This window comes from Streptomyces sp. NPDC048671, from assembly GCF_055587045.1.
The window spans coordinates 621,427-960,882 of the sequence record NZ_JBVJHB010000001.1 but is presented as its reverse complement, the minus strand read 5'-3'; the positions used below and the strand labels follow the sequence as shown (position 1 = coordinate 960,882).

At 70.7% G+C, this 339,456-nt stretch carries 298 protein-coding genes, 5 tRNA genes, 1 other RNA gene, 6 pseudogenes, 3 CRISPR repeat arrays and 1 riboswitch (1 of these 314 only partly in view); of the genes and pseudogenes, 160 read left to right on the top strand and 150 right to left on the bottom strand.

Annotated elements, in window-relative coordinates:
- Both ACZ6S6_RS04405 and ACZ6S6_RS04400 read right to left on the bottom strand, forming a co-directional pair.
- Positions 1–372 (bottom strand): ISAzo13-like element transposase-related protein (locus ACZ6S6_RS04405; RefSeq protein ID WP_469703803.1); only part of this gene is annotated, 372 nt, incomplete at its 3' end.
- 54 nt (positions 373–426) lie between these two features.
- A complete protein-coding gene (locus ACZ6S6_RS04400; RefSeq protein ID WP_469703801.1) occupies positions 427–1,656 on the bottom strand; it encodes a helix-turn-helix transcriptional regulator in 1,230 nt (409 codons plus the stop codon).
- Positions 1,657–1,818: 162 nt separating this feature from the next.
- Here ACZ6S6_RS04400 and ACZ6S6_RS04395 point away from each other — a divergent pair, with 162 nt between their 5' ends.
- The 11 genes from ACZ6S6_RS04395 to ACZ6S6_RS04345 all read left to right on the top strand — a co-directional run bounded on the left by ACZ6S6_RS04395 (position 1,819) and on the right by ACZ6S6_RS04345 (position 14,165).
- Positions 1,819–2,037, top strand: coding sequence for a hypothetical protein (locus ACZ6S6_RS04395; RefSeq protein ID WP_469703799.1), 219 nt, complete (start codon positions 1,819–1,821; stop codon positions 2,035–2,037).
- A 418-nt stretch (positions 2,038–2,455) separates the two neighbouring features.
- Complete coding sequence (locus ACZ6S6_RS04390; RefSeq protein WP_469703797.1) at positions 2,456–3,355, top strand: radical SAM/SPASM domain-containing protein; 900 nt, start codon at positions 2,456–2,458, stop codon at positions 3,353–3,355.
- 26 nt (positions 3,356–3,381) lie between these two features.
- Positions 3,382–3,720, top strand: a complete 339-nt coding sequence (locus ACZ6S6_RS04385) for a hypothetical protein (protein ID WP_469703794.1) — start codon at positions 3,382–3,384, stop codon at positions 3,718–3,720.
- Between the two features lie 57 nt (positions 3,721–3,777).
- Positions 3,778–4,389 (top strand): MFS transporter, encoded by a 612-nt coding sequence (locus ACZ6S6_RS04380; RefSeq protein WP_469703792.1) that lies wholly within the window; start codon positions 3,778–3,780, stop codon positions 4,387–4,389.
- A 235-nt stretch (positions 4,390–4,624) separates the two neighbouring features.
- Complete coding sequence (locus ACZ6S6_RS04375; protein ID WP_362962580.1) at positions 4,625–4,858, top strand: hypothetical protein; 234 nt, start codon at positions 4,625–4,627, stop codon at positions 4,856–4,858.
- A gap of 111 nt (positions 4,859–4,969) precedes the next feature.
- Positions 4,970–5,042, top strand: a tRNA-Ala gene (locus tag ACZ6S6_RS04370).
- Between the two features lie 313 nt (positions 5,043–5,355).
- A complete protein-coding gene (gene leuS, locus ACZ6S6_RS04365) occupies positions 5,356–8,229 on the top strand; it encodes a leucine--tRNA ligase (protein WP_469703790.1) in 2,874 nt (957 codons plus the stop codon).
- Positions 8,230–8,376: 147 nt separating this feature from the next.
- Complete coding sequence (locus tag ACZ6S6_RS04360; protein ID WP_469703788.1) at positions 8,377–9,141, top strand: hypothetical protein; 765 nt, start codon at positions 8,377–8,379, stop codon at positions 9,139–9,141.
- A 172-nt stretch (positions 9,142–9,313) separates the two neighbouring features.
- The gene (locus ACZ6S6_RS04355; RefSeq protein WP_362962586.1) at positions 9,314–10,159 is read left to right on the top strand and encodes a DegV family protein; all 846 of its coding nucleotides are present in this window, start codon (positions 9,314–9,316) and stop codon (positions 10,157–10,159) included.
- Positions 10,160–10,797: 638 nt separating this feature from the next.
- Positions 10,798–11,490, top strand: a complete 693-nt coding sequence (locus ACZ6S6_RS04350) for a ComEA family DNA-binding protein (RefSeq protein ID WP_362962588.1) — start codon at positions 10,798–10,800, stop codon at positions 11,488–11,490.
- Positions 11,487–14,165: a ComEC/Rec2 family competence protein gene (locus ACZ6S6_RS04345; protein WP_469703785.1), complete on the top strand. Its 2,679-nt coding sequence runs from the start codon at positions 11,487–11,489 to the stop codon at positions 14,163–14,165. Before ACZ6S6_RS04350 ends, ACZ6S6_RS04345 begins: the two co-directional genes overlap by 4 nt.
- 8 nt (positions 14,166–14,173) lie before the next feature.
- Here the strand turns inward: ACZ6S6_RS04345 and ACZ6S6_RS04340 are convergent, their stop codons facing one another.
- Positions 14,174–14,629 carry a pyridoxamine 5'-phosphate oxidase family protein gene (locus ACZ6S6_RS04340; RefSeq protein WP_469703782.1) on the bottom strand — a complete coding sequence of 152 codons (456 nt, stop codon included), beginning with the start codon at positions 14,627–14,629 and terminating at the stop codon, positions 14,174–14,176.
- A gap of 101 nt (positions 14,630–14,730) precedes the next feature.
- Between ACZ6S6_RS04340 and ACZ6S6_RS04335 the strand changes: the two genes are divergently transcribed.
- Complete coding sequence (locus tag ACZ6S6_RS04335) at positions 14,731–15,567, top strand: arylamine N-acetyltransferase family protein (RefSeq protein ID WP_469703780.1); 837 nt, start codon at positions 14,731–14,733, stop codon at positions 15,565–15,567.
- A 186-nt stretch (positions 15,568–15,753) separates the two neighbouring features.
- On the top strand, positions 15,754–16,647 hold the full coding sequence (locus ACZ6S6_RS04330; RefSeq protein ID WP_362962596.1) for a YceI family protein: 894 nt from the start codon (positions 15,754–15,756) through the stop codon (positions 16,645–16,647).
- 17 nt (positions 16,648–16,664) lie between these two features.
- Here ACZ6S6_RS04330 and ACZ6S6_RS04325 read toward each other — a convergent pair whose 3' ends face one another.
- Positions 16,665–16,910, bottom strand: a complete 246-nt coding sequence (locus ACZ6S6_RS04325) for a hypothetical protein (protein WP_469703777.1) — start codon at positions 16,908–16,910, stop codon at positions 16,665–16,667.
- 109 nt (positions 16,911–17,019) lie between these two features.
- Here ACZ6S6_RS04325 and holA point away from each other — a divergent pair, with 109 nt between their 5' ends.
- Positions 17,020–18,006: a DNA polymerase III subunit delta gene (gene holA / locus ACZ6S6_RS04320; RefSeq protein ID WP_362962600.1), complete on the top strand. Its 987-nt coding sequence runs from the start codon at positions 17,020–17,022 to the stop codon at positions 18,004–18,006.
- Between the two features lie 472 nt (positions 18,007–18,478).
- Here holA and rpsT read toward each other — a convergent pair whose 3' ends face one another.
- Positions 18,479–18,745, bottom strand: coding sequence for a 30S ribosomal protein S20 (rpsT, locus tag ACZ6S6_RS04315; RefSeq protein WP_362962602.1), 267 nt, complete (start codon positions 18,743–18,745; stop codon positions 18,479–18,481).
- 225 nt (positions 18,746–18,970) lie between these two features.
- Here rpsT and lepA point away from each other — a divergent pair, with 225 nt between their 5' ends.
- The 4 genes from lepA (at position 18,971) to hemW (ending at position 26,493) form a co-directional block, all read left to right on the top strand.
- Entirely contained in the window at positions 18,971–20,845 is a 1,875-nt protein-coding gene (lepA, locus tag ACZ6S6_RS04310) for a translation elongation factor 4 (protein WP_362962604.1), read from the top strand.
- A gap of 284 nt (positions 20,846–21,129) precedes the next feature.
- A complete protein-coding gene (locus ACZ6S6_RS04305; RefSeq protein ID WP_362962606.1) occupies positions 21,130–23,019 on the top strand; it encodes an AMP-dependent synthetase/ligase in 1,890 nt (629 codons plus the stop codon).
- A gap of 251 nt (positions 23,020–23,270) precedes the next feature.
- Entirely contained in the window at positions 23,271–25,190 is a 1,920-nt protein-coding gene (locus ACZ6S6_RS04300; RefSeq protein ID WP_362962689.1) for an ATP-binding SpoIIE family protein phosphatase, read from the top strand.
- 61 nt (positions 25,191–25,251) lie between these two features.
- Positions 25,252–26,493 (top strand): radical SAM family heme chaperone HemW, encoded by a 1,242-nt coding sequence (gene hemW / locus ACZ6S6_RS04295; RefSeq protein WP_363072510.1) that lies wholly within the window; start codon positions 25,252–25,254, stop codon positions 26,491–26,493.
- Positions 26,494–26,523: 30 nt separating this feature from the next.
- Here the strand turns inward: hemW and ACZ6S6_RS04290 are convergent, their stop codons facing one another.
- From ACZ6S6_RS04290 to ACZ6S6_RS04280, 3 genes are all read right to left on the bottom strand, one after another.
- Complete coding sequence (locus ACZ6S6_RS04290; RefSeq protein ID WP_469703771.1) at positions 26,524–29,400, bottom strand: ABC transporter substrate-binding protein; 2,877 nt, start codon at positions 29,398–29,400, stop codon at positions 26,524–26,526.
- A 116-nt stretch (positions 29,401–29,516) separates the two neighbouring features.
- Entirely contained in the window at positions 29,517–30,335 is an 819-nt protein-coding gene (locus ACZ6S6_RS04285) for a DUF3097 domain-containing protein (RefSeq protein ID WP_469703768.1), read from the bottom strand.
- A 60-nt stretch (positions 30,336–30,395) separates the two neighbouring features.
- On the bottom strand, positions 30,396–31,115 hold the full coding sequence (locus ACZ6S6_RS04280; RefSeq protein ID WP_469703766.1) for an MBL fold metallo-hydrolase: 720 nt from the start codon (positions 31,113–31,115) through the stop codon (positions 30,396–30,398).
- A gap of 185 nt (positions 31,116–31,300) precedes the next feature.
- On the opposite strand from ACZ6S6_RS04280, the gene hrcA reads away from it, so the two are divergent.
- The 9 genes from hrcA (at position 31,301) to ACZ6S6_RS04235 (ending at position 41,853) form a co-directional block, all read left to right on the top strand.
- Positions 31,301–32,317: a heat-inducible transcriptional repressor HrcA gene (gene hrcA, locus ACZ6S6_RS04275; protein ID WP_362962691.1), complete on the top strand. Its 1,017-nt coding sequence runs from the start codon at positions 31,301–31,303 to the stop codon at positions 32,315–32,317.
- A complete protein-coding gene (gene dnaJ / locus ACZ6S6_RS04270; protein WP_024495128.1) occupies positions 32,318–33,454 on the top strand; it encodes a molecular chaperone DnaJ in 1,137 nt (378 codons plus the stop codon). It abuts the gene before it with no gap.
- A gap of 114 nt (positions 33,455–33,568) precedes the next feature.
- On the top strand, positions 33,569–34,642 hold the full coding sequence (locus ACZ6S6_RS04265; RefSeq protein WP_362962617.1) for a nitronate monooxygenase: 1,074 nt from the start codon (positions 33,569–33,571) through the stop codon (positions 34,640–34,642).
- The gene (locus tag ACZ6S6_RS04260; RefSeq protein ID WP_362962619.1) at positions 34,639–35,385 is read left to right on the top strand and encodes a 16S rRNA (uracil(1498)-N(3))-methyltransferase; all 747 of its coding nucleotides are present in this window, start codon (positions 34,639–34,641) and stop codon (positions 35,383–35,385) included. Before ACZ6S6_RS04265 ends, ACZ6S6_RS04260 begins: the two co-directional genes overlap by 4 nt.
- Positions 35,386–35,518: 133 nt before the next feature.
- Entirely contained in the window at positions 35,519–36,013 is a 495-nt protein-coding gene (locus ACZ6S6_RS04255) for a hypothetical protein (protein WP_469703762.1), read from the top strand.
- 105 nt (positions 36,014–36,118) lie between these two features.
- Positions 36,119–39,379, top strand: coding sequence for a S41 family peptidase (locus tag ACZ6S6_RS04250; RefSeq protein ID WP_469703759.1), 3,261 nt, complete (start codon positions 36,119–36,121; stop codon positions 39,377–39,379).
- Between the two features lie 164 nt (positions 39,380–39,543).
- The gene (locus tag ACZ6S6_RS04245) at positions 39,544–39,903 is read left to right on the top strand and encodes a histidine triad nucleotide-binding protein (RefSeq protein ID WP_362962625.1); all 360 of its coding nucleotides are present in this window, start codon (positions 39,544–39,546) and stop codon (positions 39,901–39,903) included.
- Between the two features lie 14 nt (positions 39,904–39,917).
- Positions 39,918–40,826 (top strand): ribonuclease Z, encoded by a 909-nt coding sequence (locus ACZ6S6_RS04240; RefSeq protein WP_469703756.1) that lies wholly within the window; start codon positions 39,918–39,920, stop codon positions 40,824–40,826.
- A gap of 34 nt (positions 40,827–40,860) precedes the next feature.
- Positions 40,861–41,853 carry an adenosine deaminase gene (locus ACZ6S6_RS04235; protein ID WP_469703754.1) on the top strand — a complete coding sequence of 331 codons (993 nt, stop codon included), beginning with the start codon at positions 40,861–40,863 and terminating at the stop codon, positions 41,851–41,853.
- On the opposite strand, the gene ACZ6S6_RS04230 is transcribed toward ACZ6S6_RS04235, so the two are convergent.
- Positions 41,838–43,166: an MFS transporter gene (locus ACZ6S6_RS04230; RefSeq protein WP_362962631.1), complete on the bottom strand. Its 1,329-nt coding sequence runs from the start codon at positions 43,164–43,166 to the stop codon at positions 41,838–41,840. The two genes, ACZ6S6_RS04235 and ACZ6S6_RS04230, sit on opposite strands and share 16 nt — an antisense overlap.
- Positions 43,167–43,534: 368 nt before the next feature.
- Here ACZ6S6_RS04230 and ACZ6S6_RS04225 point away from each other — a divergent pair, with 368 nt between their 5' ends.
- From ACZ6S6_RS04225 to era, 9 genes are all read left to right on the top strand, one after another.
- Entirely contained in the window at positions 43,535–44,641 is a 1,107-nt protein-coding gene (locus ACZ6S6_RS04225; protein WP_362962633.1) for a carbohydrate kinase family protein, read from the top strand.
- Positions 44,642–44,773: 132 nt separating this feature from the next.
- On the top strand, positions 44,774–46,903 hold the full coding sequence (locus ACZ6S6_RS04220; RefSeq protein ID WP_469703751.1) for a PhoH family protein: 2,130 nt from the start codon (positions 44,774–44,776) through the stop codon (positions 46,901–46,903).
- Between the two features lie 9 nt (positions 46,904–46,912).
- Complete coding sequence (gene ybeY, locus ACZ6S6_RS04215; RefSeq protein ID WP_362962637.1) at positions 46,913–47,410, top strand: rRNA maturation RNase YbeY; 498 nt, start codon at positions 46,913–46,915, stop codon at positions 47,408–47,410.
- Positions 47,407–48,699: a hemolysin family protein gene (locus ACZ6S6_RS04210; protein WP_362962639.1), complete on the top strand. Its 1,293-nt coding sequence runs from the start codon at positions 47,407–47,409 to the stop codon at positions 48,697–48,699. Before ybeY ends, ACZ6S6_RS04210 begins: the two co-directional genes overlap by 4 nt.
- Positions 48,696–49,049: an MmcQ/YjbR family DNA-binding protein gene (locus ACZ6S6_RS04205; RefSeq protein ID WP_362962641.1), complete on the top strand. Its 354-nt coding sequence runs from the start codon at positions 48,696–48,698 to the stop codon at positions 49,047–49,049. Before ACZ6S6_RS04210 ends, ACZ6S6_RS04205 begins: the two co-directional genes overlap by 4 nt.
- Positions 49,050–49,141: 92 nt before the next feature.
- Positions 49,142–49,495: a cytidine deaminase gene (locus ACZ6S6_RS04200; protein ID WP_362962643.1), complete on the top strand. Its 354-nt coding sequence runs from the start codon at positions 49,142–49,144 to the stop codon at positions 49,493–49,495.
- Positions 49,496–49,656: 161 nt separating this feature from the next.
- Positions 49,657–51,027, top strand: coding sequence for a WxL domain-containing protein (locus ACZ6S6_RS04195; protein ID WP_469703747.1), 1,371 nt, complete (start codon positions 49,657–49,659; stop codon positions 51,025–51,027).
- Positions 51,028–51,116: 89 nt separating this feature from the next.
- Entirely contained in the window at positions 51,117–52,070 is a 954-nt protein-coding gene (locus tag ACZ6S6_RS04190) for a WxL protein peptidoglycan domain-containing protein (RefSeq protein WP_469703882.1), read from the top strand.
- A gap of 63 nt (positions 52,071–52,133) precedes the next feature.
- Positions 52,134–53,108, top strand: a complete 975-nt coding sequence (era, locus tag ACZ6S6_RS04185; protein WP_362962649.1) for a GTPase Era — start codon at positions 52,134–52,136, stop codon at positions 53,106–53,108.
- A gap of 85 nt (positions 53,109–53,193) precedes the next feature.
- Here era and ACZ6S6_RS04180 read toward each other — a convergent pair whose 3' ends face one another.
- On the bottom strand, positions 53,194–53,460 hold the full coding sequence (locus ACZ6S6_RS04180) for a protealysin inhibitor emfourin (RefSeq protein ID WP_362962651.1): 267 nt from the start codon (positions 53,458–53,460) through the stop codon (positions 53,194–53,196).
- Positions 53,461–53,494: 34 nt separating this feature from the next.
- The gene (locus ACZ6S6_RS04175; RefSeq protein WP_469703743.1) at positions 53,495–54,571 is read right to left on the bottom strand and encodes a M4 family metallopeptidase; all 1,077 of its coding nucleotides are present in this window, start codon (positions 54,569–54,571) and stop codon (positions 53,495–53,497) included.
- 325 nt (positions 54,572–54,896) lie between these two features.
- On the opposite strand from ACZ6S6_RS04175, the gene leuA reads away from it, so the two are divergent.
- The 8 genes from leuA (at position 54,897) to ACZ6S6_RS04135 (ending at position 64,175) form a co-directional block, all read left to right on the top strand.
- Entirely contained in the window at positions 54,897–56,693 is a 1,797-nt protein-coding gene (gene leuA / locus ACZ6S6_RS04170) for a 2-isopropylmalate synthase (protein ID WP_362962655.1), read from the top strand.
- Positions 56,694–56,906: 213 nt separating this feature from the next.
- A complete protein-coding gene (locus tag ACZ6S6_RS04165) occupies positions 56,907–57,611 on the top strand; it encodes a TerB family tellurite resistance protein (protein ID WP_469703741.1) in 705 nt (234 codons plus the stop codon).
- A gap of 235 nt (positions 57,612–57,846) precedes the next feature.
- Positions 57,847–59,889, top strand: a complete 2,043-nt coding sequence (locus ACZ6S6_RS04160; RefSeq protein WP_469703880.1) for an MMPL family transporter — start codon at positions 57,847–57,849, stop codon at positions 59,887–59,889.
- A gap of 89 nt (positions 59,890–59,978) precedes the next feature.
- Positions 59,979–61,238, top strand: a complete 1,260-nt coding sequence (locus ACZ6S6_RS04155; RefSeq protein ID WP_469703878.1) for a sensor histidine kinase — start codon at positions 59,979–59,981, stop codon at positions 61,236–61,238.
- Entirely contained in the window at positions 61,235–61,912 is a 678-nt protein-coding gene (locus tag ACZ6S6_RS04150; RefSeq protein WP_469703738.1) for a response regulator, read from the top strand. Before ACZ6S6_RS04155 ends, ACZ6S6_RS04150 begins: the two co-directional genes overlap by 4 nt.
- A gap of 58 nt (positions 61,913–61,970) precedes the next feature.
- Positions 61,971–62,717, top strand: a complete 747-nt coding sequence (recO, locus tag ACZ6S6_RS04145; protein WP_362962661.1) for a DNA repair protein RecO — start codon at positions 61,971–61,973, stop codon at positions 62,715–62,717.
- Positions 62,718–62,751: 34 nt separating this feature from the next.
- A complete protein-coding gene (locus tag ACZ6S6_RS04140) occupies positions 62,752–63,591 on the top strand; it encodes an isoprenyl transferase (RefSeq protein ID WP_362962663.1) in 840 nt (279 codons plus the stop codon).
- Between the two features lie 53 nt (positions 63,592–63,644).
- Positions 63,645–64,175 carry a hypothetical protein gene (locus ACZ6S6_RS04135; protein WP_362962665.1) on the top strand — a complete coding sequence of 177 codons (531 nt, stop codon included), beginning with the start codon at positions 63,645–63,647 and terminating at the stop codon, positions 64,173–64,175.
- Positions 64,176–64,235: 60 nt separating this feature from the next.
- Here ACZ6S6_RS04135 and ACZ6S6_RS04130 read toward each other — a convergent pair whose 3' ends face one another.
- From ACZ6S6_RS04130 to ACZ6S6_RS04115, 4 genes are all read right to left on the bottom strand, one after another.
- Positions 64,236–64,670, bottom strand: coding sequence for a Fur family transcriptional regulator (locus ACZ6S6_RS04130; RefSeq protein WP_362962667.1), 435 nt, complete (start codon positions 64,668–64,670; stop codon positions 64,236–64,238).
- A 65-nt stretch (positions 64,671–64,735) separates the two neighbouring features.
- Entirely contained in the window at positions 64,736–65,629 is an 894-nt protein-coding gene (locus tag ACZ6S6_RS04125) for a metal ABC transporter permease (RefSeq protein WP_362962669.1), read from the bottom strand.
- A 2-nt stretch (positions 65,630–65,631) separates the two neighbouring features.
- Positions 65,632–66,414, bottom strand: a complete 783-nt coding sequence (locus ACZ6S6_RS04120; RefSeq protein WP_469703732.1) for a metal ABC transporter ATP-binding protein — start codon at positions 66,412–66,414, stop codon at positions 65,632–65,634.
- Between the two features lie 53 nt (positions 66,415–66,467).
- The gene (locus ACZ6S6_RS04115) at positions 66,468–67,421 is read right to left on the bottom strand and encodes a metal ABC transporter substrate-binding protein (RefSeq protein ID WP_362962673.1); all 954 of its coding nucleotides are present in this window, start codon (positions 67,419–67,421) and stop codon (positions 66,468–66,470) included.
- A gap of 208 nt (positions 67,422–67,629) precedes the next feature.
- Here ACZ6S6_RS04115 and ACZ6S6_RS04110 point away from each other — a divergent pair, with 208 nt between their 5' ends.
- Together ACZ6S6_RS04110 and ACZ6S6_RS04105 are read left to right on the top strand one after the other, a co-directional pair.
- Positions 67,630–69,012 carry a glycine--tRNA ligase gene (locus ACZ6S6_RS04110; protein ID WP_362962675.1) on the top strand — a complete coding sequence of 461 codons (1,383 nt, stop codon included), beginning with the start codon at positions 67,630–67,632 and terminating at the stop codon, positions 69,010–69,012.
- Positions 69,013–69,103: 91 nt separating this feature from the next.
- On the top strand, positions 69,104–69,310 hold the full coding sequence (locus ACZ6S6_RS04105; protein WP_123470842.1) for a hypothetical protein: 207 nt from the start codon (positions 69,104–69,106) through the stop codon (positions 69,308–69,310).
- A gap of 117 nt (positions 69,311–69,427) precedes the next feature.
- Here ACZ6S6_RS04105 and ACZ6S6_RS04100 read toward each other — a convergent pair whose 3' ends face one another.
- A complete protein-coding gene (locus ACZ6S6_RS04100) occupies positions 69,428–70,015 on the bottom strand; it encodes a TetR/AcrR family transcriptional regulator (RefSeq protein WP_362962679.1) in 588 nt (195 codons plus the stop codon).
- Positions 70,016–70,169: 154 nt separating this feature from the next.
- Positions 70,170–71,183 (bottom strand): aldo/keto reductase, encoded by a 1,014-nt coding sequence (locus tag ACZ6S6_RS04095; protein ID WP_469703728.1) that lies wholly within the window; start codon positions 71,181–71,183, stop codon positions 70,170–70,172.
- A gap of 349 nt (positions 71,184–71,532) precedes the next feature.
- On the opposite strand from ACZ6S6_RS04095, the gene ACZ6S6_RS04090 reads away from it, so the two are divergent.
- Together ACZ6S6_RS04090 and ACZ6S6_RS04085 are read left to right on the top strand one after the other, a co-directional pair.
- The gene (locus ACZ6S6_RS04090; protein WP_469703725.1) at positions 71,533–71,790 is read left to right on the top strand and encodes a DUF6243 family protein; all 258 of its coding nucleotides are present in this window, start codon (positions 71,533–71,535) and stop codon (positions 71,788–71,790) included.
- A 41-nt stretch (positions 71,791–71,831) separates the two neighbouring features.
- Positions 71,832–72,458, top strand: coding sequence for an SMI1/KNR4 family protein (locus ACZ6S6_RS04085; RefSeq protein WP_469703723.1), 627 nt, complete (start codon positions 71,832–71,834; stop codon positions 72,456–72,458).
- A gap of 51 nt (positions 72,459–72,509) precedes the next feature.
- On the opposite strand, the gene ACZ6S6_RS04080 is transcribed toward ACZ6S6_RS04085, so the two are convergent.
- Positions 72,510–74,138 carry an MFS transporter gene (locus tag ACZ6S6_RS04080; protein WP_469703719.1) on the bottom strand — a complete coding sequence of 543 codons (1,629 nt, stop codon included), beginning with the start codon at positions 74,136–74,138 and terminating at the stop codon, positions 72,510–72,512.
- A gap of 149 nt (positions 74,139–74,287) precedes the next feature.
- Here ACZ6S6_RS04080 and dusB point away from each other — a divergent pair, with 149 nt between their 5' ends.
- From dusB to ACZ6S6_RS04060, 4 genes are all read left to right on the top strand, one after another.
- Complete coding sequence (dusB, locus tag ACZ6S6_RS04075) at positions 74,288–75,436, top strand: tRNA dihydrouridine synthase DusB (protein WP_469703717.1); 1,149 nt, start codon at positions 74,288–74,290, stop codon at positions 75,434–75,436.
- Between the two features lie 529 nt (positions 75,437–75,965).
- Entirely contained in the window at positions 75,966–78,728 is a 2,763-nt protein-coding gene (gene ppdK / locus ACZ6S6_RS04070; RefSeq protein WP_362964565.1) for a pyruvate, phosphate dikinase, read from the top strand.
- Positions 78,729–79,321: 593 nt separating this feature from the next.
- Positions 79,322–80,341, top strand: coding sequence for an ArsR/SmtB family transcription factor (locus tag ACZ6S6_RS04065; RefSeq protein ID WP_362964563.1), 1,020 nt, complete (start codon positions 79,322–79,324; stop codon positions 80,339–80,341).
- Positions 80,342–80,539: 198 nt separating this feature from the next.
- Complete coding sequence (locus ACZ6S6_RS04060; RefSeq protein ID WP_362964561.1) at positions 80,540–80,950, top strand: VOC family protein; 411 nt, start codon at positions 80,540–80,542, stop codon at positions 80,948–80,950.
- Positions 80,951–81,008: 58 nt separating this feature from the next.
- Here ACZ6S6_RS04060 and ACZ6S6_RS04055 read toward each other — a convergent pair whose 3' ends face one another.
- Complete coding sequence (locus tag ACZ6S6_RS04055; RefSeq protein ID WP_469703709.1) at positions 81,009–81,938, bottom strand: oxidoreductase; 930 nt, start codon at positions 81,936–81,938, stop codon at positions 81,009–81,011.
- Positions 81,939–82,021: 83 nt separating this feature from the next.
- Here ACZ6S6_RS04055 and ACZ6S6_RS04050 point away from each other — a divergent pair, with 83 nt between their 5' ends.
- Positions 82,022–82,810: a sulfite exporter TauE/SafE family protein gene (locus tag ACZ6S6_RS04050; RefSeq protein ID WP_469703707.1), complete on the top strand. Its 789-nt coding sequence runs from the start codon at positions 82,022–82,024 to the stop codon at positions 82,808–82,810.
- Between the two features lie 35 nt (positions 82,811–82,845).
- Here ACZ6S6_RS04050 and ACZ6S6_RS04045 read toward each other — a convergent pair whose 3' ends face one another.
- From ACZ6S6_RS04045 to ACZ6S6_RS04030, 4 genes are all read right to left on the bottom strand, one after another.
- Positions 82,846–83,469, bottom strand: coding sequence for a class F sortase (locus ACZ6S6_RS04045; protein ID WP_362964555.1), 624 nt, complete (start codon positions 83,467–83,469; stop codon positions 82,846–82,848).
- A gap of 99 nt (positions 83,470–83,568) precedes the next feature.
- Positions 83,569–84,510: a hypothetical protein gene (locus ACZ6S6_RS04040; RefSeq protein ID WP_469703886.1), complete on the bottom strand. Its 942-nt coding sequence runs from the start codon at positions 84,508–84,510 to the stop codon at positions 83,569–83,571.
- A 376-nt stretch (positions 84,511–84,886) separates the two neighbouring features.
- A complete protein-coding gene (locus ACZ6S6_RS04035) occupies positions 84,887–85,414 on the bottom strand; it encodes a DUF5990 family protein (protein ID WP_469703876.1) in 528 nt (175 codons plus the stop codon).
- 117 nt (positions 85,415–85,531) lie between these two features.
- Positions 85,532–86,332, bottom strand: a complete 801-nt coding sequence (locus ACZ6S6_RS04030) for an aminotransferase class IV family protein (protein WP_469703704.1) — start codon at positions 86,330–86,332, stop codon at positions 85,532–85,534.
- An 88-nt stretch (positions 86,333–86,420) separates the two neighbouring features.
- On the opposite strand from ACZ6S6_RS04030, the gene ACZ6S6_RS04025 reads away from it, so the two are divergent.
- Both ACZ6S6_RS04025 and cutA read left to right on the top strand, forming a co-directional pair.
- Positions 86,421–87,059: an NADPH-dependent FMN reductase gene (locus ACZ6S6_RS04025; RefSeq protein ID WP_469703702.1), complete on the top strand. Its 639-nt coding sequence runs from the start codon at positions 86,421–86,423 to the stop codon at positions 87,057–87,059.
- An 80-nt stretch (positions 87,060–87,139) separates the two neighbouring features.
- The gene (cutA, locus tag ACZ6S6_RS04020) at positions 87,140–87,502 is read left to right on the top strand and encodes a divalent-cation tolerance protein CutA (RefSeq protein ID WP_469703700.1); all 363 of its coding nucleotides are present in this window, start codon (positions 87,140–87,142) and stop codon (positions 87,500–87,502) included.
- Between the two features lie 10 nt (positions 87,503–87,512).
- Here cutA and ACZ6S6_RS04015 read toward each other — a convergent pair whose 3' ends face one another.
- Positions 87,513–88,247, bottom strand: a complete 735-nt coding sequence (locus tag ACZ6S6_RS04015; RefSeq protein WP_362964547.1) for a SanA/YdcF family protein — start codon at positions 88,245–88,247, stop codon at positions 87,513–87,515.
- A gap of 205 nt (positions 88,248–88,452) precedes the next feature.
- Here ACZ6S6_RS04015 and ACZ6S6_RS04010 point away from each other — a divergent pair, with 205 nt between their 5' ends.
- The 4 genes from ACZ6S6_RS04010 to ACZ6S6_RS03995 all read left to right on the top strand — a co-directional run bounded on the left by ACZ6S6_RS04010 (position 88,453) and on the right by ACZ6S6_RS03995 (position 94,729).
- Positions 88,453–89,790 carry a deoxyguanosinetriphosphate triphosphohydrolase gene (locus tag ACZ6S6_RS04010; protein ID WP_362964545.1) on the top strand — a complete coding sequence of 446 codons (1,338 nt, stop codon included), beginning with the start codon at positions 88,453–88,455 and terminating at the stop codon, positions 89,788–89,790.
- A gap of 347 nt (positions 89,791–90,137) precedes the next feature.
- Complete coding sequence (locus tag ACZ6S6_RS04005; RefSeq protein WP_362964543.1) at positions 90,138–91,397, top strand: NAD(P)/FAD-dependent oxidoreductase; 1,260 nt, start codon at positions 90,138–90,140, stop codon at positions 91,395–91,397.
- A gap of 127 nt (positions 91,398–91,524) precedes the next feature.
- On the top strand, positions 91,525–93,441 hold the full coding sequence (dnaG, locus tag ACZ6S6_RS04000; RefSeq protein ID WP_362964541.1) for a DNA primase: 1,917 nt from the start codon (positions 91,525–91,527) through the stop codon (positions 93,439–93,441).
- A 193-nt stretch (positions 93,442–93,634) separates the two neighbouring features.
- On the top strand, positions 93,635–94,729 hold the full coding sequence (locus tag ACZ6S6_RS03995; RefSeq protein WP_362964539.1) for an RNA polymerase sigma factor: 1,095 nt from the start codon (positions 93,635–93,637) through the stop codon (positions 94,727–94,729).
- A 220-nt stretch (positions 94,730–94,949) separates the two neighbouring features.
- Here ACZ6S6_RS03995 and ACZ6S6_RS03990 read toward each other — a convergent pair whose 3' ends face one another.
- The 4 genes from ACZ6S6_RS03990 to ACZ6S6_RS03975 all read right to left on the bottom strand — a co-directional run bounded on the left by ACZ6S6_RS03990 (position 94,950) and on the right by ACZ6S6_RS03975 (position 100,698).
- Positions 94,950–96,881 (bottom strand): ABC transporter ATP-binding protein, encoded by a 1,932-nt coding sequence (locus tag ACZ6S6_RS03990; RefSeq protein ID WP_362964537.1) that lies wholly within the window; start codon positions 96,879–96,881, stop codon positions 94,950–94,952.
- Positions 96,881–98,614: an ABC transporter ATP-binding protein gene (locus ACZ6S6_RS03985; protein WP_362964535.1), complete on the bottom strand. Its 1,734-nt coding sequence runs from the start codon at positions 98,612–98,614 to the stop codon at positions 96,881–96,883. The genes ACZ6S6_RS03990 and ACZ6S6_RS03985 overlap by 1 nt, the downstream gene beginning before the upstream one ends.
- A gap of 271 nt (positions 98,615–98,885) precedes the next feature.
- Complete coding sequence (locus tag ACZ6S6_RS03980; RefSeq protein ID WP_469703695.1) at positions 98,886–100,331, bottom strand: FGGY family carbohydrate kinase; 1,446 nt, start codon at positions 100,329–100,331, stop codon at positions 98,886–98,888.
- 67 nt (positions 100,332–100,398) lie between these two features.
- Positions 100,399–100,698 carry a YtxH domain-containing protein gene (locus ACZ6S6_RS03975; RefSeq protein WP_362964575.1) on the bottom strand — a complete coding sequence of 100 codons (300 nt, stop codon included), beginning with the start codon at positions 100,696–100,698 and terminating at the stop codon, positions 100,399–100,401.
- A 181-nt stretch (positions 100,699–100,879) separates the two neighbouring features.
- Between ACZ6S6_RS03975 and ACZ6S6_RS03970 the strand changes: the two genes are divergently transcribed.
- The 4 genes from ACZ6S6_RS03970 to ACZ6S6_RS03955 all read left to right on the top strand — a co-directional run bounded on the left by ACZ6S6_RS03970 (position 100,880) and on the right by ACZ6S6_RS03955 (position 102,602).
- Positions 100,880–100,952: transfer RNA gene (locus tag ACZ6S6_RS03970), tRNA-Asn, on the top strand.
- 5 nt (positions 100,953–100,957) lie between these two features.
- Positions 100,958–101,030 (top strand) — tRNA-Asn (locus tag ACZ6S6_RS03965).
- Between the two features lie 245 nt (positions 101,031–101,275).
- Positions 101,276–101,352 (top strand) — tRNA-Ile (locus ACZ6S6_RS03960).
- A gap of 893 nt (positions 101,353–102,245) precedes the next feature.
- Complete coding sequence (locus ACZ6S6_RS03955) at positions 102,246–102,602, top strand: hypothetical protein (protein ID WP_469703693.1); 357 nt, start codon at positions 102,246–102,248, stop codon at positions 102,600–102,602.
- On the opposite strand, the gene ACZ6S6_RS03950 is transcribed toward ACZ6S6_RS03955, so the two are convergent.
- The 3 genes from ACZ6S6_RS03950 to ACZ6S6_RS03940 form a co-directional block, all read right to left on the bottom strand.
- The gene (locus ACZ6S6_RS03950) at positions 102,560–104,332 is read right to left on the bottom strand and encodes an ABC transporter ATP-binding protein (protein WP_362964529.1); all 1,773 of its coding nucleotides are present in this window, start codon (positions 104,330–104,332) and stop codon (positions 102,560–102,562) included. The two genes, ACZ6S6_RS03955 and ACZ6S6_RS03950, sit on opposite strands and share 43 nt — an antisense overlap.
- The gene (locus tag ACZ6S6_RS03945) at positions 104,329–106,086 is read right to left on the bottom strand and encodes an ABC transporter ATP-binding protein (RefSeq protein WP_469703690.1); all 1,758 of its coding nucleotides are present in this window, start codon (positions 106,084–106,086) and stop codon (positions 104,329–104,331) included. The genes ACZ6S6_RS03950 and ACZ6S6_RS03945 overlap by 4 nt, the downstream gene beginning before the upstream one ends.
- 163 nt (positions 106,087–106,249) lie before the next feature.
- Complete coding sequence (locus tag ACZ6S6_RS03940) at positions 106,250–106,570, bottom strand: hypothetical protein (RefSeq protein ID WP_469703688.1); 321 nt, start codon at positions 106,568–106,570, stop codon at positions 106,250–106,252.
- 54 nt (positions 106,571–106,624) lie between these two features.
- Between ACZ6S6_RS03940 and ACZ6S6_RS03935 the strand changes: the two are divergent.
- Positions 106,625–107,427, top strand: a pseudogene (locus ACZ6S6_RS03935) (IS5 family transposase).
- 381 nt (positions 107,428–107,808) lie between these two features.
- Here ACZ6S6_RS03935 and ACZ6S6_RS03930 read toward each other — a convergent pair.
- The 3 genes from ACZ6S6_RS03930 to ACZ6S6_RS03920 all read right to left on the bottom strand — a co-directional run bounded on the left by ACZ6S6_RS03930 (position 107,809) and on the right by ACZ6S6_RS03920 (position 110,763).
- A complete protein-coding gene (locus tag ACZ6S6_RS03930; protein ID WP_362964523.1) occupies positions 107,809–108,366 on the bottom strand; it encodes a PIN domain-containing protein in 558 nt (185 codons plus the stop codon).
- A gap of 3 nt (positions 108,367–108,369) precedes the next feature.
- Positions 108,370–108,831 (bottom strand): helix-turn-helix domain-containing protein, encoded by a 462-nt coding sequence (locus ACZ6S6_RS03925; RefSeq protein WP_362964521.1) that lies wholly within the window; start codon positions 108,829–108,831, stop codon positions 108,370–108,372.
- Positions 108,832–109,911: 1,080 nt separating this feature from the next.
- On the bottom strand, positions 109,912–110,763 hold the full coding sequence (locus tag ACZ6S6_RS03920) for a phytanoyl-CoA dioxygenase family protein (RefSeq protein WP_469703684.1): 852 nt from the start codon (positions 110,761–110,763) through the stop codon (positions 109,912–109,914).
- Positions 110,764–110,873: 110 nt separating this feature from the next.
- Between ACZ6S6_RS03920 and ACZ6S6_RS03915 the strand changes: the two genes are divergently transcribed.
- Together ACZ6S6_RS03915 and ACZ6S6_RS03910 are read left to right on the top strand one after the other, a co-directional pair.
- On the top strand, positions 110,874–111,890 hold the full coding sequence (locus ACZ6S6_RS03915) for a LacI family DNA-binding transcriptional regulator (protein WP_469703682.1): 1,017 nt from the start codon (positions 110,874–110,876) through the stop codon (positions 111,888–111,890).
- A gap of 160 nt (positions 111,891–112,050) precedes the next feature.
- Positions 112,051–113,343, top strand: a complete 1,293-nt coding sequence (locus ACZ6S6_RS03910; RefSeq protein ID WP_469703680.1) for an MFS transporter — start codon at positions 112,051–112,053, stop codon at positions 113,341–113,343.
- A gap of 122 nt (positions 113,344–113,465) precedes the next feature.
- Here ACZ6S6_RS03910 and ACZ6S6_RS03905 read toward each other — a convergent pair whose 3' ends face one another.
- Genes ACZ6S6_RS03905 through ACZ6S6_RS03895 form a run of 3 tightly spaced genes read right to left on the bottom strand, consistent with a single transcriptional unit; the run spans position 113,466 to position 117,176 of the window.
- The gene (locus ACZ6S6_RS03905; protein WP_469703678.1) at positions 113,466–114,263 is read right to left on the bottom strand and encodes a VOC family protein; all 798 of its coding nucleotides are present in this window, start codon (positions 114,261–114,263) and stop codon (positions 113,466–113,468) included.
- A gap of 50 nt (positions 114,264–114,313) precedes the next feature.
- Positions 114,314–115,717 carry a carboxyl transferase domain-containing protein gene (locus ACZ6S6_RS03900; RefSeq protein ID WP_469703675.1) on the bottom strand — a complete coding sequence of 468 codons (1,404 nt, stop codon included), beginning with the start codon at positions 115,715–115,717 and terminating at the stop codon, positions 114,314–114,316.
- On the bottom strand, positions 115,710–117,176 hold the full coding sequence (locus ACZ6S6_RS03895) for an acyl-CoA synthetase (RefSeq protein ID WP_362964511.1): 1,467 nt from the start codon (positions 117,174–117,176) through the stop codon (positions 115,710–115,712). Before ACZ6S6_RS03895 ends, ACZ6S6_RS03900 begins: the two co-directional genes overlap by 8 nt.
- 485 nt (positions 117,177–117,661) lie before the next feature.
- On the opposite strand from ACZ6S6_RS03895, the gene ACZ6S6_RS03890 reads away from it, so the two are divergent.
- From ACZ6S6_RS03890 to ACZ6S6_RS03880, 3 genes are all read left to right on the top strand, one after another.
- Complete coding sequence (locus ACZ6S6_RS03890; protein ID WP_469703673.1) at positions 117,662–120,124, top strand: PQQ-dependent sugar dehydrogenase; 2,463 nt, start codon at positions 117,662–117,664, stop codon at positions 120,122–120,124.
- 7 nt (positions 120,125–120,131) lie between these two features.
- On the top strand, positions 120,132–122,306 hold the full coding sequence (locus tag ACZ6S6_RS03885) for a glycoside hydrolase family 99 protein (RefSeq protein WP_469703670.1): 2,175 nt from the start codon (positions 120,132–120,134) through the stop codon (positions 122,304–122,306).
- Positions 122,307–122,424: 118 nt separating this feature from the next.
- The gene (locus ACZ6S6_RS03880) at positions 122,425–122,856 is read left to right on the top strand and encodes an Lrp/AsnC family transcriptional regulator (protein WP_362964505.1); all 432 of its coding nucleotides are present in this window, start codon (positions 122,425–122,427) and stop codon (positions 122,854–122,856) included.
- Here the strand turns inward: ACZ6S6_RS03880 and ACZ6S6_RS03875 are convergent.
- The 3 genes from ACZ6S6_RS03875 to ACZ6S6_RS03865 all read right to left on the bottom strand — a co-directional run bounded on the left by ACZ6S6_RS03875 (position 122,834) and on the right by ACZ6S6_RS03865 (position 126,191).
- Entirely contained in the window at positions 122,834–124,417 is a 1,584-nt protein-coding gene (locus ACZ6S6_RS03875; RefSeq protein WP_362964503.1) for a GAF domain-containing protein, read from the bottom strand. The genes ACZ6S6_RS03880 and ACZ6S6_RS03875 overlap by 23 nt on opposite strands.
- A 21-nt stretch (positions 124,418–124,438) precedes the next feature.
- Positions 124,439–125,476 (bottom strand): rod shape-determining protein, encoded by a 1,038-nt coding sequence (locus ACZ6S6_RS03870; protein ID WP_362964501.1) that lies wholly within the window; start codon positions 125,474–125,476, stop codon positions 124,439–124,441.
- A 148-nt stretch (positions 125,477–125,624) separates the two neighbouring features.
- Positions 125,625–126,191, bottom strand: coding sequence for a hypothetical protein (locus ACZ6S6_RS03865; protein WP_362964498.1), 567 nt, complete (start codon positions 126,189–126,191; stop codon positions 125,625–125,627).
- A gap of 78 nt (positions 126,192–126,269) precedes the next feature.
- On the opposite strand from ACZ6S6_RS03865, the gene ACZ6S6_RS03860 reads away from it, so the two are divergent.
- The gene (locus tag ACZ6S6_RS03860; RefSeq protein WP_469703665.1) at positions 126,270–127,115 is read left to right on the top strand and encodes an SCO2400 family protein; all 846 of its coding nucleotides are present in this window, start codon (positions 126,270–126,272) and stop codon (positions 127,113–127,115) included.
- Between the two features lie 14 nt (positions 127,116–127,129).
- Here ACZ6S6_RS03860 and ACZ6S6_RS03855 read toward each other — a convergent pair whose 3' ends face one another.
- Positions 127,130–127,579, bottom strand: coding sequence for a MarR family winged helix-turn-helix transcriptional regulator (locus ACZ6S6_RS03855; protein ID WP_469703663.1), 450 nt, complete (start codon positions 127,577–127,579; stop codon positions 127,130–127,132).
- Between the two features lie 171 nt (positions 127,580–127,750).
- On the opposite strand from ACZ6S6_RS03855, the gene ACZ6S6_RS03850 reads away from it, so the two are divergent.
- From ACZ6S6_RS03850 to ACZ6S6_RS03840, 3 genes are all read left to right on the top strand, one after another.
- On the top strand, positions 127,751–128,770 hold the full coding sequence (locus ACZ6S6_RS03850; RefSeq protein ID WP_362958535.1) for an NADP-dependent oxidoreductase: 1,020 nt from the start codon (positions 127,751–127,753) through the stop codon (positions 128,768–128,770).
- A gap of 89 nt (positions 128,771–128,859) precedes the next feature.
- The gene (locus ACZ6S6_RS03845; RefSeq protein ID WP_469703660.1) at positions 128,860–129,288 is read left to right on the top strand and encodes an organic hydroperoxide resistance protein; all 429 of its coding nucleotides are present in this window, start codon (positions 128,860–128,862) and stop codon (positions 129,286–129,288) included.
- A gap of 105 nt (positions 129,289–129,393) precedes the next feature.
- Entirely contained in the window at positions 129,394–130,206 is an 813-nt protein-coding gene (locus ACZ6S6_RS03840; protein ID WP_469703658.1) for an EI24 domain-containing protein, read from the top strand.
- Positions 130,207–130,209: 3 nt separating this feature from the next.
- Here ACZ6S6_RS03840 and ACZ6S6_RS03835 read toward each other — a convergent pair whose 3' ends face one another.
- Together ACZ6S6_RS03835 and ACZ6S6_RS03830 are read right to left on the bottom strand one after the other, a co-directional pair.
- Positions 130,210–132,150 carry a flavin monoamine oxidase family protein gene (locus ACZ6S6_RS03835; RefSeq protein WP_469703655.1) on the bottom strand — a complete coding sequence of 647 codons (1,941 nt, stop codon included), beginning with the start codon at positions 132,148–132,150 and terminating at the stop codon, positions 130,210–130,212.
- 133 nt (positions 132,151–132,283) lie between these two features.
- Positions 132,284–132,940 (bottom strand): TetR/AcrR family transcriptional regulator, encoded by a 657-nt coding sequence (locus ACZ6S6_RS03830; RefSeq protein ID WP_362958545.1) that lies wholly within the window; start codon positions 132,938–132,940, stop codon positions 132,284–132,286.
- Between the two features lie 161 nt (positions 132,941–133,101).
- Here ACZ6S6_RS03830 and ACZ6S6_RS03825 point away from each other — a divergent pair, with 161 nt between their 5' ends.
- Positions 133,102–135,603, top strand: a complete 2,502-nt coding sequence (locus tag ACZ6S6_RS03825) for a beta-glucosidase (protein WP_469703653.1) — start codon at positions 133,102–133,104, stop codon at positions 135,601–135,603.
- Between the two features lie 100 nt (positions 135,604–135,703).
- Here the strand turns inward: ACZ6S6_RS03825 and ACZ6S6_RS03820 are convergent, their stop codons facing one another.
- Both ACZ6S6_RS03820 and ACZ6S6_RS03815 read right to left on the bottom strand, forming a co-directional pair.
- Complete coding sequence (locus tag ACZ6S6_RS03820; RefSeq protein WP_469703651.1) at positions 135,704–136,705, bottom strand: aldose epimerase family protein; 1,002 nt, start codon at positions 136,703–136,705, stop codon at positions 135,704–135,706.
- A 25-nt stretch (positions 136,706–136,730) separates the two neighbouring features.
- On the bottom strand, positions 136,731–137,642 hold the full coding sequence (locus ACZ6S6_RS03815; protein WP_469703649.1) for an SGNH/GDSL hydrolase family protein: 912 nt from the start codon (positions 137,640–137,642) through the stop codon (positions 136,731–136,733).
- Positions 137,643–137,995: 353 nt separating this feature from the next.
- On the opposite strand from ACZ6S6_RS03815, the gene ACZ6S6_RS03810 reads away from it, so the two are divergent.
- Positions 137,996–138,490 carry a DUF3145 domain-containing protein gene (locus ACZ6S6_RS03810; protein ID WP_362958556.1) on the top strand — a complete coding sequence of 165 codons (495 nt, stop codon included), beginning with the start codon at positions 137,996–137,998 and terminating at the stop codon, positions 138,488–138,490.
- A 188-nt stretch (positions 138,491–138,678) separates the two neighbouring features.
- Here ACZ6S6_RS03810 and fabF read toward each other — a convergent pair whose 3' ends face one another.
- From fabF to ACZ6S6_RS03785, 5 genes are all read right to left on the bottom strand, one after another.
- The gene (gene fabF / locus ACZ6S6_RS03805) at positions 138,679–139,941 is read right to left on the bottom strand and encodes a beta-ketoacyl-ACP synthase II (RefSeq protein WP_362958559.1); all 1,263 of its coding nucleotides are present in this window, start codon (positions 139,939–139,941) and stop codon (positions 138,679–138,681) included.
- Positions 139,942–140,018: 77 nt separating this feature from the next.
- The gene (locus ACZ6S6_RS03800) at positions 140,019–140,267 is read right to left on the bottom strand and encodes an acyl carrier protein (RefSeq protein WP_362958562.1); all 249 of its coding nucleotides are present in this window, start codon (positions 140,265–140,267) and stop codon (positions 140,019–140,021) included.
- A gap of 64 nt (positions 140,268–140,331) precedes the next feature.
- Positions 140,332–141,333: a ketoacyl-ACP synthase III gene (locus ACZ6S6_RS03795; RefSeq protein ID WP_362958565.1), complete on the bottom strand. Its 1,002-nt coding sequence runs from the start codon at positions 141,331–141,333 to the stop codon at positions 140,332–140,334.
- A 13-nt stretch (positions 141,334–141,346) separates the two neighbouring features.
- Complete coding sequence (locus tag ACZ6S6_RS03790) at positions 141,347–142,261, bottom strand: ACP S-malonyltransferase (protein WP_469703644.1); 915 nt, start codon at positions 142,259–142,261, stop codon at positions 141,347–141,349.
- Between the two features lie 89 nt (positions 142,262–142,350).
- Entirely contained in the window at positions 142,351–143,550 is a 1,200-nt protein-coding gene (locus tag ACZ6S6_RS03785; protein WP_362958568.1) for a PucR family transcriptional regulator, read from the bottom strand.
- Between the two features lie 123 nt (positions 143,551–143,673).
- On the opposite strand from ACZ6S6_RS03785, the gene ACZ6S6_RS03780 reads away from it, so the two are divergent.
- Complete coding sequence (locus ACZ6S6_RS03780) at positions 143,674–144,339, top strand: pirin family protein (protein ID WP_469703641.1); 666 nt, start codon at positions 143,674–143,676, stop codon at positions 144,337–144,339.
- A 42-nt stretch (positions 144,340–144,381) separates the two neighbouring features.
- Here ACZ6S6_RS03780 and ACZ6S6_RS03775 read toward each other — a convergent pair whose 3' ends face one another.
- A complete protein-coding gene (locus ACZ6S6_RS03775; RefSeq protein WP_469703639.1) occupies positions 144,382–145,047 on the bottom strand; it encodes an alpha/beta fold hydrolase in 666 nt (221 codons plus the stop codon).
- A 201-nt stretch (positions 145,048–145,248) separates the two neighbouring features.
- Positions 145,249–145,839 (bottom strand): GNAT family N-acetyltransferase, encoded by a 591-nt coding sequence (locus tag ACZ6S6_RS03770; RefSeq protein ID WP_362958577.1) that lies wholly within the window; start codon positions 145,837–145,839, stop codon positions 145,249–145,251.
- A gap of 564 nt (positions 145,840–146,403) precedes the next feature.
- Between ACZ6S6_RS03770 and ACZ6S6_RS03765 the strand changes: the two genes are divergently transcribed.
- Positions 146,404–148,449 carry an alkaline phosphatase family protein gene (locus ACZ6S6_RS03765; RefSeq protein ID WP_469703636.1) on the top strand — a complete coding sequence of 682 codons (2,046 nt, stop codon included), beginning with the start codon at positions 146,404–146,406 and terminating at the stop codon, positions 148,447–148,449.
- A 185-nt stretch (positions 148,450–148,634) separates the two neighbouring features.
- Here the strand turns inward: ACZ6S6_RS03765 and ACZ6S6_RS03760 are convergent, their stop codons facing one another.
- From ACZ6S6_RS03760 to ACZ6S6_RS03750, 3 genes are read right to left on the bottom strand one after another with little or no spacing between them, the layout of a single operon-like run.
- Positions 148,635–150,119: an MFS transporter gene (locus ACZ6S6_RS03760; protein WP_469703634.1), complete on the bottom strand. Its 1,485-nt coding sequence runs from the start codon at positions 150,117–150,119 to the stop codon at positions 148,635–148,637.
- Entirely contained in the window at positions 150,116–150,574 is a 459-nt protein-coding gene (locus ACZ6S6_RS03755; RefSeq protein WP_469703632.1) for a MarR family winged helix-turn-helix transcriptional regulator, read from the bottom strand. The genes ACZ6S6_RS03760 and ACZ6S6_RS03755 overlap by 4 nt, the downstream gene beginning before the upstream one ends.
- A gap of 31 nt (positions 150,575–150,605) precedes the next feature.
- The gene (locus tag ACZ6S6_RS03750; RefSeq protein ID WP_469703630.1) at positions 150,606–151,484 is read right to left on the bottom strand and encodes an aldo/keto reductase family oxidoreductase; all 879 of its coding nucleotides are present in this window, start codon (positions 151,482–151,484) and stop codon (positions 150,606–150,608) included.
- 132 nt (positions 151,485–151,616) lie between these two features.
- Between ACZ6S6_RS03750 and ACZ6S6_RS03745 the strand changes: the two genes are divergently transcribed.
- A complete protein-coding gene (locus tag ACZ6S6_RS03745) occupies positions 151,617–152,060 on the top strand; it encodes a winged helix-turn-helix transcriptional regulator (protein WP_469703628.1) in 444 nt (147 codons plus the stop codon).
- 133 nt (positions 152,061–152,193) lie between these two features.
- Here the strand turns inward: ACZ6S6_RS03745 and ACZ6S6_RS03740 are convergent, their stop codons facing one another.
- Together ACZ6S6_RS03740 and ACZ6S6_RS03735 are read right to left on the bottom strand one after the other, a co-directional pair.
- Entirely contained in the window at positions 152,194–152,457 is a 264-nt protein-coding gene (locus ACZ6S6_RS03740) for a DUF397 domain-containing protein (RefSeq protein WP_469703625.1), read from the bottom strand.
- The gene (locus ACZ6S6_RS03735; protein WP_469703623.1) at positions 152,417–153,265 is read right to left on the bottom strand and encodes a helix-turn-helix domain-containing protein; all 849 of its coding nucleotides are present in this window, start codon (positions 153,263–153,265) and stop codon (positions 152,417–152,419) included. The genes ACZ6S6_RS03740 and ACZ6S6_RS03735 overlap by 41 nt, the downstream gene beginning before the upstream one ends.
- A 98-nt stretch (positions 153,266–153,363) precedes the next feature.
- On the opposite strand from ACZ6S6_RS03735, the gene ACZ6S6_RS03730 reads away from it, so the two are divergent.
- Positions 153,364–153,846, top strand: a complete 483-nt coding sequence (locus ACZ6S6_RS03730) for an ATP-binding protein (RefSeq protein WP_362958598.1) — start codon at positions 153,364–153,366, stop codon at positions 153,844–153,846.
- Here the strand turns inward: ACZ6S6_RS03730 and ACZ6S6_RS03725 are convergent.
- Genes ACZ6S6_RS03725 through ACZ6S6_RS03715 form a run of 3 tightly spaced genes read right to left on the bottom strand, consistent with a single transcriptional unit; the run spans position 153,812 to position 156,065 of the window.
- A complete protein-coding gene (locus ACZ6S6_RS03725) occupies positions 153,812–154,627 on the bottom strand; it encodes a serine hydrolase domain-containing protein (RefSeq protein ID WP_469703872.1) in 816 nt (271 codons plus the stop codon). The two genes, ACZ6S6_RS03730 and ACZ6S6_RS03725, sit on opposite strands and share 35 nt — an antisense overlap.
- Positions 154,628–154,672: 45 nt before the next feature.
- On the bottom strand, positions 154,673–155,206 hold the full coding sequence (locus ACZ6S6_RS03720) for a TetR/AcrR family transcriptional regulator (protein WP_362958846.1): 534 nt from the start codon (positions 155,204–155,206) through the stop codon (positions 154,673–154,675).
- A 22-nt stretch (positions 155,207–155,228) separates the two neighbouring features.
- Positions 155,229–156,065, bottom strand: coding sequence for an alpha/beta fold hydrolase (locus ACZ6S6_RS03715; RefSeq protein ID WP_469703620.1), 837 nt, complete (start codon positions 156,063–156,065; stop codon positions 155,229–155,231).
- Positions 156,066–156,248: 183 nt separating this feature from the next.
- Between ACZ6S6_RS03715 and ACZ6S6_RS03710 the strand changes: the two genes are divergently transcribed.
- From ACZ6S6_RS03710 to ACZ6S6_RS03700, 3 genes are all read left to right on the top strand, one after another.
- Positions 156,249–156,716 (top strand): MerR family transcriptional regulator, encoded by a 468-nt coding sequence (locus ACZ6S6_RS03710; RefSeq protein ID WP_362958604.1) that lies wholly within the window; start codon positions 156,249–156,251, stop codon positions 156,714–156,716.
- Positions 156,716–157,732: an aldo/keto reductase gene (locus ACZ6S6_RS03705; RefSeq protein WP_362958607.1), complete on the top strand. Its 1,017-nt coding sequence runs from the start codon at positions 156,716–156,718 to the stop codon at positions 157,730–157,732. Before ACZ6S6_RS03710 ends, ACZ6S6_RS03705 begins: the two co-directional genes overlap by 1 nt.
- Before the next feature lie 98 nt (positions 157,733–157,830).
- Positions 157,831–158,148, top strand: coding sequence for a hypothetical protein (locus ACZ6S6_RS03700; RefSeq protein ID WP_362958610.1), 318 nt, complete (start codon positions 157,831–157,833; stop codon positions 158,146–158,148).
- 67 nt (positions 158,149–158,215) lie between these two features.
- Here ACZ6S6_RS03700 and ACZ6S6_RS03695 read toward each other — a convergent pair whose 3' ends face one another.
- From ACZ6S6_RS03695 to ACZ6S6_RS03665, 7 genes are all read right to left on the bottom strand, one after another.
- Positions 158,216–158,806: an RDD family protein gene (locus tag ACZ6S6_RS03695; RefSeq protein WP_469703618.1), complete on the bottom strand. Its 591-nt coding sequence runs from the start codon at positions 158,804–158,806 to the stop codon at positions 158,216–158,218.
- Positions 158,807–159,003: 197 nt separating this feature from the next.
- Positions 159,004–160,050, bottom strand: coding sequence for an alpha/beta hydrolase (locus ACZ6S6_RS03690; protein WP_469703614.1), 1,047 nt, complete (start codon positions 160,048–160,050; stop codon positions 159,004–159,006).
- A gap of 200 nt (positions 160,051–160,250) precedes the next feature.
- Positions 160,251–160,934, bottom strand: coding sequence for a response regulator (locus tag ACZ6S6_RS03685; RefSeq protein WP_469703612.1), 684 nt, complete (start codon positions 160,932–160,934; stop codon positions 160,251–160,253).
- Positions 160,931–162,334 (bottom strand): sensor histidine kinase, encoded by a 1,404-nt coding sequence (locus tag ACZ6S6_RS03680; protein ID WP_469703609.1) that lies wholly within the window; start codon positions 162,332–162,334, stop codon positions 160,931–160,933. Before ACZ6S6_RS03680 ends, ACZ6S6_RS03685 begins: the two co-directional genes overlap by 4 nt.
- 111 nt (positions 162,335–162,445) lie before the next feature.
- The gene (locus tag ACZ6S6_RS03675; RefSeq protein WP_362958623.1) at positions 162,446–163,402 is read right to left on the bottom strand and encodes a DUF4429 domain-containing protein; all 957 of its coding nucleotides are present in this window, start codon (positions 163,400–163,402) and stop codon (positions 162,446–162,448) included.
- An 85-nt stretch (positions 163,403–163,487) separates the two neighbouring features.
- Positions 163,488–164,699 carry an alpha/beta hydrolase gene (locus tag ACZ6S6_RS03670; RefSeq protein ID WP_362958626.1) on the bottom strand — a complete coding sequence of 404 codons (1,212 nt, stop codon included), beginning with the start codon at positions 164,697–164,699 and terminating at the stop codon, positions 163,488–163,490.
- 134 nt (positions 164,700–164,833) lie between these two features.
- Positions 164,834–165,574 (bottom strand): TetR/AcrR family transcriptional regulator, encoded by a 741-nt coding sequence (locus tag ACZ6S6_RS03665; protein ID WP_469703607.1) that lies wholly within the window; start codon positions 165,572–165,574, stop codon positions 164,834–164,836.
- A 238-nt stretch (positions 165,575–165,812) separates the two neighbouring features.
- On the opposite strand from ACZ6S6_RS03665, the gene ACZ6S6_RS03660 reads away from it, so the two are divergent.
- Together ACZ6S6_RS03660 and ACZ6S6_RS03655 are read left to right on the top strand one after the other, a co-directional pair.
- Positions 165,813–167,300, top strand: a complete 1,488-nt coding sequence (locus ACZ6S6_RS03660) for an MFS transporter (RefSeq protein WP_469703869.1) — start codon at positions 165,813–165,815, stop codon at positions 167,298–167,300.
- A gap of 178 nt (positions 167,301–167,478) precedes the next feature.
- Entirely contained in the window at positions 167,479–167,841 is a 363-nt protein-coding gene (locus ACZ6S6_RS03655) for a peptidase inhibitor family I36 protein (RefSeq protein WP_362958634.1), read from the top strand.
- 69 nt (positions 167,842–167,910) lie between these two features.
- Here ACZ6S6_RS03655 and aceE read toward each other — a convergent pair whose 3' ends face one another.
- Positions 167,911–170,652 (bottom strand): pyruvate dehydrogenase (acetyl-transferring), homodimeric type, encoded by a 2,742-nt coding sequence (gene aceE, locus ACZ6S6_RS03650; protein ID WP_362958637.1) that lies wholly within the window; start codon positions 170,650–170,652, stop codon positions 167,911–167,913.
- A 528-nt stretch (positions 170,653–171,180) separates the two neighbouring features.
- On the opposite strand from aceE, the gene ACZ6S6_RS03645 reads away from it, so the two are divergent.
- From ACZ6S6_RS03645 to ACZ6S6_RS03620, 6 genes are all read left to right on the top strand, one after another.
- Positions 171,181–171,621 (top strand): DUF3052 domain-containing protein, encoded by a 441-nt coding sequence (locus ACZ6S6_RS03645; RefSeq protein ID WP_362958640.1) that lies wholly within the window; start codon positions 171,181–171,183, stop codon positions 171,619–171,621.
- A gap of 198 nt (positions 171,622–171,819) precedes the next feature.
- Positions 171,820–172,278, top strand: a complete 459-nt coding sequence (locus ACZ6S6_RS03640; RefSeq protein ID WP_362958642.1) for a peroxiredoxin — start codon at positions 171,820–171,822, stop codon at positions 172,276–172,278.
- A 150-nt stretch (positions 172,279–172,428) separates the two neighbouring features.
- Complete coding sequence (locus ACZ6S6_RS03635) at positions 172,429–173,004, top strand: TerD family protein (protein ID WP_362958645.1); 576 nt, start codon at positions 172,429–172,431, stop codon at positions 173,002–173,004.
- Positions 173,005–173,122: 118 nt separating this feature from the next.
- Positions 173,123–173,698, top strand: coding sequence for a TerD family protein (locus tag ACZ6S6_RS03630; RefSeq protein ID WP_362958648.1), 576 nt, complete (start codon positions 173,123–173,125; stop codon positions 173,696–173,698).
- Positions 173,699–173,768: 70 nt separating this feature from the next.
- Entirely contained in the window at positions 173,769–174,926 is a 1,158-nt protein-coding gene (locus ACZ6S6_RS03625; protein WP_469703601.1) for a DUF475 domain-containing protein, read from the top strand.
- A 190-nt stretch (positions 174,927–175,116) separates the two neighbouring features.
- Positions 175,117–175,851 (top strand): TerD family protein, encoded by a 735-nt coding sequence (locus tag ACZ6S6_RS03620; protein ID WP_469703597.1) that lies wholly within the window; start codon positions 175,117–175,119, stop codon positions 175,849–175,851.
- Positions 175,852–175,942: 91 nt separating this feature from the next.
- Here ACZ6S6_RS03620 and ACZ6S6_RS03615 read toward each other — a convergent pair whose 3' ends face one another.
- Positions 175,943–176,782, bottom strand: a complete 840-nt coding sequence (locus tag ACZ6S6_RS03615) for a TerD family protein (RefSeq protein WP_469703595.1) — start codon at positions 176,780–176,782, stop codon at positions 175,943–175,945.
- 220 nt (positions 176,783–177,002) lie between these two features.
- Between ACZ6S6_RS03615 and ACZ6S6_RS03610 the strand changes: the two genes are divergently transcribed.
- From ACZ6S6_RS03610 to ACZ6S6_RS03595, 4 genes are all read left to right on the top strand, one after another.
- Positions 177,003–178,166: an HpcH/HpaI aldolase/citrate lyase family protein gene (locus ACZ6S6_RS03610; RefSeq protein WP_469703592.1), complete on the top strand. Its 1,164-nt coding sequence runs from the start codon at positions 177,003–177,005 to the stop codon at positions 178,164–178,166.
- Between the two features lie 159 nt (positions 178,167–178,325).
- Complete coding sequence (locus ACZ6S6_RS03605; RefSeq protein WP_469703867.1) at positions 178,326–181,100, top strand: phosphoribosyltransferase; 2,775 nt, start codon at positions 178,326–178,328, stop codon at positions 181,098–181,100.
- Positions 181,101–181,174: 74 nt separating this feature from the next.
- Entirely contained in the window at positions 181,175–181,990 is an 816-nt protein-coding gene (locus ACZ6S6_RS03600; protein ID WP_469703865.1) for an HAD family hydrolase, read from the top strand.
- Between the two features lie 142 nt (positions 181,991–182,132).
- Entirely contained in the window at positions 182,133–182,792 is a 660-nt protein-coding gene (locus ACZ6S6_RS03595; RefSeq protein WP_362958664.1) for an O-methyltransferase, read from the top strand.
- Between the two features lie 36 nt (positions 182,793–182,828).
- On the opposite strand, the gene ACZ6S6_RS03590 is transcribed toward ACZ6S6_RS03595, so the two are convergent.
- The 4 genes from ACZ6S6_RS03590 to ACZ6S6_RS03575 form a co-directional block, all read right to left on the bottom strand.
- Positions 182,829–183,044 (bottom strand): FmdB family zinc ribbon protein, encoded by a 216-nt coding sequence (locus ACZ6S6_RS03590; protein WP_362958667.1) that lies wholly within the window; start codon positions 183,042–183,044, stop codon positions 182,829–182,831.
- Between the two features lie 146 nt (positions 183,045–183,190).
- Positions 183,191–183,793, bottom strand: coding sequence for a DUF4383 domain-containing protein (locus ACZ6S6_RS03585; protein WP_469703590.1), 603 nt, complete (start codon positions 183,791–183,793; stop codon positions 183,191–183,193).
- Positions 183,794–183,967: 174 nt separating this feature from the next.
- The gene (locus ACZ6S6_RS03580; protein ID WP_469703588.1) at positions 183,968–185,362 is read right to left on the bottom strand and encodes a hypothetical protein; all 1,395 of its coding nucleotides are present in this window, start codon (positions 185,360–185,362) and stop codon (positions 183,968–183,970) included.
- Positions 185,363–185,433: 71 nt separating this feature from the next.
- Complete coding sequence (locus tag ACZ6S6_RS03575) at positions 185,434–186,216, bottom strand: DUF4097 family beta strand repeat-containing protein (RefSeq protein ID WP_469703863.1); 783 nt, start codon at positions 186,214–186,216, stop codon at positions 185,434–185,436.
- Between the two features lie 250 nt (positions 186,217–186,466).
- On the opposite strand from ACZ6S6_RS03575, the gene ACZ6S6_RS03570 reads away from it, so the two are divergent.
- A tRNA-Val gene (locus ACZ6S6_RS03570) sits at positions 186,467–186,541 on the top strand.
- A 68-nt stretch (positions 186,542–186,609) separates the two neighbouring features.
- On the opposite strand, the pseudogene ACZ6S6_RS03565 reads toward ACZ6S6_RS03570, so the two are convergent.
- The 4 genes and pseudogenes from ACZ6S6_RS03565 to ACZ6S6_RS03550 all read right to left on the bottom strand — a co-directional run.
- Positions 186,610–186,921 (bottom strand): annotated as a pseudogene (locus ACZ6S6_RS03565) (tyrosine-type recombinase/integrase); the annotation flags it as partial.
- Positions 186,922–187,475: 554 nt separating this feature from the next.
- Positions 187,476–187,841 carry a hypothetical protein gene (locus ACZ6S6_RS03560; protein ID WP_469703586.1) on the bottom strand — a complete coding sequence of 122 codons (366 nt, stop codon included), beginning with the start codon at positions 187,839–187,841 and terminating at the stop codon, positions 187,476–187,478.
- A 298-nt stretch (positions 187,842–188,139) separates the two neighbouring features.
- Complete coding sequence (locus ACZ6S6_RS03555) at positions 188,140–188,850, bottom strand: hypothetical protein (RefSeq protein ID WP_469703584.1); 711 nt, start codon at positions 188,848–188,850, stop codon at positions 188,140–188,142.
- Positions 188,851–189,581: 731 nt separating this feature from the next.
- Entirely contained in the window at positions 189,582–189,884 is a 303-nt protein-coding gene (locus ACZ6S6_RS03550) for a hypothetical protein (protein WP_469703582.1), read from the bottom strand.
- Positions 189,885–190,101: 217 nt separating this feature from the next.
- Here ACZ6S6_RS03550 and ACZ6S6_RS03545 point away from each other — a divergent pair, with 217 nt between their 5' ends.
- Positions 190,102–190,641: an ArsR/SmtB family transcription factor gene (locus tag ACZ6S6_RS03545; protein ID WP_362958682.1), complete on the top strand. Its 540-nt coding sequence runs from the start codon at positions 190,102–190,104 to the stop codon at positions 190,639–190,641.
- Positions 190,638–191,936: an MFS transporter gene (locus tag ACZ6S6_RS03540; RefSeq protein WP_469703579.1), complete on the top strand. Its 1,299-nt coding sequence runs from the start codon at positions 190,638–190,640 to the stop codon at positions 191,934–191,936. The genes ACZ6S6_RS03545 and ACZ6S6_RS03540 overlap by 4 nt, the downstream gene beginning before the upstream one ends.
- Before the next feature lie 89 nt (positions 191,937–192,025).
- On the opposite strand, the gene ACZ6S6_RS03535 is transcribed toward ACZ6S6_RS03540, so the two are convergent.
- Positions 192,026–192,436 carry a RidA family protein gene (locus tag ACZ6S6_RS03535; RefSeq protein WP_469703577.1) on the bottom strand — a complete coding sequence of 137 codons (411 nt, stop codon included), beginning with the start codon at positions 192,434–192,436 and terminating at the stop codon, positions 192,026–192,028.
- Positions 192,437–192,777: 341 nt separating this feature from the next.
- Here ACZ6S6_RS03535 and ACZ6S6_RS03530 point away from each other — a divergent pair, with 341 nt between their 5' ends.
- The 10 genes from ACZ6S6_RS03530 (at position 192,778) to ACZ6S6_RS03485 (ending at position 202,804) form a co-directional block, all read left to right on the top strand.
- The gene (locus ACZ6S6_RS03530; protein WP_469703575.1) at positions 192,778–193,191 is read left to right on the top strand and encodes a cupin domain-containing protein; all 414 of its coding nucleotides are present in this window, start codon (positions 192,778–192,780) and stop codon (positions 193,189–193,191) included.
- A 694-nt stretch (positions 193,192–193,885) separates the two neighbouring features.
- Positions 193,886–194,803 carry a ribokinase gene (locus ACZ6S6_RS03525; RefSeq protein ID WP_469703573.1) on the top strand — a complete coding sequence of 306 codons (918 nt, stop codon included), beginning with the start codon at positions 193,886–193,888 and terminating at the stop codon, positions 194,801–194,803.
- Positions 194,800–195,837, top strand: coding sequence for an ABC transporter permease (locus ACZ6S6_RS03520; RefSeq protein WP_362958693.1), 1,038 nt, complete (start codon positions 194,800–194,802; stop codon positions 195,835–195,837). Before ACZ6S6_RS03525 ends, ACZ6S6_RS03520 begins: the two co-directional genes overlap by 4 nt.
- Positions 195,838–196,004: 167 nt before the next feature.
- Positions 196,005–197,030: a sugar ABC transporter substrate-binding protein gene (locus ACZ6S6_RS03515; protein WP_362958696.1), complete on the top strand. Its 1,026-nt coding sequence runs from the start codon at positions 196,005–196,007 to the stop codon at positions 197,028–197,030.
- A complete protein-coding gene (locus ACZ6S6_RS03510; RefSeq protein WP_469703570.1) occupies positions 197,030–198,598 on the top strand; it encodes a sugar ABC transporter ATP-binding protein in 1,569 nt (522 codons plus the stop codon). The genes ACZ6S6_RS03515 and ACZ6S6_RS03510 overlap by 1 nt, the downstream gene beginning before the upstream one ends.
- Before the next feature lie 95 nt (positions 198,599–198,693).
- On the top strand, positions 198,694–199,149 hold the full coding sequence (rbsD, locus tag ACZ6S6_RS03505; RefSeq protein ID WP_362958702.1) for a D-ribose pyranase: 456 nt from the start codon (positions 198,694–198,696) through the stop codon (positions 199,147–199,149).
- A gap of 124 nt (positions 199,150–199,273) precedes the next feature.
- Positions 199,274–199,987 (top strand): deoxyribose-phosphate aldolase, encoded by a 714-nt coding sequence (gene deoC, locus ACZ6S6_RS03500; protein WP_362958706.1) that lies wholly within the window; start codon positions 199,274–199,276, stop codon positions 199,985–199,987.
- Positions 199,988–200,090: 103 nt separating this feature from the next.
- Positions 200,091–200,849, top strand: a complete 759-nt coding sequence (locus tag ACZ6S6_RS03495) for a GntR family transcriptional regulator (protein WP_362958708.1) — start codon at positions 200,091–200,093, stop codon at positions 200,847–200,849.
- 228 nt (positions 200,850–201,077) lie between these two features.
- The gene (locus tag ACZ6S6_RS03490; RefSeq protein WP_362958711.1) at positions 201,078–201,224 is read left to right on the top strand and encodes a hypothetical protein; all 147 of its coding nucleotides are present in this window, start codon (positions 201,078–201,080) and stop codon (positions 201,222–201,224) included.
- Positions 201,225–201,574: 350 nt separating this feature from the next.
- Entirely contained in the window at positions 201,575–202,804 is a 1,230-nt protein-coding gene (locus ACZ6S6_RS03485; protein ID WP_469703566.1) for an MFS transporter, read from the top strand.
- A 73-nt stretch (positions 202,805–202,877) separates the two neighbouring features.
- Here the strand turns inward: ACZ6S6_RS03485 and ACZ6S6_RS03480 are convergent, their stop codons facing one another.
- The 3 genes from ACZ6S6_RS03480 to ACZ6S6_RS03470 form a co-directional block, all read right to left on the bottom strand.
- Positions 202,878–204,137 carry an MFS transporter gene (locus ACZ6S6_RS03480; RefSeq protein WP_469703861.1) on the bottom strand — a complete coding sequence of 420 codons (1,260 nt, stop codon included), beginning with the start codon at positions 204,135–204,137 and terminating at the stop codon, positions 202,878–202,880.
- 579 nt (positions 204,138–204,716) lie between these two features.
- Complete coding sequence (locus ACZ6S6_RS03475; RefSeq protein WP_469703564.1) at positions 204,717–205,478, bottom strand: class I SAM-dependent methyltransferase; 762 nt, start codon at positions 205,476–205,478, stop codon at positions 204,717–204,719.
- A gap of 80 nt (positions 205,479–205,558) precedes the next feature.
- A complete protein-coding gene (locus tag ACZ6S6_RS03470) occupies positions 205,559–206,203 on the bottom strand; it encodes a dihydrofolate reductase family protein (RefSeq protein WP_469703562.1) in 645 nt (214 codons plus the stop codon).
- A gap of 85 nt (positions 206,204–206,288) precedes the next feature.
- On the opposite strand from ACZ6S6_RS03470, the gene ACZ6S6_RS03465 reads away from it, so the two are divergent.
- On the top strand, positions 206,289–206,810 hold the full coding sequence (locus ACZ6S6_RS03465) for a winged helix-turn-helix transcriptional regulator (RefSeq protein ID WP_469703560.1): 522 nt from the start codon (positions 206,289–206,291) through the stop codon (positions 206,808–206,810).
- Between the two features lie 87 nt (positions 206,811–206,897).
- Here ACZ6S6_RS03465 and ACZ6S6_RS03460 read toward each other — a convergent pair whose 3' ends face one another.
- Entirely contained in the window at positions 206,898–207,404 is a 507-nt protein-coding gene (locus ACZ6S6_RS03460) for a GNAT family N-acetyltransferase (protein ID WP_362958726.1), read from the bottom strand.
- Between the two features lie 219 nt (positions 207,405–207,623).
- Here ACZ6S6_RS03460 and ACZ6S6_RS03455 point away from each other — a divergent pair, with 219 nt between their 5' ends.
- Both ACZ6S6_RS03455 and ACZ6S6_RS03450 read left to right on the top strand, forming a co-directional pair.
- Positions 207,624–208,064 (top strand): DUF7144 family membrane protein, encoded by a 441-nt coding sequence (locus ACZ6S6_RS03455; RefSeq protein ID WP_362958728.1) that lies wholly within the window; start codon positions 207,624–207,626, stop codon positions 208,062–208,064.
- A gap of 108 nt (positions 208,065–208,172) precedes the next feature.
- Complete coding sequence (locus ACZ6S6_RS03450; protein WP_469703556.1) at positions 208,173–208,385, top strand: DUF2277 domain-containing protein; 213 nt, start codon at positions 208,173–208,175, stop codon at positions 208,383–208,385.
- On the opposite strand, the gene ACZ6S6_RS03445 is transcribed toward ACZ6S6_RS03450, so the two are convergent.
- The 4 genes and pseudogenes from ACZ6S6_RS03445 to ACZ6S6_RS03430 all read right to left on the bottom strand — a co-directional run bounded on the left by ACZ6S6_RS03445 (position 208,372) and on the right by ACZ6S6_RS03430 (position 211,603).
- Entirely contained in the window at positions 208,372–209,055 is a 684-nt protein-coding gene (locus ACZ6S6_RS03445; protein WP_362958734.1) for a DedA family protein, read from the bottom strand. The two genes, ACZ6S6_RS03450 and ACZ6S6_RS03445, sit on opposite strands and share 14 nt — an antisense overlap.
- A gap of 349 nt (positions 209,056–209,404) precedes the next feature.
- The gene (locus tag ACZ6S6_RS03440; RefSeq protein ID WP_469703554.1) at positions 209,405–209,890 is read right to left on the bottom strand and encodes a DoxX family protein; all 486 of its coding nucleotides are present in this window, start codon (positions 209,888–209,890) and stop codon (positions 209,405–209,407) included.
- Between the two features lie 83 nt (positions 209,891–209,973).
- Positions 209,974–210,800 (bottom strand): annotated as a pseudogene (locus ACZ6S6_RS03435) (alkaline phosphatase D family protein); the annotation flags it as partial.
- 158 nt (positions 210,801–210,958) lie between these two features.
- Positions 210,959–211,603 carry an HNH endonuclease family protein gene (locus tag ACZ6S6_RS03430; RefSeq protein WP_362958739.1) on the bottom strand — a complete coding sequence of 215 codons (645 nt, stop codon included), beginning with the start codon at positions 211,601–211,603 and terminating at the stop codon, positions 210,959–210,961.
- A 324-nt stretch (positions 211,604–211,927) separates the two neighbouring features.
- Here ACZ6S6_RS03430 and ACZ6S6_RS03425 point away from each other — a divergent pair, with 324 nt between their 5' ends.
- Complete coding sequence (locus ACZ6S6_RS03425; RefSeq protein WP_362958742.1) at positions 211,928–212,689, top strand: ABC transporter permease; 762 nt, start codon at positions 211,928–211,930, stop codon at positions 212,687–212,689.
- Here ACZ6S6_RS03425 and ACZ6S6_RS03420 read toward each other — a convergent pair.
- Together ACZ6S6_RS03420 and ACZ6S6_RS03415 are read right to left on the bottom strand one after the other, a co-directional pair.
- A complete protein-coding gene (locus ACZ6S6_RS03420; protein ID WP_362958745.1) occupies positions 212,676–213,338 on the bottom strand; it encodes an HAD-IA family hydrolase in 663 nt (220 codons plus the stop codon). The genes ACZ6S6_RS03425 and ACZ6S6_RS03420 overlap by 14 nt on opposite strands.
- A gap of 177 nt (positions 213,339–213,515) precedes the next feature.
- The gene (locus ACZ6S6_RS03415; RefSeq protein WP_469703550.1) at positions 213,516–214,781 is read right to left on the bottom strand and encodes a peptidoglycan-binding domain-containing protein; all 1,266 of its coding nucleotides are present in this window, start codon (positions 214,779–214,781) and stop codon (positions 213,516–213,518) included.
- 135 nt (positions 214,782–214,916) lie between these two features.
- Between ACZ6S6_RS03415 and ACZ6S6_RS03410 the strand changes: the two genes are divergently transcribed.
- Positions 214,917–216,962, top strand: coding sequence for an MDR family MFS transporter (locus tag ACZ6S6_RS03410; protein WP_362958749.1), 2,046 nt, complete (start codon positions 214,917–214,919; stop codon positions 216,960–216,962).
- A 98-nt stretch (positions 216,963–217,060) separates the two neighbouring features.
- Here ACZ6S6_RS03410 and ACZ6S6_RS03405 read toward each other — a convergent pair whose 3' ends face one another.
- Positions 217,061–217,549: a GNAT family N-acetyltransferase gene (locus tag ACZ6S6_RS03405; protein WP_362958751.1), complete on the bottom strand. Its 489-nt coding sequence runs from the start codon at positions 217,547–217,549 to the stop codon at positions 217,061–217,063.
- A gap of 61 nt (positions 217,550–217,610) precedes the next feature.
- Between ACZ6S6_RS03405 and ACZ6S6_RS03400 the strand changes: the two genes are divergently transcribed.
- Positions 217,611–218,711, top strand: coding sequence for a serpin family protein (locus ACZ6S6_RS03400; protein WP_362958753.1), 1,101 nt, complete (start codon positions 217,611–217,613; stop codon positions 218,709–218,711).
- Positions 218,712–218,720: 9 nt separating this feature from the next.
- Here the strand turns inward: ACZ6S6_RS03400 and ACZ6S6_RS03395 are convergent, their stop codons facing one another.
- Entirely contained in the window at positions 218,721–219,812 is a 1,092-nt protein-coding gene (locus ACZ6S6_RS03395) for a DUF2330 domain-containing protein (protein ID WP_362958855.1), read from the bottom strand.
- 274 nt (positions 219,813–220,086) lie between these two features.
- On the opposite strand from ACZ6S6_RS03395, the gene ACZ6S6_RS03390 reads away from it, so the two are divergent.
- Positions 220,087–222,198 carry a bifunctional glycosyltransferase 87/phosphatase PAP2 family protein gene (locus ACZ6S6_RS03390; protein ID WP_362958755.1) on the top strand — a complete coding sequence of 704 codons (2,112 nt, stop codon included), beginning with the start codon at positions 220,087–220,089 and terminating at the stop codon, positions 222,196–222,198.
- Between the two features lie 33 nt (positions 222,199–222,231).
- Here the strand turns inward: ACZ6S6_RS03390 and ACZ6S6_RS03385 are convergent, their stop codons facing one another.
- Both ACZ6S6_RS03385 and ACZ6S6_RS03380 read right to left on the bottom strand, forming a co-directional pair.
- A complete protein-coding gene (locus ACZ6S6_RS03385; protein ID WP_362958758.1) occupies positions 222,232–223,182 on the bottom strand; it encodes an AEC family transporter in 951 nt (316 codons plus the stop codon).
- Between the two features lie 108 nt (positions 223,183–223,290).
- Positions 223,291–224,541 (bottom strand): cytochrome P450, encoded by a 1,251-nt coding sequence (locus tag ACZ6S6_RS03380; RefSeq protein WP_362958761.1) that lies wholly within the window; start codon positions 224,539–224,541, stop codon positions 223,291–223,293.
- 303 nt (positions 224,542–224,844) lie between these two features.
- Here ACZ6S6_RS03380 and ACZ6S6_RS03375 point away from each other — a divergent pair, with 303 nt between their 5' ends.
- Entirely contained in the window at positions 224,845–226,014 is a 1,170-nt protein-coding gene (locus ACZ6S6_RS03375) for a steroid 3-ketoacyl-CoA thiolase (protein WP_362958764.1), read from the top strand.
- A 326-nt stretch (positions 226,015–226,340) separates the two neighbouring features.
- Here the strand turns inward: ACZ6S6_RS03375 and ACZ6S6_RS03370 are convergent, their stop codons facing one another.
- The 8 genes from ACZ6S6_RS03370 to ACZ6S6_RS03335 form a co-directional block, all read right to left on the bottom strand.
- Positions 226,341–226,724 (bottom strand): aggregation-promoting factor C-terminal-like domain-containing protein, encoded by a 384-nt coding sequence (locus ACZ6S6_RS03370; protein ID WP_469703858.1) that lies wholly within the window; start codon positions 226,722–226,724, stop codon positions 226,341–226,343.
- Positions 226,725–227,083: 359 nt separating this feature from the next.
- Positions 227,084–227,911, bottom strand: a complete 828-nt coding sequence (locus ACZ6S6_RS03365) for an ECF transporter S component (protein WP_362958769.1) — start codon at positions 227,909–227,911, stop codon at positions 227,084–227,086.
- A complete protein-coding gene (locus ACZ6S6_RS03360) occupies positions 227,908–229,632 on the bottom strand; it encodes an ABC transporter ATP-binding protein (RefSeq protein ID WP_469703543.1) in 1,725 nt (574 codons plus the stop codon). The genes ACZ6S6_RS03365 and ACZ6S6_RS03360 overlap by 4 nt, the downstream gene beginning before the upstream one ends.
- Positions 229,629–230,786, bottom strand: coding sequence for an energy-coupling factor transporter transmembrane component T (locus ACZ6S6_RS03355; RefSeq protein WP_469703541.1), 1,158 nt, complete (start codon positions 230,784–230,786; stop codon positions 229,629–229,631). The genes ACZ6S6_RS03360 and ACZ6S6_RS03355 overlap by 4 nt, the downstream gene beginning before the upstream one ends.
- Positions 230,787–230,818: 32 nt before the next feature.
- A complete protein-coding gene (locus ACZ6S6_RS03350; protein ID WP_469703538.1) occupies positions 230,819–231,505 on the bottom strand; it encodes an SCO2322 family protein in 687 nt (228 codons plus the stop codon).
- The gene (locus ACZ6S6_RS03345; RefSeq protein ID WP_362958781.1) at positions 231,502–232,764 is read right to left on the bottom strand and encodes a prenyltransferase/squalene oxidase repeat-containing protein; all 1,263 of its coding nucleotides are present in this window, start codon (positions 232,762–232,764) and stop codon (positions 231,502–231,504) included. Before ACZ6S6_RS03345 ends, ACZ6S6_RS03350 begins: the two co-directional genes overlap by 4 nt.
- A 90-nt stretch (positions 232,765–232,854) precedes the next feature.
- Positions 232,855–233,005: riboswitch (cobalamin riboswitch) on the bottom strand.
- 194 nt (positions 233,006–233,199) lie between these two features.
- The gene (locus tag ACZ6S6_RS03340) at positions 233,200–234,240 is read right to left on the bottom strand and encodes an MBL fold metallo-hydrolase (protein WP_469703536.1); all 1,041 of its coding nucleotides are present in this window, start codon (positions 234,238–234,240) and stop codon (positions 233,200–233,202) included.
- A 207-nt stretch (positions 234,241–234,447) separates the two neighbouring features.
- Entirely contained in the window at positions 234,448–234,768 is a 321-nt protein-coding gene (locus ACZ6S6_RS03335) for a hypothetical protein (RefSeq protein WP_362958787.1), read from the bottom strand.
- Positions 234,769–235,221: 453 nt separating this feature from the next.
- Between ACZ6S6_RS03335 and ACZ6S6_RS03330 the strand changes: the two genes are divergently transcribed.
- Both ACZ6S6_RS03330 and ACZ6S6_RS03325 read left to right on the top strand, forming a co-directional pair.
- Entirely contained in the window at positions 235,222–236,685 is a 1,464-nt protein-coding gene (locus ACZ6S6_RS03330; RefSeq protein WP_469703533.1) for an aldehyde dehydrogenase, read from the top strand.
- Positions 236,685–236,918, top strand: coding sequence for a ferredoxin (locus ACZ6S6_RS03325; RefSeq protein ID WP_362958791.1), 234 nt, complete (start codon positions 236,685–236,687; stop codon positions 236,916–236,918). Before ACZ6S6_RS03330 ends, ACZ6S6_RS03325 begins: the two co-directional genes overlap by 1 nt.
- 22 nt (positions 236,919–236,940) lie before the next feature.
- On the opposite strand, the gene ACZ6S6_RS03320 is transcribed toward ACZ6S6_RS03325, so the two are convergent.
- Positions 236,941–238,920 carry a helix-turn-helix domain-containing protein gene (locus ACZ6S6_RS03320; RefSeq protein WP_362958794.1) on the bottom strand — a complete coding sequence of 660 codons (1,980 nt, stop codon included), beginning with the start codon at positions 238,918–238,920 and terminating at the stop codon, positions 236,941–236,943.
- 36 nt (positions 238,921–238,956) lie between these two features.
- Positions 238,957–239,778 (bottom strand): 3-hydroxybutyrate dehydrogenase, encoded by an 822-nt coding sequence (locus ACZ6S6_RS03315; RefSeq protein WP_469703529.1) that lies wholly within the window; start codon positions 239,776–239,778, stop codon positions 238,957–238,959.
- A 257-nt stretch (positions 239,779–240,035) separates the two neighbouring features.
- Between ACZ6S6_RS03315 and ACZ6S6_RS03310 the strand changes: the two genes are divergently transcribed.
- On the top strand, positions 240,036–241,529 hold the full coding sequence (locus ACZ6S6_RS03310) for an extracellular catalytic domain type 1 short-chain-length polyhydroxyalkanoate depolymerase (RefSeq protein ID WP_469703526.1): 1,494 nt from the start codon (positions 240,036–240,038) through the stop codon (positions 241,527–241,529).
- A gap of 53 nt (positions 241,530–241,582) precedes the next feature.
- Here the strand turns inward: ACZ6S6_RS03310 and ACZ6S6_RS03305 are convergent, their stop codons facing one another.
- The 7 genes from ACZ6S6_RS03305 to ACZ6S6_RS03275 form a co-directional block, all read right to left on the bottom strand.
- Complete coding sequence (locus tag ACZ6S6_RS03305) at positions 241,583–242,473, bottom strand: alpha/beta fold hydrolase (RefSeq protein WP_469703524.1); 891 nt, start codon at positions 242,471–242,473, stop codon at positions 241,583–241,585.
- Entirely contained in the window at positions 242,470–243,612 is a 1,143-nt protein-coding gene (locus ACZ6S6_RS03300; protein WP_362958806.1) for a branched-chain amino acid ABC transporter permease, read from the bottom strand. The genes ACZ6S6_RS03305 and ACZ6S6_RS03300 overlap by 4 nt, the downstream gene beginning before the upstream one ends.
- Complete coding sequence (locus ACZ6S6_RS03295) at positions 243,609–244,496, bottom strand: branched-chain amino acid ABC transporter permease (protein ID WP_362958809.1); 888 nt, start codon at positions 244,494–244,496, stop codon at positions 243,609–243,611. The genes ACZ6S6_RS03300 and ACZ6S6_RS03295 overlap by 4 nt, the downstream gene beginning before the upstream one ends.
- Complete coding sequence (locus ACZ6S6_RS03290) at positions 244,496–245,242, bottom strand: ABC transporter ATP-binding protein (protein ID WP_362958812.1); 747 nt, start codon at positions 245,240–245,242, stop codon at positions 244,496–244,498. The genes ACZ6S6_RS03295 and ACZ6S6_RS03290 overlap by 1 nt, the downstream gene beginning before the upstream one ends.
- Entirely contained in the window at positions 245,239–246,030 is a 792-nt protein-coding gene (locus ACZ6S6_RS03285; RefSeq protein WP_362958815.1) for an ABC transporter ATP-binding protein, read from the bottom strand. Before ACZ6S6_RS03285 ends, ACZ6S6_RS03290 begins: the two co-directional genes overlap by 4 nt.
- Before the next feature lie 3 nt (positions 246,031–246,033).
- Positions 246,034–247,332, bottom strand: a complete 1,299-nt coding sequence (locus ACZ6S6_RS03280; RefSeq protein ID WP_469703520.1) for a substrate-binding domain-containing protein — start codon at positions 247,330–247,332, stop codon at positions 246,034–246,036.
- 153 nt (positions 247,333–247,485) lie between these two features.
- A complete protein-coding gene (locus tag ACZ6S6_RS03275) occupies positions 247,486–248,097 on the bottom strand; it encodes a TetR family transcriptional regulator (RefSeq protein ID WP_362958820.1) in 612 nt (203 codons plus the stop codon).
- Positions 248,098–248,327: 230 nt separating this feature from the next.
- Here ACZ6S6_RS03275 and ACZ6S6_RS03270 point away from each other — a divergent pair, with 230 nt between their 5' ends.
- From ACZ6S6_RS03270 to ACZ6S6_RS03260, 3 genes are all read left to right on the top strand, one after another.
- On the top strand, positions 248,328–249,668 hold the full coding sequence (locus ACZ6S6_RS03270) for a glycosyltransferase family 4 protein (RefSeq protein ID WP_362958822.1): 1,341 nt from the start codon (positions 248,328–248,330) through the stop codon (positions 249,666–249,668).
- 69 nt (positions 249,669–249,737) lie between these two features.
- Positions 249,738–250,514, top strand: a complete 777-nt coding sequence (locus tag ACZ6S6_RS03265) for a class I SAM-dependent methyltransferase (protein ID WP_469703517.1) — start codon at positions 249,738–249,740, stop codon at positions 250,512–250,514.
- Positions 250,511–251,584, top strand: coding sequence for a prenyltransferase/squalene oxidase repeat-containing protein (locus ACZ6S6_RS03260; RefSeq protein WP_469703515.1), 1,074 nt, complete (start codon positions 250,511–250,513; stop codon positions 251,582–251,584). Before ACZ6S6_RS03265 ends, ACZ6S6_RS03260 begins: the two co-directional genes overlap by 4 nt.
- 36 nt (positions 251,585–251,620) lie before the next feature.
- On the opposite strand, the gene ACZ6S6_RS03255 is transcribed toward ACZ6S6_RS03260, so the two are convergent.
- Entirely contained in the window at positions 251,621–251,911 is a 291-nt protein-coding gene (locus ACZ6S6_RS03255; protein WP_362958830.1) for a hypothetical protein, read from the bottom strand.
- A 141-nt stretch (positions 251,912–252,052) separates the two neighbouring features.
- Here ACZ6S6_RS03255 and ACZ6S6_RS03250 point away from each other — a divergent pair, with 141 nt between their 5' ends.
- The gene (locus ACZ6S6_RS03250) at positions 252,053–252,604 is read left to right on the top strand and encodes a hypothetical protein (protein ID WP_362958833.1); all 552 of its coding nucleotides are present in this window, start codon (positions 252,053–252,055) and stop codon (positions 252,602–252,604) included.
- A 102-nt stretch (positions 252,605–252,706) separates the two neighbouring features.
- Here ACZ6S6_RS03250 and ACZ6S6_RS03245 read toward each other — a convergent pair whose 3' ends face one another.
- The 4 genes from ACZ6S6_RS03245 to ACZ6S6_RS03230 form a co-directional block, all read right to left on the bottom strand.
- Positions 252,707–253,678: a methyltransferase domain-containing protein gene (locus ACZ6S6_RS03245; protein ID WP_469703512.1), complete on the bottom strand. Its 972-nt coding sequence runs from the start codon at positions 253,676–253,678 to the stop codon at positions 252,707–252,709.
- A 205-nt stretch (positions 253,679–253,883) separates the two neighbouring features.
- On the bottom strand, positions 253,884–254,747 hold the full coding sequence (locus tag ACZ6S6_RS03240; RefSeq protein WP_469703510.1) for a radical SAM/SPASM domain-containing protein: 864 nt from the start codon (positions 254,745–254,747) through the stop codon (positions 253,884–253,886).
- A 797-nt stretch (positions 254,748–255,544) separates the two neighbouring features.
- On the bottom strand, positions 255,545–255,763 hold the full coding sequence (locus tag ACZ6S6_RS03235) for a hypothetical protein (RefSeq protein ID WP_362967539.1): 219 nt from the start codon (positions 255,761–255,763) through the stop codon (positions 255,545–255,547).
- Positions 255,764–255,846: 83 nt separating this feature from the next.
- Positions 255,847–256,032: a hypothetical protein gene (locus tag ACZ6S6_RS03230; RefSeq protein ID WP_469703856.1), complete on the bottom strand. Its 186-nt coding sequence runs from the start codon at positions 256,030–256,032 to the stop codon at positions 255,847–255,849.
- 183 nt (positions 256,033–256,215) lie between these two features.
- Here ACZ6S6_RS03230 and ACZ6S6_RS03225 point away from each other — a divergent pair, with 183 nt between their 5' ends.
- Complete coding sequence (locus tag ACZ6S6_RS03225; protein WP_469703507.1) at positions 256,216–257,562, top strand: tetratricopeptide repeat protein; 1,347 nt, start codon at positions 256,216–256,218, stop codon at positions 257,560–257,562.
- Between the two features lie 89 nt (positions 257,563–257,651).
- Here ACZ6S6_RS03225 and ACZ6S6_RS03220 read toward each other — a convergent pair.
- Positions 257,652–257,954: pseudogene (locus ACZ6S6_RS03220) on the bottom strand (recombinase family protein); the annotation flags it as partial.
- Between the two features lie 181 nt (positions 257,955–258,135).
- Between ACZ6S6_RS03220 and ACZ6S6_RS03215 the strand changes: the two are divergent.
- Complete coding sequence (locus tag ACZ6S6_RS03215; RefSeq protein WP_469703854.1) at positions 258,136–259,176, top strand: PHP domain-containing protein; 1,041 nt, start codon at positions 258,136–258,138, stop codon at positions 259,174–259,176.
- Here ACZ6S6_RS03215 and ACZ6S6_RS03210 read toward each other — a convergent pair.
- The 7 genes from ACZ6S6_RS03210 to ACZ6S6_RS03180 form a co-directional block, all read right to left on the bottom strand.
- On the bottom strand, positions 259,166–260,176 hold the full coding sequence (locus tag ACZ6S6_RS03210; protein ID WP_469703505.1) for an LLM class F420-dependent oxidoreductase: 1,011 nt from the start codon (positions 260,174–260,176) through the stop codon (positions 259,166–259,168). The genes ACZ6S6_RS03215 and ACZ6S6_RS03210 overlap by 11 nt on opposite strands.
- 111 nt (positions 260,177–260,287) lie before the next feature.
- Positions 260,288–261,082, bottom strand: coding sequence for a hypothetical protein (locus ACZ6S6_RS03205; RefSeq protein ID WP_469703502.1), 795 nt, complete (start codon positions 261,080–261,082; stop codon positions 260,288–260,290).
- A 221-nt stretch (positions 261,083–261,303) separates the two neighbouring features.
- Complete coding sequence (locus ACZ6S6_RS03200; protein WP_469703500.1) at positions 261,304–262,248, bottom strand: N-acetylmuramoyl-L-alanine amidase; 945 nt, start codon at positions 262,246–262,248, stop codon at positions 261,304–261,306.
- A 41-nt stretch (positions 262,249–262,289) separates the two neighbouring features.
- A complete protein-coding gene (locus tag ACZ6S6_RS03195; RefSeq protein ID WP_469703498.1) occupies positions 262,290–262,934 on the bottom strand; it encodes a class I SAM-dependent methyltransferase in 645 nt (214 codons plus the stop codon).
- Between the two features lie 216 nt (positions 262,935–263,150).
- On the bottom strand, positions 263,151–264,479 hold the full coding sequence (locus tag ACZ6S6_RS03190) for a M20/M25/M40 family metallo-hydrolase (RefSeq protein ID WP_469703496.1): 1,329 nt from the start codon (positions 264,477–264,479) through the stop codon (positions 263,151–263,153).
- Entirely contained in the window at positions 264,476–265,867 is a 1,392-nt protein-coding gene (locus tag ACZ6S6_RS03185; RefSeq protein ID WP_469703494.1) for a cytosine permease, read from the bottom strand. The genes ACZ6S6_RS03190 and ACZ6S6_RS03185 overlap by 4 nt, the downstream gene beginning before the upstream one ends.
- Positions 265,867–266,820 carry a DUF1177 domain-containing protein gene (locus ACZ6S6_RS03180; RefSeq protein ID WP_469703491.1) on the bottom strand — a complete coding sequence of 318 codons (954 nt, stop codon included), beginning with the start codon at positions 266,818–266,820 and terminating at the stop codon, positions 265,867–265,869. The genes ACZ6S6_RS03185 and ACZ6S6_RS03180 overlap by 1 nt, the downstream gene beginning before the upstream one ends.
- Positions 266,821–266,973: 153 nt before the next feature.
- Between ACZ6S6_RS03180 and ACZ6S6_RS03175 the strand changes: the two genes are divergently transcribed.
- Together ACZ6S6_RS03175 and pepE are read left to right on the top strand one after the other, a co-directional pair.
- Positions 266,974–267,795: an IclR family transcriptional regulator gene (locus tag ACZ6S6_RS03175; protein WP_362956921.1), complete on the top strand. Its 822-nt coding sequence runs from the start codon at positions 266,974–266,976 to the stop codon at positions 267,793–267,795.
- 62 nt (positions 267,796–267,857) lie between these two features.
- Entirely contained in the window at positions 267,858–268,586 is a 729-nt protein-coding gene (pepE, locus tag ACZ6S6_RS03170; RefSeq protein ID WP_362956923.1) for a dipeptidase PepE, read from the top strand.
- On the opposite strand, the gene ACZ6S6_RS03165 is transcribed toward pepE, so the two are convergent.
- Complete coding sequence (locus ACZ6S6_RS03165; protein ID WP_469703489.1) at positions 268,549–270,342, bottom strand: MFS transporter; 1,794 nt, start codon at positions 270,340–270,342, stop codon at positions 268,549–268,551. The two genes, pepE and ACZ6S6_RS03165, sit on opposite strands and share 38 nt — an antisense overlap.
- A gap of 300 nt (positions 270,343–270,642) precedes the next feature.
- Here ACZ6S6_RS03165 and ACZ6S6_RS03160 point away from each other — a divergent pair.
- From ACZ6S6_RS03160 to ACZ6S6_RS03150, 3 genes and pseudogenes are all read left to right on the top strand, one after another.
- Positions 270,643–270,858: pseudogene (locus tag ACZ6S6_RS03160) on the top strand (hypothetical protein); the annotation flags it as partial.
- 249 nt (positions 270,859–271,107) lie between these two features.
- Positions 271,108–271,650: an SLATT domain-containing protein gene (locus ACZ6S6_RS03155; protein WP_364494489.1), complete on the top strand. Its 543-nt coding sequence runs from the start codon at positions 271,108–271,110 to the stop codon at positions 271,648–271,650.
- Between the two features lie 8 nt (positions 271,651–271,658).
- Positions 271,659–272,531, top strand: a complete 873-nt coding sequence (locus ACZ6S6_RS03150; RefSeq protein WP_364494492.1) for an SMODS domain-containing nucleotidyltransferase — start codon at positions 271,659–271,661, stop codon at positions 272,529–272,531.
- Positions 272,532–273,697: 1,166 nt separating this feature from the next.
- Here the strand turns inward: ACZ6S6_RS03150 and ACZ6S6_RS03145 are convergent.
- From ACZ6S6_RS03145 to ACZ6S6_RS03135, 3 genes are read right to left on the bottom strand one after another with little or no spacing between them, the layout of a single operon-like run.
- Positions 273,698–274,792, bottom strand: coding sequence for a TniB family NTP-binding protein (locus ACZ6S6_RS03145; RefSeq protein ID WP_469703486.1), 1,095 nt, complete (start codon positions 274,790–274,792; stop codon positions 273,698–273,700).
- On the bottom strand, positions 274,783–276,798 hold the full coding sequence (locus ACZ6S6_RS03140; RefSeq protein WP_469703484.1) for a Mu transposase C-terminal domain-containing protein: 2,016 nt from the start codon (positions 276,796–276,798) through the stop codon (positions 274,783–274,785). The genes ACZ6S6_RS03145 and ACZ6S6_RS03140 overlap by 10 nt, the downstream gene beginning before the upstream one ends.
- Positions 276,798–277,538, bottom strand: a complete 741-nt coding sequence (locus ACZ6S6_RS03135; protein WP_469703852.1) for a TnsA-like heteromeric transposase endonuclease subunit — start codon at positions 277,536–277,538, stop codon at positions 276,798–276,800. The genes ACZ6S6_RS03140 and ACZ6S6_RS03135 overlap by 1 nt, the downstream gene beginning before the upstream one ends.
- Positions 277,539–277,796: 258 nt before the next feature.
- Here ACZ6S6_RS03135 and ACZ6S6_RS03130 point away from each other — a divergent pair, with 258 nt between their 5' ends.
- The 3 genes from ACZ6S6_RS03130 (at position 277,797) to ACZ6S6_RS03120 (ending at position 282,772) form a co-directional block, all read left to right on the top strand.
- A complete protein-coding gene (locus ACZ6S6_RS03130) occupies positions 277,797–279,977 on the top strand; it encodes an acyl-CoA dehydrogenase (protein ID WP_469703481.1) in 2,181 nt (726 codons plus the stop codon).
- Between the two features lie 32 nt (positions 279,978–280,009).
- Entirely contained in the window at positions 280,010–281,236 is a 1,227-nt protein-coding gene (locus ACZ6S6_RS03125) for a lipid-transfer protein (RefSeq protein ID WP_469703479.1), read from the top strand.
- 114 nt (positions 281,237–281,350) lie between these two features.
- On the top strand, positions 281,351–282,772 hold the full coding sequence (locus ACZ6S6_RS03120) for an MFS transporter (RefSeq protein WP_469703476.1): 1,422 nt from the start codon (positions 281,351–281,353) through the stop codon (positions 282,770–282,772).
- Between the two features lie 24 nt (positions 282,773–282,796).
- Here the strand turns inward: ACZ6S6_RS03120 and ACZ6S6_RS03115 are convergent, their stop codons facing one another.
- Entirely contained in the window at positions 282,797–283,429 is a 633-nt protein-coding gene (locus ACZ6S6_RS03115; RefSeq protein ID WP_362957232.1) for a response regulator transcription factor, read from the bottom strand.
- A 116-nt stretch (positions 283,430–283,545) separates the two neighbouring features.
- Complete coding sequence (locus tag ACZ6S6_RS03110; RefSeq protein ID WP_362956937.1) at positions 283,546–284,700, bottom strand: N(5)-(carboxyethyl)ornithine synthase; 1,155 nt, start codon at positions 284,698–284,700, stop codon at positions 283,546–283,548.
- A gap of 557 nt (positions 284,701–285,257) precedes the next feature.
- Here ACZ6S6_RS03110 and ACZ6S6_RS03105 point away from each other — a divergent pair.
- The gene (locus ACZ6S6_RS03105) at positions 285,258–285,743 is read left to right on the top strand and encodes a hypothetical protein (protein WP_362956940.1); all 486 of its coding nucleotides are present in this window, start codon (positions 285,258–285,260) and stop codon (positions 285,741–285,743) included.
- A gap of 34 nt (positions 285,744–285,777) precedes the next feature.
- Here ACZ6S6_RS03105 and ACZ6S6_RS03100 read toward each other — a convergent pair whose 3' ends face one another.
- Complete coding sequence (locus ACZ6S6_RS03100; RefSeq protein WP_469703473.1) at positions 285,778–286,197, bottom strand: VOC family protein; 420 nt, start codon at positions 286,195–286,197, stop codon at positions 285,778–285,780.
- A gap of 199 nt (positions 286,198–286,396) precedes the next feature.
- Between ACZ6S6_RS03100 and ACZ6S6_RS03095 the strand changes: the two genes are divergently transcribed.
- Positions 286,397–287,098: an SMI1/KNR4 family protein gene (locus ACZ6S6_RS03095; protein WP_469703471.1), complete on the top strand. Its 702-nt coding sequence runs from the start codon at positions 286,397–286,399 to the stop codon at positions 287,096–287,098.
- A gap of 196 nt (positions 287,099–287,294) precedes the next feature.
- Here ACZ6S6_RS03095 and ACZ6S6_RS03090 read toward each other — a convergent pair whose 3' ends face one another.
- From ACZ6S6_RS03090 to ACZ6S6_RS03070, 5 genes are all read right to left on the bottom strand, one after another.
- On the bottom strand, positions 287,295–287,675 hold the full coding sequence (locus ACZ6S6_RS03090; RefSeq protein ID WP_362956949.1) for a tautomerase family protein: 381 nt from the start codon (positions 287,673–287,675) through the stop codon (positions 287,295–287,297).
- Positions 287,676–289,113: 1,438 nt separating this feature from the next.
- Positions 289,114–289,605 (bottom strand): MarR family winged helix-turn-helix transcriptional regulator, encoded by a 492-nt coding sequence (locus ACZ6S6_RS03085; RefSeq protein ID WP_469703468.1) that lies wholly within the window; start codon positions 289,603–289,605, stop codon positions 289,114–289,116.
- A 34-nt stretch (positions 289,606–289,639) separates the two neighbouring features.
- Positions 289,640–289,969, bottom strand: a complete 330-nt coding sequence (locus tag ACZ6S6_RS03080; RefSeq protein ID WP_469703466.1) for a hypothetical protein — start codon at positions 289,967–289,969, stop codon at positions 289,640–289,642.
- A gap of 462 nt (positions 289,970–290,431) precedes the next feature.
- Positions 290,432–290,635, bottom strand: coding sequence for a hypothetical protein (locus ACZ6S6_RS03075; RefSeq protein ID WP_469703464.1), 204 nt, complete (start codon positions 290,633–290,635; stop codon positions 290,432–290,434).
- A complete protein-coding gene (locus tag ACZ6S6_RS03070; protein WP_362956960.1) occupies positions 290,632–290,892 on the bottom strand; it encodes a hypothetical protein in 261 nt (86 codons plus the stop codon). Before ACZ6S6_RS03070 ends, ACZ6S6_RS03075 begins: the two co-directional genes overlap by 4 nt.
- Positions 290,893–290,996: 104 nt before the next feature.
- On the opposite strand from ACZ6S6_RS03070, the gene ACZ6S6_RS03065 reads away from it, so the two are divergent.
- The 3 genes from ACZ6S6_RS03065 (at position 290,997) to ACZ6S6_RS03055 (ending at position 292,493) form a co-directional block, all read left to right on the top strand.
- On the top strand, positions 290,997–291,827 hold the full coding sequence (locus ACZ6S6_RS03065) for a helix-turn-helix domain-containing protein (protein WP_469703849.1): 831 nt from the start codon (positions 290,997–290,999) through the stop codon (positions 291,825–291,827).
- Entirely contained in the window at positions 291,824–292,033 is a 210-nt protein-coding gene (locus tag ACZ6S6_RS03060; RefSeq protein ID WP_469703462.1) for a DUF397 domain-containing protein, read from the top strand. Before ACZ6S6_RS03065 ends, ACZ6S6_RS03060 begins: the two co-directional genes overlap by 4 nt.
- 250 nt (positions 292,034–292,283) lie before the next feature.
- Positions 292,284–292,493: a DUF397 domain-containing protein gene (locus tag ACZ6S6_RS03055; RefSeq protein ID WP_469703459.1), complete on the top strand. Its 210-nt coding sequence runs from the start codon at positions 292,284–292,286 to the stop codon at positions 292,491–292,493.
- A 58-nt stretch (positions 292,494–292,551) separates the two neighbouring features.
- Here ACZ6S6_RS03055 and ACZ6S6_RS03050 read toward each other — a convergent pair whose 3' ends face one another.
- From ACZ6S6_RS03050 to ACZ6S6_RS03040, 3 genes are read right to left on the bottom strand one after another with little or no spacing between them, the layout of a single operon-like run.
- Entirely contained in the window at positions 292,552–293,769 is a 1,218-nt protein-coding gene (locus tag ACZ6S6_RS03050; RefSeq protein WP_469703457.1) for a sensor histidine kinase, read from the bottom strand.
- 11 nt (positions 293,770–293,780) lie between these two features.
- Entirely contained in the window at positions 293,781–294,503 is a 723-nt protein-coding gene (locus ACZ6S6_RS03045; RefSeq protein WP_362956967.1) for an ABC transporter permease, read from the bottom strand.
- Positions 294,503–295,453 carry an ABC transporter ATP-binding protein gene (locus tag ACZ6S6_RS03040; protein WP_469703453.1) on the bottom strand — a complete coding sequence of 317 codons (951 nt, stop codon included), beginning with the start codon at positions 295,451–295,453 and terminating at the stop codon, positions 294,503–294,505. The genes ACZ6S6_RS03045 and ACZ6S6_RS03040 overlap by 1 nt, the downstream gene beginning before the upstream one ends.
- 357 nt (positions 295,454–295,810) lie before the next feature.
- Between ACZ6S6_RS03040 and ACZ6S6_RS03035 the strand changes: the two genes are divergently transcribed.
- From ACZ6S6_RS03035 to ACZ6S6_RS03025, 3 genes are all read left to right on the top strand, one after another.
- Positions 295,811–296,683, top strand: coding sequence for a MaoC/PaaZ C-terminal domain-containing protein (locus ACZ6S6_RS03035; RefSeq protein ID WP_469703451.1), 873 nt, complete (start codon positions 295,811–295,813; stop codon positions 296,681–296,683).
- Positions 296,684–296,791: 108 nt separating this feature from the next.
- Positions 296,792–297,868 (top strand): Zn-dependent alcohol dehydrogenase, encoded by a 1,077-nt coding sequence (locus tag ACZ6S6_RS03030; RefSeq protein WP_362956972.1) that lies wholly within the window; start codon positions 296,792–296,794, stop codon positions 297,866–297,868.
- A 40-nt stretch (positions 297,869–297,908) separates the two neighbouring features.
- Positions 297,909–298,850 (top strand): 3-oxoacyl-ACP reductase, encoded by a 942-nt coding sequence (locus ACZ6S6_RS03025; protein ID WP_469703448.1) that lies wholly within the window; start codon positions 297,909–297,911, stop codon positions 298,848–298,850.
- A 566-nt stretch (positions 298,851–299,416) separates the two neighbouring features.
- Here ACZ6S6_RS03025 and ACZ6S6_RS03020 read toward each other — a convergent pair.
- Positions 299,417–300,796, bottom strand: a complete 1,380-nt coding sequence (locus tag ACZ6S6_RS03020; protein WP_469703446.1) for a hypothetical protein — start codon at positions 300,794–300,796, stop codon at positions 299,417–299,419.
- A 197-nt stretch (positions 300,797–300,993) separates the two neighbouring features.
- Between ACZ6S6_RS03020 and ACZ6S6_RS03015 the strand changes: the two genes are divergently transcribed.
- From ACZ6S6_RS03015 to ACZ6S6_RS03000, 4 genes are all read left to right on the top strand, one after another.
- Positions 300,994–302,037 carry an ABC transporter substrate-binding protein gene (locus ACZ6S6_RS03015; RefSeq protein ID WP_469703444.1) on the top strand — a complete coding sequence of 348 codons (1,044 nt, stop codon included), beginning with the start codon at positions 300,994–300,996 and terminating at the stop codon, positions 302,035–302,037.
- 171 nt (positions 302,038–302,208) lie between these two features.
- Entirely contained in the window at positions 302,209–303,045 is an 837-nt protein-coding gene (locus ACZ6S6_RS03010) for a Nif3-like dinuclear metal center hexameric protein (RefSeq protein WP_362956983.1), read from the top strand.
- Complete coding sequence (locus ACZ6S6_RS03005; protein WP_362957240.1) at positions 303,042–303,785, top strand: zinc ribbon domain-containing protein; 744 nt, start codon at positions 303,042–303,044, stop codon at positions 303,783–303,785. Before ACZ6S6_RS03010 ends, ACZ6S6_RS03005 begins: the two co-directional genes overlap by 4 nt.
- The gene (locus tag ACZ6S6_RS03000; protein WP_469703441.1) at positions 303,785–305,116 is read left to right on the top strand and encodes a bifunctional RNase H/acid phosphatase; all 1,332 of its coding nucleotides are present in this window, start codon (positions 303,785–303,787) and stop codon (positions 305,114–305,116) included. Before ACZ6S6_RS03005 ends, ACZ6S6_RS03000 begins: the two co-directional genes overlap by 1 nt.
- Positions 305,117–305,428: 312 nt before the next feature.
- Here ACZ6S6_RS03000 and eda read toward each other — a convergent pair whose 3' ends face one another.
- Positions 305,429–306,049, bottom strand: a complete 621-nt coding sequence (eda, locus tag ACZ6S6_RS02995) for a bifunctional 4-hydroxy-2-oxoglutarate aldolase/2-dehydro-3-deoxy-phosphogluconate aldolase (RefSeq protein ID WP_362956989.1) — start codon at positions 306,047–306,049, stop codon at positions 305,429–305,431.
- A gap of 199 nt (positions 306,050–306,248) precedes the next feature.
- Positions 306,249–307,049, bottom strand: coding sequence for a peroxide stress protein YaaA (gene yaaA / locus ACZ6S6_RS02990; protein ID WP_469703439.1), 801 nt, complete (start codon positions 307,047–307,049; stop codon positions 306,249–306,251).
- A gap of 201 nt (positions 307,050–307,250) precedes the next feature.
- Here yaaA and ACZ6S6_RS02985 point away from each other — a divergent pair, with 201 nt between their 5' ends.
- The gene (locus tag ACZ6S6_RS02985) at positions 307,251–308,672 is read left to right on the top strand and encodes an RNB domain-containing ribonuclease (RefSeq protein ID WP_469703845.1); all 1,422 of its coding nucleotides are present in this window, start codon (positions 307,251–307,253) and stop codon (positions 308,670–308,672) included.
- Here the strand turns inward: ACZ6S6_RS02985 and ACZ6S6_RS02980 are convergent.
- Both ACZ6S6_RS02980 and ACZ6S6_RS02975 read right to left on the bottom strand, forming a co-directional pair.
- Positions 308,623–309,483: a hypothetical protein gene (locus ACZ6S6_RS02980; protein WP_469703436.1), complete on the bottom strand. Its 861-nt coding sequence runs from the start codon at positions 309,481–309,483 to the stop codon at positions 308,623–308,625. The genes ACZ6S6_RS02985 and ACZ6S6_RS02980 overlap by 50 nt on opposite strands.
- Positions 309,480–310,259, bottom strand: coding sequence for a MerR family transcriptional regulator (locus tag ACZ6S6_RS02975; protein ID WP_469703434.1), 780 nt, complete (start codon positions 310,257–310,259; stop codon positions 309,480–309,482). The genes ACZ6S6_RS02980 and ACZ6S6_RS02975 overlap by 4 nt, the downstream gene beginning before the upstream one ends.
- A 239-nt stretch (positions 310,260–310,498) precedes the next feature.
- Here ACZ6S6_RS02975 and ACZ6S6_RS02970 point away from each other — a divergent pair, with 239 nt between their 5' ends.
- From ACZ6S6_RS02970 to ACZ6S6_RS02920, 11 genes and pseudogenes are all read left to right on the top strand, one after another.
- Positions 310,499–311,026 (top strand): TetR/AcrR family transcriptional regulator, encoded by a 528-nt coding sequence (locus tag ACZ6S6_RS02970; RefSeq protein WP_469703432.1) that lies wholly within the window; start codon positions 310,499–310,501, stop codon positions 311,024–311,026.
- Between the two features lie 56 nt (positions 311,027–311,082).
- Positions 311,083–311,484, top strand: an RNA gene (gene rnpB, locus ACZ6S6_RS02965) — RNase P RNA component class A.
- Between the two features lie 461 nt (positions 311,485–311,945).
- A CRISPR array of direct repeats spans positions 311,946–314,293; the repeat unit is 29 nt; unit sequence CGGCTCACCTCCGCTCGCGCGGAGAGCAC.
- Between the two features lie 171 nt (positions 314,294–314,464).
- A complete protein-coding gene (gene cas3, locus ACZ6S6_RS02960; protein ID WP_469703430.1) occupies positions 314,465–317,332 on the top strand; it encodes a CRISPR-associated helicase Cas3' in 2,868 nt (955 codons plus the stop codon).
- Positions 317,333–317,533: 201 nt separating this feature from the next.
- Entirely contained in the window at positions 317,534–319,144 is a 1,611-nt protein-coding gene (gene casA / locus ACZ6S6_RS02955) for a type I-E CRISPR-associated protein Cse1/CasA (RefSeq protein ID WP_469703428.1), read from the top strand.
- Positions 319,141–319,890, top strand: a complete 750-nt coding sequence (locus tag ACZ6S6_RS02950) for a type I-E CRISPR-associated protein Cse2/CasB (protein WP_469703426.1) — start codon at positions 319,141–319,143, stop codon at positions 319,888–319,890. Before casA ends, ACZ6S6_RS02950 begins: the two co-directional genes overlap by 4 nt.
- Positions 319,891–319,964: 74 nt before the next feature.
- Complete coding sequence (cas7e, locus tag ACZ6S6_RS02945; RefSeq protein ID WP_469703424.1) at positions 319,965–321,146, top strand: type I-E CRISPR-associated protein Cas7/Cse4/CasC; 1,182 nt, start codon at positions 319,965–319,967, stop codon at positions 321,144–321,146.
- The gene (cas5e, locus tag ACZ6S6_RS02940; protein WP_469703422.1) at positions 321,143–322,003 is read left to right on the top strand and encodes a type I-E CRISPR-associated protein Cas5/CasD; all 861 of its coding nucleotides are present in this window, start codon (positions 321,143–321,145) and stop codon (positions 322,001–322,003) included. Before cas7e ends, cas5e begins: the two co-directional genes overlap by 4 nt.
- Positions 322,000–322,662: a type I-E CRISPR-associated protein Cas6/Cse3/CasE gene (gene cas6e / locus ACZ6S6_RS02935; RefSeq protein ID WP_469703420.1), complete on the top strand. Its 663-nt coding sequence runs from the start codon at positions 322,000–322,002 to the stop codon at positions 322,660–322,662. Before cas5e ends, cas6e begins: the two co-directional genes overlap by 4 nt.
- Positions 322,659–323,651 (top strand): type I-E CRISPR-associated endonuclease Cas1e, encoded by a 993-nt coding sequence (gene cas1e / locus ACZ6S6_RS02930; protein ID WP_469703418.1) that lies wholly within the window; start codon positions 322,659–322,661, stop codon positions 323,649–323,651. Before cas6e ends, cas1e begins: the two co-directional genes overlap by 4 nt.
- A gap of 25 nt (positions 323,652–323,676) precedes the next feature.
- On the top strand, positions 323,677–323,988 hold the full coding sequence (gene cas2e / locus ACZ6S6_RS02925) for a type I-E CRISPR-associated endoribonuclease Cas2e (protein ID WP_362957023.1): 312 nt from the start codon (positions 323,677–323,679) through the stop codon (positions 323,986–323,988).
- An 18-nt stretch (positions 323,989–324,006) separates the two neighbouring features.
- Positions 324,007–325,197: a CRISPR direct-repeat array (repeat unit 29 nt; unit sequence GTGCTTTCCGCGCGAGCGGAGGTGAGCCG).
- Between the two features lie 157 nt (positions 325,198–325,354).
- Positions 325,355–326,623: pseudogene (locus tag ACZ6S6_RS02920) on the top strand (IS256 family transposase).
- Between the two features lie 89 nt (positions 326,624–326,712).
- Positions 326,713–327,412: direct repeats of the CRISPR family, unit length 29 nt; unit sequence GTGCTCTCCGCGCGAGCGGAGGTGAGCCG.
- Positions 327,413–327,583: 171 nt separating this feature from the next.
- On the opposite strand, the gene ACZ6S6_RS02915 reads toward ACZ6S6_RS02920, so the two are convergent.
- Complete coding sequence (locus tag ACZ6S6_RS02915; protein ID WP_469703415.1) at positions 327,584–329,455, bottom strand: transketolase; 1,872 nt, start codon at positions 329,453–329,455, stop codon at positions 327,584–327,586.
- A 459-nt stretch (positions 329,456–329,914) separates the two neighbouring features.
- On the opposite strand from ACZ6S6_RS02915, the gene ACZ6S6_RS02910 reads away from it, so the two are divergent.
- Together ACZ6S6_RS02910 and ACZ6S6_RS02905 are read left to right on the top strand one after the other, a co-directional pair.
- A complete protein-coding gene (locus tag ACZ6S6_RS02910) occupies positions 329,915–330,163 on the top strand; it encodes a VOC family protein (protein WP_362957028.1) in 249 nt (82 codons plus the stop codon).
- Positions 330,164–330,234: 71 nt separating this feature from the next.
- On the top strand, positions 330,235–330,405 hold the full coding sequence (locus ACZ6S6_RS02905; protein WP_362957031.1) for a hypothetical protein: 171 nt from the start codon (positions 330,235–330,237) through the stop codon (positions 330,403–330,405).
- Here the strand turns inward: ACZ6S6_RS02905 and ACZ6S6_RS02900 are convergent, their stop codons facing one another.
- The 5 genes from ACZ6S6_RS02900 to ACZ6S6_RS02880 form a co-directional block, all read right to left on the bottom strand.
- Entirely contained in the window at positions 330,406–331,098 is a 693-nt protein-coding gene (locus ACZ6S6_RS02900; protein WP_362957034.1) for a DUF998 domain-containing protein, read from the bottom strand. It abuts the gene before it with no gap.
- 431 nt (positions 331,099–331,529) lie between these two features.
- Positions 331,530–332,693, bottom strand: coding sequence for a hypothetical protein (locus tag ACZ6S6_RS02895; protein WP_469703411.1), 1,164 nt, complete (start codon positions 332,691–332,693; stop codon positions 331,530–331,532).
- Positions 332,690–334,525, bottom strand: a complete 1,836-nt coding sequence (locus ACZ6S6_RS02890) for an NACHT domain-containing protein (protein WP_469703409.1) — start codon at positions 334,523–334,525, stop codon at positions 332,690–332,692. Before ACZ6S6_RS02890 ends, ACZ6S6_RS02895 begins: the two co-directional genes overlap by 4 nt.
- A gap of 187 nt (positions 334,526–334,712) precedes the next feature.
- Positions 334,713–335,150 (bottom strand): hypothetical protein, encoded by a 438-nt coding sequence (locus ACZ6S6_RS02885; RefSeq protein ID WP_362957040.1) that lies wholly within the window; start codon positions 335,148–335,150, stop codon positions 334,713–334,715.
- 142 nt (positions 335,151–335,292) lie between these two features.
- Positions 335,293–335,550, bottom strand: a complete 258-nt coding sequence (locus tag ACZ6S6_RS02880; protein ID WP_362957043.1) for a hypothetical protein — start codon at positions 335,548–335,550, stop codon at positions 335,293–335,295.
- Positions 335,551–335,773: 223 nt separating this feature from the next.
- Between ACZ6S6_RS02880 and ACZ6S6_RS02875 the strand changes: the two genes are divergently transcribed.
- Complete coding sequence (locus ACZ6S6_RS02875) at positions 335,774–336,910, top strand: winged helix DNA-binding domain-containing protein (RefSeq protein WP_469703406.1); 1,137 nt, start codon at positions 335,774–335,776, stop codon at positions 336,908–336,910.
- 85 nt (positions 336,911–336,995) lie between these two features.
- Here the strand turns inward: ACZ6S6_RS02875 and ACZ6S6_RS02870 are convergent, their stop codons facing one another.
- On the bottom strand, positions 336,996–337,529 hold the full coding sequence (locus ACZ6S6_RS02870; RefSeq protein WP_362957049.1) for a GNAT family N-acetyltransferase: 534 nt from the start codon (positions 337,527–337,529) through the stop codon (positions 336,996–336,998).
- 281 nt (positions 337,530–337,810) lie between these two features.
- Positions 337,811–338,623: an EamA family transporter gene (locus ACZ6S6_RS02865; protein ID WP_469703843.1), complete on the bottom strand. Its 813-nt coding sequence runs from the start codon at positions 338,621–338,623 to the stop codon at positions 337,811–337,813.
- Positions 338,624–338,791: 168 nt separating this feature from the next.
- Here ACZ6S6_RS02865 and ACZ6S6_RS02860 point away from each other — a divergent pair, with 168 nt between their 5' ends.
- Positions 338,792–339,456: the 5' portion of a LysR family transcriptional regulator gene (locus tag ACZ6S6_RS02860; RefSeq protein WP_362957055.1), read on the top strand. The gene runs 238 nt beyond the window's last position; 665 of the gene's 903 nt are visible here — the first part of the coding sequence; it begins with the start codon at positions 338,792–338,794; its stop codon lies off the right edge, out of view.

Sequence of the window (339,456 nt, the reverse complement as noted above, 5' to 3'; positions counted from 1 at the left end):
CTCCGCCGCGATCGTACGGGTCGATTTCACAGTCCACCGCAGCGGCGACATCGGGTCGCCTCTCTCATCGGGCTCGACCAGCGCCAGCAGTGCCGGCCGCAGCCCCGGGTCTAGATCGGCGACCCGTTTGCGTCCTCCGCCGGGACGCCGGACCCGCCCCAACGGCTCGACGCCGGATTCCAGCTCGAACACGCCATCGCGGACCGTCGTCTCACTGACCTGGGCCGCCCGAGCGACAGCGCGGATGCCACCATGCCCCAGCTGCCGGGCCTCGGCCCCCATCAACAGCCGTCGCTGCCGCTCGTCCAGATGCGGGAACAACACCGCGAACTTCGTGGATAGTTGGTCACGGATCTCGTCCGGGATGCGCATACCAGACCAACGAGCCCCAGGTCGGGAAGAAACACCTTGATGATCTGCAAGCCCTTAGCTGAATGTCGGACCGCTCGGGAGTTCCTTCAATCCCTGGTACGCCTCTCGCAGGTCCGAAGCTTCCGGAAGCTGCCGCAGCTCAACGGCCTTGACGACCTCCAGCGCACGCCAGTGATTCGACGGCACGATGCGGCCGGACAATATGGCTTGCTGTGCTGCATTGCACGCCTCATCCAGCCGGTCACTGCCGAGCAATGCTAGCGCCAAATCGATGTTCGCAGACGCCACTCGGCGGGGCCATTTCGCCACGTCGTCAGCGGGCGCGAGACGCGCGATTACCTGTCGTGCGTAGTCCTCTGCTGCGGGATCTCCGACCCATGCAAGCGTCGTCGCTGTGTAAGCCAACGCCTTACCGGGGTCGTATTGGTAGTGATGTTCAGTGCCCTTGTGCGGGACGATCGCACCCGACATGCGCTGAACTCGGTCGATGGTCGCATAAGTTTCGACCCCTTCCCCGAGTCGGGCTCTCGCCCGCCCCTCTTGCGCTGTTGACTGGATTGCAGCCGAGGTTCCGACCGGTGCCAACTCCTGTGCAATCTGGGAGAGTTCTAGCGCGCGTGCGTAGTCGCCATCCGTGAGGACTCGCCAAGCATCCGTCTCGTAGCACCACGCCTCAATTTCGCGGTGCTCGGCGTGCTGCGCAAGGGTGGCCGCTGTCTGCAAACGAGCCGTCGCCGCGTGTTCCTGATTCAGGTCGATATGCAGCGTGGCGCCCAACAGTTGGAACCACCCCCCGACCACATAGAGGCGGCGCTGTTCCGCGAGAGTCATGCGCGCGTCCATGAGATGGGCAACGTATGCCGAGTGTCTGCGCACCCTGTTGAGCAGGTTTTGCGGAGGGGACGCCGGGTATTTCATCGCCAACTCATCAAAAGCATATTCGAGACGGCTCAGTGTTTCCTTTCCCACATCGCTAGCGGATACGCGTCGGGCCAATTCGAGGGCGTCGAATTCGTCGTCACTGTCTGAGGGTGCGACAGCGAGCCAACCGGTACGAGACTGCGGCGGAGCGTAAGCGTCGGGAACTAGCAGCGCATCGAGTTCACCCGTTGTGATGGACAACGCCTTTGCGATCTTCGGGCGCTGCCAGGGTTGAGGGTCGTTCTTTCCGCTTTCCCAGCGCTGGACCGTTGAGCGATCAGCGCCAACCGCTTCCGCGAATTCCTCTTGGTTGAACCCGCACGCTTTCCGGCGCTCCGCCAACCTTCGCCGCCTGCTGGTCATCGTGGCCGGTCCCCTCTCACGAATGCGTCTTCCCTGGTCAGCGTAGCCAGTGCGGCCAGGGTGCGGCAGGACTGCGGCCTTTCTGCTGTGGCCCCCGCCCCATCGTCGCGCTTGTCTATGGCAACACTCAGCAGCAGCAGTGGACTTGACGGGATGGCGACCATGACGAGCCGCACCACGGAAGACACCGACGCACGACAGTGGGAGTACACGACGTTCGCCCCGCCTGGCGAGACGTGCCCAGCGTGCATGAAGCCGATCAAGGCCCTTGAGCGCTGCCGACGCGGGGAAATCGAGGTTCAGTCCGGGACCTCGGCCACGATCTACCGGCACACCGACTGCGCCGACCCGCAGGGCATCAAGCGACGGGCGAGGCGGTGATGTCCCTGGTGAGGCGACAGGAGTGCCGCACACGGCCTCTCCCCGGGCCTGAGCTAGTCAGCCTCATGGGCGGCCCCGAAAGTTCGTACGCGATCTCTCCGGCCGGTTGGTGGGATCAGCGCGGCGGTGTGCTGGGCGTGGCCTACCTGCCCGGCCCGAACCATCCGCCGAACCGCCGACACAAAGACTGCCCGAACTGCGTTCCCTTGCGGGACAACTCGTGAGGTACGCACGGTAATTCGGCCGGTCGGTGTTCGTCTTCACAGTCTCCGCGCTGTGCACGGCGATTCCCACGCTGACCGCTATGGGCCGTCTCTGACTCCCGCCCCTGCCTGACGCATCCGAATCCGTTCCCCCACGAATTCGAAATCTCGGCAGGGGCGGGCACCAAAACACCAACGGTCAAAGGAGAACGCACATGAGTACTTCCGAGAACCGACTCTTATTCGCGTGGCTTGAGGTGACGGGGCTCTGCAACGAGTTCTGTTATCACTGCTACGCAGACAGCGGACCCAAGGGAACACACGGGGCCATGACCGTGCGGGACTGGTTGAACGTGATTGACCAGCTGGCCGACATGGGCACCCTGGACGTTCAGTTCATCGGAGGAGAGCCGACTCTCTACCCAAGCCTGCCCGCGCTGATCAAGCACGCCCACGGACGGGGCCTCGGTATCGAGCTGTTCTCAAACATGACCCACATCCGCCCGGAACTGTGGGATGCGTTCACGGAATACGGTGTCAAGCTCGCTACCTCGTACTACTCGGACAGCGCCGAGGAACACGACTCGGTGACGCAACTCCGAGGGGCGCACAAGAAGACGCGCGCCAACGTGCAAAAGGCGCTCGCACTCGGTATCCCCCTGCGGGGCGGAGTTGTCGCCGTGAGGGACGGGCAGCGCGTACAGGAGGCGGCGCAGGACCTTGCGGCGCTCGGTGTCGGAACGGTCGGCGGAGACCGGACCCGCGCATTCGGGCGGGCAAGTCAAGGAGCCGTGCCGACCATCGCGGACCTGTGCGGGCACTGCGCACACGAGAAATGCGCCATCGGTCCGACCGGGGATGTGTGGCCGTGCGTTCTCGGCCGGTTCCTGACCATGGGCAACGTGCTGGATAGGCCGATCTCCGATATCTGGGGTGGCGAGCGGATGACCGGCGTCGCGGCCGATATCGCAGCGGTGCACGGGGGCGGTGTCCAGTCCTGTACTCCGCCACAGTTCCTTCCCATGTGCGGCCCCTGTGGTCCGTGCGTTCCCTCGGTCGGGCACTGTGACCCCAGGGAAGCGGACAGCGCCGCTACCATCGCTGCACCGGCCTAACCCGCTGAATACCAGGGAGCGCACAGATGGACGATCACGGGGACGACTTCGGCCCGTGGGGATGGGAGAACGAGGGCAATGCCGCTCGGCGGACCGAGGACGAATGGTTGACCATCGCTCGATACATCCGACACGCAGCCAACAAGCTTGGGCCGGAACTCCCCCTGTGCCTCCCTGGTGAACCGCAGGAGTGCGGGCGGACGGCTCAGCAGCATGTGGTCGCTTGGGCTGCGCACCTCAAAGCCGTGTCCCATCACCTGATCGAACAGGCCACCCCGAGCGAGGCCAGGGGCGCTCACGCCATCGGCCCGCTGTACCAACGTCGGCTCGCTGAGCTGCGCGCGACCACCACCGCGCCGCACTGACCGATCACGTCAGCGGGCTCTCGTTACCCGTATGCGGCTGGGACCAGCCTTGAGGTCATGACCACGACCATGACTACGGCCACGGCCAAGACTTCCGAGGCAACTGCCGTTCCGTATCCAGTAAAACCCGCACGGGCCCGTGGGCTGGATCTGGTGGGGCTGCTGATGCTCGCGGCGGCCGTCGTCCTGTTCACCGTTCCGCTGGTGCTCGGACAAGAGTTGGGCCGGCCGGCCTGGACCCGGATCTGCCTGCTCGCCTCCGTGGTGTTCCTCGCCGGATTCACGCTCGTGGCCGTCGGTTCGGCGGCTCTCGGCTACCTGATGCGCGACGGCGGCGATGGTGGTGCCGGGCGGTACGCGGCCTTCGTCATCATCGGCGTGGGCATGGCGCTCGGCTTCAGCCCCACTCTTACGGGTGCCCTGGCGAACGTACGGCCGGAGGACGCCGCCGATGCGAGCGGCGTACTGGTGACCGTCACCCAGCTCGGCCAGCTCATCGGTGTCGCGGGGTTCGGCACGCTCTACCTCAACCGCCTTGATACGCCTGGGGCGCAGGGTTCGGGAGAGGCGCTGTGGGTATGCGCTCTCGCACTGTCGGCGGCCGCCGTCGCGGGTGTGCTGGTGGGTCTTGTACGGCGTCGGCGGACGACGGGATCTCGGCAGGGCTGACCCCCTTGCGGGGCCATGGCAGAATCGGAGCGCCGGAGGGGGCGACGGACCGAACGGGAGGGAGTGCGCGATGCCTGCGAGTCGCCACGAGGTCCCGGACCTGCCCCCTGTTCCAGAGGCCCGCGTATGCGCCGGCCGCCCCGCCGGCAGTTCGCCCCCCACAGTCCGGACGCCCGGCGGGAACGGCGGAATCCTCCCCTTGTGCACGGCCCGCGGCCGCAGCCGGAGCTGACCCATGGGCGCCCACAGGCGGAAGTGCGACTGGTGCGGCAGCGGCACGCCCATCGTCAGGGACATGGACCCGGTCAACCAGGACTACCAGTACTGGTGCGAGGAGTGCGCGCGGGCGCTGGTCATAAAGGGCGACCCGATCGAGACCTACCGGGAGCTGGAGGGCGAGCCGATCTACGGCCGCCTGCTGGAGGAGCACTGCACGCTCAAGCGCTTCTACTCCTTCGCCACCGCCTGACCGGGCCCCGCCGATGGGGCGGAATCGGGCGGACCGGAAACGATTTGGTGGACGGCCGGGGTGACCGGTAATGTTCTCGATGTCGCCGCGGGAGACCGGGCGGCACGACGCGGGGCTATAGCTCAGTTGGTAGAGCGCCTGCATGGCATGCAGGAGGTCAGGAGTTCAATTCTCCTTAGCTCCACAGTGAAGATCGAGCAGCGGGCCATCCGGATTCGGGTGGCCCGCTGCTCGTCTGTGTCGCCGTACGGTTCCATCCCGGTGTGTCCACGGATCGGCGGCGCCCGGATGGTGGCCGGGCCATTGCGGTACCCTGACGCCATGCGTGCCGTACGCCTTCTGCTTAGCGAGCCGCGCTGATCACTCCCGACCGGTGAGAATGCCTGGTCGGCATCGGCGCGGCGTCCCCTCCTGTGCGAGGGGATTTTTCGTTTCCGTAGACGCGTGTCCGTAGACGTGGGCGCCGGCAGATGACGATCGATGGAGCTTTGAGGATCATGAGCGAGACGAATTCCGCAGCCGACGTTGCTGCGCCGCACCGCTATACGGCAGCGATGGCCGCCGACATCGAGGCACGCTGGCAGGACTTCTGGGACGCCGAGGGCACCTACGAGGCACCCAATCCGACCGGTGACCTGGCGGACAATCCGGAACTGGCCGCCAAGCCGAAGAAATTCATCATGGACATGTTCCCGTACCCCTCGGGTGCGGGCCTGCACGTCGGCCACCCGCTGGGCTACATCGCCACCGATGTCTTCGCCCGTCACCAGCGGATGACCGGCCACAACGTCCTGCACACCCTGGGCTTCGACGCCTTCGGCCTGCCCGCGGAGCAGTACGCCGTACAGACCGGCACCCACCCGCGGCTGTCCACCGAGTCCAATATCGAGAACATGACGGCGCAGCTGCGCCGGCTGGGCCTGGGCCACGACAAGCGCCGCTCGTTCGCCACCATCGAGTCCGAGTACTACAAGTGGACCCAGTGGATCTTCCTGCAGATCTTCAACTCCTGGTACGACGCCGAGGCGGACCGCGCCCGGCCGATCGCCGAGCTGGTCACCCAGTTCGAGAGCGGTGAGCGCCCGACCCCGGACGGCCGCGACTGGAGCGCGCTGAGCGCGGCCGAGCGTGCCGACGTGCTGAGCGGCCACCGCCTGGCCTACGCCTCCGACGCGCCCGTCAACTGGTCGCCGGGCCTGGGCACCGTGCTGGCCAATGAGGAGGTCACGGCCGACGGCCGCTCCGAGCGCGGCAACTTCCCCGTCTTCAAGGCCAAGCTGCGCCAGTGGAACATGCGCATCACCGCCTACGCCGACCGGCTGCTGGACGACCTGGACGGGCTGGACTGGCCCGAGGCCATCAAGCTGCAGCAGCGCAACTGGATCGGCCGCTCCGAGGGCGCGCGGGTCGACTTCCCGGTCGACGGCGCCGGCGACATCACCGTGTTCACCACCCGCCAGGACACCCTGTTCGGCGCCACCTACATGGTGCTGGCGCCCGAGCACGAGCTGGTCGAGCGGATCATTCCGGCCGCCTGGCCCGAGGGCACCCACCCGGTCTGGACCGGCGGACACGCCTCCCCGGCCGAGGCCGTCACCGCGTACCGCAAGCAGGCCGCCGCCAAGTCCGACGTGGAGCGGCAGGCCGAGGCCAAGGACAAGACCGGTGTCTTCACCGGCGCGTACGCGACCAACCCGGTCAGCGGCGAGCAGGTCCCCGTCTTCATCGCCGACTACGTGCTGATGGGCTACGGCACCGGCGCGATCATGGCCGTGCCGGCGCACGACGCGCGCGACTTCGCCTTCGCGCGCGCCTTCGAGCTGCCGATGCGCTGTGTCGTCGAGCCGTCGGACGACCGCGGCACGGACGCCTCGACGTGGGAGGACGCCTTCGCCTCGTACGAAGCGAAGCTGGTCAACTCCGCGAACGACGAGATCTCCCTGGACGGCCTGGGCGTCGTTGACGCGAAGGCCCGCATCACCGACTGGCTGAAGGAACACGGGGTCGGCGAGGGCACCGTCAACTTCCGGCTGCGCGACTGGCTGTTCAGCCGCCAGCGCTACTGGGGCGAGCCCTTCCCGATCGTGTACGACGAGGAGGGCATCGCCCACCCGCTGCCCGAGTCGATGCTGCCCCTGGAGCTGCCGGAGGTCGACGACTACTCGCCGCGCACCTTCGACCCGGACGACGCCGACACCAGGCCCGAGACCCCGCTGTCCCGCAACGCCGACTGGGTCAACGTCACGCTGGACCTGGGCGACGGGGCTGGTCTGCGAAGCTACCGCCGCGAGACCAACACCATGCCCAACTGGGCCGGCTCCTGCTGGTACGAGCTGCGCTACCTGGACCCGAACAACGCCGACAAGCTGGTCGACCCGGCGATCGAGCAGTACTGGATGGGCCCGCGCGAGGGACAGCCCACCGGTGGTGTCGACCTGTACGTGGGCGGCGCCGAGCACGCCGTACTGCATCTGCTGTACGCCCGCTTCTGGTCCAAGGTGCTGCACGACCTGGGGCACATCTCCTCCGCCGAGCCGTTCCACAAGCTGTACAACCAGGGCATGATCCAGGCGTTCGTCTACCGGGACAGCCGCGGTATCGCGGTCCCGGCGGCCGAGGTCGAGGAGCGCGACGGGGCGTACTACCACCAGGGCGAGAAGGTCTCCCGCGTTCTGGGCAAGATGGGCAAGTCCCTGAAGAACGCCGTGACGCCCGACGAGATCTGCGGCGAGTACGGCGCCGACACCCTGCGCCTGTACGAGATGGCGATGGGCCCCCTGGACGTGTCGCGCCCCTGGGACACCCGGGCGGTCGTCGGCCAGTACCGGCTGCTGCAGCGGCTGTGGCGCAATGTCGTCGACGAGGAGAGCGGCGAGGTCACCGTCGTCGACACGGAGCCCGGCGAGGACACGCTGCGTGCCCTGCACAAGGCGATCGACGGTGTCGGCGGCGACATGGGCGCAATGCGCTTCAACACGGCCATCGCCAAGGTCACCGAGCTGAACAACCACCTGACCAAGGCGGGCGGCCCGCTGCCGCGCTCCGTCGCCGAGCCGCTGGTGCTGCTGGTGGCGCCGCTGGCGCCGCACATCGCCGAGGAGCTGTGGCGCCGGCTGGGCCACACCGAGTCGGTCGTGCACCAGGACTTCCCGGTGGCCGACCCGGCGTACGTCGTCGACGAGACCGTGACCTGCGTGGTGCAGATCAAGGGCAAGGTCAGGGCGCGCCTGGAGATCTCCCCGTCGATCACGGACGCCGAGCTGGAGGCCCTGGCCCTGGCCGACCCGGCCGTCGTCGCCGCGCTGGGCGGGGCGGGCATCCGCAAGGTGATCGTCCGGGCGCCGAAGCTGGTGAACATCGTCCCGGCCTAGGCATTCGCCTTCGGTATCGCGGTGTGAGGGCTTTCCCTTACGGGCAGGTTGGGGGTTCCGATGGAACCCCCAACCTGCCCGTTCCGTTTACGGTGGAGGGGCCGGTAAACACGTGTCGGCAGACGTCACACCATCCGAGGGGCGCTCATGGAAGCCGTGATCCTGATCCTGGGGCTGCTCGTCGTCGCGTTCGTGGCCCTGGGCATCTATGTGAGTGTCAAGGTCATCGGGGCGGCCAGCCGCGGGGTGGACCGTACGATCACGCAGGCGCGCCGGGCCGTGGAGGACACCACGCTTCGGGCGAAGAGCTACGGACAGCTGGGCGTCGTCGGGGAGCTGGCGCAGCTGCGGCTCTCGCTGCGCATGTCGATGCGGGCCACGCAGGAGGCGTTGCAGACGGGCGTGGCCGAGGACGCGTCGCTCTCCGAGTCGCTGGGACTGTTCCAGCGGCTGAGTGTGCACGGCCGTGAGCTGGACGACGAGCTGAAGCGACTGGAGCGGGAGCCCGACAAGAAGACCGTGGCCTCGTTGCTGCCGGGACTGAAGAAGCGCACCGGGGAGATCACAAGTTCGGCGGAGTCGCTGCGCTGGGCCGCGCGTGACCGGGCCCGCCGGTTCGCCGACGACGATCTGGCGGCGCTGAACGTACAGATCGACGTGGAGGCCGGTGCGCTGCGGCACTGGACGACGCAGGAGCCGGCAGCGGGGCAGCAGCCCGACCGCTCGGCCGAGCGCGGCCCCGGACCGGGGCAGGACCAGGACGGAGCCCCCGGGACCGCCCAGCGGCACGGGCAGGGGCCGCGAAGCGGGCCGGGAGACGAGGGGATCGCGCAGGCCGTCGCGGCTGCGGACCCGCGGCAGCGGACCGGGTACCCATGGCAGAAGACGGCGCGGCCCGAGACCACGAACTGAAGAAATACCCGCCCCTTTTCCCGGCACCCGAGCGGAGCGCCGGGGGCCGCGGTGCTGACCGGGGCGTCGAGCGGGGCCGGGCATGGCAGGATGCGGCTCGAAGCGACCGGAACTGATCATTCGGTCGGGGTCGGACTGCCGAGCCACCGCCCCGGAAGGTAACCTCCCGCTCATGTCCCGCCATGTCGCGATCGTCACCGATTCAACGGCCTACCTGCCGCCCGAGGCGATGGAACGGCACGGCATCACCGCGGTGCCGCTGACCGTCGTCCTCGGTGATCAGGCGCTGGAGGAGGGCACCGAGATCTCGGCCCGCTCCCTCGCGCTGGCGCTCCAGAAGCGCCGCCCCGTGACGACTTCCCGGCCCAGCCCCGAGGTGTTCGCCGCCACCTACCGTGCGGCCGCCGACGCGGGGGCCAGCGGCGTCGTCTCGCTGCACCTGTCCGCTGAGGTCTCCGGCACGTACGACGCCGCCCTGCTCGCGGCGAAGGACGCGCCGGTGCCGGTGCGGGTGGTGGACACCGGCATGGTCGCCATGGCCCTCGGCTTCTGCGCCCTGTCGGCGGCGGAGGCCGCGGACGCGGGCGGCAGCCTGGACGATGCGGTGGCGGCCGCCGAGAAGCGTGCGGCGGGCACGTCCACGTACTTCTACGTCGACACCCTGGACTACCTGCGCCGCGGCGGCCGGATCGGTGCCGCACAGGCGCTGCTCGGCTCGGCCCTCGCCGTGAAACCGCTGCTCCAGCTGGACGGCGGCCGCATCGAACTGCTGGAGAAGGTGCGGACGGCCTCGAAGGCCATCGCCCGGCTGGAGGAGATCGTCGTCGAGCGGGCGGGCGGCGGGCGGGTGGACATCGCGGTGCATCACCTGGCGGCCCCGGAACGGGCCGAGCGACTGGCCGAGCGGCTGCGTGAGCGGGTTCCCGGACTGGTCGACCTGCATGTCAGCGAGGTGGGCGCGGTGATCGGCGCGCACACCGGTCCGGGGCTGCTGGGAGCAGTGGTCTCGCCGCGCTGATTCACTGCCCGGAGTGGTCGAGTTATCCACAACGGGCAGGTTTTCCACCATATTTGGGCGCCCTCAGCGGGTTCCGGCGGAAGTGCCTAGCGTCGTGAGGCATGGCTTCCCGATCACATCGTGCAACCAGCGGCCCCGGTGGCGGAACCGGCCGTACGGGCCGTGCCGGCCCCTTCGGCAGGACCGGCGGCGGACCCGGCAGCGGGCCCGGCCGCGTTCCCGCGTCGGACGGGCGCGCCCGGAGCGGGGCGGGCGCCGGACCCGGCCGCCGTCGCCACGCGCCAGACCGCACTGCCGCCGCGGCCTCGCGCGCCCGTGCCGACGCACTCATGGCGGGCGGGTACGGGGAGCGGGTGGCCCGACAGGCGGTGGGCATCGCCCCGAGTCCGTCCGGGGCAGCGGGTCTGCCCCGAGCTGAGGGTCCGTCCCGAGCTGACGGCCTGCCGCCGGTCCCGGCCCCGGCCCCGGTCCCGGCCTCGGCCCTTGGACCGGCAGCGGCGGCGGAGGCGGCAACCGCAGCGGAGGCGTCCACGGCGGAATCACTGTCCGGGCCGGCGGCGCGTGGGGGACCGGAGGGGCGTGCGGAACCGGAGAGGCGGTGGGCGCGGGCTGTTCCCGCGCTGCGGGAGCGGCTGCCTATGTGGGTGCAGCTCAGATGCGGTCTGGAGCCAAAGGCCCTCGCCGCACTCGCCGTTGTCCTGGTCGCGGCGGCACTCTTCGCCGCGATGCACTTCTGGTCCGCCCGCCCCGAAGGCGTACGCGCCCCCGATCCCGCCGGCGAGATCGGGCACGCCCCCGTACCGCGCGCCGGCGCGGACCCGGAGGCCGGCGGGGCCGGTGTGCCCGAGCCGTCCCCCGGGCCGCCGCCCGCCGCCGGGGGGACGGCCGGGCGGATCGTGGTGGATGTGAGCGGGAAGGTGCGCCGGCCCGGGATTCACCGGCTGCCGTCCGGCGCACGGGTCGCCGACGCGCTGCGGGCGGCGGGAGGGGCCCGGCCCGGCGTGGATCTCGACGGCCTCAACCGGGCCCGGGTGCTCGTGGACGGGGAACAGATCCTGGTGGGCGCACCGCCCGGCACGGTTGCCGCAGGCGGTACGGAGGGGGCCGGTGCGGGTCCGACGGCCCCGGGCGGCACCACCGGACCGGTGAGCCTCAACAGCGCGACCGCCGATCAGCTCGAAGCCCTGCCCGGAGTGGGTCCCGTCCTCGCCCAGCACATCATCGACTACCGCGCCCAGCACGGTGGTTTCCGGTCCGTCGACGAACTCCGCGAGGTCACCGGGATCGGCGACCGCCGGTTCGCCGACCTTCAGCCACTGGTGCGACCGTGAGCGCCGGGGACGTCCACGCGGCGTCGGGCCGGCGGCTCGGGGTCTCCGATCCGCGGCAGGAGGGTCCGCCCGATCTGCGACTGGTTCCCCCGGCCCTGGGGGCCTGGGCCGGTGCCGCGATGGCCGTGGGCATGCCGGGCCGGTGGGTGGCGGTGGGGGTGGTGCTCTGTCTCGGGGCGGCCATGGTCCTGCTGGCCGTGCCAGGGGGCCCACCCGCACGCGCCGCACGCGCCGCACGCGCAGCGCCGGACGGCAACGGGGACAGCACGGCCGGCGTACGACGGCGACTGCACGTGGCAGGTTATGGGCAGCGGCGACCGCGCCCCACCGGTGACGGAAGGCTGCGACTGCACGCGGCAGGTCATGGACGGCAGCGACCGCACCCCACCCGTGACGGGAGTCTTCGACTCGGAAGGCTGCGACTGCACACGACGGCCGCCGCGGCGGTACTGCTCTGCGCGGCGGCCGGGGCGGCGTCGGCCGGACTGCACAGCGCCGCCGCGCGGCAGGGACCGGTGCCCGGACTGGCCCGGCAGTTCGCGAGGATCGAGGCAGAGATCACCCTCACCTCCGACGCCCGGCAGACCTTTCCCCGGGTGCGCGGCGACCACAGCACACCCGTCTCCCTCCTCCTGGACGCCGAGATCACCCGGCTGACGAGGCCCGACGGCACGGCTGCCCGGCTGCGCACGCCGGTGCTGGTCATCGTCACACCCGGCGGTGCGGCGGAGCAGTGGCAGCGGCTGCTCCCCTCCACCCGGTTACGCATCGGTGGCCGGCTGGCGCCGCCGCTGCACAGCGGGGAGCGGGCCGCCGCGGTTCTCCGCCCCGAAGGCAAGGGCCCGCCCCGCGTCACCGGCCCGCCCACGCTTCTCCAGCGCACGGCGGGCGGGCTGCGCGCCGGGCTGCGCACTGCGACCGAGGGACTCGGCCCCGATGCGCGGGCGCTCCTGCCCGGACTGGTCGTCGGCGACACCACCAGGGTCACGCCGGAACTGCATGATGCGTTCAGGGCGACCGATCTCACCCATCTCATGGCAGTCTCGGGTGCCAATCTGGCGATCCTGCTCGTCCTGCTGATCGGACCGCCGGGCAGCGCGCAGCGGGTCGAACGCCGGGGACTGGCACCCGCGCTGGGGATCCCGTTGCGGATGACCGCCCTGCTCGGCGGCGGGCTCACGCTCGCCTTCGTGCTCGTCTGCAGGCCCGAACCGAGTGTGCTGCGGGCCGCGGCCTGCGGCCTGATCACCCTGCTCGCCATCGGCACGGGGCGGCGCAGAACACTCATCCCCGCGCTGGCCGCCGCCGTTCTGCTGCTGGTGCTCTACGACCCCTGGCTGGCGCGCGGTTACGGATTCGTCCTGTCGGTCCTGGCCACCGGCGCGCTCCTGACCATCGCCCCTCGGTGGAGCGACGCGCTGCAACGGCGCCGGTTGCCGTTCCGGCTCGCCGAGGCACTGGCTGCCGCGGCGGCGGCTCAGGCGGTGTGCTCGCCCGTCGTGGTGCTGCTCGCCTCCCGGGTGAGCCTGGTGGCGATCCCGTGCAATCTGCTGGCCGAGCTCGCGGTGGCGCCGGCCACGGTCCTCGGGTTCGCCACGCTGGCCCTGGCCCCGGTGGCCATGCCGGCGGCCGAACTGCTCGCCCGGGTGGCGGGGTGGCCGGCCGGGTGGATCGCCTCCGTGGCCCGGACCGGGGCGGCGCTGCCCGGCGCGGAGATCGACTGGCCCGACGGCCGGCCGGGCGCACTCCTGCTGGCCGTGCTGACCGGGCTGGTGGTGCTGTTCGCCCGGCGCATCGGACGCCGTCCCTGGGTGTGTTCGGCCGCGGCGCTGCTCCTGGTGCTCGCGGTGTTGCGCCCGGTGCCGCTGACCCGGGTGCTGACCGGATGGCCGCCGCCCGGCTGGGCGTTCGCGATGTGCGACGTGGGTCAGGGCGATGCCCTGGTGCTCGCGGCGGGGCCCGGATCGGGGGTGGTCGTCGACACCGGGCCGGATCCCCGGCCGGCCGACCGGTGCCTGCGCGACCTGGGGATCACTCGCGTTCCGTTGCTGCTGCTGACCCATTTTCACGCCGACCATGTCCGGGGCCTGCCCGGTGTACTGCGGGGCAGAGAGGTGGGCGCGATCCAGACGACGAGCCTGGACGAACCGCCGGAACAGGCCGCGTTCGTGGCGAGAACGGCCGCGGCGGCCCGTATCCCCGTGGTGCGGGCAGTGCCCGGCGAGCGACGACGGATCGGCACGCTCGACTGGCAGGTGCTGTGGCCGGTGGGCGGTGCGTCGGCGGGTCCGGCGGCCGGTCCCGTACCGCAGGAGCCGAACGATGCCAGCGTCACCCTGTTCGTACGGGCCGGCGGACTCACTCTGCTGCTCCCGGGCGACCTCGAACCTCCGGCCCAGCAGAGCCTGTTGCGCAACTACCCGGCGCTCCCGCGCGTGGATGTGCTCAAGGTCGCCCACCACGGCTCCGCGTACCAGGACGCCGCCCTGCTGCGGACCGCGCACCCGAGATTCGCCCTGATCAGCGTGGGCCGGGACAACCCGTACGGGCATCCGGCCGCCCGTACCGTCGACGCGCTCAAGGCCGGGGGAGCGGTGGTGCTCCGTACCGACAGGGACGGTGCGATCGCGGTGACGGGCGCCGGGCCGGGACTGCGGGCGGTGGGCCGGTCGTGACCGACTGCTCAGTCCAGCCACCGCCCTGCGGCCATCAGCTCACGGCCGGCCAGCTCGTTCTCCTCCCGCCACGCCTTGAGCGCGGTCGGAGTGAAGCGCAGGTACACCCAGGCGGGGCGGCCCCGCAGGTCCCAGTTGAGCTTGGCGGCGAAGGCGTCGCCCGACTCCGTGGCAAGGTCGGCCCCCTCGATCACCTCGGCCGTAGCCTCGACGAGGACCACGTCACGGGTGTGGCCCACGGCGATCCGGGCGTGCCCGGCCGGCGTCACGTTGACCGCGGTGGGGTTGGTGCGCCGGGTGGCCATCAGGAACGTCCCCCGGTCCCACACGAACGACAACGGCACCAGGGTCGGCACCCCGTCCGCCGAGGCGGTGGACACCCAGGCGTCCTCGTCCTTCTCCAGGCGATCGAGCACATCCTGCTTGCGCTGCTCCCGGCTGCGGGCCGGCTCCTGCTTCGTCATGTCCCCCACGCTAGTCAGTGCGACCTGCACCGTGCCTCCGCCGCCGGTCCTAGGACCACCGGCTCATGGCGGGTCCCCGGCCCCCAGGACAGACTGCCGGTATGGACCCGCACCTGCCGCACACCGTTGACTCCTACCTGGCACGCATCGGCGCCACCAGGCCCGGCCGCCCCGACGCGGCGGCACTGCGCGAGCTGCAACTGCGCCACCTCACCGCCGTGCCCTTCGAGAACCTCTCGATCCATCTCGGCGAGGACATCGTGCTGGAGGAGCAGGCGCTTCTCGACAAGATCGTGGCGGATCGCCGCGGTGGGTTCTGCTACGAACTCAACGGGGCCTTCGCCTGGTTGCTGCGCGAGCTGGGCTTCGACGTCACGCTGCTCCAGGCCCGGGTTTACGGGGACGGAGGGAAGCTCGGCATTCCCTACGACCACCTGGCGCTCCGGGTGGGGACGGACGACGGCACCGGTCCGTGGCTCGCGGACGTCGGCTTCGGCGACCACGCGCAGCAGCCGCTCGCACTCGACGACCGCACGGACCAGGAGGACCCGCGCGGCACCTTCCGGATCGGTCGGGCCCCCGCCGACGGCGCCGACGGCGAGGACCACGGGGACGTCGAGGTGCTCCGTGACGGTGCGCCGCAGTTCCTTCTGGATCCCCGGCCCCGGGCGCTGGCGGACTTCCGGGCCGGCGCCTGGTACCACCGCACCTCACCCGACTCCGGCTTCACCCGGTCCCCGGTCTGCTCCCGTTTCACCGCCGCCGGCCGGATCACGCTCAGCGGCCGGAAGCTCGTCACGACGGTCGGAGCCGAGCGCCACGAGACACCGCTGGGGAGCGACGAGGAGGTGCTCTCCGCCTACCGTGAGCACTTCGGACTGCGCCTCGACCGGCTGCCCACCGCCCGCGGGGCCGGTGCGTCCGCGTCGGACGGGTGACACACACAAACGGAGTGATCAATTCGGACCTTCGGTAACACCTCCACCCAAGCGCCGGCGAGATGCCCTGTTTGCCTCGAACGCCACAAGGGTGATCGAATGGATGCTCGTCGGCGGGCCGCTGCTCCGACAACGAAGTCCAGCCACCCGGCCCCAAGGTGAACGCGCCCCCGGGAGTACGTGAAAATGTTCGGCCGCTGGCTGGGAAGCATGGGAAACAAGGGGGCGACGGGTGCCGCGCGCGGCAGCGCCCTCGCCGGACTCGCCGTACCGGAATCGGCCGGCGTCCTCGGCTGCCGGGTGCTAGACCCGGTCAACGAGGCCGTACGGCAGGCCGAGTTCGTGGTCACGGACGCCTCGGGACGCAAGATCGTCTCCGGTGAGACGGACCCGTACGGCAATGTCCTCGCCACGGTCCCGGCGGGGGAGTACCGGCTCGCCGTCACGGCCGAGGGCTTCACCCCGTTCCACGGATCGGTCTCGATCGCCGAGGGCGAGCACGCGGGTCCGGGCGATGTCACCCTTCAGGTGTCGGCGCCCCCACAGCTGCCCGACCCGGGCGAGTGGGAGATCGAGCCGATGCACTCGCAGATCGGCTTCACGGCCCGGCACATCGGGATGGCCCGTATTCACGGCCGGTTCAACACGTTCGCGGGCGCGGTCCGGATCGCCGACCGCATGGAGAACTCGGCCATGCACGTGATCATCGACGCCGCGTCGATCGACACGAACGTCCGGATGCGCGACGACCACCTGCGCTCCGGCGACTTCCTCGACGTCGGCCGCTACCCGACGCTGGAGTTCTACAGCGACCGGTTCGTCCACCGCGGCGGCACCCGCTGGGGCGTGAGCGGCGCGCTCACCCTGCACGGCGTGAGCCGTACGGTCACGCTGGACACCCAGTACCTCGGCCTCGGCAACGGCCTGGAGGGCGAGACGCGGGCCGCCTGCCGGGCCACCACCGAACTGCACCGCGAGGACTTCACCCTCACCTGGCAGACCATGCTGGCCCGCGGGATAGCCGCCGTCGGCTCCAGCATCTCCATCGACATGGACATCCAGATCGTCCCGAAGGGCTGAGCCCGCCCGGACGCCCCCTACGGGGCCTCCAGCCACCCCTCGTACTCCGCGGCGAACCCGTCGAGCGCCGAGGCGTCCAGCCGTCGGTCCGGGTCCTCCACGACCACCAGCCACTGGGCGTCCTCGGCGTCGTCCTCGCCGGCCAGCGCGTCGCGCACGAGCTGCGGCTCCTCGGTGACCCCGAACCGGTCGGACAGCTCGCCCGCCACCTCCTGCGCCGTGTCGCGGTCGGGCAGCACCAGTACATGTCTCACATCGCTCACCCGACCATTCTCCGGTACGGGCAGCGGCGTCCGGGCCTCGGTGTCCGGGCAACGGTGTCCGCACGGCGCCCGGCCGGGTTGTCAGTGGGGCGTGGGATGCTGGACGGCGATGGCCACCAGAAGGAATTCCACCGACGACCCGCTCGCCCCGCTCACGCTCGCCGTGGGCCAGGAGGACCTGCTCCTGGACCGCGCCGTCCAGCAGGTGGTGGCGGCGGCCCGCGCCTCCGACGCCGACACGGACGTCCGCGACCTCACGTCCGACCAGCTCCAGCCGGGCACGCTCGCCGAGCTGACGAGCCCGTCGCTCTTCGCCGAACGCAAGGTGGTGATCGTGCGCAACGCGCACGATCTCTCCGCCGACACGGTCAAGGACGTCAAGAAGTACCTGGACGACCCGGTCGAGGAGATCACGCTCGTGCTGCTGCACGCGGGTGGCGCCAAGGGCAAGGGACTGCTGGACGCGGCGCGCAAGGCGGGCGCGCGGGAGGTCGCCTGCCCGAAGACCACCAAGCCGGCGGAGCGGCTCTCCTTTGTACGGGGTGAGTTCCGGGCGCTGGGGCGTTCGGCGACGCCCGAGGCGTGCCAGTCGCTGGTCGATTCCATCGGCAGCGATCTGCGGGAGCTGGCGAGTGCGGTGTCGCAACTCGTCGCGGACGTCGAGGGCACGATCGACGAGGCGGTCGTCGGGCGCTACTACACGGGGCGCGCGGAGGCGTCGAGCTTCACGGTCGCCGACCGGGCGGTCGAGGGGCGGGCGGCGGAGGCGCTGGAGGCCCTGCGCTGGTCGCTGTCGACCGGAGTGGCAGCCGTCCTGATCACCAGCGCGCTCGCGCAGGGCGTGCGGGCGATCGGCAAGCTGTCGTCGGCGCGCGGGGGGCGGCCGGCGGATCTCGCCCGTGAGCTGGGGATGCCGCCCTGGAAGATCGACCGGGTGCGTCAGCAGATGCGCGGCTGGACGCCGGACGGGGTCGCGGTGGCGCTGCGGGCGGTCGCGGATGCGGATGCGGGGGTCAAGGGGGGCGGGGACGATCCGGCGTACGCGCTGGAGAAGGCCGTGGTGGCGGTGGCGCGGGCTGCGCGGGCGGGTCGGTAGTGGTGGCGGTGGCCGGGGGCGCGGGTGCGGTAGTGGTGGTCCTGGGCAAGGCGGTCCCGTGGACGCCGGGTGCGTCCGGCCGTACGCGCTGTCCTCAATCGCCGGACGGGCTTGAACCTGCGGTTCGTGGCGTCCTCAATCGCCGGACGGGCTTGATGTGGCCGGACCGGACCGTGAAGCGCAGCCCCCGCCCTGGACCAGGCATACGCGCATGAGACGAAGGCCCTGTCGACACGCGGAGGCTGACGAAGGTCCCTGCCGACGCTCCGAGGCTGACACCCTGGACCAGGCATACGCGCATGACGAAGGCCCCTGTCGTCGCCCTGGGGAGGGCTGCGGCCGGGGCCTTCGGTCTCTGCTTGGTGCGCCGCACCCGCGTGGCGAACGCAGGTTCGGTGTGCGGCGCGGGGTGCCGGTCAGGAGCGGGAGAGAGGGCCCGCTGAGTCCGTTCCGGCGATCACATCGGGAATGCTCAGCCCTGGAGGGTGGCAGCCTTGGTGGCCAGCGCCGACTTCTTGTTGGCGGCGGCGTTCTTGTGGATGACACCCTTCGAGACAGCCTTGTCGAGCGCACGGGAGGCGTCGCGGACGGCCAGGTTGGCCTTCTCGGCGTCACCCGCAACGACGGCCTCGCGGGCCTTGCGGATTGCGGTCTTGAGCGACGACTTGACGGCCTTGTTGCGCAGGCGCGCCTTCTCGTTGGTCTTGTTCCGCTTGATCTGGGACTTGATGTTCGCCACGAAAGAGCCTTTTCAGGTTCGTTGGATCTTCGATGTGCGCCCTGTGGCCGGAAAGCCACGAGGCACAGCTGTCCACGGTAGCAGCCGCGCTCCGACCGGCCCAAACCGGTCTCCGCTCCGCAGGCGTGGGACGATGGAAGCTACGTACAGATCCGAGTACAGATCCGACCGACCCGACATCGACCCGAGACACGGCGTTCGGCGTCTCAAGAATCAGGACCCTGCGTGCCCGCGACTCCTCTCCACGTGCCCGAGCCGAGCCGTACCGACCCGGCGCTGATCCGCAATTTCTGCATCATCGCGCACATCGACCACGGCAAGTCGACCCTTGCCGACCGGATGCTCCAGCTGACCGGTGTGGTCGACCAGCGGCAGATGCGCGCTCAGTACCTCGACCGGATGGACATCGAGCGCGAGCGTGGCATCACCATCAAGTCCCAGGCCGTCCGGCTGCCCTGGGCGCCCACCGTCGGCGAGGACCAGGGCAGCACCCACGTCCTCAACATGATCGACACTCCGGGGCACGTCGACTTCACCTATGAGGTCTCCCGGTCGCTCGCGGCCTGTGAGGGCACGGTCCTGCTGGTCGACGCCGCGCAGGGCATCGAGGCCCAGACCCTCGCCAACCTCTACCTGGCGATGGAGAACGACCTCACCATCGTCCCGGTGCTCAACAAGATCGACCTGCCGGCCGCCCAGCCCGAGAAGTTCTCCGAGGAGCTGGCCAACCTCATCGGCTGCCAGCCCGAGGACGTGCTCAAGGTCTCCGCGAAGACCGGTGTCGGCGTGGACGCGCTGCTGAACCGCGTGGTCAGGGACGTCCCGGCGCCCGTCGGCAAGGCCGACGCCCCGGCCCGCGCGATGATCTTCGACTCGGTCTACGACTCCTACCGCGGCGTCGTGACGTACGTCCGTGTGATCGACGGCTCCCTGAACAAGCGCGAGCGCATCCGGATGATGTCCACCGGTGCCACCCACGAGCTGCTGGAGATCGGGGTCTCCTCCCCGGAGATGACCCCGGCCGACGGCATCGGCGTCGGCGAGGTCGGCTACATCATCACCGGGGTGAAGGACGTCCGGCAGTCCAGGGTCGGTGACACGATCACCTCCCTGCACAAGGGGGCGACCGAGGCGCTGGGGGGTTACAAGGACCCCAAGCCGATGGTGTTCTCGGGTCTGTACCCGCTGGACGGATCGGACTACCCGGACCTGCGCGAGGCCCTCGACAAGCTTCAGCTCAACGACGCCGCCCTGGTGTACGAGCCGGAGACCTCCGCGGCGCTCGGCTTCGGCTTCCGCGTCGGCTTCCTCGGGCTGCTCCACCTCGACGTGGTCCGGGAGCGGCTGGAGCGCGAGTTCGGCCTCGACCTCATCGCCACCGCGCCCAACGTGGTCTACCGGGTCGAGATGGAGGACGGCAGCGAGCACACCGTCACCAACCCGAGTGAATTCCCCGAGGGCAAGATCGACAAGGTGCACGAGCCGGTCGTCCGGGCCACGGTCCTGGCGCCCAGCGAATTCATCGGCGCGATCATGGAGCTGTGCCAGCAGCGCCGCGGCACCCTCCTCGGCATGGACTACCTCTCCGAGGACCGGGTCGAGATCCGCTACACCCTGCCGCTCGCCGAGATCGTCTTCGACTTCTTCGACCAGCTGAAGTCCAAGACCCGCGGCTACGCCTCGCTCGACTACGAGCCCACCGGCGAGCAGTCCGCCGACCTCGTCAAGGTCGACATCCTGCTGCACGGCGACAAGGTCGACGCGTTCTCCGCTGTGACGCACAAGGACAAGGCGTACGCGTACGGCGTCCGGCTCGTCGCCAAGCTGCAGAAGCTGATCCCGCGGCAGAACTTCGAGGTGCCGATCCAGGCGGCCATCGGCTCCCGGGTCATCGCCCGTGAGACCGTCCGCGCCATCCGCAAGGACGTCCTCGCCAAGTGCTACGGCGGTGACATCTCCCGTAAGCGGAAGCTGCTGGAGAAGCAGAAGGAAGGCAAGAAGCGGATGAAGATGGTCGGCAACGTCGAGGTACCGCAGGACGCGTTCATCTCCGTGCTGTCGACGGACGAGTCCGCCGGGGAGAGCAAGGCCAAGAAGTAGTACGTCCCCCGCATGTCGACCCTACTGATCGGTAGGCCGAACGGGCCCCCGCATCGCAGAACGCTGCGGCGCGGGGGCCCGTTCGTTGTGAACGCGGGGGCCCGTTCGTTATGAAGCGGGGTTCGATTGCCCCTTACGCGGCGGACGCGGGCGCTCTACCCTGATCACGACTTCGTAGTTACTCATGAGTTAAACAAGCGGGACCAAGCACCCAGACACGCGCGGCGAGCAAGCCGCGAACCAGCAGCCGGTCGTGAAGCACTGCCGTAGGCCCGGAGGATGTCGTGAGCGACACACAGACCATGATCGAGAACCGTCCGCCGTCCGTGGCGACCCTCTTCATCGACCGGGTGGCCGCCACCCCGGACGCGGAGGCCTACCGCTACCCCGTCCCCGCGGCCGGCGGCCAGGGCGCCGACGAGTGGAAGTCGCTCAGCTGGGCGCAGGCCGCCGAGCGGGTGTACGCCATCGGGGCCGGGCTGATCTCGCTGGGGGTGCGGCCGGAGGAGCGCATCGCGCTCGCCGCCAGTACCCGGGTCGAGTGGATCCTCGTCGACCTCGGCGTCATGTGCGCGGGCGCCGCGACCACCACGATCTACCCCTCGACCAACGCCGAGGAGTCGGCGTTCATCCTCTCCGACTCCGACAGCCGGGTCCTGATCGCCGAGGACGCCGGACAGCTGGCCAAGGCCCGTGAGCGCCGCGCCGAGCTGCCGGACCTCGCCCATGTCGTCGTCATCGACGCCGAGGGCGCCGGACCCGCCGAGGGCGACCCCGAGGGCTGGGTCCTCACGCTGGCCGACCTGGAGGCCCTGGGCACCGAGCACCTGGCGAAGAACCCGGCCGCGATCACCGAGCGGGTCGACGCCATCACCCCCGGACAGCTCGCGACCCTCATCTACACCTCGGGCACCACCGGCCGCCCCAAGGGCGTACGGCTGCCGCACGACAACTGGTCGTACATGGCCAAGGCCACCGTCTCCACCGGGCTGATCAACAAGGACGACGTCCAGTACCTCTGGCTGCCGCTCGCGCACGTCTTCGGCAAGGTCCTCACCTCCGGCCAGATCGAGGTGGGACACGTCACCGCCGTCGACGGCCGGGTCGACAAGATCATCGAGAACCTGCCGATCGTCCAGCCGACGTACATGGCCGCCGTCCCCCGTATCTTCGAGAAGGTCTACAACGGCGTCGCGGCCAAGGCCCGCGCCGGTGGTGCGGCCAAGTACAAGATCTTCCAGTGGGCGGCAGAGGTCGCCCGCGAGTACGCGAAGGTCTCCCAGGACAACTTCCGGCGCACCGGCACCGCCTCCGTGCCCTTCGCGCTCGGCGCCAAGCACAAGGTCGCCGACACCCTCGTCTTCGCGAAGATCCGCGAGGCATTCGGCGGCCGGCTCCGCGCCTGCGTCTCCGGCTCCGCGGCCCTCGCACCCGACATCGGCTTCTTCTTCGCGGGCGCCGGAATCCACATTCTGGAGGGCTACGGCCTCACCGAGACCAGCGCCGCCTCCTTCGTCAACCCGGGCGAGGCCTACCGCACCGGCACGGTCGGCAAGCCGCTCCCCGGCACCGAGGTACGGATCGCGGACGACGGCGAGATCATGCTGCGCGGCCCCGGTCTGATGGAGGGCTACCAGGGGCTGCCGGAGAAGACCGCCGAGGTGCTGGAGGCCGACGGCTGGTTCCACACCGGCGACATCGGCGAACTGTCCGTGGACGGCTATCTGCGGATCACCGACCGCAAGAAGGACCTGATCAAGACGTCCGGCGGCAAGTACATCGCCCCGGCCGAGGTCGAGGGCCAGTTCAAGGCGGTCTGCCCGTTCGTCTCCAACATCCTGGTGCACGGCGCGGACCGTAACTTCTGCACCGCGCTGATCGCCCTCGACGAGCCGACCATCCTCGGCTGGGCCGCCGAGAACGGCATGGAAGGCAAGTCGTACGCGGACGTCGTGGCCTCCCCGCGGACCGTCGAGCTCATCGACGGCTACGTGAAGCGCCTCAACGAGGGGCTCCAGCGCTGGCAGACCATCAAGAAGTTCCGGCTGCTCCCGCGCGACCTCGACATCGAGCACGGCGAGGTGACGCCCAGCCTCAAGCTGAAGCGGCCGGTCGTCGAGCGCGCCTACAAGAACCTGATCGAGGACATGTACGCGGGCTCCCGCGAGGCGTGACGGCGGCCCGCCGGCCCGCTCCGGCCGGCCGGCCCCCGCGTTCCGGCGCGGGGGCCGGGCCGTCGTCCCCGCGCCCGTTCCGGCGCCCGCTTCTCTCCGTACTTCTCCGCTCACTTCGGTAACTCGACGCGTATGGGCTGGGCCGATCTGTCACTCTGTCCCTGTCATCAGTGGGCCAGGAACGAGAACAGGCAGAACGAGAACAGGCAGAGCGAGAACAGGTCAGGAGCAGCCCTGTGGGGTCCATTCCCTTGCAGCGGGACATCGTGCAGCGTCCCGGAACCAGTGTCGCGTCCACGGGCACCCAGCCGGCCGCCCGCACGAGCCTGCCCGGGAACCTGCTCGCGCCCGCCGCGGCCCGGCGGTTCGTCGCGGCCGCGCTCGCCGAGTGGAGCGGGCTCGGCCTGCCCGCGGCCGTGGGGTTCAGCGACCGGCTCTCCGACGACGCGGCGGTGATCGTCAGCGAACTGGTCACCAATGCCGTCGTGCACGCCGGGACCAACGTCGAGCTGCTCTTCCGGCTGGAGGAGGCGACGGAGGACGAGGCGTCGGCGCTGGTGCTGGAGGTCTCCGACCACCATCCGGCCCGCGCCGTGCGCAGCGACGGCAGCGAGAACGGCGCCGCACCGGGCAACGCGGCCGGTCCGGGAGAGCCCGCCGAGTACGGGCGCGGACTGGAACTCGTCGCCACCCTCTCCGAACGCTGGGGCATCACCTACCGCACCGGCCTCAAGACCGTCTGGGCCCGGCTCCCCGTCGACGACTGGAACCCCTTCACCGACGCCCGCGCGGAACCCGGCTTCCAGCACGGGCTGCGCGCGGCCGAGCTCCTCGCCCCCACCGCCCGGCGCGCCCTGCGGGACGACGCGGACTGGGCCGGGCGCGGCGCGCTCTCGTTCCTCGCCGAGGCCTCCGACCTGCTGGCCGGACAGCTCGACGAGGACATCGTGGCCGCGCTCGCCGGACAGTTACTGGTACCCAGGCTCGCCGACTGGTGCGCGATCTGGCTGGAGCCGGAGAGCGGCGGCAGGGCGGCCGTCCCTCGGCTCGCCAAGGTGTGGCACATCGACGAGACCCGCACGGACCCGTTGCGCGAGGTGCTGGAGGGGGACCCGCTCCGGCTCCCCGAGCGCGTCGGCACCGGACCCGTCTCGATTCCGTGGCCCGGCAGCGCGGAGGACGGGGAGAAGGACGGGGAGAAGCCGGACGGGAGCGAGGGCGTCGCGCTCGCGTACCGGATCACCTCGGGCGGCCGCACCCTCGGCGCCGTGCTCGTCGGCCGCGAGGGCATCGCCCGCGTCCCCGACGAGGTGACGGCCCTGATAGAGGACTTCGTACGCAGGGTCGGCCTCGCCGTGGGCGCGGCCCGCGCCTACACTCGGCAGGCCACCATCAGCCGCATCCTCCAGCGCGGACTGCTGCCCAGCAAGGTCGCGGACATACCGGGCGTCGCCAGTTCACTGGTGTACGAACCCAGCGACGACGGAGTGGTCGGCGGTGACTTCTACGACATCTTCCCGTGCCCGAACGACCGCTGGTGCTTCGTCCTCGGCGACGTCCAGGGCAGCGGCCCCGAGGCCGCCGTCGTCACCGGCCTCGCCCGCCCCTGGCTGCGGCTGCTGGCCCGTGAGGGCTTCCAGGTCGGAGAGGTCCTGGTCCGGCTCAACCGGCTGCTCCTCGACGACGCGATGGAGGCCGCCGAGGCGGCCGCGCTGATGGTCGCCGCCGCGGGCGGCCAGCAGTCGGCGGAGAGCGGACCCCGGTTCCTCTCCCTGCTGTACGGGGAGCTCGTGCCGCTGCCCGACGGCGGCGCGCGCTGCACCCTGGCCAGCGCGGGCCACCCGCTGCCGCTGCTGCTGCGCCCCGACGGCACGGTGCGGATCGCCGCCGAACCGCAGCTGCTGCTCGGTGTCGTCGACGACGCCACGTACGAGAGCCAGAGCTTCGACCTGGCCCCCGGCGACAGCCTGCTGTGCGTCACCGACGGGGTGACCGAGCGACGCTCCGGCCCGGTGATGTTCGATGACGACGACGGCCTGGCGCAGGCGCTGGCCGACTGCACCGGGCTGAGCGCCGAGGGGATCGCGGACCGGATCAACCAGGCGGTGCACGCCTTCGCCGAGCGCCCGCCGGACGACGACCTGGCGCTGCTGGTCCTCCAGGCCCTGTAGCGCCCGCGGGGCGTGCGGCCGGAATCCGGGGTGGCGTCCGGTTGCCGGGCGGCGCGCGACAATGGACGGTATGCCTTCCGTACTGCCCGATGGTGAGCCCGTGCCCGACGACGGGGCGCTGCCCCGCCATGCCCTGGAAGGCGCCGCAGGGCGGCCGCTCGGCTTCTACCTGCATGTGCCGTACTGCGCGACCCGCTGCGGCTACTGCGACTTCAACACCTACACCGCGACCGAGCTGCGCGGCTCCGGGGGTGCGCTGGCCTCCCGGGACAACTACGCCTCCCATCTGATCGGCGAGGTCCGCCAGGCCCGCAAGGTCCTCGGGGACGACCCCCGGCCGGTCCGTACGGTCTTCGTCGGCGGCGGTACGCCGACCCTGCTGGCCGCCGCCGACCTCGTCGCCATGCTGGCCGCGATCCGGGAGGAGTTCGGGCTCGCGGACGACGCCGAGATCACCACCGAGGCCAACCCGGAGTCGGTCGGCCCGGCGTACCTGGCCGAGCTGCGCGAGGGCGGCTTCAACCGGATCTCCTTCGGGATGCAGAGCGCCCGGCAGCACGTACTGAAGATCCTCGACCGCACGCACACCCCCGGCCGGCCCGAGGCCTGTGTCGCCGAGGCGCGGGCGGCCGGCTTCGACCACGTCAACCTCGACCTGATCTACGGCACTCCGGGCGAGTCCGACGACGACTGGCGGGCCTCGCTGGACGCGGCGATCGGCGCCGGACCCGACCACGTGTCCGCGTACGCCCTGATCGTCGAGGAGGGCACCCAGCTGGCCCGCCGGATCAAGCGCGGCGAGATCCCGATGACGGACGACGACGCGCACGCCGACCGCTATCTGATCGCGGACGAGGCGATGGCCGCGGCGGGCTTCTCCTGGTACGAGGTGTCGAACTGGTCCCGGACGCCCGAGGGCCGCTGCCTGCACAACGAGCTGTACTGGCGCGGCGCCGACTGGTGGGGTGCCGGACCCGGCGCGCACAGCCACGTCGGCGGCGTGCGCTGGTGGAACGTGAAGCACCCGGGGGCGTACGCGCAGGCGCTGGCCGAGGGGCGCTCGCCGGGGGCGGGACGCGAGATCCTCTCCGCGGAGGACCGCCGCGTCGAGCGCATCCTGCTGGAGCTGCGGCTCTCCGACGGCTGCCCGCTGTCCCTGCTCGCCCCGGCCGGGCTCACGGCGGCCCGGCGGGCCGTGGACGACGGTCTGCTGGAGTCCGGGCCGTTCGGCGACGGCCGGGCCGTGCTGACCCTGCGGGGGCGGCTGCTGGCCGACGCCGTGGTGCGCGACCTGGTGGACTGAGAACAGGACCGGGGGCGGACAGCAGGCGGCTCACCCCACCGGGCAGCCGGCGGGGGTGACCTTGTGCGCCCCGGCCGGCCGGCCGCAGATGATCCTGCTGTGGATCCGGCCGTCCGGATATGTGATCTCGACGACGTCGAGACCGTGGCCGGACTGGGCCTCGTACGGGATGAAGCCGCGGAACGTGATCGTGCCGGTGGGCATCGACTGCAGGTTCACCGCGTACAGGTTCGCCCACGTCTCGGCGGCGCTGTTCACCTTGTCGCCGTGGCTGGCGGCGTCGTACAGGGCGCTCGTCGCACTGTACGAGATGACCGACTGCCCGCTGGCGAACAGGCCGTCCTGATAGGGCTTGGAGGCCGGCAGCCGCGGCAGCTCGCCGCCCGCGGGCAGCAGGCCCTCCAGCGTCTGGTGCGACTCCGGGTAGAAGCCGTCGGCCCGGCCGCGGCTCATCGGGGCGAGCGCCGTGTGGTACAGCGTGACGTCCTGCGCGAGATCCGTGCTCTCGTCGAACCGCGCCTTGGTCAGGTCGTCGCCGGTGAAGACCGTGATCGGCTTTCCCGCGCAGCGCTGGGCGAGCCGGCCCATCAGATTGTTGACGTCCTCGACCCGGCCGGCGAAGTACAGGGCGTCCGTTGCCGGGTCCGCCTCGCAGATCTTCTGGACCGGCTCGTCGAGATCGGCGCTGTTGCGGCGGCCGAGGCTGTACTCCAACGGGTCGGACAGCTTGAACCCGGCCTTCTTCAGCATGGCGCTGCCCACCTTGCGCTGCTCCACCGTGTAGCGGTCCTTGTCGTTGTTGCCCAGCAGCCGGGAGAGCACGCGGGCCCGTGGCTTCGCGGACTTCCCGGCCGCCTGCCCCGCCACCTGCCCGGCCACCAGGGCCAGCGCGTCCGCCTGCTCCTCGTCGGTCGCCGCGATGCCGAAGTAGTTCGAGTAGTCCTTCGCCAGATAGCCGCCGGAGTTGGTCGTGTCCACCACCGGGAGACCGGCCTTCTGAAGCAGCCCGGTGGCCCGGGGACTGTCGGTGGTGTCGCGCCCGAGCCCGACCACACCGACGACCGTACGGTCCTTCCGGGCCACCTCGATGATCTTCTTCACCGCCGGTATCTGCTGGAGCATGTCCTGCCCGCCGTTGGCGGTCAGCACCTTGAGCTTGACGGAGAAGCGCAGCTTGTTGGTGTGGTGCTGGTACAGATACACGCCCGTCAGCTCCTCCAGGGCCTTACGGGTGCCCTCCGGGGACGTGGCGGTGAACGGGCCCGCGTAGATGACGGTGACGTAGTCGTCCCCGGGCATGATGGCGGCGTTCTCCCGCGCCACCGCCCGCTCGATCCGGTCGAAGGTGACGCCCTTGCCGGAGCCGTCCAGCGACAGCTCGTTGCCCGACGCGAAACGCACCCGCGTGGTCGTCGACACGCCTATGCACTCCTTCGGCCCGCCGTCCGGACCCACGAGCTTCACCGAGTCCGTGTTCACGTCGGTGAGCGGACCGTGGCAGTACCGGTCCGCCAGCCGGCTGCTCACCAGGAAGGTCGCCAGCAGTGCGCCGACCAGGACGCACGCCACGGTCGTACGCGACATCACCCACCAGACCCACGTCCTGCGCACGCGCGTCGTGACCAGCTGCGCGTGCGCGTGCTCATGGGTCAGCTGCTCGGTCGAGAGCGGCAGCCGCAGCACCCAGGCGAGCGTGGCGGCGGCCGTCGGGGACTGGCCGATGCTGAGATGGCTGATCCAGTTGTCGTAACGGGCCCGCGCCGCGCCGGTGTGCGTGGGCAGCGGCTCGGCGGGCAGCGGCGGGGTGTGCCGCAGTATCTCGGCGGCCGGCAGCGAGGCCAGGAGCAGCAGCGGATCCACCTCGCTGCGCCGGGAGCGGACGTTGTTGATGGCGTTGATCAGCTGGATGCCGCCGTTGCTCTGGCAGGCGGTGGGGAGGAACACCACCGGCGGCACGGTGCGCTTCCCGCGCCGCCAGTCCAGCGCGTGGGGGCGGTAGTTGTTCCGCAGGTCCTCCAGCAGCGCCTGGACCCGCAGCTCCAGATGGAACTGGCGGGACTGCTCGTCGCCCGCCGCCGCGTCCGCCACCCGCCCGGCGACCACCGCGGCCCGGACCCGGATGACCCGCCACGACCCGCTGGGCGAGAACCGGGACCAGCCGTCGGACGGGTATCCGGTGCCGGCCGCGGCCAGCGAGGACGTGGTGGCGAACCATCTGCTGGCCCGCCGCAGCCACAGCAGCGGCGGCGCCGACGTCGTCACCAGCCGGACGACCGCGAGGCCCAGCACCGCGCCCACGGCCACCAGCGTGGTGGGCACCCAGCCGATCTCGCCGAGCAGCACACCGAGCACCGCGATGACGACGGCCCCGAGGAACGTCTCCGGCCGCACCGACTCCCTGAACGCGCCCAGCCAGTTGCGCGGGCCCCGCCGGCTGACCCGCCAGCGCAGCGTGCTCAGCTGCTCCAGGATCCGTTCGTCGCGGTCATCGGGTGAGCCGCCCGGGTCCGGCTCCCGGACCACGTCCGCGGTGGCCTGCTCGATGGCGCCGAGCAGCCGCGAGCGGGGAAAGACGAAGGGCTTGTACTGCGAGCTGCTCCGGGTCTCCCACGGCTTCTCGGTCAGCGTGCGGACCATGTCGAGCGCTGCCTCGTACGGCGTCTCGCCACGGCCGTCGAGCAGTTTCAGCGGCACGCGGCGCAGCTGGTTGGCGTGGTGGATCCGGCGCACGATCTGTTCGACCCTGGCGTCCACGGTGGCCGGGACGTCCGCGTCGGCGGCCTGGAGGACCACCAGCGGCATCACCGGCCGGTTGTCCCGGTAGCGGTCGATGAGCTGCTGCACGAAGTGGAAGACGGCCGAGGCCGCCTCGTTGTCCGCACTGTCCCGCCATACCTCGCGCACCATCGCCCCGTGCCTTCCCTCGCGAAAAGAGCCAGGAACCACTCAATAACCGATGATGCGCGTGGTGCGCAGGCAATGGTGGGGATCAGCCCGGGATTGGCGGGAAGACCCGCCGGACATCAGGCGGGAAGCGTGACGAAATCAATCAATTCCTCTACGCGGCCCAGGAGTTCGGGCTCCAGGTCCCGGTAGGAGTGGACCGAGGACAGAATCCGCTGCCAGGCCGCACCGGTGTTTTCCGGCCACCCCAGCGAACGGCACACGCCGGTCTTCCAGTCCTGGCCGCGCGGCACCACCGGCCAGCCGCCGATTCCCACGGACGACGGCTTCACCGCCTCCCACACGTCGATGTACGGATGACCGACCACCAGGACGTTCCCGTCCGAGATCTGTGCCGCGATGCGGGACTCCTTGGAACCCGGCACCAGATGGTCGACCAGCACGCCGAGGCGCGCGTCCGGGCCCGGCGAGAACTCGCGCACGATCGCCGGCAGGTCGTCGATGCCCTCCAGGTACTCGACGACCACGCCCTCGATCCGGAGGTCGTCGCCCCAGACCCGCTCGACCAGCTCCGCGTCGTGCCGGCCCTCCACGTAGATCCGCCCGGCCCGCGCCACCCGCGCCCGCGCTCCGGGGACCGCCACCGAGCCGGAGGCCGTACGGGCGGGCCGGACGGGGCCGCCGGCCGACGGCCGTACCAGCGTCACCACCCGGCCCTCCAGCAGGAAGCCGCGCGGCTCCATCGGGAAGACCCGGTGCTTGCCGAACCGGTCCTCCAGGGTCACCGCCGGGCCCGCGGCCGTCTTCTCGCAGCGGATCACCGCACCGCAGAAGCCGGTGACGGCCTCCTCCACGACCAGATCCGGATCGGCGGGCACCTCGGGGGCGGGGGCGGACTTCTTCCACGGCGGGGTCAGGTCCGGCTGATAGCTGCGCATCGCACGACGATAGGACGGCCCGGCCTCACGACACGCCGGAGGGGGCGCCGCCCGTGCCGTTCAGGCCGCGAAGAGCCCGGCCAACGCGTCGCGCTGCGCCCGGACGAACGCGGCGTCCACCACCGCTCCGTGCCCGGGTACGTACACCGCGTCCTCGCCGCCCAGTGCCAGCAGCCGGTCCAGCGCGGCCGGCCAGCGGGAGACGACCGCGTCCGGCCCCGCCTGCGGTTCACCGGACTCCTCGACCAGGTCGCCGCAGAGGACGACCGCGGGCGAGCCGGGCACCAGCACCGCCAGATCGTGGCCGGTGTGCCCAGGGCCCACGTCGGCCAGCAGCACCTGACGGCCGCCGCCGAGGTCGAGCGTCCACTCCCCGTACACCTGGTGGTGCGGGGCCACCAGCACGTCCACGGCCTCCGCCGCGTCGTGTTCGGACACCCCGTGCGCGACCGCGGAGCGGTGCAGGCCGTCGGCCCCGGCCCGCAGCAGGTCCGTCAGACCGGCCGCCCCGTACACCCGGGCCCCGGCGAAGGCGGCCGTGCCCAGCACGTGGTCGAAGTGCGGATGGCTCAGTGCGATATGTGTCACCCTCCGCCCGAGCAGCCGCTCGGCCCCGGTCCGCAGTTCGACGCCCTCCCGGAGCGTCGAACCCGTGTCGTAGAGAAGCGCCCCGCCCGCTCCGACCACCAGTGCGACCGTCGCGTCCCAGCCGGGCAGCCGCCGCCGGCCCACTCCGTCACCCAACCGCTCCCAGCCGAACTCTTCCCAAGCGACGTCCATACGACGACGCTATCGGCAACGACCTGCGCGGTCTCGGGGTAGCGTGGCCGGTCGCCCTTGCTAGGGGCCCACCCCGTCGCCGTACACTGACCGGGGAATTGCTGGCACTCGAACGGACAGAGTGCCAGGAGAAGTCCCGGGAACGACCCGAGATCGACCGAGGTAGACAGCTGGAGGTGTGCGCGATGCTCAGCGAACGCAGACTCGAAGTGCTGCGCGCCATCGTCCAGGACTATGTCGGCACCGAGGAGCCCGTCGGCTCCAAGGCGCTCACGGAGCGGCACAAGCTGGGGGTCTCCCCGGCCACCGTCCGCAACGACATGGCGGTGCTGGAGGACGAGGGCTTCATCGCCCAGCCCCACACCAGCGCGGGACGCATCCCTACGGACAAGGGCTACCGGCTCTTCGTCGACCGGCTCGCGGGCGTCAAGCCCCTGTCGTCGCCGGAACGCCGGGCCATTCAGAATTTCCTCGACGGCGCGGTCGACCTCGACGATGTCGTGGGACGTACCGTACGGCTGCTCGCGCAGCTGACCCGGCAGGTCGCCGTCGTGCAGTACCCCTCGCTGACCCGCTCGACGGTGCGGCACGTGGAACTGCTCCTGCTGGCCCCCGCCCGGCTGATGCTCGTGCTGATCACGGACACCGGCCGGGTCGAACAGCGGCTGGTCGACTGCCAGACGCCGTTCGGTGAGACCGCTCTCGCCGATCTGCGGGCCCGGCTCAACAGCCGGGTGGTGGGACGCCGTTTCGCGGACGTCCCGCAACTGGTGCAGGACCTGCCGGAATCCTTCGAGAGCGAGGACCGGACGACCGTGTCCACCGTGCTCTCGATCCTGCTCGAAACCCTCGTCGAGGAGACGGAGGAGCGGCTGATGATCGGCGGCACCTCCAACCTCACCCGCTTCGGGCACGACTTCCCTGTGATGATCCGGCCGGTGCTGGAGGCATTGGAGGAGCAGGTCGTACTGCTGAAGCTGCTCGGCGAGGCAACGGACTCGGGCATGACCGTACGAATCGGGCACGAGAACGCCCATGAGGGCCTCAACTCCACGTCCGTCGTCGCGGTCGGCTACGGTTCGGGCGACGAAGCAGTCGCCAAACTCGGCGTGGTCGGACCGACCCGCATGGACTACCCCGGAACGATGGGAGCGGTACGCGCAGTGGCACGTTACGTCGGACAGATCCTGGCGGAGTCGTAGGTGGCCACGGACTACTACGCCGTACTCGGCGTGCGCCGCGACGCTTCCCAGGACGAGATCAAGAAGGCCTTCCGGCGGCTCGCACGCGAGCTGCACCCGGATGTGAACCCCGACCCGAAGACCCAGGAGCGGTTCAAGGAGATCAACGCCGCTTACGAGGTGCTGTCGGACGCCCAGAAGAAGCAGGTCTACGACCTCGGCGGCGACCCGCTGTCCGCCTCCGGCGGAGGTGGCGCGGGCGGCTTCGGACAGGGCGGCTTCGGCAACTTCTCCGACATCATGGACGCGTTCTTCGGCACGGCGTCGCAGCGCGGACCCCGTTCGCGCACCCGGCGCGGCCAGGACGCCATGATCCGGCTGGAGATCGACCTCTCCGAGGCGGCCTTCGGCACGACCAAGGACATCCAGGTCGACACGGCCGTCGTCTGCACGACGTGCAGCGGAGAGGGCGCCGCACCCGGCACCTCGGCCCAGACCTGTGACATGTGCCGCGGCCGCGGCGAGGTCTCCCAGGTCACCCGGTCGTTCCTCGGCCAGGTCATGACCTCGCGGCCCTGCCCGCAGTGCCAGGGCTTCGGCACGGTCGTGCCGACCCCCTGCCCGGAGTGCGCCGGCGACGGCCGCATCCGCTCGCGGCGCACCCTCACCGTGAAGATCCCCGCGGGTGTCGACAACGGCACCCGCATCCAGCTCGCGGGCGAGGGCGAGGTCGGCCCCGGCGGCGGCCCGGCCGGTGATCTCTACGTCGAGATCCACGAGCTGCCGCACGCGGTGTTCCAGCGGCGCGGCGACGATCTGCACTGCACGGTCACCCTCCCCATGACGGCGGCGGCCATCGGCACCAAGGTGCCGCTGGAGACGCTCGACGGCCTGGAGGAGGTCGACATCAGGCCGGGCACCCAGTCCGGCCAGTCCGTCCCGCTGCACGGGCGCGGCATCACCCACCTGCGGGGCGGCGGCCGCGGCGACCTGATCGTGCACGTCGAGGTCATGACCCCGACGAAGATGGACCCCGAACAGGAACGCCTCCTGCGGGAGCTGGCGAAACTGCGCGGCGAGGAGCGGCCCACCGGCCAGTTCCAGCCCGGTCAGCAGGGCCTGTTCTCCCGGCTGAAGGACGCGTTCAACGGGCGCTAGTCCCACGCTTCGACACCGTACGGGCCCGGATTTCCGGGCCCGTACGGCATTGCGGACATAACGTGGCCACGGGGTGCGCATCACGGGACAGGAAGGACATGACACCATGCCGTCATGCCATCCGCGTTGACCGATCTCTGCCGGTATCCGATCGTGCAGGCCCCGATGGCGGGCGGCGTCTCCTGCCCGCAGCTCGTCGCCGCCGTGGCCGAGTCGGGCGGACTCGGCTTCCTGGCCGCCGGGTACAAGACCGCGGACGGCATGTACAACGACATCAAGCAGGTCCGCGGACTGACCGGCCAGCCCTTCGGCGTCAACCTCTTCATGCCGCAGCCCAATCTCGCCGACCCGAGCGCCGTCGAGGTGTACCGGCACCAGCTCGCGGGCGAGGCCACCTGGTACGAGACCCCGCTCGGTGAGACCGACTCCGGCGGCGACGACGGCTACGAGGCCAAGCTCGCCATCCTGCTGGAGGACCCGGTCCCGGTCGTCTCCTTCACCTTCGGCTGCCCGACCCGCGACACCCTCGACGCGTTCGCCGCGGTGGGCACGTACACCGTCGTGACGGTCACCACGCCCGAGGAGGCCCAGGCCGCGCAGTGGGCGGGCGCCGACGCGGTCTGCGCCCAGGGCGTCGAGGCGGGCGGCCACCAGTCCACCCACCGCGACGACCCGCAGGCCGACGGCGTCGGGACCGGGCTGCTCAGCCTGGTCGCCCAGGTGCGCGAGACCGTGCAGATCCCGGTCATCGCCGCCGGCGGGCTCATGCGCGGCTCCCAGATCGCCGCCGTGCTCGCGGCGGGGGCCGATGCCGGGCAGCTCGGCACCGCCTTCCTCATCTGCCCCGAGTCCGGCGCCCATCTGCTGCACAAGCAGGCCCTGACCAATCCGCTGTTCGTCCGCACCACCCTGACCCGCGCCTTCTCCGGGCGCCCGGCCCGCGGCCTGGTCAACCGCTTCGTACGCGAGCACGGGCCGTACGCCCCCGCCGCCTACCCGCAGATCCACCAGCTGACCGCACCGCTGCGCAAGGCGGCGGCCAAGGCCGGGGACGCGCAGGGCATGGCGCTCTGGGCGGGCCAGGGACACCGGATGGCACGCGAGCTGACGGCCGGCCGGCTCGTCGCGCTGCTCGCCGAGGAAATCGACGCCGCACGGGCGGCAGTGAGCACAAGGAGCACGCAGTGACGGCACCCGTCTTCGTCGTCGAACAGATGCCCACGGGCCCGGGGTTCGTCCTGGAGGGGCCGGAGGGACGGCACGCCGTCTCGGTGAGACGTCTGCGCGCCGGTGAGGACGTCGTCCTGACGGACGGCCGGGGCCGCTGGGCGCAAGGTGTGGTGACGGCCGCCGAGGGCAAGGACCGGCTGGTGCTCACCGGTCTGGACCCCGTCCACGAGGAACCCCGCCCCGGCGCCCGCATCACCGTCGTCCAGGCCCTGCCCAAGGGTGACCGCGGCGAGCTCGCCGTCGAGACGATGACGGAGACCGGCGTCGACGCGATCGTGCCGTGGCAGGCCGGGCGCTGCATCACCCAGTGGAAGGGCGACCGGGGCCTGAAGGCCCTGACGAAATGGCGCGGCACGGCCCGCGAGGCCGGCAAGCAGTCGCGCCGGGTGCGGTTCCCGGAGGTGGCGGACGCGATGACGACCAAGCAGGTCGCCGCACTTCTGGCCGCAGCCGACTTCGCGGCCGTACTGCACGAGGACCGCGGGTACGACAGCGAACCGCTGGCCACCGTCGCCCTGCCCGAAGCGGGCGAGATCGTGCTGGTCGTCGGCCCGGAGGGCGGCGTCTCGCCCGACGAGCTGGCCGCGTTCGCCGCTGCCGGGGCCCGGACCTGCCGGCTCGGACCGACCGTACTGCGCACCTCGACGGCGGGCACCGCGGCGACGGCCCTGCTGCTGGGGCGCACCGGCCGATGGTCATGAATCGGGCCGTTTCCCGGAACCTTGGCCGGTTCTGGCCGCAATCCGTCTACCGCACCGTCAGGAGCGGTGGGAAGCTGCCCGTATGGGGACATCAAGGGCATGGCGCAATCGAAGGATCCGTCGTTTTCCGGCCGTGATCTGCCTGGCGGGCGCGGTCGTCGCCGGACTGACGGCCTGCGATCCGGTCGACGGCCTGAACTCCGCGTCCATCGCCGTGACGACCGACCGGACCGCCACCCGCGCGCTGGAGCACGAAGGGGTGAACGTGCAGTGGCTGAGCTGCACGGCACGGACCGCCGGCGGGGGCGCGAGCGCCGCCTCCCGGACCGGTCCGTCCACCGCCGTCAGCCGGGTCGCCGACGTCGAATGCAACGGACGCACCAAGGACGGCGAGGACATCAGCCTCGCCGGCAAGGTCGACCGCGAGGTCAAGGGCCAGTGCGTCAGCGGTGACATGACCGCGAAGGCGGGCGGGAAGACCGTCTTCCGCGCCACGATGCTCGGCAACTGCGACGCCGCGCCCTCACCCTCCGAGCCGCCCAGGGCCCCGGCGGGCGGCAGCGGGGGAGGCGCCCGGCCGACCGCGACCGTCACGGTCACCGTGACCGCCTACCCCCAGGGCAAGTGAGGGTGCGGGGCGTCGCGGGCCGGGCGGGACTTCTCGGACACGGGCCGCGTCGTACTCCGGCCAACCCCGTTTCCCGGGGCCCGGCCTCGGCCTAGGGTGATCGATGTGACGCAGCCTTCCTACCTCCGCTATCCCCATGTCCAGGGCGACCTGATCGCCTTCACCGCCGAGGACGATGTCTGGCTGGCGCCGCTCGACGGCGGCCGAGCCTGGCGAGTCAGCGCAGACAACCGACCCGTCACCCAGCCGCGGATATCTCCCGACGGCACCCTCGTCGCCTGGACGTCCACCAGGGACGGGGTGCCCGAGGTGCACCTGGCCCCCGTCGACGGCGGCCCCTCCAGGCGGCTGACGTACTGGGGCGACGCGCAGACAGCCGTGCAGGGCTGGACGCCCGAGGGCGACGTGCTGGTGATCAGCGCCCAGGGCCAGGTCTCGCTGCGCCGCACCTGGGCCCGCGCCGTACCGGTCGACGCGGGCCCCGCGCGGACCCTGCCGTACGGGCCGGTCGGATCCCTCGCGTACGGGCCCGGCGGACGGATTCTGCTGCTCTCGGCCACCATGGGGCGCGAGGCCGCCAAGTGGAAGCGCTACCGGGGCGGCACGGCCGGCAAGCTCTGGATCGCCACCGGGGAGACACCCGGCGACGGGTCCCCGCAGGAGTTCGTACGGGTCAACGAGGAGCTCGACGGCAACATCGAGTGCCCGATGTGGGTGGGCGAGCGCATCGCCTTCCTCTCCGACCACGAAGGCGTCGGAGCGCTCTACTCCTGCCTCCCCGACGGCACCGGCCTGCGCCGGCACACCGGCGTCGAGGGCTTCTACGCCCGGCACGCCACCACCGACGGCACCCGGGTCACCTACGCCAGTGCCGGAGAGCTCTGGCTCCTCGACAGCCTGGACGGCGACGAGCCCCGCCGCCTCGGCATCCGGCTCGGCGGCCAGCGCGCCGACCTCCAGCCGCACCCCGTGCACGCCGGCAGCCATCTGAGCGCCGCGTCCCCGGACCGCACCGGCCGCGGCAGCGCCGTCGGGTCCCGCGGAGCCGTCCACTGGGTCACCCACCGCGAGGGCCCGGCCCGCGCACTCGCCGTCGAACCCGGCGTACGGGCCAGGCTGCCCCGCACCTTCCAGGCCGACGGCGACCAGCACGTCGTCTGGGTCACCGACGCCGAGGGCGACGACGCGCTGGAGTGCGCACCCGCCACCGGCACCTCGCCCGACGCCGTACCGCGCCGGCTCGCCGCGGGCCGGCTCGGCCGGGTCCTCGACCTGGCCCCCGCCCCCGACGGCAGCCGGTTCGCCGTCGCCGCCCACGACGGCCGCGTACTGATCGTCGAACGGGAGAGCGGCGAGGTCCACGAGGTGGACCGCAGCGAGCACGGCGACGCCTCCGGGCTCGTCTTCTCACCCGACTCCTCCTGGCTCGCCTGGTCGCACCCCGGCCCCGAACCGCTGAGCCAGGTCAAGCTCGCCCACCTCGCCGATCTGACGGTGTCCGACGCCACCCCGCTGCGGTTCCGGGACTTCGCACCCGCCTTCACCGCCGACGGAAAGCACCTGGCCTTCCTCTCCGAGCGGGCCTTCGACCCGGTCTACGACTCACACGTCTTCGACCTGGCCTTCATCGGCGGCTGCCGGCCGCATCTGCTGACGCTCGCCGCGACCACCCCCTCCCCGTTCGGGCCGCAGCTCCACGGCCGCCCGACCGAGCGGGAGAAGAGCGCCGAGGGCGACGACAACCCCACCGCGCTCCCGGTCACCCGCATCGACCTGGACGGCCTCGCCGACCGGATCGTGCCGCTGCCCGTCGAGGCCGCCAACTACTCCTCGCTCAGGGCCGCGAAGGACGGGCTGCTCTGGCTGCGCCACCCGGTCACCGGAGTCCTCGGCACGAGCGGGGCCACGCCCGACGCCCGCCGCCCCGAGACCGTGCTGGAGCGGTACGACCTGGAGAAGCTGCGCTGCGAGGAACTCGCCTCCGACATCGCCCGGTTCGCGGTCAGCGGCGACGGCAGGCGGCTGGTGCTGCACAGCCACGGCAAACTGCGCGTCGTACCGTCCGACAGCCGCGTGCCGGGCGGCTCCGATGACGACGACGGCGAGGGCAGCATCACCGTCGACCTCTCCCGGATCCGCCGCACCCTGGACCCGGCCGCCGAATGGCGGCAGATGTACGACGAGGCCGGCCGCATCATGCGGGACAACTTCTGGCGCCCCGACATGGGCGGTGTCGACTGGGCCGGCGTCCTGGACCGCTACCGGCCGGTGCTGGAACGCGTCGCCACCCACGACGACCTCATGGACCTGCTGTGGGAGGTACAGGGCGAACTCGGCACCTCCCACGCCTATGTGAGGCCGTCCGGCGGATGGCACGACGACTCGGCCCGGCAGGGGCTGCTCGGCGCCGACATCTCCCGCGCGGACGACGGGAGCTGGCGCATCGACCGGATCCTGCCGTCCGAGACCTCCGACCCCGCGGCCCGCGCACCGCTCGCCGCACCGGGCGTCGCCGTCCGCGCCGGGGACGGGATCCTGGCCGTCGACGGCCACCCCGTCGACCGTGTCACCGGCCCCGGACCGCTGCTCACCGGCTCGGCCGGCCACCCGGTCGAGCTGACCGTCTCACCGGCCGACGGCGGCGACCCGCGCCATGTCGTCGTCGTACCGGTCGCCGACGAGGAGGCGCTGCGCTACCACGCGTGGGTCGCCGACCGGCGCCGTTACGTCCACGAGCACTCCGGCGGACGCCTCGGCTACATCCACATCCCCGACATGGCCGGACCTGGCTGGGCCCAGATCCACCGCGACCTGCGCACCGAGGTCGCCCGCGAGGGGCTGGTGGTGGACGTACGGGAGAACCGCGGCGGCCACACCTCGCAGCTGATCGTGGAGAAGCTGGCCCGCCGCATCGTCGGCTGGGACCTGCCCCGCGGCAGCCGGCCCCAGAGCTACCCGGGCGACGCGCCCCGTGGGCCGGTCGTCGCCGTGGCGGACGAGTTCTCCGGTTCGGACGGCGACATCGTGAACGCGGCGATCAAACTGCTGGGCATCGGCCCGGTGGTCGGCACCCGCACCTGGGGCGGTGTGGTGGGCATCGACAGCCGCTACCGGCTGGTGGACGGCACCCTGGTCACCCAGCCGAAGTACGCCTTCTGGCTGGAGGGGTACGGCTGGGGCGTCGAGAACCACGGCGTCGACCCGGACGTCGAGGTCGTCATGACGCCGCAGGACCGGGCCGCGGGACGGGATCCGCAGGTCGACGAGGCGATCAGGATCGCGCTGGAGTCGCTGACCCGGACCCCGGCGAAGACGGCCCCGCCACTGCCCGAGCCGCGGAACCAGAGCCCCTCCGGAGCACCGTGACCGAGGCCCCGCCCCGGACCCCGCGCCTCAACCGCCGGCGAGGCCGAACATTCGAGCCCCTCCGGCGGTTGAGGAGCGGGGGTACGGGGCAGCGCCCCCGAAAAGGCCCGCGCCCCGCCCGCTAGGCTGCCCCCGTACGGATCACCGAGACTGAGGAGCACCCCGTGGCAGGAGAACCGCAGCCCGACTGCCTGTTCTGCAAGATCGTCTCCGGTGAGATCCCGGCCACCATCATCCGGGAGACCGACACCACCGTCGCCTTCCGCGACATCAACCCCCAGGCCCCCACCCACGTGCTCGTCATCCCGCGGCTCCACTACCCGGACGCCGCGTCCCTCGCCGCCGCCGAACCGCAGGTCCTCGCCGACGTCCTGCGCGAGACCGGAGAGGTCGCCGCCGACGAGAAGATCGTGGGCACCGGCTACCGGGTCGTGTTCAACACCGGCGCCGGGGCCGGGCAGACCGTCTTCCACACACACGCGCACGTCCTGGGCGGCCGCGGCCTCCAGTGGCCGCCCGGCTAGGGCGGTCCCGCACCGTGTCCGCACGTGAACTCGTCGTCCTCGGCACAGCCAGCCAGGTCCCGACCCGGCACCGCAACCACAACGGCTACCTGCTGCGCTGGGACGGCGAGGGCCTCCTCTTCGACCCCGGCGAGGGCACCCAGCGCCAGATGCTGCGGGCCGGCGTCGCCGCGCACGACATCAACCGGATCTGCGTCACGCACTTCCACGGCGACCACTCGCTCGGCCTGGCCGGGGTGATCCAGCGGATCAACCTCGACCAGGTCCCGCACCCCGTCACCGCGCACTACCCGGCGAGCGGGCAGCACTTCTTCGACCGGCTGCGGTACGCGACCGCCTACCGCGAGTCCGTCGAGCTGACCGAGGCCCCGGTCGCCGCCGACGGACCGCTGGCCACCACGGACGCGTACACCCTCAGCGCCCACAAGCTCTCGCACCCCGTCGAGTCGTACGGCTACCGCCTCGTCGAACCCGACGGGCGCCGCATGCTGCCCGCCCGGCTCGCCGAGCACTCCATCGCGGGACCCGACGTCGGCCGGATCCAGCGCGAGGGCTCCCTCGGCGGTGTCACGCTCGACGACGTCTCCGAGCGCAGGCGCGGACAGCGGTTCGCGTTCGTCATGGACACCAGGCTCTGCGACGGCGTGCACGCGCTCGCCGAGGGATGCGACATGCTGGTCATCGAGTCGACCTTCCTCGACGAGGACGAACGGCTGGCCACCGACCACGGCCACCTGACCGCCGGACAGGCGGCCCGGGTGGCGCGGGAGGCGGGCGTACGGCACCTCGTGCTCACACACTTCTCGCAGCGCTACCCGGACCCCGGAGCCTTCGAGACCCAGGCACGGGCCGCCGGCTTCGAGGGCGAACTGACCGTCGCCCAGGACCTGATCCGGGTCCCGGTCCCCACCCGTCACCAGTAACAGACACCAGCACCACCTGCGTTAGCGAGAAACCGTGCACCTCCCCAAAGCCGAACTCCACCTCCACATCGAAGGAACCCTCGAACCCGAGCTGGCCTTCGCGCTCGCCGCACGCAACGGCGTGCACCTCCCGTACGCGGACACCGAGGCACTGCGCACCGCCTACCTCTTCGACGATCTGCAGACCTTCCTCGACCTGTACTACGCGCTGATGGCGGTCCTGCGGACCGAGGACGACTTCGCCGATCTCGCCGACGCCTACCTCGCCCGCGCCGCCGCCCAGGGCGTACGGCACGCCGAGATCTTCTTCGACCCGCAGGCGCACACCGCCCGGGGCGTCCCGATCGGCACGGTCGTCGAGGGACTCGGCCGGGCGCTGGAGCGCAGCGAGGAGAAGCACGGCGTCTCCACCCAGCTGATCATGTGCTTCCTGCGCGACCTGTCCGCCGAATCGGCCCTGGAGACCCTGGAGGCCGCGAAGCCGCATCTGCACCGGATCAGTGCCGTCGGCCTGGACTCCGCCGAGGTCGGCCACCCGCCCGCCAAGTTCCGTGAGGTGTACGCGGCCGCCGAGGCGCTCGGACTGCGCAAGGTCGCGCACGCGGGCGAGGAGGGGCCGCCCGCCTACATCCGCGAGGCGCTCGACGTACTCGGCGTGGAGCGCGTCGACCACGGGCTGCGCTGCATGGAGGACCCGGAACTGGTGAAGCGGCTGGTCGCCGACCGGGTACCGCTCACCCTGTGCCCGCTGTCCAACGTACGGCTGCGGGCCATCGACACCCTGGAGGAGCACCCGCTGCGGGCCATGATGGACGCCGGGCTGCTCTGCACGGTGAACTCCGACGACCCCGCCTACTTCGGCGGGTACGTCGGGGACACCTTCCACGCCGTCCACGAGGCGCTCGGCCTGGAGCGCGAACAACTGCGCACCCTGGCCCGCAACTCCTTCGAGGCGGCCTTCCTCGACCACGACGAGGAGCGCCGGGCGCGCTACCTGTCCGAGGTCGAGGCCTACGTGTTCGACTGACCGTCCCCGCCGGCCGTCCGGAACGCGCTCCTGACCAGGCGCCTGCGGCGCAGCTCGGGCAGGCTGAGCTCCGTGACGGCCTGCTCGGGCGCGCCGAGCCAGGGCACGGCGCCCGGCACCGAGCCGGTGGTGACCGCGAGCAGGGCCGCCGGAGCACCGCCCCTGCGGCGCACCGATCCCAGTACCAGCGGGCGGCTACCGGTGTGCAGGGCGACAGCCGTCACCGGGACGGCGACCAGCAGGGTCGTGGCGCCAAGGATCAGCCCCATCGTCGGGTAGCCGAACTCCTCGGACAGCACGCTGCCCAGCAGCGGCCCGCAGGCCAGGCCCAGGGACGAGGCCGAGCCGGCGAGGACCGCCCAGCGGCCGCGTACGTCCAGTGACGCGGCCAGGCCGATCAGATACGACAGGACCACCGGGTAGAAGGCATTCCAGATGATTTCTCCGGTCGCGAACGAGCCGAGGTCGCCCGCCGACGAGCTGAGCACGATGCCGGCCGCGATGATCACGGTGCCGAGGCCGATCGGCATCGCGCGCCCGAGCCGTGCGCCCAGCAGCCCGGCGCCCATCACTCCGAGCAGACCGGCGCCGAGCGCGGCGGCGAAGACCGCTCCCGTGGTGACCTCGGAGAGCCCCGCCTGAACCACGCCGATGCGGCTGCTGACGCCCCACAGCGCGTTCTGCGCCATCGACCAGACGAGCATGCCGCCCGCCAGCACCAGACCGGAGCGGCGGTGCGGCAGCCGGCCGGAGGCGGGGGCGGCGGGGCCTGCGGACACCGGGGCGTCCAGCCGTGAGGTGGCGAGGCAGACGAGGAGCGCGGTCACGGCGATCGAGGCGAACGGCAGCCGGTGGCCGCCGCCCAGATGAGGGATCGTCAGGTAGAGGACGCCCGCGGTCGCGGAGACACTGAGCAGCCCGAGCGACGAGGTCCGGTGCGGATCGCGCTGGGTGGCGATGCCCGCCGCGGCGACCGCGGTCGCCGTACCGGAGCCGAAGCCGCCGACCATCACACCCATGACCACCAGCGGCACGGAACCGGCCAGCGCCGCGCAGCCGTAGCCCAGCGCGGCCAGCACCAGCCCGATCCGCGCGGGCCTGCGCGGCCCGTACGTCTCGACCCGGCCCGCCAGGCAGAACCCGGCGGTCGCCGAGCTCAGCAGCAGCGCACTGCCGACCAGGCCGGCCTGGGCGGCGCTGAGACCCAGATGGGCGGAGAGTCTCCCCAGGATGGTGGGGAGCAGATTAGCGGCGAGGTAACCGGCGGTGAACACGGCAACCAGCGGCCACGCGGCGCGAGGGCGCGAGGACATGGGCGTTCCTGAAGACATGCCAGAGGAGGCGGAGAAGACAGCGAGGGGTTGGCACGTCCAGCAGTAGGACGCACCGAGGCACACATGAGGAAAATGCGTGGAAATGCAGAAAATACGGAGAAGGCGACACACTCGCCGGAAACTGCCCCCAACGGTGCTCGCGGGCCAATTTGTATCAAGTGCTCCCGGCCGACCGAAAGTCGCCACGCTGTGATCTGAGCCACTTATGTGTTTGCCACTTTAATATGCGGGTAGCAAAGCATGTTTATGCAGGTCAGGCTCTGTGTGTACGGACTCGGCGCGGACCACCCGGACGGTCGAGTGAATCGGGCACACTGGCCGGAACTGCCACGACCGGGGAGTGCAAGGTGAGCACTGGGATTCCAGGAATCGACCCACTGGACGGACTGCGCGCACCGCAGGACCCGGACTGCGACGTCTTCCTCACCGGCACGGTCTTCCTCGACATCATCTTCACCGGCCTGGACAGCGCCCCCGTGCGCGGCACCGAGTCCTGGGCGCGCGGCATGGGCTCCAGCCCCGGCGGGGTCGCCAACATGGCCACCGCACTGGCCCGGCTCGGCCTGCACACCTCACTGGCCGCGGCCTTCGGCGACGACCACTACGGCGAGTACTGCTGGGACGCGCTGGAGCAGGGCGAGGGCATCGACCTCTCCATGTCGCACACCGTCCGCGGCTGGCACTCCCCGGTGACCGTCTCCATGGCGTACGAGGGCGAGCGGACGATGGTCTCGCACGGCCACGAGGCCCCGCCGCCCGCCGCGCCGGGCCCGGCCACCACCGCCGCCTTCCCGCAGTGCCCGCCGCGGGCCCGCGCCGCCGTCGCCTCGCTCGTCCCGGGCCGCAGCGAGCCGTGGGTGGCCGCGGCGGCCCGCCGCGGCGCCATGGTCTTCGCCGACGTCGGCTGGGACGAGACCGGCCGCTGGGACCTGGCCGGCCTGACCGACCTGGCGCACTGCGAGGCGTTCCTCCCCAACGCGGAGGAGGCCATGCGCTACACCCGCACCGACTGCCCCCGCGCCGCCGCGCACGCGCTCGCCGAACACGTACCGCTCGCCGTCGTCACACTCGGCGCCGAGGGCGCCTACGCGGTCGACGCGGTCACCGGGACCGCCGCCGAGGTCCCCGCGATCGAGGTCGAGGCGCTCGACCCGACCGGCGCGGGCGACGTCTTCGTCGCCGGCTTCGTCACCGGCACCCTGGCCAACTGGCCGCTCGCCGACCGGCTCGCCTTCGCCGGACTCACCGCCGCCCTCTCGGTCCAGGAGTTCGGCGGCTCGCTGTCGGCCCCCGGCTGGGCGGAGGTCGCCGCCTGGTGGCAGCAGGTCCGCACCTGCGCCGACCAGGACCCGGCGGCGCTCCAGCGGTACGCGTTCCTCCAGGACCTGCTCCCGTCGGCGGCCCGCCACTGGCCGCTGCGCAGGGCCGTCCCGACGATCGGCTTCCGGCCGTGACCGGCCCGGCCGCTTCCGCGCGTGAAAACCTCTCGGTGTTGTCGGTACGGAGTCGTACGCTTGGTAGTCCAGAGGTTGTCGAGCAGCGACAGCCCTGCAACGGGAGGTATGCGCAGGCCCGAGGGCCGGCCCATGACTCAGACACCCACACAGCCGCAGGCGCGTGCCCGCATCAGGATTCCGGCCGCACACCCCATGGTGATGCTCCTGGGATCGGGCGACTCGCTGCTGCGCGTGATCGAAGCGGCGTTCCCGGCAGCCGACATCCACGTCCGGGGCAATGAGATAAGCGCGACGGGGAACACGGCGGAAATCGCCCTGATCCAGCGCCTGTTCGACGAGATGGTGCTGGTGCTCCGCACCGGTCAACCGATGACGGAGGACGCCGTGGAACGTTCGATCGCGATGCTCAAGGCCAGCGACAACGGCAAGGCGGACGGCACGGAGACCCCGGCCGAGGTGCTCACGCAGAACATCCTCTCCAGCCGCGGCCGCACGATCCGCCCCAAGACGCTCAACCAGAAGCGGTACGTCGACGCGATCGACAAGCACACGATCGTGTTCGGCATCGGCCCCGCCGGTACCGGCAAGACCTACCTCGCCATGGCCAAGGCCGTCCAGGCGCTGCAGTCCAAGCAGGTCAGCCGGATCATCCTGACCCGGCCGGCGGTCGAGGCGGGCGAGCGGCTCGGCTTCCTGCCCGGCACGCTCTTCGAGAAGATCGACCCGTATCTGCGCCCGCTCTACGACGCGCTGCACGACATGCTCGACCCGGACTCGATCCCGCGGCTGATGGCGGCGGGCACGATCGAGGTGGCGCCGCTGGCTTATATGAGGGGCAGGAGCCAGCCTGTCTTCACCAACGTCCTGACGCCGGACGGCTGGCGGCCCATCGGTGCCCTTCAGGTCGGAGACCTGGTCATCGGCTCGAACGGTGAGCCGACCCCCGTCCTCGGCGTGTACCCGCAGGGCGAGAAGGACATCTATCGCGTCAGCGCCCAGGACGGTTCCTGGACCTTGTGCTGCGACGAGCACCTGTGGACCGTTCGCACGGCATCGGACAAGCGCCGGGACAAGCCGTGGCGGGTCCTGGAGACCAAGGAGATGATCGGCAACCTTCGCGCGGCACGCGCACGCCGCTACGAGCTGCCGATGCTCACCGCGCCGGTCAGCCTGCCCGAGCGCGAGGTTCCGATGGACCCGTACGCGCTGGGTCTCCTGCTCGGCGACGGCTGCCTGACCGGATCGACGACCCCCTCGTTCGCCACGGAGGATCCTGAACTGGCCGAGGCGCTGGAGGGCTCGCTGCCGGGCATTTCCGTACGGCACAAGGGCGGGCCCGACTACGTCCTGAACAGGGTGAAGGCTCCGGGCGACGTGGTCACGCTGGAGAACCCGGTCACCCGTGTCCTGCGGGCACTCGACCTGGTCGGGACACGCTCGCATTCCAAGTTCGTCCCGGACTCCTACCTCTGCAATGCCGCCGACGTCCGCCTCGCCGTGCTTCAGGGGCTGCTCGACGCGGACGGCGGTCCGGTCACTCAGGCGGACCGCACCTGCCGCGTTCAGTACACGACTGCATCGATCATGCTGCGCGACGACGTGGTTGCCCTCGTGCAGTCACTCGGCGGTGTCGCGTACACCCGTCGCCGGGCTGCCGAAGGGCGTGCACCTGGGCGGGCCAAGGGCCGCGAGGTGCATCACCGCTACGACGCGCACGTCGTCGACATCCGGCTCCCCGAGGGCATCGAGCCCTTCCGCCTCGCCCGTAAGGCGGAGAAGTACCACGAGGCAGGCGGCGGCGGCCGTCCGATGCGTTTCATCGACAGCATCGAACCGGCCGGTCGTGAGGAGTCCGTGTGTATCCAGGTGGCGGCGGAGGACTCGCTGTACGTCACGCAGGATTACCTGCTGACGCACAACACGCTCAATGACGCCTTCATCATCCTCGACGAGGCGCAGAACACCAGCGCCGAGCAGATGAAGATGTTCCTGACCCGGCTGGGCTTCGACTCGAAGATCGTCGTCACCGGTGACGTCACCCAGGTCGACCTGCCGAACGGGACCAAGAGCGGTCTGCGCCAGGTGCAGGACATCCTGGAGGGCCTCGACGACGTGCACTTCTCCCGGCTCACCTCCCAGGATGTCGTCCGGCACAGGCTGGTCGGCCGTATCGTCGACGCGTACGAGAAGTACGACAGCCAAGTCGAACAGGACGGCCGGGCCGGCAAGGGCCAGGGCCGCCACAACGGGAAGCAGTAGCAGCGCACCATGTCGATCGACGTCAACAACGAGTCCGGAACCGAGGTCGACGAGCAGGCGATCCTCGACATCGCCCGCTACGCACTCGCCCGGATGCGGATCCACGCGCTCTCCGAGCTCTCGGTGATCGTGGTGGACACCGGCGCCATGGAGCAGCTCCACATCCAGTGGATGGACCTGACGGGCCCGACGGACGTCATGTCCTTCCCGATGGACGAGCTGCGTCCGCCGGCCAAGGACGACGAGGAGCCCCCGCAGGGGCTCCTCGGCGACATCGTGCTCTGCCCGGAGGTCGCCAAGAAGCAGGGTGAGGACGCCGAGACGCAGCACTCCATGGACGAGGAGCTCCAGCTCCTCACCGTCCACGGGGTGCTGCACCTGCTCGGCTACGACCACGAGGAGCCGGACGAGAAGGCCGAGATGTTCGGCCTCCAGGCGGCGATCGTCGACGGATGGCGCGGTGAGCGCGGTATGACCGGTCCGTCGCCCGCACCCACCGTCTCGTGAGTCTGCCGCTCGTATTCGGGGTCGTCGTGCTGGTCGTCGTCGGCTGGCTGGCGGCGTGTGCCGAGGCCGGTATCGCGCGCACGTCGAGCTTCCGCGCGGCCGAGGCGGTCCGCTCGGGCCGTCGCGGCAGCGACAAACTGGAACAGGTCGCGGCCGATCCGACCCGCTATCTCAATGTCGCCCTGCTGGTGCGGGTCGCCTGCGAGATGTCGGCCGGGGTGCTGGTCACGTACGCCTGTCTGAAGGAACTCCCGGAGACCTGGGAGGCGCTGGCCGTCGCCATGGGGGTGATGGTCCTCGTCTCCTACGTCGCCATCGGGGTCTCGCCGCGCACCATCGGCCGCCAGCACCCGCTGAACACGGCCACGGCGTCGGCGTACGTCCTGCTGCCGCTGGCCAGGGTCATGGGCCCCGTCCCGCAGCTGCTGATCCTCATCGGCAACGCGCTGACGCCGGGCAAGGGGTTCCGCAAGGGACCGTTCGCCAGTGAGGCCGAACTGCGGGCGATGGTCGACCTCGCCGAGCAGGAGTCCCTGATCGAGGACGAGGAGCGCCGCATGGTGCACTCCGTCTTCGAACTCGGCGACACCCTGGTGCGCGAGGTGATGGTGCCGCGCACCGACCTGGTCTGCATCGAGCGCTACAAGACGATCCGGCAGGCGCTCACCCTCGCGCTGCGCTCCGGTTTCTCGCGGATCCCGGTCGCCGGGGAGAACGAGGACGACATCGTCGGGATCGTCTATCTCAAGGACCTGGTCCGCAAGACGCACATCAACCGGGAGTCGGAGGCCGATCTGGTCTCCACGGCGATGCGCCCCGCCGCGTTCGTGCCCGACACGAAGAACGCCGGTGATCTGCTGCGCGAGATGCAGCAGGACCGCAGCCACGTCGCGGTCGTCATCGACGAGTACGGCGGCACGGCGGGCATCGTCACCATCGAGGACATCCTGGAGGAGATCGTCGGCGAGATCACCGACGAGTACGACCGCGAACTCCCGCCGGTCCAGGAGCTGGAGAACGGCTGCTTCCGGGTCACCGCGCGCCTCGACATCGGGGACCTCGGAGACCTGTTCGGCCTCGACGAGTACGACGACGAGGACGTGGAGACGGTCGGCGGGCTGCTCGCGAAGGCGCTGGGCCGGGTCCCGATCGCAGGGGCCTCCTCGGAGGTGGAACTGCCCGACGGGCGGCGGCTGCGGCTGACCGCGGAGTCCCCGGCGGGCCGCCGGAACAAGATCGTCACAGTGCTGGTGGAGCCGCTGGCTCCGCAGGAGGAGGCGGCGGCATGACCCCGAAGGAGCTGAGGGCGTTCTGCCTGGAGTTCAACGCGAGCGCCGAGGAGTTCCCGTTCGGGCCGGAGGCGTCCGTCTTCAAGGTGCTCGGCAAGATGTTCGCGCTGAGCTCCCTGGAGGCGCGGCCGCTGACGGTGAACCTCAAGTGCGACCCCGACGAAGCGGTGCGGCTCCGGGAGGAGCACGAGGCCGTCGCGCCGGGGTGGCACATGAACAAACGGCACTGGAACACGGTGACGGTGTCGGGGTTGCCGGACGCGAGGCTGCGCGAGCTGATCGAGGACAGTTACGACCTGGTGGTGGCGGGGCTGCCGCGGGCGGAGCGGTTGCGGCTGGACCGGGGGTAGGGGCGTTTCGGGGGCTCTGTGTCTCCGGGCCCCCGCTCCTCAAGCGCCGGAGGGGCTTGGTTTCGCCTCCGGGCGCTTCGTATGCTCGGCACATGACCGATAGCACCGACCTCGGCGCCGAGGACCGCAAGATCGTCACGCTGGCGCGCAGCGCCCGCGCCCGCAACGGTGTGCCGGAGGGCGCGGCCGTACGGGACGAGACCGGACGTACGTATGTGGCGGGCACGGTGCAGCTGGAGTCGCTGCGCCTCAGCGCGCTCCGGACGGCCGTCGCCATGGCCGTGGCGAGCGGCGCCACCTCGCTGGAGGCGGCCGCGGTCGTCTCCGAGGCCGAGACGCCGTCGGAGGAGGACCGTGCCGCGGTACGGGACCTGGGAGGGGCGGACACCCCGGTGCTGCTCGCCGGACCGGACGGGGTGCTGCGGCTCAGCGTGACGGCGGGCTGACCTCCGCACACCAGGTGCGGGAGCATGGATCTTGACAGTATCTGATGGCACATCAGTCAGCGCGTTTCGATCCCATTGACTTCTTTTCGGCCGGAGTCATCAATGGCCCCCTGCCGGCGCGGAAGAGCCGCTGCGCCGCAAATCCCGCAGGAGGGGGCTCCATGAGTCCAGCCATTCGAAGATCCGACAGCCCGGGGACGCGGCGCCGAAGCCGCCGCTGGGCCGCCGCGCTGGGTGTGGGCGCGCTCGTCGTCACCGGGGGAGGACTGCTCGCCGGGCCCGCCCAGGCCATGGCGGCGGCATCCGTGGCGGTGGACTTCCCGACCCACTGCATCCCGCCCGCGATCGCCGGGATCCCGCCGATCGACGGGACGACGTCCGCGCAGATCAGCGTCGACAACGCGGCCCCGAAGGTCGGCGACACGGTCAAGGTGACGTACACCGTCGTCACACCGGCCGCGAGCAACCCGGTCGACCTGGCGCTGCCCGCCGACATCATGACGCCGACCGGCAAGGTCACCGTCGCCGGTGCGCAGTCCACCGACATCACGGTGGCGGGCCCGAAGAAGAACGACCCGGTGCCCGGCAAGGGCGCGTTCCCGTCGTTCGCCATGACCGGCACCTTCAAGGTCACCGCGCCCGGCGAGATCACCCTCTCGCCCGGCGACTACAACATCCACACCAGCTACATCATGGAGCTGGACACGCCCTGCACGGTCACCGATCCGCCCGCGCCCGTCTCCCAGACGATCATCGCGACGGACGGCGCCGGTCAGGTCAACGAGCGCGCCATCCAGCTCGGTACGGCCTCCGGCGCGGCCGGTGACCAGGTCACCGTGACCGGGTCGAAGTTCACCGCGGGCGCGGCCGTCACCCTCGCCGGCCGGGCCGGGGACGCCCTGACCGGCGACACGGCGACGGCCACGGCGGACGGATCGGGTGCCTTCACCGGACAGCTGACCGTCAACGACCCGGCGACCACCGCGATCGTCGCCTACGAGGGCGCCGGCTGGGACGCCGCCAAGGGTGCGGGCCCCCAGGCCTACACCGTCACCGGCGGCGGCGGAGGGGAGACACCGGACGGCAGCCAGAAGCTGACCTCGTCCGTCAAGGCGGGCACGCTCTCCATGTCGCAGGCCGGGGACTCCGTCGAACTGTCGGCGGTCGACTTCGGGCAGGGCGGCGCATCCACCGGCGCCCTGCGGACCGTGACGGTCAAGGACTTCCGCGGCGGCCCCGCGGGCTGGTCGCTGACCGGAAAGGTCACCGACTTCAAGGGTCCGGCCGGTGCCACCATCGGCGCCTCCGCGCTCGCCTGGAGCCCGGCCTGCACGGCGAAGGCCGGCAGCCCGAGCACCTGCGCGGCGGGTTCCGAGGGTTCGGTCGGCAGCGCGGGAGCCACCCTCGCCTCCACGCCGAACGGCGCCTTCACCGGCGGCGAGTTCACCGTGGACGCCGGGCTGTCACTGGACGTGCCGGCGTACTCCGCCACCGGCACCTACTCCGGAGTGCTCACACTCACCCTGACGTGAGCCGGTAAGCACCGATCCACCGGTGGGCCGGGCGCGCACCCGGCCGGTCCACCACCCCGCCCATGCGTGCACCCTGGGGGCCCGCCACCGTGCGCAAGCTGTCCGTATTCCTGTCGTCCCTGCTGTCCACAGCCCTGCTCCTGCTGGGCGCCCCCGCGGCCGACGCCGCCGACAACGGCAGCTGGTCGGTCTTCCCGGCCACCGCCGCCACCGGCACCCGGCCGTACTTCTATCTCTCGGCCGACCCCGGAGCCACCCTCACCGACAAGGTGACCGTCAAGAACAAGACCGGCGACCCGCTGACCTTCCGGCTGTACGCGGCCGACGCGTACAACACCGAACGCGACGGCGGATTCGCGGTCCGCGCGCAGAACGAGAAGCAGCGCTCCGTCGGCGCCTGGGCCAGGACCGACCGCGACCGGGTCACCGTGAAGCCGCACGGCTCGGTCACCGTGCCCGTCACGATCAAGGTCCCCGAGGACGCCGAACCGGGCGATCACCCCGGCGCCCTCGTCGCCCTGGACGAGCGCATCGACCCCGCCGACGCGGGCGCCGTGGCCGTCGGCATCCAGAAGGCGGTCGGCGCCCGGATCTATCTGCGCGTCAACGGCCCCACGATGCCAGCGCTCTCCGTCGACGACGTCAAGGTCGAGCACACCCAGCCGCTCGTCCCGGGCACCGGGAAGTCCCGCGCGGTCATCTCGTACACGCTCCGCAACCGCGGCAACGTCACCCTCAGCCCCAAGGTCGCCCTCAAGGCCGAGGGCCTCTTCGGCCGCACCCTGCTCGCCCGCGACCTCAAAAAGATCCCGTCCGAGCTGCTGCCCCGCCAGGAGGTCCGGCTCACCGAGGAGTGGAAGGGCTCGCCGCAGCTGGAGTGGGGCGAGGTCAAGCTGACGGCCAGCGCCCGCGACACCCGCGAGTCCGCCGCCGCCTCGTACTTCGCGCTGCCCTGGCTGGTCGCCGGGGTGCTGCTGGTGATTCTTGCCGGGGGCGCGGGGCTGTGGATACGGGCACGTCGGAGCCGTCGCCGCGCGGCCTGAGAGGAGGGGCCCGGCGGCCCCGCCGGACGCCTTGGTGCGGCAGTGCCGCCGGGATCGGGGACAATGGGCGCCATGAGCGCTCGACCTAACCCAGAAGCTGCTGCGCAGCAGGCTGAGAACACCGCCCCGCACCGGGCCGGCTTCGCCTGCTTCGTGGGCCGTCCCAACGCGGGCAAGTCCACCCTTACGAACGCTCTGGTCGGCCAGAAGGTGGCGATCACGTCCAACCGGCCACAGACCACCCGGCACACGGTCCGCGGCATCGTGCACCGGCCGGACGCGCAGCTGATCCTGGTCGACACCCCCGGCCTCCACAAGCCGCGCACCCTGCTGGGCGAGCGTCTCAACGACGTCGTACGCACCACCTGGGCCGAGGTCGACGTCATCGGGTTCTGCCTGCCCGCCGACCAGAAGCTCGGCCCCGGCGACAAATACATCATCAAGGAACTCGCGGGCATCAAGAAGACGCCCAAGATCGCGATCATCACCAAGTCCGACCTGGTCGAGTCCAAGCAGCTCGCCGAACAGCTGCTGGCCGTCTCCCGCGTCGGCGAGGAGCTCGGCTTCGAGTGGGCGGAGATCATCCCGGTCTCGGCCGTCAAGGACGACCAGGTCGGCCTGCTGGCCGACCTGATCGCCCCGCTGCTCCCCGAGAGCCCGCCGCTCTACCCGGAGGGCGACCTCACCGACGAGCCCGAGATGGTCATGGTCGCGGAGCTGATCCGGGAGGCCGCGCTCGAAGGCGTACGCGACGAGCTGCCGCACTCCATCGCGGTCGTCGTCGAGGAGATGCTCCCGCGCGAGGACCGTCCGGCGGACAGGCCGCTGCTCGACATCCACGCCAACGTCTACATCGAGCGGCCCAGCCAGAAGGGCATCATCATCGGCCCGAAGGGCAAGCGGCTCAAGGACGTCGGCATCAAGTCGCGCAAGCACATCGAGGCGCTGCTCGGTACGCCGGTCTTCCTGGACCTGCACGTGAAGGTCGCCAAGGACTGGCAGCGGGATCCCAAGCAGCTGCGCAAGCTGGGGTTCTGACCCCTGTCGGAGCCCCAGCTCGCGGTTCTGACGCCCGCCGGAGCCCCAGCTCGTGGTTCTGTCGCCCGTCAGCGGTGCGCCGGGCTCACGCGCCCTCCTTCAGGACGCGTGAGACCAGCGCGCGCTGGGCGTCGGTCAGCCGCGGGTCCGCGCAGTGCACGGTCCGGTCGCCGACCGTGATCCGGTAGCCGAAGCCGTCCGGAACGCCGGCCGGCGGGGCGTCCCGGCCGCCGGTGAGCGCCGATTCGGCCAGGGTCTCCCATTCGCGGGCGTCGGCCCGCCCGGAGGTGTCGATCTCGCGGTGGCGTGCGATACCGGCGAAGCCGCCGGTCCTGCTCACCTTGATCCGCATACGGTGTCCTTCCTCGACGGGCGGGCCCTGCTGTCTACGCGGTCGGTACGCCCACCTCCGACCAGGCCTTGAGGACCGCCTCCGCCTCGTCCCCCTCGCCGAACCGGCTGCGTGCCGCCGCGACGGTCAGCCGGGCGAAGGACGCGAAGTCCGCGTCCACCGCCAGTTCACCACCGGTGAGCACATCGAACCAGAGCTGTCCGGCCTTCTCCCAGGAACTGCCGCCGAGCGCGGTCGCCAGCAGATAGAACGCGCGGTTCGGGATACCGGAGTTGAGGTGCACTCCGCCGTTGTCGTCGCCGGTGTGGACGTAGTCGTCCATCGACGCGGGCTGCGGGTCCTTGCCGAGCACGTCGTCGTCGTACGCGGTGCCGGGCGCCTTCATCGAGCGCAGCGCCACCCCCTGGACCCTGGGCGCCAGCAGGCCGGCGCCGATCAGCCAGTCGGCCTGCTCGGCGGTCTGGCCCAGCGAGTACTGCTTGACCAGGGAACCGAACACGTCCGAGACGGACTCGTTGAGCGCGCCGGACTGGCCGTAGTAGCTCAGGTTGGCCGTGTACTGGGTGAGGCCGTGCGCCAGCTCGTGGGCGATGACGTCGATGCAGACGGTGAAGTCCAGGAAGATCTCCCCGTCCCCGTCGCCGAACACCATCTGCTCGCCGTCGAAGAAGGCGTTGTTGTACTTCTCGTCGTAGTGCACGGAGCCGATCAGCGGCAGCCCGTTGCCGTCGATCGAACGCCGCCCGTATGCCTTGAGCAGCAGTTCGAAGGTGGCTCCGAGGCCCGCGTACGCGCGGTTGACACTGGCGTCGCCCGTGGGGTCCTCGCCCTCGGCGCGGACCTTGGTGCCGGGCAGCTCGGTGCCGTGCCGGCAGTCGTACAGGGTGCGGTCCGGTTTGCCGGAACGGTCTCCCTCCGGTGCGGGGGCGACGCGTGGCGGTACGGGGGTCGTGACCTGGCGGCGGGTGCGCCGGGCGGCGTCGGCCTCCAGGGTGCGGCGGGCCGGGCCCGCCAGGACGGGATCGTCGGACTGCGACAGCTTGTCGAGGACGTGGGGCGGCACGATGGTGCAGAGGACGGGGTGGAACCCGTGCTGAGTTCGAGGCTGCATGCAATCGACTGTGGCACTGTGTGATCGCTGTGTCACTGGTTGCCACCAGGATTGATGAAATAGAGTGATCGGTCACCGTTCACCCGTTACCGACGCCCGGTCCCGCATACTGATACGGCACCGACCTCTCGGGCGTTGCTCGGTTACTCTCTTCGCATCATGCGTTTTGGGCTGCTCCTTCTTAGCTGCCGCGGCGAGGGTCTGTAAGTCGTAGGCCGACCCCCTCCCCGCGGAGTCCGGTGTTGCAGCGACACGGTCGGCCTCCCCCGAGCTCTTGAAGAGCAGGGGGACCCCCTCTTTGCCGGACTCCGAGGAGCCCCACGTCATGACCGCAGTGAATCCCGCCCAGGCCCCCGCCGCCGACGCCGTCGGCCGTCCCACGCCGATCACCAACGCCACGGGGCTGCAGAAGCCGTCCGGGATGCCGATCGGCAAGTACGGCCACTACGAGGCGGTCGAGATCCCCGACCGCACCTGGCCGGACCAGCGGGTCACGGTCGCACCCCGCTGGCTCTCCACGGACCTGCGCGACGGGAACCAGGCACTGATCGACCCGATGTCACCGGCCCGCAAGCGCGAGATGTTCGACCTGCTGGTGCGCATGGGCTACAAGGAGATCGAGGTCGGCTTCCCGTCCTCCGGCGAGACCGACTTCGCGTTCGTCCGCTCCATCATCGAAGAGGGCGCGATCCCCGAGGACGTGACGATCTCCGTCCTGACGCAGGCCCGCGAGGAGCTGATCGAGCGGACCGTCGAATCGCTGGTCGGCGCCCACCGCGCCACCGTCCACCTGTACAACGCGACCGCCCCCACCTTCCGCCGCGTGGTCTTCCGCGGCTCCAGGGAGCAGGTCAAGCAGATCGCCGTGGACGGCACCCGGCTGGTCATGGAGTACGCCGAGAAGATCCTGGGCGAGGAGACGATCTTCGGCTACCAGTACAGCCCCGAGATCTTCACCGACACCGAGCTGGACTTCGCCCTGGAGGTCTGCGAGGCGGTGTGCGACGTCTGGCAGCCCGAGGAGGGCCGCGAGATCATCCTCAACCTGCCCGCCACCGTGGAGCGTTCGACGCCGTCCACGCACGCCGACCGGTTCGAGTGGATGTCGCGCAACCTGTCGCGCCGCGAGTTCGTCTGCCTGTCCGTCCACCCGCACAACGACCGCGGCACCGCCGTCGCCGCCGCCGAGCTGGCCCTGATGGCCGGGGCGGACCGGATCGAGGGCTGCCTGTTCGGCCAGGGTGAGCGCACCGGCAACGTCGACCTGGTGACGCTGGGCATGAACCTCTTCTCGCAGGGCGTCGACCCGCAGATCGACTTCTCGCAGATCGACGAGATCCGCCGCACCAGCGAGTACTGCAACCAGATGGAGGTCCACCCGCGCCACCCCTACGCGGGTGACCTGGTCTACACCGCCTTCTCCGGCTCCCACCAGGACGCCATCAAGAAGGGCTTCGACGCCATGGAGGCCGACGCGGCCGCCCAGGGCAAGACGGTGGACGACATCGAGTGGGCGGTGCCGTACCTGCCGATCGACCCGAAGGACGTCGGCCGCAGTTACGAGGCGGTCATCCGGGTCAACTCGCAGTCCGGCAAGGGCGGAATCGCGTATGTCCTGAAGAACGACCACAAGCTGGACCTGCCGCGCCGGATGCAGATCGAGTACTCCCGGATCATTCAGGCCAAGACCGACGCCGAGGGCGGCGAGGTCACGCCGGCGCAGATCTGGACGACGTTCCAGGACGAGTACCTGCCCAGCCCCGGGGACGCCGCGGCGCAGTGGGGGCGCGTACAGATCCGCTCCGGCCAGACCACCACCGGGTCCGACGGCCAGGACACGATCACCGTCGAGGCGACGGTGGACGGCGCGGACACCGTGCTCACCGGCACCGGCAACGGCCCGATCTCGGCGTTCTTCGAGGCGCTGCAGGCCATCGGCATCGACGCCCGGCTGCTGGACTACACCGAGCACACGATGAGCGAGGGCGCGAGCGCGCAGGCCGCCTCGTACATCGAGTGCGCGATCGACGGAAAGGTCCTGTGGGGCATCGGCATCGACGCCAACACCACCCGGGCCTCGCTGAAGGCGGTCGTCTCGGCGGTCAACCGCGCCACCCGCTGACCCCCGCGCCCGAAAGGGCATGAAGCAGTACGGTTCGTGACCCCGCCCACCCGCATCCGGGGGGCGGGGTTCGGCCATCTCCGGGCGGTTGTGACGAGCGAGGTGCTGACGTCCTCCGGTCGATGTGGTTAACATCACGTCAACACGGCAATGTTGCCGTGCGGGTACCTCCCGCGGCCTCGGGGCCACGGGGGAGTCACGGAGGTGTGCGACGTGCGGTCAGCCTTGGGACAACGCGCCATAAAGCTGCGTATCTGCGGCATCCGCACCATGTGGGACACCGTCGGTGACGGCGAGTTCTTCTGCACCGGCTGCGGAGGTGACCGCAACTACCGTCGCCTCACCGGACGTCGCCGGTTCGCCGTCCTGGGCGTGCCGCTGCTGCGGCGCGGCACCGTGGGCCCGGTCGTCGAATGCGCCGCGTGCCACGCCCACTTCGACCCCGACACGCTCGACCACCCCACCACCACCCGGTTCTCCGCGATGCTCAAGGACGCCGTCCACACCGTGGCGCTCGGCGTCCTGGCGGCCGGCGGCACCACCTCCCGCACGGTCCTGGAGACCGCGGTCGCCACCGTGCGCGGCGCCGGGTTCGACGACTGCACACAGGAGCAACTCGCCACCGTCGTCGAGGTCCTCTCCGTCGACATCGGCCACGGCTCGGCGTTCGACCCGGCAGCCGAGGCCTGCGGCGCCGCCCTCGCCATCGAGCTCCACGAGGCGCTGGAGCCCCTCGCCCCGCATCTGGCCCCCGCCGGACGCGAGTCGATCCTGCTCCAGGGCGCCCGGATCGCACTCGCCGACGGCCCGTACAGCCAGGCCGAACGCGAGGTGCTGACCACGGTCGGCGGGGCGCTCCAGCTCCGCGCCGAGGACATCGCCCGGCTGCTCGCCGAGGCGGCGCGTACGCCCTCCTGATCCCTCCGGCCCCGCCCGTACTCCCGCGGGAGTAGGACGGGCGCCGCACCCTCCCCGGAAGTAGCGGGGATGTCGGTCTCCGGCGCGAGGAATCGGCCCCGGCCCGACGGGAGTCTGGACATGAACCAGACACCCGGTCGGAAGGGGGGCTCGTATGAGGGCCGCAACGCAGGACAGTGGCAAGCCGCCACAGCAACAGCCGCAGGCACAAGCACAGGCACGGGGCCGGTGGCGGATGCTGCCCTGGGCGATCGTCGCGCTCTGGGTCGCCGCGATCGCGATCGCCGGGCCGCTGGCCGGCAAGCTCTCGGACGTCCAGGCCAACCACGCCGTCGACTATCTCCCGGCGAGCGCCGACTCCACCCAGGTGGCGAAGATCCAGGAGGCGCTGCCCGGCGGCGAGTCCACCGACCTCGTCCTCGTCTACCACCGCGACGGCGGGCTGACCCCGGCCGACCGCACCGCCGCCGCCCGCCAGACCGCCGAGGTGGCGGCCGGCCACACCCTCACCGCACCCCCGCGCGGTGTCCCCTCCGCCGACGGCACGACCCTGATGTACCCGGTCTCCACGACCGGGCCGGGCCAGGACGACGACGCCCGGACCGCGTTCGTCGACGAGGTGCGCGAGATCGCCAGGGGCGGCGACGGACTGGGCGTCGAGGTCGGCGGGCCGGGGGCGCTGAACACCGACGCGAAGAAGGTGTACGGCTCGCTCGGCGGCCCACTGCTCTACACGACCGTCGCCGTCGTCGCGATCCTGCTGATCCTCATCTACCGCAGCCCGCTGCTCTGGCTGGTGCCGCTCGTCGTCGCGGGCGTCGCCGACGCCCTGTCGATGGCCGTCGTCTACGGACTCAACCGGGGCTTTGACGTCACCGTCACCGGCCAGAGCTCCGCGGTGATGACCATCCTCGTCTTCGGCGCGGGCACCGACTACGCACTGCTGCTGGTCTCCCGTTACCGGGAGGAGCTGACCCGCTTCGCACGGCCGCGCGAGGCGATGGCGGCGGCGCTGCGCGGCTGCGGACCCGCCGTCGTGGCCTCATCGGCGACCGTCGCAGCGGGCCTCCTGTGCCTTCTGGCGGCCGATCTCACCAGCAGCCGCGGAATGGGACCCATCGCCGCCGTGGGGGTGCTGTGCGCGCTCCTGGCGATGCTGACGCTGCTGCCGGCGCTGCTGGTGCTCCTCGGCCGCCGGGTGTTCTGGCCGCTCGTCCCCGCGTACGGCGCCGAGCCCCTGCGGCGGCGCTCGGTGTTCGCCGCCATGGGCGGCTCGGCCGGACGCCGGCCCGTCGCCGTACTCGTGACCGGCGGGGTACTGCTGGGCGCGCTGGCGCTCGGGGTGTTCAACCTGCCCGGCGACCTCAGGCAGGAGGACTCCTTCACCAGCAAGCCCGACTCGGTCGCGGCCATGGAGACACTCGCCGACGCCTTCCCCGGCCGCTCCAGCCAGCCGATCACCGTGCTCGCACCCACCGGCCGGGCCGACGCCGTACTCGCGAAGGCCCGCACCACCGACGGAGTCGCCTCCGCCGAGCGCGGCCGAAGCGGCGGCGGCTGGACCGAACTGACCGTCGTCGCCAAGGACAAGCCCGAGTCCGCGGGGGAGCGGGACACCGTCAACGCCCTGCGCGCCGGCCTGGACGGGGCCCACGTCGGCGGCCCCGGCGCCCAGCAGATGGACCTGGAGGAATCCAGCTCCCGGGACCTGAAGGTCGTAGTCCCGCTCGTCATCCTCTGCGTCCTGCTCATCCTGATCGCGCTGCTGCGCAGCCTCGTCGCACCGCTGCTGCTCGTCACCGCCGTCGTCGCCGTCTGGGGCGCCGCGCTCGGCATCGGCGGGCTCGTCTTCGAACCACTCCTCGGGCTCAAGGGCACCGACCCCGGACTGCCGCTGCTGTCCTTCGTCTTCCTGGTGGCGCTCGGCGTCGACTACGGCATCTTCCTGATGCACCGGGTCCGCGAGGAGTCACGGGCCGGCGCCGAACCCACCGAGGCCGCGCTCACCGCCCTGCGCACCACCGGCGGGGTGATCGCCTCGGCGGGCCTGGTGCTCGCCGGCACCTTCGCGGTCCTGACGAACATGCCGCTGACCTCCCTGGTGGAGATGGGCTTCGTCGTCGCCGTCGGCGTCCTGCTCGACACCTTCCTCGTCCGCACCTATCTCGTCACCTCGGCGAGCGTGGCCCTGCAACGCAGGATGTGGTGGCCGGGGGCGCTCAGCCGGATGCCCGCCGTACCCGCGCCGCGGGAACCGGAACTCGTCAGGGCCCCCTGACAGTGCCCCGCCCCGTACCGGAGGATGGCGGCGTGTCCCGAACCGCGCGCCGCCGCGAGCGCATCCTGGCCGTCGTCAACCGCGACCCCATGCACGCGCCGCACCGGACGCGCACCGACGCCCTCATCGCGGTGGGCGCCGGTGCGCTCTCCGCCGCCCTCGCCCTGTCCGGCGACGGCTCCCACGCACCCGACGCGCTCGGATGGCTCCTCCTGACGGCCGGCACGGTGCTCCTGGTGTGGCGGCGGCGCGCACCCGTGCTCGTGCTGGCCGCCCTGGTCCCGCTGCTCGCGCTCTACCACGGCCTCGACAACGTCCACACGGCTCCGATGCCGCAGACCTGGATCGCGCTCTACACCGTCGCCGTGACCGGCCGCCCGCTGCGCACCCTGTTCACCGGCATCGGCGTGATGTCCGTGATGCTGACCGTGGTGCTCGGCATCAGCGCGCACGACGGGTTCGAACTGCTGCGCATCTCCGGCTGGATCGTCGCGGTGCTGTTCTGCGGGGTCGACGTGCGCATCTACCGCCAGTACGTCGCCTCGATGCTGGAGCGCGCCGAACGCGCCGAACGGACCCGCGAGGAGGAGGCCAGGCGGCGGGTCGCCGAGGAACGGCTGCGGATCGCCCGCGATCTGCACGATCTGCTGGCCCACAGCATCACGCTCATCGGCGTGCAGACCTCGGTGGCCTCGCACATCCTGACCGTCGACCCGGAACGGCTGGACCGCAAGGCGATCGCCGCCTCGCTGGACGACATCGCCGGCACCTGCCGGGAGGCCCGCGCCGAACTGCGCACGACCCTCCAGGTGCTGCGCGACACCGGGCACGACAGCCGGCACGACGCGGACGGCCCGCTGCCCGGCCTCGCCGCACTGCCCGGCCTCGTACGGGCCGCGGAGGCGGCCGGGGCGCGGGTCGACCTCCGGGTCCGCGCACCGGAGGTCCGCCTCGCACCGGCGACCGGAGCGGCCGCGTACCGGATCGTGCAGGAGTCGCTGACGAACGCGGTACGGCACGCCGGCGCCGGCGTCCGCGTCAGCGTCGCCGTGGAACCGGCAGGCCCCGCCGCCCTGCGGGTCACGGTCACCGACGACGGGACCGGACCGGTGGACGACGGCTCCGCGCCCGGGTTCGGCATCCTCGGGATGCGGGAACGGGCCCGCAGCACGGGCGGCACACTGGACGCCGGCCCCCGCCCCGGCGGCGGCTTCGAGGTGTCGGCGCTGCTGCCGTTCCAGGCACAGGGACAGACACAGGGACAGACACAGGCCCAGGGACAACAATCACACGGCCCGGGCCAGGGCCAGGGCCAGGCCCAGGGACTGGAATCGGAGACCGCTTCATGATCCGCGTACTGCTCGCCGACGATCAGACGCTCGTCCGGGCCGCGTTCGCGATGCTCGTCGGCTCCGACCCGGACATGGAGGTCGTCGGCCAGGCCGCCACCGGCCTCGAAGCGGTCACGCTGGCCCGCTCCGAGCGGGCCGATCTGGTCGTCATGGACATCCGGATGCCCGAGCTCGACGGCATCGAGGCCACCCGCCGCATCGCCGCCGACGAGGACCTCGCCGGGGTGAAGGTGCTGGTCCTGACCACGTACGACACCGACGACCACGTCGTCGACGCGCTGCGCGCGGGCGCCTCCGGCTTCCTGGTCAAGGACACCAGGCCCGCCGACCTGCTCGCCGCCATCAAGACGGTGGCCGCGGGCGAGGCCCTGCTCTCGCCCGGCCCGACCGCCCGGCTGATCGCCCGGGTCCTCAGCGCGCCCCGGACCCCGACCGCCCCCGGCGGCCCCGAGGCGCTCTCCGACCGTGAACGCCAGGTCCTCGGCCTCGTCGCGCGCGGCCTGAACAACACCGAGATCGCCGAGACCCTCGGCCTCAGCCCGCTCACCGCCAAGACCCACGTGAGCCGGATCATGGGCAGGCTCGGCGCCCGGGACCGTGCCCAGCTGGTGATCGTCGCGTACGAATCCGGGCTGGTCGTGGCCGCCGGCGGCGGAGCGGACGGGGACTGAGCGGCCCGGGTCACGGGGGCGGCCCCGGCGGGCCGCCCGCGTACCGGACAATGGAGCCATGAGCTTGTTCCGGGACGACGGCGTGGTGCTCCGCACGCAGAAGCTGGGCGAGGCCGACCGGATCATCACGATCCTGACCCGCGGCCACGGCCGGGTACGGGCCGTCGCACGCGGCGTGCGGCGCACGAAGTCGAAGTTCGGGGCCCGGCTGGAGCCGTTCTCCCATGTGGACGTGCAGTTCTTCGCACGCGGCAGCGAGCTGATCGGACGCGGCCTGCCGCTCTGCACCCAGGGCGAGACGATCGCCCCCTACGGCAGCGGCATCGTCACCGACTACGGGCGGTACACCGCGGGCACCGCGATGCTGGAGACCGCCGAGCGCTTCACCGACCACGAGGGCGAGCCCGCGGTCCAGCAGTACCTGCTGCTGGTGGGCGGACTGCGCACGCTGTCCCGCGGGGAGCACGATCCACATCTCATCCTCGACGCCTTCCTGCTGCGTTCCCTCGCCGTCAACGGCTACGCGCCCAGCTTCGACGGCTGCGCCCGGTGCGGAATGCCCGGACCGAACCGGTTCTTCTCCGTCGCGGCGGGCGGCGTCATATGCGGCGACTGCCGGGTACCCGGCAGCGTCGTACCCTCGGCGGAGGCCGTCACCCTGCTGAGCGCCCTGCTCACCGGTGACTGGGAGACGGCGGACGCGTGCGAGGCGCGGCATGCCAGGGAGGGCAGCGGGCTGGTGTCCGCCTATCTGCACTGGCATCTGGAGCGCGGACTGCGCTCACTGCGGTACGTAGAGAAGTGACACAGGCAGTCAGGCAGAGGGAGCGAGACAGTTCATGGCAGTACGCGGGATTCTCGGCGGCCGTAACCGGCGCGACTACAAGACCCCGGAGCCGCACCCGTCCGGTGCCGTGCCCCCGAAGATCCCCGGCGAGCTGGTGCCCAAGCACGTCGCCGTGGTGATGGACGGCAACGGCCGCTGGGCCAAGGAGCGCGGTCTGCCGCGCACCGAGGGCCACAAGGTCGGCGAGGGCGTCGTCATGGACGTGCTCAAGGGCTGCATCGAGATGGGCGTCAAGAACCTCTCGCTGTACGCCTTCTCCACCGAGAACTGGAAGCGGTCCCCGGACGAGGTGAAGTTCCTGATGAACTTCAACCGGGACGTCATCCGCCGCCGCCGCGACGAGATGGACGAGCTCGGCATCCGGATCCGCTGGGTCGGCCGCATGCCGAAGCTGTGGAAGTCCGTCGTCCAGGAGCTCCAGGTCGCCCAGGAGCAGACCAAGGACAACGACAAGATGACGCTGTACTTCTGCGTCAACTACGGCGGCCGCGCCGAGATCGCCGACGCCGCGCAGCGGATCGCGGAGGATGTCGCGGCCGGGAAGCTCGACCCGTCGAAGGTCAACGAGAAGACCTTCGCGAAGTACACCTACTACCCGGACATGCCGGACGTCGACCTCTTCGTCCGCCCGAGCGGCGAGCAGCGCACGTCCAACTACCTGATCTGGCAGAGCGCGTACGCCGAGATGGTCTTCCAGGACGTGCTGTGGCCGGACTTCGACCGCCGTGACCTGTGGCGGGCCTGTCTGGAATTCGCCCAGCGCGACCGGCGTTTCGGCGGTGCGGTGGAGGCGGCGCAGAAGGCAGAACCGAAGGCAGAACCGAAGGCCTGAGCCTGGTCCTTTTTGCCGGTACGATCACGGCTCTTCGGACTTCGGGAGGGGCCATGAGCGAGCAACAGGGGACCGTGCAGGGTGGGGTCGAGCTGAGATACCGACCGGAGCTGCGGGACTACTCGGTGGCGCTCCGCGCCCGTAACCGGGTCAGCGCGGCGGGCCGGCGGCAGCGGATTCTGCTGGTGGGCGCGACGGCTTGTCTCGTCGCGGCCACCCTGCTGTCCCTCGCGAGAGGCGCCGACGTGCCGATGCCGCTGCCGGTGGCGTTGCTGGTCTGCGCCTCTCTTCTGTTCCTGAATCCGTGGCTGATGGCGCGCCAGTTGTTCCGGTTCGTGCGGCGGCAGGGCGAGTTCCGGGTGCGGGTCGACGAGTCCGGCGTCAGCGTCGACACGGACAACTCCAGCGTGGTCGTCCGGTGGCAGGCGCAGCCGCGGTACGTGGAGACAGCAGATCTCTTCGTGATGCTCAGCGACGACAGGAACGCCACCGCCCTGACCGTGATAGCCAAGCGCGGCGCCCAGGACCGGTCCGACGTGGACCACCTGCGCGAAATCCTCGACCGGCACCTGGCAAAGGCCTGACAGCCGAAGCCCGGCACCTCCCGGCCTCCCAGCCTCTCCGTGAGGCTGGGGGCCGGGGTGTCACTTCCCCGCGCTCGCGCACTCCGCGCAGGTACCGAAGACCTCCACCGTGTGCGCCACGTTCACGTAGCCGTGCTGCGCCGCGATCGTCTCCGCCCACTGCTCCACCGCGGGGCCCTCGACCTCGACCGCCTTGCCGCACATCCGGCACACCAGATGGTGGTGGTGGTCGCCGGTCGAGCACCGACGGTAGACGGACTCGCCCTCGGTGGTGCGCAGCACATCGACCTCGCCCGCGTCCGCGAGGGACTGCAGGGTGCGGTAGACCGTGGTCAGCCCGACCGAGTCGCCGCGGTGCTTGAGCACGTCGTGCAGCTCCTGCGCGCTGCGGAACTCGTCCACCTCGTCGAGCGCGGCGGCCACCGCCGTCCGCTGCCGGGTCGAGCGGCCTCGTACCGGTGCCGCGTTGGTTCCGCTGATCGGCGCCGTCGCCACAGGAGCCTCCTCGTGTCGCCCGTACGTTCGTGGGGCCATTGTGCCAGTCCGGCCCGGCGCCGGGGTCAGACGTGGACGTCGTCCGCTGCCCGGCGGGTGGCCGGTACCTCCAGAGTGCACCGTTGCGAGGCCGATTCGCTCCTGCGCGCGCGGCTTCTGGCCAGAGGAGCGGCGAGCAGTGTCAGCGCGACGAAGACGCCGATGGCCAGCAGCACGATCGTCGCGCCGGGCGGTACGTCCTGGTAGTACGAGGTCACGGTGCCGGCCAGCGTCACCGCAACGCCGATGACGACCGAGAGCACGAAGGTCACCTTGAAGGACCGGGTGATCTGCTGTGCGGCGGCGACCGGGACCACCATCAGGGCGCTGACCAGCAGCAGCCCGACGACCCGCATCGCCACGGTGACGGTGACCGCCGCGGTGACCGCGACCAGCAGGTTCAGCACCCGCACCGGCAGCCCGGTCACCCGGGCGAACTCCTCGTCCTGGCTGACCGCGAACAGCTGCCTGCGCAGCCCCACCGTCACCAGCAGCACGAAGGCCGCCAGCAGGCCGATCGCGGTGATGTCCTCGGAGGAGACCGTGGCGAGCGAGCCGAAGAGGTACGAGGTGAGGTTGGCGTTGGAGCCGGTGTCGGAGAGGTTGATCAGCAGGACACCGCCCGCCATGCCGCCGTAGAAGAGCATCGCCAGCGCGATGTCGCCGCGGGTGCGTCCGTACCAGCGGATCAGCTCCATGGCGACCGCGCCCACGACGGCGACGGCGGTGGCCATCCAGACCGGGCTGGTGGAGAGCAGGAAGCCGAGGCCGACACCGGTCATCGCGATGTGGCCGATGCCGTCGCCCATCAGGGCCTGCCGGCGCTGCACCAGGTAGATGCCGACGGCGGGGGCGATGACGCCGACCAGCACGGCGGCGATCAGCGCCCGCTGCATGAAGGGAGGGGTGAGGAATTCCATGATCAGCTCAGCAGTCCCGTCCGGACGGGCTCGGAAGCCGCGTGGGGGTGTACGTGGTCGTGGCCGGGCAGGGCGTGCTGCCCGAGTGCCTTCGGGGGCGGTCCGTCGTGCATCACGCAGCCGTCGCGCAGGACGACCGCGCGGTCGATCAGCGGCTCCAGCGGGCCCAGCTCGTGCAGGACGAGCAGCACGGTGGTGCCGGCCGCGACCTGCTCGCGCAGGGTCGCGGCGAGGATCTCCTGGCTGGCCAGGTCGACGCCGGCCATCGGCTCGTCCATGATCAGCAACTCGGGCTCGGCGGCGAGCGCGCGGGCGATCAGGACGCGCTGGTGCTGGCCGCCGGAGAGGGCGTCCACCGAGTCCTTGGCGCGGTCGGCGAGACCGACGAGTCCGATGGCCCGGTCGACGGCGGCGCGATCGGCCTTGCGGGGCAGGCCCAGCCTGGTCCGGGACAGCCGCCCGGAGGAGACGACCTCGCGGATGGTGGCCGGCACGCCGCCGGCCGCCGTGGTGCGCTGCGGTACGTAGCCCACCCGAGCCCAGTCGCGGAACCGGCGCAGCGGGGTGCCGAAGAGCTCGACGGTGCCGCCGGTGAGCGGGACCTGGCCGATGGCGGAGCGTACGGCGGTCGACTTGCCGGAGCCGTTGGCGCCGAGCAGTGCGACGACCTCGCCGCGGTGCACGGTCAGGTCGACGCCGCGCAGCACGGGGCGTGCTCCGAGGGTGGCCGTGGCGTCGCGCAGGACGATCACGGGTTCGGGTGTGGAGCTCGCGGGCTCGGGCATGAGCGCCTCCGGTGCTGCTGCGGGGTTCGGGGTGGTCCGCCTGGTCTGGTCGCTCACTTCGCGCCGAGTGCCTTCTGCAGTGCGGCGAGGTTGGACTTCATGACCTCGATGTAGTCATCGCCCTTGGACTTGTCCGTGATTCCCTCCAGCGGGTCCAGGACGTCGGTCCGCAGGCCGGTGTCCCGGGCGACGGTCTTCGCCGTCTTGTCGCTGGCGAGCGTCTCGAAGAAGACGGTGGTGACCTTCTTCTTCTCCGCGATGGAGTGCAGGGCGCTGATCCGGGCGGGGCTGGGCTCGGCCTCGGGGTCGATGCCGGCGATGCCCTCCTGGGTGAGGCCGTAGCGCTCGGCCAGGTATCCGAAGGCGGAGTGGGTGGTGATGAAGGTCTTGGTGGAGGTGTTCCTCAGCCCCGTCTTGTACGCGGTGTCGAGTGCGCCGAGCTCCTTGACCAGGGCGTCGGTGTTCTTGCGGTAGTCCGCGGCGTGGTCCGGGTCGGTCTTCTCCAGGGACTTCCCGACCCCCTTGGCGACCTCGGCGTACTTCACCGGGTCGAGCCAGATGTGCGGGTCAGCGCCGGGCTCCTCGCCCTCGTGCTCGTGGCCGTGCTCCTCGCCGCCGGCCTCGGTGCCGTGGTCCTCCAGCGTGGTCAGCTTCGCGGCGTCGACGGTGTGCTCCGACTCGGAGAGCTTGATCGCGTCGTCCACGGCGGGCTGGATGCCCTTGAGGTAGAGGATGTAGTCGGCGTCGCTGAGCCCGCCGATCTGCCGGGGGCTGAGCTCCAGGTCGTGCGGCTCCACCCCGGGCTTGGTGAGGGTGGAGACGGAGACGTGGCCGCCGCCTATTCGCTCGGCGAGGAACTGCATCGGATAGAACGACGCCACCACGTTCAGCTTGTCACCGCTCTTCTGGCCGGCGGCGTCGGATGTCGAGCAGGCGGAGAGCACGGTGAGGCCGAGGACGACTGCTCCGGCGACGGCTGCGGTGGGTATGAGGCGGCGTTCGTTCATGACAGTCATTTTCAACAAAAATGGAAACGATTGTCAACAAGGCTGATGAGATGCCTCCGGAAGTGACTGACCCGATACCGATTTGATCGAAGGGGCGTGCCCGCCGGTAATCTGAGGGATCCGCGCACGCGTCTCCTGACCGCCACCCCCCACTGAGGCGCTTCGCGCAGGCCCTGTCCAATTTCGTCGTCGTAATGAAGAGAGCACCGTGGCCGCCGACAAGATCGACTCCATCGTCAGCCTGAGCAAGCGCCGTGGCTTCGTTTTCCCCTCCAGTGAGATCTACGGTGGTCAGCGTGCCGCCTGGGACTACGGGCCGCTGGGCGTTGAGCTCAAGGAGAACCTCAAGCGCCAGTGGTGGCGCTACATGGTCACTTCGCGCGAGGACGTGGTCGGACTCGACTCGTCGGTCATCCTGGCCCCCGAGGTGTGGGTGGCCTCGGGCCACGTCGCCACGTTCTCCGACCCGCTGACCGAGTGCACCTCCTGCCACAAGCGCTACCGCGCGGACCACCTGGAGGAGGCGTACGAGGAGAAGCACGGCAAGCCGCCGGTCAACGGCCTTGCCGACCTCAACTGCCCCAACTGCGGCAACAAGGGCACCTTCACCGAGCCGAAGGAGTTCTCCGGCCTGCTCTCCACGCACCTCGGCCCGACCCAGGACTCCGGCTCGGTCGCCTACCTGCGCCCCGAGACCGCCCAGGGCATCTTCACCAACTTCGGCCAGGTGCAGCAGACCTCGCGCAAGAAGCCGCCGTTCGGCATCGCGCAGATGGGCAAGTCCTTCCGGAACGAGATCACTCCGGGCAACTTCATCTTCCGCACCCGCGAGTTCGAGCAGATGGAGATGGAGTTCTTCGTCAAGCCGGGCGAGGACGAGCAGTGGCAGGAATACTGGATGGAGCAGCGCTGGAACTGGTACACCGGCCTCGGCATGCGCGAGGAGAACATGCGGTGGTTCGAGCACCCGGCGGAGAAGCTCTCCCACTACTCCAAGCGCACCGCTGACATCGAGTACCGCTTCCGCTTCGGCGGCAGCGAGTGGGGCGAGCTGGAGGGCGTCGCCAACCGCACGGACTACGACCTGAAGGCGCACTCCAAGGCCTCGGGCACGGACCTGTCCTTCTTCGACCAGGAGGCCGGCGAGCGCTGGACCCCCTACGTCATCGAGCCGGCGGCCGGTGTCGGCCGCTCGGTCCTGGCCTTCCTGCTGGACGCCTACATCGAGGACGAGGCGCCCAACGCCAAGGGCGTCATGGAGAAGCGCACCGTGATGCGCCTCGACCCGCGCCTGGCGCCGGTCAAGGTCGCGGTCCTGCCGCTGTCCCGCAACCCGCAGCTCTCGCCGAAGGCCAAGGGCCTCGCGGCCGACCTGCGGCAGAACTGGAACATCGAGTTCGACGACGCGGGTGCCATCGGCCGCCGTTACCGTCGTCAGGACGAGATCGGTACGCCGTTCTGCGTCACCGTCGACTTCGACACCCTCGACGACAACGCGGTGACGGTGCGCGAGCGCGACACCATGAAGCAGGAGCGCGTCTCGCTGGACCAGATCCAGGCGTACCTCGGCGCCCGGCTGCTCGGCTGCTGATCCGCCGCATCCACTGGACGAGGCCCCCGGTTCCCCGAACGGAACCGGGGGCTTCGTGCACACTGGGCACAATCGTCCACAGGAGGCTCGGATGCCGTCCATGACCACGAGCAAGGTCAGCAGATGGGACCAGCACGGCCGTGAACACATAGTCCACGTAAGGAAGTCGGGGATGCAGCGGCAGTTGAGCTGCGACACCTGCGACTGGCGCAAGGGGGCGCAGTTCCTGCCCTGGCTGAAGGCCGAGGAACATCTCGCCGAGGCGCACCAGGCGACGGTCGACCCGACGGCGACATAGCCGACGTCATAGCCGGCGTCACCGATCGACGTGACCGGTCGGCGTCACCGGTCGGCGTCACCGATCGACGTCAGTGGTCGACGTCGAAGCCGAAGCCGCCGTCGTCGGCGCCCGCCGTCAGGCGCGCAGGCCGCGCAGCAGCAGGTCCGAGACGGCGGTGAACTCGGCGACGATGGCGGGTTTCCGCCACTCGGCGGCATACGCCGGGTCGTGGAACCGCGCCGTCGCGTCGAAGACCGCCTGTGCGGCCGCCGCGGGGTCGTCCACGGCGAACTGCCCGTCGGCCACCCCTTCCTCGATCATCTCCCTCAGCTGGCCCACCAGTTCGCGGATGTGCTCCTCGACCAGGGTGCTCTCGCCCGTCAGCACCTCATAGGTGGCGAACAGCTCCGGATCGTCACCCGCCTTGTGCCGCTTGGCCTCGAACAGCGTCTCCAGCCACTGCCGCAGCTTCGCCGGGGCCGGCTGGGCCGAGGCGTGCAGGATTTCGGTGAGCGCGAGCTCCGTGCGCGTCAGCCAGCGACCGGTCACGGCCTCGCGGAGGGCGGTCTTCGTGCGGAAGTGGCGGTACACGCTGCCGTGGCTGACGCCGAGCACCCGGGCCACGTCGACCACGGTCGCCTTGGCGGGGCCGTAGCGGCGCAGCACGTCCTCGGTGGCTTCGAGGATGCGCTCGGGAGTCAGTGGGTCGGGCGGCGGCGTCATCGGTGGGTGTGCTGCCTTTCGGGGGCGTCGAGCGGCTTCGCATGGCTACGGGCGGCTGCGGGCCGCTTCGGGCGGTTTCGGGCCGGCGGCCGGACGGGGGCTCACGTGCGGCTTGCCGGCGGTGTCGCCGAACCCTGCTGACCGTACCCGGAGGTCAGCGCTCGCTGTCCAGGTGGGCCATCTGGCTGTCGGGGTAGCGGGCGCCCGCCGCCGCGCCGGCCGGGACCACCTTCTCGATCGCGGCGAGGTCGGCCGCGGTCAGTTCCACATCCAGGGAGCCGAGGGCCTCGGTCAGCCGGTCGCGCCTGCGGGCGCCGACCAGCGGCACGATGTCCGCACCCTGGGCGAGGACCCAGGCGATGGCGATCTGCGCGACCGTGACGCCCTTCTGCTCGGCGATCGCGCGGAGCGCGTCGACCAGGTCGAGGTTGTGCTGGAGGTTCTCGTCCTGGAAGCGGGGGCTCATGGTCCGGAAGTCACCGGCGGTCAGCTCGCGGTCGCGGGCGAAGTGGCCGCTGATCAGCCCGCGGGAGAGCACCCCGTACGCCGTGACGCCGATGCCCAGCTCCCGGCAGATGGGCAGGATCTCCGCCTCGATGGACCGGGAGATCAGCGAGTACTCGATCTGCAGATCGGAGATCGGGGCGACGGACGCTGCCCGCCGGATCGTCTCCGCGCCGACCTCGGAGAGGCCGATGTGGCGGACGTGACCGGCCTCGACCAGCTCGGCGATGGCGCCGACGGTCTCCTCGATCGGGACGTCGGGGTCGAGCCGGGCGATCCGGTAGACGTCGATGTGGTCGAGTCCGAGCCGCTGGAGTGAGTAGGCCGCGAAGTTCTTGACCGCTGCCGGGCGGCCGTCATAGCCGCTGAAGCCGCCCTCGACGGTCCGCAGTGCGCCGAACTTCACGCTGATCAGGGCCTGTTCCCGGGCGGCGGCGGGGGCGGTGCGCAGGGCCTCGTTGATCAGTAGTTCGTTGTGTCCCATGCCGTAGAAGTCGCCGGTGTCCAGCAGGTTGATACCGGTGTCGAGCGCGGCGTGAATGGTGGCGACCGACTCGGCGCGGTCCGTCTCGCCGTACAGCGCGGACATCCCCATGCAGCCGAGGCCGAGCGCGGAGACCTGCGGGCCGGTGGAGCCGAGGGTGTGGGTGCGGAGGGTGGTCATGAGGAACTCCCGGTGGTGGAGGAGGGCGGAAGGGGAGAGGCGGGGGGAGGGAGGAGCGGAGAGGGCAGGTCAGGAGGGAGGGAAGAGAAGGGCGGTGTTGTGCGTGCATATCGACCATGACATATGCGATGACAGCTTTCAATATCTGTCAGTCCATGTTCCCTCTTCCGGGTGATCCCGGCCGGGCGAAAATCCGGTGCTGGAGCCGCATCGGGCGCGGTACCGTTTCGGCATGTCTTCGTTCTTCCAGATCTACGAGTGAGCGCGCGGCGGGCCCGACCACCCGCCGCCCACCGGATCGATCCAGGGTCGTTCAAGACCTCACTTTCACCACGAATGGGAGAACCCCGTGGCCAAGAGCCGTAACAACCTTCTCGGCGTCGGCGGACAGCGGACGAAGCTGTCCCGCGCCGAGCAGCAGGGCGCAGGTCCCGAGCGCAACGCCGACCGGAAGACGGCGGCCGAGCAGAAGCAGGAGCTGCTGCGCAAGATGCGGGAGCGCGCCGGCCACCCCGCGCCCGCGGACGACGCCGCCGAGCAGGACGCCCCGGAGCAGAACACCGCCGAGCAGGACACCGCCGAGCAGGGCACCCCGGCGCAGAGCTGACGCCCGCTCACAGGGAGCGGGTCGCACCACACGTATGACCGGTGGCCCGGAACACCTCAGGTGTTCCGGGCCACCGGCGTTCGCGCCCGAGCGCTACGGTTTCCGGGGTCGACCAGGAGGTCGTTGTGTGTTGTTCCGAAACCGTCGCCGCATGGGATCAGGTGGCGAAATGGCTCAAGACGAACGCGCCGGTCAACTATGCGACGCTTCACGGCCCTGCGACGGAGGAGGCTCTGTCCGCGGCCGAGGCCGGCATCGGCGTCAGGCTGACGCCGGAGATCCGCGAGTGGCTGTCCGTCAACAACGGTGTCCGCACGGAGGCCGACCCGGACGACGGGAGCACCTCGGCCTGCGAGGGCGGCGACTTCCTCGACGGCGGCTACTATCTGCTCTCCGCGTCAGAAATGGTCCGCGTGCATCGCCACATGACGCATGTGGCTGAGGGCGATGAGACCTTCTGGAGCAAGGAGTGGATCCCCGTAGCCGCGGAGTGCGATGTCCTCTGCGGGGTCTTCATCGACTCCAGGGACGGTGCCGTCTCCACGTGGGGGGACTGCGGAGAGAAGAGATTCGGAACGTGTCAGAACCTTGCTGACTACTTTCGCTGGCTGATGAGCGAGTTCACGGAACGAGGTTCAGTGGTGGACGGCGCTCTCGACTGGGGCTGAACGCGAAGAGGCTCCCAGGACAACGTTCCTGGGAGCCGCTTGCCGGATTCCTTACAGCGTGTTCGCCGCCGAGGACTGACCACCGGGCTTGTCACCCGACTGACCACCCGACTGACCACCGGTCCGGCCACCGGTCCGGCCACCGGCCGGACCACGCCCCGCCCCCGCGCCCGCCCCCGAACCCACGGCCGAAGAGCCTCCCGCCGATGAACCACCGCCCGCCGACGGCCCCTTCGCCGTCGCGGGCCCCTCCAGGCGTTCAGCGGTCCGGCGTGCCGTGCCCCGCGCCCAGCGCCCGCTGCTCAGCGCCCCGACCACCAGGACGCACACCCCGCAGCCGGTGATGATCCACCAGGCGGGTCTGCTCGCCGCCACGAAGTCGCCGGCCGGCCCGATGCCGTCCGGGGAGGCGGCGCCGGACACCCCGGCCGCCAGTACCGCCCCGATCACGGCGACACCCAGCGTCTGCCCGATCTGGCGGCTGGTCGAGGCGACCGCGGCGGCGACGCCCGCCTGGGATCGCGGCATTCCAGAGACAGCGGTGTTGGTGATGGGCGCGTTCACCGAGCCGAAGCCCAGCCCGAACAGCACATAGCCGGTGAACATCAGCAGGTTGTCGGTCTCCGCGTCGAACAGCGCGAACATGAGCCCGCTCGCCGCCATCGCGACCCCCGCGACCAGGAGCGGGATACGTGGCCCCCGGCTGGCGACGATGCGCCCCGAGATCGGCGGCAGGACACAGACCATCGCCGCCATCGGGAGCATGTACAGGCCGGCGCCCAGTGCGCTCAGCCCCCGTACGTCCTGCAGATAGAGCGTGTTGACGAAGAGGAAGCCGCCGAGCGCGGCGAAGGCGCTGACCGCGATGACGGTGGCCCCGCTGAACGGGGCGCTGTGGAAGAACCGCAGATCGATCAGCGGATCGGCGCGCCGGGGCTCGTACACCAGCAGCCCGATCAGCGACGCCGCCGCGACCGTGGCAAACAGCAGGATCTCGACGGAGGTCCACCCCTTCTGCGGTGCCTCGATGATCGCGTACGTCAGCGAGCCCAGCAGCGCGATCACCAGCAGCTGGCCCACCGGATCGGGGCGGCGGGCCTTCGCGGCGCGCGACTCGGGGACGTACTTCCAGGTCAGCAGCAGCGCGGCGATGCCGACCGGCAGATTGATCCAGAAGATCGACCGCCAGCCGACCGAATCGACCAGACTGCCGCCGATCACCGGTCCCGCGGCCATCGAGATGCCGACGACACCGCCCCAGGCGCCGATCGCCCGCGCGCGTTCGCGCGGTTCGGTGAACGTGTTGGTGATGATCGACATCGCGACCGGGTTGAGCATGGAGCCGCCGACGGCCTGCACCATCCGGAACACGATCAGCGTCTCCAGGCTGGGCGCGATCGAGCAGAGCGCCGAGCCCAGGGTGAAGAGGACGAGCCCCGCCTTGAAGACCTTGCGTCGGCCGATCCGGTCGGCGGTGGAACCCGCGAGCATGAGCAGGGAGGCGAGTACGAGGGTGTACGCGTCGATCGTCCACTGCATCCCCGCGACGCTCGCGTGCAGTTCCTGGCGCATGGAGGGGAGGGCGACGTTCAGGACGGTGCTGTCCAGGCTGACGATCAGCAGACTCATGCAGCAGATCGCCAGCACCAGCATCCGTCGCCGGTGGCTGAGCTCGGGCATACACGGATAGTACGGCTAACTAACGACCGTCGCCGCTGTTAGCCGCTGCCGCTGCCGCTGCCGCTGCTTGCCGCCGGCGCTACCGCCGTTGCCGTTGCCGCTACCGCTGCCTGCCGGGAGCAGTTCTCCGCGTACGCGACAATGGGGGAATGACCACGCTCGCCCCCGCGCCCCAGCTGCTCCGCATCGGCCCGCACACCGTGCAGCCGCCGGTGGTCCTCGCCCCCATGGCCGGCATCACCAACGCGCCCTTCCGCACGCTGTGCCGGGAGTTCTCGGGCGGCAAGGGGCTGTTCGTGAGCGAGATGATCACGACGCGGGCGCTGGTCGAGCGCAACGAGAAGACCATGCAGCTCATCCGCTTCGACGCGAGTGAGACCCCGCGCTCCATCCAGCTGTACGGAGTGGACCCGGTCACGGTCGGCAAGGCCGTCCGCATGATCGTCGACGAGAACCTCGCCGACCACATCGACCTGAACTTCGGCTGCCCGGTCCCCAAGGTCACCCGCAAGGGCGGCGGCTCGGCGCTCCCGTACAAGCGGCCGCTGCTGCGCGCGATCCTCCACCAGGCGGTCTCCAACGCGGGCGATCTGCCGGTCACCATCAAGATGCGCAAGGGCATCGACGACGACCACCTCACCTACCTCGACGCCGGCCGGATCGCCGTGGAGGAGGGCGTCACGGCGATGGCCCTGCACGGCAGGACCGCCGCCCAGCACTACGGCGGCACCGCCGACTGGGACGCCATCGCCCGGCTCAAGGAGCACGTCCCGGAGATCCCCGTCCTCGGCAACGGCGACATCTGGTGCGCGGACGACGCCCTGCGGATGATGCGCGAGACCGGCTGCGACGGCGTGGTCGTGGGCCGCGGCTGCCTGGGCCGCCCCTGGCTCTTCGGCGACCTGGTGAGCGCCTTCGAGGGTACGGGGACGAGGCAGACGCCCTCCCTGCGCACCGTCGCGGACGTGATGCTGCGGCACGCGACGCTGCTCGGGGAGTGGATCGGCGACGAGACCCGGGGCGTGATCGACTTCCGTAAGCACGTGGCCTGGTACCTCAAGGGCTTCGCGGTCGGTTCCGAGATGCGCAGGAGCCTGGCGGTCACCTCCTCGCTGGAGGAGCTGGGCTCCCAGCTGAACGAGCTCCGGTTGGACCAGCCGTGGCCGGACGGCGCCGACGGCCCGCGCGGACGCACCTCGGGCAACAACCGCGTGGTTCTCCCGGACGGCTGGCTCAAGGACCCCTACGACTGCGCCGGCGTCGGCGCGGACGCGGAACTGGACACCTCCGGCGGCTGAGCCGGTACGGAACGGGCGTGCCGCCGCGCCCCGGGGCCGCCGTGCCGCCGCGCCGCCGGCCTCGGCGGAAGCCGCCGGAGTGCCGTTCGCCCTGGGCGCCTGGAAGAGGCGGACCTCGGGGTACTGAGCGACTGCCTGAGGCGTCCGTGGCGTCCGGATCCTGGAATGCGGGTCCGAAATCAGCGTGATTCGCGCCACGTTTGATCGAGAGTGCGCTCAGGTGAGCGCAATGGTGATTGCTGCACTTCTGGAAGATCTGGCACTCAGTGCCACGTCGTAGCCTTCGGGAAGTGCACTCAGATGCGTAGAGGTTCGCTCATGTGAGTGGTTGAGGGTCAAGAACCGGCCATCCCGCCTTCAAAGTCTGAACGAGGAGCCCCGGCCTGATCGCCGGACAGATTCATTGGATCTGCTGGCGGACAGGTGGTTGCGGCCGCGTGACGGCCAGGTGGACGTACCCAGACACCTTCGATCTGGGTATGTTCCTCGCCGTCAGGGCAGCCACCGCGTCCTCGAGGAGTCGAGACCCGTGTCGGAAAACAAAGACCCCCACGTATCCACCCCGGAGTCCCCGGAGCCTGCGGGTCAGAAGTTCGTTTATGACTTCACCGAGGGCAACAAGGATCTGAAGGACCTGCTGGGCGGGAAGGGTGCCAACCTCGCCGAGATGACCAATCTCGGGCTCCCCGTCCCTCCGGGCTTCACCATCACCACCGAGGCGTGCAAGGTCTACCTCGGCAGCGGTGAGGAGCCGGCCGCGCTGCGCGACGAGGTGAGTGCGCACCTCGACGCCCTTGAGGCGCGGATGGCCAAGAAGCTCGGCCAGTCCGACGATCCGCTGCTGGTCTCCGTCCGCTCCGGCGCCAAGTTCTCGATGCCCGGAATGATGGACACGGTCCTCAACATCGGGCTCTCCGACGCGTCCGTCGTCGGTCTCGCCACCCAGAGCGGCGACGAGCGGTTCGCGTGGGACTCCTACCGCCGGCTCATCCAGATGTTCGGCAAGACCGTCCTCGGCGTCGACGGCGCCCTCTTCGAGGAGGCCCTGGAGGCCGCGAAGGAGGCCAAGGGCGTCAGCGTCGACGTGGATCTCGACGCGGCCGACCTGAAGAAGCTGGTCAGGCAGTTCAAGAAGATCGTCACGCGGGACGCCGGACGCGACTTCCCGCAGGACCCGCGCGAGCAGATGGACCTGGCCATAAAGGCCGTCTTCGACTCGTGGAACACCGACCGGGCCAAGCTCTACCGCCGCCAGGAGCGCATCCCCGGCGACCTCGGTACGGCCGTCAACGTCTGCTCCATGGTCTTCGGCAACCTCGGCCCCGACTCCGGTACGGGCGTCGCCTTCACCCGCGACCCGGCCAGCGGCCACCAGGGCGTCTACGGCGACTACCTGCAGAACGCGCAGGGCGAGGACGTCGTCGCCGGAATCCGCAACACCGTGGCGCTCGCGGATCTGGAGTCCATCGACAAGAAGTCGTACGACCAGCTGATCACGATCATGGAGACGCTGGAGACCCACTACCGCGACCTCTGCGACATCGAGTTCACCATCGAGCGCGGCCGGCTGTGGATGCTCCAGACCCGGGTCGGCAAGCGCACCGCCGGTGCCGCCTTCCGGATCGCCACCCAGCTCGTCGACCAGGGCCTCATCGACGAGGCCGAGGCCCTCCAGCGGGTCAACGGCGCGCAGCTGGCGCAGCTGATGTTCCCGCGCTTCGAGGACACCGGAGCGCGCGGCGGGGAGGGGCCGCAGCGGCTCGGCCGGGGCATCGCCGCCTCGCCGGGGGCGGCGGTCGGCAAGGCCGTCTTCGACTCGTACACCGCGATCAAGTGGTCCCGTTCCGGCGAGAAGGTCATCCTGATCCGCCGCGAGACCAACCCGGACGACCTCGACGGCATGATCGCCGCGGAGGGCATCCTGACCTCGCGCGGCGGCAAGACCTCGCACGCCGCCGTCGTCGCCCGTGGCATGGGCAAGACCTGCGTCTGCGGTGCCGAGGAGATCGAGGTCGACACCAAGCGGCGCCGGCTGACGGCCGGGACCACGGTCGTGGAGGAGGGCGACATCGTCTCCGTCGACGGGTCGACCGGCAAGGTGTACCTCGGTGAGGTGCCCGTCGTGCCGTCTCCGGTCGTCGAGTACTTCGAGGGCCGGATGCACGCGGGCGCCGACGACGCCGACGAACTGGTCGCCGCCGTGCACCGGATCATGGCGTACGCGGACCGGGTGCGCCGGCTGCGGGTGCGGGCCAACGCGGACAACGCCGAGGACGCCCTGCGGGCCCGTCGCTTCGGCGCCCAGGGCATCGGGCTGTGCCGCACCGAGCACATGTTCCTCGGTGAGCGCCGCGAGATGGTCGAGAAGCTGATCCTGGCCGACACCGACCAGGAGCGCGAGACGGCGCTGGACGCGCTGCTGCCGCTCCAGAAGGCCGACTTCATCGAGCTGTTCGAGGCGATGGACGGACTGCCCGTCACCGTGCGGCTGCTCGACCCGCCGCTGCACGAGTTCCTGCCCGACATCACCGAGCTGTCGGTCCGGGTGGCGCTCGCCGAGTCCCGCAAGGACGCCAACGAGAACGACCTCCGCCTGCTCCAGGCCGTGCACAAGCTGCACGAGCAGAACCCGATGCTCGGTCTGCGCGGGGTCCGGCTCGGTCTCGTCATCCCCGGTCTGTTCGCCATGCAGGTACGGGCGATCGCCGAGGCGGCCGCCGAGCGCAAGAACGCCAAGGGCGACCCGCGCGCCGAGATCATGATCCCGCTCGTCGGTACGGTCCAGGAGCTGGAGATCGTCCGCGAGGAGGCGGACCGGGTCATCGCCGAGGTCCAGGCCGCCACCGGCACGGACCTCAAGCTGAAGATCGGCACGATGATCGAGCTGCCGCGCGCCGCGCTGACCGCCGGTCAGATCGCCGAGGCGGCGGAGTTCTTCTCCTTCGGCACCAACGACCTGACCCAGACGGTGTGGGGCTTCTCCCGCGACGACGTGGAGGCCTCGTTCTTCACCGCGTACCTGGAGAAGGGCATCTTCGGGGTGTCGCCGTTCGAGACGATCGACAGGGACGGCGTCGGTTCGCTGGTACGCAGTGCCGTCGAGGCCGGCCGGGCCACCCGCCCCGGCCTGAAGCTCGGCATCTGCGGCGAGCACGGCGGCGACCCGGAGTCGGTGCACTTCTTCCACGAGGTGGGCCTGGACTACGTCTCCTGTTCACCGTTCCGCATTCCGGTGGCCCGTCTGGAGGCGGGCCGGGCGGCGGCCCAGTCGCGCGGCAGCGACAGCCGCTGACGCGGCGGTACCCACTGATTCCGGAGCTGTCGCCGGCTCACCGGACCCCTCACCGGTCCGGCGGCGGCCACGGAATACCCGGAGGCGGCGGCACCCTGTGCGGGGGTGCCGCCGCCTCGCCATGTCGGCCGGGCCCGTGGATCCGGCGGTGCGGCGCGGGGCGCGGGGCCGTAAGCGGGACTGAGCGAGGGCCGGGGCCGTATGCGTCGGCCGTAAGCGAGCGCTTTCCACGATTCCGGGCGCTCCATTGCTTCGTTTAATGCGCAAAGAGATGGGCCGGAGTGGACCGGGGCGGGCCGGAGCGGACCAGGGTGCGGCCCATGGATCCCCATCCATGGGCCGCACCCGGCTTACCCCCGTCGGGTGCGGAGCCGCACCATTGCCAACCGCCGCCGAGCGAGCAAAACCCCCCACGGCCTTCACTCGCTCTTCCGGTGGCTCTGGAATCGCAACCCGACGTCGTACAGCCTTTCGGGTGACACCGGGTCGACGCGAGACGTTTCACCTCTGGCCGAAACCCCGTGGTGACGTGGTGTGACGACTCACATACACTTACGTGGGGGTAATTGCAGGTGCAAGCGGGTGGGGGAACGGTGCTGCGTATCCATATATCCGGATGGGACCTTTCCAGAGTGCGTATGGCCACCGGGCCGGACGCATTGTGGGAGACCATTCTCAGTCTTCACCGGCTGAGGGACCGGCGTGCTTCCACGGTGTTCGGGAAATGGCGCACGGAAACCCGTCCGCGGTTGAATGGTGAAGTACATCTGCTGTCCGCCGTGGTTCCACCGCGCGGCTATTTCCCGGATTTCCTGACGCCTTCTCAGGAAGGTTCCGAACCGCTGGACTTAAGCACCGGAATCGAGGCGCTGCGCGACACCCCGCCCGAGCGGCTGCGGGCCGAACTGGCGATGCTGGGCACCGGGGGAGCAGCCGGCGGCCGTACCGCCACGGCCCGGCGGGCAGTACGGCCGGTGCGGCTGGACGCGCTGCGGGAAGGGCGCTCCGAGCCCCTGGGCCGGCTCATCGGCGCGCTGCGCGGCTACCACCGCGCCGCGGTCGAACCGTACTGGCCGCATATCCAGGCCGGCATCGAGGCCGACCGCGCCGTCCGGGGACGCGCTCTCCTGGACGGCGGCGCGGACGAGCTGCTCGCCTCGCTCCCGCCGGTGATCCGCTGGCGGGCGCCGGTGCTGGAGGCGGACTACCCGGTCGACCGCGAACTGCACCTGGACGGCCGCGGGCTGCTCCTCCAGCCGTCGTTCTTCTGCCGCGGCGCCCCGGTCGTCCTCCGCGACCCGCTGCTGCCGCCGGTGCTCGTCTATCCGGTCGGCCACACCAGCGCCCCGGTCTTCGCCGAACCGGGCCCCTGGCTCGGCCGGCTCCTCGGCAACACCCGGTCGACGGTGCTGCGGACCATCGGCGGCGGCTGCACGACCAGCGAGCTCGCCCGTCGGGCCGGGGTCTCCCTCGCGTCGGCGAGCCAGCACGCCTGTGTGCTGCGTGAGGCGGGTCTGGTGCACACCCTGCGCCACGGCAGCTCCGTCCTGCACACGGTGACGCCGCTGGGCGACTCGCTGCTGCGGGGCGGCGCGCCGCTCGCCATGTCGTGATCCGTACGGGGCCCGCCGGACGGGAGAACGGCCGGCGAGGTTTCCCGTCCCGGCACCGATGAGTTTCCGGCGGCCCCGGCGTCTACCTCTCGTAACGCGTTCGCGGAGAACGCACAGGATTCGCCCACAGGATTCGCCCACAGGATTCGCCCACCGAATTCACGCACCGCATTCACCCGCTGAGAGAGCGAGACGGCCATGCCTCAGATGATCTTCGTGAACCTGCCGGTCAAGGACCTGGAGACGACCAAGGGCTTCTTCGGGAAGCTGGGATTCTCCTTCAACCCGCAGTTCAGTGACGAGAACACCGCCTGTCTCGTCATCAGCGACACGATCTTCGCCATGCTGATGACCGAGCCGCGCTTCAAGGACTTCACCAAGAAGGAGATCGCGGACGCCTCGAAGACCACCGAGATGCTCCTGGCGCTGAGCGCCGACAGCCGCGAGAAGGTGGACGAGCTGGCCGACGCGGCGCTCGCCGCGGGCGGCTCGCCCGCCAACGAGCCCCAGGACCTCGGCTTCATGTACGGCCGGTCCTTCCAGGACCCGGACCACCACATCTGGGAGGTCATGTGGATGGACCCGTCCGCCGTGGACGGCCAGGGCTGAGCCCACCGGGGCGAGAGCCTCTCGTTTGGGCCCGGCTGGGCTCGCGGGCCCCGGGGAATCAGACCCCGAGGCCCGCGAAGGTGACCCCGGTCAGCTGCTCCGACGCCACCCACAGCCGCTCGCTCGCCACATCGTTGAGCGTCCAGCCCGCCCGCCAGGACGGAGCCGGCGCACCGCGCCAGCCCAGCAGCCGCGGACCGGTGAACGAGTCGGGCCGTACGCCGGGCGCGGTGGCCGCGTACAGGCTGGGCAGGGCGCCCGCGGACGCGGGCTGGGCGATGATCCGGTTGCCGAGCTCGATGACCCGCTCCGCCGCTCTGCGGTTCTCCATCCGGACGCCCGCCGTCTGCAGATTGGTCGACGCGTAGCCCGGGTGTGCGGCGGCGGCGACCAGCCCGCTGCCGATGGCGGCGGTCCGCCGGGCCAGCTCGTGGACGAACAGCAGGTTGGCGGTCTTCGAGCGGCCGTAGGCGATCCAGCGGCGGTAGTTCCGCTCACTGTTGAGATCGCCCATGTCGATATTGGACAGGACGTGCAGACCGCTGGACACGCTCACCACCCGCGCGCCCGGGGTGCCGAGCAGCTTCGGCAGCAGCAGCCCGGTGAGGGCGAAGTGCCCGAGGTGGTTGACGCCGAACTGGGTCTCGAAGCCGTCGGCGGTCCTTCCGTACGGAAGGGCCATCACACCGGCGTTGTTGATCAGCAGATCGAGCCGGTCCGGGGTGTACGACGCGGCGAACTCCCGTACCGACGACAGATCGGCCAGGTCCAGCGCGGCGAACTCCACGTCCGCGTCCGGCACCGCGCCGCGGATGCGGGCCGCCGCCTCCTTGCCGCGCCCCTCGTCACGGCAGGCGAGCAGCACCCGGGCGCCGCGTCGCGCCAGCTCCCGTGCGGTGATCAGCCCGATACCGCTGTTGGCTCCCGTCACCACGGCCGTACGGCCGCTCTGGTCGGGCAGGTCACTCGCGTACCGGCGCTGGCTCATGAATCAAGCGTACGACCGGACTTTCCTGCCGCACCGGCAGGACGGTTGGACGCGACATGTGCCGTTTCCTTAGGGTCGCGATCATGCCTGACATAACCGTGACCACTCTCGTCGTGCTGTGCCTCGCCGCGGGAGCGGCCGGCTGGATCGACGCGGTGGTCGGCGGCGGCGGACTGCTTCTGTTGCCCGCGCTGCTGCTGGGGCTGCCGAACGTCCCCGCCGCGCACATCCTCGGCACCAACAAGGCGGTCGCCATCGTCGGCACGTCCGGCGCCGCCGTCGCCTACGCGCGCAAGGCGCCGGTGAAGGTCGGCGTCGCGCTGCGGATCGGCCTCGCGGCGCTGGCCGGATCGATGACCGGTGCCTTCTTCGCCGCCGGGATCAGCAGCGAGGTGCTGCGCCCGGTGATCATGGTGGTGCTGCTGGCGGTCGCGGGGTTCGTCATGCTGCGGCCCCGGTTCGGCAGGGCGCCCGAGGACGGCACGGCACCCCCGGTCACCCGGGCCCGCACCGTCACCGCGATCGTGCTGGTGGGCGGCGGCATCGGCCTGTACGACGGGCTGTTCGGACCGGGTACCGGCACCTTCCTGGTGCTGGCCCTGACCGCGGTGCTCCACCTCGATCTGGTGACGGCCTCCGCCAACGCGAAGATCGTCAACGTCTGCACCAACGGCGGCGCGCTGGCGATGTTCGCGTACCAGGGCAACGTGATGTGGCAGCTGGCCGGTCTGATGGCGGTGTTCAACCTGGCGGGCGGCCTGGTCGGAGCGCGGATGGCGCTGAGCAGGGGCAGCGAGTTCGTCCGCGGGGTGCTGCTGGTCGTGGTGTTCTCGCTGGTCGCGAAGCTCGCCTTCGACCAGTGGAACGCGTGAGCGCCGCGGGCGTGTCCGTGAGGTCCCGCCCGGCGTCAGCGCACTGAGGTGAGGTGCGCGTAGGCCACCACGTTGCCCTCGTAACCCGTCGACTCGGAGAATCCGCCGCCACAGGTGATCAGCCGCAGCGAGGCGTGTTCCGAGGACCCGTACACCCGCTTGTCGGGGAAGTCCTTGCTGTCGTAGACCTCGACGGCGTCGAGTGCGAAGACGGCGGTGCGGCCGTCCTGCCGGAGCACCTCGACGGTGCTGCCCTTCTTCAGCGAGCCCAGGTTGTAGAAGACGGACGGGCCCTGGGCGTTGTCGACATGGCCGGCGACGATCGCACTGCCCTTGGCGCCCGGCGGGGTGCCGTCCTTGTACCAGCCGACGATGTCGGTGTTCCCGGCCGGAGGCACATCGAGGCTGCCGTCGGGGCCGAGCCCGAGCCGCATCATCGGGGCGTCCACCCGGATGCTGGGGATCCGGATGCGGACGGGGGCCGAGGGGCGCAGCGGTTCGGCGACCGGCGATCCCGGCAGCAGTTCCGGTCCGGCGGCGAAGGCCTGGGCGGAGGCCGGGCCCGGCGGGGTCAGCCGGGTGTCCGCGCCGTTCCGGATCAGCCAGACACCGGCCAGCGCCGCGACGACGAGCAGCCAGCCCTTGGCCTTCTGGGACACGGTCGTCCTCCGGGTGACGAGGATGGATTTGCGGTCCCGTCCCGGTGGCGCTGGGCCACCGGGACGGGACCAGGCGGTACGGAGAGGTGGAATTCTCCGTCAGCTGTCGTCCTGCGTGCCGCTCGCCCGGCGACGCAGGAGCCAGGCTCCGCCGACGGCGGTCGCGGCGAGAACGCCTGCGCCCGCCGCGATCTGGGTGGTGTCCGGTCCGACGCTGCCGCCGACACCGGTCCTCACGTGCCCCGTGGGGGCGGTGGGTGCGGCCGAGGAGCGGTGGCCGGAGGGGGTCTCGTGGTCCGACGCGCTGTCGCGCGCGGCGGAGTTCTCGTGCGCGGCGGAGCTCTCGTGTTCGGACGGGCTCGGCCGCTCGCTGGAGGTGCCGCGGACCGGGGCCGCGGGGGAGTCCGGCACGAGGGCGGAACCGGCGGCCTCGGCCTCGTCGAGGCCCGAGGAGTCATAGCCGGAGGAGTCGTAACCCGAGGAGTCGTAGCCGGACGAGTCGTGACCCGAGGCGTCCAGGCCCGAGAAGTCGTAGCCGGAGGAGTCGTCGGCGTCCGCCGGGGAGTCCTTCCCGGAGCCGTCCCGGGCCGTGTCCGTCCGGGCGGCGCCGGGGGTGTCCCTGCTGTCCCTGCCCGCGGTGCCGGCGGGGTCCGCACTGTCCCTGCCCGCGGTGCCCGCGGCCTTCACCTCGATCTCGCCGGTGGCCTCCTTGCCGTTCTCGCAGGCCACGTCGACGCTGTACGGGCCGGGCTCGACGTTGCCGGGCACCCGGAACGAACCGGCCAGGACCTCCTTGAGGGTGGCCGGTGCCAGCGCGAAGCGGGAGGCCTTCAGGGAGCTCGCGTCGCCGGTGGCGCCGGTGTCGTCCCCGCAGGCGGTGGTGTTCACGGTGACCGTGGTTCCCGGAGCCGCGCTCGCCGGGGTGATCTCCAGCGAGCCCAGTTCGTCCCCGTACGCCGACGGGGCGGCGGCGCAGAGGCCGAGCGCGGCGGCGGCGAGGGCCGCGGCGGTGCCGGTCACGAGGCGAGCAGGACTGCGCATGGGGGTTCCTCCGAGCAAGGGGCGCTGGCGGGTGTGTCCTGGCTCCGAGCTAACGGCCGGGCGGCCGCCCACGCCTGCTGACACCGAGTCAGCTGTCACCCGTTCGGACCGGCGCAGCCTCCTTGCCACGCGGTATGCGTGCAGGTCAGAGCGGTGATGGTAGGGGAGGTGCGGCACCCTGCGGCATCCGGTGCCGATCGGGTGATGACCCCCGATGTGAATGTGGTGCACGTCACATGCATGACCTTGTGGCCGAGGGGCACACGCATCACACCCCCCACGGGACGGCGTCCCCTCGCCGCCTCCGGCCGCCGCCCTCATCGGGCCCGCCCCCCTCTGGGCCCGATGAGGACGGCTCCGCCTCCGCACTGGTGTCTCAGGAGATCCGCAGCGGTGCGTCAGAAGAGGGAAGCGCCTGTTCCGGAGCGGCGGCGGACCACTCGACGACCGGCGGCCGGACCCGCGCGCACAGCGGCTGGCCCTTGGCGTCGGAGAGCGGCAGCCGTGCCGTGAGGTGCCCGGAACGCGCGGCCGCTTCGAGGACGTCCGCGCCGATGTCGGCGAACATCAGCTTGGCCCGCCGGAACATCGAGAAGAGGCCGTCCTCGTCGACCGTGCCCCACGACAGGTAGACGAAGCGCCCGCCGAGCCTGTCCTGTACGTACGGCCCGCTGATCTCGACACCGTCCGCACCGTCTGCGGAGGCGGAGGCGGTGGCAGAGGCGGTGGCGGTGCAGTCCAGGGTCCAGGAGGCGGACGGGGTGTCACCCGGAAGCAGCCCGAGGAGTTCGCCGGGCCGGTCCTTGCGCTGCACGCCCACGTGGATGTTCTCGTAGCCGGCGAAGTCGCCGCCGGGCCCGCAGGTGCGGCCGGGCAGACGTGAGCCCTCGATGTGGATCTGCATGCGCGACTGCGGGCCTTCGGTGGGGATCTCCATGTGCCCCATGGTCCCCTCTCGGGGCCACGCCCCCGACCGGCCGTGCGCCGAGGCGCCCGTCCCGCCCGGCCGGGGCCGGAGGTCTCACACGGTGTCCCAGGGCGCCTTCCCGTAGGCCGTGTCCAGCCGCCCCATCAGCTCCTCGTCCACCGTGAACGCGGTGTCATCGATCCGCCGGACCGGCGCGATGCCCTGCGAGTTGGTCACGAACGCCGACCGGTAGGCCCCCAGCCCGTCCAGCGTCACCGGACTCCGCCGCGACCGGACCCCCGCGCCGGGGAACTCCTGCTCCAGCAGCGCCATGGTGATGCCGAGCAGTGCCGGCGCCTGCGGCCAGACGACCGAATCGCCGTCCCAGAAACCGATGTTGGTGATCGACCCCTCGGTCACCGAGCCGTCCGGCAGGGTCAGCACCGCATCGTCGAAGCCCGCGCGGGAGGCGAGATTCCCGTAGTACGTCTGGCCGAACTCGCCGGGACGCTTGAGGTGCGGCACGGTACGGGCGTACGGGACGGACATCATGCTCTTCGGCTCGGTGGACATGCGGGCCGGGGCGCGCACCGTGACCATGACGGTCGTCGCGGTGGCGCCCGGCGGCAGGAATCCCTGCACCCGCACCGAGCCGTCGACGGCCCCCGCCCCCTGGAGCGCGTGCCGGATCAGCTCGCGCACCCGCCCGCCGTCCAGCGGGAGTTCGAAGATCGCCCGGTTCGCGCCGTCCAGCCGGTCCAGGTGCAGCCCGAGCCCGCGTACCCGGCCCTCCCTGACCTGCATGGCGGTGAAATGGCCGTAGTTGAAGAAGGCGGCTGTCCGCAGATCGTCCTCGGTGGCCGGATGCCCGTCGAACTCGGCGTACGGGACCGGTGCGGCTGCTGGATTCGTCATGCGTTCCACCGTATGCCGACACGCACGGCGGAGGGGGCGGTTGTCCGGCGCTTGACCTCAACCGTGGTTGAGGCGTGAGCCTCTTCCCATGGACCTCACCACCACTGACTCCACAGCTGCCACTCCCGCCACCACCGCCGCCTCCGGCGACGCCCCTCTGAAAGTCGCGGTCATTCTCGCCAGCAACCGCGAGGGCCGCTTCGCCCCCGTCGTCGCCGACTGGTTCCTCTCCCGCACCGAGGGCCACCCCGCCGTCGTGACCGACCTGGTCGATGTCGCCGGACTCGACCTCCCGACCGTGCACTCGTACCGCCCCGGACCCGAGGCGGCGGACCGGCTGGCCGAGGTCGCGGGCCGGTTGGCGGCCGCCGACGCCTTCGTCGTCATCACCCCCGAGTACAACCACTCCTACCCGGCCCCGCTCAAGAACGTCATTGACTGGCACCACACCGAATGGCAGGCCAAGCCCGTCGCCTTCGTCTCCTACGGCGGGGTCTCCGGCGGGCTGCGCGCGGTCGAGCACCTGCGGCAGGTCTTCGCCGAACTGCACGCCGTCTCGATCCGCGACACCGTCTCCTTCCACAACGCCGGCGCGCTCTTCGACGACGAGGGCAGGCACCGGGACCCGGCCGGTGCCGACGCCGCCGCGAAGTCGCTGCTCGACCAGCTGGTGTGGTGGGGCAGGGCGCTGCGGGACGCGAAGGAGGTGCGGCCGTACGGCGGTTGACCTGGCGGCAGCGAGTCCCGCCCCTGACAATGGAGGTGGACCGCTGCCGGACCCGAGGAGACCGAAAGAGGAGACCGAAGGTGACTTCGCCCGCATGGCTGACCGTTCTGACCACGACGGACAGCGAGGAGAAGGCCCGGCTGCTGGCGCAGGGCGTGGTGGAGGCGCGGCTCGCCGCCTGCGTACAGATCTCCGCGCCCGTCCTCTCGGTCTACCGGTGGCAGAACGCCATCGAGACCACCGAGGAGTGGCAGCTGCTCCTCAAGACGACGGCCGAGCGGTACGACGAACTGGAGGCCCACCTCCAGGAGGCGCACGACTACGACACCCCGGAGATCATCGCGATCCCGGTGCTACGGGGCAGCGCCGGCTATCTCGGCTGGGTGTCGGCGGAGACCGCGCCGGTCACCTCGCAAGGGAGCCGGGGGCCCCGGCTCCCTTGACGGGGCGCGCTCACCGGGCATCCGCCGCGAGGGCCGTTTCCACGCCCGGCTCCCGGGGGCCCAGGAAGTGCGGGTCGGGCTTGAACAGCGCCTCCAGGGCCGCCTTCCCCGACGCGGCGAGCTCCCGCGTCCCGCCGTAGTACCAGGTCGCATCGTGTCTGGCGTCGACCCCGACGCCGTACGCGTCGATCCCCGCCGCCCGGCACAGCGCGATCGCCCGCCGGATGTGGAAGCCCTGGGTCACCAGCACGGCCCGCTCCACCCCGAAGATCTTCCTGGCCCGCACGCACGAGTCCCAGGTGTCGAAGCCGGCGAAGTCGCTGACGATCCTGCTGTCCGGCACCCCGTGCTCGACCAGGAACGTGCGCATCGCGTCCGGCTCGTCGTACTCCACCCGGCTGTTGTCACCGGTCACCAGCACGACCTTCACCTTCTTGTCCCGGTACAGCTCGGCCGCGGCCCGCAGCCGGTTCGCGAGATACGGGGACGGCTTCCCGTCCCACAGCCCCGCCCCGAACACCACGGCGACCTGCCGCGCGGGCACGTCCGCCGTCGTCCTGACCCGGGCGTCGGCCACCGAGTGCAGCCAGGTGGCGGGTGCCAGGCCCAGCACACAGGCGACCATCACCCCCTGCACGGCCCGGCGCCGTCCCCGCCGGGTCCGCGGCAGCCGGGGCCGCAGCAGGGCCGCCGTTCTCCTCAGCCGGCCCCGGCCCACCCCTGCACCCTGTCGCTTCAGCCGCATGAGAGCGCCCTCGTTCCTGTCTTTGTCCTGTGCCGTGCCGAACTGTCCCCCTATGACGTGACGACAGGACGGCCCAAAGGGTTCTGCGTAACCGCCACCACCGGCACGGACGGCCGGTGTCCCGGCACGCGAAAATCGGATGAACACACATTTCTTGACGTCAGCCTGAGCCCTCTTGTCAGCCCGGCCGATTAATGTCGACCTCATGGAAGGCACGCACGACACGCACCACACGCACCACACGCACGGCCCGCGGGAATCGGACACGGCTCCTTACGGCGCCGCCGACGCCGAGCGCTGGGCCACCGAACCGGACAAACGGCCCGGCCGCACAGCCTTCCAGCGCGACCGCGCCCGCGTGCTCCACTCCGCCGCGCTGCGCCGGCTCGCCGGGAAGACCCAGGTGGTCACCCCCGGCACCCGCAGCTACGCCTGGGACGCCAGCCCCCGGACCCGGCTCACCCACTCCCTGGAATGCGCCCAGGTCGGCCGGGAACTCGGCGCCGCACTCGGCTGCGACCCCGACCTGGTCGAGACGGCCTGCCTCTCCCACGACATGGGCCACCCGCCCTTCGGCCACAACGGCGAGCAGGCGCTCAACGACTTCGCCTCGGACTGCGGCGGATTCGAGGGGAACGCCCAGTCGCTGCGCCTGCTGACCCGGCTCGAACCGAAGCGGTTCGTCCCCGACCCCCGTACCGGCGAGCTGGTCAGCGTCGGGCTCAACCTGACCCGCGCCGCGCTCGACGCCGCCACCAAGTACCCCTGGCACCGGGGCGCACACCCCACCGACCCCGGCTCCCCGAAGTTCGGGGTGTACGAGGACGACCTGCCGGTCTTCGACTGGTTCCGCAAGGGCGCCCCGCAGGACCGCAAGTGCTTCGAGGCCCAGGTGATGGACTGGTCCGACGACGTGGCGTACTCGGTCCACGACTTCGAGGACGGGCTGCACGCCGGGCACATCGACCCCAACTGCCTGGACGCCGAGCCGGAGCGGCAGGAGATCTGGCAGGTCGCCATCGGGCGGTACGTCCCGGCGGACACCGACCCCCAGGAGCTGTCCGAGGCACTGGACCGGCTCATCGGCCAGGACTGGTGGCCGCACGGCTACGACGGTTCGGCCGTCGCCCAGGCCCGGCTGAAGGACGCCACGAGCCAGCTGATCGGCCGGTTCTGCCTCGCCGCCGAGAGCGGCACCCGTCTGGCGTACGGCACCGGCCGCCTCGGCAGATACGGCGCCGAGCTCGTCGTACCCCGCGAGGCGCGCAACGAATGCGCGGTGCTCAAGGCGGTCGCCGACCGTTACGTCATGCAGCGCGCCGAGCAGGAGGCGATCCGCGCCGACCAGCGGATCGTCATCGCCGAACTGGCCGCGGCGCTGACCGCCCGCGCGCCCGAGGGGCTTGAGCCGCAGCTGCGGGCGCTGTACGAGGCCGCGCCCGACGACCGGTCCCGCAAGCGCGTCCTGGTCGACCAGATCGCCGCGCTGACCGACGCGTCGGCCCGCACCCTGCACCACTCGCTCACCGCGCCCGGCCGATGACCCCGCACCGGACTCCGCACCCGGCCCCTCCCGCGCGGTTCCCGCGCCGGCGAAGACCGGCGCGGCCCGCACCGGGGGTCGCCCCGTACGCGTCCCGCCCGCGCATGTCCGGCGGCGACGGGGCGCGGCGGCGACGTCCGGCCATGTGACAGGTGGTGTGCTGGGTGCGCGTACCGCGTGACCCCGCCGCGTACCTGCCACCCTGTTCCCCGTGGTGCGGCACCGGTCCGCGGACCGGCCCATGACCACTGGGTGTGACCTGATCGGGTCACACCCTCTTTCGCCATCACGCTGCGTGCGGGACGCTCGCAGTTGGCGCCGCGCAGCAAGCACCGAGGAGGCATCAAGTGGTCGACGCACATCGGACGTTCGTCATTGTCGGCGCAGGACTGGCCGGAGCGAAGGCGGCGGAGGCGCTCCGCTCGGCGGGTTTCAGCGGCCGGGTCATCCTGATCGGCGATGAGCGCGACCATCCGTACGAACGCCCGCCGCTCTCCAAGGGGTACCTGGCCGGCAAGGAGGAACGCGACAGCGTCTTCGTCCACGAGACGGCCTGGTACGCGGGGGCCGACATCGAGCTCCACCTCGGCCAGCCCGTCACCGTACTGAACCGCGACGCCCGCTCCGTGGAGCTCGGCGACGGCACCGTCATCCACTACGACAAGCTGCTCCTGGCCACCGGCGCCGAGCCGCGCCGCCTCGACATCCCCGGCACCGGCCTGGCCGGCGTCCACCACCTGCGCCGCCTCGCCCACTCCGACCGGCTGCGCAACGTCCTGGCCGCGCTCGGCCGCGACAACGGCCACCTGGTGATCGCCGGAGCCGGCTGGATCGGCCTGGAGGTCGCGGCGGCGGCCCGCGGATACGGCGCCGAGGTCACCGTCGTCGAACCGGAGGCGACCCCGCTGCACCGGGTCATCGGCCCCGAGCTCGGCCAGCTCTTCACCGATCTGCACAGCGACCACGGCGTCCGCTTCCACTTCGGCGGCCGGCTCACCGAGATCGTCGGCCAGGACGGCATGGTGCTCGCGGTCCGCACCGACGACGGCGAGGAGCACCCCGCCCACGACGTCCTCGCCGCGATCGGGGCCGCCCCGCGCTCCGCCCTCGCCGAGGCCGCGGGCCTCGACATCGCCCCCCGCGCCCAGGGCGGCGGCATCGCCGTGGACGCCTCCCTGCGCACCAGCGACCCGCACATCTACGCCGCAGGTGACGTCGCCAACGTGGCGCATCCGGGGCTCGGCACCCGGCTGCGGGTGGAGCACTGGGCCAACGCGCTGAACGGCGGCCCGGCGGCGGCCCGCGCCATGCTCGGTCAGGACGTCTCCTACGACCGGGTGCCGTACTTCTTCTCCGACCAGTACGACCTCGGCCTGGAGTACTCGGGCTGGGCACCGCCCGGCAGCTACGACCAGGTGGTGATCCGCGGCGACGCGGGCAAGCGCGAGTTCATCGCGTTCTGGCTGAAGGACGGCAAGGTGCTCGCCGGGATGAACGTGAACGTGTGGGACGTCACCGACACCGTGCAGGAACTGATCAAGGCCGGTCAGCCGGTCGACCCGGACGCGCTGGCCGATCCCTCGGTGCCGCTGGAATCACTGATCTGAGCGGTCCGGACCGCCTTGTGCCGGAGCCCGGCGGGCCCCGGCACGGGCGGACCCGGGCACCGCGGGCGGCCCGTATCACACCCGGCCCGCACCATGCCTGTCACTGCCCACCCGTAGACTTCACCCCGTGGCAGGCAGGATCAATGACGACGACGTGAAGGCGGTCCGGGACGCGGTCCCGATCGACGCCGTCGTTTCCGAGTACCTCCAGCTGCGCAACGCGGGCGGTGGAAACCTCAAGGGCCTGTGCCCCTTCCACGACGAGAAGTCCCCCTCCTTCCAGGTCAGTCCGAGCAAGGGTCTCTTCCACTGCTTCGGCTGCCAGGAGGGCGGCGACACGATCGCCTTCGTGATGAAGATCGACCACCTCCAGTTCTCCGAGGTGGTCGAGCGGCTCGCGGCCCAGGCCGGCATCACCCTGCGGTACGAGGAGGGCGGGTACAACCCCTCCCACCAGCGCGGTGAGCGGATCAGGCTGGTCGAGGCGCACAAGGCGGCCGCCCAGTTCTACGTCGAGCAGCTCGACGGCCCCGAGGCCGAGATCGGCCGCAAGTTCCTCGCCGAGCGCGGCTTCGACCAGGCGGCGGCCGGCCACTTCGGCGTCGGCTACAGCCCGGCCGGCTGGGACCACCTCACCCGCTATCTGCGCGGCAAGGGCTTCAGCGACAAGGAGCTGATCGCCTCCGGCATCTCCCAGGACGGCAGGCGCGGCCCCATCGACCGCTTCCGCGGCCGGCTGATGTGGCCGATCAGCGACACCGCGGGCGACATCGTCGGCTTCGGCGCCCGCAAACTGCGCGACGACGACAACGGCCCGAAGTACCTCAACACCCCAGAGACCGCGATCTACAAGAAGTCCCAGGTGCTGTACGGCATCGACCTGGCCAAGAAGGACATCGCGAAGGCCAGCCGGGCCGTCGTCGTCGAGGGCTACACCGACGTGATGGCCTGCCACCTCGCCGGGATCACCACCGCCATCGCCACCTGCGGCACCGCGTTCGGCGGCGACCACATCAAGATCCTGCGCCGGCTCCTGATGGACAACGGCAGCGCCCGGGTGATCTTCACCTTCGACGGTGACGCGGCAGGCCAGAAGGCCGCCCTGCGCGCCTTCGAGGACGACCAGAAATTCGCCGCCGAGACCTACATCGCGATCGCCCCGGACAACATGGACCCGTGCGATCTGCGGCTCGCCAAGGGCGACGAGGCCGTCCGCGACCTGGTCGAACCCCGCACCCCGCTCTTCGAGTTCGCCCTCCGTCAGATCGTCGGCCGCTACGACCTGGAGACCCCGGCGGGCCGCGCCGCCGCGCTCGACGAGGCCGCCTCCGTCGTCGCCAAGATCAAGACGGGCAGCGTGCAGCGCGAGGTCGCCGTCCAGCTGGCCGGCTTCGTCGGCATCCTGGACCAGGAGTACGTCGTGCACCGGGTCAATCAGCTCGCCCAGTGGGCCCGCGGCCGGGGCGACCAGCGAGGATCCGCGCGCTCCTCCTCCCGCTCCGGCGCGCAGAGCCGGCAGGCCCAGCCCCCCGCCGCGGCCTCCGGCCCCTCCGGGCCCGCGCTCAACCTCCGCAGCCCGGCCCACCGCACCGAGCGCGAGCTGCTCAAGCTCGCCCTGCAGAAGCCCGCCCTGGTCTCCCCGGCCTTCGACGCCTACGGCACGGACGAGTTCACCGCCCCGCCGTACGCGGCAGTCCGCGAGTGCATCGCGGAGGTCGGCGGCGCCGAGCTGGGCGTAGCCGAGACCCGCGAATACCTCGTCCAGGTGCTCGACGCGACCCCCAACGACACGGTGCGCAAGCTGGTCACCGAGCTGGCGGTCGAGGTCTTCCACGGCAAGTCCATCGACGAGGCCTACGCGGGCGAGCACCTGGTCAAGGTCCGGCTGCGGGCCGTCGACCGCCGGATCGACGACGTCCAGGGCAGCCTCGCCCGGCTCGGCAGCAATGTCGCCCCGGACCACCTGGCCGCCGCGCAGAACGAGGTCTGGGTCCTCCAGCAGTACGCCCAGTCCCTGCGCAACAGCGGAGCCGACGCGCTCTGAGGCCCCAGGGCCGCCTCCGGCGACCCGCCCGGTCACCTGGCGGACTCAGAAAGTCCCCGCACGCCCCTCGTGGCAGCTGTGTGTCGTGCCCCACACTGGGTGGCGGTGCCTGAGTCATCGGAGCGCGGCCGGCCCACCGAACGGTGGTCCTCCATCCCCGCGGTCCGGCAGCGATCACCTGGAGGTCGCCCCCGTGCAGACCCGGACCGTGACCAAGACCGAGCATGTCTCGGCAGTCCCCGCGCAGCACCGGGCCGTACGTCACCCGGAGGCCGCGGCGGACCCGCAGGACATCCCCGACCCACCCGAGGTGGTCATGGAGGAGCCGGCGGAGCTGCCCGAGCCCCCGGCGCGGCGCGGCAGGCCGGACACGAGCGGGCCGTCGTCCGATCTGTTCCGGCAGTACCTGCGGGAGATCGGCCGCATCCAGCTGCTCACCGCCGCCGACGAGGTGGAGCTCGCCCGCAGCGTCGAAGCCGGCCTGTTCGCCGAGGAACGCCTCGCCCGCACCCCGGACCCCGACACCCGCCTCGCCGTCGACCTGGACCGGCTCGTCGTCATGGGCCGGATGGCCAAACGCCGGCTCATCGAGGCCAACCTGCGCCTGGTCGTCTCCGTGGCCAAACGCTACGTCGGCCGCGGACTGACCATGCTCGACCTGGTCCAGGAGGGAAACCTCGGACTGATCCGGGCGGTCGAGAAGTTCGACTACGCCCGCGGCTACAAGTTCTCGACGTACGCGACCTGGTGGATCCGGCAGGCCATGTCCCGCGCCCTGGCCGACCAGGCGCGGACCATACGGGTCCCGGTCCACGTCGTCGAACTGATCAACCGCGTCGTGCGGGTCCAGCGCCGGATGCTCCAGGAGCGCGGCTACGAGCCGACTCCCGAGGAGGTCGCCGCCCAGCTCGACCTGACCCCGGAGCGGGTGGGCGAGGTGCTGCGCCTCGCCCAGGAACCCGTGTCCCTGCACGCCCCGGTCGGCGAGGAGGACGACGTCTCCCTCGGCGACCTGATCGAGGACGGGGACGCCGCGTCCCCGGTCGAGTCCGCCGCCTTCCTGCTGCTGCGCGAACACCTGGAGGTCGTGCTCTCCACGCTCAACGAGCGCGAGCGGAAGGTGGTCCAGCTGCGGTACGGGCTGGCCGACGGGCGGCCCCGCACGCTTGAGGAGATAGGCCGGATCTTCGGCGTGACCCGTGAACGCATCCGCCAGATCGAGTCCAAGACCCTCAGCAAACTGCGGGACCACGCCTTCGCCGACCAGCTCCGCGGCTACCTCGACTGAGTACGCGTACCCGCGCACCCGCCGGGGCAGCCGCGGAACGGCGCCGCGAACAGGCTCCCTAGAGCCTCTCGTTTGGATCATGCTGGGCTCGCGGGGTCCGGCACCGCACCTCGCGGCGTTGTCGTCGGTCGCCAGGACTCCGCCCTGACTCCCTCCTCCGCCTTGCGATGCACGGCACCGGCCCCCGCTCCCTGATCCAGCCTGATCCAAACGAAAGACCCTAGTCGACCTCGGCGACCGCCTGCGCGAACTGGGCCGCGTACAGCCGCGCGTACGCGCCCCGCGCCTCCAACAGCCCGTCGTGCGTGCCCTGCTCGACGATCGAGCCGTTCTCCATCACCAGGATGACGTCGGCGTCCCGGATGGTGGAGAGCCGGTGCGCGATCACGAAGCTCGTACGGCCGTGCGCCAGGCGCGCCATCGCCTTCTGGATCAGCACCTCGGTACGGGTGTCGACCGAGCTGGTCGCCTCGTCGAGCACCAGTATCACCGGGTCGGACAGGAACGCCCGCGCGATGGTGATCAGCTGCTTCTCGCCCGCGCTGACGCCGGTGCCCTCGTCGTCGATCACCGTGTCGTAGCCGTCCGGCAGGGTACGGATGAAGCGGTCGGCGTGGGCCGCCCGCGCCGCCTCCTCGACCTCCTCCCGGGTGACCTCGACCGACGCGCCGTACGCGATGTTCTCCGCGATGGTCCCGCCGAACAGCCAGGTGTCCTGGAGGACCATGCCGATCCCCGACCGCAGGTCGTCGCGCGACATCGTCGCCACGTCCACCCCGTCCAGGGTGATCCGGCCGCCCGTCACCTCGTAGAACCGCATCAGCAGATTGACCAGCGTCGTCTTGCCCGCACCGGTCGGTCCGACGATCGCGACCGTGTGACCCGGTTCGACACTCAGCGACAGGTCCTCGATGAGCGGCTTCTCCGGGTCGTAGCGGAACGACACGTGCTCCAGCGCGACGCTGCCGCGCGGCGCCTGCGGGTGCGCGCCCTTGCCCGGTGCGGGATCGGGGTCCTGCTCCTCGGCGTCCAGCAGTTCGAAGATCCGCTCGGCCGAGGCCACCCCGGACTGCACCAGGTTCGCCATGGAGGCGACCTGGGTCAGCGGCATGGAGAACTGCCGCGAGTACTGGATGAAGGCCTGCACATCACCGATCGACAGCGAACCGGAGGCGACGCGCAGCCCGCCGATCACGGCGATCAGCACATAGTTCAGGTTCGACACGAACATCATCAGCGGCTGCATGATCCCGCTGTTGAACTGCGCCTTGAACCCGGCCTCGTACAGCGCGTCGTTCTGCTCGGCGAAGTCCCGCGCGGACTCGTCCTGCCGGCCGAAGACCTTCACCAGGGTGTGCCCGGTGTACATCTCCTCGATGTGGGCGTTGAGCTTGCCCGTCACCTTCCACTGCTGGACGAACTGCGGCTGCGAGCGCTTGCCCACCTTGGTCGCCACGACCACCGACAGCGGCACCGTCACCAGGGCGACGAGCGCCAGCAGCGGCGAGATCCAGAACATCATGATCAGCACGCCGACGATGGTCAGCAGCGAGTTGATGAGCTGGCCCATCGTCTGCTGCATCGTCTGCGAGATGTTGTCTATGTCGTTCGTCGCCCGGCTGAGCACCTCGCCGCGCTTCTGCTGGTCGAAGTAGGACAGCGGCAGCCGCGACAGCTTCGTCTGGATGTCCTCGCGCATCTGGAACACGACCCGGTTGATCACCCGGATCGACAGCCGCGTCGACACCAGCATCAGCAGCCCGGCACCCACGTACACGGCCAGCGCCGCCAGCAGCACCCGGCCGATCGCGTCGAAGTCCATGCCCTGCCCGGGGACGAAGTCCACCTTGGAGAGCATGTCGGCCAGGCCGCTGTTGGACTTGTGCAGGCCGTCGATGGCCTGCTCCTTGGTCGTCCCCGCCCGCATCTGCCGGCCGATGACCCCGGCGAACACCAGGTCGGTGGCCTTGCCGAGGATCTTCGGGCCGACCACCGAGAGCGCCACGCTCAGCGCACCGGCCACCAGCATCACGTACAGCGTGGCCCGCTCCGAGGCGAAGCGCTTCAGCAGCCGCTTCGTGGAGCCCTTGAAGTCCATGGAGCGCTGGGTCGGTGCCCCGCCCGCCATCATGCGTCCGCCAGCCCCGGCCATTACGCGGCCTCCGCTTCCGTCAGCTGGGAGAGCACGATCTCCCGGTATGTTTCATTGCCGTCCATCAGCTCGTGATGACTGCCGGAGCCGACGACCCGGCCCTCGTCCATCACCAGGATCCGGTCGGCGTCGCGGATGGTGGACACCCGCTGTGCGACGATCACCACGGTCGCGGCGGCGGTCTCCCGCAGCAGTGCCGCGCGCAGCGCGGCGTCCGTGGCGTAGTCCAGCGCGGAGAACGAGTCATCGAAGAGGTAGATCTCCGGCTGCTGGACCAGCGTCCGCGCGATCGACAGCCGCTGTCTCTGCCCGCCGGAGACATTGGTTCCGCCCTGCGCGATCGGTGCGTCGAGCCCGTGCTCCAGACCCTCGACGAACTCCTTGGCCTGTGCGACCTCCAGGGCGTGCCACAGCTCCTCGTCGGTCGCGTCCGGGTTCCCGTACCGCAGATTGGTCGCGACCGTTCCGGAGAACAGATACGGCTTCTGCGGGACCAGGCTCACGGTCTTCGCCAGCAGCGCCGGATCCAGCGTCCGTACGTCCGTCCCGTCGACCAGCACCTGGCCGTCCGTCACGTCGAACAGCCGGGGTACGAGACCGAGCAGCGTCGACTTGCCGCTGCCCGTCGACCCGATGATCGCGGTCGTCTCGCCGGGCCGGGCCATCAGATCCACCGACCGCAGTACCGACGCCTCGGCGCCGGGGTAGCGGAAGTTCGCACCCCGGACCTCCAGATGCCCGTGGGCGCGCAGTTCGGTCACCGGATCGACCGGCGGCACCACGCTGGACTCGGTCTCCAGGACCTCCTGGATGCGCTCGGCACAGACCTCGGCGCGCGGCACCATCATGAACATGAAGGTGGCCATCATGACCGACATGACGATCTGCATCAGATAGGAGAGGAACGCGGTCAGCGCCCCGATCTGCATCCCGCCGCTGTCGATCCGGTGCGCGCCGAACCAGACGACGGCGATCGACGACACGTTCACGACCGTCATCACGGTCGGGAACATCAGTGCCATCAGCCGCCCGGTGGACAGCGCCACGTCCGTCAGCTCGGTGTTGGCGCCGCGGAACCGCTTCTCCTCGTAACCGTCGCGGACGAAGGCGCGGATGACCCGGTTGCCGGTGATCTGCTCGCGCAGCACCCGGTTCACCGTGTCGAGCCGCTCCTGCATCGTGCGGAACAGCGGACGCATCCGCTTCACGATCAGGCTCACCGCGATCCCGAGGACCGGCACCACCGCGAGGAGCACCGCGGAGAGCGGGACATCCTGGCCGAGCGCCATGATGATGCCGCCGACACACATGATCGGTGCCGAGACCATCAGCGTGAACGTCATCAGGACCAGCATCTGGACCTGCTGGACGTCATTGGTCGTACGGGTGATCAGCGACGGTGCGCCGAACCGGCCGAGCTCACGCGCGGAGAACGACTGGACCCGGTCGAAGACCGACGCCCGGACGTCGCGGCCCAGTGCGGACGCGGTACGGGCACCGATGTAGACGGCCCCGACGTTGCAGACCACCTGGGCGATGCTGACGACGATCATGGCGCCGCCGTACTGAAGGATGTAACCCGTGTCCCCCTTGACGACACCGTTGTCGATGATGTCGGCGTTCAGGGTGGGCAGATAGAGGGCGGCGGAGGTCTGGAGCAGCTGGAAGACCACCAGCAGCGCGATCGGTTTCTTGTACGGACCGAGATAGGCCCGCAGGAGTTTTATGAGCACGCGTGTCTCTCGGAGTCGGCATAGGTCGGGAGTCGACCCATTTTCCGGCACCGCCCACCGGGACCGCGAACGTTTTTATTCAAGTCCAGGTCAAAAAAAAGACCGGGTCCATAATTTTGCCACCGAACTCCGCGCCGCCCCCCGGCGGTGTCACCGAAGGTAGGCACCCCGGCGCGCGCCGTCGACCGCGAGACGCCCCGGCGCGCGGCGACGAGCGCCCCGCGTATCGGCGCGCGACGTATCAGCGCCCCGCTTATCGACGCCCCGCGTATCAGCGCGCGGCGTCGAAGGCTCCGGGGTGGATCTGGTCCCGCGTCGCCACGTACTGCTGACGCACCGCCTGACCGACCGCCAGCTCCTCGCCGGGATCCAGCACCTGCGCCGCGGCGTCCTGCCAGACCGGGGGAGTGCGCGGATCGAGCGTCCCCTGCGAGACCCCCAGCGCCCAGGCCGCCTGCCGGGCCGCACCCAGCGCCGCGTACTGGGCCGGCTCCGGGATGACCACCTGCGTCCCCAGCAGCATGGGCGCGAGCGCCCGCACGGCCGGCAGTTCGGCGGCGGCGCCCAGCAGGAACACCCGCCGCACCTCGACCCCGCGGCCGCGCAGCACGTTCAGCGCGTCGGCCAGCGAGCAGAGCATCCCCTCGAACGCGGCCCGCGCGAGGTGCTCCGGCTTCATCGACTCGCGCCGCAGCCCGCTCAGCGTCCCCGCGGTGTGCGGCAGACGCGGGGTCCGCTCACCCTCCAGATACGGCAGGAGCACCAGCCCCGAGGCGCCCGGCGTCGACTTCAGCGCCAGCGCCGACAGCTCCTCCAGCCCCTCCACGTCCAGCATCTCGGCGGTGCCGCGCAGCGCCCGTACCGCGTTCGACGTGTGCACCACCGGCAGGTGCATCCCGGTGGCGTCCGCGAACGAGGTGATCATCCCGGTCGGATCGGCCAGCGCCTCGTGGTGCACGGCCATCACCGAGCCAGAGGCCCCCAGCGACACCACGGCGTCGCCGACCCCGACCCCGAGCCCGAACGCCGCCGCCATCGTCTCGCCGGTACCCGCCGAGATCAGCAGCCCCTCGGGCGTCGTCCCGGCAGCCTCGCAGGGACCGAGCACCTCGGGCAGCGCCGCCTCCCGGCCGAGCGCCAGCTCCACCAGCTCCGGCCGGTAGGACTCAGTGGCCGCCGACCAGTAACCGGTCCCGGACGCGGCACCCCGGTCGGTCGTCCGCCGGGCCGGGCGGCCCAGCAGCTGCCACACCAGCCAGTCGTGCGGCTGGAGCACGGCGGCGACCCGCTGTGCCGTCTCCGGCTCGTTCCGCGCCATCCAGCGCAGCTTCGACACCGGCTGAGCGGCCTGCGGCACCGCCCCGACCGCCTCGGCCCAGGCCTGCCGCCCGCCCAGCCCGTCGATCAGATCGGCGGCGGCGACCTGCGCCCGCTTGTCGTTGCCGAGCAGCGCGGGACGTACGAGATTGCCCTGGCGGTCCAGCGGCACGAGCCCGTGCTGCTGCGCGGCCACCCCGATGGCCTGCACGCCTTCGAGCAGCCCGCCGGTGGCCGCCTCACCGAGTGAGAGCAGCCACACCTGCGGGTCGACCTCGGAGGCCTTCGCCTCCACGGGGTGTGCGGCGTACCCCTGGCGCAGTACGGCACCCGTGTCCGTATCGCAGACCACGATGTGCGTGAAGGCGGAAGAACTGTCCAAGCCGGCGACTATGCCCATACACAGATTCTGCCGCACCGCCGGAGCATTCCCGCACCGGCGGTGCGACAGACCTGACGACGGGGCCTCAGGTGTTGGTCGTTCCCCAGTCGTCCGCGCCGTTCGCGCCGTGCCCGCGCAGCGACCGCACCCGGTCCGCCACGGACGCCGGCACCTTGTCGCCGACCTTGTCGCCCACCGCGTGGTACGCCTTCCCGGCGAACTCGCGGCCGCTCTGGGCCGCCGACTCGCAGGTGTTGCGCACGGCCGGGTTCTGGGCGAACTGACGTGCGGACTTCTTCAGCTGCTCGTAGCGCTCGCGCCCGGCACGCGTGCCGAGCACGTAACCGAGGGCCACTCCGGCGATGAACGTGAGCCGGTACCGCATGGCTGTCACCCTTTCTTCACTCCGTGCGATGTGTGCTGCCCGCCTACCCGCGGGCACCGGAGATCACCCCGGCCGATACCGATTGGCAAAGCACCCCCCTGCTTGCGCTAATGTATGTGTCGCAGCGAACGTCCGCCGCCCGGCAGCCGCCAGGCAGGTGTCGTTCGAGGCGACGCAGCAATCCCCTGTAGCTCAATTGGCAGAGCAGCCGGCTGTTAACCGGCAGGTTACTGGTTCGAGTCCAGTCGGGGGAGCGCGATCCCCTGTAGCTCAATTGGCAGAGCATTCGGCTGTTAACCGGAGGGTTACTGGTTCGAGTCCAGTCGGGGGAGCGGAACGGAAGAGGGCCCTGCGGGGTCCTTTTTCGCGTGCCCCGAACCGGCCCTCCGGCGGTCCGGTTCGGTGGTGCGCGTGGGGCCGGCGTGACTCTTTCGCGTCAACTTCACGTCGTCCGGAACCGGGCACGGAGCAGCGCGGTCTTCATGGTCACGAGTACCCGGGCATCCGGAGCGAGAGATCGTATGACCGGCTATGCTGCGGCAGACGGCGCGCACACATGTACGCGCCAGGCCGAAAAGGGGCGGTAGCTCAGCCGGTTAGAGCAGCGGACTCATAATCCGTCGGCCGTGGGTTCGAGTCCCACCCGCCCCACCACAGCAGAAACGTTGTGACCAGTGGGAACGCCGTTGCGACGCTAGCCGGGTCACGGCATGAGCCGCGCGAACGCCACAGCGACTCGCCGCAGGCTCCTTCGGATGGCTCACGGCATGGCCGGTGAACGCCTGAGCGGTGACCCCTCCCGCACCGTGATGTGGCGGACTGGTGGCTCCCGAACGGGGCGGACCCGGCGCGAGACCTTCGACGGCGAAGGGGCGGCGAAGCGTTTCCGTGACCTGGTGAACGGTCACGGACAGCAATGGCCGCCGGAGGCGGGACGTTCCTCGGCGCCCCCAAGACCAAGAAGTCACGCCGGACGCTCGTGCTCACCCCGGAGCAGGCGCAACTGTTCCAGCGCCGCTGTCAGGGGAAGAAGCCGACCGACCTGATCTTCACCGCGCCAGAAGGCGGAGGTCGTGCACTCCCGTTGTGATCCACCGCAAGGCTGTCCCGCGATAATCCACTGATCCAAGGTGTCTGAGCTCGGGACTGGCGTCCCGCCTGACCTTCGTCCCGCCTGGCCTTCGTCCAGGCGGGGCGAGGTTTTGCATACCGCCTGGGCCTGCCCTGCGCGCCGCTCCCCACCTAAGGCCGGCTCTATTACGGCACAGTCCTGCTGAGCTGACTCGACGCCCGATGGTGACCGGGCGTGGTGTCTCGCCGGTACGTGGACTACGGGAAGTGGACGGTGGTCGCCGTTCCTGCGGCTCGTAGCTCGTGACCTCGGCCGCTCACGGACCTGACCGCCTCTCCCGCCTTGTTCGGCGTGCGTCCGCCGGCCGCGATCGACGACACAGCGCTTCCCGTCGGCCACCCGGTCCTGCACCGCCTGCAAATGACGTACCGGGCGGTCCCTGGCGAGAGCCCGTAGGGGCCGGCCAAGGCGGGGGGTGACGCGCTGGACCGGCTACGAGGCAAGCCTGCGGCGCAAGGCCATGCGCCGCACGGGCAAGGCGTTCGCCGAGATCGTCGGCGTTAATCCGCGCCGGATCCTCCGCTGGGAGGGCCGCGGCGAGACGATTGAGCTGGGCCTCGACATCCAGGCAGCCCTGGACACGATCCTCGCGAGGGCCGACATCGAGGTCCAGCAGGGGTTCGCCGCGATGCTGACCGAGCGGGTCGTCCGGCAGTCTGTCCGGCGCGGCCACGACCCAGGAGGGGTTCTCAGCTACCTCCTTTGGCACCGAGGGTCCGGTGCGTCCGATCAGACGAAGTACCGGGCCTGCAGGCGGTACAGCTCGGCGTAGGGGCCGTCGGCCCGGGTCAGGCTGTCGTGGGTGCCGACCTCGACGACGCGGCCGTGGTCCAGGACGACGATGAGGTCAGCCGCGCGGGCGGTGGTGAAGCGGTGGGTGACCAGCACGGTCACCCCGCCGTCCAGGCGGTTGAGCTCGGCGTACTGCTTGAACAGCCACTCCTCGGCGCGGGCGTCGAGGCTGGCGGAGGGCTCGTCGAGGATCCGCAGCAGCGGCGTCCGCCGCATCGCGGCCCGAGCGTTGGCGAGCGTCTGCCACTGGCCGCCCGACAGGCCCTCGCCGTCCCACGATGTGCGTCCGAGCCGGGTGTCCAGCCCGTCGGGAAGCCCGGAGAGGAGTCTGTCGCCACCCGCGGTCCGCACCGCTTCGAGGACCCGCTCCGGGTCCTCACGGTGGTCGAGCAGGCCCAGTCCGACGGTGTCCTGGAGGGACATCTCGATCGGGACCGGGGCCTGGAAGGCCACGGTGGTCCGTGCCCGCCACTCCTCTGGCGAGAACTGGGCGAGGTCGGTGCCGTCCACCAGGATGCGCCCCGCGTTCGGACGGTAGAGGCCGGTGAGCATGGTGACGAAGGTGGATTTCCCGGCGCCGTTCTCGCCGACCAGGGCGACCACCGCGCCGGCCGGGAGGTGGAGGTCGACGGCGTCCAGGGAGGGCTGGTCGCGGTTCCAGTACTGGAAGGTGAGACCTTCCAGAGTGATCCCGTGGCGCAGTGCAGCCGGCACCACCGCCGGGGTGGCCGGCACGACGGCCGCCCGCTCCACGGTGCCGTCCTCGACAACGTCGAGGAAGACCCGGGTCGCCCGCAGCGACTCCAGGGTCCAGAAGCTCAGGTTCAGCAGGCCCTGCACCTGTCCGGTGATCTGGCTGCTCACGGCGACGGCCGTGATCACCAGGCTGAGCGAGGCGTGGCCGGACAGAGCGGCCCGCACCATCAGGACGATCGCGCCCGCGTAGGCCAGCACGAAGAGCAGCCACGCCAGGGCGACCGGCACCCGGGCCAGCCCGTCGGTGCGGGCGATGTCGCGTCCGGCGGCGTCCCACTGCGCGCGGTGCCTCCGCCGCAGTTCGCGCGCCAGTCCGAACAGGCGGGTCTCCCGGCCGGATGCGGCGGTGGTGGCGAGCGTGAACAGGTGCCCGGCCAGCCGGGTGCTGGGCGTGGTGCGCTGTTCGGCCCGGCCGCGTCGCTTGTCCGCGGCCTGGGTGGTCAGCACCGCGGGAACGGCGAAGAGCGGCAGCACGGCGAGGACCGGGACGACCAACGCCATAAGCACCGCCGAGGCGATCAGCGCCAGCGCGGCTCCGATCAGCCACACCAGCCGGTCGAAGGCCGGTCCGATCTCGCCTCGAGTGGCACGGGCCGTGGCCGCCGTGTCGGAACGGCTCGGACGCTCGTGGATCTCCAGCGTCGGCGTCGTGCCGACCACGTCGATGAGCCGGAGCTCGATCTGGTTCTGGATCTCCTCCTGAAGCCGTAGCCGGGTGAAGTACCCGGCGATGAAGGTGCCCTGCGTGAGCATCACGAATATCGCCGCGGCCAGCGTCAGGACCGCCAGGCCGTGGGTCGAGTGACGGCTCGCCACCGCACTGAAAAGACCGAGCAGCACGGCCAGGCCCACCCCGGTGGCCGTTTCGAGTAGCGCCACCGCCACTACAAGCAGGGACCGGATCCGGTCCGTGCGGGGTCCGATCGCCAGGACGAAACGCAGTGCGCCGATCAAGACGCCACCTCCTCGAAACGCTTGGCCTGCAGGCGGAACAGCTCGGCATACCGGCCGTCGGCGGTGAGCAGGTCCTCGTGTGTGCCGTCTTCGATGATCCGACCGTCTTCCAGCACGACCACCCGCTCCGCCTTGCGCACGGTGGCGAACCGGTGCGAGATGGCGATGGTGGTGGCCCCTGCGGTGAGCTCGTGGAACGTGTCGTAGAGCTGAGCCTCCGCGCGGGGGTCCAGACTGGCGGCCGGCTCGTCCATGATCAGCAGCTGCGCGCCGTGCCGCAGGCCGAACAGCGCACGGGCGATGGCGATGCGCTGCCATTCGCCGCCCGATGCGTCGACCCCGCCCGCGTAACCGCTGGACATCACCGTGTCCCAACCGTCGGGCAGCCGCTCGATGAACTCCAGCAGTCCGGCTTGTCGTGCCACGGCGCGCAGGCCCTCCTCATCGTCCGCGTGGGGCAGCGAGCCAAAGGCGATGTTGTCGCGCACGGTCAGCTCGTAGCGGCCGAAGTCCTGGAAGACCGCGACGACTTGACGCTGCCAGCCGCGACGCTCCGCGTCGCCGACCGGGGTGCCGCCGATGTGCAGCGAGCCCCCGCTCGGAGCGTCCAGTCCTGCGATGAGCCGGGCCAGCGTGGTCTTGCCCGCGCCGTTGAGGCCGACGATGGCGAGCGACTGACCGGCGGGGACGGTGAGGTCGATGCCGTGCAGCACCTCGCCCACGCTGCCGCCGTAACGGAACCGCAGGCCCTCGCAGGCGATGGCCCCGGTCGGCGCCGGCTTGGCGGGCGACGGTACGAGCGGCTCCGCGACCGGCTCCGCGACAGGGAAGGCGAGCGCCTCGCCGGCGGCCTTCCCCCCGAAGCCCATGCGGAGGTCGTCGTCGTCCGCCCGAAGCACCTGCAGCAGCGCCCGCACGGCCAGGCCGCCGATCGCCAGGTCACCCACGGTCGTCCCATCGGCGCGGGTCGCGGCCCGGTACGCCAGGAAGCAGAAGACCGAAGCGACAGCGGCGCCGGTGACCAGCACGACCACGACCACGAACAGGTCGTGCTCGCGCCGGCGCCGCCAGACCCTCGTCATGTTCGTCCGCCACTCCGCTCGGTACGCGTCGCGGAAGAAGCCGGCCAGGCCGAACAGCCGCACCTCCCGGGCCGCGCCCGGCGTGGTGGGCACATCTCGCAGGTAGGACGTACGACGCAGCTCCGTCGTCTGGTTCACCGTCTCGACGACGGCCTTCCGGTAGTTCCGGACCAGCCGGGAGTGGAGCAGGGTGAACACGACGAAGACGACCGGCCCCAGCCACCAGACGACCTCCGTGAGCAGTGCCGCGGAGCCGATCGCGGTCACCCAGAGGGTGGACCTGGTCGAGAACCCGAAGACAGCCTCCCCGGGGGGCATGTCGATGGTCCCGGCCCCCCGGGCCCGGCTGATCCGGCCGAGGTAGGCGGGATCCTCCAGATGGCCGACGGTCGTCGGCTCCGAGGCCGCCCCCATCACCCGCTCGCCCAGCCGCCCGGTGACCCGGCGGCCGAGTGCCCGGCCCAGCGCGCTGCGTGCCGACTCGGTGAGGTGGGTAAAGAAGAACAGCACGACGATGACCGCGACCCAGCGGTAGCAGTCGTGTGCCGCCGGACTGCTCGTGCCCTTACCGACCGCCGAGGTGAGCACGTCCACGAGTTCGCCGATCGCGACGGTGATACCGACCGGCGCCGCGCCGGCCAGCACGGCCGTGAGCGCGATCAGGGTACTCACGACCGGAGCCTCCACGAAGGAATACCGGATGAGAGCAGGCATCACCCACTGCCTCACCGGGGCCGCAGAGTGGCTCGTATCCGTAGTCATGCTTTCCCCTGGGTGCTTGACATGGCTTTTTCTCCTGCTTGACTTCCAGTGCTGCGCTGGCACTGCGGTGCGATCAACAGCTGTGGACGGCCTCATCGGCGGTCGCGGCGGCATACGCCTCGCGGAGCCTGCGCTTGAGTACTTTGCCGGTGACGCCGACCGGGATCGACTCCATTTCGACCGCCCGTAGTTCGGCGAGCAACGGCTTGTCGAGGCCGCTCAGGATCTCGTTGGCCCGCGCCAGTATTCCGTCGGTTCCGTGGCCGCTGCGGAGGTGGACCAGAACGATGGCGCGGACTTCGTGATCCCATCCGGCCGCCACCACTACGCAGTCGTCGATCGTGAGCCGGTCCGGGCCGACGCCGGCGCGGCGGAGAGCCCCGGTGACCGCCACCGCGACCCCGGCCCCTCCACGTGCGGCTTGGCCACGTGGAAGGCGTCGGCGGAAATGGCCCAGCCGGCGAGTCTGGCCAGGGGCTTGGCCCCGCGTGCGCGGGATCGGCTGGAGTCGTTCTTGCCTCCTGGTGGTGCGCGTGGTGGTCGGTGGAGCGACCACCGTCGGGTGATCAACGGGGTTCTCTACCGAGTGCGGACCGGTGTGCAGTGGCGGGATCTGCCGGAGCGGTTCGGGCCGTGGGAGACGGTCTATAAACGACATCGCCGCTGGTCAGCGGATGGGCCATGGGCGATGCTGCTGTCCCGCATCCAGTCAGCCGAGGACGCGGCGGGCGGGATCGACTGGGATGTGTCGGTGGACTCGACAGCTGTGCGGGCCCACCAGCACGCCGCCGGCGCGAGGACGGCGCCGGCGGTCGCGGTCCCTCAAAGGGGGATCGCTGGGGGGACGAACCAGGTCGATCCGGTGTTGAGGAATCTGGCAGTCCGGCTGGAGGAAGTGGTCAGATCGGCGAGTGTCCGGGACGTTCCCGCGGCGGATTCACCACCAAAATCCACCTTGCCGCCGATGGGCGATGCCGGCCACTCACTCTCGTCCTGACACCCGGACACTACGGTGACGGCCCCCAGTTCGAGCGAGTACTGAAGCAGGTCTCCGTGCTCCGTATCGGAGTCGGCCGGCCCCGGACCAGGCCCGACCATGTCCTCGCGGACAAGGCCTACACCTCTCGGGAGACCCGTCGCTACCCGCTACGAGAAACGCGCCTACATCTACCTCGGCACCGTCACACTCGCAGCCCTCGCCATCTGGCTCCGAACATGATCCGAGAAACAGTGCCTAGTGAAGCCGGTTGACGCCCGAGGTGTCGGCCTATGTCGCGGCAGCTGCCGAGCATCACGGCGCCATGGACCGGCTTTGGGGGCTGACGGATCACTTGGAGGCGGAGTGCGGCCGGGTATCGGCCGAGGAGGAGTAACAGTGGTGGAGCGCGCAACGATGACTGGCGTGGCGAGCAGCGCTCGCCGGGTCCGAGGAAGTTCGCGTGCCGCTGCCAGGCCGGGTCATTTCCTGGGCGGACAGCAGGTGTGGGCCCAGGTGCCAGGGTCGGTCCCGGGCGCCGCATGCTCTACCCGCCACCACCCGATGAGCCGGGACCGACATACGACCTTCTCTCGAGGCTGCCCGGTGGCTGATCTCTTGCAGCCTGGCCGGGGACGGCCGCCAGCCATACGGAATCAGGCGAGCGCCCTCAGGGCCGCCGCAGACGAAACGAGACGGTTCCTCTCGAGTTGCTCGATCACGTCCGCGACCGTGCCGGGCGGATTCTTCCAACTGTCGGCGATGCGCTGGATCTCTGCGTACACGACCTCCGGCGCCAGATCTATCTGCGCTTCGAGGAAGGCGTCCGGGTGGACGGCTTCAACGTCCCATGGCGCCAGGGCTTCCGCGGGGAAGTCTTTGAGGTTGAACGTCACGATCACCTGGGCTTTGGCGCGGATCGCCGCGGCCAGGACGTGCCGGTCGTTCTTGTCGGGGAGTTCCAGTATGTCGATGAGCGGCTCGTGCCCCTTGACGAGGCAGTCCCGTACGGCTGCCTTCATCAGCCGCCGTGTTTTGTCGAGGGCTCCGGGGCCCAGGTCCGGCCGGTTGGCCTTCAGGTTGCGGAACGTCTCGTCAAGGATTGTCTCGGTCCACTTCGCCTGCACAAGGCCGGCCTCCGCGACGCGGATGAGCACGTCGCGGAGGATATTCGGGTAGAGCACGTTCGCGTCGTAAACGGCGACGAAGGCCATCGACTACATCAATCCCATCTCCTGGCCGAGCTGAGTGAGCTCGTCTGCTGCTTCACGGCGACGCCGGTCGTCTGTCTGCTTGTACTCCATGAGCGACGACGCTGTGATTCTGCGGTGCGTTCCGACCAGACGGCACTCGATTTCGCCGGCGTCCAGGAGGCCGATGAGGAAGGGCCGGGACACGTTGAGGATGTCTGCCGCTTGCTGGGTGGTGAGCTCCGCCGTGCTGGGGACGATGGACACGCCTCGGCCTGCCCCTAGGTGGGCGAGGAGACCGGCGAGGAGCTCGACGGCTTCGCGGGGCAGAGTGAGGGGCTCAAGCTCGTTGTCGTCGAGTGGCTTGACGGCGATCTGTCCGAGGTCGGGGTGCTCGGTGAGGTAACCGCGGACACGAGTGAGGGCGCGGTTCGCTGCGGCGGTCTTCTCGGGCGGGAGCTTCACGGGCCTGATGTCTGTCTTCGTCACGGTGCGCCCCTAACTTTCGTGGCGGGTGGGCGTCATTGCTTGAGGGTCTCTAGTATCCGCAATATCCGCAGCATACGCAATAAATAAAACACGGCTGGGTCGAACGTAGGGAGCTGCCGCCGGCCCCCGCCCCCGCAAGCGGCCGTGCGGAGGCTCACTTCCGCTCCTGCTGGGATGGCCCGCTGGTCCAGGCCAGGATCGCCCCGGCTGCTTCGTTGACCCTGCGGCCGCGGGATGTTCTGGCGCACGGTCAGCTATTTCTGTCCGGTTTTCATCGTGCCCGGGTCGTGGTGCTGGGTCCGGCGTACGGCTGAGGCCCAGGCCGATGGGTATGACCGACCCCGCCCGATGCTTCCGCCGTGCGGTCTTCTGCTACGTAGGGTAACCAAGCGCACCGTGATCAATGGTGAGGGTGGAGGCTCACGAATCCTGTTGCAGCGCAGGGTGGTCCGCGGCCCTGGGTGCCGAGCTCCCAGCGCTCTTCGGGGGTGGCGGTTGTGCTGGGTGGAGGGAAATTGGTGTGGCGGACACCTAATCGATCCCCCTTCGGGCCGGATCGAGGAGGACGCAGCCGGATGGAAACGGGTGATTATGTCCGTTTTTTCGGCATCGCCGCAGGTGAGAGGCGTCACGTGAATGGGTTCGAGTCCCACCCGCCCCACCACAGCAGAAACGTTGTGACCAGTGGGAGCGCCGTTGCGACGCTAGCCGGGTCACGGCATGAGCCGCGCGAACGCCACAACGCCACAGCGACTCGCCGCAGGCTCCTTCGGATGGCTCACGGCATGGCCGGTGAACGCCTGAGCGGTGGCCCCCTCCCGCACCGTGATGTGGCGGACTGGTGGCTCCCGAACGGGGCGGACCCGGCGCGAGGCCTTCGACGGCGAAGCGGTGGCGGCTTCGCGGCGTCCATGGGCCACGGCGAGGCGCCCTGGCAGCAGTGCGCCGGAGATGACGCCGGTGCCGTAGCCGAAGAGCAGACCGCCCAAGGCGGCCAGGGCCGGAACCGCTCGGACCGCGGCCGGAACTCTCGGCCGGCCGCTCTCCGCTCGCTCCGTCTGCCGTACCCGGGTGGTCAGTTCAGGCGTCGCCCATGACCAGACCCTCAATGGTGTGCTTCTGCGTCACCGGCTCCAGCACGTCGACGACCGCGCAGTCGAGGTGACGCCGGACGCGGTCAGGAAGTGCTTCCCAGTAGGCGCGGGTCACGGCGGTGTCGTGCCGGTCGCCGTTGGCGGCTTCGGGGCCGTCGACTCCCAGGACGAGCACCGGACGGGACTTCGAGGAGTTGTTCTTGGTGCCGCGGTGGATGGTGAGCGCGGTGCGGGAGGAAATGTCCCCGCGCCGGGGAAACTTGAGCACGGCGCGCTCCTCGTAGCGCGAGTAGTGCGAGCGAGGCGGGAACATGCCGTGCCCGAACTCCGGGCTGTCGTCCCACTGGGTGCCCGGCGCGATCTCGAAGGGGCCCATATCCTCCTCGGTGTCCACCGCGGTCACGTTGAAGGCCAGAGAAGTCAGCCGTCGCTCGGCGCGGGTCTCCCGCGGCATGGGGAAGTCCCGGTGCCAGGGCTGGTTGACGGCACCTTCGAACGGTACGTCGAAGCCCAGCTCGACGATGCGGTAGTCGGGGCCGAGCGCGGCGGTACAGACCGACCGCACCCACGGGTGGTCGACAAGGTCCACGAATCCGTGCAGCTGCTCGGGATGTATCTCGACGTAGTAGCGGTGCGGGCCACGTCCGACAGCGCCCCCGGGGCGCGCGAACGCTTCGTTGAAGGCCACCTCGATGTCCTCGCGGAGCCGGTCGGCCCACTCGGGGGAGAAGGCGCCCCTACGGGCTGTGATGCCGTCCGAGTACAGAGCCGCGACGTCGGACGACACATCGACGTCGAGGTTGGCCAACGTGACTCCGGGGTACAGGTGCGGGCTCATGCGTCCTCCTTGCGATGGGGTCACCCGCTATGTTGCATCGTTGATTTCAACGTTGCAATACCTTCTCGCGAGTTTCATCCGGACCTGGCGCCGCATGCCACGATGGGCGAATGAGCAGCAGTCTGAAGGACGTGGCGGCCCGTGCCGGTGTCTCGGCGCGCACCGTGTCGAACGTAGTCAACGGATCCGCCCGGGTCGCGGCGCAGACGCGCCGGCGAGTGCAGGAAGCGATCGATGAGCTGGGGTATCGCCCGAACCTCGCGGCTCGCAGCCTGCGGGCCGGCCGCACCGGGATCATCGGTCTGGCCATCCCGGAGTTCCACTCGCCCTACTTCGGAGAGCTCGCCGGACTGCTGGTCGATGAAGCGCGTCGCCGCTCATGGACCGTGATCATCGAGCAGACGCGGGGAAACGCCGAGTTCGAGCGGCGACTGCTGACCGGTGACAGCGGCCGGGTCATGGACGGGTTGATCATAAGTCCCTGGGCCCTGAGCGCAGATGAATTGACCGCGACCGCACACACCTTGCCCATCGTGCTGCTCGGTGAACGCAGTGCCCAGGGCAAGGCGGATCATGTGGCGGTGGACAGTGTCGCCGCGGCCGACGAGGCGGCCACTCACCTGCTGGACCTGGGACGTCGCCGCGTCGCGGCGATCGGACTTCAGCCGCACTTGCGAAACGGCACCGCACAACAGCGTGCTGAGGGCTATCGCAGGGCGCTGCGCCGGGCCGGCATCCCGCCCAGGCCGGAATGGGAGCGGAGCGTGACCTCACTGCACCGGGAGGACGGCGCTCGGGCCATGGCGGATCTACTCGACGGCGACACCGTCCCCGACGCCGTGTTCGCGTTCAGCGACGAACTGGCGCTGGGCGCGATGCACGTGGCGCACCTGAGAGGCGTTCGCATACCGGAGGAGTTGGCCGTCGTCGGATTCGACGACGTCGAGGACGGTCGTTACAGCCACCCAGCCCTGACCACCGTCTCACCCGACAAGCAGCAGATTGCTCAGCGAGCTCTGCAGTGTCTCGCGGACCGCGTCTACAGTCCGCACAACGACGTCCCCGCCGCCACTGTGACGATTCCGCACCGGCTGCTCGTACGTGGAAGCACCGTGCCGGAAGCATGAGCCTTCATGGCGCTCTCTCCATGCCTGGGGCGGGCCGGAAGGCTATGGCCTCCGGGCCACCGGCGGCGCCGCTTGCCGCATTCGGCGCGTGCTCGAAGCGTCCGGGCCTCGGTACGGGTGCCGTGCGCCGGGCCGCCGGGACCGGTCGATACCATCCTCCGTGACCGAATCCCTGACCGAAACAACGGACGAGGCCGATGAGCCCGCCCCTCGATCCCGCATATTCGCCGACCTGACCCCGCTGCGGACCTCCCCCGACTACCGGCGGCTCTGGTTCGGGAACACGGTCTCCTGGGTGGGGCAGGGGATGACGGCGCTCGCCGTCTCGCTCCAGGTGTACGACCTCACCGGGTCCGCCTTCTCCGTCGGGCTGATCGGATTCTGCTCGCTCGTGCCCCTGGTCGTCTTCGGGCTGTACGGCGGTGCCATCGCCGACACCGTCGACCGGCGGAAGCTGGGACTGGCCAGTGCCTTCGGGTCGTTCGTCCTGTCCGTCGGGCTGGTGGCGATCACCGTCGCCGGGGTGGAACGGGTCGGGCCGCTGTACGCGATCGTCGCGCTCCAGGCCGTCTGTTTCGCGCTCAACTCACCGGCCCGCAGTTCGATGATCGCCCGCCTCCTGCCGGCCGAACAGCTGCCCGCCGCCAACGCGCTGAACTCCATGACCAGCACCACGGGCTCGCTCGTCGGGCCGATGCTCGGCGGGCTCATCGTCGGCTGGTGGGGGTACCGGGCCGCGTACGGCATCGACGCCGTCACCTTCACCGCCTCGCTGTACGCGATGTGGCGGCTCCCCTCGATGCTGCCGGACCGGGTGGAGGGCGCCGCCGGCACCGGGAAGCGGGCGTCCGTCATGGACGGGCTGCGGTTCCTGGGCACCAGGCCCAACCTGCGGATGACCTTCTTCACCGACATGTGCGCCATGGTGCTGGCCAGTCCCCGCGCACTGTTCCCCGTCGTGGCCGTCGTCTGGTACGGGGGCGACGCGAAGACCACCGGACTGCTGGTCGCGGCCCCGGCGATGGGGGCGCTGCTGGGCGGGGTGTTCTCCGGCTGGCTGGGGCGGATCCGGCGGCAGGGGCTCGCCGTGCTCCTCGCGGTCGCGGGCTGGGGCACCGCCATCGCGGTGTTCGGGCTGACCCGGCAGCTCTGGCTCGGGCTGATCTTCCTGGCGCTCGCGGGGGCGGCCGACACCACCTCGATGGTCTTCCGTAACACCATGCTCCAGGCCGCCGTGCCGGACGAGATGCGGGGGCGGCTCCAGGGCGTGTTCATCGTCGTCGTCGCGGGCGGCCCCCGGCTCGGCGACTTCCTCGCCGGATCGGTCGCCGATCTCGTCTCGCCCGGCGTGGCCGTGACCGGGGGAGGGATCGCATGCGTGGTCGCCGTGGCGGTGCTGGCCCTGCGGTGGCCCCGGTTCGCGCGGTACGACGCACGCGAACCCGAGGCCTAGGAGTACGACCCGGGGTCTACGTTCGAACCCCGCGCCCGGATCCCGCGCCCGGATCCCGCGCCCGGATCCCGCGCCCGGATCCCGCGCCCGGATCCCGCGCCCGGACCGGGGCCTGCGTCCCGTCAGGCGACGTCCTCGAGCTTCGGCATCTCGCCGCCGGTCGTCGTGCCGTCGATCAGCGAGAACGGTGCGCCCTGCGGGTCGGTCAGCGCCGCGAACCTGCCGAACGGGATGGTCAGCGGGCCGAACCGGAGCTTGGCACCGAGTGCCTTGGCCTTCTCCACGGCCGCGTCGCAGTCCGCGACGGTGAAGTACACGTTCATGTACGGCGGCACCTCCGCAGGGAAGTCCTCCGTCATCTTCATCCGGCCGAGCACCGGGTCCGCACCCAGGTCGTAGAGCGCGAAGTCGACCGCGTCGTCCTCCATGCGCTTCAGCCCGTACCCGAAGACGGCGCGGAAGAAGGGGTCCGCCTTCTCCGGCTCCCGGGTGAAGACCTCGCCCCAGCTGTAGGCACCGGGCACATTGCGCGCACCGAACCCCTCGTGGCTGCCCGCCTGCCAGACCCCGAACGCCGTCCCGCCCGGGTCGCGGGCCAGCACCATCGTGCCGAACTCGCCGACCCGCATGGGTTCCACCAGCACCTCGCCGCCGTGCTCACGGATCTTCGCGGTGGTGGCCGCGGCGTCCGGCGCGGCGAGATACAGGGTCCAGGCGGCCGGTACCTCATGGCCGGGGACGGGCGGCATCAGGGCGGCGACCGCCTTGCCGTCCACGTACGCCTGGGTGTAGTTGCCGAACTCGGGCAGCGAGTCGCCGTAGGTCCAGCCCAGCAGCTCACCGTAGAAGCGTTTCGCACCCGCGATGTCACCGAACGTCGCATCGGCCCAGCACGGAGTGCCCTCTGGTTCTGTGGCCATGACCTGGCCTCTTCTCTTCACTCGAATCACTCGGCGGATTGCCCCCTTTATTACGCTAGCGACCCGTCGCTTCCCGTGCGCGCCGAGCCCGTCCCGGTGCCCGGCGGGCCGGGCCGTACGACGGAGCGGGCGACTCCCAGGTCCACCAGGTCCTGCGGACGCAGCCGCAGCTGGTCCGCCGTGGCGTGCACCTGGTCCGGGGAGCGCTTCAGGATCGCCGCCGCGAGCTCCGGGGCGATGACCGAGAAGTAGCTGTCGGCGGTGACATGGGTGTTGTCCGGTGCGGCCAGGGCCAGCGCGCCGCCCGAACCGCCCTCGCCGATCACCAGGGTCGTGACGGGGACCCGGGCGGCCGCGATCGCCGCGAAGGCGTCGGCGATGGCCGCGCCCGCGCCGGCCCGTTCCGCCTCGGCGTCGTTGGCCGCGCCCGGGGTGTCGACCAGGGTGAGGACCGGGACGCCGAGCCGGTCGGCCAGCCTGATCACCCGGGCCGCCGTGCGGTAGCCCGCCGGGCGGGTCGCGGTGCCGCACTGGGCGACGTACGCGACGGGCCGCCCCTCGCGCAGCCCGAATCCGCAGAGCAGCCCGGGGTCCGTGCCCCCGCAGCGGTCCCCGTGGAGCGGGAGCCGCATCCCGAAGTAGGCGTCCAGATACGCCTCGGCGCGTGGCCGCGACGCGGACCGGGCCCGGACCACGGCATCCCAGCCGGTCAGCGGGAGCCCGGTCACGGAGAGCGCGGCGGGCACCGGCGCGGGTTCGGGCGCGGGCTCCGGCGCGGGGTCGCGGTGGGCGAGCGCCCGCAGCCAGTGGCCCAGGGTGGCGGCCAGTTCATCCGGCGGGACGATCGCGTCGATCTGGCCGGCCGCCAACTGGCCCTCGGCGGTGTACGCGAGGGGGTCGGCGCCGGGCGGCCGTACCCGGGAACCGGCGAACCCGACCTGGACCCCCGGCAGCGCCAGGATCACATCGGCGCCCGCGCCCAGGGTCGCCCAGCCGCCGCCGGTCGTCGGATCGCGCAGGACCGCGAGCTGCGCCGGACCGGCCGCCCGCAGCAGCGCCGACGCACGGGCCACCCGGTGCAGCTGGGTGAGCGCGATCATGCCCTCCTGCATCCGGCTGCCGCCCGTGGCGATCAGCGAGACGAGGGGGAGCCGCCGGGTCACGGCCTCCTCGTACGCCGCCTCCAGCCGGTCCCCGGTGCGCTGCCCGAGCGAGCCGCCGAGGAAGCCGAACTCGAACGAGACCAGGACGCAGCGGCGGCCGCCGAGGGTGGCGAGGCCGTGCACGACGGACTCCCGCTCACCGGTGCGTGCGGTGGCCCGCGCCCGCGAGTCCGCGTATCCCGACCAGCCGAGGGGCCCGTCGGCCTCGGTGTCCTCGCGAGGGGCGGTCGACTCGGTGAAGTCGGCGGTGACGGCGGCGATCGCCGCGCGGGCCGACAGCCGGTCAGCCATGGAGCGACCGCTTCATGATCTTGCCCAGGTCGTTGCGCGGCAGCGCGTCCAGGTAGCGGACGGTGCGCGGCCGCTTGTGCGGGGAGAGCTGGGCCGCGACATGGCCGGCGAGCTCGTCGGCCGGGGGCGGGGAGCCGGGGTCGGCCGGCACCACCCAGGCGACGATGCGTTCGCCCAGGTCCGGGTCGGGTTCGCCGGTGACGGCGGCCTCGCGGACCCCCGGGTGCTCCAGGAGGGCGTTCTCGATCTCACCGGCGCCGATCTTGTAGCCGCCGCTCTTGATCAGGTCGGTGGCCTTGCGGCCGACGATCCGTACGTACCCGTCGGGGTCGAGGGTGGCCATGTCCCCGGTACGGAACCAGCCGTCGGCGGTGAGGGCGGCGGCCGTCGCGTCGGGGCGGTTGAGGTAGCCGGTGAACAGGTTCGGGCCACGCACCTGGATCTCGCCGATGGACGCGGGGTCCGCGAGCGCGCCGCCGTCCTCCTCGACCAGGCGGAGTTCGACGCCGCGCAGCGGGGCGCCGACGGTTCCGGGGCGCGGTTCGCCGTCCGCCCGCACGCCGGTGTTCATGAGCGTCTCCGTCATGCCGTACCGCTCGATGACCCGCCGGCCGGTCGCCGCCGCGATCCGCTCGTGGTCGTGGACCGGCAGCGCGGCCGATCCGGAGACCAGCAGCCGGGCGCCCGCCAGAGCCTTCGCGAGCCCGCCGGACGCGGCGGGGGTGGCAAGCGCTTCCGCGATCCGGTGGTACATCGTCGGCACGCCGAACAGCATCGTGCCGCCCGACTCCAGCTCCCGGGTCACGCCCTCGGTGGAGAACCGGCCGAGATGGCGTACCGAACCGCCCCGCCGCAGCGGGCCGAGGATGCCGAGGATCAGCCCGTGCACGTGGAACAGCGGCAGCGCGTGGACGAGGACGTCGTCGCCGGTCCACTGCCAGGCGTCCTCCAGCGCGTCCAGGGTGGCGGCGACGGCCCGGCGCGGCAGCACCGCGCCCTTGGGCGGGCCGGTGGTGCCGGAGGTGTACACGATCAGGGCCGGGGACTCGGGGGAGGGCTCGGGGAAGGACGAGCCGGAGGCGGTTGCCGGCGTCGCGGGGGCCGTGTCCACGTCCACCCGGGGCAACGCGGCCAGCGCGGGCGGCAGTACGTCACCGGCCGCGGCCAGCACCGTCGAGGGCGCGCTGTCCGCGACGATGTGCGCGAGCTCCCGCTCGCCCGTCTTCGGGTTGAGCGGTACGGCGGGCACCCCCGCCCGCAGCGCGGCGACCACCGCGACCACGGTCTCCGGGGCCGGGGCGGCCCAGACCGCGACCCGGCCGGCACCGGCGATCCGGGCCGCGAGCGCATCCGCGGCGGCGGCCAACTGTGCGTAGGTCAGGGACTGTTCGCCGAACCGGACGGCTTCGCGGGCAGCCGGCGGACCGGCAGGATCCTGGAGTGCAGGCAAAAGTGGCATCACACTGCGAACCCTAGGGCCTGCCGCCAATCTGCCGTCTGCCGTCTGCCGTCTGCCGTCTGCCGTCTGCCGTGCGGCGTCTGGCACGCACGCTCGCGGCGTTGCGGAAATGCCCGAGTAGCTCCGCTACCAGAGCACTCCGGCGCCTTGCGATCGCACGCACCAGACGCCGCACGGCCGCCCTCCGGGCGACGACGGCCAGCTTGACGACAGGCCCTGGACAGGCGAAGCGCTTCCGTCTCCGGAAAGTGTCCCGAACCGGCGCCGGATGGCTGTACGGGGCATCCGGCGGGAATTTGGATACGACCTTGACATATTAATTTTGCGTTGCCAGCATGCAAAAAGTTCACTCCGGTAGGGCATCTCGGCGCGGCAGGCAAGAAAGAACCTGGCTGCACCGCCGCTCGCCCGGCAGCACACGCACGTCGCAAAGCGCGACAGCGCCTTGCCTGACAACCCCACGCACCGTCAGGAAGGAAGCGTTCATGCCTCTGTCCCCACCCCTGTGGTCCAGACTCGTCACCGCACTCACCCTGGTCGCCGCCGGCGGCCTCGCCGCGGGCACCGCTGCGGCCGCGCCCGCGGCCCCCACCGCCGTCCACGCGGCGGCCGACATCCCCGCCGCCGACTACCAGCAGGTCCAACTGGCCCTCGGCGCCGACGAACTGGGCGAGGCCATGTCCCTGGCCGTCCTGCCGGACCGGTCCGTCGTCCACACCGCGCGGGACGGCACGGTCCGGCTCACCGACGCCTCCGGGGCGACGAAGACCGCCGCCAAGCTCAACGTCTACACGCATGACGAGGAAGGGCTGCAGGGCGTCGCCGCCGATCCGGACTTCGCCAACAACCGCTACCTCTACCTCTATTACTCACCCCCTCTGGACACCCCCGCCGGTGACGCCCCCGTCACCGGGACGGCCGCCGACTTCGAACGGTGGAAGGGACACCTCAACCTCTCCCGGTTCACCCTGAAGGCCGACGGGACGCTGGACACCGCCAGCGAGAAGGTCGTCCTCGAAGTCCCCAACGACCGTGGCCAGTGCTGCCACGTCGGCGGTGACATCGACTTCGACGCCGCCGGGAACCTCTACCTGACCACCGGCGACGACACCAACCCGTTCGAGTCCGCCGGCTACGCACCGATCGACGAACGCACCGAGCGCAACCCGCAGTTCGACGCCCAGCGCTCCGCCGGGAACACCAACGACCTGCGCGGCAAGCTGCTGCGGATCAAGCCCACCGCCGCCGGCGGCTACACCGTCCCGGCCGGCAACCTCTTCGCCCCCGGCACCGACCGGACCCGGCCGGAGATCTACGCGATGGGCTTCCGCAACCCGTTCCGGATGTCCGTCGACAAGCCGACCGGCGTCGTCTACATCGGTGACTACGGCCCCGACGCCGGCACCACCGACGCGAACCGGGGCCCCAGCGGCCAGGTCGAGTTCGACCGCGTCACCGGCCCCGGCAACTTCGGCTGGCCCTACTGCACGGGCACCAACACCGCCTCGGAGACGTACAACGAGTACACCTTCCCGGACGGCCCCTCCGGCGCGAAGTACGACTGCGGGGGCGGCCCGGCCAACAACTCCTTCCGCAACACGGGGCAGCCGACGCTGCCCGCCGTACAGCCCGCCTGGATCAGGTACGCGGGTGACGCGGGCTCCCCGCCCGAGTTCGGCGGCGGCTCCGAATCGCCGATGGCCGGTCCCGTCTACCACTACGACGCGGACCTCGACTCGGCCGTGAAGTTCCCCGCCTCGCTCGACGGCCGCTTCTTCGCCGCCGAGTACGGCCGCCAGTGGATCAAGCCGATCGAGGTGAAGGCCGACGGCTCACCCGGGACGATCGACAGCTTCCCGTGGACCGGCACCCAGGTCATGGACTCCGCGTTCGGCCCGGACGGTGCGCTGTACGTCCTGGACTACGGCACCGGCGCCAACAACCAGGCGCTGTACCGCGTCGAGTACCTGGCGGGCAGCAACCGCTCCCCGGTCGCCAAGGCCGCGGCGGACCGGACCTCGGGCCCGACCCCGCTCGACGTCGCCTTCTCGGCGGCCGGCAGCGCGGACCCCGAGGGCGGGGCACTGAGCTACGCCTGGGACTTCGGTGACGGAGCCACCTCCACCGACGCCGATCCGCACCACACCTACACCACCGCCGGGACCTTCCAGCCGACCCTGACCGTCACCGACCCCGAGGGCCTCACCGGCACCGCCAGCCTCGTCGTGACAGCAGGCAACACCGCCCCCACGGTCACCCTGACCACACCCGCTGACGGCGGACTCTTCTCCTTCGGCGACTCCGTGCCCTTCACGGTCACCGTCACCGACCCGGAGGACGGCACCGTCGACTGCGCGAAGGTGAAGGTCACCTATCTGCTCGGCCACGACAGCCACCGCCACCAGATCACCTCGAAGGACGGCTGCTCCGGCACCATCGACGTCCCCGTCGACGGTGAGCACGACAGCGCCGCCAACATCTACGGGGTCTTCGACGCCGAGTACACCGACGCCGGCGGGCTCACCACCCACAGCGCCAACATCCTCCAGCCCCGCCACCGGCAGGCCGAGCACTTCGCGGCCCAGTCCGGCATCGAGACCGCCCAGCACGGGACGGCCGAGGGCGGCACCACCGTCGGCTTCACCGACGACGGCGACTGGATCTCCTTCGAGCCGTACGTCCTGGCCAACGCCACCGGCGTCTCGGCCCGGGTCTCCTCCGCCGGTCCCGGCGGCACGCTGGAGGTGCGCGCGGGTTCCCCCACCGGCACCCTGCTCTCCACCCTGACCGTCCCGCCCACCGGCGACTGGGAGACCTTCACCGATGTCTCGGCGGACGTGAGCAACGCACCCTCGGGCTCCACCGGACTCTTCCTCGTCTTCAAGGGGCCCACGGGCCAGGGGAATCTGTTCGACCTCGACGCCTTCACCTTCGAGACGCAGGGGTGACCCGCTCATGAGACGTCAGCTCTCGCGGCGCGTACGCCATATCGCCTGCGCCGCCGCACTCGCACTCGGAGCCGCGTTCCTGGCTCCCGCCCCGGCCGGCGCAGCCGCGGCGGCCGACCCGTACGACGTGCTCGTCTTCTCCCGGACCGCCGGATTCCGGCACGACTCCATCCCCGCCGGCATCACCGCGATCCAGGAACTGGGCGCGGCCGACGGCTTCGGCGTCACGGCCACCGAGGACGCGAGCGCCTTCACCCCTTCGAGCCTCGCCGGGTACGAGGCGGTCGTCTTCCTCAGCACCACCGGCGACGTCCTGGACACCGCACAGCAGGACGCCCTGTCGGCGTACGTCGACGGCGGCGGCGGATTCGTCGGCGTCCACGCGGCCGCCGACACCGAGTACGACTGGCCGGCGTACGAACACCTCGTCGGCGCCTGGTTCAAGAGCCACCCGGCGATCCAGCAGGCGAAGGTCGTCACCGAGGACCACGCCCACCCGGCGACATCGCACCTCGACGACGTGTGGACCCGGACCGACGAGCTGTACAACTACCGCACCAACCCGCGCGCCGACGTCCATGTCCTCCAGAGCCTCGACGAAAGCAGCTACACCGGCGGCGAGATGGACGGCGACCACCCGATCACCTGGTGCCACCCGCAGCAGCAGGGGCGGTCCTTCTACACCGGCCTCGGCCACACCATCGAGTCGTACAGCGATCCGGACTTCCGCCAACTGCTCCTCGGCGGCATCCAGTACGCGGCCGGCGCGGTGCCGGCCGACTGCGGCTCCGGAACCCCGGACCCCGGTGACGCCCCCGTGGAGGCGGAGTCGTACACCTCCTCCTCCGGCGTGCAGAGCGCCGCGCACGCCGGGGCGGGCGGCGGGGCCACCCTCGGCTACATCGACGACGGCGACTGGGCGGGCTACGCGTCCGTCGAGACGGCCGGGGCCACCTCCTTCACCGCCAGGGTCTCCTCGGCCGGGGCGGGCGGCACCATCGAGGTGCACTCCGGCTCCGCCACCGGACCGCTGCTCGGATCGGTGGACGTCGCCCCGACCGGCGACTGGGAGACCTTCACGGAGGTGACCGGCGCCCTCACCGCCACCGGCTCCGGCCCGCTGTTCCTCCGGTTCACCGGGGGAGCGGGCTCCCTCTTCGACATCGACAGCTTCACCCTGGCCAAGGAGCAGAACACCAAGGCCACGGGCTCCTCCAACGTCCACCTCTTCTACTACCCCTGGTACGGCACCCCGGAGACGAACGGCAGCTGGCGCCACTGGGAGCAGGGCGGCCACACCCCGCCCGACGACATCGGCGCCGACCTCTACCCGAAGCTCGGCCCGTACGACTCCGGTGACGAGGCCGGGGCCGTCGAACAGCACATGAAGTGGATCGAGCAGTCGGGCGCCGGAGTCATCGTCTACAGCTGGTGGGGCCAGGGCGGTTACGAGGACACGCTCGCCCCGAAGGTCCTGGACGCCGCCGCCCGGCACGGGATCAAGGTCGCCTGGCACATCGAACCGTACGGCGACAGGACGGCGGCCTCCGTGGTCGACGACATCGCCTACCTGAACGACAAGTACGGCGACCACCCCGCCTACTACCGGGACGCCGAGCACGGCGACCGCCCGGCGTTCTACGTCTTCGAGAGCCTGAGGATCCAGGACTGGTCGGCCCTGGACGCCGTGAGCGACAGCGCCATCGTCCTCGCCCAGACCACCGACACCACCAAGGTCGCGCACTTCGGCGGGATCTACACCTACGACGGCATCGCCGGTGCCACCGCCCCCGGCTGGCAGCAGGCGGGGGCGTACGCCGAGGCCAACGGCCTGGTCTGGGCGCCATCGGTGGCCCCCGGATACATCGACGACCGGGCCGTGCCCGGCAACACCACACCCACCCTGGGCCGGGAGGACGGCGCCTCCTACGACCTGGAGTGGAGCAACGCCCTGGACCCGGCCATCGGCGGATCGCCCTCCTGGGTCTCCGTCACCTCCTTCAACGAATGGCACGAGGGCAGTCCGATCGAGCCCGCGTCGAGCACCCCGCCCGCCGGACACGGCTACCAGACGTACGAAGGGGCGTACGGAAAGACGGGGGCCGCCGCCGAGACGGCCTACCTCGACCGGACGGCGTACTGGGCGGCACGGTTCGAGCAGCAGCGCACGGCCGCTCGCTGATCAGGTCCACGACGAACGGCGGCGTCCCGGCGGGGACGCCGCCGTTCGTCGTGACCGCGGACGGCCTCGGGCGTTCCGCCGGAAGTCGTAAATGCCCGAAAGCTGAGACAATCGCGGTATGGACCCTCTGGACAGGGAAATCCTCGGCGTTCTCCAGGAGGACGCCCGGCTCTCGTACCGCGATCTGGGCGCACGGGTCGGGCTCAGCGCCAACGCCGCGGCCGACCGGGTGCGGCGGCTGCGCCGGGACGGCGTCATCCGCGGCTTCACCGTGATCGTCGACCCCGCCGCCGACACCCGGACGGGCCTCGTCGTCTTCATCGACGTGACCCTGCGGATGGACACCACCAACGAGGTCTTCGAGCGGGCGGTGCTGACGCTGCCCGGCATCACCGAAGTGGTGCACGTGACGGGCGCGCACGACTATCTCGTACGTGCCACCGCAGCCGACACCGCCTCGCTGGACGCCCTGCTGCGCCGACTCAGGCGGGACGCGGGCGTCGCCCACTCCAACACCAGGGTCGCGCTCAGAGCGGCGCCTGCCAGCTGACGGCCGGCGGGCGCGATCCGTCGCGCTCCCGCCCGTCGTCGCCGACCGTCAGCCGGACCGCGGCCCGCCCGTCCGGCAGCACGGCCGTCACATCGACCTCCACCTCGATCGCCGACACCCCGGCCCGCCGGTGCGCGGCCGCCAGCGCCCCGCGCAGCGCGGCGAGCAGCTGCCCGCCCACCGGCTCCCGCACGAGGGCGTCCACCGCCCCGGTGAAGTGGACCGACGGCTGGAAGCCGAGCACCGCGGCCGCGCCGCGGGTCTCCCGCAGCACCTGACCGCGGAAGGTGGTGGGGGCCTCGGCGGGCGGCTGCTGGAGGGCGAAGATGGTCGTGCGCACCTCCTGGATCGTGGAGTCCAGCTCGTCCACGGCTCTGCCGAGCAGCTCGTCGGTCTCCCCGGTGCCGGCCCGGCGGCGGGTCGACTCCAGCATCATCTCGGTGGCGAACAGCCGCTGGACGACGAGATCGTGCAGATCACGGGCGATCCGGTCCCGGTCCTCGTACACCGCGAGCTGCTCGCGGTCGTGCTGGGCGTCCGCCAGGACCAGCGCGAGCGCGGCCTGCGAGGCGAACTGCGAGGCCAGCAGCCGGTCCACGGCCGTGTACGGGCGGGCGCCGCGCCGCCGGGGCAGGGCGAGGGTGCCGATGAGCCGCCCGCCGCTCTGCAACGGCAGCATCATGCTGGGGCCGAACCGGGACCGTACGTGGGTGGTCATCCGGGGATCGGTCGCCGAGTCCTCCAGGAAGACCGGCTCGCCGCCCAGCAGCTGGACCAGGACCGGGGCGTCGGGCGCGATGGTGGTGCCCACCAGGCCGGCCGGGTCGTCGAGCGTGGACGCGGCGACGATCTCCATCCCGCCCTCCTCGGTCGGCTGGAGGATCACCCCGGCCGCCGCGTCGCTGAGGATCCTGGCCCGTTCCGCCACGGTCATCAGGGCGTCGGCGGCGTTCTCCCCGGTCAGCAGGGTGTTGGTGACCGCGGCCGCGCCCTCGATCCAGCGTTCCCGCTGCCGGGCCGTCTCGTACAGCCGGGCGTTGCCGATCGCGATTCCGGCCTGCGAGGCGAGGACCCGCAGGAGGGCCGCGTCGGTGTCGGTGAAGTGCGCGGTGCTCTTCTCGGTGAGGTAGATGTTCCCGAAGACCTCGTCGTGCACCCGGATCGGGGCGCCGAGGAACGAGTGCATCGCGGGGTGGGCGGGCGGCACGCCGCAGGAGCGCGGGTCGGTGGTGAGGTCGTCGGAGCGCAGCGGCCGCGACTGGTCGATGAGCGCGCCGAGCATGCCCGAGTGGCTGTCCGGGAAGTCGCCGATGGCCTCCCGTTCGGCGTCGCTCAGCCCGGAGACGTACAGTTCGCTGATCTTGCCGCGCTCGGGGTCCAGCACGCCCAGGGCGCCGTAGCGGGCCTCGGTGAGTGCGGTGGCGGTGTCGACGATCTGCTGGAGGGTGGCCCGCAGTTCGAGATCACTGCCGACGCTCAGCACCGCCTCCAGGAGCATCGGCAGCCGGGGCGTCTGCGGGATCCTTCCGCGGGGTGCCGCTTCGCGTGGTTCCTCGGTCATCCGCCGTACGACCCGCGGCACTCAGCAGGAGAGCGGGTCGAGGACCATCGGACGGATCTTGCCGTCCAGCATGGCGCCGAGCCCCAGTACGGAGCAGACGTCGGGCCGCTCGGCGATGTGCACCGGCATGCCGGTCGCGTCGCGCAGCATCTGGTCCAGGCCCGGCAGCAGCGCGCTGCCGCCGACCATCATGATCCCGCAGTCGGCGAGGTCGGCCACCAGATCGGGCGGGCAGTCCCGCAGCACCTTGCCGAGGCCGTCCAGGACCGAGGTCAGCGGGCGGTGGATCGCCTGCCGTACGGCGGCGGTGTCGACCTGCACGGAGCGGGCCAGACCGGTCGCCACGTCCCGGCCGTGGATCTCGGTCACGGCGGGGCCGTGCGGGGTGAGGCCGTTGCCGCTGAGCGCCAGCTGCAAGGGGCGTACGGACTGGCTCGGCAGCATCAGCTCGTGGTACTGGCGCAGATGCTGGATCACCGCGTGGTCGATCGCGTCGCCGCCGATCGGGATGCGTACGGCCGTCACGATCGAGCCGAGCGAGAGCACCGCGATCTGGGTGGTCGCCGCCCCGCACACCATGATCATGGTGGCGGTCGGCTGCTCGACCGGCAGTCCGCAGCCCACGGCCGCGGCGATCAGGGTGTCGACCAGCTCGACGCGACGGGCGCCGAGTCCGACCATGGTCTCGACGGCGGCGCGCTGGGCGAGCGGGTCGCTGTCGTGCGGGGTGCAGGCGGCGGCGCGCAGCCGGGGCTTGCGGCGCAGCTGCCGGCGGAGCTTCTCGCCGAGCAGCTGGCGCAGCATCCGCTGGGCCATCTCGATGTCCACGACGGTTCCGCCGGAGACCGGACGGACCACCCGGATGTAGTCGGGGGTGCGGCCCGTCATCTGTTCGGCGAGCGCGCCGACGGCGATGAGCGATCCGGTACGGGTGTTCACGGCGGCGGCGCTCGGCTCGTCGACGACGAGTCCGAGCCCCTTGACGTACACCCGGGTCCGGGCGGCCCCGAGGTCGACGGCGACATGGCAACGGCGCAACTGATCGAGGCTGACGGTCACGGCGGGTCTCCCGAGAGCTCTGATGGGGGTACCGACGGGCAGCCGGCTCTCTCCGTATCGTGCGCCGGTGGGAGGCGTTGTGCGCGCTGGGATGCGCCGTAGGGGGTACGGAGCTGACGGCTCGTCGGCGGGCGGCCCCGTGGTCCGCTCAGCGGGGGAGCAGCCGTTGGAACAGCCCCCAGGTGAACTCGGCGACGTACGGTTCGCCGGTGACCGGGGCGGTGATCGCGAGCGCCCAGCGGGTCGGCGCGCTGCCCTCCATCGGGCGGGCCGGCGCGAAGGCCCGCGCGACCTCGTCCACGGTGCACGACCAGGGGCGCAGATCCTCGGCCGTGCGCAGGGCGGGGGCGGCCGCGCCGGGGGCCCGCACCAGCCACTCGTTCCACACGGCCCCGCCCGGTCCGGCCATCACCTCGAACCGGAGATCCGGCCAGAGCGGCACCGGCCACAGCAGCGCGTCGCACTCCAGGTCACCGACCGTGCGGCGCAGGGACGACTCGGGTTCGCCGAGCACGGACCGGTAGCGGCGCAACGACCCGCGCCCCCTCGGCGCCCGCAGCATGGCCTGCCAGCGGCGGTTGGCCTCGCGCATCTCGGCGAGCGTGGCGCTCAGTTCGTGCCGGGCGTCCTCGACGAGGCCGGGCTGGTGGTCGGCCATCCGGCGCAAGAGGACAAGCTGGAACTCGCGGGGGCCGAAAGGCGTGGCAGCGGTCATGGAATCCACGCTTCCACACAGGATCCTCACCTGAGCCGCTTTCTCTGTCGTCCGATGGGCATCTAATCTGCGGGCGCCATGGATTACTGCCACCCCTGTCAGCGGCATCTCAACGGCGCCCTGGCCTGTGCCGGATGCGGAACCCCCGCGGAGGCGCTGAGCCACTACGCCGTGCCCGCGTCCCTCCGCCACGAACCGGACGCGCGGGACGAGAAGGCCGCGCCGTCCCGCCCCGGCGGCCGGCGCCGCCGGGAGCGCGCCGCCGCCCGGACGGAGCGCGCCGCCGCCCCGGCAGGGCACGGCGGGCACGGTTCGCGTCGGCCGCGCCGGGGCGAGGAGCCGGAGACCCGGCCGCGCCGGGGCCGCCGGGCCCGCAGCCGTCGCGGCCGTACGGCGCTGCTGGCGCTGCTCGGGGTGGTCCTCGCCGCCGGAGCGCTGAGCCTGGCCGAGCTGGCGGCCGAGCCGGAGGGCGGCGACGGCGCCTCGGACTACGTACGCGAATCGACGTCCGTCACGACCGCGCCCGCCCCGGAGCCCACGGCGAGCGACGCCGCCGCGCCGCCCGGCCCGGTGCGGACTCCCGCGGGCAGCCCCTCGGTGGTCCCGGCCACCGACGCGCACCCCTCGGGCGCCGCCGGTACGGGCGCCCCGCGCCCCGAAGGCGCCACCTCGGCCCCGGCGGCCACCGCGGAGGTGCCCGCCCCGCCGTCCGAGGCGCCCGCCACCCCGTCCGCCGATCCGTCGGAGCCGGACGACGGCACGGGCGGCGGCACGGGCGATGGCACGGGCGGCGACCAGTCGCGGCCCCCGGCCCCCGAGCAGCCCACACCGACCCCGACCCCGACGCCGACGCGTACGCCGACGCCCACTCCGGAGCCGAGCCCTTCCGACTCGGGCGGCTGCTGGTTCCTGTGGTTCTGCTGAGGCTCTAGAGACCTTCAGGGACCCGGGTCCGGGGCCGGCGGGTCCATGCCCAGCATCCGGCGCAGCAGATCCCGCAGCACCGCACGGTCCGCGTCGGAGAGACCGGCCAGCGGCTCGCGGGCGAAGTCGAGCGATTCGCGCAGTTGCCGCGCCGTTCGGGTGCCCTTCTCGGTGGGCGCGGCCAGCTTCACCCGCCGGTCGGCCGGATCGGGGCGACGCTCCACCAGACCGCGCACCTCCAGCCGGTCGACGATGCCGGTCACGTTCGACGGCTCGCACTTGAGCTTCTGCGCGATCCTGCGCATGGGCATCGGTTCCAGGGAGAGGAGCCCGAGGACTCGGGCCTGCGCACCGGTGAGGCTGTGTGCGGCCGCGGCCTCCTCGTACTCCTCGTAGTAGCGCGCCACGACGGTGCCGATGAGCTCGACGACTTCGAGGGTCAGTGGGTCTGTACGAGTGGCCATGGCGCTCAGGATAGCCGGTTACTTGACAACATGAAATATCCAGGCGCATGGTTGTTTCACATGGTGAAGCTTTTCCGCTCCGGCCGGACGGCTTCCCGTACCTCCCCGAGACAGCCCCTGAGACACCCCCCCGAGACACCCGCCCCGAGCCATAGAGGAGACACCGAGCCCATGTCTGCAGCACTTCCCACGTCCAGCCGTGAATGGCACCTCGTAGCCCGTCCGCACGGCTGGCCGAAGGCCGAGGATTTCGCGCTGCGTGAGGCACCGGTCACCGCTCCCGCCGAGGGCCGGGTCCTCGTCCGCAACCTGCACTTCTCGGTCGACCCGTACATGCGCGGCCGGATGAACGACGTGAAGTCGTACGCCCCGCCGTTCAAGCTGGACCACCCCATGGACGGCGGCGCGGTCGGCGAGGTCGTCGCGTCCAACGCCGAGGGGTTCGAGGCCGGCGACCACGTCCTGCACGGCCTCGGCTGGCGCGAGTACGCCGACGTCCCGGCCGAGCACGCCGTGAAGGTCGACGCCTCCCTCGCCCCGCTCTCCGCCTACCTCGGCGTGCTCGGCATGACCGGGCTCACCGCCTACGCGGGCCTCTTCGAGGTCGCCTCCTTCAAGGAGGGCGACGCGGTCTTCGTCTCCGGCGCGGCCGGCGCGGTCGGCAGCCAGGTCGGTCAGCTGGCGAGGCTCAAGGGCGCCTCGCGGGTCATCGGCTCCGCGGGCTCCGACGAGAAGGTCAAGCTGCTGGTCGAGGAGTACGGCTTCGACGCCGCCTTCAACTACAAGGACGGCCCCGTCGCCGAGCAGCTGCGCAAGGCCGCCCCCGACGGCATCGACGTCTACTTCGACAACGTCGGCGGCGAGCACCTCGAAGCCGCGATCTCCTCGTTCAACGTGCACGGCCGCGCGACCATCTGCGGCATGATCGCGCAGTACAACGCGACCGAGCCGACCCCGGCCCCGCGCAACCTCGCCCTCGTCATCGGCAAGCGGCTGCGCCTTCAGGGCATGCTCGTCGGCGATCACGCCGACCTCCAGGGCCAGTTCGTCCAGGAGGTCGCCGGCTGGTTGGCCTCGGGCGAGCTGAAGTACCGCGAGACCGTCGTCGAGGGCATCGAGAACGGCTTCGACGCCTTCCTCGGGCTGCTCCGCGGCGACAACACCGGCAAGATGATCGTTTCCCTCGGCTGATACGGCCGCAGGGGCACCCGTTAGGCTCATCCCAGGCCGTCGCGATCGTGGGCGCGAGTCGCGGCGCATCAGCAGGAGGATCACACGTCATGACCATTCAGGACATCGCCGTCGCGTACACCGCTGTCGCCACCGCCGAGAACGGCCGTGACGGCCGGGTCTCCTCGGACGACGGCAAGCTCGACGTGGTCGTCAACCCGCCGAAGGAAATGGGCGGAAGCGGCGCGGGCACCAACCCGGAGCAGCTCTTCGCGGCCGGCTACAGCGCCTGCTTCCAGGGCGCGCTGGGTGTCGTGGCCCGCCAGGAGAAGGCCGACATCTCCGGCTCCACGGTGACCGCCGCGGTCAGCATCGGCAAGACCGAGGCCGGTGGCTTCGGCCTGGAGGTCGCGATCACGGCGACCATCCCGAACGTCGACAAGGCGACCGCGCAGGCGCTCATCGAGAAGGCCCACCAGGTGTGCCCGTACTCGAACGCCACGCGCGGCAACATCAAGGTCGGGCTGTCGGTCGCCTGACCACGGGCACCACGAGCAGACGGATTCCGGCCCCCTGGGGCTCCGCACACGGAGCCCCAGGGGGCCAGCCCGTGCCGCCGGCCGGCTCGCCGTTACGCTGACGTCATGCGTGATCCAGGGGCGGGTTTCGGCTATTTGATCAAGGGACAGCGCTGGGTCGTCCGGCACGGGCGCTGGCTCGGCATCGGCCTGGTCCCCGGTCTCATCACCCTGGTGGTGTACGCGGGCGCGCTCGTCGGCCTCGGCTACGGGGCCGACGACCTGGCGGCCTGGGCGACCCCCTTCGCCGACGACTGGTCCTCGCCCTGGCTGGGGCTGCTCCGCACCACCCTGACCGTGCTGGTCTTCGCCTTCGGGCTGTTCCTGGCGGTGATCACGTTCACCGCCGTGACACTGCTGGTCGGGCAGCCCTTCTACGAGTCGCTCTCCGAGGAGGTCGACCGGACCGAGGGCGGCGAGGTGCCCGAGTCGGGGCTGCCGCTCTGGCGGGACCTGTGGATCTCCGCCCGGGACAGCGTGCGCATCCTGCTCCGGGTCGCCCTGTACGCCGTGCTGCTCTTCGCCCTCGGATTCGTCCCGGTCGCCGGCCAGAGCGTCGTCCCGCTGATCGGCTTCTGCGTCACCGGCTACTTCCTCGCCGAGGAACTCACCGCCGTCGCGCTCCAGCGCCGCGGCATGGTGCTCAAGGACCGGCTGGTCCTGCTGCGCGGCCGCCGGCTGCTGATCCTCGGCTTCGGCGTGCCGCTGGGCCTGGCCTTCCTGGTCCCGTTCGTCGCCGTGTTCCTGATGCCGGGGGCCGTCGCCGGTGCGACCCTGCTGGCGCGCGAACTGGTGGGAGAGGACGGCGACGCGGCGAACGGCGGAGAGGGCGGGGGAACACCCCTGCCGCCCTCCCCGCCGCACACCGCCGGCGGTTGAGCGTCAGCTCGTGTGCACCTCCAGCGCGGTACGGACCGCCGACTCCAGCGCCCCCTCGATCCAGGCGGGCTTGACCGAGGTGTGGCAGCCCGCGAAGTGCAGCGGACCCTCGGCCGAGCGCACATCGGCGAACAGCTCGGTGTGCTGGCCGGGCAGCAGCACGGACGCCTCGCCGTACGCGTATGTGTCGCGCATCCACGACTGGGTGGCGCCGGCGCCCGTGTAGAAGACCTCGACGCGCTGCCCGTACACGTCCTGCACCCCGCCCAGTGCGTGCGGGTAGCGCTCGTCGTCGTCCAGGGAGTCCCACTTCAGGGCGTCGTCGGCCCAGCTGTACGAGGCGAGGAGGACCCCGCCCTTGCTCTTGCCGGCCGGGTGGGAGGGCTGGTACATGAACCGGTTGGCGTTGTCCGTGACCGATCCGCCGCCGATGACGTGCGCCGCCTCGGGCTGGTCGCGGGCGGTCGCGCGGTACGCCGCGTAGTGCACGCGCTGGTTGGGCGGCAGGTGGCCGGGCGGTACGGAGGGGTGCGCGCCCAGCAGTGAACCGTCGGCCGGCGCCTTGCCGAGCCGGTACGCGTCGTACAGGCCGGGCCGGATGCGGTTCAGCTCGGTCTTCCAGTCCTTCTCCTCGAACTCCCACCAGCGGCGGCTGAATTCGAGCAGCACCTTGGTGGCCGCGTCGTAGTGGATCTCGGTGATCGCGCGCCGCTTGCCGTACGAGAGCGCGGGGGTGACCGGGATGTGGCGCAGTCCGGAGAACGGCACGGTGACGATCGCCCGGTCGCCGGTGAACGTCTCCCGCACGACCTTGCCGTCACGGCCCTCGGACACCGTCTCGACGCGGACGCCGTCGGCCCCGTGGCTGATCCTGGCGGCCCGGCGGTCCAGCCGCACCAGGTCCTTGACCCGTGCGTACATCGCGTCGGCCAGTGTCGCGGTGCCGTCGGGCAGTTCGTAGAACGCGGTGTCCGGGCTGATCAGGGAGGCCCCGATGAAGCTGTGCACAAAGGCGAGATGGAGCCGCGAGGTGAGGTTCTCGACGGTGCCGATGAGGTCGATGGTGCGCTCGTCGAGCTTGGCCGCCTCGGTCAGGAACCGGAACATCGACCAGTGGCCGTAGCGCTGGATGACCCGCGCCCAGCCCTTGACGAGCTCCGAGCCCTCCTTGCCCTCGAACTCCGCGCGCACGGGGGCGAAGGCCTCGCGCACGATCGTCGAGGCCGGCTTGTCCTCGAACTCGGCGGGGACCCCGAAGGAACGGTTCAGCGTCTGCGGCTTCTTCGCGTAGTCCGCCTTGCGGACCCGGACGCCGTTGACCTGGATCCAGGTGTGGTTGGCGGGCCGGCCGGCCCCGTCGACATCGACGAGGTAGAAGCGGCGGCGCTTCAGCTCGAAGCTGTCCATGAGCCCGGTGACGAGCGGGTGGCTGTCGGGGATCCGCATCGCCCCGGCCTCGGCGTACTGCTCCGGGTCGGCGAACGGCGACTTCGCGTTCTCGTGGCCGCCGTTGCGGAAGGTCTTGATGCGGCCGCCGACCCGGTTGCCGTTGGCCTCGATCACGGTGACGGTGTGCCCGGCCTTGCGGAGCAGGTGGGCGGCGGTGAGCCCGGCCGGGCCCGCGCCGACGATCAGCACCTTCTTGGGCGCCTTGCGGCTGCGCGGCAGCCCCTTGGAGAGGAGGACGTCGCGGTAGTGCGGCACCAGCGGCTCGTCGTGCTCGTCGCGTACGAGGATGGCGCGGGCGACGCCCAGGCAGGCGTCCCAGTCGGAACCGGGGGCCGCCGGGGCGGGGGCGGCGGGCGCGGCGAGAGAGCCGGGCGTGGCGGCGTCGGCCGAGGTCATGGCGGTCGCGGCGAGGGCGGTGGCGCCTGCGGCGGCACCGGCGATCATGGTGCGCCTGGAGGGCAGGCCGGAGTTCGGTCCGGCGGGCTTGGAAGTCATTCGGCTCACCCTGGGGGGCGCGAAACGGGGCGCACGTGCACGGACGCGCGTAGACCACCCGAAAATAGCCCGGAAATCACCCGCAGGTGACGCTTAGCGATCTTGTCCTATATCGGTGTAGTCGCAGCTCATGTCACCCGTGGGCGGGATCTCGGTCCGCGTCGGAGGCGTCCGGCCGCGCGGCCTGCGCGGTGTCGGGCCGCAGCAGCCGGATGAAGTCCTGGAACGCGGCGGGCATGTCCACCGCGTCCGGGTCCAGCAGCCACTGGTACTGCAACCCGTCCATCGTCGCGACCAGGAGCGGCGCGGCGCGCTCCGGCGTGAGCCCGCCCGGCAGCCGCTCACCGAACTCGGCGCGCAGCATCGCCGCCATGCTCGCCCGGACCTGGGTGTAGCGGTGGGTGAAGAACTCCCGCGCCGGGTGCTCCTCCGTGACGCTCTCACCGAGCAGCGCCGAGAAGGTCTGGACGACGCCGGGGCGCATCGCGTTGTACTCGACGAGCGAGCCGAGCAGTTCGGTCCGCCAGCCGCCGTCACTGCGGGGACCGCCGCCGGTGTCCCACTGGTCGCGCTCCTCCAGGACGGCGACGAGCATCGCCTCCTTGGTGGGGAAGTAGTGCAGCAGCCCCTGCTGGCTCAGGCCGACCCGCTCCGCGACCGCGCCCAGGGTGGCGCCCCGGTAGCCGCGTTCGGCTATCACCTCCAGGGTGGCGCGGAGAATCTCCGCCCGCCGCTCCACGCTCCTGGCCCGCACCGTCTCCCGGCCCCTTCCAGCCCTCTTCCGGTCCACCTTCGATCCTCTTCCGGTCCTTTGCCGACCCTCTTTCGGTCCGCTTCCAGGACGGTACGTCATGCCTGTATGTTACGTAGTGATAACGAACCCTACCGTCCTACCGGTCAGGGGTCACTATGAAGACATCCGGCAGAGCATCTCGACGAGGAGGTACGGCCGTGGCAGATGCGACCACACCCACGCACCCCGAGGCGGCCCGCGAGGCCGCCGCCGAAACGGCCCTGGCCGCACTCGGACTCGACGACAGGGCCCGGCTGCTCGCCGGGCAGGACATGTGGTCGCTGCCCGCGCTCCCCGCCGTCGGACTGCGGTCCCTGGTCATGTCGGACGGGCCGATCGGGGTGCGCGGCGTCAGCTGGAGCGCCGACGACCCGTCTGTCGCACTGCCCTCGCCCACCGCCCTCGCCGCGACCTGGGACCCCGCCCTGGCCCGCCGCGCCGGACACCTCCTCGCGCAGGAGGCCCGCCGCAAGGGGGTCCACGTACTGCTCGCGCCGACCGTGAACCTGCACCGGTCCCCGCTGGGCGGGCGGCACTTCGAGGCGTACAGCGAGGACCCGTACCTCACCGGGGAGATCGGCACCGGCTATGTGCGCGGGGTGCAGGAGGGCGGGGTCGGCACGACCGTCAAGCACTTCGTCGCCAACGACGCCGAGACCGACCGCTTCACCGTCGACAACATCGTCGGCCCCCGCGCCCTGCGCGAGCTCTACCTCGCCCCCTTCGAGCGGATCGTCACCAACGCCCACCCGTGGGGCATCATGGCCGCCTACAACCAGGTCAACGGCTCCACGATGACCGAGCACCGCTACCTCCAGAACGAGGTGCTGCGCGGCGAATGGGGCTTCGACGGCTTCATCGTCTCCGACTGGCTGGCCGCCCGCTCCACCGTCGCGGCCGTCACCGGCGGGCTCGACGTCGCGATGCCCGGCCCGAGGACGGTGTACGGGGCGGCGCTCGCCGCCGCGGTGCGGGCCGGTGAGGTCGCGGAGTCCGTCCTCGACACGGCGGTGCGCAACGTACTGCGGCTCGCCGCCCGCGTCGGCGTGCTGGACGGCGCCCCGCCCGTGGTCGCGGAGGCCGACCGCCCGGCCGCCGTCGACGGGGACGCGCTGGCCCGCGAGATCGCCCGCCGCTCCTTCGTCCTGCTGCGCAACGAACGCGGCGCGCTCCCCGTCGACCCGTCCGCCGTCCGCCGGATCGCGCTCAGCGGCGCCCTGGCCCGCGACGCCCGGGTGCTCGGCGGCGGCTCCGCACAGGTCTTCCCGCACCACATCGTCTCCCCGCTCGACGGCCTGCTCGCGGCGCTCCCCGAGGATGTGCTCGACTACCGGACGGGCGCCGACCCGAACGACGAACTCGCCCCGGCCGACAAGGGTTTCACCCTCAAGGCGGTCTGCCGCGACGCGGCGGGAACGGTCATCGGATCGGCCCCGCTGCACACCGGTACCATCCAGTGGATCGGCACCGACCTGCCCGCGGGCGTGACCCACGAGACGCTGCACAGCGTCGAGATCACCGGCACCTTCACCCCGCGCGACAGCGGCGAGCACGTCTTCGGCACCCGCGGTACCGGAGCACTGACCCTCACCGTCGCCGGCACGGCGCTCTACGACGAGGTGCACCGCGTCAGCGGCTCCGCCGACCCGGGCGAGGCGTTCTTCGGCACCCCCCAGGAGCGCGGCCGGGTCACGCTCACCGCGGGCGAACCCGTCGAGGTCTCCCTCCGGCAGCTCCCCGAGACCCTCGGCGCCGACTCACCGATCCCCGGCGTCTCGTTCTCCCTCTGCCACCTCGGCCCGCGCCGCGACCCCGGCGAGCTGATCGCGGAGGCCGTCGAGGCCGCCCGCGCCGCGGACACCGCGATCGTCGTCGTCGGCACCACCGAACGCGTCGAGTCCGAGGGCTTCGACCGCACCGGTCTGCGGCTCCCCGGCCACCAGGACGACCTGGTCCGGGCCGTCGCCGCCGTCAACCCGAACACCGTCGTGGTCGTCAACTCCGGCTCCCCGGTGGAGCTTCCGTGGCGCGAGGACGTCGCCGCGGTGCTGCTCAGCTGGTTCCCCGGGCAGGAGGGCGGCGCGGCGCTCGCCGATGTCCTGCTCGGCGCCGCCGAACCGGGCGGCCGGCTGCCCACCACCTGGCCCGCCGTCCTCGCCGACGCGCCCGTCGCGGCCACCACCCCCACCGACGGCGAACTCCACTACGACGAGGGCGTCTTCATCGGCTACCGGGCCTGGGAGAAGGCCGGCACCGCACCGGCGTACCCCTTCGGCCACGGACTCGGCTACACCAGCTGGACGTACGAGGCCCTCACCGTCACCGAGGACGCCGCGACCGTCCGCGTCACCAACACCGGCACCCGGCCGGGCGCCGAGACCGTCCAGTTCTACCTGGCCCCGCGCGGCGACACCGTCGAACGCCCGGCCAGGGTGCTCGCCGGCTTCGGCCGCGTCGAGGCGGCCCCCGGACAGAGCGCCGAGGTGACGGTGCCGCTGGAGCGGCGCGCGTACGAGATCTGGGACGAGACGGCGTACGGCTGGACCGTCGTGCCCGGCACGTACGAGGTCCAGGCGGCCCACTCGCTCGACGACGTACGCCTGACGGCGCCCGTGGAGATCGAGCCCGTGGAGATCAAGCGGGTGGAGACCACGGCGTAACCCGCCCCCAGGTACGGAAGAGCCCCGGAGCGGTCCCTGACCCCGCTCCGGGGCCCTTCCCCGTACCGTCTCGCGTCTCGCGTCCGCGTCCGTCTCCGTCTCAGCGCGGCGCCGGGAACCCGTACACCGTCGTCGACACGTACTCCTCGCCCGGCCGCAGCACCGTGCTCGGGAACTCCGGCCGGTTCGGGGAGTCGGGGAAGTGCTGGGTCTCCAGCGCGATTCCGGCGCACGGCCCGAACGGCTCCCCGTCGAAGTGGTCCGCCGTGTAGAGCTGGAGACCGGGCTCCGTGGTCGTGACGGTCAGCACACGTCCCGACACCTCGTCGTACAGCTCGGCCACCGGACCCGCCACGCCCTCGTCCAGCACGTAGTTGTGGTCGTACTCCTTGGACACCGGCCGCGGCTCCCGGAAGTCGAACCGGGTCCCGTCCACCGGCCGGAACTCACCAGTCGGCAGCGACTCCGCGTCGGCCGGAGTGATCCGCCCGGCCGCGATCCGCAGCCGCTGGCCGAGCGCGCTGCCGTTGTCGGCGCCCGCCAGGTTCCAGTACGTGTGGTTCGTCAGGTTCACCACGGTCGGCGCGTCCGTCGTCGCCCGGTAGGTGATCCGCAGCGCCCCGTCCTCGTCCAGCGTGTACGCCACCGAGACCTCAAGCCGCCCCGGGAAACCCTCCTCGCCGGCCGCCGAGACCAGGGACAGCTCCAGCCCGTCCGCGATCTCCCGCGCGTCCCACACGCGCTTGTCGAAGCCGCGGGCCCCGCCGTGCACGTGGTTGCGCCCCTCGTTGCGCGTGAGGTGGCAGGTCCGTCCGTCGAGCTCGAAGGCCGCGCCGCCGATCCGGTTCGCGTACCGCCCGACCACGGCGCCGAAGTAGGGCCCGGTGTACTTCAGGTACGAGGCGAGGTCCGGCAGCCCGAGCGCCACACCGGTCCGCGTGCCGTCGCGGTCCGGCACCTCGACCGACTGCACGACGCCGCCGTACGTCAGCACGCGCACCCGCGTGCCGCCGCGCTCCAGCGTCCAGCGGTGCACGGTCGTGCCGTCCCCGAGGGTGCCGAAGTCTTCCGTACGCAGCGCCGTTCTCGAACCCGTGTCCATGATCACGAACTCTACCGGCCGGGCCTCACGCCGGGGGGCGGACCGCCGTGACATTGCGGTACGCGATCTCGGCCAGCCTGGCCTGCCCGTTGCGCCCCGGGTGGAACCAGTCCCACTGGCTGAGCTGCTTGCCGGTGAACCGGTAGTCGAAGACCGCCCCGCCGTCGTAACGGCAGCGCACATCCTTCGCGCACACCTCGCCCAGCACCCCGTTGTACTCCACCACGCGCTCCTGGACCGCCGAGCGCCGGGCCACCGCCGAGGCGCTCATGTCGTCCGCGTCGGCCAGCATCGACTTGCAGATCCCGAGCTTCCAGATCTGCTTGCCCAGCTGGTTGCCGCGCCCCGTCGACCAGAGCCGCTTCAGGTCCGGCACGCTCGACACGTACACCTGCGTCTTCGGCGCGGCGCTGCGCAGCTGCCGCATCGAGGCCTCGAACGACGCACGGAAATCGGCCACCGGTGTCATGACCCGCACCGAGTCCCGGCAGGCGTCGTTGGCGCCGATCATCACCGTCACCAGATCGGGGTCCTCCTTCGCGGCCAGCGCCATCTGCTCGGGCAACTGGGCGATCCGGGCCCCCGTCTCCGCGTGGTTCCAGCTGCGGTCCGCCGCGCCGGAGGCGCCGAGCAGCCGCACCGCGAGGCTGTTCACCTTGGTGTCGGAGCCGGTCGACCAGGAGGCCTCGGGACAGTCCGCCAGCACCGAGCAGGCGTCGAACCCGCGCGTGATGGAGTCCCCGACCGCCGCGATCGATTTCGGGCTGCGGTCCCAGAGGGGGGCCGCCGCCGGGGAGGGGTGTCCGGCCGCCGCGCCCTTCGTCGTGCTGTCCGACCCGGAGTCGCAGCCGGCCAGCGCGGCCGTACCGAGACACGACAACGCGGCCAGCGCGGCCAGTGCGGTGCGCGAGCGGTGCCGTACGGCGCGATCCGGCATCCCCTGGTCCCCTCCTGTTCCATGCCTCCGGCAATCCCTCTTGGCACCGGTCGGCGGGCCCGCGCGCCCCGCTGGGCGAACGCGGCGCGAATCATGGGCCCAGGACCGACGGTACGTCACACCTCGGACGCCGCAGCACGGTAGCTTTTCCCCGTCGAACCAGTGGCTCTGTCAACCGTCCGGCTCCACTCGGGTGGCTTCCGAACATCACCTCACGTCACATACTGTCCCTTTTCCGGAGATTAACTCCCGATGCTGTTTACTGATGACAACCTCGGGAAGCGGCTGGAAAGAGACGTTACGGGCGCGAGGCCGCTGGGGAAGGCGAACCTCGTCCCACACTGGAGGTCCCGGTGACGACACGTGGAGTTCTGTACGTTCACTCCGCACCGCGCGCGCTCTGCCCACACGTCGAATGGGCGGTGGCGGGTGTCCTCGGTGTGCGGGTCCAGCTCGACTGGATCAGACAGCCGGCCGCGCCCGGCACCTGGCGGTCCGAATTCTCCTGGCAGGCCCGGCCGGGCACGGCGTCCAAGCTCGCTTCCGCGTTGCGCGGCTGGGATCTGCTGCGCTTCGAGGTGACGGCGGAGCCGTCGCCCACCGCGGAGGGCGAGCGCTACAGCTCCACGCCCGAGCTGGGCATCTTCCACGCGGTCACCGGCATGCACGGCGACATCCTGATCCCCGAGGACCGGCTGCGGGCCGCGCTGGGGCGGTCGGTGCGGGGGGAGTCGGACCTTGAGGCGGAGATCGCCAAGCTCCTGGGCAAGCCGTGGGACGACGAACTGGAGTCCTTCCGCCACGCGGGCGAGGGCGCGCCGGTGAGGTGGCTCCACCAGGTGGTGTGACCCGGGGCGCTGCCCCGGACCCCGCGCCTCAATCGCCGGCGGGGCTGGAGATGGCCGGCCAATTCAAGCCTCTCCGGCGATTGAGGAGCGGGGGTCCGGGGGCAGCGCCCCCGAAAGGCCCGGGCCACGGATGAAGCCCGCCTCCCCCCACGGGGGAAGCGGGCTTCACGCGTACAGCGAGAAAAAGATCACACGCTACGGAACGCCAGCACCACGTTGTGCCCGCCGAACCCGAACGAGTTGTTGATCGCCGCGATCGACCCCTCGGGCAACGCCCGCGGAGCGTCCCGCACGATGTCCGCCTCGACCGCGTCGTCGAGGTTCTCGATGTTGATGGTCGGCGGAGCCATCCGGTGGTGCAGCGCCAGGACCGTCGCGACGGTCTCGATGCCGCCCGCGCCGCCGAGCAGGTGACCGGTCATCGACTTCGTCGCGGAGATCGCGACATGGTCCAGGTCGTCGCCCAGGATCTTGCGCAGCGCCTTCAGCTCCGCGACATCGCCCTGCGGCGTGGACGTCGCGTGCGCGTTGAGGTGCACGACCTCGGACGGCTTCAGGTCCGTCTGGTCCAGCAGGTTCTGCATCGCCGCGGCGATACCGCGCCCGGTCGGCTCGGGCTGCGCGATGTGGTGGGCGTCCGCGGACAGCCCCTGGCCCAGCACCTCGGCGTAGACCCGGGCGCCACGCGCGGCGGCGTGCTCCGCGGACTCCAGGACGACGACACCGGCGCCCTCGCCGAGGACGAATCCGTCACGGCCGGTGTCGTACGGGCGCGAGGCCTTCTCGGGCTCGTCGTTGCTCTTGGACATCGCCATCATGTTGGCGAACGCGGCGATCGGCAGCGGGTGGATGGCCGCCTCGGTGCCACCGGCGAGGACCACATCGGCGCGGCCGGTGCGGATCATCTCGACGGCGTACCCGATCGCCTCGGCGCCCGACGCACAGGCGGAGACCGGGGTGTGGACGCCCGCCTGGGCGTTCACCTCGATACCGACGTTGGCGGCCGGACCGTTGGGCATGAGCATGGGCACGGTGTGCGGGGAGACGCGGCGTACGCCCTTCTCCTTCAGCACGTCGTACTGGTCGAGCAGGGTGATCACGCCGCCGATACCGGAGGCGATGACCGAGCCCAGCCGCTCGGGCTGGATCTTCTCGTCCTCACCGGCCTTGCCGGTGAAGCCCGCGTCCGCCCATGCCTCACGGGCCGCGATCAGCGCGAACTGCGCCGAGCGGTCCAGCTTGCGGGCGAGCGGGCGGGGCAGGACGTCCCCCGGGTCGACGGCCGCGAGGGCCGCGATCCGGACAGGCAGTTCGGCGAAACGTTCGCCCACAAGAGGCTTGACGCCGGAACGGCCGGCCATCAGACCTTCCCAGGTCGATGCGGAATCGCCACCCAGCGGAGTGGTTGCGCCGATACCGGTGACGACCACGGTGCGATTGGTCGAGTTCACTGGAAAATCTTCTCCACGTGTAGGGGGTCGTGAATCAGAGGCGCCACCGCCGGGTGGCGACACACGAACCGGCTGGATCAGGCCTGGTGCTTGAGGATGTAGTCGGCGGCGTCGCCGACCGTCTTGAGGTTCTTGACGTCCTCGTCCGGGATCTTGACCTCGAAGCGCTCCTCGGCGGCGACGACGACCTCGACCATGGACAGCGAGTCGACGTCCAGGTCATCGGTGAAGGACTTGTCCAGCTGGACGTCCTCGACCGGGATACCGGCGATCTCATTGACGATCTCGGCGAGACCTTCGAGGATCTCTTCCTGCGTGGCGGCCATGTTGGCGCTCCTTCGGTGTATATCTGCTGGGTTCGGGTGTCCGGGCCGAAAAGACCCGGTGTGCCTAGGGGAGGGTAACGACCGTCGCGGCGTAGACGAGACCCGCCCCGAAGCCGATGACGAGCGCGGTGTCGCCGCTCTTCGCCTGACCGGTCGCCAGAAGCCGCTCCATAGCGAGCGGAATCGAGGCGGCGGAGGTGTTGCCGGTGGTCTCCACGTCACGGGCGACCGTGACGTGCTCCGGCAGCTTCAAGGTCTTCACCATCGAGTCGATGATCCGCATGTTCGCCTGGTGCGGAATGAAGACGTCCAGGTCTTCCGGGGCGATCCCGGCCGCGTCCAGCGCCTGCTGGGCGACCTTCGCCATCTCGAAGACGGCCCAGCGGAAGACCGCCTGGCCCTCCTGCGTGATGGCCGGGAACTTCTCCGGACGCTCGGCGTGGAAGGTGTCCCACGCCACGGTCTGCTTGATCGTGTCGGACTTGTCGCCCTCGGAGCCCCACACCGTGGGGCCGATGGCGGGCACCTTGGACGGGCCGACGATGACGGCACCGGCTCCGTCGCCGAACAGGAACGCCGTCGCGCGGTCGTTCAGGTCGGTGAGGTCGCTCAGCCGCTCCACGCCGATCACGAGCACGTACTCCGCGGAGCCCTCGACGATCATGCCCTTGGCGAGGGTCAGACCGTAGCCGAAGCCCGCGCAGCCGGCCGAGATGTCGAAGGCGGCGGGCTTGCCCGCGCCGACCTTGTGGGCGATCTCGGTGGCGATGGCCGGGGTCTGCTTGAAGTGGGACACGGTGGAGACGATGACCGCGCCGATCTGCGACGGGGTGATCCCGGCATCGGCGATGGCCTTGCCGGACGCCTCGACGGACATCGCGGCCACGGTCTCCTCGTCGGAGGCCCAGTGGCGGGTGGCGATCCCGGACCGTGAGCGGATCCACTCGTCGGACGAGTCGATCGTTTCGAGGATCACCTCGTTCGGCACGACCCGGGTCGGGCGGTAGCCGCCGACACCCATGATCCGTGCGTACGGGGCGCCCTGGCTGGGCTTGATCTTCGACATGCTCTCGGGCTCCTTAGGCGCCCGCGTGCTCAGCGATGAGCGCGCGGGCCGCGTCGAGGTCGTCGGGGGTCTTGAGCGCGAGGGTCCGCACGCCCGGCAGCGCACGCTTGGCGAGACCGGTGAGCGTGCCGCCGGGGCAGGCCTCGATCAGTGCCGTGACGCCCAGTTCCTTGAAGGTCTCCATGCACAGGTCCCAGCGGACCGGGTTGGCGACCTGGCCGACCAGGCGGGAGATGACCTCCGCGCCGGTGGCGACGGCCTTCCCGTCGGCGTTCGAGACATATGTCACGGCCGGGTCGGAGACCTCCAGGGTCGCGGCGGCCTCGCGGAGCCGTTCGACCGCGGGAGCCATGTGGTGCGTGTGGAACGCGCCGGCGACCTTCAGGGGCACCACGCGGCGCACACCCTCGGGCTTGTCCTCGGTGAGCGCGGTGATCTGCGCGGCGGTGCCGGCGGCGACGATCTGACCGGCCCCGTTGACGTTCGCCGGGGTCAGGCCGAGCTTCTCCAGGTGCGCGATGGTGACCTCGGGGTCTCCGCCGAGCAGGGCCGCCATGCCGGTCTCGGTGACCGCCGCGGCCTCGGCCATGCCGAGCCCCCGGGTGCGTACGAGACGGAGGGCGGCCTCGTCGCCGATTACTCCGGCGAACACGGCTGCGGTGATTTCACCAACGCTGTGACCTGCGACGACGCTCGGTGAAGCGTCGAGTGCGGCAGCGGACAGCAGACCGGCGGCGACCAGCAGTGGCTGAGCCACCGCGGTGTCGCGGATCTCGTCCGCGTCGGCCTTGGTGCCGTAGTGGGCAAGGTCGAGCCCGATGGCGTCGGACCAGGCCGCGATGCGGTCGGTGGCACCGGGGAGGTCGAGCCAGGGAGTCAGGAAGCCGGGCGTCTGAGCGCCTTGGCCGGGAGCGACGAGTACGAGCACCCTCACACTCTCTCTTGTGAACGGTCCTGAACACCCGTGGGGACAGGGACGAAGAACCGTATGGGGAATTGTTGAAGTCCGACAAAAGTCTAGGACTGGAGATCTCTGTCGGCCAGACGCCCCAGGATGAGGGCGATCCGCAGCGTGAACGCCGAGCGGACATCCGACGGCGACCACCCGGTGACGTCAGTCACACGTCGGAGCCGGTAGCGCACGGTGTTGGGGTGGACGAAGAGCATCCTGGCGGCTCCTTCGAGGCTGCTCGCCTGTTCCAGATACACACTCAGCGTCTCCAGGAGGGCAGATCCCGCTTCTTCGAGCGGTCTGTAGATCTCCTCTACCAACTGGTCCCGCGCGGCCGGGTCTCCCGCCATCGCGCGCTCCGGCAGCAGATCGTCCGCGAGCACCGGCCGGGGGGCGTCCTGCCAGGCACCGCACGCCTTGAGCCCGGCGGCCGCCGCCTGTGCGGACCGGGTGGCCGCCAGCAGGTCGGGCACCACGGGACCGGCGACGACCGGCCCCGCCGCGTACGGACCGATCAGCGCCTTGGCGACCTGGAGCGGATTGTCGCTGCCGCCCGCGATGACGACGAGGCGGTTGCCGAGCACCCCGGTCAGCACCTGGAGCTTGGCGTGCCGGGCGGCCCGCCTGATCGCCTCCACGGTCAGCTCGCTGTCGCCGTCGGGAGCCGTCCCGAGCAGCACGCAGACATGCTCGGGGGAGCTCCAGCCGAGCGCGGCGGCCCGGGACACGGCGCCCTCGTCGGCCTCCCCGGACAGCACCGCGTTCACCACGAGCGATTCGAGCCGGGCGTCCCAGGCGCCCCGGGCCTCGGCGGCCTGGGCGTACACCTGGGCGGTCGCGAAGGCGATCTCCCGCGCGTAGACGAGCAGCGCCTCGCGCAGCACCGACTCGTCGCCGGGCGCGGCGACTTCGTCGATCGCGGCCTCCATGACCTCGATCGTCGTACGGACCATCTCGACGGTCTGCCGCAGCGTGATCGCCCGGGTCAGCTCGCGCGGAGCCGTACCGAAGACGTCGGTCGAGATGGCCTGCGGGGTCTCCGGATGCCGGAACCACTCGGTGAACGCGGCGATACCGGCCTGGGCGACCAGGCCGATCCAGGACCGGTTCTCCGGGGGCATGGCCCGGTACCACGGCAGTGACTCGTCCATGCGGGCGATCGCGTTCGCGGCCAGCCGTCCGGAGGACTGCTCCAGCCGTTTCAGGGTCGCGGCATGGAGATGGGGGTCGTTCGCAGCGGGCTGCTCAGGATCGGGTCGGGGCACGGACACAAGACTGCCCTATCCGGACGGCTGCCCGGAGGGGTGGGGCGGTCCGCGGGTCGTACCGCCGGGTAGTGGCCGGGCGGACCGGGCCCTGGTCCGGCGGTGCGGGCTACCGTGGGGCGGGTGATTTCCGTACGTCGCTCGCGCGACCGCTTCATGGGCGGGGACGAGGCGGCCGGCATCGAGTCCCGGCACTCCTTCTCCTTCGGCACCTTCTACGACCCGGACAACCTCCGCTTCGGCCCGGTCCTGGCCTGCAACGAGGAACGCCTCGCCCCCGGCGCGGGCTTCGACGAGCACCCGCACAGCCACACGGAGATCGTGACCTGGGTGGTGGAGGGCGAGCTGACCCACCGCGATTCCACCGGCCACGCCACGGTCGTACGGGCCGGGGACGTCCAGCACCTCAGCGCGGCGGCCGGCGTCCGGCACGTGGAACGCAACGACGGGGACGCCCCGCTGACCTTCCTTCAGATGTGGCTCGCACCGCTGGAGACGGGCGGCGAGCCCTCGTACACGACCGTCCCCGGCATCGCGGACTCCACCCCGTACGCCCTCCCGGAGGCGGGCGCGATGCTCCACGTGCGCAGGCCGGGGGAGGGCGAGCGCACGGCGCTGCCGGACGCGCCCGGCGTGTACGTCCATGTGGTGCGGGGCGGGGTGCGGCTCGGTGACGAGGAACTGGCGGCGGGCGACGCGGCACGGATCACCGGGGAAACGGGTCTTGAGCTGCTCGCGGTGGGGGCGGCGGCGTCGGAAGTGCTGGTGTGGGAGTTCAGCGCCGTCTGAACTTGTTCTTCGTCTTCCGTGTCCGGCTGTCCGCGCGACGCGTCAGCCGAGCAGGAGCGCGGCGACCGCCTCCGGGTCCTCGCGCATGGCGTCGTGGCCGGTGGGGAGGTCGTGGACCCGCCAGCCGGGATCGGCCCGGAGCCGGGTGCGGAGTCCGGCGAACGGCGTCCGGTCCTCCCAGCCCGAGCAGTAGACGAACTCGCGGCGGGGGACCCGGTCGAGCGCGCCGGTGAGCCGGACCGTCTGCAGGAACGAGGCGAGGGGGTGGGGGCGGGTGCGGGAGTCCATGCCGTCCGGCGGCCGGACGGCGTAGCCGGTGCTCGCGGCGCCGGCGGCGAACGCCTCCCGGTAGCGCTCGGTCGTCGACGACCAGCACGACTCGCCGTCGCGCGGTACGTAGGCGTCGAGGTGCACCAGGCGTGCGATCCGGCCGCCGGCGCGGTCGGCGGCGGCAGCGGTCACCATCCCGCCGTAGCTGTGGCCGACCAGCGTCGCGCCGGTGGTGCGGGTGCGATCGAGGAGCCGCAGTACGTCGTCGGCGTGCGTGTCGAGGTTGGCGGTCGCGACCGTCGCGTCGTCGTCGTCCGGCCGCAGACCGGTCAGGGTCAGGGCGTGAACGGTGTGACCGGCGCTTTCCAGCAGCGGAACCACCGTCTCGAACGACCAGGAGCCGTGCCAGCCGCCGGGCACGAGGACGAACGTCGCCACGCGTTTCTCCTTCTCTCAAGCCGCCGCGCCGGGGCGCGCCGCCACGATGACATGTGCTCGGACGGAGGCAAGTGTCACCGGAACAAGGCGTGGCTGCCACCGATTTGAAGCCGGATGCCGGATGCCGGATGCCCGCTGCCGGATGTCGGATGCCCGCTGCCGACCCTCGACCGACCGCCGTCCCCGTCCGCCGCTCGGCGTCTACCGCCCGGCGTCCCGACGCCACATCGACCACATCGGCGGCCCGGCCCGGAACGCCATCTCCTCGTGCACGGCGAAGCCGTGCCGCTCGTAGAACGTCAGATTGCGGCGATTGCTCGACTCCAGGAACACCGGCCGCCCGTCCGTGTCCGCCTGCGCCAGCAGCCTGCCCAGCACCCGCGACCCGCGCCCCGTCCCGCGCGCGTCGGCGTGGGTGCCGATGTACTCGACGTACCAGTGCGCCGGGCCGGCCGGATGGCGGTGCTCCAGCGCGAGCAACCGCAGTCCGGTCCTGGGCAGCTGGGCCCGCCCGGCTCGCAGCAGCGTGCCCGCGTTGCGCATCAGGTAGCTCGTGGGGAGCTTCCACTGTCCGGGCTCCGCCCACACCGCCGCCACCGTGCGGTCCCGGTCGGTCCACACCCGCCCCGCCGGGACCTGCTGGGCGAGGTGCGCGGTGAACAGGAGCCGCAGCCGCCGGTCCCGGTCGTGCGGCATCAGCCAGGACCAGACGGGGTCCTCGGCGTAGGCACTTGCGAGTACGGCGGCGAGCGCGGGGACGTCGGAGGCGGCGGCAGTCACTATCTCGGTCATGGCCGGGGAGAGTAACCCCGCAGCCCGGTCAGGGGAACGCAAAAGACCCGGTACGACTCCCTCGGCCGCCCCGAGCACCTCCCGCTCGCGCGCTCGCGATGGCCTCGGAGCCACCCCACGCCCTTCGCGCAATCCGGCATTGAGAGTGATTTGGGCGCTTCCCCACGCATTCGAGGCCCGTCCAACCGCACCCCCCGCGCCCATTTCGCTTCCAACTTCCCGGCAAGCAGCGCGAGGCCGGCCGTACGCCGCAGGGCTGGGCGGCGGGCCGGGCGGTATAGCAGCGGCCGCCGGATTATGGCTAACTGGCGAGTAAGCCAGTCGGGTTGGTGCCCGACGCAGGCCGACGGCTGGGCCCTGCCCCGACTTCACGGCTCCGCACCCGGATCGGCGCACACGGCGGAACGGCGGAACAGCGCACCCGGCGGAACGGCGGAAAGAATATCTGCCGGTGTCTCAGGAATACGGCCACGGTTCGCCCGCCGTTCGCCCCGGCGGGCGAAGCTTTCGCAGGCACGCGCCGACGTTCACTCCTTGGTCCACTCTCCCCCTGGAGGCCGCCTGATGACTATCGACACCGTGAGACCCGCCCAGGAATTCCGCATCAACCGGCGGCGGATGCTCCAGACGGCCGCTGTCGCCCTCGGCGCGATGGCTGTCGGCCCGCTCGCCGAAGCGGTCGGCGGGGCGGAGGCCAGTGCGGCCGAGTACGTCCTGCCCAAAGGCTTCAACGGTGACATCTCCGACCTGAAGCACGTGGTGATCCTGATGCAGGAGAACCGCTCCTTCGACCACTACCTCGGGCAGCTGCGCGGTGTGCGCGGGCACCACGACAAGCAGGTCCTGAGGTTCCAGGACGGCACCGACGTCTTCCAGCAGCGCGACGCCACCGGCGCCATCGTGACGCCCGCCGCGTCGACCGCCACCTGGAGCGACAACCACAACTTCTACGGTGCGAACGGCGGGCGGTGGGACACCTGGGTGAAGGACAAGGGCGAGCACTGCATGTGGTACTACACACCCGACTACATGCCGTGGATGTACTCGCTCGCCTCCCAGTACACCGTCTGCGACATGAGCTTCTGCTCGCTGCACGGGCCGACCATCCCGAACCGCTACTACCTGATGACCGGTGCGGCGGGCGGCGAGACCAGCAACGCCAAGCAGAACGACTACAGCCGCAGCTGGACCACGGTCCCCGAGCAGCTCCAGCAGGCCGGCATCGACTGGCGGGTCTACTCCGACAACAGCGGCAACAGCGTCGGCGGCAGCCTCCAGAGCGGCTACGTCGGCGAGTACGGCTGCAACGTCACCAACAGTTTCGCCGCCTTCGACCCCCGCACGGCGGACGCGGCCGACCTCGAACCGGGCACCGGCAAGATCTGGAAGGCCAACTCCTTCGTCTACGAGGGCGCCACCACGCCCAACGACGACTCCGAGGCGAACCTCGACGCCGTGCTCCGCGACCTCATCGATGCCTGCGAGCCGGGGGCCGAGCATCCGCTTCCCGAGGTCTCCTGGGTGGTGATGCCCGCCGCGTGGAGCGAGCACCCGGGCTTCGACACGGTGCACGGCGAGCGCTACATGAACAAGGTGCTCAAGACGCTCCAGAGCAACCAGGACATCTGGAACCACACCCTGGTGATCATCAACTACGACGAGAACGACGGAAAGTTCGACCACGTCCTGCCCCCGCGCCCCGAGGCGGGGACGGCCGGTGAGTACTCCGGCACCACTCCGTACGGGTTCGGCCCCCGCGTGCCGATGCTGCTGGTCTCGCCGTGGACACGAGGCGGCTACGTGGCGTCGGAGGTGTTCGACCACACCTCGACGGTGAAGTTCCTGGAGACCTGGGCGTCCTCGCTGGGCAAGCCGTTCACCTGCCCGAACATCACCGACTGGCGCCGCTCCATCGCCGGCGACCTGACCAGCGCGATCGACTTCGCGCACCCGCGACCGGGCCCGGTCGTCATCGCCGACCCGGTCACCGGGACCCCGCCGAAGCCGTCCCGGCACCGGATGAAGCCGCGCGGCCTCTCCTTCCACCCGCACGCCACCGTCACCGAGAACCGCTCCACCGGCACGGTGACCGCGTCCATGACGCTGGCCGGCGGTCCGGCGGGCAAGGCGGTGAGCCTCCAGGTCTTCCCCGACCGGTACCTCGCCTTCGACAACACGCCGTACACGGTGACCGCGGCGGCCCCCCGTTCGTACACCTGGGACACGACGAAGACCGGCGGCAAGTACGCCTTCTCCGTCTACGGGCCCGACGGCTTCCTCCGCTCCTTCGCCGGACAGGTGACCCCCGAGAGCGAGAGCGAGAGCGAGAGCAGGAAGCACGTCGGCATTCCGCGCGTCGAGGCGGAGCTGGTCAGGGGCAGGCACGCCGTGGTCAGGCTGAGGCTGCACAACGACGGGAGACATCCCGTCCGTTACACCCTGACGGCCAACGACTACACCGGCGGCACCCGGAAGCACACCGTGCCCGCCGGCGCCTCCACCGTCGTGAACTGGCCCACCGAGGACGGCTACTACGACGTGGTCCTCACCGCCGCCAACACCGGGACCGGCTGGACCCAGCGGTACGCCGGCCGCGTGTCGACGGTCTGAGGGGAGGGACGACATGAGACAGGGAGTCAGGGCAATGGTGCGGTAGGCGCTGACTCAACAGCCCTTGGCCACGGTTACCTCCTGCGTTCGGAATTGATGCTCAGAAGCATGCTCGGATCCATGGCCGGCGCGCTGTGGGTCAGCGAGCCGACGGAGACGGCGTCGAAGCCGGACGGCTTCGATCCTCAGCTTTCGGTTCGACTCGACCGGTCCGGGCCCGGCGCACCGACTGGGGCTGTGATCGGGTCGGTCTCGGGTGAGCGTCGGAGGGCGAGCGCGAGGCTGACCATCGTCGTGAGCGCCATCGCGGCGACGCCGACCAGCGCCGCGGTCGTGTAGGCGTCGTCGTCCGGGAAGAGGCGGCCCGTAGCGGTGCCGGCGGCCAGGACCAGACCGCCGATGGCGCTGCCCAGGGAGTACCCGACGCTGCGGACGACGTAGTTGAAGCTCATGGCGCTCGACGTCTCGCTCTTGGGGGTGACGGCCAGGATGACGCCGGGCATGGCGGCCGAGAAGCTGCCGACGCCGAAGCCCAGCACGCCCATGGCCGCGAGCAGTTCGGCCAGGCTGGACCGGGCCGTGGCGAACAGGACGAACCCGCCGCCGACGATGGCGGCGCTGCCGGCCAGGAGCAGGGGGCCGTCGATCCGCATCCGGACCCGCGGCGTGAGCTTGCCGGCGACGAACCCCAGCACGGAGAACGGGATGAGGACCAGCCCCGCCACGAAGGTGGTCAGTCCGAAGCCGTAGCCGGCGCTGTGCGGCGTCTGCGCGTAGCGGGTGATGAGCGTGAGCAGGAGGTACATCCCGCTCCCGCCGACGAACATGGCGATGTTCGCCCCGGCGACCGCCGGGTGCCGTACCGCCCGGATGTCGACCAGGGGCGTCTTGGTCCGCAGTTCGGAAACGGTCCAGACGCAGAGCAGGAGTACGGCGGCGACGGCAAGGGTCACCGCCACGGCGAGGTGCCGGCTCCACAGGTTCCTCTCGCCGGCCAGGAACAGGACGAGGAGCAGTCCGCCCGCCAGGACGAGCGCACCGGCCACGTTCACGTGAGCGGAGCGGCCTTCGGGAGCCGCCGGCATGGAGCGCCACGCGGTCACGAAGGCGATGGCGGTGACGAACAGGCCGAGGCCGTAGGCGGCCCGCAGTCCGCCGAACTCGGCGAGCAGCGCGGCCAGCGGGTAGCCGACGCCGGCTCCGATGATGGAGACCACCGAGATCAGGGCGATCGTGGCCGCGCTGCGCTCCTCGGGAAGATGGTCGCGGGCCACGCCCATCATCAGCGCCGTGAGACCGAGTCCGACGCCTTGGGCCGCTCGGCCCACGAGCAGCCAGACGAACGGCAGCGGCAGCACGGTGAGCGCGCTGCCGACGACGACGATCGCCAGCGTGGCGAGAATCGTGGCCCGCCGGTGCGGACCGGCTCCGAGCCGGCCGAGTACGGGTGTGGCGACGGCGCCGCTGAGCAGGGCGATGGTCAGCGTCCACTGCGCGCTGTCGAGGGAGACATGGAACGTGGTCGCCACGCTGGTGATGAGCGGCGTCCCGAGGCTGGCGACCGCCGCCACGACTAACGCGATGAACACCAGGGCGGGGACCAGCGGACGCGCCTCGGAACGTATCGGGGCAGTGCTCGCGGGCCGGCCACGATCCCGGGTCGCGGTCACCGGCCCGACTCCTCTCGGGCGTGGCTTTCGAGCTCCGCCAGATGCAGCAGCGCCGGAAGGGCTGCTGCCAAGGCCTCGATCTCGTCACCGGTGAGTGCGTCGATCAACCGCGCGTACGCGTCGACGCCCGCCTGGCGTCGCGTCCGGGCGTACGACGCGCCGGCCTCGGTCAGGCACACCAGCGTGACCCGCTTGTCGGACGGATCGCCCTTCCGCTCGACCAGCCCGGATTCCTCCATCACGCGGACCAGGACGGTCATCGCGGGCTGGGTGACGCCCTCGGCCACCGCCAGATCGGTGATCCGTCGCGGCCCGGTCTTGTCCAGGGTGGCCAAGGTGGCGGCGGACGTCAGGCTCATGTCGCGGGGAAGGCGTCTCACGGCCCTGGTGGCCAGACCGTAGAGGGCTGACCCGATGGCATCGGAAGCGTCGTGTGCGGCGTCTCGGCGGCTCATGCCTGGAGCATAGCAAGTTTATATGAATCCTTTATGTATTGCGGCCGATCTTGTCCAGCTCGGCGAGATCGTCGTCGGAGAGCTGGAGTTCCGCACCTGCGACGTTCTCTCGCAGGTGCGCCACCGACGAGGTGCCGGGGATCAGCAGGATGTTCGGCGACCGCTGCAACAGCCAGGTCAGGGCGACCGACATCGGCGTCGCGTCCAGCCGGGTGGCCACGGCCGTGAGCGCGGAGGATTGCAGCGGGCTGAAGCCGCCTAGGGGGAAGAAGGGCACATAGGCGATGCCCTGTGAGGCGAGTTCGTCGATCAGCTCGTCGTCTTCGCGGTGAGCGAGGTTGTACATGTTCTGGACGCACACGATCGGCGCGATCGAGCGTGCCTCCGCGACCTGTGCCGCCGTCGCGTTGCTCACGCCGAGGTGCCGGATCAGCCCCTGCTGCTGGAGTTCGACGAGTGTTTCGAACGCCTCGGCGAGCGAACCGGTCACGGGGCCCTGGGCGTCGCCGAGCCGGAGGTTGACCACATCCAGCGTGTCGAGGCCGAGGTTCTCCAGGTTCTCGGTGACGGCCCCGCGCAGCTCCTCGGGCTTGCGTGCCGGGGGCCAGCCGCCCTCCTGGTCGCGGGTCGCGCCGACCTTGGTCACGATGTGCAGCGCGTCGGAGTACGGGTGCAGCGCTTCGCGGATCAGCTGGTTGGTGATGTGCGGCCCGTAGGCGTCGGCGGTGTCGATGTGGGTGATGCCAAGGCCGACGGCCTCCCTCAGGACGGCGAGTGCGCCGTCGCGGTCGGCGGGCGGGCCCATGACCCAGGGGCCGGCCAGCTGCATGGCGCCGTAGCCGAACCGGGTGACGGTCAGGTCGCCCAGGTTCCAGGTGCCGCCGGGCAGCGAGGCGGAGGGGGTGCGCATGATGTGCCTTTCGTGTGAGCCAGGGGATGGTGGTGCCTGATGGCTCCTTGCACCACTATTGGTGCGTAGCTTCATATCGGGAAGTAGGCACTTCCGAGTTCGTAACGCACCCGCAGGTGAGAGGAACAGTCCATGGCGACGATGACGGCGGCCCAGCAAAGGGCACAGGCCAAGGTGGAGTACGACGCCTTCATAGCGGCCTGTCCCAGCCGCAAGCTGCTCGACCGGGTTTCCAACAAGTGGGTCACGCTGATCCTGGCCGCGCTCGGCAGCGACAGCGCGCATGAGCCCGGCGCCGACTGCGCCGGCGAGCCCCGCGTGATGCGCTACTCGGAGCTACAGCGCCTGCTGGCCGGCGTCAGCCAGAAGATGCTCACCCAGACGCTGCGCTCCCTGGAGCGCGACGGCCTGGTGTCCCGCACCGTGGTGCCGACCGTGCCGGTCACGGTCTCCTACGAACTGACCGATCTGGGCCTGTCCCTGTACGAGATGATGCGGGGCCTCAAGGCCTGGGCCGAGGCGCACATGGACGATGTGCTCGCCAACCGCGAGACCTACGAGACCCGCGTCGGCTGAACCACAACGGGGTTGCTGACCGGCGGGAACTGTCTGCGGGTAAGGGGCTGGGCAGACAGATCCCGGCCCCAGAGGAGGCCGGGATCTGTGACGTCCGGGTGGACGGTGGGCTTCGTACGAGCTTCGGACGGTCTCAGAGCCCGGCCACGAAGCCGCGCCAGGCGTCGACCCCGATGACGAGGACGGGCCCGGCCGGGTTCTTGCTGTCGCGGACGGGCACGGAGGCGGCGCAGCCGTCAACCACCTCGACGCAGTCGCCGCCAGAGCTTCCGCTGTGCGACGACTTACGCCAGGCGGCGCCGCCGGTCACGGTGCACTCGACGCACTCGCCGCCGGTGTTTCCGCTGTAGCTGGACTTACGCCACTGCGCGCTCTTCAGGTCGGGGCCGGTCTCCATAACGCTCCTCCATCACGCGGGCGATCAGAGCCGCCGACTCCTCCACGGAGAGGGCGGCAGCCTGGAGATGAGCGTATCGGAGCGAGCCCTCTCTGACCGTGTCGGGGCTGGCGGTCATATGGCCGGAGATGAGGTCCTCGGTGTAGACGACGTCCGGGTCGTCATCGAAGCGCATGGTGGTGAACGAGCCAGCCAGACTTGAGTGTTCACCGGCCGAGAAGGGCAGCACCTGGATGCGCATCCACCGGTTGGTGACGAACTCCAACAACCGGACCAGTTGGGCGCGCATGACCTCATCGCCGCCGATCGGCCGGTGCAGCACGGCCTCGTCCAGGACGGCCCAGGCCAGCGGCGGCCGCTCCTGCTCCAGGATGCGCTGGCGTTCCATCCGGGCGGCGACCAGGCTGTCCAGACCGTCCGGCATACCGGTAGCCAGCACCGCCCGCGCGTAGTCCTCCGTCTGCAACAGCCCGTAGACCAACTGCGCCTGGTACGTCGAGATGTACGCGGCGCGGGCCTCCATGTCGGCGTACGGCTGGAACCAGGTCGGCAGTTGGCTGCGCAGGACCAGGCCCATCAGCCGGGAGAACACCCCGTCCGTGCCGAGGGCGGCGTCCACGCGTTCCGAGAAGTCGCGGGTGGGGATCTTCTTCGTCGTCTCGATCTGGCCGATCAGTGAGCCCGTGCAGAAGATGATCTCGCCCAACTGGTGCTGTTTCAGGCCGTGGGCCTCGCGCTGGCGGCGTAATTCCCAGCCGTAGTAGTCCAGGGGGGACGCGCTGGGGTCGAGCGATTGGATGTTGGCCACGGCGGGGGACCTCCGATGTGCAGGCGCGATGCGCAACGCCTCGCGGCGTTCGGTTCCGTATGTAGCCGAGCGTAGTCACTTGCTCGCACGATGGTGACATGAATCACGTAATTACCCCCCGGACTGAGTCCGAAGAGCGTGTTTACCGGGCCGACTTCGCCATGGGCGAGCACTCGGCCCGGCACCTGCGGCGCATTCTGCGGCTCTACCTCAAGGGGTGGGGGCTTATGGGAGTGGCCGACGCGGCGGAGCTCGCGTTCACGGAACTGATCGCCAACGTCGTGCGGCATGTGCCCGGTCGCCGCTGCCAGACGTTCATCTTCCGGCTCCCGGACGGCGAGGGCATCCGCGTCGAGGTGGCGGACGGCTGCCCGAAGGTGCCTCGCGTGGTCGAGGGCGATGTGCTCGACGAGGGCGGGCGCGGGCTGGTCCTGGTGGATGCCGTCACGGACAAGTGGGGCGTGGAGGTGCGCCGCGACGGCGGCGGCAAGACGGTGTGGTTCGAGTGCCGGGCCGCCGCCGCGCCGACGACCGATCCCGGCCCGGTTACGCCGCCAGCTCGGCCAGTACCGCGTCGGTGAACGGCGTCCAGACCTCGGCGGCCCAGGGGCCGAAGGCGCGGTCGGTGAGTGCCACGCAGGCCGCGCCCGCGACCGGGTCGATCCACAGGAACGTGCCGGACTGGCCGAAGTGCCCGAAGGTCGCGGGGGAGGACGTCGCGCCGGTCCAGTGCGGGGACTTGGAGTCCCGGATCTCGAAGCCGAGGCCCCAGTCGTTGGGGTTCTGGTGGCCGTAGCCGGGCAGGACGCCCTTCAATCCGGGGTGGACGACGCTCTGCGCCTCCAGCACCGTGCGCGGGTCGAGGAGGCGCGGGGCCTGGACCTCGGCCGCGAACCGCGCCAGGTCGTCGACGGTGGAGGCGCCGTCGCGGGCGGGTGAGCCGTCCAGTGTCGTCGAGGTCATACCCAGCGGCTCCAGGACCGCCTGGCGGAGGTACTCGGGGAACGGGATGCCGCTCGCCTTGGCGATGTGGTCGCCGAGCACCTCGAAGCCCGCGTTGGAGTACAGCCGCCGGGTGCCGGGCGGGGCCGTCACCCGGTGCTCGTCGAAGGCGAGGCCGCTGGTGTGGGCGAGCAGGTGCCGGACCGTGGAACCCTCGGGCCCGGCCGGCTCGTCGAGCTCGACCGCGCCCTCCTCGTACGCCACCAGCGCCGCGTAGGCGGCGAGCGGCTTGGTGACGGAGGCGAGCGGGAAACGGTGGGCGGTCGGGCCGTGCGTACCGACCACCGTGCCGTCCGCTCGTACGACGGCTGCTGCCGCGGTGGGGACGGGCCAGTTCTCGATCATCGCCAGGCTCTGCATACGTACGAGGTTAATGCCCGTCACGACGTGCCCCTTCCGGCATGTTCACATCGCGCGCAGGCCCCGGTCGGCGAAGGTGATCAGCCACTCGAAGCTCTCGTCGACGTCGGTGCTCCACTGGAAGCCGTTGGCCGCTTGTAGCGTGGCGAAGCCGTGGCAGAGGCTGCGGAGCATGCGCAGGGCGTGGTCCACGTCGGACTCCCCGATGTCGTAGCCGTGCAGGATCGCCCTGAACGCGTCGAGCGACCGCCGGCCCGCGGTGGCCAGCGGATCGTCCGGGCCGGACGGTTCCACGCCGATCGTCGCGGCGTACCGGCCGGGGTGCTCCAGGACGAAGGCCCGGAAGGCGCGGGCCCCGGCCGCCAGGGCGTCTCGGCCCGCGTACCCCTGGACCGCGCTGCCGACGGCGTCGGCGGTCTCGCTCAACGCCAGCGCTGCGATGCGCCGGATGAGGTCTTCCTGGCCGCCGACGTGCTTGTACAGGGACGGGGTGCGCACGCCCACCCGCTCGGCCAGCAGGGCCATCGTCAGGTTGGAGAGGCCCACCTCGTCGGCGAGGGCGGCGCCGGCGGCGACCACGGTCGCCGGGTCCAGGCCGGCCCTAGGCACGGGCGGCCGCCGACCGGATGAAGGCGAGCACGAGCGGAACCACCTGGTCGGGGAACTGGTCGTGCGGGTAGTGCCCGGCGCCCTCGATCATCTCCAGGCGGCCGAGGCCGGACGGCAGGGCGTCGACAACCGCCGAACCCTCGGCGTGCGGGTCGGCCCAGTCGGGGTCGAGCGTGCCCATCACGACCAGGACCGGGCAGCGGACGTTGCCGAGCTGCGCGCCGGCATCGGTCGGGGCGCTGCGGCCCATGCCCTGGAGCGCCTTCATCCGGCCCGGCTCGCGCAGCAGGGATTCGACGCGGCCGAGCCGCTCGGTCCAGTCGGCCGGCTTCACGCCGGGGTAGGCCACGTCGAGGTAGGAGCGCCAGAGCCGCACGCTGCCGAGCACCCCCGCGCCGAGCAGCCGCAGCATGCCTTGCCGGAAGCGCTTCACCCGCAGGTCACCGAGGCGGACCGACTGCTTGCGGGTGAACGGCGCCAACTCGACGACGGCGGTGATCAGGGCGGGCTCCCGTGCCGCGGCGATGGTTGCTGCGCCGCCGGAGATCGAATGGCCGACGAGTACGGCGGGGCCGCCCAGGTGGCGGATCAGGGCGAGCAGGTCGCCCGCGATGGCGGTGCGGCTCCAGGCGGGCCAGTCGGCGCCGGACTCGCCGCAGCCGCGCAGATCGACCGCGGCGACCCGGTGGCCCGCTGCCACCAGCGGCGGGATCGCGGCACGGTACGCGGCGCGGCTGTCGCCCATGCCGTGCGCGAGAACGATCAGCGGGCCGGACCCCGCCACCTCGTATGCGAGCGTGCCGCCGTCTACGGCCAGGTACTCGGTCATGACGTCCTCCGTGCATCCCCTGCGGCTAATGTTGTTAGCTAAAAGCTATCGGCATTAGCTTAGGTCGTCAAGCGGCCGGATTCCGGAGTCCTGGGTTCTGTTCGGAGTTCTGTCCGGCGCCGGCCGAAACTCGCCCCCGGTTGCGCTTGCTTCGAGTGCACTCCAAGGTTCTAGCGTGGAGGCATGACGGTGATGGAGACCACTTCGACTTCGACGAGGACCGATATCTGCGCATCGGCCCTCCGGGCGCATCCGCGCCCCGAGGGGCAGGACCAGTACACGATCAGCGAGGTGGTCGCCTTCACCGGGCTCACCGCACACACGCTGCGCTGGTACGAGCGGATCGGGCTGATGCCGCACGTCGACCGTTCGCACACCGGTCAGCGCCGCTTCACCAACCGTGACCTGGACTGGCTGTCCTTCGTCGGCAAGCTGCGGCTGACCGGGATGCCGGTCGCCCACATGGTCCGTTACGCGGAGCTGCTGCGCGAGGGCGACCACACCTTCGAGGAACGGCAGGAACTGCTGGAGGCGACCCGCCGCGACGTGAGGACGCGGATCGCGGAGCTCCACGACACCCTGGCCGTCCTCGACCACAAGATCGACTTCTATGCGAGCGCCCGCCGGGCGCCGGAGAGGCCCAGTACCTGATGACTGACAACAAGATCGCCACCGTGGAGCTCGGCAAGGGCGGCCCGCGGGTCGGCGTCCAGGGCCTCGGCTGCATGGGCATGAGCGAGTTCTACGGAGACACCGACCAGGCCTCCGCACGCGAGACCCTGGAGACGGCCCTCTCCGCGGGCGTCACCCTCTTCGACACCGCGGACATCTACGGCAGCGGTGCCAACGAGACGTTCATCGCCCCGTTCGTCGGTGCGCACCGGGACGAGATCACCCTCGCCACGAAGTTCGCCGTCGAGCGCCGGGACGACGACCCGCACTACCGGGGCATCCGGAACGACCCCGCGTACATCCGGCAGGCCGTCGAGCGCAGCCTGCGCCGGCTGAACACCGATGTCATCGACCTCTACTACATGCACCGCCGCGACCCGGCCGTGCCGCTGGCCGAGTCCGTCGGCGCGATGGCCGAGCTGGTGCGGCAGGGCAAGGTCAAGCAGCTCGGGCTGAGCGAGGTGACCGGTGCGGAGCTGCGCGAGGCGCACGCCGTGCACCCGATCGCCGCCCTCCAGTCGGAGTGGTCGCTCTTCAGCCGTGACGTCGAGCGCAGCGCGGTGCCCGCCGCCGCGGAGCTCGGAGTGACCGTCGTGCCGTACTCGCCGCTCGGCCGGGGCTTCCTGACCGGGGCGTTCGCGGACGCCGGCAAGGATCTGGCGAAGAACGACTTCCGGCAGTTCCAGCCGCGCTTCACCGGCGACAACGCGAGGACGAACGCCGCGCTGCTGGAGCCGGTCCACAAGATCGCCGCCGCCCACGGGGCGACCGCCGCTCAGGTGGCACTGGCCTGGGTGCACCGGCGCGCCCAGGTGTACGGCCTGACCGTGGTGCCGATCCCGGGCACCCGCAAGAGCAGCCGGCTGCTGGAGAACCTCGGCGCCACCCGGATCACGCTGACGTCCGAGGAGCTGGCGCTGCTGGAGCCGATCGCGGGCCAGGTGGCGGGGGACCGCTACCCGGACATGAGCTCGACTTCGACCGCGCGCGAATAGCGGGTCCGCGTCGGCCGGTCGCTCTGTGGCAGTCGCGCCTCGAATGTCCCGTTCGTCCGGTTCATCCAGAGAGTGAATGGCCGGGTTAAGGTCGCGCCATGCGTACGATGCCGTCGGCCGAGATGGTCAGCCTGATCTCATTCCTGGCTGTTCTGCTGATTTTCTTCAGTATTGACGTGCGGTCAAGGGATTCCGGGGCGTCGAAGCCGTGGCACGCGCACCTTTTCGAATGGGCCTCACGCGTCGGTGGAATCGCCACCGCTCTGGCCCTGACGCTGGGCTGGGTGGACCTCTTCCTCCCGGACGAGAGCAGCGCGATCCATGTGGCGCTCGTGGCCGTGCCCGGATCCGTCGCGGTGCTGTGCGCGATTGTGCTGGGCCTGGAAATGCTCTGGCAGCGGTGGGAATCACCGTAGACGGACAGCGGCAATGGCCTCCGGCGGGCCCGGGGAGCCCGCGAGCAGCGGGCCCCCCGCCTGCCGGTCAGCCCTTGGCGACCTTGACGACGACGGTGCCGCACACCTTGTCGGCGAACGTCTGCCGCTTGATGTCCCACAGCGGCCACAGCCAGCCGAGGTAGCAGCTGAAGCTGTCCAGCGCGTGCGCGATCTTGCGCAAGAAGGCCGGCCAGAAGCCGAGCGTGTTGCCGTCGCGTTCCCTGAGCACGCTGATGCCGAGGACCTTCTTGCCCGTCGTCTGACCGGTCTTCCCCTCCCGGTAGAGCTGGTAGAAGCCCATGACGAAGAAGTAGACGACACCGACCACGAAGAAGACCCCGGGGTCGGCGTTCGCCGGGTCGTCGCTCCGCGCGAGGTCGATGAAGCCGAGGGCGTACATCGGCGCCACGATGATCAGCAGGTCGAGCACCCACGCCCCCACGCGCTCCCCCCAGTGGGCCAGCGGCGGCGGTCCCGGGATGCCCATGCCGGGCATCCCGGCCGGCGGGTACGCCCCGTACGGCTGGGCCGGGTAGCCGTACTGCGGGGGCACACCCTGCGGGGCCTGCTGCGGATACCCCGGCCCGCCGTACGAAGGCTGGTTCCCGTAGGGGTTGTTCGGGTCTCCGAAGCTCATGGCGAAGTCTCTCCAGTGCCGTTGAAAGATGCGAAGCGCTGTGCGGAGGACAGTTCGCCGTACCGGCGGTTTGCCTCCGCACACGCGTTCAGGAGCGCTCATCGTGTGCGGAGCACCATATTCTTGTCCAATCCGATGAGCGTATCTTCGCAACTCGTAATCAGTCGTTGGGGAGCTTCACGACCACGGTCCAGGTGTCAGAGCACGGCCCCCGCCGCGATCGCCGCGAACGCGCGCAGCGACTTTGTGCCGGGGGCGAAGTAGCCGGTGTGGCCCTCGGCGTCGTCGGCGGGTATGCGGCGGGCGCCGAAGTCCGGGGAGGCGGGGTCGGTGCCGTGGCCGAGGCCGGCGAACTCGATGTGGGGGACCTTGCCGATCCAGTCGCCCGGGTCCTTGGCAGCCCAGACGCGGGCGTCGGTGCGCAGGTCGCGGACGTTGTCCGCGCGCATCCCGGGGGAGCCGAGCACCACCAGGTCGGCGGCGTGCAGGCGGGGCGCGGCCAGGCCGCAGACGACGGAGCCGTAGCTGTGGCAGAACACCGTGGTGACGGGTACTCCGGCCGCCGTGAGGCCGTCCGTGAAGTGGGTGAGGCGGGCGGAGCCGGCCTCGGCGAGGGTGCCGGTCGCGGCGTCCAGGCCGAGGCCCACCGGAGTGGTGTACCCGGCCCAGGCGATCACGGCGGTGCCCGGACCTGTCCGCGCGTACAGGGACTTCGCCATGCCGGCCGGGGTGCCGTACACATCGGTCGTCCGGTCGAAGGTGCCCGCGTCGATGTCGGAACCGGGCACCACCACCGACACCCTCCGGGCCGTAGCCAAGTCGCCGAAAACCTCGGCCACTTGGCCCCGGCCGCGCGGGTCGAACGCGAGGATCCGCCGGTGGCCGTCCGCCGCGAGGTGGGCGTACCGGGGGTCGTGACTGCTTTTCAGCGCAAGGGCGTTGGCCCGGTAGCGCAGTTCGACCGGTGCACCGTCGAGGTTCCCTACGACGAGCGGGTGCCGCGTGACGAGCGTCTGCCGGTCCTCATCGTCCAACCCCCGGAAGAACCGGCTCACTTCGGAGGGCGTGTCCCGCTCCGGATCGGGCAGCTCGCGCCCCAGCACGTGGTCCGCCCGCCAGGCGGCGGTGCCGGGCGGCGGCCCGGTCAGCGCCTGCTGGGCGTTCCCCGAGGCCCAGCCGGCCGTCCCGGCCACCACGGTGGTCGCCAGCGCGACCGCGACCAAGGTTCTTGCGTAACGGCGCATGTGACCGTGACCCTCCCTCTCCGGCTGAGCCGGATCCCGTCACGTTGTTCGGCGTGACGGGGAGGAAGGTAGGAAGGCGGTGGGTGCGGGGGCGTCACACCGGGGGGCCAACCGGGGGGTGATACCGGGGTAGGGGGTGTACCAACCCCAGCCCGTCCGGCGATTGAGGACCGGAGCCCGGACCGGAGCCCCGGCGAAGATCACCCCTCGCCCGGCACCACCACACCCGCCTCGTACGCGAAGATCACCGCCTGCGCCCGGTCCCGCAGATCCAGCTTCGCCAGCACCCGCCCGATGTGCGTCTTCACCGTCTGCTCCGCCAGCACGAGCCGCCCCGCGATCTCCTGGTTCGACAGCCCACGGGCGATCAGCTCCAGCACCTCCGTCTCGCGCGGAGTCAGCCCGTTCAGCCGCAGCGCCGCCCCGCCGCGCGCCGCGCCGGACGGCCCCTGCCGGGCGAAGTCCGCGATCAGGCGCCGGGTCACGGACGGGGCAAGGAGCGCGTCGCCCGCCGCCACCACCCGTACCGCCGAGATCAGATCCGCCGGTGGCGCGTCCTTCAACAGGAAGCCGGACGCGCCGGCGCGCAGCGCCTCGTACACGTAGTCGTCCACGTCGAACGTGGTCAGCATCAGCACCTTTGGCACATGCGCCACGCCCACCGGCGGGTTCAGCAGCTCGCGCGCCGCCGCCAGGCCGTCCATCTCGGGCATCCGGACATCCATCAGCACCACGTCCGGATGGACCCGGCGGCTGACGTCGACGGCCTGGCGCCCGTCCGGCGCCTCACCGACCACGTCGATGTCGGACTGCGCGGCGAGCAGCGCCGCGAACCCCGCCCGCACCATGGCCTGGTCGTCGACGATGATCACACTGATGGTCACGAGTCCTCCGGACGCGGGAGCGGGGAAGCGGGGGCGGCGGAAGCACCGGCAGAGGCACCGGCGGAGCTGGGGGGTGCGGCCGGGGGGAGTGGCAGGCGCGCGGCCACCCGGAAGCCGCCGTCCGGCAGCGGCCCGGTGTCGAGCGTGCCGCCGGTCAACCGTACGCGTTCACGCATCCCGACCAGACCGTGTCCCGTCCCCGTCGTCTCCAGCGGCGCGAGCGACGAACCCGTGCGCTCCGGCGGGTCGTTGACGATCAGTACCGTCAGATGCGCACCGTCGGAGCTGACCGACACCCGGGTCCGGGCACCCGGCGCGTGCCGGACCACATTGGCCAGGGCCTCCTGCACGATCCGGTACGCGGACAGGTCGACCGTCTGCGGCAGGCCCGTCAGTCCGGCGGGCAGCGACAGCTCGGCCGGGAGCCCCGCCCGTACCGTCGCCTCCACCAGCTGTTGCAGCCGGTCGAGCCCCGGCTGCGGCGCCCGCTCGGCCTCCGTGCCCTCGCTGCGCAGCACCATCAGCAGCCGCCGCATCTCCCCGAGGGACTCGCGCGCGCTCGCGGCGATCGAGTCGAACTCCTCGCGGACCTCGTCGGAGAGACCGCCCAGCCGGTACGGGGCGGAGTCCGCCTGGACCGTGATCACCGACATGTGGTGGGCGACCACGTCGTGCAGTTCGCGGGCGATCCTGGTGCGCTCCTCCAGCAGCGTGCGCTGCGCCCGCTCGGCCTCGCTGATGGTCTCCTGCTCGGCCAGCCGGCGCTGCGCGACGCCTCGTTCCCGTACCGCCGCGCCGATCACCAGCACCACGGCGCCGAGGATGGCCAGCAGCAGCGCGCTGCCGTTGCTGCGCTCGGGCCGGATCAGATGCAGGAAGAGACCCGCCGCACCCGTCGCCAGCCAGACGGAGACCAGCGTCCGCCGGGTCTCGCGCAGGGCCAGCGCGAGCAGCAGGAAGAGGTAGCCGATCAGGACGGGCGGCGTCCACGGCCAGACGGCGTACTTCTCGACCGGGTGCCCGAGCATCACGAACGCGCCCAGGATGTCGGCCGGGAAGATGATCCACCAGGCCTGGAGCGGCCGGTGCGCCAGCATCAGCAGCGGTGCGGCCTGCGCGACGGCCAGGGCGCCCGCCACACCGCCGTTCAGGCCGTACTGGTCGCGCAGGTCCGCGATCGTGACCGGGACGAAGACCGCCGCGAGGGCGAGGACGACGACGTACGGCATGAGCCGCTGCCACCGTCTCGGGGCGTCGGCCAGGAGCGGGGTCGGGGGATGCGAGGGGTGGGACAGTCCGTGGGCGATCTCGCGCAGATTGCGGCGGGCGGCGCTCAGCAGACCGTCCGTCGTCGGCGGCGGGGACGACGGGGGTGGTGGCGGCGGGGAGGAAGTGGGCATGGCCTGCTCAGGGTAGGCAGCGGAGCCGCGCCCCGGCGTCATACCGGGGTTCCGGTTGTGCGGGCACCTGTCCCCTACCGGGGTACGACCCCGGTAGGGGACAGGCCGCCGCTACAGCTCGGCGAGCAGCTGGGCCTTCTTCGCGCTGAACTCGTCGTCCGTCACCAGACCCGCCTGGTGCAGCTCTCCGAGGTGGTGGATCCGCTCCGCGATGTCCGCCGGGTCGCGCCGCCCGGCGGAAGCCAGGGCCGTCGTCGCGGGCGAGGACTGTTTCCTGCGGACGGACTCCAGTACGGCCGCGGCGAACGGCAGCGACTCGTGCACCGGACCGTAACCGAGGCCGAAGATCACCGCGGCGGGGTCCTCGTCGGCCCGGGTGGGCCGCCCGACCGCCGACCGCACGCTCTGGGCGGTGCCCGTGCACAGTGCCGCTCCCGGACCGCCGCCGAGGACGGCACCCTCGGCCGAGACCGGAACCGTGCCCTCCAGCCCTCTCGGCACCAGCCGCAGATAGCCCTCGACGGCCTCGGGCGAGCGCCACTCGACGCCGCTCAGCTCGGTGACCGGGAACGTCTGGTCGCCCGCCTTCCACTTCTCCGACGAGGCACCCGTCCAGAACCACCGGAACGAGATCCGGTCCCCGTCGAAGCTGGCCCGGCCGTCGTACGCCTTGAAGCGCATCGGCGCCTCGGGTGCCGCGACCAGGAAGCGTTCGGCGGGTTCACCGGCGTCGGGGCCCAGCCGGGCCCGCAGCTCGTCCGCGTAGTACTCGGCGAGCGTCTCGCGTTCGGCGGGGAGCACCAGGCGGTACGGATCGCAGCCGTCCTTGAGCTGTCCGGCCGCGGCCTCCAGCAGTGGATCGGCGCCGGGTCTCGGGACGGCACGCAGCACCACCGTGCCCCGCTTGCCCGGGGTCAGCGTCACCGACGACAGCGCCGCGTGCGGGACGCGGCGTTCACGGAGGCTCTGGAAGAGCCTCGGCGTGCGGATACCCCGTTCGAAGCGGATGAGCACGGAGTCGGTGTCGAACTCCCAGGTGGCTTGAATTCCGGCCAGCACATCACCCATGCGCCTCATCGTATGCGGCACTTGCCCGCACGTCCCCCCTCGGCGTCGACCGCAATCCGTGACCGGTCACGGCTCTCTACGCGCGTCAGACCGTCTCGTTGCCGGAAATTTGTTCGTGGCAGGCGCTGTCGCCCCGCGCACAGGTCACCGAACCGTAGGTGCCCACACCGATCGCGGCGAAGTTGCCCAGGCTCTCGGTACCCGGCTCGAAATAGCCGCTGTGGCCGACCGCGTCGCCCGCAGCGGCGACCCGCGCGCCGAAGTCCGGATCCACCGGATCGGCCCCGTGGCCGAGCCCGGCGACCTCCAGGTTCGGTACGTCCGCGATCCAGTCGCCGTGGTCCCGCATCGCCCACACGTTGGCCCGCGTGTGGAGCTGGCCGGCGTTGTCGGCCCGCATGCCCGGACTGCCCGCGACCGCGATGTCGGTCACCCGGGCGGGCAGTTCCCGCGCGGCCAGGCCGCACAGGACGGAGCCGTAGCTGTGGCAGAACAGCGAGACGGGTGCGATGCCCGGGAGGGCGCCGACGAGCGCGTCGAGCCGGACCGCCCCGCGCTGGGCGAGATTGCCGAGAGCGGCGTCCATGCCGATGCCTACGGGCGCGGTGTAGTCGGCCCAGGCGATCACGGCGGTCCGTACGCCGGGGCCGGCGGACCGCTCGGCCGCGTACAGGGACTTGGCCATGCCGACCGGTGCGGCGTTGGTCTTGTCCCCCGTCCGCTCCAGCGTCAGCAGGTTGGTGTCGACGCCCGGTACGACCACCGAGACCCGCTCGGCCCGGTCGAGATCACCGAAGACCTCGGCGGCGTGGCCCCGGCCCGACGGGTCGAACGCGAGGAAGTGCCGGCCGTCGACGAGCATCGACCGGAAGCGGTCCGTCCGGCGGACCGCCTCGGCGCGGCCGGCGGGGGAGAGCCTGCTGTCGTGGACCCGCCGCTGTTCGACCGTGCTCGCCTGTACGAGCGCGAGCCGGTTGGCGCGGTAGCGCAGGGTCACCGGCGCGCCGTTCAGATTCCCCACCACCAGCGGGTACTTGTCCGCCAGCCGGATGCGCTGCGCGGCCGTGAGCGTGGCGAAGAAGTGCGCCAGCCTGGACGGCTGGGCATCGGCCGGGGGAAGGGCGCGGCCCGCTATCGATCCCTTGGCCCAGGAGGCGAGTGCGGCCGTGCGTGGCTCGTCGGAGCGTTGATGACGCACGGCGGTCCAGCCAGTGGTCGCCAGCATCACGAACACAACCGCGAGGGCGAGCAGAGTGCGCCACGCGGTGAGCGTCGGGGAGGAATCGAAGGAAGTCACTCCGGCCCACCCTAGGAGACGCGCGCCGCAGCTCGTTGAGCGGGTGACACACGTCACCCGACTGTGGGGAATGGAACGCCTCTTCCCTCACGCTCCGTACGGAGCAGCCGTACGCTCCGCCGAGCTCCGTGCCCTCAGCCGGCGCATCCGGGCGGCGTGGTCCGCGTGTTGTGAGCTTGGCCATACGCCGCGTCAGGGACGTGCGGCACATGGCCCCGTCCCGGCGTGTGCCAGTCCTCGGCGAGGGCCGGCCCCAACTGGTCGAGATACACCTCGGTCAGCGTCCGCAGCGAGTCCACGCTGGTCTCCCGCCCGTGCCCCCACAGCTGGCCGGTCACCCGCATCACCCCGGAGAACGCGGCGACGGCGACCCTCGGCCGCGGATCCAGCTCCACGTCCAGCCCCTCGCGCTCGGCGATCAGCAGGGCGATCTGGTTCTCCAGCTCACTGTTGCGCCGCAGGTGGGCGGCGAGCAGGGAGGGCGTCGACTCGATCATTTGGTACGTACGCATGTGGAGTTCGACCGGGATCAGGGCCTCGATGGCCTCCCCGATACTGTTCCAGGCGCAGAGAACCGCGCGGCGCATGGCCTCGAAAGGGGCTTCCGACGCGGGCCGTTGACGCAGTTCGGTGATGAAGCGCGACTCCACCATCTCCTGGACGGCGAAGGCGGCCGACTCCTTGCCGGCGAAGTAGCGGAAGAAGGTGCGCTGGGAGACCTCCACCGCGTCGGCGATCTCGTCGACGGTGGTCTCGTCGTACCCCTGAGTGGTGAAAAGATCGAGGGCGGCATGGAGCAGCGCGTCCCTGGTGCGTCGCTTCTTGCGCTCGCGCAGCCCGGTCGGATACTCGGCGGCTCGTTGCCCGTCGGTCACTGAGCTGGTCCTCTTTTCCTGCTTTGTCCAGCTCAGCGTACCTGTGAGCTACGTGACAGTTACCGACTTGTGAAATGGTTTGTCAACTGTCAGTGACTGACACTAATCTCCGGGTATGACTAGTCAGACCACCGTCGAAAAGGCACCGCGGGAGCCCCGGGATGTCCCTGTTCCCGCACCTGCCAAGGGGCTGCGCGGCCACCCCTGGCTGACGCTGTTCTCCGTGGCCATCGGCGTGATGATGGTCGCGCTCGACGGCACGATCGTCGCGATCGCCAACCCCGCGATCCAGAAGGACCTGGGCGCCTCGCTCGCCGACGTCCAGTGGATCACCAACGGCTACATGCTCGCCCTCGCGGTCTCCCTGATCACCGCGGGCAAGCTCGGTGACCGGTTCGGCCACCGCCAGACCTTCCTGATAGGTGTCGTGGGCTTCGCCGCGGCATCCGGGGCCATCGGCCTCTCCAGCAGCGTCGTCCTCGTGATCACCTTCCGGGTGCTCCAGGGCCTCTTCGGCGCGCTGCTGATGCCGGCCGCGCTCGGCCTGCTCCGCGCCACCTTCCCGGCCGAGAAGCTGAACATGGCGATCGGCATCTGGGGCATGGTGATCGGCGCGTCGACCGCCGGTGGCCCGATCCTGGGCGGCGTGCTCGTCGAGCACGTCAGCTGGCAGTCCGTCTTCTTCATCAACGTGCCGGTCGGCGTGATCGCGCTCGTGCTGGGCGTGCTGATCCTCAAGGACCACCGCGCCGAGAACGCGCCGCGCTCCTTCGACATCGCCGGCATCGTGCTGCTCTCCTCGGCGATGTTCTGCCTGATCTGGGCGCTCATCAAGGGCTCGGAGTGGGGCTGGGGCGACCTCAAGACGGTCGGCTTCCTGGCCGCCGCCGTCGTTCTGTTCGTCGCGTTCGCTCTCGTCCAGCAGCGCGTCAGGGAACCGCTGATCCCGCTGGCGATGTTCCGCTCCGTGCCGCTCTCCGCCGGTGCGGTCCTGATGGTGCTGATGGCCTTCGCCTTCATGGGCGGGCTGTTCTTCGTCACCTTCTACCTCCAGAACGTGCACGGCATGAAGGCCGTCGACGCGGGTCTGCACCTGCTGCCGCTGACCGCGATGATGATCGTCGCCTCGCCGCTGGCGGGAATCCTGATCACCAAGTTCGGCCCGCGGGTCCCGCTCGTCGGCGGCATGGTGTGCACCGCGGTCGCGATGTTCGGCATGTCCCAGCTGACCGTCGACACCGGCACCGTCACCATGTCGATCTGGTTCGCCCTGCTCGGCCTCGGCCTCGCACCGGTCATGGTCGGCGCCACCGAGGTCATCGTGGGCAACGCACCGATGGAGCTCTCGGGTGTCGCGGGAGGTCTCCAGCAGGCCGCCATGCAGGTCGGCGGCAGCCTCGGTACGGCCGTACTGGGCGCGATCATGGCCGCCAGGGTCGACGCCGAACTGTCCGGCAACTGGAAGGACGCGAAGCTTCCCCCGCTGTCCGGGGAGCAGCTGGACCAGGCGACCTCGGCCGTCAAGGTCGGCATGCCGCCGATCGCCCCGGGCACGCCGCCCGAGGTCGCCGGCAAGATCGCGGGCGTCGCCCATGACACGTTCGTGTCGGGCATGAGCACGGCGTTCATGGTCGCGGGCATCGTCGCGGTGATCGCGGCCCTGGTCGCCACCCTGACCAAGCGCGGCGAGAACGCCGAGGCGGGCGCGGGCGCCGGTCACATCTGATCCGACCGGCCGCCCCGACGCCAGGAGGCGTCAACACAGTGCGCGCGACAGCCCCGCCGGAACGTTTCGGCGGGGCTGTCGCCTATCAGGGTGGTACCGCCCCCGGCCCCTTCCCGATCCGTTGCCCCGCAGCTCAGGGTGGGTGCGGAAGATCCACATCACCACGGGGGTTCATCACATGCGTACAACCGTCGTCGCCGCCGCCCTGGCCGCCGCCGCCCTGATCCCGCAGGCGGTGGCCCAGGCCGCGCCCGTCCGGCTCGGCACCTGCGGGGCCGGTCAGCTCTGCCTCTGGGCGAAACCGGGGTTCACCGGTGCCCGGCAGGTCCACGAGCTGTCCACCATCGACATCGACAGCTGCGTGCCGCTGCCGGCGGGTTCCGCCGTCCAGGCACTCGCCAACCGCACCGGCCGCCCGGTCACGACCTACCAGTCGGCCGAGTGCGCCGGGACCGGCGAGTTCGAGACCTATCCGGGCGGCGGCACCTGGGTGCCACAGTCCCCGTACCAGGTCCGCGCCTTCAAGATCTGGGAGAACTGACCCGGAGAACGCAGCGGGGCGGCGGAACCCCTGAGGTCCCACCGCCCCGCGTCACCGCGCCGTGCGTGCCTACGCGTCGCCGCCCGCGGCCCCCGGATCGGCCGCGGCCACGTTCAGCAGGTCATAGCGGTCGACCGCCGTCTTCAGCGCCGAACGGTCGACCTTCCCGTCCTTCGCGAGCTCGGTGAGCACCGCCAGGACGATCGACTGCGCGTCGATGTGGAAGAACCGGCGCGCCGCGCCCCGCGTGTCCGCGAAGCCGAAGCCGTCCGCACCCAGCGACTGGTACGCACCGGGCACCCAGCGCGCGATCTGGTCCGGTACGGACCGCATCCAGTCCGAGACCGCCACGAACGGCCCCTGGGCACCGGAGAGCTTGCGCGTCACGTACGGGACGCGCTGCTCCTCCTCCGGGTGCAGCAGGTTGTGCCGCTCCACGTCCACGGCCTCGCGCCGCAGCTCGTTCCAGGAGGTCGCCGACCAGACGTCCGCCTTCACGTTCCACTCGTCGGCGAGGATGCGCTGCGCCTCGACCGCCCAGGGGACCGCCACACCGGACGCCATGATCTGGGCCGGGATCTCGCCCTTCTCGCCGCTGCTGTAGCGGTACACGCCCTTCAGGATGCCCTCGACGTCCACATCGGCGGGCTCGGCCGGGTGCTGGATCGGCTCGTTGTAGACCGTGAGGTAGTAGAAGACGTCCTCGTTCTCCTCGGGCGTCCCCCCGTACATCCGGCGCAGACCGTCCTTGACGATGTGCCCGATCTCGTACCCGAACGCCGGGTCGTACGCGACACACGCCGGGTTGGTCGAGGCGAGCAGCTGCGAGTGGCCGTCCGCGTGCTGGAGCCCCTCGCCGGTCAGCGTCGTACGGCCGGCGGTGGCGCCCAGCACGAAGCCGCGCGCGAGCTGGTCGGCCATCTGCCAGAACTGGTCGCCGGTCCGCTGGAAACCGAACATCGAGTAGAAGACGTACACCGGGATCAACGGCTCGCCGTGCGTGGCGTAGGCCGAACCGGCGGCGATCAGCGAGGCGGTACAGCCCGCCTCGGAGATGCCGTCGTGCAGCATCTGGCCCGTCGGCGACTCCTTGTACGCGAGCAGCAGATCGCGGTCCACCGACTCGTACTGCTGACCGAGCGGGTTGTAGATCTTCGCGCTCGGGAAGAAGGCGTCCATACCGAAGGTCCGGTACTCGTCGGGCGCGATCAGCACGAAACGCTTGCCGATCTCCTTGTCCCGCATGAGGTCCTTCAGGACGCGGACGAACGCCATGGTGGTGGCGATCGACTGCTGACCCGAACCCTTCTTCGCACTCGCGTACGCCTTGTCGTCGGGCAGCGGCAGCGGCTTCGCCCGCACCACACGGGTCGGGACGTAACCGCCCAGACCCTTGCGGCGGTCGTGCATGTACTGGATCTCCTCCGAGTCGCGGCCCGGGTGGTAGTACGGCGGGTTCCCGTCCTCCAGCCGGCTGTCCGCGATCGGGATGTGCAGCCGGTCCCGGAAGCGCTTGAGGTCCTCGGCCGTGAGCTTCTTCATCTGGTGGGTCGCGTTGCGGCCCTCGAAGTTCGGCCCCAGCGTCCAGCCCTTGACCGTCTGCGCCAGGATCACCGTCGGCTGGCCCTTGTGGGCCTTGGCCGCCGCGTACGCCGCGTAGACCTTGCGGTGGTCGTGACCGCCGCGGCCCAGGTGCAGGATCTGCTGGTCGGACATGTCCTTGACCATGTCCCGCAGCCGGGCGTCGTCACCGAAGAAGTGTTCCCGGATGTACGCACCCGTCTCGGTGGCGTACGTCTGGAACTGGCCGTCCGGCGTGGTGTTCAGCTTGTTGACCAGGATGCCCGTGCGGTCCTGCGCCAGCAGCGGGTCCCAGGAGTGGTCCCAGACCAGCTTGATGACGTTCCAGCCGGCGCCGCGGAACTGCGACTCCAGCTCCTGGATGATCTTGCCGTTGCCGCGTACCGGGCCGTCGAGGCGCTGGAGGTTGCAGTTGACGACGAAGGTCAGGTTGTCCAGGCCCTCACGGGCGGCGATGGAGATCTGGCCGAGCGACTCCGGCTCGTCCATCTCGCCGTCGCCGAGATACGCCCAGACGTGCGACTTGGAGGTGTCGGCGATGCCGCGCGCCTCCATGTAGCGGTTCATCCGCGCCTGGTAGATCGCGCCCAGCGGGCCGAGGCCCATCGAGACCGTCGGGAACTCCCAGAAGTCCGGCATCAGCCGCGGGTGCGGGTAGCTGGACAGGCCGTTCGGCGCCTTCGACTTCTCCTGGCGGAAGCCGTCGAGCTGCGCCTCGCTCAGCCGGTCCAGCAGGAAGGCGCGGGCGTAGATCCCCGGTGAGGCGTGGCCCTGGAAGAAGATCTGGTCGCCGCCCAGGCCGTCGTCCTTGCCACGGAAGAAGTGGTTGAAACCCACGTCGTACAGCGAGGCGGAGGAGGCGAACGTGGCGATGTGACCGCCCACGCCGATCCCCGGACGCTGCGCCCGCGACACCATCACGGCCGCGTTCCAGCGCGTCGCGTTGAGGACCTTGCGCTCGACCTCCTCGTCGCCGGGGAAGAACGGCTCGTCCTTCGTGGCGATGGTGTTCACGTAGTCCGTGCTGCGCATCTCCGGCACGGCGACGCGCTTCTCGCGCGCGCGCTCGATGAGCCGGAGCATGAGGTAGCGGGCCCGCTCGCGGCCCCGCTCGTCGACGGCGGCGTCGAGGGAGTCGAGCCATTCCTGGGTCTCTTCGGGATCGAAATCCGGGACCTGACTCGGAAGGCCGCCAATGATGATCGGGTTGCGATCGGATCCGGAAGCCACGCTGTTCCTTCGCTGTTCGGTGCTGCGCTACGGGGCCTGGGTGAGGGAGTCACGCCCCCGGGATGTGTACACGTACGCCATCCCATCGTGTACCGCGAGGGCGCAAACGTCATCTCTACCGAGAGGTAACCAGAAGCTTCCGGGACGCCGGGTCCCGGAAGTCCGGACGGGCCGCGGCAGAGCGGGTATCGGATGGCGGGACGCGCCGGGAGGACGCGTCGGGCAGGATGGGTCGGGCGAAACCGCAACCATACGCCCAAGGCGTCCAAGTGTTCCCAAACACTGCTCGACTCCGAATGCCGGACCGAAACGGCATAAGCTGTTCAAGGACGTAAAGGGTGTGGACGGTAGCGCGGGCTCCGGCAAGGGGCCGCCGACAGTGCGGCGACGTGGCACGAAACGTCACCGTTTAGGCGGTCTCGTGCGCTGGGTACTTGCGCGATCCGCCGCTCCCGTGTGGACTACGGCCAACGCCCCGCGTACGCGCGTGGCTGCAGCATTTTCCGAAACATGATCAGGAGGCAACCCGTGAGCGCGACCGCGGACCACGCGGAGGAGCGGACCAACCCGGCAGCACGCCTGGGGTTCGAGCCCGGACAAGTGGTCCAGGAGATCGGCTACGACGACGACGTCGAGCTGGAGCTCCGTGAGGGCATTGAGGCCACTATCGGCCAGGATCTCGTCGATGAGGACTACGACGACGTCGCAGACGTCGTCCTGCTCTGGTTCCGCGACGAGGACGGCGACCTTACGGACGCGCTGGTGGATGCCATTGGTCTGCTCGAGGAGGGCGGCACGGTCTGGCTGATGACGCCGAAGACCGGCCGTGACGGATACGTCGAGCCGAGCGACATCAACGAGGCCGCCCAGACGGCCGGTCTCGCCCAGACCAAGAGCATCAGCGCGGGCAAGGACTGGACGGGCAGCCGTCTGGCCACGCCGAAGGTGGCGGCCAAAGCCAGGCGCTGAAACGCATTTCGCCACTGAAGGCCCCCGACGGCAGCAAGCCGCCCGGGGGCCTTCGTACACCCACGGGTACGCCCGTGGCACGCGAGGTAATCCGCGGGATGGGCTTCTGCGGGTGCTGTACGGCCGCCTCAGGCCCCTGCGTAGGGTGGGAGTCACCCGGACAGCCCAGCCCGGCGATGTAGCGAAGGGACGCGTTTCATGGCGATCGAGGTCGGCACCAAGGCCCCGGATTTCGAGCTGAAGGACAACCACGGCCGGACCGTGAAGCTCTCCGAATTTCGCGGCGCCAAGAACGTGGTGCTGCTGTTCTACCCGTTCGCTTTCACCGGCGTCTGCACGGGTGAGCTCTGCGCCCTGCGCGACGAGCTGCCCACGTTCGAGAACGACGACACGCAGCTGCTCGCCGTCTCCAACGACTCCATCCACACCCTGCGCGTCTTCGCCGAGCAGGAGGGCCTGGAGTACCCGCTGCTCTCGGACTTCTGGCCGCACGGTGAGACCTCGCGGGCGTACGGCGTCTTCGACGAGGAGAAGGGCTGCGCGGTGCGCGGCACCTTCATCATCGACAAGGAGGGCGTGGTGCGCTGGACCGTCGTCAACGGTCTGCCCGACGCGCGCGACCTCAACGACTACATCAAGGCGCTCGGCTCGCTCTGATCCGAGATCCGGTGGATCTTCGGGCGACCCCCGGCCAAAAGCCTGTTTTGGCCGGGAACCGGTCACTAGGATCCACTCGTTGATCCGATGCCAACGCAACGTGGAGGCGCCGGCACCGGCCGGCCCCCAATGAAACCAATGGGAGGACTCGTGGGAGTCAGCCTCAGCAAGGGCGGCAACGTCTCGCTGACCAAGGCCGCGCCCAACCTGACCGCGGTCATCGTGGGTCTGGGCTGGGACGCTCGTACCACCACCGGTGGAGACTTCGACCTCGACGCCAGCGCTCTGCTGACGAACGCCGAGGGCAAGGTCGGCAACGACGGAAACTTCGTCTTCTTCAACAACCTCAAGAGCCCCGACGGTTCCGTCGAGCACACCGGTGACAACCTCACCGGTGAGGGCGAGGGCGACGACGAGGTCATCAAGGTCAACCTGGCCGGTGTCCCGGCCGACGTCGACAAGATCGTCTTCCCGGTCTCGATCTACGAGGCCGAGTCGCGCCAGCAGAGCTTCGGCCAGGTGCGCAACGCGTACATCCGCGTGGTCAACGAGGCCGACAACAGCGAGCTCGCGCGCTACGACCTGAGCGAGGACGCCTCGACGGAGACCGCCATGGTCTTCGGCGAGCTGTACCGCAACGGTGCGGAGTGGAAGTTCCGCGCCATCGGTCAGGGCTACGCCTCGGGTCTGCGCGGCATCGCGCAGGACTTCGGCGTCAACGTCTAGACCGCCGGTCCGGGGGCTCGCCCCCGGCAGGCAGCAGCACGTCCCGTCCGGCGCCGCACTGAGTGCGGCGCCGGACGCGCTCGACAGACGGTTCATTCACTCGGGGAGGACACACACCATGGGCGTCACACTCGCCAAGGGAGGCAACGTCTCCCTCTCCAAGGCCGCACCCAATCTCACCCAGGTGCTGATCGGGCTCGGCTGGGACGCACGAGCCACCACGGGGGCCGAATTCGACCTCGACGCCAGCGCGCTGCTGTGCCAGTCGGGCCGGGTGCTCGGCGACGAGTGGTTCGTGTTCTACAACAACCTCACGAGCCCCGACGGCTCCGTGGAGCACACCGGCGACAACCTCACGGGTGAGGGCGAGGGCGACGACGAGTCGGTCATCGTGAACCTCACACAGGTGCCGGCCGGCTGCGACAAGATCGTGTTTCCGGTCTCGATTCACGACGCGGACAGTCGCGGGCAGACATTCGGGCAGGTCAGCAATGCGTTCATCCGGGTGGTGAACCAGGCCGACGGCCAGGAACTCGCGCGTTACGACCTGAGCGAGGACGCCTCGACGGAGACCGCGATGATCTTCGGTGAGCTCTACCGTTATGGCGGTGAGTGGAAGTTCCGTGCAGTGGGGCAGGGGTACGCGTCGGGGCTGCGAGGCATCGCTCTAGACTTCGGGGTCAACGTTTCGTAAAGCCGCGCCCGGCGCGGGGGAGCCCCGTACTTACCGGGGGAGACCCGTTAAATAACTGATGGGGTAGCCAGTGCTTCTGAAAACCTTCGGCTGGTCGTTCGCGATTACCGCGATCGGCCTGGTCGCAGCGTGGTTCTACGGGGGGTGGGAGGCCTTCGGAGTCGTGGCGATCCTCTCCGTCCTGGAGATCTCGCTGTCCTTCGACAACGCGGTGGTCAACGCCGGAATCCTGAAGAAGATGAGTGCCTTCTGGCAGAAGATCTTCCTCACGGTCGGTGTGCTCATCGCGGTCTTCGGTATGCGGCTGGTGTTCCCCGTCGTGATCGTGGCCATCACTGCCAAGCTGGGCCCGATCGAGGCTGTTGATCTTTCCTTCAACGACCCTGACCGCTACAAGGAACTGGTCACGGACGCCCACCCGGCGATCGCCTCCTTCGGTGGGATGTTCCTGTTGATGATCTTCCTCGACTTCATTTTCGAGGACCGTGACATCCAGTGGCTGCGCTGGATCGAGCGCCCGCTCGCCAAGCTCGGCAAGGTCGACATGCTGTCGGTCTGCATCGCGCTGATCGTCCTGCTGGTCTCGGCCCTGACGTTCGCGGCCAACGCGCATCAGCACGGCGGCGGACACGCGGACAAGGCGGAGACGGTCATGCTCGCGGGTATCGCGGGTCTGATCACCTACCTCATCGTCGGCGGACTCTCCGGCCACTTCGAGAACAAACTCGAAGAGGAGGAGGAACGCGAGCAGGAGGAGGAGCAGCAGGCCAAGCAGACCGGCAAGAAGCTCTCCGCGGTCGTACTCTCCGGCAAGGCCGCGTTCTTCATGTTCCTCTACCTGGAAGTGCTCGACGCGTCCTTCTCGTTCGACGGCGTGATCGGCGCCTTCGCCATCACCAACGAGATCGTGCTGATGGCGCTGGGCCTCGGTATCGGTGCCATGTACGTCCGTTCGCTCACGGTCTACCTGGTCCGCCAGGGCACCCTGGACGACTACGTCTACCTGGAGCACGGCGCGCACTACGCGATCGGCGCGCTGGCTGTCATCCTGCTCGTCACGATCCAGTACCAGATCAACGAGATCATCACCGGTCTCGTCGGCGTCGTCCTGATCGGCTGGTCGTTCTGGTCGTCGGTCCGGCGCAACAAGGCCCTGGAGGCCGAGGGCGGCGGCGGGGACGGCGGCGGGAGCGGCGGTTCCACGACGGAAGTCTCCGCCGGGGTGTGACCCGGTAGGCAATCCGGGGTGTGACCCGGTGAGGAATGAGGAACGCTCTCTGCGGGGCGGCTCGTACGGTAAAGGTCCTGGGGAACACCCGGACCCGGCCCGGAGCCGCCCCGCAGCGGTGCGTGCGTCGTGTGTGCCTCATGCGACGGGTGCGGGGCCGATACGGGGCCGATACGTGTGGGGGTAGGAGATGGCGTTCTGGGACAGCCTGTGGCCGGGGCGGGAAGCACAGTTCGAGTCGGGCAGCGCGGCCACCAACTCCATCGTGCTGTCCAAGCGGCACGCCACGGTCTCGCTGACCAAACAGGGCGCGCTGACCGGCCACCTCCGGGTCAACCTCTCCTGGCGGATGCGCACCTCCGACATCGAGGGTCGCTCGTCGCAGAGCGGCCGGCTGCTGCGGCCGTTCAAGCTCTTCAAGCCCGATGTGGTCCAGGCGCACACCCAGGGCATGGTCAACGTCGACCTGGACCTGGGCTGCATGTACGAGCTGTCGGACGGCACCAAGGGCGTCGTGCAGCCGCTGGGCAACCTGCTCGGCGATCTGAACGGGCCGCCGTACATAAGGTGCAGCGGGGATGACCGCTTCGGTGCGCCGTCCGGCGAGACGCTCTACGTCAACCTCGACCAGCGGGACCAGATCAAGCGGCTGCTGTTCTTCGTCTACATCTACGACCAGACGCCGGCCTTCGACCGTACGCACGCCAAGATCACGCTCTACCCGGGCAACGGGCCGCGCATCGAGATCGAGCTGGACGAACGGGCCCCGGAGGCCCGCTCGTGCGCCGTGTTCACGGTGGAGAACGTCAAGGGCGAACTGATCGTGCGGCGCGAGGTGAAGTTCGTGTACGGATTCCAGTCGGAGCTGGACCGGCTGTACGGCTACGGGATGCAGTGGGGACGCGGCTACAAGACCCGCACGTAGCGCGGCGGGGCTCCGGGCGGGTCGAGGGCCCCTCCCGCGGGCCCGTGCGGCTTGTGGGCCGAGGCCTGTGTGGCGGGCCGGATGCGGCGGGTCAGGGGCATATGAACTGCGGCCCCTGCGGCGGCAGGGCGAAATTCGGGTCCGGCGCGTACGCTGCCGCCGCCGCGGGCTGCGGATAGCCGTAGGCGGGCTGCGCGGAGGCCGGCTGGGGGTAGCCGTAGGCGGGCTGCGGCGCCGGTGCGGGCGGCGGGGCCGCGGCGGGCTGCGGATAGCCGTACGCGGGCTGCTGGTGCTGCACCGTGAGCTGCGAGTCCGGGCCGGGGGCCGGTGCGGGCGGGAACGCCGGTTCGGGCGGCAGCGGCGTCGGGCCGGGCTCGGCCGCGGCCTCCGTCTCGTCGACCGAGATGCCGAACGCGGTCGCGAGTCCGACGAGACCGGTCGGGTAGCCCTGCCCCACGGCCCGGAACTTCCAGCCGTCCCCGCGCCGGTACAGCTCGCCGCAGATGATCGCGGTCTCCTCGCCGGTCTCCGGCCTTACCTCGAACACGGCGAGCGGTTCCCCGCCCGACACGGCCGCGTCGAAGAGCATGATGCACAGATCGCGCACCTGTTCGAAGGCGGCTCCGTCGGAGGACGCGGCGATGACCACCTGGTCGACCGAGGGGTCGAGTGCGTTCAGGTCGGCCTCGATGGTGTCCGTCAGCCCCTCGGCGAGGCTCCGCTTCGGCAGCCGCCGCACCAGGCCGGACGGGTGACGGGGCTGGTTGTAGAAGACGAAGTCCTCGTCGGAGCGCACGCGGCCGCCGGAGCCGAGCAGCAGGGCCGAGGCGTCCACGTCGGGGACACCGGCCCCCGGGCTCCAGCGCAGCACGGCCCGTACGGCCATGGCGTCGAGTGGGACGTTCGAACCTTTCACCATCGCGTGCGTCATGGCGGTCATCCTGCCTGCTGGCCGCCCCGCGGACAACGCTGGGGTGGAGGGCCGTGTCCCGGCGGAACGCCGGAAGCGCCGCTTCCGCACCCTTCGGAACCGTCGCTAAATGGACGAGTTACCCGGAATTCATGCGGCCAGGGAACTGCCGGCACCCGTCCGTACGTACTATTACCGGCCACACGTTGTCCGGTCGGTCAGGTAGCACGGGGGGAATTGGATGCGTCATTTCGGGCATATTGCGCCCAGTGTCAGGGGCGACCTGTTCTTCCAGCAGCCGTGCGCCTTCGACGCCGACGCGCCGGCCCGTGTGCTCTCGGCCGCTCTGGGGGCCACCCTCTACAGCCCCGCCACCCGGCCGGCCCTCGCCGACGACGTCATCAAGCAGGCGGGCCGGGGTGTCGTCTCGATGGTGCTGTGCCTGGAGGATTCGATCGACGACTCCGAGGTGGCGGGCGCCGAGGAGAATCTGGTCGGACAGTTCGCCGCACTCGACGCGCGTGGCGGCGAACTCCCGCTGCTCTTCATCCGGGTCCGTGAACCGCACCAGATCACGGACCTGGTGCGCCGGCTCGGCGATTCCGCCCGGCTGTTGTCCGGTTTTGTACTTCCGAAGTTCACGCAAGAGCGCGGCGTGCCCTTCATGGAGGCGCTGACGAAGGCCGAGAGCGACGGCGGCCGGCGGCTCTTCGCCATGCCCGTACTCGAATCGCCCGAGCTGCTCCATCTGGAGACCCGGCAGGAGGCCCTCCAGAAGATCGCCGCCACCGTCGACTCGTACCGCGACCGCGTCCTCGCGCTGCGGCTCGGAGTCACCGACTTCTGCTCCGCGTACGGGCTGCGCAGGCCGCCCGACATGACGGCGTACGACGTCCGGATCGTCGGCGACGTCATCGCCGACGTGGTCAACGTGCTGGGCCGGGCCGACGGCACCGGCTTCACGATCACCGGACCGGTGTGGGAGTACTTCCGGCTCCAGGAGCGCATGTTCAAGCCACAGCTGCGCCGCAGCCCGTTCCTGGAGGGCCGGGCCGAAGAACTGCGCACCGCGCTGATCGAGCACGACCTGGACGGTCTGCTGCGGGAAATCGAGCTGGACCGGGCCAACGGCCTGCTCGGCAAGACCTGTATCCACCCCTCGCACGTCGCGCCCGTGCACGCACTGTCGGTGGTCAGCCACGAGGAGTTCAGCGACGCCCAGGACATCCTGCGGCCGGAGAGCGGGGGCGGCGGCGTGCTGCGCTCCGCGTACACGAACAAGATGAACGAAGTGAAGCCGCACCGGGCCTGGGCCGAGCGGACCCTCCAGCGGGCCGAGGTCTTCGGAGTGGCCAGGGAAGACGTCGGCTTCGTGGAACTGCTGGCCGCGAGCCTCGCGGAATGAGCCCGTTCGGGTGAGGCTGGTGCGGTGACGGTGTTCCGGTGACGGCGTTCCGGCGGCGGTGCTGCGTAGCGCTGGGCTGGTGACGGTGTCCGGACGGGCGTGACCCCTAGTGCGACCCGATGAGCGGGCGCACAGCTGAGGAAAGAGACGGCGAACGTGGTGTGGTCGGGTAGCTGGGTCGCGGAGCGGCTGGGCGTCGAGCTCGTGGGCGACGGTGAGCTGCGGGAGCTGCTGGGCCTCGCCCTGCGGCGCAACCCCAAGCGGGCGCATCTGCTCGTCTCCCATGTGCTCGGCAAGCATGTGCCGCAGTACCCCTCGGTGGTCTACGGCGCCGGATTCGAGCTGGGCCGCCGGGTGCGGGAACTGCTCGGGGAGGCCGGGACGCGGCGTGCGGTCGTGCTGGGCTACGCGGAGACGGCCACCGGCCTCGGCCACGCGGTCGCCGACGGGCTCGGCGCCGCACCGTATCTCCACTCGACGCGACGCCCCGTGGCGGGCGTGGCGCGTGCGGGCGGCTTCGAGGAGTCGCACTCGCACGCCACCTCGCACCTGCTCCTGCCGGAGGACCCGGACCTGCTGGCGGGGGACGCCGGCGACGCGGTCGGCGACGCGGTCGGCGACACGGTTGGCGCGGGGGAGACCGGTGGCGCGGGGGAGGCTGGTGGTGCGGGGGAGACTGGTGGTGCCGGGAAGGCTGATGGTGCCGGGGAGGCGCACGCGTCCGACGCGGTGCTGGTGCTGGTCGACGACGAGTTCTCCACCGGCAACACCGTCCTCAACACCATCCGCGCCCTGCACGAGCGCTACCCCCGGAACCGCTACGTGATCGTGGCCCTGGTCGACATGCGCTCGCCGGCCGACCACGGCCGACTGGCCGAGTTCGCGGCGGAGATCGGCGCCCGGATCGACCTGGTGGCGAGGAACTCGGGCACGGTCCGCCTCCCGGACGGCGTCCTGGAGAAGGGGCAGGCGCTGGTCACGGCGGAGGAGGCGGCGCAGCCGACAACCGCTGGGCCCGGCTCCCACCCCCGTCCCTGCGCGCGGGTGGAGCTGGGGTGGCCCGTCGGCGTGCCGGACGGCGGCAGGCACGGCTTCACCCCCGCGCACCGCGCCCGGCTGGAGGCGGCACTCCCCGCCATGGCGGACCGCATCGTCGCGGCGCTGGACGAGGGCGCACAGGGCGAGGACGCAGTCCGGGAGGACGACGCAGCCCGGGACGACGCAGTCCGGGACGACGGAGCACCGTACGACGCGACATCGCACGACGCGACACCGCACGACGCGACACCGCACGACGCGGCGCTGGACGACAGTGCGCTGGACGACAGGGCGCGCCGCGTGCTCGTCCTCGGCTTCGAGGAGCTGATGTACGCACCCCTGCGCCTGGCCACGGCCCTGGAGGACCGCATCGGCGCCGAGGTCCGCTACTCCACCACGACCCGCTCCCCGGTCCTCGCGGTGGACGACCCGGGCTACGCGATACGCACCCGGCTGGTCTTCCCGGCCCACGACGACCCGGCGGACGGCCCCGGCGACCGGTACGCGTACAACGTCGCGGGCGCCGGCTTCGACGCCATAGTGGCCGTCGTCGACTCCACCGCGGACACACCCGAACTGCACGCCCCCGACGGACTGCTGGCGCGGCTCGCCCCGCACACCGCTCAGGTGCTGCTCGCGGTCGTGCCCTCGTACATACCGCCGGACGCGACCCCTGCGGCGGCCATCCAGCCCGAGGCCTCCGTCGCCGCCCCCGAACGCCAGGAAGAACCCCGCATGCTGCCCGAGCCCCTCCGAGGCCCCGCCTTCTCCTCCTACGCGCCGGACGAGGTCGGCTGGCTGCTCCAGGACCTCTCGGACACCGAGCTGGAGGCGCCCACCGAGGAGCGCGAGGAGGCGATACAGAGCGGTGGCGCGCACTACGCCGAGTCGCTGCCCGTCGAGTACCAGCCGTCCGAGCAGTACCAGGACCTGTTCAAGGCGGCGCTGGACCTGTCGGCCGCCCGTATCGCCCGCGCCGTCGGCGCCGTCACCGAGACCGTCCTCGCCGAGCGCGGCCCGCGTCCCGTGCTGGTCTCGCTGGCCCGTGCCGGCACCCCGGTCGGCGTACTGATGCGCCGCTGGGCGCGCCACCGGCACGGCGTCGACCTGCCGCACTACGCCGTCTCGATCGTGCGCGGCCGCGGTATCGACGCCAACGCCCTGCGCTGGCTGGCCGCCCACCACAACCCGGCCGACGTCGTGTTCGTCGACGGCTGGACGGGCAAGGGCGCCATCACCCGCGAACTGGCCGCCGCCATCGCCGAGTTCGAGGACTCCGACGGAACCGAGGGCTTCAACTCGGAGATCGCGGTCCTGGCCGATCCCGGCGGCTGCGTCCGTACGTACGGCACCCGCGAGGACTTCCTGATCCCCTCGGCCTGCCTCAACTCCACGGTGTCCGGCCTGATCTCCCGTACGGTCCTGCGCGCCGACCTGGTCGGGCCGCAGGACTTCCACGGCGCGAAGTTCTACCGCGAGCTCGCCGGATCGGATGTCTCGGGCCACTTCCTCGACACCGTCGCCGAGCGGTTCGGTGAGGTCGCGGACGCGGTCGACGCCGACGTCAAGGAACTGCTTGCCGCCGACCGCGCACCCACCTGGGAGGGCTGGGCCGCGGTGGAACGCATCAGCGAGGAGTACGGCATCCACGACGTGAACCTGGTCAAGCCGGGCGTCGGGGAGACGACCCGGGTCCTGCTGCGCCGGGTCCCGTGGAAGATCCTCGCCAAGCGGGGCGCCGGCGCTGACCTGGAGCACATCAGGCTGCTGGCGCGGCAGCGCGGCGTACCGGTCGAGGAGGTCGACGCGCTCCCGTACACCTGCGTCGGGCTGATCCACCCCAAGTACACGCGCGGGGCGACCGGCGCGGACGGCAAGGCGGTGGAGTCCAAGTGACGTCCCACGCGACCTCTCCGACCTCCCCGGTCGCACCGACCTCTCCGACCTCCCCGGTCACGCCGGTCGCACCGGTGACGCTGGTCGCCAGCGACCTCGACCGCACCCTGATCTACTCGGCGGCCGCGCTCCAGCTCCCGATGCCGGACGCGGAGGCACCCAGGCTGCTCTGCGTCGAGGTGTACGACCACAAGCCGCTCTCGTACGTCACGGAGACGGCCGCCGCACTCCTCGTCGAACTGGCCCGCTCCACCGTCTTCGTGCCGACCACCACCCGTACCCGCGAGCAGTACCACCGCATCCATCTCCCTGGACCCGCGGCCCGGTTCGCGATCTGCGCCAACGGCGGACACATCCTCGTGGACGGCGAGTCCGACCCGGACTGGCAGCGGACGGTGACCCGCAGGCTGGCCGACGAGTGCGCCTCGCTCGCCGAGGTCCGCGCCCACCTCGTATCCGCCGCCGACCCCGCCTGGCTGCTCAAGGAGCGGGTCGCCGAGGACCTCTTCGCCTACCTCGTCGTCGACCGGGCACTGCTGCCCCCGGACTGGAGGCAGGAGCTGGCCGAGTGGGCGGAGCCGCGCGGCTGGACCGTCTCGCTCCAGGGCCGCAAGATCTACGCCGTACCGCGGCCGCTCACCAAGAGCGCGGCGATGCACGAGGTCGCCCGTCGCACGGGCGCCACGCTCACGCTCGCCGCCGGTGACTCCCTCCTGGACGCGGATCTGCTGCTCGCCGCCGACCACGGCTGGCGCCCCGGCCACGGCGAACTCGTCGACGAGCGGTGGAGCGCCCCGCACGTGACGGCGACCGCCGAGCGGGGTGTGGCCGCGGGCGAGGAGATCCTGCGGCGCCTCCTCCAGGCGTCGGGCCTGCGCCAGGCCGCCTGACGGGCGGAGCTGGTGCGCCGAGGGGCTGTGCCGCGCGGCGCGCCGCCGAATCCGCATCCGCTCGAACCGGCGATGTCCGGCGACTACAGTCACCGCGTTCCCGCCCGCCGGGGGAGCGCTCGGCCGACCAGGGAGTAGTGCGATGACCAAGGGAAACGAAACCAAGATCACGGACGAGCTGTACGCGTACATGCTGGCGCACAACCCGCCGCTGGACGCGGTGCAGCGCGAGCTCGTAGAGACCACGTACGCCCGTCTCCCCGACCACGCGGGCATGCAGTCGGCCGAGGAGCAGGGCCCGCTGCTGGCCTTCCTCGTCCGGCTGACCGGGGCCCGTCACATCGTGGAGGTCGGGACCTTCACCGGCTTCTCCGCCCTGGCGATGGCCCAGGCCCTGCCTGCCGACGGACGGCTGATCGCCTGCGACGTCTCGGAGGAGTGGACGGCATACGGTCGTGAGGCATGGCAGAAGGCAGGCGTCGCCGACAGGATCGACCTGCGGATCGCCCCCGCCCTCGACACCCTGCGGGCGATGCCGACCGAACCGCACATCGACTTCGCCTACCTGGACGCGGACAAGGGCAACTACATCCCGTACTGGGAGGAACTGGTGCCCCGGATGCGTCAGGGCGGCGTCATCACCACGGACAACGTGCTGTTCCACGGCCGCGTGACCGACGCGCACGCGACCGGTGGGGCGGCGGCCATCAAGGAGTTCAACGACCACGTGTCCGCCGACCCGCGGATGGACAGCGTGCTGCTCACGGTGTCGGACGGCCTGACCCTGTCGCGCAAGCGGTAGCGGCGGCAGGGGCAGGCCGTGCCTGTGCCGGCCGGGTCAGCCGCAGCAGCCCCCACCGCAGCAACCGCCGCCGCCACCGCCTGATGGTGCGGGCGCGGAACCGGCCGCGCCGCCCACGGCGACGGCGGAGAGAAGCTTCACGGTGTCCTCGTGCCCGGCAGGGCAGGAGGCGGGGGCCGAGGAATCGGCCATCGGGCGGCTGAGTTCGAACGTGTCTCCGCAGGAGCGGCAGCGGTACTCGTAACGAGGCATGCCCCCAGGCTATCCGCCAGGACCGATTCTCCGAGTCCGAGTCCGAGTCCGAGCCCGAGCCCGAGCCCGAGCCCGAGTCAGAGTCAGAGTCCGAGCCCGACGGGAAGGCGTCAGAGTCAGAGTCCGAGCCCGACGGGAAGGCGGCCCTACACCCACCGCCCGGAGGACGGCGGGACGACAACGGGCATCTCCTCGACCTGCCTGCGCCGCCCGATTCGTTGCTCTTCTGCGGCTTCGTCGGGATGGCGGGTCCGCCAGTACGGGTTGTCGTGGGGGAGCCCGCCGCTGACGCGCCCGTACATCCCGAACAACATCAGCAGCAGCCCGACGACGAAGCTGAACAGGACGTTCTGGATCTGGAAGGCGAGGAAGTTCATCCCGGTGTCCAGCAGCGCGAGGTTCACGAAGCCGCTGAGGATGAACGCGATGCCGACGACCATGTTGAGGGTCGAGGCGAAGTTGCCGCCGATCACCATCCCGATGAACAGCAGCAGCCCGACACAGATCGACAGCACACTGAGCGCGCCGTTGGTGCTGAGACCTGCGACGGTGTCACCGCCGGTGTCGAAGAAGCCGATCTTGTCGATCAGCCCGAGAATGCCGAAGGCGAGCAGCACCAGACCCATCAGCCCCGCCCCCACCCGGTAGACGCGGCTGAGCCGGTGATCGACGGGCAGATGCTCATCGAGCCGGGTGGCCTTGCGGTGAGCTGCGGGCCGTCGAGCGGGACGCAGTACGTGGGTGGCCATGAACGGGCCTCCTTCAGGTACTAGACCGGGCCCCCTTCAGGTACTACCAGGATCGCTCCGCGAGGGGTGCGGCGCACGCCAAACACCCACCGGCCGGCACCCGGACCGGCCGCCGGCGGATGCGGCTGGTGGCGGCTGCGGCGGGTGGCGGACGCGGCGGGGTGGCGGGACGACTCAGATGCCGGCCCCGCGCTCCTCACGGATCTCGGAGACCACACGCGCGGCGGTCTGCCGTACGCCCTCCGTCACGGTCAGGAAGTGCCAGTAGTCGGGATGGCGTCCCTCAAGACCGGTGACGGCCTGATCGAGCCGGGCCACCGCGTCGTCCAGCGGACGGGCGTGGCGCGGCTCGGGGGTGTTGCGCCCGGCCATGGCCAGCCGCTGGGCGTCCCGGATCGCGAACCGGGTCCGCTGGATCTCCTGCTGCGGGTCCTTGGCCACCTCGTTCAGCCGGTGCAGCCGGTCACCGGCTGCGGACACCGCCTCGTCCGTGGCGTTGAGCAGGGCACGTACCGTGCTGAGCAGGGACGTCGCATCGGCCCAGTGCTGCTCGCTGCGCGCCTTCGCGGCCTCCTTCAGCTTCTCCTCGGCCTGGCGGACATTGACCGCGGCCTGCTCCGGGACGGGCTGGAGGTCCTGCCAGCAGGCGGCCGAGAACCGTCGCCGCAGCTCGCTGAGCACGGGCTCGACGGAAGCGGACCGGGTCGTCAACGCCTGGGCGCGGGTACGCAGCGTCACCAGCCGGCGATCGATTTCGGCGGCCCGCTCGGGCAGCTGGGCCGCCTCGGCCCGTACGGCCTCGGCATCGCGCAACACCTGATCGGCACGCTGGAGGGTCTCGGCCACGCCGTGCCGGCCAGCGCCCTGGTTGAGCTTGGTCAGCTCGGGGGCGAGGGCGGCGAGCCGCGCGGCGAGATCGTCCGCTCGCAATCCGGACTCCCGCACCGCGTCGAGAGCATTGCTCGCGGACAGGAGCGCCTGCCGCGCCCGCTCCACAGCGGGCGCGAGCCGCGCGAGCTGGGTCTCGGCGCTGCCGAGCAGCGGCCCGAGACCGGCCGCGAACCGGTCCAGCTCGCCCTTGACCCGTACGAGGTCGTTCTTGGCGGATGACAGCTGGGACTTGGCCTGTGTGGCGATCGACGGTTCGAGGTCGTCGCGGTCCAGATCGTGCGCGTCGACGGCGGTGATGTAGGCGGTGCTGGCCGCGTCGATGCTGCGCCCCAGTGCGGCGAAGTCGTCGACGGCCTTGCGCGCGGCGGGGGAACTGTCCACCGCGGTGATCGTCTCGATCGAGATCCGCAGATCGCGCTGGGCCGTGTCCAGCTCGTAGAAGGCCTCGGCGGCAGCATCCTTCGCGGCCTGCGCCTCGGCCCGCTGTCCCTCACCGCGCCCGCCGAACCAGCGCCGCGTGCCGCCACCGGCGAAGGCCGCCGACAGCGCGCCCGCAAGCAGTGGCACCGGCAGAAGCATCAAAACAAGGACATCGCGCACATAGTGGACGTCTCTGACGTCTCCAACGGCGGAACTCGCACCCGCTCTCGCCTGCGGCTTCGCGTGTGTCGCCGTCACATCCCTCTCCCGTGCCGATCGTCCCTGCCCGGTACATTCTCCCACCTGGTAAGGACGAACACACGGGCCGGTTAGTTCGCGCTTCGAACCGTGACTTCGCCGTTGTTGCTCCGGGCCTTCACGACATGGGGGCTGTCGTCGCTGCGCGGCACCTCCACCGACGTGTTCCCGTTGTCGGTCCTGGTGCTCACCGCGTACGAGGTGCTGCCGCCCGGCAACTCGATGGTGACCTTCCCGTTGTCACTGACGGTGTCCACCAACGTCGGCACAGCAGTGAACGCCAGCCGCACCGCACCGTTGTCCGATTCGGCCTTCACGGACGAGCCGGAGATCCCCTCGGCGAGGATGCCGCCGTTGTTGCTGTCCAGCTTCAGCGGCCCGCTGGAATCGCGCACGGTCACCTTGCCGTTGTCGGAGCGCAGGTCGAGCGGGGTGTCGAACCCCGACGCCGCGATCTTCCCGTTGTCCCCGTGCACGGTGACCGCCACCCCGCGCGGCACCTTCACCTGATGCCTGGAGGCACAGTGACTGACCAAGGCCTCGCACTTCACCTTCAGCGTCAGCGTGCCGCCCCGCATCTCCCAGCTCGGGTCGGGCCCGTTCCCGAGCACCACCCACCCGTCGACCTGCCGGGTCACCTCGACCTTCTTCACATCGGCCGGCACGAGTTCCAGGGTCGTGTTGCCCGTATCGATGGTCAGCGTCTTCCCACTGAACGCGAACGACTTGTGTTCGACCGGTGCGTCGTCGGTGTCCGCACTGCCGCAGCCGGCGAGAACAAGAGCGGCAATCACCGCTCCGCCGGAGGCGATGAGTGTGCGGGTGCGGGTGCGGGCGCGGAGTGCCACGGTGATCGTTCCCCCAGATCGTGCGACGGTCGGTTCGCCGCTCAGCGTTCCGGCTCACGGTATGCGCGCGCCGACACCCGGGGGAATCGGGACGGCTACCGTATGCGGGGTGGGGATATCCCCCGCCTCCCGCACATCCTCGGCGGCCCCGCGCACCTTCGGCGGGCCCGCGCCGCGTCGTCCCACCCGGGCCGCTGCCGTCGGCAACCGTTTGTGACCAGGGGGCGTAGTCCATGTACGCTGTTCCCTCATCCACGGGTGCGTAGCTCAGGGGTAGAGCGCTGCTCTTACAAAGCAGATGTCGGCAGTTCGAAACTGCCCGCGCCCACCAGTACGAAGACCCCCAGCCGATCATGGCTGGGGGTCTTTGACATCCACTTTTGACATCAACGGGCGTGGTCACCCACGGTCGGGACGCTGCCGCTTCAGCATGCGGTCCAGGTGACTCACGGCCTCGCGCTGCGTGTCCTGGACGACGTGGGCATAGATGTTCATCGTGACCGCGATCTGACTGTGCCCGAGGATCTCCATCACGACGCGGGGCGGGACGCCGGCGGCGGTCAGCAGGGTCGCGCAGCCGTACCGGGCATCGTGCGGCCGGATCACGCGGAGTCCTGCGGTTCCGGCGACCCGGGTGAACGAGCGATACAGGGTGCGGGGCTCGATCGGCCGGCCGATGCGGGTGGTGAAGACGTAGCCGCAACTCAGCCACGTCCGCCTCCAGCATCCGCCTACCCCGAACCGCCATGGGACCAGGAGCGGATCTACCCCACAAGGCCGCCTCGTGCCCGCGCGCCAGCGAGCTGTTACAGGTTTCTCTACCTCATCAAGGCACCCGGCTGCGCTCCGCTCCGCCGGGCGCGCTTCCCGGCTCTGGCTGCGCCCGCGCTCCTGCCTCCGGCCCGCTCGTCGCTGCCGCCGCCGCCGACGTGCGCCCGCAGTGGATAGGCCGAACGGCATGAGACGAGAACCAAGCCTGCGGCTTCAAGCATGCCTCCGGCGGGGGCGCTCAGACTCCGGGATGGGAGGGGTGTCGTCCGCGGGTGCCGGCGGATTCGTGGTGAGCGTCGTGGGGCTCCCATCCCGACCACCTTCGACCCAGGCAGAGCCGAGCAGTCGCGGCCCAGGGCGTCAAGGTCGTTCGTACAGTGGCGCGCTCCACCTTGACGCCCTGAACCACGCCCGCTCCACAGTGTGTGGGTCGAAGGCGGACGGGATGGGAGCTGGGATGAGGTGGTTGCCGTCGGGATAGGGGCCGCTTTTTTCTACTGTTCCCCGAAAGACAGGTCCACGCCGTTGCGAAGCTCCTCACCGGTCTTCGCGAGTTGTTCCCGATGGCCGACCTCCAACCGATACTGAGTTCCTCCATCCGGAATTCCGACAACGGTCAGCGGCCAAGTGCAACTGTTTCCTACAACCTTGCCGGGGATGCCGTCACCGAGACGTCCTTGTGAGAGTTCGTGTCCAGACAGGTCGAAGACGCGTACTTGGGTTCCGGGCCGTAGGTCAGCGAAGTCGTCTATGCCAACGCACCCTTCGTCTTCCTGGGCGCCGACCCAGGAGCCGAACACAGTAACCGTGCCCGTGGCGGTGAAGGCGGGACCCAACGACGCCTCATCTTTTTCGCTCATGCGCCACATGGCTCCAACAGCGCCTGCCCCTACAGCCGCACCCACCAGACCGCTTGCGACACAGAGCACGCACCTGCGCGACCGGCGTAGGGACGAAGGAGGTGTCTTCCGGGCGTCCTTGCCACTCTCGTCAACTTCCATGTGTCGATCCTGCAGCCAGCGGGGAGTTCGGTCTCTGGCGTACTGGGATCGTGACCACACAGACACGTTGACGCGCCCGGCAGCCAGCGCGCCTCCTGCCGGTAGTTCGCATCAAGGGAGCTACCGGCCCCCGTTCGACCGCGAAGACCCACGGAGTTCAAGGACCCATTGGACGTGTGAGTCCGTGGCCGAGCCGCTGTCGCTCGGAGAGCCAATAATTTGTGCGTTGGTGAGCATGGCCTTCAGGGAGGAGGTCAACAAGCTGGGTACCACCGAATGTGTTGCGGCCCCGCACCTTCTTTTGCAGCTCACTTTGGGCTGTATCGATCGCTGCCCGGAGTTGCAGCATTGCTAGGTCGAGCCGATAGAGATCGAGTTTTTTGCAACCGAAGTAGAGAAAGCCTCCGTCGGGATAGAACACGCGTAGCCCATACCCGACTGAACCGATCTCGTTTTCTGGAGTGAGCAACGCCTTGCCATCCGAGATATACCAATCCGATAGGGCGATAGCATCTGGCGTCATGACTTGGTCGAGACGCTCGTCTACATGTTCGAAGGGGTCACGGACCTCCTTCGTCAGCCGGACGATCTCCGCGTCAGCAGCCTCGCCCAACAGGTCGCGCAAGCGTTGGCCTCGCCGCTGAGCGAAGTCCCGGGACTCGTTCGGAGTCTCGTGGTGTGGGTACTGACGGACACCTCCTGGGTGAAGGATCCGCTGAACGATGATCGCTGCGAACAGAGCAGCTTGCAGCGCAGACCATACCTTCGCATCAGTTGGTGAGCACCCAGCCGCAGCCCGTCGCCAGGCGAGGGCGATGCTGTTGTTGACGATGCCAGCCTGCCGATCCAGCTCGTCGAGATACACCATGTCCCGTAGTGCCTCGGACGCAACGGAGTCCGAGCCCTTCAACGAGCGCATGGGGATCCGTCGTTGTGGCAAGTGAGGGATCGAGGCTCTTTCCACCATGAATTGAGCATCCCGGAGGCGAGGCGCACAATCCAGCGATTTCAACGTACTCGTGGGCTTCACCGCACCACCCGAGCGCCGGCAGTCCGAGGCGCTTGCGCTCCATGGCCCGTTCGGATCCTGCTGGACAGCAGCGAAGTGCAGCAACCCAAGCAATCGACAGCGACCAACACGGGCCCCCTCGGCCCTCCCTGCAGCCTGTATGACCTCTAGCGCCCCATCTCTGTAGAGCTACGGATCAGAGGGTCTCTGACATCCACCGCTGACATCAACGACGCTGGACAAGGGCGTACGTTGGCATCTCTGGCCGGTTGTCGCGGCAGCGGTAGGTGGGGGCCGCTGCGGCGCCCGGTCGAACTTACAAAGCGGATGTCGGCGGTTCGAAACCGTCTGCGCCCACCAGCAGGAAGCATCACGAAGACCCAGGTCACCGGTACTGAACCGGGAGCCTGGGCCTTGCTTGATTCTCAGCTGTGGCGGCCGAGGAGAGGTGTCGTGCCAGATGCGTCGTCGGGCTATGCCGGCCGGGCCTTTCGGATCTGCTCGTCGACGTGAGCGGCGATCGACGGGGGCGGGCAGCGCGTGCGGAGTCACGATGGCAAACACCTGATCCCAGCGCGGTAGGACTTTCCCTACTCCATCAAGGCGGTTCGAGTCGCCGCCGCGGCCTGCCGCATGCTCACGTCGAACGGGGTGAAGCCGGGGTTGCCGCTCGCGGGATGGGTGAGGCGCTCGGCCACGTCGGCGCGCAGCCACGCCGTGGTGCAACCGCGGGGGCCGACCTTGTCGTTGGACCACGCCAGATGCCCGATCGCGGACTTGGCGGACCAGCCGTGCGCCCGGCGCGGCGCCGCCTGCGCGGGGGCGATTACGTCGTACCGGGCGGGCGGCCATGGGGATGGGGCCTTGGCGTCCCCGGGGTTCTCAACTCCCAATCGTAGAAGCACGAGTTGCTCTCAACGTCGTTCCTATTGCCCTTGGTTGGCTGGGCGAGGCAGGGCGGGCGGGTGCTGTGCACCGGGCTTGGCGGCTCCCGAAGGCAGTGGACGCGCTCACTCTCAGGAGCGAAGGCAATCCCGCGTCGGGGCGAATTCCGGAAGGCCGCACGCAACCTCCTTGCTCAATGGTCAAGAAACGTTGACCATTGAGCGCATGTCTGCCGATGATCTTCCCGAGACGATTCATGTCACCACTGACGAGCAACTACGCGCCGTCTCCAATCTCACCCGTCACCGGATCATGGCCGTGCTCCGCTTCGAGCCGGCGACGATCACGCAGATCGCCGGACGGGTGGGCCTCGCGAAGGGGAGTTCCAGCTATCACGTGCGGCTGCTTGAGCGGGCCGGCCTGGTGAAGGTGGTGCGGACGCGGAAGGTGCGGGGGGTCACCGAGCGGTACTACGCGATGGCCGCGCGGGCGATCGTGCTGCCGGATCCGGGGGCGGGGCAGCCGGATGTGCTGATGCGGCATGCGGTGGCGGACCTGGAGGCGGCGCCGGTGGATGGCGAGCGGTACGTACGGATGGCGCATCTGCGGCTCACCGAGGAGCAGTTCGCGGAGCTGGGGGCGCGGCTGGAGGCACTCGCGGACGAGTACCGGGAGCTGTCCGATCCTTCGTTGCCCGACGTGTCGCTCGCCTTCGCGCTGTTCCGGCCGGCGCCGGGTGAGCGGGCCGAGGGGGACGCCAAGTGACCTCAGGTACAAGGAAGTTGCCGGCAGGGTTCGGGCGGCTGTGGGCCGCGCAGACGGTGTCCTCGCTCGGTGACGGGGTGACGCATGCCGCGCTGCCGCTGCTCGCGTTGACGTTGACGCGCGATCCGATGGCGCTCGCCGTCGTCACGGCCGTCGGGACGCTTCCGTGGCTGCTCTTCGGGGTGCTCGGCGGTGCGCTGGTCGACCGCTGGGACCGCCGGCACACGATGTGGGTCGCGGACGCGGCGCGTGCTGTGCTGCTCGCGATACCGGCGGCGGCCGCCGCGCTCGACGTGCTGAGCATTCCGTTGCTCGCGGCCGTCGCCTTCCTGCTCGGCCTCGGCGGGCTCTTCTTCGACACGGCCGCCACGGCCTATCTGCCGCATCTGCTCGGCCGCGACCCCGCATTCCTTGAGCGCGCCAACTCCCGCCTGCGCGGCGCCCAGACCGCCGCGTCCGGCTTCGCGGGGCCGCCCGCGGGCAGTGCGCTGCTCGCGTTCGGGCGGGCGGTTCCGCTGCTCGCCGACGCGGTGTCGTTCGCGCTCTCCGCAGTGCTCGTACGGTCGCTGCCCGCCGCGCCCCGGCCCGCACCGGAGGCCCGGGAGTCGCTGCTTCGGCAGGCGCGGGCCGGGGCCTCGTACGTCTTCCGGGACCGGTTGCTGCTCGGGCTCGCGCTCCGTCCGGCAGTCGGGAACGTCGCCTTCCTCGCCGTGGAGACCGTACTCGCCCTCTTCGCGCACGACCGTCTCGGCATCGGCACCTTCGGCTTCGGCCTGCTCCTCACGGCGGAGGCCACCGGCGGCCTGCTCGGCGCGGGCATCGCCTCCTTCCTCGGCCGACGACTCGGCACCGGCACCGCGCTGACCTGCACGGCCGCGGTCGAGGGGCTTGCCATCCTGGGGCTTGCCGCCGCGCCGAATCCGTACGTGGCCGGGCTCGCGCTCGCCGTCTGCGGTGCGGGCATGGGGGCCACGATGGTGCTCGGGCCCTCCCTCCGGCAGGCGATCGTCCCGGCCCGCCTGATGGGCCGGGTCGCCTCCACCTCCCGCATGCTCGCCATGTGCGCCGCCCCGTTCGGCGCCTTCCTCGGCGGCTGGCTGGCCACCACGTACGACATACGCACCCCGCTCTACGCCGCCGCCGGCCTCCTCCTCACCATGACCGCCGTCACGGCGAGCATGACCGGCAACCGCCGGGTCGACGCGGCGCTGCGTGGCGCGGCCGCGGCCGGCGGTCCAGGCCACCCTGATTCCGCGGATTCCGCGGATTCCGTTCGGGAGAGCGCAGCCGAATAGTTGTGACGCCTCCACTCGCCTTCACGGCCTTTGCCGCGGTCACGTGCACCTTGCTCAGAAGCACATGGGGCCTGGTGGTGCGCGCAGGCTCAGTCAGGCAGTGCCACGGTGAGATCCACCTCGACGAGTTGTCCGGAAAAGCCCAACTGGGCGACGCCCAGGAGGGTGCTGGCGGTTGTGAACGCCTGGCTGATGGCAGATTTGGTGAGCTGCTGCCACGCGGCTCCCAGAACGTCCCTGTCGTCGCTCCGCACGTAGATCACTGACCGCACCACATGTCGGGGCTGGGCGCCCACGGCCGCGAGGGCGGCGAACGTGTTCGCCGCGACCTGGTCGATCTGCGCCTCAAGGGAGCCGGAACCGACGAGGTCGCCGTTTCCGTCAAGCGGACACTGCCCTGCAAGGTAGGCGGTGCGACCGGGCTCCACCACGGTGACGTGGTGGTATCCAGGCGTTTTATGCAACTGCTCGGGGTTGATGCGGGTGATCTTCTCAGTCATGTCTGCGAGTCTGGCCAACGCGCTGCCGGCACGCACCGCAATTTCTGCCACCGGTGGACAACCCGGCAGCGGCCCAACGTCGAAGAGTGAACTCAGGGGCTGTTGTGAAGGTGCTGGTCAAGCTTCTGTGATCGGCGGAGCGGGCGGCTGCTAGGGAGTGTTTTAGAAGTAGCGTCGGCCGCCCGGAGGGCGGGTCCCGCGTGGTCCGGTGCGTGCGATCGCAAGGCGCCGGGGTGCCCTCGTAGCGGAGCTACTAGGGCATTTCGGCAACGCGGCGAGCGTGCGTGCCGGACCACGCGGGACAGACGGGACTTCTAAAACACGAACTAGCGTCCGGATTCATGAGCGACAGTGTGTACGTGGGCCATGCGGGCGAGGACGCGGCACTGGACCGGGGATGGCTGCTCGGTCACTTCAAGGACGCCGCGGACCCTCGCCACAGCGAGGCTGTAGAGGTCAAATGGGGCGTTCACCCGCGTGGCGACGAGCGTATGCGGTGGGTGAGGGGCGAGGAACGAACAGCTCTTCTGGTGCTCATCAGCGGTCGCTTCCATGTCCGGCTTCCTGGACGCAGTGTGCTTCTGGCACGGCAGGGCGATTACGTCGTCTGGGGCCACGGAGTCGACCACTCTTGGTTCGCGGAAGAAGAATCGGTAGTGCTGACGGTTCGGTGGCCATCCGTACCCGGCTACTCCGTTACGCAAGAGGCGGAAAAGGCGGAAAAGGGGCGACTGCCGGCCTGGCGGCGACGGTAGGGCGTAGTCGCTCGCTGGATCGACCAAGAACTCCTGTGCGGGCACCGGGTGTTGTCGGTGCCCCGGCGCTGGACCATGCGCCGGACGGGGCGCGGTGGACAGGGCGCGGTGGGTGGGAGCGGAGTTCGCCGGGAGTGGCCTGGCCAGTCCTTGCAGTCGGACTTCCGGTGCTCGGCGAGGTCCCGGAACCATGGCCAGTTCCGGGCCGCGTACGCGGAGTTGACGGTGGCAACGCCGGCCCAGGCGACGACGAGGCCCTCGATACCGACGTTGGCGGCGCCGATCGCCGATCGCCGACAGCGGGACCGCCGGGGCCGGTGAGAGCCCCAGCTCGCTGCGGGCGTGCGGGGTGGCATCGAGCTCCCTTTGAGCTCCGAGTCGCGGGCTTGCGCGGTTCGCCACCGTACGAATCAGAGGTGCGCCGGCCAGTAGGCCCAGCACTCCTGTTTCACCCCGGGTTCCCTTGTCCGCATCGCGCCGGGCGCGGGCCCGCCCCGGTAGCGGAGCGGAGGCGCCCGCGACGGCACGCCCGGTGACGCGGGCCTCCGGGGAGTTCCGCGGGGTGGCGGGCGGGGCTGCTTACTCTCGGGTTGTGATGACCGATATTCGGCTTCCGTCCGACCATTGACTATGGACATCCCTATACATAGGCTCTGGCTTGTCCATGGTTGTCCATACACAAAGCGGTGTGTCGATGAAGATCGCAGTTGTCGGAAGTTATGGAGCCGGCCTCACCATGCGGCTGCCCAAGGCCCCTGCGGCGGGCGAGACCGTCTCGGGCGGTCTGTTCGATTCGGGTGCCGGCGGCAAGGGCAGTAATCAGGCCATCGGCGCCGCCCGGCTGGGGGCCGAGGTCTCCCTGCTCACCGCTGTGGGCGACGACGAGTTCGGAAGGTCCGCACGGGAGCTGTGGCGGCGTGAGGGAGTCGGAGCCGGGCATGTACTGACCGCGGGGGCGCCCACCATGGTCGGGTTCATCCTGGTCGAGCCGTCCGGGGAGAATCGCATCGCCATCGCCCCGGGCGCCCTGGGCGAACTGGACGCCGCCGCTGTCGAGTCCTTCCGTGCCGAGATCGCCTCCGCCGACATCCTGGTCGTCTCGATGGAGATCCCCGAGGAAGCCGTGGTCGCCGCGCTCCGCGCCGGCCGCGAATCCGGCACGCGGACCCTGCTCAACCCGGCGCCCGCCCGGCCGCTCCCGGATGAGTGCTGGCCGCTCATCGACGTACTCACGCCCAACCAGACGGAGGCACCCGTCCTCCTGGGCCTCGATGAGGGGCACGGCCTCGGCGACGAGGAACTGGCCCGCACGCTGCGCGAGCGCACCGGGGGCATCGTCGTCATCACCCGGGGTGGTGAGGGTGCACTGGTCGCCCAGACTTCCGGGATCACCCGTGTACCGCCTCACCCGGCCCGGACCGTGGTCGACACCACGGGGGCGGGCGACTCCTTCACCGCCGCGTTCGCCGTCGCGCTGGCCGAGGGGCAACCCGTCGACCGGGCCGTGGAGTTCGCCGCCGTCGCGGGCTCCCACACCGTGTCGATCGCGGGCGTCGTACCCGCCCTCCCCAGCAGAGACCAGCTGCACGCCCTGATTGGAAACGCCTCGTGACCTCGACAGTCTCCAAGCCGCCGACCACCGGGGCGCCATCGCCCGGTGAGTCCGCCCGGCAGTTCCCGCTCGCCCTGCGCCGGATGCTGCACGCGCGTGAGGCCGGCGTGTTCGCCGCGCTCGTCCTGCTCTTCCTGCTGGGCACCGTGCTCTCGCCGAGCTTCGCCCAGTCCGACAACCTGCTCTCGGTGGGCCAGCAGATCGCGCAGATCGGGATCATGGCCGTCGGGGCGACCTTCGTCATCCTCAACGGGGAGATCGACCTCTCGGTCGGCTCCACCTACGCGCTGTCCGCGATCTCCACCGGAATGCTCATCTCGGACGGCTGGAACTGGCCCACGGCCATGCTCGTCGGACTGGCGGTGGGAGCCCTGGCCGGGCTCCTCAACGGGCTGGCCGTGGTGGTGCTGGGCGTACCGTCCTTCATCGTCACCCTGGGTACGCTCAGCGTCTTCCGCGGTATCGCCCTGCTCATCTCCGACGGCGCCCCGATCTCGCTGAGCTCCTCCCAGTCCGGCGTCGCGGACTTCAACCTCCTCGGCCAGGGACGGCTGTTCGGCCTGGTGCCCATGCAGTTCGTCTTCTTCGCGGCCGTAGCCGCGGTCGGTGTGGTCCTGCTGGCTCGTTCGCGCTTCGGCTTCAACACCTACGCGGTCGGCGGCAACCAGGAGGCGGCCCGGCTCGTCGGCGTCAACGTCAAGCGGGTCAAGCTCACCGCCTTCGTCCTCTCCGGCTTCACCGCGGGACTCGCGGGAGTCCTGGGCCTGTCCTTCCTCTCCTATGTGCAGGGCGTGACCGGCCAGGGACTGGAACTCACCGTCATCTCCGCCGTGATCATCGGCGGTGCCGCACTCTTCGGCGGCTCGGGCACCATGTGGGGCACCGTCATCGGCGTCGCCTTCATCGGTCTGCTGCAGAACATCCTCAACATCAAGGGGATCTCCTCCTTCTGGCAGACCGTGGTCACCGGTCTCGTCATCGTCGCCGCGGTCGCGGCCGACACCTGGCAGCGAAAGCGCAAGAGCCGCGCCTGAGTACGCCCCTGAGACAGGCGCCTGCCCTGAGACAGGTGCTCGCCCTGAGACCGGTGCTCGCCCTGAGACCGGTGCCCGACCCGCCGGTGCTCGCCGCCCCGAGAGCCGGTCACCGCCGCCCCACCTCCGCACTTCCCCGTCCCCACGGACATGACGAAGGAGTCACGATGTCCCCGCGTATCCTCCTCAGATCCCTCAGCGCCGCGACAGCCGCCGCCGCGGCCCTCGCCCTCACCGCGTGCGGCGCCATCACCGCCGACGACGCCACCGGCTCCGACGACGGCTCCTTCAAGATCGCCTCGTACATCCAGCAGCGGATCGACGACGACAAGCCGATGCGCATCAAGCTGAGCTACCACGACCCGTCCCTCGCCTTCGCCACACCGATCGGCTCGGGCATGAAGCGGGCCGGCAAGGAGCTCGGGGCCGACGTCTCCCTCATCGGTCCCACCGGTGGCGACGCCGCCAAGCAGGTCTCCGAGATCCAGACGCTCATCCAGCAGAAGGCCGTGGACGGGCTCGCCGTCTCCTCCGCCTCCAGCGACGCGCTCAAGCCGGTCATCCGCCAGGCCCACAAGGCCGGCATCCCGATCGTCTCGTTCAACACCGACAACCCCGACTCCCAGCAGATGGGCTTCGTCGGCCAGGACCTCAAGGGCTCCGGCAAGTCCCAGGCCGAAGCGCTCCGCAAGAACCTGAACGGGGACGTCAAGGGCAAGTCCGTGGTGGTCTTCTCCGTCGACACCGGTGCCGGCTGGTCGCACGATCGCTTCAACGGCTTCAAGGAGGGCCTGGACGGAAGCGGCCTGAAGATCGTCGGACCGGTGAACGTCGGCAACGAACCCAGCTCCGCCTACAACACCGTCGAGTCCACCATGTCCGGCCAGTCCGGCGTCGTCGCCGTCGCGGGTCTGGACTGCTGTTCGACCACGGCCGCCGCCAAGTGGGTCGCCCAGTCCGGCCAGGCGGACGACATCACGATGGGCGGCTTCGACCTGCTCACCCAGACGGCCGAGTACATCAGCCGCGGGGTTCTGAACTTCACCATCAGCCAGAACCCGTCCGAACAGGGCTACCAGGCGGTGAAGGTGCTGCACGACTTCCTCTCCAAGGGCACCGAGATCAAGGGCGTGGACACCGGCGCGGAGTTCATCACCCGCGACAACCTCGCCGACGCGACGCTGGAGGACTGATGCCCACCGCACCCCGAGACGCCTCCCCGGGGGGCCCGGCCCGTCCCGAGGACCCGGGCGCCGCCGGCCAGGCCGTCCGTGTCCGCGGACTCTCCCGTAACTTCGGCCCGGTCCGCGCCCTGCACGACGTCTCCTTCGACGTCCCCGCGGGAGAGATCACCGCACTGCTGGGGGAGAACGGAGCCGGCAAGTCGACCCTGCTGAAGATCCTGGCGGGACTCCAGCCCCCCAGCGAAGGCAGCGTCACCGTCTTCGGCGACGAGGTCACCTCCTTCGAGCCGAGCACGATGCTCGACCGGCACGGAGTCGCGATCGTCCCCCAGGAACTGTCGCTGCTGCCCGACCGCACCGTGGCGGAGAACGTGCTCAGCGGCGTCGAGCCGGGCAACCGCTGGTTCCCCTCGCGGCGCCGCATGCTGGAGCGCACCACCGAGCTCCTCGCCGAACTCGACCTCAGCCTGGACCCGAACGCCTCCGTCCGCACTCTGGACCTGGCCACCCAGCAGCTCATCGTGGTGGCCCGCTCCATCGCCCGGGGCTGCCGCCTGCTGATCCTGGACGAACCGACGGCGATGCTCACCCCGGCCGAGGCCGACCGGCTGTTCAGCCTGATGGGCAATCTCAAGAAGGGCGGGACGACCATGCTCTACGTCTCGCACCGTATGCCCGAGGTCTTCCGCCTGGCCGACCACATCCAGGTGCTGCGCGACGGCGCCCACGTCGCCGGCTGGCGCAGCGCTGACACCACCCCCGATCAGGCGGTGGCCGCGATGGTCGGCCGCGAACTGGGCCAGTTCACCCGCCGCGCGGTGCGTGAGACCGGACCGGCCGCCGAGCCTGCCCTGAAGGTGAGGGAACTGAGCGGCAGACGACACCGCGCTGTCACCTTCGACCTGCGCCCCGGTGAAATCCTCGGCGTGGCCGGACTGCCCGACTCCGGCCGGGTGGAACTGCTGCACAACCTCTTCGGAGGGGACCCCGGCACCGGCGGCACCGTCGAACTGCTGGGCGAGCCCTACGAACAGCGCAACCCCATCGCCAGCGTCGAACGCCGACTGGCGTTCGTCCCCGGTGAGCGCCGCGCCCAGGGCCTGCTCACCACCATGAGTGTCGGCGAGAACATCGGCGCGCTCACCACGAAGACGTTCAGCCGGCTCGGCCTCGTGCGCCGCCGCGCGTTCGACTCGGCCGCGACCGAGCAGGCGCAGCGGCTGAGGGTGAAGACGGCCACCATGAGCCAGCCCATCACCAGCCTGTCCGGCGGCAACCAGCAGAAGGCCGTGCTGGGACGCTGGCTGGCGATCAACCCGGGGGTGCTGATCCTCGACGAGCCCACGCGCGGCGTGGACATCGGCGCGAAGGCGGAGATCTACGCGCAGCTGTCCGCGCTCGCGGAGAAGGGCCTGGCGATCCTCTGCTCCTCCTCCGATCTGCCCGAACTGCTCACCCTGACCGACCGGATCGCGGTGATGAGCGAGGGCCGCCTGGTGGCCGTCGTCGACACCGCCGAAGCCACCGAGGAATCCGTCATGACCCTCGCCACCGGTGCGGTGCCGTCCGCGGCCTGAGCCGAGCCGTCCGGGGACACCGCACCCGAGAGCCCCGGCCCCCGACATCAGACGGCCACCTGGCCACGACCGCCCCTGCTGAAAGGAATTCGACCATGAAACGCTCCGGCATCCTCAACGCCGAACTGAGCGGGGTCCTGGCCACGCTCGGCCACACCGACCTGCTGCTCGTCGTGGACGCGGGCTTCCCCGTGCCGCGCGACACGCACCGTATCGACCTCGCCCTCGCCGAGAACCTGCCCGACCTGCGGACGGTGCTCGGCCTGATCGCCGACGAACTCGTCGTCGAGGGCGTGGTCCGGGCCGAGGACGTCCCCACCCACAACCCCCGGCTCGACACCTGGCTGCACGAACGCTTCGCCGACGCCGAGTTCACCACCCGTCCGCACGCCGAGGTGCTCGGAGACCTGGCCCGGCAGGCCAAGGCCGTCGTACGCACCGGAGCCTTCGAGCCCTGGGGCAACATCGGCCTGTACTGCGGTGTCGACGCCCCCCGGTGGTTCGGTGGAGAGGGCGTCGTCGTGTCGGAGCAGTACGCGTCCAAGCTCTGAGCCACCCCGGCCCGTCCGCGGGAGCCGTGCCGGCTCACGTCAATCCGTGGCGGGCCGCATAGAGAACACCCGGCGGCCGATCCGCCGGTCCCCCGTCGCTTTCGACCCTACGGAGATCACCCCCATGTCCGAGACCATCGCCACCCCCGCCGAACTCACCCTCACCCCGGCAGAGATGGCGCCCTACATCCAGCACACCAAGATCGATCCGGACGCGACCCGCGACCAGATGATCGCCCACGCCCAGGAGGCCGTCACCCACGGCTTCAACGCCGCGATGGTGCCCGCCTCCTGGCTGTCCGTCGTGGTCGCGGAGCTGAGCGGCACCGGCATCGAGGTGGCCTCCGCCCTGGACTTCCCGACCGTCGGCGTCATGACCAGCGCAGGAAAGGCCGCCGAGGCCGCCGAGATCGCCCGGCTCGGGGCGACCCAGCTCGACATAGGCGTCCAGGTCGGCTGGCTCAAGAGCGGACGCTACGACGACTTCCGTGAGGACATCGCCGGCGTCGTCCGCGCCTCGGGCCTGCCCGTTAAGGTCATGCTGGAACTGCCGCTGCTCACTGACGAGGAGAAGGAGGCCGCCGTCGAACTCGCCATGGAGGCCGGCGTCGCCTTCCTGAAGAACGCCAGCAGCGGACAGATCGAGACAGCGAACCCGGCCAGCGTTCGCTACCTTGTTGACCGAGCGCGGGACGGAGTCCGGGTGAAGGCATCCGGTTCGATCAAGAGCTACCGGCAGGGGCTTGATCTCCTGCGCGCGGGCGCCTCCCTGCTCGGGACCAGCGCCGGCCTGGCGATCATCACCGACACCGGTGACGAGGAGACCGTCAGCTACTGACCAGCCACCACCGCCGTACCCCGGCCGCCCCACCGGGGCCGGGGTACGGCTCCCCGTTTACACCAGTCCTCCGGTGAAACCGGAAAGAGGAGATGCGACCACTGTGACGGCCGACAAAGGGGTTCTCCCAAGCATCAAGCGGGATGTCCCCACGGCGATCCACGTGCAAGTCTCGGAACACATCCGACTGCGTATCGCCAGCGGCGAGTGGCCGCCGCATTACCGCCTCAAGAGCGAGCCGGAACTGGCTCAGGAGTTCGGCGTCAGTCGCGGCACCCTGCGACGCGCGCTGACCACGCTCACCGAGGAGGGCCTGCTACGGCAGGTACGGGGGCGCGGCACGTTCGTCACCTCGACGGTGATCGAACCCGCCATCGCCCAGAAGCTGAGCACTCTGTCCGAGGATTTCGCCAGTCAGGGCGTCGTCACCACCACCTCGGTGCGGGAGTGCTCACTGATCATTCCGCCGCAGCCCGTCGCGGCCCTGCTGGATGTCGCTCCCGGTACCCAGGTACTGCGTTTGGTGCGGGTCCGCAGGACCGAGCAGGGGCCGGTCGCGTTGCTCTTCAACTTCGTACGCACCGATCTCGCACCCGGGATCGAGGAGGTGGACTTCACGTCCTCCAGTCTTTTCGGTGTCCTGGAGGGCACCTACGGACTGAAGATCGCCACGGCCCGCCGCACCTTCAGCGCCGAGGCCGCCACCACGGGCGTCGCCGCCGCGCTCGATCTGAGCGAGGGCGACCCCGTGCAGTACCTCCAGCAGGTCACCTACCTCGCCGACGACCGGCCGGTGGAGTACTCCGACGTCTGGATCCACAGCGGCCGGCTGCGGGTCACCTCGCTGCTGCTGCGCAGATGAGCGAGAAGGAGGGTACCGGACCGGCCCAGGGCGCCCGCCGCACGATCCGCCGGGCCGATCCGATGCGCTCAATTGAGCGGCCAAATCGGGCCGTGGGAGTCGGAGACGCCCAGGTAGGGGCACACTGGGCGTATGGCCCTACCTAGAACGCACCATTGCTCTGCCTGCGTGGACGGTGCCGCGCCGGACTCAGTCCACGAAGACCTTGTCGTCGGAGCACCGCTGTCCATGGAAGATCTCACCGACGCGCAGCGCCTCGACCGGTTCGCCCACAAGTACGCGCACGACGGCTGCGAGGTCAGAGAGGTCCGGCGGGTCTCGCATGACAACCTGAGCGGTTACGCCTGGTGCGTCCGCTTCGTCGAGAGTGCCTGACGGCTCGCGAAGAGCCGGCTGCCGGATAGCCCGGGGGAGCCGCGCGAGTGAGGACCCCGGGTGCCTCGACGGTCCGCCGGGCGGAGCGGAGCCCGCTCCGCCCGGCGGCGGACGTCTCAGCGCAGTGCTGTCGTGAACGCGGCGCGGTGGGCGCTTGTGGCGGCCGGCCGGATCGTGGCCGAGATGGCGCGGCCCAACGGGATCGTGGCCGAGATGGCGCGGTGCGCCGGTGAAGCCCTGGCGTATTTGACGTACTCCACCTCCTCCGCGCCTTTCGCTGGGCCATTCTGTCGATACGCCGCTCCGTCGTTCTCCCGGCGGCGGGATGCGGTGCCATCGGCAGGAGGGCCATGACCACCACCGCCCGGCAGGAGCAGGGATCGCGCGCCGCGTCCCCGCTGCGGATACCGGCCTTTCGCCGATTCCTGCTCGCCCACCTCGTATCCGCGACGGGTTCGGCGATGGCGCCCGTGGCGCTCGCGTTCGCCGTGATCGACCATGGCGGGGGCGCGCGGTCGCTCGGGATCGTGCTCGCCGCGAACACCGTGCCGACCCTGGTCTTCCTTCTCCTGGGCGGCGTGCTTGCGGACCGGATGTCCCGTAGCCGGATCCTCTTCCTCGGGAATCTCGGTGCCGGGCTGGCGCAGGCCGCGGTCGGGTTTCTGGTGGCGACGGGTGCGGCGACGACACTCGCGATCAGCGTCTGTGCCTGCTTCTCCGGGGTGTCGGCCGCCTTCATCGCGCCCGCCGCCCAGGGGATCGCGACTCGGCTCGTACCGAAGGAGCAACTGCAACAGGCGAATGCGCTGGTCCGGGTTCCCGGGAACGCCGTCAAGGTCATCGGGCCGGTCGCCGGCGGATTCGTCGTGGCGTTCGCGGGCCCTGCCTGGGCGCTCGGGTGGGACGCGGGTACGTTCGTGGCCGCCGCCCTTCTCCTGCTCGGGCTCCGGCTCGTCGGCTCCGTTCCGACCGGTCGCGGTGTGGTGGGCGATCTCCGTGCGGGCTGGGCCGGGTTCCGCTCGCGGAGCTGGTTGTGGAGCTACACCGTGGCCGGAACCGCGGTCGTGGCGGCCTGGCTGGCCGGATACCAGTTGCTCGGGCCCCTCGTGGCGGCCGACAGCTATGCGGGTGCCCGTTCCTGGGGGCTGGTGCAGGGCGCCTTCGCCGCCGGACTTCTCGCGGGTACGTTCCTCTGCCTGGCCTGGAAGCCGCGACGTCTGATGCTGGTCTGCGTGGTGACCAGCGCGGCCATCATGCTTCCCCTGGCCGCGCTGGGACTGGAGCTGCCCCTCGCCTGGGTGCTCATGGCCGCCGTTCTCGCCGGGATCGGGCTGGACGTTGCGATCGTCGCCTGGTCCACCGTCATGCAACAGCAGGTACGTGACGAGGAGTTGGGGCGTCTCGGCGCGTTCAACGCGGTGGGCGAACGCATCGCTGTCCCCATCGCTTACCTGTTGGTGGCAGTGGCCTCGAAGCACTGGACCAGTCAGCACATTCTGTTGGTGTGTGCGGGAATCATCCTCGCCGCCACCCTGGCCAACGCGTGTGTGCGCGATGTGTACCGGATCAACCGGGCGTGAATCGCCGGCGGGGCGGCATGGGCGGCACGTGCGTCCGGCGGCCGCCCGCAGGTGTGGCTCTCCTGCTGGGCCGTCAGGTGCTGCCCGGCTGTCCGGCTGCCGGCCGCTGCTCCTCCGGGAGCGACTTCCCCAGGCGGGCCAGTGGGGACAGGGCCATGAACAGCGGGGACAGCGCCATGGCGGCGGCGGTGAGGAGCAGGCTCGTACGCAGCCCCCACTGAACGGTCAGAAAGCCGCCCAGCAACGAGCCGAGCGGCGTCAGGCCCATGCCGGCGAAGTTGATCGTCGCCACGACCCGGCCCTGTATCCGGAGGGGTGTGACGGCCTGCCGTACGGCCATCGTCGTGACGTTGACCAGCTGACTGAACGTACCGAAGAGGAAGTTGATCCCCATGAGCGCCGGAAGCGTCAGGGCGGTGGAGCCGTGCAGCGCCGGTACGCAGAGCATCACGCCGTCGGCCAGTACCGCCGATGCCACCAGCACCGGGCCGAACCCGAACCTCCCCGGCAGCCTCGCCGCCAGCAGCGAGCCCACGACCGCCCCGGGGCCCGTCGCCGCGAGCGCCAGGCCGACGGCCGTGCCCGGAAGATGCAGTCCGCGGGGGAGGTAGAGCAGATAGACGGTCATCAGAGCGGCGAAGGAGAACTGATAGAGCGCCGAGGCCAGGCCCACTGCCCGCAGGGAGCTGTTGCCGGCGACGAAGCGGAGACCTTCGTGGATCTGCCGCCAGATGCGGGCAGATCCTTCGGGGTGCGCCGGGAGCGGCTCGCGTGTGCGGATCCGGCGGATCGATACGGACGACACCACGAAGAAGAACGCACCGGCGAGGGTGGCGAGCGGTGCCGAGAACAGCGACACCAGCGTGCCGCCGAGCGCGGGGCCGCCGATCTGCGCCGCTGACCTGCTGCCCTCCAGCGCACTGTTGCCCTGCGCCAACTGGCCGCGTGCCACCAGCCGTACGAGCGAGGCCTGGTACGCCACGTCGAAGAACACGCTCAGTACGCCGACGAGCAGAGCGGCCACGAGCAGTGCGGGCAGTCCGAGGGCCCCGAGCACGTAGGCGGTGGGGACCGCTGCCATCGCGAGCGCCCGGCCGCAGTCCGCCACGACCATCACCGTGCGGGAACGCCTGCGGTCCACCCAGGCGCCGGCGAAGAGCGAGAGCAGCAGGATCGGCGCCTGTTCCACCGCGCGCAGGGCGCCGAGTTGACCGGCCCCCGCGTCGAGCGACACCACGGCGACGAGCGGCAGGACCACCTGACCGGCCTGCGCCCCGAACTGGGAGGCGGTCTGGCCCACCCACAGCCGGCGGAAGTCGGCATCCCGCCACAGACTCGGCGGAGTTGGGTGGAGAGGGGGAGTGGGTTGGGGTTTGTCGGAGGTTCTGTCCGGAGACACGGGCGGCACGGGGACCCCTTGAGCTGCGGAGGACAACGCTCGCCGGGCGGTGCGCGAAGAAGCGCACCGCCGAATCGGGCGAGAAAGGCTCGCTGTGCCGCGGAGTCAGACGGAGTCGGAGGCAGCACGCGATGACGGGTCGATCACGACCTGCGACGTCAGCGCGCGCTCGGGCGACCGGGCATCTCCAGCTCCTCAATAGCCACTTGGTGATCGAAGGGTAGTCGCCGGTCCGCTTCGGCGGGAGTGAGTTGGGGGGAGGGGACGAATCGGGAGGGGATTGCCGTCGGCCACACCAGGACGTGCGGCACAGCACCCCGACGTCCTGGACGTCCTGGCCGCCCAAGACGTGAACTCGCCCGCGCCCGCTGTGAGAAAGGCATCCGATTCGGCGGCCGCCCGCCCCGTCGCCCGAGTGGCCTGACTGCCCTTCCGGACCCCGGACCCCGGACCCCCGAACCCCGGGCCCCGAGTGGCCTGACTGCCCTTCCGGACCCCAGGACACTGGGCAGGTCACGGACGAGAGGCCACCAGTAGATCAACCACGTAGGTCTCTTCCACCGCCTCGTCGGGGAAGAACCCGCGCAGCCGCCCGCGTTCCTCGGAGAGAAAGCCGCGCTGGTCATCCTCGGCGAGGACAAGGAACGCCGAGCGGCTGCTGATGTTGGCAAGGTGCGTGTCGAGGGCGATCACGCGACTCCACCGCACCTGGCGGCGGGCGACCCGGAGCCCCGACAGGCCCGCGAGCCGGATGGCGTCGCTGTCGTCGGGACGCGCCCGAGAAGTCGGCTTCACTCCGCAGTGGTGCGCGATCCGCTGGTGCTGCTCCCGGATCCAGGGCACGTCGAAGGCGGTGGTGTTCCACCAGATCGCGAGCGCACCACCCGGAAGCAGGACCCGTAGCGCCTCCGGGACCGAGCGGGTGGTGTCGGTCCACTGCCAGGACTGTGCGTAGGTGATGAGGTCGCGGGAGGCGTCCGCGAGGGGCAGGGCGTTGCCGTCACCTCTGATGATCGGCACATCCGGGAGCAGGGTGTGGAACGTGGCGGCCATGGCGTCGCCCGGCTCGACGCCGATCACGTCAGCCCCGCGCTCACGCAGCACAGCGGTGGCGATGCCGGTGCCCGCACCCACATCGGCGACGCGGGCACCCGACAGGGGACGGCTCGTGAACTGTTCGACGAAGTCGAAGAGCGCGGGCGGATACGAAGGGCGGCCGGCCGCGTACCGGTCAGCGGCCGCGTTGAACGAATGGGCGCGTGAGCCGACGGTCATTCCCACATCATCGCCCTGTGCCCTGTGCCCTGTGCCCTGTGCCCGGCGGTCACCACTGGGCCACCGCCGGTCACCCGTGGTCATCGCCTCCAGAACAGGAGGTGGGTGATTCCGCTGGGGCTCGGCACCGACTCGACGTGGAAGCGGTCGAGCAGGTCGGTGTGGCTCTCCCACACCCGTTCGCCCTGGCCCAGGTCGACGGGCGCCACGGCGATGTGCATCGTGTCGACCAGGTCGGCCTCAAGGAACTCGCGGATGGTGGCGACCCCGCCACCGAGGCGCACGTCCCGGCCGTCGGCGGCCTCCTTCGCGCGTGCCAGCGCCTCGGCCGGTTTCGCGTCGAGGAAGTGGAAGGTGGTGTCGGCCAGGGTGAAGGAGGGGCGCTCGTGATGGGTGAGCACGAAGACCGGCGTGTGGAACGGCGGGTTGTCTCCCCACCAGCCCTGCCACTCGTGGTTCTCCCACGGGCCCCGCTGGGGGCCGAACTTATTCCGTCCCATGATCTCCGCGCCGATGTTCCGGGCGTAGTCGCGGGTCAGGTAGTCGTCCAGGCCTCGCGTGCCGCCGGGGTCGGTGCGGTTCACCCAGCTGGCGGTGGCACCCGCCCAGGAGAACAGCGCGGTGGGGTCCCCGTGGCCGAAGGGCCGCTCCAGGCTCTGGCCCTCACCGGCACCGAAACCGTCCCGCGACACGTTGAAGCACTGCACCCGCAACAGCTGTGACATGCGTCCCCCTCTGGGCGCCGACAAGTATGGTCCGATATCACCCGGTTGCAATGAGCAACCAGTTGCAGAGTACTACGCTAGAGGTATGCCGCAACCAGTACAGGCGGGCCGTCTGCCCGTGCCGGAGGGGAAATCGGGCTGCCCGATCAACCTGACCGTCGAGCTGCTGGGCGACCGGTGGAGCCTGGTCGTGCTGCGGGACGTCATGTTCGGCGGCTACCGGCACTTCCGTGAGCTCCTCGCGCATTCGGTCGAGGGCATCGCGTCGAACATCCTCGCCGCCCGGCTGTCGAAGCTCGTGGGCGCCGGTCTGCTCACCCGGCACGATGATCCGAGTCACCGGCAGAAGATCGAATACCGGCTCACCGAGGCATCGATCCAGCTCGTTCCGCTCATGACGCAGCTGGGCGACTGGGGCTCCCGATGGCTCCCGACAGCACCCGAGCTGTCGATCCGAGCCCAGCTCCTCGCCCGCGGCGGCCCCGAAATGGGGGAGAGGTTCATGGACGAGCTCCGCGCCATGCACCTCGAAGGCCGTCCGCAGCCTGCCGACGGCGTCCTCGCCCAGCTCACCCTGGCCTACGAACGCGCTGTCTCCGAGAGCTGAATGCTGAATGCTGCCGGTGGCCGGTGGCCGGGTGCCGGGTGCCGGGTGCCGAGGGCCAGTGGTCGGGTCGCAGCAGGGTTCGTCCGTCTATCCGGCCGGCGGGGCCCCGTCGAGGTCCCGGGCCATCTGCGTACACATCGTCTCGTACCGGCGAACCGAGCCGTCCGGGGCCAACTCGTCCCAGGAATCGGGCTGCCTGCCGTACGCCACGTACCCCAGGCGCTCGTACAGTGCGCGGGCCCGCGGGTTGTCCTCCTCCACACCGAGTTCGGCCCGCCGCAGGCCACGGGCGGTGATCCGGCGCTCGGCGGCACCGATCAGGTACGTGCCGATCCCGCAGGACTGGAGCGCGGGGTGGACCGTCAGTTGCCACAGCGTGCCCACACCCTCCCTGGCGCCGTAGTCGACCCCGCCGATCGCCACCGGGATGCCCGACGGCGGACACACCGCCAGGTAGTCCACCTCGCCGCGCCGGGCCCGTGCCAGCTGTCCCGCGATGTTCTCCAGATGGAGAGGCGAGCCCGACCACCCGCAGGACTCCAGATCGCCGGGAACCAGATCGCGGGCCGAGAGCCTCAGTACGACGTCGGTCATCGCCACCACCTCCGACCGGAAAGGATTCCTTCCGGGAGAGGTCCGTGCCAAGCGGATTTCCCCGGCCGGGCCGGGGCGCCGCCCGCACTTCACCCCGTTCCGCGCCGCCCTCACCGGTTCCGTATCGCACTCACTCGTTCGGCTGTGCCCAGGTGGCCGCCTCGGTACGTGCCCACCAGGGTCGGTCTGACGTGCAGTTCCACCGGCCAAGGAGTTCCCATGGCACAGTCAGCGCCCACACCGGATACGTCTCACTCGCATACGGCCGGTCCGGGGGAGGTCAACCCCTGGGCGGCCGGCGGGACCATGTTCGCCGGGGTCCTGCTCATGGTCGACGGTGTTCTGGAGGCGATCAAGGGCATCGCCGGAATCGTGTCCAACACGGTCTACGCCCGGATCAACGACTACGTCTTCAAGTTCAATGTGACGGCCTGGGGCTGGATCCACGTGGCTCTCGGCATCCTCCTCGTCATCGTCGGCTGGGGAATCCTCCGGGGCCTCGGCTGGGCCCGCGGGATCGGCGTGGGGCTGGCTGCGCTCAACATGATCGCCAACTTCATGTGGCTGCCCTACCAGCCGATCTGGGCCGTGGTCTCCCTCGCCATCGACACCTTCGTGATCTGGGCCCTGTGCACGGATCGCTCGAAGGCGCTCATCTGAGGGCAACTCTTGAATGTTCATGGGAACGGCGTCGGCGTTCACGCTCGTCAGCGTGATCTGCTCCCGCTGACCCGGGACGTTGTCAGTGGCGGGGTCCACACTTGAGATATGTGCCGCAGTATCAAGACCCTTCGCCCGCCGGTCCTCCCCGAGGAGGACATCCGCGCCGCCGCCCTGCAGTTCGTGCGCAAGGTGTCCGGCTTCCGTGCCCCGGCCGCGCACAACAGGGAAGTCTTCGACCGTGCCGTCGACGAGATCGCCGCGTCGACCGCCAGGCTGCTGGACGGTCTGGAAGTGCGGGGAGGTGTCAGGACGCCGTAGGGACCGAGGCCGGGGCGACGGTGGCAGCGGCCGCGGCGGCCGCCGCGGCGGGGCGCCGCATCAGCAGTGCGGCGAACGCACCCGCGACGAACAGCGCGAGGACCGAGACCGCCGTGCCCAGCCAGCTCGCGCCGAGCCACTGGGCGCCGAAGTAGCCGAGGCCCACGCTGTAACCGGCCCAGGCCACACCCGCCACCGCGGACCACGGCAGGAATTCCTTCACCTTGCGGTGCGAGGCGCCCGCGCCCAGTGAGACGACCGATCGTCCGGCCGGGGCGAAGCGGGCGATGACGACGAGGGCGCCGCCGCCGCGGCTCAGCGCGGCGCCGAGACGTTCCTGCGCGGAGGTGAGGCGGCGGGAGCGGGCGATGGCGCGGTCCAGGCGTGCGCCACCGCGCCAGGCGAGCCGGTACGCGACGAGGTCACCGATCACCGAGGCGCTGGCCGCACAGAGGATCAGGATCAGGAGCGAGGGGACCTCGGTGACGTGACGGGCGGCGCCCGCGGCGTCGGCGGCCACCGTGGTGGTGCCCGCGGCGGCGGCCGTGGCTGCCGTGATCACGAGGACACCGCTGGGCAGCAGGGGGAGGAAGACGTCCAGAAGCACCGAGAGGGCGACCACAACGTAGATCCATGGGCTGCCGGTCAGCGCACCCACACTCTCAAGCACCTTCTACTCCCCGTTTCAGTGACAACGCCGCGACGTCGCAGGGGAGCGGCAGGAGCGGCAGGGCCAGCTGTAAAGCGTACGCCTGCCGTTCACCTGGAGATCCATATATATGCGTGATGTTGGGCACCCCACGTGTGTGCCACATGAGCCTTGTGTGTCACTTGCGTGTGCCTCGGGTGTGCGCCGGGGAGCGGTGCCTCGGGGGTACGCCGGGAAGCGGTGCCTCGGGGGTACGCCGGGAAGCGGCATTCCCGGTGTACCCCCGAGATGGCGTGGCGGGACCGGTCGGCGCGGCCCCGGCGGGTCGGACATGTCAGGCGGGTCAGACGGGGCAGGTCGGTCAGGTCGGTCAGGCGGCTACCGGGGCGGCCGGTTCAGCCGGTTCGGCCGGTTCAGCCGGTTCGGGCGCGCGCTCCTCGGCGCGCAGTGCGGCGGAGCGGGACGTGAACAGCCGGTCCAGGGCCAGGGCGCCGGGGCCGGTGAAGACGAGCAGCAGGAACACCCAGCTGTAGACGGCCGAGGGCTCGCCGCCGTTCTGCAGCGGGAAGAGCGCGCCGGGCTGGTGGACCTTGAAGTACGCGTACGCCATGGAGCCGGACGAGACCAGGGCGGCGACGCGGGTGCCGAGGCCCAGCGCCACGAGGCTGCCGCCGACGAGCTGGATGACCGCCGCGTACCAGCCCGGCCAGGTGCCGGCGGGTATCGATCCGCCGCCCATGGCGCCGCCCAGGACGCCGAAGATCGAGGCGGCACCGTGGCAGGCGAAGAGCAGGCCTACGACGATTCGGAAGAGCGCGAGGGCGTAGGGCTGGGCCCGATTCAGGCGTGTGTACATGGGGGGGAGGCTCCTTCGGTCTAGTGGGGACGTGAACCGACTGAGCGCTACAGGTTAGGCAAACCTCACCAATACTTGCAAGTTCAACGTTTAGTTGACTGGCTGAAAGTAGACAGGCCGTCATTGGTCAGCGAGCGATCAAATACCCTCTGGAGCTGGGCCCCTGTCCTCCTTGACTTGGCCTGAACCAATGACAGCGCAGCTTTCCGGCCATGCGGTGTGAGTGTCATCAGCTGATTGCCGAACCACGGCCCGTCCGTCTCGTGCCACCGGACCGGCGGTGTACCAGTGCGCCCGTGCCGTGCCGGCGGTCGGCCGGGCCGCCGCCCGGCCGGCTCCGTCCGAAACGGAAGGCGGCCTTGAGCGGGCCGGGGATCGAGTTGTGCACGGGAGAGCAGGTCAGTCGCGGGACGCGGGCATCCGGCGCACCGCCGGGGGCCTCGGTGGGCCAGGTGGTTCCGCGATGGACGCATGGTGCACATCGCCCGACAGCACGCATACCGTCGCCGGTGCGTCCGGGCCGCTGCCCATCTCCCGGATCGGTTCCGTCAGTTGCCCGGACGAATCGGGGAACGCGGCCCAATGCTCCAGGTCGGAGCGTTGTCGCGGGTACTCGCCGACGCGTGCCCAGCAGCCGTCCGGACCGCCCCGCTCGCCCTGGTGCGGCTCGGCGCTCCACTGCTCCCCGTCGTGTACCAGTGGCTGTGGCAGCCACGGAAGCGAGGTGCCGATCAGGGGGGTGGCCGAAGGAACCGGGCCCGGACAGTGCCTTCTCGCGCAGCCACCGCGCCTCCTGTGGGCGGAGCAGCGCCCGCTGCCGCTCGTCGGGCACCCGGGCCGCGCGGCTGTCCACCACGAGTGGCCGTACTCGGCCGAAAACGTGTCGGTGGCTCCAGCGGGTACCGGTGGGGGAGCGGCCCGGCCGTGTGGTGCTCCTCGCGTCGTTCCGTACGGGCGGATTCCGTACGCGTTGTTCGTGCGGCGGGTTCGTGCCGTACGGAACGACGGGGGAGCGGGGGGCGGTTCCGGGGGCGGCGGTCAGCGGGACGGTCGCCGTTCAGCGATCGTTCAGCAGCCGTTGAGCACGGACTGCAGTGCGGCCTTCTCGGCCGAGTCGACGGTCAGGTCGTAGTAGTGCTTCACGTGCACCCAGGCGCGTGCGTACGTGCACTGGTACGCGGCGCGCGACGGGAGCCACTTCGCCGGGTCCTTGTCGCCCTTGGACTGGTTGACGTTGTCGGTGACCGCGATGAGCTGGGGGCGCGTCAGGTCGTTGGCATACGCCTGGCGTTGGGCGTTGGTCCAGCTCGATGCGCCGGACCGCCAGGCCTCGGCGAGCGGGACCATGTGGTCGATGTCCACATCGGATGCGGCGGTCCAGGTGGCCCCGTCGTACTCCGAGTACCAACTGCCGCTCACGGCGGCGCAGCTGGAGTCCTGCGTTACGTTCGTGCCGTCCCGCTTCAGCACCACCTCACGGGTGTTGCAGGTGCCCGACTGGGTGATCCAGTGCGGGAACTTGTCCCTGCTGTATCCGCTCGACGAGCCCTCCGCCTGCACGGTCAGCTGGCTCAGATAGGTGCGGGCGGTGGACGCGGCCACCGGGGTGGGCATGGCGGCCTGGGCGCCGGGAGCGTTGAGCAGCCCGGTGGTTGCGGCGAGGGCGGCTGATGCGGCGAGGACGGCGATGCGACGCGCGTAGACACCTGACATGTGAACTCCCTTGACGTGGGGGGAACTTGGACGGGTCGTCCGAAACGGCCCGGCCATCGTGGCGGCGCGAGGTTTCCGTGGGGTGGGCGCCAGGTAACAGAGTGGCGACATGGGCACGTCACATCAAGGGTTCTGACGAAGAGGGTCGGGGTGCGGGGGCGTACGCATGTGTGTGCGCGGGCGTACGGAACTGATGAGACGGCAGTTCCGCGCTGAGGGGAAGGGGGTAAGGCCGCGCTGGGGGAAGGGGGTTAAGGCCGGGCTGGGGTCGGCCGGGGTCCGGTCGCGGCTGAGGAGCGGCCGGGGCGGTCTTAGGGTGGCCGCGTGCTGCTACCGGTCAACATCACGCTCGGGGTCGTTCTCGCCCTGCTGCTCGCGGCGGCCGCGGGCGTCGCCGCTTTCGCCTCGCTCGGCCGGTCGCGTCAGATCGTCCTGGCGGGGCTGCGGGCGGCGGTCCAGCTCGCCGCGGTCTCCTCGCTCATCGGCTGGGTGGTCCATGCCTCCGCGCCGACCTTCGCGTTCATCGCGTTGATGTTCGGCGTGGCGGTGTGGACCGCGGGCCACCGCGTCACCGATAACCGCACCTGGCGGTGGGTGGCCGTGCCGATCGGGGCCGGGGTCGTGCCGGTGGTCGCGGTGCTGCTGCTCACCGGGCTGGTGCCGGTCCGGGGCATCGCGCTGATCCCGGTGACCGGCATCCTCATCGGGGGCGCCCTGACCGCGACCGTGCTCGGCGGGCGGCGCGCGCTCGACGAGCTGGCGACCCGGCACGGGGAGGTGGAGGCGGCGATGGCGCTCGGCTTCCCGGACCGCGACGCGCGGCTGGAGATCGCCCGGCCGGCGGCGTCGGACGCGCTGCTGCCGGGGCTCGACCAGACCCGGACGGTGGGGCTCGTCACGCTGCCCGGTGCCTTCGTCGGCATGCTGCTGGGCGGCGCCTCACCGGTACAGGCGGGCGCCGTACAGCTGTTCGTGCTGGTGGCGCTGATGGCCGTACAGGCGGTGGCCGTCGCGACCGTGCTGGAACTGGTGGCGCGGGGACGGCTCCGCCGTGACGGGGGAGGATCCTCGGCTATCGGGCGCTGATGTGCAGCAGGACCGAGCCGTCGGCCGCCGCCTCCACCCGGAGTCGCGTCAGGTCCTCGACGTGCGCGTCCGGGGAGAGTGCCGCCGCGCGCGGGCCCACGCCCACGACGCGCATCCCCGCCGCCCGGCCCGCCGCGATGCCCGCCTCGGAGTCCTCGAAGACGATGCAGTCCGCCGGGTCGAAGCCCAGCGCGGCGGCGCCCTTGAGGAAGCCCTCCGGGTCCGGCTTGCTGGCACCCACGCTCTCGGCGGTGACCCGGAGTTCGGGCATCCGCAGTCCGGCCGCGGTCATCCGGGCCTGGGCCAGTGCCCGGTCGGCCGAGGTGACCAGGGCGTGCGGGAGCGCGGCGATCGCGTCCATGAAGGCGTCGGCGCCGCCGATCGGGACGACGCCGTCGGTGTCGGCGGTCTCCTCGGCGAGCATCACCCGGTTGTCCGCGTGGTTCTGCTCCATCGGACGGTCCGGGAGGAGCACCGCCATGGTGGCGTACCCCTGGCGGCCGTGGACCACCTTGAGCGCGGCCTCCGGGTCCAGGCCCTGCCGCAGCGCCCAGCGCCGCCAGCAGCGCTCCACGACGGCGTCGGAGTTCACCAGGGTCCCGTCCATGTCGAGCAGGAGGGCACGGGCGGTGAGGACGGTGGCCGGCATGGGCGGGCTCCAGGGCGGGGGTGACGGTGCGGGACAGGTGGGACCGGCCCCGGAAAGAGAACAAGCGGCCCCCGCCCGCCGGTCAGGGAGTGCGTTTGGGGGCCACTTTGTTTCATCACGATACAAAAACCTGCCGGGGAAAGCGAATCCCCGGCCGGAGCAGGTGCGCGGTGCCGGTCAGTGGCGTCCACGGCCCGTCGTGACCGCCTCCAGTGCCCGCCGGGTGTGCGGCCCGTAGACCCCGGCGTCGTCGCCCTGGATGTACATGTATCGCTGGTAGCGGTACACGGCGTCCTCGACGCGGTCCGTGTAGTCGGCGTCGTCGGGGCTCATGAACAGCCCGATCTCCTGGAGCCGGCGCTGCAACTCGGCCACCTCCGGGCCGTGGTCGCCTCGCCGCAGCGTGGAACCGTCCTGCGGCGGGGCGGGCGGGGCCACCGGCTGCTCCGGACCCCCGGTGTCCGCCGTGGCCGCCGGGGAGGACGCGGTAGCCGTGCCCGAGGGCCCGGCGGTCGCGGAACGGGACGCCGAGGCGGTTGCCGACGGCGACGCGGTCGCGGTCGCGGACGCTGTCGCGGAGGCCGACGGTGACGCCGTGGCCGGCCGGGACGGTGACACGGAGGCGGACGCCGTCGTGGAGGCCGAAGGCGAGGCGCTCTCCTCGGGGAGGCTGGTCACCGTGGAGGGCAGGACCGGATCCAGGGTGGTGTCCCCGTCGCCGTCCCCGTTGAACAGCCCGCCGATGAAGGCCGCCGTGCCCACCACCGCGACGACGGCCGCCCCCACGGCCAGCGCGGCGAAGGGCCTGCGGCGACGCGGCTGCACGGGGTCCGGACCGGCCGTCAGGAGCGGGGTGCCCGGGTGGCCGTCCCAGGCGTTCGGGGCGTCCGGACCGGCGGCGTCCGGCAGCGGGGCCGGTCCCGCCGGGTTCAGGAACAGCGGCATCGTGGTGGCCGCGTCCCCCGCATGGCCGTCCCCCGTATGGCCTTCCCATGCCTGGCCGTCCCCCGCATGGCCGTCCCCCGTATGGCCTTCCCATGCCTGGCCGTTCCCTGCCTGGCCGTTCCCTGCGTGGCCGTTCCCCGCATGGCCGTCCCTCGCATGGCCGTGTCCCGTATGACCGTCCCCCATATGGCCGTCCGTCACATACCGCTCCGGCTCGTCCCGGCCGGCCGCCGTCTCCTCGCCACCCAGCGTCACGTACGGCCGAATGCGCAGCGGGTCGAAGTCCTCCGTGGCCGCGAACTCGGCCGACCGCCCGGCGTGGTGCTCCTCGACGATGCGGTGCTGCTCGGCGGCCCGCTGCTCCTCGGTGACGTGCTGATGTCCGGCGGGCTCCCGCTGCCCGGCACCGTGCCGGGCAGCGCGTTCCGCGCAGCCGCAGCCCGGACCGGCGCCGGGTCTGCCGTCCGTACCGCACTCCGGGCATATATGTCCGGCCATTGTGGGTCCCCTCCCCTTGAACTGCCTGCGATTATGCAGCCCGCCGCCGGGAAGCCCAATCATCCGACCCTTCGGCAGGCCATAACGGTGCAGAACGGACAGGATGGGGGTGTAGCGGACCCGAGGAGATGTTTCATGGCCCAGCAGTTGAGCCCTCCGGCCCCGGCCCCCGGCGAGAACCGCTCCACGCGGTCGGTTCTGGTGGCGATCGGCGCGCTGCTTCTCGGCATGCTGCTCGCCGCACTCGACCAGACCATCGTCTCCACCGCACTGCCGACCATCGTCAGCGACCTCGGCGGTCTGGATCATCTGTCGTGGGTGGTCACGGCCTATCTGCTGGCATCGACCGCCGCGACCCCGCTCTGGGGCAAGCTCGGTGACCAGTACGGGCGCAAGCGGCTCTTCCAGATCGCCATCGTCATCTTCCTGATCGGCTCCGCGCTCTGCGGCATCGCCCAGAACATGCCGCAACTGATCGGCTTCCGCGCCCTCCAGGGGCTCGGCGGTGGCGGCCTGATCGTGCTGTCGATGGCGATCGTCGGCGATATCGTCCCGCCGCGCGAACGAGGCAAGTACCAGGGCCTGTTCGGAGCGGTGTTCGGCGCGACGAGCGTGCTCGGACCGCTCCTCGGCGGCTTCTTCACCGAACAGCTCAGCTGGCGCTGGGTCTTCTACATCAACCTCCCCATCGGGGTCGTCGCCCTCGCCGTCATCGCCGCCGTGCTGCACATCCCGATCCGCCGGACGAAGCACACCATCGACTACCTGGGCACCTTCCTCATCGCCTCGGTCGCCACCTGTCTGGTCCTGGTCGCCTCGCTCGGCGGCACCACCTGGGCCTGGGGCTCGACGCAGATCATCGGTCTCGCCGTGGTCAGCGTGCTGCTGCTGATCGCCTTCGTGTACGTGGAGCGGCGCGCGGCCGAACCCGTACTGCCGCTGAAGCTGTTCCGGATCAGGACCTTCAGCCTCGTCGCCGTGATCAGCTTCGTCATCGGCTTCGCGATGTTCGGCGCGATGACCTATCTGCCGACCTTCCTCCAGGTGGTGCACGACATCACGCCGACGATGTCCGGCGTCCACATGCTCCCGATGGTGTTCGGCCTGCTCATCACCTCGACCGGGTCCGGCCAGATCGTCAGCCGTACGGGCCGCTGGAAGATCTTCCCGATCCTCGGCACCGGCATCACGGCGGCCGGCCTGCTGCTCCTGCACCGGCTCACGGAGCACAGCAGCACCCTGGAGATGAGCCTCTACTTCTTCGTCTTCGGTGCGGGACTCGGCCTGGTGATGCAGGTACTCGTCCTGATCGTGCAGAACGCCGTGAGCTACCAGGACCTCGGTGTCGCCACCTCGGGGGCGACCTTCTTCCGTTCCATCGGCGCCTCGTTCGGCGTCGCCATCTTCGGCACCATCTTCACCAACCGGCTCACCGACAGGCTCGGTGCGGCGCTCTCCGGCCGTACGCTGCCGCCCGGCGTCAGCGCGAACGCACTGGCCTCCGACCCGCGCGCCGTCAGCCAGCTGCCGCCCGCACTGCGCGGGCCGGTGCTCAGCGCGTACTCGACGTCGATCACCGGTGTGTTCCTGTACGCGGCACCCGTCGTCCTGATCGCCTTCGTCTTCGCCTGGCTGCTCAAGGAGGACAAGCTGCGGGGCTCGGTGACCGCACCCGACCCCAGCGAGACCCTGGCGTCCAACCCGGTCGAGCGGTCCTCGTACGACGAATGCGCCCGCGCCCTCTCGGTCCTCGCCACCAGGGAGGGACGCCGCGAGGTCTACGTGAAGATCACCGAGAAGGCCGGACTCGACCTGCTGCCCGCCGCGAGCTGGATGCTGCTGCGCATCAAACGGCACGGCACCGTCGAGCCCGTCCGGCTCGCCGAGATCGCCCCGGTGCCGCTGCGGGTGATCAGCGAGGCGGGCCGGCAGCTGGAGGAACGCGGGCTGGCCCGCCGGGTGGGCGTGCAGCTGGTGCTCACCGAACCCGGCGCCGAGGCCGTGGTGAAGCTCTCGCACGCCCGCGAGGAGTCCCTGGCCGAGCTGCTGGGCGACTGGTGGGGGCCGGACCGGCCGACCGACCTGGTCGCCCTGGTGTCGGAGCTGACGGCCGAGACGAGCGGATCGAGCAGGGAACGGCCGCACAGCCCGGAGCCGAAGCGGGACCACCACGCCCCCTGAGGCTCCCGAGGGCCTGCATTCAAGGGCCGGACCACCACGCCCCCCGAGGCTCCTGCGGGCCTGCGTTCAAGGGCGGGGCTCTCGTACGCCCGGATCGCTCACGCGGTGGTGCGGAGCTCCTTGGCGAACCAGTGCTCGGCGTACTTGCGGCGGTGGAACGCCGGGACCTCCCGGTAGCCGTGCTTCGCGTACAGCCCGCGCGCCTCGACGAGGTCGTCACGGGTGTCGAGCCGGAGCGTCCGTACGCCGAGGGCCCGCGCCCGGTCCTCGACCGCCGTGAGCAGCAGCCCGCCGCCGCCCGTGCCCCGCACCTCGGGACGTACGAAGACCCGGGTCAGCTCCGCGACCCCCGCGTCCGTCACGACCAGCCCGGCGCAGGCCGCCGCCCGCCCGTCGAACCGGCCGACGACGAACTCGCCGGTGGGCGGAACAAGCAGCTCGGCGCCGTCGTCCGCGAGCCCCTCGTCGATCTCCTCGACCGTCGCGGGCCGCCCCCAGTAGCGGCTCGCGACCTCGTCGTAGTAGTCCCGGCGCAGCGGTGCGGCGTCGGGGGAGTCGAAGTGTTCGGGGGTCACGGTCCACGTCATTGGTTCATTCTGACTTCCGCACAGCTGTGCGGAGAAGCGAATTTGTGCGCAGGGGGCACCGGTGACGCAGGAGACGGGTTCGACGACGAGGGCCGGGGCGGTCCAGCGGCTCGGCGAGAGGTGGATACGGGAGCTGGCCGGGCCGGGCGGCGGGAGCTTCGTGTGCTCGCCGGCCGGGCTCTGGCTGGCCCTGGCCGTGGTCGCGGCAGGAGCCCGCGGGGAGACCGCCGACGAGCTGCGGGCGGTGCTGGGGGTGGCGGAGCGGCAGGCCGCCGACGCGGTGACGGCCGGGGCGCGCGAGCTGGCGGCCACCGACGCGCTGGGGGTGGCGACCCGGGTGTGGACCCGGGTGCCGGTCCACCGGGAGTACCGGGAGGCGCTGGCGGACATCGGTTTCGGGCCGATGGACGCCACCGGGGTCGACGCATGGGTGCGGGAGGCCACCGGCGGTCTGATCGAGCGGCTGCCGCTGGACATCAGTGAGGAGATGCTGCTGGTGCTCGTCAACGTGCTGGCGCTGAAGGCACGATGGGACGAGCCGTTCGAACCCGAGGCCACCCGGGACCTGCCGTTCACCGACGCGGCCGGAGTGAGCCGTGCGGTCCCGACCATGTCCGCCACACGTGGGCCGTGGGACGGCTGGACGGTACGCGGCACCCACGTCGTCGAGCTGCGCTGCCGCACCGAGCGCCCCGGCGGCGCCCCGGCACGGGTCAGGCTGGTGCTGGGGGAGCCGGGCGCGGGAGCGGCGGACGTACTGCCGGCGGCCTGGGCGCCGCAGGCGTTGCGCAGCCCGCTGGACGCGGACGTCCTGAGTATCGCCGTCCCGCGATTCACCTTGCGTACGAACGTTCAGGTCACCGAGCAGCTGGCGGCGCTGGGCATCCGGGTCTCGACGAGCGCCGCCGCCGACTTCGGGTGGATGTCACCCGAGCCGCTCAGGATCTCCCAGGTGGTGCAGGAGGTGGTGGTGAAGGTCGCCGAGGAGGGCGTGCAGGCCGCCGCCGTGACCGTCATCGCCGCCCCCGCCGGCGCGGCGCCCGTGCGGCAGCGCTTCCTGCACCTCGCCTTCGACCGCCCGTTCGGGATCGTGGTCCTGGACGGCGGTGGCGAGGTCCCGCTCTTCACGGGCTGGCAGGCGGACATCCCGGTGCAGGGCTGAACCCCGCGCTCACCGCAGTGGTGGCGGTGCGGTGACCGGCGGCGGCGGTGCGACCGGCCGCCGCCGCCGGGAACGCACCAGCAACAGCACCGCCGCGACCGCCACCGCCGTTCCACCGAGCAGCGACAGCACCCAGGCCGGAACGGGCCCCACGGTCAGCAGCTCGTCGCGGTAGTACGTGGTCCGGTACGGGGTGTCGGCGGCAACCGCCCGCAGCTCGTGGTCCCCGTCGATCAGCTCCGGCCTCGGGAACGACTGCTCGATCGCCGTGACGAACACCGGCTTCCCGCCCGTCAGCGCCCCCAGCGCCGGGTACGCGCGCTTCTCCTGCCCGGCGCCGACCCGCCCCGCGTAGGTCACCTCGGGCGGCTCGCCGCCGATCGCGCCGCGCGGCTCCATCCGGTTCGCCGCCAGCACGTACAGCCCCAGCGACTGCGGCGTCCTGGCGAGCCGGGACAGCCGCATCGGGTAGACCGGCCCGTCGCTGGCGAAACGCAGCCGCAGCGGGTCGAGCCGGCCGAGCAGCGGACCGCCCTTCTCCTGAGGGGCGAGGCGGATCGCCACGTACTCCCACTTCTGATCGACGTAGGGCCGCAGCGCCGTCGACAGCCGGTCCGGCAGCTCGAAGCCGTTGTCCGTCAGCCAGCCCTCCAGGGCCGCCGGGTCGGTCGCGGTCAGCCGGGCCACGTCGAACGGCCCCAGCCGCTCCCGGCCGACCACCCCGACCGGCGCGGCCGCCGAGGGGGCCGCGCCGGAGCCGGACGCCCGGTCCGAACCGCCGAACGGCCAGTCCTTCGCGCGCGGCCAGAAGTAGTGCCGCGTCTCGTGGACCGGCGCGGTGAGGGTTTCGAGCTCGGAGAAGAGCGCGGCGTCACCCAGCTCGACGGTGGCCCGGTGCGGCACGGGCATGATCCACGCCGCCGCCGGGGCGTTCCCGTGAACGGTGAGCCGCATCACGATCTGCTCGGTGCCGCCGGACCAGCTGACCACGGAGGTCTCCCGGTCGACCGTGACCTGGCTGTTCCGGTCCACCACCATCGCCCCGCAGCCGCAGGCGTACGCCGGTGCGATCAGCGAGCCGAGCTGGAGCGACACCAGCATCATGAACAGCGAGAGCGCGCGGACCGCCCACGCACGCGATCCGGCCCGTACTCCTTGACCCGTTTGATCCGTCCCAGCCCACCGCATGTCCCGGCTCCTCCCCCGTCGGCCCTGGTCACGGGCTCAGACGTGGGGGCGCCCCGGCCGGTTCCGGCCGTCGGGTCCCGGCCCGATCGAACGGCCGGGCATCCTTTCGGACAAAAGCCGGATGACAGTCAGGCGAAGAGGGGGTTGATTGGGTCTACCTCATAGCGCAATGCGAAGGTTTCACAGCATGCCCGGATCGAGGGCCGGCACAAGATGGCGGGAGGGTCGGCTCAGCGTGGCGAATGCGGAGCACAGTGTGCGCGGAGATGCGACGACAGGGGCGAGGACCGGGGCGGCTCGGGCAGTTCTCTGGCTGGTCGTGGCCGCGTTGGCCGTACGGCAGATGGCGGTGGTGCTGCGGCAGCCGCCTGGCGAACGGCTCACCGATCTGGAGACCTGGACCGGTGAGAACGGTGTGCTTCATGTGACGGGCTCGCTGTACGACACCGACCGGTTCACCGGCACTCCCTTCGCCGGGCTGGTGCTGAAGCCGCTCACCCGGACCGCCGAACAGAGCCTCGGGGTCGCCTGGACCTTCGGTTCGCTGCTGCTGGTCGCCGCGCTCGGCGTCATCGCGGCACGCGCCCTGCCCGGCCCGGTCAACCGGCGCACCGCGCTGTTCGCGGCGCCCGTCGCGATCACCCTGCTGATGCTCTCGCTGCCGGTCCGCAACGCCCTCTACCTGGGCCAGACCAGCATTCTGCCGGTCCTCCTGGTGCTCGTCGGCTGCTTCGTGGTCCGCGGGGAACGCGCCTCCGGCGTCCTGATCGGCGTCGCGGCCGCGCTCCAGCCGACCGTGCTGCTGTTCGCCGCACTGCTCTGGCTGACCGGGAGACGCCGGGCGGCGGTGACCGGCGGCGCCGCGTTCGCCGCCTGCACGGTACTGGCCTGGGCGGCGATGCCGCACGACTCGTGGACGTACTGGGTGCACCACGTCGCCGGGGCCGGACTCGGCGACCAGGCGGACAGCCTCGCCAACCAGTCCCTGCACGGCGCGCTGCTCAGGTTCGGGCTGGAGGGCCCGCTGGAGATCGCGCTCTTCCTGGTGCTGGCCGCGGCCGTCTGCTTCGTCGGTCTGCGCCGCGCCGCCCGGTACGCCCGCGACGGCCAACTGCTGCTCGCCGTGGCCGTGACCGGCTGTGTCGCCGTCGCCGTCTCGCCGACCGCCTGGCAGCACCAGCTGCTGTGGGTGCTGCTCGCGGTGGTCGGCCGGGTCGGCAGACGGGCCTCCGACCGGCTGGTGTGGCCGGCCGTCGTGATCCTCGTAGTCACACTGCCGGGCACGATGCTGCTGCCGAACATCGAGACGATGTTCCCGGTACGCGACAACGTGCTGCTGATCGCCGCGCTCGCGGCCGCGTGCGTCGCCCCGTTCCTGCCGCGTACCTCGCCGCACTGGCAGCAGCCCGTCCCCACGGACTACGCGGCCCCGGTCCCCGCCCGCTGGAGCCGGGTGCCGCTGCTGCCGTTCTGGCGGCGCGTGCTCAGCAGGCCCAACCTGCTGCTGGAACTCCTGCTGATCAGGGTCGTCTACTCCGCGTACCAGCAGGTCAGGCTGGCCGCGACGGCCGGCCGTGCCACCGCGGAGCACCACGGGCGGCAGATCCACTCGATCGAACAGTGGCTGCACATCGACATGGAGCACTGGGCCAACCACGCGGTGGTCAAGGTCGGCTGGCTGCGGGACTTCTTCGACTACTACTACTCGACGTTCCACTTCATCGTGCCGCTGACGATCCTCGGCGTGCTGTACGTACGCCGCCCCGCGGACTACCGCTGGGTCCGCAGCTCCATCGGGTTCGCCACGCTCCTGGCCCTGGTCGGGTTCTGGCTCTACCCGCTGGCCCCGCCGCGGCTGATGCCGGGGCTCGGCTTCATCGACACGGTCCACGGCGTCCAGGACTTCGCGAAGCCCGACTACGGGACGCTGACGGGCGTCACCAACCAGTACGCCGCGATGCCCTCGCTGCACTTCGGCTGGTCGCTGTGGTGCGGGGTGGTGGTCGTGATGCTCGCGCCGAAGGTCTGGATGAAGCTGCTGGGGGTGCTGCATCCGCTGTTCACGGTCTCCGCGATCATCGCGACGGGCAACCACTGGGTGCTCGACGCGGTGGGCGGGGCGGCGGTGGTCGCGCTCGGCTTCGGGCTGACCTACGTGCTGTCCGGTCCGCGTCGGCTCCAGGAGCCCGCGGCGAAGGCGGCGAAGGCCGGACGGCCCCCGGCGGCCGAGGAACCTCCCGAGGCCGAGCGGCCCCCGGCAGCGACGGTGGAGGGCGAAGCGGTGGCCGGCAAACCGTAGCCACCGCGCCCGCCACCCGGACGGCTCAGCGGCTCAGTGGGCCGGCCCCAGCGCCCAGGCGGCGAAGGACAGCGTGAGCATCGACACCACCGTGGAGGCCACCACGGAGTTGCGGGCGAGGCTGGTGTCCAGGCCGTACTCGCGGGCGTAGATGAAGGCGTTCTGCGCCATCGGGAGCGCCGAGCAGAGCACCACGGCCAGCACCTGGTGCTCCGGCAGGCCCAGCAGCGGACCGGCGACGAGGAAGGCGACCAGGGGCTGCGCCAGGGTTTTCAGCGCGACCGCGACCCCGACCTCCGCCCGGCCCGCGACGCGTCCGGTCGCGCCGGCCGGGCCGCCGTGCAGGGAAAGGCCCAGTGTGACCAGGGCCGTCGGCACGGCCGCGGCGCCCAGCAGGTCGCAGGAGTGGGTGAGGGCGGCCGGCAGCCGAAGCCCGGAGGCGGAGACGGCGACTCCGAGCAGCGAGGCCATGATGACCGGATTGCGCACCGGCATGGTCAGCATCCGCCGCAGCCCGCCGCCGGGGCGCCCGCCGCCCGCCCGGGTCCCCGAGTCCAGCAGGGTCAGGATCACCGGTGAGACCAGCAGCACCTGGAACAGGATGACCTGCGCGACGAACGAGGCGTCGCCGAGCACCTGCACCGCCACCGGGATGCCCAGGTTGGCGGAGTTGACGTAGCCGGACGCCATGCTGCTGATCGCCCCGTCGGCCCTCCCGCGGCCGAAGAACCGCCGGGCCACCACGTATCCCAGAGCGGACACCAGCGCCGTGGCCGCCGCGAACGCCACCACCGACAGATGGGCGAAGTCGGCCGGCCGGGACCCCGACACCATGCTGAACAGGGCGGCGGGCATGGCGACATGGAAGACGAACCGGCCGAGCACCGCTTCGGCCTGCGCCCCGAGGAGGCCACTGCGGCCGACGACGTACCCGGCAGCGGTCAGCATCCAGATCGGCGCGAAGGCGGAGAGCAGGGCGTGCATGCCCGCCATGATCCCGCCACGCCCGTCCGCCCCCCCCGTGCAGGGGTGCGGACGGGCGTACCGGAACAGCCGGACAGGCCCCGCCCGGCGGCGCGTTCCGGGCCGTCCTCAGCCGTTCGTGGTGCTCACCTGGAGCTGCTTGATGCCGTTGAGCCAGGCCGACCGCAGCCGCCGCGGATCGCTGACCAGCCGCAGGTCCGGCAGCACGTCCGCGATGGCGTTGAAGATCAGGTCGATCTCCATCACGGCAAGGGACTTGCCCAGGCAGAAGTGCGGACCGCCGCCGCCGAAGCCGAGGTGCGGATTGGGATCGCGGGTGATGTCGAACTTCTCCGGGCTCTCGAAGACCTCGGGGTCGTTATTGGCCGAGGAGTAGAACAGCCCGACCCGGTCGCCCTTCTTGATCTGCTGACCGCCCAGTTCGAGGTCCTGGGTGGCGGTGCGCTGGAAGGAGACCACGGGCGTCGCCCAGCGGACGATCTCCTCGGCGGTCGTCTCCGGCCGCTCGCGCTTGTAGAGCTCCCACTGCTCGGGATGGGTGAGGAAGGCGTGCATGCCGTGGCTGATGGCGTTGCGGGTGGTCTCGTTCCCGGCCACGGCGAGCAGGATGACGAAGAAGCCGAACTCGTCGGAGAGCAGATTGCCCTCGCCCTCGGCGGCGACCAGCTGGGAGACGATGTCCTTGGCCGGGCACTCCTTGCGCGCCGCCGCGAGATTCATCGAGTACGAGACGAGCTCCATGGCCGCCTCGGCACCGATCTCCTCGGTGATCGCGTACTCCGGATCGTCGTACGAGGCCATCTTGTTGGACCAGTCGAAGATCCTGGTCCGGTCCTCCTGCGGTACGCCGATCAGCTCGGCGATGGCCTGGAGCGGCAGTTCGACGGCGATGTTGTTGACGAAGTCGAACGAGCCGTCGTCGTCCGCGCCGGCCAGCGCCGTCTCGACGATCGAGCGCGCCCGGCTGCGCAGCGCCTGTTCCAGGGAGCGGATGGCGCGGGGGGTGAAGCCGCGCTGGACGATCTGGCGGACGCGGGTGTGCTCGGGCGGGTCCATGTTCAGCATGATCAGCTTCTGGACGTCGATCTGGTCGCGGCTGATCGTCTCGTTGAAGCGGATCACCGCGGTGTTGGTGTTCGACGAGAACAGCTCGGGACGGGTCGAGACGTACTTGACGTCGGCGTGCCGGGTGACGACCCAGTAGCCCTCGTCGTCGAAGCCGGAGATACCGGCGGGCTGGGTGCACCACCAGACCGGTGCGGTCTCGCGCATCCGGGCGAACTCCGGGTGCGGTATGCGGGATTGGAGCAGGTCGGGATCGGTGAAGTCGAACCCTTCGGGCAGATGGGGGCAGGGCATCGGCAACTCCAGGTCGGTCCGAGAGCCGCCCGAGCGATGTCTGACGACCCATCAGAAGTTGCCCGAAAGGTAGTAACGAGTTCTACAACTGACAAGAGGCATGGCCGGATCTGTTGCGTGAAGTGCCGTTGAACCAGGCCGGTTTGTGGTGGGTCCTGGCCATGAAGCACGGGCAAGGTCCGTGCAAGCCTCTTGCGTACCCGGGGTAGTCCTCATAAGACTGCACACAGAACTAGAACGCGTACTAGTTCCTTCCGTGGGCGCCGGGACGCCTCTGCGGAAGTGCGAGGAGAGGACGAGCTCATGGCCGCGGAACCCGTCATCGTCGAAGCCGTACGCACTCCCATCGGCAGGCGCGGAGGCGCGCTCGCCAATCTGCACCCCGCCTATCTGCTGGGTGAGACCTACCGTGAACTTCTCGGCCGGACCGGCATCCACGCCGACTGCGTCGAACAGATCGTCGGCGGCACCGTCACCCACGCCGGCGAACAGTCCATGAACCCCGCGCGCAACGCCTGGCTCACCGTGGGGCTTCCGTACGAGACCGCCGCGACGACCGTGGACTGCCAGTGCGGCTCCTCGCAGCAGGCCTCCCACATGGTCGCCAACATGATCGCGGCCGGGGTGATCGACGTCGGCATCAGCTGCGGGGTCGAGGCGATGTCGCGGGTGCCGCTCGGCAGCGGCTCCAAGCACGGGCCGGGCAAGCCGTGGCCCGACGAGTGGAACGTCGACCTGCCCAACCAGTTCGAGGCCGCCGAGCGCATCGCCCGCAAACGCGGCCTCACCCGCGAGAACGTGGACTCGCTCGGACTGATCTCGCAGGAGCGCGCGGCCGCCGCCTGGGCCGAGGAGCGCTTCAAACGGGAGACGTACGCGGTCCAGGTGCCCACCACCGAGGCGGAACAGGCCGCCGGGCAGGGCATGTGGCGGCTGGTCGACCGCGACGAGGGGCTGCGCGACACCACGATGGAGGGGCTCGCCGGGCTGAAGCCGGTGATGCCCACCGCCATCCACACCGCGGGCAACTCCTCGCAGATATCCGACGGCGCCTGCGCGATCATGTGGGCGTCCAAGCGCATGGCGCGGGCGCTCAAGCTCAAGCCGCGGGCCCGGATCGTGGCCCAGGCGCTGGTCGGCTCCGACCCGCACTTCCACCTCGACGGCCCCGTCGACGCCACCCGCGCGGTGCTCGGCAAGGCCGGGATGTCGCTCAAGGACATCGACATCGTGGAGATCAACGAGGCCTTCGCGTCCGTCGTGCTGAGCTGGGCCCAGGTCTTCGAACAGGATCTGGAGAAGGTCAACGTCAACGGCGGTGCGATCGCGCTCGGCCACCCGGTCGGCTCCACCGGGGCCCGGCTGATCACCACGGCCCTGCACGAACTGGAGCGCAGGGACAAGGAGTTCGCGCTGATCACCATGTGCGCGGGCGGCGCGCTCGCCACCGGAACGATCATCCAGCGGCTGTAGCGGCCCGGCGGGTCCCGGCGGGGGGATGCCCCAGTCCGATGGTGCTCTCAGGTGCACCCTCGGGCGGGGGCGTACGCGGATGTCGGGGCCGGCCGGCAGGGCGCTCGAAAGCGGCGCCGACCAGCGGTTCACCCTGCGGGCCCTGGCCCCCGTCTCCGGCCCCTACGACCCAACCACAACGAGACATTTCTGAAGTCGGCTCCGCAGATCGTGCGCTGGTTCGACGCCGCGGCCGCGCGGCGCTGACCCCGGGCACGGACGCCGACAACCCCGACCGCGGCGCGGTCGGGGTTGTCGGGTCACTGCCGGAAGGAGTCCGGGCCGGCTCAGTACCAGCTGTTGGACTGCCAGAACGTCCAGGCGCCGCACGGGCTGCCGTAGCGGGAGTTCATGTAGTCCATGCCCCACTTGATCTGGGTGGTGGGGTTGGTCTGCCAGTCGGAGCCGGCGGACGCCATCTTCGAACCGGGCAGGGCCTGGACCAGGCCGTAGGCGCCGGAGGAGGCGTTGGTGGCGCTCGGGTTCCAGCCGCTCTCGTGGCTGACGATGTTGCTGAAGCACTGGAACTGCGCCTCGTCACCGATCAGCTGCCTGGCCGTGTCCTGCGCACCGCCACCGGCGGCGGCCGGTGCGGCGGACGGGGCCGCCATGGCGGAGGACGTGCCCACGGCCAGGCCGCCGACGCTCATGAGTACGGCGGCGCCGGCCATGACGGTCTTGCGGCGGGCGGAGCGGGGCTTGGCGAGAAGGGTGCTGGCGAACGACACAGGGAACCTAACGTCGGGAACGGATGAGTCGCCCGCCGGTCCGAATCCTGCCTGGCCCGGTGCTCGTTGACCGCTGTCCGTTCCGGTGGACGCTGCGGTGCTCGGCGACTTCTCAAGTGTTAGCGGCGCCGTTCAACCACCGCAATGACCCCCGGTACGACCCCGCTTCGCACCCAGGACCAAAGGTCCCGAACCGCCCCAAAACGCTTCATAGCAGGTCGGAGGGGATGGAACGGGGGTCGGCGTACCGTCCCCGCCGCTCCTATCCCGCCTAGTACAGGACCAAGGTCCTGTGGGTGCCCTCACTCCCGCGGGACGTCGAATGTGACCTGGGCCTCGAAGGCGGCGCGGCGGGTGGCCCTGCGCAGCGCCTTCAGCAGCGCCGCCCCGACGGTCAGCGTCAGTACGACGGTGAGCACGGACCGGCCCAGGTCCCAGCCCAGCGAGGTGGCCGTGCAGTACGCGAGGAAGCGCACCAGGTTCTCGGACAGCGGGTCACCGGGGTGGAAGGAGATACCCGAACCGAGGCCCGGCACGATCGTCCACCCGTACAGATTCATGATCGTCCCGTACGCGAACGCCGCCACCGCCCCGTACGCCGCCAGCATCAGCAGCTCGGCGCGCCCGCGCAGTCGGTCCGGTGCCGGCAGCAGGCCCGCGCCCATCGTGAACCAGCCCATCGACAGCATCTGGAACGGCATCCACGGGCCCACCCCGCCGGTCAGCAGCGCGGACGCGAACATCGTCACCGAGCCGAGCACGAAGCCGAAGCCCGGCCCCAGTACCCGCCCGCTCAGCACCATCAGGAAGAACATCGGCTCAAGACCCGCCGTGCCCGCCCCCAGCGGCCGCAGCGCCGCGCCGACCGCGGCCAGCACCCCCAGCATCGCCACCGCCTTCGCGTCGAGCCCGGCGTCCGCGATCATCGCGACCACCACCCCGACCAGCAGCGGCAGCAGCGCGGCGAACAGCCACGGCGCGTCCTGCGAGTGCGCGAGACCCGAATCGGCCCCGGCCAGCAACGGCCAGCCGAACGCGACCACCCCGATCGCGCTGATCAGCACCAGCGCGGCGACGGCCCGCGGTCCGAGCCGCACCGGCCGCGCCCCGCGCCCGCTCGTCCCGCTCACGCGCCACCCCCCAGCGCCCCGCGCACCTGCGTCACGGTCAGCCATTCCTGCGGGGCGAGGATCTTGGCGATCTGCGGGGCGAACGCCGGGGACGACATCACGACCTCCGGGGTCGGCCCGTCCGCCACCACCTCCCCGTCCGCGAGGATCACCACCCGGTGCGCCAGCTCGGCGGCCAGCTCCACATCGTGCGTGGCCAGCACGATCGCATGGCCCTCGGCCGCCAGCGCGCGCAGCACCCGGACGAGCCGGGCCTTCGCCGCGTAGTCCAGGCCCCGCGTCGGCTCGTCCAGGAGCAGCAGCGGGGGCCGGGCGGTGAGCACGAGGGCGAGCGCCAGGGCGAGCCGCTGCCCCTCGGAGAGATCACGGGGGTGGGTGTCGTCCGGTACGCCGGGCAGCAGCTCGGACACCAGGGCCCGGCAGCTGCCCGGCGCGGCGCCCGCGTCGGCGTCCGCCGCCGCGCACTCGGCCGCGACCGTGTCCGCGTACAGCAGATCGCGCGGCTCCTGCGGTACGAGGCCGACCCGGCGCACCATCTCGCGCGGCGGTGTCCGGTGCGGGGTCCGGCCGCCGACCAGGACGCTGCCGGAGGTCGGCTCGACCATGCCGACGAGGGCGGCGAGCAGCGTGGACTTGCCCGCGCCGTTACGTCCCATCAGCGCGACGGCCTCGCCGGGCGCGACGGTGAGCGTGACCCGGCGCAGCGCCTCGACCCGGCCGCGCCGCACCCCGAGCCGCTCGATCCGGGTGGTGGCGTCGGTGACGGGCCCAGGCGCGGCGCTCTCCTGCGGCCCCCGGCCGAACAGTCTGGCCAGGGCGCCACGGCGCGCGGCGGGGCGGGGCGCGGCGGTCACCTCGGCCGGGAGCGTCGGCCCGGCCGTACCGGAGACTGGCCCAGGCCGCTCGCCCGCCAGGGCCTCGCGCATCCCGGAGGCCCGCCGCCGGGCGTCCCGTACCGAGAGCGGGAGCGGGTCCCAGCCCGCCAGCCGCCCCAGCGCCACGACCGGCGGATGCACCGCCGACACCGCCATGACGTCGGCGGGCGCGCCCATCACGGGGGCGGCGCCCGGCGCGGGCAGCAGGACGACCTGGTCGGCGTACTGCACGACGCGCTCAAGCCGGTGCTCGGCCATCAGGACCGTCGTCCCCAGGTCGTGGACGAGCCGCTGGAGCACCGCGAGGACCTCCTCGGCCGCCGCAGGGTCCAGCGCGGACGTCGGCTCGTCCAGCACCAGGACCCGGGGGTGCGGGGTGAGGACCGAACCGATCGCGACCCGCTGCTGCTGACCGCCGGAGAGCGTGGCGATCGGCCGGTCCCGCAGCCCCGCGAGGCCCAGCAGATCGAGGGTCTCCTCGACCCGCCGCCGCATCACGTCCGGGGCCAGGCCCAGCGACTCCATGCCGTACGCCAGCTCGTCCTCGACCGTGTCGGTCACGAAGTGGGAGAGCGGGTCCTGACCCACCGTGCCGACCAGGTCGGCCAGCTCGCGGGGCTTGTGCGTGCGGGTGTCGCGCCCGCCGACGGTGACCCGTCCGGTCAGCCGGCCCCCGGTGAAGTGCGGTACCAGCCCCGACACGGCACCCAGCAAAGTCGACTTGCCGACCCCCGAAGGGCCGACGAGCAGCACCAGCTCACCCTCCGGAACGGTCAGATCGACCCCCGACAGGGTGGGGCGCTCCGCCCCCTCGTACCGCACCGAAACATCGTCGAACCGGATCACACCTGCTCCTCGAAGCCTGTGGGGGAAGGCGGGACGGGCGCGACCAGCGCGGGCAGCAGACCGATCAGCACCGCGGCGGCGGGCCACAGCGGCAGCACCGGCGCGGTCAGCGGGACGACACCGGGGTGCAGCGCCGCCGGATCCGCGCCGCCCGCCCAGATCATCGCCACCGCGACCGCGGCACCGGAGCCCGCGACCAGCCAGGCCCGCACACCCCACCGGTCGGGCCGGTAGCGGGTCCGCACCGAACGCGCCCCGCCGAGGCGCAGCCCGGCCATCGCCGCGACCAGCCCGGCGATCAGCAGCGGCAGCCCGTACACCGCGCCCTGCGCCGCCAGCAGCCCGTACGTACCGGCGCAGACACCGAGCAGCCCGCCGAGGGTGAGGACGTTGGTGGTGTGCCGGACGGCGGCCGGCACCTGCGCGGTGCGCCCGTAGCCGCGCGCGTCCATCGAGGCCGCCACCGCGACCGAGCGCTCCAGCGCCCCTTCCAGGACCGGCAGCCCGATCTGGAGGACGGCCCCGACGCCACCGGTCGGCCGGCCGCGCAGCCGGCGGGCGGTGCGCAGCCGCACCACGTCGGCGACCATGTTCGGCGCGAACGTCATCGCGACGACGACGGCCACCCCGGCCTCGTACAGCGCACCGGGCAGTGACTTCAGCAGCCGGGCCGGGTTGGCGAGGGAGTTCGCCGCGCCGACGCAGATCAGCAGGGTGGCCAGCTTCGCCCCGTCGTACAGCGCGAAGAGCAGCTGCTCGGCGGTGACCCGGCCACCGATCCGGACGCCCTTCGCCCACTCCGGCAGCGGCACCTCGGGCAGCGTGAACACCACATGCGTGCCGGGGATCGGCGATCCGAGGAACACCGAGAAGAGCAGCCGCACCCCGATGACGAACAGCCCGATCTTGATGAACGCCCCGTAGGACCGGGCCCACGGCGCGTCCGTCCGGCGCGCGGCCACCACGTACCCCGCCACGCCCACCAGCAGGCCGAGCAGCAGCGGGTTGGTCGTCCGGGACGCGGCGGTGGCGAGCCCCAGCGCCCACAGCCACCACGCCCCGGCGGGCAGCGCGTTGCTCCGGGTCGCGGCGGGCGCGCGCCAGGCGGGGACCGGGGAGGGGCCGGACGCCGCACGGCCCGCGGTGCCGGTCACCGGGACCTCCCCGGTGCCGGCCGTCGAGCCGTTCATCCGCGGCGGCGGCGGGCCTGCGCGACTGCGGCGATGCCGAGCAGAAGGACCGCGCCGACCCCGAAGAGCACCCCGGCGGACGGCCCGCCGCCGGAACCACCGCTGCCGGCGGCAGCGGACGCGGACGTGGGAGCGGACGCGTCCGCCGTGGCCTGGCGGCTGCTGTCCCCGTTCCCGGAGACCTGCTCACCGCACCCGGCGACCGGATAGCCGGAGATCGCGCAGAGCAGCGCGTCGCTTCCGTAACGCAGCGGCTTCGCCACCGACGCGAGCGCCTCCGCGCTGCTCGCGTCCTTCGGGACCTGTGCGCACGCGGTACGCGGCGGGGGCGGGGTCTCACCCTCCGGCGCGTCGGCGGCGGTACCGGGGTCGATGACGAGCGCGACGCGCTTGGTGCCGCTCCGGGCGGGGGTGTCCGCGCAGATCTCCGAGAAGTCGGGGGAGCGGCGCGGCTTCGCCGCGTCCTGGGAGTCGGCGCTCACGGAGAACCGGAAGCCCTGCACCGCGCCGTCGTCCGGCCGGACCAGGGACGGCCCCTGGGTGGCGTACGCCCATCCGCTGCCGGAACCGTCCCAGAAGGACCAGTAGCGGTATCCCGCCGCCTGGGCCGGGCCCGTGCCGAGCACGGCCAGGACGGCGCCCAGGACGACCAGCAGCACGGTGGCCCTTCCGGCGCGCCTCACAGCTGCTGGTTCTTCCGGCGGCCGCTGATCAGGAATCCGGCTCCCGCGCCGACGGCGAGCCCGATTCCGACGAACCACCAGAGACCGCCGATGCCGTCCCCGTCGCCGCTGTCCTTCTTCTCCTCGTCCTTGGTGGCGCTCGCCTTCGGCTTCTTCACGGCGGCGGGTGCGGGCCCGGTCGCGTTCAGCTGGGCGACGAGGTCGGCGCCGCCGAAGTCGTGCACGTCGGCGCCGGTCGCGTGGGCGGCCATGACGAGCTGGGCGTAGGCGGCGGGGCCGCTCTGCTCGGCCCAGCCCGCGGAGTTCTTCGCCAGCCACTCGACGGACGCGGCGGCCTTGTCCTTGTGCCCGGCGGCGGACAGCGCGACGACCGCGTCGGCGGTGTTGCCGAAGTCGGGCTGCGGGGCGCTGTCCTCGGCGCCCGGCATCGGCGGCTGGTCGAGGTGACCGGTCTTCGCGAGGGCCCCGGCGAGGTAGTAGGCGCCGTTCTGGGCGGCCTGCTCCGGCGTGAGCGCGGTGCCCTTGTGGCAGCCGGGGTCCTTGACCGCGGCGTTGTCGGCGACGAGGAGCCCCTTGCCGAGCGAGCCGAGCACGCCCGCCGCGGTGGCGTCCCCGTTGGCGACGAGCTTGCCGGCCTTGTCGGGCTGGTAGGCGAAGGCGCCGCCGTCCTTGCCGCCGCACGGGATGGCGAAGGTGAGCAGGGCGGCGTACGGGGTCCTGCCGCCGTGCGTCGTCACATCGCCGAGCTTCTGCCCGGCGCGGGCGAGGGCGCCGATCACGATCGAGGTGGAGTTCGCGTCACTGGCCTGGCCTGCGGTGTACCCCCAGCCGCCGTCCTCGTTCTGCACGGACTTCAGCCAGTGGACGCCGTTGGCGACGAGGTCCTTGTGCTTGCCGACCTCGTGCAGCGCCTGTACGGCGGCCGCCGTCGCATTGGTGTCGATCATGGTCTTGGCGTCGCACGGCACGGAGGAGTCGGGGCGGTACGCGGGGAACGCGCCGCTGTCGCACTGCTGGCCGACCAGCCAGTCCACCGCCTTCTTGGCGGGCGTGACGCCCACGGCCCGCTGCGAGACGAAGGCCAGCGACTGCCGCCACACCCCGTCGTACGTGGGGTCCGTCGTGCCGTACAGCCCCGAGGGCAGCGCCGCGGACGGCGAGGGGGAGGGGGACGGTGCGGCGACCGCGGCGGGGGCCGCGGCCGCACAGAGCACGGTGGCGGTGGCGGCGAGCGCGGCTGCGCTGCGGCGTACGGTCATGGCGGGCGGGGCCTCTCCTGCGGGAAACCGGGCACAGGCACACACAGGCACCAGGCTCCGGCTCCGTATACCTCGACGGTGCCGGCCACCGGGGTCCCGATGGCGCGAGCCGGTCACGACACGGACAGGGCATTCCGGCTGGCCGCCGAAAGGGCGGCATACACGGTTGCGGGTCAGCGCCGGATTCGCACCGGCTTCCCCCTGAACGGGCATGATGACGACTCGCACACTCTACCGGGCAGGTACAACGAGAGCCCCGTGACCGTCCCCGTCGCGCAGTGGCCGCCCTCTCGATCGTGGGCCGGTGGATCGCGGCGGCGACATGCCGGGCCTGTCCGGCGCAGACCCGCGCCCGGTCCCGCACCGGCACGCTGACCCTCCGGTGGCCGGCGCGACCGGCGCGCCCGTCACACCGCGAGGAACAGCGCGCCGTCGTCACACAGCCACGAACGTCACCGGCTCGCTTCCCGTGACCGCCTCCGCGCGCCCCAGTTTCACCAGCCGGCGCAGATGCGCCTCGGCCTCCGAAACGGCGATGTTCCGTGACCCGTAAGGGATCTGCTCCCAGGGGCGGTTCCACTCCATCCGCTCGGCCAGCTGCCACGGCGTGAGCGGTTCGGCGAGGAGGCCGAGGAGGCCGGTGAGGCGCTCCTCGTGGTGGTCGAGGAGTTCCCGTACGCGGCCCGCCGCGTCCGGGAACGCGTACTGGTGGGCGGGCAGTACCTCCGCGACGCCCAGGCGGCCGATCCGCTCCAGGGAGGCGAGGTAGTCCCCGAGCGGGTCGGTCTCGGTCGCGCTGTCCGGGTCCTCGTAGAGGCCGACGTGCGGGCTGATGCCGGGAAGCAGGTGATCGCCGGAGAAGAGGCGGCCGCGGCCGGGCAGGTTGGCCGGGTGGTCCTCCTCCAGGTGGAGGCAGACATGGCCCGGAGTGTGGCCCGGGGTCCAGATCGCGCGCAGCTTGCGGCCCGCCAGGTCGAGGAGTTCGCCGGGCACGATCTCGCGGTCCGGGAGCGCGGCCCGCAGACCGGGCAGGGTGCGCATCCGGCCGCCCTTCTCGCGGGCGGCCAGGAGCGGGGCGATGTGGTCCTCGGGGGCGCCGACCGTGGCCAGCTTCGTCGCGAGGTACGACAGCCAGGTGCCCGGTTCGGACTCCCGGGTGCGGCGGACGATCGCCGTGTCGGCGGCGTGCATCGCGATCCAGGCCCCGGAGGCGTCGCGCACCTGGCCGGACAGGCCGTGGTGGTCGGGGTGGTGGTGGGTGATGACCACGCCGTGGATATCGGCGATGTCCACGCCGACCGTCGTGAGCCCGGCGGTCAGGGTGTCCCAGGCCTCCGGGTCGTCCCAGCCCGTGTCGATCAGGACCGGCCCCCGGCCGGTGTCCAGGACATGGACCAGGGTGTGGCCCAACGGGTTGTCCGGGATGGGGACTTTGATGCTGTGGACGCCTCCACCGTGGTTCATCACCTGCGTCATGGACTCCCCATCTCTCCGCGGTCTCGGCGGCGTGCGGGGTACGGCCACGACGCGCCGCGTCCACTGTAACGAGAACTTGTTCCAGTGGTAGCCCCGGGCACCTGTCTGATCGGAGCGGAGTGCCGCCGGACGGCGAGGGGCCCCCGGGGTCTCCCGGTCATGTTGCTGGTCTCATCCTGACCAGCAACATGACCGGCCGGACGATTCCTAGTCGGCGAGGTCCGTCCAGGCGTTCACGACGTACGACGCGCCCCACGGGTTGGAGGCGACCGAAGTCTGCCCGACCGGGGCCCAGTTACCGAGGATGATGCGCTGCGGAAGTCTGGGGTCCAGTGGGTTGAGCACCGCGTGAATCCGGTGCTGACCGGTACCGCTGGTGCAGAGGCTGGAGAGGCTGCTCCCGGACGAGATCGTGCAGTTGCCGGGTGCTGCCTGGGCGGCGGGCGCCGCGGCCAGCATGATGCCCGCAGCGGCGGCTGCTACAGCCACGGCGGCGACGCGCTTCTTGGGCAGGGGCTTCGCGAACATGGGGGACTCCTTCATCCGATGACGATGCGTGAGTGGGAAGAGGGACATGTGCGGGTGGAGCGTCGAGCGCGATGGTCCGGCTTCGATGGGCGGGTCCCGTGGGGTGCCACGGGCGCCAGCAGACATCAAGGCGTCGACAATAGATGCGAAAGCGGGTGATTACCTGCTTGATCGCCTGTCAAATCCTGCCCAGGTGCGCGGTTTCTGGCAAGAGCGTGGCCAGATTTGGTACAGACCAATTATCGGCCCGTCGGGGGAGTTCGGCGCGGGACGGCGGCGAGGCGGCCGGTGCGCGGCCCCGGTGGGCGTGGCCCATCCGTGGACTACTGGAACTGGAACTGGTATCAGTTCTGACATGGAGTCAGATGCGGGCCGGGAACAGAGCCCCGGAACGCAGGGCTCGGAACCAGTCATCGAGTCGGGTCACGTGCCGCGTCGCGGGAGGCAGCAGCCATGAGCGAGCTTGTCGAACACGGAAAACTGTTCATCGGCGGGGAGTTGGTCGATCCGCTCGGGCGGGAGGTCATCGAGGTCATCTCCCCGCACACCGAGCAGGTCATCGGCCGGGTGCCGCATGCCGCCGAGGGGGATGTGGACCGGGCCGTCGCCGCAGCCCGGCGGGCGTTCGACGAGGGGCCCTGGCCCCGGATGACGTTGGACGAGCGGATCGCCGTCGTCACCCGGATCAAGGACGCGTTCGCCGTCCGGTACGAGGAGATCGCCCGGGTCATCAGCTCGGAGAACGGCACCCCGTACAGCTCCAGCGTCATGGTGCAGGCCCTCGCCGCGATGATGGTGTGGGACGCGGCGATCACCGTCGCCCGCACCTTCCCGTACGAGGAGCGCAGGGACGGGGCACTGGGGCCGCTGCTCGTACGGCGGGAGCCCGTCGGGGTCGTCGCGGCCGTCGTGCCGTGGAACGTGCCGCAGTTCACCGCCGCCGCCAAACTCGCGCCCGCGCTGCTCGCCGGGTGCTCGGCCATCTTGAAGGTGGCGCCCGAATCGCCGCTCGACGCCTACATCCTGGCCGAGATCGTCGCCGACGCCGGGCTGCCCGAGGGCGTGCTGTCGATCCTGCCGGCCGACCGCGAGGTGAGCGAGTACCTGGTCGGGCACCCCGGCGTCGACAAGGTCTCGTTCACCGGCTCCGTCGCCGCCGGACGGCGCGTCATGGAGGTCGCCTCGCGCAACCTCACCCGCGTCACCCTGGAGCTGGGCGGGAAGTCCGCCGCCGTGATCCTCCCCGACGCCGATCTGGACGCCGCCGTCGCGGGCATCGTGCCCTTCGCCTGGATGATCAACGGGCAGGCCTGCGTGGCCCAGACCCGGATCCTCGTGCCGCGTTCCCGCTACGAGGAGATCGCCGAGGCGTTCGCCGCCGCCGCCGGTGCGCTGAAGGTCGGCGACCCGCTCGACCCGGCCACCGAACTCGGACCGCTCGTCGCGCGGCGCCAGCAGCAGCGCTCCCTCGACTACATCAGGATCGGGCAGGAGGAGGGGGCCAAGATCCTCACCGGTGGCGGCCGTCCGGCCTCGCAGGAGCGCGGGTGGTACGTCGAGCCGACGCTCTTCGGTGACGTCGACAACTCCATGCGCGTCGCCCGCGAGGAGATCTTCGGCCCGGTCATCTGCCTGCTGCCGTACGGCGACGAGGACGAGGCCGTACGGATCGCCAACGACTCCGAGTACGGGCTCAGCGGCAGCGTCTGGACCGCCGACACCGAGCGCGGCATCGACATCGCCCGCCGGGTCAGGACCGGCACCTACAGCGTGAACACCTTCAGTCTCGACATGCTCGGGCCGTTCGGCGGCTACAAGAACTCCGGTCTGGGACGGGAGTTCGGGCCCGAGGGGTACGGGGAGTACTTCGAGCACAAGATGATCCACCTGCCCGCCGGGTACGGGGGAGCGTCCTGATGGGCGACCGGTGGAGCGTCGAGGTCGACCGGGGGGTGTGCATCGGGTCGGGGATGTGCGTGAACCACGCACCGGACGGCTTCCGGCTGGACTCCGCCCGGCAGTCCCACCCCGTCGACCCGGAGACCGACGCCAACGAGCGGGTCCTCGCCGCGGCCGAGGGATGCCCGGTCGAGGCGATCACGGTCGCCCTGGCCGACTCGGGAGAGGTGGTGTTCCCCCCGGAGGAATGAGGGCTGCGGGGCCGCGGGTGTGTCAGCGGCCGTCCGGTGTGCCCGACAACAGGTGCAGGCGCAGCGCCAGTTGCAGTTCCAGGGCACGGTCCGGCTCGTTCCAGTCCCGGCCCAGCAGCACCTGGATCCGGTCCAGCCGCTGCACCACCGTGTTGACGTGCACGTGCAGCTCGTCCTTGGCCCGGATCAGGCTGCCGCCCGCGCCGAAGTACGCGCCCAGCGTCCGCACCAGGTGGGTGCCGCGCTGGGCGTCGTACTCCAGCAGCGGCCCCAGCGTCGCCGACACGAAGCCGTCGACGTCCTGCCCGTTGCCCAGCACCACGCCCAGGAAGCCCAGTTCGTCCACGCACGCGCCCTCGCCCGTACGCCCCAGCACCCGCATCGCCCGCAGGCAGCGCGCCGCCTCCGCGTACGCGGCGGCCAGCTCCCGAGGGCCACGGGCGGGGCCCGTGGCGGCGACGGTGACCGGCGTCTGCGCCAGCTGGCCGAGCTGGGCCGCCGCCGAGCGGGCCACGGCCCCGGCCGCCGGGCCGGAGCCGTCCGCCTCAATCAACAGCACCACCCCACCCGCGTGTTCGGCGCTCACGCCATGGGTGTCCCCGCCGAACAGATAGCGCATCGCGGCCGGGGCCAGCCGCTCCCGCGCACCGGTCTCCGCGACCAGCAGCAGATGCGGGCGGTCCAGGTCGATGCCCAGCCGGCGGCCCCGCTCGGCGAGGCCCGCCGGGTCGCGGCCGGTGTCCGTCAGCAGGTCGGCGATCAGTTCGCCGCGGATGCGGTTCTCCGTCTCGGCCACCGTGCGCCGCAGCAGCAGAAGGAGTCCGGTGACCACCGCCGACCGCTCGAACAGCCGGCGGTCGGAGTCGTCCAGCCGCCGGCTCCGGTGCAGCACCAGACCGGCGAGCAGCTCCTGCCCGGCGAGCACCGCGCAGACCACCCGCCCGTCGCGGTGCACGGCGCGGGCCCCCGTACGGGACTCCTCGGCCGCCTCCGCCAGCCACCCGGCGTCCATGCTGTCGGCGGCGAAGCCCGTACCGTCCGGGCGGACCGCCGCCAGCGGGCGCCCGCCCGGATCGTGGATGGTCAGCGGGGAGTCGAGCAGTCCGGCGACGGCCGCCGCCACGTCCTTGACGTCCCGGCCGCGCAGCACCAGGTCCGTCAGCCGGTCGTGCGACTCCTCGGCCCGCCGCATGGCCGCCGAGTGGGCCCGCACCGAGGCGTTGGCCTCGGCCAGCTCGGCGTTCGCCCCCGCCAGTTCGGCGAGGGCCGAGGTGGTGTCGGCCAGGGCGCGGGCGGTGTCGATGGCGATCGCGGCGTGGGCCGCCAGCGAGCACAGCAGGGCGACCTCGTCGGGGCTGAAGACCCGCGGCGCCCGGTCGGCCGCGAACAGGACGCCGATCACCTTGCCCGTGCCCCCGCGGCTGGAGCCGAGCAGCAGCGGCACGCCCAGAATGGCGACCAGGCCCTCGTCCAGCACCCCGGCATTGATGTTGTGGGTGTGGCGGAAGCGCTCGTCGGTGCGGTAGTCCGGGGTCGCGTACGGGCTCGCCGTCTGCGCCACGAGACCGCCGAGGCCCTCGCCGAGTTCGAGGCGCAGCCGCTGGAAGACCAGCGACACCGACCCGTCGGTCACCCGCATATAGGTGTCGCCCGCCTCCTCGTCCGGGAGCGTGAGGTAGGCCGTGTCCGTCCCCAGCAGCATCCTGGCCCGCCGCACGATCGCCTTCAGCACGTCGTCCAGATCGCGGGAGGCCGCCAGGTCGCCCGCCGTGTCGAAGAGCGCGGTGAGCTGGAGCTCGCGGCGCCGGTGCTGGCGCAGGGCGCCCCTGATCCGCAGCGCGGTGGCGGTGGCCCGCTCCACCTCGGCCAGCTCTCCCTCCGCCACCCCGTCGGCCCGCGCCGTCGACAGGACCGCGCCCAGCGCCTCGGCGGGGGCGCCGTCGGCCAGCAGGTCGAAGAGGTACCGCAGATGGGGTGCGGCGGAGGGGGACGGTTCAGACATGGCGGCCAGCGTTCGTAGACAGGGGCGGTGAGGGGGTCAGTTGGCGGTCCAGCCGCCGTCCATGGAGAGCGAGGTGCCGGTAATGTGGCCGGTACGCGGACCGCACAGCCACAGGACGGCCTCGGCGACGTCCGCCGGCTCGATCAGCCGCTTGATCGCGCTGCGCTCCAGCATCACCCGCCCCACCACCTCCTCCTGGGAGATGCCGTGCGTACGTGCCTGGTCGGCGATCTGGTTCTCGACCAGGGGAGTGCGTACGTAACCGGGGCTGACGCAGTTGCTCGTCACCCCGTGCTCCGCCGCTTCGAGCGCCACCACCTTGCTCAGTCCCTCCAGTGCGTGCTTGGCCGTCACATAGGCCGACTTGTACGGGCTCGCGCGCAGCCCGTGCACCGACGAGATGTTGACCACGCGCCCCCAGCCGCGTTCGTACATGCCCGGCAGGGTCCGGCGCAAGATGCGGAACGGGGTCTCCACCATGACGCGCTGGATCAGCGCGAAGCGTTCCGGCGGGAACGTGTGGACGGGGGCGACGTGCTGGAGCCCCGCGTTGTTGACCACCACGTCCGCGTGGGCCGGCAGCGTGTCGACGACTCCGGGGTCGGACAGGTCCACCACCCAGGCCGTCCCGCCGATCTCCCCGGCCAGGCTCCTGGCCGCCTCACCGGCCTTGTCCACGACGTGCACATGGGCGCCGGCCGCCGCCAGCGCCTGTGCGCAGGCCCGCCCGATCCCGCTCGCCGCACCGGTCACCAGCGCGGTCCGCCCGGCCAGGAACGGTGCCGCGGGCACCTGCGTCGGTCCGCCGCCCGGGGAGGGGGCGGGGGGCTCGTGATCGGGTCTGCGGGAAGTCTCCATGGCCAGTCACCGTAGGTACGCGGCGGCCCCTGTCACACGGGGCCGGTGCACACACCCTCCTGCCCCGGCATGGTGGCGGCGTACATGGTGCGGTGCGGCGCCGGGCGGCCCCGCCGGGCGGCCGGCGGCCCGCACAAGGGACCCGCCGCACACACCCCGCACCCGCGGGTGTCCGCCTGCCACATGGGCGCGCGGCGCCGCTGCTCATAGGTTCCGGCAGCAGCCAGTACCCGCACGTACCGACCAGGGAGGCACCCGTGCGCCCATCGAACCTGAGACGCCTGTTCCGCCGCGTCGCGTCCACGGCCGTCCTCGGCCTGCTCGCGGCCACGTCGAGCACCACCACCGCTGTCGCCGACGCCCGGCCGGCCGCCGCTGCCGCCGGGGGCCTCCAGCAGGTCACCGGCTTCGGCTCCAACCCCGGCAACCTCCAGATGTACGAATACACCCCCGCCGGCCTCCCCGCGAACGCGCCCCTGGTCGTCGCCCTGCACGGCTGCGCCCAGACCGCCGACGCGTACTACACCAACTCCGGCTGGCCGAAGTTCGCCGACCAGTGGGGCTTCGACGTCGTCTTCCCGCAGACCACGGCCGCGAACAACGCGCTCTCCTGCTTCGGCTGGTTCGACCCGGCCGAGGACAGCCGGGGCAAGGGCGAGGCCGCGTCGATCGTGCAGATGGTGGAGCACGCGAAGCAGAGCCGCGGCTCGGACGGCCAGCGGGTGTACGTCACCGGCCTCTCGGCGGGCGGCGGCATGACCGCGGACCTGCTGGCCGCCTACCCGGACGTGTTCGCGGGCGGCTCGGTGGCCTCGGGGCTGCCCGCGCAGTGCGCGACGAGCCAGGCGGCCGCCTCGGGCTGCCAGACGGGCCCGCAGAAGCTGACCCCCGCGCAGTGGGGCGACAAGGTCCGCGGCGCCTATCCCGGATACAGCGGCCCGTGGCCCCGGGTGGCGATCTGGCAGGGCTCCGCCGACTACACCGTGTACCCGGCCAACGCCACGGCCCTGCGCGACCAGTGGACGGACGTCTGGGGCATCGGCCAGACCCCGTCGTCCACCGACACCCTCCCCGGCAACACCACACGCGCCGTCTACAACGACTCCGCCGGACAGCCGGCCGTGGAGACGTACACCGTCTCCGGCATGGGTCACGGCCTCCCGGTGGGCCCGGGTTCGGGCGCCGAGCAGTGCGGGACGGCGGCCGCGTACTTCCTGAACACCATCTGCTCGACGTACTACACGGGCGTCTTCTGGGGCCTCGACGGCGGCGGTACCCCGGGCGGTGGCGGCGGCGACGACCAGCTGCCGGCCCCGGCGGGCGTGACGGTCACCGGCGTCACCGACACCACCGCGGCCCTGTCCTGGAGCGCGGTCGGGGGCGCCGCCTCGTACGCGGTGTTCCGTAACGGTACGAAGATCGCGTCCCCGGCCGGCACTACGTACACGGACACCGGCCTGAGCGCCGGTACCACCTACCGCTACACCGTGGCGGCGGTCGACGGATCGGGGACGGCCGGCACCACGTCCGCCCAGGTGACAGCGGTCACGACGGGCGGCGCGACCGCCCAGTGCTTCACCGCCACCAACTACGCGCACGTGGTCGCGGGCAGGGCCCACACCACGGGCGGGTACGTCTACGCCAACGGCTCTGAGGCGAACATGGGCCTGTACAACGTGTTCGTCACGCACACCCTCAAGGAGTCACCGGCGGGGTACTTCGTGATCGCGGACAGCGGCTGCACCGGCTGATCCGGAACGGCGGACGGGGCCCGGCGAAACCGCCGGGCCCCGTCCGCCGGGCGTCAGCCGCCCTGCCGCGCGTACGCCACCAGGCGGTCGGCGATCTCCCGCCCGCCCCGGTCACCCGTGAGCACCGTGTAGTGGTTCACGTCCCGCACCGCCACCGGCGTCAGCCGGGTCCCGGCCAGGTCCGCCGCCGCGAGGCGCTTCTCGTCGTACAGGCCCTGCTCCTCGTCCATCAGACCGCGCGCCGCCCACAGCAGCGTCGCCTCGACGGGCAGCTTCCGTACCGCCGAGAGCACTTCCTCGTCGAAGAGGCCGATGCCGTCCGTGCGGACCGCCTCGATCCGGCACGTCGAGCGCATGGCCGGTTCAGTGCCCGTCAGGTCGCGCTGGATGTACGCGTCCACCTCGTCCGACCAGGCGCCCGCGAACGCCGGGTGCGCCTGCCAGAAGGCGCGGTAGGCGGCCCGGTCCGCGAACGTCATCGACAGCCGGTCCATCGCCGGGCCGATCACCGCCGTCATCAGCTCGTCCGGCGACAGGTGCACGGGCGCCGGGAAGCCGATGCCGCCGTCGACGAGCAGCAGCGGCCCGAAGCGCTCCGGGTGGCGCACCGCGGCGAACGCCGCCACGAACGCCCCCATCGAGTGGCCCGCCAGCACCACCCGGTCCGGGCCCAGCGAATCGGCCAGGGCCGCGATGTCGTCCGCGTGGGCGGCGATGCCGTACGGGCCGGGAAGCCCCGAACTCCCCGCCCTGCCGCGCAGATCCGGGGCGATGAGGGTGACGCGGCCGGCCAGCAGCCGGGCCACCGGGCCCCAGGAGAGCGCGTTGGCCGTGATGCCGTGCAGCGCCACCACCACCGGCGCGTCCGGACCGGCGGCCGGCCAGCGCACGGCCGCCAGCTCGCCGCCGGCGACAGGAACCTTGATCTCTTCGTACGGAATCACGGGTTTCCGTTCTCCTTTCGGGGCGGGATCTCTTCGGCGGGCCCGCCTCGGCGCGACGCGGCCAGTCTGGACGGCAGCCGGGCCAGGCCGCCCGGCAGCAGATGTACCACGGCCACGAACAGCACGCCCAGCAGGAACAGCGGCTGGGAGAGCGGGACGCGGAGCACCGCCGGGAGGCCGGCGACCGCGCCCGAGCCGGCCAGGTCGCCGAGCCGGTGATCGGCCCAGGTGTAGAGGATGCCGCCGACCATCGGGCCCCAGCGGGTCCCCGAGCCGCCCAGCACCACCATCACCAGCAGCGACAGCGTGAAGTCGGACGTGGTCGTCTGGGGGGTGGAACCACCGGTCAGCAGCAGGTGCACGATGCCGCCGAGAGCGGCGAGCGCGCCCGCGAGGACGAAGGCCGTCAGCTTGAATCCGTACGGTCTCAGCCCCAGCACCTCCACCCGGCGCTCGTTCTCCTTGATGCCCTCCCAGACGCGTCCCGTGGGGGAGCGGACCGCCCAGTGGACGACGCCCAGGGTGAGGACGAGGTAGGCCAGCGCGATCCAGTAGAGGTTCGCGGTGTTGTCGATGCCGACGAGCCAGGACGGCAGCAGATCCGCCGGTGCCGCCCGGCCCTCCTCGCCGCCGGTGACGCCACCGGGGTTGCGGGAGACCAGGATCGAGCCCGCCTGGGCGAACGCCAGCGTCACCATGGAGAAGCCGATGCCGGTGACGCGCAGGCTCACCGATCCCAGGACCAGGGCCAGCGCGATCCCGAAACAGAGCCCGAGGAGGGCGGCGGCCGCGAAGGGGAGCCCCGCCTCCAGCAGGAACACATTGGTGGCGTAGCTGCCCGCCGCGAAGTACAGGGCATGCCCGAAGGAGAGCAGCCCCGTGCGGCCGAGCAGCAGGTCGTAACCGGTGGCCAGGGCGCCGAACAGCAGGCAGGTCGCGATGAGTTGCAGGCTGCCCGCACTGCCCAGCGGACCGTCGAGGAGGCCCGGCACGGGCAGCGCGCTGTAGGGCGCCACGGCCAGGACCAGCAGGACGGCGCCGGGCCACCAGCGCAGCAGCCGCCGGGACCGGCCGGGAGGCGCCGGTGCGGTCCGGGGGCCGCCGTCGGTGCGGTCGTGTGTCTCGGTGGCGGTGCTCACGCGAGCCTCCCCGTCAGTCCGCGCGGGCGGATCAGCAGCAGCGCGGCGAGCAGGACGACGACCGCCAGATCGCCGAGGCCCGCCGCGGTGTAGTAGTTGGCGAACTGCTGGACCAGGCCGATGACCACGGACGCCACGGCGGCGCCGGTCACCGAGCCCATGCCGCCGGTGACCACGACGACGAACGCGAAGATCAGCAGCGAGGTGCCCTGACGGGGGTCGACCGAGCCGAAGTACAGCCCGCCGAGCGCCCCGCCGAGTGCGGCGGCGCACCCGCCGATCGCGAAGACGAGGGTGAACGCCCTGCGGACGTCGATGCCGAGCGCGGTGACCATCGCCCGGTCCTCGACCCCCGCCCGTACGACGAGGCCGTGCCGGGTCCGGCCGAGGAAGAGCCGCAGCGCCACCAGGACCACGACCGCCGCCGCCACCAGGACGAGGCGGTTGACCGGGACCTGCGCGCCCAGCAGCCCGAAGGTGCCGGACAGCGCCTCCGGGCCGGGGAAGGTCCGGGCGTCCGATCCCCAGATCCCCGACAGCAGCGCGGGGACCGCGAGGCCCACCCCGACCGTGGCGAGCACCTGCTCGCGCGGCCGGGTGTAGAGCGGGCGGACGACGGCGAGTTCCAGGAGCACGGCGGCGGCGGCGCCCACCGCCGTGCCGAACAGCACCGCGAGGACGAAGCCGGCCCCGCCGGGTCCCGCGCCCGGCAGATGGCCGGAGGCCGCCCACCAGGTGCCGTACGCGCCGATGGACAGCAGTGCCCCGTGCGCGAAGTTGAGGACGTCCATCAGGCCGAAGATCAGCGAGAGTCCGGACGCGACGAGGAAGTAGAGAGCTCCCAGACCGAGTCCGGTCATGGTGAGCAGCACGATGGTGGACATCAGGAATCCGCCTCCACGGAAGGTGCTTCGGTGGCCGGCCCGTGCCCCACACCGAGCAGCCGGCGGGCCGCCTCCGCGTCGCCGAGCAGTTCGGCGGCCGGGCCGCGGTGGGCGGTCCGGCCGTCGGCCAGCACCACGCAGTGCTCGGCGAGCCGGCGTACGACGGCGAGGTTCTGCTCCACGAGCAGCACCGGCACCGCCTCGGCGGCCCGCTCAAGGACCTGCGCCACCTCGGTGACCACCTTCGGCGCCAGGCCCTTGGTGGGCTCGTCCGCGATGATCAGCCGGTTGGCGTTGAGCAGGGTGCGGCCGATGGCGACCATCTGCTGCTGGCCGCCGGAGAGCGTTCCGGCCAACTGCCGTGCCCGCTGCTTGAGTTCGGGGAAGAGTTCATGCACCAGGGGGTAGTCGGGGCCGCCCGCGCCGTGCCGTTCGGCCAGGCGCAGGTTCTCCGCCACGGTCAGCCCGGCGAAGACGCCCCGGTCCTCGGGGGCGTAACCCACACCCCGCCGGACCACGGCGTGGGTGGGCAGGGACACGGTCTCCTCGCCGTCCAGCAGCACACTGCCGCTGCGCGGGACGAGGCCCAGGATGCCCCGCACGGTCGTGGTCTTCCCGGCGCCGTTGCGGCCCAGCAGCGCGGTCACGCCGTGGGCGGCGACGTCCAGGTCGACGCCGTGCAGGATGTGCCGGCCGCCGATCAGGACCCGCAGGTCCCGTACGGCGAGCAGGGCCCGCTCGCTCACAACCCCTCCCCGAGGTAGGCCTGTTGCACGGTCGGATCGGCGGTGACGGCCTCGGGGGTGTCCAGGGCCAGCAGCCGGCCGTGGTGCATCACCGCGAGCCGGTCGGCCAGGCCCAGGAGTACGTCCATGTGGTGTTCGACCATGAGGACGGTGCGCCCCTCGTCCCGGTGCAGGGTGCGGATCAGCTCGGTCAGCGCCGGGACCTCCTCCGCGCTCACTCCGGCCATCGGCTCGTCGAGCAGCATCAGCCGGGGCTCGCCCACCAGCAGCACGGCCAGCTCCAGCTTCCGCTTCTCGCCGTGCGACAGCTCGGACGCCGTCGCCCCGGCCCGGTGGCCGAGGCCGGTGCGCTCCAGTACGCCGGCCACCTCGGCGGTGTACGGGTCGGCGCGCCGCCAGAGCCGGTACGAGCCGCCCCGGGCGGCCTGCGCCGCGAGCCGGACGTGGTCGGCCACGGTCATGGCGGGCCAGAGGCTGGACGTCTGGAACGTCCGGCCGATCCCGCGCCGGGCCCGCACGTGCGCGGGCCGGCCGGTGATGTCGGCGCCGTCCAGCGTGACCGTGCCGGCGGTCGGCATGGCCGTGCCGCTGATGAGGTTGAACAGGGATGTCTTTCCGGCCCCGTTGGGGCCGATGAAGGCGAGGAACTCGCCCTCGCGGACGCCGAGCGTGATGTCCTGGAGGATGGTCGCGCCACCGACGCTCCAGCCGAGTCCGTCCAGCCGGAGCACCGGGGCCGCGGACTCCGCCCGGCCGTCCCGGCGCCCGAGGGTGTGCGGTGCGGTCATGGTTCAGCCCGCCGAGGGCTTCACGGGCGGCGCCACGGCGTCCATCGGCTCGGTGTCCAGCAGCTCCGGCTTCGCGGCGGCGCCCTTGCCGGTCAGCCGGGCCACGAACATCGGCTGCACCAGGGCGTGGTCCTCGGCCCTGACCTGTGTCCTGCCCTTCACCCCGTCGAAGGTCCAGCCCTCCAGGGCCTTCACCATCGCGGCCGGGTCGGTGGCGCTGCCCTCGGCCACGGCGTGCACGATCATCTGGGCCGCGGTGAAGCCGTCCGGGGTGAACAGGTCGGGGGTGCCGCCGGCCTTCGTCACCGAGTCGAGCATGGCCTTCTCCGCGGCGTTGCCGCCGCCCGCGCCGGGGAAGTAGTGGGCGAGGAAGGACACCTTGGCCCCGGCCGTCCCGAAGATCGGGTACGAGGCGGTCCCGGCGAGCCCGGTGACGACCTTGCTCGCGCCCAGCACGCCCTGCTGGTCCAGCGCGGTCCACAGCGCCGGTGCGGTGGAGCCGGCCCAGGCCACGAAGACCAGATCCGGCCCGCCCGCCTTCACCTGCCGGGCGAACGGCGTCAGGTCCGTCGCGCTGGGCGGCGCCAGCACGGAGCCCACCTTCGCGCCCTTCGCACCGAGCACCGCCTTCACCGCGGTGACGTTCGCCTGGCCGAACGTGGAGTCCTGGGCCAGCACCGTGACCTTCTTGCCCTTGGCGTCGCCGAGCATCGCCCCCGCCGTGAGGATGTCCTGGTAGGACTGGCGGCCCGAGCGGAAGGTGTAGCCGTTGATCCCGGTCACCGCGTCGGTGGCGGCCGGGCCGTTGATGAACAGCACCTTGTTCTGGGCGGCGAGCGGCGCCATCTGGAGGGCGACGCCGGAGTCGGTGGTGCCGGCCAGCACCTTGTAGCCCTTGCCGATCAGGTTCTTCGCCGCCGAGACCGCCTTGCCGGGGTCGCCCGCGTCGTCCTGCTCGGTGACCTCGATGCGGTGGCCGGCGACCTTGCCGGTGCCCTGGGTGGCGTAGTCCAGGCCCGCCATGAAGCCGTCCCGGTACTGCTTGCCGTAGTCCGCGAGCAGCCCGGTCCTGGAGTAGACCAGGCCGACCTTCACGGCCGAGCCGCTGCCGGACTTCCCGGATCCGGAATCGGCGCTGCCCGCCTTGCCGGCGGCGCTGCACCCGGTCGCCAGCAGACCGGCGGCGGCCAGTACGGCCACGGCGGACAGGGCTGTGGGCCGGGCGGTGCGGGTGGCCCCGCCTGCTCTGCTGGTGCTGCTCGTCCTGCTGTCCGCGCTGGCTCTGCTGGCTCTGCGACGCATGGTGACCGGCTCCTCGGCGTGTTCCTGTGATGTCGCCGAACCGTATGAACACCGTGCCGTCGTCGATATGGTGCAGGGCACCCCACCTGACGGGGGACCCATGTGGGTGCCGTACATGGGCAGGACCCCGACCGGGGCGGGGCCCCGCGGGAGTCAGCGGACCGGGCCCTCGGCCGTCAGGTCGATCAGCCGGCACACCGTCTCGATGTCTATCTTCACCTGGGCGATCGACGCCCGGCCCGACAGCCAGGTGATGAGCGCGGAGTGCCAGGTGTGCTCGATCACCCGGACGGCCGAGAGCTGCTCAGGCGTCGGGTGCTCAAGCCCCATGGAGTCCAGGATGATCGCCGTCGTGAGGCGCGAGACGGTGTCCACCTCGGGGCTCACGCTGCGGTCCGCGAAGGTCAGCGCGCGCACCATCGCGTCCGCCAGATGCGGTTCGCGCTGGAGCGCCCGGAACGCCCTCATCAGGGTGTCGGCGACCCGGTCAGCCGCGTCGGCCCCGGCCGGCGGGCGTTTGCGCAGCGTGCCGTGCATGTGCTGGAGCTGGTCCTGCATGGTGGCCACCAGCAGATGGACCTTGGAGGGGAAGTAGCGGTAAAGGGTGCCCAGGGCGACCCCGGCGGCCTCCGCCACCTCACGCATCTGGACGGCCTCGAAACCGCCTCTGCTGGCGAGCTGCGCGCTGGCGTGCAGGATGCGGCGGCGGCGGGCCTCCTGGCGTTCCGTCAGGGGCGGCGATGCCGGTCTGGCTTCCGCTGTCATGTGTCCCATCCCCGTGGCTTCTGTCCGCGACCGCGAGGACGCGGTGGCCGGTCCGGAGGCGCACAGCATGCCAGGGTGTGTGTCGTGGCGCGAATCACCTGATCCGGCCGTTGCACCGACGCTACCTGCCGGTAGATTCGTAGCTCATTGAACGATCCGGTCTATAACTTGTTCTAGATTAGCGCGAGCGGTTACGCTCCGGCGAACACGCAGTGAGAAGGGGGCCGAGTGTGACCGCTGAGGCCATAGAGTCGGGCCCCCGCACGGGCGTCGGTACGTCGGACACGGAGACAGGACCCGACGGCGACCGGCCGTTGCGCATCGCGCTCCTCACCTACAAGGGCAACCCCTTCTGCGGCGGCCAGGGCGTCTACGTGCGCCACCTCGCCCGCGAACTCGCCCGCCTCGGCCACAGCGTCGAGGTCATCGGCGCCCAGCCCTACCCGGTGCTCGACGAGGGCGTCCCGCTCACCGAGCTGCCGAGCCTGGACCTCTACCGGCACCCCGACCCGTTCCGCACCCCGAAGCGCGGCGAGTACCGGGACTGGATCGACGCCGCCGAGGTCGCCACCATGTGGACCGGCGGCTTCCCCGAACCGCTCACCTTCAGCCTGCGCGCCCGGCGTCATCTCGTGGCCAGGCGCGGCGAGTTCGACGTCATCCACGACAACCAGACCCTCGGCTACGGGCTCCTCGGCGACCTCGGCGCCCCCCTCGTCACCACGGTCCACCACCCCATCACCGTCGACCGGCGACTCGACCTGGACGCCGCCCCGACCCGCCGCCGCCGCTTCTCCGTACGCCGCTGGTACGCCTTCACCCGGATGCAGAAGCGGGTCGCGCGCAGGCTGCCGTCCGTGCTCACCGTCTCCGGCTCCTCCAAGCAGGAGATCGTCGAGCACCTCGGGGTGAGCCCCGGCCGCGTCCACGTCGTGCACATCGGCGCCGACACCGACCTGTGGTCGCCCGACCCCGCGGTCGAGGAGGTCGAGGGCCGGATCGTCACCACCTCCAGCGCCGACGTACCGCTCAAGGGCCTCGTCCACCTCGTCGAGGCGCTCGCCGAACTCCGTACCGAGAACCCCGCGGCGCACCTCGTGGTCGTCGGCCGGCGGGCCGAGGACGGGCCGGTCGCGCAGGCCATCGAGCGGCACGGGCTCGGGGACGCCGTCGAGTTCGTCAAGGGCATCAGCGACGCCGAACTCGTCGACCTGGTGCGCGGCGCCCAGATCGCCTGCGTCCCCTCGCTGTACGAGGGCTTCTCGCTGCCCGCCGCCGAGGCCATGGCCACCGGCACCCCGCTCGTCGCCACCACCGGCGGTGCGATCCCCGAGGTCGCGGGACCGGACGGCGAGACGTGTCTCGCGGTCCCGCCCGCCGACGCCGGGGCCCTGGCCGACGCGCTCGGCCGGCTGCTCGGCGACGCCGCGCTGCGCGAGCGGCTCGGGGCGGCGGGCCGCGCACGGGTCCTCGCCCGGTTCACCTGGAAGCAGGCGGCGATCGGTACCGCCGCCCGCTACCGGGAGGCCATCGCCGCCCGCACCACCGCCGGACCCGACGGCCGTCGGTGACACCGCACCGCCCCCGACGTCTCCGCTCTCCCGCCCCCTTCGAACCCCCGACCGCGAAAGCAGGCATTCGTGCTGACCGTGGACTTCACCCGCTTCCCGCTCGCCGCAGGCGACCGAGTGCTCGACCTGGGCTGCGGCGCCGGACGCCACGCCTTCGAGTGCTACCGGCGCGGCGCCCAGGTGGTGGCTCTCGACCGCAACGGTGAGGAGATCCGCGAGGTCGCGAAGTGGTTCGCCGCGATGAAGGAGGCCGGGGAGGCCCCGGAGGGCGCCACCGCCACCGCGATGGAGGGCGACGCGCTCAACCTGCCGTTCCCCGATGAGTCCTTCGACGTCGTGATCATCTCCGAGGTGATGGAGCACATCCCCGACGACAAGGGCGTGCTCGCCGAGATGGTCCGGGTGCTCAGGCCCGGCGGCCGGATCGCGGTCACGGTGCCGCGCTACGGCCCCGAGAAGGTCTGCTGGACGCTCTCCGACGCCTACCACGAGGTCGAGGGCGGCCACATCCGCATCTACAAGGCGGAGGAGCTCCTCGACCGGATGCGCGGCGCCGGCCTCAAGCCGTACGGCACCCATCACGCGCACGCGCTGCACTCGCCGTACTGGTGGCTCAAGTGCGCGTTCGGCGTCGACAATGACAAGGCGTTGCCGGTGCGGGCGTACCACAAGCTGCTGGTCTGGGACATCATGAAGAAGCCGATGGCCACCCGGGTCGCCGAGCAACTGCTCAACCCGGTCGTCGGCAAGAGCTTCGTCGCCTACGCGACCAAGCCGCACCTGCCCGCCGCCCCGGCCACCGATGCCCCGGCGAACGCCGACGACTCCGCCAAGGCCAAGGCGTGACACTTCCCGAGCGGACCGAACACCTTGTGCTGCCCGGAGTACTCACCGCCGGGGAGGCGACCGAGACCGTCGCCGCGCTGCTCGCCATGCAGTGCGAGAACGGCGCGCTGCCCTGGTTCCGCGGGCACCACCTCGACCCGTGGGACCACACCGAGTCGGCCATGGCCCTGGACGCGGCCGGCGAGCACGACGCCGCCGCACGCGCCTACGAGTGGCTGGCCCGCAACCAGAACGGCGACGGCTCCTGGTACGCCGCCTACCACGACGGCGACCCGGAGCAACCGACCGACCGCGGTCAGGAGACCAACTTCTGCGCGTACGTGGCCGTCGGCGTCTGGCACCACTACCTGGCCACCGGCGACGACGCGTTCGTCGACCGGATGTGGCCGACCGTCTTCGCCGCCGTCGAGTTCGTGCTGAGGCTCCAGCAGCCAGGCGGCCAGATCGGCTGGAAGCGGGAGGCCGACGGCACCCCGGTCAAGGACGCGCTGCTGACCGGCTCCTCCTCCGTCCACCAGGCACTGCGCTGCGCGCTCGCCATCGCGGAACGCCGCGAGGAGCCGCAGCCCGACTGGGAGCTGGCCACCGGCGCGCTCGCCCACGCGATCCGCAGCCATCCCGAACGCTTCCTGGACAAGAGCCACTACTCGATGGACTGGTACTACCCGATCCTCGGCGGCGCGCTCGACGGACCGGCGGCCACCAAGCGGCTCGCGGAGGGCTGGGACCGCTTCGTCGTCCCGGACCTCGGGGTGCGCTGTGTGCTGCCCAACCCATGGGTGACGGGCGGCGAGAGCTGCGAACTCGCCCTGGCGCTCTGGGTGATGGGCGAGTCCGACCGGGCCCTTGAGGTCCTGCAGTCCATCCAGCACCTGCGGGCCGAGGACGGGCTGTACTGGACGGGGTACGTCTTCGAGGGCAACCGGGCGTTCTGGCCCGAGGAGCGCACGGCCTGGACCGCCGGTTCGCTGCTGCTGGCGGTGGCCGCGCTCGGTGGGGACGAGGCGACCACCGCGGTCTTCAGCGGGGAGCGGCTGCCGAAGGGGCTGGAGCCGGACTGCTGCGACTGAGCGGCTGCCACGGTGTCCGCGCCGGGCGCATCGGCCTCAGTGGCGGATGCGGCCGGCGACCGCGTGCCCGATGAACAGGTACACGACGGCTGCGAGGCCGTAGCCGGCGACGACCCTGGCCCACGCCTCGTCGAAGGTGAACAGGTCGTACGACCAGCCGGCGAGCCACCTCGCGGTGTGCCGGACGAAGTCGACCAGGTCGTTGCCCCGGTTGGCGTCGAGCAGGTACATCAGAATCCACAGGCCGATGATGAAGGCCATGATGTCGGCCACCACGGCTATGACACGTGCTGCGGTGTTGCTTCCGTTGCCTGTTCTGGAGGACATGCCAACCGGGTTGCCGCATTCCGCCGGGCGAAACCCGGACGGCGTACCCGGGTGGCGGGCCGTCCGGGCCGGGGCAAGCCTTGCGGGGGAGTGCCGAGCCCCGGCGCCCCGTCGTGACGTGCCCGGTCAGGGAGGCCCGCCGTGCCCCGTTCCGTACCGCTTTGCCGTCTGCTCGTGGCGCTGCTGCTGTCCTGCACCGTGCTGGTGGGCGCCACCGCGTGCGGCGGTGACGGCGACAGCGGCGCGAGCAGCTCCGCGTCGCCCACCGGTACGTCCTCGGCCGAGGCGCAGAAGTTCGCCAAGACCCGGTTCGTCACCAACGCGGGGCTGGCCGCGGGCGCCACGTACCAGTGGGTCGTCAAGCCGTACCGCGCCGGCAAGTTCAAGAAGGGCGCGGACGGCCGGACCTTCGCGCTCGTCAAGGCCGGACTCGCGGGCGGCTTCGCCTACAACAGGCTCAAGGCCGCCTCCGACAACGCCAAGGGCGACCCGCTGCTCTCGAAGGCCGTCGCGCCGCTGACCGCGGGCATCGCCTCGCTCAAGGGCCTCGCCACCAAGCTCCGCAAGGGCGAGGCGGGAGAGGGCGACATCGGCGCCTTCGAGAGCGTCATCAACAGCATCAAGGGCGCCGGCAAGAGCGCGGGCGCCGAGGTGAAGGACAAGGTGCCGTCCACCTCGCAGCTCGGCGGATAACCCGTGGGGCACGGCTCGGCCCCCCATTGGGGTGCGGGCATGAGCCATTTTCCGTTACCTTCCGCCTGTCCGACACCCTCGGGCCGGACAGGCAGAAGGGGGTTAGCGGTCCCCGATGGACGCGCGCCACTTCCCACGGGACAGGTGGCACACCCCATCGGCGGTGATACGGACCCATGCACCGAGCAATGGCAACGAACCCTCGGAGTTCAGCCGGTCCCGGACGCGCTCCAACGCTGTCCAAAGACGTTGCGGTCCGCTCTGGTGGACTTCCGGCGCGGCAGTACCCACGGCTGACGCACGCGCCCACGAACCGTCAGGATGGACGAGATAGGCGCTCCGGGTTCCGTCGCGCTGTTCGTAGTCGGTTTCCACGCCCGGTGTGGTGACTTGGAGCATGGAACTCAGTTCCCACGCTTCGGCCACGTCCAGCACGGGATAGGTACCTGTACTGATCTCCGCTCCCTCTCCCTTACGGGCGAGGGCGAACAACTCGGAGAGCGCGGGCGGGAAGTCGTCCCCGGATCGGGTGAGCATGAACCCCGCCATGTCCCGTTCGACCCGCCCGATCACGTCACCGTTCGCGTGCTTCCATCCGGTGATGATCAGACACGTGCGGCCAATGGTCGTTGCGATCCGTCCGCCGGGAGCGAGCGCGGAGAGAACCGGACGGAGCCCCGGACCGGCGGGAAGCCCGACCGTGGACACGATGCGATCGTACGTACCGGGAACCCGGTCGGTCGCGTCTGCCGTGACCATCTCCGGGTGGTACCCCATGTGCGCGAGCCGGTTCCCCGCAGCACTGACCAGATACGGGTCCACGTCCAGGCTTGTCACGTTCTCTGCCCCGAACCGCATGGACGCGTACGCGGTGAGCCCGCCGGCTCCGGTGCCGAGGTCCAGGAGCGACAGCCCCGTTCCGAGTCGCCCGTGCCGCAGCATCCTGACCACCAGACTCGGCACCGTTGCGGATGACGTGGGCAATCCGTGCGGCTGGTCGTCGGGCTCGGCGCGGTCGGCGTGAAGCGTGCCAACCCTGGTGATCAGCGACCGTTCCGCGTAGGCAGCCTTCATCCACGCTCCCGGGTCGGCTGCCCCGTCTCTGAGCTGCCACCCGTTCGCGCCGTCACGCTCCCACCAGCGGGGCACGAGTTCATGGCGCGGAGTCTTCGCGACCGGCGCGAGCCACCGGGAATCCGGTTCGGTCGACTGGTCCGCAAGTCGTGCCGCGTGCTGTTGCCAATCCATGCGGCAACCCTTCCGTCTCTCAGTGCCGTGATTACTGCGGGTCGCAGGAGTCCGTACTAGCGGGTGCGCAATCGTTGCTGTCGTCGGGCGGGCAGGCAGCCCAGACAGGGAGCGGGATGCGTGCCGCAAGGGCCTCCCAATCCTTCCCGCCGAGCAGATCGGCGAGCCTGGTTTCCCGGACGTTGCCCACCGGAAAATCACGCGAGAGCACACAGCCGGCCAGGTCACCGTCCGGGAGGATGGCCGCGCGCCCACGGGTGCAGCGCCCGCACATCTCATCAAGGGTCGGTTTCCATCCGGGGAGCGCCGCCCGCCCGACTGCCCGAACCCGGTCGGTCTTGATCTGCTTCACCCCCATGGACTCCAGCTCGGCCCGTGCCTCGATGACGCGCTGATCCGGCAGCACGTCCACGATTCCGGCACGGATCGTGATTCCGCGGTTCACAGCTTCGCGGATGTTGCATCGGGTGCGGACGTAGCTTCCGGGTTTGCCCGTGATCCGGTCATGTTCCCCGGGGTCGTCGCTGTAGTAGCTGGTCGCGAGGGTCACACCGTCGCGAGAGAAGAGACTCCACCACGAATCGTGCACCGTGTAGAGGTTCGAGTAGATCTCAACGTGTCGGCCCAGCGACAGCGCCAGCACGGTGAACTCCCGCCAATGCGGGTGCACGGTCGGTTCACCGCCGATGAGCTGAATCGTGTGGATGCCGAGTGCGGCAGCATCGATGATGACCGTCCGCCAGTCCTCGGGCGTCATGGTGCCGTGCGTTGCCTGGGGGCTGGACTCCGACAGGCAATGCGTGCATGAAAGCTGGCACTTTCCCGTGATCTCCAGTTCGAGTGACTGGATACCGGCGAGGGGTTCGCGGACCGGGGACTCAATGAGCGTTGTCATGCTGTGTTCCTCCCGTGTCGTCATGCGTGTGGGAATCGGCCGACTGCACCGCGATCAGTGGCAGTTGACCAGGGCGGGGCCCCACCCCGCCGCAGAGCGAGTCGCAGTCCCCATACGCACGGGACCTATGCGGCGAGGCGGAAGTCTTAGGGGCGGAACGGCGAAATGCGGGTGCCGCGAAAAAAGGCAGCCTCGGAGAGGTCACGGCGGGGCTCGCCCCATGCTTCGAACTGAGCAGCGAGCCACCTGGAATCCACCTCCCAGGTACGACAGAGGTTCAGCATCGATGCCCCCGCCCGGTACGCCTCCACCACGTCCGCCCGGTGCATGAGCAACTGACTCCGTGCGGACTTGACCTCGGATCTTGAACGACGGCGCACGCGTGTTCCTTGGCTTAGGGGGCCGGGGATTGATGGGGTTTCGCTAGCCGCCTACGGCACGGGCAGACCGGACAGGCCAGCCGGCGAGCGTCACCAGCAGACCGGCGGCGGGGTCGAGCACGGTGAGCACATCCGGACAACCGGATTCCAGCAGCCCTATTGCCTGGTCCTGCTGGTCCGGGTCCTCTGCCCACGCACGGAGCCCGTTCGGAACAGCGGGACCCCGAAAGCTGATCGGCTGAACGTTCCTTGCGCCGGTCTGCGGGGGCTCGGGGGCTCCGGGACCGTCCGCAAGCCGAAATGCCTGCCGCCGCAGCCACCGGAGAGCGAGCCGACGATTCGCCACGGTGGCCTCGCCGAGCGAAACAGCTCTGCGGCCAGCCGTTGCGGTGATCTCCGCTACGTAGGGGACGCCGATCATGTGGCACGCTCCCCGGCCCGGGGCTCGATCACGGCTTGCAGGGTCTCGCTTTCCGCTTCCACGGCCTTCGCGAACGCTTCCAGCTCGGCTACTTCGGCGATACGAGCGGCAATCGCAGCGTCCAGCCCCGCGAGGAACAGCGCGCGTGAATCGGCGTCCGCCTCGATGCGGTTCAGATTTCCCGACCGGTGCCGGTGCGAGGTGATCGCGTCCATGAACCGGGGAAACCGGGCCCGTAGCCGAATCTCCGTGGCACCCACGGCGAGGACAACACGAAGGGGTAACCGCGCCGCGACTGTCACAGCACCTCACGCCGGCTCCGCGCGTTGCACCGCGCGGTTTCGGCGTGCATACGCTCCGCAGGGTCAGCGGCCCGGACGTGCTCGGGCTCGGCCTCCCACTCGGTCCCGCCGCAGACCGGCCGCAGCGACCAGTACGAGCCGGCGAGCCCCCGGAACTCACCAACTCGGTCCGCGTGTCCCATGTCCACCAGGAGGGTCCCCACGGTGGGTACTAGCGAGTCTGTCACCACTGTCCTTGATCCCTTCCGCGTTGGCCGTTCGCTCTAGGCAACAGCCTGGTCACGCACGGCGGTACTGTTGGGAAGGGCACAAGGATTAAGAGCGTTAAGCGCTTGGAGCCACCGTGCATGGGGAGTTGAACGAACGTGGGTACCAGCGAGCCGAATACGGCCTTGGAGCGGTTGTTCCGCGAAACGGGCTGGTCGTTGCGGCAGTGCGCCCAAGCGATCAACCGCATCGGGACCGAGCAAGGCACCCCGAAGCAGTACCGTGCACCTTCCATTCACCAGTGGCTGAGTGGGAGTGTGCCGCGCGAGGGAGTTCGACCACTCATCTTGGAAGCGTTCGCGCGCAAGCTTGGGCGCCCCATCACGCACCTTGAAGCGGGCTTTCCGGCACCCAACGGTGGAACGGAGGCAGAGCCCCGTGGCACAGTCGACGCGATCATTGATCTTGGAAGGCTGGACATGGACCCTTCCCGCCGAAGCGTGCTCAGCGCCGCTCTGTTCTCCGTTGCTCTGGCCGTGCCGGATTGGCCGGACGTGGTGGGACGGATGGGGTCTGTTCAGCATGGGACACGTACTCGTATAGGCATGACCGACGTGGCTACGGTCTCCGCGATGACCGAACAGCTTTCGTCCATGGACGACCAGTTCGGAGGACGCACCGCTAGACCGCTCGCTGCGGCTTTCCTGGTGAACACTGTTGCACCGTTCCTCCGAACTGATGGGCCGGAGGATGTACGCAAAGCGATGATGTCCGCGGCGTCCGATCTTTGTTACCTCACGGGTTACATGGCCGTAGATGAGGGCTTGCACGGACTCGCACAGCGCTACTACCTGAAAGCGCTTGAACTTGCCGGGGCTTCGGAGGACCACCTGACGTTCTGCACCACGCTCCGGGGCATGAGCGTGCAAGCCGTAGACTTGAATCAGGGCCCGATTGCCATGCGGCTGGCCGATGCTGCCGCAGCGTCGTCCCCCCAGGCCGGACCCCGGATGCGCGCCTTCCTCACTGGTCAGCAAGCGCATGCCTCCGCCCAGGTCGGCGACCACAAATCCGCACGGATGTACCTTGCAGAAGCCGAAGTTGCAATGGATCGTGCGGAGTCCCGCGGGAAGGCTTTCGGCTCGTACGACCCGGCCTCACTCAACTACCACACCAGCCAAGTGCGCTTCGAAATGGGCGACGTGGCCGGGGCTGTAGTTGCCATGCAGGAATCGGACAAGGTGCGGTACAGCATCTATCGACGCACGCGCGTCAAGGAACGGGCGATCCTTGCGGAGCGGCAACTAACCATCGGGCATCTTGAAGCCGCGTGCTCTACATGGGGGAAGGCCCTGGATGACTATCCGCAAGTTAACTCGGGCCGAATCGACAAGCGGATTACGAGCATGTTCAGTCTCATTGGCCCGCACCTCAAGAACCACGATGCGCAAGCGCTGTATGAGCGCGCACGGACGATTGTCCGTCCCGAGCTAATTCCTTCATGACGAAGCCCCGCCGTACACCCGAGCCGGGGGCACGGCGGGGCTCGGATCACGTTGCGCTGCGGTATGACTCCGGGTACGGGCGGGCGCAAAAGCTCGTCACGGTGGGCGGGACCTGGTCGCACGTCCAGGTCCACGGCCTCGCGTACCGCGTCACCGGGCCCAAAGTCGATGTTGAGTTCTGCCGCGACCTTGTCGTCGGCCTCGCGCTGCCGTTCGGGGCTGGTGGTCTCGTCGGTCAGGACGGACAGGCGCACGCACCGTACACCCCGGAGGGTCTGCGTTTCGTGGACCGTGCCCGCGAGGGGGTTCCGGGAGTTTGTCTTCACACTCTCCGTGGGGAGCGAAGGTTGCCCGGAGCCGTTGTGGTCTCTGACCAGGGCCGATGCCACCATGCCGACACTCCGGAACCGCTGGAACGGAGTGTTGGGCGACGCGGAGCTGCCGGACTTCTGGCCGGCGCGGTCGTCCTTCGGCTGGCGGGCGGGGGCTGCGGCGGCTCCGGCCGGTGTGCGGGGCGGGCGCCTCTGGGCCAAGCTGGAACGGCAGCCCGTCCCGTCCGGCGAGGAGGTGGCGATGGACCCGGTCCGGGCCCTGGAGCGGATCGCCTTCCTGCTGGAGCGCGGCGGGGGCGACACCTACCGCGTCCAGGCCTTCCGCACGGCCTCCCGCACCGTCGCCGCGATGGGTGAGGGGGAGGCCGTCCAGCGGGTGACGAACGGCTCGCTGGAGCGGGTCAAGGGCATCGGCCCCAGGACCGCACAGGTCGTCCGCGAGGCGGTGGCCGGAGAGGTGCCCGCGTACCTGGAGCGGCTGGAGACCGAGGCCGAGGAGAGCGGACCGCTCGCCGAGGGCGCTGAACGGCTGCGCGCGCTGCTGCGCGGCGACTGCCATCTGCACTCCGACTGGTCGGACGGCGGCAGCCCGATTGAGGAGATGGGCCGCACGGCCGCCGAGCTCGGCCACGACTGGGCGGTGCTCACCGACCACTCGCCCCGGCTGACCGTGGCCAACGGCCTCTCGCCCGAACGGCTGCGCCGGCAGCTGGCCGAGGTGGCCGAACTCAACGAGCGCTGGGCGCCGTTCCGGCTGCTGACCGGCATCGAGTGCGACATCAACCTCGACGGCAGCCTCGACCAGGAGGACGAACTCCTGGAACAGCTCGACCTGGTGGTCGTCTCCGTCCACTCCAAGCTGCGGATGGACCCCGGCCCGATGACCCGGCGGCTGCTCGCGGCCGTCCGCCATCCTCGGGCGAACGTCCTCGGGCACTGCACCGGGCGGCTGCTCACCGGCCGGGGCCGTCCGGAGTCGCGGTTCGACGCGGACGAGGTCTTCGCCGCCTGCGCCCAGGCGGGTACGGCGGTGGAGATCAACAGCAGACCCGAGCGGCTGGACCCGCCCAGGCGGCAGCTGCGCCGGGCCGTCGAGGCGGGCACGCTCTTCGCCGTCGACACCGACGCGCACGCGCCCGGACAGCTGGACTGGCAGATCCACGGCTGCGCCCGCGCCGAGGAGTGCGGGGTCCCGGCGGAACGCGTCGTCACGACGTGGACGGCGGATGAGCTGACGGCCTGGACGCGCGAGGGACGGCTTCCCGCGGGTTCTACTGGTTGAGCTCCGCCAGCACCCGCAGGGTGTGCGGGTCGGGGGCGGTTACCAGGAGGTCGGTGACCGGCCCCTTGCGCCACAACTCCAGCCGTTCCGCGATCCGTTCACGGGGGCCGACCAGCGAGATCTCATCGGCGAACGCGTCGGGCACGGCGAGGACGGCCTCCTCCTTGCGGCCCTCCAGGAAGAGCTGCTGAATCCGCCGGGCCTCCTCCCCGAACCCCATCCGCGCCATCAGGTCCGCGTGGAAGTTGCGGGCGGCGGCGCCCATGCCGCCGATGTAGAAGCCGAGCATCGCCTTCACCGGCAGCAGTCCCTCCGCGACGTCGTCGCAGACCTGCGCACGGGCCATCGGCGCGATCATGAACCCGTCGCGGAGGCCGGTGAGCGAGGCCTCGTACACATCGGTGCGCAGCGGCGACCAGTACAGCGGCAGCCAGCCGTCCGCGATCCGGGTGGTCTGCGCGATGTTCTTCGGCCCCTCGGCGCCGAGCAGCACCGGGAGGTCCGCCCGCAGCGGATGGGTGATCGGCTTCAGCGGCTTGCCGAGCCCGGTGGCGTCCGGGCCGTTGTACGGGTGCGAGTGGAACCGGCCGTCCAGCTCAACAGGCGCCTCGCGGCTGAGTACTTGGCGTATCACGTCGACGTACTCGCGGGTCGCGGTCAGCGGGCTGCGGGGGAACGGCCGCCCGTACCAGCCCTCGACGACCTGGGGGCCGGAGAGCCCGAGGCCGAGCATCATCCGGCCGCCGGAGAGGTGGTCGAGCGTCAGGGCGTGCATGGCGGTCGCGGTCGGGGTGCGCGCCGCCATCTGCGCGATGCCGGTGCCCAGCCGGATCCGGGAGGTGTGGGCGGCGATCCAGGTCAGCGGGGTGAAGGCGTCCGATCCCCAGGCCTCCGCCGTCCACACCGACGCGTAGCCCAGGTCCTCGGCCTCGCGGGCGAGGTCCAGATGGGCCGGGTTCGGGCCGCGGCCCCAGTATCCGAGAGCGAGTCCGAGCCGCATTCCGCTGCCTCCCAGTATTTCTGACGGTGCATCAGATGTATCCGGAGGGTACGACAGCGGCCCCCCGCCCGGAAGGGGCGGGGGGCCGCTGTCGGTTGTCCGTGCGCCGCGTCAGCCGCGCTGGATGCCCGTGGTGTCCTGGAGCACGCCACGACGGCCGTCCTGCGTCTGGGCGATGAGGCCCGGACCGCGCTGCTCGACCGCGAGATACCAGGTACCCGGGGCCAGTTCGGCGATCGGGGACGGCGAACCGTCCTCGCCGTACAGCGGACGGGCCACCGGAACCGCGAACCAGAACGGGGTGAACTCACCGGCCGGCGCACCGCCCGCCGCCGGGACCTGCTGAGCCGGCGCACCGGCCTGCTGCGGCTCGGGCTGACCGGGCTGGCCGGGCTGCTGGGCACCGTACGGCTGCGGCTGGCCCGGCTGCTGACCACCGAAGGACGGCTGCTGCGCGCCCGGGTAGCCGTAACCCTGGCCGGGCTGCGGCTGGCCGCCGTACGGCGGGTGCACGGCCGGCTTCGGGGCGCCCATGAGCGGGACCTTGAGCGCGGGAAGCAGCGGGGAGGCGACCGCACCGGCGGCCAGCACCAGAGCGGCGATCATGCCGAGGATCAGACCGGCACCGGCGTCGATCTGGCCGAGGTCGATGATCGTCCAGAACAGGTTCCACGCGGTGAACACCGTGGCGGCCACGCCGAACTGGGCGAGATCCAGACCGGCGACCTTGCGCGGCTGGGGCTGCGAGCGGGAGAGCACGATCAGCGCGGCGCCGGCCACCCCGACCAGGTAGACCCCGATCGCGTTGCCCAGTGAATCCCAGGAGTTCGGCCCGTCAATGTTCCCGTAGGAGTAGTAGTCGAGGAAAGAGGCGATGAACAGCACGACCGCTGCTCCGATCACCACGCCATCGCCTCGAGTGAGGGAGCGGATATTCACGTGAAGGTCCTTAGTCGGTCGTCTCGTCGGGGCGGTCGTCGCTGCCACCGGTACGGGCGGGCACGGCGCGAAGCTCGGGGGCGGCTCCCCATCGTACGGATGAATCTATCGTCTGCCCGGTCGGGTGGTGCCCCCCGTCCGGACGTTGGGCGGGCATCCTCCCGAATTCATCGCAGAACCACCTCTTACTACCCGTTGAGGTAGCTGCTGATGCCGTCGGCGATCCCCTGCGCCGCCTTCTGGCGCCAACTCGCACTGGTGAGCAGGGCCGCGTCCTTCGGATCACGCATATTGCCGCATTCGATGAACACTTTGGGCACGGTAGACAAATTGAGTCCGCCGAGATCCTTGCGGGTGTCCAGTCCGGTATTGCCGCCGATGTAATTGGAAGGCGCACTTCCGGTAGCGCGGACGAAGAGTCCGGCGATACGCGTACCGAGATCGCGCGAGGGGCCGACGATCTCCGAGGTGTCCGCGTCGCCGCCGCGCACCGGGCCGGGAAGGATCACGTGGAAGCCCCGGTTGCCGGCCGCCGATCCGTCCGCGTGGACCGAGACGACCGCGTCGGCCCCGGCCTTGTTGCCGATCCGGGCCCGTTCGTCGACACACGGGCCGAACGGCCGGTCGTTGTCGTACGTCAGGACCACCTTCGCGCCCTGTGCCCGCAGCAGCGTGCGCATCCGGTGCGACACGTCGAGGGTGAACTCGGCTTCCGCGTAACCGGAGTTGGTGGAGGTGCCGGTGGTGTCGCACTCCTTGTGCGTGGTGCCGATGTCCACCTGCCGGCCGATCTCGGCGGTGTGCAGGTGGTTGCGCGGATTGTGCCCGGGGTCGATGACGACCGTCTTCCCCGACAGGGGCCCGGCCGGGGCGTCCGGCGCGGACGCCGACGGGGAGGGCGGCCGGGTGGCGGAGGGGCTGCCGCGCACCGGCGACGGGGAGGCCGGGGCCGGTGCGGAGGATGTCGCGGGGGCCGGCGCGGCGGCCGTGGTGCCGGCCGGGCCGGGGCCGGCCTGCGCGGTGTCGCCGCCGCCGCCGCAGCCGGTGGCGCCCAGGCACAGCACGGTCAGCGTCGCGGCGGCGAACAGGGCCGGGCGGCGCGGGGTGGGGGGAACGCTCTCGTCGTCACGCACCCGGCGATGCTATCCGGGCGCCCGCCCGGCGTCCGGAGGCCTCAGATCCCGGGCCCGGTACGCCGCAGGACGCGCAGCGAGTCGGTGACCGAGATCTCGGTGAACGCCCCGGAGGCCAGCGCCCGCAGATAGACCCGGTACGGGGCCTGACCGCCGTGCGCCGGGTCCGGGAACACGTCGTGGATCGCCAGCAGCCCGCCCTCGGCGACATGCGGCGCCCAGCCCTCGTAGTCGCCGTTCGCGTGCTCGTCGGTGTGACCGCCGTCGATGAAGACCAGGCCGAGCGGCCCGCCCCAGACGGCCGCGACCTGCGGGGAGCGCCCCACGAGCGCCACCACGTGCTCCTCGAGGCCGGCCGCGTGCAGCGTCCGGCGGAAGGTGGGCAGCGTGTCCATCCGGCCGACCTCCGGGTCCACCACGGTCGGATCGTGGTACTCCCAGCCGGGCTGCTGCTCCTCGCTGCCCCGGTGGTGGTCGACGGTGAGGGCCGCCGTCCCCGCGGCACGGGCGGCGTCGGCGAGCAGGATGGTGGAGCGCCCGCAGTACGTGCCCACCTCCAGCAGCGGCAGCCCGAGCGCGGCGGCCTCGGCGGCGGCCGCGTACAGCGCCAGCCCCTCCACCACCGGCATGAAGCCCTTGGCGGCCTGGAACGCGGCAAGAATCTCCGGCTTGGGCTCGGCGGCCACGGGGTTCCTCCTGGTGGGGTGGGATACGGGGGTGGGATACGGGGACGGGGCGTTTCGACGGCGCCCCATCGTGCCGCACGTCCGGGCCGGGGGCGCGCGCGGGGGTGCGTCCGGGCCGCGCGGGAATGCCCGCGCCCCCGCCGACGGGGTCGGCGGGGGCGCGGGTGGGGTGAGCCCGGGTCGGGGCGGGCCCCTGGTGGAGCTGTGACGCGGCGGTCAGCAGCTCTGCCAGAGTCGGGTCATGACGCGGACGCCGAAGCGCAGTCCCTCCAGCGGGACGCGCTCGTCCACGCCGTGGAACAGGCGGCCGTAGTCCAGGTCGTGCGGGAGCTTCAGGCCCTTGAAGCCGAAGCAGCGGATGCCCAAGTGGGTGAAGGCCTTGGCGTCCGTACCGCCGGGGTTGCAGTACGGCACGGGGTGGCCGTCCGGGTCCTCGGCGCGCACCGCGTCGCACATGGCGTCGACGAGCGGGCCGTCGAAGGTGGTCTCCATCGCGATGTCGTGGTTGACCCACTCGCGGCTGACCGAGGGGAGCAGCAGACTGTCGATCGTGTCGATCAGCTCCTGCTCGTGGCCGGGCAGGAAGCGGCCGTCGACGCGGGCGGTGGCCTTTCCGGGGATGACGTTGGTCTGGTAGCCGGCGTTGAACATGGTGGGGTTCGCCGAGTTGCGCAGGACCACCTGCATGAAGTCGGAGACCGGGCCCAGCTTGGCGAGGCTGCCCTCGATGTCGTTCTCGTCGAACTTCACGCCGTAGAGGCGGGCGGCCTCTTCGAGCAGGGCGCGGACCGGCTCGATCAGCCGGATCGGGAAGGTCTCGCGGCCGATCCGGGTCAGCGACTCCGCGAGGTCGGTGACCGCGTTCTCGTCGTTGGGCGAGGAGCCGTGGCCGGCCCGGCCGGTCGCGGTGAGCTCCATCCAGGCCATGCCGCGCTGGGCGTTCTCGATCGGGTAGAGGCGCCGGGCGTCGTCGAGGGCGAAGGAGAACCCGCCGCCCTCCCCGATGGCCTCGGTGACCCCGGCGAACAGCTCAGGGCGGTGCTCGACCAGCCAGTGGGCGCCGAACTTGCCGCCCGCCTCCTCGTCCGCGAGGAAGGCCAGGACCAGGTCCCGCGAGGGCTGCGTGCCGGTGCGGGCGAAGTGCCGGGCGGTGGCCAGCATGACGGCCACCGTGTCCTTCATGTCGATCGCGCCGCGGCCCCACAGGTAGCCGTCCCGGATCTCGCCGGAGAACGGGGGCACCTGCCACTCGGAGGCGTCGGCGGGGACCACGTCCAGATGGCCGTGGACCATCAGGGCGCCGCGCTCGGGGTCGCGGCCGGCGATCCGGGCGATGACGCTGGCCCGGCCAGGGGCGGACTCGATCAGCTCCGAGGCGATGCCCACCTCGGCGAGGCGGCCCACCACCCACTCGGCACTCGCACGCTCGTCGCTGGTGGGGTTGGAGGTGTCGAACCTGATCAGTTCGGCGCAGAGGTCGATGGCCTCGGCCTGCGCCTCGTCGGAGGCGGGGACCAGGGGGGCGGTGGGGTCGGGGGTGCTCATGCTGCTCCCACAGAGGTGGTGGCGGGGGCGTCGGGGACCGCGTTGTCCTCGTCGTCCTCGGTGGTGGAGGTGCCGTACGGCTTCACCCAGCCCAGCAGGCCGAGGACGCAGTACAGGACGAATGCGGTGGCCAGCGAGTTCAGGGCCGGTATGCCGCCGTCGTAGAACTTGCCGACGCAGAAGGCCACGATCCAGATGACGATGGACATCGGCACCCAGGTCGGGGAGGACTTCGGCAGGGTCTCGGCCTCCCGGGTGTCGTCCAGCGGCTTGCGCATCCGCTTCACGACCCAGTACTCGGCCACGATGATGCCGCCGATCGGCGGGATCGCGACGCCGAGGATCGTGAGGAACTCGGTGAAGTGGGTCATGATCCCGACCGCGGACAGGAGCGTGCCCGCGATGCCGAGGACGATGGTGACGGCGCCGCGGTGGATCCGCTTGCCGAAGACGACCTGGAAGAAGTTGACGACGCCGAGCGATGAGCCGTACAGGTTCCAGTCGTTGATCTTCGCCGTGGACATCAGGACCACGATGACGCCGAAGGCGCCGGAGGTGGAGAGCACGATGTGCGAGACCTCGTTGCTCTTGACCAGGTGGCCCAGGAGCACGCCGGTCATGCCGACGATGTACTCGGAGAGGATCATCGAGGAGGCGCTCTGCAGGAAGACGTGCGAGCCCTTGCGGTTGTAGCGGGTCATCTCCGGGGAGACGATCGCACCCGTCATGTAGCCGCCGGCGATGGCGGTGGCGGCGACGGCCAGCGGGATCGTTTCGCCGGGCGGCGGCGAGTGGATCAGATCGGTGAACGAGTGGTCCTTGAGCGTGTTGATGACGGACCAGGCGACCATCGCGAAGAAGAGCGGCGTGACGATCTTCGCGAAGTTCGCCATGTACTTGAAGCCGAAGATCACCAGGGCGGTGATGGCGATGCCCGCTATCACGCACCACATCCAGGACGGCCCGCCGACCAGCGCCGAGACGCTGTTGCCGAAGATCGTGTTCTGGACGCCGAACCAGCCGACCAGGCTGACCGCGATGACGAAGCTGACCAGCGCCGAGCCGTTGCGTCCGAAGCCCACCCAGCGGGTCAGCATCGGGGTCGCGAGACCCTCGCGCATCCCGGCCAGGCCGATCGCGAAGATCACGACCTCCAGGATGACCGCGCCGAGCGTGAAGGCGAGGAAGGCGTTCCCGAAGGTCATGCCGACACCGATGGTGGCGCCGAGCGTGAACTGCGAGATCGAGCCGGACTGGGCCAGCCACTGGAGCAGCATGGACCAGAAGCCGAACCGCTTGTCGCGCGGGACGCGCGAGAGCGAGTAGTCGTCGCTGCCGATGCTCTTGGTCTCGTTGACCGCGGCGTCGGCCGGCGGGGCGGCAGCCATCAGGACTCCAGGGGTGTGCGGCCGAAGGTCTGCAGGTGGGACAGCGACCCGTAGCGGTTGACGAGGTTGTCGAACTCCACCGCGTCGTGGAAGTCCAGGTGGCCCGCGCCGTAGGCCTTGGCGACCTCCACGGCGTAGCGGGCGGCGGACGCGATGTCGCTCTCGTGACTCGCGCCCGTCTGGCAGCCCGGCACCGCGGCGGCCGAGGTGACCGCCAGGCCGACCACGGGAGCGGTCGTGGCGGTGGAGGGCTGAAGGATCGAATTGATGTGGTGTGCACCATTACCGTACGGCGTGATGTCCTGTGTGGTCACCGGGTACGTGACCAACGGCTCACCGGTCACCACGGCCAGCAGCTCGCCGAGCTGCTCGCTCACCCGGAGCACCCAGCCCTCCTTGACGGTGGGCGACAGGGCCAGGCCCTTGTGGTTGATGATGCGGTTGCCCTTGGTGGTGTCGATGGAGAGCACGGCCTCCATGGCGTCCGTCACCTCGTGGCGGTTCATGGTGGCGATGTCCACGGGCGAGCCCATGAACGGCACCGGGTCGTGCGGCTCGGTCGGCGCGTTCGGGCAGATGTGGGTGGCGACGATCACATCGCCGGGCAGCACATCGCCGCGCCGGCGCATGTCGAGCAGCTTCGCGGCGGTGGCGACGGCGGAGACCGCCCCGTCGGCGTCGGAGACCAGGCCGATCATCTCGGGCCGGGCGCCGATGCCGCCGAGCCGGCCGACCACGCCCAGGGTGCGGGCGGTGCCCCCGGCCCTGCGTCCCCGGGAGCCGGGGATGCGGACCATCACGAAGTCCGTCGAGCCCCGCTCGCCGGCGACCGTGGTGACCTCCGCGGACGAGCCCTCGGCCCCCGCCGCGGCGTCGAGGTACTCGACGACCGTCTTGCCATTGGCCTGCGGGTCGTCGAGGAGATCGACGATGTCCAGTACGTACTTCAACATGGGGGGCCTTTCTCGCGCATCCATCACACCCGTCCGGCGCCCGGCAGGGAGTGGGACGCCGGACGGGGTGCTGAGAGCAGATTCGGGATCGGATAGCGTTGAACGCAACTGTTTCCCGTTATTTGCAACTCAGGTCTGAATGGTGAGATCAGGATGGCGGACTTCGATCTGGACCGGCGCACCCCCGCCGGAGCCCTGCAAACCGTCGACCGGGCACTCCTCGTGCTGCTCGCGTTCGAGCGGACCAGACCCGACTGGGGTGTCACCGAGGTCGCGGAGGAGTTCGGCTGGGACACCTCGGTGGCCCAGCGGCTGCTGGCCACCCTCGCGGGCCGCGGCTTCCTGGTCTCCGACCCGGCCACCCGCCGCTACCGCATCGGCCCCGCCGTGCTGCGCCTGGGCAGGCTCTGGGAGCGCTCCGGATCGCTGGAGCTGCTCGCCGGACCGGTCCTGGAGGAGCTGCGCCGGGTCACCGGCGACACCGTGCTGTTCTGCCTGCCGGACAGCTTCCACATGCGGTGCGTGGCGGCCGAGGAGGGCGAGACCGGGCCGCTGCGCTACTACCCCCTGGTCGGTGAGCTCTACCCGGCGCACGCCGGGGCGACCAGCAAGTCGTTCTACGCCTACCTGCCGGACGAGCAGCGCCACCGGCTCTTCCGGGGGCGCCCGATGGCCCGGTTCACCGACCGGACGGTGACCGATCCGGATCTGCTGGAGCGGGAGCTGCTGAAGGTGCGCGCCCAGGGGTACGCCTGGACGGTCGGTGAGTACGACACCGGCATCGCGACCCTCGCCGTACCGGTCTTCCTGGGGCGCGAACCGTACGGAAGCCTCAGCCTGGGCGGCGCGGAGGAGCGGTTCGAGGGGGCGCCGGAGAACCGGATCGACGCGCTGCGCAAGGCGGCCGACATGCTGGAGAGGCGCCTCACCCACCCGCCGCAGCGCCCCAAGCCCCGGTCCCGCCGGACCACCTGACCGGCGGCCGGGCCCCGCTCCACCCGCACGACCTGAACCGAAGAGAACCCAAGAGGAACCCCGTGAATCTGCTCCTGCTCTCCAACTCCACCCAGCACGGCTGCGGTTACCTGGAACACGCCCTCGAAACGGTGGAGGCGTTCCTGCCCTCCGGCGCCCGGCTGGCCTTCGTGCCGTACGCGCTCGCGGACTACACGACGTACACCGCGCGGGTCCAGGGCGCCCTGGAGCCGGCCGGCATCAGCGTTCGCGGCGTCCATGAGAACGCCGACCCGGTCGCCGAACTCGCCGCGTCCGACGCCGTGTTCATCGGCGGCGGCAACTCCTTCCGGCTGCTGAGCGCGCTCTACCGGACCGGGCTGCGCGACGCCGTGATCGAGGCGGTGCGCGACGGGCTGCCGTACATGGGGGCCAGTGCGGGTACGAACATGGCGTCGCCCACCCTGCGCACCACCAACGACATGCCGATCGTGCAGCCGCCGTCCTTCGAGACGCTCGGGCTCGTCCCGTTCCAGATCAACCCGCACTACCTGGACCCGGACCCGGACAGCACCCACAAGGGCGAGACCCGCGAGGAGCGGCTCACCGAGTTCCTGGAGGAGAACGACGTCCCGGTGCTCGGCCTGCGCGAGGGTTCATGGCTGCGGGTCAACGGGCGCCAGGCCCGGGTCCAGGGCGCCCGCCCCGCGCGGCTGTTCACCCGCGGCGCGCGGCCGCAGGAGCTCCCGGCGGGGACGGACGTCTCTCATCTGCTCATGACCGCACCGAGGTTCGACGCGCCGGTGCGCTGAGGGACAGCACCAGATCGGCCTCGGCGGGCCGGCCGCTCGCCGGGTGCGCCGCCGGGTAGGCGCGCGGCGTGTATCCGGCGGCCGATCCGGCCAGGACGAAGCTGCCGCCGGCCGGGGCGGCGAGCGCGTACCGGCCCTCCGCGTCCGTCGTGGTGAGCCCGGCCTGCCGGCCCTGCCGGTCGATCAGGGTGACGTTGGCGCCGGCCACCGGGGTGCCGTCGGCTTCGAGGACCCGGCCGCGGAAGCCGGAGCCGGGGAGCGGGAGCGGGAGGCCGGACAGCCGGGCCGTCGCGTCGCCCGCGCTGCTCGCCAGCAGGACCGGCGCGGCGGCCGCCCGCTGCGACGGCAGGAACGCGGCCAGCACCAGACCGGCCAGCACCGCACCCGTAGCGATCATGAACGAGGTGCGGAACCCCTGCATGCTGGGCACCGCGACCGAACCCATCTGCACGGAGGTGTGGGCCAGCACCATGCCGATCACCGCGCTGGACACCGAGGTGCCGATCGAGCGCATCAGGGTGTTGAGCCCGGTGGCCGCGCCCGTCTCCGAGGCGTCGACGGCCCCGATGATCAGTGCGGGCAGCGAGGAGTAGGCGAGCCCGATGCCGGCGCCGAGCACCACCGCGATCACGACGGTCTGCCAGGCGGCGCTCATCAGGCCGAGCCCGGCCCCGTACCCGATGGCGATGACCGCCATGCCGAGCATCAGCGTGACCTTGGGGCCGTACCGGGCGGACAGCCGGGCGTACAGCGGGGCGACGAGCATCATCGTCAGGCCCAGCGGCGCCACGCAGAGCCCGGCGACCACCATCGACTGGCCGAGGCCGTAGCCGGTGGACAGCGGCAGCTGGAGCAGCTGCGGCAGGACCAGCGAGACGGCGTAGAAGGCGACCCCGACCATGATCGAGGCGAGGTTGGTGAGCAGTACCTCGCGGCGTGCGGTGGTCCGCAGGTCGACCAGGGGTGCGTCGCTGCGCAGCTCGAACACGCCCCACAGCAGCAGCACCGCCAGGCCCGCGGCGATCAGCCCGAGGGTGGTGACGGAGGTCCAGCCCCAGTCGCTGCCCTTGGTGATGGCCAGCAGCAGGAGGACCAGTCCGGCCGAGAGGCCGAGGGCGCCGGTGAAGTCGAACCGGCCGGGGGCCCGCAGCGGGGGCTCCGGCACGGCGAGCACGGTCAGCCCCATGGCGAGCACGCCGAGGCCGGCCGAGCCGAAGAAGAGGGTGTGCCAGTCGGCGTGCTGGGCGACCAGGGCGGCGGCGGGCAGGGCGAGTCCGCCCCCGACGCCGATCGAGGAGCTCATCAGGGCCATGGCCGAGCCGAGCTTCTCACGCGGCAGCTCGTCGCGCATGATGCCGATGCCCAGCGGGATGGCGCCCATGGCGAAGCCCTGGAGCGCGCGGCCCACGATCATGATCACGAGGTCATCGGTGAAGGCGCATATGAGGGAGCCGACCACCATGACGGCGAGGCTGGCCAGCAGCATCTTCCGTTTGCCGTTGAGGTCGCCGAGCCGCCCCATGATCGGCGTGGAGACGGCTCCGGCGAGCAGCGTCGCCGTCATCACCCAGGTGGCGTTGGACTGGTCGGTGTCGAGAAGAGCGGGCAGGTCCTTGATGACGGGGACGAGCAGGGTCTGCATCACCGCCACGGTGATTCCCGCGAAGGCGAGCACGGGGACGATCCCCTTGCCCGTCTTCGACGTCCGCGGCGAGGGAAGCTCCGCGGACTGCTGTTCGTGCGTCGTCTGTGGCATACGTGCGGCCTCCGGGCAGCGGGAGAGGGAGGGACGGGAAGGCGTGCGGGCCGTGCTGCGGGCAGCACTGCCCGCCAAGTGTGTGCAGGGTGCAACCTTCCGCATGTCCGAGGTATTCCGGTGAACGATGTCCTGTCCGACTGAAGATTGCGAGAGGTGAGTCGGCTGACCTGCGCTTCGCAATCTTGGGCGGGGCTGGCGAGTGCTGGGCTGTCTCGACGTAGGTTGCATAATCGGCGGCCCGTCGACTCCGATGCGAGGCGGCTCTCGCGCTAGGCGCTCGGGCGAGATTGAGTTGTTCTCCGGGAGCTCACGGCAACTCGATACGCGGTGCATGAGGCGACCAAACCGGGCTGTGACATGAAGTCGCCGAACGAACTTTGGTCCGATCCTGTCGAGGTCGAGGCGCTGAAGGTTCGACTCGACGATCTGCGCCGGGCGAAGATCCGGCTCGCTGATGAGGTGCTCCTAGTCGGCGACTACATCGGAGACAGCACCCGAGCCGAAATCGCCTAGGCCCGGTCGCTGCACAAGCCCGTGCGGTTCACGCACCCCGAAGTCGACCCTGACGCCTGACCGCCCACTGCCACCTCGACAACCGGGGCCAGTATCCCGCCGCCTGACCGTCTTGCGGTGGCTTCGGCCGCCGCCCACCCCACACCCTCCGCAGGCATCCCTTGGAATTGATCATCTACGGCAGGCCTCTCAACATCGCTCTCAAGGTGTTCGGCTACGACTGTCAGACCCTCCGACTAGCGTGTGCCCATGGAAACGGATGGTGAGACCGGCGACGCCAGGCGCAGAAGGGCGATCGAGGCTGAGTTCAGGCGACTCGAGGAGAGCGCCATGTACAGCGCCCAGATGCAGTTCGAGCAGACAAAGCAGTGGCGGGGTGTCAACCTTGGCCTGGGCTTGCCCGCCAGCATCCTTGCTGCAGTGGCTGGCACGACTGCATTGGTTGAGTCAACTGGCCGTGTAGCCGCTGGCGTCATGGCTCTTGCGTCAGCTGGCTTCGGGGCCATCCTGACCACTGTGAACGCGTCCCATCGAATGAACCAAGCTGCAGCAGCGGCGAACGCGTACCTGGAGATCCAAACCGCCGCCCGTCAGGCGAGGGAGATCGATCTACCTACCTGGCCTCTCGACGAGGCCCGCAACGCTCTGGCCGAACTGACTGCCCGGCGAGATGAGCAGAACAAGACGGCCGAACCGCCGAATCGGCGATCGTATCGAAAGGCGAAAGCCAACATTGACGCCGGCGGCCAGTCATACGCAGTGGACGAGAGCACACCCGCGACAGGACAGTAGGCAAACCCATGGCACTTTCCGTAGACGCAGGATTTGACACCTTCCTCACGCGACTGGTTCCGCTCGCTTCGCAGCGCGAGGCTGCGGCGAAACACAGAGCCAGTGTTGAGACTTCGCTCAGCCAAGCGCTCGGTGTCCACCTCTTCCGCGAGATCGGCTCATCCTTCGGCCATGGAACCGGGGTGCGTGGCTACTGCGACGTGGACCTACTCGTCAGCATCAAGGGTCTTAGACCCACCAGTTCTGACACGGCGTTGGGTTGGGTGAAGTCGGCTCTTCAATCGAGTTTCCCGTACACCGAAGTGGTGGTGCGCAGACCAACTGTCGTGGTCAAGTTCAAGCAGGGAACCGAGACATGGGAAGTGCTGCCTGGATTCATCACGATCCGTGGAGACCAACAGACACCCGTGTACGACATCCCGGGTGCTGCGAGCGGATGGATGGACACCGCCCCCACAACACACCTGAGTTACGTCAACGAGGTCAACAAGCTGGGTCATGTCGCTGGAGGCGCGAAGAAGCTGGCTCGCTTGGCTAAGGCATGGAAGTACTACAACAACGTACCTGTCTCCTCATTCTACTTGGAGATGCGGGCGGCGCAGTACGTGGCCACGTTGTCGTCGTTCGTTGCCGTCTGGGATGTCTGTGGATTGTTGGAATACCTCCACAAGATCCAACTCGCAGCAATGAATGATCCCCGAGGCGCCGCCGGAAGGTTCAGTGCCTACTCGACGCCAGCAAACGGGACAGCCGCCCTCTCCAAGCTGAGCACCGGAGCAGTGCGTGCCCGTAAAGCGCTCGATGCTCATAAGAACAACGACCCCGCCACAGCCTTTTACTATCTCGATCTTCTCTTTGGCGGTAGGTTTCCGGCCCGCTAATAAGGGCCCCCTTCTACCGTCCAAGCGCACTTGGCAGGATAGGTGGCGAACGACTCGCGGACGCTCCGGTTCATGCCATCACGCCCCGAGATAGTGCGGGTGAGGAGGCCGATTTGGATAAGTCCACGCCTGAATGGGGTTCCAAGCACGCCGGTAGACAGACGCGACATGGCGGTGCATGACAAGTGCTTCGCCCGCTCGGTTGGTCGGGTCGAACTCTCGGGCATGGCGTTGTCGAGCGCGATGTGTGGCTGCATGCAGCGATGGTCGGTAGAGGTGTGGGGTACGGGTCGGCTTCCTGTCCGTGTAGAGACGGATCGGGGCGACCGGCGCGCGGCGGGAATTGACGTCGGCCCAATGGCTGATCGGATCGTGTAGGCGGTCCCGCTGGTAGGCGGGGTGGGCCAGAATCTGAGCGACTTCCATGTCGAACTGGGTGCGGTCAGCCCAAGATCCCTGGGCTTTTAGGCGCCAGTACGGGGAAGCGAGTCGTGCTGCGAGGGAGACAGCTTCGGGATAGACGACGGCGCAGAGCCTGGCCGTTGAAAAAGATGCCTCTGATGTTCCCGGTGGAATGAGGATGTTGGCACGTCGGACCCATTCATGCCATGCGCCAGAGGATTTCTCAGGAGGACGGGACCAGAGCTGTCCACAGATGAGGATCGCCGTGAGGACGGCGTCATAGGTGACGGCCCAGCCGACTCGTCGAAGCAGGCGTAGGTGGCGTCGCTGTGCTTGCACGACCTCAGGTAGCTGCGTAAGCGACGTGGTGAGGTGGTCGACGTCCGGTGGGCCAATCCAGATTTGGTGTGGGACACAGACGTAGCGGTGATGTGGCAGCAATTGAAGGACGGGGCCACCGGGATGGCGTCCTGTGCAGATGCGGCAGGCGGGTTGCGGTTCATGCCGAAAGGCATGCCAATCGGGTGCCGGTGTCCGAAGCTCGGGAAGGGCACCAGCGAGCTGATGGAGAGAGCGCCCCGTGAGCATCACGAGCTGTGCTGGGATGAGTCGGCGGACGCTGCTATGGGGCTTGATCGGTTGCGAGATCTGATCCCAGAGCGCCCCGAAATCCATGCCGTGGATCCGTGCCAGCCGGGCGACGTAGGAGCCTGTGATCTCGTGGCGGACGGGCGGGACCGGGTCAGGCAGGCGGCGGATGACCATCAGGACGCGCGCCTCCGTCGGGTTGCGGTCTTGGCCGGGGACGTGAGCTTCTCGGACTGCTCGGCGGCGTAGTCGATCGGGACGATGTTCAGGAGGTCTTCGGTGATGCGTTCACTTCCGTCCTCGATGGCGAGGACGGAAGCGCCGCGGATGAGCTGGGAGAGGCTGCCGATCATTCCGCCGGTGCGGTGGAAGAGGTACTTGCTCAGATTGGGGAGGGTTCCCGGCTTGTGGTGGTGCAGTCGGAGCATGGACTCCAGGGTCTGGACCAACGCTTGCCAGGTGTCGCGGTCCTCGTTGGTGGCGTAGGAGAAGGGGGAGGCCGGGATGACGGTGAAGCGGCCGGCGATCTGGCGCCCGCGCGTGCCGGCGAACAGTCCCTGAGCCTCGACGTCGATGCCCGCGTAGATGAATGTGGCGGGCAGCCGCTCGGCGAAGTATTTGAGTTGGTCGGAGGCTTCGGCGCCGGTTCGACTAGCCAGGTTGAGGTTGTGTAGTTCGTCGATCAGTACGAGGTCGACGTGAACGTGGGCGGCGGTCGCGCAGACCGCGTCGACGACGTCGGTGATGTTGGACCGTGCCGGGAATGACAGGCCGAAGAACCGGGCGAACTCCACCGCGAGCATTCGCGGGGTGGCCGCTGGCGGGACCGTTGCGTAGAGGACCGGCAGCCGGTTGCGGTCGCGCGGATGACGCTTGCGGACGGCGAGTTCATGGGCCCGCCCTAACTGCGACAGAGCTGTGGTCTTTCCGGTGCCCGAAACGCCGCTGAGGATGACGCCGCGGCGGGCCGAGATCTGCTGGCGGTTGAGCTGCACCAGCAGGCGGGAAGTGGCGACGACCTTGCGGATCGTCGGGGTGTTCACCAGTGGGAGGCTGGCGTGATATTCGCGGCGCAGGTCGTCCGCACGCATCCGTTGCCGCTCGCTCAGCGATGCCCGTTCATCGGCGGACAAGAGGATGGGAGGAATCGGTTCGTGTTCGACGAATCGTCGCCAGCCCTCCTTGGTTGTCAGAGGGCTGTCCGGCGGTGGCCCTTGCTGTGCTTCTTCCTTGACCGGAGTCGTTGGCGGGGCAGTCATGCTCAGAGCCACCTTTCGGCCTCTGCGTGAGCGTCGAAGACACCGAACGGTGCCACCGGGGCGAGCGGCTGGAATGTTGGGGGCGTGTTGGGCTCAGGCTCGTCGGCAGGTGCGGGGATGGCGACCGCCGCTCGGGTTCGGTCGAGCACGCGGACTGTGCGTTTGTCGGGGCCGTGCTCGGCCCGGCTCAGCAGCTTGTCCAGCAGACGGGCGACTGTTTCTTCGTTGGTGTCGTCCAATCCGGCATCGGTGGCAAGGCGGCGTGCGTGCTGCCAGGTGAAGTCCGCGAACGGAGCGTTGATCAGCGGTAGCTGGATCCAGGGGACGGTGATCCATCCGTGAAGCGTGCGTACGAATACTTGGGACAGGTCGTAGGGGTCGTAGTGCACTTCCCAGAGACCACGCTTCGCAGTAATTCCGGACTGCTGGCGCCGCCACGGTCCCAGGTCCGCGCAGTCGTAGGTGCGGTGGTCGATCCGGATTCCGTAGTCGTTGACCGCCCGCCAGGCAACCGGCAGCAGTTCCAGGTAGTCCTCACCACGCAAGACCAGCGGCAGGTAGCCGCTGGCTGCGACCAGAGACGTGTACTTGTCGTTCGGCGACATCGCCATTTTGGGTCGGTAAGGATCGCGGAGGCTGTCGTGCGGCCTCATCTGCCACCCGACGAGAAGCCACTCGTCCAGCAACTCCTGGAGTTCGGGAATTGTCCAGGCTGCGTGCGCTTCCACCCGCTCGCCCCGGCGGGAGACGTTGGGGCCGGTGTAGGCGGCGACGTGCTGGCAGAACAAGGTGTTGATCGCGGAGAAAGTCGCCTCCACGATGGCCTTGTCCGTAGGCGTGCGCGGACGTGCTCTTTGGACTGAGACCCCGAGTCGGTTGCAGGCCCGGATGAAGGTTTCCGAGATGAATACCTTCCCGCCGTCGATGACGACGGTGTCCGGCACGATCACCGGTTTTGCGGCGGCCTGTTCCATCCGCGTATCCACGTCCAGCAAGCGCCGGTGTGGCATCCGAGAAGCTGCCATCCGAAGTGAGTTCGACCAGCCCGGCCGCATCGGTTCCGGCACCAGCATCCGGGCCAGCAACAGGGAGGCGTCCACCGCCTTCGTGCCCATCGGCCGCAGCACGGCCGCGCAGATTGTGCGGGTGGCGACATCGACAGCGATCGTTAGATCAGCGCGCGCAGGCAGACCGGAACCGAGCACCACCATCACGTCTACCGGGGTGGAGTCGATCTGTACCTGTTCCCCGGGCCGGTCCGCGAACGTCGGAGTGAACGGGCCGTCAGGCCGGTTGGCCATCTGTCGGCGGGTGACGGCAGAGCCGAAGGTGTGCCGGCCGGTGGAAAGCGCGTCGACAAGCCGATAGAACGTGCTCCTGCTGGGCAGCGGCACCGTCCCCGTTCCGTGCACCTCCTCCACCATTTTGATCACTCGGCGGATCAGCCGCGAGCGGGTTCCGGTCGAAGCCGCAGTCTCGTCGTCCATCACCTGGCGGATCACGTCGATCAGTCGTGCATCCGCTTGGCCCGTGGTCTCCCACTCGCGGACCATGCGCTGATCGACCAGCCCCCAAAGCCCTTGACGCGCATAGCGAGCCCGCCTGCTCTGGACGGTACGGACACTGACCCCCAACTCGTGGGCCTTCGCCGCATCACGCTCGGCCAGACTCCGCTCCGCCGGGTCGTACTCCGGCCGTGGCCTGGTCCCTGGATCGGTCGTCGGCGGCGACCCGGTTTCGACCTCCACGACATGACGTTCCCACTCCCGCGCGGCTGCCAGCACAGACTCCGGAAGGCTGTTCAATAGGCCGAACGGCTCGACAGCGGCCTGGTGTTCTGTTCCTGTGACCGCGAAGCCGGGGGAGGCCATCAGGTAGGAGGCCAGAACCACCGACTCCACCCCGTCCTGAGAGCGCAGCCGTACCGAGGTTCCAGCCAAGGCCACCACCTGGTGGTCGCCATCCGCGTAGGTGACCCAGTCACCGGGGCGCAGCACAGAAGCGCTCCCGCCTGCCATCACTGCACCGTCCCTGGCGACACCATTGCCGCGGCGTGCAGCGGAACCTGGACATCCACCGAGAGTTCGTGAAGCCACAACAAGTGGAACAGCACCGGCAGCACGGCGATGGGATCTCCCGTCAGCGTGGCGCCGTCCATCAATGGGCATGGTGCGGCGAACACCTTCCGCAGTTCGGATGCGATTGGCTCCACCAGATGGCGCGGATGTCGGTAGCCAGCCAACCACCTCACATTCCTCACCAGGATCTCGTCCGGTGCCCCCACCAGCCGGAACTCCCACCCCACCTGATCGCAGGCCGCCCGCGTCGCCTCGAATTTCTCCCAGTCCCGAGGCCGGCGCCGTTCCACAGGGCGGCAGTCGAACACCACTGCGGAGCCGTCGTCCCGCCGTGCGAAGAAGTCTGGCACGTGCGAGAGACCCTTGCTGTTCCCCGACATCCAGAACAGCCAAAACGGCTGTGACGACACCGCCACCACGGACGGGTCAAAGTCCATCAGCATCACGTGATCACGTTCCAGCCAGGACTCGTACCCGATGTGCCCGTCCGTCGTCGACGACCACCACAGCCCCGGCAGGTGCCGCTGCCCTTTGTACGACTTGAACGCGCGTACCGGCGCGACGTCCTCGAACCGTACTGACCACACATCGGCCAGCGGTCGGCGTAGTTCCGATCCATCTTGCTCGACGTACCCGACCTCGAATCCATCGGCGGGCGGCCCCTGTGCACCGCCGGCCAGCACGCGTAACCCAGCTTCCACGGATGGCCTAACGCCAGGTCCGCTCGCAAGGTAACGCGGGACCTCGCAAGATCCCTCGCAACCTATGCCCGGACTTCGCAGGGTTCAGTGAGACAGGACAAACGAGGTACGAACAGGACACGGCAGCGGCCGGGACTGTCCCTCCGGCCGGAAACAGATAGCCATCTGACCTTCCGTCAGATTGGAACGTGTTCTACTCTTGCGCCGTTCCAGTGGCTGCGACCGGCGAGGATCCGTATGGGCATCGGAATCACCGAAGAACACAGTGAGCTGGCGCAGGCCGTACGGGGGTGGCTCGCGCGGACCGTACCGCCCGGGGAAATTCGTAAAATCCTTGACGCGGACGCCCCCGCCACCACCGGCGCACGCCCCGAGTACTGGGACGGGCTGGCGGAACAGGGCCTGCTCGGCATCCATCTCCCCGAGGAGTACGGAGGCGGAGGCGGCGGACTGCTCGATCTCGCCGTCGTCCTCGAAGAGGCGGGCCGGGCCGCACTCCCCGGTCCCTTCCTGACGAGCGCCCTCGCCTCGGCGGTGCTGCACGCCTCGGCGCCGGAGACGTCCGCCCTGGTGCGGGACCTCGCCGCGGGCCGGCGCATCGGCGCCGTCGCCCTCGGCCCCGGCAGCCTCACCGCCGTCGAGCAGGAGGACGGCCATCTGCTCGACGGCGAACTCCCGCCGGTGCTCTGCGCCGACGGGGCCGACCTGCTGCTGCTCCCCGCCGCCTCGGTCACCGGCACCCGCTGGTTCGCCGTCGACACCGGCACGCGGGGACTGGCCGTCCGCCCGCACCGCGGCGCCGACCCGACCCGCACCACCGCCGAGGTCCGGGCCGAAGGGGTCCTGGTCCCCGCGGGGCGGCTGCTGCCCACCGACTCCGGACTCGTCCGCGACCTGGCCGCCGTCCTCTTCGCCGCCGAGGCCTGCGGCACCGCCGCCCGTTCGCTGGACACCGCCACCGAACACGCCAAGGTCCGCGAGCAGTTCGGCCGCCCCATCGGACAGTTCCAGGGCGTCAAACACCTCTGCGCGGACATGCTCGTACGGGTCGAACAGGCCCGCGCGCTCGCCTGGGACGCCGCCCGCGCGGCCGACGAGGCACCCGAGGTACGGGGCATGGCCGCGGCCCTCGCCGCGTCGGCTGCCCTGGACGCCGCGTACAGCTGCGCCAAGGACGCCATCCAGATCCTCGGCGGAATCGGCTTCACCTGGGAGCACGACGCCCATCTGTACCTGCGCCGGGCCCTGGTGGCACGGCAGTTGCTGGGGTCGGGGGACGTCCACCGGCAGCGCGCCGTCCGGCTGGCCTCGGCCGGGGCGCGCCGCGAACTCACCCTGGAACTCCCGGCGAAGGCGGCCGCGCACCGCACGGCGGCCCGCGAGGCCGTCGCCGCCGCCCGGGGCCTGGACCCGAAGGCCGCCCGCCGCGCCCTCGCACCCACCGGCTACGCCGCCCCGCATCTGCCCGCGCCCTACGGCCTGGACGCCGGACCCGTACAACAACTCGCCGTACAACAGGAGTTGCGCGAACAGGGCGTGAAGCTGAGCGACCTCCAGATCGCCACCTGGGTGGTGCCCTCCCTCATCGCACACGGGACGGCCGAGCAGCAGGACCGCTATCTGCTGCCGACCCTGCGCGGCGAACTCCTGTGGTGCCAGCTGTTCTCCGAACCCGGCGCCGGCTCCGACCTCGCCTCGCTGCGCACCCGGGCCGAACGCACCCCCGAGGGCTGGCGGATCAACGGCCAGAAGGTGTGGACGAGCGCCGCCCAGTGGGCCGACCACGGCATCCTGCTCGCCAGGACCGACCCGGACGCCCCCAAGCACCAGGGCCTCGGCTACTTCCTCGTCGACATGAAGAACACCGAGGGCATCGACATCCGCCCGCTGAAGGAGATCACCGGGGACTCCCTCTTCAATGAGGTGTACTTCGACGACGTGATCCTGCCCGCCGACGCCCTGGTCGGCGAGGCCGGCGGCGGCTGGCAGGTCGCCCGCAACACCCTGGGCAACGAACGCGTCCACATGGCCGACCAGATGACCTTCGACACCGGCCTCGAAGCCCTGATCGACCGCTCCGCCGGACTCGACGGCGCCTGCCGGGCCCGGATCGGAGCACTCGCCGCCGAGGCCCACGCGCTGGCCTGCATCGGGCTGCGCACCACGCTGCAACAGGTCTCCGGCCTCGAACCGGGAGCGGGCGCCTCGGTACGCAAACTCATCCAGACCGCCCACCAGCAGAAGGTCGCCGAACTCGCCCTCGAACTCCTCGGCCCCGCGGGCGCGGTGGCCGAGGGGGCGGGCGAGAGGGCCGTGCACGGATTCCTGATGTCCCGCTGCCTGACCATCGCGGGCGGCACCACACAGGTCCAGCTCAATGTCGTCGCCGAGCGCATCCTCGGCCTGCCGAGGGACTGAGAGGGCCCACCGCCCCTCCGAAAGGACACACCATGACAGCGAAGGCCATGACAGCGAAGGCCGCGAAGGCGTACATCGTCGGCGTCGGGATGACGAAGTTCGAGAAGCCCGAGACCCGCGACTGGCAGTACTGGGACATGGCGAAGGAAGCCGGCACGGCGGCGCTCACCGACGCCGGTGTCGCGTACGAGGACGTCCAGCAGGCCGCCGTCGGCTACTGCTTCCAGGCCTCCACCGCCGGACAACGAGCGGTGTACGAGCTCGGCCTGACCGGGATACCCGTCTACAACGTCAACAACAACTGCGCCACCGGCTCCACCGCGCTGATGATGGCCCGGCAGTTCGTCGAGGGCGGCGGCAGCGACTGCGTCCTCGCGCTCGGCTTCGAGAAGATGGCGCGCGGATCGCTCGGCGGCGGCGGGTCCGACGGCGGAGCGGGTGATTTCAAGACGTCCCCGGTCGCCCGCCACTACGGGATCATGGCAGCGGGACACGGCTTCGAGATGACCCCGCCCACCGCCCAGATCTTCGGCAACGCGGCCCGCGAGCACATGAAGAAGTACGGCACGACCGAGGCGCAGCTCGCCGCCGTCGCGGCCAAGAACCACCGCCACTCGACGGGCAATCCGTACGCCCAGTTCCAGGCCCCGTACACGGTCGACGAGGTCCTCGCCGCCAAAGCGATCCACCAGCCCCTGACCCGGCTCCAGTGCTCACCGACCTCCGACGGCGCGGCCGCGGCCGTCGTCGTCTCCGAGCGCTTCGTCGAGGAGCACGGGCTCGGCGACCGGGCCGTCGAGATCGCCGCCCAGGCCATGACGACCGACACCGGGGACTCCTTCGCCTCCGGGACCTGCATCGACGCGGTCGGACTGCCCATGTCGCGGGCCGCCGCCCAACAGGTGTACGCCGCCTCGGGGCTGTCGGCCGACGACCTCGACGTCATCGAACTCCACGACTGCTTCTCCATCAACGAACTCCTCACCTACGAGGCGCTCGGGCTGTGCGGCGAGGGCGAGTCCGGGGCGCTCGTCGAGTCCGGCGCCACCACCCACGGCGGCCGCTGGGTGGTCAACCCGTCGGGCGGCCTGATCTCCAAGGGGCACCCGCTCGGCGCCACCGGAATCGCCCAGGCCGCCGAACTCACCTGGCAGCTCAGGGACGAGGCCGGCGCCCGCCAGGTGCCCGGCGCCCGCACCGGACTCGCCCACAACATCGGGCTCGGCGGCGCGGCCGTGGTGACACTTCTGCGCCGCTGAGGACGGGCGGGTCATCGGGGGCCCGGTGGGGCGCCGGTCCTACACCGCTGGTCCGAGGCCGGTACGGTCCGGAAACCGATGTACGGGGTGCTGGGCGGCTGCGAGTATGACGCCATGGTTGACGTCTCGACGCCCACACGCCGTACCGCCCGGACCCGTACCCGCACGTGGGCGGTGGTGCTCGCCGCCTGTGTCGGCCAGTTCCTCGTCGTCCTCGACGTGTCCGTCGTCAACGTGGCCCTCCCGTCCATGCGCACCGACCTGGGGCTGAGCACCGCCGGACTCCAATGGGTGCTCAACGCCTACTCGATCGCGTTCGCCGGATTCATGCTGCTCGGCGGGCGGGCCGCCGACATCTACGGCCGCAAGCGGATGTTCCTGGTCGGCCTCGGCCTGTTCACCGCCGCCTCCCTGGCCGGCGGACTCGCCCAGGAGGGCTGGCAGCTGCTCGCCGCCCGCGCCGCACAGGGGCTCGGCGCCGCCGTGCTCGCCCCCGCGACCCTCACCCTGCTCACCGCGGCCGTCCCCGAGGGACCCGCCAGGACGAAGGCCATAGGCACCTGGATGGCGGTCGGCGCGGGCGGCGGCGCGACCGGCGGCCTCATCGGCGGGGCGCTCACCGACGCCCTCTCCTGGCGGTGGGTCCTGCTGATCAACGTGCCGGTCGGCGTCCTCGTCCTCACCGGCGCCGCGATCTGGCTCGCGGAGGGCCGGACGGGCGAGCGGAGCCGTATCGACTTCACCGGCGCGCTGCTCGTCACGGCGGGCCTCGCCTCCGTCGCCTACGGCATCGTCCAGACCGAGGAGTCCGGCTGGACCGCGGCCGCCACCCTCGTCCCGCTGCTGGGCGGACTGATGCTGCTCGCCCTGTTCGTCCTGGTGGAAGCCCGTACGGCGAAACCGCTGATGCCACTGAGGGTGCTCGGCGCGCGGGCGGTGGCATCAGCGAACGTGGCGATGCTCGTGCTCGGCTCGGCGACGTTCTCCATGTGGTACTTCATGACCGTGTACGCGCAGAACGTGCTGGGCTACACCGCGCTGGAGGCCGGACTCGCCCTGATGCCCACCTCGGTGGCCATCGTCGTCGGCTCCAAGTGCGCCCCTCGGCTGATGGCCCGGGTCGGAGCGAAGAACCTGGCGCTCGTCGGCACGGTGGTCGCCGCCGCGGGCTTCGGCTGGCAGTCCACGATGACGGCCGACGGCTCCTACCTCACCGCGGTCTGCCTGCCCGGCGTACTGATGATGGCGGGCGCCGGCCTCGCGTCCACCCCGCTCGCCTCCCTGGCCACCTCGGGCGCGGCCCCCGGCGAGTCCGGCCTGGTCTCCGGAATCGTCAACACCTCCCGCACGATGGGCGGCGCACTCGGCCTGGCCGTGCTCTCCACCGTCGCCGCGGCCCGCACGGCCGGCGGGACGGGCCCGGAGGACCTCACGGCCGGCTACGCCCTGGCCTTCCGGACGTCGGGCTCGGTGCTGTTGGCCGGCCTGCTGCTGATGATCCTCTGGCTGCCGCGCCACCGCTCCGTACAGCGCTGAGGCCGCCACCCGGGGGGCCGGGCCTCAGAGCCACCCCTGCTGCCGCGCGGCCCGGACCGCCTCCATCCGGTTACGGGTGGAGGTCTTGCCGATCGCGGACGACAGATAGTTGCGCACGGTCGACTCCGACAGATGAACCTTCACCGCGATGTCCGCGACCGTCGCCCCGTCCACCGAGGCCATCAGCACATCGCGCTCCCGCGCGGTCAGCGGACTCGGCCCCGCACTCAGCGCGGCGGCGGCCAGCGCGGGATCGATGACGGTCTCCCCGGTCAGCACCCGCCGGATCGCCACCGCGAGCTCCTCGACGGGCCCGTCCTTCACCAGGAACCCCGCCGCCCCGGCCTCCATCGCACGCCGCAGATAGCCGGGCCGCCCGAACGTGGTGAGGATCAGCACCCGGCAGTCCGGCACCTCGTCCCGCAGATCGGCGGCCGCGTCCAGACCGCTGCGCCCCGGCAGCTCGATGTCCAGCAACGCCACATCGGGCCGCGTCGCGACGGCCGCCGCCACGATCTCGTCCCCGGCCCCCACCTGGGCCACCACCTCGATGTCCGCCTCAAGACCGAGCAACAGGGCGAGCGCGCCCCGCATCATCCCCTGGTCCTCGGCGAGCAGCACTCGTACGGACTTGGTCGGCCGGTGATCCTGCGGCATCTCGTTCACGGGGGACAGGGTATGGCGGTCGGGGCGTCGGGGCGCGTCATCCCGGCCGGGGCGGCCGGTCGACGGGGTACCCGGCATGGGTCCGCCGTCGACCGGGTGGCGCCGGGTCAGAGCAGCGCGTGCGGGTACTGCTCGGCGCGGTTCTGGAAGGCCAGAACCGCGGGGTTCTGGACGGCGCCGTCGCGGATCTCGATCGCCCGGCCGATGGTGCGGTCACCGTCCCAGCCGGACGGCCCTTCGAGGACCGGCCGCAGGAACGGGATCAGCGCCTCACTGTTCTCCCAGGTGGCCGCGTCCCACAGGTAGGAGGGGCTGTGGTCCACGGCGTAGTAGTGGACGTTCTCGCCGACGGTGAACATCGGATCGCTGAAGGTGGTGGGCCGGGCCCAGGCGAAACCCATGCCCTCATCGCAGGAGACGTCGATGACGAGGGTGCCGGGCGCGAGCTTCGGCAGATCCTCCTGTATCAGGAACATCAGCGGCGCCGCGGTGTCCTGGAGCACGCAGTTGACGATGATGTCGTGCCCGGCGAGGAACTCGGCCAGCGGCTCCGGACCGTCCTCGGTGAGCGCGATGCTGCGCCGCGGGTCGAGGGTGTCGTCGGCCACGTCGTGGTCGAAGCGCACGATCCGGGCCGAGTGGATCGGCGAGCTGACGGCGGTGGTGCCGCGGGCGGTCAGCACGTCCACGTCGTGCACGCCCAGCGCGCTGAGCGCGGTCACCGCGCCGCGGGCGGTGGCACCGAAGCCGATCACCGCCGCACGCCGCCGACGCCCGTAGTCACCGGTCGACCCGGTCAGCTGCATGGCGTGCAGTACCGACGAGTAGCCGGCCAGCTCGTTGTTCTTGTGGAAGACGTGCAGGCCGAATCCGCCCTTCCGGTTCCAGTGGTGCATCGCCTCGAAGGCGATCACCGTGAGCCTGCGGTCGATGGCTGCCTGCGTGACCTTCTCGTCCTGCACGCAGTGCGGCCACCCCCACAGCACCTGCCCGTCCCGCAGCTCCGCCAGATCCTCGTGCAACGGCTTGGCCAGCAGGATGACGTCACACTCCGCGATCAGTTCCTCGCGTGAGCGGAAACCGGCGACCTGCGGTGCGAGCTGATGATCCGGAACACCGAAGTGCTCTCCGTAACCGGTCTGCAGATAGATGCTGGACCGGAGGTCGGCGTCGATGCGATCGAAGTGTGCTGGGTGGATCGGCAGACGGTGCTCGTTCTCTTTGCGAGTCTGCGACATGATTCCGAGCTTGAGCTGCTGCAAGGTACCCCTCTGTTTGCTACCTGTATAACACCCCCCGAGGCGCGCGGACGTGGTCGGCGGTGTTCCTTCCCGGGACCGGGCGCCCTGATGGGCGCCCACCCCAGGCCTTTCGGCCGACAGGCGGGGGAACGCCGGAGCGGGCTGCCGCCCGCGCCACCGGCGGCCGCAGATGGCCCCACGCAGTCACGGCACGGTCACGTTCAGCGCGGGCTCGGGCCGACGAGGGCCCTGCGTTTTCTGAGGAGAACGGTTCTGCGCCCTCCCGTGCTGACCGGATGGGCCCTGGCAGTGCTCGGGGCGGTTGAGCTTGAGGCCCTCCATGGCCGCGGTGTGCACGACGGAGCCGCCCTGGGAGGGCCGCTGCGCAGATCGAGTCGGGATCAGTATCACCAATATTCCATGTGCGCAAGGTTACGATTACGGACCCCGATGGGCGCCTTCGCGACAATTGGAACGTCCGCACGGATCACAAAAGGAGCAACCGCCTAACGTCGAATTCGCCGCAGCCTCGAACGTACGGTTCGAGAACCCATGCGGCATGAATGGGGGGTCAATAAATGCGTTTCCATGCTGCCCTGTCCACGGCGGCAGTCGGTGTTCTGGTTCTCTTCGCTGGAACCGGAACTTCCCATGCCGCATCTGATGGCCGGGAAGTCACATCCTCCATCACCGCCGACGCCACGGCCAAGGCGTCTGCGATCGTTGTCGGCTGCCTCTTCGAGTCGATGAAGCCGCTTTATGTCACCGCCGGCGGTCCTTTGTATGCACAGGGGAAGATCAAGAGCTGTACGACTCCGAAACCGGATGCGTGCAAGCTCGATGTCACCCTGGAGAAGAAGCTGTCGAACGGACTGTACGGCGTCATTGCCAGTAAAAGTACGGGCTGGAAGACCTGCAAGGTCAAGACTCTCAGCGTTCCGTACAAGTGTCCCCAGAGGGTCCAGAAGCACACGTATAAAACTGTGTCGTCCCTGCAGATCGAGTACAAGGGAAAGTACGGCACAAAAGTCGTTGGCAGTTCAACAATGGCTACGAACTGCTGACTGAACACGACCGACAAGGAGGGCGGCCCGCGCCTCAGGGTGCGAGTCGCCCTTCGCTCTTCGGCCGAGGATTCAGCTCCTCGTCGAGCAATTCCTCTTCACTCACCTCAACGGCGAATTCGTTACCCTCCGGATCCGCCATCGTCACACAGGACAGATCAAATGGATCCTGAGATTCCGCAAGGCGTACAGCCCCCAACGCGGTGAGCCTGAGGACTTCCTCCTCCAATGTTCCGCACACAGCTCCAACCCCCAGACGCATCGTCGCCCCCGGCCGCTCACCGTGGGCAGCGGGTTTGAAATACAGGGACTGAGGCTCGTTGCCATCAACCAGCTGCAGATGGAGCCCATGACTGCCGTCGATCACCGGCTTGTGAAGCACGGAGCTCCAGAACCGAGCCAACGCCTCCGGATCCGTACACAAGAAGGTCACGCGTCGCAGCTGTGTAGTCATACGCCTTACCGTACTGAACCCGAGAGGTCGTTAAGTCCGTTTCTAGTACTCCAGCCGTAGATCGTGATCTTGGCCTTCCCGGTCATTTCCTTGCCGCCAGGAGATGGGAGGTCAACTGCGGGGGTACCCGGGTTGCAACTCGGTGCATCCGACAAGGGCCGCCTGAATGGTCCTTGGCCGACGGGCTATCTTGCCGGGCATGCAGACTGTGAACTGGAGCGGTGCCCGGGAGCGGACAATCGCTCTCTACGCACGGCAGGGATCGAAGGCCAGTGCCGCTCTCCCGCCGGTTCTCAGTGAGGCTCAGGTGCGCCAGGCCGAGGAACAGTTCGGTGTGGTGTTCCCTGACGACTATCGCCAGTACCTGCTGCGCGTCAGTGCCGGCGGGCGGGTTCGCACGCTTCAGGTCGATAAGCGTGGCTGGCGCTGGGACGGCGACCAGCCTGCGGACCGTGCGAACCTGCGTGTTCCGTTCCCGGACCACGACACCGCTCTCGCAGCGAGCGAAGACCTTTGGCCGGCCGAACCCCAGGAGGGGGATTACGCCTCTGCTGCGGCCTACCGAGCCGATCACGACGCGTGGCTGGAGACGGCCGATGCCGCCGAGGACGCGCGGACTTCCGGGGCCGTCCCTCTCTGCGATGACGGTTGCGGCTTCTACACCCTCCTCGTGGTCAGCGGACCCATGCGTGGCGCCATGTGGTTCGACGGACGCGCAACCTGCGATCGCCTCAACCCGCTCTTGAACGACGACGGACAGCCCGCCACCTTCAGCGAGTGGTACCTGGACTGGCTCACCCGCGAGGAGTCGCTGACAACCCGGGAACTGCGTCGCGCGGCAAGCGACCGCTGGCATGCGGGGACGGACGTGCCCATCTGGCTGCGCTGGTTCGGCTCGTGAGCCTCAGTGCTCTGGCCGCAAGCCGCGTTCGTGCTGGTGGGGGCCGGTGCTGGCTGCGCGCATAGTCGCACGAGGGCGAGAGGGTCGCACCGGGCGCAGCGAACACCATCACGGGGCACCGACCAGAGCGCGGAGCCGAGCAGCCCCCGAGAACGGCTGGGCCATGACGGGATGCGTTCGCGATGCCGTGCTTTCGTTACAGGTACTGGGCATCGCCATTGCCCAGCGACCAGTCCGCATTTGAGTTCTCCGTCAGTGCGATGAACATGTTGCGTGGCTCAACGCCCGCGTATTCCTCGGCGAGTTCGGAGATGCGCTGATACAACGCCTGCTTCTGCCCGTCTGGACGGCCCGCGCGCAAGGTGATGGCCACGTACACGATGCCGTCATCGCGGGGTACGCCGAGATAGGTGCCGTGACGCAGCAGCCCCTGCTGTCCGTCATGGCCGGTCAGGATCTGAAAGCGATCCTCGTCAGGGAAGCCCATCGTCTCTCCGAGCGCCTCATGGACGGCCCGTCCCAGAGCCTTCAGCCGCGCTTTGTCGCAGTGCATGGCGTCGATGCGGACGAGCGGCATGGCGCGTGCCTCCAAGATCGGTCTGCGAAGCTATCCACTTACTGTACATACCAGTAGGTACAGCGGCTGGCTGTTCCCTGCACCAAGGGCACAGGCGCACAGGATTGCCCTGCTCGTCATCGTGTGGGCGGTCAGGCTGCGATAGCTCCGGCTTCGTTGCGCACCCGCCTGGCCGGCCCGAACGCAGGATGAATAGGGCTCATTGATGAGTGATCCCGCTGACGGCGAGCAGTTGAAGTCCTCAAGAACCCGGCCATGCAGGCGCAGGAACCGCTGCCAACGATCGGGGGTGGAGCGAGGCAACCCGCCGCTGCCGCTGAGGTGTTGGGCTGAGCGGGCTGCGTGATGTGGCGACCGTGTACGACCCTGGCTCGACGTCCGGCCGCGCGGCGGCACTGTCGGCTCGCGCTGGGGCCCGGAGAGCCTGAACTCGGTCCCTGAGTCCTACCGTTGGGGCGGGACCCATTAAGTACTACGTATACTGGGCGCACTCCAGGCGAGTGACGGTAACAGTATGAGCGCGGTATCAGGATGGCCGCGCTCTCCTACAGGGATTGCTGGGTGTTTCACTTGTCCGGAACCGAGTCCGAAGCGCCACCGCACGAGATACCCGCTCCCGCACCAGGTGAGGCGCGGCGGAAGTTACTGCGCGACCGGGGACAGACGGCTGTGGAGTATCTGGGGTTGGTCACTGTTGTCGCCGTGATCGTGCTGGCCCTGACCATGAGCGGAGTCGGTGGCAGTATCGCCGGGCGCATCGAGTCGCAAGTCTGCGCCATCGCCGGCTCCAGCTGCGGGTCGAGCGGCGGCGGCAGCGGAGACCCGTCGGATGAACTGGTGAACCACGGGGGAAGCAAGGCGAGCATCCCGAAGCCGACGGGAGGTGCTCAGCCCGGTATTTCGGCGCCGGCTGAGCTGCCTCTGCCGGGTGTCTCGAAGCCGGGGGAGACTCCTTGGCCGGGCGTTTCGAAGCCGGGGGTGACTCCTCATCCGGGCGTTTCGGATCCGCCGAAGGATCCTCGGCCGGGCGTTTCGAAGCCGGCGGTGACTCCCTATCCGGGCGTTTCGAAGTCGAGGGTGACTCCTCAGCCGGGCGTTTCCAAGCCGAGGGTGACTCCTCAGCCAGGGGTTTCCAAGCCGAGGGTGACTCCTCAGCCGGGCGTCTCGAAGCCGCCGGCAGGCTGACCGGCGGACCCAGGGTTCCCGTGACCCACCACAGGCGTGCCTGACCGGGCGATTCCTGGGTGGTCCGGGTGCCCTTGAGGAGCCAATCCCCTGCTGCCCGGCTGCGCGCTTGAATGCGGTGACATGGGGGCGGGCTCGGCCGCCTGATCGTCACGCCATGACGAATCCCGCTTCCTTCCGGGACCGGGGCCCAGACGGCAAAGCCCTGCCCTACGGCGCTGCCAACACCCGAGTCGTACGCGCCCCGGGCCCGTCAGGAGTCCCCGGCGCCCTCGATGTTGGCGACCATCCTGCGCAGGACCTTGAGCGCGGTCACGTACTCCGCGTCGCTGATGCCCGCGTGGACCACGGCGCGCAGTTCGGTCACCAGCTCGCGCAGTCGCACCCTGGCGGCCTCCCCCGCGTCAGTGAGGTGCAGGCGGTGCCCGGCGTCGATCCGCAGCCAGTCACGGTGGATCAGCTGGTCGACGACCCGCCCCATCTCGTCCGGCCCGTCCGCGAGGGGCGTCAGCTGGGTGACGAGTTCCTCGCGGCTCGGCGCCGAGGACCCGCCGTTCAGACAATTCAAAACCCAGTACTGCGGTTGCGTGACGTCGATCCTGGCCATGGCGTCACGCAGATGCCGGGTGACGACCGTATGGGCGAGGCCGCTCCAGTACCCGACGGGCTGGGTGGCCAGCATGTCGTCGGTGGCGGCCGGATCGGCCGGTGCCTGATCGGTGGCGGTATCGGTCGGCGAGTTCATGAACCGACGCTATCTCCCCATCTCCCCAAGAACGTCAGTCGTGCAAGAAATCCTCGAACTCCCAGGAGTGTCCCGGCGCGTGGTCCACGTACAGCGTGCAGGCCTGCTGTTGTAGAGGGGCAACGGCAGGGTCGACCCTTTCGCACGGCTCGGCACAGACGTAGGTGAAGCGGTCGCCGTCCCAGCGCACCCATACGTCAAAGGTGCCGCGCCCCATGTCCTCCAGGTGGCCGGCGTGCTCGTCCGTATGTCCCTTGGCCAGTTCGCAGACAAGTGAGTGGGGCAGTCCTGTACTAGTAGATTGCTGATGCGTTTGCGCGGTGTCGAACCAGGGTGGAAGAGCGCGGGAATTGCAGTGGATCACCGTAGAGCCTCCGGTTGAGGGGACGTGGGCCCCGGTCCGTGCGGCGCGCGGCAGCACACGGACGGGGAGGGGGCTCGGGAGCGCCGTACCCGGCCACGGCACGGCGTGACGACCGGACGGGCCATCCGGCGAGCGCTACCAGGAGGCCGGCAGCCGGGTCGAGCACGGTGAGCACGTCGGGCCTCCCGGCCTCCAGCCGCGCCATTGCGTGGTCCTGCTGGCGCGGGTCGTGTGCCCATGCCCGTAGCCCGTTCGGGACGGCGGGGCTCTGAAAGCTGATCGGCCGGACGTCCCTCATGCCGGACGGTTGGGGCTCGGGCGCGCCGAGCCCGTCCGCGAGCCGATGCGCTTGCCGTCGCAGCCACCGGAGCGCGAGCCGGCGGTTCGGCAGGGTAGCCCTGCCCAGCGAGACGGTCCTCCCGCCGGTCGACGCGGTGATCTCCGCCATGTAGGTGCCGCCGTTCATGCGGCGCGCTCCCAGGTCGGGAGCTGGACCACCGCTCGCTGCGCTTCGGCTGCCGATTCCGTGAGCGCCGCCGACTCGGCTGTGTCCGCGATGTGTTCGGCAAGCGCTCGGCCCAACTCGGCGTGGAACAGTGCGCGGGTACCAGGGTCCGACGCGATGCGGTCCAGCTCGGCGTCCAGGTCGTGTGCCGGGACTCTCACAGCACCTCACCCCGACTCCGCGCGTTGCACCGCGCGTTCTGGGCTCGCAGCCGCTCTATCGAGTCCGCGGGACGTACGTGCTCGGGCTCGGCTTCCCACTCCTGCCCGCCGCAAATCGGTCGCAGTGACCAGTACGGGCCGGCGAGCCCTCGGAACTCCCCGACCTTGTTCGCGTGGGCCGTGTCCACCATGAGTGTGCCGGGGGCGGGTACGTAGGCGGGTTCCTGTCCATCCGTGGGAACGTTGTGCGCACTCATCGCCGCTCCTCTCTGTAGCGGTTTCGCTACTCAGGGCGTCCAGGGTGACCTAGAGTTGGAGTGTCCTCAACTTGGCTGTTTTGCTTGATGAGTTAGGAACTCACGTGGTCAACCGGAAGGCATTGGACCCCGAGACTTCGCCGGCGCAGGCGTTTGGCCAGCGCTTACGGCAAGCGCGGGACGAGCGCGGGTGGACGCAGGACGAGCTGGCCGTACGCATGGGCCTGACCGGGTCGCATGTTTCCGCTGTCGAAACTGGCCGCCGCCCACCAACTAACCGCTTCGCGCGTAGTGCTGACAGGGCACTCGGCACCGGAGACAAGTTCGAGCGAATGACCCGCGCGCTCAAGAACACCTCGCTCCTGGAGGGGTTCACGGACTTCGTCACCCACGAGGTACGAGCCGCAGAGATCAGGCTGTTCGAGCTCGGGATCGTTCCGGGTCTTCTCCAGACTCCGGAGTACGCGGCAGCGATCACTGCGGGTGCCGTGCGGCGCGGAGCGATCACGGAGCAGCAGGCGGAGGAACGGCTGACACTCCTCACGAAGAGGCAGGCATCTCTGGAGCGGACGCCCCCACCGCTTGTGTACGTCGTCCTTGACGAGAGCTGCATTCGGCGGGTGGTGGGCGGCCCCCGTGTCATGGCTGAACAGCTTGACCGGCTCGCCGCGTTCGCCGAGCTTCCGTCCACCGTCGTACAAGTCGCGCCGTTCGATCTTGGTGAGCGGCGGTCGTTCGACCTGCCCGTCCACTTGCTGACCTTGCCGGACCGGGCTCAGCTCGCCTATGCCGAATCCGCGCAGCAAGGCCGGTTGGAGCGCGATATGCGGTTCGTGCAGCCTCTGTTGACGGCCTACCATCAACTACAGGCTGAAGCGCTGTCCCAAGCGACATCCGTGGCCATGATCCAGAAGGTAAGAAAGGGCACCTCGTGACGACCGAATCCCCCCGCTGGTTCAAGTCCTCCTACAGCAGCAACGGCGGCGCGTGCGTCGAGATCGCAGCCAACCTTGCCGTCTCACGCGGCGTGGTACCCGTCCGCGACTCCAAGGATCTGAGCGGCCCCACTCTGGGTCTTCGTGCCGACGCGTTCACTTCCTTCGTGGCGGGCGTCAAGGCCGGAGACTTCGGAGCCATCTGACCGCCCACCAGGCGTGCACCGCCCCTTCCGTGCACGTCGCAACAGTGAAAACCCCGTCACAGTCCCGAGCCGGGAGCATGGCGGGGTTTTTCTGTCTTGACTTACACCGAGTCCGCTCAGCAAGGGTGACGTGGGAGCGCGATAGGTGCTTCTTGCGGCTCTGTTGACAGCCCTGCCATCGTTTACATGTCGCAGCGCTGTCCCAGGCGACGTCCGTGGTCATGATCGAGAAGGTAAGAAGGGGCACCCCGTGACGACCGAATCCCCCCGCTGGTTCAAGTCCTCCTACAGCAACAACGGCGGCACATGCGTCGAGTGGGCGCCGGCGCACGCGTCCGCTACCGGCGCTGTCCCCGTCCGCGACTCCAAGGATCTGAGCGGCCCCACGCTGTCCTTCCCGGTCGCCTCGTTCGCCTCCTTCGTGGCGGGCGTCAAGGCCGGAGACTTCGGCACCGTCTGAGCAATCGATTCCGCGTCGCCCCACCGTGCCCCGCACGGTGGGGCTTTGCTGCGACCGTTCAGCCGTCACCGGCCGCACCGCCCCCCGACGCGTCCGACGCGTCCGCCGGGAGTTCCGCCGTCACCACGAAGCTGCCGCCCGGTCCCGGCCCCGCCTCCAGGGAGCCGCCCGCCGCCGCCAGGCGTTCGGTGAGGCCCTTCAGACCCGTGCCGCCGGTGGCCGGGGCGGCCGGTGCCTCGGCGGACGGGCCCGAGCCGTCGTCGGTGACCGTCAGCCGGACCCGGTCCGAGGTGCCGTCGATCACGAACGCGCAGTCGGTGGCGGTGGAGTGGCGCAGGACGTTCGTGACGGCCTCCCGGGCCACCCAGCCGAGCAGCGCCTCCGTCTGCGGTGCGAGCGGCGGGCCCGAGCGGCGGACGGTCGGTTCGATGCCGGCGGCGGTCAGCGCGGACCTGGCGCGGTCGAGCTCGGTGGCGAGGCTCCCCTCGCGGTAGCCGGTGACCGCCTCCCGGATCTCGGTGAGCGCCTGGCGGCCGACCGACTCGATGTCGGCGACCTGCTGGATTGCCTGGTCGATGTCGCGCGGCGCGAGCCTGCGCGCGGCCTCCGACTTGACGACGATCACGGAGATCGTGTGGCCCAGCAGATCGTGCAGATCGCGCGAGAAGCGCAGCCGCTCCCGCTCGACGGCGGCGCGGGCCAGTTCCTGCCGGGTGGAGCGCAGCTCCATCACCGTTTCCGACAGGGTGAGCAGCGCGGCCGTCACCGCACCGGAGATGAACGTGCCGTAGGCCAGCGTCCACGGCGTCGACGCGCTGTCCTGGTGCCACACCGAGACGAGGCAGGCGACCACGGCGAGCACGAGCAGACAGACCGCCAGCCAGTGTCTGCGCAGGACGGTCCCGCAGGCCAGCGAGAGCAGCGGAAAGAACAGCAGCCAGCTGCCGCCGTACCCGGCCGCGAGCCCCAGTGTGACGGCGGTCAGCGCGGCCAGCAGCACGTACGTCAACCGGCTCTCGCGCGCCCTCTTGTCGAAGCCCCGGAACACCACCGAGATATAGAGGGAGTTGAAGGCGAACAGGCCGATGCCGCCGACCCAGGGACTGGGGGTGTCGCCCTGGAACAGATTGGAGAAGGCGCCCAGGCCCAGCAGCAGCCAGGGGAGCAGGACGTAGGGTCCGGGAGGTCCCGGACGCCGGTGCTCCTTGCGCCACTGCCGTCGCTCCGCACGCCGCCTGCGCCGTACCTCGCGCGCTTCCGATCCGCTCCCGAACATGTTCACTCCCGTCACACGGTCCTCGCGGACCGACGGTACGAGACCACGGCGTACGTGCCGAACAGCAGCAGCCACGCGGCGAGTACGCCGATGGTCGTGGCGCCGGGCGCGTGGCCGTCGGTAGCCGCCCAGCCCAGTTCCGCGAACCGGTTGGCGGGGGTGAACCCGCCGATGGAGCGCAGCCAGCCGGGGAGCAGTTCCAGCGGGAACCACAGCCCGCCGACGATCGCGAAGCCCATCAGGCACGCGACGTTGACCACGCCGGTGCCCTGCGGGGTCAGCCGGTAGCCGTTGCCGATCCCGAGCAGGGTGAAGGGCAGGGCGCCGATCCAGAGGAGAAGGACGAGCGCGGCCCACTGCCAGGCGCCCAGCCGTACCCCGTTGAGCAGCCCGCCGGCCAGCAGCACGGTGAGGATCGTCGGGAGCACCGTCACCGAACCGCTGATCGCGCGGCCCACGACCGCCTGCGACGGGGAGAGCGGGGTGACCCGCAACTGCTGGAGCCAGCCAAGCGACTTGTCGGAGGAGACCCCCGTACCGATCGACATCGCGGAGCCCAGCGCCCCGTACGCGGCCATGCCGACCATCGCGGTGGTCTTCCAGCCGTCGACGCCCTCGCCGCCCCCGATGTTGGTGAAGAGCAGATACATCATCACCGGCATCCCGGTGCCGAAGATCAGGAAGAAGCCGTCGCGCAGGGTCCGGCGGATTTCGAGCACGATGTACTGGAACATCAGACGGTCTCCTTCCGGCCGGTCCGGCTCTCCGGAGCGGTGGCCGTAGAGGTGAGGGAGAGGAAGGCGGTCTCCAGCGTGGCGGGGGAGACCTGGAGGCCCCGGACCATGCCGAGGCGGGCGAGCTCCACGACGGTGGCGTCCGAGTCGTCCGTGTGCAGCAGCGCCCGGTCCCCGGTCACCTCGACGGTGGCGACGCCGGGCAGCAGCTCAAGGCCCTCGGTGGGCCGGCCCGCCAGGTCGAAGGAGACCTGGTGGTGGCCGGCCGCGCCCTTGATGGATTCGCCGCTGCCGTCCGCGACGATCCGGCCCCGGTCGATGACGACGATCCGGTCGGCGTTCTCGTCGGCCTCCTCCAGGTAGTGGGTGGAGAAGATCACCGTGTTGCCGCGCCGGGCGTAGGCCCGCATCGAGTCCCAGAAGCCGCGGCGTCCCTCCACGTCCAGGGCCGCGGTCGGCTCGTCCAGCACGATCAGTTCCGGGTTTCCGGCCATGGCAACGGCGAACCGGACCCGCTGGATCTGGCCGCCGGAGAGCTTGTCGATCCGCCGGTTCGCGTACTCCGCGACGCCCGCCAGGTCCAGCGCCTCGGTGATCGGCATCGGGTGCGGGTAGGTGGAGGCGACGAAGGCGATCAGTTCGCGGACGGTCACCCGCTGGATGGGCCGCCCGTCCTGGAGCATCGCGCCGACGAGGCCGGCCCGGACCGCCTGTCCGGGGGAGCGGTCCAGTACCCGCACACTGCCGGAGTCCGGCTCGTTCAGGCCGAGCAGCAGGCTGATGGCGGTGGACTTCCCCGCGCCGTTGCGGCCGAGCAGCGCGACCGTCTCCCCCCGTTCGACGGTCAGCCCGATCCCGTCCACGGCCCGCACGCTCTGCCCGGCCCGGCCGAAGGTCTTCACCGCCCCGGTGAAGACCACCGCGGCCCCGTTCCCCGTTGTCTGTTTCATGTCCATGACGCTACGGAGTCGGAGCCAGGACCCGGCAGAGGCGCATGTACGGACTCCGTGATGACAAATGTCATCGCGCGGGCGGACGGGAACCGAGTGGAGGGGAACCGAGTGGACGGGAACCGAGTGGACGGGAACCGGGTGAAGGGGAACCGGGTGGCCGGATCGCGATCCGAAGCGAGATCTGACACAACGTCAGGAGACTTCACAACTGCTGGGCGCTGCGTTATACATAGGGCCACCGGCTAGAACGCGTTCTAGAACGGACGCGGCTTCCGGTCCCGCACGACCTCGGTGCGGCCGACGGTGCGGACGGCCGCGCCGAGGTCTTCCCCACCATCAAGGAGCAGCTCTCCCATGCCCATTGATGCCGCAGAGGCGGTTGCCGCCGAACCCCGCTCGACCTCGATCAGCTGGGACCACAAGGACATCCAGCTCTACCACCTGGGCCTCGGCGCGGGGACGGCCCCCGGCCGGCCCGACGACGCCACCGACCCGGACGAGCTGCGCTACACGCTGGAGTCCCGGCTCCACGTCCTGCCGAGCTTCTCCACCGTCGCGGGCGCCGGCCTCGCGATGGGTGGCGGCCTCGCGTCGCCCGGGGTCGACGTCGACCTCGCCGCCGTGCTGCACGGCGGTCAGTCCGTACGCCTGCACCGGCCGATTCCCGTGCGGGGAGACGCCGTTCAGACCTCGAAGGTCGCCGCGGTGTACGACAAGGGCAAGGCGGCGGTCCTCGTGCTGCGTACCGAGGCCTCCGACGACGACGGCCCGCTGTGGACCAACGACGCCCAGATCTTCGTACGCGGCGAGGGCGGTTTCGGCGGCGAGCGCGGCCCTTCGGAACGGCTCGCCCCGCCCGACCGCGACCCCGACCGGGTGGTGGAGCGGCCGGTCCGGCCGGACCAGGCGTTGCTCTACCGGCTCTCCGGGGACTGGAACCCGCTGCACGCCGACCCGGAGTTCGCCAAGCTGGCCGGCTTCGACCGGCCGATCCTGCACGGGCTCTGCACGTACGGGATGACGCTCAAGGCGGTGGCCGACACCCTGCTGGACGGCGATGTGTCCCGCATCGTCTCCTACCGCACCCGGTTCGCCGGGATCGTCTTCCCCGGCGAGACCCTGCGCATCCGGATGTGGGCCGATGACGGCCGGGTCCAGGTGGCGGTGACCGCCGTCGAACGCGACGACGCACCGGTCCTCGCCGACACGCTCGTCGAACACTCCTGAAGCACGCACCGCACGTACTGCATGTACCGCACGCACCGCACTAACCGCACGCACCGCCCGCACCACACCGCACTAACCGCACGTACCGACCCCGAGGGGAGCCGCACCATGCGCGCAGCCGTACTGCACGAGATAGGCCAGGACAAGCTCGAAGTCCTCGACGACGTCGAGGCGGTGGGCTTCGGCCCCGGCAAGGTCAGGCTCCGCATCCGGGCCACCGGGCTCTGCCACTCCGATGTCTCCGCGATGAGCGGGGTACTGCCGCAGCCCGCCCCGTTCATCCCCGGCCACGAGGGCGCCGGTGAGGTCATCGACGTCGGCGACGGGGTGAACGGGCTGAGCGCGGGGGACCGGGTGCTGGTCTGCTGGCTGCCCGCGTGCGGGGAGTGCCCCTCGTGCAAGCGCGGCCAGACCCAGCTCTGCCTGGCCGGGTTCATGAACGCGGGCACCCCCAACTTCAAGCGCCCCGGCGGGGACGTCTTCGGCTTCGCCGGCACCGGCACCTTCACCGAGGAGGTCGTCGTCGGCGCGGGCTGCGCGGTGCCGATCCCCGACGACGTGCCGTTCGAGATCGCCGCGCTGATCGGCTGCGGGGTCACCACCGGCCTCGGCGCGGCCATCAACACCGCGAAGGTGGAGGCCGGTTCGTCGGTCGCCGTGATCGGCTGCGGCGGCGTCGGCATCTCCACCATCCAGGGAGCCAGGGTGCAGGGCGCCGCCCAGATCATCGCCGTGGACCCGGTGGCCTCCCGCCGCGAGGCCGCGCTGCGGTTCGGCGCGACCGAGGCCGTCTCGCCCGACGAGTTCGCCGACGCCAAGCAGCGGATCACCGCGGGCGAGGGCTTCGACTACGTCTTCGAGGTCGTCGGCAAGTCGGTCACGGCCCGCACGGCGTACGAGAACACCCGGCGCGGCGGCACCCTGTGCATCGTCGGCGCGGGCGCCATGGACGACAACTTCCAGGTCAACATGTTCGAGCTGTTCTTCGACGAGAAGCGCATCCTGCCCTCCATGTACGGGGGAGGGGACGTGCTCCGGTCGTACGAGCGGGCCATCGCGCTCTGGCGGGCCGGCCGCATCGACCTCGAATCGATGATCACCCACCGGGTACGGCTCGACGGCATCAACGACGCCCTCGACCAGATGCGGACCGGCGAGTCGCTGCGTACCTGCGTCGAACTCTGAACCACCGCCCCGCCCCCTCCCGAGAGGACCCCGAGATCCGATGTCACTACCCCTGGACGGACTGTCCGCGATCGTCACCGGCGCCGGCCGCGGCCTCGGGCGCGCCGAAGCGCTGGAACTGGCGCGGCTCGGCGCGGCCGTCGTCGTCAACGACTACGGGCAGCCGGGCCGCGACGGCTCGGGCGAGGCGTCCGCCGCTCCCGCCGAACAGGTCGCCGAGGAGATCCGGGCGGCCGGCGGCCGGGCGGTCGCGCACCTCGGCGACGTGTCCGACCACGAGCAGGCCCGCGCCCTGGTGGACCTGGCCGTCGAGACGTACGGGCAGCTCGACGTCCTGGTCAACAACGCGGGCATCCTGCGCGACCGGATGATCTTCTCGATGACCGAGGACGAGTGGGACTCGGTCATACGGGTGCACCTCAAGGGCCACTTCAACACCACGCACTTCGCCGCCGCGCACTGGCGGTCCCGGTCCAAGGCGTCCGGCGGTCCGGTCTACGGCCGGATCGTCAACACCTCGTCGGAAGCCTTCCTCGCCGGTTCGGCGGGCCAGCCCAACTACGCGGCTGCCAAGGGTGGCATCGTCGGGCTGACCACCTCCACCGCGCTGGCCCTGGCCAAGTACGGCGTCACCGCCAACGCCATCTGCCCGCGCGCCCGGACCCGGATGACCGAGGACGTCTTCGCGGGCTTCGAGGAACCGCAGGACGGGCGGCTCGACGCGCTCGCACCCGAGCACGTCTCGCCGCTCGTCGGCTATCTGGCCTCCCCGGCGGCCGCCAAGGTCAACGGGCAGCTGCTCGTCGTGCACGGCGGGATGGTCGCGATCGTCGAACGCCCCAGGGTGGCGGCGAAGTTCGACGCGGCGAAGGAGACGTTCTCCTTCGACGAGCTGGACGAACTGATCTCCCCGTACTACGCGGACCGCCCGCCGAATGAGACGTTCGCGGCGGCGGAGGTGCTCGGCCTGAAGCGGGGCTGACCACCGCCGCACACCGCACAGGAGAGGGCCCCCGCAGCCGGCCGGCTGCGGGGGCCCTCTCCCCCCGTTTCCCTCGCTCGCTGTCCTGGCGGTCAGGCCGCCCTGCTGCCCCCTTCGGAGGTGCGGCGGTGGCGGCCGTGCGGTTGTGCTGCCGAGTCGTCCGGCGCCACACCCCCTCGGTGCTTTCCGGCGCCGCCGGCTTCGCCCCGGTCCGCGTCCGCCCCCGGCGGATGCGTCTGGGTCGTGTCGGTTCGGGCTTCAGACATGTGGGAAGTCACCCCGTTGTGATCGCTTACGTGCTTGTCTCCGGGGCCATCACGCCACCGTCACCCGGGCAACGGTCACCATCGGCGACCGCGGTGCCCGCATACGTGAGCCCCTGTCCAACTTTACGACCTGGTGCACGATAGTGAGCGGGCTCCCGACGCCCTGCGACTCCGCCTCCGGCGTTGTCGTCGGTCAACGACGCTCCGCGTCGATTCCCTCCTCCGCCTTGGATTCGAAGCCGCATGACGCCGCTCGCTGATCCGCCCCCTATCGTGCACCAGGTCGTTAGACCGGCGGGTCTAACGAGGAGCGGTACGCCCCACGAGAGGCGCCTGCCCCAAAGGAACCGGCCTGCACACAGAAGGAGGCGCCACGGCCCCGGACGGTTGCATACCGCTTTCCGGATATCCGGCCGGGGCTCGTCCCATGGCCGGTTCCTCATCGGCCGGTGCCGCCAGGAACGCCACCGCGCAGGCCGTCTCCCCGTTCGCGTACGGAAGTCCGAGTACGCCCTCGCGGGACCAGACACCGCTGCCCGCCAGCCATCCTTCGGGCACCGGGAGCTGGTGCAGCCGGCGGCCCGAGGGACGCCACACCCCCACCCAGCTGCCCGCCGCCCCGTCGATCCGCAGGGCGACCGCGCAGCTCTCCGGCATCAGCATCTGCCCCGGCTGCACGGCGAACGGCGTCACCGCGGCATCCGGCAGCCGCAGGCACTCCGGGAACCGCACCGGCAGACAGCTGCCCAGCACCCCCCAGCCGAGCCGGTCGTGCCCCGGCGCGTCCGAGCGGATCAGCAGGAGACCGCTGTCCGGGTCGGCGAGCAGCAGCCGGTCGTCGCTGTCCGGCGCGATCTGGAGCAACGGGGTCATCTCGGCGCCCCGCCCCAGGTCCACCGCGACCGCCTTCACCGGACCGCCCCCCGCAGGCTCCCGGTCCAGCGCCAGCAGCCGGCCGGCCCGGTCCAGCCAGACCCCGCCGGAACAGCGCCCCGGCAGCTCCGCGATCCGCTCGGGCCCGGACGTACCGCCCGCCACCAGCCAGAGCCCGGTGGAGTGCTCACCCGCCGCCAGGGCGTACGCGCTGACGCCGTCCGGCGAGGGCGGCAGCAGGGTCAGCTCCGCGCACTCGACCGCGCCCAGCGGCAGTTCACCGGTGCCGGGGCCGGTCGGGTAGAGCAGCGAGAGGGCGTGCCGGTCCGCGACCCGGCGCCGGATGAGCACCCGCCCGTCTGCGAGCGGCAGCACCTGCGAGTCGGCCTCCTCCGGCTGGTTGAGGGGGAGCGGCACGGCGTACGGCTCGGGCCCGTCCAGCGTCCAGCGCTCCGGGTACCAGGCCGTGTCGGTGTCGCTGCCGGTGCCCGCCTCGCCGGTTTCGTGCGCCCGGCCACGGGCGGCCGTGAGCCGCGCCGCGTACGCGCCGTTCGCCGTGATCGTGAACGCGGGCGGAGCTGTAGGCAGGACCGTTTCAGCAGGGCCCCGCGCCGGGGCAGCCGGCAGCTCCACCGGCACGGGCGGAACCGCGGGCACCGGCGGAACCGGCGGTTCCTGCGGATTGGCCGCGTCCGTCGCCGGATCCGGGGGCTCCGCCGCCCCCTCCGGGCCTTCGGACCCCGGCTCCACCGTCTCGCCGGCTTCGACCGCCGCCGCGGTCCCGTCCTCGATGGCACAGGCAGTCATCGACTTGTCACCTCCGGCCACCGAAGCTAGTTTTCGCACTTCCTGCCGAACAACACGAGACCCGCCACTTCACACATATGGGTGGCGATGCCCGTATTCACCTGAGAGGGAGGGGGTGGTTGTGCTTCGCGCTAAACGCGTGGCTAAGGTTAGGCACTCCTAAGTGTTGCCTGTGTGATCCACAACTGGAGCAAGTGATGTCCCTTCGACGCCGCGGCACCGCCGCAGTCGGCCTGGCTGTAGTCGCCGCCCTGTCCCTCTCCGCCTGCGGAAGCGACGACGGCGCCTCGGGCGGCTCGGGCAAGTCCGATGCCGGTAGCGAGAAGAAGGCCGCGGTCGCGACGGGCGGCAAGGAATTCGGTGACGCGGCGAAGAAGACGGCGGAGTACGGCACCGACGCCCCGGCGGGCCAGTTCCCCCGCACGCTCACCCACGCCATGGGCAAGACCGAGCTCAAGGCCGCCCCGAAGCGCGTCGTCGTGCTCGACGTCGGCGAGTTCGACAACGTCGTGTCCCTGGGTGTGAAGCCGGTCGGCTACGCCCCCTCCGAGGGCGACGCGGCCATTCCCTCGTACCTGAAGAAGGACGCCGGCGACCCGAAAAACGTCGGCACGATCAACAACCTCAACCTTGAGGCGATCGCGGGCCTGAAGCCCGACCTGATCCTCGGCAGCCAGCTGCGCGCGGCCGACAAGTACGACGAGCTGTCCAAGATCGCGCCGACCGTGTTCTCCATCCGTCCGGGCTTCACCTGGAAGGAGAACTACCTCCTCAACGCCGCAGCGCTGGACAAGACCGCCAAGGCTAAGTCGGAGCTGGGCACCTACGAGACGAACGCGAAGAAGCTGGGCGAGGACGTCGGCCCGAAGAAGCCGACCATCTCCATGGTCCGCTACCTGCCGGACAAGATCCGCCTCTACGCCAAGGCCTCCTTCATCGGCACGATCCTCGACGACGCCGGCCTGCCGCGGCCCAAGAACCAGCAGATCAACGAGCTGGCCGCGGAGATCAGCCCGGAGAAGATCGACGACGCGGACGCCGACTGGATCTTCACCGGTGTGTACGGCGACGTGAAGGCCACCAAGCGCGACACCGCCCAGTCCAACCCGCTGTGGAAGAACCTCACGGCGGTCAAGGAGGGGCGGGCCAAGAACGTCTCCGACGAGACCTGGTACCTCGGCCTCGGCGTCACGGCCGCGAACCTGGTCCTCGACGACCTCCGCGCCGGCCTGGTGAAGTGACGACCTCCGCGCCGGCCTGGTGAGGTAACGACCTCCGCGCCGGCCTGGTGAAGTGACGACGACCTCCGCGCCGGCCTGGTGAAGTAACGATTCATGACTGGCCGCCGCCCCGTCCGTACGGGGTGCAGCGCCATGGACCGCGGGGCACGGAGGGCAGGTAGCCTTTCCTCCGTGCCCCGTCTGTCTGAAGTCATCAGCGAGCTCGACGCCCTCTGGCCGCCCGAGTGGGCCGAAGAATGGGACGCGGTCGGCACCGTCTGCGGTGATCCGGACGCCGAGGTCGACCGGGTGCTCTTCGCCGTCGACCCCGTCCAGGACATCGCCGACGAGGCGCTGAAACTAGGCGCCCAGCTGATCGTCACCCACCACCCGCTCTATCTGCGCGGTACGACGACGGTCGCGGCCGGCACCTTCAAGGGCCGGGTCGTGCACACGCTGATCAAGCACGACATCGCGCTGCACGTGGCCCACACCAACGCCGACTCCGCGGATCCCGGCGTCTCCGACGCCCTCGCCGGCGCCCTCGACCTGCGCGTCGAGCGGCCCCTCGTACCGGACCCGACGGACCCCACGGGCCGCCGGGGCCTCGGCCGGATCTGCACGCTCGACCACCCGCAGACCCTCGGTGAGTTCGCCGCCCGAGCCGCCGCCCGGCTGCCCGCCACCGCGCAGGGCATCCGGCTGGCCGGCGACCCGGACACCCTCGTGCGCACCGTCGTGGTGAGCGGCGGATCCGGTGACAGCCTCTTCGACGCCGTGCGCGCCGCGGGCGCGGACGCCTACCTCACCGCCGACCTGCGTCACCACCCGGCCTCCGAGGCCGTCCAGCACTCGTCGCTCGGCCTGGTCGATGCCGCACACTGGGCCACCGAATGGCCGTGGTGCGAACAGGCCGCCGCACAGCTCGACGCGATTTCCGACCGCCACGGATGGGACCTGCGGGTCCACGTCTCGAAGCAGGTCACCGACCCCTGGACCACCCACCACTCTTCTGGAGCCCCCAACTGAACGCCGCGCCCGCCGACCAGATCCGACTCCTCGACGTCCAGGCCCTCGACCAGCGCCTCGCCCAGCTCGCGCACAAGCGCAACAACCTTCCCGAGCACGCCGAGATCGAGTCGCTCACGACCGACCTCGCCCAACTCCGCGACCTCCTCGTCGCCTCCACGACCGAGGAGAGCGACACCGCCCGCGAGCAGATCAAGGCCGAGCAGGACGTGGACCAGGTGCGCCAGCGCGCCACCCGCGACCAGCAGCGGATGGACTCGGGCAATGTCACCTCGCCCAAGGACCTGGAGAGCCTGCAGCGGGAGATCGTCTCGCTGGCCAAGCGCCAGGGCGACCTGGAGGACGTCGTCCTTGAGGTCATGGAGCGCCGGGAGTCCGCGCAGGAGCGGGTCACCGAGCTGACCGACCGGGTCTCCGCCGTCCAGGCCAAGGTCGACGACGCGACCGCCCGCCGGGACGCCGCGACGAACGAGATCGACGAGGAGACCGCGACGCTCACCAAGGAGCGCGAGGTCGTCGCCGGTTCCGTCCCCGCCGACCTGCTCAAGCTGTACGACAAGCTCAGCGCCCAGCAGGGCGGGGTGGGCGCCGCCCGCCTCTACCAGCGCCGCTGCGAGGGCTGCCGGCTGGAGCTCAACATCACCGAGATCAACGACGTGAAGGCCGCGTCCCGCGACACGGTGCTGCGCTGCGAGAACTGCCACCGCATCCTGGTCCGCACCGCGGACTCGGGTCTGTAGTGACCCCGCCGCGCCAGTTCGTCATCGAGGCCGACGGCGGCTCCCGGGGCAACCCGGGGCCCGCCGGGTACGGCGCGGTCGTCATCGACCCGGTGACGGGGGAGACGCTGGCCGAGGCGGCCGAGTACATCGGCGTCGCGACGAACAACGTTGCCGAGTACAAGGGCCTCATCGCCGGTCTGCGGGCCGCGAAGGCACTCGTGCCGGACGCCTCGGGCGACGGCGGGCCGCTGGTGCACGTCCGGATGGACTCCAAGCTGGTCGTGGAGCAGATGTCGGGCCGCTGGAAGATCAAGCACCCGGACATGCGGCCGCTCGCGGCCGAGGCCGCCCGGATTCTCCCGGCCTCGGCCGTCACCTACGAGTGGATCCCGCGCGAGAGGAACAAGCACGCGGACCGGCTCGCGAACGAGGCGATGGACGCGGGCAGGCGGGGCAGGCAGTGGGAGCCGTCGTCCTCGACGGCCGCCCTCGACACCCCGAGGTCCTCGGTGGCCGCCGCCCTGCCCCCGGTCTCCGGTCCGCCGGGTGACGCGGCGGCCGGCGCGGCGAGGGCCAGGGCCGCGCTGAACCGGCCCGCCGCCGGGACCGCGCAGGTCACTGGCGAAACCCCGCAGGTCACGGGCGGGACCGCGCAGGTCACGGGCGGGACCCCGCAGGTCTCCGGTGAAACCCCGCAGGTCGGCTGGGGCGCCGCCCCCGACCTGGGCGCGCCCGCCACCTTCCTCCTGCTGCGGCACGGCGAGACCGCCCTCACCCCGCAGAAGCGGTTCTCCGGAAGCGGCGGCACCGACCCCGAGCTCTCCGCCGCCGGCCGCCGGCAGGCCGAGTGTGCGGCTGAGGCCTTCGCCGCTCGCGGGACGGTCCAGGAGATCGTCAGCTCCCCGCTGCGCCGCTGCCGCGAGACGGCCGGCGCGGTGGCGGCCCGGCTGGGCCTGGAGGTCCGGATCGAGGACGGCCTGCGCGAGACGGACTTCGGTGCCTGGGAGGGGCTGACGTTCGGCGAGGTCAGGGAGCGCCACCGCGCGGACCTGGACGCCTGGCTCGCCTCCGCGAAGGCGGCGCCCACCGGTGGCGGCGAGAGCTTCGCCGAGGTCGCCCGCCGCGTCGCGGCCGCCCGCGACCGCCTCACTGCCCGCCACGCGGGCCGCACGGTGCTCGTGGTCACGCATGTCACGCCCATCAAGACCCTGGTCCGGCTGGCGCTGGGCGCTCCGCCGGAAGCGCTGTTCCGGATGGAGCTCTCGGCGGCGTCCCTGTCGACCGTGGCCTACTACGCGGACGGCAACGCCTCCGTACGGCTCCTGAACGACACGTCCCACCTGCGATAATCACCTCGGGCGCACCGGCCCCGGACAGCACGGTGCCCCATCGGCCGGGGGGAAGGCCGATGGGGCACCGGTGGTTCCGGCGAGGCGGGGGATACCTGCCGGAACCCGGGTCACCCGGAGTCCGGGTCACGTCCCTGAGGGTCTCGTGCCCCGGTTGCCGGGGAGCATGCACGCGAACTGAAGGAGTTCACCGCGACCGGTCGGGCGGCGGCGAACTGAGGGGGTTCACCGCGACCGGCCGGGCGGCGGCGAACCGAAGGAGTTCACCGCGACCGGCCGGACCGCACGGTATCCGGGGGATCGTTTGGGGAATCAGCCGCGCAGCGCCGCCGCCTCGGCCGCCAGCCGCTCCACCCGGGCCCAGTCCCCGGCCGCCACCGCGTCGGCGGGCACCATCCAGCTGCCGCCCACACAGCCGACGTTCGGCAGGGCCAGGTAGGAGGGCGCCGAGGCGAGCGAGATGCCGCCGGTCGGGCAGAACCGGGCCTGGGGGAGCGGAGCGGAGAGGGCCTTCAGATAGGCCGTGCCGCCCGCCGCCTCGGCCGGGAAGAACTTCATCTCGGTGACCCCGCGCTCCAGCAGCGCGACCACCTCGGACGTCGTGGAGACACCCGGCAGGAACGGCACCCCCGACGCCTTCATCGCGTCCAGGAGGGCGTCCGTCCAGCCGGGGCTGACCAGGAACCGCGCCCCGGCGGCCACCGTGTCGGAGACGTTCCGGGGGGAGATCACCGTGCCGGCGCCGACCACCGCGTCCGGCACCTCCGCCGCGATGGCCTTGATCGCGTCCAGGGCGGCTGCGGTCCGCAGGGTCACCTCGATCGCCGGGAGCCCGCCCGCGACCAGGGCACGGGCGAGCGGCACCGCGTCGGCGGCGTCCTCCAGGACGACGACGGGCACGACGGGGGCAAGGTCCAGCACGGATGAGGTCATGACCTCATCCTGCCGCGAAGACCACACTCCGCGCAACGAGCGTTGCGCATGCTGCAACGCTAGCCGGGGTAGGGGCAGGGTCCGGATCCGGGTCTGAGTCCGAGTCCGGGCCGGGGCAGGGGCCGGGTCTGAGTCCGAGTCCGGGCCGAGGCAGGGTCCGGGTTCGGGTCCGGGGCAAGGTCCGGACCCGGGTCCGGGGTCAGTGGATCTCCGTCACCACGACATCGAGCTCCCACGCCCGCCCGGCCCGCTCGGGCGCCTCGGCCTCGACCACGTACCCGAGATCCCGCAGGACGCCCACCAGCTCCGCGGGCCCCTTCGGCGCGGCGCCCGACATCAGCAGATCGCGGACCATCCGGCCCTTCGTCGCCTTGTTGAAGTGACTGACCACCGACCGCTTCTCCACCCCGCCCACCAGCTGGGAGTGCAGCACCCGCACGCTCGCCGTGCGCTCCGCGACCGCGTCCTTCGGCTTCCACGCCGCCGCGTACGCGGACGACCGCAGATCCAGCACCAGGCCGTCCCCGGCCGCCTCCGGCATGACCTCCGCCATCGGCGTGCGCCAGAACGCCCCGAGCGCCCCGAGACCCGGCAGTTTCACCCCCATCGAGCAGCGGTACGGAGGAATCCGGTCGCCCACCCGCACCGCGCCCCACAGCCCGGAGAACACCAGGAGCGACTTCCCGGCCCGGCGGCGGGCGGCGGCGTCCAGGGACGCCAGATCCAGCGCGTCGTACAGCACCCCGGTGTAGAGCTCCCCGGCCGGGCGGGTGCCCGCCGTCCGCAGCTCGACGTTCTTCGCGATCTCGCCGCGCAGCCCCTCGCTCAGCCCCAGCACCACACGGGCCTTCTCCTCGTCCGCCGCGGACAGCTCCACGAGCCCGTCCAGCACGGCGGCCCGCGCCGCGGCCAGGCCCGGCAGCGACAGCGACTCGGGCTTCAGAGGTGCTCCCCGCCCCGAGGCGGCCTTTCCTTCGGAGGGCGGCAACAGCACGAGCACGGCGGTTCTCCTTCGTACGTACGGAAAGGGGGTGGCAGGCGTCGCGGACCGGTCCACAGCCCCGGCGGTGTGTCACCCGGGTCCGTGAAAAAACCCCTCGCGCCAGCGTACGGGGGAGTCATGCCCCCGATCCCCGCCACCCGGGATGCCGCCCGCCCCGCCCGGCCATACGCTCGGTCCATGCCCCGCCGCCATCTCCACATGACCGGCGCAGCCGGCACCCCGCTGCGGGCGGCCCTGCGCGGGCTGCGCACCGAACTCGGACTCCCGGACGACTTCCCGCCCGACGTGCTCGCCGAAGCGGCCGAAGCGGCGAGGAACCCGGCGGTCGCCGGACACGAGGACGCCACGGAGCTGCCGTTCCTCACCATCGACCCGCCCACCTCCACCGACCTCGACCAGGCGATGCACCTCGAACGCCGCGCCCACGGCTACCGCGTGCACTACGCCATCGCCGATGTCGCCGCCTTCGTCCGCCCCGGCGGCGCACTCGACACCGAGGCCCACCGCCGGGTGACGACCCTCTACTTCCCCGACGGCAAGGTGCCGCTGCACCCCACGTCGCTCTCCGAGGGCGCCGCCAGCCTCCTCCCCGGGCAGACCCGCCCCGCCGTGCTGTGGGAGATCGACCTCGACACCGAGGGCCGCGCCGTCGCCACCCGGGTGCGCCGGGCCCTCGTACGCAGCCGCGCCAAGCTCGACTACGCGGGCGTGCAGCAGCGGATCGACGCGGGCACCGCCGAGGAGTCCCTCGCGCTGCTCAGGGACATCGGCACCCTCCGCGAGGAGCAGGAGGTCGCACGCGGCGGCATTTCCCTCAACGTGCCCGAGCAGGAGATCGTCGAGCGCGACGGCGGCTACGGCCTGGAGTACCGGGCCCCGCTGCCCGCCGACGGCTGGAACGCCCAGATCTCACTGCTCACCGGCATGGCCGCGGCCCGGCTGATGACCGGGACCGGCACCGGCATCCTGCGTACGCTGCCGGTCGCCCCGGACGGTGCCGTCGCCCGCCTCCGGCGCTCGGCCGAGGCCCTGCACATCGACTGGCCGCACCATGTCCCGTACGCGCGGATCGTCCGCTCGCTCGACCCGAGGAAGACCAGCCACGCCGCCTTCCTCCAGGACTGCACCACCCTGCTGCGCGGCGCCGGGTACACGGTCTTCGAGCACGGCGAACTGCCCACCCCCGCCGTCCACGCCGCCGTCGCGGACCTCTACACGCACTGCACCGCGCCGCTGCGCCGCCTGGTCGACCGGTACGCGGCGGAACTGTGCGTCGCCGCCGCCGCGGACCGTGAGCCGCCCGAATGGGTCCTGGCCGCGCTGCCCGCCCTGCCGAAGGAGATGGCGGACGGGACGCGGCGGGCCAACACGGTGGAACGCGAGTGCGTGGACCTCGTCGAGGCCGCGCTGCTCAAGGACCGGATCGGCGCGGTCTTCGACGGGTACGTGGTGGACGTGAAGGAGCAGGAGCCGACCACCGGCACCATCCACATCGACGACCCGGCGATCGTCGGCCGGATCGAGGGCGGCACCACGAGGCTCCCCCTCGGGGAACGGCTGCGGGTACGGCTCACACAGGCGGATCCGGGCTCGGCGAAGGTGCTGTTCGCGCCGGCGTGAGCGCGGCGACGACGGACCGCGGGTCATCGGCGTGGAAGCGGACGGTGTGCGCCTGCCCGCGTCCGCCGAGCGGCCGCACGAAGCCGAGCGGTGCGGTCAGCTCCACGGTCACCGTCGTCTGGCCGCCCACGGAGAGATCCAGCACCCCGTCCGGGTGGAGCTGTATCAACTTCCCCTCGGGGTAACGCCGTTCGACCCGCGCCCTGGCGATCGAGGCAGCCGGGACCCGCAGATCGAACAGTGCCCCGTACCGAATCCGCAGCGACCCGTCCGCGCCCGCCACATGCGGCCGGACCGCGCACGAGGCGTGCAGGGCGAGCACCAGCAGCACCCCGTACACATCCACCACGAGCAGAATCCGGTGCACGACCGGCCAGGGGATCAGCAGCGCGAACATCACCGTCTCCACCACGGAGACGAAGAGCAGCCCGTACATCATCGCGGTCTGCGGCCCGGTGTACGGGGCGGCGAGCGCCCCCTCCGGCACCGCGTGCCGCCGCCGGAGCACCCACAGCCCCAGGCTGTGCAGGGCGCGCATCTCGTGCCCGACGAGCCGGCGCACCTTCTCCGGTACGACGGTACGCAGCGCCGCACCCATCGCCTCCCGCCGCCCGGCACCCGTCCGCCGGCCCGCGCGCCAGAGCCGCCCCAGCACGACGGCCTCCAGGACCAAGGCGGCCAGGACGGCCCCCTCGGCGCCGATCAGCACGGCGGCCGGTATCCGTACCCCGGCCAACACGCAGACGGCCAGCGCCAGTTCGGCGGGCACCACCCCCGCGACCACCAGCCGCGCCCCTCGCACCCCGCTCACCGCGCCCCCTTCTCCTTCTTCCCGCCCCTGCCCCTGCTCCCGCCCCTGCTTCTGCTCCGTACGGTCAGCGCGACCATCACCCGGCGCACCACCTCGGCCTGTGCGGGCGTGTAGTCCGCGAGCAGGGCCTCCCCGAAGCCGGTCATCACCGGTCCGTCGGCGGGAATCGCGTCCAGCACCTCGTCGGGCGCGAGGGCGGCCATCCGGTCGGCCAGCGGTCCGATCCGGGGATCGTCGGGGGACGCCGCCGCGAGCGCGTCGAGTTGTTCGTACAGTGCGAGCACGGCCGGATCGCCCGCCAGCGGCCGCAGCGCGGCGTAGATCTCGCTGCCGCCACCGATCGTGTCCAGCAGCATCAGGTGCTCACGGTCCTTGGCGGCGGACGGGGAGCCGGTGACCGGCCCGGCGGCCAGCAGCTCGGCCAGCGCGGGCGACACGGACTCCGTACCGTCCAGCGGCCCGTCCGTCAGCCCGGCCAGCCGCTTCCGCCGCTCCCGGATCTCCCGTTCCTGCCGGGCCAGATCGGCATCCAGCTCACGCAGTACGTCACCGAGCTCGCGCCCGGCGTCACCGGCGAGGACCTCGCGCACCTCGTCCAGGCCGAGCCCCAGCTCGGTGAGCCGCCGGATGCGCGCCAGTAGCACGGCGTCGCGCACGCCGTAGGAGCGGTAGCCGTTGGCCCGGCGTGCGGGCTCGGCCAGCAGGCCGATGTGATGGTAGTGCCGGACGGCCCGGGGGGTGACTCCGACGAGCGCGGCGATCTCTCCGATGCGCATGGGGCCAGTAGAAACCCTGACGCTGCGGCAAGGTCAAGCGCCTGGCCGTCTGCCCCGCTCGTCCGCCCGCCCTGCTCGTCCGCCTGTCTGTCCGCCCTGTCCGCGCGGATCGTCCGTATCTCGTACGATCGCGCCTTCGGCCCGGTGCTCGTGCGCTGGGCTCGTGTGCTGTGCCCGTGCCCCCGCGTGCTCGCGCTCCCGTGCCCGTGCCCCGTGCCTCGTACGAAGGAAGGACCGGCGTGACTGACCTCGCGGCCCCGCCCGCCACCGACCGCCGGCGCCAGATCGTCACCGCCGCGCGCACGCTCCTGGAGCAGGAGGGCCCGGAGGCGCTCACCATGCGTCGCCTCGCCGCACGCGTGGGCATCACGGCGCCCTCGCTGTACAAGCACTTCCCGGACAAGTCGTCGGTGGTGAACGCGCTCGTCGGCGTGATGCTGCGGGAGACGGCCGGGGCCCTCGAAGCGGCCGAGACCGCCGCCCCGGGCTCGTTCCCGGCCCTGGCGACCGCCTACCGGACCCACGCCCTCGCACACCCGCACCTCTACCGCCTCACCACCGGCCGCCCCCTCCCCCCGGACCTGGAGGAACGCGCCGCGGCCCCGCTCCTGCGCGCCCTCGCCGGCGACGAGGGCCGCGCCCGCGCGGCCTGGGCCTTCGCCCACGGCATGGTGACGATGGAGCTGAACGGCCGCTTTCCCGCGGGCTCCGACGTACCGGCGGCCTGGGAGGCCGGTATCGCGGCCTTCGGCGCGCCCCGCGCCTGACGCCTCCGCGCGATTCCGGGCCCCCACAAGGCAGGTAGCATGGGCGCCACGGCAGACGAGCCGGGCGGACGGCCGCGTGAGGATCTTCGGACCCTCCCGAGGAACGTCCGGGCTCCACAGGGCAGGGTGATGGCTAACGGCCACCCGGGGTGACCCGCGGGACAGTGCCACAGAAAACAGACCGCCTTGGACTTCGGTCCTCGGTAAGGGTGAAACGGTGGTGTAAGAGACCACCAGCGCCTGAGGTGACTCAGGCGGCTAGGTAAACCCCACCCGGAGCAAGGTCAAGAGGGGCCGTCGCAAGAGGGCCCTGCGCGAACGTTCGAGGGCTGCCCGCCCGAGTTCGCGGGTAGACCGCACGAGACCGGCAGCAATGCCGGTCCTAGATGGATGGCCGTCTCCCCGGCCGCCGCGAGGCGACCGGGCGACAGAACCCGGCGTACAGCCCGACTCGTCTGCCGCTACCAGCGGCTTTGCCTTGGAAAGGGCCTCCGACCTGCGCCGGAGGCCCTTTCCGGTCTTTCAGACGCTTGCCGCGTTAGGTAGCGAAAAGTCCCTCTGAAGTCCCTCAGACAGGGCTGAAAGTCCCTGAAAGTCCCTGGTTTCAGTCGTTGTGCCGGGGCACACGGTCCGCTCCTGGAGTCGGGGTATGCGCCAAGCCTGTGGCCATGTGGACACGCCCGATGGTTGCGATCCCTCGCAGGGGCGACGAGGACCTGGCACGGCCCCCAGCGCGTCCCCGGGAACGACCACGGGTTGCTCATCTCCGCTCGCGCGGAGAGCACCGGTCGCCGTCGACACTGACCAGGGCGCTGAGCGGCTCACCTCCGCTCGCGCGGAGAGCACGGCGGCGGCACCGACGGGGCGGCATTGCACCCCGGCTAGCACTGCCTGCTCCCGCTCGGGTCCCGCTGGCAGCGCGGCTCACCTCCGCTCGCGCGGAGAGCACGGCGGTGGTGGGGATGTCGGTCATCGGTTCCTCGGCTCACCTCCGCTCGCGCGGAGAGCACACATCCGGGTCGTCGATTCGGATCGACGTTTCCGGCTCACCTCCGCTCGCGCGGAGAGCACGCTGCGGTGAGGCGGGGGCGGAGGTTGGCTTCCGGCTCACCTCCGCTCGCGCGGAGAGCACGCCACTGTGGCGTGGGCTACCTGGTACTGCTCCGGCTCACCTCCGCTCGCGCGGAGAGCACGAGGACGTGGGTACCGGGGAACGCGGTGCCCTCGGCTCACCTCCGCTCGCGCGGAGAGCACGCCCCGATCCGCACGACCGGAAACCTCCTCAGCGGCTCACCTCCGCTCGCGCGGAGAGCACGGATCCGTTGGTACGACGTTGCGGGAACAGACCGGCTCACCTCCGCTCGCGCGGAGAGCACACCCACTCGACGTTCCGATGCCACTCATGCCCCGGCTCACCTCCGCTCGCGCGGAAAGCACTACGACCTCCTCGGAGCCGTCTCCAAGGTGTACGGCTCACCTCCGCTCGCGCGGAGAGCACCTCGGTCCATGCCCGCGGCTACCCTCTGCCAACGGCTCACCTCCGCTCGCGCGGAGAGCACTCGCGCTCTCCGCAGTGCTCGTACGGTCGCTGCGGCTCACCTCCGCTCGCGCGGAGAGCACGGCTCGGAGCAGTCCGTCGACATCGAGCAGGACGGCTCACCTCCGCTCGCGCGGAGAGCACCCGTCGGCGTCCGGCCGTACGACGATGTCGGCCGGCTCACCTCCGCTCGCGCGGAGAGCACTTGCCGACCGTCGACATCACGGAGAACAGGCTCGGCTCACCTCCGCTCGCGCGGAGAGCACCCGACATCGCCCTTGATGGTGTCCACCACAGCCGGCTCACCTCCGCTCGCGCGGAGAGCACGGCGACCTGACCCGTCTCATCCAGGAAGCCACCGGCTCACCTCCGCTCGCGCGGAGAGCACTGCGGGCCGTTCTTGAAGCCGAAGGTGATCGACGGCTCACCTCCGCTCGCGCGGAGAGCACCGTGGCCGCGACCCCGAATCTCGCTGACGGGGCGGCTCACCTCCGCTCGCGCGGAGAGCACGGGTCCAGAGCAGGGCTACGCCTACGCCTCGGCGGCTCACCTCCGCTCGCGCGGAGAGCACTTGCCTGAGGGGTCCGCAAACCCCTCCCGGTTCGGCTCACCTCCGCTCGCGCGGAGAGCACTTGCCTGAGGGGTCCGCAAACCCCTCCCGGTTCGGCTCACCTCCGCTCGCGCGGAGAGCACTGACCGTGGTCGAAGCGGTGGAAGGCAAAGACCGGCTCACCTCCGCTCGCGCGGAGAGCACTCGTTGCGGGGGAGACTCGCCCACGATCACCCCGGCTCACCTCCGCTCGCGCGGAGAGCACTCGGTGGTCGGCAAGGACTTCCAGCAGCTGGACGGCTCACCTCCGCTCGCGCGGAGAGCACGTAGACGTCGGTGGCGTCGAGGTGCTTCACGGCGGCTCACCTCCGCTCGCGCGGAGAGCACTTGGCGTCCTCGGCCAGGACGACAAGGAGCAGCGGCTCACCTCCGCTCGCGCGGAGAGCACAGCCACACGTCGATCGGGTCCATGTCGTCCTCCGGCTCACCTCCGCTCGCGCGGAGAGCACCCGTTCGCCACCCGGCGGGCCACCTTCACGGACGGCTCACCTCCGCTCGCGCGGAGAGCACCGGTGCCGCATCTGACGGACGGCGTGCGGCGTCGGCTCACCTCCGCTCGCGCGGAGAGCACGGGTGGATCGAGTCGTGGTCCGGCGAAGAAGACGGCTCACCTCCGCTCGCGCGGAGAGCACGTCGTGCGCTCTCCGCACAGCATGGCGGAGACCGGCTCACCTCCGCTCGCGCGGAGAGCACTTGTCGTCGGGCTGCATGCCCGGCTGCTGCCGCGGCTCACCTCCGCTCGCGCGGAGAGCACGCCCTCCGTGGTGTGGGCGACACCGCAGTTGACGGCTCACCTCCGCTCGCGCGGAGAGCACTCGTGGACGGCGACGACGGAGGCGAGTGCGTCCGGCTCACCTCCGCTCGCGCGGAGAGCACACATCAACGGCGGCGACTCCGACTGGCAGGAGCGGCTCACCTCCGCTCGCGCGGAGAGCACTCAGCATCGCTGACACTGAACGACTCAGCCGGCGGCTCACCTCCGCTCGCGCGGAGAGCACATTCTGGGCCAATGCCGCGATTGCCAGGGCCTCGGCTCACCTCCGCTCGCGCGGAGAGCACGCCACCGGGCAGGCGTCAACGGGCATCCGCCTCGGCTCACCTCCGCTCGCGCGGAGAGCACCCTTCGCGACCTGGCCTTATCGGACCGCTTTGCATTCTCTTTGCCAAGGTTCGGTGCGCATGCATCTCGATTCGTCGCGGTCGCGCAGCGAGTGTACGGCCTGGCCCTCATGTCGGTGCCGGGTTGGGCCATTTGGGGCGGTTGTCGGTGGGAGCTGCTATCTCTGAGCACATGATGAAGCGCGACGAGGCAGGGGCCTCGGGGGACTGCGGTCTGGATGTCCGGCTGTGGGGGAAGGAGAGTGGACTGTCGCGGCCCTATCCGGTGGTCTGCCATCTCCTGGATACCGGGGCGGTGTTCCAGGAGTTATGGGATGTCGTTCTGAGTGACGAGACCAGAACTGCCATCGCGGACGCGCTCGGTCTGAGTGTGGCGGAGGCGCGCACGGTGGTGTCGTTCTGGGCCGGGTTGCATGACATCGGGAAGATCACCCCGCCGTTCCAGGCCCAGGTCCCCGCCTGTTACAAGCCAGTTCAGGACGATCCGGCCTACGTCAGCGCACCGGGTGCCGAGGCTGAGAGGGAATTCCGACATGAGATCGCGTCCCACTGGGCTCTGAACGAACTGTTTGAGGCAGCGGACTATCCCGGCAGCGAACGCCTGCTTCATAGGGCGGTGAGTCATCAGGTCGCGCAGTTGCTGGGTGGCCATCACGGTCTTTTCGGCAGCGTGTTGAGGGCCAAGGAGGCTGCGCGGGCCAGCGACTACAACCCTGGACTGGGCAGGCAGGGATGGGCTGATCAGCGGCGGGCGCATTTCGAGGAACTGCGGCGGGCCATGGGGGCGTTCGCGGCACCTCGTAGCGGTTTGCCGACGGGGTTGGCGGTGGTCGTGTCCGGGTTGGTTGTGGTGGCTGACTGGCTTGCGAGCCAGACATCCGTGATCGAGCCCCGCACCCCCGGCCCCGGCTGGTCGGGGAAGCCGGCGGAGGTCGATGCTCACTGGCAGGCGGCGGTGAAAGCGGCTCCGGAGCTGGTGCGCGCGGCACGGTTGGGGCGAGCCCGTTTCTGTGCCGAGGAGTTCGGCGACATGTTTCCGTTCGTTCCCAACGCCCTGCAGCGGGACCTCGTGGAGCATCTCCCCGCGATGGTCAGGGAGCGCGGGGCAGGGCTGGTGCTGGTGACGGCTCCGACGGGTGACGGCAAGACGGAGGCGGCGTTGTTCGCGGCCTCGTTGTTGGGGCGGGCGGCGGGAGCGCGGGGCGTGTACTTCGCGTTGCCCACGATGGGCACGGCGGACGCGATGCTGCCTCGGTTGGAGCAGTTCGCCTCCGGAGCGCTGTCCGGAGAGCGTGCGTTGATGCTGCTGCACTCGATGGCATGGCTTAGCCCCCCAGACGGCCGGGATGGGGCGGCCGGGCTCGACGCACCGCTCGGCGAAGGCGCCGTGAGTTCGGGACACCGCACGGCAGTTGAGGCGGATGGGTGGTTACGGGGTCCGAAGCGTGGGCTGCTCGCTCCGTTGGGTGTGGGCACGATCGACCAGGCATTGAGCGCGGTGCTGCCGTTGCGGTACAACGCGTTGCGGCTGTTCGGGCTGTCGGACAAGGTGTTCGTGGTCGATGAGGCACATGCTTACGGGCCATGGATGCATCAGCTCCTGCTGCGGCTGCTGGAGTGGCTGGGTGCGATGGGCGCCCCGGTGGTGCTGTTGTCGGCGACGCTGACGGGCCGTTCGGCCGGCTCGCTGGTCGATGCCTACCGACGTGGTGCCGGGTTCCGTGAACCGTCGCAGGTGGTGCCGCGGTACCCGGGTTGGCTGTTCGCGAGCGGCGTTTCGGGGGAGGTGTCGGCTGCGCGGGGGACCGGGAGCAACCGTGCTCGGACGTTGAGGGTGTCGCGCCGGGCGGTGGTGTGGGACACCTTGGAGCCGGCCGGTGCTCCGGTGCGGGAAGGCGGTCGGCGTGCGGTGCTGCGGGAGGTTCTGGCACCGGTCGCTGCAGAGGGCGGCACGGCGCTGGTGTGCTGTACGACGGTGGCCGAGGCGCAGCAGACGTACCGGGATGTGTGTGCGGCCTTTCCTGAACTCGCGTCGCGTTTCGGTGGGGTGCGGTTGCTGCATTCCCGGTATCCGGCGGACGTACGAGCTGCGATTACGGCTCAGGCCGAGGCTGCGTACGGAAAGCCGGGGGAGGAGACGCCTTCGGTGCGTCCGGGCTCGGTGCTGGTGGCGACGCAGGTGGTGGAGCAGTCTCTGGACCTCGACTTCGACCTGGTGGTGAGCGATCTTGCGCCACTGGCCCAGCTGTTGCAGCGCGCTGGGCGTGGGCGGCGGCACGGGCGTGGCCCCTCGGGGCGGCCCAAGTGGGCGGCCGCGGAGACCGAGCCGGAGCTGGTCGTGCTTGATCCACTCGCTGCGGAGGAAGGGTCTGCCCCTCCTCGCTCGTGGGGATCGGTCTACGACGCCGGGCTGCTCGTGCGGACGTCACGGATCCTGGAGGACTGTGCTCGAGACGGCATCGCGGTTCCCGGTGACGTGCAGCGGCTTGTGGACGAGGTATACGAGGAGGACTTCGTCGACCGCCTCGACGAAGCCGCCCGCCAGGAGCTGGCGCGGCTGGATGAAGAGCGGCTGGCGGGGGAGGCGGCGGAGCGGCATCTGGCGAAGTGGACCAGCATCTGTGCCCCGGTGGATGTGAAGGGCGATCTCAGCAAGCTGTCGGTGCGAGAGGCGGGGGTGAGTGAGGAGTTGCTGACGACACGTCTGGGCGCGGACACCGGACGGGTGCTCTGCCTGTACGCACAGGCGGATGGGACGGCGACGCTCGACCCCGAGGGGAAAATCCCGGTCCCTGCCGGCGGCCGGAACGGCCTCGGTGCGGCAGAGCTGGTTGCCGTCGCGCAGCGTGTGGCACCCGTGCCGGGGCGGTGGCTGCGGGGCGGCGAACCGGGCGCAACCGTGCCGGAGCATTGGGGCACCCACTCCTTGCTCCGAGACCTCGCCGTGCTGAGCATGAGACCGCTGGGGGCAGAGGGCTGGGCATGCCGCCACGGGCGATTCACGATCTCGATATCCGAGGTCGGTCTCGAAATCGACTGATCTTCACGTATTGATCACGTCATGCCCATGTTCCATTACTTTCAAGTGTGGTCCCTCGCAGCCGGGTTGTAGCCCTCCGCCTGTCGCCCCGCTCCGGAGCCCTTCTGGCTTGCGGCGAGGCGGAGACCGGCGACTTGCGCAGCAGATCCGCCGGATATTGCCCGGCCTCCAGCGCTGTCTGAATGACGACAGGAATCCTCTATGCCGACCGGCACGTACAACCTGATCGACCAGCCGTGTGTCCCTGTGCGCTGGAAACCCACTGGTACATCCGCCATCAGCGGGCAGCGCCCTGATTTGGTGGGGTTGCGGGAGCTCCTGCTGCACAGCCACGACATCGAGTCGCTCGCCGTCGCCGACGCGCCCGCGCACTCCGCACTGCTCCGTATCCTCTATGCGCTCACAGCCAGGGTGGCCGAGCTGACCGAGCAGGGTCCCGAAGGAGACTGGGACGAGCGCCGTCTGGAGGTTCTCGATGCCGGCCGGCTCCCGCCTGAAAGGATCGCTGCCTACTTCGAGGAGTACGAGGACCGGTTCTTCCTTTTCGCTCCGGGCGGGCGTCCGTGGATGCAGGACCCCCGTCTGGCGGAGCAGTGCGACGCGACGAACACGGCCGGGGTCAACAAGCTGATCGTCACCCGCCCTTCGGGCAACAATCACTCCTGGTTCCGGCATGACACGGATACCGGCCCCGTACTGCCCACTGCTTCCGAAGCGTTCCTCAGCTTGCTGGTGTGGCACTACTACGGGCCGTCCGGGCGCTGTTCGGCCCGTGAGGTGAACGGAGTGAAGACCGCGTCCGCCACTGCCGGCCCGCTGCGCACGGCCCTGTCCTACCACCCCGAGGGCGACTGTCTGTTCGAGACGCTGCTTGCCGGCCTCGTACCGCCGGAGGACGCAGTGAACGGGGAGGACGACCTGTGCCCCTGGGAACAGGACGACCTAACCGATCCGGACCGTCCACCCAGGCAGTCGTCGGGGCCGCGATCGCGGCACACGGGCCGCTCGCAGCACGCGCTGCTCCTGCTCCCGGACGAAGACAGCACCCATGTGCGGGACGCGTTCATCACCTGGGCGTTTCGGGGCGAGCGGATGCCGCGGGAGGACGACTTCCTCATCTGGCAGACCAGCCAGCAGGGCAATCGCTACCCACGCCCGGCCGACGCCGGCAGGGCGCTGTGGCGGGACCTGGACGCATTGCTCCTGCAGCACCCGCCGGCCGGCAGCGCGTACCCCCAGCAGCCGCGGGTGTTTGCTTCCGCGCCACAGATCTCTGAGGACCTGCGGGTGCGGGCGCTGGGTTTCGACCAGGAGGGCCAGGCCAAGGACACGCAGTTCATTGATGCGAGCACCCCGGCCGTTCTCGGTTACGCCGAGGACAACGACCCCCGTACCTTGCCCGCGGTTGGTCGTCTGCGTCAGTACGGGGAGCTGTACGGGCGGCGGCTGGACCGGGCGGTGAAGCGTGCGTGGGCTGCATATGTGCGCGATGCCAAGGCGGACGGTGCGGCCTGGGCGGCACAGGCCGGCGCCCGGTACTGGCCGGCCGCGGAGGCGGAGTTCTGGGCCCGTTTCCGTCTCCTGGACCGCACCGGTGACGTCGACGACGGCGGTTTCGACCCGGCATCGACCCGGCGGGCGTTCGTGCGGCTGGCCGAGGAGGCGTACGACGTGGTGACCGGGCCCGTCACCCGCACGCTGCGTGGTGCGAAGGCCGTCTCACAGGCCCGCATCGACCTCTACGGCGGAACCCCGAAGAACCGGCCGGCCGTGCCCGGCCCCCGTGCGAAGACCAAGGAGCCCACCGCATGAACACTCCCACCCAGTCGGCCCTCCAGGACATCGACAGCTCACGGGCATCGCTGACCGGCGAGATCCCGCAACAGGGCGCCAAACCACGGGAAGGGCGGTCGCGGGCGTTCACCAACTGGGTCGTGCGGGCAAGCCGTGAAGACCCTGGGGCTCGTAGCGCGTTGCGCAGCGGGCTGCGCAAAGACCTCGACTCGGTGCGGCGTATGCACCGTCTGGTCGCCCCATGGCTGCCCGAACGTCGCTCAGAGGATGTGGAGCGGGCGTACTACGCGGTTGCAGCGATGATCGCCGCCCAGTCCCGGAGCGCACTGGCCGTACCGGAAGGAACGACCGACGGCCCCGAGCGCCCCGACGCCGATACGGCCCATTCCGGAATGGCGCGGCGGCGTCGCGCCAGTCTCGGGACGGCGTTCGCGGCCGCGGTGACCGAGGGGCCGGGGCGGGAGAAGGAGATGCGTGCGGGGACGGCGGAGAGCCGCCTCAACCTCCTCACCCGCCAGAGCGTCAACGGCCTCCACCGGCACCTGCCCGCCTCCGTCGGATACCTGTCCTCGCTCGGCGTGGACGTCGACTGGGCACAGCTCCTGGATGACCTCGGCAACTGGCGCAGGGACTCGGGACGGATCTCCCGTACCTGGCTCCAGGACTTCTACCGGGCCAGGGACAGGGACCTCGCTCGGCGGGCCGACGAAGCCGACGAACAGGACCTCGCAGCGGAGGCAGCAACTGTCCCCGCAGTCTCCTGACTGCTCACCTCACCCGACGCATGAACCACGCACTGCACACGTCACACACCCACGTACGAAGGAGTCGCTTCACCATGGTCATGCCCGCGCGTTTCATCGACATCCACATCATCCAGAGCGTCCCGTTCGCCAACCTGAACCGGGACGATACGAATTCCGTGAAGACGGTGCAGTACGGGAACGTGCTGCGGACCCGGGTCAGCAGTCAGTCCTGGAAGCGGGCCGTCCGCGGCGTGTTCGAAGACCGTATGGGCCAGGCCGCACTGCGGACCCGCCGCATCGGTGAGCGCGTCACCCGCCTCCTTGAGGACCGCGGATGGCCACTGGACCTCGCGGAGAAGGCCGGGGCGCACACGGCCGCGGCCAGCAGCATCAAGTTCGAACTCGCGAAGGACCCCAAGGATCCCAAGCAGGCCCTTGCGAACAAGGTCCTCACCAACGCGATGGTCTACGTCCCCGAGACCGCCGTCGCCGCACTCGCCGACTTGGCCGAAGCGCACCGGGAGGCTCTGGAAGCGGCGAAGGACATCAAGAAGCCCTCCGACAAGAGCGTCCTGCCCGCCGACAAGGTCGAGGGGGTGCTGCGCTCCCGCAACGGCGTCATCAACCTCTTCGGCCGCATGCTCGCCGAGGTCGACAACGCCGGCGTCGACGGCGCTGTCCAGGTCGCCCACGCCCTCACGACGCACGAGACCGACGTCGAACTCGACTACTTCTCCGCCGTCGACGACGTCACCGCAACTTGGGGCGACCAGAGCGGCAGCGGGCACATGGGTCACACCGAGTTCAGTGCCGGCACCTTCTACCGGTACGCCACCATCGACCTCCGCGACCTCGCCCACAACATCGGCGACAACCCCGAGGAGCTCCGCGAACTCACCGCCGCGTTCCTCAGCGCCTTCATCCTGTCCCTGCCCCAGGCGAAGAAGAACGCCACCGCCCCCCACACCATCCCCGACCTCGCACACATCTCCGTACGCACCGACCGCCCGCTGTCCTACGCCGCCGCGTTCGAGAGCCCCGTCGCCGCCGCCGGCCAGGGTGGCTACGCCAACCCGTCCCGCACCACCCTGTCCGAGTACGCCGAGGCCGCCAACCGCCTCCTCGGCACCAGCGGCATCCTCCACTCCGGATGGGCCGGCATCGACGCCAAGGGCCTCGACGGACTCGGCACCCGCCACACCGGCTTTGACGCCCTCATTGAGGCCGCCCTTGCCAGCGCCCTCACCGCGCAGCCCGCCGGCGGCGCCGCATGACCACCGCCCTCCTACCCGCCCCCGAGCCGGGGCTCCTGCTCCGGCTGACCGGGCCCCTGCAGTCCTGGGGCCTGCACAGCCACTTCAACGAACGCGACACCGCCGCCTTTCCGACCCGGTCCGGCGTCATCGGCCTGCTCGCCTCCGCCCTCGGACGCCACCGCGACCACCCCATCGACGACCTCACCGCACTGCACATGACGGTGCGTACCGACCGCCCCGGCGTGCTGCTGCGCGACCTGCACACCGTCGGCGGGGGTCTCCCCGGCAAGGCGACGGTGACCACCGCCGAGGGCAAGAAGCGTCCCGGTGACACCGGAACCCTCCTCACCCACCGCTACTACCTCGCCGACGCAGCCTTCACCGTCGCCCTCACCACACCCACAACAACCCGTGAGGATCACGCACTCCTCGACCAGTGCGCCGACGCACTGCGCGCCCCCCGATGGGCCCTGCACCTCGGGCGCCGCTCCTGCCCGCCAGAGGGCCCCGTGCTGATCGGGCAGAGCGACGACGCCCTGCACCACCTCATCCACCTGCCCCTCGCCGCACACCCGGCCCGCGACGCAGAAAACACAGCGGTGGAGTTCCTCGCAGACCGACCCCTCACCCACCTGCCGGCCCCGGCCCACATGGTCCGCGACACCAACCACGACGGCACCCGACCGTCCAGCGAACTCAACGACCAGCCCCTCAGCTACCACCCCAGCCGACGCGCCTACCGCGCCAGGCCCCTCTACCGGCGCACCCTCCTCCTGCCCAGAGCCCAGTTCGCCGGACTCGGAACACGACAACTCACCGCCTTGGGCCACTACCTGAACACTCAGCTGAACACCACCGAAGGGAGCCGACGATGACGCTCTGGCTCACCCGCATCGTCCCCGACACCCGCTCCCGGGACGCCCGCCGCGACCTCGCCGGCGCGATCGGCATGCACCGCCGCATCATGAGCCTCTACCCGTCCGACGCCGGCCCCGACCCCCGCGCCCGCTTCGGCATCCTCTTCCGCACCGAAGACACCCCCACCGGACCGCACCTGCTCATCCAGTCCACCCACGAACCCGACACCAGCGCCCTGCCCGACGGCTACGGCACCACCCTCACCCGCCCCCTCGACGCCCTCATCGACGCCATCCGCCCCGGACTCACCATCCGCTACCGCTGCGTCGCCAGCCCCGTCCGCAAACCCGGCGCCACCACCCGCGCCCTCTACAACCTCCCACCCGTCGTCCCCCTCACCGGCGCCGCCGCCGACGAATGGTGGCTCCGCCAAGCCGACCAAGGCGGACTCAAACCCCTCACCCACCACTCCCAGCCCCTGGACGCCGCCCGAGGCGAACGGCGCCCCGACGGGGCCGCGCCCCAACGCATCCGTCACGCCCGCACCCAGTTCGACGGCACCGCGGCCATCATCGACACCGACCTGCTCAAAGCAGCCATCATCAACGGCATCGGACGCGGCAAAGCGTACGGCTGCGGCCTCCTCAGCATCGCCCCCGCGAGGCAACCCCAATGACCCCACGCCCCACCACCAAGCCCCTCACCACCAGCACCGCCCGGCGCAAACTCGCCGCACCCACCGTCGCGATGCTCCCCCGCATCGCCGACTCGCTGTCCTTCCTCTACCTCGACATCGTCCGCATCCACCAGGACGACACCGGAGTCTGCGCAGAAATCACCAGCGAACAACGAGGACCAGAAACCGTATACCTGCCGACCGCAGCCCTCAGCTGTGTCCTCCTCGGCCCCGGCACCTCCATCACCGCCCGCGCCCTCACCACCTTCGCCCGCAACGGCACCACCGTCATCACCGCAGGGTCAGGAGGCGTCCGCTGCTACTCCGCAGCCGTCCCCGACTCCCTCACCACCCTCTGGCTCGAACGCCAGACCCGCGCCTGGACCAACGACACCCACCGCCTGGCCATCGCCCAAGCCATGTACGAACTCCGCTTCGGAGACGGCACCGCAACCGACGGAACCAACCTCGACAAACTCCGAGGCATGGAAGGCCAACGCGTCAAAGCCCACTACCAACTCCTCGCCCGCCAATACAAGATCGGCCGCTTCCGCCGCGCCTACGACCCCGCCTCCTGGGACACCCAAGACCCAGTCAACCTCGCCCTCTCCTCAGCCAACACCTGCCTCTACGGCATCGTCCACGCCGCAATCACCGCACTCGGCTGCTCACCCGCCCTCGGCTTCGTCCACAACGGCAACCAACAAGCCTTCGTCTACGACATCGCCGACCTCTACAAAGCCGAACTCACCATCCCCCTCGCCTTCTCCCTCCACGCATCACCCAACCCCGAAGGCGAAGCACGCCGCTCATTCCGCCACGAACTACGCCTCTTCCAGCTCCTGCCACGCATCGTCACCGACATCCAGCAACTCCTCGACCCGAGCCGCACCTACGAAGGACCCGACCCCGAGGAACAGATGGTCGACCTGTGGGACCCGGTCGTCGGCTCCGTACCCGCCGGCATCAACCACGCGAAGCAACCATGACCCACGCACCGGAAGGACATGACCCATGTCCTCAATGATCGTCATCTCAGCCACCGCCGTACCCGACCACTTACGCGGCGCCCTCACACGCTGGCTCCTGGAAGTCACACCCGAGCTGTACGTCGGCACCGTCTCAGCCCGCGTCCGCGACGAACTCTGGACAGCCGTTGCCGCCTGCGCCGGCGACGGTATGGCAGTCCTTGCCCACCCTGCCGACAACGAACAAGGATTCCAACTACGCACAGCAGGCACCCGCCGCCGCGAACCCCTCGACTTCGACGGCCTCACGTTGATCGGTTTCCAGCGCGAGAGTCAAGAAATGGCAAACGCCTCCTAACAGGCCAGGTCAAATAGGGTGCTTTCCGCGCGAGCGGAGGTGAGCCGTTCGAGGAAATGATTGCGGGCATCGAGGCCGGGGTGCTTTCCGCGCGAGCGGAGGTGAGCCGGCCGCAGCCGGGAACTAACCCAAGATCCGCTAGTGCTTTCCGCGCGAGCGGAGGTGAGCCGTTCGCGGACGAGCCGGTCAGGTCCCACCCGGTGGTGCTTTCCGCGCGAGCGGAGGTGAGCCGATGGGCGTGCCGATCTCAGACAGAAGGGCGGCGGTGCTTTCCGCGCGAGCGGAGGTGAGCCGGGCTGGATAGCCGGGCGCCTTGGCAGGAAGGGGTGCTTTCCGCGCGAGCGGAGGTGAGCCGCGGCACGGCTCGCCGTACCCCTTGACCTCGACGTGCTTTCCGCGCGAGCGGAGGTGAGCCGGCGCCCTCCCGCCGGGCGACCCGCAGCCGCAGGTGCTTTCCGCGCGAGCGGAGGTGAGCCGTCCTGACCATGGCCACTCTGCTGCGGGGCGAGGTGCTTTCCGCGCGAGCGGAGGTGAGCCACTCACGCTGGGCCTCGGGCAGGTGGATCGCGTGTGCTTTCCGCGCGAGCGGAGGTGAGCCGTTCTTTGCGGCTTCGGCCTGCGCGGCGATGGCGTGCTTTCCGCGCGAGCGGAGGTGAGCCGGTGCTGGGCTTGCCGGTGATGTCGGCCCATGCGTGCTTTCCGCGCGAGCGGAGGTGAGCCGGCCAGGGCGGCGATGACCCACCGGGCCAGGGCGTGCTTTCCGCGCGAGCGGAGGTGAGCCGTGCCCCGGTGCTTCCGAATCCGCACGGCCTCCGTGCTTTCCGCGCGAGCGGAGGTGAGCCGTCCGGCTGACGCCACGTTCCCGGGGCCGGGCCGTGCTTTCCGCGCGAGCGGAGGTGAGCCGCCCAAGGCCGGTGAGCTGGCGTGGGTTGGTGAGTGCTTTCCGCGCGAGCGGAGGTGAGCCGCGCAAGCGCGGCCGGCACGTCGCCATCGACACGTGCTTTCCGCGCGAGCGGAGGTGAGCCGATGTCGTCAGCTCGGGTGCGGCCTCCGGCGACGTGCTTTCCGCGCGAGCGGAGGTGAGCCGCGCAGGACGCCAAGGCGAACCGGGCCAGGGCCGTGCTTTCCGCGCGAGCGGAGGTGAGCCGCATCGGGGCCCAGACCGTTGAGGTGCGACAGGGTGCTTTCCGCGCGAGCGGAGGTGAGCCGCAGCTAGCCATCGGGGCGGGAGTGTCATGAATCAGGTGTGGATCTCCCCGAAGGAGTGAGCCTGATGAGTACGACGACTGGTCACCTGATCGAGACCGTGGACGGTGTGTCGCTTGCCGAGGCCGGCGATGGCGTCGAGGGTGCCGACGTGAAGTCGATGCCGGTATCGCAGAACGGTCTGTCCAGCGAGCTGCTGGAGGAGCTGGCCGCGCTCGCGGCCGAGAAGGTCCGCGGAGAGGGACTGCGGCTGATGGGCGAGGGCGGGGTGCTGCCCGAGCTCGCCCAGCACCTGATGCAGTCCGCGCTGGAAGCAGAAATGGACCAGCACTTGGCCGAAGGGGCCGGCCGGGGCGGCGGCCGCGGCTCACGCTCGGGCGGCAACACCCGCAATGGCTACCGGAGCAAGAAGGTGATGACGGAGGTCGGTGCCGTCACGGTGCAGGTGCCCCGGGACAGGCTGGGCACCTTCTAGCCCCGGCTGCTGCCCAAGTACGCCCGCCGAACGGGTGCGTTGGACGATCTGGTGATCTCGCTGACGGCGAAGGGCCTGACCTCCGGCGAGATCGTCTCCCATCTCGCCCAGACGTACGGGATGACGACGACGAAGGAGACCATCTCCACGATCACCGACAAGGCCCTGGAACCGATGGCGGAATGGCGCACCCGCCCGCTCGACGCGGTCTACCCGGTCGTCTTCATCGACGCCGTGCACGTCAAGATCCGCGACGGCCATGTCGCCAACCGGCCGGTCTACGTGGCCATCGCGGTCACCGCCGACGGCTACCGCGAAATCCTCGGCCTGTGGGCCGGCGACGGCGGCGAGGGCGCCAAGTACTGGCAGACAGTGCTGACCGAGATCAAGAACAGAGGCGTCCGTGACGTGCTGATGCTGGTCTGCGACGGGCTGTCCGCCCTGCCCGACGCGGTGAACGCCGTCTGGCCCCGGACCGTGGTCCAGACCTGCGTGGTTCACCTCCTGCGCGCGAGCCTGCGGTATGCCTCGCGCCGCGACTGGGCCGACGTCGCCCGCGACCTCAAGCCCGTCTACACCGCCGTCAACGAGGACGAAGCCCGGGCACGGCTGACGGACTTCGACGACAAGTGGGGCAAGCGCTACCCGTCGATCGCCGGGACCTGGGAGCGGGCCTGGAGCGAGTTCGTTCCCTTCCTCGGTCTCCCCGACGCGATCCGCCAGGTCGTCTACACCACCAACGCGATCGAGTCCCTCAACGCCCGCTACCGGCGGGCGGCCCAGGCGTGCGGACACTTCCCCAACGAGCAAGCCGCGCTCAAACGCCTCTACCTCGCCACCCTCGCCCTCGACCCCACCGGACGAGGCCGCCAACGCTGGAACAACCGCTGGAAAAGCGCCTTGAACGAGTTCGACGTCCTCTTCGATGGCCGCCTTACCGCCGGACGAGTGTAGGCCGACCAGCCCACCGAAAAACCTGTAGGCCAAACAGACGAACCACACCTGATTCCTGATAGACCCATCGGGGCAACCCAGCCCCCCACGTGCTTTCCGCGCGAGCGGAGGTGAGCCGGGTTACTTATGCTTCGACGATGCACATCGTCCGTGCTTTCCGCGCGAGCGGAGGTGAGCCGTCGATCGTTCTGCAACAGGGCGAGCTGGCCGGGTGCTTTCCGCGCGAGCGGAGGTGAGCCGCTGAAGACCGTCCGGTCCGCGCTCGGCGCGATGTGCTTTCCGCGCGAGCGGAGGTGAGCCGGTGCCGCTGTGGTGCCGCCTGACGCATGAGATGTGCTTTCCGCGCGAGCGGAGGTGAGCCGCGCCCGGCGTCACCCTCCACCCCGACGGCGACGTGCTTTCCGCGCGAGCGGAGGTGAGCCGGCTCCACTTACCGGCATGACCGAATCGGTGTCGTGCTTTCCGCGCGAGCGGAGGTGAGCCGATGATGGAGGACGAGCTCGGCGCAACTGCGGAGTGCTTTCCGCGCGAGCGGAGGTGAGCCGAGCGCGTGAACACGACCGACGTCACGGAGCCGGTGCTCTCCGCGCGAGCGGAGGTGAGCCGGCGCAGGTCGCGAAGAGTGTTGCCTGCTGGATGTGCTCTCCGCGCGAGCGGAGGTGAGCCGCACATCTGGGCCCCGGCCGGCACCGGCGACATGTGCTCTCCGCGCGAGCGGAGGTGAGCCGTTGAAGACCGTGCGCAGCGCGCTCGGCGCGATGTGCTCTCCGCGCGAGCGGAGGTGAACGGTACTGGGCGTACAGCCCGACTCGTCTGCCGCTACCAGCGGCTTTGCCTTGGAGGGGCCTCCGACCTGCGTCGGTGGCCCCTTCTTGGCTACGCCATGGCAAATGGTGTCATCGTGACCTTCACCCGAGGGCTCGCGCAGATGATTGCGCCGACGGCATCCACGCCCATACTTCAGCGGCTCTTGACCAGGCCGCGAGCCGACTCAGCGATGTGGGAGCGGGAGATCCCGGCCGCGTCGAGGAGCTCATCGGAGGTGCCCGATCCCGGCAGGCCGGTGACGGCGAGGTGGGCGAAGCGCGGGTGGCTACCGGACGACGCGAGAGCCGAGAGGACCGCTTCGCCGATACCTCCTTCGGAGTGGTGGTCCTCGGCCATGACCAGAGCTCCCGTGTCCGAGGCCGCGCGGACCAGAGTGCCGGCGTCGATGGGCTTGACCGAGTACAGGTCGATCACTCGGGCCGAGATGCCATCGGCGGCAAGTTCCTCGGCGGCGGCCAGGCACTCGTGCAGGGTCACACCGGCGCCGATCAGTGTGACTTGGTCGTCGTCGCCCCCGCGCAGGGTTTTGGAGCCCCCTGGCTGGAAGGTTTCGTCCCCGGCGTAGAGGACCGGATAGGCCCCGCGTGTGGTGCGCAGGTACGAGATGCCTTCGATGTCGGCCATGGCGGCCGTCAGGGCGGCGGCCGAGGTCGCGTCGGACGGATAGAGGACGGTGGATCCGAGGACGGCACGCATCATCGCAAGGTCCTCGACACCCATCTGGGACGGGCCGTCGGCTCCGATCTCCACGCCGCTGTGGGTCCCGCACAGGGCCATGGTGATCCCGGAGACGGCGGCCATCCGGATGAAGTCGTGCGCCCGGGTGAGGAAGGCGGCGAAAGTGGTCGCGTAGGGGCGATAGCCGCGCACGGCCATGCCGACGGCGGTGGCGATCATCTGCTGTTCGGCGATGTAGGTCTGGAAGTACCGCTCAGGGTGGACCTTCTTGAAGTCCTCGGCGTGCGTCGAGTTGCCGACCTCGGCGTCCAGGGCGACCACGTCGGGGCGGGCCCCGAGGGCAGCCAACGCCTTGCCGAAGGCGACCCGGGTGGCGACTTCGTCCCCGACGTCATAGCGGGGCAGCTCCACCGGGCCCGCTGCCGGGGCCGGGGCGAGGGTGGCCTCGGGCGGCCGGGGGCCGCGCACCCTGAGTTCGCGGATGCCGCCCAGTTCTGCCACGGCCCGCTCGGCGAGATCCTCGGGCAGCGGTTTGCCGTGCCAGCCCTCCTGGTCGGCGACCTCGCTGACACCCTTGCCCTTCACGGTCCTGGCGACGATGACGGTGGGCGCCTGCCCGTCGGCGGCGGTGCTCAGGGCCTGGTCGACCGCTTCGAGGTCGTGGCCGTCGACCACGATGGCCCGGCAGCCGAACGCCTCGGCACGCCGTGCGTAGGCAGCCGTATCCCACTGCAGCTCGGTCGGTCCGCTCTGACCGAGCCTGTTGACGTCGACGATCGCGGTGAAGTTGGCGAGCCGATGCCGCCCCGCTTTGTCGAGCGCCTCCCAGACGGAACCCTCGGTCATCTCGCTGTCCCCGCAGAGCACCCATACCCGGTAGGGCTGCTTCTCCAGGTTCCGGCCTGCCAGCGCGATGCCGACCCCGTACGCGATGCCCTGGCCCAGAGAGCCGGTAGCCAGGTCCACCCAGGGCAGAACCGGGGTGGGGTGGCCCTGGAGGCGGTGACCGAATCGACGGTACGTGGTCATCAGCTCCTCGTCATCGATGACTCCGGCGGCCTTGAACATGGCGTAGAGGAGGGGTGACGCATGCCCCTTGGAGAAGATCAGGTGGTCACCGGCGGGATTGTCCGGCGTCAACCAGTCGTAGTGCAGATGGCGAGCGAGCAGGACGGCCATCAGATCGGCCGCCGAGAGGCTGGAGGTGGGGTGCCCCGATCCTGCGGACGTGCTGGAGCGCACCGAGTCCACGCGCAGTTGCTGGGCGAGCTCGAAGACCTTGTCCAGGTCACTGTTGGAATCGAGTGTGGTCGGTCGGGTGGACATGGCCAGGCCTTTCGTACGGGGGCGGCGGTGCGACGGGAAACGAGTTCCCTGATCCGGGCGATCCATCACATCCCTGATCCGCTTGACCTCGTTCGGCCGTGGCCGCGCACAGACCCGACGCTGATCGCGTCCGTAACCCGTAACCCGGAACCGGAGCGCGAGGCCGTCGCCCGCCGAACCGCCCCGGCGGCTGGGCGTGCACCAGGTGCCGCACCCTGAACCAAGATGCGATCCGCCTGGATGCGCGCGTTGCCGAACCGTCTACGCGCTGCCGGTATCACCCGAATGAACGATCCCTCCTCCACGCTCGCAGTCCCTGGGCTACGGCGCATTTCGGCGTTCGAGGTGGCCTCCGGCACCGTCCAAGGAGACTCCTGACGGCTACCGTGGCCAGGGGGATTACGGTCGTGGGGCCAGTACGTGAGAGCTGACCCGACACGGTGGAGGAGCGCGAGGCTGATGGCTGTGGCTGCTGCCGAGCATGTAGCACCGGTGCTGGGGCTACCGTGCTGGGTCAACCTGAGGGTCAGCGACCTGAACGCCGCTCGGACCTTCTACTCGACGGTGCTGGGACGGGAATTCGGGGAAAGCCCGCTGGGTGACCACTACGTCGTCGCCCCGGCCCATGACGGCGCCACCTTCGGATTCCGGGAGGGCGCTGCACTCACCTGGCCGCCACTCCCTCTGCTTCTGGAGCGATTCGGATGAGACGAGGCACGGAACCCGTAAACGCTCGCAGTGCACTGCGCATCAGGAGAATTCTTGCGTCGGCGGCTCTGTTGCTTTTCGTCGTGGCCGCGGTGGCGCTCGCTCTCGGGGCGGCTGCCGCCGACCCCGGCGACACACCGAGCCGCACGGAACTGGCCGTTCTCGCAGGGGTGTGCGCCCTCGTCGCCGCAACCGCCGGCATCGACCTCCTGGTGCTCCGGCGGAAGCGGGGACGTCAGTGATCAGGTCGGCTGTCCGTCTTCGCCCGTCCACCGGGCGCATGAGACGACCACGACGAGAGGCCAGAACGACTGCGCGAATGTGGTGACGCGCTCGGCGGCTCCGGCCGAGCCGAACGCCAGGAGTGCGAGCAGAAACCACGCTCCCGCGAGCCACATCACCACGCTGGCTCCGGCGGACGGCACGGGCCGCAGGCCCCAAGGCATGGCCCTGCCGAGGGACGCGGCCGCTCGCCGGACCGACGCGGTCGCTCGTTCTGTTGGCAGTCGCACGGTGGAGGCGCCTGGCACTCGCACGGTGGAGGCGCCGCGTCGCACGGCCAGCACCGGCCACATCGCCAGCAGCGCGAATCCCACCACCACCACGGCACCGTGGGCGAACGAGCCGCCGCTGGGCGGCGCCGGGAACAGTGCGAGCAGCATCGACGAAACCCCGCCGCCCGCCAGCGCCACCCGTCCGAAGGGCGCGGCCAGACGCAGCCCGCAGGCGGTGACCATATGGCACACGCCGAGGGCCAGCAGGGCCGATGTCATCACCCAGTAGCCGGCGGCACCGTCGGCGGCGAGGATGCTGATCGTCGTCGATTCCGGGTCGTATCCGGGTCCCTGAAGTTCCGCCGCGACCGACCAGCCTCCGACGAGAAGGATCGGAGCGCACACCGAGGAGAACAGGACCCACCAGGGGACAGAGCGCACCGGAGAACGATAGAACGCCCCGGTCCGCGACTCCCGGTGTACACGCAGGCGGAGGCAGTGATCAGCCGTGTGGCCGTTTCCGTCGGCCCGGCCGGGGCGGAAGTCCTGCTGCCCGCTGACACTCCCTTCTCGTAGCGCGCGGGGCCAGCCGCTCGGAACGCCCACACGGACCGGTCCGCCGGTACGTCTCGCGACGACCAGGACTCGCGACGACCAGGACTCGCGACGACCAGGACTCGTCCGGCCGATCCCCCGCGTGTCCGTGGGGGAGTTCGAGAGGGCCATCGGTGCCCACGGGGCGCCAGGGCCGATGCCGTGGACGCGGATCTCATTGTGATCGCCGCGAGAGGGCTGCCGGCAACCATGTCGGTGAGCGGATACTGCCGCTTACCGACATGGTGGGGAATTCTGACGTGCTGCCAGTTGCGTGTTCAGTTGCGGAGCGGGGGCTCCCAGGCGGAGCCACCAAAGCGTGCCAGGGCTTCTCTGAGCTCAGTATCGAGGGGGTGCATCGGGGCGAGGGGAATGAGAGTAATCCATTCCTGCGGCGGTGGGGCGTCGGTGGAGGAGAGCGCGTGGTTATGGAGGATTGCCTGGATGGCGTGGTAGCGGGTCGGGCGCCCTGCTGAGTCGTGCACTGTCCGTACTGACAGGCGGCGGATGTCCTGTGGTGCAAGAACTGTGTGCCGATTGCGGTGCACGACTTCGATTCGATCGTGGTCGATGGTCACAGAGACAGACGTTCCGAGGAGTAGGCATCGGCGCACAAAGAGCACTAGTACCGCAAGCGGCCATGCCATACCGACGAGCACGACAGAAAGGTTGGATCTGATGCTCTCGCCCTCGCCATAGTCTGAGAAAAAAGCCACAAAAGCGAGCGCCAGTGCGATCAGTAGGAGAGACCTCCGCCATCGGCGACGCCAGGGTAGGCGCCAGGGCAGGCGCCGCTTGAAGCGGTAGGGCTGGGGCTGCGTCTGATTCGCTGCAGCCAGGCCTGTCAGCCGCTCTTGCAGGGCGATATTCCGCAAATGGTCATGGTTACCCGAAAGGTGGAGTGGGGGCTCCCAGGTGGAGCCTCCGAAGCGTGCCAGGGCTTCTCTGAGCTGAGTGTCGAGGGGGTGCATGGGAGCGAGGGAAATGAGAGTGATCCATTCCTGCGGTGGTGAAGTGTCGGTGGCGGACAACGCGTGGTCGTGGAGGATTGCCTGGATGGCGTGGTAGCGGGTCGGGTGCCCTGCTGAGTTGCGCATTGTCCGTACTGACAGGCGGCGGATGTCCTGTGGTGCAAGAATTATGTGCCGATTGCGGTGCACGACTTCGATTCGATCGTGGTCGATGGTCACAGAGGCAGACGTTCCGAGGAGTAGGCATCGGCGCACGAGGAGAGCTAGTGCCGCAAGCGGCCATGCCATACCGACGAGCACAATAAAAAGGTTGTATTGGATACTCTCGTCAAAGTTTGAGAAAAGAGCCACAAAAGTGAGTGCTGATGTGATCAGCAGGAGAGACCTCTGCCACCGGCGACGCCAGGGTAGGCGCCGCTTGAAGTGGTAGAGATGGGGCTTTTCCTGATCCGCTGTGGCCAGGTCTGTCATGCGCTTTTGTAGGGTAATATGCCGGACTGGTAATGGCCGTCCGATAGGCGGATTACTCCGAGCTGTCGAGCGTGGTCAAGGAATGCGTGCGTCCGCCAAGGGAGTCGCCCTGTCATGGCAAGTGCAGCTCGACCACAGTGCCATCGACCCCATGGCGTACAGCAGAACACCAAGACCGCTGGGGACACCATCACTGAAAGGGTAAGTATCGAAACTGGTGTCACGTCTTGCTGCTTGCTCGGTGCCCATACGAACAAGGCCGAGATGATGGTATAGAAAATTATGCAGGAAAGCGTGAACTTTCGCTCGCGCTTCAGTGTTCCTCGGGGATCGGGCGCCCGTCCGGAGCGAGTAGCTACCCGGAGAAAATGGAGGATCAACGACAGGATCAGGAAGATGAGCAGTAGTCCGAGATACGATTGCAAATCGTCGCGCTGATCGCTGATCCATACGAGGAGTGCCGCAGGGAGTAGGGAAATGACAAGAATGATTTCCCGCCGCCCGAACCATTTGGTATCGGGGCTGGTCACGCTCCTGTATCCATAGAATATGACGGATTCGACGGAGCCTTCGAATAATATCTGACTTATGGGAGAGGGGAGGCCGTTGGGTCGGTCCCGTGTGGAGTAAATGACTGCGAGGATGGCCACAAGAGAGGAAATTAGAAAGAATTGGCCAACCAGCACTGCACTGCGGGGTGCGGCGCGTGACAGTTCGAGGTCGCGGGAGTACATGTATGAGAAGCGTCGGGCAAGGTAACTCAGGTAAGTTTGGGCTTTCCGTGTTTGCCAGCGATTCTTCCGGGATTTGGTCGCACTCGGCCCAGCGCCGAAAACAGATGGGATGAGCGCGTCCAACAGGTGGTTCCGTACGGCCTGGGCATCGATCAGACGATTCCGGTCAGCGAGCAGTTGCGGACTGGTGGCGGTGGCTGTTCGCCTGGCCAGCCACAGCATCAGGGGTGTGTCCAGAGAGGACGCCAGCACGCCGCTCGGTTCTCCGTAGAGTTGCTCGATAACGGGAGCCCATCGCTGGCGCACCCCGTGCTGCCCGCCTGTGAGATAGTGCTCCGCCACTTCTCTACCGACGGGTCGGGAGCGCAGCGTCAGAGCAGGCAGCGAATCACTGCCCCCGGCCTCTCGGAACTCACCCTCGCGACAGGTCAAGATCACCGTGTCGGACGGGGACAGGGTCCCGGCAAGGGCGGCAAGCACGCGGTCTCGCCGCTCCGGCGGCAGTTCGTCAAGGCCGTCCAGAACTGGGAAGACCACGCCTGAATCGACGAGATCGACCAGGACGTCCCTGCCGAGCCGTTTGTCGAGTGCTGGGTACAGCGAAGCCAGCTGCCCTACGAACCAGACCCGAAGATGAACAAGCTCGGGATCCCACGACGTGGCAGTCGTGAGAACGGGAAGGGGAATCGTGTGATCGGCCGCCGCACGTTCCCCCAGCTCCCTGGCGAGCAGCAGCGCGAGCGTGCTCTTGCCCGAGCCGCCGTCGCCTACCAGAACCAGCCGCCGCGCCGACATCGCCAAGAACGCGTCTGCGACCGCAGCCGGGCCGGACAGGACCTGCCGCTCACCGCTTGCCGTGCCGGCATCCGGTCCTGGAAGCACTTCCCAGGGAACCTTCAGCTCTCCGAACTGGTAGAGACCCCGCAAGGCCACCTCGTCCGCGGTATGCCGCGAGAGTGCCTCCCTCACCGCCTCCGCCGCGTCGGACAGGCGACGACCGCCACTGTGATGGACGTGCACTCCACCGTGGACGACGCCCGCCTGAACCAGCTGGTCCGCGTGCCCCGAGACACTGTTACGCACATCACCGTTGTCCACCGGTCCCCCTGCGAGCGATCTCAGAACGCGACGAACGGGAGTGGAGCCTTGCCCGCCGTCCCCTCACACGGAAAATATCCATCCATCCCACCAACGCCGGCTGGAAACCATCGACCGGACGCGTAAAGCCCCGTCCACCCATCGTCCACATCGGCTGAAATGCCGACCGCACCGGTGAGGACCCGCCCTACTCCCGAGCGCGCTGCTCCGGCGCGGTGGCGGCACCGAAAGAAACCCCACCGTGGATCTCACGTGTCTGCAGCACATTGCCCTGTCGGCCACCCGTGATGGTGTTGCTCACCGCACCCCCGGGCTGACCGATGAGCCGCACACGCTCCTCATCCCACGCACTCAGCGCTCGCGCGAACTGAGGATCGCTACTGGCCCTCGCACGCAGGACGTCCACGAGCGCATCCGCTGCCGCGCGGTCCCCAGGGGCCTGCTCCAACTCCTCCAGCTCCCTCACCCCTGGCCCGAACGGACGACGAATGAGATCGACCAGAGCGGCCCAAAGCTGCGTGCCGGCCGCACCTCCCGCGCTGTCGGCCAGCGCCACCAGCCCAGCAGCGGAAATCGCATCCATCGGCTCAACCAACTTTCTCCACAACCGCATCCGTGAACTCATTCAAGCGGTTTCTGCAAGCCGAGGCAGCGCAGTCACCCAGATTGCGCCATACGGAGGGCACACCACGACATCCGCGCCAACCGCTCTCCGTACGGCGTTGTGGCACCTCCCACACTTCGGATCGGCCCGCCGCCCGTGGCTCTCAGCTTCCCGACCCGGCGCCGAACATTGTCGAGAAACAGTAGGGAGACCGTGAGTGGCGCAGATAGGCGCGGGTCAGGGCGCCGTTGGCGGCGAGGCCGCGGAAGTCGAAGAACGGGGCGGGCCTGCGCAGTTCCCACCCGACCTTGGGCGCGGCGGCCAGGACGAAGACGGCGAGGGTGGGCCGGCTGATGTGCGGGAGGCCCATCAGGAGGATGACCAGCGCGGTCATCGATGTGGCGAAGCCGATGATGCCCACCAGATCGATCCGGGCCGAGACCTGGCGCGGTCCGCTGCGGGCGCGGTCGAGGGGACGGGGCCTCGGGCAGCCACCGTACGGCCATGACCAGGGCGGTCAGGGTGACCGGGATGGTGATCAGGAAGGCCACGAGAGGCTCTGCGCGACCGGATGCCTGAGCGCGGTGAGCCGACCCGGCATACCGTCGACTCGACCGCCGGTGAGGCAGGAGGAGGGAAGAAACGTGCGCGAACTCGGCCCGTCCGAGGGGAGACTGCTTCGCGCGTGGTCGCAGGGCGTGGCGGGCGACCGGCGCGCGGCATCGGTGCCCGAGGTGCTGGAGCGGTGCCTGGCCGTGCAGGCACAGGACGCGAGGGCCGCGGCGCTCGGCATCAGGGCGCGCGGCTCCGGGCTGACCGAGGCAGACGTGCACCGGGCGCTCGGCGCCGCGCGAACCGTGGTGCGGGGCTGGTTCATGCGGGGCACGCTGTACATGGTCCCGGCCCGTGACGCGGTCTGGCTCCGCGAACTGCTCGCACCGCAACTGCTGCGCCGCAGCGAGCGCCGGTACCGCGAGCTGGGGCTCGGGCCGGCCGAGCTGGCCCTCGGGGAGCGGGTGATCACCGAGGCCCTCGCGGACGGCCCCCTGACGCGGGACCAGCTCGCGGCGCGGATGAACGGAGCGGGCCTCCAGGCCTCCGGGCAGGTCCCGTTCCACCTCGTCCGCCGGTCCGCTCTGCTCGGGACCGCGTGTTTCGGCCCGGTCCGGGAGGACGGCTCCGCCACCTATGTGCTCGCGAAGGACTGGCTGTCCGACTCGGCCGGACCCTCCGGTGCGGACGCGGTCGGAGAGCTGCTGCGCAGATACCTGGAGGCGCACGGGCCGGCGACGGTGGCCGACTTCGCCACCTGGTCGGGGCTCGGGCTGCCCGCCGTACGCCCGGTGTGGAAGAGACTGCTCGCGGCCGGTGTGGCCGAACCGTGCCGCGTCGACGGCCGGGACGAGTACGCGCTGCCGGCCGGTGCGCCGTCCGGTCTGGAGCCGACAGGCGATGTCCGGTTGCTGCCGGCCTACGACAACTACCTGCTGGGATTCGCCGATCGCCGGCTGTCCGTCGAGCCCGAGCACGCCCGTATGGTCTGGCCGGGCGGTGGTCAGATCAGCCCCACCGCGGTGGTGGACGGACTGGTCCGCGGAGTGTGGCGCCGTGACCGCACACGTGCCGTCGCCCTGGACCTGTTCGACGCCGCTCCCGACGACGCCGGCGCGAAGGCCCTGAACACGGAGGCCCCGGACGCGAAGGCCCCGGACTGGAAGTCCCTGAACGCGGAGGCCCTCGACGCCGAGGTCCGCGACATCTCCCGCTTTCTCGCTGCGTAACTCCGGGCCGACCGCCCCCTTCTACGGTCTCGGGAGATGCGGAGGCCATGGGGCCCTGGAGTCGTGGACCCCAGGGCCCCGGTGGTCAGCGCCGGGAGTGATCCGGACTCGTGATCCGGAACCGGGCCATGTTCCCCTCGGTGGCCGACCGGTTGAAGCCGGCCTTCTCCAGCACACGGACCGAGGCCGGGTTCGACAGTTCCACGTTGGCGGACACGGTGTGGACGCCTGGTGCGGTGAGGGCGAACTCCGCCAGGGCCTGGGTGGCCTCGGGGGCGTAGCCCCGGCCGCGGCGGGAGGCCACAATGCCGTATCCGATTTCGAGGACGCCCTCGGTGGGCGGCCAGAAGAGGCCGATCGAGCCCACCACCAAGCCGCTCTCGCGCTCGATGACCAGACGGTGGCCGTGTTCACCGAGCCAGGCGGAGTGCTGGTCGAAGAGGCCCGCGATCACGCGATCGCCCTCGGCGGGAAAGTCGTCCGCCCAGTGCGCGGACCTGCTGTCGTCGAGTACCGCAGTGGCCTCGCTCATGGTCCAGGACCGAAGCGTGAGCCGCTCGGTGACCAAGTCGACGTGGGCAGACGAGGAAATGGAAGAGGAAGAGGAAGAGGAAGACAAGTGTCACTCCTGGTCGTTGGAACGACCCGGGCCGCGCTCTACTGTCGCGCGGGCCGGACAGGGGCACGCTGATGAAGGCCGTCGGCAACCATATTCATCAACCTCCCCGTCCCGTGATCACACGCTTCTCGCGCCGACGCGACAGTAGCAATCTCCCTCAGCCTGGGCAAAGCATTTTCGGCCGAGACCCAGGGCAGGCACTTGGCACATCGCCCAACCGCGCCACCAGGGCGGGGGGATTGGGGTGGACGTGGACGCGGGCGACCGTCATACCGTCCTCGTCACGCCGTTCTCCGGCGGCCGGTGGAGGCGGCGGCGGTGTTCGCGGCCACGATCACCGCGATGGCGAGCCAGGCGAGGGTATCGAGCCGCTGCCCGAGCACGGCGAGGCCGACCAGGGCGGCGAAGACCGGGTTGACGCTCATGAACATGCCGAAGAAGTGCGCCGGGACGCGGCGTAGCGCTAGCAGGTCGGCCAGGAACGGCACCGCCGAGGAGAGCACCCCCGCGGTGAGAGCGCAGCCCAGCGCGGCGGGGGTGGGCGGGTGGTGCCACAGCACCCATGCGCCGACGGGCAGGTAGAGGGTGGCGGAGACGGCCGCTGCGGCGGCTGAGCCCTCCAGGCCGGGCAGGCGGGTGCCGACGGTCCGGTTGAGCAGGATGTAGCAGGCCCAGCATGCCGCGGCCAGCAGAGCCAGGCCGATGCCCAGGTAGTCGGTGGAGGGCGTGGGCCGGGTGAGGACGGCCACCGCGCCGGCGGCGGCCACGGCGGCGGCCAGGTCGGCACGGCGGCGGGAGCCGGCCAGGGCCACGGCCAGCGGGCCGAGGAACTCCAGCGTGACCGCCAGCCCGAGTCCGATCCGCTCGATCGCCATGTACAGCGACAGGTTCATCCCCGCGAACACCAGCGCGAGGCCCAGGACGGGGCGCCACTGCGCGGCGCTGAAGTGCCGCAGCCGGGGCCGGCCGACGGCTCCGAGTACGACGGCGGCCACCCACTGGCGCACCGCCACCACCCCGGCGGGCCCCAGTACCGGGAAGGCCAGCGCCGCGACGGAGGCGCCCGTCTGGTTGGACAGCCCGCTGCCCAGCATCAGAGCCACCCCGGCCCCGCGCCCCGCACCCCGCGAAGGGGCGGTCCCGTCGGCCCCGGTGGAGCGGAGCGGCGCGGTCGGAGAGGTATCGGGCTTCATGCCACCCACGATGGGAGACGCACAGCTATACGCATAATGCATCCAGGCACGCACCTATACGCTGGACGCATGGATGAGTCGGGGAGCAGGGCGGCCGGGCTGGAGCTGAGGCATCTGCGGTGCCTGGTCGCCATCGTGGACACCGGCAGCTTCACCGATGCCGCCCACACGCTCGGCATCTCCCAGGCCGCCGTCTCCCGCACCCTCGCCGGCCTCGAAAGCCTCCTCGGGGTACGGCTGCTGCACCGCACCAGCCGCAGCGTCGCCCCCACCGCCGCAGGGGTGCAGGCGCTGGCACGCGCACGCGTCCTGCTCGCCGGCGCCGACGAACTCGTCCGCGAAGCCACCACCGGCCACACCCGCCTGCACATCGGCCACGCCTGGTCCGCCTTCGGCCGGCACACCACCGAGTTCCAGCGCCGCTGGCACGAACAGCACCCCGAGACCGAACTGCGCCTCATCCGCCACAACACCCCCACCGGCGGCCTCGCCGAAGGGCTGTGCGACCTCGCCGTCATCCGTGCGCCGATCGACCTCGAACCGTGGTCCCACGCCCGGATCGGCGATGAGGCCCGCTACGTCGCCATGGCGTCCGACGACGCCTGGGCCCGCCGCCGCGGTATCCGCCTGGACGAGATTCCCGGCCGCACCCTGGCCATCGACCGACGCACCGGCACCACCGCCCTGGACCTGTGGCCGGAGCGGGACCGGCCCGCGGTCGAGTACACCCACGA

Coding starts and splice junctions, on each gene's coding strand:
- ACZ6S6_RS03545 (WP_362958682.1), top strand. CDS start 190,102: ATGTCTGCCGATGATCTTCCCGAGACGATTCATGTCACCACTGACGAG.
- ACZ6S6_RS03610 (WP_469703592.1), top strand. CDS start 177,003: ATGCGTCATTTCGGGCATATTGCGCCCAGTGTCAGGGGCGACCTGTTC.
- ACZ6S6_RS03040 (WP_469703453.1), bottom strand. CDS start 295,453: ATGAAACAGACAACGGGGAACGGGGCCGCGGTGGTCTTCACCGGGGCG.
- ACZ6S6_RS03750 (WP_469703630.1), bottom strand. CDS start 151,484: ATGCGCACCCCCTCCGCCTCGCTGCCCGGCGGCACCTGGAACCTGGGC.
- ACZ6S6_RS03865 (WP_362964498.1), bottom strand. CDS start 126,191: ATGACCGCTGCCACGCCTTTCGGCCCCCGCGAGTTCCAGCTTGTCCTC.
- ACZ6S6_RS03920 (WP_469703684.1), bottom strand. CDS start 110,763: ATGAGCCCGCACCTGTACCCCGGAGTCACGTTGGCCAACCTCGACGTC.
- ACZ6S6_RS02950 (WP_469703426.1), top strand. CDS start 319,141: ATGAACACTCCCACCCAGTCGGCCCTCCAGGACATCGACAGCTCACGG.
- ACZ6S6_RS04160 (WP_469703880.1), top strand. CDS start 57,847: ATGCTGCCCTGGGCGATCGTCGCGCTCTGGGTCGCCGCGATCGCGATC.
- ACZ6S6_RS03230 (WP_469703856.1), bottom strand. CDS start 256,032: ATGGGACACGCGGACCGAGTTGGTGAGTTCCGGGGGCTCGCCGGCTCG.
- cas5e (WP_469703422.1), top strand. CDS start 321,143: ATGACCACCGCCCTCCTACCCGCCCCCGAGCCGGGGCTCCTGCTCCGG.
- ACZ6S6_RS03275 (WP_362958820.1), bottom strand. CDS start 248,097: ATGACAGCGGAAGCCAGACCGGCATCGCCGCCCCTGACGGAACGCCAG.
- ACZ6S6_RS03680 (WP_469703609.1), bottom strand. CDS start 162,334: ATGCCCACTTCCTCCCCGCCGCCACCACCCCCGTCGTCCCCGCCGCCG.
- ACZ6S6_RS04140 (WP_362962663.1), top strand. CDS start 62,752: ATGGCAGTACGCGGGATTCTCGGCGGCCGTAACCGGCGCGACTACAAG.
- ACZ6S6_RS03930 (WP_362964523.1), bottom strand. CDS start 108,366: ATGGCCTTCGTCGCCGTTTACGACGCGAACGTGCTCTACCCGAATATC.
- ACZ6S6_RS04040 (WP_469703886.1), bottom strand. CDS start 84,510: ATGCGCAGTCCTGCTCGCCTCGTGACCGGCACCGCCGCGGCCCTCGCC.
- ACZ6S6_RS03840 (WP_469703658.1), top strand. CDS start 129,394: ATGCGTGATCCAGGGGCGGGTTTCGGCTATTTGATCAAGGGACAGCGC.
- ACZ6S6_RS03675 (WP_362958623.1), bottom strand. CDS start 163,402: ATGGGTGATGTGCTGGCCGGAATTCAAGCCACCTGGGAGTTCGACACC.
- cas2e (WP_362957023.1), top strand. CDS start 323,677: ATGTCCTCAATGATCGTCATCTCAGCCACCGCCGTACCCGACCACTTA.
- ACZ6S6_RS03745 (WP_469703628.1), top strand. CDS start 151,617: ATGGCGACGATGACGGCGGCCCAGCAAAGGGCACAGGCCAAGGTGGAG.
- ACZ6S6_RS03450 (WP_469703556.1), top strand. CDS start 208,173: ATGTGCCGCAGTATCAAGACCCTTCGCCCGCCGGTCCTCCCCGAGGAG.
- ACZ6S6_RS03615 (WP_469703595.1), bottom strand. CDS start 176,782: ATGACGCACGCGATGGTGAAAGGTTCGAACGTCCCACTCGACGCCATG.
- ACZ6S6_RS02885 (WP_362957040.1), bottom strand. CDS start 335,150: ATGAGTTCACGGATGCGGTTGTGGAGAAAGTTGGTTGAGCCGATGGAT.
- ACZ6S6_RS03240 (WP_469703510.1), bottom strand. CDS start 254,747: ATGACAACGCTCATTGAGTCCCCGGTCCGCGAACCCCTCGCCGGTATC.
- ACZ6S6_RS02865 (WP_469703843.1), bottom strand. CDS start 338,623: ATGCTGGGCAGCGGGCTGTCCAACCAGACGGGCGCCTCCGTCGCGGCG.
- ACZ6S6_RS03215 (WP_469703854.1), top strand. CDS start 258,136: ATGGACCCGGTCCGGGCCCTGGAGCGGATCGCCTTCCTGCTGGAGCGC.
- ACZ6S6_RS03090 (WP_362956949.1), bottom strand. CDS start 287,675: ATGCCGCTCGTCCGCATCGACGCCATGCACTGCGACAAAGCGCGGCTG.
- ACZ6S6_RS03890 (WP_469703673.1), top strand. CDS start 117,662: ATGCCTCTGTCCCCACCCCTGTGGTCCAGACTCGTCACCGCACTCACC.
- ACZ6S6_RS03980 (WP_469703695.1), bottom strand. CDS start 100,331: ATGGGCATAGTCGCCGGCTTGGACAGTTCTTCCGCCTTCACGCACATC.
- ACZ6S6_RS03125 (WP_469703479.1), top strand. CDS start 280,010: ATGACAGCGAAGGCCATGACAGCGAAGGCCGCGAAGGCGTACATCGTC.
- ACZ6S6_RS03905 (WP_469703678.1), bottom strand. CDS start 114,263: ATGGCCACAGAACCAGAGGGCACTCCGTGCTGGGCCGATGCGACGTTC.
- ACZ6S6_RS03460 (WP_362958726.1), bottom strand. CDS start 207,404: ATGACCGACGTCGTACTGAGGCTCTCGGCCCGCGATCTGGTTCCCGGC.
- ACZ6S6_RS03410 (WP_362958749.1), top strand. CDS start 214,917: ATGGCCCAGCAGTTGAGCCCTCCGGCCCCGGCCCCCGGCGAGAACCGC.
- ACZ6S6_RS04030 (WP_469703704.1), bottom strand. CDS start 86,332: ATGACGAATCCAGCAGCCGCACCGGTCCCGTACGCCGAGTTCGACGGG.
- ACZ6S6_RS03885 (WP_469703670.1), top strand. CDS start 120,132: ATGAGACGTCAGCTCTCGCGGCGCGTACGCCATATCGCCTGCGCCGCC.
- ACZ6S6_RS03430 (WP_362958739.1), bottom strand. CDS start 211,603: ATGTCAGGTGTCTACGCGCGTCGCATCGCCGTCCTCGCCGCATCAGCC.
- ACZ6S6_RS03730 (WP_362958598.1), top strand. CDS start 153,364: ATGAATCACGTAATTACCCCCCGGACTGAGTCCGAAGAGCGTGTTTAC.
- era (WP_362962649.1), top strand. CDS start 52,134: ATGGGCGCCATGAGCGCTCGACCTAACCCAGAAGCTGCTGCGCAGCAG.
- ACZ6S6_RS03560 (WP_469703586.1), bottom strand. CDS start 187,841: ATGAGCGAAAAAGATGAGGCGTCGTTGGGTCCCGCCTTCACCGCCACG.
- ACZ6S6_RS03345 (WP_362958781.1), bottom strand. CDS start 232,764: ATGACCGTACGCCGCAGCGCAGCCGCGCTCGCCGCCACCGCCACCGTG.
- ACZ6S6_RS03295 (WP_362958809.1), bottom strand. CDS start 244,496: ATGTCCACCATCGTGCTGCTCACCATGACCGGACTCGGTCTGGGAGCT.
- ACZ6S6_RS03330 (WP_469703533.1), top strand. CDS start 235,222: ATGAGCGAGCTTGTCGAACACGGAAAACTGTTCATCGGCGGGGAGTTG.
- ACZ6S6_RS03115 (WP_362957232.1), bottom strand. CDS start 283,429: ATGCCGCAGGATCACCGGCCGACCAAGTCCGTACGAGTGCTGCTCGCC.
- ACZ6S6_RS03835 (WP_469703655.1), bottom strand. CDS start 132,150: ATGACTTCCAAGCCCGCCGGACCGAACTCCGGCCTGCCCTCCAGGCGC.
- ybeY (WP_362962637.1), top strand. CDS start 46,913: ATGTCGATCGACGTCAACAACGAGTCCGGAACCGAGGTCGACGAGCAG.
- ACZ6S6_RS02910 (WP_362957028.1), top strand. CDS start 329,915: ATGGCTGTGGCTGCTGCCGAGCATGTAGCACCGGTGCTGGGGCTACCG.
- ACZ6S6_RS04375 (WP_362962580.1), top strand. CDS start 4,625: ATGGGCGCCCACAGGCGGAAGTGCGACTGGTGCGGCAGCGGCACGCCC.
- ACZ6S6_RS04100 (WP_362962679.1), bottom strand. CDS start 70,015: ATGACGCCGCCGCCCGACCCACTGACTCCCGAGCGCATCCTCGAAGCC.
- ACZ6S6_RS03245 (WP_469703512.1), bottom strand. CDS start 253,678: ATGAAGGCTGCCTACGCGGAACGGTCGCTGATCACCAGGGTTGGCACG.
- ACZ6S6_RS03325 (WP_362958791.1), top strand. CDS start 236,685: ATGGGCGACCGGTGGAGCGTCGAGGTCGACCGGGGGGTGTGCATCGGG.
- ACZ6S6_RS03630 (WP_362958648.1), top strand. CDS start 173,123: ATGGGCGTCACACTCGCCAAGGGAGGCAACGTCTCCCTCTCCAAGGCC.
- ACZ6S6_RS03375 (WP_362958764.1), top strand. CDS start 224,845: ATGGCCGCGGAACCCGTCATCGTCGAAGCCGTACGCACTCCCATCGGC.
- ACZ6S6_RS04265 (WP_362962617.1), top strand. CDS start 33,569: ATGCCATCCGCGTTGACCGATCTCTGCCGGTATCCGATCGTGCAGGCC.
- ACZ6S6_RS03490 (WP_362958711.1), top strand. CDS start 201,078: ATGGAAGATCTCACCGACGCGCAGCGCCTCGACCGGTTCGCCCACAAG.
- ACZ6S6_RS04055 (WP_469703709.1), bottom strand. CDS start 81,938: ATGAGCCAGCGCCGGTACGCGAGTGACCTGCCCGACCAGAGCGGCCGT.
- ACZ6S6_RS04350 (WP_362962588.1), top strand. CDS start 10,798: ATGTGGGTGCAGCTCAGATGCGGTCTGGAGCCAAAGGCCCTCGCCGCA.
- ACZ6S6_RS02975 (WP_469703434.1), bottom strand. CDS start 310,259: ATGCGCATCGGAGAGATCGCCGCGCTCGTCGGAGTCACCCCCCGGGCC.
- ACZ6S6_RS04115 (WP_362962673.1), bottom strand. CDS start 67,421: ATGAACGAACGCCGCCTCATACCCACCGCAGCCGTCGCCGGAGCAGTC.
- cas3 (WP_469703430.1), top strand. CDS start 314,465: ATGATGAAGCGCGACGAGGCAGGGGCCTCGGGGGACTGCGGTCTGGAT.
- ACZ6S6_RS03070 (WP_362956960.1), bottom strand. CDS start 290,892: ATGAGTGCGCACAACGTTCCCACGGATGGACAGGAACCCGCCTACGTA.
- holA (WP_362962600.1), top strand. CDS start 17,020: ATGGCCACCAGAAGGAATTCCACCGACGACCCGCTCGCCCCGCTCACG.
- ACZ6S6_RS04340 (WP_469703782.1), bottom strand. CDS start 14,629: ATGACGAAGCAGGAGCCGGCCCGCAGCCGGGAGCAGCGCAAGCAGGAT.
- ACZ6S6_RS03740 (WP_469703625.1), bottom strand. CDS start 152,457: ATGGAGACCGGCCCCGACCTGAAGAGCGCGCAGTGGCGTAAGTCCAGC.
- ACZ6S6_RS03455 (WP_362958728.1), top strand. CDS start 207,624: ATGGCACAGTCAGCGCCCACACCGGATACGTCTCACTCGCATACGGCC.
- ACZ6S6_RS03015 (WP_469703444.1), top strand. CDS start 300,994: ATGTCCCTTCGACGCCGCGGCACCGCCGCAGTCGGCCTGGCTGTAGTC.
- ACZ6S6_RS04205 (WP_362962641.1), top strand. CDS start 48,696: ATGACCCCGAAGGAGCTGAGGGCGTTCTGCCTGGAGTTCAACGCGAGC.
- ACZ6S6_RS04200 (WP_362962643.1), top strand. CDS start 49,142: ATGACCGATAGCACCGACCTCGGCGCCGAGGACCGCAAGATCGTCACG.
- ACZ6S6_RS03590 (WP_362958667.1), bottom strand. CDS start 183,044: ATGCCTCGTTACGAGTACCGCTGCCGCTCCTGCGGAGACACGTTCGAA.
- rbsD (WP_362958702.1), top strand. CDS start 198,694: ATGAAACGCTCCGGCATCCTCAACGCCGAACTGAGCGGGGTCCTGGCC.
- ACZ6S6_RS03715 (WP_469703620.1), bottom strand. CDS start 156,065: ATGACCGAGTACCTGGCCGTAGACGGCGGCACGCTCGCATACGAGGTG.
- ACZ6S6_RS03595 (WP_362958664.1), top strand. CDS start 182,133: ATGACCAAGGGAAACGAAACCAAGATCACGGACGAGCTGTACGCGTAC.
- ACZ6S6_RS04280 (WP_469703766.1), bottom strand. CDS start 31,115: ATGGACGTCGCTTGGGAAGAGTTCGGCTGGGAGCGGTTGGGTGACGGA.
- ACZ6S6_RS03770 (WP_362958577.1), bottom strand. CDS start 145,839: ATGACCGAGATAGTGACTGCCGCCGCCTCCGACGTCCCCGCGCTCGCC.
- ACZ6S6_RS03315 (WP_469703529.1), bottom strand. CDS start 239,778: ATGGAGACTTCCCGCAGACCCGATCACGAGCCCCCCGCCCCCTCCCCG.
- ACZ6S6_RS04150 (WP_469703738.1), top strand. CDS start 61,235: ATGATCCGCGTACTGCTCGCCGACGATCAGACGCTCGTCCGGGCCGCG.
- ACZ6S6_RS04015 (WP_362964547.1), bottom strand. CDS start 88,247: ATGCGGCTGAAGCGACAGGGTGCAGGGGTGGGCCGGGGCCGGCTGAGG.
- ACZ6S6_RS04105 (WP_123470842.1), top strand. CDS start 69,104: ATGCCGTCCATGACCACGAGCAAGGTCAGCAGATGGGACCAGCACGGC.
- ACZ6S6_RS04095 (WP_469703728.1), bottom strand. CDS start 71,183: ATGACCACCCTCCGCACCCACACCCTCGGCTCCACCGGCCCGCAGGTC.
- ACZ6S6_RS03555 (WP_469703584.1), bottom strand. CDS start 188,850: ATGGTGTATCTCGACGAGCTGGATCGGCAGGCTGGCATCGTCAACAAC.
- ACZ6S6_RS03340 (WP_469703536.1), bottom strand. CDS start 234,240: ATGACGCAGGTGATGAACCACGGTGGAGGCGTCCACAGCATCAAAGTC.
- ACZ6S6_RS03390 (WP_362958755.1), top strand. CDS start 220,087: ATGCCCGGATCGAGGGCCGGCACAAGATGGCGGGAGGGTCGGCTCAGC.
- ACZ6S6_RS03640 (WP_362958642.1), top strand. CDS start 171,820: ATGGCGATCGAGGTCGGCACCAAGGCCCCGGATTTCGAGCTGAAGGAC.
- cas6e (WP_469703420.1), top strand. CDS start 322,000: ATGACGCTCTGGCTCACCCGCATCGTCCCCGACACCCGCTCCCGGGAC.
- ACZ6S6_RS03695 (WP_469703618.1), bottom strand. CDS start 158,806: ATGAGCTTCGGAGACCCGAACAACCCCTACGGGAACCAGCCTTCGTAC.
- ACZ6S6_RS03470 (WP_469703562.1), bottom strand. CDS start 206,203: ATGTCACAGCTGTTGCGGGTGCAGTGCTTCAACGTGTCGCGGGACGGT.
- ACZ6S6_RS03100 (WP_469703473.1), bottom strand. CDS start 286,197: ATGACTACACAGCTGCGACGCGTGACCTTCTTGTGTACGGATCCGGAG.
- ACZ6S6_RS03700 (WP_362958610.1), top strand. CDS start 157,831: ATGCGTACGATGCCGTCGGCCGAGATGGTCAGCCTGATCTCATTCCTG.
- ACZ6S6_RS03815 (WP_469703649.1), bottom strand. CDS start 137,642: ATGCCGGATCGCGCCGTACGGCACCGCTCGCGCACCGCACTGGCCGCG.
- ACZ6S6_RS03655 (WP_362958634.1), top strand. CDS start 167,479: ATGCGTACAACCGTCGTCGCCGCCGCCCTGGCCGCCGCCGCCCTGATC.
- ACZ6S6_RS03185 (WP_469703494.1), bottom strand. CDS start 265,867: ATGGCTGCCGCCCCGCCGGCCGACGCCGCGGTCAACGAGACCAAGAGC.
- ACZ6S6_RS04120 (WP_469703732.1), bottom strand. CDS start 66,414: ATGCCCGAGCCCGCGAGCTCCACACCCGAACCCGTGATCGTCCTGCGC.
- ACZ6S6_RS04195 (WP_469703747.1), top strand. CDS start 49,657: ATGAGTCCAGCCATTCGAAGATCCGACAGCCCGGGGACGCGGCGCCGA.
- cas1e (WP_469703418.1), top strand. CDS start 322,659: ATGACCCCACGCCCCACCACCAAGCCCCTCACCACCAGCACCGCCCGG.
- ACZ6S6_RS03030 (WP_362956972.1), top strand. CDS start 296,792: ATGCGCGCAGCCGTACTGCACGAGATAGGCCAGGACAAGCTCGAAGTC.
- leuS (WP_469703790.1), top strand. CDS start 5,356: ATGAGCGAGACGAATTCCGCAGCCGACGTTGCTGCGCCGCACCGCTAT.
- hemW (WP_363072510.1), top strand. CDS start 25,252: ATGGACGGTATGCCTTCCGTACTGCCCGATGGTGAGCCCGTGCCCGAC.
- ACZ6S6_RS03190 (WP_469703496.1), bottom strand. CDS start 264,479: ATGAGCACCCCCGACCCCACCGCCCCCCTGGTCCCCGCCTCCGACGAG.
- ACZ6S6_RS03465 (WP_469703560.1), top strand. CDS start 206,289: ATGCCGCAACCAGTACAGGCGGGCCGTCTGCCCGTGCCGGAGGGGAAA.
- ACZ6S6_RS04230 (WP_362962631.1), bottom strand. CDS start 43,166: ATGTCCTCGCGCCCTCGCGCCGCGTGGCCGCTGGTTGCCGTGTTCACC.
- ACZ6S6_RS04385 (WP_469703794.1), top strand. CDS start 3,382: ATGGACGATCACGGGGACGACTTCGGCCCGTGGGGATGGGAGAACGAG.
- ACZ6S6_RS03530 (WP_469703575.1), top strand. CDS start 192,778: ATGAGCGACAGTGTGTACGTGGGCCATGCGGGCGAGGACGCGGCACTG.
- ACZ6S6_RS03035 (WP_469703451.1), top strand. CDS start 295,811: ATGCCCATTGATGCCGCAGAGGCGGTTGCCGCCGAACCCCGCTCGACC.
- ACZ6S6_RS03385 (WP_362958758.1), bottom strand. CDS start 223,182: ATGCACGCCCTGCTCTCCGCCTTCGCGCCGATCTGGATGCTGACCGCT.
- ACZ6S6_RS04080 (WP_469703719.1), bottom strand. CDS start 74,138: ATGCCCGAGCTCAGCCACCGGCGACGGATGCTGGTGCTGGCGATCTGC.
- hrcA (WP_362962691.1), top strand. CDS start 31,301: ATGCTCAGCGAACGCAGACTCGAAGTGCTGCGCGCCATCGTCCAGGAC.
- ACZ6S6_RS03380 (WP_362958761.1), bottom strand. CDS start 224,541: ATGCCCTGCCCCCATCTGCCCGAAGGGTTCGACTTCACCGATCCCGAC.
- ACZ6S6_RS03405 (WP_362958751.1), bottom strand. CDS start 217,549: ATGACGTGGACCGTGACCCCCGAACACTTCGACTCCCCCGACGCCGCA.
- recO (WP_362962661.1), top strand. CDS start 61,971: ATGAGCTTGTTCCGGGACGACGGCGTGGTGCTCCGCACGCAGAAGCTG.
- ACZ6S6_RS03880 (WP_362964505.1), top strand. CDS start 122,425: ATGGACCCTCTGGACAGGGAAATCCTCGGCGTTCTCCAGGAGGACGCC.
- ACZ6S6_RS03175 (WP_362956921.1), top strand. CDS start 266,974: ATGGCGGACTTCGATCTGGACCGGCGCACCCCCGCCGGAGCCCTGCAA.
- ACZ6S6_RS04175 (WP_469703743.1), bottom strand. CDS start 54,571: ATGCAGCCTCGAACTCAGCACGGGTTCCACCCCGTCCTCTGCACCATC.
- ACZ6S6_RS03420 (WP_362958745.1), bottom strand. CDS start 213,338: ATGCCGGCCACCGTCCTCACCGCCCGTGCCCTCCTGCTCGACATGGAC.
- ACZ6S6_RS03515 (WP_362958696.1), top strand. CDS start 196,005: ATGTCCCCGCGTATCCTCCTCAGATCCCTCAGCGCCGCGACAGCCGCC.
- ACZ6S6_RS04395 (WP_469703799.1), top strand. CDS start 1,819: ATGACGAGCCGCACCACGGAAGACACCGACGCACGACAGTGGGAGTAC.
- ACZ6S6_RS03335 (WP_362958787.1), bottom strand. CDS start 234,768: ATGTTCGCGAAGCCCCTGCCCAAGAAGCGCGTCGCCGCCGTGGCTGTA.
- ACZ6S6_RS02915 (WP_469703415.1), bottom strand. CDS start 329,455: ATGTCCACCCGACCGACCACACTCGATTCCAACAGTGACCTGGACAAG.
- ACZ6S6_RS03860 (WP_469703665.1), top strand. CDS start 126,270: ATGGATTACTGCCACCCCTGTCAGCGGCATCTCAACGGCGCCCTGGCC.
- ACZ6S6_RS03320 (WP_362958794.1), bottom strand. CDS start 238,920: ATGTCTGAACCGTCCCCCTCCGCCGCACCCCATCTGCGGTACCTCTTC.
- ACZ6S6_RS04010 (WP_362964545.1), top strand. CDS start 88,453: ATGGAAGGCACGCACGACACGCACCACACGCACCACACGCACGGCCCG.
- ACZ6S6_RS03795 (WP_362958565.1), bottom strand. CDS start 141,333: ATGTCGAAGATCAAGCCCAGCCAGGGCGCCCCGTACGCACGGATCATG.
- ACZ6S6_RS03085 (WP_469703468.1), bottom strand. CDS start 289,605: ATGAACTCGCCGACCGATACCGCCACCGATCAGGCACCGGCCGATCCG.
- ACZ6S6_RS04060 (WP_362964561.1), top strand. CDS start 80,540: ATGCCTCAGATGATCTTCGTGAACCTGCCGGTCAAGGACCTGGAGACG.
- ACZ6S6_RS03525 (WP_469703573.1), top strand. CDS start 193,886: ATGAAGATCGCAGTTGTCGGAAGTTATGGAGCCGGCCTCACCATGCGG.
- ACZ6S6_RS03535 (WP_469703577.1), bottom strand. CDS start 192,436: ATGACTGAGAAGATCACCCGCATCAACCCCGAGCAGTTGCATAAAACG.
- ACZ6S6_RS04180 (WP_362962651.1), bottom strand. CDS start 53,460: ATGCGGATCAAGGTGAGCAGGACCGGCGGCTTCGCCGGTATCGCACGC.
- ACZ6S6_RS03900 (WP_469703675.1), bottom strand. CDS start 115,717: ATGGCTGACCGGCTGTCGGCCCGCGCGGCGATCGCCGCCGTCACCGCC.
- ACZ6S6_RS03690 (WP_469703614.1), bottom strand. CDS start 160,050: ATGCGCCGTTACGCAAGAACCTTGGTCGCGGTCGCGCTGGCGACCACC.
- ACZ6S6_RS03415 (WP_469703550.1), bottom strand. CDS start 214,781: ATGGCCGGACATATATGCCCGGAGTGCGGTACGGACGGCAGACCCGGC.
- ACZ6S6_RS03975 (WP_362964575.1), bottom strand. CDS start 100,698: ATGCGGTACCGGCTCACGTTCATCGCCGGAGTGGCCCTCGGTTACGTG.
- ACZ6S6_RS03820 (WP_469703651.1), bottom strand. CDS start 136,705: ATGGACACGGGTTCGAGAACGGCGCTGCGTACGGAAGACTTCGGCACC.
- ACZ6S6_RS03255 (WP_362958830.1), bottom strand. CDS start 251,911: ATGTCCTCCAGAACAGGCAACGGAAGCAACACCGCAGCACGTGTCATA.
- ACZ6S6_RS03990 (WP_362964537.1), bottom strand. CDS start 96,881: ATGGCCGGGGCTGGCGGACGCATGATGGCGGGCGGGGCACCGACCCAG.
- ACZ6S6_RS04050 (WP_469703707.1), top strand. CDS start 82,022: ATGCCTGACATAACCGTGACCACTCTCGTCGTGCTGTGCCTCGCCGCG.
- ACZ6S6_RS04035 (WP_469703876.1), bottom strand. CDS start 85,414: ATGCAGATCCACATCGAGGGCTCACGTCTGCCCGGCCGCACCTGCGGG.
- ACZ6S6_RS03725 (WP_469703872.1), bottom strand. CDS start 154,627: ATGCAGAGCCTGGCGATGATCGAGAACTGGCCCGTCCCCACCGCGGCA.
- ACZ6S6_RS03120 (WP_469703476.1), top strand. CDS start 281,351: ATGGTTGACGTCTCGACGCCCACACGCCGTACCGCCCGGACCCGTACC.
- ACZ6S6_RS03050 (WP_469703457.1), bottom strand. CDS start 293,769: ATGTTCGGGAGCGGATCGGAAGCGCGCGAGGTACGGCGCAGGCGGCGT.
- ACZ6S6_RS03485 (WP_469703566.1), top strand. CDS start 201,575: ATGACCACCACCGCCCGGCAGGAGCAGGGATCGCGCGCCGCGTCCCCG.
- ACZ6S6_RS03660 (WP_469703869.1), top strand. CDS start 165,813: ATGATGGTCGCGCTCGACGGCACGATCGTCGCGATCGCCAACCCCGCG.
- ACZ6S6_RS04335 (WP_469703780.1), top strand. CDS start 14,731: ATGGACCCGCACCTGCCGCACACCGTTGACTCCTACCTGGCACGCATC.
- ACZ6S6_RS03280 (WP_469703520.1), bottom strand. CDS start 247,332: ATGCGTCGCAGAGCCAGCAGAGCCAGCGCGGACAGCAGGACGAGCAGC.
- ACZ6S6_RS03510 (WP_469703570.1), top strand. CDS start 197,030: ATGCCCACCGCACCCCGAGACGCCTCCCCGGGGGGCCCGGCCCGTCCC.
- ACZ6S6_RS03440 (WP_469703554.1), bottom strand. CDS start 209,890: ATGTACACACGCCTGAATCGGGCCCAGCCCTACGCCCTCGCGCTCTTC.
- ACZ6S6_RS04390 (WP_469703797.1), top strand. CDS start 2,456: ATGAGTACTTCCGAGAACCGACTCTTATTCGCGTGGCTTGAGGTGACG.
- ACZ6S6_RS03855 (WP_469703663.1), bottom strand. CDS start 127,579: ATGGCCACTCGTACAGACCCACTGACCCTCGAAGTCGTCGAGCTCATC.
- ACZ6S6_RS03155 (WP_364494489.1), top strand. CDS start 271,108: ATGGAAACGGATGGTGAGACCGGCGACGCCAGGCGCAGAAGGGCGATC.
- ACZ6S6_RS03710 (WP_362958604.1), top strand. CDS start 156,249: ATGACGGTGATGGAGACCACTTCGACTTCGACGAGGACCGATATCTGC.
- ACZ6S6_RS03210 (WP_469703505.1), bottom strand. CDS start 260,176: ATGCGGCTCGGACTCGCTCTCGGATACTGGGGCCGCGGCCCGAACCCG.
- ACZ6S6_RS03705 (WP_362958607.1), top strand. CDS start 156,716: ATGACTGACAACAAGATCGCCACCGTGGAGCTCGGCAAGGGCGGCCCG.
- ACZ6S6_RS04125 (WP_362962669.1), bottom strand. CDS start 65,629: ATGGAATTCCTCACCCCTCCCTTCATGCAGCGGGCGCTGATCGCCGCC.
- ACZ6S6_RS03130 (WP_469703481.1), top strand. CDS start 277,797: ATGGGCATCGGAATCACCGAAGAACACAGTGAGCTGGCGCAGGCCGTA.
- ACZ6S6_RS03475 (WP_469703564.1), bottom strand. CDS start 205,478: ATGACCGTCGGCTCACGCGCCCATTCGTTCAACGCGGCCGCTGACCGG.
- ACZ6S6_RS03020 (WP_469703446.1), bottom strand. CDS start 300,796: ATGACTGCCTGTGCCATCGAGGACGGGACCGCGGCGGCGGTCGAAGCC.
- ACZ6S6_RS03235 (WP_362967539.1), bottom strand. CDS start 255,763: ATGGACGCGATCACCTCGCACCGGCACCGGTCGGGAAATCTGAACCGC.
- ACZ6S6_RS03850 (WP_362958535.1), top strand. CDS start 127,751: ATGTCTGCAGCACTTCCCACGTCCAGCCGTGAATGGCACCTCGTAGCC.
- eda (WP_362956989.1), bottom strand. CDS start 306,049: ATGACCTCATCCGTGCTGGACCTTGCCCCCGTCGTGCCCGTCGTCGTC.
- ACZ6S6_RS03765 (WP_469703636.1), top strand. CDS start 146,404: ATGACTATCGACACCGTGAGACCCGCCCAGGAATTCCGCATCAACCGG.
- ACZ6S6_RS03095 (WP_469703471.1), top strand. CDS start 286,397: ATGCAGACTGTGAACTGGAGCGGTGCCCGGGAGCGGACAATCGCTCTC.
- ACZ6S6_RS02985 (WP_469703845.1), top strand. CDS start 307,251: ATGACCGGCGCAGCCGGCACCCCGCTGCGGGCGGCCCTGCGCGGGCTG.
- ACZ6S6_RS03045 (WP_362956967.1), bottom strand. CDS start 294,503: ATGTTCCAGTACATCGTGCTCGAAATCCGCCGGACCCTGCGCGACGGC.
- ACZ6S6_RS03845 (WP_469703660.1), top strand. CDS start 128,860: ATGACCATTCAGGACATCGCCGTCGCGTACACCGCTGTCGCCACCGCC.
- ACZ6S6_RS03755 (WP_469703632.1), bottom strand. CDS start 150,574: ATGAGCCGCCGAGACGCCGCACACGACGCTTCCGATGCCATCGGGTCA.
- ACZ6S6_RS04135 (WP_362962665.1), top strand. CDS start 63,645: ATGAGCGAGCAACAGGGGACCGTGCAGGGTGGGGTCGAGCTGAGATAC.
- dusB (WP_469703717.1), top strand. CDS start 74,288: ATGACCACGCTCGCCCCCGCGCCCCAGCTGCTCCGCATCGGCCCGCAC.
- ACZ6S6_RS03140 (WP_469703484.1), bottom strand. CDS start 276,798: ATGGCAGGCGGGAGCGCTTCTGTGCTGCGCCCCGGTGACTGGGTCACC.
- ACZ6S6_RS04220 (WP_469703751.1), top strand. CDS start 44,774: ATGACTCAGACACCCACACAGCCGCAGGCGCGTGCCCGCATCAGGATT.
- ACZ6S6_RS03370 (WP_469703858.1), bottom strand. CDS start 226,724: ATGGCCGGCGCCGCCGTACTCATGAGCGTCGGCGGCCTGGCCGTGGGC.
- ACZ6S6_RS04285 (WP_469703768.1), bottom strand. CDS start 30,335: ATGCGCAGCTATCAGCCGGACCTGACCCCGCCGTGGAAGAAGTCCGCC.
- ACZ6S6_RS03180 (WP_469703491.1), bottom strand. CDS start 266,820: ATGTTGAAGTACGTACTGGACATCGTCGATCTCCTCGACGACCCGCAG.
- ACZ6S6_RS04355 (WP_362962586.1), top strand. CDS start 9,314: ATGTCCCGCCATGTCGCGATCGTCACCGATTCAACGGCCTACCTGCCG.
- ACZ6S6_RS03165 (WP_469703489.1), bottom strand. CDS start 270,342: ATGCCACAGACGACGCACGAACAGCAGTCCGCGGAGCTTCCCTCGCCG.
- ACZ6S6_RS04025 (WP_469703702.1), top strand. CDS start 86,421: ATGGACCTCACCACCACTGACTCCACAGCTGCCACTCCCGCCACCACC.
- ACZ6S6_RS03025 (WP_469703448.1), top strand. CDS start 297,909: ATGTCACTACCCCTGGACGGACTGTCCGCGATCGTCACCGGCGCCGGC.
- ACZ6S6_RS03875 (WP_362964503.1), bottom strand. CDS start 124,417: ATGACCGAGGAACCACGCGAAGCGGCACCCCGCGGAAGGATCCCGCAG.
- ACZ6S6_RS03285 (WP_362958815.1), bottom strand. CDS start 246,030: ATGACCGCACCGCACACCCTCGGGCGCCGGGACGGCCGGGCGGAGTCC.
- ACZ6S6_RS04400 (WP_469703801.1), bottom strand. CDS start 1,656: ATGACCAGCAGGCGGCGAAGGTTGGCGGAGCGCCGGAAAGCGTGCGGG.
- deoC (WP_362958706.1), top strand. CDS start 199,274: ATGTCCGAGACCATCGCCACCCCCGCCGAACTCACCCTCACCCCGGCA.
- ACZ6S6_RS03800 (WP_362958562.1), bottom strand. CDS start 140,267: ATGGCCGCCACGCAGGAAGAGATCCTCGAAGGTCTCGCCGAGATCGTC.
- ACZ6S6_RS03395 (WP_362958855.1), bottom strand. CDS start 219,812: ATGCTGGTGTCGCTCCAGCTCGGCTCGCTGATCGCACCGGCGTACGCC.
- ACZ6S6_RS04290 (WP_469703771.1), bottom strand. CDS start 29,400: ATGGTGCGCGAGGTATGGCGGGACAGTGCGGACAACGAGGCGGCCTCG.
- ACZ6S6_RS03105 (WP_362956940.1), top strand. CDS start 285,258: ATGCGTTTCCATGCTGCCCTGTCCACGGCGGCAGTCGGTGTTCTGGTT.
- ACZ6S6_RS03895 (WP_362964511.1), bottom strand. CDS start 117,176: ATGCCACTTTTGCCTGCACTCCAGGATCCTGCCGGTCCGCCGGCTGCC.
- ACZ6S6_RS03915 (WP_469703682.1), top strand. CDS start 110,874: ATGAGCAGCAGTCTGAAGGACGTGGCGGCCCGTGCCGGTGTCTCGGCG.
- ACZ6S6_RS02895 (WP_469703411.1), bottom strand. CDS start 332,693: ATGACAGACCTGGCCACAGCGGATCAGGAAAAGCCCCATCTCTACCAC.
- ACZ6S6_RS04360 (WP_469703788.1), top strand. CDS start 8,377: ATGGAAGCCGTGATCCTGATCCTGGGGCTGCTCGTCGTCGCGTTCGTG.
- cas7e (WP_469703424.1), top strand. CDS start 319,965: ATGGTCATGCCCGCGCGTTTCATCGACATCCACATCATCCAGAGCGTC.
- ACZ6S6_RS04155 (WP_469703878.1), top strand. CDS start 59,979: ATGCACGCGCCGCACCGGACGCGCACCGACGCCCTCATCGCGGTGGGC.
- ACZ6S6_RS03620 (WP_469703597.1), top strand. CDS start 175,117: ATGGCGTTCTGGGACAGCCTGTGGCCGGGGCGGGAAGCACAGTTCGAG.
- ACZ6S6_RS03150 (WP_364494492.1), top strand. CDS start 271,659: ATGGCACTTTCCGTAGACGCAGGATTTGACACCTTCCTCACGCGACTG.
- casA (WP_469703428.1), top strand. CDS start 317,534: ATGCCGACCGGCACGTACAACCTGATCGACCAGCCGTGTGTCCCTGTG.
- ACZ6S6_RS03585 (WP_469703590.1), bottom strand. CDS start 183,793: ATGGCCACCCACGTACTGCGTCCCGCTCGACGGCCCGCAGCTCACCGC.
- leuA (WP_362962655.1), top strand. CDS start 54,897: ATGACCGCAGTGAATCCCGCCCAGGCCCCCGCCGCCGACGCCGTCGGC.
- ACZ6S6_RS04380 (WP_469703792.1), top strand. CDS start 3,778: ATGACCACGACCATGACTACGGCCACGGCCAAGACTTCCGAGGCAACT.
- ACZ6S6_RS04330 (WP_362962596.1), top strand. CDS start 15,754: ATGTTCGGCCGCTGGCTGGGAAGCATGGGAAACAAGGGGGCGACGGGT.